The following is a 373,399-nucleotide window of genomic DNA, read 5'->3' as shown; positions in this document are numbered from 1 at the left end:
CTTTAGGAACATGCAGAAATGGGTGCAACCTTCCACTTAGAACCCATCCAGCGAAAATTTCATTAGTCCGCTGGAATAAATATGTGTTTAATTTCTGTAAGTTCCGCATATGTCTAATTCTCGCTTTGGATATCTATAGCAATTCTTTAAATACTTTATTGTGTTCTATATCTTTACTTAAAGCTTGAATAACTCTAATGATATCTTCTTCTTTAATGTCCTCATTACTATTTATAGCAATTCCAATAACATATGCGTTAATTATTCTGTAAGTATTAATAACTGTTTTAATACTTGCTATAAGATTTTCTCCTTTGTTAAACGGAACTAGATCTTTAAAAATTTGGTTTACTAAATAATTTTCAAAAATATATGAGTATTGTTCTAATTGACTTATATATTTAGAATCCTCTTCTATATATTTAATTATATCAACAGCTTTTAAAATCCCAGCTTTATATTCATTTACACACTCTTTTAGTCTTATGCTTCGAATATTATCAACTAATTTGGAATCACAAAGACTTTTGTAAAAATCACTTTTCTCTTTAAAACTTTCTCCTTTTAAACTTCCAAAATTCACCAAACCATTATTGAATTCTTCTATAGTTTCATCTATGTTTTCAAATTTATTAAGAATATTAAGTTTTTCAATCTTAGAATAAAAACTCAAAAGAATATTTAATCTTTCTTCAATTGAAAAATTTCTTAATTGCATAATATTTATTGATATTACTCTTATGTTCCAAAAATACTGAACAAGGCTTTCTGTTCCATCAAAGGCTTCACTATCTATAATTCTTCTTATTTCAATATTGCCTTCTTCAATATCCTCCTCTGATTCAACAAATTCCATTTTATCCTTATTCAATAAAGCACGAGTACATATTTCTATACAGGATGGTAATCCACTCTTTTCATAAACATCATCAACAATATTAAACACCCTTGGATAACTCTTACAAGTAATACAAAGATTTTCTTCACCAGTTTCTCCATGTATATCACAAAGCATATTAGAATTTAAAAAAGGACATCTACTTTCTTCTTTAAGAATCATAAATCCACAATTAAAAGAATTATCTTCTTCATTATTCTTTACAAATTTTCCAGAAACTAATTTCTTTAGATCTCCATTGCTATTAACATACTTGTTATAAGTAGCATCATCTATATTTATATCCCAACCGGCACAGCAAGTATCAATGCACTTAGAATTTATACATTTAAAATCCACCATATACTTTGGCAGAAAGCTATTTACTTTCATAATTTACTCCAATCAACTTCTATAATTGTAATTTCCATCATAAAACAAAACTTGTTTATTTACAATCATAGTATATCAAAATTATTATAATCACGCTCTTTTATTGAAGCATTTCTACTAAAAGAACACAACTGAATTCATCACGATTTTAGATATTTTTTATAAAAAAAATTATAGGCAAAAAATTTTACCTATAATTCTCATATTTCTAGATTTTATTAAATCCTTATTTTATTACTTTAATTCCACCCATATATGGTTGTAATGCAGTTGGAATATTGATGCTTCCATCTTCATTTAAATTGTTTTCTAAGAATGCAATTAACATTCTTGGTGGAGCTACTACTGTGTTGTTTAATGTATGTGCAAAGTATTTTCCATCTTTACCATCTACACGAATTTTTAAACGACGAGCTTGTGCATCACCTAAGTTAGAACAGCTTCCAACTTCAAAATATTTCTTTTGTCTTGGAGACCAAGCTTCTACGTCCACTGATTTAACTTTTAAATCTGCTAAATCTCCTGAGCAGCATTCTAAAGTTCTTACAGGTATATCTAAAGAACGGAATAACGCTACTGTGTCTTTCCACATTTTATCATACCATGTCATACTATCTTCTGGCTTACAAACAACGATCATTTCTTGTTTTTCAAATTGGTGAATTCTATATACTCCTCTTTCTTCTATACCATGAGCACCTTTTTCTTTTCTAAAGCAAGGTGAATAACTGGTTAATGTGTGTGGAAGTGAATCCTCTGGTAAAATTGTATCTATAAACTTACCAATCATAGAATGTTCACTTGTACCAATTAAGTATAAATCTTCACCTTCGATTTTATACATCATAGCATCCATTTCTGCAAAACTCATAACACCTGTAACAACTTGACTTCTGATCATAAAAGGTGGAATACAATATGTAAAGCCTCTATCTATCATAAAGTCTCTTGCATAAGAAATTACTGCTGAATGTAATCTAGCTATATTTCCCATTAAATAATAGAAACCATTACCTGCTACTTTTCTTGCGCTATCTAGATCAATACCACTTAATTTTTCCATAATGTCTGTATGATATGGAATTTCAAACTCAGGAACTACTGGTTCACCAAAACGTTCTAATTCAACATTTTCGCTGTCATCCTTACCTATAGGTACACTTGGATCGATTATGTTTGGAATTATCATCATTATATTTTTAACTTTTTCTTCTAATTCTTTTTCTTTTACATCTAATTCAGCCATTCTTTCTGAATCTGCATTAACTCTCTTCTTTAATTCTTCAGCTTCTTCTTTTTTACCTTGAGCCATTAATCCACCGATTTGTTTTGAATTCTTATTTCTATCAGCTCTTAAAGCTTCAACTTCTTGCTTAACCTTTCTAAGTTCAGCATCAAGTTCAATTACTTGATCAACTAATTCTAACTTATTATCTTGGAACTTATTCTTTATATTTTCTTTAACTACTTCTGGATTTTCCCTTAAAAATTTTATGTCTAACATATTTCTTCCTCCTAAAATTAATTATCTATATATTAAAATTATTTAAAAACGTAAAAAAACCCGCCATCTCATATTCTATATATGGGACGGAAGGATCCGCGTTGCCACCCAAATTGCTGATTATTAATAACCAACCACTCGATAATAGTACTATAAAGGGTACCAGTCTTTCGATTCATCACCGACAGCTCCAAAAGTGGAAAGATTTAACCTTTCACCGATTTGCACCATCCATCGGCTCTCTAAAGAAATTTATAAATCGTAGCTTTCATCATTGCTGTTACTTCATTACTATATTTTGTTCTTTTTCTATTATATATACATTTCTAATGATTTTCAAGTAAAAAATTTGTATGAATACTTATTTCTTTGATTTTGAGAATATTCGAACCTTTACTTACTTAAGTATTCCCCCAAATGTAAATTATATCTTTTACAGTTCTCTCAGCATTTTATCATTTAATATCTCTTGAAAATTTTCTTTAAAGATATTAATATTATCATTCTTATTATATAGTTCTTTAATCCACCTGCACCAAATAATTTCAGTTCTTGAGTCATTTATTACTTTCTCATTTAATAAATAAGCTCCAAATTTCAATGAATTTGTAGTTCCAGCCTCCCCTTTAAGCTTCTCCTTAAGCTTGTCAAAAGATTTTATACGCTTCTCTAATTTCTTACAAAATCTCTCTTCTATTTCAGCTAAGAATTCCATAGCAGAATTTCTATCTAAAATATGAATACAATATACCTTTAGCATTATTTCATTATTGCTCTCTTCTCCATCCTCCTTATTTTTTATCCATTCTCTTAAAATACTGATTCCTTGCTCAGTTATATTATAGACCTTTTTGTCTGGTTTTCCAGATTGCTCAATAATTGTACACTCAATATATCCTTCTGCTATAAGTGCTGGGAACAATGGATATATTGAACTATGAGTTGTATGTCTAAACAAATTTAATTTTAACATCAAATCATAACCAGTTAAGGCTTCCGTTGATAAGATACTAAGTAAACCATAAGATAATTTATTCATAATCGCGCCTCCATATATGTCAATATTGACATATATATCTTTTTTATATATTCTATAATTACTATTAATTATATGTCATTTTTTACATATATTCAATGATACGTTTACAAAAATATTAAAGTAAGGAGATTATTTAATGGAAAATATCAATAACAAAGAGGTGGATTTTTGGCCTGTCATATCCTCTCTTTTCCTTGGTGCATTTTTAACAACTTTGGGGACGAGCACCATAAACTTAGCCTTAATAGATCTAATGAAATATTTTAATACCTCCTTAGATTCCGCGAAATGGGCATTAACAGGATTTATGCTGGCAACTGGGACTATAGCTCCAATAACCAGCTATTTAGGTGAAAAATTTAGTTATAAGCGCTTATATTTGATATCTCTTATAGGTTTTACTTTATCATCTATTCTATGTGCTTTTTCTTGGAATATAGAATCACTCATAGGCTTTCGTATATTGCAAGGAGCTTTTAATGGCTTAGCAGCACCAGCTACCATGACAATTATATATCAAGTTATCCCGAGAAAAAAACATGCTACTGCTATAAGTCTTTGGAGTCTAGCATCAATGCTTGCTCCTGCTGTAGGACCTACACTTAGTGGCTTCTTAATACAAACTTTTAGCTGGAAGGCCATATTCTTAATGAACGTTCCTCTAGGCTTAATTGCTATTGTAATTGTATTAAAATTTACTCCATATTATAAATTGAATCCTCCTGCTGGTTTCGATTTTCTTGGTTTCTCTACTAGTATTATAGCAAGCGTATTGCTTTTAACTGCATTTAGTGAAGGGGCTAGCTGGGGATGGCTATCTTACAAAATAATATTCCTTTTAATTATTGGTGCTATTATTTTAGGTATATTTTTAAGACAGGAATCAACTACAAAAATACCTGCATTAAATCTTAAAATATTTAAATTTAAAGGCTATACTATGAGCATAATTGTAAGAGCTGTAGTTATCATGAGCCTATATGCTGGAACTCTTTTAACTCCACTTTATTTGCAAAATGTTCAGCATATGACACCATTAAATGCTGGACTTGTCATGCTTATTCCATCCTTAATGATGGCACTTTGTATGGTTATATCTGGAAAACTTTATAATCTTATGGATCCACGTTTTCTAGTTGTATCAGGAATTATAGCAATGGCTATCGGTTCATTAAAAATGTCTCACTTAAGCTTAGATACTTCAACTTTATACATAATATTATGGATGACCTTACGTAATGTAGGAATAGCTTTATCAACTATGCCAGTGACTAATATAGGTATGTCTTGCATAGATAGGGAACTTTCTGGAAATGCTGCTTCAGTTAACAATTGGGTTGGACAAAGTATTGGCTCACTAGCTATAGGTGTTTTTACCTCTTTACTAACACTAATGACTTCTGTGCACACTAATGAATTAGCTAATACTGATATTTCAAAAGTATTACTTCCAAACCAAGCATATTTAATGGGAATCAATGATGTATATTTTATATCTTTTATAATAATTTTAGTAGCTCTTCCTCTTAGTATGCTATTAAAAGATCAAAACTCAAGGAAGTAGTTAATTATTAACGTTTGAAAGAATAAATTATTTTATATATCTTAATTAGCACGTAAAGCTATTTTCTAGATGAACTTTAACCAATTATTTATAAACATAAAAATAAAATTCCACCAAAATTTGTTTTAGTGGAATTTTATTTTTGTATTACTGATTTGTAATTATTAAATTTTCTTTATTTATTCTAATCTCAAAATAATGTTCCATCTCTCCCATATCCCGGAAACACAACAACTATTTTTTCTGTACTTTTTTGACATGTATTCAAGACTCCCCTGTATTGAGTCATATATTAAAATACATAAATTTATATCTCCCGTGCATTATCAATAAGTGCCTGAAAAAGCTTTAAAAATTCACTATGGCGTTCTACTAAGTTTTCTGGATGCCATTGCACTCCAACTAAAAATTTTTCTTTTAAACTTTCAATTCCTTCAATGACTCCATCACTAGAATGTGCTGTTACTCTTAAATCTTCTCCAAGTTTTTTTATACTTTGATGATGAAATGAATTAACTTTTAAATCTTCTGTTTTAAATATATCAAAAAGCTCGCTGCCTTTTTCTATTTTTACTGAATGATAAAGATTTGATCTTAAAGCATACTTTGGTAAATGACCATTGCTATTATGAATTTGAACATTAATATCTTGATATAAACTACCGCCAAGTGCAACATTAATAAGTTGAAGTCCTCTACATACCCCCAAAATAGGTATCTGTTTCTTATATACTTCCTTAAAAAGTTCTAATTCAAATATATCTCTTTTTTCAATTATGCATTGTACTTCTTTTATAGGCTCTTCATTATAAAACAAAGGCGATATATCTTCCCCACCTGTAAAAATTATTCCTTGAATTTTATTTGTATATACTTTTATATTTTCTAAATTATCACTAAATGGAATAAGAACTGGTATTCCTCCAGCTTTCTGTACTGCTTTAATGTAATCATTATTTATTACGCTATATACCTTTTTAGGTTTAACTCTACTAGACAAAGCTAATCCAATTATTGGCTTCATTGGTTACTCCTCCTCATCTACTGCTTTATATTGTTAATTAGAGCTTTAAAGATACTTAAAAATTCTTTATGCTTTAAAGTTAAATCTTCTGGATTCCATTGTATTCCAACCAAAAATTTTCTACTTAAACTTTCAATTCCTTCAATAGCCCCATCTTTAGCAGTAGCAATAATTTTTAAATCTCTACCTATATCTTTTATTGCTTGATGATGAAAAGAATTCACTTCTAGCTCTGTATTTTTGAAAATATCAAATAACTTGCTGTTTTCTTCTATATTAATTTTATGAAATAAATCATATACTTGCATTCCTTGTTGCATATGTCCATGACAATTTGGTATTTGAGAAACAATATCTTGATATAATGTTCCTCCCAATGCTACATTTATTAATTGTGTCCCTCTACACACTCCCAATATAGGCATATCTCTATCGTATGCCTCCTTGAAAAGTTTTATCTCAAAATCATCTCTCAAGTGATTTAGATATGAAATTTTTTGTGAAGGGTTCTCGTCAAATTTTAAGGGACTTACTCCCTCTTCCCCTGAGAAAATAATACCATCAACTACATTTAAATAATATTTAACATCCTCCATGTTTTCACTAATAGGAATGCATAGCGGCACCCCACCTGCATTTTCAACAGCACTTAGGTAATTATTGCTTGCTAAACTAAATGATTTTTCTACTTCTATATCCTGAAAGGTGGTTATTCCTATTACTGGTTTCATTTTATTTCTTCCTTTCTAATTTATGTCTTGCCAATTATGACATGCAAGAAAATATCCCTTACTAACTTCTTCAATATTAGGTACTTCTTCTTTGCAGATATTTGTACAATATTTACACCTAGTATGAAATTTACACCCTTTAGGCGGATTTGATGGACTCGGTACATCTCCATCAATAATTATTCTATTTGTCCTGAGCAACGGATTAGTTGTTGGAATTGCAGATATTAATGATTTTGTATATGGATGAAGTCTTTTATTAAACAATTCTTCAGAATCTCCCATTTCTACAATAGAACCTAAATACATAACTGCTACTCTATCACAAAAATATCTTACAAAACTTAAGTCATGAGAAATAAATAAATATGTTAATTTAAATCTTTCCTTTAAGTCTATCAAAAGATTAGCTATCTGTGCCTGTATGGATAAATCTAAAGCTGCAATAGGCTCATCTCCTATTACAAACTTTGGTTTTAATATCATAGATCTAGCTATTCCTATACGCTGCCTCTGTCCACCGCTAAACTCATGAGGATACTTATTAATAGCATCTTTTCTTAATCCACAAAGCTCTAAAAATTCTTTTGCCATAGAAATAGCGTCATTTCCTGTTGCTATTTTATGTTTTATAAGACCTTCAGTTACAATTTCACCAATATTCATTCGTGGATCTAAAGATGCATAAGGATCCTGAAAGATCATCTGCATTTCCCTTCTTTTTCTTCTCATTTCTTCCTTACTTAAGAATTTTTTGCCCTCAACATTATAAATAATTTCATTATTAAATTCAACCGAGCCTCCACTTGGCTCAATTAAATTTAATATTGTTCTTGCAGTAGTTGATTTGCCGCAGCCTGATTCTCCAACTAAGCCAAAAGCAGAACCTTCATTAATACTAAAAGTAACATCATCTACTGCTTTAACCACTCTTTGATTCTTAGAAAATAGACCTTTTTTACTAGTATAATATTTCTTTAAATTTTTAACCTTTAATAATTCATTTTCCAAAGCTAAACCTCCTTTCCGCTATAAAGCCAGCATCTAACTTTATGACCTTCTTCCGTCTCAATGAGCTTTGGCATTTCTTCTTTACATATATCCATACATTTCTCGCATCTTGGATTAAAGCTGCATCCTGAAGGCATATCATTTAAATTTGGCACCATACCAGGAATGTTATATAGTCTTTCTCCTTTTTTAACATTTTCTGTTCTTGAATATAATAAGCCTTTTGTATATGGATGTTTTGCTCTTTCAAATATATTTTGTACAGAACATTCCTCAACTACTTTTCCTGAATACATAACTATTACTTCATCAGCCATTTCAGCTATTACCCCAAGATCATGAGTAATTAGTATAATAGAAGTTTTTAAATCCTTGCTTAACTTCTTCATAAGTTCCAAAACTTGTGCTTGAATTGTAACATCAAGAGCTGTAGTTGGCTCATCAGCAATTATGAGCTTAGGATTGCAGGAAAGTGCCATTGCTATCATAACTCGCTGTCTCATCCCACCGCTTAATTGATGTGGATATTCATTTACAATTTTTTCAGGCATAGGAATGCCTACAAGCTTTAACATTTCAATGGATTTTTTCTTATTTTCTTTCCCTTTTATTCCTTGATGAATCTTTATTGCTTCACCTATCTGCTGTCCTATAGTGAAAACCGGATTTAACGAAGTCATAGGCTCTTGAAATATCATTGCAAGCTTATTACCTCTTATTTTATTCATTTCTTTTTCAGAAAGCTTAAGTATATCAGTTCCTTCAAAAAGAATTTCTCCTTCTTCAATCTTACTAATGGAATCATCTAGAAGTCTCATTATAGACATTGAAGTAACACTTTTACCACAGCCTGACTCACCAACTATTCCAAGTACTTTTCCTTCATGAACCTTAAAGCTTACATCATTTACTGCAGTAACTTTTCCTTCTGCTGTATAAAAGCTAGTTTTCAAATTGTTTACTTTAAGTAATTCTTTTTCCACATGCTCCACCCCCTATGCCTTTATTTTGGGATCTAAAGCATCCCTAAGACCATCACCTAAAAAATTAATTGAAACAATAGTCAAAAATACACATACACCTGGCGGAATCCATAACCACCATTCACTTTGAAGAACTCTCATATTTTGAGCTGCTGTCAACATATTTCCCCAGCTTGGCTGCGGCTGTGTTACTCCCATTCCAAGAAAGCTTAAAAAGGATTCATATAAAATTCCTTGGGCTATACCTAGAGTTCCATAAACTATAATTGGTGCATAAATATTATGAATTAAATGCTTTAATATAATATCTTTACTATCTAATCCTAAAGCTTTAGCTGCTTCAATAAATTCTCTTTCTTTTAATGATAGGATTTCTGCCCTAACTATTCTTGTAATTTTAGGCCAGCCTAGTATTCCAATAATAATCATAACATTCCAAATACTAGGGCCTAAAATTGATGCCATAGTTATTGCTATTACCAAAAATGGAAAACATAATACCATATCTACAAGTCTCATTATTATTTTGTCTGCAATTCCACCCAAGTATCCTGCTATAGCCCCTAAGGTTATTCCAATAGCAAGCTGTATAACAATTGCCACTACTCCAACACTTAAGGATACTTGTCCTCCATATATAAGCCTTACAAAAACATCACGTCCTAATTCATCAGTTCCTAATATATGCTTAGCTGTAGGAGCAGCTTCTATATTTAATAAGTCTACGGTGTCCCTTCCATAAGGAGATATTATTGGTGCAATTATTGCTAATAATATTAATATAATCAAAACACCGCTTCCAAATATTGCAAGTTTATTTCTTTTTAATTTCTTTAAGGCAATTCTAGCTGATGATAATACCTTTTCCTTAGCCACATCTAGCCCTCCTTTTAATCATATTTAATTCTAGGATCTACTGCTGCATATAAAATATCTGCAATTAAATTAGATAAAAGAGTTACTACTGCAAATATCATAACTAGTCCCATTATCAAAGAATAATCTCTATTAGTTACTGCTTCAAAATTTAATCTTCCTATTCCTGGCCATACGAAAATTGTTTCTGTAGCTAAAGCTCCTGAAAATAAAGTTGGAAGCTCTAAACTGATAACAGTTATAATTGGAATCAATGCATTTTTAAAAGCATGCTTTAAAACAATAATTCTGGAAGATACTCCTTTTGCTCTTGCTGTTCTTATGTAATCTTGGCCAATTATATCTATCATACTGGATCTTGTATATCTCATGAAAGAAGCTGTGTTCAACAACGCTAGTACAATAGTAGGTAAAATCATATGATTAAAAATATCTATAACATGATTTATTCCTAGATAATTTTTCCCTATGGTAACCATACCCGATATCGGTAATATTTTTAAATCCACTGAAAACACCTTAATCAAAAGCAATCCAAAGAAGAAAGCTGGAATAGACAAGCCTATAAACGCCAACACTGTCATTATATAATCAAAAATTGAATATCTTTTAACTGAACTTATCATTCCTATTGGTATTGCTATTAAAACACTTAAAAACAATGAGGCTGTACCAAGTAAAATGGTATTTCCAATTCTTGAGCTTATTACATTCATTACAGACTCCTTATAGGTAATTGAATATCCTAAATCCCCACTTACTGCTCTCGTTACCCATTTAAAATATTTGACTGGAAGTGGATCATAATATCCAATCTGTGTAAGCATCTGTTCCTTTACTTCATCTGTAACGGTTGGATCTACCATGTTAGAATATGGATTTCCTGGCTGACAGTTAATAAGAATAAATACTATTATAGATATACCTATAAGTATTGGAATAGTGTTTATCATACGTTTTATTGCATATTTAAACATTCATTTGCCTTCCTCTCTATATTAATTTTCACATAAATAAACTCACTCTTATGCACATATGAGGCCTAGGCATATTTTCATATTCCTAAAGCCTCATATTTTTATAATTTTTATTGTTCTAAAGACCAGTTTTGTGCATTTGAAAATTCATAATAAGGAACTGGCTTATAATTTTTTAATTTTGAATTATATGCATATCCATCATTTGGACTATACAATATCACAGCTGGAACTACATTATTAAATTCCTTTGCTATTTGTTTATAATTTTCCTTACGTTTATTTTGATCAAAATCACTTCTTCCAGCATCAATTAATTTATCAAGATTTTGATCTGTAAAACCTTCATATTTTCCAAGTATACTTCCTGGAGTTGAATACCATGAAGACTTAATATCTGGATCTAAATCATTAGTCCAACCTAAAAGGAATATTTCAAAATCTTTACTTGTTAATTGTTTGTCAAGAGTTGCATATTCCATACTTTGAATATTAACAGCAATCCCAATATCTTTTAAGTTTTGTTGTATCAATACAGCCGACTGCTCTCTTGGTTTATTACCAGTTGAATATTTTAAAGTAAATTGTAGTGGCTTGCCATCTTTATAGAAGGCTCCATCTTTTTCTTCATAACCTGCTTCTTTTAGCAATGACTTAGCTTTATCTGTACTATACTCATATTTTTCAAGCCCATCTTCACCTGGATTTGCCCAGCTTTTTGATGAAAATACAGTATTAACAACTTTACCATGACCATCTAATACACTATCAACTATACCTTTGCGATTTATTGCATATTCTATAGCTTGTCTTATCTTTTGATCTTTTAATATAGGATTTTCAAAATTAAATCCTAAGAATTGATAACTCACCCCATCATTCTCCAATACAGTTATCCCTGCTTGTTTATAAGCATCAAGATCTTTTTGTTTGAATGAAGATATTTGTACTATATCTAAATCTCCTTTTATAAGTTCAGATTGAGCAGTATCTTGATTAGTAACTTTAAATATAATCTTATCTAACTTAGGTTCTCCTAAATTATAATCTGCATATTTTTCAAGTTCTACATATTGATCTGGAACAAATTCCTTAAATTTAAAAGGCCCACTTCCAATTGGTTTTTTAAGTTGATCACTCTTTGACCATTGAGCTACAGGTATCTTTTCCCACACATGCTTTGGAATTATAGCTCTTTGTGCAAAAGTAGCAAGTGCTGGTGAATAAACTTGTGAAAAAGTAAAACTTATCGTATTTTTATCGATAACCTTTATTCCTGAAATACTACTTGCCTTCTTAGCTTTATAATCTTTTGCTCCTGCTATATTTTCAACTTGTGAAAATCTTGGTCCATCATAATCTGGATCAGCAATAGTTGTAAATGTATATGCAACATCATCAGCAGTTACTGGTTCTCCATCGTGCCATTTTGCATTTTTATTTAAGCTAAAAGTGATTGTTAATTGATCACTTGACACTTCATATTTATCAGCAAGACCTGGCACATAATTGCCATTTTCATCTGCATTTATTAATTTTTCATAAACTAAATCTACTATTTTATTATCATAAATATTTGAACTAAAACTCGGATGAAATGACCCTGGAGGCGAACTCCATAAAGCATATCTTAATGTACCTCCTGATTTTGCAGCAGTTTGAGTTGCTGTACTTGTTGTTTCTTGTGGTTTACACCCAGTGAGAACAATTCCACACATCAAAAACAACACTGTTAATAACGATAAATACTTTTTTTTCATATTTTTTCCCCCTTTAATTTATTGTATTGCCTATTCCCTACTTGTTTAAAATATCAACAAGTATATTATTGAGTATAGTTTTAATCAACATTTTTTATTATTCCGATAGAATAACTAAACTATACATTTATAAAAATAACAGGATCTTTATTTTTTTATATCCCATTCTCATTAAATATATATTTTTAGTATTGTAACATTTTTTTCAATGAATCTCAATATTTTACTATGAAATTATTATTTTTGAAATGTTCTTAATGCATCAATTGTTCTTTGAATCAAATCATCTAACTCCCATCCAAGCATTTCAGCGCCTCTTTTAATAACATCTCTAGAACATCCAGCTGCAAATTTTAAATTCTTATATTTCTTTTTTACTGATTTTAATTCTAAATCTTGAACACTTTTAGATGGTCTCATAATTGCAACTGCTCCTATTAACCCTGTTAATTCATCCACCGCATATAATACCTTCTCCATTTCATGTTCAGGCTTTATATCAACAGTAATCGCATAACCATGACTCGCTGTAGCATGTATTATTGACTTATCAATTCCATGATTACTCATAATTTCCTGCTCTTTTACACAATGCTCTTCAGGATACTTTTCAAAATCTAAATCATGAAGTAATCCTACTATTCCCCAAAAATCAACTTCATCTTCGTAACCAAGCTCTTTTGCAAAATACCGAAGGGTATTTTCTACAATTACAGCGTGTTCTAGATGAAATTCATCTTGATTATACTCTGTTAGTAAGCTCCATGCTTCCTCTCTTGTAGGTATTTTATCCATAATAATCACAATCCTTTCTTCAATACATTTTACCAACTATTCCTATATTTTTAATATGATATTAATATAATACTTCTTCACTTATCCGTCAATGCCTTATCACTTACTAAAAACCACATTTTTATAGTAGTATCTTTTTCAAGATGAAATTTATACTATAAAAATGCGGTTTGCTATTAATACAAATATTTCTATCTCAATTTTTCTTTTACTAATCAAACAATGTTGTACTTAAATATCTATCTCCTCTATCAGGAAACACGACCACTATGTTTCCTCTATCTATTTCCTCTGATAATTTCATAGCTGCTGCAAGTATCGCACCAGAAGATGAGCCAACGATTAATCCTTCTTTTTTAGCTAATAAACGCACTTTATCAAAAGCTTCTTCATCATTAACTTTTATCACTTTATCAACTAAAGATATATCCATTGTCTTTGGTACAAAATCATTCCCTATACCCTCTATTTTATAACTTTTATGCTTTCCACCTACCATAGTTGAACCCTCAGGATCCGCTAATATACCTTTGATATTTCTATTCTTTTCTTTTAAAAATTTAACAATTCCAGTAAAAGTACCTCCACTTCCTGCCCCTGCTACAAAGTAACTTATATGTCCTTCTAGTGCATTATATATTTCAGGACCAGTCGTTTCATAATGTGCTAGCGGATTATCTTCATTTGCAAATTGCTCCAAACTAATACTATTGGGAATTTCTTTTATTAGTTCTTCTGCTTTATTTATTGCTCCAAGCATTCCATCTTCATCAGGAGTATTTATAATTTTAGCGCCAAGAGCTTTTATCAACTTTTGCTTTTCTATTGAAAACTTTGTTGGTACTACAAAAATTATATTATAGCCCTTATTTATTGCAGCTAAAGCTATTCCAAGACCAGTGTTTCCTGCTGTTGCATCTATTATTGTATACCCTTTTTTTAATTTTCCTCTCTTCTCAGCTCCATCAATCATTGCTACACCTATTCTATCCTTAACACTACCACCAGGATTAAAGCATTCCAATTTAGCAAATATATTAACATTTTCTTTTACATTAATATGAGTAAGTTTTATCAATGGAGTATTTCCAATAAGCTCTTTAACATCACTTACGAAATTCATACCAAACTCTCCTTGAATGCATTTCTTAAATCCTCTAGTAAATCATCAATATTTTCTATTCCAACAGATAACCTAACTAAATTATCAACAATTCCAACCTCTTGCCTTATTTCATATGGAATTGAAGCATGTGTCATGCTTGCTGGATGGCAAATTAGTGATTCTACTCCACCTAAACTCTCTCCTAAAGTTATAAGTTTTAAAGATCCCAAGAATTTTTTATAATCAATTTTTTCGTTAATCACAAAAGATATTATTCCACCAAAACCTGATGCTTGTTTTTTATGGATCTCATATCCCTTAGAGTTTTTTAATCCAGGATAATAAATTTTTGTAACATACTCACTTTTACCCAAAAATTCTGCTATTTTTTCTGCATTCGCATTGTGCCTATCTAATCTTACTCCCAAAGTTTTTATTCCTTGAAGTAATATAAATGAATCAAATGGTCCAAGTACCCCGCCAGTGGAATTTTGTATAAAGTGAAGCTTTTCCAAAAGCACCTTATCCTTTACAGCTATCAGCCCAGCTACGACATTACTATGTCCCCCTAAATATTTAGTTGCACTATGAACAACTATATCAGCTCCAAATTCTAACGGTCTTTGCAAGTAAGGTGACATAAATGTATTATCTACAATCGTAAGAACATCATACTCTTTTGTAAGCTTACTAATTTCTTCGATATCAGTAATGTCCATAAGTGGATTGGTTGGAGTCTCTATTAACACAGCCTTTATTCTAGCATTCTCCTTATCATTTTCTAAAAGTCTTTTCACATCTGTAATTCTTGAAAAATCAACTATTTCATAATGAATATTAAAATTTTTAAATACTTTATCAATTACTCTAAACGTACCACCATAAAGATTACTTGGAATTATTATTTTATCCCCACTATTAAATAGAGATAAAATTGCTGTAATTGCAGCCATTCCGCTACTAAATGCAAGTCCTCCTATACCTTTCTCTAATAAAGCAATAGTCTTTTCTAAAGCATCACGTGTTGGATTTCCTGTTCTTGAATATTCAAACCCTTTATTTTTACCTAGCTCTTCTTGCTTGTATGTGGAAGTTTGATATATAGGAACATTTACTGCCCCTGTCAATTCATCTCCATCTACAGCACCATGAACTAATAATGATTCTATTCTCATTTCTTTTTCCTCCATATTATATAATTTCTTCTTATCGTTGTAAGGACATAACAAGCCAAATTTACAATTTTTTGTATATATAAGTTCTAATTAAGAGTGTACATTTCAAGAAATCTTGGATTGATTTCGCTGTTAATTGAACATTGGCAATTAGAATATATATAATAAAATAAATTCTGTAATATTGACTTGTTGTGCTTTAATTTAACCCTTATCCTATAGTATTAATATCATTCCTATTTGTTTACTACGAATTTAATTTAAATTTTTTTATATTTAAGTCATCCTTCCTTAATAAGAATAGAATTAAATATAAGCGCAATTAATACAAACATATTTTTAGCCATGTGAAAAAGTTTCTACAACTTCTTTATCATATAATTGGCCATGTATATCTTGATTTTTACCTGGCACTCCACAAGCATCAGCTCTGCAATGTTTGCAATGTCTGAATACATCGAGGAATTCTCCTGCTTCTCCTCTGCACTTATCTAAAAGTTCACATGTTGGCACTTGAAGGTGAGATAATTCATTTTGTGGAATTAGCGGGATAATGTTTAGTATTGAAGCTCCTAATTCTCTTGTTACTCGTGCTACTTCCTTAATATGCTTATCATTTATACCAGGTACCAAAACACTATTTATTTTAACTATTACGCCTAATTCGCTAATCTTTTTAATTCCTCTAAGCTGGGCATCTATTAACTTTCTCGCACCTTCTTCACCTTGTATTTTCTTTCCATTTTCATCAATTATAAATGAACATATATCTTTTTGTATTCTTGCATCAATTGCATTAACAGTTACTGTTATGGTTTGTACTCCTGCTTCAACAATCGTTTCTGCCTTTTCTTCTAACCTTAGTCCATTAGTGCTTAAGCAATTTATAAGATGTGGAAATTCTTTTTTAACTAAACGAAAAGTTTCAAGAGCATGATCAGTTGCAAGTGTATCTCCTGGTCCTGCTATTCCAACAACACTAATTTCAGGACATAAAGTCAATGCCTTTCTAACAGTTTTTACTGCTTCTTCAGGAGTTAATAGTAATGAACTTACTCCTGGACGTACTTCTGATTTATTAAATCCTCTTTTACAAAATTTACATTGTATATTACATGAAGGACTCACTGGTAAATGTATTCTTCCATATTTAAAATGCGCTTCTCCTCCTAAGCATGGGTGAGTCTTTGCAAGATGATTAAAATTCCCCATTTAATTCACTTCCTTTTATTTAAATTTACTTCTTAAAAATTCTATATTATATATACGTTCTCAAACTTTCCCTGTAAACTTTCAACCACAATTGCCCACAAGGTACCCTAAAGGGCATTAGTTGTGCATTGCTAATTGATATTTTATAATCTCTATAGATTAAACTTAATTCCTAATATATATCTAAAATATTAACTCTTGAATTTAGTATTTTATCAATTATATCTTCAATGAAGTATGGTGCCTCAATTCCTTTTATTCCTCTAGCTTCAACTTGAGCTAATGCACCTTGTCCTATTCTAGCAACGAAAACAGCTTCGCAATCATATATTAACTCAATAGAATTCTTTAAGGCATCCTCTGTATGTTGAAATTCCTGACAAGCTGGTTCATTAATTCGCATTTCAACATAGTTATAATTCTTATTATCTTTATCTATTTCAACTACTAAAAATTGTTTTGTCCTTCCGAAATGCTGATTAACAACTTTTCCATCACTACTAGCAAATGCTACTTTATACGACATTTCCTTTCTCTCCTTTCCAATGAATATTCAAGATCAAAAAAATAATAAATCAGTATGTCAGCCTAATAGGCTCACTATAAATCAAACATACTTCCTTATCCGACGGGAGATATACATCGCATTATAGACTTATTATTTTCTTTTATATGTCTAAAATGCTGGAACTACTGCCACACCATATTGTTGTTTAATAAAATTTTTAATATCGTCTGATGTTAAGGCCTTTACAAGAGCCTGAATCTCTGGCCTGTCTTTATCACCTTTTCTTACTACAACTATGTTGGCATAAGGAGAGTCTCCACTTTCTCTAATCAGAGCAGTATTGGGATCTATTTTTGCATCTAAAATTATATTAGTGTTTATTACAGCTCCTGCTAAATCCCCAAGCGCTCTTGGTAATTGTGCTGCGTCAGTTTCTACAAATTGAAGATGTTTAGGATTTTCTGCTATATCATTTGGTGTCGCAGAATAATTTGCTAGTCCACTTTTCAATTTAATAAGTCCATTCTTCTCAAGAAGCACTAATGCTCTGTATTCATTTGATGGATTATTAGGTATTCCTATTTTATCTCCATCTTTTAAATCAGTAATAGATTTTATCTTATTAGAATATAGCCCTATCGGTTCAATATGAACTTTTCCTGCAACTTCAAAATTATACCCTTTTTCTTTTGATACTGATTCTAAGTAAGGCACATGTTGAAAGTAATTTGCATCAATTTGTTTTTCATCCAATGCAGGGTTTAACTGTCCTTCATCATCTAAGGTTACAACTTCTAAATTAATTCCTTGCTCTTTTAGTTTAGGTTTTATATGCTCTAATATCTCAGCATGTGGCGTTATTGATGCCCCTACTTTTATGGTTACTTCTTTTTTTTCATTTGAACTACTATTTGAATTATTTGAATCTTGCTTACTATTTGCAGAGCAGCTTGCAAGTGCTCCCATTAAAATAAATGTACTTGCAATAATTGCGATTATTTTTTTCTTCATTATATATTCCTCCTTAAAATTTCTTATTTTAATAATTATCTATTAATTCAATTTAAATTACTTTCTAATCAAACTTGAATCTCTTTTTATTTATTAATCTTGCACTAGAATCTCCAATCAGCTGAATAGCTTGCACAATTGTCACAAGTACTATTACAGTGCCAATTAATACGTCTGTACGAAATCTTTGATATCCAAATCTTATTGCTAAACTTCCAAGCCCGCCCGCACCTATTGCACCAGCTATAGCTGTAAATCCAATTATTCCTATTATCGCAATAGTAGCGCCTCTAACTATTGAAGGTAATGCTTCTGGCAGCAAAACTTTTTTGATTATTTCAAAGGGCGTTGCTCCCATTGCTTCTGCTGCTTCAATCTTTCCAAACTCAACCTCTTTTAAACTATTTTCTATTATTCTTGCTATAAAAGGAGCTGAACCTATAGAAATAGATACAATGGCAGCATTTGCTCCTAAAGTTGTTCCTACTATTAGTTTTGCAAGTGGCAATAAAATAATTATCAATATCATTTCAGGCATTGATCGTATGACATTAATTATAAATCCAACTATCTTGTTTACTTTAAGTAATGGAAATATCCCCCCCTTATCGCTGACAACAAGCAAAATTCCAATCGGTATGCCCAATAAGAATGCTATTATTGATGAAAGGAATACCATATATAATGTTTCTTTTGTTCCTGTTAATAGCAAATTAACTAAGTCGCTATTCATATCCCTTCACCTCCCGAAAATTTTCTGCTATTCTGAATCCCCTCTGTAATTTTTATAAATCTTTTCAATGTATCACTTTTTGGATTTAAAAATAAATTTTCTGTATTTCCTCTTTCAACAATGTGTCCATCTTCTAAAACCACCATGTTATTTGTACAATATCTTAATACATCTAATTCATGGGTTATTATAACTATTGTAAGGTTTAATTTTTGATTAATATTTTTCAAAAGTTCTAAGATTGAAAATGTCGTTTGAGGATCCAATGCAGAAGTTGCTTCATCGCTAAGCAGTACATCTGGCTCATTTGCTAATGCTCTTGCAATACCAACTCTCTGCTTTTGCCCTCCACTTAATTGAAGTGGATATGAGTCCCTTTTTTCTGATAATTCAACTAACTCTAATATTTCTTCAACTCTATTTTTTATCTTATCTTTTTTATACCCAGAGATTTCTAATGGGAAAGCAATATTTTCATAAACAGTCCTTGAATCAAATAAGTTAAATTGTTGAAATATCATACCAATCTTTTTTCTAGCACTTCGCAACTCTTTTCTATTTAATTTAGTTATCTCATTTTCTCCAATTAATATATTCCCAGAATTAGGTTTTTCTAGACCATTTAAACACCTTATTAAGGTTGATTTTCCGGCACCACTAAAACCTATTATTCCAAAAATATCTCCTTTATCAACTTTAAAGTGTATATCTTTTAATACTTCTACTTTTCCGGTTGGAGTATTAAAAGTTTTACTTACATTTTTAACTGTTATCATAAAATTGCCTCCCCATTATCTTAAATACTAATGCTGCTTTAGGTATTTTAAACTTTATACTCCAAAATTATTTAAACTAAATGATATACTCAGAATCCAAATCCATTAAGCCATACTCAATTAAAATTTCTTCAAGTCTTTCTTGAGTCATTGGTTTTGGAATTACAAATAGTTTGTTTTCCTCTATCTTTCTTGCCAATTCTCTATATTCATCTGCTTGTTTATCTTCTGGATTAAATTCTATTACGGTTTTCTTTCTTATTTCAGCTCTTTGTACAACATTGTTTCTTGGTACAAAGTGTATTAATTGAGTTCCAAGTTCCTTTGCAAATGCTCTTAATAGATCAAGCTCTCTATCAACATTTCTGCTATTACAAATAATTCCCCCAAGTCTAACTCCGCCTTTTAATGCATACTTTTGGATTCCTTTTGATATATTATTTGCTGCATATAATGCCATCATTTCTCCACTTGCAACTATATATATTTCCTTTGCCTTACCTTCTCTTATAGGCATTGCAAAACCTCCACAAACTACGTCACCAAGTACATCATAAAACACATAGTCTAAATCCTCTGTGTATGCTCCCAATCTTTCCAACATTCCAATAGAAGTTATTATTCCTCTTCCTGCGCAACCAACTCCAGGTTCTGGCCCACCAGATTCAACACATTTTATTCCTTTAAAGCCTTTTTTCATTATAGCGTCTAATTCTATATCTTCCCCTTCTTCTCTCAAAGTATCTAAAACTGTTTTTTGAGCTAATCCTCCTAATAATAATCTTGTTGAATCTGCCTTAGGGTCACAACCTACTACCATTATATTTTTACCTAGTTCCGCAAGTCCTGCGGTTAAGTTTTGTGTAGTGGTTGATTTTCCTATTCCTCCTTTGCCGTAAATTGCTACTTGTCTTAATGTTTTTTCTGCCATTTTAAAATTCTCCTTTTAATATTGTTTTGAATAAAAGAAAAGAGGATATACTTCTATATATTTAGAAGTACATCCTCTGGTTCTCCAGTCAGATTTACTATAATACCATTTTGCATACCCACTTATTCATATAAGTTTACTATGTTTTGTTATAATATATTACTTTTAATTGCATTTGTCAATATCTTTTTAATTAGTTATTAACTTTTTATTATTACTTAGTACTCAATTTTTATTAATGAACTATTTTATTATTATCTCATTCGTATTTTTTCATTTTTATCTACTTGTATGATTACTCCATCTTGAATTACTAATGTCACAGATCCATATTTAATTTTTTCAATCATTTTAATTATCTCTTTAAGCTTTTTATCCTCGATAATTTCTTTTTCATTAATCGACATAAAACATTCCCCCTACACACTTTAAATTATAAAAAACTTATTCTCTCTAAATTTGTATGTGAAATATTAGTTTTTATACAAAATCTATAATCATATTTTGTTATTTGAACAAATAACAGAAATAGCCCCACTATTATATTCATCCAATATCTTTTTACTCGTGTTCTAACATGATTTTTAATATAAAAAAACTACCTCCATATTAAACAGAGGCAGACAATATCCGCGGTTCCACTCTGATTGTTATGAATAAATTTATACATAACATCTTCTTTTTGCTATATCGGGCATTCCCGCTAAGTCTACTATAACTTGGCCAATAATGTAAAATAGATAAGCTTAATTACCTGTTACTTTATACACCCGTGTTCAACTTAGTGCTCCAGGATGCATTCTATTAAGTTCCATTTAGAACTCCTTCCAGCTCTTCTAAGAATTCCTCTCTAAAAACTTTCCTTAATATACTTATTCCCTTCATTGCTTTGTCTTATAATAAATTATATGATTTCTTTTTCTTATTATTCCTATTTATTTAGTATGATTTATAAAATAATTATATTCTATAATGGGACATTTAGTCAATATCATTTTTTATTTTTATTTAATTGATTCTTTAAACTCTCTTTCTGGATAAGTTAATGTGGTAGCTATAACTACTATAACATTATCTCTAATACATCCTTCGTTACCTTAACTAAGAAACTACTATCTACTCCACCTAAAAAAGCAACTGTTACAATCTCTTAAATCCCAAATTATTAACACTTTTCACTATATTATAATTTCGTTAATTTATTTTTAAACCTGATAATGTTACTTAAAGTTTTTTTGAGTAATTTAATAATATTAAATTACTTCTATGCTTACTTAGTAAATCTAAAATTAAATGAGACTAAAACTTATCTTCTATATAATTTAGAAAATAAATTAAGTCTCCAGATTTTTGGTTAACCTCCACAAGGATGCACAAGTATTCCGATGTAATTTGTATGATATTTTTATTATTATACAATATTTGTGTAACTTTGTCAATAGTAATAATACATTTTTTTCTTCATACATATTCAGCATTATGTTCTATTTATTAACAGTTTCGTTTTCATCATTTAATGTTATTAACCATAAATCCTCCGGAAGTTCAAGAATTGCTCTTGTTAATATTTTTGCACGCTGCACCAACGATATAATTTCTGCTCGTTCTTGCAGAGTATGATGATTTTCTCCACGAACTCCAGTTTGGCACAATACGGGGATCCCTAATCTATATGCAAAGACAGCATCTGATCCACCACCTGCAAAATAAGGTTCATTTCTTTCGTATCCTAAAGAAGCTGAAACCTCTGCATAATGATTGAATAATTTCATATTTTTATCATTAGGAGTCATTGGAGCTTCTGGCTGATTATATGAAGATATTGTTGAATGCGTTCCTTGAACATATGATTTCTCTACAATTTTTTTAACAGCATTTATTGTAGGCGCTATTTGGCTTTCACTTTTAAATCTTATATTAACACCTATCTTACAATTACCTGGTATTGCATTAGAAACAGTCCCACCTGATATTACACCACAATTAACTGTAGTTCCTGTTCCATCAATATCCGTTAATTTCTCTAATTCAATAATTTTATGAGATGCTTCTAATATTGAACTTCTACCCTTATCTGGATCATTACCTGAATGAGCTGCTATCCCCTTAATATTAATTTCAAAAACATACGATGATTTTCTACCAACAGCCAATCTTCCATCAATTGGCCCACTTTCACAATTAAAAACAGCAGCAGCACCTTTTAGTTCATTTATTATCACTTCTCCATGATCTGAAAATCTGTGTCCTATCTCTTCATCACCTGTAAAAAACAATTTAATAGGCCTCTTATTGTACCCACTCGCGTTTAATGCATTTACAACTAATATGGCTATAATCAATCCACCTTTACAATCAAATACACCAGGACCATATAAAAATCCATCCTTTTCCGTGACAATAGGTTCTTTAAAGGTTCCTAGTTTATGGACAGTATCCATATGTCCCATTAAAACCACACCATTATTTTTTTCTGTAAAATGTTCTGTTTCTGCCACTAAACTATTTCCTGAATTTTCAAAAGTTATGATCTTAGTAGCTAACCCACTTCGCTTACAAATATCTGCAAGTAATTCTGAAACTTTATCAATACCAGGCTTATATTCAGATGGACTCTCTATCTTAGAAATATCAATCCATAATTTCTTCATCGCTTCTGACTTAGCGTCTATATATGAAAAAGCCTTTTGAAGCTCACTCATAACTATCACCTCTTAATCTGTATTTATTTAACTTATTTTATCATGTTCACTTAAATACTCAAATGCATAGTTAATTAAAAACTCAACCCCATACTTTAATACTTCCTCATTAATTAAAGTTTTATCAGTATGTAGATTTCTATAAACTCCATCTACTGCACCACCTACATGTGCGAAGACACCTGGTATGGTTTTTTGATAAATTGAAAAGTCTTCACCACCCATAAATGGCTTGCTGCTAAAAATAGAGTCTTCTCCAAAACTATCTTTTATTATTTTGATAGCCCTATCGGTACTTTCTTTTTCATTATTTACAGCCTCTCCTGGACCCCATAATTCTATACCTACCTCTGCCCCATATGCTCTTGCAATGTTTTGAGGAATATTCGCAATAATCCTTTTTAAGGTATCAAAATTTATCATATTTAAAGTTCTAAAATTATATGATATTTCTGCCGCATCTGCAACTACATTAGTTTCTGCTCTAGCTTTTATAATGGTAGGCACTAATACAACCTGCTGATTACTAGAAAATTCATATGCTACCGCTGCATTAATAGCTGTTACTATTTGTCCCATCACTATTAGTGCATTTACTGATTTTCCACTACTTATAATATCCCCACCCTTTCCTAAAACCTTTATTTTTGCACCAGCTCCATACGATGTTTGTATCCCATACCCAAGTGTAAATTTTCCTAAATCTAATTCCTGACTCACATGTAATCCCACTATGTTATCAACATCATTTAGAAGTCCAGATGACATTATTTTTCTTGCACCAACTCCTATTTCTTCACCTTCTTGAAAAATAATTTTAACAGTTCCATTAATATATTCTTTCAATTCATTTAATATTTTTGCTACACCTAACATAAATGCTGCATGACAATCATGTCCACACGCATGCATTACACCTTTATTCTTAGATGCAAATTCAACCCCTGTATCTTCCTGTATTGGTAAAGCATCAATATCTCCTCTAAGTGCTAAAGTCTTTCCTTCTCCATTTCCTTTTATTATTGCTACAATACTATTTTCTCCAGCAACTTCATAGGATACCTGAAACTTCTCTAATTCTTTTTTTATAAATGCTGCTGTTCCATATTCTCGACAACTCAATTCAGGATACATATGGAAATGCTTTCTTACCTCAATTAGATATTCATAATTATCTAGTACTTTTTCTCTAATATTTCTACTCAACCATATTTCATCTCCTTATTCTTTTCCATATAATTCAACTTTTATAACTAGGAATTTTCAAATAATATCTGAACATTAGCATCATATAATGAGCTAATAACTTCTGAAGTTTTGGCTATCAAATCATATAATATTTTCGAATGTGAATATTTTAAAGAAGTACCTTGATACATAATCTTAGCTTCTTCTGGAATTATATTTTCCTTTGTTCCTGCTTCAAATGCAATTGGAACTAATGTAAAATCATCAAAGCTATCAAATTGATAAGCCAAATTTGCATTTATCGCATTTATAATCTCAAATCCTATTATAATTGGATTTCGAGTCTTATGTGGTGTTGAACTATGACCACCTTTCCCTTTAATAATAATTTCCACATGAAATTCCGACTTATTTTTGCTTGCTATTTCATTCATTATCTATTCCTTTCCTACCATCATCTATAATTCATTTCACATATAAATTTAGTAATTACTTGGCAGCCTTTTGATTTTCCTTCTCTGCCTTAATATCTTCTAATGTAGGAGTATAATCTTCACCATTGAAATACTTCTTACTAATTTTTAAGATTGTTCCATCAGTCAATGCAGCTTCAAAGGCTTCATCCATTTGCTTTGCCAATTCTTCCTGTCCTTTTGGAACTACAAAGAAAGTTGCTCCACCTTCTGAAAATTCTTCTTTAGGAATATCTATTAACTTTAAATTTTTTAAACCTCTGTCCTTTATTTGTTGTTCTAAAGAAATTTTTGTAAAAAAATCAAAATCAATTTTACCATCTGATACATCCTGCACTGTATTATCTGTATCTACATATTGCACTGTCACCTGTTTATCTGGATGACTTTCATTATATTTTTTATACCAGCCTGCGTTAAAAGAAGATGCATTCTCTTCTGTTGAATGTCCTCCTAAATCCTTAATTGACTTAATATTATCATTATCACTTCTTACTAAAATAGCTCTTTTAGCAAAATTCATTTCATCCATATAAATATATTTTTTTGCTCTCTCAGCATTGAAACCCAAGTGATTAAAGCCAACCTGAAAACGCCCTGAATCAAGTCCAGCAAAAATTGACGCAAACTCAGTTTTTTGAATTTCTAATTCATATTGAGGAAGTCTCCTAAATATTTCTTCCAATACTTCAGTATCATATCCAATCACCTTACCATTGCTATCAGTGGTTATAAAAGGAGCTGGCGATGCACTGGTAGCTGCTACAATCTTTTGTTTTTCTTTTACTATCTCGGTACTACTTTTTTGTACTGATGAATTACCACAAGCTGCTAATACCCCAATAGTAGTCACGCAAGTTAATAACAATAATATCAATTTCTTTAATTTTTTTATGGTCATAGCACTTTTCCTTCCTCATATTATTTTTATAAAAAAACTGGAGGTTTTGAACTTTGCAATTTGCAACGTCAAAACCTCCAGTTATCTAGTCAGTTTTAATTATTTGATTCTACTAAAGATACAATCAAATAAATCCCATATTCTTAAGTTCTTCAAGATGATCTTTATTATACATAGCCATTCCAGTTTTCATCTTCGAAAAACCTAATTTTTCATAAAATTCAATTGTTTTAGGATGTGTATATAAAATAATATTACATTGCTTTACCTGTTCAATAAGCTCATCAATTATTTTTTTCCCTAATCCTTTTCCTTGATATCTTTCATCTAGTGCAATATTATAAATTGCAGCTTGACATATTCCATCTGAAATAGCTCGTCCAAATCCTATCAGTTCTTCATCATCAAAGAGAAATACAACTGCATAACTCCTTTCAAACACCTTTTGCTGAGTTTCAGCATCAAGGTCACTTAATCCAAAATAAGATAGTAATTCTGAAACTTTTAACCAATTAATATTCTCTGTAGTTTTCTGTATTTTATAGCCCATTTTTATACTCTCCATATAGCATTCGAAACTTATTAAAGTAAAATTACTTTACTTGTGCCCAAAATTTATTTTATACTAAAATCTATCTCTGCCATGAGGTTCATCCCATACAGATAAATCCGGACCCTTTGGCAATAAACTGTGTATATTTCCAAACAAAGCTTTTAAATGAGGTGATAAATGATAGCTGTTTTTAATAAAATCAAAATCTGTTGTATCACCTATACCAGGAGTTTGATGTAAATCCCTTGCATAATCCCACAAGTTTTTATAATCAACAATTCTATTTCGATTAGCTCTAAATATTTGATAATATACTGAATCAAATCTCACAAGAGTTGTGTATAAGCGAATATCTGAATCTGTTATTCTATCTCCAAAGAGATATCTTTGATTTTCTAATCTTTCCTCAAATTTATCTAGAGTTTCAAATAAATTATCATATGCTCTTTCATATGCTTTTTGGGTGTGAGCAAATCCAACCTTATATACACCTGTGTTTATATCACTGTATATAATTTTATTTAGCTTATCTATTTCTTCTCTTAATTCTACAGGATACAAATCTCGCGCATCTTCTTTATGGTAAGATGCCCAAGCTGTTTCTAAAATAGTAGTTAAATTAAAATTATCATTATTAGCACCTTTTCCTGTAATCGTATCTACTATAATTGGAACCGTAGGGCGCCCTGGATAATTAGGATTTTCTTTTTCATATATATCACTTAAATAGTGAATTCCAAGTACTGGATCTATTTCATCCTTATCCAAACTGAAAACCCAGCCTTTTTCTGTACGATATGGTCCTGCTGCTCCTATACTAATTACTTTATCTAAGCCTAAAAGTTTGAGAACAATCACTACTTTATGAGAATGAGGACACGCTGGCATCCAAATCAAACGATAACGGTTTGGTTCAATTGGCCATTCATCCGCCTTATTTCCAAATTTCTTTGTAAAAATATTATCTTGTTGAATAAAAGCTCCATCTTTTTGTATTTCGTTTGAAAAAGTTTTAAACTTCTCAAATTCACTCATTATTATCACTTCCTAATATATATAATTTTGTATTCAATGATTAATAATCTCAATTTGGGTTTATACATTAAATTTCATATTCTGGAACTTTTGAATAATATATCTTTGAAATAAATTCTTTTGCTCTATCACTCTTAGGATTTTGGAATACCTCTTCCGGTGTTCCATCTTCTATTATTTTTCCTTTATCGAAAAATAGCACGCGATTGGCTACATTCCTAACAAAGTTCATTTCATGAGATACAATAATCATTGTATTACCTTCCACTGCTGTTGCTTTGATAGTTTCTAAAACTTCACCTACAAGTTCTGGATCTAAAGCCGACGTTGGTTCATCAAACAATAGTATTTTAGGATTCATTGCTAATGCTCTTGCAATAGCAACACGTTGCTGTTGGCCTCCTGATAATTGCTTTGGATAATAATGAATACGGTCAGCTAAGCCCACTTTCTTTAGTTGCTCTATTGCAATCTTCTCAGCTTCTGGTTTAGAAATTTTTTTTACTATTACTAAACCTTCCATAACATTTTCTAAAGCTGTCTTTCTTCTAAACAAATTGAATTGTTGAAATACCATTGCAGTATTTTCTCTGATATTTATTGTATCTTTTTTAGATTTTTTTGTAACATCAACCTCTAAGTCCTCTATTTTTATAACACCTTTCTCAGGCTGTTCTAATAAATTCAAGCATCTTAATAGTGTTGATTTCCCTGTTCCAGATGGTCCAATGACAGCCACTACATCACCTTTTTTTATTTTTAAATCAATATTATCAAGAACAATATTATTATTAAATTTTTTTGATAATCCCTTAATTTCTATCATGAAAGAACACCTTCCTTAGCAATCTGATTTTGTATACTATCTGGAATACTCATCCTTTTCTCAACAAATCTTATAATTTGTTCTATGATAATTGTTAATACCCAATAAATAATTGCTAATGAAACATATACTTCAAAATATCTGTAATTAGATCCTGCTAAAATCTTTCCTTGTGCTGTCATCTCAACAACTGAGCATACAAAGGCTAATGAAGTTCCTTTAAGCAAACTTATCAATGCATTCCCCAAAGTTGGAAGCGCTACAACAAATGCCTCTGGAATTGTTATTCTTTTTAGCACCTGTAAAGAAGTCATTCCAAGAGAATGCGCTGCTTCAATCTGTCCTTTATCAATAGATTGAATAGCTGCTCGAATACTTTCTGAATTATATGCTCCCTCATTTAATGAAAATGCAACTAATACAAAAAGCAACGAGGGAATATTATTTAAATTGTAATTTGTTCCATTGTAATAGTTATAATATTTTAAAAGAATTGGTATTCCATAATAAGTAAGGTATAACTGCACTATAATAGGTGTTCCTCTTGTAAATGAAACAAATATAGCAATAATCCTTTTTAACACGGGTATTTGTTTTATCTTAACAATTGCCACTATAAGACCTATTATTAATCCAAAAATCATTGATAATATTGTAATTTCCAAAGTCATAGGCAGATATTTCAATAATTCAGGAATTTGAGTAAATACAAGTTTAAAATCAAAAATATTAGGCATTTTTAAACCTCCCTAGTTAATTTGACTTTGGACTAAAATCATCTTTAAAATACTTTTCACTTATTTCTTTAATTTTTCCATCTTTAACTACTTCAGCTAAAGCCTTATTAACATCCTTTGTTAACTCTTCTCCTTCTGCTCCTTTTCCTATTAATAAATAGCTGTATGGAGTTCCTATTAAGTCCGAATCTTCTTTAGTCAATTTTATAGTTTTTATTTTCAAGCCATATTGGTCAATGTATTGCTTTAGCATTGCTGCATCAATTAATTGAAAATCAAATTGACCGCTTTCTATATGTTGCAAAGTTGGCAGTATATCTGCATCTGTATAATTAATTACAACTGGTTTATCGGAATGGTTTTTATTATAATTTTCAAGTGCAGTTGCATAATTAGTTCCTGTATTGACTTCCGTTTTCTTTCCTAGAAGGTCTTTAAATGAATTAATATCCTTATTATCGCTTGCTACAGCAATAACATATTGATTTTGAAATATTGGATCTGAATATATATATTTCTGTTTACGTTGCTCATTCATGGCAAAATTGTTTGCACCAATTTGATAACGTCCTGAATCCAAACCTGCAAATATTGAGGTAAATTCTGTCTTTTCAAAAGAAATATCATATTGCGGTAATTTTTCAAAAATTGCTTTTACCACATCAATATCATAACCAGCCACATTATTACTGCTATCAACATAAGAGAACGGTTTTGGCATTCCACCTGTTGCTATTGTAATTTTCTTTTTTGCTTCTCCAGTACTGCTTTTTGAAGTACTCGCATCATTTTTTTGGCCACAACTTACCATTGTAAAAGCTAATGTTAATAAAACAGTTATTAATATTCCTAATTTTTTATTTATCCTTTTTTTCATTAAAATTTCCCCTTTTCGTTATGTTAGTTTTTTTTATTTATTAAAAGTTTATTTTTAGGATCTTTACTTAATTTTTCTCTATAATGAGGTTCTCCCCAAAGACCTTCAAAATCAATCTTATCCCAAAAACGCGTATTATAGTCCACAAAAATTGTATTTGTATCCCCGTGACTTTCTGCTAAATCTCTAAGATACGTATTATTTTTAAAGGCTGGTATGGCATATAAATCACGAGCATACCCCCATATATTTTTAAAATCAACTATACGTCCACGTGTTGGTCCAAGCCTTCTATAATAAGCTATATCAAACCTTGCTAACGTTACAAAGAAACGTACATCACTATCTGTTACATAATCTCCAAATAGAAATCTATTACTCTCAAGACGCTTTTCAAGTTCATCCAAACCTTTATAAAAATTATCATAGGCTTCTGTATATGCTTCAATAGATTGAGCAAAAGCTGCTTTATAAACACCATTATTCACATTATGAAATAACCATTCATTAAATTTATCTATTTCTTCTCTTAAATCTTCTGGATATAAATCTGGTGCATCTTTTTTATGAAATGCTGCAAAATCCACTTCAAAATAATTAGTCAATCTATGATAGTCATTATTAACAACCTTTTTTGTTTTAATATCTACTAGTGCTGGCACTGTTGAACGTCCTTTATACTCAGGGTCACCATTTTCATACAATTCACTTAGAAATTGAACCCCTAAAATTGGATCAGTATTATTTTCGTCATATACAAATTCCCAACCTAAATCGACTTCTCGTTTATCCCTTCCTACCAAGTTAACACTTATGGCATCTATACCTAACAATTCCCTTACTATTGCAGCCCTATTTGACCAATTACATCCTTTTGCCCAAATCAAACGATATCTATCAGCTTCAACTGGATTTTGATTTTCTCCATCACCGAAAGCTCTATCAAAATGATTCTTTTGTCTTACAAAAGCACCTCTTTCGTCAATTTCATTTTCTGTTTCCTTAGGACGAGGTCTTACTATATTTTTATCTGACATAATTTCAACTCCAATTTCTATTTAAAAATTTTAAATATAACTATCTATTTTATAAATTTTTCTCTGTCATGTGGTGTATTCCATATAGATACATCAGGTCCCTTTGGCAAAATCTGATAAGGGTTTTCTGCATGATTTCCTAAATTATACCCCCTTTTTATTGCATCAAAATTTGTAGTGTCTCCAAATCCAGGTGTTTGATATAAATCCCTAGCATAAGCCCATAAATTAGGAAAATCAATAATCCTATTTCTATTTACACGAAATACTGGATAATATGCAATGTCAAATCTAGCTAAGGTCACATATAATCTAATATCAGAATCAGTTATTTTATCTCCAAATAAGTAACGTTGTTTTGATAATCTTTCTTCTAAATCATCCAATCTTGCAAAAAGTGTATCATATGCTTTTTCATAAGCTTCTTGTGATTGTGAAAATCCTGCTTTATACACTCCATTATTTACTTCATGGAAAATAATATCATTAAGTTTATCAATTTCATCTCTTAACTCTACTGGATATAAATCTGGAGCATCTTTCTTATGAAATGGCTTCCATGCTGTTTCCCAATAGTTTGTCAATTTAAAATAGTCATTATTAACAACTTTTCCTGTCTTCACATCAACCACTGTTGGTACAGTAGCTCGTCCATCGTATTCAGGATCTGTTTTTTCATAAATTTCTGGTAAATAACGAATTCCAAGTACTGGATCTACTCCACCTTCATCTAAAGAGAATTCCCAGCCTTTCTCTGTTCTAACAGGGTTAGCTTCTCCTATGCTAATCACATCTGTCAATCCTAACAAGTTAAGTGCAATCACTTGACGATGTGCCCATGGACAAATTCCTGCCCATAATAATCTATATCTATTTGCTTCTATAGGAAGCTCATTTTCTCCATCCCCAAAAGGTGTTGTAAAACGATTTTTTTGTCTTATAAATGCTCCATCTTTACTGATTTCATGTGCTGATTCTGAAGTCGCTATTTTAGATTCTCTATTTTCTTCACTATTTAAAACTGTTTGTTCACTTTTACTCATATTAATAACCTTCCTTTTTTAAAGTTTATATATTTCTATTTTTCTTATCGACTTAATAGGTTTTAAGATATGCCTTGGCTATGAAATTAAACTAAATAATTATTTATCTGCCCATACTTCTTCTGAAATCTCTTTTATCAATTTAAGCTTCGCCCATTGCTCTTCTTCTGTTAGTATATTTCCTTCTTCTGTTGAAGCAAATCCACATTGAGGACTTAGATAAAGCCTGTCCAAATCTACATATTTAGCTGCTTCATGAATTTTTTTAATAATTTCTGATTTATTCTCTAATTCTGGTGTCTTAGATGTAATTAACCCTAAAACTACTTTCTTATTTTTACTTACATATCTTAATGGTTCAAAGCCTCCAGCTCTATCTGAATCAAATTCTAAATAATATGCATCTACATTTTCTCTTCCAAATAATACTTCTGCTACTGGTTCATAACCGCCATAAGTTGCCCAAGCCGATCTATAATTTCCGCGGCATACATGTGTAGTTATTACTAAATCTTCGGGTTTGTCAGCTAAAACAAGATTATTTACTCTAACTTTCTCTTCTTTTCTTTCTTCATCATGACTTCTGTCTTGATCAAAGGAATTAGATCGTCCTTCAAAAAATTGTCCCCAAGAACAATCATCGAGTTGTACGTTCCTGCATCCTGCATTATACAAATCTTTAATCACTGTTTTATAAGCTTTTACTATATCTTGAATTAATTCTTCTTTTTCTGGATAAAATTCCTTTGTATTTTCTAGATTACCTGCTGATACCAACTGCAATAAAAATTGAGTTGGTGATGGAATTGTTTGACGTACTACAATATCTTTATCTACAATGCTTTTTACAAATTTGAAATGTTCTATAAATGGATGATTTTCTCCGCTAATTTTGCCATTTAAAGCAGCAGATTCTCCTCTTAACTTTTCCCCTTTAAACACATTCTTTTCATCAGTTGTTATTTTTTCCACTCCTTGCAAACCCCAATAAAAATCAAGGTTCCACCAGCTTCTCCTAAATTCTCCATCCGTTGCTACCTTTAGCCCAATACTTTTCTGTTTCTCAACCAATTCTTTTATTTTTTCATCTTCAACTGCTTTTAATTCTTCTTCTGTAATTTCTTCTCTAGAGAATTTCTCTCTAGCTTCTTTTAATTCAGCTGGTCTTAAAAAACTTCCTACTATATCAAATCTAAATGGTACTTTATTTGTTTCACTCATTTTATTTTCGCCCCTATTCTTACTTAAAAATTAATTATTATTTGAGAGTTTATTTATTATTGTTTAGAATATTTTCTCTGTATTTACACATTCAAAAACACCATTTACTTCTCTTGTAGACCAATCTACTTTATATCCTAACTTTTCATAAAAGCCTATAGCCTCTATTCGACTTGAAATTATTATCCTATTTCCACCTTGTTCCTTAATCCAAGCTTCTGCTTCTAGTATAACTTGTTTTCCTACGCCTGTTTTTCTGTAATCTTCAAGAACACATACTCGTTCAATTTTTCCTGTTTTTTCATCTATCCAGTTTAATCTACAAGTTCCTACTGGATATCTACCATTAAAAGCAACTATGTACTTTGTATTTTCTGTATCATGCTCATCAATTTCTTGATCAAGTCTTATTCCAAACCCCTTAACCATAGCTTCTATCCGCACATTATAAGCGGCCGCCCTTTGCCAGTTCTCTGTAGTCCTAATTAATTCCATGAATTTTCCTCCCCAAATTTTTCTTAATTTTCCTTTACTTTAATTAATCTGTCCATAAAGTTTATAAAAAAAGGAGACAAAACTATCCCCTAAAAATTTCAGAAGATAATTTTGGTCTCCAGTTTACTGGTCAACCTATTAAAGCAAGTATTCCGACTTGTTTTGTATGAATTATATTGTTTTAATATTAAAGCATTAAAATAAATTTGTCAATACACAAATGCGTAAATATTAAAAGTTTTCTATTAATTTTATTTACTCTTGTGAAATCATTAATGAAACTGTTAATTCTCCAATATTACATAATTCATTTATAGTAGTATATTCCTCACAGGAATGGCAGCTATTCATAGCATTTGCTATTACTAGACCAGTGAGGCCTTGCTTATTTAATATATTATTATCACTTCCTCCAAAAGTTTCCACTAAATTTGTTGGAAGTTTTAATTCATTTGAAGCCTTTTCAAACCTTCTTATAACTTGATGATTACTAGGTGTTTCATATGCTTCACAATGAATTTCAACATGGAAATCTATTGTAGCTCCAATTTTTTCAGCTGAATCAATGAACTTTTGCTTTATATTTTCTGATACATCAATAGCTTTTTTGTGGGAATAACTTCGTATTTCTCCCTTAACCACACATTGATTAGGCACTATATTGGTTGCAATTCCACCCTCTATTATTCCTATATTCACAGTTGTTTTTTCATCTATTCGTCCTATCTTTATACTGTTGATGGAATTTGCAGCAGCTAAAATCGAGTGTATTCCATTTTCAGGAGCAAAACCAGCATGTGATGATTTCCCATTTATATTAATAGTAAATGATAAAATTGTTGGTGCTTTAAAGGCTGCTGATCCAACGGCTCCAGATAGATCAAGAATATATGCTTCCTTTGATTTTATTTTGGAAAAATCAAACTTCTTAACCCCTCTGCAATATACTTCTTCTGCAATTGTAAATAAAACTTCTATTGGTCTATGTGAAATATTTTTATCTTCTATAGTCTGTAAAGCCTCTAATATTGCAGCTATTCCTGAATAATCGTCAGCCCCCAATATAGTCTCCCCATTGCTTCTAATTGTACCATCTTTATCAACTATAGCTACTTTTCCAGTACAAGGTTCAACTGTATCCATATGTGCACAAAATAATAATGGTTCTAGTGAAATATCCCCTTCCTTAAAGCCATATATATTCCCACAATTTCCATTAAAAAACTTTCCCGAATCATCTTCAGATATATAAAACCCAAGTGAAATCAAGCGTTTTTTAATATGTTCCCCCATATTTTTTTCGGAATATGATGGGCTGTCTATCGATACTAGTTTAGTAAATTCTGAAATAATCCTCTCTTTATTGATTCGCATTAAAAAACCTCCTTATATTTACATGGAATTTACCATAAATATTGATATAATTTAATTATTTAAAATTTACACTATTTATTGGTATTATTGCATGTGTAAATATGTCTTTTCATATACTTGCCTATTGTTTCTTTAAGCATTTATTAGTATAAATGACATGTTACAAAATGACCATTTTCCACCTCTTTTGCAATTGGTGGAACTTCAGCACATATTGGTTTTGCATATGGACATCTAGTGTGAAATCTGCAGCCTGATGGAATATTAATAGGGCTTGGAATATCTCCTTCAATAACATCTCTAGTAGATTCTTTTGCCTTTATAGGGTCAGCTATTGGTATAGATGATAAAAGTCCTTTAGTATACGGATGAAGTGGCTTCTTATATAAATCATTACTTATTCCTATTTCAACAATACTTCCTAAATACATCACTCCTATTCTATCTGAAATATGCCTTACCATAGATAAATCATGTGCAACAAAAAGATAAGTTAATCCCATTTCCTTTTGCAGATCCTCAAGCATATTAACCACTTGGGCTTGTATTGATACATCTAATGCCGATATAGGTTCATCGCATAATACAAAGTCCGGATTTGTTGATACTGCCCTTGCAATTCCAATTCTTTGACATTGCCCTCCGCTAAATTCATGTGGAAATTTTTCCATATCATTTTTTTTCAAACCAACCATCTCAAGCAACTTTTCAATTTTCTCTGCTCTTTCTGCTTTACCTAAGCTTGTATGTAAAGCTATAGGTTCATCAATCAGTTCTTTAACATTCATGTAAGGATTAAGTGATGAATATGGATCTTGAAAGATAATCTGCATTTTTTTATAATATTCTCTCATTTGCTTTTTATTTAATTTTGCAATATTAGTTCCATCAAAAAATATATCTCCATCAGTCACATCATAAAGTCTTGTTATTGTTCTGCCTAATGTAGATTTTCCACATCCTGATTCTCCAACTAACCCAAAGGTTTCTCCTCTTTTAATGTCAAAGGAAACCCCATCTACAGCTTTTATTACAGTATTCTTAATAATTCCATTTTTAACTGGAAAGTATTTTTTTAAATCTTTTACTTTTATCAATATATCATTAGTCATATCTATTTTTTCTCCTTTCCAGCAAGTTAGGCAAAAAAACACCTACTCTTATGTGTTTCACTAAGATTCTTATATTCAGGCATTTTATTAAAGCACTCTGGCCTTGCAACACTGCATCTCTCTGCAAATGGACACCCTGCTGGGGGATTCAAAAGAGAAGGTGCTGATCCCTTTATTGGTTCAAGTCTAACTTTTTCATCACCTTGAACCTTTGGTATTGAATTTAACAATGCCTTTGTATAAGGATGTTTTGAAGAATAGAAAATTTCTTCAGTAGTTCCTTCTTCCATTATTAAACCTCCATACATAACCGCAATTCTATTACATAGACTTGCTACTACTCCTAAGTCATGGGTTATAAGTATTACTGACATATTATTCTTATCTTTAAGGGACTTTAAAAGTGCTAATATCTGAGCTTGAATGGTAACATCAAGAGCTGTTGTAGGCTCATCCGCAATTAACAGTTTAGGATTACATGCAAGTGCCATTGCTATTAATACTCTTTGCCTCATACCTCCACTGAATTCATGAGGATACTGCTCAATTCTTTTTTCAGGCATTGGTATTCCTACATCATTTAAAACTTCAATTGCCATTTTTTTAGCTTCCCTTTTCTTAACACCTTTATGTCTGACTAAAACCTCTATAATATGATCTCCTATTTTCTTTAAAGGATTTAATGCTGTCATAGGATCCTGAAATATCATTGCTATTTCTTTTCCCTTAATTTTTCTCATTTCTTTTAAGGATAAATTTAATATATTATTATCCTCAAATAAAACTTCACCAGAATCTATTTTAGCATTTTGAGGTAATATTCCCATTATAGATTTCATAAGAACACTTTTTCCACTTCCTGATTCCCCAACAACACCTAAAATCTCTCCTGATTTCACTTCAATATTTACCCCCCTTACAGCTTCTATTTTATTATTTTTACTGTAAAAGTTGGTTTTTAAATCTTCTACTTTAAGAAGCACTTCATTACTCATAATCCTATCTTTCACCTCCAGCTGTCTTAGGTTCTACAATTACTCTTAGTGTATTTCCAAGTTTATTAAAAGAATATATTGTAAGAATGATCAATACTCCAGGTAATATTGCCATATAAGCAGCACTTTGTAAATTAGCCTGTGCATTTTGAAGTAAGTTTCCCCATGAAGACATTGGCTGCTGAATTCCAAGTCCCAAAAAACTTAATGAAGATTCTGTCATTATAGCGTCAGCTATACTTGTTGTTGAAGCTATTATAATAGTTGGAAATACACTTGGAATAATGTGCTTAAATATTATCTTTTTTGAAGATTGTCCAATAGAGATCGCATATAATACATATTCCCTTTCTTTTATTGAAAGTGTTTCTGCACGCACAAGTCTTGCAATCTCCATCCAGGTAAATAAACCTATTACTATAATTATAGCTTGTAATCCTGGCTTTAAAAATATACTGATTACAGTTACGAGTATCAACCAAGGAATAGATGATATTATATCAACAAAGCGCATTAAAATATTATCTGTTTTTCCTCCAAAATATCCACTTATTGTACCAACCAAGACTCCTATTGAAGTAGATATTATCATTGCAAGAACTCCAACTATAAGTGATACTCTGCCCCCATATATAGTTCTAGTTAAATAGTCTCGTCCAAGTTCATCTGTACCAAATAGATGACTTAAACTTGGAGATTGCAGCATATTAGCTGTATCTGTTGCATCAGGGTTTATAGGTATTAAAAATACAAACACTGAAATAAATACTATAAAAATCAGAAAAATTATTGAAAAAATAGCACTCTTACTATTTTGAAGTTCATTTATAAAATTCTTTATTCGTCTATTTTCCATATAATTTATCTCACACCCCTTATTCTTGGATCAACCAAGCTATATAGTATATCCGATAATAAATTTCCTAGTATAACTAATGTTGATGATAGCACTAAAATTGCCATAACAACAGGATAATCCATTCCCTTAATAGCTGTTATGAAATATGGACCAACACCAGGCCATCCAAAAATAGTTTCAGTTATCATTCCTCCTGTTACAAGCATCGGTAATGCAATTCCTATCTTTGTGATTATAGGAAGTAATACATTTTTACATACATGCTTAAATAGTATTTCATGAGTACTTCCGCCAAAGGCATTTTGAACTGTTACATAATTTTGAGATATCTGGCCAATGGTTGAGGATCTTACATACCTTGTGAGTTGTGGCAAAAAGGCCATAGTTAAAACAACACAAGGCATTATAAAATGAACTAGAAAATCTGAAAAAGATTGCTGTCCACCAATAGTATTCATCCCCAATATAGGAAATATTGAAAGCTTATATCCGAAAATAAATATAATTATCATAGCAAACCAAAAAGTTGGTATTGCTATACCTATTGAACAGAAACCATCAATTATTTTATCAATAAATTTATTTTTATTTGCTCCAGCTAATAAACCAAGAATTATTGAAATCACAACTGCTAATAAATATGAAGGTAAAACCAATTTTATGGTAGCTGGTATTCTTGCAGCTAAATCATTAGCTATACTCTCATGTGTAACTATTGAATATCCAAATTGTCCATTTAATATTCCTTTAAGCCATAAAAAATATTGAACATAAGCTGGTTTATCAAATCCATATTTTGCTTTTATTAGATTTACAGTTTCCTCTGGCATATTAGGTGTAGCCATAGCATCAATTGCATTATATGGAGCTAACTTAATAAATGTAAAACATATTATTGATATTATTAGAAGCAATGGGATAGCCTGTAGAATTCTCTTTAATATATATCTAGACATTAAATCTTCACTTCCTTGATTAATAAATTACAAATGGGGAATAATTATTTGTTATTCCCCAAATTCTCAACTTATAATATTTTTTATTTATAGTACAACTTTGACATATCTTCAAAAGTATATACTGGAACTAAAGCAGCATCTTTTACTCCATCTATATTAGAACTCATAACAAGTATTCTCTTATTTTCAAGAATTGGATAGAAATATCCATCATTTTGAATTTGCTTTTGAACCTGATTATATATTTCTTTTCTCTTTGCATCATCTTTTTCTACTCTTCCAGCATTGAATAAATCAAGAAGTTTATTATCATCAAAGTGGCTGTAGTTATGTGACCCTGGAATGAACAATGAATTAAAAGTATCTGGATCTATTCCCATGATGTATCCACCAAGGAACATATCGTAATCACTACTTGGATCTTTCATTTTTTGTGTTATAGCTGCAGATTCTCCACCTGAAAGTTCAACATCAATTCCTACTGCTTTGAGGTTTTGTTGAATTATAGCTGCATCCTTTTGATAAGGCACATTATTTCCTACATACCCAAGTTTAAGCTTAAGTCCAGATACTCCTGCTTTTGCTAAAAGCTCTTTTGCTTTATCTTGATTATAATCATATTTTTCAACATCAGTTGTATGATATTTGCTTTCATTTGGAAGGAAAGTATAAGCTTCTTTAGCATATTCATCTGATCCATAAGCCGCATTAATCAAATCTTTTCTATTAAGTGCATAGAATATAGCTTTTCTTACATCTTCATTTTGAAGTTTAGGAGATTTAGAATTCATTACCATATAAGCTATTCTACCTTCATCATAAGTGTAAGTAGTTAATTTATCATCTTTTAAATCTTTTAAGTCACTAGATTGAACTACTAAAGAGTTTATTTCTCCCTTTTGAATAGACAATTTAGCTGTATTTGCATCTGGTATTATCTTAAATACAACATTTTGTATTTTTGGCGCACCTAAAAAGTAATCATCATTTTTAACGAATTTAACATATTGACCAGCTTTATATTCTTCTAATTTATAAGGTCCAGTTCCTACTGGCTTTGCATTCTTTTCACTATTTTCAAAATTAGTTTCTCCATCGTAAATATGCTTAGGCATTATGAAAATGTCTCCTAAAAGTTCCATTGCCGGAGCACTTACTTCTGGAAGTATAAAATTAACAGTATAATCATCAACCTTTTCAACTTTAACTGGTTTTCCGTTAAATATTAATTGACTATATGCCCATCCAGCATTCTTTTCGTTTAACATTTGATTATATGTAAATACTACATCATCAGCTGTGAATTTAGTACCATCGCTCCACTTAACATCTTTTCGGAGCTTTGCAGTATAAGTCAATTTATCTTCAGATGGTGTCATGCTTTCTGCAAGAAAATACTCCACTTTATCTGCATTATACATATATAGCGGTGAATATAATGCTTTTATTTCCATTAATCCGTAACGATCACTCGTTGTTATTACATTCACAGAATTCCCTGGATCTCCATCAATACCATATGTAAAAGTATCTGGTTTTGAAGCACTTGCCTCTGTTTTAGCGTTATTGCCTGAACTACCGCATCCAGTTAATAAAGCTACTGATGTAATTCCTGCGATTAAAATTTTTGATAATTTTCCTATTTTCATTTGTGTTCCCCCTTAATTATGCATATATTACAACTGTTTATAAATATATAGCATCGTTTGTTCTCATGTTTTTCATATTTATCCTATAACATTACTCGGTTTGTAATCAGATTATATCACTCAGAATTATTTTGTCAATATATCAAGTATTTTTTTCTACTATACTTTTATTAAGAAAACTGTTGACAAAAATACTTAATTGGAATACTTTATTTATAATACCAGTAAGCATATCATACTACTATGAATTAGATTATAATAGTTATTTTAAATATAAAAATTTAAGGGGGAAATTTAAATGTCATTAACAATACAACAAGCTGAATTAGATAAAAAAGGCGGCTTTAAAAGGCAATCTAACAAATTTGATACACCTTTCGGAGATGGTCCTAATGAATTGCCTGTCGAAGCTGGAAGATATAGAATATTGTGGTCACCAGTGTGCCCTTGGGCTCATAGATCTATCATTGTAAGAAAATTACTTGGCTTAGAAAATGTTATTAGCGTTGGAACCGCAGATCCTATTAGACCTGATGTTCCTAGAACTGATTGGGCTTTTACTTTAGACAAGGATAATATAGATCCTGTGCTACAAATTAAATATATTAGCGAGGTTTACTTTAATGCAGATCCAAATTATGAAGGCAGACCTACAGTACCAGCTGTTGTAGATATAACTACAAAAAAAGTTGTGTATAATGATTATTTTAAGTTGACTAACTACTTAGAGACAGCCTGGAAGAAATTTCATAAAGAAAATGCTCCTGATCTATATCCAGAAGAACTCAGAAATGATATTGACGAATTAAATGATATTATTTTTCATAGTGTGAATAACGGAGTATATAAAGCTGGATTTGCTCAATCACAAGACGCTTATGAAAAAGCTTATGATGAAGTATTTAATCTTTTGGATGAATTAGAAAAAAGGCTAGAAAATAGAAGGTTCCTTTTTGGCGATTATATAACTGATTCAGATGTAAGATTATATGTAACACTAGCTAGGTTTGATGCTGCTTATTATAATGGTTTTAGAGTAAACCGTAATAGATTAGTTGAATTCCCAAATTTGTGGGGATATGCAAGGGATTTATACCAGACTCCTGGTTTTGGAGATACCACAGATTTCTTAAGTATAAAAAAGCATTATCATTTATCAACAATTAAAGGAAATAAATATAAAATACTACCCAAAGGGCCAGATTTAAAGATTTGGAACACACACCATGATAGAGATATTTTAAGTAAAAATCCAACACAAAAATTCATAATCAAAAATAATATTTAACTAATTCAAATAATCTATTGACATTTATATAATACTTTGTTTATTATTAAATCATATAATTCATACAGGATTACTTTAATTTATATTTTAAAGCTGACTATAGAAACTAGAGGCTTGTTACAAAACGTAACAAGTCTCTAGTTTTTAGCATTAAACATAAAATTTTATACAAAAGGAGTTGTTCAATTCACAAAACATTTGTTACTTAATCGATAATCAAAAAATAATAGTTAATTATTAGGAGGCAGATTATTATGGGGAAAATTAATAAATCAATTACAGAATTAGTTGGAAGAACACCTTTATTGGAACTTGTAAATTATAATAGAGAAAATAATTTACAAGCAGAGATCATTGTAAAGCTTGAATATTATAATCCTAATCAAAGTGTAAAAGACAGAATCGCATTGTCAATGATTGAAGATGCTGAAAAGAGAGGATTATTAAAATCCGGCTATACTATTGTAGAAACAACCAGCGGTAATACAGGAATAGGAATAGCAGCTATTGCAGCTGCTAAAGGATATAAATTTAGAGTATACATTCAAGACAATGTAAGTGTTGAGAGATTTAAAGTTATACATGCTTTTGGCGGTGAAACAATTAAACTATCTGAAGTACCTGAAGTTGCTAACGTACTCCAAGAAACAGATGGCGATTTTGTTGCTGCAATAAAGGCACTTAAAGAACATGTATTATCAAAAGAAAAAGATATATTTTTTATTAACCAAATCGAGAATCCTGCTAATCCTGAAATTCATAAGTTAACAACTGGTCCTGAAATCTGGGAAGATACAAATGGTGAAGTAGATATTCTTGTTGCTACCGTTGGTACAGGCGGTACAGTATCAGGTACTGGAGCATATCTAAAAGTAAAAAATCCTAATTTAAAAGTAGTTGCTATTCAGCCTGGTCCTAATTCCTTACCAACTGAAGCAAATCCTGAACCATTAGAAATTACTGGTGTACATCCATTCTCAGGAATACCAAAGGAAAGAGTTCCTCTAACAATGGATTTAAATATTTATGATGAAAAGTTAGATGTAGAAACAATTGATGCATACCATACGGCTAGAGCTGTTGCAAAATCTGAAGGTATACTCATCGGCACATCTTCCGGCGCTGCAATTTACGGTGCAACACAAATTGCAAAGCGTCCTGAAAACAAAGGTAAAAGAATTGTTGCAATTGTACCTGATACAGGACTCCGCTATTTATCAACAGATTTATTTGAATAGGTTTTAATAAAAAATATTTAATCCAATATATATGAGCTTTTCTTCTTTAAAATTACTTCACTGATTTATCATTAAAATAAAACCCACGAAATCTAATTCTGACTTTCGTGGGTTTCATGATGTAGGTGAAGCACGAACTTTAAATTTCAGTAACTAAATATCAACCTCTCCTTATAAAGTTTGATTAATTATTCTCTCAACATTTTTATACATTATTCTATCTATTTCCGATGGCAAAAATCCACATAACTCCATTTTATTAATCAAAGCTGGCATCTTAGAGGCATCACTTACTTCCAATTCCCCATCCACCCCATCAAAATCTGATCCAATTCCTACACACTCAATTCCTCCTACATTAATAAAATGCCTAATATGTTTGATAATATCTTCAATTTTGCTTACTTTATTTTTCAGATTATAATTACTATTGTTTAAAAAATCAGGTCCAAAATTAATACCTGCTACACCACCTTTTTCTGCTAAAGCACGTATCATTTCATCAGTCAAATTTCTAGGATGATAAGTAATTTCCCTACAATTAGAATGTGAAGCTACAAATGGTTTCTTACTATACTTAACCACATCCCAAAAGCCTCCATCACTCAAGTGAGATACATCAACAATAATTCCAAGCTCATTCATTCTTTCTACTGCTTCAATTCCAAATGTTTTCAATCCTTTATTCATAATTAAATGCTTTGTTGAATTTGGAAATCCAAAACAATTCTCATAGTTCCATGTCAAAGATATCAGTCTAACTCCCAAATCATATAGTTGCTGCAAGTTTTTTAAATCATTATCTACTATTTTTCCATCCTCAATCGTTAAAAAAGCTGATATTATTTCATTATTTTTATTATCATTATAATCTGACGAACTTTTGCTAAACTTTATAATATTTTCATACTTTTTAATCTCACTAATAAACCCTTTATATAACCTGTCAAAATATTCTTTTTCACTTATTGCCGGAAGGTTTCTATGCTTATAAAAATCATCACTTACCATAAATATTGCAAAAAATTGTGCTAGTGAATTACTGGATTTTAACTTTAAAAAATCTACCTGTAAATCATTTTTATATAAATTGTTTTTTGGTGAGTTTACACAAAATTGCATTAATGTATCACAATGCATATCAATATACCCCATAAATCTCCTCCTGATCTTACTTCTTAAATTTTACCAATGTTATTAATACTAATTTAAATCACAATTATTTCCTTATTAAAATAATTCTTTTAATTCTAATCCCTATAGAAAACAGCTTCAGTTCCAAACTTAATTGGATATCTGAAGCATATATCTCAATTAATTATTTTCTTAATTGTACCTTAATTAACATTTGCTGTTCTCCACATCACTATATCATCAGTATTTTTATCAACGGTCACATTTGATTTTAGTAGAAATGCACTACCTTTTTGATAAATTGGAAATATAGCTGCTTCGTCCATAATAATTTGCTCTGCTTTTATATATGCATTTAATCTTTCTTGTGGATTTGAAAGCAATTCATTGGAAGCAGATTTAACCAACTTATCATAATCGCTATTATTCCATTTTCCATAATTATATGTTGAAGCTATTTTAAACAAATCAAAATAAGTAGATGGATCATCATAATCTGCTCCCCATCTAGAAATTGCCAATTGAAAATCACCAGACTTTTGAATTTCCATACGATTTTTCTTTGGTTGTGATTTCAACGTAATTGTAACACCTGGTAAATTTGTTTGGATTTCAGACTGAAAAAATTGTGCTATTTCACTTGTATTAGAATCATCATCATGTAATAATTCAATGTTAAATTTATCTTTCCCTAACTCTTGTTTTGCCTTATTAAAATATTCCAAAGCTAACGATTTATTTGCCTCTAAGAATGTTTTATTTGCAGCATCTCTGTAAGTTTTTCCTTCTATACCTGATGAAAGCATATTTACAATAAAAAAGTTAGCTGGTATTGATCCGTCTTTTAAAATATTATCTGTTATATGTGTTTTATTATAAGATAATGCAAGTGCTAGTCTTAAATTCTTATTTGCGAGATCTGAATTGATAATATTAGGCTGAAAATAATATAAAAATTTAGCAAGAGATGTTTTTAATTCATTACTGTTTTTATATTGGGCAACAAGATCACCACTGATTCCTACATAGTCAAGCGAGCCTGACTGGTATGCAATAAGACCTGATTGAGAATCTTTTACTGTTTTAAATGTAAGTTTATCTATTTTCACATTTGCTGCATCCCAGTAATTTTTGTTCTTTGATAATGTTACAGATGAACCACCAACCGTCCAATCTGTTACTATAAATGGTCCATTAGATAATACATTATCTTTTGATAAACCATATTTATCCCCAAGTTTTTCTGAAAATTCTTTCTTAATTGGAGCAAAGTAAGTTCCTGCTAATACAGAACTAAGGTATGGTACTACATGATCAAGTTGAACAACCAAAGTTTTTTCATCTGTTGCTTTAACACCTAAAATTTCAACATCTGCAGATTTTGCTAATATAGCATCAGCATTTTTAATTCCAGCAACACTTGCCATATAGCTATATTCGGCACCTGCTTTTGGATCTGCAAGACGCTTCCATGCATATTCAAAATCATATGCTGTTACATTAGATCCATCCGACCATTTAGTATTTTTAATTGTAAAAGTATATGTTAGTTTATCATCGCTTACTCTAACAGAATCAGCAGCAGCAAGTTCAAATCCTGAATGAGTACTTCTATAAAGACCTTCTGTTACATTAGAAATAACAGTCATGTCTTCGCCTGCTATTGCTAATGAAGAATCTAAGGTAGACAAATCTGCAGTATTTGCAACCGTAATAGATTTTTCTGTTCCTCCTTTAGTAGTATATCCACAGCCTTGCAATAATCCTATCATAATTGCTAATACCATTGATAATATTAAAATTTTTCTCTTCATAAATATAATCTCCTTCTTGAATGATTATTGTTTGTTAATTAACCCGTAATTCATTTTGTATACGTTCTGATAATTTAGGATATACTTCTATATTTGGTGCTTTTTCATGAAATAACCATGAAGCTACTGAGTGTGTATTAGTAATTTTAAACATTGGCGATTCATATTTATAATCAATATTTAATGCATAAGGATTTCTAGGTGCAAATGCATCACCTTTTATTTCTTCTAATAAATTTGGTGGTGAACCTGGTATTGAATAAAGCTCATGGTCATTGTAACCTATATCAGGAACTGATGATAACAAACCTCTAGTATATGGATGCAATGGATTGTAAAAGATATCATCAACAGAACCCTTTTCAACAATTTTTCCTGCATACATTACTACAACATCATCTGCTACCTTTGCTACCACACCTAGATCATGTGTTATATAAATAACACCTATGTTTCTTTGCTTTTGTATATTTTGAATTAATTCAAGAATTTTTGCTTGTATTGTAACATCTAGTGCAGTTGTAGGTTCATCACAAATTAGCACATCCGGATTACATGCAAGCGCAATTGCAATTACTACCCTTTGGCGCATACCACCTGAAAGCTGATGTGGATAATTTCTCATTCGTTTTTCAGCTTCTGTTATTCCAACTTCTTCTAACAATTTAAGTGCTTTTTCAAACGCTTCTTTCTTTGTAAGTTTTTGATGTTTTAGCATCCCCTCCATTACTTGTTTTCCTATCTGTATAGTAGGATTAAGGGTACCCATAGGATCTTGAAATACCATAGCTATTTTCTTACCACATATTTGCGATACTATCTGTTTCTTTGATAATGTTAGCAGGTCAATAATCTCTTTATTTTTCCCATTATTATTTCGAAATAAAATTTTACCACTTTCTACAACTTCATTTGAAGCAAGTATTCCCATTATCGCTCTCACAGTAACAGTCTTTCCGCTTCCACTTTCACCTACAATTGCAAGAGTTTTTCCTGCTTCTAAAAAAAAACTTACGCCTCTGATTACATTTAATTTTCCTTCAGGGATTTTAAATGATATATTTAAATCTTTTACCTCTAATATTAAGGATTCCATTGCCATACTAAACTCCTTTTCATTATTATAAATACATTTTAGTATTAATAAATTTACTCACCTATCCATTTTCTTAATTCCTCATCTGTGGCTAATACATAATGCTGACCTTCCACATGCCTCTTAATACCTCTTGTATAATCAATGTTGTTTTTTTTGTAATCATACTCTAGTATTTTTCTTGTCTTTTCTACCTTAGGATTTGGGTGAGGAATAGCAGACAATAGGGATTTTGTATATGGATGAATTGGTTTTTCAAAAATTTCCCTAGTAGTTCCTGTCTCCACAAGATGTCCTAAATGCAGGACTCCTACTCTATCAGAAATGTATTTTACCATAGCTAGATCATGTGCTATAAATAAATAAGTGGTTCCTAAATCTTTTTGTAAATTTTTAAGTAAATTAACAATTTGTGCTTGAATAGAAACATCTAAAGCACTTATAGATTCGTCAGCAATAATTAGCTGAGGATTCATGATTATAGCTCGAGCAATTCCAATTCTTTGTCTCTGTCCTCCTGAAAATTCATGGGGATATCTATCTGCATGCTCTCTGTCTAATCCAACTTTTTCAAGTATTGAATAAACTTTTTCATTTCTTTCTTCTTTGGATTTATATTTATGGTGAATATCAAGTCCCTGAGCAACAATATTTTTTACTTTTAATCTGGGATTAAGACTTGCCATAGGATCTTGAAAAATCATTTGAATATTATTGGATATATACTTCCGTTCCTGTTTATTTAGTTTTCCGCTTATTTTTTTTCCTTCAAAGTAAACTTCTCCTTCAGTAGGGTCATATATTCTTATAATAGAACGCCCAATTGTAGTTTTTCCACTTCCTGATTCTCCAACCAATCCATATGTTTCTCCCTTAAATATATCAAAAGATACCCCTTCTACAGCTTTAATTTTTTGCTTTCTATTAATTTTAAAATATTGTTTTAGGTTTTTTACTGATAGCATCACATTTTCTTCCAATATCATCACCTCATATATTTTTCATATTAGGGTCCAACGCATCTCTTAATCCATCTGCAACCAAATTAAAACTAATCATCAAAATAGCAAATACAATTACAGGTATAATAACCATATGAGGATATATCATCATAGATTTATATCCATTACTGATTAGTGAACCTAAAGAAGCCATAGGTTCAGGAATACCTAATCCTAAAAAAGAAAGAAATGATTCCAAAAATATTGCACTTGGAATTGACATCATCGCCATTACAATTACTGAACTAATTGTGTTTGGTAATATTTCATGAAAAATAATATAAAAATCAGATGCCCCCAATTGTTTTGCAGCCAATACATACTCTTGTTCTTTTAACTTTAATACTTGTGCTCTAACTAACCTGCTCATATTTATCCAATTAGTAATCATCAAGGCTAAAATAACCGTTAGTAAGCCAGGTTTTATGACTATCATAATCAATGTTACTACTACTAAATTGGGCATCCCATAAATTATTTCGATAATTCTCTGCATTATAACATCCACAGTGCCACCAAAATACCCAGAAATTACTCCATAGGTAACACCAAATATCATATCAATTAATACTGCAACTCCTGCAACATAAAGTGAAATTCGTGTACCTACAAATACCCTTGTCCATAAATCACGACCAAGAATATCAGTTCCAAAAAAGAAATATTCATTTTTTAAGCTATCTACTCCATACAGATTAATTCCATTTAAAAATCCATTAAATATACCCAGTTTCTCTATCCCAGGAATTCTTGGTGTAAGATTTTGTCTTGTGGTATCTACAGCATCATAGCTATATTTACTTAGTATTGGCACTGAAATAGCTAATATTATAATTATTAATATCGATATAAGTCCAATGACAGCTCCTTTATTTTTTGAAAATTGATAATATATGTTTTTCCATTTTGTTTCATTTTTTTGCTTAAATATTGTGTTTGTTTTTATTAATTCTTCTTTTGCAGGCAAGAAATCATCTTCACAAAATTCATAGCTTACTATTTCAGAATAAATCATTCTACTTCTCCTTTTACAAATCTTATTCTAGGATCAATAACTCCATATAATAGATCAACTATTAACATAATGACTATATATAGTGCACTATATATAAATGCAATAGAAATAACAACATTATAATCATTAACTTGAATAGCCATTACGAACAAATTTCCAATCCCCGGAATAGAAAAAATACTTTCTATCACAGTACTACCTAACATTAAACCAACTATCATTGGTGCGATTACTGTTAGTATTGGGATCATTGCATTTCTAAGAGCATGTTTTAGTATAACTTCCCATTTTTCAATACCTTTTGATTCAGCAAGAGTAATATATTCTGCATTCATTACTTCAACCATCTCATTTCTTGAAAACCGTGCAATACTTGCTATTGGAAACATAGATAACGCAATACTAGGTAGAATGATTGAAGTAAAGCTTTCTGTTGAAGAATATAATACTGGAAAAGCTTTAAGTTTATATGCTATAAAATACATTAATAACAACCCAAAGACGTATGATGGAATGCTTGCGCCAAGCATAGATATAAATGATATAATCGGATCTAATATGGTACTATGGCAAACTGCTGCAACAACTCCCAACAATAACCCAACAATAATTCCTATTAATATGGAAACTAATCCCATTCTTACTGAAATAGATAATCTATTTACAAGCATATCCGAAATAGGCATATTTTTTTGAATCACATAGGAATCTCCAAAGTCTCCCTTTAAAATATTAAAAACATAATTCTCAAATTTAACTGTGATAGGTTTATCTAATCCATATTTTTCATTAAGCTGTTCAATTTGACTACTTGTAAGTTTTTCATCATTAAAAGGTGTACCAGGCATATATTGAAGAATTGCAAACAAAATAAATATTATTAATAGCAAAGTGAAAATAGCTATAGTAAGCCTTTTTGTTACATACTTTAACATTACTAATTACTACTCCTTTAATTACAATTATTTGATAAAACTAAACTATATTAATATAACCTTTTCTATTAGTTACTTATTACAACACATCTGATCATCCCCCTATAGTTCATTTATTAATTATGTTTTTAATCCATACTCTCATAAAAAAGAGGCTACACCCATATTGACTGGTGTAGCCTCTAGTTATCTAGTCAGCATTAGTAATTATTCAATAATTACTTTTTCTAAACATTCTATACTATTTATATATGAAAACCATGAATTGTTACTAATATACTACTATTGCTTTATTTTGTCAATTATATTTATTTTAAAAACTGCCTCTATTCTGCAATATTGACAACTCCTTTACTTATAAATTGTGTCCTTTTCATTAATTACAACTATTTTTCCATTACAAGGTTCAACTACATCCATTATCAATAATCAAAGGAAATAAATATAAAACACTACCAAAATGATCCAATTTAAAGATTTAGAACACACGTCATGACAGAGAGATTTTAAGTAAAAATCCACCCCCAAAATTTATTGTTAAAGTTAAACCTGATATCTTAAATTCTTATAGAATTTATCCAATTAAGTATATTTACGAATATATCCCTATTTGAAATTTCATTGTGAAGAGAATGATACAGTCCTTTCCATAATTTAAAAGTAGCTAGATTAGACGGGGCTTTCTTTATAAATGCCTCACTTGCAACATGTGAAGTGATTTTATCTGAATCACCATGAAAAAGCAGAAGTGGTATATCAAGATTTGAAGCATTATCTATAGCCCATTCACCTGCTTTGTATGCATTCGTAAAAAGTGATGCAGAAACAAAATTATGTACTAATGGATCATTCTTTTGATTTACAGCAATATCCGGATTATGAGATAAATTAGATCCTTCAACTACATTATCCACGATAAATGATGGCCTAATCTTACTCATAAAAAAAGTAAAATATAATTTTATTTTTGATGGATTAGAATATAAACTTAGCCATGGAGCACTTACTATAATTCCAGATATATCTGGACGATATCGAAGTGTATAATTTAGTACTTGATTACCTCCAAAACTATGCCCATATAAAAATATAGGGACTCCATTAAAGTTTCTCTTAGCTATATTCAAAAGCAAAGATATATCTTTCATTAAAGCTTCATAAGAAGGAATATGCCCTCTTTTCCCATCTGATTTCCCATGACCTCTTAAGTCAAATGTTAAAACGGCAAAGTTGCTACTAGCAAAGAAATTCAATAGATCTGTAAACCATCCGCTATGATCCCCCAATCCATGAACTAAGCATACTACTGCTTCTATGCGACCTTCAGGTACAATTTCTCTAAAATATAAATTAATTTTATCATCTGATAAATGAAAAAATTCTCGTTCTATCATTTAAAATCCTCCTATAACGAAATCAAATTCACAGTAAACCTACATGTATTGTCAAAATAATAACATCCTTATTTATTAATGTCTATAATTAATTTTAAATCCTATAAATTTATTATTACTTACTAGTAGTTGACAAAGTGGCCAAAAAACATTATATTTAATGTATAGTATTTCTATCGGACTTATAAGAATAAAAACAAAGAATATTTATCTATTATATGAATAGTATATCTGGCGAATTAAAAGTTGTGAATCTAAACAAAGTAGACTTTGGAAATAATTAATAAGGAGGCAAAAGAGTACCATGAGAATTTTGATAGTTGGTGGGGATAATATCAACATGATAAATTTCCATCTTTGCGAAAAAGGATTTTCTATTGTTAAGCATATAAGTGGAAGGAAAAATAATCATAAATCTGCTGAAATACCTATAAATATAGACATAGTAATAATTTTTATTGATTATGTTAACCACAAATTATCCGAACATATAAAAAAAGAAGCCAAAAGACTTGGTATAAAAACTGTGTACTCAAAAAGAGCTTGGTCTAATATAGAAAGGGTATTAATGTAGAAGTTTACTATGATATTTGCACCTTCCCCCATTAATCCTTATGAAAAACTTAATAGAATTTCAAAAAATTTATATAACTTTCAATATAAATAAACCACCTTTCCTAGTTGTTATTCTTTTAGTTAATTTTAACACTAGATTTGGTGGCATTTTATTTCTATAAAACTTTATTTAAATTCTCTTATTCTCTACCTCTACTTAATTTAATCTCAATTCTGTAGAAAGCAAATGTTACTATTATATTAGCCATGTTTTACATTAATAGTAAATAAATCGTATAATTATAATAACGAATACATAGTTTATATATCATTATTTCATTCTCCTGCTTTCAATCCTGCAATTCTACATTATTTCTTACTTTATTATTGTACTATAATAATTGCTATTGAGCTATTATCTATAGACACATAAAGCAGCATACTAATTATCATTGTCTAAATTATTATAAAGTTTTTCTGCCATTTCTTCAATCAAGTCAGATAACTCTAACTTATCAATCCAATTTTTAGGAATTGATTTAACTCCTAGTTTTGCCCCCATTATATTTCCACAAATAGCTCCAGTGCTGTCACTATCTCCACTATGATTTACTGATAATTTAACAGCCTTTTCAAAATCATCTGGATAAGAAAGTGCACAATAAATGGCAATAGCCAGCGCCTCTTCCCCAATCCATCCCTTTCCAAGCTGTGAAAGTTTTTCTGAATTTGGATTACCATCTTTAGCTAATAGCACTGACATGTTCAATGCATTTAAAATTTCTTCATTTCTGTCCATACTTTTTAATATTTCTATTGCATTTTCAACTGCTTCTTCTATTGTTAAACCAACACATAAATCTGATATTATACTTGATAAAGCACCTGCTGATAGATATCCTGTTGGATGCCCATGGGTAATTGCTGCTAAATCACATCCAAGATCAAAGGCTTTCTTATTTTTATTTATATAATATAATCCAGCCGGAGCAGTCCTCATTACGCCTCCACATCCTTTACTACTATTAATATGATTTTCAATTGTACCAAAATTATTATCTTTAATATTTAGCAAAGACATAATGCAGCTATTTCCTGGGGCTCTTTGTGAGAATAATTCTTTATGCTTAAAAAGTTGTGAATTACATTCTTCAATTAGTTCATTATATTCATCTGAAAGTGCATAACCTTGAGTATAGAGCCATCTTTCATATGAATCAAAAGTGCATTTTTGAATACTCACATCTTCGCCGTTCTTTCTTTTCATTTCTGAATTTAAGATACCTTCAACAGTAAATAGCGTCATTTGTGTATCATCAGAAATTAGAGATCTACCTAAAATTATATTTACTTCTAAATTTTCAATACCATTTATGCCATATTTATCATATATTTCATTGAGGTCCAAAAACTCTATTGGATACCCAAGAGCATCTCCTATGGCACCTCCTAATAAGCAGCCAATAAATTGTTCTCTCATTTTTTCCATAATGCTCTCCTTTTTAGGCACATGAAAGAAAATAACAGGTCCAATTTGCCGTGGATATTTTTCATCAGGCAAGGAGGTAAATTGTCCTCATAGCGGGCCTATTAGGTCAATTTGCCGACGTAGCATGATGGAAAATAGGCCAGCAAATGGACTTGTTATTTTTTGATTGTGCCTTAATACAATTATAACACTCTTTATATGATTAATCATATTTGACATTAATAGTAAATAAATTATATAATTATGATAACGAATACATAATTTATATCTTGAATCTATATATTAAAATATATATCTTTGATTTTATAAAAGGAGCTGATTATGTATGTGCACTGTTGATGAAAAATTAATTATTGATGCTTATGTTGAAGGTGCTTTTGCCACTGAAGATTTGGTTGAATTAGTCGAAAAACAATCAAAGATATTAGATTGTGAAATTTACAGAGGAATATTTATCCCCAATATTGTATTGAAGATTGGAAATGATATCAACAAATATTATTCTACTAAAATTATGTCTTTTTCAAAAAATTTAAATATAGCAAAAGAATTTTCAAACAAATTATCTACTGAAGATTATGTTTTTAATTATTTAAGGAAAGACGGATATAATGTAGATTATTTTTACGAATTAAATGACAATTCTTTTTTTTCTAGAGTAATTATTAGACTTAAAAATCAAAAATCATTTGATTTATATGCTGATTATGAAAATAAAATATATGAACGTGAAAAAGAGGTACTGGTACTTACCGAACCCCTTTATATTCAATCAATTACCACTGAAAATGATACAATTATAATTGATTGTGTTAATGAAGTTGAACTTTCTAAAAGTTATATGATTTATATATAAACAATAATGCAATAGTTAACCAAAATAAGTAACCTGTTGTGTTTTGGTTTCTAAGTAATTTAGATGGGTGATTCTAAGAACATAAGTTGTATCCAAAAATCTTAGGCCATTTAAATTCCTAATGAAACACTCTACACAACATATTACTTATTTCTAATGTATCTATTTACTTAAATTTAGTTATAATTCATTTATACCTATATTTAAATGCATCTGCTCTTAACACTACCAATATGATAAAAAACTATCATTGTATTTTTCATCTTCTTCCTCCTTTCCTTCACTTCATTACTGGAACAAATAACCATTAAATTAATATATTTTTTTCAAATTACTTTACTCTTTAAGAATACTTCTTCTTACATAATCTAAAGCATATATTGATGCCCTTTTCCCTATTTCATCTCTATTTTCTGTAACATAATTTCACCTATTTAATTTAAATAAATTTTCTGACTTTTAAATTCAAATTATGCTTTTCACAAATTTCTGTACATTTTTTAATTTCAGCTTCTCCAATAATATCAACTACAGTTAATCTTACATCCTTTATATATTTTTGACAGCTTGTAGCAAACTTTAATAATGCTTCATAAGATCCAATTCCAAATTTACTTTTTGTAATTTTTAGATACTCTTCAGCATTAGATGCATTTAAACTTATGGATACACTATCAATGTTTTTTGACAGCAGAGGTGCAACTTCTTTTTTATTTATTAAATCACCTAACCCATTTGTATTAATTCTTATATTTACATTACTTCTTTCTTTTAAATAATTAGAAATTTCCAGTATTGCATCTAAACGAATTAATGGTTCCCCATATCCACAAAATATCACTTCTTTGTATTTTGATAAATCATGTTTTTCAAATTCACTTATAACTTCTTGAGCCGTAGGATCAACTTCAAGCCATAAATCATCAAATTCTTTAATTTTATCAGAACTTCTAATACAGAATGAACAAGCACAAGGACATTTATTTGTTAAATTAATATAAATACATTCTGGTATCTCTTCATCTTTTTCATAATTAATATCATTTAATTTGATATAGACACCATTTTTATATGAATATAATATTGCCATATAACTACCTCTTATTTTACTTACTGTAAATTGAGAATAAACTCTAAGAAAATTCGCTTCGCTCATGACCTTTCAATTGACAATTTTCAATGCTCAATTGTCAATTAAGGTTGAAAGCCAAGGCTTTCTTTTAATTTTTTAAGAAAAGCCTACGTCTTTTCATCCTTCGTTGAGCATTTACAATTATTAATTAATTCAAGTTCTATGAATTCCGATACTCTAAAAAAATCTTTATCATCTATCTTTTATTTTTCTACTATTCTTCTTTAATATAGGTAAACGGATCTTTATCATACCATTCTTTTTTATAAGGAAGCGGCTTGTTTTTTGAAATATTTTTGTTAAACTGATTATTTCTAACTTTTCTATCTAATCTTCTTGCAATTTCAAATACACCGGCATACCCCATATAAATATTTGTAGGTCCAAATAGTGGGAGTATAGGCAGACCTTGTTTTGCTGTAATATTATTAATTCCAGCATGAATTACAATTACATCTGGATTTAATTTATTAACAACATTTACCTGTTCAAAAGGCTGCTGAGTTGCTACATTAAATACCACATCTTCTATATTTTCAAGTGCTTCAAATGTTGGTTCTATGAATTTATCTATATGATGCCCTTTAAAACCTACAACTTCCAAACCTAAATCCTGCATTACTTCTGCTGTAGCTACTATTCTTATGGCTCCACCACCTAAATACACCTTTTTCCCTTTAAGGTTTTTTCTAAATGATTCAAGGCTTTTATCAAGTAACTCATCTTCTTTTTTCAAAAATGCTTCTGCTTCCTTTTCTAAATTAAAATGCTTAGCAATATTTAGAACCCAACGTGCTGTATTTTTTCTTCCAATTGGAATTGTATCAATTATAAATGGAATTCCATATTCTTGTTCTATATATTTTATATAATAATCATCATGTGTCCCGCAGATACTTACATTTAGAGAATTTTCTAAAGAATATGCAAAATCTTTTGGTGCAGAATAGCAAGGTAAGAAAGTTACAATTAATCCTATTGCATTTAGCAATCTCTCCAATTCAAGTTCATCCGCTCTGCTCATGGAACCAACATTTAAAATATTTACATGTTTACTTAATAAATATTTTCTTCGTATTTCTTCAAAATCATTTTCTACCAATCGTTTCTCGCGTTCAACATCCTTAAGAAGTTTTTTCATTATGCCATTATACGCTGCATCATATGCCGTCGCCATTACTTTAGTTTTGAATCCTTCGCATGTAACTGGAATTAATGTAGCAGCAACTTCTGATTGTAAATCAGCTAATATACCATCTATATCATCTCCAATTAAGGCCGGAACGCAGCCGCTTACTGCAATAATTACTTCAGGTCTAAATTCCTTATCGGCATGAATAATTGCTGCTCTTAACTTCTCTTCGCCCCCTCCAATTACATCTGATTCGTCTAAATTAGTGCTAAGCCATATTGTTCCTTCAGATTTAGGATCTCTTAATCGCTTAAAGCCTGCCCCTTGTCCTGAGGAACCAGTAGTAGAAGCTCCACAGCCTAAAGGTGAATGCATTACAACAACAGCATTTCTTATAGTATTTAAAATTCCAAGGCTTAATCCATGTTGACATCCATATGTCTGAGAAAAACTGCGATTTGAACCATTCAAGCAGCCCTTGCTTAAACAATTTTGTAAGTCAGCACATGTTCCTCCATATGCAATTCCAGCTTTTAATCTTTCTTCACGAGCTGGTGCAGTGGTACTTAATTCAATTTTCATGTATCTTCTCCTCCCTATCTACCTGTAATTAATGAACTTAGTATATCTTCAGTAAGAGTTAATCCACCATTAGACCCAATATATGATCTATTAAGAACAATTCTATTTGTAATAGGATATGAAACGGTAACTAACGGAGCATTAATACTCGCAGCTAAATCTTTTTCAAATATAGAGCCTATAACTACAACCGGTGTCATAGAATCATAATATCTTTGATTATTATTAGGCTCCCATACATCTCTTAAATACTTTTTAACAGAACTAGTATTTGAATCAAATTTAACTGTGGTTTCTAACCCAGATTCGAATCCTTTAAATTGTTCTATTATTGTGTTTTTCTCATTTTCATTTAGTAGATCTGTAACAACAGCAAGTTCTGGCAGCCATCCTAATTCATCTGATACAAAACGTGATAAAGATGGTGCATAATTAGCATCTCCGACTATAACTGCATATCTTTGTAAATCAGCATCTGTATAAATATCTAAAAATCTTTCAAAATAATCATAATAAATATTTCTTTCATTTTCTAATGCTTTATCTATTACTTTTTTTGATATATTTAAATGTTTTCCTATTTTTCTTATAAAGTTTTCTGTTTGAATGTATCCTATAGGAATTTGAGCTGTTATATATGGAATGTTATGAATTTCTTCATAAGCTGCTGCAGCTTTCTTTCCGTATATTTCCGAGAGAACAATATTAAAACTTGCATTGGCAGATTCCTTAATATCGTTTAAATTCTCCCCTTCTCCAAACAATGTATTAGCCTTTATTCCAATAAGTCCAAGAAGTCGTTTTATTTCTTTTAAGTTACCTTTCCAAAATATATCTTGTCCAGGTACAATTCCTAATATATTTACCTGCTTTTTATTTTTTTCTTCTTGTGGCCTTATATATTGCTTTATTAATCCTTCCAAAAGAAGATCATATCCATAATAAGAATTTCCTTTAAAACTTGGTGTTGAAACTGCTACAACAGGTTTCTCTGCTCCAGCAAAATCTTTTACAACTGATTCCGCATCATCACCAATCATTTCTACCATACAGCCTGTTACAACAACATATATATCTCCATCCATTATTTCAAGTGTGCTTTCTATCTGCTCCTTTAATCTATCTTCCCCACCAAAGACAATATGCTTTTCTGTTACATTTGTACTTGGCAGTGAAGTTGCTCCACAATATCCCCCGCCTAGATAAGCTGAACCTGCATTAGTTGCACTATGCAAATTATGACCACAGCCAGAAGATGCATGTATTATAGGTATTGCTCTTGGAATAGCTCTAAGAGTAGACAATGCGCCTCCTAATGCACATGAATATCGTGGTCTTTCAACAAAATTGCTCATATTTCCTCCAATCTGCTATTTAGCTAATTAATATTTTCTAATTTAGAATTCTATTTTATCTACTCTGTCAAAAAGATCCGTAGACAGATATCTTTCACCTGTATCTGGTAATAGCACTACTATATTTTTCCCTGCAAATTCAAGACGTTTAGCAATCTGAGTAGCTGCAAATGCTGCTGCACCAGATGAAAACCCAACCAATAATCCTTCGGTTCTAGCTAAATCTTGTGCTGTTTCTATTGCTTCTTCATTTCTAACCTTATATATTTCATCAATATTTTCGAATTTTACTAATTGAGGAATAAAGTTTGCTCCTATTCCTTGTATTTTGTGTGGTCCAGGTGCTCCTCCAGATAAAGCCGCTGAATCATATGGTTCAACTGCAAATATCTTTATATTTGGATTTTTTTTCTTTAGGGTTTCACTTACACCTGTGATTGTTCCTCCTGTCCCTACTCCCGCTACAAAAGCTGCTATATCACCGTCTAAATCATTCCAAATTTCAACTGCCGTTGTTTCTTCATGTATTTTAGGATTAATTTCATTAACAAATTGCCCCGGAGTAAATGAATTTTCAATTTGAAACGACAATTCCTCTGCCTTTCTTATTGCCCCTTTCATTCCATCCTTAGCTGGTGTTAATATTAATTCTACATTTAATGCTTTTAATAATTTTTTACGTTCATCACTCATACTTTCAGGCATAGTTATAATAATATGATATCCTTTTGCTGCTGCTACAAATGCTAGTCCTATTCCTGTATTTCCACTAGTTGGTTCAATAATTACAGTATCCTTATTTAGTAATCCTTTTTTTTCTGCATCGTCTATCATTGCTAAAGCAATACGGTCTTTAACTGAACTTAAAGGATTAAAATACTCTAGTTTAGCAATTAAATTACCTCTTATTTTCTTTTCCTTATTATAATCAGTCAGCTGTAATAATGGTGTATTTCCTACTAATTCTGTTAATTTTATAGCAAGTCTCCCCACATTTCATCACTCCTATATAAATATTTGCTAAAAGACTCTTATTATAAAGTTTACTATCTTATATTTTTTAATGATTTATGTCCATCACTTCTTTTGTAATACTCTATTATTATTTTCAATGCTTCATCAAGTTTTAAACTAACTGCGAAAACAGATATATTATTCTTACCTAATTGCCTTTCTGAGCCATGTCCACATTCAAAACACAGAACACATCTACAATCAGAAATAGCTTCTACTTTCTTTTGTATTGCCTGACCATTGTGTTCACCACAAGAATATCCACAACCTCCCTCTCCACAGCTTGTACTTATATTGCTATTGTTATCATTTTGACTTTCTTCTACTATTCTTTCTCCTAAGTTTTCATATGTTCCATCATCATTAATTCTTATTATTATGAAAGAATCTGATGTTCCAAAATGTTTATCTATATTTATCCCATCTGTTGAAGCAACTGCAATATTGTAGCTCATTAATATTTACATCCCCTTACTCATTTATTTTAATTGTTCTAATTACTTCAAAGTAAAAATTCTATTGATTCTTAATTCATTTTCATTTAACACTCAAATTCATTAAAATTTAATATATTAAGAAGTCACTCCCCATACCCATACTAGAAGTATCAAAAAAAACTGTGTTTTTAAATAATAAAAACACAGCCTCTAGCTTTCTAGTCAACTATTTTGCAGCCTATATTCTATTTTAGCCGTGTGAAAAAGTTTCTACTACTTCTTTATCATACAGTAAAGAATGTATGTCTTCTCCTCTGCCTGGTACTCCACAAGCGTCTGCTCTACAATGCTTACAATGTCTAAACACTTCTAAATATTCGCCTGCTTCCTCTCTTACCTTTTCCACTAAATCACAATCTGGTGCTTGTATATGTGAAAGTTCATTTTGTGGTATTAACGGAATTATATTTAATAGTGAAGCTCCTAAATTCTTTGTAACCCTAGCAATTTCCTTTATATGCTCATCATTAATTCCTGGAATTAATACAGAATTTATCTTTATTACAATTCCTAATTCATTTGCCTTCTTAATTCCCTTGAGTTGACCATCAATTAACTTTTTAGCTCCTTCAATACCTATTAGCTTGTCTCCATTTTCATCAATTACATATGAAACAATATCCTTTAATATTTCAGGATCCACCGCATTAACTGTAACTGTTAGAGTTTCAACTCCAGCTTCCTTTAATCTATCTGCTTTTTCATATAATCTTAGTCCATTTGTACTTAAACAATTTATAAGTTCCGGATGATTCTGCTTTGCTAATTTAAAGGTTTCAATTGCAAAATCTGTTGCAAGAGTATCTCCCGGACCAGCTATTCCAACTACTCTAATATCAGGACAGAGATCTAAGGCTTTATTTAAAATGTCAACTGTTTCTTCAGGAGAAAGTAATAATGAACTTACTCCTGGTCTTACTTCTGATTTATTAAATCCCCTCTTACAGAACTTACATTGAATATTACACGTTGGACTAACAGGTAAATGTATTCTTCCATATTTATGATGGGCACCTTTACTAAAGCATGGATGAGTTTTAGCTAAATGATCAAAATTATTATCATGTTTATGTATTCCTACCACCATAATACACCTCCCTTACTATTAACTTTTACGCATCTAATAATCCATGTTCAGATAATATATCTTCTAATCTTTCTTGTGTCATTGGTTTTGGTATTACGAATAATTGATTTTCTTCTATTTTTTTAGCTAATGCTCTATATTCATCAGCTTGCTTTGCTTCTGGTTCAAATTCAATAACTGTTTTCTTTCTTATCTCTGCTCTTTGTACTACATTGTCCCTTGGAACAAAATGTATTAATTGTGTTCCAAGTTCCTTAGCGAAGGCTTCTAAAAGTTCTAATTCTCCATCAACATTTCTACTGTTACAGATTATTCCCCCAAGTCTTACTCCACCTTTTAGTGCATATTTTTGAATTCCTTTTGATATATTATTTGCAGCATATAATGCCATCATTTCCCCTGATGCTACAATATATATTTCTTGTGCCTTTCCTTCCCTAATTGGCATAGCAAATCCACCGCAAACAACATCTCCAAGTACATCGTAAAATACATAGTCTAAGTCTTCAGTGTAAGCCCCTAATCTTTCAAGTAATCCAATCGATGTAATTATACCTCTTCCTGCACATCCAACTCCTGGCTCTGGTCCTCCTGATTCAACGCATTTAGTGTTACCAAATCCAATTTTTACAACTGCATCTAAATCTATATCCTCTCCTTCTTCTCTTAATGTATCTAATACTGTCTTTTGAGCTAATCCTCCTAACAACAATCTAGTTGAATCTGCCTTAGGATCACACCCTACAACTAAAACCCTCTTACCAATCTCTGCAAGCCCTGCTGTTAAATTTTGTGTTGTTGTTGATTTCCCTATTCCACCTTTTCCATATATAGCTACTTGTCTTAATCTCTTTTCTCCCATTTTTAACACTCCAATTCATTAAATTTAAAAAAAATAAAAGGCTAAGTTTTTCTTTAGATATTAAAGAAAAACTTAGCCTCCAGATTTCTGGTCAACTATTTATTATAAAAAAGATATTTGTTTTATAATCACATTATATTTATATGTTTACTGTGACTTTATTATAATATCGTTATTCTATAATGTCAATATCTCTTTGCCAAAAAGGATCACACTATAGATTATTACTTTGCTTTTCTAAATCTTTTTAATATTAAAATAACAACAACTCCTAATACTACAATACTTCCAAGTATTATTCCAATATATTTTATTGAAATACAATCTCCACATTTATTATCTTCTGACATTTTTGAATTTAGTGCATTTGTGTTAATTGTTTTAGACAAAATAGCACTGTCTTTTTCAGGAGCATCTGTACTTGCCGCTTTTTGAAGATTAGCTGCTTCTTCATCTGTTGCTTCTTTTAAACTAATTACATCAAGTACCTTATACTCTACACCCTGTTCTCCTCCAACTGATCCCTTAGTCTCTCCACTAAATGCTCCTGTAACAGTTACTGCCATATGATCCTCTTTTTTAGAAGCCTTAATAAGATCATAAGCAAGTTTTTGACCCTCTGTCCCATCGAGAGCTTTAGTATCTGTAAAGAATTTTCCGTTAAAATAATAAAAATTATAGCTTCCATCAGACTGCTTAACTGCAATTCCATATCCACCCTTAATGCAACCATCCATAAGTTTACACATCTTTTTATCTTTTCCTGGATCATCCTTTTCTTTTATAAAACAATGCTCATCAATTATATATCCTGTCAATATCACTGTTTCATAATTGTCTGCTGCCTTAGTTACTGTCCCTGTAGTATATGAAAGCAATACAAATACAATTGAAACAATAACAATTTTTAAAATATATAAATCAGTTCTTTTTGTTATCATGTAGATCCCCCCATTAATTTTCACAAAAAGCACTTTGAATTAATTAAATCTCTTAAGCACTATTGAATATATATCTTCTATTAGTTTTAATGCACCTTCATATCCAACATAAGTACTATTAACTATCAACCTTTCTTTTATTGGCCATGAAATGTTGAGATAGTGCCCATCCAATTCTTTTGCCAACCTATTTTCCCAGCTGCTTCCTACTATAAACGGAATTCCAAAGAAATCTTCCTTCTTTATTTCATCCCTAATTACGTATCCATCTGTTTCAAAAGCAACTTCTGCCTTTATGTTATCATTTAACTCTTCAAATTCAGCCTTAATGCTATCTCTATATTTTTCTGGTGCATCATCTGTTATATATTGCTTAGTCGGTATTAAACCAAGATCATTAACAAAGAATTTAGTTAATGCTATTGAATATTGTGAGTCTGATACTACTGCAAATCTTTTTGACATTGATCTAGTTTCAAGAAGTACATCTGCAAAACGTTCAATATAATAATAGTAATCATCCTCTTCTTCCTTTATAATATTCTCTATTCTTTCTTTATCAATTTTTGCGAATTCTCCAACTTTTCTTAAAAACTTTCCACTTTCAACTGCACCTATTGGTAATACAGGATAATGTAAAAATGGTGTTCCAAACTTACTTTCTAGAAGTTTCACATTATCTAAATCAACCCAAGGTGATACAAGTAAATTAAACTCTGCTGATGTAATTTTATTTATATTTTCAAGTCCTCTTTTATTACCAAAGATTGTATTTGGTTTCAACCCAAGTTTAGCAACTAGTTTTTCCAAAGCCCGTAAATTTCCAAGCCAAAATGGATCATGTTGTGGAACTCCCGCCCAAATGTTTACAAGTCCTTTTTCTATCTTATCTGCCGGCTTTAAATATTGCTCTATTATTGCTTCAATAACCCATTCATGTCCACGATAATTATTACCTTTGAATCCAGGTGTTGAAGCAAAAATCACCGGCTTACCAATCTCAGCAAATTTTTTGCTAATTTCCCCTGCATCATCACCAACAATCTCTGGTGTACAACCAGTTATTACAATAAATAAATCTGCATCTATTACTTGCAATGCATTTTCTATAGTACTTTGGAGTTTCTTTTCCCCACCAAATACAACTTCCTTTTCACTTAAATCCGTACAAGGAAATATGTGTGGTGAAAAGTAGCCTGAACCACCAATATTTTCTGACACTTTTGCTGCACATCCTGGCCCTGAGTGAAGAATTGGTATTGTTCTAGTTATTGCATGTATTGTCTGAATACCACCTAAAGCACATTTGTATCTAGGCTGATCTAATATTTTTGACATTTTATCATTCAACCCCTTCCATAAATTTATAATTATTCTGTTCAAACCACCACTTTGTATATGGTAACTTAACCCTGGCTGCTAAATTCTTTTCAAAACTTCTATTTGTTACAGTATTTAAAATTGTTTGAGCAAAGCTCAATGTATTTTTGTAACCAAACATCATATATTCATCAACTACACAAATTGATGGAATCCCCTGCTTAATTGCCCAAACTGTACTTCCTGTATGGCGACACAAATATAAGTCAGGTTTATATTTATCTAAAATATTTAGTATTTCATGATTCTGTAATTCTGTAACGCTTAATTGGTAACTTCCAGGTGTATTCTTTTCTAAATAATCAACGGCTACTGGTAATTTTCCATTATCATGACGTTGATCATAATGCCATGAAGCATGCCATACTATTTCTAAACCTAATTCTTGTATTACACGAGCAACCTCAAATCCAAAGCCTGGCCCCATTGCTAACACAACTCTTAATCCTTTTAATTTTTTCTTTATTTCTTCTATTTTAAAAATATACATATCTCTTTGTTCCCTTATATAATCCTCAACCTCTTTACCTTTATCAATTACTCTTCCAATTTCCCTAAGCCATGTTTCAAACCCTATAATTCCTGATGGACTCAAAGTATTAACATACGGTACTCCATATTCTTGTTCTAAACCATTTCCAAGATAAGTACCTAAACTTCCACATATGCTTACTGTTGCAAGAGATTCAGAAAGCCTGCTTAATTCTTCGATAGTAGAATTTCTATATAAAAACAATGGTTCTACACCAAAGTTAGAAAATATTTCAATGATTTCTTTTCTTTGACCTTCGCAAAAATTTTTAAAGTTTATTACATTACGTTTTTGCTTGGGTGGTTTTACAATTGCTTTAAGCACTGCATGGTCTGCAATTTCAAATCCTGATCCCCATATATGAGATTTAAATCCTTCACAATGTGCTCCTACAACAGGTACTGGTACTTCTTTTTGAATTTGATCAATTATACTATCAATATCTTCACCTATTATTCCTGAAACACAAGAAGTTGTAATAAAAATAGCTTTTGGTTTATATCTTTCATAACTTATCAAAGCTGTTTTTATTAATGAATCACCTGCGCCAAATACCATATCATTTTCATTTAAATCAGTTCCTATTAAAGCAGTATTTGTTGTAACACCTCTCTTTTCTGCAAGTAATCTTCCAGTATCCTCTATTGTAGGAGCAAGAGCAGTACAGCCTGCTGGTGCATGATTTATAACAAGTACATCTCTAATTCCAGAAATTTGTGAAATAGCACAACCTGCTAAACATGCACTTGCTTGTGAATAACATCTGCTTTTTCCTTTTAGTTTTCCGCATTTTGATTTATTTACTATATCGTGTAGATCTCCAACATATGCAGTTATAGAACCCAAGCGTTCCTCTCTTGCTGCTACAGTTGATCGTTGAATATTAATTTCCATAAAGCACACTCCCCCATTCTAATATTTAGAAAAAATAAAACATCTCATCCTTTATATTTCCATAAAAATAAGGCAGAATTTATTTTTTAATAAATTCCGCCTCTGGCTTACCAGTCAGCTTTTTCTTTGAAATCATTTTATCGTTGTATTTCTTCTTTCCAAATAAATGCCTTTTTTTCTACGTAATTCAAAATGTAATTTATAGTTACCCCAAGTATTGCCATAATCAATATCACAGAGTACATTGCTGGAGTTTTAAAATTAGCTTGATAAAAATACAATGCATACCCTAAGCCTTTATTAGCTCCAAGCATTTCAGCTGCAACTAAAACTAAAATTGATGTAGTAGCACTTATTCTTATACCTGTAAATATAGAAGGTAATGCTCCTGGAAAAATAACTTTTATGAATAAATCCTTATTAGAAATCCCCATGGATCTTGCTCCTTTAATAATTAGAGGATCTACATTTTTAACACCATTTATAGTATTAAGTATTACTGACCATAAAACTCCCCAAAAAATAACTGCAATCTTTGATACTTCCCCTATTCCAAAAATAAGAACAAAAACTGGAAGTATTGAAAGTACTGAAAGATTTCTAAAAGTTTGAATTAATGGATCTATAAACCTCTCAAATTTTTTAAACCATCCTATTAATAGGCCTAAAGGAATTGCAAATGCTAATCCTAAGAAAAAACCAGCTAATGACCTTAAAAGACTTATTTCTATATGTTTCAGTAATTCTCCAGTTCCAATAAGTCTTATAAGCTCCTTAATTACCGTTGTAAAAGATGGTAAAAATATTGGATTTACTAACTTTAAGCTTGAAACAATCTGCCATAATATTAAAAATAAAACTATAGATAAATAACTGTATAATTTAGTACCTATCTTCTTGATAACATTTAATATAGATATGTTTGTATAAACCTTTTTTGCTTTTGGTTCTACTTCTATCTTTTTAATAATGTTTAATGACAATATCTCCACCTCACTTATTAGGATCATAATCTTTTGGAACAAAATCATTGGTATAAATTTCATCTTCAGTCACATCTCCATGTTTCCAAAGCCCTACATCTTCAGCAATTGTATACCATTCATGAATATATTTAGGATTTACATTTTTTTCATCATCATACCAAAACACACTTAAATCATCTGGTTCTAGCTTCAAATATTTAGCTACTATTTTCTTTGCTTCATCTTGATGTGTATTAATCCATAATCTTGCTTTGTACATGGCATTAACAAAACCTTGAACCTGCCGTGGATGCTCTTTAATGAAATCCTCTGTAAATCCTCTACATGAAAGTCCTGCACCTGGCGAATGTAATATATCCCAGCTGGTTGCAATTTGTCTAACTCCTCCAGCTGCAAGAGCTTTTCCTGCATAAGGCGGATGTGATGTAGTCACTTGAACTAAACCTTGACTTAAAGATTGTTCTTGTTGTCCTGCTGTTGCTAAAGTCACCCAATCTATATCACCAGAAATCCCCTTCTGATTTAAATAATATTTCAAATACCCATCAGTACAAGGAGCAGTTCCTGTCATTGCTACCTTCTTCCCAACAATTTGATCTAATGAGGTTATAGGACTATTATTTTGTACTAAGTATCTAACATGTGGAAAATCAGGATTATCAACCATACCAGGTGCAACTATTTTCACTTTAACACCAGCAAGTCTTGCTTGGGCTACATTAGGTGGATGGCTTCCTACAAAAGCATCATTAACCCCTTGCTCCAGAAGTTGAAATTCAGTAACTCCTTGCCCCAAAACTCCAGTGTACTCAATCTTAATTCCTTCATCCTTAAAAAAACCAAGTTCATCTGCAACATTAATCTCATTAAATCCAGTTTGTGTAACTACTCTAATTGGAACTAATTCATCTGAAGAAGCTTCAGTTGTTTTAGATACATTGCAGCCAATTAACGAAATTGTCAGGCTTAAAGTCATGAATATAGATATTATTTTTGCTTTTCTTTTCATTTTTATCACCCATATCCTTAATATTTAAAATTTTCTCAAGTACTTTTCTATACTACTGCAGATTTTGCTATTTTAATATTTGACTCTTTATCTGCTATTTTTTCATAAGGCTGTTCTTTTCTTTCTTCTAGTTCAGTACTTTGAAGAAGTTCCCATACATGATTTCTAATTCTGCTGTAATCTTCAGAACTTCTCATGTCTGCATTTGTTCTAGGCCTTGGAAGCTCAATTTCTACCACCTTTCTTATAGTTCCAGGATTTTTTGTAAGCACTACAACTCTATCTGCAAGTAAAACGGCCTCCTCAATACTGTGTGTAACAAATATAATTGTCTTATTTGTCTTTTCCCAAATTCTCAATAATTCATCCTGAAGAGTTTCTCTTGTCTGAGCATCTACTGCTGCAAAAGGTTCATCCATAAGCAATACTTCTGGTTCATAGGCGAGGGATCTAGCAATTGCAACCCTTTGTCTCATACCTCCTGAAAGTTCGTGGGGATATCTTTCTTCAAAACCTTTAAGACCTACAAGCTCCAAATATTCCCGACTTATTCTAGCTCGTTCTTTTTTAGGAATTTTCTTTAATTCTAATCCAAATTCAACATTCTTTCTTATGGTTCTCCATGGAAATAATGCATATCCCTGCATTACAAATCCTCTATCTAAGGCTGGTCCTGAAATTTCTTTTCCATCTATAAAAATTTTTCCTGAATTTGCTTTTGATAGGCCTGAGATAATATCTAACAATGTAGATTTACCACAACCACTAGGTCCTACTATTGAAACAAATTCTCCTTTGTTGATAGATAAACTAAAATCCTTTATTGCCGTAAATTTTTCCCTTTTAGCATTTTCCTTTGTTCTAATGTAATAAATTTGGCTTAAGCCCTCTAGTACAATTTTGGCATTACTTTCTTTAACAACATTTTCTAATATCATTTTTGCTCCTCCCAAATTTAAATATTATTTATAAAAATTGGAGACTTAATGAATATCTTAAAATTTAAGACATTCATTAAGTCTCCAATAGCTATGGTCAACCTTTCAGTTTCAGAATTATAAAATTTTATATCATACTATTCTTATGAATTTTATATGATTTATGTGTTAAAAACATATTATTACCATTTGCCTTCTTTGTCAATATATATTTAGAAATTTTTTCAAGTATTTTTAACTCCAATAAGGCAGTACCTCTGCAAAAGAATTTTTATAGAACGAATCTTCATTTAAACCATCCGATAATATTCCCAGGGACTTTTGTATTTTTATATATGCTTTTAGATTATCCTCAGCAACCTTTACACTAGGCATCCACATATATTGTTTTATTTCTTGAGAATTTTCCTCATAACTGCCATTTATATATCCATCATCTATAGAATTTTTTATACACTCATCACTATTTTCCTCAATCTTATTGGCACCTTTAATCCATGCACGTAAAATTGCCGCTGCCTTTTCTGGATCGTTATCTGAAAGTTCTTTTGAAATACCAGCAAAAGCTATATAAATATATTCATTTCCATGATGGCTATGGCCAATCATAGAAGACATATCCATACCATCCCCTTTAAATAAGGTCTTAAATTCAGAATTATTTTCCTTATCCCCATATAATATAATTCCATCAACACTTCCTGATTTCAAAGAGTCTTTTAATTTATCTTTACTCAAATATGTCCAAGTTATATCTTTAGAAAAATCTATATTATATTTATCAAATAAATTTTTAGCAGCAAGCATAGATCCCCCTCCCCTATCTTCAATTCCTATTTTTTTATTTTTTAATCCCTCTATTGTATCTATTCCACTTTCAGCTTTAGTCAAAATTTCTATAGCTCTAGATTGTAGTCCAGCACCTACTTTTATCTTTGCACCATCTTCAATACTTTTTAGTATTTTATAATCACAAGTGCCTCCATCTACGATTTTATTATTTATATCATTTACAAAATCTTCTGGTTTAACTTTCACAAGTTCTACATCTAATCCTTCTTCTTTAAAATATCCTTTTTCAAATGCAGTTATTAAAGGCAACTCTGTATTGATTCCATAATATGCAAGTTTAACCTTGTTATTTTCATAATTTTCTTTGCATCCCGTAATAAAAAGACTTATATAAAAAACTACAAGCAGTATAACTGTACCTAATTTACAACTCTTTAGCATAATACGCCTCCCTAATTATCAATAATTGCTATTTATGATTCCTTGCTCTTCGAAAATCACAAATTTTTTCTCAATCAAAGACATAATATAATCTACTACAAGTGCTGATATTGCAATTATTAATACTACAGCATACATTTCTGCAATTTTAAAATTCTGTTGACTATATATAATTAAATATCCAAGACCTGATTTTGCTCCCATCATTTCTGCTGCTGTGAGCATTAATAAGGAATATCCTGCTGCAAGTCTTAAACCATTAAATATTCCTGGTGCTGACGCAGGTAATATAATTTTAATAAACATTAAAACTCTGCCAAGGCCAAAAGTTTTTCCCATTTTTAATATCTGCGGATTTATATTGTTTATTCCAGAAATAGTACTAAAAATTATTGGCCAAAGACATGTCCAAACTAATATTGATATTTTAGAAAACTCACCTATTCCTAGAAATATTAATATTAAGTGAAACATTAAAAATGGATTAATCTGTGAACATATTTCAAGAAGCATATTAAGTGCTAATTTCAGTTCCTTAAACCACCCTCCAAGAAGTAAACCTATTGGAATACCTATCAATGCAGCTATAATAAAGCCAGACATAGCTCTAAAGATGCTTATCCTAAAATTAACTATAAATTCTCCAGTTCTAATCATTTTGATTATAGTTTCTACTACTTTAGAAAAAGGCGGTAAGAAAATCGGACTTATTAATTTTAGTTGAGTTGTAATTTCCCATATTATTATGAGTGCAATAATTAAAACATACTTATTAAAAAATCTATTTATATAACCAAACATTTCTTCACCACCTATTCAACAGTTACAGTTGCATTTTTAGGATTATTTTGATAATTATATGCATTATTAATTTCTATTCCACCCTGTATTAAAATAAAAAGAAAAACCAAAATTATACAAGAAATCTGCAACTTACTTACCCTTTTAACTTTCCTTGTAGAATTACTGTCAAATATTTCTACATCCTCTTTCCAAAACATTAATCTTTTCTTCAGAGACACAAAAAATAAATTTAGTAATACACTTATTAATACAATGCATATTCCAGCTGCATAAAAACGTGGAATTAAGAAGTTCATTCCAGCGTTATGAATAATATAACCGAGACCTGCGGTGGATCCAGTCATTTCTGCCGCAGTTAATATGAAAAAGGACATTTGAACCCCTTCTCTTATACCTTGAAAGATTGAAGGTATAGTTGCTGGTACAATTACTTTAGAAAATAATTTTGTTCTCGATATATCCATTGAATTAGCCTGTTTTATAAGCATTGGATCAACATTTTTTGCTGCAGAAATTGTATAAAACATCATTGGCCAAACTGAAGTCCAAATTACTATACCTATTTTAGCTATTTCACCTACACCTAGAAAAACAATAAATAATGGAAAAATGGAATAAGGATTAATTTGTATAAAAAATCGCAATAATGGAATTAATTTATCACTAAATTTAGGAAAGAAAAATCCTAAAGTTAATCCTGATAAAATACTTATAAATATTGATATTGTAAGACCTATAGTAATCCTCCATATGCTCACCATTACATTCATAAATAGATAATTTCCATCGCTAAGAGAAAATAGTTCCAGCAAAATTCTAGATAAAGGTGGTAAATAGTTAGAATTTACTGTTCCTATTTGTGGCAGTACTTGCCAAAGAACTAAAATTATAATTACAACTGTATATTTAAATAATTTTTCTGCTATAGTGTTCTTTATGACTTCTAAATTTTCCATGGGTTTCTCCTTAATTTATTTATATATTTTAATAACACCATTTAACATTCCGCACCAACTGCTATATGGCACATTCTTTTCTTCTTCTGGTGTAAATCTAATCACATTTTCTCCTTCTTTTAACTCTACCTTAACTCCATATTCCTCAATTAATATTGTAGAAGTACATTCACCCACATATTTTTTATCTACATTTATTATCCACTTAACTGGCATTCCTTTTTTAAAAGCTACATCTTCAAATTTTTCATCAGTAAATTCCGTTATTAAAACCTGTTCATCACCTTTTACAGTTGCTGCAACTGCATAATTATTATTTGCTACTAAATTAGACGGATCCATTTTAATTCCCCATAGATTCAAACCTCTATTAACCATAAAGAATCCCATGACTATTAAAATACAAGTGCTCAATCTTAACACTATTTTTGTAAATCTTACATTTAATAAACTGCTAAAGTACCCAAACAAAAACAGTACTGGTACAGTTCCAATTGAAAATATGAGCATTGCAAGTGCACCCTTTACTATACTTGCAGTAGCTAAACTGTAAATTTGTATCGCCTGCATAGGTCCACATGGCAATAAACCATTAATTAAACCTATATAAAACATATTTTTGCTTTTATTTCTAAAAAGTTTATCTCCCAGTAAACTTTTTAGTGAAAAATTTATTTTTACCCGTTTTAGTGCTCCTAAAAAATTTAATCCCATTATTATCATTAAAATTCCTGAAATAAAGGGCAAGGCACCTCTTAAAATTCCTGACAATGCTACAACTGAACCAACCCCACCTGCTATTGCTCCAATAACGGTATAAGATATTATTCTGCCTACATTATATAAAAGAGAGGTTTTTACTCCCATCCATTTTTCTTTCCTGACTGATAAGCTTCCAGATAAAATAAATCCGCCACACATGTTTATGCAATGAAAACTAGTCATAATTCCATATAAAAATATTACCCAATAGGATGCTGTACTGTTTGTTATTGATGTAAAATCTACATTCATACGCTTCCCCCTTACTTCTCACTCACCTTATATCTCTTTAAACTTAATGAATTTAATACTACAGAAATTGAACTCAGTGCCATACATGCACTTGCCAATTCAGGGCTTAGATTACCTGATGCTGCAAATGGAATTCCAATGGCATTATATATTAATGCCAAAAACAAATTAATCTTTATTTTATTCATAGTTTTTTTTGATAAATCTATTGCTACTGGAATTTGTTTTAATTCATTGCCAACTATTACAATATGGCTGCTTTGAATAGCAACATCTGCACCTACTCCTATTGCAAAAGCAACATCTGCATTTGCTAATGCTGGAGCATCATTTATTCCATCACCAACCATCGCTACAAATCTATTATTTTTCTTAATTCCTTTTACTATTTCCCCTTTATCTTTTGGTAAAACCTCTGAATATATCCTTTCTATTCCTATTTTTTTAGCAATATTTTCTGATACTGCCTTTCCATCTCCTGTTACCATTACAACTTCAATATTTTTATGTTTCAGTTTATCAATAGTATCCTTTACTCCTTTTTTTATCTCATCATTAAGTGTAATAATTCCTTCATATACATCATCAATTGCCACATAAACTTTAGTAAGCATATTATTATCATTTTGAATTACATGAATTTTATTCTCCTTCAAAAATGATTCAGTTCCAATAATAATATCTTTTCCATCAATTATTCCTCTAATTCCTTTTCCAGTAATACTCTGAAAATCTTCTGCCACTTTCAATATATATCCTCTCTTTACTGCTAAATCAGTAATTGCTTTTCCTAAAGGATGTTCAGATTTATTCTCTAAACTAGCTGCCAAGGTTAAAATCTCTTCTTCGCTATATTTACTTTCTTTATTTTTCTTTATAAACTCTTCTACATTGGGACGGCCAACAGTTAATGTCCCAGTTTTATCAAAAATCATGGTATTTATCTTACAAGCATCTTGAAGTGCTTGACTACTTTTTATCAATATTCCATTTTCTGATGAAATTCCTGTACCTACGCAAATTGCTGTTGGAATTGCAATTCCCAGTGCACAAGGACAAGAAACTACTAATACTGCCACAGCATATAATATTGGCTTCTCAATATAATAATGTGAAGCATGATATACATAAAAATACCAGAAACAGAATGTTGCTATTGATGTCATAAGAATAAATGGTACAAATATACTGCTTAATTTATCAGTCAATTTTTGAATATTGGGCTTTGAGTTTTGAGCTTCCTCAACCAAATGTATTATTGATGAAAGTACCGTATTCTCCCATATCTTTTCCACTTTAAACTGAAAACTTCCCATTATGTTTACTGCACCGCCTGTAACCTTATCTCCAACATTTTTATCTATCCAAGTACTTTCTCCAGTAATCATTGACTCGTCAACTGCCGAATTCCCTTGAATAATAATCCCATCCAAAGGTATTATTTCCCCTGGGCGAATAATTACTATCTCTCCAATTCTTATATCTTCGATTCCTTTTTCTATTTCAACTGTATCATTCAAAGCCTTTGCCGTTTTAGGCTGCAATTTTGACAATGCTTCAATGCTATTAAATGTTCTCTTTTTAGCTAATGCCTCTAAATACTTTCCTAAAATCACAAAGGTTATTATCATAGCTCCCGCTTCAAAATACAACTCTTTGCCGTCAAAATTAGGGTACTTTATTGCTATATATAAACTATATCCAAAAGTTGCTCCGGTTCCTACTGCCACAAGTAAATCCATCCCAGGCATTCTAGATATAATTGAATATAAAGCGTTTTTATAAAAATCAAACCCTATAATAAATTGAACTGGGAAAACCAATAATATCTGCAACTTCCAATTATGTATAAAATATAATTTATATCTTAAAATACCGATTAATTTTGATAACTTAATTGAATAGTTTGGATCAAGTATTGTGCATAAATTATCTAACCAACATATCATCATTACTAAAACAAGTGGTGAAATCAAAATTAAACTAATAATAGCTTTCCACTTTAGTTTTTCTAGATGCTTTTTTGATTCTGTTCCTTTTTCATCATCAATAGCAAATCCTAATGAATTAATGATTTTATTAATTTTATCTTGATTACAAAAATTATCATCATAAACTATGGATGCTGTTTCTGTGGAAAAATTTACAGTTGAATTTTTTATTCCAGCAGTCTTTTTTAATTTATGTTCTATCTTGTTAGAGCATAATGTGCAAGTCATCCCACTTATCTTCAATGACATTTTTTTATACAATACTTTTTCTCCTTTCATACAATAATAGTTATATTTTCATGTGCCTTAATTGAATTCCTTAACGCTAAAAGAGGATAGATTTCTTTAAATAGAAATCCATCCTCTGGTTGACCAGTCAGAATTTATAATACACAGGTATTCTTATAAGTTTAATAAGAATTATTATATTTCTTTTTCCTTTTCATGTCAATATATTTTAACTAATACATGAATTTTTTCTGTTTCTTATTTTTTAATTTGAATTCTAAGTGCGAACTTACCGTGTATGCTGAATTGTAATAATGTTAATTTTTTTCTTCCTCTGTTAGTACTTCATTCATACTACCAGTCCTGTATCCTAATATGTCTAAAGTGACGTAAGCAAACCCGATATATTTAAACTTCTCTCCTATCTTATCCATGACTTCAACATCAAAGAATTTAATTCTTTCTTCAGGAGAAACTTCAATTCTAGCTATTTCTCCATGATGCCTTACTCTTACTTGCCTTATGCCCATATCAAGCAAAAACTGTTCAGCTTCCTCAACCATTTTAAGCTTTGGAATTGTAATCTTTTTTCCATAAGGAAATCTGGAAGATAAACATGCAAATGATGGCTTGTTCCAAGTTGGAAGTCCTAATTCTTTTGAAAGCGCTCTTATATCATCTTTAGTAATATTTGCTTCCTTAAGTGGGCTTATTACTTCCAATTCCCTAGCTGCCTGCATTCCTGGTCTATAATCACCATTATCATCAAGATTTGAACCATCAAAAACATATTCAACATTATTTTCCTTAGCTACTTCCTTTATCTTTGTATAAAGTTCTTTTTTACAATAGTAACATCTATTTTTAGGATTACTAGCAAAACCTTCAATGTCCAGCTCTTCTGAAGATATAATCAAGTGTTTTATCCCAATATTCTTTGCATATTTAATTGCTTCTTTTAACTCCCTTTCTGGATAAGTTGATGAAGTAGCTGTAACTGCTATAACCTTATCTCCTAATACCTCGTGTGCTACCTTAACTAAGAAGGTACTATCCACTCCACCTGAAAAAGCAATTGCTGCACTTCCTCTTTTTTTTATATTATCTTTTAGTAATTGAAATTTCTCTTGTAATAACATATACTACACCCTCCTGCATTTCTAATATTAATCATATTTAAATTCTATCATTCCTATTAAAATGCTCAGTATTCATCTAATAAAAAAGACAATTAAATAAAACCAGAAAAATTGTTATACTTAATGTTTCTAGACTACTAATTGTACCATTTAAGAGTATTCATATAGGATTTATGATGATATTATCATTATTCGATTATATTGTCAATTTAAAATTTTAGGTGTATATATGTATATGTTGCAATTATCAATGAAAGTTGATTTCCTTTGGAAATCTTTAAGCTTTGAAGATTTCTTTTTGCAATATATATGATATTGGACAACTATACTCAACTTAAAACAAAAGGCTTTGAAATTTGTGTTTTTCAAATCTCAAACCCTCTAGTTTTCTAGTCAGTCATAATTTATATTACGGAAATAAATTTGCTAAATCACTTCTTCTCTTTCTAAATCTTTTTCAGCATTGCTTATCATAAGTTTAATACGATTTACCTGGTTTACCATTGACATTCCAGGATCATAATCAATATTTACTATATTAGCCTGTGGATATTGTCTTTTTATTTCTTTGTTAAGACCTACACCACACACATAATTAATAGCACAATTGAAAGCTTGATACAATACAATATTATTAACATTATCCTTTAAAAGCTCTATCATTTTACCACCAGTCATAAACCAAAACTTACCCTGATAATTTGCAAATGGTGCTATTTGATTTGCACTTGCCTTCATATCAAAAATAGAATAAAATTTTCTAAACCTTTTAGAAGCTCTTAAAGCTTCATCCATAGGCTTTTCGCATTGATTATAAAAGCTGTCCGATAATTCTTTCATATGTTCACCTAAATCACCTATTAAATAAGTAGACATAAAGCCTATTCCCGGCACAACAACTTCTACTCCTTCTGACTCTAGTAACCTTACAATATTATAACTTCCATTTTCAGCAAAGTTTATAGTTAATTCAGCATCTCCAACAAGCCCAACCTTAGGCTTTTGGATATCTAATAACAGAATATTATCAAACTCTTTAATGATATTCTCCATGTTAATTCTAAAATCACTTAAGGACGTATTTTCTATATTAGGTTTTATTTTCTCTATCCATTTTTGATGCAATGTATCTATTTGTCCAGGTTCAATCTCATATGGTCTAGTCCTATATACAACTTTTTCAAATAAATCAGCGTATGAATTTGCAAGGGCTAATCTTTTCAAAAGAGGCTCTGTTAAAACAAAACCAGATTTTCTTTCATCTGTCTCATAATCCTTAAACTCTATAGGCATAGGAACAACTGGTACATCTGGATAACCTGCATCATAAATTGCTTTACGCAGTACTGTTGCAAAATTTGCTCCTCTACAGCTGCAATTTGTTCCTGGATCTAAAATCATAATTGTAGTATTATCTAAATCATATTTTCCACTTTCAAGTGCTTCTACTATCTGTCCAACATAATCAATTGGTGGATGACAATATTCATTATTTACAAATCTCAACCCTTTATCTAATGCTGTTAAGTTTTTCGAAGGCAGCATTACAGCATTATAACCTGACGCACGAAGAGCAATATTCACTAATCCATTTTGCCTAAAAGGTGCAATGGAAGGAAGCAGTATTGTATGAGCCTCTTTCATTTCCTTAGTGAAATTTGCAAAATTAGGATTTTCAAATCTCTTATATGGCTTAAAGCCTGCTTTTTCTTTATCTTTAATAGCCACTTTAAGAGATCTCATACGAATTTTCACAGTCCCTAAATTTGAACCTTCATCTATTTTCAGCACAGTTAAAACTTTTCCATACTGCTCTAAAATTTCTGATATTTGATCTGTAGCAACAGTGTCTAAACTACATCCAAAAGAATTAAGCTGGACAAAGTCTATATTTTTAGACTTTGCAACAACTTTTGCTGCTGCAAAAATACGTGAACCATATTCCCATTGATTAACTAATCTTAAATCTTCGACATCTCCTAACTGATAAATGCTATCTTCTGTAAGAACATGAAAGCCTTCTTGCGTTATAACTTTTGAAATGCCATGGTTAATTTCAGGATCAGAATGGTATGGACGCCCTGCTAATATAATCCCATGCCCTCCTGTTTCTTCTATTAGCTTTAAAGTATCCTCACCTTTTACTTTTATATCATTTTTAAAAGCAGTTAACTCCTCAAAGCCATGATAAACTGCTTTTTTCATTTCTTCTTCTGTAATTTCATAATCCTTTAATTCTTCTAAGAGCGTTCCAATTACAGAATCCTTATCAGCTAAATTTATAGCTGGTGTGTAATAAGTTATCTTTTCATTAATTACTTCATCTATATTATGCTTTAAAAGATTAGGATAACCTTGAACTACAGCACAATTATAATGATTATCTGCTTTTTCATGCTCCAATCGTTCATATACTACTGTTGGAAAAAATATCTTTGTTATTCCTTTATTAATTAGGCTCTGTACATGCCCATGTGATATTTTTGCTGGATAGCACACTGTATCACTTGGAATAGTCTCAATACCAGTTTCATAAATTTTCTTAGTAGATCTAGGTGAAAGTTCAATCCTAAATCCTAAATCAGTAAATATTGTAAACCACAAAGGATAATTATCATATATATTTAAAGCTCTTGGAATTCCAATCACGCCTCTAGTGGCCTCAGTAATTTCAATTGGGCGATACTTAAATAATCTATTATATCTATAATCTACTAAGTTAACCCTTTTATCCTCTTCTTTAATTTGAACTTTTGCACCTCTCTCGCATCTATTACCTGATACAAAACTGCCACCATCAGAGAAGTTTGTTACAGTTAACCTACATTTATTTTCGCAAAGCTTGCATCTAGTAAATTCTTTTTCAACTTTAAATTGCTCTAGATCTGTCAGTGAAATTAAGCTTGATTTTTCACCAATTTGATGATTAGCTTTAGCAATCAACGCTGCTCCATAAGCTCCCATTAACCCTGCAATAGTTGGGCGAACAACTTCTAAGCCACTGATTTTTTCAAAAGCCCTAAGTACTGCCTCATTATAGAAAGTTCCACCCTGACAAACTATTTTCTTACCTAACTCTTCTGGTCTTTTTATTTTTATTACCTTATATAATGAGTTTTTTATAACTGAATAAGCCAATCCTGCTGAAATATCTCCAACATTAAACCCTTCCTTTTGTACCTGTTTCACTTTAGAATTCATAAATACAGTACATTTCGAACCTAAATCAGCTGGACTTTTTGAATTAAGTGCTGCTTTTGCAAAATCCTCTACACTGTAATTCATTGATTTCGCAAAAGTTTCAATAAAGGAACCACAACCAGAGGAACATGCTTCATTTAGTTGAATAGAGGATAAAGTTCCATCTTTAATAGTTAAGGCTTTCATATCTTGTCCACCAATATCCAAAATGAAATCTACACCCTCTTGAAAATGTTCAGCAGCCTTATAATGAGCCATAGTTTCAACTACCCCAATATCTATTTTTAATGCATTTTTTAGTAATTCTTCTCCATAGCCTGTTACAGTAGCTTTTCCTATATATACTTCTTTAGGAAGCCTCTTAAATAAATCAACCAATACCTCTTTTATTGTATCTAACGGCTCTCCTTTATTATTTCCATAATGACTAAATAAAATATTAGCTTCTTGGTCTATAAGTACTATTTTTGAAGTAGTTGAGCCTGCATCTATACCAAGATATGCAGCCCCACTATGTTCACTTAAAGCTTTTGTAGGTACTGAAGCTTTACTATGACGTTCACGAAATCCTTTTAGTTCATCTTCACTTTCAAAAAGTGGCTCTAAGAAACTTGCTACTTCTAAATTATTTTTATTAGCCTTCTCCAGATTCTGAACAACCTCTTCCAAAGTTACAATTTTATTTTGCTTAGGATATAAGGCTGCCCCTAAAGCAACAAATAATAAAGAATTTTCTGGGAAAATTGCATCCTCTTCTTTCACTTTTAAAGTTTCCATAAAACTTTTTCTAAGTTCACTCAAAAAATATAGTGGCCCTCCTAAAAAAGCAATCTTTCCTTGAATCTTTCTTCCAGCTGCTAAACTAGCAATGGTCTGATTTACAACCGCCTGCATAACACTTGCTGCTATATCTCCTTTTGAAGCTCCCTGATTAATAAGAGGTTGAATATCTGATTTTGCAAAAACTCCACAACGAGAGGCTATAGGATAAATTATAGTAGCAGTTTTTGCCATTTCATTAATTCCCTGAGCATCTGTATTTAAAAGAGATGCCATTTGATCTATAAATGCACCTGTTCCACCAGCACATGTACCATTCATTCTTTGTTCTAAAGTTCCCTTTAAAAAAGTAATTTTTGAATCCTCTCCACCTAGTTCGATAACCACTTCAGTTTCTGGAATTAACTTTTCGACTGCTTCAGTGCACGAAATAACCTCTTGTATAAAAGGAACATCTATAACTTTGGCAAGCCCCATTCCAGCAGATCCAGTTATCCTCATTATAAGTTCTTTATGATCTCCTACAATTTTAGTAGCTTCTTTTAGTACCCTTAAAGTTGCATTCTTAACATCAGCAAAATGGCGTTCATAACTTGAAAATACAATTTTATTGTCAGAATCAATTATCACCAGCTTTACAGTTGTTGAACCAACATCAAGTCCAGCTTTATACTTCATAATACTTTACCTCCAAATAATTATTATTTGCTTTATCGTCAATGGTATTTTAGACACATAAAAGAAAATAATAGACTAAAGGATACATCCCACATTCTGTGAATGTATCCTATTTTCTTTAAATTTATCTGTTTTCATTCTGATGAATAATTATATTTATATACCTTAACTTAATCATAAATAATTATGATATTATTTCTTTTAATACTTCTAACACTTTAACATTTTCCTCATATGAACCTATAGAAATCCTTATCCATTCAGGCATTTTAAATTCCACACCGCTTCTTATAATTATTCCTCTCTTTAAAAACTCTTCTGTAACCAAATCTCCATTAAGCTTTGTATTTATCATTATAAAATTACCTTGTGTCTTAATGTATTCTAGATTTAATTCATCTAATTTATCATAGTATAATTGCTTACTCTTCTTATTGTTTTCTAAAACTTTATTTTTAAATTCATAGTCATCAAGACTTGCCAATGCGGCTACTTGAGCAACCATGTTTACATTAATAGGCTCTTTAACTTTGTATAAATAGCTGATAAATTCTGGATCTGCAATTCCATATCCTAATCTTAATGATGCTAAGCCATAAACCTTAGAAAAGGTTCTTAATATGATAATATTTTTATATTCTTCAAGCAGTTTAATAGACTCCGGATAACTGCTGTCATCTGCAAATTCATAATATGCTTCATCTAAAACCACAATTACATCGCTTGGAACATCCTTTAGAAAATTTTTCAAAGAAGCTTCATCAATAAAAGTTCCTATAGGATTATTAGGATTGCATATCCATATAACCCTAGTGTTCTTATTTATTCTTGCTTTGATTTCATCCAAATCTATTTTATGTTCTTTAAGTGGAACCCATTCAATCTTTCCCCCCATTTGAAGGGTGACTGATTGATACCAACCAAAGGTGATTTCTGGTATAATGGATTCTTCTCCTTTACTTATAAAGGCTTTAGCTATCAAAGATAAAAGTTCAAAAGATCCATTTCCAAAAATCAGCTGCTCCCCTTTAACTTTTAAATCCTTTGATAATCTTTCTCTAAGACGTGTCACATCAAAGTCTGGATAAAATGAAAGTTCATTAACAAAATTTTTAACTGCTTTCTTAGCTAAATCAGAACTTCCAAGTCTATTTTCATTACCTGCAAGTTTAATTATTTCAGTTAATCCAAGTTCTCTATTTACAGCTTCCAAGGACTTTGCAGGCTTATAATTTTCAATTAAATCAAGTTCTTCTCTATATTTTAAATTTGACATATTTCTGTACTCCTTTTTTATGATATCTCTCTTCCAATATTATCTGCTTCCAATATAGCCTTTTTAATAACATCACTTGTTAATTCATGATCTATTCCTTTATAAGCTCCACTCTTTTTTGATACGTCTTCTGCTATTAAATTGACCTTTTCATCTATTTCATTTTCAATTCCTATTCCTTTTAGGGTTATCGGAGCATCAAAGTTCTTAAACAAGTTAAAAGTTTCTATTAATTCAGCCTTTGTTTTTCCTTCTAATACGAGTTGAGTAAGAATTCCAAAGGCAACTTTTTCTCCATGAAGCTTATTTCTCGTTTCAGGTATTTTTGTAGTGCTATTATAAAAGGGATGTGCTATCCCTCCATAAAATTCATTGCTTTTTATGCTATTAACTAAACCTGCAATTAAAATAATTGAATCTACTATTTGTTTAAAATCATTCAAATTATCTTTCCTATCTTTAGAATTAAAATATTTATTACTTTTTTCCAGTAAAATATTAAAACCTAATTTAGCTACTTCAGTTTGAATTTTTAATTGTAAACTGTCATTATGATTTTTCAAGTTAGGTTCTGATTCATACCATTTTGCAAGAGTATCAATAATTCCAGCTTTTAAATATCTATCTGGTGCTTCAACTAATATTTTTGTATCTGCTAGAATTAAATTGGCTGATTTTTGAGTATCAAAAAAATCCACTTGATTTCCATCTTCATCATATATAATGGATACAGCTGCCCAAGAAGCACATGTAGCTGCAATTGTTGGTATTGCAACAATTGGTATATTCAACCTGTTTCCAACAGCTTTTGTGGTATCTAAAACTCTTCCGCCTCCTATTCCAATAACAACATCAATTTTTTGTTCTTTTCCAAGCTCTGAAAATGTAGCTATTACTTTTTCTGTTGGATATCCTGAAAATTCTTTTATAGTAAAAATAATATTATTTTCTTCAAAACTCTTTGTAATATTATTTTCAGTAATACTTAAGGCTGTTTTTCCTCCAATTATAAGTGCATTTTTTCCTAATCCTTTTACATAATTTCCTGCTTCGCTAATAATGTTTGGTTCATTCACGTATTCATATGGTGTTTGTATTAAACTCATTAAAATCTTCCTCCTACTTCATAAAAATATTTTTTAGTTGCTTTATTAATTTATATAGCTTATTCAGCTTTCATTTTTCTTTCACGTGATAGATTAAAAACTTTATGTAAAATATGCAGAATATTTTACATCCCTCTTGTCTATATTTATCCTTAATTATGTAAATAAACATAAATATATTGTTAACAATAGCTTGAGTTATAAAAATACTCTACGAATATAAATTTATATATAAAAAAGGACATACTTCTATCGTCTTCGAAGTATGTCCTCTGGTTTTCCAGTCAGACTTATATTAATTTTTATTAAATATTTTTATTATTCATATCGATTTACTATGTTTTATAGTATATATCTTTTTTTTATACTTGTCAATAAATTTTCTAAAAGCTGATTCCTATATTAACTTAGGTTTTCATTATAAATTTGCCATTATTTCAATAACCTTTTCTATTTCATCGAAGTCATTTTCTAACCAGCCTGTAGTCATTTGTACAAAACCTAACCAAAATTGAGTTTCTGCATTTTGATTTATCCCCTCTACCCAATAAGGTATCCATGATATCAAATGATCTTTCAAAAAATCACGTTGTTTTGCTAAATTTTCATTTATATTTTCAAAATTATCTTCCAAAGCTGCATCACATAAACGTGATATAAATGATAATTGCATTGGAAGATAATCAGCCGGTTCACTTTCTTTAACATCTAACCCATTACTATTATAATACCTTCTGTTCTCTAGCTCAATTTCTCCAAAAAGTAACTTATCCTTTGTTTTGTATACTGATTCCCAAAGAGGTGCTAAAATCTCATCTGGTCCAATAAATAATCTTTGATATTCTTCTAGAATTAAATCTTTATAATGATTATCATTTTGGTTTTCATGTAGTTCTTTTATTACTTGGTTGCTTCCACCTGAAAGTTGTTTATTATTAGTATAATCTGAAAAATTCTGCAATAACTCATTCTTTTTTATAATATCTAATGCTTGATCTATTTTTCCATCATAAAGAAGTGCGAATATAAAATATATAATTTTTCTTTCAACAATCCATTGTTTTATATTATCCATTATTCCCAATACCTCCTTGGGGTTTTATTGCATTTTTATGTGGAGTAATTACTAAAGCTGGTTTTGTAATTTTTGAACTAGGTAAACCGTCTGTCTCATTTATGTTTCCATACTTCTGCTGTAACACTTCTAATTCTCCATAATCTAAAGCTCTCATTGGACATGATGAAATACAAACTGGATCTTTTCCACTCTCTATTAGGTCTAAACAAAAATCACATTTACTTACTTTCCTGATATTTGAATCGTATTGTATTGCTTCATATGGACAACTCTTAACACAAGAAGTGCAACCAACACATTTATTCCTATCTAAAATCACTATTCCATCTTCCAGCCTCTTTTTTAATGCTCCAGTAGGACATTTTTTAACACAAATTGGATCAATACAATGATTACAGCTAACAGATATCCAAAAGGCGTATATATCTTGTATAATTAGATTTCCTCTTTTTATATAGTTCCCACCAGTAACTTCATATACTTTTCTAAATTGCTCTCCTACTTCTAAATTATTTTTATCCTTGCAAGCTATTTGACAAGTATAGCAGCCTGTGCAATATTTCTGTTCAAAATAGAAAGCCAATTGTTTAGGCATATATTATTTCTCCTTTCATCATGCTTTTGTTATCTGTACTAAGGTAGTATGAGTGGCATTTCCAAATGCTAATGGAGTTGGCTTATATTTGGTTAATGTATTGACACAACCTCTTCTGTCTATTCCTTCTTTATCTGGAGTATACCACCCTCCTTGCGGTATAGACACAACGCCTGGCATAATTTTAGTAGTGACTTTAATCGGTATTATTACTGCCCCTCTATCATTAAAAACTTTAGCTAATTCTCCATTTTTAATACCACGCTCTTCAGCATCCAAAGTATTAACCCACACTGCCTGCGGCTCTACTTCTTCCATCCAGCTCATATTATCCTGTATTGAATGAGTTCTTCGTTTTGTATGATGTCCGATACATTGAAGTGGGTATTTTTCTCTTAATTGATCTTCTGGACCTTCCCATGCTGTAATATATTTAGGTATAGCTGGAATTTCGTTTAAATTATTTTTATTCCATAAATCCTTAGAAAATATCTCTATTTTACCTGAAGGTGTTGGAAATGGATTATTTTCTGGATCTTCTATCTGCTTTTTGAAAGCAATGCTTGGCGCATTATATTCCCATCTATATATTCCTTTTTCTTTAAATTCCTCATAAGATGGGAACCCCGGATTTTTCTTTACAGTCTCTTTTACTAGATATTTTAACCATTCTTCTAAGATTTTATTTTCTGTAAATTTTTCTTTTAAACCTAAGCGTTCGGCTAAATCACTTATCCACTCATATGCATTTCTACATTCAAAAACAGTATCTACTGCTTTATTCATATAAAGTACGTATTCTCCATGCCCCCAAGGAGTTACAATATCATCCCGTTCCATCATATTATCTGCTGGAAGAAGTATATCTGCATATTTAGCACTTGAAGTAAGGAAATGTTCAGTTACAACAATAAACTCAACTAGATCTTCATCCTCTAATATTTTTCCAGTACCATTAGAATCTGCATGCTGATTCATCAAACAATTTCCACCTAAATTAAATATGAGCTTAAGATTTGAAGATAATTTTTCTACTCCTGTAACGCTAAAATCTGATCCCATTCCCTTACCATGAGTTATGGCATCTGGCCAGCAGAACATTGAAATTTTGGATTTGTTAGGATTATATGCTGGAATTGAAGCTACATATTGGTTTCTAACCTGATATCCTGTTCCAGAAGCCCAACCTCCTTTTACTCCAACATTCCCTGTCATAGCAGCAAGAACAGTTCCACTTCTCACAACTTGTTCACCATATGCATGCCTCTGTGGTCCATAGCCTTGAATTAATGCCCCTGGTCTATTAGTTGCATATTCTCGTGCTAATTCACTAATTGTTTCTTGTGGAATTCCAGTAATATTTTCAGCCCAAGCTGGTGTCTTGGGAGTTTTATCATCACATTCACCTAATATATAACTTTTAAAGGAATTTCCTTTAGGTACCTCTATGGGCATATGATCTTCATCAAAACCTAAACAATATTTATCCAAAAACTCTTGATCATGAAGATTTTCAGTAATCATTACATACGCCATAGCATCCAATAAAGCACTATCTGTTGTTGGACGTATTGGAATCCATTGATCTGCAAGAGAAGTAGCTGTGCTAGAATACATAGGGTCTATACATATAATCTTTGCTCCTGCTTTTTTTGCCATTTTTAGATAATAAGCTGTGTTAGTTCCATGTATAGTTTCACAAGGATTCCATCCAAGTAAAATTATTAACTTAGAATTGCTCCAATCATCCCTGCTGCTTCCAGTATAAATTGTTCCATAAGTATAAGGTGTAGCTATCTGCGTACAAGCTGAGCTGTACGTACCATAATATGACAGATATCCACCATACAATCCAAGAAGTCGTGACATCCATACACGTTCAGCAACTCTGCCAGCATTTCCAGAAGCATAATTTATATAAATTGAATCTGGTCCATATTCATTCATCAATCTTTTAGTGTTATCTGCAATAATATCCAATGCTTCATCCCAAGTAATGCGCTTAAATTTTCCTTCTCCACGTTTTCCAACTCGTTTCATTGGATATTTTAATCTATTATGATTATATAACCTGTTTCTATAAGATCTACACCTTAGACAACCTCGTAACTGTGGTTTATCAAAAGTATCTTCTATATCATCTTCAGTAGAAATTCTTACAACACGTTTATTTTTAACATGTACTTTGATTACACATCGTCCACCGCAATTATGAGATCCTGAAGTTCTAATAATTTTTTCACCTGAATCTACTTTATTTTTATTTTTTGCTTCAAAAAAGCCATCATTACCATCTATATTTTCACTTTCATTGTTCTGGTTTAATAAATTTTCAAGGTTAAGAAAATCATTTCTTGAAATGCAGTTCTTGAATTCTATATTATTATCAGCCATCAAAAATACTCCTCTCACTTTAAATTTTATCTATATAATGGATACGGATCATCTAAAGCTCGTGCTACATGGAATTTACCTTCTTCCGCTAGATATAACTGAAGTAGTGCCCAGCCTATACCTGCAGCCCCATCATATAATCCAATAGCAGTAGTAACTCTTTCAGGACTTGTTCTATCTATTGCCTGATACCATTTTGTTTGCAATTCATTTTTCTCATTAATGTGGTATGCAAAACCAAGAATCTGTTCACCTGTGCGTATAGCATAATTCAAATATTCTTCTTCTCCGGTTTCAGCCCAAACCCCTAGAAAAAGATTTGTCATTCCTGATGTACCACAGCATTGATTATGGGTATTCCAATATCCTGGCGAGTGCTTTTCTGGTGCTCCAGCATTAATTATTCCCTTAACCAATTTGTTGTGCCATTGAAGACTTTTAGGATCATTGGTTATCTTGTATAACTTGTAAAAAAAGCGGGCAGTGCCAACTGGTCCATGACAATATCCAAGATAAAACAGCTTCCTTACATTTGGCAGAGAATATGGTATTAACGCTCCATCCTCATCCTCTAATGCAATAGCTTCATAAAATTCCTGAAGACCTTCTACAGCTTCAAGAAAAACCTTATCTCCACTTTCTTCATATAATCTTAAAAGAGTATATCCTATCCCAGCTGTTCCCATTGGAAAATTAGGGTCAATATAATCTTCTGGGAATCCAAAATAAGATGGATCAATTCCTATATAATATTTGCCACCCTTCTCATAATTCCTAACTTCCGTTAAAAAGTACTTACCTGCTGTTATAGCAAAATTCTTCCACTTAGATTTATTAAGCTTATTTGCTGCATATAATAAGAATAATAAAGTTCCTGAATCTCCTACAATCCCCTTATAAGTATTTGACCAGAAAAATCCATCTCCATGTATCGCTGGTTTTGCTTCATTTATTATTTTTTCTATAATTTCCACTACCAAATTTTTATATACCGAGTCTTTTGTAACATTGTATAATTCAAGCATTACATACCCCACTCCTGAATACCCAGTTGAAAATGCCCACTTTGAAAAATTCTTTTCTAGTTCCTGCTTATTTTTCCAACGATATGAAATATAACGAGCAGCTTCTTTAGATTCCTTCAAATATTTCTCATCACCTGTTACTTCCCATAATTGAAGGAAGTAATGAATTATTCCAGAACTTCCTGCATATAAGCAGATTTCATCATAATAACTATCTTTTCCGCTGCTTGCATCCTTAAGAGACCAATAAATACCATTAGGAGTAGTTACTCTTCTTGTTCCAATAAATGTGGCAGTCGCAATTGCTTCCCTTAAATAGTCCTCCTTTTTTGTCTTTTCAAAAATACCTTTTTCAAAAATCATAATACCATCCCTCTCTTTTTTCATTGAATAATCTTTACTTCAGAGTCAAATAAATACCCTACAAACAATGCAATAAAAGTGTTCCAAAATATGAAACACTTTTAAATTAGAATCGTTTTGTTTTAAATTGCATATTCTTCTTTTGGTGATGTATCAGTTTCCTTATTCATAACCCTGTCTAAAATTCTTCTCTCAAAATATACAAAATCATTATTCCTCTCTCTTGGGCGGGCTAGTGTAATTTTAGTATCCATTGTTATTTTTCCTTTTTCAATAAGAATGACTCTATCTGCTAAAGCAACTGCTTCACTTACATCATGAGTTACTAAAATAACTGAAAATCCTTTCTTTAACCACAGATTTTCAATTAGCTGCTGCATTTCTATCCTTGTTAATGCATCTAAGGCTCCTAAGGGTTCATCTAAAAGAAGCAGCTTTGTATTTCCTGCTAATGCCCTTGCTAAAGAAACTCTTTGTTTCTGGCCTCCTGACAAAACGCTTGGCCATTGTTTTGCTTTATCTTCAAGTCCAACATCTTTTAAAGCCTTTAAAGCTATATCTTTGTCCTTATTTTCTGCTCCAATCCTAACATTATCAACTATACTTTTCCATGGCAGAAGTCTTGCTTCCTGAAAAATATATCTTATATCTAAATTAATTCCTTGAATCTTGTTGTTATCTAAGTAAACTCCACCTTGGGTAGCTTCTTCAAGCCCTGAAATTAATCTTAATAAAGTACTTTTCCCGCATCCGCTTCTTCCAACTATTGCAATAAATTCTCCTGGTTCTATATTTAATTCAATATCCTCAAGTACTATAGCATCTCCAAAATTTTTTTGAAGCTTATCAATATGAAGATGTGCTCCACTTTTAATAGATTGCATACTATTCACCTACCCTTATTATGATTTTTTAAAATTAGGATGCCACCTAAGCAGTCTCTGTTCTAACAACTTAGCCAAAACATCTGAAAGCTTACCTAAAAGTGCATAAATTATAATACTTAAAACAATAATATCCATAAGCATAAGTTCCCTTGCATTCATGGCCATATAGCCAATACCTGAATCTGCTGCTACAGTTTCAGCAACTATTAAAGTTAACCACATAATTCCCAAAGATTGTTTTACCCCTACTAAAATAGATGGAAGTGCTCCTGGTAAAATCACTTCCTTAAATAAAGGAAATCCTTTTAAACCATATACCTTACCCATTTCTATAAGCTGTGGCTCTATAGAACGAATTCCATGAAAGGTATTTAAATAAATAGGAAAAAACACGCCTAAAGATATAAGCAATAATTTAGCTTCAGGACCAATTCCAAACCACAAAATTACTAGTGGAATAAGAGCAAGATGAGGAATATTTCTAATCATTTGAACTGTAGAATCTAAAAAGTTTTCAGCCTTTCTTGACAATCCATTAATAAAACCTAAAATAAAACCTATTCCACCTCCAACAACAAAACCGCTTAAAGCTCTCTCAGTGCTTATTAGAATATTTTTAAACAATTCTCCGCTTTTTACTAAATCAATAAAGCTATTTAATACTTTTTCAGGTTTAGGAAATATTTTTGAAGAAATAGCTCCATCGCCTGTAAATACTATCCATGCAACTAATATAAAGGTAGGCAATATCCAAGGTACTATTTTATTTATCAAATGATTTTTTCCTTTAAATATCATATTAATCATCTCCTTTGTAAGGCACATAAAAGATAATTAACAAAAAATAAGATTATTATCTTATATTTGTGCCTAATATTCTATTTAGAAAATTTCTTTATTTCATCGTCAAAAGCATTACTCCAGAATGAACTAACATCAACCTTATTTTTTAGCACTCCAGCTTTATTAAATGCATTAGCAATATCTTGTTCAGATGCAATAGCTTCTTTAGACGTTGCTACAATTTTACTTGGTTTTTGTTCTTCTCCTTCTTTCAAAGTTGCAATAGCTTGTTCTACTGGTTGTTTAGTATTATCAGCAGTTGTTTTAGCCCATTTATCTTCATTTTGTCTGCTCCATTCATAAAATTTATTATATCTTTCAAGATAATCTACAATTGCTGCATGTTTGCCTGGATCTGCAATTGCATCTGGAGTTGCTTCAATAGGGAAATTTCCTGATAAAATATCTTTAGCACTTGCAAGAGTTGTAGCTCCATTTTGTTTTGCTGAAATAATTGCATTACCATAACTTGCTAAAGCATCAACTTTTCCACCTATAAGTGCTGTTAACCCATCTGATGTAGATAATTTTACTGGTGTAATATCACTCCATGATAAACCAGCTTTTTCTAACATTTTTAATAAGAAATAATGAGCTGTTGTACTATCAACATAAGCAACTTGTTTTCCTTTTAAATCAGAAACATTTTTTATTGGTGAATCTTTTGGAACTACTAATTCCTGCTGTAGAGTTGTTCCTTGTTGTATACCAATTATTTTGAAATTTCCTCCATTTTGCGCTTGTGAAGCAAAAATAGGTGGAATTTCACTTGTAAGTGCTAAATCTAAGTGGCTTGCTGCCATAGCCTCTAATTGAAGATTTCCTCCTTGAAAATTTACATATTCTACTTTATAAGGCGTATTATCAAGACCAGCTTGTTTAAATCCTGCCTCTTTACTCTTCCACCCTGTTTCTCCAACTACAATTGTAACCTTACTTAAATCAACTTTAGATGAATCTGTACTTCCACTTGAACTGCTGCCTGTGCCAGATGAATTTCCGCACCCCGTTAATAATGTTAATGCTATTCCTAATCCTGATATTAATTTTAATACTTTCATTCGTTACCCCTCCATTGTTTTATTTATCATATATGTTTAGTATGATTTTAGTGAATACTTTGCCTTCATGGGAAGTTCCTAGACACGAACTAAAAGAGGGCATACTTCTATTATGTTAGAAGCATGTCCTCTGGTTTTCCAGTCAGATCTACTTAAATATCATTCAATTTTAAACTATTCCTATAGTTTTACTATGCTTTATACTTTATATCTTTTTTCGATGTTTGTCAATAACTTTTATAAAAATAATAAAATTACTTTATGATTATTTTTTCTATAACAATGATTTATCACATTATATACTTCCGTATTGCAATTCCTTAAGCAGATCTCTCTTCTTAAATAAAAACAATTCCTAAGTGTGTCTGAAATGATAAATACACTATGACTATGAGTATTAACATTACCTTTAATTCACATTATCCTTAAATATGTTTCAAGGGAACTCTTAAAAGGAGTTCCCTTGAAATACGTTCTGGTTTGTTAAATTACCTCCTCTTAAAAGGTAATTTTCAAATATCAATTCAGTTCTACTACCTAACTGATACTCATTACTTTGTAGTATTTTCTCTACATCTTCTTTGGAAAGTAATAAAACTTTTCCTTGCTCATTATCATCTTGCATATCTTTTGGTTCTCCTATACATTCACCATAAACTATAGCTACAGTTTCATCTGTAATGCCAATAGCCGAATATGTAGGTTTCATCCCTCTATTCTTATCTATATACACTAAATCAAGATTTGTTTCCTCTTTCAATTCCCTTATAGCAGTCTCCTCATAAGTCTCTCCTTGATCTACCAATCCACCTGGAAAAGCTATTATATTAGTATTTACTCCTACTCTGTACTCTTTAAGAACTACTAATTTTCCAGTATCTTTATGTGTCGAGCAAATGATAACACCATCTGCAATCAATTTCTCTTTATTCATAAGATCCTCTTCAAATTTCACTTTATTTTTTCGTGAAAACATATTCCATATGGCTTCTTTTCCTGACTTTGTTAGGTATTGTATATTAAATATGTTGATGGTGCCCTCTCTGCCTCGTTCAATAACTTCTAATATTTTTATATCACTCATATGATCACAACCTTTCAATTTTCTTCTATGGTACAAAAAATTATGGACTATATTTATGAATAATTAAAAATTGCATAGACTCTTAGTATAATACATGTGTTCGTTTAAAATAAATAGTTAATCTTGATAATGCCTTTTCAATTAATCCATCATTTTCAAAAACTTGCAATCCACTGAATGTTAATAACTTTTCTGCTTTATTTCCAATCCTACTTACTAGCACTGCATTATATGGTGAAAGCAAATTTATTTTTGCAATTAAATCAGAATTGTCATGTCCTCCAGAACCTGATCTGCATCCATCTCCAGAGCCTGAATCACAGCCCCCCTCAGAACTGCAGCCTGCCCCACAACCAGAAGAAGCATTACTGCTGCATCCGCTGCTTATTATATCAGTATCTAGCACTTCCAGTTTCATCTTTTCTTTTTCCTTTGCAATATCATCATCTTTTATTTCAATTGTTTCAATAAATTTTGAACTACCATCTGATAAAAGTTCAAATATATAAAACTTATCTCCACTTCCAAAATGCTGATCTATTCTTATACCATTACTACTACCTACAGCTACCTTAATAGACATATTCTATTCCTCCTTATATTTTTTATTTAATATTGCTGTCTTTTCTTTTTGTTAATATAAACATCATTAAAATTAACATAGCCGTTAATACTCCATTTATTATAAAACTTACATTTGAATCTAATTTTTCATCTATAATGCCAGTATAGAAATTCCCTATTGGCGTGGTTCCCATATTAATTGCACTTTCCACATCATCTCCTATAATTTCTGACGCACAAGATGTAGTTACAAAAATCACTTTAGGATTAAATCTTCTGTAAGCTTCATCGATTGTTGTTTTTAGCTTTTCAATACCACCATATACTGTGTCTTTTTCTAACAAATTTGTAGTTAGTGCTTGAATATTAGTAGATTTAATTCCTCTTGATTCTAATCTTCCTCTATTCTCCGAATTAAAATTTGCAAAATCTCCAGCACAACCTATAGTCCATGGCTGACAACTGCTACATCTCTAATTCGCGCTACTTGATTAAAAGCCCTTTGAGCTGAATAATCTCCTCATTGATAAAAAAAACCGTCTTTACATTTTAAAACACCTGTATTAGATTTTTTATTTAAATCACTTGCACTGCCATTATATGAAAGTAAAGATTTCAGTCTGTTCTCACGTATTTCTACTTCAGGACTTTTTAAATTAATTGCCATTTTATTACCTCCATTCAAAATAATTTATAATATGAGTTTATATTAATACTTCGATTTATCTCCTATTTAAACAACATTCCCTCAAAGCGTATTAAAATTAATTTTTTAGAAAATCTAAAGCAAATGCTGAAATAATATTTGTTCCAACCTCTAAACTTTCTTCATCGGCAATAAAATTAGGATTGTGATTAGGATAAATAGCACCAATTTTTTCATTTCTTATACCTAATTTAAAATATATAGAAGGAACTTCTTTTGCGTAATATGCAAAATCATCAGATCCTAATGAATATCTATCTGTCCATATTACATTTTCTTTACCTATGATATTTGAAGCTGATACAGCAAATTTATCAGTGATTTCTTTATCATTTACTACTGCAAAAACGCTTAATCCACCTTCTACATCAGCTTCTGCCTCTGATGCACTGGCAATTCCTCCTGCTGTTCTTTTTATTCGATTATAAATATTTTCTACTTGTTCTGAACTAGCAGAACGTATTGTTCCAGTTATGATTGCTTCTTCTGGTATGATGTTTGATTTCTGCCCAGCCTGGAAAGTGGTAACTGATAATACTGATGGAATAAGTGGATCCACTTCTCTACTTATAATTGATTGAAGTGCTTCTACAACTCTGCATCCAATTAATACAGGATCAATAGTCTCATATGGCGCTGAACCGTGGCCGCCTTTTCCTTTTATGGTTATTTTGAAACTTCCTACTGCTGATTCAATCACTCCACTTTTTAAACTTATTTGTCCAACAGATATCTTAGGAAATACATGTACTCCAACAAAAGCATCAACTTTAGGATTTTCTAGTGCTCCCCATTTATATACTGCATCATATCCCCCCTTACCATCTTCTTCAGCAGGCTGAAAAACAAATTTCACATTACCAATAATCTGTTCTTTAAAATGTTTAAGCACATAAGCTGATCCAAGTACAGTTGCAACATGAAGATCATGACCGCAAGCGTGCATTACATTTTTTATAACTGATTTGAACTCCAGCTCTGTTTCTTCTTGTATAGGAAGGGCATCTATATCTGCTCTTATTCCTAATGTTTTTCCTTCTTTATTCCCTCGTATTATTGCTACAACTCCTGTACTATCTCCAAGCTTAGAAAATTCAATATCATTTTCATGTAAAAATTGTTTTATTATTTCTGACGTATGATATTCCTCATTTGATAATTCAGGATATTTGTGAAGCTCTCTTCTAATTTCTACAACTTTTTGATATACCTCTTTAGATAACTCTTTTAATCTTTGATACATATATTCTTCCCCCTCTTACTACCTTTTCGATTTAGATTCATGAAAATAAATAATAAAGGCCAGATACATCTCTTTTCTAAGATGTACTGGCCTCCAGTATTTCTGGTCAACATTTCGCGTTATATTCATTTATTTTAGCTATCATATTAAAAATGAAAAACAATATCATTCTAATTCGATATGTTTTGTAGTATTTTTATTTATTATAATGCCATAGCTATGCATTGTCAAGTTAACATAACTATACAATAGTACATATTTTTTCTTTTCTATAACTACTTAGACGCATTCAAAAAGAAAATGGTATCCTCTAGTAGATGGAGTATTGAATGACTTAAAGGAAATCCAATTAACATATTTGCCCAAGTTCAATTTAGAAGATTATCTTATTAGCAAATAATCTAATCCTCTCATATTCATCTAAATTTTTCTATTAATTTTTATTTAGAATGTTATCCATAGCCAGTTCCGCAAGCTCTATGTGCTATATAGTAAACAAAACAGACTAAGTATTTTAACTTTTCAGTAAAACACTTAGTCTTCAGTTATCCATTCAGCAAATTATCTATAATAATTTTTTCAATATTTAATTAAATCTTGTAAGAACAACAGAATAAATATCCTCTAAAAGCTTAAGCCCTCCTGCATATCCTACATATGAACTATTTATAACCAATCTTTCATTTATTGGCCATGAAATAGACAAGTAATGAGCATCTGTTTGTTTTGCCACTTTCTTTTCCCAAGAACTACCTAATATTAATGGATAACCATGATAATCTGTATTTCTTATTTCATCATGAATTTTATATCCATCAACAGAAAATTCTACTTCCGCTTCTATATCATAATTTAATTCTTTAAAATAACCTTCTATAGGTTTCCTATATTTTTCTGGAGCATCATCAATAATATATTGTTTAGCTGGAAACAAACCTAAATCATTAACTAAAAATTTTGTTAATGCAAGAGAATATTGAGAATCCGAAACTACAACAAAACGCTTTGCCATTACACGAGTTTCTAGGAATACATCTGCAAATCTTTCTATATAGTAATAGTATTCTTTTTCCTGCTTCTCTATAATTTCCTCTACTTTTTTCTTATCAATTTCAGCAAAGTCTCCAACTGCTCTTAGAAATTTACTTGTCTCTGCTGCACCTATTGGTAGTACAGGATAATGGAGATACGGAGTTCCAAATTTACTTTCAAGTTTTTTGACATTATTTAATCCAAGCCATGGTGAAACTAAAAGGTTAAATTCAGCTTGAGGAACCTTTTTTAAATTTTTAATTCCTCTATCATGTCCAAAAATAGTATTTGATATTAAACCTAATTGTTCTATAAGTTTTTCTAATTCTCTCAAATTTCCTAACCAAAATGGATCGTGCAAAGGAATTCCTGCCCAAATATTAACAAGTCCTTTTATCTTTTCATCACTTGGTTCTAAATATTCATCTATAATAGCATCAATTACCCATTCATGCCCCAAATAATTATTTCCTTTAAATCCAGGTGTAGATGAGAAAATTACTGGCTTTCCTTTTTCCCTAAAGGAACGTGCAATTTCTTCTGCATCATCACCAATAACTTCTGATGTACAGCTTGTTAATACTACATAAAGTTCTGCATCTATTACCTTTAGAGAGTTTTCTACTATTTCCCTTAATTTTTTTTCTCCACCGAAAACTACTTCTTTTTCACTTATATTTGTACACGGAAAGATATTGTGTGAAAAATGTCCTGAATTTCCTGCACCTCCTCCAAGTTTAGCACCACACCCTGGACCAGCATGCAATATTGGTATTGCACCTTCTATTGACTGTATAGTCTGCATTGCTGCCAAAGCGCATTTATATCTTGGTTGATCTAATATTTTAGCCATTTTTATTTTGCCTCCTCTAATAAGAACGTTGAATTTTCTTGTTTGTACCACCATTCTGTATAAGGAAGTTTAACTCTAGCTGCTAAATTTTTTTCAAAACTTCTGTTCTTAATTGTATCTAAAACTGTATAAGCAAAATCAAGAGTACCCTTATATCCAAAAATCATATATTCATCATTTACACATAACGCTGCTGCCCCCTGCTTAATCGCCCAAACTGTAGTACCTGGGTGACGCGAAAAATATATATCTGGTTTATAATGGTTTATTATATTTAAAATTTCAAAATTTTGTTGGTCTGCTACACTAACTTTAAAATTAGATGGGGAATTCTCACTTAAATATTTAAGCGGTGCTGGCATCTCATCATTATCATGAAGTTTATCATGATGCCATGAAGCAGCCCATACAACTTCCATTCCTAATTCTTGAAGAACACGAGATACTTCATATGTGTATCCTGGTCCCATTCCAAGTACAGCTTTTAATCCCTTTAGTTCTTTTTTAACTTCCTCTATTTTAGGAAGATAAATTTCCCTTTCCCTTTCAATATAAGCCTCTACTTCCTTTTCTTTATGGATGGCAGTTCCTATTCCTCTAAGCCAAGTTTCAAAACCGGCTACTCCTAATGGATTAATTGTTTTTACAAATGGAACTCCATATTGCTGTTCTAGTCCATTTCCTAAATATGAACCTAACACTCCACATATACTTACTGTTGCAAGTGCTTCTGAAAGATGTGATAATTCTTCTACAGTAGAATTTTGATAGAAAAATACCGGTTCAACTCCAAAGTTACTAAATATATCAATAATTTGCTTTCTTTCACTCTCATAGAAATTCTTAAAATTAATTTTATTAGTTTTCTGTTTTGGTGGTTTTACTATACTATTTAAAACAGCATGGTCTGATGCATCAAATCCTGTTGCCCATATTCTTGATCTAAAACCTTCACAATGAACTGCAGCAACTGGAATATCTTCAGGAAGTTCCTTTTTAACTTCTTCAACTACGCTGTCAACATCTTCACCAATAATTCCAGATACACAGGATGTACCTATGAATATAGCTTTTGGTTTGTATCTATTGTAAGTTTCCAATATTATTTCTTTAAGGCTTCCAGTAGCTCCAAATACTGTGTCATTTTCATCCATATCTGTCCCTAAAAATACAGTATTATTTGAAACACCTCTTTTGGTTGCCAGCTGATTATTATTTACATTAATACCTGATGCAACTGCTGTACATCCTGATGGTGCATGATTTATTATTGCGACATCTCTTATTCCTGATAATTGTCCGAGTGCACACATTGCGTTACACGAACTTGATTGACTAAAACATCTCTCCTTATTTTTTAACGTTCCACATTGAGATTGATTAACTATATCATGTAAATCACCGTTATATCCTGTGATAGAGCCTAAACGGCTCTCTCTTGTCCCAACTGCAGATATTTTTAAATCTATAGCCACTTTTAATTCCCCCATATCTTAAATTATTAATATTTATTTTATAAAACTACTTATAAGTTAATTAGCTGTTCTCTAGGTGATTGCGTATAATCAGCTAGCTTTATAGCTTTTGCCTTAACAACATAAATTGCTGACTCTTGAAATTCTCCATTTGCTACCTTATCTTTTATTACAGGATAACGCACACTTATTGCTTCAATAGCTTTATCTAATTCATCTTTTTCAGTTACTTTCGATGCATCTCCAATTATTGAGACACTTTTAAAGCTTTCATAAGCTTGTCCTTCCTGTTCAAAATAAAAAGTTACTATTGGATTTGAATTTATATGCTTCACTTTGCCAGCTTCTTTTCCTGTTAAAAAATATATATTTGCTCCTTCATTTGAAAAGGCTCCAATAGTTCTAATAAAAGGCACTTTATTTTCATCTACTGTTATTAATAACCCTAATTTTGATTCTTCTACATACTTTATTGATTTTTCAATTGCTTCACTCATATTTATCCCTCTTTCAAAATTATTATTTTTAAATCTATAAATTAATTATTGTTATATAAATCTTCTAAAAAAGTTAAAGATCCTCTATATCCTGCATAGCCCTTATTAAGAATAAGTGCTTCTGTTGATGGATTAGATACTGTTACTGTAAAAATATCAAGTTCGATTCCTATTTCTTTTTCAAAACTACTTCCTAAAATTAAAGTTGCCTCATCTTGAGCCTCTCGTATAATCTCACTAATTTTCCATTTATCATTTTCAAAAATTATTTGAGGTTTTCGTGCATATTCTAAATTATTTAATTCATTTTCTATTTCTTCTCTATTTTCTTTTGGCACATCATCTGTAATTATTGAAATTAAAGGAATTTGTCCATAGTCATTTACCAAGAATCTATTTAACCCTAATACCACATTTGAATCACCCACAATTATAAATCGATATGTTTTTAGCATTACATTAATATACTCATAGTAACTATAAACATAATCCTCTTCTTCTTTTATCACACTTAAAACTAGTTCTTCATCTATTGAAATATGTTTAGCTAATCTCTTTATAAAATCTGATGTAGCTGTCGGACCAATTGGAAGCCCTTCATATCTAAAAGTATCTATATCGAATTCATTTTTATAAATATCTGATAACTCTTTTAAAAGCCAAGGAGAAAATACTATATTTAAACTAGCTTTTGAAGAAGCTTTTATATTTTCTATACCTTGATTTTCAGTAAAAAATGTATTTACTTTTAATCCAAGTTTTTTTAATATTCTTGTAATTTCTTCAATATTCCCTTTCCAGGTTATATCTTGCGTTGGCACTATTCCAAAAATATTTACTGTTTTTGCTTCTTTTTCAGAACTTTTTTCTACAAATTGCTTTATAAGTTCAGTTAAGGAAACTTCATATCCAAAATAAGAATCTCCTTTAAAGCCAGATGTTTCAATATAAGCTATTGGAATATCTTTCTTTTTAAATTCTTCTACCAAATTTTCTACATCATCACCTATAATCCCTGAAGTACAACCTGTAAGAACTGCGTATAGATCTCCATCCATTACTTCTAAGGTTCCTTCTATTGTTTCTCTTAATCTATTAATGCCCCCAAAAACAACTTCTTTCTCAAACATATTAGAGCTTGGACACCCAGTTCCCCCACCAACATATCCTGATTTTACACCTATTGAAGCTTGAAGCCCACAACCTGGTCCTGCATGAAGAATAGGTATTGTTTTACCTAATGCTGAAAAAACACCAATAGCACCATTTAACGCACATAAAGATCTTGGATTCTCCACGTAATTTTGCATTAGTTTACACCCCCTCCTTTAAATACTTAAATGCATTTTCTTCATACCAAGTTTCTTTATAAGGAAGTTTTTTATGTTTTGCAAGCTTAATATTAAAGCCTGGATTTTCAATTGAATTTTGAATTTTTCTTCCTAAATAAATTAAACCATTATAACCAAAAGTTGGTCTCTTAGCTTCAAGGATGTGTGTTGATGGAATTCCAAGTTTTGATACCCAGTTAGACATTCCCAGGAAAAAGTCAGGTTTTAATTTATTAACAAGATTAACCTGCTCAAAAGGCTGCATATTAGCTATATCAATAATAAAATCCCCTCCATGAATTTTTTCTAATTCATCAAAGCTTTCAATAAAAGCTTCCTCATAGGTAGGTGTTTGTATACCAACAAGCTTCATCCCAAAATCTTCTATTAGACTTGCCGCTGCAATCCCTCTTCCTGTTCCTGCACATATAAATACTTTTTTTCCTTCAGTAAGCTTTCTAATTTCAGTAATTTCTGGAACAACTTTTTTATGCTGCTCTTCTATATATTTTAGAGCTATGTCTTCTTTCCCAACTAATTTTGCTACTGATAAAAACCAGTCATCAGTGCTTCTTATACCTATTGGCATGCCAGTTACAGAATAAGGAATATCATATTCATTCTTTAAATATTCCATAAATTCATCTGCAAATACTTGGCATATAGCTACTGAATATTCAGCTTTAACTATTTTTCTAAGTTTTTCAACACTTGAATAAAAAGGAATATAATTTACATGTAGTCCTAATACATGTAATAATTTTTCTATTTCAAGTTGATCCTTATATCCTATAGATGTAGTTGCAAAAACATTAATTAACCCTTTTTCTTTTTCTGGTTTATCATCCTTCAATACATATTTAATTATTGAATTAAATACTGTATCAAAGCCTGTTGCAGGAACTTTTGATTTAAATCCTTCGCAATGTATTGGAACTACAATAGCATCTATTTCATTTTGTAAATTTGCTGCTACTGAATCAATATCATCACCAATTATTCCTGATGCACATGAAGCAAATATGAATATTATATTGGGATTATACCTTGAATTTAAATCGAGAACTGCTTTAGTTAGCTTTTCTTCACCTCCAAAAACAATATCTTTTTCATCTAAACTAGTGACAATATATCTAGCGTTTCTAATTTTCTGAATACCCCGATGATATTGTCCCACTTTAAATCCATCATTCATAAATGATACACACCCTACACAACCATTTGGAGAATGAACCACAAATGCCGCATCTTCCATAGACAACAGTGCTTGAATACTATTAATTTCTTGGCATTGAGTAGTTTGCGCAAAACTTCTTTCTGCATTTTTTAAACACCTCTTCTTAAAACTTCCAGAAAGATTATGACTGCACCCACCTCCTCCAGTAAGCGCATATTTTCTTTCTTCTCTGTTTCTTTCAATTATCCTAGTCATTTTAATCACTCCTAAAATTATTGCATATACATCCTAACGTACCACTTTAAATACGCTAAATTGTGTAATTCCACTCTGGAAGTATTCTCTTTAAAAATTGTTTAGTTCGTTCTTCTTTAGGATTAGTAAATATATCATTTGGCGAACCTTCCTCAACTATTACTCCTCCATCCATAAAAATAACCCTGCTAGCTATATCAGATGCAAAAGACATCTCATGAGTAACTACAATCATAGTAATTCCTTCTTTTGCTACATTTTTCATTACAGAAAGTACTTCACCTACAAGTTCTGGATCTAATGCTGAGGTTGGTTCATCAAATAAAATCACTTCTGGATTAAGTGCAACAGCACGTGCTATTCCAACTCTCTGCTGTTGCCCACCTGAAAGTTGAGATGGATAAAAATTATATTTATCATTTAAACCAACCTTATCTAAGGTCTTCTTGCTTATTTCTTCTGCTTCCTTTTTTGGTATTTTCCTTGCAGTAACTAATCCTTCCATTACATTTTCAAGGGCTGTTTTATTGCTAAAGAGGTTATAGCATTGAAAAACCATTGCTGTTTGCCTTCTGATTTCTAAGATTTCTTTTTTATTTGCACTTTTAAAATTAACAATTTTCCTTCCTACTACCAGCTGCCCGTCATCTGCTTTTTCAAGAAAATTTATACACCTTAATAAAGTAGTTTTCCCTGATCCACTTGGACCTAATATTACTACTACTTCCCCTTTATTAACTTTAATATCAACACCCTTTAAGACTTCATTTTTCCCAAACTTCTTATGAATCCCCTTTATTTCAATCAAAATTTCATCCCCGCTCTCTTTAACTAGTCATATTTTTCAAAAGCAGCCACTACTCTATTACTACTAACTGTCTTTTTTTCTATTCCAGGATCATTATGCTCTCTGTAAAATGCACTATATGAACATATGAATGCAGCAATTATTAATATCAAAGTCAATAAATAAGTTTTTAAGAATTCTATTATATTTATTTTTTTCATAAACATTCACCTATTGTAAAACCTCTCAAATATTTTTCTATAATAAATGAAGCTTTTTCTATACATACACATAATGTCCAATATACAATTGCTGCTGCTATATATGCCTCTAAAAACTTATAGTTTGCAGTCGCCGTTATTAAAGCCCCATTCATTATATCCACTATAGCTACTAAATAAGCTATAGAGGACCCTTTAATCAGCCCTATAAAATTACTACATAAGGATGGAATTATTACTGGTAATGCTTGTGGAATTATAATCCTTCTTAAAGTTTGACTTCTTGTGAGACCAACAGAGTAAGCTGCCTCAAATTGTCCTGTGCCTACTGAGATTAAACCTGCCCTTATTGTTTCTGAGATATTTGCAATAGCAGAAATTGATATTGCTACAATTGCTATATAAATACTATTTATATCCTTAGATTGAAAGTTCCAACTAAATTTAGCTGAAAAAATATCAACCAATTTGGGCACTTCAAAATAAACTATATATAATATTAATACAAGAGGAATTCCTCTTATAATAACAACGAAAATCTGCACTAACTTACTCAAAACTTTAACCTCATATATTCTAATTACTGCAATTAACGTTCCTATAATGCTTCCTATAATAAGAGGTATAGCAGCAAGCACCAAAGTAATAGGTATATATTTTATTGCTTCCTTTAAAGCTGTAATCATAAAACTTATATCAAAACTCATATTTCCACCTGCCAAACTATATTTTTTGAATATACAGTTTTTTCTCTAAACCAGAAAAAAGCTGCTCTAGTAAAATGGATAATATAAAGAAAATAATTGCTGCTGAAACATATCCTTCTAAAGAACGATAGGTATTAGCTGCTATAGCATTAACCTTTCCCATTACATCTATTATTCCAAGTGTAAAAGCCAACGATGTATCTTGAAGAAGTCCTACTAATGTAATTCCAAGAGTTGGCAATATGATAATAACTGATTGAGGTGCAATTATTCTTGTAAAAGCCTGCAATTTTGTCATTCCAACTGAATATGCCGCTTCAACTTGTCCTATTGGAATATTTACTATTGCTGCTCTTATCATTTCTGCTTTAAAGGCAGCTGCATTAAGACCATAAGTAATTATAACGAAATATAATTTATCCCATCTATTTATGTTTATTCCTATTTTCATTAATAGCATTGGCAATCCATAATATACTATAAACATCTGCACAAGTATTGGTGTTCCACGCATAAACGATATATAAATAATAGAAATTTGATTTAGCACAGGTACGTTATATACTCGAAATAAGGCTAATATAATCCCAAAAATTAATCCAATAGCAGTTGCACTTAGTACAATCAATAATGTAATGTGAAGGCGAGATAATAATTGAGGCAAATATTGAAATATTAGATTAATATTAAAGTAATTTCCCATTTTATCTCTCCTTTTTCTCTATTCATTAGCTGTATAGTCTCCGCCCAAAATTTTGATTGATATTTTTGCCAAAGTTCCATCAGCTTTTAATTCTTTTAACGCTTTATCAAACTCACCTTGCAATTTTGTATCCTCTTTTCTAAATACATAGTAAGTATTTGAGGTAGCTATAGGATCACCAATAGTTTTTAGCTTTTCTCCATAGGTTTGGTTGTAAGAATCTACTATCCTTTTAATTGATACGAATGCATCTATTCTTCCATCTTCAATATTTTTTATAGTAGTAGCTGCATCAAGTCCTGATGTATAAACAAGATTTATAGCATTGTTATGTTCTTTGTTATATTGTTCTAACATATATGCATCATTACTTCCTGCACTTGTTTGTACTTTTTTACCTTCTAAATCTTTAATTGACTTTATATCTGTTCTATCTTTTCCAACAGTAATTCTTAAAATAAAATTTGTATAACTTTCAGTACCAAATAAATATTTAGATTCACGCTCTGGATTTTTTTCAAATTGATGTGCTCCTACATCTACCTTATTTGATTCTAAGCTTAGTAATATATTTTTAAATTCAAGTTGATTGAATTCAAATTTATATTGTGGAAGCTTCTTGTTTATTTCCTTTAACACTTCAATTTCATATCCTGCAAGATTGCCACTGTCATCTAAATAGCAATATGGTTTAAACGCATTTCCTGTCCCTATTACTATTGTTTTAGGCTCTGCTCCAGATTGGTCAGTTCCTTTCTGGTTAGCATTGCTCCCACATCCAATTAATACCGTGGTTAATACTAATATTCCTACAATTGCCTTAATAAATTTTAATTTTTTCATTTTATGCCCTCTCCTTTTATGCATATTCCCATATAAATACTCGGTTTTTATATAATAAAAAAAAGATCAAACTATCCCCTATAAATTTTAGAAGTTAATTTTGATCTCCAGTTTACTGGTCAACCTATCCAAAACACTCAATCCAAGTATTTCAATATGTTTTATATGAATTATATTTTCTTAATATTATAACATCCAAATAAATTTGTCAATAAGAAATTGTAACGAATAAATCTTTTTTATCTATATGTATAAAGAAAATGAAAGTTATGAATATAAAATATACCAATCCCTAAAAGCGCCATTAATCCAAAATATATTATAGAAAAAATAATTTTAGTACTCATACTTGTATTGTAATAATCAGCATCAGGCTTTTTCCATTGCTTATATGCTTGAACACATCCCAAAATTAAGAATAATATTATCATTGGATTAAAAAATTTAAAGGATATATATAGCAACATTGGTATACCTATAAGCCATATTTTAGGTGAAATAGCTATAACAATACGGCCTCCATCTAATGGATGAACAGGAATTAAATTAAATAAATTAATCATAAAACCAGTATAAGCAAGTGCAAGAAATAAATTGTTACCTGAAATCATGTAAATTCCTACGCACATCAAAGCTGCTAAGCTTCCTAAAATAGGGCCTCCAGCTGCTGTCTTTGCTTCTGCCACTGCATCAGTAGGTTGATCTTTCATGCTTATAAATGCTCCAAAGAATGGAATAAAAACTGGTCCTGAAACATCCATATTTAAGTTCCTTGCTACAAAATAATGCCCCATTTCATGGGCAAGTATAAGTAATACAAAACCTAACCCATAAGCCCAGCCATACATCTGAGCATATATAACAATCATAAAAAGCATAGATATTAAAGTCGATGCAAATTTTCCAAACTTAAGTGCTATTAGCAAAAACTTAAGTTTTGCTAATATAAAAAATACAACAAATTTAAATTTTACTAACACCGCACCAATAACTGCTAATACTCCAAGAATTCCTTTCTTTTTCTTCACATTATCGACTAAAGATTTAGAAACATCTGGATTTTCAATATATTTTATATCTAAACTTTCATCCTTTTTTTCATTTATGTTATTGTTATTCTCCATACTCAACTTCTCTCTCTTCAAAAAATATATTTATGTAAATAATTTAATCTTATTACAATTATAGCACATTTCAAATTAGTCTAATCTTAAAATATAATTAAAACAATTAATAGAAGCTTAATTCAAAAACATTTCTTCATTTGTCTAATTCTTTAATTATTTCCCTATTTATTTTCCATACATTATCAGCAAAATTGCTCATTAATACAATGCACATATTCTTTTCTATATCAAAGGAGGAATAAAAGCTAACTCCTGGATCACTTCCTTGAAAATATGGAATAAAAGTATTGCTTTCTCCCTTTTTTAACCAAATTCCATAACCATAACACTGTTCTTTTACTTGAGGTTCTATCATTTTAGATACCATCTTTTTAGATATTATTTTTCCATTCAATAAATTTTTCCAAAAAGCCTCTATATCTAGAGCTGTCGTAAATACTCCTCCAGCACCTGTCCCCTTAACATCTACACTATAAATATTAGTATAAAATTCTTTTTTCTCCTTATCATAAATATATGAATTTGCACATTTTGCTGGAAGTCTATCAAGTTCGTAATACCCAGTATTCAGCATATTGCATGGTTTAAATATAGCGTCTTCTAAATATTTATCAAAATGACATACTAAGATTTTCTCAATAATAAGTCCCAAAACCACATATCCTGTATTATTATATTGAAATTTTTTGCCTTTAGGATACATCATAGGTTTATTTATAAATAACGGTACAATATCTGATGATGTTCTAATTTTATAGTTAGGGTAGTCCTTCCATAATTCCTCATACTCTTCCATAACAGTCTCATCGAAATAATCTGGAATTCCAGAAGTATGGTTTAATAATTGGTGAATTGTAATTTGAGGATCTATTGACTGCAAGTCCATATACAAAATGTCACCAATACAATCATCAAAAGACAACCTTCCTTCTTCTATTAATTTCAAAATTCCAGTAGCTAAAAATGCTTTTCCACCTGAAGCCGCAGCAAATTTTGTTCCAATTTCATTTGGTATAGAATTATATAAATCAGCATATCCAAAAGCTTTTTCAAAAATTGTATGTTCTGCTTCCTTCACAAATACTACTCCAGAAAAATCCTTATCTATTAACGTCTCTATACTCACTCTTATTTCCCCTTTTTCTTATTTTTATAATTCTTTATTGAACAGTAATCGCTATTGCTTAGTGTCTTCAATATTATTAGCTATGTATACCATATTATCTGTCCATTCACCAAATTCATAAATAAATCCTTTTCTAATACATTCAAGTTTCATTCCTGCATTTTCAGCTATTCTTTGTGAAGCAAGATTATCTAAATTTATTTGCGCTTCCACTCTATGAAATCCAAGTTCTTTAAAAGCTATATCAATTCCTGCTTTTATCATCTCACTTCCATAAGCATTTCCCCAATATTGATTTAAAAGCCAATACCCAATTTCTGACCACTGAAAATTTTTTCTCAGGATAGCCTTTATTATTATTCCTCCAATGTATTTTCCATCTGACTTTTTAAATACTTTAAAAATATACGCATTATCGTTAGTTGAATATTTTCTAGAAGCCTTTAAATGCTTTTCAAACACCTCTTCTGTATAATTATTTGCAAACTCTATCTCTTCCTCATCGTATTTATTTTTTTGTGGCCCTTGCTCATTTAAACTTTCCTTAACAATTATAAAATCATCTTTTCTCATTGGTCTTATTATAAGCCTATCAGTTTTTCTAATAATATTTTCATAATCTATCACTAACACTGACATAATAATATTTCTCCTCATCATCTTCTCGATAAAATTTAAATCCACATTTCTTAATTACTTTTTCTGATTGGCTATTATTTATAAAATGTGAACACATAACAACTTGAATTCCTTCTTCAAATAGATAGTTAAGAACTAATTTAATTGCTTCCGGCATTAACCCTTGTCCCCAATACTCTTCTCCTAAAACAAAACCTATCTCTTTTGCATATTTAAACTTTTCCTCTTCTACTTTCCATGTAGCTTCACATAGTTCGAACCAGCCAATAGCTCTACTTATTTCTTTTAATTCAATAGCCCAAAAAACTAATTGATTTAATTCCTTTAATTTCATTTCCCATTTTGAATCATCTGACACAGCAATAAATTTTTCCAATGTATTTAAACTTTCTACTTTATTAGTTTTAAGTCTAAATCCAGCTAAATCAGAAACTTTTTTATTGGATGAAATTTCATGATAATCCTCTAAATCAGAAATTCTCCAATTTCTTAATATTAATCGATCACTTTCTAGACTTCTCATTATACCTGTTCCCCCTTCTTATGTATTTATAATACAAATATTAGTATTATTATACATTTACATCACTTCATCATCTATACCAATTTTATTTATAATAATTTTATACATATAAAAAAGACCTTGAAATACTCAAGGCCATTTTAGTTATTTTTTATATAAAATTTTACGTACCGTATCATATGCCAATCTATATTTGCAGGAGATTTCCTCTAGACTACATCCATTTTTATATAGCTGCTTAATTTCCTTATTTCTATTTTCAAAATAATTCCTAGAACCATTTTTTTCTCCCCATCTTATACGATCATTATCACTTGGTATATATAAGACTTCACCTTTTATATGCTTTTGAATTTCGATTAGCAAATCTTTTGGTAATACTTCTGCTGCATTTAAGTATTTCATAAACTTCCACTCCCTGTTTATTATTTTATAAACAAAGTGCAGAGCTCAGCAGATAGTAAATCTATTGTCCCATACAGAAATAGTATTACTACACCTTACTCTGCATGGGATAAATCCGTATCTATACTATTTCTTAATATAATTCTTATTAACATTCAATCTTCACCTTTCAATATCATTAATTATATTACAATATACTAATTTAAATTACTTTGCTTTTTCCAGCCACAATTAAAAATTATTATATATTTTTGTTAGAATATTAATTAATACCTCCTGTTCACTCTTTGAAATATCCTTATACACCCTTTCTATCAATTTATCTGATATTTCTTTAAAATCTCCTTTTAAGTTCTCACCTTTTTCTGTTAATGTAATATAAACAATTCTACTATCTGCTATATCTCGTGTTCTTTCAATATAACCTAAATTTAATAGTTTATTTACTAATGCAGTTACTGTAGATTTGTCCTTATTAATTTTTTTGGCAAGATCTTTCATTGTAAGGCTTGAATACTCAAAAAGAGCACTTAATATATCTCCATGAGAAGGAGCTAGTCCTTCCATTTCCTTCGTACTCATTTCTTGTACAATAAACCTATTAGCTTTTTCTCTAACTACTGCAATTAATGAAATTATATCTCTCGTACTCATGCTTTTATACTAATTTTCTATAAAACAATTGTCAAGACTATTATATAAATCACTTTCAATATACTTCATATTATACTTTTACGTTTGATCTTCCACCATAATAATTCATCAGTTTCTTTGTATTTATTGGCACCTGCTTTTTCCAATACCTTATGTGAAGGTATATTGTTTTTTTCTGTGTCTGCAATTATATATTTTACTTTTTGGTTTTCAAAAATCCATTTAATTAATCTTTCAACTGCTTCTGTAGCATATCCATTTTTCCTATACTTTTCATCAATGCCATAACCAATAATTACTTCTCCTGCTTCATTAGGATATCCTTTAATCATTATAAAACCAATTATTTCATTCAAATCTTTATTTATTATAGCCCAGTTTGTAGTCCATAAGAAATTCTCCACATCCTCTAATACTTTCCTCAATCGTACTTTCATAGCATATTCCAATTCCTCATCAAGAAAAATATTAGTAACCCTCAACCCTAAATCTCTTTGCATTTTCCCATAATCCTCTATTGCCAATTGAAGCAATCTTGGTTCTAATGGAACTAAACTCAATCTCTTTGTTTCTAATTTGTAGTTAATTAACTTTTTCAATTCTTCAACTTCATTCTCACTACTTAATTTATAATTCATTTTTCACTATGCCTCCATAAAATAAAAATTTGGGCATAAAAATACCCTGAAATAGTTCACAACCTACTCCAAGGTAAATCAATGTATTAGTAATAGTAACTTATCTATTTATTGCAAATAATATATTTCTATTACTAATAAATAACATACTAGGAGTGGTTATACATGTTAATTCTATTATATTAATCATTGGCAATCACTCCCTTCAATATTTTCAAGTATATCACAATCAACAAATATTTACCAATTTATATTTATTAGGAATTTATCAAAATATCCATAAAATTCTTCCTTGTTCGCCAAATGGACATTATGATCTGGATGTGACATTTCAAAAGCAATGCAATTCGAAAGTATAGATTGCATTTTTCTAAATGCTTCATCAGATACTCCTTCATGACTACTAGATCTAACCAACATTGTTAGACACTTTATCTCTGGCAATATATTAAACCAGTGATTTTTATGTGCATGGATTAAAGCTATTGCCTTAGGACTAAATTTCATTTCATACCCTTCTTGAGTTTCCACTAAACTTTTCATAAAATATTCATATTCCAAATCTGACTCTGAAACTTGCTTAATAAAGAGCTTTGCTTCATTTAAAGTCATAAATGGCATAGGCCAATCTTTTGTCAAAGGATCTCTAAGCTCTTCATCTAATGATAGTTTATTTGTTTCTTCAGCAGATTTATCAAGTATTGCTACAGCTTTCAAATATTTAGGGTACAATGCTGCTAAATGAGCTGCCATGCAGCCTCCCATAGAATGACCAACTACAATTACTGAATCTATCTTTAAATAATCCAGCAATTCAATTATATCTGTAGCCATTTCTTCAGAAGTATATCCAGATTCAGGTTTGCTGCTTAAGCCATGACCTCTCTGATCTGGAGCTATAATTCTATATTCCTTTCCATAATGATTAATAAATCCATCCCAGGTTTCTCCTCTTCCATACATTCCATGAAGGCAAACTATAACTGGAGCTTCAATTTTAGTATCTAAATAAAACATTTCTATATTGCTTAACTTAACAGTATTTCTATATATTTTTACTCTTTCCATTTTACAACCTCTTCTCATATATAGTATTAATTATTGATTACAAAATAGTTTTATGTCAAACTATCAGTTTATAATAATACTTAATTTGTTAAAGAATTTTAAAATCCTTATTTTATTAATTGTCTTTGTGCACTTCGACAATATGTAGCATTACTTAAATACAATTCTTTATCTAAAAATTATATTTACTTATTATTATCTACAACTTAAATTATAGTTTTATATCAAACTATTGTCAAATAATTCTTTTTTATTATTTTTCACTTTTTTAATTAGCAAATTTATTTCAAAATCCAGCCTAATACATTTCATAAGTATAAAGCTGACTTCTATAACAATAATTTTATCATTACTCACTTTTCTAATAAAACTTAATTTCTTTCTAGTAGCCCTAATACTGTAGATTTATTATGTATTACTATACTGCCATCCACTTTTGATGATACCTCACCAATAGATAATACACCTTCTACAGTGCAATTCATTCTGTTTTGAATATTTGCCAATTCAATCAAAAAATTTTCTTCTAAAAACATTGCTCTTGAAATGCAATCAAATAATATAGGTCTATATTTTTTAGGTGCCTCTTTACTGCATTTTTCAGCTATAATTAATGATGCTTCTAATAGAGTTTTAACATTACCACTAAGAATACACAAATTACTATCCATAGGTATATCTGCAACACATACTATATTTAAATCATCATTAACAGTTATAGGATCCCTAACTATTACATCCATGCTTATACCATTCATTATCCCAAATGGATATTCCTTAGCATAAGTAAAGAAATCAGACTTATATATTGTTAATCCTGTTTCATCTTCTAAAATTTCTTTATATTTTTCGAACGCATTAAATCCATCTAATTCTAAAAGAACGTTTGAATTTGAAGCTGTTACTCTGAACGGTCCCTTAATTATGCGCCATCCATGTTCAACTGCTATCTGTGCTTTCGCTTTCACCACACATACATATAAGGAATCTTTTGTTACTCCATCATTATCAAAAATACATGGTTTATGGTTTAAATTATAAAATCCAGCTCCTCCACCAATATATTTAATGCTATTTCCTAATTTACTATATAATGTATCAGTTAATGCTTTGTAACTACTTGAAAGACCATCTGCAATTACAATAGCAACATATTCTTCATCCTCATCTAAGTTCTCAACAAATCTCATTAAATTGGGTAAAATCATAGAACAATAAATAGGTTCAACTTTTTGGACAATATATCCTTTTGATAAACTTCTATCACCAACTAGTAAGCGTGAATAAATCCCACCAAAAAATAAAATATTCTTCGAATTCAAGAAATTAATCATTTCATTAACTTCTTTCTCACATCCATCCCCCACAAAAATCATTAACCGTTCATTACCCTCTATGGACAACTCATCAACATAGTACTTTAAATCATTTAATGTGCTTAAATACATATCCTGACCCCCTTATAAATACCATATTCATTTACCTCATACAATAATAATAGCACTACAAACTTTTAGTGTAAACTTTTACTATAAAAAGTATTTGTTCTAATTAATTTAACATGCTATCATAATTTATTATATTAATTGTATTTTAAAAGGAGTCACTATGAAAAATATTAAACATTATCTTCTTATCTCATTCATTTTGGTATTATTATCTTTTATGATGTTTTTCCTTCATTATCTAGTATTTGGTCAATTAGAAAATACTATTTATTATTCTCTAATGAGTCTATGTTTTATTCCTATAAATACTCTTGCTGTAACACTTGTATTCGACAAACTTGTAGAAAGACAAGCAAAGCGTGAACGTCTAAGCAAATTAAATATGTTAGTAGGATTATTTTTCAGTGAAATTGGCTTTGGCTTATTAAAATTAATAGTTGCTGCAGATAGCAAAATCTACTCATTAAACTTAGACTTTTCTGACTTAAAAACTTCTGATATTAAACTTAGAAATTATGAACATAATCTTAATTTTGATAATATTAATTATTCAGAACTCAAAAAACTCATCTTAGAAAGTAAGAATATTATATCTAGTCTTATAAGTAACGAAAGCGTCTTAGAGCATGAAACCTTTGCAGATTTACTGATGGCTTTGATGCATTTACGTGATGAAATTATATTTGTTAAGCATAAAGAATATTTAACTGAAGAGGACCGTGTTCATATGGAAGGAGACCTAATTAGAGTATATAAAGCTTTAACCATCCAATGGATAGGCTTTCTATCTCACTTAAAGCAGTATTATCCTTATCAATATAGTGGTGCAATTAAATTCAACCCATTCACTCTTAATTAAATCCAAAGATTTATTTATATATATTGTTTATAATAAATATTATACAGTTAGAATAGAATTTGTTACAACGTCTTTAGTAGCGACCAATTACTTTATAACAAATTAGAATAATAACAATAAATTAACTGTATGTAATGCTCAAATATTTAAGCTACTCGTATAATATTTATTTTAATGATTTAAATATCTAGGATTTTTAATTATTCACATGAGTTTTACATATTATATTATGATAAACAAAGGAAATAATAAATAGGAGTATGGTACCAATAAGAATATTAGTAAATAAAAATTTCCAACTTATTGACGCAGTTATTACAAAAATAGGATCAGCTCCAGCAGGTGGATGAGTAGTACCGGTAAAAATCATCATAAAAATGGCAAGTCCAACGGCGATAGAAATTACTATATAAGAATTACCAAATAAATTAAGCATTATTAGTCCTACGAGTGAACTTATGAAATGTCCTAAAATTAAATTTTTAGGTTTTGCAAGTGGACTTTCAGGCAATCCAAATAATATGACACAACTAGCACCAAAAGGAGCTATTAAAATGGGGTTTTTTAAAATAAAACCAAGTAGTGAAATGATAAAAATTGCTAACAAGCCACCTAAGCCGGCTGTTAATGCTTTTTTTAGTAGATTAGTATTCATAATTATCGTCTCCTTTACATTTAAGTAAGACTATGTTAGCATACATTTATATAATTTAAAATCAAATAATATAGATATATATTATCTGAATATGAGATAATAGGAGGAAAATATGAATCAACATATAGATTGTAGATTATTAAATACTTTTATAGCCGTATGTGAAGAAGGAAGTATAAATAAAGCTAGCATTAGATTAGGATATGTTCAATCAACAGTATCTTCACAAGTAATAAATCTAGAAAATAGTATCGGAAAAAAATTATTTGAGAGAGAGAAAAAAGGAGTAGTATTAACCATTGCAGGGAAGGAAGTATTGGAATATGCGTATAGGTTTATCGATTTAGAAAAAGATTTAAGAGAGTCTATTGATTATTTAGATAGTATAAATGGAGTAGTTAAAATTGCAGCATTAGAAAGTTTTCTATCAACGACTATTCCAAATGTTATACATAAGTTTAATATGGAATATAGGGATATAACCTTTTTGCTTATGTCTGGTTTCATTAAAGATATGACACAAAGTCTTTTTAAGAGAGAAATAGATTTTGCGATATTTCCAACAAATCCGGAAAATAATATGTTAGATTTTGAATTTTTATATACGGAAGAATTGGTATTTATAGGGCAAGATAGATTTGTTGAAGATTTTGAAAAAAATAAGTTTAATAAAAAGAATGTTAGATTTATTAGTTTTGGAACAGAATGTATATATAGTGAAATAGCCAAAAAATACTTACGAAAATATAAATATAGTGAAAGTAGAGGAATGAATTCATTTAGTGTTGAAGGAATAAAACGAATGGTTGAATGTGGCATCGGGATATCTTTAATTCCAAAAAGATATATTACAAATGAGCCGAAAAATAAAAAAATTAAAATTTTACCAGATATGCCGGTATTAAAAATTGATGTAGGGATAGTAAAATTAAAAAATTATGAACTAAGTAAATCAGCAAAGCTATTTAAGAATTTCCTTGTTGAAAACATTAATACGATGTTGGAGTCAGTATAAATAAACTATAAAACCATATAAGTGAGAAAAGAACCTATTAAAGTCTTATGAGACAAATTGTAAAGAACTAAATAAAAAATGTTCTTTGAAAATTGAATAATACGATGTAAAAAAATAAGATGACTTTATATTTAGTTTGCAAATAGTTATCTAAATTATATTAATATGATATAATGACTATAATTTAATCTAAGGCAGTTGACTTTCATTCTATAATTGCTATTAGATAATTAGAAATTGTAATATAATAAATCTGGCTATTATGGAGGTATAAATGAATAAAGAACCTATAATTAACAAAATGAAATCAGCGTTTGAAACAACAATTCCATCAGAAATAGACCATGCACTAAAGGTTTTAGAAAATGCTGAAATTATAATGGATGGAGAATGCATCAAAGGAAGAGAAAGATATCTTGTATCAGTAACTGCTATACTACATGATATAGGAATGATTAATGCAAAGGAAAAGTATGGTCTAACTTTTGGTAATTATCAAGAAAAGGAAGGTCCGGCGGCAGCAAAAGAATTACTTATAGGCGAAGATTTAAGCGATGATGAGATAGAAAGAATCTGTTATATAATAGGAAATCATCATTCACCTAATAAAGTTGAAGGCATAGATTTTCAAGTACAATGGGAAGCGGATCTAATAGAAGCACTTAAAAAATTGGATAAAGAAAATATTCAAGATAAGCTAGAAAAAATTATCAATAAAAATTTTAAAACTAAATCTGGGTTTGAGTTGGCTAAAAAAATACTTATAATAACTTAATTTCAGAGGTTAGAATTTGATAATATATATCTTCTAATAAAGTTTCTACATTTTAACGCAAAGCCTGTCTATTATTTGTGTAGGAACTTTATCTATATTTTCAACAAAGTTTCCTATAGCAGTTTTACCTTAAATATACTTTCAAAGAATACATTATTTCAACCAGCTCTTTTTCCTGCTCAGGTGTTAATTTTCTTGGACAACCAGATGATTTATTCATAACAAGACCGTCTATCCCCTTATTTTTGTAATCTCTAATGTAATTTCCCACAGTATAGTATGTTCTTCTAAACATTCTATTTTCACTATAGTTTTATTACTCAACCCTTGAAAATGTTTTAACACAACAGAATATCTTTTATACATTCTTACATTTTTAGTGTTTTTCATTGCTGTTTCTAATTCAGATATTAATTCTTGGATGAAATCTTTATTATTCATAAACTAATTACCTCACAAAATTATTCTAAATATATTTTGTGTATATTAAAAAATAATATTATTTTAATATTAAGTATATGAAGTTTCTTTATTAAAATTTATATAATAAAATATTATATTTTGTTATATTTTTATGAATTATATAACTCTTGTTATATTTTATTACTACTTAAATAATCTATAAATCAATCACATAAATATTTTTAGATTTTTGTATATTTTATTGCAAAATAGGCAATATTAAAAAGATGAAGTTTTCAGAATTTTCAATTATATTATAAGTATAGTAATTGCTTTTTATAAAGCAATTATTAATAAATTATTATGGAGGGATTATTATGAATAATAAATCTTATTTTTCTAAAGTATGGAGTGCTATTTCTGTTTCACTTTTTAATAATTCAGGATACTCACATGATAGAAATGCTTTTGATAACAAACTTCATGATAATTACGATGTAACAGATACTACTGAAATAAGATTAATTTCTTCAAGAAGAACTTTTTTATAATATGTTTACTATACAATAATTCCCTTGAAATTTTATATAGGATTTCAAGGGAATTTTACTATTCATAATATTTATTAGATATAGATATCCAAATTAATAATTCAACTTACAAATGTAATATATATTTTTTATTAAGAAATTATAATCGTAACACCACACTAGAAATCAGATACATATTTGTGCAAGCGGCATATGAAATTAAGCTGTGATGGTTATTAGTGGAAGGTTGTTCCACTTTCTGCTTGTCATAAATTTACTTTAGGAACATGCAGAGATGGGTGCAACCTTCCACTTAGAACCCATCCAGCGAAAATTTCATTAGTCCGCTGTAATAAATATGTGTTTAATTTTGGTAAGTTACGTATATGTCTAATTCTTGCTTTGGATATCTATAACCTTTTTAAAAAACCTTTAGTTTTCTATGTTTCTATTAATTTAACATTATAATAATATTATCTATTTGGCAATAACACTGATATAATCCTTTAGTTTATTATTTATTTCATAATTTTTCCCCATCTTATAAGCAATTTTATCAAATAATCTCACTGAATATTAAATTTACTTCCTATAAAAACAATATTTATTAAGATTTTGATTATATGACTGTTCCAATCCCTTGAAAACACTATATTCTGTGTTATTTTTATCAATTATTAAATTCTTCTAGTCTTTTATTATTATATATATAATCCTAAATTAATTTCTATAATTTTCTACTTATTTTAAGTTGATTTTTTGATAAATAGTCAATAATCCAGAAATGCATTCTTTATAAAATTCCTTTATATTATAAGTATAGCAAACGATATTTAAAAACATCAGCTAACTAAATTATTATGGAGGTATCATTATGAATAATAAATCTTATTTAACAAAAGTTTGGAACGTAATCTCTAGCACTATATTTTCTAAATCAGAATATGAATATGAAAAATATTCTAGACTTCATGATAATTTTAATAGAATAGATACTACAGAGTTAAGATTAATTTCTTCAAGAAGAACTTTTATGTAATAAAATTCACATAAGCAAAAGGTACTAAAAATTTCGTTTGAAATATTTAGTACCTTTTATTAATTTCATTATTTCCTCTAAGTTCTATAATACTATATTTATTTCTTCACCACATTTTCTGCATCTATTTTCATTAATAAATACATTTGTAACATATCCATTCCTCTCTACTAAGAGCTCACTACAAATTGGACAATATGTATTATTATCAACTCCTCCAATATTTCCAACATATACATATTTTAAATATTTTTCAGCCACTCTTTTTGCTTCCATTATATTTTCTATCTTTGTAGCTTCATTCTCCATTTTATACCTTGGAAAATATCTGCTTAAATGAAGCGGAATATTTTCATTAATGCTTGCTATAAATTCTGCTATTTGCCTTGCTTCTTCTAAAGAATCATTTTCATCACTAACTAACAAGGTGGTTATTTCCACATGACAATTCTCATTACACCTTTTTATTGTTTCTAAAACCGGTTCTAATTTTGCCCCACAAATACTATTATAATATCTATTTGTATATGCTTTTAAATCTATATTCATAGCATCCACATAAGGAAGTAACTTTTTAAGTGGTTCTTCATTTATATACCCATTTGTAACGACCACAACACTAGTATGTTCATTATTTTTTTTAATACTTTTAGCTGCGTCATACATATATTCGTACCACATAAAGGGTTCATTATAAGTAAATGCAACCCCAGCATTATTTTCTGCATTTTTAATAATATCAGTGAGTTTTTCTATATTTAAATATTGAGTTTCAGGCTTTCCTTGAGATATTTCATAATTTTGACAAAAGCTGCAAGTCATATTACAACCAAAACTTCCAATTGATAAAATATCTCTAGATGGTTTAAAATGGTACAATGGCTTTTTTTCTATTGGGTCAACAGCTATTGAAGTTACTTCTCCATAATTTACAGCAACAGGCTTATTAGCTTTTACAGTTCTAACTCTGCATATTCCAAATTTATCTTCAGTTATAATACATTGGTGAGGACATATTTTACATTTAATCTTCCCTTTATATTCCTCATAGAATGGTACTTCTATATCCATAAATTAACCACCTCCCAAATTGAAATAAAATTAAATCTATATATTATTAATAGAAAAACTTTTAGGATCATTATTCCTCCTTATATCTTACTACTTCAAATCTTTCTATATTATAATGCCCATCATAATCTATATTTCCTTTATCACATGCAATTTGAAGCTGTTCTTCTATAGAATCTACTCCTTCAAGATCTGGTAATAACAATCCTCTTCTCATTCCCGAAGATACAATAACTCCATATTTTTTAGGATCTAGTTCTTCCTTTTTACAGGGTTCTGCATCCATAAGAACATCTACTGATATATCAATATCTGCTAATTCCTCTTCTGAAACTTCTGGGAATCTCGGATCATGAATAGCTGCCTCAATAGAATTCCTTATAATTTCTTCTCCAACATTTGCTGTGGCAGGCATTATAGTTCCTATGCAACCTCTAAGATGACCATGCTTTTTTAATGATACAAATACTCCATGCCTTTCCTTTAAAAGTTCTTCCGGCAAATAAGAATTATCAGTTATTCTTTTCCCATGAGAAAAATAGTAATTTAAATTTTCTCTAGCAAGTTTTACATATGGATTACTATTATTTATTTTTGCATTAAATTGTTCTTCTTTATGTTTTATTAATTCCTCTAAATAATTTTTATCCTTTCCATGTCTTTCAAGTTTCATTACTCCATATCCTACCCCAAAGGTTCCTTCATATGATAAAAGTTCTCCTTTTATCTCCTTGCCTTCCATTGCTCCTAGAAGTATATATACAGAATTTAATCCACACTGCCCTGCTTCACTTATCATATTTTTATTCATATTGAACGTTGCATTAACATCTCCTTTTTCAAGGTTTCTTAAAAGTTCACGGTCAAATTTTTCTCCATAAGGTGAATAGGAATATGGTCCTTCTTCTTTTAGCTTATGTGATAGGTCTCCACTTGCTATTATAACTATTTTTCTATCTAACTTTTCTGCTACTTGCTTTATTTCTATACCAAACTTATACAAATTAATATCACCAATCATAGAATAAGTTATATGCACTATCTTATAATCATTATAATATTTGTTAACAAAGTATAGTGGAACAATCGTTCCATGATCTAGTTCATAATTCGCTTCATATTTATTCAACAATTCTGAGCTTACAAGTACTGAAGGAATTCCTTCTAGATGACAAGCAGTTCCAAGCTCAATATTAAATTTTCTATCAATTTGAATATCCATTTTTATGTTAGCACATCTAAATTTACTTAAATTCCCAGCAATTCTTTCTTCATCAGATATAGCTATTGCATCAGAAAACATAGTTGCATGGGGTGTTATAATTACTATTGTCTCAGGCTTTAGATCTGCTATTTCTTTTCCAATCTTATTGCAAGCTAAACTTGTACTTTCTATTTTCTTATCTTCACCTTTTCCTATATCTGGAATAACTATTGGTGGATGTGGCATTAAATAATACCCTAATATATTTTCCATTTTATCACCTCTCCATAAAACTTAGTCATAAAAAATATTCCCCCTATATTTTAATAATAAAAACATCTTAGTTATCATCCTTAGATTTTTCCCTAGCATTAACTTTTTCTAAATAATTTTTTTGCTCTACTATATTTTCTTCGAAATTTTCTACAGCATGCTTCGTAAAATTTCCTATGCTCATTATATTTTTAAATTTATCTCCATCATTATTTCTACTCATAATAACTTTCTCCTTCTTATATTTAATATTTTTATAGTTAATTAATATATATTGCAAAAAAGGACTGTTAAAGAAATACGGATTTCCAAAGGAAATCAACCTTTATCATTGATGCCCTAAAACGGTACCCTGTGGGGTATTGAACATTGATAATTGCAATATATATAGTATTACAAAAATACAGAATTTTATAAGTTCCTTTTTAGTCAATTTGATTTTTCAAACATATTAAAACTTCTAAGTGGAAATACTAAACTAGTCTACTAATCAATGTGACTAAACTAATAATAATTGTGAATAGTTTATAAATAATAATTGTGCATATTTTTCTGCTTCAAAAGCACTAATATAAATACATTTACAAAAATATACTAAAAAGGAAGGCTGATTATGAAAACACTTTCAACTCATAAAAATATTACTAAAAATCATGATATTACAAATCTCACTCTCAGTGGAATAATTGTGGCTTTGGGAGTAGTTTATGGTGATATTGGAACCTCACCACTTTATGTTATGAAATCTATCCTTGAGGGTAATGGTGGCTTAGAAAATGTATCTGAAACTTTTATACTTGGTGCATTATCTCTTATTTTTTGGACTATCACCATTTTAACAACAATAAAATATGTTCTTATAACCTTAAATGCAGATAATAACGGTGAAGGTGGAATCTTTTCTCTATTCACCTTAGTACGTCATCGTGCAAAATGGCTTATTGTTCCAGCTATGGTTGGTGGTTCTGCTTTACTTGCTGATGGAATGTTAACTCCTGCTGTAACAGTAACTTCAGCAGTTGAAGGCTTAGATTTAATTCCTAGTTTTAAGGAGAGCTTAGGTGCTAATCAAGATAGCATTATTATAATTGTAATAGCTATTATAAGCCTTCTATTTTTTATCCAACATTTTGGGACTGATTTGATTGGAAAAATGTTTGGACCTATAATGTTCCTTTGGTTTTCTTGCCTTGCTATCTTCGGACTAATAGGAATCTCTCATGATTGGACATTATTGCGAGCACTTTCTCCTTACTATGGAGTAAGAACTCTTTTTAGTAATGAAAACAAACTCGGCTTCTTTATTCTTGGAAGTGTATTTTTATCAACTACTGGTGCTGAAGCGCTTTATTCAGATCTTGGTCATGTTGGGAAAAATAATATTTATGGCTCCTGGCCCTTCGTTAAAATATGTTTATTATTAAATTACTTTGGGCAAGGGGCGTGGATATTATCCGCAAAGAAAAATCCGTCATTTCTCAATTCAGAGGCCTTAAATCCATTTTTTCAACTAATTCCATATAAATTTTTACTATTTGGCATAATAATTTCTACCCTTGCTGCTATTATTGCTTCTCAAGCATTAATATCTGGTTCTTTTACACTTGTATCTGAAGCTATTAAGTTAAATTTATTTCCTAGATTACATACTATGTATCCTTCAAGTTCAAAAGGTCAACTTTATATGCCTTCAGTAAATACTCTTTTATGGATTGTTTGTGTTGGAATAGTTCTCTATTTTAAAAATTCTGCACGAATGGAAGCAGCTTATGGTCTTTCAATTACAGTCACTATGTTAATGACAACTATCCTTTTGTTTAATTATTTATTAAAACGAAAAACACCATTTTTTATTTCAATATCTATTCTTATATTCTTTGGTGTACTAGAGTTTTCCTTCTTTATTGCAAACATAGTAAAATTTATGCATGGCGGATTTATTGCTGCTTTAATTGCTTCTGCAATTTTATTTGTTATGTATGTTTGGATAAAGAGCTATTATATTAAAATGAGATTAATAGAAAATGTCCCAATTGAAAATTATAAAGGGCAGTTAAATCTTTTACGTCAAGATCCTGATCGTCCTAAATACACAACAAATCTTGTTTGCTTAACTAATAGCAGTAAACCCAAAAAAATAGAAAGAAAACTTATGTATTCTATTTTAGATAAGAGACCTAAAAAAGCTGATGTTTATTGGTTTGTTAATATTGTTGTTACTGATGAACCCTATTTAGCAGAATATTCAGCAGATACTTTTGGCACTTCCTATATCGTAAAAGTTCAAATAAAACTTGGTTTCAGAGTCGAACAAAAATTGAATGTTTTCTTACGTCAAATTTCAACTGAATTAGTTGAAAGTGGAGAAATACAAATTCAATCTAGAACTTATACTACAATGCCCGATAGAAAAATTGGTGATTTCCGCTTTCTTTTAATTTTAGAACAATTGTCATATGAATCACGATTAAATTTTTGGGAAGAATTTATACTTAAAGCTAAGCTGTTTATAAAGCGTTATACTGTTTCCCCTGAAAAATGGTTTGGACTTGAACACAGTGATGTTGATGTTGAAAATGTTCCACTATTTATTGGTGGAAATAACAATATTAAATTGAAAAGAATTTCAAAATAGCTAATCTATATTTATTATCTTCAATAAATCATATATTCCTATTATTTTATATAGTTATGTAATTTTTACCTTTTCAAAATAATTTGACTTATTTTTCTAAATAGTGTTATCATAAGAATTATTTTGGCAGTAAATTATACTATAAAAGGAAGATTGATTATGAAACAAAATAACATTAACAAACTTACTTTAGCTGGAATTGTTGTAACCTTAGGAGTTGTTTATGGAGATATTGGAACTTCTCCTTTATATGTTATGAAATCTATCTTAGAAGGCAATGGCGGCCTACAAAACGTATCTGAAAATTTTATTCTCGGCGTCTTGTCTATGGTTTTTTGGACTATAACTATTTTAACAACAATAAAATATGTTATTATCACTTTAAAAGCCGATAATAACGGTGAAGGTGGAATTTTTTCTCTATTTACACTAGTCCGCAATCGTGCAAAGTGGCTTATAATTCCTGCAATGATTGGTGGTTCTGCATTACTAGCAGATGGGATGCTAACTCCAGCTGTAACTGTAACCTCAGCTGTTGAAGGTTTAGATCTTATTCCAAGCTTTAAAGAACTTTTTGGTCATTATGAACATAGTATTATAATTATTGTAATAGCTATTATAAGCCTACTCTTTTTTATTCAACATTTAGGAACTGATTTAATTGGCAAAATGTTTGGTCCAATTATGCTCATTTGGTTTTCTTCTTTAGCCATATTTGGCATCATAAGTCTTTCTCATAATTGGACATTACTACGTGCACTATCACCATACTATGCAATTAATACTCTTTTTAGCAGTGAAAATAAATTAGGATTTTTTATTCTTGGCAGTATATTTTTATCTTCAACTGGTGCTGAAGCACTTTACTCCGACCTGGGTCATGTTGGTAGACGAAACATTTATGGTTCTTGGCCATTCGTTAAAATATGCTTGCTGCTAAATTATTTTGGACAAGGTGCTTGGATATTATCAGCAAAAAATAATGCTAAATTTTTAGGATTATCAGAATTAAATCCATTTTACCAAATGGTTCCTGCTAGTTTCTTAGTCTTCAGTATAATAATTTCAACCCTTGCTGCAATAATAGCTTCACAAGCCTTAATTTCTGGATCTTTTACACTTGTTTCTGAAGCTATAAAGTTAAATTTATTTCCTAGACTGCATACAATGTATCCATCTAGTTCTAAAGGACAATTATATTTACCTTCAGTAAATAAAGTTTTGTGGATTGTTTGTATTGGAATAGTCCTTTACTTTAAAAATTCTGCGCATATGGAAGCTGCTTATGGCCTTGCAATTACAGTAACAATGCTAATGACAACTATTCTTCTCTTTAATTATTTATTAAAGAAAAAAACTAACCTAATTATTACTATTAGTATTCTCTTATTCTTCGGTGCTTTAGAAATTTCATTCTTCCTTGCAAATATTGTTAAATTTATGCATGGTGGATTTATTGCTGCTTTAATTGCTTTTTCAATTTTATCTATTATGTATATTTGGATAAAAGGATATTATATAAAAATGCGTTTGATTGAGCATGTTCCTATTGATGATTATAAAGATATCTTAGATCAATTACGTCAAGATAAAGACCGTCCTAAATATACAACAAATCTTGTATGTTTAACTAGCAGCAGTAAACCTAAGCAAATTGAGAGAAAGATAATGTATTCTATCTTAGATAAAAGACCAAAAAAAGCTGAAGTTTACTGGTTTGTAAATATTGTCGTTACTGACGAACCTTATGTGGCCGAGTATTCTGTTGATACCTTTGGAACTTCTTATATTGTAAAAGTACAAATTAGACTAGGTTTTAGAGTAGAACAAAAATTAAATGTCTTTATGCGTCAAATATCAACTGATTTAGTTGAAAGTGGTGAAATAGATCTCCAATCCAGAAATTACTCTATAATGCCTGATAGAAAAGTTAGTGATTTTCGCTTTCTACTAATTTTAGAACAGCTTTCCTATGAATCTGACTTAAACTACTGGGAAGAACTTATACTTAAATTGAAACTATTCATAAAGAGATATACAGTTTCCCCAGAAAGGTGGTTTGGTTTAGAACATAGCGATGTTGATATTGAAACGGTTCCTTTATTTTTAGGACATCATAATCATGCGGTTTTGAAAAGAGTTCCAAAATAATTAACAATTTATTTAATTTAAAAATAGCTGTCCACAAAATTTGGACAGCTATTCTAATAATCATTTTATTTTCTATATTAAAGAATTCTTCTTCCAGCATAAAAACTATATACTGGTCCTACCTTAACTACATCTCCAGTTTGTGGCGCATGAATCATTTGGCCATTTCCAACATAGATACCAACATGACCTGCATGTGGAAATACTAAATCTCCTGGTTTAAGTTGGTCTTGACTAACAGGTTGTCCAACATTTATTTGAGTATATGTTGTTCTTGATATATCTATTCCCGCTGCATGTTCATAAACATACTCTGTGAATCCTGAACAATCAAAATTACTCGGACCTGTTGCTCCCCATACGTAACTCTTTCCTAAATGTTTATAGGCTTCATTTAAAATTGCTTGAGCATTTCCAGCTGCTGGTGCTGCTACTGAAGAATTTGACTTCTTATTACTACTACTACTAGACTTTGTACTAGTTGAACTTACCTGAGCCTGTGCTTGCCTTTGACTTTCTGCAGCTGCTTTTGCTTCTTGGTCTTTCTTTTTAGAAGCTGCTGCTTTTCCTTTTTGTATCTTATCATTTATTTCTTTGGTAACAATTGGGCTCTTAATCTGATTGTCCCTAATACTAGCTAACTGACTAACGGCTCCTTCAATATCTGCTGAAGAACTATTCGAACTATCTATAACATCAAATTGGGTCTTAACTGCATCTCTTTCCAGTAATGATAAATATTCTACATCAAACTTACTCTTTTCAGTCTGTGCCTCAGCTGCCAATTCTTGCTCTGCTTTTTTATTACTTGCTAATTGATTTAAATTGTCCTGAACTTCTTTATTTAACTTATTTATTTCAGTTTTTTTATCGTCTAAAGATTTCACCTTATCATTTAACTCAATCCTTTTACTCTTAATACCATCTATGTACGACTTATCTTTTTCTATAATTGTTCCAACTGCTTGTACCCTTGAAAAAAATTCACTTGTAGAATCTGAATTAAGTATGAAATTTAAATAATTAAACTCTAAATCTCCTGATGAATACATTATCTTGACTCTTTTTCCTAAAGCTAAATCTAAATCATTGATATCTTTTTTACATTGTTCAATATCTTTTTTGGTATTTTCAGTGACAATATTAATATTTCTTATTTCTGCCTTATTTTTATCAATTGATGCTTGCAATGGTTCCATTTTCATATCTAAATCATAAATTTTAGCTTCAATATCTTTTATTTTATTTTCTATATCCGCATATTTTTGTCTTGAAGCATCAAGCTGTTCATTGCTTGGTGTTGCTGATACTGGTATTAAGTTACCAGAAATTATTACTGTTGCTAAAACAAGTGCTAAAATTTTATTTTTCATATCTTATCGGTTTAACTAACCCTTCCCCCTTTATTTTCCCCTTGTACCACATAATTATATCATTTATAACACGCTTCAACAATCTTCCTATCTATTATGATCTTATATTACATTGCTTATATCTAGATTCTTATTGAGTATTCTAACTTATTCTTTGATTATGTTGAAATTCCTTTAGTTAACAAGATAGCATAATTGTTTTTGTTGCGTAAATTACAAAATAGCCTATAAATGTACATTATATTATTATATTACACTGATATTAACATTAGCACAATATTCAACATGAAATAACAAGTCAATTATTAGAGTTAATCTAAAATATGATTAATTCCAATAATTGACTTGCTACTTCAATTTACATTTTTACTTTATAGCTCGAAGCAAATTAGCCATTTCTATTGCTGAAACTGCACATTCATATCCCTTATTCCCAGCTTTAGTTCCTGCTCTTTCAATTGCTTGTTCAATGGTATTCGTTGTAAGTACCCCAAATATAACTGGCTTTTCACTTTCAAGAGAAACACTAGCAATTCCTTTTGATACTTCTGAACAAACATAGTCATAATGAGAAGTTGCACCTTTTATTACTGCTCCTAAGCAAATCACTGCATCATATTTATTATTTTGGGCCATTTTCTTAGCTACTAATGGAATTTCAAAAGCACCCGGAACCCATGCAATATCAATATCAGCTTCATTAGCTCCATGTCTTTTTAATCCATCTAACGCACCATCTAATAATTTACCACCAATAAACTCATTAAATCTTCCTACTATTATTCCAAACTTTAATCCTTCTGAAACTAAATTTCCTTCAAAAATATTCATTACACTTTTCCTCCATTGCTTAATATTATTATAAATTTATTAAATGATTCATTCTTTCCTTTTTTGTTCTTATATAAAACTCATCATTTTTATTTATAGGCATTTCTATTGAAATTCTTTCAACAACATTAATATTATTTTTTTCAAGATCTTTAATTTTAGCAGGATTATTTGTTATTAATCTAATGTTGCTTATTCCTAATATTTTTAGCATATCAGCACTAACTTTATAGTCTCTCATATCCTCTTTAAATCCTAAAGCCAAATTTGCATCTACTGTATCTAAACCAGTATCTTGCAAATGATATGCCTTTATCTTGTTTAAAAGACCTATTCCTCTTCCTTCTTGTCTCATGTAAAGAAGTATTCCACGACCTTCCTTTTCTATCATTTCCATTGCTGCAGCATATTGTTCACCGCAATCACATTTCCTAGAGCCTAAAGCATCTCCAGTTAAACATTCTGAATGAACTCTTGTTAGTACAGGTTCATCAGTAGTAATGTCTCCCTTTATTAAGGCTAGATGGCATTTTGAAGAATTCTTCTCACTAAAAGCCAATATCTTAAAATCACCATATTCTGTTGGCAAATAAGCTTCTGCTTCCTTGGTGACACTAAAATTATCCTGTTTTCTATATTTAATCAAATCTTCTATAGTTAATATCTTTAAACTATGTTCTTTTGCAAATCCAATCAAATCATCTCTTCTAGCCATTGTGCCATTATCATTTATTATTTCACAGATAGCTGCTGCACCTTTAAATCCCGCAAGTTTTGCTAAATCTACTGCTGCTTCTGTATGCCCTCTTCTTTCTAATACCCCATCACGTTTAGCTATCAAAGGAAATACATGACCAGGCCTTCTAAAACTATCTCTTTCATTTGAATCTACAAGTTTGTTAATTGTATAAGCTCTTTCGAAGGCTGATATTCCTGTAGTTGTATCTTTATGGTCTACTGCAACTGTAAATGCAGTTTCATGATTATCTGTATTTTTTTCAACCATTGGATTTAGGCATAATTTAGCTGCTATTTCTTCATCTACTGGTGCACATACTAATCCTCTTGCATACTTAATCATGAAATTAATATTTTCTCCAGTAACCACTTCAGCAGGAATTACTAAATCACCTTCATTTTCTCTTCCTTCATCATCCACAATTATAACCATTTTACCTTCTTGTATATCTTTAATTCCTTCTTCTATACTATTAAATTTCATTTTTAATCTCCTAACTACTAATTCATTTTCATAACTCTATAACACGTTTTTCAGAAACCACTATTTTTTAAAAATTCCATAGTAATATTACTACTTTCTACTTCTTCATTTGATTTATTACCTGTAAAAAGCTTTTCTATATATTTTCCTACCAAATCACATTCTAAATTCACTTTAGAATCCACTTTTTTAAATGGAAGAATTGTATTATCCAACGTATGTGGTATTACTGAAACTTTAAAAACTAATTCATCCACATAAGCAACCGTCAAACTTATTCCATCTATAGCAATAGATCCTTTATATATGATGTATTTTAATACCTCCTTTGGAGCTGAAATAGTAAACCACGTTCCATTACTTTCTTCCTTTATTGAAATTATTTTTCCAACTCCATCAATATGTCCACTTACTATGTGGCCGCCTAATCTATCGCTTAATCTTAAAGCTCTTTCAAGATTTAATTTGTCCCCTGTTTTTAAAACACCCAAATTGCTTTTAGCTAAAGTTTCCCCCATTACTTCTGCCTTGAACGAGTTAGTACTTATTTCTTTAACAGTTAAACAAACTCCATTAGTTGCTATACTATCGCCTATCTTTGTACCTTCCAATACATTAGCACATCCTACTCGTATTATCCCAAAGCCGTTTACAAAATTAAATTCTTGTACAATTCCTATTTCTTCAATTATTCCAGTAAACATCCTACCCTCCCTAATTACTTCTTTTCTACATATCCTTCTACCACTAAATCTTTTCCTACAGTTCTATACCTCATATCAATTAAGTTGACTGCTTCACTTAGTTTCGAAAATCCCTTTCCTGATATGCTACTCTTGCTATTCATTCCCCCCAATATTTTAGGAGCTATATAAAAAACTACTTTATCTACAATACCTTCTTCAAGTGCAGAAAAATTAAGTGTTCCACCACCTTCAATAAGTATTGAATCTATGCCTTCCTGCCCAAGTCTATTAATAAGCTCTTTTAAGTCCACCTTATTATTTTTACTTGGTACTTCTATAATTTTTATTCCTAATTCTCTTAGCTTTTGTTTTTTATTTCCATCAGCATTTATAGTAGTTGCAATAATTGTTTTTTTATCACTATTTAAAATTACTTTAGACTCTAAAGGGATTCTAAGTTTAGTATCTACAATAATCCTAATTAAATTCTTATCTTTATTAATTCTGCAAGTAAGCTCTGGATCATCAGCAATAACTGTATTTATTCCAACCATAATGGAATTTAGCCTATTTCTTAGCTTTTGCGAATCCTCTCTTGATTCTTTAGAGGTTATCCATTTAGATTCGCCATTATATGTTGCTATTTTACCATCTATGGACATTCCACTTTTTAGTACTACGAAGGGCAATTTTGATGTAATGTATTTAATAAAGATTTCATTTAACTTTTTACATTCCTCTTCTCTAATTCCAACTACAACTTCAATACCATGCTGTTTCAATCTTTCTATGCTTTTTCCTGCAACTAGTTCATTTGGATCTAACATTCCAATCACGACTTTTTTAAATCTTTTTTCAATTAACAAATCTACACACGGTGGAGTTTTTCCATAATGAGCACATGGTTCAAGGGTCACATAAATTGTACTTCCCACTACATCTCTCACTGCATTCTTTATAGCATTTCTTTCAGCATGAGCCATTCCATAACATTCATGATATCCTTCTCCTATTATTTCATTATCCTTAACTATGACTGCTCCAACTAACGGATTAGGATTAACTCTACCAATACCTTTCTTTGCTAATTCTAATGCTCTATCCATATATTTCTCATCCAAACTCATCATCTCCCATTTAAATCTTTCTTTACATCTTTTGTATTTCTCATAAACTCATCTATATATAATTTTGTAATAATTAGAGATTTTTATACGCGCAAAAAAACTCTGAAAATTTGAATCTCCAGAGCTCTGATATAGCAGTTATAATATTTATAATAAATTTTAAACAATTTATTTCTATTAGTTGACGTTATAATTAGCTTAAACTATCTTTTAAAAATAATTTATTCCTAATGTTCAATATAATGTAAATAAATAATCTAGTAATTCTATACTCACTATTGATAGTAATATAACCTTATCAATAACTTATTTTATTACCTAGTATTATTATTAATATCAAACTAACATCAAAAAACCCTGAATTCAATATAAATTCAGGGCTCAAATAAATTATAGTATTGCCTTAATACGCTCAATAATAATAAGATTATAAACGCTTAACTTTAATTCTAATCGCAATACATATATTTAAAATTTTAATTTTAAATATTATTTATATAACTATCTTCTATCATCCAGACTATAACTGTAGGCTTCGGAATCTAACCGAATCTGCTTTTTAAAGCTAGCGGGCTATACCGCCAGTAGGGAATCTCACCCAACCCCGAAGATTTTTTATTTAATTTTCTGTTACAGAATACCATATTGTAATATATATGTAAAGTATTAATTTTGTATTACCATATCAAAATCTTTTTTCTTTTCTTTTACCCATTTAATTAAATCAGCGTCATTCCATACTTCTAATCCTAGGCTAGCATACTTCATAGCTTCCTCTTCGCTACCAAATCTAATTAATCTTGGCAATAAATTTGGTACCTTTTTTTGTTTTAAAATATATGGTATAACATGAGGATTTCTCTTATATGCTCTTCTTAATGCATGTTCAGCATTTTTAACTTCTTTTGTTTTATATAATAAAACTGCATTGCTATAATGAATAGCTGCTAATTTATCTTTTTCATACTTTTCTATCAAACTTTTTAATTGCTCATATTTCTTTTCAATAAGAAGCCAATTAACTACTATACTCCTTACCATTAAACTATCTTTTTCATCATATTTTAAAATTTCAAGAGCACTTTCTATTGCTGCCTCTCTTTCTCCACTATCCCATAGATGAATTGCCAAATTATATTTAGCTCCAAAAAAAGGTTCAGCAATTTTTGAATTAAGCAGTTCAGGTTGGGCATTTTCTAAATTATCAATTTTCAAAACATTTTGCGCTGCTTTTACTGCTTTTTCTAAAAAAGCTCTTCTTTCATTAGAATTCAAGTTAGAATCTTTTGATAAAATAATATATGCATCTGAACAATCTTCACATATTGCTAATGCTTCTTTAGCATATTTTGCTTTGTTCTTATAATTTTTTTGTTTCCATGCATAATCAACAATTTGCTGTGCCATTATGACATTCTTTTCTACTGTAAATTTTAATTCTTCTTTTGTTTCATTTTTAACTTCTTCTGTTGTAACAGCTACCTCTTCTTCAGACACATTATCTTTTGTGCTTTTAGATTTATCAGTCTCTACTATAATCCATTGCTTATCTTCTTTTGATAAATTTAATAGATTTTTCACTTCCTTAGACTTACTAGAACCTGTACTACTACTAACATTGAATGCCTTATATAAATCAACAGCTTTAATGTATGGTACTCCTTTTGAATCAAATAAATCATTTAATGTTCCTATTGCATGTACCACTCCAACTGCCCATGAAGCACTTTTCCCCTTTTTTAACTGCTCTACATTGTTTAAACAAAGTGTTTTTGTAGCTAAAGTACAAACTCTCATATACTCTTCATTAAGATATTCATTTGTAAAACTTTTCATCATCTTAATTATTTCTTCATATCTATCAGCTATTACGTTAGATAATTCTTGCATTCCTTTTTATAGCTCCTTTATAAAAATCTTCATAAATTTTGTCCAACTTACAATAATATGTAATTTGTAAGCTCACTTAACAAATTTATATATTTTTCTAAATATAATTTGATTATTTTAATATAAATTTATAGTAATTTGTAAAAAAACTCATTTATATTGTATTATAGCATATTTATTATAATTATTATATCTACAAGTTAAATTTTTTACTTTTAGATTTTAAGTAATCAAAAGAATTTTTGTGTACATATTTTTTAATTTCAATCGTGTATATATTTTTTTAATTTTCATCATACATATATACTATTAACAATTTTAAATCGAGAAATATTAATGTTATCAAAAGTTTTATATGATTTATGTCATCTACTTTCAACTCCTTATGATAACCTCAATTTAGTTCCTGATATGTCTCCTTATATTAATCATTTGATTTTAGAAAAAATTTACTTAGATAAACTACAACTTTATAAATATCGGAAATTTATTAATTCAATACTTGAAAATATTCATTTCACCTATAAATATAGTATTTTGGAAAAGAATAAAGAAATAATAAAATTAAAACTCAACTTAAGAATCTGCTTCAAATTAAAAAATGCTCCAACTAAAATAATTTCTTCCTATATTTCTGAATATATTACTATTTTAGAAAATTTGCAAAATAATTTCAAAATACAACTTTTGATTGAAAATGAAGATAATCCTATTTTATATAATTACTTATTAGACACTCCTTTATCTAAAATAAAGTGTTTAAAATATTATAAAGATGACTTTGTCATTGAAACAAATTTCCCCCTAATTAATTCTACAAATGAAACCTTCAATACTTGTGAATCATCTTTTTATCTTAGTGCAAGAGATAGAGACTCTTACAGTTTTAATATTTTATCTGCTTGTACTTACGCGGAAACCTTTGCATTAACTCCAAATCCTGAATATAAATATTTTGAAGGTATTGGAGGTGACTGCACCAACTTCGCTTCTCAAATACTTTATTCTGGTGGTTTAAAAAAGAATAAAATATGGGCCCCTTATACTAATTCCTGGATTCGGGTACAAGAGCTTTACTCTTATTTAATAAATAATAATTTAGCTATTAAGGTTCCTAACGATAGTTTGTTATCAAAAGGTGATTTAATTCAATTTTATACTCCTAAAATAGGCCGCTACTTTCATAATGGATTCATAACTTACAAACTACCAAATAACGATTGCTTATATTGCTGCCATAGCTATAACAAACTAAATTATCCTCTTAGTGAGATATATCCAAATAAGTATCCAACACTTAGAGCCTTAAGATTTCAATAAAACTAATTTTCCAACCACAAAAACAAGGGGATTGAAAAATTGCTTTTCAATCCCCTCTTCATTTAAGTATCTATTAATTAAACATTTATTTCACTTTTAATTTTTAAAGCTTCTTCATTATTATCAATGATTGGATTCACATATTCTTCAATAAACTCTATAACCTGGCCTGGTGCTCTTCCAACGAATTTAGTCGGATCAATAATTGCTAAAATCTCATCTTTAGAAAGACCAAATGAAGCATCACCTATAATTCTATCAATCAAGTCATTATCCAGACCTTCGCCTTTTACTCTTTGAGCCGCAGCCATTGAGTGTACTCTTATTTGTTCATGTAATTCTTGTCTATCCTTACCTCTTTTTACAGCTTCCATCATTATGTTTTCAGTTGCCATAAATGGTAATTCTCTAAGTACATGCGATGCTATTACCTTATCATATACTACCATATTTTCAGCTATATTAATGTATAAATTCAACACCCCATCTAGAGCCAAGAACCCTTCTGCTACAGACAATCTCTTATTAGCAGAATCATCTAAAGTTCTCTCAAACCATTGAGTTCCTGCAGTTATAGCTGGATTTAACGCATCAACTATAACATATCTAGCCAATGCACTAATTCTTTCACTTCTCATAGGATTTCTCTTATATGCCATAGCAGATGATCCTATTTGATTCTTTTCAAACGGTTCTTCCATCTCCTTCATGTTTTGAAGTAACCTTAAATCGTTACTAAATTTATATGCACTTTGCGCAACTTCTGATAAAGTATTTAATACTATAGAATCTAATTTTCTTGGATAAGTTTGACCTGTAACTCCATAACTCTTTTCAAATCCCATTTTTTCTGCAACTATTGTATCTAATGCTTTAACCTTACTTTCATCTCCATCAAAAAGTTCCATAAAGCTAGCTTGAGTTCCAGTTGTTCCTTTTACTCCTCTAAGCTTTAAAGTCGATAATAAGAAATCAATATTTTCAACATCCATAACTAAATCTTGCATCCATAATGTAGCTCTTTTACCTACTGTAGTCAATTGAGCTGGTTGAAAATGAGTAAAACCTAATGTTGGCATATCTTTATATTCTAATGCAAATTTTTTCAAATGATTCAAAACAGTAACTATTTTATTCTTAATTAAATTTAAAGCATCTCTCATTATTATGATATCTGTATTATCTCCAACATAACAAGATGTAGCTCCTAAATGTATAATTCCTTTTGCGCTTGGGCATTGTAATCCATATGCATATACATGGCTCATAACATCATGTCTAACTTCTTTTTCTTTTTCAGCTGCCACTTCATAATTAATATCATTTATATGATCTCTCAGTTCTTTAATTTGCTCTTCTGTTATATTTAATCCAAGTTCTCTTTCTCCTTCAGCTAGAGCAACCCATAATTTTCTCCAAGTTGTAAATTTCATATCATCTGAAAAAATAAAACTCATTTCTTTAGATGCATATCTTGAATTTAATGGTGTACTATATAAATTTCTCATCAAAAAACCTCCACACGAATATATTTTATTCTTTTCGTTTCATCATTCGTATTATATCATATCTTTTTTATATTTGACTATCAAATTTTAAAACTAATATAAAAAAAGGTTCCATATTAAAAAATACGGAACCTTATTTTACATATATTAGTCTTCTAAAGTTTCAACTAATTTTACGATTTCTTCAACTGCTAAAGCTTCGTCATCACCTGAAGCTATAACTTTGATCACTGCATCTTTAGTTACTGCTAAAGATAAAACACCAATTAAGCTCTTTACATTTGCTTTCTTTCCGTTATATTCAATACTAACGTCAGATTTGAATGATGAAGCTTTTTTAACTAATAATGTTGCAGGTCTAGCGTGAAGACCAGATGAATTTTTTACTGAAACTTGTTTTTCTATCATAATATACACCTCTTTTATTAAAAATTAATACATATAGCGTTTAACTATTATAGTATAATCGTTTTTATTAATAATTTCAACTTAAAAATCACCGCACATGTTTTAAAATAGCTTTCTATCTAGGTTGTACTATTAATTTTATTGCTGTTCTTTCTTCCCCATCTATTTGTATATCTGTAAATGCAGGTACACATATGATATCTTTTCCACTAGGTGCTATAAAACCTCTTGCAATAGCAATGGCCTTAACAGCCTGATTTATTGCTCCTGCGCCAACTGCTTGTATTTCTGCAGTGTTCTTTTCTTTTATTATTGCTGCTAGTGCTCCAGCTACAGAATTAGGATTTGATTTTGTTGATACTTTTAATACTTCCATTTTTGTTATTCCTCCTAGAATTTATTATGCGAATCGTTTACATTAATTATATTCTATATTTTATCTTAAATTCCTTTTCTAAACAATATTTTTTTTAAATTTGTTTATCAAAAAAATGAAGTATATTTCATTTTAAAATAAAATATACTTCATTTTATTACTTGGCAAAATCTACTGCTCTAGTTTCTCTTATAACATTAATTTTAATTTGACCTGGATATTCAAGTTCTTCCTCGACACTCTTTACTAGACTACGTGCCAATTCAACTGTTCCAGCATCGTCTACTTTATCTGGTTTAACCATAATTCTAATCTCTCTACCAGCTTGAATGGCATATGACTTTTCTACACCTTCATGTGAATTTGCAATTTCTTCTAACTTTTCCAATCTCTTAATGTATGCTTCTAATGTCTCTCTTCTAGCTCCTGGTCTAGCTGCTGATATTGCATCTGCTGCTTGAACTAGTACAGCTTCTAAAGATTGCATTTCTACATCTGAATGATGTGCTGCTATTGCATTAATTACTAATGGTGATTCATGATACTTTTTAGCTAAATCTCCACCAATTAAAGCATGAGGTCCCTCTTGCTCTTGGTCAACAGCTTTACCAATATCATGTAGTAATCCAGCTCTTTTAGCTAAAGTAACATCTAAACCTAGCTCTGAAGCCATTAAGCCAGCTAAGTATGAAACTTCTATGGAATGTTTTAAAACATTTTGCCCATAACTTGTTCTATACTTTAATCTACCAAGAAGTCTAATAATTTCTGGATGTAGTCCATGTACACTAGTTTCAAGAGCTGCTTGCTCTCCTTCTTCTTTTATACTATTTTCTACGTCTCTAGTTGCTCTTTCAACCATCTCTTCGATTCTTGCTGGATGTATTCTGCCATCCACTATTAACTTTTCTAGTGCCATTCTTGCAACTTCGCGCCTAATTGGATCAAAGCTAGAAAGAATGACTGCTTCTGGAGTATCATCAATAATTAAATCTACTCCTGTTAATGTTTCCAAGGTTCTAATGTTTCTTCCTTCTCTACCTATTATTCTACCTTTCATCTCATCATTCGGTAGTGCAACAACGTGTACAGTTGATTCTGACACATGATCAGCAGCACATCTTTGGATCGCAGTTGTTATTATTTCACGCGCCCTCTTCTCTGCTTCTTCTTTTGCCTTACTTTCAATATCTTTTATCATTAAGGCAGCATCATGTGTGATTTCTTTTCTAATCTCATCTAAAAGAATCCCTCTTGCTTCTTCTGTTGAAAGTGCAGCTACTCTTTCAAGTTCCACTCTTCTTTCATCATAAAGCTTCTGTACCTGTGCTTCTACTTGATCTAACTCAAGCATTCTTTCATTGATTGTTTCGTCCTTCTTTTCAAGAAGTTCACTCTTTTTATCAAGAGCTTCCTCTCTTTGAATTACTCTTCTTTCAAGCCTTTGAATCTCATTTCTTCTGTCACGAGACTCCTTATCAAAATCATTTCTTAATCTATGAAGTTCTTCTTTTGCTTCAAGGATAGACTCTTTTTTAGTTGATTCTGCTTCCTTTTTAGCTTTATCTAAAACTTCCTTTGCTTCTTTTTCAAGCGATTCAATCTTCGCTTTTGACGTATTTTGAATCGTTTTATAAACCACTATTCCCAATACTAATAGAACAACAATATCTATTAATATCATTCCAGCTATTTCCACATAAACACCTCCTAATTTATTATTTTCTCATTATATTACTAACAAGAAAGTATAGTAGGTGTCATATTCTTCTCACTGTATTTGGAATATGATAAACCAGTATTCCTTTTTATTCTATATGAAAAACAATATTATGTCAAGTTTGCTCATATAATGGGCTTATCCTGTATCGTGCTGTATTAGTGGCATTCATAGCATTTGCACTACATACTAAATACAATATTTTTTATTCAAAAATAAGTTTTAATATATCTCAAAATTATTTAATTATTCTTTATCTTTTTCAACACTTGAACTATTTGAATCACTTATTTTATTTGATTCTACTTCACTAGATAAATTTTCTTTAATTGCTTCAGCTAACGGAAGGCTATATTTTTCTCTGATTTGATTTTCTATATCTAAAGCTACTTCTGGATTCTCCTTCAAATAAAGTTTTGCATTTTCTCTTCCTTGCCCTAGTCTTATATCTCCATACGAGAACCATGCCCCACTTTTTTGAACTATTTCTTCTTTTACACCTACATCAACTATATTACCAAATCTTGAAATTCCCTCATTGTACATAATATCAAATTCTGCTTGCTTAAATGGTGGTGCAACTTTATTTTTAGTAACTTTAATTCTTGTTCTATTTCCAATAATAGCATCACCCTGTTTAATAGAGTCAATTCTTCGGATATCAAGCCTTACTGACGCATAGAATTTTAATGCTCTTCCACCAGTTGTTGTTTCTGGCGAACCAAACATAACCCCTACTTTCTCTCTTAATTGATTTATAAATATTGCAACACAATTTGTTTTATTTATTGTACCTGCTAATTTTCTTAATGCTTGTGACATAAGTCTTGCTTGAAGTCCAATATGTGAATCTCCCATCTCACCCTCAATTTCCGCCTTTGGAACTAATGCTGCAACTGAGTCTACTACAAGAACATCAATTGCTCCTGAACGAACTAAAGCTTCAGCAATCTCCAATCCTTGCTCTCCTGTATCAGGTTGAGAAATTATTAAGCTGTCAACATCAACTCCAAGCTTCTGTGCATAACTAGGATCTAACGCGTGCTCTGCATCAATATATCCTACAGCTCCTCCCTTTTTTTGAGATTCTGCTGCTATATGAAGAGCAATTGTAGTTTTTCCTGAACTTTCTGGTCCATAAATTTCAATAATTCTTCCTTTAGGTACTCCACCAATTCCAAGTGCTATATCTAAATCTAAACAACCAGTTGATATAGCATCCATATTTGAAATATTATGATCACCTAATTTCATTACCGCTCCTTTACCAAATTGTTTTTCTATATGACTCATAGCGCTTTCAATTGCTTTTAACTTTTCTGCATTTATATTTCCCATAATACTAATTAACTCCCTTCTATCGAACTTATGTTCTTTATCTATTATAGATTAATTTTAAACTATAGTCAATAATAAAATCTATTAAAAATCCCTTCTTTACTTAATGAAAGAAGGAATTATTTAATTTATATCCATATTTTATATTTTTAAACAATAATTTTTCAAATAGATAATATTTTTATTAACATTTCAAATTTTCTACTTATCAATAGATACTGCTTCCTTATTTTTCTTAAAATAATCATAACCAGAAATTAAAGTAACAACAACAGCTAACATAAGTGCTATCGTTGGTGCTATAGCAAAAAATTCTTTTACATAATGATTATCAATCACAAATATTTTCAAAAGTTTAGCCTCATGTATATTTACTTTTAACAATAGTAATATTATTGCAATTATCTGTATAACAGTCTTTATCTTTCCCCACCAGCTAGCAGCAATAACTCTTCCTTGTGCTGCTGCTATTGATCTTAATCCCGAAACTGCAAATTCACGTGCTATTATTACAATTGCAGCCCATGATGGTACAACGTGTAATTCTACTAACGAAATTAGCGCTGCTGTAACCAATAATTTATCTGCTAATGGATCCATAAACTTTCCAAAATTAGTTATTTGATTTCTGCTTCGCGCAATATATCCATCTAACTTATCAGTTAAAGAAGCTAAAACAAATATGAACGTAGCTATAAAGCTTCCATATGGTATATCTTTAACTGCTAAAAATACTAAAAAAACAGGAACCAAAAAAATTCTAATTAAGGTTAACTTATTTGCAAGGTTCATTGACAACAACTCCTACCAAATCATAATCCATATTTTTAACTATTTTTACTTTTACGAATTTACCAATATTAATATTCTTATCTGATTCAAAGAACACATTTCCATCTATATTAGGAGCCATTTCATAACTTCTTCCACAATATTTATTTCCATCATATCCCTCAACAAGAATATCATATATTTTCCCAATTTTCAATTTATTTATTTCTTCTGAAATATCTCTTTGTACCAACATTAATTGCTCTTCTCTTTTTTTCTTTATTTCTTCTAAAACTTGACCACTCATCTTTGCAGCTGGTGTATCTTCTTCTTGTGAATAAGTGAATACACCTACCTTTTCAAGCTTATACTCCTTAACAAAGTCTATTATTTCATTGAATTCTTCTTCCCCTTCATTTGGGAAACCAACTATAAAAGTAGTTCTTAAAACAATACCTGAAATTTTTTCTCTTAATTTATTTATTTTATTTAATATATCTTGCTTAGTAGTTTTTCTTCCCATAAGTTTTAGAATTTTATCACTTATGTGTTGAATTGGCAAATCTAGATATTTTACTACCTTCTCATTATTAGCAATTTCATCAATTAGTTCTTCATATATTTCTTCTGGATAACAATACAAAACCCTAATCCACTTAATTTTTTCTATTTTAGATAATTCTTTCAGTAATAAGTGAAGACTTTTCTTTCCATAAATATCATTACCATATAATGTTGTATCTTGAGCTATTAATATTATTTCTTGTACTCCATTTTCACTTAAATCTTTTGCTTCATTTATAATGTTTTCCATGCTTCTACTTCTAAATTTTCCTCTTATTTTAGGAATTATGCAATATGTACAAAAATTATTACAACCTTCTGCAATTCTAATATATGCACTTTCTTTTTGAGTTGTAAGAATTCTTTTCCCCTCATTAATATTCTCATCTGAATAATTTAAAAGTTCTGAAGCCAGCTTATTTCCTTCTATAAAATCTGTAATTAATTCATTTATTTTGTTATAATCATTTACTCCAAGCATTATATCAATTTCAGGTATTAACTTTCCTAATTCATCACCATACCTTTGTGTTAAACATCCTGTAGCAATAAGCAATTTACATTTATAATTTAATTTATAATCTGCCATTTCTAAAATTGTATCAATAGACTCTTGTTTTGCACTTTCTATAAATCCACATGTATTTACAATAATTATGTCTGCATTTTTAGGATCATTTGTGATTACATACTCATCACTCATCTTGCCTAGTATTATCTCAGAGTCAACTCTATTTTTATCACAGCCTAAACTCACCATTCCAACTTTATATTTATTTAAAATATTATCATTTCTTTCTTGCTCGTTTATTATTTCTATTTTACTTTGATTCAAATTCTAATCCTCCTGTATTTTAATAGTTTATATTATAACAAAATAAAATTGCATTTTACAAGCTAATTATTATACTATAAACCATATTAATATCCGTATTATATACTCTATAAAAAAATTTACATAAAGTTAATTATAATTTCATATATAATTCAAATTTCTAAACATTTAATTCTCATCATCACTGCCATCTTCCATTAATTGTTGTCTACTAACAAGTACTTGTCTTGGCCGACTACCATCTTTTTCAGATATGATTCCTCGTTCTTCTAATTGATCCATGATTCTGGATGCACGATTAAATCCTATTCTAAACTTTCTTTGAATAAATGAAGTTGATGCTTGACCATATTCTACAACAACATTTATTACTTCACTAAGCAATTCATCAACTTCTTCATCTTTCTCATTTGGATCTGAAGTTTTAGAATCAGAATTATTATTTATGTGGTCAATTATATCTTCTTCGTAATTAATATCTCCTTGCTCACTTTTAATAAATGAAACAACTTGCTCAACTTCCTCTTCTGATATAAAACACCCCTGAACTCTAAGTGGCTTACTTTCTCCTACTGGATAATATAACATATCTCCTTTTCCCAAAAGCTTTTCTGCTCCTGATCCATCCAAAATAGTTCTTGAATCTATTTGTGATGAAACTGCAAAAGATATTCTTGATGGTATATTTGCTTTAATTACTCCAGTTATAACATCTACAGATGGCCTTTGAGTTGCTATAACTAAATGCATACCAGCAGCTCTAGCCATTTGGGCCAATCTTCCAATATAATCTTCCACATCATTAGGACAAACCATCATAAGATCTGCTAACTCATCTACAATTATAACTATATAAGGTAGCTTTTGTTCGATTGCCCCTTTATTATATAGTTCGTTATACGACTCCATATTTCTTACTCCAGAATCCGCAAACAGCTTATATCTATTAGTCATTTCATTTACTGCCCAATTTAAAGCTGCAGCCGCTTTTTTGGGATCTGTAACAACTGGTATAAGAAGATGTGGTATTCCATTATAAACATTTAATTCAACCACTTTAGGGTCAACCATAAGAAGTTTAACTTCATCTGGATTATACTTATATAATAAACTTATTATAAGTGCATTTATACATACACTTTTCCCAGAACCAGTGGCCCCTGCAATTAGCGTATGAGGCATTTTGCACAAATCTCCTACAACACATTTGCCAGAAATATCTTTTCCTAAAGCAAAAGCTAAATTTTTCTTTGAGTTTATAAATTCATCATTTTCTAATACTTCTCTCAAAAATACTGGTGTTTGTTTTCCATTCGGCACTTCTATACCAACTGCAGCTTTTCCTGGAATTGGGGCTTCTATTCTTATTCCTGAAGCAGCAAGCCCCAAAGCTATATCATCAGATAAATTTACTATTTTGCTTACTTTAACTCCAGGACTTGGTTGAAGTTCAAACCTTGTAACCGATGGTCCCTTTGTTACTTGAGTAACTTTAGCATCAACTCCAAAATTAGATAATATCTCCTCAAGTTTATTAGCATTTTCTATTAATTCTTTTTTATCACTGCTATTAAGCTTTGTATTTGAATTTAATTTTAATAACTCAAGACTTGGATGCTTGTATTCTCTTTGTTCCTTCTGCTCAGAAATATGCTCCTGTATTTCTTTATTAACAACATCTTTAACATCATTATCTAACTTTTCTTTTTTATGTGAAATATTTTGTGAACTCTTTTCTACAAAACTTTCTACTTGAATGTCTGATGAGATTTCAGACTTCAATTCTGGCGAAAGCTCATTATTTTCCTGAGAATTCTTCATAAAGTCTAAAATTTTTATTTTCTTGTCAACATTAGATAAAAAAGTTTCTTTTTCATCTTCTATTTTATCTTTATTCTCATTGTTATCTACTATATTAATGAATTCTTCATCTGCAACTTGATATTCATTTTTTTCTTTAATCCTTTTACTTCTAACATTTCTTAATTCTTCACCTTTATTGTAAGCTTTTAGCCCTAAATCATATAATGTGATATCAAAAATCAAAATAATTGCAATAATTGAAAATGTAAGAAGTATGACATAAGTTCCTAATGCCCCAATAATCTTATTAAGCGGATAACATATAATATAAGATAATATTCCTCCATGCATAGTTTGATTATCATCACTAATTATTTGCTTTATATTTGCAAAAAAATCACTTGACTCACCTATAGTTTGAATATTTATAATTCCAAAAGTTAACATAATAACAATTACTAAAATAGTAATTCCCCAAAAACTTTTTTTAATCTCAATATTACCTCTTGTTTTTATATATTGAAATCCAAAATATATAAGATAAAGAGGTAATGCATTAGCACCTATTCCAATTACTGCATACGATACTCTTTGGGCCAAAATAGACAATATACCTGCTAAAGAAGTATATATTGCAATTCCTAATATTATTCCAGTAGCAATATATACTATACCAACAATTTCAGGATTTACTGTATTTTCTTCCTTTTTATTTTTTGTAGTCCTATTTTTCCCTTTAGTCCTGCTCAAAACTTCATCACCTCTTATTTATGTTTAAATATAAATATCTACTCTCCTTTAATAAGATAACACTAAAAACAAAAATCGGCTATAGATTTTTTCTATAACCTTTAAAATACTCCTATTTTTCTATAAGTTCATTTAATTTATCTAATGCTTCATGTACTCCTCCAACTTCATCAATCAATCCACAATCAACAGCTTGCTTTCCAACTAACATTGTACCCACATCATTAAGTAAATCATTAGTTTTGAGCATAAATTCTTGCAATGTTTCTAATTTGATTTTTGATGTTCTCACAATAAAATCATTTATTCTTTCCTGCATTTTTTTAAAATATTCAAAAGTTTGTGATACCCCAATTACAAATCCATTCATCCTTACCGGATGTACAATCATTGTTGCTGATGGAGTAATAAATGAAAAATCAGCCGATGTTGCAAGTGGTACCCCTATGGAATGCCCTCCACCAATTACTATTGATACCGTTGGTTTTGACATGCTGCGGATCATTTCAGAAATAGCAAGCCCTGCTTCCACATCTCCTCCTACAGTATTTAATACTATTAATAATCCCTTAACTTCTTCATTTTGCTCAATATCAATTAACTGTGGAATTATATGCTCGTATTTTGTAGCTTTTGTTTGAGGTGGAAGAACTGAATGTCCTTCTATCTGCCCTATTATTGATAAAACTTGAATTCTCTTATTAGGATTTGCCAAAGCCATATTACCAAGTTCCTTTACATCTTCAATTTTATCCTGTACCTTTGTTTTATTTTCATCTTCTTTTTCTATATTATTGTTATTTAAATTATATTCCTTCATAAATAAATACCTCCTATACTTTTTTTATTCTTTACACTAGGAGGTATTTTATTCATTATTGTAATAAATAATAACTAATTAATTTATCTTCTACAACTTAAAAGTTTTATGTAAGACATTTATAGCTTCCTTTTCATTTTCAGAATGCACCAGACACCAAATTGTCATATGTGAATCTGCTGTTTGCAATACTTCAATATTATTTTCGCTTAAAGCTTTTATAATCTTTGCCATTACCCCTGGTATTCCTTTCATTCTTGAACCAATAACTGCTACTTTGCTACAATTTTCAATCAAGGTATATTCTAAATTAGCAGCTTCTAAAACATCTTCTAAAATATTTTTATCATTTTGAGTTATAGTGAAAATTTGCTCTTTAGGGAAAATATTTATTAAATCTAAACTTATATTATTAGCTGCCACTAAATCTAAAACATTTTTATATTTAGAATTACCTTCATTATCTGTTGCTCTAATCGAAACTTGGATTCTGTTCTTTTGGCTCGTTATTCCTGTCATCAATCTATCAGTAGCCTTATCTCCAAAATTATTTATAAGTGTTCCTTTGCAACTATTCATTGTATTCTTAATAAAAATAGGTATATTTCCTTCCATCGCAATTTCCACTGCCTTAGGGTGTATTACAGTTGCTCCCTTATCAGCTAATTGAAATACCTCATTATAACTTATAACATCAATTAAATTTGCATTTTTAACAACTCTAGGATCAGCTGTCATAATACCATCAACATCAGTATATATTTCAATAGCTGCTGCTTTTAATGCTACCCCTAAAATTGATGCTGTAGTATCACTTCCACCTCTTCCGAGGGTAGTAAAATATCCATTTTCAGTAATTCCCTGAAATCCAGTAATCACAGGAACCCTTCCTTGTGATACTAAATCTAAAATTTTCTTAGGTGTAGTTTCAATGCAATCAGCATCAGTAAAATTGCTATCAGTAAATATACCTGCTTGCCCTCCAGTAAGTGGTATAGCATCAATTCCAGAATTAAACAATTCTTTGCTCATAACCACAGAGCTAATTATTTCTCCACAGCACATAAGTAAATCTTGCGCTAATTTATTTGTATTTTTAAATTTATCATCAATTAAGGATAATAATGTATCTGTAGCATAAGGTTCACCCTTTCTTCCCATTGCTGATACAACAACAACAGGACTATACCCCTTTTTAATTGCACCTTCTACCTTTTCAACAACTTTTTTTCTGTTATCTTCAGTAGAGACTGAAGTTCCTCCAAATTTTTGTACGACTATTTTCATTGAATTTCCTCCCAATTACAGCTTAACCTTCTTTATTACATCCTCTTCTGCATCTAGAATAATTGTTTTAGCACCAATTTTTTTTACACAACTCCATGGAATTTCTAAAAAATCCTTACTGCTAAAGATATTAAATTTCCCACCATTTAAATTAACTATTAAATATTTAAAGTTTCCATCATCATCTATTATCAAATCATTATTAAGTAAATAATCATATTTTTCCCCATCATTAACATTAATCAGTTCATATCTTTCTATGTCACTTAAATATTTTATCTTATTTTCTTCACCCATAAAAAAACCTCCTTTATAATACTCATAAAATAATATGAGAAAAAGAGGTTAATTATTACATAATTTTTTATAACTTCTGTTTACCACTAATATCAGAATTATCATAAGCCTTAACATTTTTAAGAATTATAGAGTCCAATTTAGTATATTCTACATCCTGGCCAACATAAGCTGCATTTAAAATTCCATTATTAAAACACTTTTCTAATACATATTGAATATCATCTTTACTTATATTATCTATTTTCTTAATAACTTCTTCTTGTGTTTTTATCATATTTCTAAAAAGAAAAGTTTTTGCATTTGAGAACATTCTAGAACTAGTACTTTCCAAACCTAAAATATAATTTGCTTTAATTTTCTCTTTATTTATCTGAAACTGCTCATTAGTTATTCCATTTTTACTAAATAACTTTATTTCTTTATCTATAACTTCTAATGCCTTTTCTCCATAGTTTCTATTTAAGCCAGCATATATATTTAATGTACCGACTTCTTGAAATGGCTGTAAATAAGATGCTATAGAATAACACAATCCTAATTCTTCTCTTACCTTTTGAAAGAGGATAGATGAAGCTCCATTACCAAATATATTGTTAAGAAGAACTAACGCATAATTATTTTCATCTCCATAAGGTAACCCTTGTGACCCCAAAGAAATATGAAGTTGTTCAATTTCTTTTTTAACATAAGCAGAACCAACTTGAATCTCTGTTTTTGAATATTCAGGTTTATATTTGTTATCATTTTTCCACTCGCCAAAGTATTTATTAAGTAAATCCTCTAGTTCTTTATCATCAAATTTTCCACAAATTGATATTACAGAATTAAATGGAGTATATTTTTCATCAATGAATTTTAATATTTTTTCTCTTGTGAAGGATTTTACTAAAGGTATAGTTCCTAAAATAGGATATCCCAATTCATCTTCATTAAAACACACCTTAGAATGTGCATCATCTAATACGTCTTCAGGGGAATCTTCACTCATATTAATTTCTTCAACTACTACTCCCTTTTCTTTTTCTATTTCATCCGGATCGAATTTAGCATTTAACATTATATCTGAAAGAATGTCTAAAGATAAATCCAAGTGAGTATTTAATGCTTTAACATAATAGCATGTAGCTTCCTTACTTGTGAAAGCATTAATTTGCCCTCCTACATTTTCTATTTCTTCCATTATTCCTTTTGAGGTTCTTTTATCAGTTCCTTTAAAAAACATATGTTCAATAAAATGAGATATTCCATTAACTTCTTTGCTTTCATTTCTAGACCCATTTTGAACCATAACTCCAACACTTACAGAATTAAGATATTCAATTTTTTCAGTTACGACTCGTAATCCGTTTTTAAGGGTATATGTATTATACATTTTGTACTTGCCCTCCTTTTTAGTTAAAAAAAAGGCAATTTAATGCCTTTTACTTTTCATCTTTATTTTCATTATCTAATAAAGCATCTTTTCTTGAAAGATTAATTCTTCCTTGATTATCAATTTCTGTTACCTTTACAAGAATTTCGTCTCCAATAGAAACTACATCTTCTACTTTATTTACTCTTTCATTTGCTAACTTAGAAATATGAACTAATCCTTCCTTGCTAGGTAAGATTTCAACAAAAGCTCCAAATGTAGTTATTTTAGTAACCTTACCTAAATAAACTTCACCAGCTTTTACTTCTTTTGTTAAGCCATCTATTATCTTAAGAGCTTCTTTAACACCTTCATGGTCAGTTGAGCTTACAAATACAGTTCCATCTTCTTTTATGTCAATCTTAACTCCTGTATCTTGAATTATTTTATTAATTACTTTTCCTCCAGCTCCAATAACATCTCTTATTTTGTCAGGATTTATGTTCATTATTTGTGTCTTTGGCGCATATAATGAAACATCTTCTCTTGGAGCAGACATACATTCATTAATTTTATCTATTATAGTAAGTCTTGCTTTTCTTGCATCTCTAATTGCATTTTCAACTACGTTAAAACTAAACCCTTGAAGTTTTGTATCAACTTGAATAGAAGTTATACCTTCTGTTGTTCCAGCTACTTTAAAATCCATGTCTCCAAAGAAATCTTCTATTCCTTGAATATCTGTTAATACTGCTTCTTCAGATAAATCTTCTGATGTGATAAGTCCCATTGCAATACCTGCAGCTGGTCTCTTAATTGGCACACCTGCATCTAATAATGCTAGTGTTGAACCACAAACTGATGCTTGTGAAGTTGATCCATTAGAACTTAAAACTTCAGATACTAATCTAATTGTATAAGGGAACTCTTCTTCTGAAGGAATTAATGGTTCAAGTGCTCTTTCTGCTAAAGCTCCATGACCAATTTCTCTTCTTCCAGGTCCTCTTAAAGGTTTTACTTCACCAACACTATATCCTGGGAAGTTATAGTGATGCATATATCTCTTTGATTGTGCTTCATCTATTCCATCTAATATTTGAATTTCACTTATTGATCCTAGTGTTGCTACAGTCATTACTTGAGTTAATCCTCTTGTAAACAATCCTGTTCCATGTGTTCTTGGTAAAATACCAACTTCACAACCTAGAGGTCTTACTTGATCAAAAGCTCTTCCATCTGGTCTTCTCTTTTCTTTTAAAAGCATATGTCTTACAACTTTTTTCTGCATAGTATATAGAATTTCTTTAATATCACCCATATTATCAGGATATTTTTCAGCAAACTCTTCAGTAACTTTTTCATACACAAGATCTATAGCTGCATTTCTTTCATCTTTATCCATTATATACATTGCATCTTTAACCATATCTTGTGCAAATTCTTTAACTTCTTTTTCTATTCCTGCATCTACAGCATATAATACTGGTTCATCCTTCTTCTTGCCGAATTTAGCCATAGCTTCTTCTTGGAATGCTATAATCTTTTGGCATTCATCGAAGCCATATTTAATAGCATCTATCATTTTATCTTCTGGTATTTCTTGACCACCAGCTTCAATCATCATTACTCTTTCTTTAGTAGCACATACTGTTAAATGAAGGGTGCTTTTTTCACGTCCTTCTGTATCCGGGTTTGTAATAAATTTTCCATCTATAATTCCTACTTGTACTGCTGCTGTTGGGATTGTATAAGGAATGCTTGAAAGACATAATGCTAGTGATGCTGCATTAATTGCTAAAATTTCTGGTAAATTATCCTTTTCTACTGATACAACTGTAGTAACTACTTGAACATCATTTCTGTATCCTTTAGGAAATAGAGGTCTTATTGTTCTATCAACAGCTCTACCATTTAATATTGCTTTTTCCGATGGTCTTCCTTCTCTTTTAATAAATCCACCCGGAATTTTTCCTACTGCATATAGTCTTTCTTCATATTCAACACTTAACGGAAAAAAGTCTATACCTGTTCTTGGTTCTGGCGATGCATTAACATTAGTTAAAATCACTGTATCTCCATAACTAGTAAATGTTGCGGCATTTGATAACATACCCACTTTTCCGAACTCAACTTTTAATTCTCTTCCAGCGATTTCAGTCGTTAGAACATTATTCATAATTCTTGACCTCCCTTTAGGTTCATCAACTATTGTTGTTTTTTTGTTATTTTGGTAGTTTTTGTATATTTTAAAATAATAGAGCGGAACAATCCGCTCTAAAAATTATCTTCTTAAACCTAATTCTTTGACAATAGTTCTGTATCTTTCGATATCTTGATCACTTAAATAGTTTAAAAGACCTCTTCTTTGACCAACCATCATTAATAATCCTCTTCTTGAGTGGTGATCTTTTTTGTGAACTTTTAAATGTTCAGTTAAATACTTGATTCTTTCAGAAAGTAATGCGATTTGAACTTCTGGTGAACCAGTATCCCCTTCACTTCTTCCAAATTTCTTAATTATTTCTAATTTTCTTGCCTTATCCATTATAAGTGCACCTCCGTGTATTATATTAATTATCCCCTAGTACCAAGTAAAAAGATGGCACCTTTAAACTTAGAATTAGGTTCCATGAGTTATTATATCAAAAGTAACTATTATTGTAAACTATATTATTTAACTCGACACATAGTTTTCATTTTTTGCAAATGCTTTGTCTTGTTCAAGTTTATTTCTTAATTCTTCTAGGTTATTAAATTTTTCGTTATCTCTAATTCTTTTCATAAATCTAACATCAATCTGTATTCCATATATATCTCTATCAAAATCTAATATGTATGTTTCTACTGTTATTTTGTCACCATTTACTGTAGGATTATTTCCAATAGATGTAATGCTCTTATATATATTATTATTTACCTTAACATTAGTATAATATACACCACACTTAGGTAAAACAAAATTTTTATTGAATTTCAGGTTAGCTGTAGGGAAACCTATTGTTCGTCCAATTTTCTTTCCATGAACCACCTCACCTCTTAAGGAGTATGGTGTTTCCAACATCTTACTTGCTTCTAGTACATCGCCATTTTCTAATGATTTTCTTATTCTGGTACTACTTATTACTTCACCATTATATATATATGGCTCCATCACATGCAATTCATAACCATATTCATCTTGCAGTTCTCTTAAAAGCTCTACATTTCCTAAATTTTTATATCCAAATTTATAATTAAATCCTACAACAATTCCTTTAATATTATATTCAAATATTAAAAATTTTATAAATTCTCTTGGTGTCATTTTCATGAATTCAGAATCAAACTCTTGGAAACAAACTATATCAATACCATGCTTTTCTAAAATCTCAGTTTTTCTTTCATTATCCATTAAAAGTTTTAGACCATTTTCCTTATTTATAAGAGTTCTAGGATGATTTTTAAATGTAAAAACCATACTTCTACCATGATTTTTTTTAGCAATTTCTACTACCTTATATATTAATGAAAGATGACCTAAATGCAGTCCATCAAAACTACCAAGTGCTGTATAATTATTAAAATCCTTAATATACTGTAAATCTCTATTTATAACAATCATTATCCTTACTCCCTAATTAGGCATATGAAAGAAATTAGTAAACCTATGCTCTAAATTATATATTTTGTCCTAAATTCTAAATGAATATATTAAAAATATGCTGTGAAATAAACAGATATTTAATTCATACAGAACTGTTCAAAATGCCTAAAGCAATAATTTTTCAATTTTAAATCCATCTTCGTCTTGCTTTCCGATACCAATAAAAGTAGCTTCAGTATCATATACTCTATACAAAACATTTTTTTCTCTTTTTTCATTTGTTAATCGCTTATCAAATACTTTAACACCATTTACAAGCAATTTAGTAAATGTACTTTTAACTATTAATTTCGGATAAAATGCAAGAGCTTCTTCAATTGTAATAATATAATCTTCTATATTTTCTTTAGTTAAATCATCTATATTTATACTGTTCTCTTGCTTAAAAACAGAAGTCGCAGCTCTATTTAATTCTGTCATTGCAGCTCCAACTTTTAATTTTTCTCCAATATCATAACACAAACTTCTAATATACGTTCCCTTTGAACATTCAACTCTCATGGAAACATAAGGGAGTTCAAAATTCAAGTCAGATATATTAAAAATATTAATCTTTCTTGCTTCTCTTTCAATTTCAATTCCTTGTCTTGCTAATTCATAAAGCCTTACTCCATCTTTCTTAAGTGCAGAATACATTGGCGGTACTTGATCATATTCTCCAACAAAAGACATAATTACCTTTGAAACCTCATCCTCATTAAGATGTTTGGTATCATTTTTGTCTATTACTTCACCCTCTAAATCATATGTAGTTGTTTTAATTCCAAGCAAAAATTTAACTTCATATACTTTATTACTATTCATTATATAATCAATAGTTTTAGTGGCTCTTCCTAGACATACTGGTAACACTCCTGTTGCTTCAGGATCAAGTGTACCAGTGTGACCAACTTTCTTTTCATTAGCTAAACTTTTTATTTTCCTAACTACATCAAACGATGTCATTCCTTTATTTTTAAATATGTTTAATACACCATTCATATAATGTTCCGTATCCTTTTATTAGTCAATTTCTTGTGCAAGTATTTTTAATAAGTTTTCTCTTGCTTCTGAAACACTTACATTTTTTTGTTTAACTCCTGCAGCCTTTATGTGGCCACCACCACCATAAACCTCTGCAACTTTTCTCACATCTATATCATTTTTAGATCTTAAGCTTGCTTTTACTCCGTCATCTACTTCTTTTAAAAGCAAACAAACTTCAACACCTTTTATTCCAAGCCCGACCGAAAGCACATCTGAAGTATCAGTATTTAGTAAGTTAAATTCCTCTAATGTTTTCTTTTCTATTTCAAGAACAGCTACTTTATTATTTAATACAAGTTTTATATCAGATAAGACACGCCCCATTAATTTTACTTTTTCAAAAGGTTTATTATCAAAAAGATTACTGTGAATTTTACTGCTATTAACTCCAAATTCTACAAGTTCTGCCACTATATTGTGAGTCCTCTTTGTAACATTTGAATGTCTGAATGAACCTGTATCTGTTACAATTCCAGTATAAATAGCGCTTCCTATCTCTACATGACTTTTTTGATTATCAATTTCATTTTTCAAATAAAATCCTAATTCCTTTACTAGTAAATAAATTATTTCACAAGTAGCAGCTGCAGTTACATCTATGTAATTAATAGATCCATATTTATCATTTGAAATATGATGATCAATATTAATTACTTTTCCATTATAGTTTGTTAAATCTGCAGATATTCTTTCTACATTACCGCAATCTAATATAATTACTAAATCAGTATTAGCTTTAGGTTCCACTGTGCTTCCATCAATATCATTAGCTAAGGAAAGGTAAGAGAGGTTATCTGGAATAACATCTCTTGATATAATATAAGAATCCTTTCCTAAGTATCTCAATGCATTAAGCAATCCTAGAGCACTACCTATAGCATCTCCATCCGGAGAAGTATGAAATGACAATCCAATTCTTTTTGATAATAAAATTTCCTCTTTTATATCCTTAATATTACACATCATTGTTTACTTATTTTTTGAATTAACTCATCCATATGCATACCATAATTAATAGAGTCATCCAATTCAATAATTATTTCAGGAGTATGTCTTAAATTTATTTTTTGACCTACCGTTTTTCTTATAAATCCACTTGCTTTTTTTAACGCTTCGAGATTGCTCTTCTTTTCTTCATCATCTTTAGAAAATATACTTACATAGACTTTAGCATATCTTAAGTCCTTAGTTACTTTAACATCTGTTACTGAAATCATAGCTGTAAGTCTTGGATCTTTAACTTCATTTTGAATTAAATTACTAATTTCTCTTTTAAATTCTTCGTTAATTCTTCCACCTCTATAATTTGCCATGTATGTTACTCACCTCTTTAAAGTTCTTTTCTCTTGACTGCCTCCATCATGAAGCATTCAATAATGTCGCCTTCTTTAATATCATTAAACTTTTCAACAGTTAAACCACATTCATATCCGGCATTAACTTCCTTTGCATCATCTTTAAATCTCTTTAATGATGATAATGAAGATTCAAAAATTACTATTCCTTCTCTTATTACTCTTGTTTCTGCATTTCTTTGAAGTTTACCCTTTAAAACATAGCATCCAGCAATTGTTCCAATGTTTGAAATTTTATAAGTTTCTCTTACTTCTGCTGTTCCAAGTATAACTTCTTTATAGTCTGGTTCAAGCATTCCTATCATTGCTGATTTAACATCTTCAATTGCATCATAGATAATTCTATAAGTTTTAATATCTACTCCATCTCTATCAGCTTGAGCAGCTGCATTATTATCAGGTCTTACATTAAAACCTATAACTATTGCATTAGATGCGGTTGCAAGTGTTATGTCAGTTTCTGTTATAGCACCAGCACCACTATGAATTACTCTTACCTTTACATCATCAGTAGAAAGTTTTTCTAATGATTGCTTTATAGCTTCAACAGACCCTTGAACATCCGCTTTAACTATAATAGCAAGTTCTTTTACTTTACCTTCTTTAATTTGATTATATAAATCTTCTAGAGAAACTCTATGATTAGCAAGTAAAGTTTCTGCTTTTAATTTATCTTTTCTAGTTTCAGCCATATTTCTAGCTGTCTTTTCATCTTTTACTTGATTGAATCTATCTCCTGCTTCTGGAACTTCTGAAAGTCCTAAAACCTCTACCGGAATTGATGGTCCCGCAGATTTTATCTTCTTACCAGTATCATCAAACATAGCTCTAATTCTACCATATGTAGAACCTACTAAAATAGAATCTCCAACTCTTAATGTTCCATTTTGAACTAATAAACTTGCAACTGACCCTCTACCTTTATCAAGTTTAGCTTCAATAACTGTACCAACAGCTCTTCTATTTTTATTAGCTTTAAGTTCAAGCATTTCTGCTGAAAGAAGAACCATTTCAAGTAATTTATCAATATTTAAATTTTGTTTTGCAGATACTTCTACAGATATAGTATCTCCACCCCAATCTTCTGTAAGTAGACCATGTTCAGCTAATTCTTGTTTAACTCTATCTATATTAGCACCTGGCTTATCAATTTTGTTTATTGCAACAACAATTGGTACTCCAGCAGCTTTACAGTGATTTATAGCTTCTTTTGTTTGAGGCATAATTCCATCATCAGCAGCAACAACTAATATAACAACATCAGTAATTTGTGCTCCTCTAGCTCTCATTGCAGTAAATGCTTCATGTCCTGGAGTATCTAAGAATGTTATTTCTTCTCCATTCAATTTAATGGTATACGCACCTATATGTTGAGTTATACCACCTGCTTCTGTATCAGTAACCTTTGCTTTTCTTATACAGTCAAGTAAAGATGTTTTACCGTGGTCAACATGACCCATAACAGTTACGATTGGAGGTCTCTTTTGAAGATTTTCTTCTTCATCTTCTTCTATTTCTAACACTTCTAATTCTTGGATTTCTTCTTTTCTTTCAAGAATAACTCCATATTCAGCACAAACTTTTTCTGCTGTTTCAAAGTCTATTTCTGCATTAATAGCAGCCATAACACCTGCAAAAATCAATGTTCTTATAACATCATTTGAAGGTTTTTTTAATTTTTCAGCTAACTCTTTAACTGTTATACTTTCACCAATTTCAATTATTTGACCTTCAGCATTTTCTGCTTCTGCTGCTCTTTGTGCTTCTTCTTGTTCTTCTCTTCTAGTTTTTTTCTTTTTCTTTGCACCTTTGTTAAGTTCTTCTGCTAATTCATCTTCATATACGTCAACTATGCTCTTTGATCCTGTAGCTGCTTCAGTAATTTCTGCTGATCTACCTGCTAATAATTCTTTTATTAACTCAGCATCTTCATCTTCAATTGTGCTCATATGATTTTTTACTTCTATATTAAATTCTTCCATTAATATAGTTATTAATTCCTTTGAACCTATATTAAGTTCCTTTGCTAATTCATGTACTCTTATTTTTGACATGCAGTCACCCCCGTATTATTATCTACTCATATATTTTTTCCTCCTCATATAGCTTTAATAATTTTTCTGCTATATTCTTATCCAAAATCCCTAAAATCATAATTTCATCACGTCCTATAGGACTTCCTAATTGCTCTTTTGAGAACTCTTCAATATATGGTATTTTTTTTTCTAAACAATGCTTTATAAATTTCTTTTTTGAAGCATTTGATAAATCATTAGATATTATAAACAAATAAATTTTAGTTTTATTTCTTAAATCATCACATTTGCTATATCCTTCAAGCAAAGCTCCAGATTTCTTTGCAATGCCTAAGAAATTAAAAAACTTACTCATTACTAGCTTCATCCTTTAATTTTTCATAAATTTCTTCACTAATGTTTGTTTCAAGGTTTCTACTAAGCCTTTTTGTCTTGAAAGCTTTTTCAAAACATTCAATGCTTTTGCAGATATATGCACCTCTACCTGATTTTTTACCTGTTAAATCAACACTGACATCACCTTCAGGTGATTTCACAACTCTTACCAATTCTTTTTTTGGTTTCATTTCCATGCATCCAGTACACATTCTTAAAGGAATTTTCTTAGCCTTCATGAAAAGCACCTCGCTTATTCTTCTATTTCTTCTATCGAAGCTTTTACATCAACTTCGACTTCTTCTAAATCAGTAGTTTGTTCATTTTCTATTTCTACTTCAGTATTTAAAATTCTTTCATCCTCTTCATCTTGAGCTTCTTTTTGAGATTTACTCTTAATATCTATTTTCCAATTTGTAAGTTTAGCCGCAAGTCTTACATTTTGACCTTCCTTACCAATTGCAAGTGAAAGTTGATTGTCATCAACAACAACTTTTGCAGATTTACTTTCTTCATTAACTACTACGCTTAAAACCTTTGCTGGACTTAAAGAATTAGCTATAAACTCTACTGGATCTTTATTCCATTTTATTATATCAATTTTTTCATTTTTAAGTTCATTAACTATACTTTGTACTCTTACTCCTTTAGGTCCTACACAAGCTCCCATTGGATCTACTTCTTCATCATTAGAATATACAGCTATTTTACTTCTTGAGCCTGCTTCTCTCGAAATGCTTTTAATTTCAACTACACCTTCGAATATTTCTGGAACTTCAAGCTCAAATAATCTTTTTACCAATCCTGGATGTGTTCTGGAAACATGTATTTGTGGCCCTTTACTTCCATTTTTTACTTCTACTATATATAGTTTTAACTTTTCATTAAATTTATATTCCTCATTTGGAATTTGCTCGTTAGGTCCTATAACACCTTCTAATTTTCCTAAATTAACAAAAACCATCCCTTTATCTTTTCTCAAAATAGTTCCTGTAATTATATCAAATTCCTTTTCTTTATATTCATCATATATAATACTTCTTTCAGCTTCTTTAATCCTTTGTGTAACTACTTGTTTTGCAAGCTGTGCCGCAACTCTTCCAAAATTTTTAGGAGTTACTTCTAAATTAATAATATCATCCACTTCACTATTTGGATTTATTTCCTTAGCTTCCTCTAATGAAATTTCTGTGACATCATCATACACTTCGTCTACAACAGTTTTTTGAGCATATACATGTATTTCACCTGTTTCTCTATCTATATTCACCTTTACATTTTGCGCATTTGTATTAGCATTAGCATAATTTTTCTTATATGCTGCAACCATTGCATCTTGAATAGTTGTAAAAAGTAAATCTTCACAAATCCCCTTTTCTTTAACTAATTCTTTAAGAGCGCCTACAAACTCTTGATTCATTTTTATACCCTCCTCGTTATATTTCCCCTTCTAAATTGGCTGATTTTATTTTATCTTTTGGGATTTCAAACTCTTTTTCTGCTTCAACCATTATAAATTCTTCAGAAACCTCTTTCAAAATTCCTTTTACACTCTTTACACCTTCAATTGAACCTGCAAGCTTAATCAAAACTTCATTTCCAATGAACTTCTTAAAATGTTCTTCACTATATAATCTCCTATTAAGACCTGGTGAAGAAACCTCTAGATAATATGCTTCTTTAATTGGATCTTCAGCATCTAACAAACCACTAACTCTTCTTGAAACAGCTTCGCAATCATTTAAAGATATTCTATCATTTTCTTTGTCTATATATATTCTTAAGTAAAAATCTCCACTTTCTTTTACATATTCAACATAATACAATTCACATGATAATTCTAAAACAATAGGTCTTATTAATTCCTCAATTTTTTCAATTAAAGCATCTTTTTTCATCATTCTAACCCTCACTTTCATATTTTAAAAAAACATATTTCATAGGTATTTTATGCATTTTTAAAATTTGTAATCAAAAACGCAACTATCTTAAGTTAGTTGCGTTACAAACAGAAAGAGCGGGTAACTTCCCACTCCTTTTCTAGCTATTAGAAATAATTCTATTTATAGAATATCACAATTTTTCTCACAATACAAGGGATAATCTAAATTAAAATTTAGATATCTATACGTTCAATTACCAATTAGTAATGAACTTATTTCTGAAATTCTTGAATTGAATACAATGCTAATTAGACACCATATCCTTATATAAAAATTACAATTGCTATAAATTCTCTATTTCTTTCATTAAAGCATCAACTAGCTCTTCTTCTTTAACCTTTTTTATTATTTGACCTTTTTTAAAAATAATGCCTTCACCTATACCTCCAGCAATTCCAATGTCAGCTTCTCTAGCTTCTCCAGGACCATTAACAACACAGCCCATAACTGCTACTTTAATATCTTTTTTATGGTTTTCTAATCTTTTTTCAACTTCTTCTGCTATTTTTATTAAGTTTATTTGAGTCCTTCCACAAGTAGGGCAGGATACAAATTCAACACCTTTTTTCTTTAACCCTAAAGTCCTCAAAATCTCAGTCCCAACTTTTATCTCATGAACCGGATCAGTAGTTAATGATACCCTTATAGTATCACCTATTCCTTCTGCTAAAAGTGTTCCTATTCCTATACTTGATTTAATAGTTCCTCTTTGAATTGTTCCAGCTTCCGTAACTCCTAAATGAAGTGGATAATCACATTTTTCTGCAATCATTCTATAGCAATCTATCATCATTTGTACATTTGATGATTTTATAGATATTACAATATCATAAAAATCTAAATCTTCTAAAATTTTAACATGCCTTAACGCACTTTCAACTAATCCCTCTGCAGTTGGCATACCATACTTTTCTAAAATATCTTTTTCTAACGAACCAGAATTCACACCTATTCTTATAGGTATCTGTTTTTCCACACAAGCTTCTTTGAGAATTTTAATCCTATCAACGCTTCCAATATTCCCAGGATTTATTCTTAACGCTGAAACACCATTTTCTATAGCTTTTAAAGCTAATTTATAATCAAAATGTATATCAGCAACTACTGGAATAGGTGATTTTTTTGTTATTTCTCCAAGCTTCTCTGCATCCTCCATATCTAACACTGCACACCTAACAATATCACATCCTGCATCGAATAATTGCTGTATTTGTTTTAAAGTTGCTTCAACATCTTTTGTTGGGGTATTAGTCATTGATTGTACTGTAATTGGAGCATCTCCTCCTACATATATATTTCCAACTTTTACTTTCCTTGAGTTTCTTCTTTGCATATTTATTCTCTCCCAACTTTTTTCTCGATTCACAAATTAATCAATTATCATTGATCATCTAATTAAATTTAACCATCGAAAATCAAATCATATTTATTTATGCAAACAACTTACTCACACAAATAATTTTATGCAAGTAAGTGTCCTTACTATTTTCCTAAATTTATCGGAAACACAAAATCTTTTATAGTTACCAGTATCATTAATCCTATAAGTGCTGAAAATCCAACATAATTTAACACTCCAACAATCTTATCTGGAACCTTTCTTCTTGTTATTAATTCAATTAATAATATTACGCACCATCCACCATCTAATGCTGGGAATGGCAATAAATTGAACACTGCAAGATTAACGCTCAAAATACCCACGAAATTTATCAAAGTCCATATACCTGCTTCTGCTGCTTTACTAGACATTTTAATAATTGTAACTGGTCCTCCAACATCATTTTTTAAATCAAGTTTTCTTTCAACAAGCATTTCCAACGATTTAAATGTCTGAGAAACATAGGATGCTGTTTTATTAAAACCTTGTTTAAGGCTATCTCCAAATGTTGGATTTTCTACCCCACCAAAAACAACACCAATTTTATATTGATTTTCTGCATTAATTTGTGGCTTAACTGAAATTTCTTTTTCTTCTCCATTTCTGTCAACCAAAAAATTCACAGGTTCACCCTTCGATAAATATACATCTAATACAATATCATCATTAGCAAAAACTTTTGAATTACCTGTTCTTATAATTCTATCACCTTCTTGCAAACCAGCTTCATATGCTGGAGATGCATTTTGAACTTCTTTAATTGTTGTACTTATATATCCGAAATTATATGTTACACTTGTAAATATAACTATAGCCAACACATAATTCATAAATACACCCGCAATTATTATGCTTATTCTTCTTAAAGGAGATTTAGCCGAAAAACTTCTTTCATCCTCTACAGCCTCTTCTTCTCCCATCATCTTTACATATCCACCTATTGGGAAAAGACTCAAAGAATATCTTGTTTCTTTTCCTTGTTTAGATAGTATTCTCGGTCCCATTCCAATAGAAAATTCCTCAACTCTTACACCATTTAATTTTGCTAAAGTAAAATGACCTAGCTCATGAACAATTATTAAAACTCCAAAAGCTAAAATGGCCATAATTAAATAAATTACATACATTTCTAAAATACCTCCTAATTTGCTACGTTATTCACTACATAGTCTTTAACTTTTTTATCTAATTCAATAATATTATTTAAATTCAATTCTTTACTTGCCTCTTTTTTAAATACTTCCATACATTTTTCTATTATATTAGGAATTTCCAAAAATTTTATTTTTTCGTTTAAAAACAAATCAACAGCTGCTTCATTCGCCCCATTTAGAATTGTTGGCATGAGTCCACCTATTTTTCCTGCTTTAAACGATAAATCTAAGGATTTAAATGTAGCTATATCAGGTTTTTCAAAAGTCAACTTTGATATTTCATAAAAATCAATAGTTTCTGCTACAAGATTCTTTCTTTCCTCATAATTTAATGCATACTGTATCGGAAGCCTCATATCTTGGGCTCCAAGTTGTGCTATTATACTTCCATCTGTGTATTCCACCATAGAGTGTACAATACTTTGTGGGTGAACTAAGACCTGTATATTATCATAATCACAATCAAAAAGCCAATGTGCTTCAATCACCTCAAGCCCTTTATTCATAAGTGTTGCAGAATCTATAGAAATTTTTCTTCCCATATTCCATTTTGGATGCTTTAATGCATCTTTCACTTTTATTTCTTGCAATTCGCTTATTTTTTTACCTCTAAAAGGCCCTCCTGACGCTGTTAATATTATTTTCCTTAATGAATTAATATCATTTCCTCTGAGCGATTGAAATATAGCACTATGTTCTGAATCTACTGGAAGTATTCTTACATTACTTTTTTTCGCAGCTTTCATTACAATTTCACCTGCAACCACTAGAGTTTCTTTGTTGGCAAGAGCTATGTCTTTTTTAGCTTCTATAGCTTTCATTGTTGGTTCTAATCCTATCATACCAACTACAGATGTCACTACTATGTCAATTTCATCTAAAGATGCAATTTTATTTAATCCTTCTATTCCATCTAAGACTTCAATTTTCTTATTTGTTTCCTTACAATGTTTTTTTACTTCTATAGCACTCTTTGAGTCCATCATAGCAACATAAGCTGGCTTAAATTCTTCTATTATATCAACAATCTTTTTTACCGAAGTATTTGCAGTTACTCCTATTAATTTAAGCTCACCATTTGATTTTCTAATTACATCTAAGGTTTGAGTTCCTATAGAACCTGTAACCCCTAATATCGAAAGTTTCTTCATTCTTTTCCTCCTAACAACACAAACCCTAAAAACCTAAAAATTCAATATTTAAATTCTATTCAATATTGCATATCACAGAAATAATCCATGCATTAATTGATAATCGATATATATTCTTCTTTACCTCTAAAAAATCAATCTTTACTAAAAATTATTTCTTTAGCGATAATGCCATACATTGGCCCTATCACTATTCCTAATATCCCAAATATTTTTGCACCAATATATATAGACAGCAATATAACAAAAGGGTGTATTTCTAATTTATCTCCTAAAAATTTAGCTTCTAAAACTTCCCTAACTATTTGAACCAATAAGTATACACATATTAATCCAAATGCCACAAAAAATTTCTTTGCTATAATATTGTATATTATAATAGGAATAAATACAATTATTGTTCCAACATAGGGAAGTATATCTAAAATTCCACATACTATACCTAACATAAAAAAATTAGGAACTTTGAGCATAAAAAATCCGCTAATTATTTCTAAAGTTGAAATAAGAACAAGAATTCCTTCAATTACTATCATCTGGTTTAGCTTTGTCCTTTGGTTCTGAAATTTATAGATTATCTCTATCGGAAGCAACATAGATATTAATTCTAAAATTTCTGCTTTATCTACCAATACAAAAAATGCGCAAATATTTCCAATAAAGTATGCCAAAACACTATCTCCAGTATTTATAGCTCCATTTCTTATATTTTGATCATTAATTATCGAAATTACACTTTTTCCAAATTTAAAATCACCAAAATCTATATTGAAACTATTTGAAATTTCATTGATAAATTTATTCACACCTTCCAAATTTGATAAATATATTCTTTTTAGTAAAGCAAATATCTCACTCCCCAAATATATAACTACAAGAATCACTACAATATTAACAATAATGATACTTAATGCACCAGCTATTTTATTAGGAACTTTAGCATTAATCATAATTTTATATATGGGCGCGCAAACTATCACCATAACAATCATAGATATAAATGGTTTGAAATAGTATTTGATAAAAAACGTTCCTATAGCTATAAAAACGAAACATATTAAAAGTGAAAAAAGTTTTTTATATGTTTTGAAAATATTCTTCACCTCACTGACTTTATATTATCTCTATTTTTATATTATATGCTTGTAATTTTCCCTTAAAACTTCATAATAAAAATTATAGAAAAATCTATGCTTTCGTGTACTCATATAAGAAAGCATAGATTTATATTTTCATTTTTAAATACTATTAAATTTTAACCATAAAAGTCAGATAATAAAACACAACCGTTGCGGAAAATATTATACTATCAAATCTATCTAATATTCCACCGTGTCCAGGAATAAGATTGCTATAATCTTTAATTTCTACATATCTCTTTATAGAAGAAGCAACCAAATCTCCTAATTGCCCAAACAAACCACATAAGGCTCCTATTATAAAGTAGTTATATATTGGCATAATATTAATATAATTTTGTATTACAACTCCAAATATCCCAGTAAATATTGTCGCGCCAATAAGTCCACCAACAGAACCCTCTATAGTCTTTTTAGGAGATACTTTAGGTGAAAGCTTATGTTTCCCAAATAACTTTCCACTATAAAATGCCGCAGTATCAGAAAGCCATGAACCTATAAATATAATCCAAACTAAATAGTGACCAGATGGCTTTGCATTAACTAAATATACAAAACTGAATAGAATTCCGCAATAAATTACTCCTAATAAAGTTACTGCAACATCAATAAATGAGTATTCTAAATTTATAACTGGAACTATTAACAATATAAATACAGCCGCAACAAGTATATACATCATAAGTTCAAAGTTATTATTTAATAAATAGTATATTATCAGTAGAATATATCCCACACTTTTTATTGGCTTAAGATTTTTTTCTTTCAATGCTCTATAAAATTCCCAAAGTCCTATCATAGATATTGCAAATACAAATCCTTTAAGATAAACACCTCCAAGAAAAATGAATATTATAAATGGAGCAATCATTGCAGCACCTAAATATCTATTATCAGATTTCAAAATCCAACCACTCCTCTATTTTACTTTTCCAAATCGCCTATCTCTATTTTGATAATCCTCAATTGCTCTTCTTAAATCTTTTTCTTTAAATTCAGGCCAGTTTATATGCGAATACCAAAATTCAGAATAAGCACATTGCCATAGTAAAAAATTACTAAGCCTCTGTTCTCCAGATGGTCTAATTATTAAATCAGGGTCTGGTATACCCTTAGTATATAAATAATTTTGTACCAATATCTCATCAATATCATCTTCAGATATTTTGTTATTTTTTACATCTTCACTTATAAGCTTTATTGCTCTTATTATTTCATCTCTTCCACCATAGTTTAGAGCAAAATTCAAGTTAATTTTTGTATTATTCTTAGTAGTCTCTATAGCATTATTTAAGGCTTTTTGGCAGTCCTCTGGTAGTTTTGTAATATCTCCTAACAGATTCATTTTCACGCCATTTTCATGGCATTCTTTTAACTCCTTATTCAAGTAAGTAACTAACAACTTCATTATTGCTCCAACTTCATCCTTAGGTCTAGACCAATTCTCAGTTGAAAAAGCATATAAAGTTAAATTCTTAACACCTAGCCTTGTTGCTTCTTTTAAAACTACTCTAATGGTTTCCATTCCAGCTTTATGCCCCATACTTCTAGGCATCTTTTTTTCCTTAGCCCATCTTCCATTTCCATCCATTATTATAGCTATATGATTTGGAATATTATCCATATCCAATTCAAAGTTTTCATTTTCTTGTTTTTTTGATTTAAAGATATTTCGCATGCTTTCATCCCCCTAGCTCGCAAAAACTGAGTTCATATATACTTTAAGTAATTTATATACGGATTTTATTCTACACATAATAAAAATCACATCTTTAATATTAAAAATATCCTTTTAACAAAAAAACCTGCTTTCTTAGCAGGTTTTAAAATCTAAACAGATAAGACCTCTTTTTCCTTTGCAGCTATTATTGCATCTATTTCTTTTACAACTGCATCTGTCTTCTTTTGAACCTCATCTTCAGCTTTTTTCATTTGATCTTCTGATAAATCCGAATCCTTTTTAAGAGCTTTAATTTTATCATTTGCAGTTTTTCTAATAGATCTTACAGCTACTTTAGCTTCTTCTCCAGTCTTTTTAACATTTTTAACAAGAGTTTTTCTAGTTTCTTCTGTTAATTCTGGAACAACCAATCTAATAATTGCCCCATCATTTGATGGGTTTAATCCTAAATCAGATTTTAATATAGCTTTTTCAATCTCCTTTAAAAGAGGTTTTTCCCATGGTGTTATCATAAGTACTCTTGGCTCTGGAGCAGAAACATTTGCTACTTGAGTAAGCGGGCACATGCTTCCATAATAATCTACTTGAATTCTGTCAAGCATAGTTGGATTTGCTCTTCCTGCTTTCATTGTTGATAAATCTGATTTTAAAACAGATATTGTTTTATTCATTTTTTCTTCTGCATTTTTAATAATATCCTTAATCATGATTTTCCTCCTACTTCTTTTTAACTAATGTACCTATATTTTCCCCATACATTGCTCTTTTAATATTTCCAGGGTCATCTAAACCAAATACTAAAATTGGGATTTCATTATCCATACATAATGATGTTGCTGTAGAATCCATAACTTGTAAGCCTTGGTCTAATACTTCTATATATGATAGTGTATCATATTTTTTAGCATCTGAATACTTATGAGGATCTTTATCATAAACTCCATCAACCTTTTTAGCTAAAAGAATTACGTCAGCTTCAATTTCTGCAGCTCTTAATGCAGCAGTTGTATCTGTTGAAAAATATGGATTACCTGTTCCAGCTGCAAAAATTACTACTCTTCCTTTTTCTAAATGTCTCATTGCTCTTCTTCTTATAAATGGTTCTGCAATTTCCTTCATTTCTATAGCAGTTTGTACTCTTGTCTTAACCCCAACTTGTTCTAACGAGTCTTGAAGTGCTAATGCGTTAATACAAGTTGCCATCATTCCCATATAATCTGCTGTAGTTCTGTCCATACCTTCTCCGCTTCTACCTCTCCAGATATTTCCGCCGCCAACAACAGCTCCTACTTCAACGCCCATATCAACTAGTTCCTTAATTTCAAGTGCTATCCTCTTTGCCACATTAAAATCAAGTCCAAAACCACTCTCACCAGCTAATGCTTCTCCTGAAAGTTTTAAAATTACTCTCTTGTATTTACACTCTGCCATTTCCAATTACCTCCTGAATCTTTTAGGGATTATCTCAAGTCATCCACAACTTTGAGTAAAGTTTTGCTTTGCAAAACCTCATTACTATATTTACTTTATTTCTTAAAAAAAGAGAACACAAAGTGTTCTCTTATAGGTTTAAACTACTTACCGATTTGTCTTGCAACTTCTTCAGCAAAGTCTACCTTTTCAACTTCGATTCCTTCTCCTCTTTCGTATCTTACGAATCTAGTTACTTTAATTGGAGAACCAACCTCTTTAGATTTCTCTTCTAAGAATTTAGTAATTGTCTTATCGCCATCTTTAACCCATGGTTGTTCTAAAAGACAAACTTCTTTAAAGTACTTTTGAATTCTTCCCATAACCATTTTTTCAACGATATTTTCTGGTTTTCCTTCATTTAAAGCTTGAACTCTATATATCTCTTTTTCTTTTTCCATTGATGTTGTATCAACATCATCTTTACCTAAGAATAATGGGTTTGCTGCTGCAATTTGCATACAAACTTCTTTTGCAACTTCATCTAAAACTTCTGAAGCTTTATCACAAGAAACCTCTACTAAAACTCCAATTCTTCCGCCACCATGAATATAGCTACTAACTATTCCATTATCAATAGAGAATTTAGTAAATCTTCTTACTGACATGTTTTCACCAAGTTTTGCTATTAAAGCTTTTAAGCTTTCTGCAACTGTAGCATCTCCATCAAACTTTTCTTCAAGAAGTTCTTCTACTGTTTTAACTGAAGTTTCAGCTACCATTTTAGCTAATTTTTCAGCAAAACCAACAAATTCTTCATTTAATGCAACGAAGTCTGTTTCGCAGTTGAATTCAAGAACTGATCCAATTTTCTTATCATCTGAAATATATGTCTTAACTATACCTTCAGCAGCAACTCTTCCTGATTTCTTAGCTGCATCTGCAAGTCCTTTTTCTCTTAAGAATTCAATAGCTTTTTCAATACTTCCTTCTGTTTCAACTAAAGCTTTTTTGCAATCCATCATTTTAGCTCCAGTCATTTCTCTTAGTTCTTTAACTAATTGTGCTGTTATATTTGCCATAACATTAATTCCTCCTCTATATATCAAGTGAAATTTAATTCATTAAATTTTATATATTTATCTTAATCTTAGTTGAATTATCCACAAACTGACTTCATTTATAAGCAACTAAAATGTCTTTTTCATGTGACAATTGCTATTCTATACCTAACAAAAAGGGTAACTGAAACAAAATTCACTTACCCTTATATTTAATTATTCAGCTATTTGTTCACCTTGTCTTGCTTCTATAATTGCATCAGCCATTTTAGCAGTTATTAATTTAACAGCTCTGATTGCATCGTCATTACCTGGTATTACGTAATCAACTTCTTCTGGATCACAGTTTGTATCTACGATAGCAACTACTGGTATTCCTAAGATTTTAGCTTCTAAGATAGCATTCTTTTCTTTTCTTGGATCAACAATGAACATTGCTCCAACATTTGTAGCATCTAAATTTCTGATACCACCAAGATTTTTTTCAAGCTTTTCCATTTCTCCCTTAAGTTTTATAACTTCTTTCTTAGGAAGAACTTCGAAAGTTCCATCTTCTTGCATTTTTTCAATTTGTTCTAATTTTCTAATTCTACCTTTGATAGTAGTGAAGTTTGTTAACATTCCACCTAACCATCTGTTATTTACGAAATGCATGTTACTTCTGATAGCTTCTTCTTGTATTGCTTCTTGAGCTTGTTTCTTAGTCCCAACGAAAAGTATATCCTTACCTTCATCAGCTACTTGCTTAATAAAGTTATAAGCTTCTTCAGCTTTCTTTACTGTTTTTTGAAGATCTATAATATAGATTCCATTTCTTTCTGTGAAGATATAAGGAGCCATCTTAGGGTTCCATCTTCTTGTTTGGTGTCCGAAATGTACACCTGCTTCTAATAATTGTTTCATTGATATTACTGACATTTTGTTACCTCCTTGGTTTTTACCTCCACAACCTTCAGCTAATAAACTTCTCTTAAATTAAGAGCACCTAATTTATCAATTTGGTTATGTGCGTATTTTCTTACCTTATGTAGTATATCACAAGGTATTTAACGTATCAACAAAAATTTTTTAATTTTAGACAGATAAAATACAACTTATCAAAAAATATATGTTATTTATTTTAAGTTTTATCATACTTAATAAATTTTATACATATTTAAAATATCCTTTAGTTTATTTTTTTATATCACATATTATAATTATTTTTTCAAAAAAATAGCTATAGGCTTAATGCCTATAGCTATAAAACTTATTTAATTTTTCTTAATTCTTCTATTAATTTTTCATTTAAAATTCTAATGTAAGTTCCCTTCATTCCAAGAGATCTAGATTCAATGACTCCTGCACTTTCAAATTTCCTCAAAGCATTTACTATAACACTTCTAGTAATTCCAACTTTGTCTGCTATTTTCGAAGCAACTAGCAAACCTTCATTTCCATTCAGTTCATCAAATATATGCTCAACTGCTTCTAATTCAGAATAAGAAAGAGTTCCTATCGCTAATTGAACTACTGCCTTTTTTCTTGTATCTTCAGCAATTTCATCTTGCATAGCTCTAAGCATTTCCATCCCAACTATTGTAGCACTATATTCTACTAAAACCAAATCTTCATCAGTAAATGGATTACCGAATCTAGCTAATATTAATGTTCCTATTCTTTCTCTGCTTCCTATAATCGGAACTATTGTTGATAGCTTATCTACTTTTTTGCATTTACCAATTTCTTGAAACACACATCTTCCTTCATTTGGAAGATTAGCTAAAGTATCGTTAACTTCCAATAATGTGTTATTGTAATCTTCTGGAAATCTCTTATCTTCTATAACTTTTTTCTCCATTGCTTCACATTCAAAATCATTTCCAAATGTGTATCCTAGCACTTTACCTTTTTTACTTATTATGTATGCATTACATTCAAGAACTTCGCTTAATAATGTACATATATCTTGAAATGCTACAGGTTCTGTACCAGATTTCTGTAGAATTTTATTTAACATTCTAGTTTTATTTAATAATGATGTCATATTATTATCCTCCTTGGTAACAGTATATAACTGTTATATAAATGAACCTTCTAAGTTGTTAGAAAATTCGCAATATACTGAATTTTTTAACAAGTCACTATTAAAACTAGTTTATCACATAAAATTCTCATTTTCAACACTTCTTTTTTGCTATTCGACAAAAAAGCATCACTTCATTTATTAAATATACTTATAATTGTTTAATTTTGTTCTTGATTTTCATCCTTCAATTTTTCTGTATAATCACACTCAGTATTTGAACATTGTACAAATTTCCCCTTTGTTTTCGAATACTTCAATACCATATAAGAATTACATTTAGGACATTTTTCTTTAACTGGTTCATACCAACTTACAAATTTACATTCTGGATATCCAACACATCCAAAAAATTTCTTTCCCTTTTTACTTTTCTTAGCTACAATTGCTTTACCGCACTCAGGACAAGGAACATCTAGTTCTTCAACTATAGGTTTAGCATTTTTACACTCTGGATACCCTGGACATGCTAAAAATTCACCAAATCTTCCTCTTTTAATAACCATCATTCGCCCACATTTTTCACATTTTACATCACTTACTTTATCTTCAATAACCACTTTTGATATTTCTTTCTCAGCTTTTTCTATGGCAACTTTTAATGGTCCAAAAAACTCTTCCACTATTTTAGTCCAATTTTCATTTCCTTCTTCGACATCATCAAGTTTTTTCTCCATATCTGCTGTAAAATCAATATCTACTATTTGCTTAAAATATTCACTTACTATGTTATTTACTATTCCCCCAAGTTCTGTAGGCACTAAGTTTTTCTTTTCACGAATAACATAATTTCTTCCAAGCAAAGTCGAAATTGTTGGTACATAGGTACTTGGTCTACCTATCTCTTTTTCCTCTAATAATTTTACAAATGAAGCTTCTGTATATCTTGGTGCTGGTTGAGTAAAATGCTGAGTTCCTTCAAGTGAATCTACTTTAAGTTTTTCATTTTCCTCTAATTCCGGTAACATTACTGAATTTTCATCATCTTCATTAGAGTATTCATATATCTTCATAAAACCATCAAATGAAATTATCGATCCAGATGCTTTAAACTTATAATCACCATTTAATATATCTATAGAATTTGTATTTAACTCACATGAAGCCATTTGACTTGCTACAAATCTATTCCATATTAATGAATATAATTTATATTGCTCTGCTGTTAAGTTTTCTTTTGCAACTTCAGGCGTAATTTCCACATATGTAGGCCTTATTGCTTCATGGGCATCTTGGATATTCTTTTTACCTTTGTATATTCTAGGAGAATTTGGTAAATATTCTTTTCCATAAGTACTTCCTATATACTCTTTTGCTCTTTCTTGTGCTTCTTCAGAAATTCTTACCGAATCTGTCCTCATATATGTTATTAAACCAACAGTTCCATATCCCTTTACTTCAACTCCTTCATAAAGTCCCTGAGCTATAGACATAGTCCTTTTGGTCATAAAATTTAATTTTCTGTTTGCATCTTGTTGAAGTGTACTTGTTGTAAAAGGTGGAAGTGGATTTCTACTTTTCTTACCTTTTTTTATTGATTGAACAATAAAATCTCCGGTTTTTAATTCTTTTAGAATATCATTTGCTATATCTTCTTTTTCTATCTCAATCTTTTTTCCTTTATATGTTGAAAGTCTCACCGGAAATTTCTTTTTTTCTTTTTTAAGTGTGCAATCTATTGACCAATATTCTTTAGGAATAAAATCATTAATTTCTTTTTCCCTATCACATATTAATTTCAATGCAGCTGATTGTACTCTTCCTGCGCTAAGTCCCCACTTAACATTTTTCCATAAAATCGGACTTATTTCATACCCCACAAGTCTATCTAATACTCTTCTTGCTTGCTGTGCATCAACTAAATCCAAATCTATCTTTCTAGCTTCTTTAATAGATGCTTTTACAGCTGATTTAGTAACCTCATTAAATACAATTCTACAAGTATCATCGTCAGAAATTTTTAAAATATTAGCTAGATGCCAAGAAATAGCTTCCCCTTCTCTATCAGGGTCGGTAGCAAGATAAACTTTATCTGCTTTCTTTGCAGCTTTTCTTAATTTATCAATTAATTCGCCCTTTCCTCTAATAGTTATATACTTAGGGGTATAGTTATTTTCTATATCAACTCCTAAAGTACTTTTAGGTAAATCTCTAACATGTCCCATAGATGCTTCTACTGTATAATTTTTTCCTAAATATTTTCCTATTGTTTTAGCTTTTGCTGGCGATTCAACAATTACAAGTTTTTGACCCATAGTATAACTTCATAAAAAATTATGAAGCCTTCACCCCCTACACATTTTTAAATTGTTTTCACATAATAATTCCCCGGTAGGCAAATAATTTCACTTTTTATTTGCATCTCAAATAGTAGTGCATATAAAGCTCCTCTATCAACAGACGTATTTTTAAAAATATCATCTATGTGAATTGGTGAATCAGTAATTAAATCTAATATTTCACTTTTTTCTGGTGTAAAATTCATAGGTCCAATATCGATATGTTCCAAGCTTAATAAGCTTTTTAGATCTTCTTTATCAGTACATATACTAGCACCATCTCTAATTAACTTATTTGATCCACTTGAACCAGCATATAATATAGAACCAGGCACAACAGCAACAGTTTTTTGTTGTTGAAGCGTAAGCCTTGCTGTTATTAACGATCCACTTTTTTCTGATGCTTCAGTTACTACTACTCCGCTACTAAGTCCACTAATTATTCTATTTCTCTTAGGGAAATTCTCCCTGAGTGGTCTAGTTCCAGGTAAAAATTCTGAAATCACTACACCTTTTTCAGCTATTTTTGAAAATAGCACTTTATTTTCCGTTGGATATGCTATATCTATGCCACAACCTAGGACACATATGTTATATCCATCATTTTCTAAAGCAGTTTTATGTGCAATTGAATCTACTCCTCTTGCACCTCCGCTTATAAGCGTAATATTATTAGTAATAAGCTCCTTTGTCAAGAGTTTTGTTACAGCAATTCCATAACTTGAGCATTTTCTCGCTCCCACAACTCCTATGGATTTGTTATTAATTACATCTATATTTCCTTTATAAAACAGGAAAAATGGAGCACTTAGAATCCCGCTCAATTTCTCTGTATACAAGGGATTTGCATATGTAATATAGTTTATTTTTTCTCTAGCTATTACTTCCTTTAATTTCAATACTGCATAATTCAAATCTTCTTTTTGAAAATTTTTTAATTTTTTTCTTACAACCTCATTTTCTTTTAGAATATTCTCAAAATTATTATATACATTTTCTGCAGTTTTATATTTTTTTATTAATTTTATTTTTTGATAATTTGATATTTCAATAAGTATCAACCATAAATCATAATCCATCATTTTTTCCCTTCTATATTATATAATTTCTCCATTAATATTTTTCCTATAGCTAAATGCTTCTAAAATATGCCCCTCTAAAATATCTTTTTTATTATCAATATCTGCTATCGTCCTTGATAATTTAATAACTTTACCAAACCCTCTTAAAGACACATTTGATGTATTATAATATTGTTTTAAAATATCAGTACATCTTTGATCAACTCTACAGATTTCAAATATATCCTTTCCTCTTAAATCAGAATTATATCTATACCCTGTATTCTTAAACCTTTCCTTTTGAGTTTCTCTTGCCCTAAAAACATTTTCCCTCATTACTTCTGAATTATACGAATCTTTATTATTTTCAATTTCCTCATAATTTAACCTAGGCACATAATTCAAAATATCAATTCTATCTAAAAGAGCACTAGAAATTTTTTTATTATATTTATTTATTCTTGTATTAAAATAGTATTTATTATCTGTAAAATCTTTATCCTCATTATTTTCAATAGGATTAAATGCTCCAACTAACATAAAATCTGCTGGCATCTGATAGCTTCCGCTAATTCGATTTATATTTACATTTTTCTCTTCAAGAGGTTCTCTTAACGTTTCTAAAACTTCTTTTTTAAATTCTAAAATCTCATCTAAAAACAACACGCCATTATGCGCAAGAGTTATTTCTCCTGGTTTTATTTCTTTGCCACCGCCAATCAATGCTTGCTTTGTTATTGTATGATGCGGGGACCTAAACGGTCTGTTAATGTGCGAAATTTTATTAATAAGTCCACACGCACTATAAATTTTAGCAGTCTCTATTAACTCATCTTGAGATAATGACGGTAATATTGAAATTAATGCCTTTACAAGCATTGTTTTACCACATCCAGGTTCACCATATAAAATAATATTATGCTTTCCAGCTGCAGCAATTTCTAAAGCTCTTTTAGCTGAATACTGCCCTATTACATCTCCATAATCCAATGCTTCATAATTGTTCTCTTCTTGTAAACAATTCTCTTCTTCATATGGAAGTATATCTTCATATGTAATATAAGAAATAACTTCCTTTAAATTCTTTAAAGGATAGTATTCCACACCTTTAAAGTAATAACTTTCTTTTAAATTTTCATAAGGAAAAACAAACTTATTTATTTTTTCCTTTGCTCCTTCTATTATTATTGGTATGGTTCCTTTTATACCCTTAAGTTCACCAAATAGTGATAACTCACCAAACACCATACAATTTTCGATGTTTTTCTTACAAATTTGTCCAGACTCCATTAATATTCCAATAGCGATAGGTAAATCCAGAAGAGACCCTATCTTTCTCACATCTGCCGGAGCCAAATTTATTGTAATTCTTCCTAAAGGAAACTCAAATCCACAATTTATAATTGCTGACCTAACTCTTTCTTTCGCTTCCTTTACTGATGCATCTGGAAGTCCGACTATATTAAACATTGGTAACCCCTTTGTTATATCTACTTCCACTTTTATTAAGAAACCTTCTAAACCATTGTGCGTTGCACTAATTATTTTCACTGCCATATATATCACCCTCTAATGATTATAGACACACATTCTAAAAATAATTCTATAAACAAAAATTTGTTTAGATAATTTTTTATTGTTAATAATCTTAAGGTAGGCATATACAACAATTATTTTAATATAATAAGAATTTATTTTAAATTGGAGTGATTTATTGAAAAGATCAAATAAAGATATCGGGAGCTATTGTGAAGAATTAGCCACTCAATACCTTAAGAATAAAAATTATAATATATTAGACAGAAATTTTAGAAATCATTTAGGAGAAATAGATATAATATGTATAAAAAATAATTTATTAATAATTCTTGAAGTCAAAGGTAGATATAATTACAGTTTTGGATTACCAAAAGAATCAGTTAATTATACAAAACAAATGTCCATAATAAACATTACTAAATCATATATTAATTATAAAAAACTATTTAATATTAATATAAGATTTGATATTATTGAAGTTTATTTAAATTCATATAATACATTATTTAAAATAAATCATATAACTGATGCATTCAGATTATAATTCTAATTTCTTTTCTATTCCAAACTAGTTTATAATTCTTCCTATTTAAATTCATTGCAATTAGGCGTACATCTCTTCTAATAGATATACGCCTAGCTATATATTATTTATTTTATAACAACTTAGTTAAAAAACTATTTCTGTGTATCTCACATTTTCCATAAGCCTTTAATGCTTCAATATGATTTGGTGTTCCATATCCAACATTCTTCTCAAAATCATAATATGGATACTTTTCAGCATACTTCTTCATAAGATTATCTCTATATACCTTAGCTACAATTGATGCCGCTGCAATACTTGCACTTTTTGTATCACCTTTTATTACTGATTTATTTTCTATTTGAATATTTTTCACTAAATATCCATCAGATAATACCAAATCAGGCTTCACATTTAAAGAATTACAACTATCTAAGAATACTTTGTTATTTGAAAAAGCTATTCCTTTTTCATCAATTTCCTCATTAGAAGAAACTGCAATACTATAACTCACAGCTTTTTCTTTTATAATTTCTGAAAGTTCCTCTCGTTTAGATTCTTTTACTTTTTTAGAATCATTTAAATATAAAATCAAGTCCTCATCTAGAACATTCAAATCCAATATAACACTACATGCAACAATTGGTCCTGCTAGAGGGCCTCTTCCAACCTCATCTACGCCTGCAACATATTTATAATTTCCAAAAGCTTTATCAAATTCATACATTTTTTTAACTCTATTAATTTCAGTTAAATAGGAATCTAATTCTTTTTCAATCCTAGTTTTTATCGATAATACATTCTTTCTTTTTTCATTTTCAAAACATTTTATTACTTCTGACAGCTTCCCATTTCTATAATAGTCGATTACTGAAATCTGACTTATTTCAGCTTTTATTTCAGAAAATGATAATGCTGCTATCCCTTCATTAATTATCCTCATTTTCTTCTTCTCCTGGACGCTCTAATGAAATTTTTCCCATTTTACCAGCCCTAAATTCATCAAGTAAAATAACCGCTAATCTATTATAATCAATTTGTCCACCTGAAATTAAAGTACCTCTTTTTTTACCAATAGCATCCAAAGTATCTAACGGGTTTTCAAAAACCTCCGTCAATTTATATCTTTCCTTTAATTTAGCTTCATAGCTTTCCTGTAATCTATCAACAAGCTTCAAGGCTAATTCTTCAATATCCATTATTTCATCTTTTATAGCCCCTGTAAAAGCTAAATCCAATGCTGTTTCATCATCTTCGAATTTTGGCCATAGTACTCCTGGTGTATCTAAAAGTTCAATTCCAGCTCCAGTTTTTATCCATTGTTTGCTTTTTGTAACACCTGGTCTATCTCCAGTTTTAGCAATATTATTCCTTGCCATTTTATTTATAAATGTTGACTTTCCAACATTAGGTATACCAACTACCATAACTCTCATCATTATGTTAACCATACCTTTTGCTCTTAATCTATCATGCTTTTCTTTTAAAAGATTTAACAACATAGGTTTTATATTTTTTAATCCATCGCCTTTCAAACAATTTACTTCTAAAACTCTAACAATATCATTTGTTAAATAGTCGATCCATTCCTTAGTAACATTACTATCAGTTAAATCACTTTTATTTAAAAGTATAATTCTTGGCTTTCCTTCTAATAATTTTTCAATATCAGGATTTGCTGAACTTCTTGGAATTCTGGCATCTCTTATTTCAATTACAGCATCTACCAGCTTTAAATTTTCTTTAATTTCTCTTTGAGTCTTTTTCATATGTCCCGGAAACCAATTAATTGCCATATGAACCCTCCCTTTTTTCAGTTTACAGTTTACAGCTTACAGTGCACAGTATTGGACGAAATCACTCCGTGATTTTTTTAAAGTTTTGGATTTATCCTTATGTGTACATTAACTGTATTCTTATTTTATGCTTTAACATTTAAAATTTCATATTTTGTTTTTAAATATAAATAAAAAAAGGACTGAAACAGTCCCCTTTTTATACTATCTAGTTAATAACTCTTTAACTTTAGCAGCCTTACCAACTCTATCTCTTAAGTAGTAAAGTTTAGCTCTTCTAACTTTACCTTTTCTAGCGATTTCAATTTTGTCGATGATTGGCGCATTCATTGGGAATGTTCTTTCAACTCCAGTTCCATAAGCAACTCTTCTTACAGTGAAAGTTTCTCTTAATCCACCATTTTGTTTCTTAATAACAGTACCTTCGAACATTTGAATTCTTTCTTTGTTACCTTCTTGGATTTTAACATATACCTTTACAGTATCTCCGATAGCAAAGTTAGGTAAGTCAGTTCTGATTTGTTCAGCTTCTATAGCTCTAATTATTTCGTTCATTGTGCATTCCCTCCTTAACGATAATTTGACGTTCTTAACACAGATTAATGACAGAGGAACGCCCGTACTAGCACAAATTTAATATTACCACATAATTTTTCACATTTCAACAGAAATTATCTTTTATTTTTTAACAGCTTAATATCTTCTTTAGTTAATACAACCTTTTTATATAAGTCTGGCCTTCTTTTTTTAGTTATCTCAAGAGATTTCAGCCTTCTCCATTTCCTAATGTTTTCATGATGCCCTGATAACAAAATATCTGGAACCTTATCTCCTTCAAATTCTTCTGGCCTAGTATACTGAGGATATTCTAACAATCCATTATAAAAAGATTCTTCCATAAAACTTTCTTCCTTACCTAGAACACCTGGTATTAACCTAAGAATAGAATCTATAACAGGAATTGCCGCCATTTCTCCTCCAGTCAGAACAAAATCTCCAAGAGAAATTTCCATGTCAATATACTTATAAACTCTTTCATCTATGCCTTCATAATGTCCACACAAAAATATAAGATTATCTTCTTTAGATAACTCTTTAGCAATTTCTTGATTAAATTTTTTCCCTCTAGGTCCTAGAAAAACAACTTTACCTTTATTATCTTCTTTTGCCTTCCTTATTGTATCAACTATTGGCTGGGCTGCCATTACCATTCCAGCACCACCACCATAAGGATAATCATCAACCTTTTTATGCTTATTTAAGGTATAATCTCTTATGTTTAATAGATCTATATCTATTATATTATTTTCTCTTGCTCTTCCAATAATACTATGGTCAAAAATCGAAAACATTTCTGGAAACAATGTTAATATACTAATCTTCATCTTGCCATTCACCTACTGGTTTAATAACAACCTTTTTTAAATCTATATCAACACTAAGAACTATGTCTCTAAGAACCGGTATTAAAACTTCCTTAGGTTCTTTAACCCAGTATACATCGTTATTAGGTGTACTAATTACATCAAAAATCCTGCCTATTTCTTTTTCATTAGTATCATAAACAGTACATTCCTTTAAATCCACAACATAATAAGTATCTGGTGGTAGCTCTGGTTCGTTATCTCGTGGTATTTCAATATACTTTTGTTTATAAGTTTCAGCATCATTCATAGAATCTATTCCTTCTATTTTTAAAATAACTCTATCCTTTTGGAACTTAACTCCAAGTATATTTTTTTCTACTCCATCTACTAAAACAGTTTTTAAGCGTTTGAATTTATTAACATCCTCTGTTAATGGGTATACTTTAACTTCCCCCTTAACTCCATGAGTATTTACAATCTGGCCTATTTTAAATAACTTTACCATTCTTTCACCTCTGCTTAAATTAATTATCAACACTCAAGGATCTACCTTAAAACACCCTTCTTTATTATTGACAGTTAATTTTATATCTATAAATTTAATTATAAATTATTTATCTATATTGAAAAAGAGCTAGGTTAACCCTAACTCTTAATTTTTAGATGATTTCTACTATAACTCGTTTATTCTGTTTAAGTGCTGCAGCTTTAACAACTGTTCTTATAGCTTTAGCAATTCTCCCTTGTTTACCGATAATCTTCCCCATATCTTCTGGAGCTACTTTTAATTCAAGTATTATGGATTGTTCTCCATTTACTTCATTAACAACAACTTCATTTGGGTTCTCAACAAGAGATTTAGCTATAAATTCAACTAATTCCTTCATAAACGTCCACAATTAGTATGTACTAACTGTAGAATTCACCTCCAAAAATTACTTAGTAAGACCTGCATTTGTGAAAAGTCTTTTAACTACTTCCGTTGGTTGAGCTCCATTAGATAACCATTCATTAGCTTTTTCTTCGTTGATTTTAACTTCAACTGGTTCAGTTAATGGATTGTAGTATCCAATTTCATCGATGAATTTACCATCTCTTGGTGCTCTTGAATCAGCAACGATTATTCTATAGAAAGGAGCTTTCTTAGCACCCATTCTTCTTAATCTAATTTTTACTGCCATTTTTATTTCACCTCCTTTAAAGGGTAATTATATTATATATTTCAACTCTAAAAAGGTAATTTACCAAATAATCCACCTTTTTTAGCCTGCTTTTGAAATGACTTCATCTGTTTCATGTTCTTCTTCATCATTTCATAGCCTTTCATGAGTTTATTAACTTCTTGCACACTTGCACCTGATCCCTTAGCAATCCTGCCTTTTCTTGAAGCTGATTTCAATATAAGACTAGGATTTCTTCTCTCTTTAGCTGTCATAGATTGAATAATCGCCTTAGTTCTATCTAGCGCCTCTGTACTCTTATCAAAGTCAACTCCTTGAAGTTCTTTAGAATTTAGTCCAGGCATCATTTCTAATATTTTATTTAAAGGTCCAAGCTTTTTCATTTGCTCCATTGCCATTAGATAATCTTCAAAGTTAAATTCTTGATTTAACATTCTCTTACCTAAATCTGCAGCTTCCTTTTCATCAATAGCCTCTTGAGCCTTTTCAATGAGTGATAATACATCTCCCATTCCTAAGATTCTTGATGCCATTCTATCAGGATGGAACACCTCAAAATCATTCATTTTTTCGCCTACACCAGCATACTTAATTGGCTTATCAATTATGCTTTTAATTGAAAGTGCAGCTCCACCTCTAGTATCACCATCTAACTTCGTTAAAATAACTCCAGTTAAATCCAAATCATTATTAAAGTTTTCTGCTACATTAACAGCATCTTGTCCTGTCATAGCATCTACTACCAATAATATTTCTGATGGCTTTACATCTTCTTTTATATTTTTTAATTCCTGCATTAATTCTTCATCAATATGAAGTCTACCTGCAGTATCAATAATAACAACATTATTACCATTTTCTTTCGCATGAGCAATTCCGTTTTTCGCAATTTCTACTGGATTAACCTTATCCCCCATTGAAAATACAGGAATCTCAATTTGCTTTCCTACTACCTCTAATTGTTTTATAGCAGCTGGTCTGTATATATCACATGCAACCAATAATGGTTTTTTATTATCTTTTCTAAGATTTAATGCAAGCTTACCACACATAGTAGTTTTACCTGCTCCTTGTAAACCAACTAACATTATCACAGTAAGACCTGAACTACTGTAGTTAAGTTTACTTTCACTTCCACCCATAAGATTAGTAAGTTCTTCATTAACTATTTTTATTACATGTTGTCCTGGTGTTAAACTTGCAAGAACTTCATCTCCAACACACTTAGAACTAACAGATGAAATAAATTGCTTTACAACTTTATAGTTAACGTCTGCTTCTAACAAGGCAAGCTTTACTTCTCTCATGGCTTCTTTAATATCTTTTTCAGTTAACTTTCCTTTTCCTTTTAATTTTCTGAAAGTTTCCTGTAACTTTTCACCTAATCCTTCGAAAGCCATGTTTACATCCTCCTTATAAATTTTCTAGTTTTTCTTTATATTTTATAATATCCTTATCATCTATGGAATATTTATTTTTTAAATCCTCTAAAAAATTTATAATCTCTTTTTCTTTGTTTATACTCTTTTCAAGTAAGTGAAGCTTACTTTCATAGGATAGAAGCTGTTTATAACATCTTTTAATTAAATCGTGAATAGCTTGGCGACTTGTCTTGTTAAGTTCAGCTATTTCAGCCAGAGATAAATCATCATCATAATACCACTGCATAATTTCATTTTGCTTTTCTGTTAATAATGAACTATACAAATCCATAAGCAATGAAATTTCAACTCTATCTTCCATTTCTAATCACCTTACCCACAAAAGAGATTTTAACAGGATTTTTTATAAGTGTCAAGTACTTTTACTTAACACTTATAAAATTATTTTTTTCAATTATCAATTATCGATTTTCAATGTTCAATTCGCGCTATTTTTTCAGCCTTGTGTTTTACCAATGCTAACTTATCAGTTAATAACTAAAACTCCAAGAATAAAATTCATGTAATCAACTACACAGTTTCACAATATAAAATTCGAAGAACGAAATATCAAATCCAACCTCAAAACTCGCAAAAATTCCGTCTGGAATTTCCCCATCCAACTGTAAATTGTAAACTGTGCACTGCTAAATTAAAGCTTCTGCAAAAGCTTCTGCATCGAATTTTTGAAGATCATCAATACCTTCACCAACACCTATATATCTAACTGGAATATTTAAACTTTGTTTTATTGAAAGAACTACTCCTCCTTTGGCAGTACCATCTAACTTAGTTAATATTATTCCGTCAATAGGACAAGCTTCCATAAATTGTTTTGCTTGAATCACAGCATTTTGTCCTGTTGTTGCATCCAAAACAAGTAAAGTCTCCTTCTCAAAACCTTCTAACTCTCTATCTATAATTCTATTTATCTTTTCAAGTTCATTCATTAAATTCTTTTTATTATGAAGTCTCCCTGCTGTATCACATATTAACAAATCAACATTTCTAGCCTTAGATGCTTCTATAGCATCAAATACTACTGCTGCAGGATCTGAACCTTCTTGGTGTTTAACTATATCAACCTCAGCCCTATTGCTCCAAACTTCTAATTGGTCTATTGCTGCTGCTCTAAACGTATCTGCTGCTGCTAATAATACTTTTTTACCTTCTGCTTTATTTTTAGCTGCAAGCTTTCCTATAGAAGTTGTTTTTCCAACTCCATTAACACCAATTACAAGCATCACTTTTTTCCCTTGTTCATTATCTTCATAATTTCCTTCAAGGAGCATTTCCCTAATTACTTCTTTTAGGGCTGGTTTAACTTCTTGAGGATCATTAATCTTTTCCTTACGTATTTTATTTCTTAATCTCTCTATTATGTCTATTGTAGTATCCATACCAACATCAGATGTGATTAAAATTTCTTCTAATTCCTCATATAAATCTTCATCTATTGTTATCGCTAATTTTAAGGCCTCATTAATTTTATCTGTTAATCCATCTCTAGTTTTAGTTAGCCCATCTTTTAATTTATTAAATAAATTTCCAAACAAATTCATTTCCTCCTAATTATAATTTTCAGTCAAGTCTACAGATACAACTTTTGAAACACCTTTTTCTTCCATAGTTACACCGTATATTATATCGCTGACTTCCATTGTACCTTTTCTGTGTGTAATAATTATAAATTGAGTATTTGTAGAGAACATCTTTAAGAATTCCGCATATCTATCTACATTAGCATCATCTAAAGCAGCTTCAATTTCATCCAATATACAGAAAGGTGTTGGTTTCATTTTTAATATTGCAAAGAGTAATGCTATAGCTGATAAAACCTTCTCTCCACCTGACATTAGATTAATATTCTGAAGTTTTTTACCTGGTGGCTCTACATTTATGTCAATATTAGCTGTTAGCTCATCGCCTTCCCCTAAAATAAGTTCTGCACTTCCACCCTTAAATAAGTCCTTAAATGTTTCATTAAAGTTATAATTAAGAATTTTAAAATTCTCTTTAAATAAAATTTTCATTTCATTTGTCATTTCTTGAATAACTTCATTTAATTCTTTTTTAGCCTTTTCTAAATCTTCTGCTTGAGCAGACATAAATTCATATTTTTCCTTTATCTCCTCATACTCTTCTATAGCAGCTAAATTTACAATTCCTAGTCTTGTTATTTTTCCTTTTGTAGTAGTAATCTCTTGCTTTAAGTTTTCCTCATCTTCTACTGCTTCACATATATCCATTGCTTCTGCATAAGTCAATTCCAATTCTTCGTTTAATTTATTATAAGCATTATCTTTATCTGCTTCCTTTTTAGCCTTAATTACTTCTCTTTTATTAACCTCTATTTCTTTTACTCTTACTTCATCTAAAAGATTACTAATAAAATTATCTTTTTCCTTAAATTCTTGTTTTAGCTTTTCTTTTATTATTTCTTCATCTTTAAATTTTAATTCTAGTCCATTAATTTTATTAACATTTTCTTCTATTTCTTTATTTTTAACTTTAATGTCTGAATTTAAACTTTCAATACTATTTTTATTTTCACTATTTTCTTTATTTAAAATTCCATTCTTAGAAATAAAATCATTTATTTCTTTTTCTATTCTTAAAAATTCATTCTTTCTATTTTCAATAGCCTCATCTAAAGTAGCTTTAGCAATCTTCATTTCTGTTAATTTAGTATCATTATCATTTACTTCTTGAGCTTTAACTTTCATTAATTGCTCTAATTCAATCCCTTTGCTTTTATTAACGGTATTTTCACTTTCAAGAGATTCAATTTCAGCTTCTTTAAGTTTGACTTTTTCTAAAATACTTTCTTTTTCATTTACTATTCGCTTAATTTCTTCTTTTGTTATTTCTAAGTTTCTTCTCAAAGCATCAGTATCATTTTGTAAAGATTTAATTTCACTTTCCTTTTTAGTTAATTCTATACTTTTTTCATGAGCCTCATCTCTTTGATTTAATATGCCTTCATCTAAATTCTTAATTTCTTCTTTTAACTCTTGCACGAACTTTATTAATCCACTATAGTGTTCTTTCTTTTTATCTATTTCTTTTGTCAGTTCTTCAATTTCTCTTTTTCTTCCTAGGACATTAGAATTTTTTCCTTTTATGCTACCACCCGTTAAAGCTCCACCTGGATTTACTATTTCTCCATCTAAGGTCACAATTCTATAATTATATCTTCCTATTCGCGCAATATTTAAGGCACAGTCCATATTACTACAAATTATAGTTCTTCCAAGTACATAATCCATAATATTACTATACTCTTTATCATATGATATTATGTCACTTGCTATTCCAATATAACCAGCAGCTCCAATAATACTTTTATCTAATTCAAGTTTTTTACCTCTTATTATGTTTAATGGTAAAAATGTTGCTCTACCTAAATTATTCTTTTTCAAATATCCTATAAGAATTTTAGCTATTTCTTCATTTTTGGTTATTACATTGGAAATTGCTGCACCTAATGCTATTTCAATAGCTATTTCATATTTTTTATCTACCGAGAAAATTTCTCCTAGAACTTTCGTATCACTAGCTGAAGCAATTCTGTCCCTATGGATTGACTCCATCAAAGATTTTACAGATCTATTGTAACCTTCATAATGCTTCTCTAAATTTTCAAGCATTCCTCTATTTGCATCAAGCTTTGTTAAACTTCCATTTACTTCTCTAAGTTCATTTTCTTTTTTTGTTAAATTAGCAGATAATATTCCTATTTTTTTCTTATCCTCTGCAACTTTTAAGTTTAATAGTTTTATTTTATCTTTTCTATTTTCAATATCATCACTTAAATCTTTATAAGTTGCTAGATTAATTACTATGTTACTCTCTAACGATGAAATAGATGAATTTAAAGTGTCTCTCTTTTCCTCTCTAAGCGAAATATCCTTATTCAATATGGTGATTTCATTTTTTATATCAGAATTACTTCTTAAAAGTTCGAATTCTCCCTCTTTTAAAACTTTCAATTCCTCTTCAATAACTTTAAGTTCTTTCGAACTTTTAATATTATCTTCTTCTAATTTTACAATAGCCTCATTCTTACCTTTTTGTTCTTCTAACCTTTTATCTAATTCATTCTCTAGTAGTATTTTATTTTCTTTTAATTGCTCTATCTTAACTGTAATATCAGTTAATTCATAATTATTTCTGTTAATGCGCTCTTCAAAGCCCTTAATTCTTTCACGGTAAAGCTCAATACTTTTTTCATCTTCACTTACTATTTCTTTTAGATTGTAATATTGTTCTTTATCTTCTAAGTTCTTTCTATCTAATTCCTCTATTTTAAACTCTAACTCTTTGAGCTTAACCTTATCGTCTGCTAATTCTTTTTGCTTATCTTCAATCTCTTTTACTTTAAGATTTAATTCGTCATTGTAATTTTTTAATTCCGCTTCCATCTTATCTATATTATGAACTATAAGAGAAACTTCCTTTTTCTTTAAATCTTTAGATAATTCATTAAACTCTAATGCCTTTTCTCTTTCAATTCTTAATGGTTCTATTCTTTCTCCATAGGTTGATAATATATCATTTATTCTAACTAAATTTTCATCAGTATTACTTAATTTTTTTTCTGCCTCTTCTTTTCTATTTTTGAATTTTACAATTCCAGCAGCTTCTTCTAAAAGCGCTCTTCTGTCCTCAGGCTTACCACTTAATATAGCCTCTATCTTACCTTGTCCAATTAATGAATACCCTTCTTTTCCTATTCCTGTATCCATAAAAAGATTAGTTACATCTTTAAGTCTGCATTTTGAATTATTTATCAAATATTCCGATTCACCTGATCTAAATATTCTTCTAGATACTGTAACCTCATTATATTCTGTAGCTAATTTTTCATCACTATTATCTAGAGTTAATGAAACTTGCGCTAGTCCAACAGGTTTTCTAAATTGAGTTCCTGCGAAAATTACATCTTCCATCTTCCCGCCTCTTAAGACTTTAATACTTTGTTCACCTAGTACCCATCTTACAGCATCTGAAATATTGCTTTTTCCACTTCCATTAGGTCCTACTACTGCTGTAACACCTTTTCTAAATTTTAATTCCGTTTTATCAGCAAAAGATTTAAATCCTCGTATCTCTAGAGATTTTAAAAACATATGCCCACTCCTTACCAGTAAAGTATAGTAGGTATTAATCCTATAATAAATATTATTATAACGAAAATAGCCATTCCAATTCTCATTTTTTCCCTAGTTCTTTTTCTCATATTATACACTCCTTCATTATAACTTAGTTTATAGTATAGAATAATAAATATCAACTTTAAATCAGTTATGAGTTAAGAGTTTTGAGACGAAAAGCCTAACGGCTTTCCTTTAAATTATATTTTTCAAAAATCCCTGTAGGGATTTTATCCATAACTCATAACTCATAACTCATAACTAACAAAAGCTCATAACTGTTAACTGTAAATAAAAGCGAGAGTGTCCTCTCGCTAATATATTATATCCAATTCTTTATCCTTTAAAAATAACTTTATACATCCTCTAGCAATATCATCACTCTGCTTAACCACAACTTCTTTATTATTCATTTTAAGCTTATTAAAATAGATTTTTTTATTAGCGTAAAGCTTACTTATATCTTTAGGATTAATATAAAGCGTAGCGCTTTTTTCAGCCCCCATATTTTCAAGAATCTTATCCACTATTAAATTGCCCTCAACAAGTTCTCTAAATGAAGGATGAAATGGTCCTGCTACAATATCTTTCCCCTCATTTATACTTTCTGTAGGCTGAAGACCAATTCGTATTACATTTATTTCATTTCTTCTATAAATCTCATACATAATAGTGCTTATATGCACTGCCTCTTCTAAAGAATATGGAATATACTCCTGACGATTATACATTTCCTCCATAGGTGTGTCCTTTATTACTAGAGATGGATATATTCTGCAAATATCAGGTTTCATACTAATTGATTTCTCAGCTGTCTTTATATCCTTCTCAAAAGTGTCTCCAGGTAACCCAGGCATTACTTGATGCCCTAAAACGAAGTTATATTTTTTTATCAATCTGGATGCATTCACAACATCATCAACACTATGACCTCTTCCAGCCTTTCTTAAAACTTCTTCATCCAAAGATTGAACTCCTAGTTCTATTATATCAACACCATATTCTTTCAGATAAGTTAAAATATAATCATTAATATAATCTGGTCTTGTAGACAATCTTATTTTATTAATAAGATTCTTATCCTTAAATTCTTTCGCTACTGTTAAAAGCTCTTTTTGTTTTTCTTCTTTTACGCCTGTAAATGTGCCTCCAAAAAACGAAACCTCAATAATTGCATTTTTATTTTGTATTGTATCTAAGTAATCATTTATTGTATTTATTACTATTTTTGCTGTAACCTCTTCGTCAACCCCTGTTATTCTATCCTGATTACAAAATACACAATTATGAGGACATCCTTCATGTGGTACAAATATAGGTATTATATAATAACTTTTACTCATGTATACCTTCCAACATATCTAAAGCTTGTTTAGCCGCATTTTGTTCAGATTCCTTTTTGCTATAACCAGAACCTTCACCCATGAGTTTATCATCAATTTTTACGTTAGTATAAAACTTTCTTCTATGAGGTGGTCCTTCATACTTTACTAGTTCATAATGAATTGCTACCTCTCCATCCTTTTGAAGAAGTTCTTGAAGTTTTGTTTTAAAATCTAAAACTATTTTGTTATTTATAGCCTTATTTATCACTTCTTCAAAGTGAAGTAAAATAAAATCCCTCACAAAGCCAATTCCTTTATCTAAATACACTGCAGCAATTACAGCTTCAACTGCATCTGCCTGTATGGATATTCTTTCTCTTCCTCCTGTGAGTTCTTCACCTTTACTCATCCTAATATAATTCCCAAGATTTATTTTTTTTGCTATTTCATAAAGAGAGTTCTCACAAACTATTAAACTTCTTATTTTTGTTAGCTCACCTTCACTCTTATGCTTGTAATTATTGAAAAGATGTTCTGTAATACATAACTGTAAAACTGAATCTCCTAAGAATTCAAGTCTTTCATTATACTCAGCATCTTTAAATTGATTTGCAAAAGAGCTATGTGTAAGCGCCGTTTTTAGTAAAGTTGGATTATTAAAATAAACCCCTAAGTTTTCTTCTATTTCTCTAAGTGTATATCTATTCATGTATTCCACTCCTTGAAGTTTATTCTTCAACTTGCTAAATAATAATTTTCCACAATAACAAATTCAAGAATAAACTAGTTTATTAAGAAAATATAAAATCCCGCAAATGCGGGATTATCTTATTCTTCGTGATGAGCTTTTACGTAATTTACAACATCTCCAACTGTTTTAAAGTTTTCAACGTCTTCATCTGGTATTTCCATGTCTAGTTCATCTTCTAGAGCCATTATAAGCTCAACTATATCTAATGAGTCCGCATTTAAATCTTCTATAAATGATGCTTCCATAACAACGCTTTCTACATCGATACTTAACTTATCAGCAATAATTGCTTGGATTTTTTCAAACATTCATTTCACCTCCCAAGTTCTACATTTAGATAATAGTATATATTGTTTAAATCGTCAATATAAGTTTCAATATATTTTATTAATTTTCACTACAAAATTCATTTTTCATGTCTTCTAATACTCTTTTTTCATAAAATATCTTGGTTTGTCTAATAGCATTTTTAAAGGCTTTTCCGTCAGAACTACCATGAGCTTTTATGCAAATTCCATTAACGCCCAAAAATGGTGCCCCTCCATATTCCTTATAATCAAATTTTTTTAGACAATTCTTTAATACAGGTTTTAATAACAATATCCCTAATTTGGACGTAATTGATGATTTAAGTACTTCATCTTTTATTATTCCTAAAATACTTGACGCTGACCCTTCATACATTTTTAAAGCTGTATTTCCGACAAATCCATCGCAAACCAAAACATTAGTATTACCTCCTGGTATTTCTCTAGGTTCAACATTCCCTTTAAAGTTAATATTTTTTTCTTCTTTCAGCAATTTAAAAGCTGCTTTAGTAAGTTCATTTCCTTTTTCTTCTTCTTCACCAATATTAATAAGTCCAACACTAGGATTTTTAACGTCAAAAACCTTTTCATAATATATTTTGCCCATTTTTGCAAACTGCACTAAAAATTGTGGTTTACAGTCAACATTAGCACCAACATCCACTATCATAAAGCTTCCATGTCTGCCTGGCATAATAGGTGCAAGCGCAGGTCTTTCTACGCCTTTAATTCTACCAATAGTCAAAGTACAACCAGCTAGAAAAGCACCTGTGCTTCCTCCTGAAATTATAGCATCACAAACACCATCTTTCACTAATTCTAATGCTTTAACAATACTAGAATCCTTCTTTTTTCGCAATGCCATAACAGGATGTTCATTAGGCGAAATTACTTCTTTTGCATCTATTACATTAATTTTTTCTTTTGAATAAGTATACTTTTCTAACTCTGCGTTTATCAATTCTTCTGGGCCAGTAATATATAATTCGATATTGTCATATTCTTTTAGTGCATCTATTGCGCCTTGTACTACAGCTACTGGCGCATTATCTCCACCCATTCCATCAATAGCTATCTTCATAGCAATATCTCCTTTCCCCTTGCCTAAAGCCAATCATTATACTTATATACTTAATTATTCTATATATAACAAAAGAAAGTCATAAAGACTTTCTCTTATTTTTCAGAAGCTACAACTTCCTTACCTTTGTAATAACCACAATTTTTACATACTCTATGAGCAAGTTTCATTTCGTGGCATTGTGGACATTCAACTATGCCAGGTAAACTAGCTTTAAAAGTTTGAGATCTTCTTGATCTAACTTTTGATTTCCCTGATTTTCTTGCTGGACAACCCATACATTACACCTCCTTATTATCAAACAAACCTCTCAAGGCTTCAAAGCGTATATCTACGTCTTCCTTTTGACACGAACATGAATCATGATTTAAATTGCATCCACATTCTTGACAAAGCCCTTCGCAGTCATTCTTGCAAACTCTTTTAATAGGTAATGTTGAAATTATACTAGTTTCAACAATTTCTGTGATGTCTAAAACATCATCCATTACAACAATAGCTTCGTCATCTTCACTGTTCCTATTTGTTGTAAACCTTTCTTCTATATCAATATCTATTGGATAGATAAAGGTATCTAAGCATCTTGAACATACCATTTCCAGCTTAGCTTTAATCTTAGCATTTACTAAAAGTATATCCTTATCTGCTGAAATTGTTCCAACAACTTCACAAGAGCCTATAGGTTTAATTTCATCTCCTTCGAAGTTAATTGTAGGTATCTCAAATTCATAATCAATTTTCTTGCTTCTATCTTTACCAGAAACAATGTCTGAAATTTGTACTTTCATAAAATCACAGGGTAACTATTTATATAATATACTTATTTGTAAATTATATACTACTTTCCCCTTTTCACTCCTTAGCACATAAATTTATAAAACAAACACAACTTATTATATAAATTGAGTGCCAAAAAGTCAAGGTATTTATGATAATTGATTAAGAATAAATAATAAATAATGAATAATCAAGATCGAACTCACATAGTAATTTCTCCCTTAATTATTCATTATTATTTATATATCTAATTAAACTAATGCTAAAGTTTCCTTAGCAATCATTAATTCTTCGTTAGTAGGTATTACAACTACTTTTACTTTTGAAGTTTCTTTAGAAATTTCCATACCATCGCCAATATTATGACTTTCGTTCTTTTCTAAATCTACTTCTATTCCTAAAAATTCCATATTAGTTAATGCTCTTGATCTAATTTCCGGAGCATGTTCACCAATTCCAGCAGTAAACACAATTGCATCTACTCCGCCCATTACTGCAGCATAAGCACCAATTTGTTTCTTGACTTGATATCCAAATATATCCATAGCAAGTAATGCTCTAGGATCATTATCATTTTCTACAGCACTTCTAATATCTCTAAAGTCTGTTCCTATTCCTGATATTCCTAAAACTCCTGATTTTTTATTTAATATATCATTTACTTCATCTATAGAATATCCTTTTTCTTTTACTAAATAAGTAACTATAGCTGGATCGATGCTTCCAGATCTAGATCCCATTATAATTCCATCTAAAGGAGTGAATCCCATTGTAGTATCTACAGATTTTCCACCTTCAACAGCTGTAACACTTACTCCATTACCTATATGACAAGTAACAATTTTTAGATCTTTTATATCCTTATTCATCCATTTTGCCATTTCTCCAGCTACATACATATGAGATGTTCCATGGAAACCATATCTTCTAATATGATCTTCTTCATATAACTCATATGGTAATGGATACATAAATGCTTTTTCAGGCATAGTTTGATGGAACGCTGTATCAAATACTGCTACCATTGGAGTTTTTGGCATAAGAGCCTTACATGCATTAATTCCAATTATATTTGGTGGATTATGAAGCGGTGCTAGTTTTGTAAATTCATCAAGATTCTTAATTACAGTTTCATCAATTAAAACTGAAGTAGCATATTTTTCACCACCATGAACTACTCTATGTCCAACAGCAGCTATTTCATCCATAGATTTTATTACGCCATGCTTTTCGTCAACTAGACATTTTAAAACAAGTTCAATTGCATCTTGATGGTCTTTAAGTGGTGTTTCAACAACATATTTGTCTTTATCTTCAACCTTTTGAGTTAGTATTGAACCGTTAATTCCTATTCTTTCAACAAGTCCTTGTGCCAATGCTTCTTCATTGCTCATATCTATAAGTTGATATTTTAATGAAGAACTACCACAATTTATAACTAATACTTTCATATTTTTTCTCCTTTATCCTTAAATATACTTTCCTAGTTACCCTTAAAATGAACTTATCCTTAATACTATTTATTGTTTTGCGCTTGTACAGCAGTTAATGCAACAACATTTACGATATCATCTGAACTACATCCTCTTGATAAATCATTTATTGGTTTATCAAAGCCTTGACAAATAGGCCCAATAGCTTCTGCATTTGCAAATCTTTGGACTAATTTATAACCTATGTTTCCAGCTTGTAAATCTGGGAATACTAAAACATTAGCTTTTCCTGCTACTTTACTATTTGGTGCCTTTTGATCAGCTACTTTTTTAACAATTGCTGCATCTAATTGAAGTTCACCATCAATATCTAAATCTGGTCTCATTTCTTTTGCTTTTTGTGTTGCATTTCTAACTTTATCAACCAATTCATTATCTGCACTTCCCATTGTGGAGAATGACAGCATTGCTACTTTAGGATCCATGTTACATAATCTCTTTGCTGTTTCAGCCGTTGCAATAGCAATAGCGGCTAATTGGTCTTCATTTGGATTTGGGTTAACTGCACAGTCAGAGAATATAAGAGTTCCTTGTTCTCCATAAGTAGATCCTGGCACTTGCATTATAAAGAAACTTGAAACTACAGATACACCTGGTGCTGTCTTTATTATTTGTAATCCTGGTCTTAATAAATCTCCAGTTGTATGAACTGCTCCAGATACCATTCCATCTGCATCATCTAGTTTAACCATCATTGTAGCGAAATATAGAGGATCTCTTACAATTTTATCAGCCTTTTCCATAGTTACACCTTTACTTTTTCTTAATTCATAAAAGGCTGTAATATACTTGTTTAAGTTTTCCGATTTCTCTGGATCTATAATTTCAATTCCAGATAAGTCTACATCCAATTCCTTTGCTTTAGCTTCTATTTCGTCTTTCCCACCAATTAAAATTGGATATGCTAGTCCTAATTCTTGTATTTTTCCTGCAGCCTCAATATTTCTTTCTTCATTTCCCTCCGGAAGAACGATTCTTCTTTTATCAGATTGAGCTGCTGCCCATATTTTTTTCATAAGGTCCATGTGTCTTTGTCTCCTCTCTATATCTATCCTATCTCTAATATTAATATACTCCTTTATTAACGGTGTTTTCAACAAAAAATCTCTATAAAATAAAAATCTTTAGATTAGCAATAATCTAAATTATCAGACAATAATAATATAAAATACTGATATAGTAAAAGTATATTTTTTAACAATTAAAATTAATTTTTAATTTTTTTTGCTGTCAATTATCAAAACTTATTTTCAGTTTTAAATTAAACAATATATATATATAAATCCTGCTATTTTTAGAATAATTTCATGCTACTTTCTATTTTTTTATTACTGAAAATAGCCTCTAAAACTGAAAACACCAGCAAATTGCATTAATTTTTAGCAAATAAGATATCTTTTATATACTCTATTGAACTTTTTCTTTTTTTACACTTTTCTGATTATTTTAAAAACTCTTTGTAAATCTTGAAAAATCAAAAAAGTATATTTTTTAACAATGACTTTTTATATTATTTTAGTCTCTTAATAGGAAAATATATTATACTTTACCCATAAATAATTATTTACATGCTGCTTTATGAATATGCTATAATTACCATATTGTTAAACTGAAGCCTCCATACAATAATTATGTTTAAATAAAAAGGAGATGATTATAATTATCACAGGAATAATCGCTGAATATAACCCCTTTCATAAAGGGCATGAGTATCATCTTACTAAAGCAAAGCAGGAAACTAATTCAGATGGTATAGTTTGCGTAATGAGCGGTAATTTTATGCAAAGAGGAATCCCAAGCATTGTTGATAAATGGAAGAGAGCTGAAATGGCAGTTAGAAACGGTGTTGATTTAGTTTTAGAGTTACCCTTAGTTTATTCAATATCCTCTGCAGAACACTTTGCCTTTGGAAGTGTATCTCTTCTTAATTCTTTAGGAATTGTGGATTATTTATATTTCGGAAGTGAGGAAGGGAGTATAAATAAATTACAAACTGTTGCAAAAACTTTAGTCACAGAACCACAAGAATATAGAAATCTGTTAAAAAACAACTTACATTTAGGATTGCCTTTTCACATAAGCAGAGCAAATGCACTATCGGATTATTTAGCTTCTGATGATATTTTAAATGTATTATCAAATTCAAATAATATATTAGGAATTGAATATTTAAAAGCCTTAATAACCCTAAACAGCACTATTACTCCAATGACACTAAAAAGAGAAGGTGCATCCTATAATGATACCTCTTTAAATCATTCTTTTGTTTCAGCTACCTCCATAAGAAATCATCTTAAGTCAAATTCATTACATGAACTTGCTTCATTAATACCTAAAGCTAGCCATGATTTTTTAAGTGATTTATCCCATTCAGATTATCGTTTTGTTTTTGAAGAAGATATGTTTAAATTTATAAAATATAAATTACTTACAAATGACAAATGCCTAATGAATTTACCTGATATTTCTGAAGGCTTGGATAATAAAATATTTAAAGAAATAATAAATTCAAACTCTTTAGATGAATTTATTCTAAAAATCAAAAGCAAAAGATACACTTATACCAGAATTAATCGAATACTAACTCAATGCTTCTTAAATCTCGAGAATTTTAATCTATTTGCTTTATCGAAAATGCCAGTACCATATGCCAGAGTTCTTGCTTTTAATACTATAGGACAAAATATGCTAAAAAGAATAAAAGGATGTACAGATATTATCACTAAGGTTCCTAAAAACAATTTATGCGACCATCTAAAAATTGATATCTTAGGAACAAAAGCATATTCTATTCTACAACCTAAGGTAAATCCTATGGATGACTATTTAAAAAGCCCTATCATATTCAAGTAATATTTTACATAACCACAAGAATATATATTATTGATTGGAGTGATTTGATGATATATATTACTATCTTGTGGTTTTTAATTATAACTTTTACTATTCTTTTAATTAGACTTCTTAATGTTCAAAAAAATATTATTTTTTGTATATTTATTTCAATTTTTATTCTTCTTTTTTTAGTAAATCTAAATACTTGTATTTCTGCTGCAATTGAAGGATGCAAATTGTGGTATAAATCTGTATTACCAACCACCTTTCCTTTTTTGGTCATTTGTAATTTATTAATATATTATGATGGTATAAGCCTCTACTCTAAAATTCTTGGTCCACTAATTTGCAAGCCATTAGGGCTTTCTAAAAACTGCTCCTTTCCAATTGTTGCAAGTTTTTTATGCGGTTATCCATTAGGTGCAAAATATTGTGTTGATTTATATTCTATGAAATACATAGAAACAGATGAATACGAAAGATTATTAAATATAGCTTCTAATGCTGGTCCCATTTTTTTAATTGGATCTGTTGCTGGAACTTTACTAGGGAATATATTTTTAGGATATATTTTACTTACTGGGAATTACTTATCAGCAATACTTATAGGATTAATATTAAAGAAAAAGAAATGCGTACAAAACTCAAATTCAATAAGTAAACCTAAAACTGAAACTATTAACTTTGGTATTGCCATAAAAAATTCAGTGCAAAATGCAATAAATACTATTTTTTCTATAGGTGGATTCATTATAATTTTCTCGGTTATTATATGCCTTGTCAAAAATAACATCTATATTTGTAATATTTTCAAACACTTAGAATCTCTATTTAGTTTACCTTTAGGCACTTTATATTGCCTATTTTTAGGAAGCATTGAAATGACAAATGGCTGTAATCTTACAGCATCCCTTCCTCTTTCACTTAATCTTAAACTAGGAATTATAAGTTTTTTATGTTCGTTTTCCGGATTAGCAGTAATTGCTCAAGTTAGTTCTTTTGTAAGTGAAACAAAAATAAATTATTATAAATATATATTTTTCAAAATAGTTCAAGGTGTTATTAGCTTCTTTATCACTTATGTGCTATTTAAGTTAATTCCATCAAGCATATATGTATCCAAAATTAAAGTTAATCAATATATAAATGTTTATTCTTATTTTTATCCAATACTTATTTTAATTTTCTTAACAATCTTTCTAAAGATCATTAGTAAACTAAATCACTCAAGAAATTAAAACATAATGAAAGCGGCTGAGTAAATTCTATTCAGCCGCTTTCATTAATAAAATAAATCAAATTATTCCTGTATTTATTTTTTCATGTTACGTAATTCTTTAACATTATCTTTTATCATATCACATGTTCCAGTTAAATTTAAATCAATTTCCTTAGCTACAGATTCAAAACTATCTTGGAGACTCTTTATAAGCTTCATTTTTTGTGCTTCAATTTCTCTATCTAATTCAGTTAATATCTCATCTGAATAATCTCTAGAACCTAATCTTATAGCCTTAGCATCACGTTGTGCTGCAGATGTAATTTCTTGCGCTCTTAGCTTCGCTTCCCTTACAATGTCATGATTCTCAACATTTTGCCTCATCATAGTCATAGTTTCTTTTCTAACCGAATCATATTCTTTTTTAGCTTCATTTAAAATTCGTTCTCTCTCATTCATTACCCATTCAGCTTTTTTTAATTGCTCTGGTAAATAATTTATAATTTGGTCTATTACCTCTATAAGTTCTCGCTTATCTATCATCACTTTTCCGCTCATAGGTACTTTTGGCGAATTTTCTACCAAATCTTGCAGATACTCTAATAATTCTATAATATTTACGCTCATATTTTCCATAAAACCCCTCCTTAGCTACTCATTTTACTCATTATATCCGAGACAATTTCACTTGGAACAAGCCCTTCAATATTTCCACCAAATTTTGCTACTTGTTTAACGCACGAAGAACTAATATGTAAATTTTTAGAAGAAGACATCATACATACAGTTTCAATATTTCCATCTAATTCACTATTCATAAATGCCATTTGTAGTTCATATTCAAAATCAAAGGTTGTTCTTAACCCTTTTAAAATAACATTAGTATTACATTCCTTTAAAAAATTTACCAACAATCCATCAAAACTTCTAACTTCAACATTACTTATATTTTTTGTAACTTTTTTTATTAATTCAACTCTTTCATCAATGCTGAAAAGATAGTTTTTATCAACGTTAACTAGTACCGCCACTATAATTTTATCAAAAACCTTAGCACCTCGCTTAATTATATCAAGATGTCCATTAGTTATTGGATCAAAACTTCCTGGATATACTGCAATTTTCATTATTTATTTCTCCTCATACTTATAATAGCATACAGTTGTATTCCCATATTTTTTACTCTTAATTAGTTTTATATTTTCATAACCTTCATATATTTCTTCAATTGTATCTATTTTAGTAACTATTATTCCATCCTCTTTTAACATTTCATTTTCCTTTAGAATTTTCATAGCTTCAGGAATCATTTCTTTGCAATAAGGTGGATCTATAAATATTATATCAAATTTCTTTCCCTTATCTGCTAATTTTTTAAGTCCTGAATACGCATCAGTATTTATTGGAAAACAAAAATCTTGAAATTTAAGATTCTCAATATTTTGCTTTAATAGAGGAAAAGTTGTTGAACTTTTATCAAATAAATAAACTTCATTTGCTCCTCTGCTTGCAGCTTCTAATCCCAAACTTCCTGTTCCAGCAAAAACATCAACAACAACAGCTTCTGGTATATATGATTGAATCGAGCTAAACATAGCTTCCTTAACTCTATCTAAAGTAGGTCTTGTTTCCATTGTAGCTGGAGGTATCAATTTGTGTCCTCTTGCTTTTCCTGCAATTATTCTCATTTCTTTCTCCTTCTAAGCTATATATTTTATATATTAACATATTTACATACATTTTTTCAATTTAATTAAAACAAATATACTTACTAGTCTTTTCTAAATTCTTACTCAATTCCGTTATTATTTCAGAATTTATTCCTGATTCATTTTGTATTATACTATTTGCTTCTAATTTTGCACACCTTAAAATCTTCATATCTTCATAAAGATCAGCAAGTACAAAGCCTTCATTACCACTTTGTTTCTTTCCAAACATTTCACCTGCACCCCTTAACTCTAAATCTTTTTCCGATATTAAAAATCCATCACTTGATTCAGTCATTATCTGCATTCTTTTTTTAGTCACATTGCTCTTAGCATTTGCAATTAGTATACAATATGAAGAGTATTCACCTCTTCCAACTCTTCCCCTTAATTGATGTAATTGCGAAAGTCCAAATCTTTCAGCATTTTCCACAATCATTACAGATGCATTTGGAACATTAACTCCAACTTCAATAACAGTTGTTGAAATCAAAACATTAATTTCATTGTTTTTAAATTTCTTTATTATTTCATCTTTTTCTGATGATTTCATTTTTCCATGAAGAATCTGAACATCAAATTCTTTAAATACTCCTGTTGTAAGGTTATTATAAACAGTTTCCACTGAATTTAGCAATTCTTTTTCATCTTCATCAATAAGTGGACAAACAATATATACTTGTCTCCCGTTTTTAACCTCATCATAAGCTAAATCATATGCAATATATTTTTTACTTTCCAAATAAAATCTTGTATCTATCTTTTTCCTTCCTGGAGGTAATTCATCTATTATAGAAACATCTAAATCCGAGTAAAGATATAGCGCTAATGTTCTTGGAATTGGTGTTGCAGTCATAACTAAGCAATCTGCTCTTTTTCCCTTGTTTATAAGTTTGCTTCTTTGCTCAACTCCAAATCTATGCTGCTCATCAGTAACTATTAGCCCTAATTTTGAAAATACAACATCATCTTGGAATAATGCATGAGTTCCTATTAATAAAATAGTTTCATTACTTTTAATTCTTTCCTTAATCCTTTGCTTTTCTTTTGTTGATGTTGATCCAGTTAATAGCTCTATTGCAACATCAAAATCTTTATAAATTTTTTTAGCTTCTTCAAAATGCTGATTTGCAAGAATTTCAGTTGGAGCCATAAACGCACATTGATATCCATTTTTAATCACATTAAAAATAGCTATTAATGCAACTATAGTCTTACCACTCCCAACATCACCTTGAATTAATCTGTTCATAGAATAATTTGATTTTTGATCCCTGAGAATATCACGAATAACTTTAGTTTGAGCATTAGTAAGTGGGAATGGCAATCTTTCCTTAAAAATATTTAGCTCTTTAGCCCATTCAAAATATATACCTGTGTTATTTTTTTTAATTTTATACTTTAATAATAATAATTTCATTGAGTACGTAAATAATTCTTGAAATTTCAATCGTATTATTGCTTTATCTAAAAACTCTTTATTTTCTGGAAAATGTATACTTCTTATTGCTTCATCTAGCGAAATCAAGGAATATTTTTCCACTATGTTTTTAGGAAGATTTTCTTTTATTTTCATAACTGCTAAAATTTCATTAATTAATTTTTCAAGCAACTTGTTGCTTATATCACCCTTTAAAGGATATTTGGGAATTATTTCACTCGAAAGTGCTTCTTCACAAGTAATTGTTGGGTTCACCACTTCTAAAGTATTACCTATTCTTTTAAATTTTCCCATCAAATTATATATCTGCCCTAATTTAAAAGAATTCTTTATATATGGCTGATTAAACCACTTTCCTGCCACTTTATGATTGTTATAATTAAACTCAATAGTTGTTAAAATTTTTCTGCTTTTGGTTCTTATATCTCTCCCAAAGCTTACAACTTCGCATTTTAATATTTGCTTATCTTCACCTGTAATATTTTCAAAATCAACATTACTATCCACAAATTCATAGTCTCGTGGAAAATACAATAAAATATCTAATATATTAAAAATACCGCATTTATTCAATTTTTCCATAGACTTAGGGCCTACTCCTTTTAATACAGAAATATTACTATATATATCCAAAACTTTCTCCTCCAAAAACACTCCAAAAGATTTAACAGTAACTTTCAGATAAACACATTAATCCTCTAACATATGTATTTTATAGTAAACAAGCAAGTAAGCTTAACTTATAGTGTACCTATTAGCTAAGCTTACTTATATACAATAATATCAAAAACTTTGTTACAGTTTATTACTCTTTAACCTTATACTTATCTATTCTACTGACATTAAAAAATAATAAAGAGGCTGATTTCCTTTATAGAATTGAATATCAAATTCTTCATATTTATCTTGCAATTCATTCTCAAACTCACTAGCTTCTTCATCGCTAACTTCTTCTCCATAGTATACTGTTATAAGCTCACAATCTTCATCTAACATATCTTCTAGAACCTTACTTGCAACTTCTTTCTTATCTTTTCCTACTTCCTTTATCTTTCCTTCAACAAGCCCTAACATATTTCCTTGCTTAATATCTATTCCATCAATTTCAGTATCACGAACTGCATAGGTTACTGAACCAGTTTTAACATCTTCAATTGCGTTCTTTAAATTGTTGCAATTTTCTTCAACACTAGAATCAAAATTAAACATTGTTGCACAAGTTATTCCTTGTGGAATTGTTGTTGTAGGTATTACTCTTATATCTTTTTCTGATATTTCTGCCGCTTGATTTGCTGCCATAATTATATTTTTGTTATTTGGCATAATAAAAATATGCTCAGCATTTATTTTATTGACAGCGTCTAAAAAATCTTGTGTCGAAGGATTCATTGTCTGACCACCTTCAATAACACAATCCATTCCTAAATCTTTAAAGATATTAGAAATTCCGTCTCCCATTGCTACAGTAATGAATCCATATTCCTTTTTCTCATTTTCTACAACTTCATTTTCATCCATATTCGAATTATTTTCTTTATCCTGAGCATTCATTAAAATTTCTCTATGTTCTTCTCTCATATTATCTATTTTAATCTTTGATAATTCTCCTATAGCTACTGCTTTTGACAATACTAATCCAGGATCATTTGTATGTATATGAACTTTAATAACATCCTCGTATCCAACAACAATCATAGAATCACCAAGAGATTCTATTTGACTTTGGAACTCTTTTGCACGTTTAGCATCTCCAATTATTATAAATTCAGTACAATATCCAAATTTAATATCAATTTCTTGAGTATCTTGTGCTACAGAATTATTAGACGCACCTGGTGTTATATCTTTTATTTCTGCACTAATTCCATCTTTTAAAGCTTCAAACATACCTTGTAATATAATGTATAATCCCATCCCTCCAGAGTCAACTACTTTAGCTTTTTTTAAAGCTGGTAATAGTTCAGGAGTTCTATCTAGCATTTCCTTTGCCTTTACAGTTACTTCTTCCATAAGCCTTACTACATCATTAGCATTAGAAGCCACTGCCGCCTCAGAAGCCGCTCTGATTACAGAAAGAATGGTTCCTTCTGTTGGTCTCATAACTGCCTTATATGCCGAATTTGATCCTTCAAAAAAGCCTACAGCAAATTCTGAAACGTCCACTTCTTTTTTTCCTTCTAGCCCTTTAGAAATACCTCTAAGAATTTGAGATAAAATAACACCTGAATTACCTCTAGCTCCCATTAAAGCACCTTTAGCTAACTTTTTAGATATTTCTCCTATAGAATCCGTATCCATATTTTCTATTTCTTTAACTGCTGCTTTAAATGTCATAGACATATTAGTTCCCGTATCACCATCTGGCACAGGAAATACATTTAGTGCATTTACAAATTCACTTTGTTCTAATAATTTATTGCTAGCATTTACAACCATATTATAAAAATCACGGCCGTTAATTTTTGCATATTCCATTTAGTTTAACCTCCTAGACTCTAACCGCTTGCACATTTACTGTTATAGCCGAAACTTTTAGACCAGTATAATTTTCAACACTATAACGAACTTTTTGTATTATATTATTTGCTATTACTGAAATCTTAGTCCCATATTCCACCATAATAAACAACTCTATCTGTAATTTTTCTTCATCTGTTAATTGTATTTTTACACCTTTGCTTAAATTCTCTATTCTCATAAGTTCCCATAGACCTTCTGTGGCATTTTTGGAAACCATTCCAACTACTCCATAACATTCCATTGTAGATAATCCTACAACCTTGGCTAAAACTTCTTCTGAATAATTTATATTACCATTTTCATTTGAAAATCCAACCATCAAAATTCCTCCTAAAACTTATATCTTATTTTATATTCTATATTAGAACCATATTTTATTCAAGTATTCTGAGAATATATATATATGCTCCAATTATCAACCGTCAATTAACAACAAAAACTTCACTAACAGATTTTCTGTTTTCGCTTTTTGAGTATTCACTTTTATTTCAAAATTTAATAATATTAATAAATTATCTTGCCTATTATTTTTTACTGTGTTATAATTTACTCTGTCCTATTGAAGATGATTATCTTTGGAATATAAGGAGGTGTTTTCTAATGGCAAGAAGATGCGAAATTTGTGATAAAGGTGTTGTAGCTGGAGTTAGCTATAGCCATTCACATCGTCAATCAAAGAGAACTTGGGCTCCTAACATAAAGAAAGTAAAAGCTTTAGTTAACGGAACACCAAAAACTGTTCATGTATGTACAAGATGCCTTAGATCTGGAAAGGTTCAAAGAGCAATATAGTTCATAATAAGAAATGCAATTGTTATCCCAATTGCATTTTTTATTTTGCACATAATTATATGATTTATTCAAACCATAAATTAATATTAAAATCCCTTTATGATTTCTTGAATTAAAATGCACAATCTTATTTAGAATTTATTACAAAAAATAACAAGTCACTCTATTAGCTTCTGACCTGTTATTTTTTATAGTAAATTAAATATATCTTATGTATTTCTAATTTTTCCTTCTGAAAAATTTTATGATATTTGATAAAAATTTTGGTAATTTTATAGCAATAATTTTCATTCATCTTCCTCCAAACATTAATATATACGGCTAATAAGTTAAAAATAATTATGCCTTATTATATTAATATTCAGATTGAAGCTTAAATGTTCCTAATTTAATAAAATAATTAATACATATTAATTACTTTATTAATTGCAATTAATCAATTGAATGTAATACCAATAATTCTCCTTCATCAAAGCTGATTTCTATAGGCGTATCCATAAATTCATTACATATAGCTCTTGGATCTAATAAATTCATGTTATATCCTTCTAAATTGTATTTAGCACCTTTTATATTAAAATTTTTGACTATATCACTTAATGCATGAAAAGAAATATTTTCACCGAGCTCTCCATATAAAGTCATATTATTTTCTCCAAGATAAATTTTATTATTATCATCAATTATTTTTAATACTACACCTTTTTTCTTTGATGTCAAAAGAAGTCCTATATTTCCCAATGCATGATCCATTCTAGATCCTAATGCTCCAAATAAATATATTTCCCTTGCCCCTCTTTTAATTGCCTCATTTATCGCTATTTCAGTATCTGTATAATCTTTTTCTGGTGGAAATTGTAATATCTCTTTAACCTGTGCTTTTACATTATTTAATACTCCTCTATTGATAGAATCAAAGTCTCCTAAAAGTACGTCAGGCACAATATTATAATTATACAGGCACTCACTCCCCTTATCGGCTGCAATTATAAAGTCTACTTTTCCCAAATAACTTTTTAATAGTTTTTCTGAAGGAGGTGTACCACCACTAATAATTGCTACGTTCAAATTTATTCACCTCTTAAGACTCTTATATTATCACTAATGTCTCCTTCATTAAATACAGCCGAGCCTGCAACAATAACATTTGCACCAGCTGCAATTATTTCCTTAACATTAGTTTTATCAACACCACCATCAACTTCGATTAACAATGCCGGATTTACTTCTTTACTATATTCCTTAATTTCATTAATTTTATTTAAACAATATGGAATAAATTTTTGTCCTCCAAATCCTGGATTTACAGACATTATTAATACCATATCTAAATTTAGTATTAAATCCTTTATCAAACTTGTTGGGGTCCCAGGATTTAATGAAATCGCTGCTTTTATTCCTTTAGATTTTATATAATTAATTGTTCTATCTATATGTTTATCAGCTTCATAATGAACAGTTATTATATCAGCGCCCGCTTCAATAAAATCATCTATGTAATTTGCTGGATTATTTATCATCAAATGCACATCAAATATTTTCTTTGTTCTATTTCTTATTGATTTAATAACTGGCAATCCTAATGAGATGTTAGGTACAAATGATCCATCCATTACATCTATATGAATAAAATCTGCCCCTCCTTTATCTATTCTTTCTATATCTTCTCCTAATTTTGAAAAATCTGCTGATAATATTGACGGTGCAACTTTTACCATTTGTTCTTCTCCTCCTCTATGATTTCTTCTAGTGATTTTACATAAAATTCATATCTATATTTATTAATATCTCCATTTTCTACTGCTTCCTTAAGCACGCAGCCTGGCTCTTTATAATGAAAACATCCTCTAAATTTACACTTATCATTATACTCCGTAAATTCCGGGAAACAATATTTTAGTGAATTCTTATCCATTAAGTCTTTTATTTCTAAGGTAGAAAAACCCGGAGTATCTACAATGTAACCATCTGAAACATCAATAAGCTCGCTATGTCTAGTAGTATGTTTTCCTCTTCCAAGCTTCTCACTTACCTTACCTGTTTCCATATGTTCTTTGTTAGAAAGTTTATTAATTAATGTAGATTTCCCAGCCCCAGATGGTCCACATAATACTGTTATATTTCCTTTAATTTTTTCAACTAACCCATCTATACCTATTCCTTTTTTAGCATTAATATAAACTACCTCATATCCTATGTCGTTTATTCTTTTCTTTATTTCTTCTCTTTCTTCGTCTGATACCAAATCTATCTTATTTAAGCACACTACAACTTCAATATTATTATATTCGCATAAAATTAGAAATTTATTTAATAAATCAAAATTTATATCTGGATTTTTAACTGCAAAAACAATAAAGGCTAGGGATACATTTGCAACTGTTGGTCTCACTAGTTGAGATTTCCTTTTATGTATATCTTCTATGACACCTTTTCCTTTTTCTATTTCAATCGTAACATCATCTCCCACCATCGGCTTTATATCCTTATGTCTGAACTTGCCTCTAGCTTTACATTCAATTAATCCTTGTTCCGTCTTGATATAGTAAAAGCCCCCTATTCCTTTTATTATCTTTCCTTCCATGTCTTACCTCCATTCATTTATTTTCAATGCCCAATTATTAATTTTGGATAAATATATTATAGAAGGAGAGGTTATTTTTATCAACCTCTCCCCCTTCTGTTAAGATTATCTATTTGGACTTGTATTTTTGCCTGGCGATGTATTATTTTGATTATTAGTTTTGTCATTTCCTGATGGTGTCTGTGTATTAGAAGTGCCCGAACCCGGTGTACTACTTCCTGGCCCTGAATTAGTAGTTCCTGGAGTTGTTCCATTTTGTGTAGTACCTGGTGCATTTACAGCCGGTGGTGCTTGTTTTTGAACATAATTACCAACTGTAATAGTTACAGAAGTGCCTTGTTCTACTCTACTGTTTGGATCAATTGATTGATCTAAAACTATACCATTTTCACTTTGGTTTTGAGTTTCTTTAGTACTTGGAACAACCTTTAAGTTAGCACCCTCTAATTTACTCTTAGCATCATCTGCAGTTAAGCCTTTGACACTTGGAACCTTTGTAAGTTTAACTTCTGGACCTTTACTTACAACAACTGAAACTTTATCTCCAGATGTAACTTCCGTATCTTTTGTAGGTTTTTGACTTATAATTTGACCTTTTGGTACATCATCACTAAAATCTTCAGTTTTATCTCCAATTTTAAGTCCAAAGGCACTTAAAATCGTATTACCTTTATCAACATCATAACCTACTAAATCAGGCATTAAAGTTTTCTTTCCACCCTTACTTACAATAACTCTTATTTCACTCTTTTCTTTTACCATCGTTCCAGAATCAGGTTTCATTTGTAATATTGTTCCTTCAGGCTGATCACTAGTATCAGTTCCACCTTCTACTAAGACTAAATTCAATTTATCTAATTCTTTCTTAGCATCATCTTCTTTCATTCCAACTATATTAGGAACTTGAACTTCTTTGTTACTTGAGGTTCCTGAACTGAATATTTTAAATGCTGCAACACCTATAACTACTAATAAAAGAGCTAAAGCGACACCTATTCCAACTTTCATTATTCTTTTTTTATTTATTCCGCCTTCTTTTTCATCCTCATCTTCATAATAATAATCATCGTCATCATCATCATCTTCATACGGTCTATTTATTTTTTCATCATTTTTAGGTATTTGTTGAGTTACAGCAGACATTATTATTGTATGATCATTATCTTCCTTATCAATTTGCACATTTGGATCATCTTTTATTCTTTGCAAATCTGATATCATCTCTTTAGCAGTTTGATATCTTTTTATTGGTTCCTTTTCCATTGACTTCAAAATAAGTTGATTTAAACTTTCTGGAATTTTGGAATTAAGATTTTTAGGCGGTACTACATCTTCTTGTAAATGCTTTAAAGCTATAGTTACTGCAGTATCTGCTTGAAAAGGAAGAGTCCCAGTAACCATTTCATATAAAACTACCCCAAGGGAATATAAATCAGTTCTACAATCAATAAAAGTTCCTTTAGCTTGCTCTGGAGAAAGATAGTGAGCAGATCCCATTATAGTGCTTGTATTAGTGATAGTTTCTGTCGTTGGAGATTTTGCTATTCCAAAGTCAGTTACTTTCATGACTCCATCTTCAGTTACTAATATATTTTGTGGTTTAACATCTCTATGAATTATTTTATTTCTATGTGCACAATCTAACGCTTTAGCTATTTGTATAGCAACAGATATAGCTGTTTCATAATTCATCTTTCCCACTTGCTTTATGATATCTTTTAGGGTTTTTCCTTTAACATATTCCATTACAATATAATTAATATCATCTTGAGTTCCTACATCAAGTATATTTACTATATTGTTATCTGATAATGTTGCAATGGCAGTTGCTTCTCCCTTAAATTTTTCAACGATATCAGGGTTATTACAAAATTCTTTTTTAAGTATTTTAACCGCAACAAATCTATTTAATTTATTACATCTAGCTTTAAATACTTCAGACATTCCGCCTTCTCCAATTTTCTCCAACAACTCGTATCTGTTTCCAAGTACAATTCCATCCATACTAAATATCTCCTCCAAACAACAATACTGTTATATTATCCCTGCCACCTTTTTCATTTGCCAAGTAGACTAATTTATTAGCTATCTTTACATAATCATCCTCTTCCATGATAACTTGTAAAATTTCTTCCTTTGTCAATTCATTTGTTAAACCATCAGAACATAATAAATATAAATCATATTCTTTATTTTCTAATTCAAATATATCTACACACACACTACTACCAGTGCCTAACGCTCTAGTAATAATATTTTTTTTAGGATGCTTTTCAGCTTCCTTCTCACTTATACTGCCCATATCAACAAGTTCTTGCACTAAAGAATGATCTTTAGTTATCTTTATAATTTCATTCTTTCTTATTCCAAAACATGAGCTATCTCCAACATTAGCAATATGGACAAAATCTTTGGTTATTAATGAAGCGGTAACCGTAGTTCCCATTCCACTTAAACTTTCATTAGTGTTAGAATAATTAAATATATCTCTATTTACCTTTTCTATTGCTTCTGCAAGCAAATTGTTTATTTTACTAGAAGAATATTTTTCATCTATATAGTTAATAATTCTCTTCACAGCCATTTCACTAGCAACTTCACCAGCATTATGTCCGCCCATTCCATCTGCTACTACATATACTTTAAACTCTTCTTTTTCAAGATAAGAAGCGCAATCTTCATTTAATTTTCTTTTTAGTCCAACGTCACTAACTAAGCCTACCATTTCTTACTCCCCTCTAGTTCTTGGGTTTCCATGTAACTTCTTCTAAGTTGTCCACATGCTGCATTTATGTCGCTTCCCATCTCGCGCCTTGTGGTAACTTCTATCCCATAATTTTTAAGTATCTCTGAAAAATCATCAATACACTTTTTAGAAGATCTTCTAAAGTCATTTTCTTTTATTTCATTTACAGGTATTAAATTCACATGACATAGCATTCCTTTTAACAAATTACCCAATGCTCTTGCATCTTCTTTTCCATCATTTACGCCTTTTACTAAAGCATATTCAAAAGTAATTCTTCTATTAGTCTTGTCAATATAATACTTACAAGCTTCTAATATTTCTTTTATACTATATTTATTAGCAATAGGCATAATTTCTTTTCTTTTTTCATCACTAAATGCATGTAATGAAATTGCTAAAGTTATACTAAAATCCTTATCTGCCAGCTCATATATTTTAGGAACAATTCCACAAGTTGATAGCGTTATATGTCTTTGCCCGATATTCAAACCATATTCTGCTGATACAACTTCCAAAAATTTTATTACATTATCATAATTATCTAAAGGTTCTCCACTTCCCATCAAAACTATATTCGATATTCTATCTTTAATAAAATTTTGAACCGTAAGAACCTGTGATAAAATTTCACCTGTTGTCAAATTTCTAACTTTTCCTTCGATTGTAGATGCACAAAATTTACACCCCATTGCACAACCAACTTGCGTTGATATGCATATAGAATTCCCATGTTTATACCTCATAAGCACAGACTCTATTAAGTTTCCATCCTCAAAGCCTAATAAAAACTTTTCAGTCCCATCAATTTCGGATTTATATACTTCTATTACTTTCGGCAAATCAATATTGAAGTTTTCTTTCAACTTTGATACTAATGGCTTTGATATATTTTTCATACCCTCAAATTCATTAACCCCTTTATAAATCCAAGAAAATACTTGCTGGGCTCTAAATGCACTTTCGCCATTTTCTTTCATCCAAACTTTAAGTTCTTCTAAAGTATAATTCAATAAATTATTCATCTATCCACCTACTATTAGATTTTTTCTAATTTAGCCACAAAAAATCCATCCATATTTTCATTAGGTATAATTGTTAAAGAACCATTTCTATTATAAACTAAATTATTTTGATTCCCTATAAAAATTTTCTTTATATTACAATCCTTATGCTTATCAATAAACCACTCAATATTTTCTTCATTTTCTTCCTTATTTAAGGTACAAGTAGAATATATCATTATTCCGCCCTTTTTCAAATATTGCCAAGCATTTTCCATTATATCCCTTTGTATTGGTATAAGTTCTCTTAAATCAGATCTAGTTTTATTCCATTTTATTTCAGGTTTCTTTCTTATTATCCCAATTCCAGAACATGGAACATCAATTAATATTCTATCACTAGATGATACTAGTTCTGGATTTAATTTAGTAGCATCATTTACATTAACTTCAGCATTTGTGATCCCTAATCTTTCACAATTTTCTTTTATTAATCCAAGTTTAGATTCATGTATATCAAAAGCTAATACTTTTCCAGTGTTTTGAAGTATTTCAGCAATGTGAGTTGTTTTTCCTCCAGGTGCACTACATAAATCTATAACTGTAATATTTTCTTCAAGCTCTAATAAAGGTGCTATAATCATTGCACTTTCATCTTGAACTGTAATTTTCCCTTCGTTGAATAAAGGATTATTTTCTATTGACTTACCACCTTTTATGCAAATAGCTTCTGGACAAACTGCCCCTTCTTCAACATCATATTCAAGTGCTTCTAATTCTTCAAAAACTTCATCATAATCTGCTTTTAATTCATTTACCCTAACACTAACTTGTGGGATTGTATTTAATCCTGACATTATTTTCTTTGATAATGCTTCACCATATTGCTTTATTAAAAGTCTTATCATCCATGGCTCAAAAGAAAATTTATATGCATACTCATCAATTTTATTTCCAGGCACTTCAATATCATCTGGATTTTTTGTAAAATTTCTTAGTATTCCATTCACTAACTTTGAATCATTTTCTGATATTTCTTTTGCTTCTTCAACAGCTTCATTACAAGCTGCATAACTTGGTATCTTATCTAAAAAATTCATTTGATATATTGCTACTCTTAAAATATTTAAGATATTTCTATCCATCAACTTTATATCTTTTACAAAATTAGATATTATTATATCTAGTGTTTTCTTTCTTCTTAAAACTCCATATACTATTTCAGTCAATAGCGCTTTGTCTTTATCATTTAATTCTACTTCATTTAATTCTTTTGATAGTACAATATTAGAATATGCTCCTTCATTTAAGACTCTACCTAATATTTTTACTGCTAATTTTCTACAATTCATAATCTACCTCTTTTTTTTTTAATCATCTCTATTACTTAATGCAATAAGTCTTACTAATTGTGATATTGCCATCAATGTAGCTGCTACATAAGTCATAGCTGCTGCATCTAAAACTTTTTGTGCATTTTTATTTTCTTCGGCATATAATATTCCTCTTGATTTTAATATATCTAAAGCTCTTGTAGAAGCATTAAATTCAACTGGCAAGGTTATTATCTGAAACACTACTACACCTAAAAACAGAATTATCCCTAATGTAGTTAATCCCTTAAATCCCAAAAATAAACCAGCTATAAATAATATCCACGATAAACTAGAACCAATATTTACAGCGGGGACTATGCTATTTCTAATAACAAGTGGTGCATATTTCTCCTTATGTTGAAGTGCATGCCCAACTTCGTGTGCTGCTATTCCAGCTGAAGAAATTGTTTCACCAAAATAAACATCTGGAGATAATCTTAACACCTTATTAGATGGATCATAATGATCTCCAAGTTTTGAATTTATGACTTCTATTCTTACATCATATAATCCTGCGTCATCTAACATCATTCGTGCAACCTGCTGCCCAGTATAGCCATTAACTGTTCTTACTTCATTATATTTACTATACGTGCTATTTATTTTTGTTTGTGCCCAAAATGAAATTATTATAGCTGGAAGTAATAGTAGCATTGTTGAATCAAAAAATGGATAAAAAGGCATTTAGACATCCCTCCATTATTTTAAAATAATATTTTTTTCAATTTCATGCCCATTTATATATTGTTCAATAGTAAGTGGTTTTCCATTCGGAAATTGTACCTTTTTTATAATCAGAACGCCTTCCTTACACGAAACCTTTAAGCCCTTCTTACTTACATCAATTATAGTTCCAGGTTCCTTTGAACTTTCTTCATCACTTACTTCTGTTTCATAAATTTTCATTCTATCTTCTTTATAGCTAGTATACGCAATAGGCCAAGGATTTAACCCTCTAACCAAGTTATGTATCTCACTTGCTTGTTTACACCAATTAATATTTGCAATATTTTTATCAAGTGGCTTTGCATAAAAAGTTTCATCACCCTGTTTTTTCAAAGTCACGCTTCCATTTGCAATTCCTTCTATACTTTTAACTAAAAGATCTGCACCTCTTACCTTTAATATATCATATAATTCTCCTGCAGTCATATTATTAGTAATTTCAACTTCATCTTTAAGAATCATGTCTCCTGTATCTATCCCTGCATCCATAAGTATAGTAGTATTACCTGATACTTTTTCACCATTTATTACTGACCACTGTATTGGCGCAGATCCTCTATACATTGGTAATAGTGATCCATGAAGATTAACACATCCAAATTTCGGTATACCCAGTACCTCTTTAGTCAAAATTTGACCAAAAGCTACTACTATAATAAAATCTGGTTGTAAGTCCTTTAGTTTCTGAATTAATTCTGCATCATTCTTTAATTTTAAAGGTTGATACACTGGTATCCCATGCTTTAATGCTTCTTCCTTAACTTCTGAGCATGCCATTTTCTTTCCTCTTCCTTTAGGCTTATCAGGTTGAGTAAAAACTGCTGAAACTTCATATGTATTAATTAATTTACTTAATGAAGGAACTGCAAAATCTGGAGTACCCATAAATACTATATTCATTCTATGTTGCCTCCTAGCAAATTTATTTTTGAGAAGGTGAGTTCACTCTATCAATGAAGAGCGTTCCATTTAAATGATCATATTCATGTAGAATAGCCCTTGCAAGTAGCTCTTCTGCTTCTATCTCAAATTCTTCACCTTTTTCATTTAAAGCTCTAGCTTTAACAAAGTTAGGTCTAGTTACTTCTTCTGTTTTACCTGGTAAACTAAGACATCCTTCTTCATCTGTTTGTGTTCCACTTGTTTCAAGTATTTCAGGATTAATGAATACTAATGCACCTTCTCCAATATCTACAACAAATAATCTTTTCAATATGCCAACTTGTGGAGCTGCAAGACCAACTCCATCAGCTTCATACATTGTTTCTTTCATATCTTCAATTAGTGTCAATAATCTATCATCTATTTTATCTATTTCTCTACATTTCTTTCTTAAAACGTCATCTCCATATTTTCTTATATTTCTTAATGCCATTTGTATTCCCCCTATGTCATATTATTAGGATTAACATCTATACTAACCCTTATTTCATTATATACACTCTTATTTAATATATAAAGCATATCTTTTACTTTTTCTCCAAACTCATCATTAAAAATTCCTTTAATTATTATCTGCCATCTATAATTTTCTTTTATCTTCGTAATAATACAAGGAACTGGACCTAACATTGTTAAATCCTCTGATACTATTTTTTTCAAGTTATCAGCTAAAATATACATAAAGTTTTTTAATTTTTCTTCTGATTTCGAATTACAATTAATTAATAATATTTTACCAAAAGGTGGATTACCCATCAACCTTCTAAGTTTTATTTCTTCATCAAATAACGATTTATAGTCTTCTTCCATAGCATAATTCAAACTATAGTGGTTTGGGGTATAACTTTGAACAATTACTTTTCCTTCGTCTTCTCCTCTTCCTGCCCTACCTGCTACTTGAGTTATTATTTGATACGTTCTTTCAGCAGCTCTATAATCAGGTAAATTTAAAGACATATCAGCAGCTAAAACTCCTACTAATGTAACATTTTTAAAGTCTAGTCCTTTTGATACCATTTGAGTACCAATCAAAATATCTGCTTCACCATTTTTAAAGGAATTGTAGATAGATTCATGTGCATTCTTAAACCTAGTCGTATCAACATCCATTCTTAAAATTCTTGCTTTAGGAAAAAATTTCTTTACTTCTAATTCAACTCTTTCTGTTCCTGCTCCAAAAAATTTCACATATTTACTATTGCATTTGGGACAAACCTTCTGTACTTGTTCAGCCCTCCCACAATAATGGCATATTAAATAACCATTCTTATGATATGTCATTGAAACATCACATTCTGGGCACTTAAATACATACCCACAGCTTCTACATGAAATAAAAGTCGAATACCCTCTCCTATTTAAAAATAAAATAGCCTGTTTTTTATTCTTTAAGGTTTCATCAAGTTCATTCAATAATGCCTTACTAAATAAAGAAAGATTTTTATTCTTAAGTTCTTCTCTCATATCTACTATTTTCATAAATGGCATTCTTTTCCCATTTACTCTTTTATTCATATGAATTAATTCATATTCTCCATTAATAGCCCTGTAGTAGCTTTCAATATTCGGAGTAGCTGAACCTAATACCAACTTACATTTTTTTAATTCACATATGAATTCACTTACTTCTCTAGCGTGATACTTGGGATTATGTTCTGATTTATATGTATTTTCATGTTCTTCATCAATTATTATAAGTCCAAGATCTTGAAATGGCAAAAACAAAGCACTTCTTGCACCAATAGCTAATTTAGCTTTTCCTTCTTTAATTCTATACCACTCATCAAATCGTTCACCATCACTTAATCTACTATGAAACAATGCTACATTTTCTCCAAAACGTCCTTTAAATCTTTCAATCATTTGAGGCGTTAATGAAATTTCTGGAACTAAAACTACTGCACTCTTACCTTCGTTTAACATTTCCTCAACCAATCTCATATATACTTCTGTCTTTCCCGATCCTGTAACACCTTTAATAAGATATTTTAAATTTGTTCCACTTAAAATCTTACTTAGGCAGTCACTTTGCTCTTCAGTTAATTTTTTACTGCTATCAGTTCCATATTGGCGAACGTTATATCTAAAGACCACTTGCTCTTCAACTCTAAAAATATTCTTTTCTATGAGTTTATTTAAAGAGTATAAGGAAAATTGTTTATTGCTTGTAATTTCAGCTTTAGAAAAAATCCCATCGTTATCAAGTATAAAATTATATAAATTTATATAATTTTCTTTATTTAATTCTTGATCATCTATTTCTTTATTAATATATATAACCTTTTTCGTTTTTTCCTTTGACCCTTTCATAATTCCAACAGGAATCATAAGACGAATTGCATCAATGTATCTACAAAGATATTTTTTTCTCATAAATTTAATTATTTCTATATCATTTTTAGTTAACATAGCTTCCTTATCACATAAAGTTAAAATTTCTTTTACTTTGTAATCAAATTTAATTGAAGTATCTCTTAATACAGAAAAAACAAATCCTTCTATAGGTTTGTTTTTAGGCCCAAAAGGAAGCTTAACTCTAAAACCTATATCAATTCTTTCTTGAAATTCATAAGGTATTTTATATGTAAATAACTTATCTATATCTAATGCATCACTATTAATAATTATTTCAGCATACATAATCTTTACTTACCACCTTATTTCAACAAAAAAAGCGCAAAAATTTAGCGCTTCTCAAGTATAATATCAAATAAATTACTTGCAATCTTTTCTTTGCTCATCTTATCTAAATATATTTCATTACCTTCTTTAGATAAGATTATTACTCTATTATCTTCTGATGCGAATCCTGTATCACTTGCTGTTATATCATTAGCTACAATATAATCTAATTTCTTCTTATGAAGTTTAGTCATAGCATTAGCTTTTAAATTTTCACTTTCAGCAGCGAATCCAACTAAAATTTGCTTTTCTTTTCTATTTCCAAGTTCCATTAGAATATCATTATCTCTTATTAAATCAAATGATAAACCTCCGTCACCTTTTTTAATCTTTTGTGTACTATAGGCTTTTGGCTTAAAATCAGCAACTGCTGCTGACTTTACTATTATATCCGATGAATCAAATAATTTTAATACCTCATTCTTCATCTCTTCATTGGTAGAAATTTTTATTACATTAATATTTTTAGGAGCTTCTAATGAAGTAGGTCCAGTCACCAATGTAACATTAGCACCTCTGTCCCTTGCTTCTTTAGCTATCGCATATCCCATTTTTCCTGTAGATCTATTAGTAATATACCTAACTGGATCTATTGGAGCTATAGTTGGCCCTGCTGTCACTAAAACATTCTTTCCTACTAAGTCCTTCTTCTCATGCAATTCCATTAAAACTCTATCTACTATAACCTTAGGATCTTCAAATTTTCCTGCTCCAGTTGTTCCACATGCCATTCTACCTTCAATTGGATCAATAAATTCATATCCAAAGGATTTTAACTTTTTAATGTTATCTTGAACTATAGGATTTTCATACATATTTGTATTCATAGCTGGTGCAAAAATAACCTTTGCTTTTGTCGCCATTATTGTAGTAGACAACATATCATCAGCTATCCCATTAGCCACTTTTCCAATAATGTTAGCAGTAGCAGGTGCTACTAATAGCACATCTGCCTTTGTTGCTAAACTTATATGTTGTATTTCCCAAGCTTTCGGTTCTGAAAACATATCACAAGTAACCATATTTTGGCTCAATGACTGAAAAGAAAGTGGAGTAACAAATTCAGTAGCACTTTCAGTCATAATTACATCAACATTTATATTTTTCTTCACAAGTAAACTTACAATTTCTAATGCTTTATATACTGCAATTCCTCCACTAACACCAAGCACTAAATTCTTTTTCATTTTACTTATTACCTTCTTTAACTATTTCATATTCAATTGCATCTTGATCCACTTCATTGATTGCAATTGTTAAAGGCTTATGTGATTTAGTAGAAATCTGAGGATCAGACCCCTCTATTATTTGTCTTGCTCTTTTTGATGTTAAAATTACTAAAGAATATCTATCATGTACCTTTTCTAATAAATCTACCACTGATGGATTAATCATAGAGTTGTTCATGAATTTCGCCCTCCTTTGAATCTAATATATTATCCTTTATTCTATCTACTCTGCATTTTTCTGCAGCTATTATAGCTTCAAGCTTTTCAACTGCTAGTTCTACTTCATCATTTACTACAGCATAATTATACTTTGATACAAAATTTATTTCTTTATATGCTGATTTAAATCTCTTCATTAGTGACTCTTGAGTTTCGCTTCCTCTATTTATAATCCTTTGCTTTAGTTCTTCCATAGATGGTGGAAGTATAAATACGAAAACTCCCTCTTGAGTATTTTCTTTAACTTTCAATGCCCCTTGAATATCTATTTCTAAAATTACATCTTTTCCACTTTCCAAAACTTCTTCAACATTAGATTTTGGTGTACCATAGTAGTTATCATAAACTTCTGCATATTCAAGAAAATCATTGCTTTTTATTTTATCTTTAAATTCTTCTTTAGACATAAAATAGTAATTAACGCCTTCTACTTCACCTTTTCTAGGAGAACGTGTCGTTGCAGATACAGATAATACAACATCTTCATTTCTTTCCATGAAACTCTTACAGATTGTTCCTTTCCCTGCACCTGATGGTCCTGATATGATTATTAATAGTCCTCTCCTCTTGTTATCCATTAATCATCATCCTCTTCAACTGCCACATCATCTTTTGATGATAATCTATGAGCAACTGTTTCAGGTTGAACTGCTGATAATATTACATGGTCACTGTCAGTTATTATAACTGCTCTAGTTCTTCTTCCATATGTAGCATCTATCAGCATACCTCTATCTCTTGCTTCTTGAATAATTCTTTTAATAGGTGCTGATTCCGGACTCACAATTGCAACTAATCTATTAGCTGAAACGATGTTTCCAAAACCTATGTTTATTAACTTAATTCCCATTTTTTGCCTCCTTATTATTCAATATTTTGAACTTGTTCTCTTATTTTTTCTATTATATTTTTCACTTCTATTATTTTATTAGTCATACTAATATCTGTTGATTTAGATGCTATAGTATTAGCCTCTCTATTCATTTCTTGAATTATAAAGTCTAATTTCCGTCCAACAGATTCATTTAAATCTAAAGTACTTTTCATTTGACTCAAATGACTTCTAAGTCTAGTTATTTCTTCATCAATAGCTGCTTTATCAGCTAATACTGCAACTTCTAATGCTATTCTACTTTCATCCAAATCTACTCCAGACAATAATTCGTCTAGTCTCTCTTCAAGTTTTTTCTTATAAGCTTTAGGCACATTATCTGCTACTTTTTCAATTTCTTCAACAAGACCCTCTATTGTATTTACTTTTAATAAAATATCATCTTTTAATTTTTCACCTTCTCTTATTCTCATTTCTTCCATCAAGTTAAGAGCTGATTCAATTAATGGAGATATTTTATTGAAAATAATATCTAAATCTTCCTGTGGTTCTTCCAAAGTAATAACATCTGGAAATTTAGCTATCTTAGACACTGATATATCATCTATAATATTCAGTTCATTTTGAATTTGTCTCAAACACTCATAGTACTCTTTTGCCAAATTCATATTTAAATTTATTTTTCCAGTCCCGTTACCATAATTTTTATAATTAATAAAAACATCAACTTTTCCTCTGTTTAGTCTTTTACTAATTATATTTCTTATTTTTTCTTCTAATGACAGCATATTTCTTGGCATTCTAATATTTATATCCAAATATCTATGATTAACACTTTTCATTTCTATTGAAAAACATGAATTTAATTCGTCCTCGTTTTGTGCTCTTCCAAAGCTAGTCATACTTTTTATCAAATTTACACCCCCTTATCATGTAAAGTAATTATCCAACGTGATTATAATGATAATCAAATAAACTTTCAATGTCAATATTTTGTTCACACTTTGTTAACATTTAATTTTACTTTGAAATTTTATGCAAAAAAAACATAACAATTATTAATTAATTGTTATGCAATAATTAAATTAAATAATTATTTTTTGGCAGGTCGGCGTATCCTGCATCTCTGATTACTAATATTAGCGCATGAGGAGCCTTTTCTCACCTCAAAAAATAATTTCTTTATACTATATTACAATATTTTTTCTTTTAATTCAACTTCTTCAACTTTTATTAATCTTCCTCTATATATTCTAGCGTTCATCTTGGACAATGTTATTGGATACAAAGTTGCAATATAAATATATTTATCTTCTAGATCAATTTCTAATCCCAAAAGCAATATAATATTATCAACCTTTTTTATTAATTCAAGAGAGCCACCATTTCCTCTCTTATTATCTAACCCGACATATTCAGGATCCTTAATCACCTTTTCAATAATATCTATTATATTATCTTTCATTTTTTTGGCGAATTGCTTACCATGTCTTTTTTTTATATGGTTTATAACACCTGGAGAGGCATAAACAATTCTAGGTAAATCAAGCTCTAAGAGCTCACTTATAGAGGTTCCTATCTTCCCAACTTTCTTATAAGCTTTGTACTCTCTCTTCATAATACCCCTCATTTATATCCTTTCTTTATATTATATCCCACTTTTATGTATTTTTCTACTTAATTAAGATAAATAATATCAATAAAAAAGTGTTGATTATATAGAAAAAATATGTAGTGATTATTAATTAAATTTTAACTTGTTAAACTACACCTTAAAATCAACACTTTATGAAAAAGAATATATTATATTTTTATAATATTATACAAATCAACCCACCATTACCTTCATTTATTATTTTTTGCAAAGTTTTTTGAATCTTCACTTGAACATCTTCTGGCATCTTATATAGTTTATTTTGTAAGCCTTCTTTTACTAATACTTCTAATGACTTTCCAAACATATTACTTTGCCAAAGGAGGGCTGGATCTGTTTCAAATTGTTCCAATAAACCTTTCACAAGTTCTTCCGATTCTTTTTCAGAACCCATTATAGGACTTATTTCGGTTTTAATATCACATTTTATAAAATGTAGACTTGGTGCACTTGCTTTTAATTTCACCCCATATTTATTACCTTGCTTAACTATTTCCGGCTCTTCAAATTTCATTTCTGAAAGTTGAGGTGCAACTAAACCATACCCATTTTCTTTTACATCTTCTAGTGCATCTTTAACCTTATCATATTCGCATTTTGCATGTGTTAAATCCTTTATTATGCCAAGCAGATCACTTTCTGAATTAACTTCCAAATCACAAATTTCACTAAGCACTTTATAGAAAATGCCTTCTCTTGGTTTCATTAATATTTTTGCAGTTCCATTGCCTAAATTCACTTCTTTCATTGTAGCTGCTCCAATAAAATCTTCATTTTCAAAGTTATTCAAGCAATATTTTATATCTCTAACCTTCGATACATCTTGACTCATGCTCATAATTATGTTGAAGAAATCTTTCTTTAGCCAATGGTTACCTTCTAATTTTTCTAACCATTCTGGCATATCTATATTTATTTCTTTTACAGGAAATTCTATAAGTACATGCTTAAATAAATTTTGAATATCCTCTTCCTCCATGTTATAAACATCCATAACTTGTACAGTTACATTATATTTATCTTCCAATTCTTTTTTTAAATTTTTAGTCTCTTGTGAATTAGGTTTATTAGTATTAAGAACTACAATAAATGGCTTATTAATAGATTGTAATTCAGATACTACCCTTTCTTCTGCATCAACATAATCATTCCTATCAATTCCTGTAATACTGCCATCTGTGGTAATTACAATGCCAATCGTAGAATGATCCTTAATTACTTTTCTTGTACCAATTTCAGCAGCATCCTCAAATGGTATTTCATAATCATACCATGGAGTGTGAACCATTTTGCTCTCTTCACCATCCATATATCCAAGAGCTCCTTTTACAATATACCCCACACAATCTACCATCCGCACTTTGAATTTAATTTCATCTCCTAAGTTTATCTCAACTGCTTCGTTAGGAACAAACTTAGGTTCTGTTGTATGAATATTTTTTCCCGATCCACTTTGTGGCAATTCATCTTTTGCTCTTTCCTTTTTATAAGTATTATCAATTTTAGGTATAACCATAAGATCCATAAACTTTTTTATGAAGGTTGATTTCCCAGTTCTAACTGGACCAACCACTCCTACATATATGTCCCCTTGAGTCCTATTAGATATGTCTTTGTATATGTTAAAATTATCCACACAATTACCTCCTATATTCTTTTTCCACTATATATATATTCAGCTCAACTTCAAAATATACACCTTTAAAAAAAGCAGCTATGCTGCAATTAAAATCTTTTTTCATAATCCTCCAAAGCAGCTGTGCTGCAACCAAGAACTTTTTTTCATAATCCTCCAAGCAGCTATGCTACAACCAAGATCATTTTTTACAATCCCCCCCAAAGCAGCTATGCTACAACCAAGATCATTTTTCATAATCCCCCCAAAGCAGCTATGCTACAACCAAGATCATTTTTCATAATCCCCCCAAAGCAGCTATGCTGCAATAAAAACCTTTTAAGAAAATTTTCCTTTCTCATAACTTTTTCAATTGCCAATTTTAAGTTATTAGCCAATGTTTAAAGCTAAAGACTTTCGTTCATTTTTTAGAAAAGCCTACTGCATTTCATCCTTCATTGACAATTGAGCATTAATTATTATTAATTACTTCAAATTATGCAGTTCTCTGTACAATAAAAAAGAGTGGAATAACCACTCTTTTTGTTCAATCTAAGAAACACCTCAAATTTTTCTTCCTTAATTCTTAGTTCTCAATCACTAAAACAACTCACTTTTTTTATCTCTATTCATAAGTTCGTCAACAATAACCTTAGCATCTTTACCTTCAAACAACCCTTTATAAAGGCCATCTGTTATTGGCATTGATATTCCAGTCTTTTCTTTTAATTGATAAAATGCTTTGCAGGCTTTCACACCTTCAACAACCATCCCAATTTCCTTTAAAGCTTCTTCAACAGACATTCCCTTTCCAATAAGCAATCCAGCTCTTCTATTCCTAGAATGCATTGAAGTACAAGTTACTATTAGATCCCCCATTCCAGTTAATCCATAAAAGGTTTCTAGTCTTCCTCCAAGAGCCATTCCAACCCTTGTAATTTCTTTCATCCCCCTTGTAAGAAGAGCCGCCTTTGTATTGTCTCCATATCCAAGGCCATCTATAACCCCTGCTGCCAAAGCAATTATATTCTTTACAGCCCCGCCAACTTCTACACCAATAATATCATCATTAGTATAAACTCGAAAGTACGATGTCATAAATAAATCCTGTATCTCAATAGCATATTTCATATCTTTAGATGTACTTACAATAGTTGTAGGTATTTTCATTGCAACTTCTTCAGCATGACTTGGTCCCGATAAAACTACTACAGGATTTTCAAGCTCTTCTTCTATCACAACAGATAATCTCTTATCACTGTCTTCTTCAATACCTTTAGCAATTGAAATTATTGGAATATGGTTAGGTACTTTCCCTTTAATTGCTTTACACATATTTCTAATAACGTGTGATGGAACTGATAAAACTATATAATCAGCTTCTTGTATTGTCTTATCAATATTATTAAATGCAGTTACTCCATCCGGAATTCTTAAATCTTTTAGATATTTTTTATTTAATCTCATCTGATTTATTTCATTAACAACATTTTCATCTCTATTGTATATACTAACTATATTATCTTTTTCTGCAAGTAAAACAGCTAAAGCACTTCCAAAACTTCCTCCACCTAAAAAAGCAATTTTGCTCATAATTATTCCTTTCTTTGTCTGTATTCTATTTGAATTCCAGTTCCTTTAAAGTCAAAACTATCTCTTAACTGATTTTCTAAATATCTTTCATATGAGAAATGTCTTGCACTTTCATCATTTACAAAAAACACAAACTTTGGCGGTCTTGTTGCTACTTGAGTAGCATAGTAAATTTTCATTCTTTTTATTCCAACAACAGGAGGTTCTTTCATAAGAATAGCTTTACTTATAACATCATTTAATATTCCTGTAGATACTCTCTTGTTATAGTTATCATAGCAATATTTAGCCATATGAAGCACCTTATTTGTTCTTTGTCCTGTTAATGCAGAAATAAATAAATATTCAGCGTAACTTAAAAACTTTAAGTTTCCTTGTAATTCTTTTTTGAATTTATCTAAAGTTTTATCATCTTTTTCAACCAAATCCCACTTATTAACAATTACCATAATAGCTTTTCTCATTTCATGAGCATATCCTATTATTTTTTCATCTTGCTCTGTGATACCTTCGGTTGCATCAATCATAAGTATACAAACATCAGCTCTTTCAATTGCTGCATAAGTTCTTACAACACTATATCTTTCGATTTCTTCTTTAACTTTGCTCTTTCTTCTAAGTCCAGCAGTATCAATTAAAATAAACTTACCTTCTTCAGTTTCTAAATGACTATCTATTGCATCTCTTGTAGTTCCTGGAACATCTGAAACTATAACACGATCTTCACCAAGTAGCTTATTGATTAACGAAGATTTTCCAACATTAGGTTTTCCAATCATAGCTATTCTTATATATTCATCCTCTTCTTCTTCGAAGATTGATTTATCAAAGCCCTCAACTACCTTATCAAGCATATCTCCAAGTCCCAAACCTTGTGATGCAGAAATAGTTACAGGATCCCCTATTCCAAGATTGTAGAATTCCCAAGCATTATCTTCCTCTTTAAGAGAATCAACCTTGTTAACTACTAACACTACAGGCTTTTTACTTTTTCTAAGCATAGTTGCAACTTCATTATCTGCTGGTGTTAAGCCTTCTTTACCATCAACTATAAAAACTATAACATCTGCTGTTTCAATGGCAATGTTCGCCTGTCTCCTCATTTGTTTTACTATAATATCATCTCTTTCAGGTTCAATACCACCTGTATCTATCATGGTAAAATTATAACTTAACCACTCTGCTTCCGCATATACTCTATCTCTCGTAACTCCTGGTGTATCTTGTACTATTGAAATTCTTTTTCCTGCTAATCTATTAAACAATGTCGATTTTCCAACATTAGGTCTTCCCACTATTGCAACTATTGGTTTACCCATTAAAATTCCTCCTCTTTATATTCATTAAGTTTTTCAATCAAATCTTCTCCTGTATAATCAACCACAATAACTTGAACATTTAAAGCTGTTTCTATATCTTTAATTTTCAAATCATCAAGCATTATCTGCTCTGTTGAATCTGATAATTCATAGCCTTTTCTAAACATATTACTAGACATAATTAAGTACTTACTATTTATTATGCCCTTTAACTGTTCTATTATATCTGTTCCTGTTAAAAGTCCAGCAACTGTAATTGATTTTCCAAAATAATTATTTATTATTTTGTATACATCTAATTTTATATTTGTGTTTTTCTCTTTTATTTTATTTGCAGCCTCTAAAATTTCTGGATATGCTAAAGTCCCTGTTACAATAGAAAAATCACCTTTCATATTTACATCTAAATCTTCCAAATCACTTTCTATTGCATCTCTAAAACATCTAACCATACCTATTCCATCTTCAATTTGATGATAATCATCATAAAACTCCTGACTTGGTATTTCTTCCTCTGCAACAAGATAAAATTCATCAGATAATCTTACAAAAGGTGTTCCATTTTCTTTCATATATTTCTCTTGGAGTTTCTTTACATTCTCAATTTCTTCTAAACATTGCTCTTTAGTATATGTCTTCACTTTTTTAAGACCTTCTCTAAACTTAGTTATACCTATTGGCACTACAGCAATATCTGATACTTGAGGATATAATGTGTACAAATCCTGAATTGTCCTTTTAAGCTCTTCACCATTATTTATGCCTGGAACTGAAACTATCTGTGCATTCATATTTATTCCTGCATCAGCTAGCCTTTCCATACGTTCAAATACTTTACCGGCAAATCTATTATTAAGCATTTCTACTCTAAGCTCTGGATTTGTTGTATGTACAGAAATATTGATTGGACTTATATGATATTGTATTATTCTATCAATATCCTCTTCCTTCATGTTAGTTAGGGTTACAAAATTCCCCTGTAGAAAGGATAATCTTGAATCGTCATCTTTAAAATATAGAGATTCTCGCATACCTTTAGGTAACTGGTCTATGAAACAAAATATACATTTATTACTGCATGATTTTGCCTTATCCATAATCCCACCACCAAATTCAATGCCTAAATCCTCACCATATTCTTTTTCAATTTCAATTTCCCAAACCTCACCACTTGGTTTTTCTACTTCTAAAACTATTTCTTCGTCCGCTGATAAAAATTTATAATCTATTATGTCATTAATTTTATTACCATCAATAGATAATAAAATATCACCTTTTTCAATTCCTACTTCCTCTGCAATTCCATTAGGGACTATCATTGTTATAATATTTCTCATTATTCCACTCCTAATTATAACATATCTATCCTTGTTATATTACATTAATATAATTACTACGTCAAGGAATGCTTTCATCATTACTCTTCAATTTTATAATTTTATACACAAAATAAAAATGCCCTAATCGGGCATTTTTACTTACATATAATTCTATTCATTTAAATCTACATAAGCCCCAGTTTTAGAGAAAATAGTCCATTCACATATATTTGTTACGTGATCCCCTATTCTTTCTAAATACTTTATTACAAATAACAATTGTGTTCCTTTTTCAATTAATGTTTCATCAACCTTTATTGCATTAACTAAAGCTGCAAATAATGATTTATACACTGCATCAATTTCATCATCTTTTTCACATATCTTATATGCCAATTCAGAATCTTCGTTGATATGTGCATCTATAGCAGACTTTAACATAGCTCTTACTTTTGTTTCCATGTCCATTAACTGTTCTAAAATCTCTTTATTATTACTTATACTTCCACCTATTCTTTTTGTTATCTTACAAATATCTACTGCATGGTCAGCCATTCTTTCCAAATCAGTTACTATTTTAGATGCAGTAAATACTCTTCTTAAATCTGTAGCAAGTGGTTGTTCTGTAGCAATATACTTAATGCATTCTTCTTCGATTTTTTTTTGCATATCATCGACTTTATCATCGTCTTTAATAACTTGCTTTGCTTTTTCTACATCATAGTTTTTCAAACAAAGTAGACTTTCATATATCTGCTTTTCCACTAAACTAGACATAGTGACTAATTCCCTATTAATAATTTTCACCCTTGTATCCTGAGATCCTCTTGTCATAATAATCAATACTCCTTCTTAACCAAATCTTCCTGTTATATAATCTTCTGTTCTTTTATCCCTTGGATTATAAAAGATATCTTCTGTTTTCCCATATTCAACTACTTCTCCATTTAAAAAGAAGGCTGTTTTATCAGCTATTCTTCCTGCTTGCTGCATATTATGTGTTACTATTATTACCGTATATTTCTTTTTTAATTCATCCATTAGTTCTTCCATTTTACTAGTAGAAATAGGATCTAAAGCCGAAGTTGGTTCATCCATTAGTATTACTTCTGGTGAAACAGCCAAAGTTCTTGCAATGCACAATCTTTGCTGTTGTCCTCCAGACATTCCAAGAGCACTTGATTTTAATCTATCCTTAGTTTCATCCCAAAGAGCTGCGCCTATTAAACTTTTTTCTACTATTTCATCTAATATTTTTTTATTCTTTACTCCATGTATTCTAGGTCCATAGGCAATATTATCATAAATAGACATTGGAAACGGATTAGGCCTTTGGAACACCATACCTACCCTCTTTCTTAAGTCTATATCATCATAATCTTTATAAATATCTTTACCTTCAAAAAAAACATTTCCTGTAATTTTTACAATTTCAATTAAATCATTCATTCTATTTAAAGTTCTTAAAAATGTTGACTTTCCGCAACCTGAAGGTCCAATAAGTGCAGTAACTTCATTTTTATTTATAGCTATATCAATATTTTTAAGAGCCTGATTTTCTCCATAATATAAGCATAAGTCTTTAGTTTCTATTATATTCATACTACTCTCCTACTTCCCACTATAAGCTTTCATTAATCTATTTCCTAGTAATCTAGCACCAACATTAAATATAAGTACAGCTATAATAAGTACAGCTGCTGTTCCATTAGCTATTTGAGCTGCATCAGGTACTATTCCTTCTGAATTCAACTTCCATATATGTACTGCTAAAGTTTCTGCTGGTCTAAAAAGAGAAAATGCAGAACTATTTCCAGATAAACTTATGGAATCAAAATTTAAACTTTTTGAACTTAGTCCAGCTGTATATAAAAATGCTGCTGCTTCTCCGAAAATTCTACCAGATGCCAATATTATTCCTGTTAGTATCTCTCCCATTGCTGTTGGCACTGTAATCTTTGCAAGTGTTTGCCATTTAGTTGCACCAAGACCAATTGAAGCTTCTTTTACTTTCTTACTTGCTGCACTTATAGCATTTTCTGAAATTCTAGTCATAGATGGTATATTCAATATACTTACTGACAAAGCTCCAGCAAGTATTGAATATCCCCAGCCTGCCATAGTAACAAAAACCAATAATCCAAACATACCGATAACAATCGATGGAAGTGAAGATATTGTTTCCAAAGACATTCTAATAAATCTAAGAATAGGGCCTTCTTTTGCATATTCTGCTAAATAAATCCCAGCACCAACTCCAATTGGAATTGTTATCACTAAAGAAATAATTAACATATAAAATGAATTAAATAATTCAGGTCCGATTCCACCACCAGTACCAGTGGTTTTTGGATTTCCAAATAGAAATGAAGGTTTTAACATACTTCCACCTCTATATAAAATATATAATATAAATGCTCCAAGTAGTACCACTATAAACGTACTTATAACATAGAATACAATTGTAGCAATTTTATCAATTCTTTTTGCATCCATTATACTGCACTCCTTTTTTCAATCATTCTTACAATAACAATAAATATAAAAGAAATTACAAGTAGAATTAATGCTAATGTCCATAATGCATCATTCCATGGAGTTTCACCAACTGTATTAGCCATGTCCATTGTTATAACACTAGTTAAAGTTGCCATTGATGAAAGAATACCATCTGGCATTTTAACAGTATTTCCAATTACCATTTGTACAGCCAATGCTTCACCAAAGGCTCTTGCTACACCTAATACAATTCCAGTAAGTATTCCAGATTTTGCACCAGGAACTATTACTCTTGAAATTGTTTGCCATCTTGTTGCTCCTAACCCATAAGATGCTTCAATATGATCTCTAGGAATTATTTTTATTGCATCCATAGATAATGTTGCAATTGTTGGTAATATCATCACTGAAAGAACCACTATTCCTGCAAGCATAGAAAATCCCATTCCACCAAATGAATTTCTGATAAGTGGTACTAACACCGAGATTCCAATCCATCCATATACAACAGAAGGTATTCCAACTAATATTTCTAGAGATGGTTTAATTATCTTCATACCTACCTTATTAGATATTACATTCACAAAAATTGCTAAGGCAACAGCAATAGGTGCACTTAAAACTACTGCACCTATTGCTACCAAAGTTGAGCCTAAGATGAAAGCTAAAGATCCAAAGGAAAGTTCTCCATCTTTGTTTGGCTTCCAATCATTTTTAAACAAAAAGTCTGTGATGCTATATCCATCTACTGTAAATAATCTTATACCTTTTGAAGCTATAAATACTATTATTGCTATTGTTATTGCAATTATTAATATTCCACATAGCGCTGAAAAGCCTTGACCTAGATATTCATTTTTGAGCTTTTCTTTAAAACTTCTTTTTTCCATCTTTACTCATCCTTTAATTGATTATTTTACTTTCATATCACTTGCTGAAACAAATCCTAACTCATCTAATATTGATTTATCTACTTTGTTTGAAACATAATCTATAAAATCCTTAGCTACTCCTGTTGCTTCTCCCTTAGTATACATATGTCCCCATGACCAGAATTTGTATGAACCATCAGCAATATTAGCTTTTTCAGCTGCTACACCATCAAGTTTAACTATTTTTATAGCATCTTTTGCTTCTTTTGTGTTCATATATGCAAGACCTAAGTAACTAATTGATCCATCATTTTGTTTCATTGCACTTAAAACTGCTCCATTTGAATCTTGAGTTACTCCTAATGAATCATTTTCTAAAGATTTATCTCCTCCAAGTACTACTTTTTCAAATGTAGCTCTTGTTCCTGAACCAGCTGTTCTATGGATTATGAAAATCGGCTTATCTGGACCACCAACTTCTTTCCAGTTAGTAACTTTTCCTGAGAATATATCTTTAAGTTGTGCAGATGTTAAATTATCTAATCCTAAAGATTTACTTACTGCTACTCCAAATCCTTCAGCACATACTTTGTGATCTACTAATTGCTTAGCTTTATCTGCATCTAATTTTTCTTCAGCCAATATATCTGACATTCCTACATCTACAGATCCACCTAATACTTGAGTTAACCCTGTACCTGATCCTCCACCTTGAGCACTAATTTGTCCATCTGGATTTATCTTATTGTATGGTTCAGTAGCTTTTTCTACAAGTGGTAATAATGCTGTTGATCCACTTAATGTTATAGATCCTTTTGCAGCCGCTTCAGTTTTTGTACTTGTATCTGCTTTATTATCTTTTGGTGCTGATTGTCCACAACCTACCATTACGCTTCCTATCATTGCCACTACTAGTGCACTAACCATTAACTTTAATGTTCTTTTTTTCATTTATTTTCCCTCCACTATTTACCTCATATTATTTATGTTTAAAATATCTTTCTTACATATTCTATAATATACCCATTTAGTTAATGGATTATTATATACATGTTAAGTTATATTAGAAACATGTTAAGAAATTTTAACATTATACTTTTCTATTGTTAAAAATCAGTAAAGAAATAAAAAGAATGCTGAAAGAAAACCCTCTCTCCGGTTTTTCCTTCAGCATTCAATTTTAATTAATCAATATATGGAATCTTAACTTCAAAAGCAGTTCCTTCTCCGACTTCACTTTTAACAATAATTTCTCCGTTAAATAATTTAACAATATGTTTTACAATTGCTAAACCAAGTCCTGTACCACCTTTTTTTCTAGATTTATCAACTCTATAAAATCGTTCAAAAATTCTTGGTATATCTTCTTTAGGTATTCCCACCCCATTATCTTTTACAATTAAACAATAATATTCATCTTTATCATAGCTCAATACTTCAACTTTGCCAGAATCATCTTTTGAATATTTTATTGCATTTTCAACTAAATTCAATACTAATTGATGAAACTTATCTCTATTTCCCAAAACTTTTCTATCACTAGTATCTTTGAATTCTAATTTAATATTTTTATTAACAGCAATTTTTCTCATTATATTCAGAACTTCTTCAATTACTATTCTTGGTTCAAATTCTTCCATATCTATAGTTAAATTACTTTCAATTTTAGATAATACCAATATATCATTTATAAGTCTTGATAATCTCTCTGCTTCTTTATCAATAATATCTAAAAACTTTTCTCTTGTCTCATCATCTTTAACAAATTTCAAGGTTTCAGCAAAACCTTTTATTGAGGTTAATGGAGTTTTTAATTCATGAGATACATTAGCAACAAATTGACGTCTCATTAATTCTACCCTATTAATATCTGTAATATCCTGAAAAGTTATTACTTTACCTATATTTTCTGCTCCATCAAACATTTCTGATTTTTTAATTTTAAAATCTCGCTCTATTGGATGTAGTATTTTTATTTCTTTATCACTTTCTCCTTCTTCTTGTAAAAATTTATTTATATCATAATCATTTACATAATCCAGCAGACATTGCCCCACAATATTTTTTCTTATCCCTAGTAACGACTCTGCACATGGATTTATTGAAATAACATTATCATGGTTATCTACTGCTATAACTCCACTTTCCATGCTCTTAAAAATAGATTCTATTTTATTTTGGTTATCAATAACTTCATGAATTTTCAATTGTAATTGTTCCGCCATATTATTAAAACTGTTTCCTAAAGTTCCAAGTTCATCATTAGTATTAATATCTGCACGAATTTCATAATCCCCATGAGCCATCTTTAAGGTTACACTTTCTAATTCTTTTACTGGATCAACAATCTTTTTAACTAATCTTAGCGATAAAAATACAGAAAAAGGAATGACTAATGCTAATATTCCTAAACAATATTTTATATTTTCTTTTTGTAATAAGGTAATTGTATTTATACTGACCGAACTTCTAATTACATAATTATTTTTTAACTTAGTTGCATAGTAAATTAAGTATGCTTTTATAGTGTCACTATATCGTTTTGAATATCCTTCCCCATTAGCCAATGCTTCTTTGACCTCTACTCTATCTTTATGATTTTCACCACTTAACTGCTCATTATCATATAAAACAACACCATTATTATCAATAAGAGTAAATCTTACGTCTATTCCATTTATTTTTGTTGTATTTAATTCTCTTATTGCTTCATAATTGTTATTACTAATATCTGTAACATTATTTAATTCTGAAACTAAATAATTAATATTCCTAAGTTCTTCTGTTGTAAATTTTTCCTGTTCTAAATTTGTTATTATCATAAAAGAAGATACTACAATTATTATTGCAAACAAGACTGTTATCATAACTGAAGTTAATATTTTATTTTTCATTTTACTATTCTGCTGGGTTAAATCTATACCCTACTCCTCTTATAGTTTCAATGAATCTCGGATTCTTATCATCTTCTTCTATTTTTTTTCTAAGATATCTTATATGAACATCCACAGTTCTTGTTTCTCCTATATATTCATATCCCCAAATCTTATCTAACAAGGTTTCTCTCTTAAGAATTTTTCCTTTATTTTTTATTAATATTTGTAAAAGTTCGAATTCTTTTAAAGTTAAGTCTACCTTTTCATCATTAACATATACTTCATGACGTTCAAAGTCTACTTTAAGATTTTCTGAGTTATAAGAATCTTCTTCAATTTCTTCAAATGAATTTGTTCTCCTCAAAACTGCCTTTACTCTTGCAAGCAGCTCCCTAACTGAGAATGGTTTCGTAATATAATCATCTGCTCCAAGTTCTAATCCAAGTATTTTGTCCAATTCTTCACCCTTTGCTGTCAGCATAATTATTGATGTCTTTTTCATTTCATTATCTCTTTTTATTTCTTTACAAACATCAAATCCATCTATACCCGGAAGCATTAAATCAAGCAATAATAAGTTAGGTTTTTCTGATTTAGCAATTTTTACTGCATCTATCCCATTATTAGCAGTAAACACATTGTATCCTGCATTTAATAAATTAAATTTTAATAATTCAACTATATGTTCTTCATCATCAACTATTAATATTTTTTCTTTTGCCATAATTTACTCCCCCTTAACGCAACATAGCAAATGAAAACATTCTACCATATGTTCCGTTTGATTTTCTATATGAATGTAATTTAATCTCATCACTACAATAAGTACATAAATTCAAACTGTTTATATTGCATGCCTTTACACCAGCTTCTTTTAAATCTTCTAATATACAAGCTTCCAAATTTAAATTTCTTCCTTCAAATAGATCCTCTTCTCTTATTGTACTTTTTTTATTAATAAAGTCCTTTTTTAAATCCTCTGAAACTTCGTAGCAACACTTTCTAATATGCGGTCCTATATATGCCCTTAAATTATCAACTTTAATATTAAATTCAGCTTTCATTTTCCTTATTGTTTTTAATGTTATTGATTCAAAAGTTCCTCTCCAACCGCTATGTATAGCCGCCATTACTCCATCCACTTCATCTACTAATATAATCGGAACACAATCAGCCGTAAATACGCCAATAATAATATTTTTTTGATTTGTTATTATTGCATCTCCCTCTTCATTCTTAATATAAGAAGCATTATTTTCATATTTTAATATTTTATCACTATGGATTTGTTTTAGATATATAACATCATCTGCAGCAAATTCTTTTTTTAAAGAATTAATTTCACTTACCCCATCCTCCGTATTTCTATTAAAACTTCTCTCTTTCTCTGCATTAGTAAATGCTACTATTGATTTATCATTATCTAATATTGCAAAATCTTCTTTTATATATAATTCTTTTAATTCTAATGTATTCACTATATTCCTCCGCATTTTTATATTACTTATAACATAATCATAACCTTAAAACAATAACTTACACCTTTTATCTAAAATATACTGTAATTTTATATATTAATTCTTACTTAATTTTAACATTATAAATGCTATTTATCATCTTTATTTACCAAAGTTTAACCTATATATAACATTCCTTCAATGAAGCTAATAATCTAAACTATCCACTTGAATGCAAAAAAGGATATTGAAATTTTTCAACACCCTTAAATTCAAATAGTTTATTTTATAAGATTCTTTATCTCATCTAGGAAAGTATTAATATCCTTAAATTGCCTATAAACTGATGCAAATCTTACATATGATATTTCATCTATTTCTTTCAATCTAGCCATAACCATTTCACCTATATCATTTGTTGGAACTTCTGTAAGCATACTATTAGAAACAGTTTTTTCAATATCAGCTGCTATATCTTCAATTTGTTTCCTAGATACAGGTCGTTTTTGGCATGCAATGATTAGTCCATTAATTATTTTTTCTTTATTAAAATTTTCTCTAGTAAAATCTTTTTTTATCACTAAAATCGGTAAATCTTCTATTTTTTCATATGTTGTATAACGTTTAGTACATTGCAAGCACTCACGCCTTCTTCTAATAGATGTATTATCTTCTGCTGCTCTTGAATCAACAACTTTACTTTCTTCAAAACCACAATATGGACATTTCATACTTTTCAGTCACCTCTTAGCTTTCCTATATCAACTCCTTCTCTTATTATACATATATTTTAAAAATCTGACTATACATTACTTGCATTTACTTTATCATTTATTTTTACCAATATTACATCAGTTCCTATTTTCACAATTTCATTCCAATAGATTTCTTTTTCATCGTCCTTCGCAAACCACGATTTCATTTCTCCTGGTAAAATTAGTGCAATAATCTTATTTGCATCACAATCTATTTTAAAATCTTTTATAAAACCAATTTTTGCTCCAGTCATTATATCTATTACTTCCATATTTCTCATAGCATTAAGTGAATGTAATTCATTTTCCATAATTCTCCCCCATAATTAAATTATTTATATATGCTTTCTCATATGCTTTAATGCTGTCTTTTCTAATCTAGAAACTTGTGCTTGCGAAATTCCAATTTCATCAGCTACCTCCATTTGAGTCCTTCCATTGAAAAACCTTAAATTTAATATTAATTTTTCTCTATCAGTGAGCTTCTTCATCGCTTCCTTTATAGATATATTCTCAAGCCAATGTTCATCTGTATTTTGTGAATCACTTATTTGATCCATTACATATATTGCATCTCCTCCATCATGATATATTGGTTCAAACAATGATACTGGATCTTGTATCGCATCTAGTGCAAATACAACTTCTTCTCTTGGTAATTCAAGTTCTTTTGCAATTTGAGAAATTGTAGGTTCCTTATTATTCTCCTTAATATACTTCTCTCTCATAATTAGTGCTTTATATGCAATATCTCTTAAAGATCTGCTCACTCTAATAGAATTATTATCTCTTAAATATCTTCTAATTTCTCCAATTATCATTGGAACAGCATAAGTTGAAAACTTAACATTTTGAGATAAATCAAAATTATCTATTGACTTCATTAATCCAATACAACCCACTTGAAATAAATCATCAATATTTTCTCCTCTATTATTAAATCTTTGAATAACACTAAGTACTAATCTCAAATTTCCCTTTATAAAAGTTTCTCTTGCAGTTTTATCTCCTGCTTTCATTTGCATAAAGAGTTGCTTTTTTTCTTTTTCCTTAAGTACAGGGAGTTTTGAAGTATTAACGCCACATATTTCTACTTTGTTAATTATCACAAGTATTCACCCCTTCGAAAGTAATAATCCATTGCATTAAACATTATCTCCGATAGGGAATACTTTTATACTTGAAGACAAGCTAAATCATTCTACTTATTTCTTTTTTCAATCTTTTAATTATTTTTTTCTCTAGTCTAGAAATATACGATTGAGAAATGCCAAGCATATCTGCAACTTCTTTCTGTGTTTTTTCCCTTGATCCATTTAAGCCAAATCTCAACCTTACAATTTCTTTTTCTCTATCATTTAAACTTTTTAATGCTAAAATTAGTAATTGCTTATCAACTTCATCTTCTATTAAATTATAAACAGTATCGTTTTCAGTTCCTAATATATCTGATAATAAAAGTTCATTTCCATCCCAATCGATATTTAGGGGTTCATAAAATGAAATTTCTGCTTTTATTTTGCTATTTCTCCTCAAGTACATTAATATTTCATTTTCTATACATCTTGAAGCATATGTTGCCAATTTAATCTTCTTCTCAGGATTAAAAGTATTAACTGCTTTTATCAAGCCAATAGTTCCAACTGAAATTAAATCTTCCACATATACACCTGTATTTTCAAATTTTCTGGCTATATATACCACTAACCTTAAATTTCGCTCAATTAAAATGCTCCTAATATTTTCATCACCATCATTTAATTTATTTAACAAATCCTCTTCTTCATCTTTTGATAATGGTGGCGGTAAAGCATCATTGCCTCCAACATAATATAATTTTTTTCTAATCCATTTAAATTTACTTATTAGTTTGTTAAAAAATAAAATTAGTTTTTCCATTTATATCCCCCTCTATACTACTCCCCTTGATAATAATGCATTAAATTCGTTTTCCTTACTTAATTTTTCTGTACAAGGGCATATTATCGCATCAATTTTTTTATCTAGAAATCTATTACTATTTAATTTAACATTATTAATTCTTACTCCCTTTAGTTCTCCTCCATATCCAATAGAATCATAAAGAATACGATATGTATTATTGCAATCAAATTTTATATCTTCTATCAGATTTTTTTCAATCAATATACACGGGAGATTTGTAATTGGTTCTCGTAATTCATTTCCTGTGTCTAGAAAGCTTTTAAAATTGTATTTCTTATCTTGTATTTCAAATTCAAGTTGAAAAATATAATTATTCACAAACAATTTATTTCTGATATATTCAATTAACCTGCCATAAATTACATATACAATCATTATTCCCAACATGATATATTTAATCGAATATTTTTCTATTCTAAAGCTATTTCCTAGAATATATATATTTTGTTGTAACGATAATAGAAAACATAGTCCACTTAAAGTAAATGTTACGAGCAAAAAAACAAATAAGACTTTCATATTATTAATAATATGATTTCTTCCATATGCAATTCTCACCATAATATATGCTACTGCTAATTTGCAGGGTAAATTTGTCATTACAGTTAATTGTGGAATAATCAAAACTATTGTATATATTCCACCTATAATACTAGAACATATTAAGGCTCCAATTTTGCATTTGTGTTTTATCATCTTCATAGTTAAAGTTAATAAAAAAAAATTTACTATACTATTTTCTAAAATTAAAACATCTGCATAAATTTTCATTTTACTCCTCCTGTATGAAATTTATTATATACTTATTAATTTCAAAAATTTGTCATAATGACATTAATTATTTTTGTTTTTTTACCTATCCTTTTTACATATATTTACATTATATATTTTTAAAAATGCTACATTGTATTTTAATATAAAAAATTAAAATACAATGTAGCATTTTTATCTAAATTAGGAATTTAACCACACAAAAAAGACAAAACCTAAATAATTAGATTTTGTCTTTTATTCAATTATATAATTTAATTGATCTTCTTTAGTGTCTTTTTTGTCTTCTTAAAAAAACTGGTATATCTAAATCATCATTTTCAAAACTATTAGAATTCACTTCTGTTTCTTTTGTATCCACTGCAACTTCTGGTTCTGCCTTCACTGTTTCTTGAACCGGCTGTTTCTTTGGTTCTTCAACTAATGAATTAGCAATTGCATTATTTTCGCTTTCAAATCCAGTTGCAATAACAGTAATCCTAATTTCTTCAGTAAGAGTTTCATCAATTACTGCTCCAACAATTATGTTAGCATCAGGATCAACAGCTTCACGAACAACATCTGCAGCATCGTATACTTCTAAAGCACCAAGATCTGCACCACCTGTAAAGTTTATGATAACATCTGTTGCTCCATCTATTGATGTTTCTAACAATGGAGAAGATATAGCTTGCTTAACAGCATCCTGTGTTCTTGTATCACCTTTACCAAAACCAACACCCATATGTGCTAATCCTTTATTAAGCATAACTGCCTTTATATCAGCAAAGTCCGCATTAATTACACCAGTTATAGTAATCAAATCTGAAATAGCCTGAACACCTTGTCTCAACACTTCATCAGCTAATTTAAATGAATCTAATAATGTTGTTTTCTTATCTGCCATGTTAAGTAGTCTTTCATTAGGAATAATAACTAATGTATCAACCTTTTCTTTTAATGTTGCAATACCCATCTCAGCATGTCTCATTCTTCTTTTACCTTCAAAAGGGAAAGGCTTTGTAACTACACCTACAGTTAAAATATCCATAGACTTTGCTATTTCTGCAACTATAGGAGCTGCACCAGTACCTGTTCCGCCACCCATACCAGCTGTAATAAACACCATATTAGCGCCTTTTACAGATGCTGTAATCTCTTCTCTGCTTTCCTCTGCTGCCTTTTTACCAATTTCCGGATTAGCTCCAGCACCTAAACCTTTAGTTAATTTTTCTCCAATTTGAATTTTTTGATTTGCATTAGAAAGCATCAAAGCTTGCTTATCTGTATTTATTGCGATAAACTCAACATTTTTCAATCCTTCTACTATCATTCTGTTAACGGCATTACTTCCACCGCCACCACAACCAATTACCTTTATGTTGGTTAATTCTTGTATATCTGTCTCAAAATCTAACAAAACAATTCCTCCCCTTAAAAAATCTTATTAAAAAAATCCTTTAATTTTTTAATAATATGATTTTCACCTTCATTATTGTGCAAATTATGATTTTCATCAATTCTTTTAATTTCGTTATTTTTATTAGCTTGAACTATACCCTTGTTCCCTAATAAATTTAATCTATCATATACCTCTTTAGCTATAGCCATGGAAGTAATATTTTCAGAATTTTTTATTCCTAATTCACTCTTAGTAATAACTCTAGTTTGTATCTCAAAAGTTTTACGAACGATTTCATTTATATCTTCATAATAATTGACTCCGTCCCCATATAGAATTATACTATAAATCCTATCATAATGACCAGTATTTTTTAATTTTATATTAACATAACTTAATATTTCTTCAATTCTAGCACTAACCACCTCATAAAACAACTTTTTTGATACCTTAGTTGTCCCTACTTCAATTTCGTCAGAAATAGAAGTATCTTTATATAAAGTATTATAATTACTTGAATAAATCTTTTTCATGTTGTCAGCTTCCAAAAATGAAAATTGCCCACAAATAGCCAAATCATTAGTTATATTATTTCCACCTAGTGGAATGGCGTTTATATTTTTAGGAATTCCATTATTAAATAGCGCTATATCAGTAATTCCTGCTCCTATATCAACTAAAGCAACATTGCCCATGGAATTTTTTTCATTCAAGAAAATTTGTTTTCCGACTAATACATTTAATTTTATAAATTCAATATCATATTTAGTATCTTTAAATAATTCATAATACTTTTGAATTTCATTCGTCTGCCCTATTACTAATGTAAGACTTATTTCTAACTTTCGGCCTTTCCAATTAATTATGTCTTTATGTATTACCTTTCCATCTAATATATAGAAATTAATTAATACATCAACTACACACTCTTCTTCACTTATAATTATACTTTTTTGACCATTCTTCAATGCTTTTCTAATATCATTACTTGTAACCTTTTCTTCTGGCAAATTTATAGCTGTAGTAATTTCAGTAATACGAATATTATTCGAAGAAATTCCAATAGATATCCCTTTAATATCTTTTTTAGTTTTCTCCTCCAATTCAGTCAACAAATTTATAACATTTTCCCTGCATTTAATAACATCAACTAATAAGCCTTTTTCTATACCATTTGATTTACATGATTTAACTGCTAAAATCTCAATATCTTCTTTTCCAGTTTCCGCAATGGAAGCTGATAATTTTTTACTTCCAAAATCTATTACTGTAATTGTCCCATGCTGCATAATTAATTCTTTCCCTTCCTAACTGAAAAAATCTATTACTTGCTTTATATTCAACATATTTCGTTAAATTCCTCTTTTATTTCAGAAGTTTACAAAAAAATAAAATGCTACTTTTTAAAATAGCATTCTTATTCCAAGTATGTCAATATCTATCTTAAGAAAATCTAACTCATTTTCCTTCATATATCCTTAATTTCTCAAAAATAGTTCTCTTTTTAATTTCTTTAAGGCTTTTTTTTCTATTCTAGATACATATGATCTGGAAATCCCTAAATTTATAGCAATTTCTCTCTGTGTCTTGCATTTTCCATCTACTAGACCATATCTCATTATCAAAATAGCACTTTCCCTTTTTGTTAATGATTCTATCAACTTCTTATATAAAGCCCTTACTTGTAAATTACTTTCAACTTTTTCTAAAACGCAATCTTTTTCACTGCTTAATATATCCATAAGACAAAATTCATTTCCTTCTTTATCAACTCCAATTGGATCTTGTAAATAAATTTCACTTTTTTGCTTCTTGTTATTTCTTAATAACATTAATATTTCATTTTCAATGCATCTTGATGCATAAGTTGCAAGTCTAGTCCCCTTACTAGAATCAAAAGAATCAATGGCTTTTATTAATCCGACAGTTCCAATAGAAATCAATTCATCAACATCCTTATTTGGGAATGAATATTTTTTAACAATATGAGCCACTAATCTTAAGTTCCTTTCGATCAATATGCTTTTTGCAGTCTTATCTCCTTCTTTAAACTTTTTTAAGTACAATTGCTCTTCTGCCTCATCCAATGGCAATGGGAATGTATTACTGTTTGTTACATATCCAGTTAAAAACAAGGAATTGCATATTAAGTCTATAAAGTTATTTAATACAAACACCTTTTTCCTCCATAGCAGTGCTTGATATTATAATATGTTTAAATAATAAAAAAGTTGCCCATCAATCTTCATTTATTTTTATATTCACTCTAACTTAAGATTGAACATTTCTCAGTTAATTTCCAGAAAGTTTTTTTACTATATCCTTGAAAATCGGTGCAGCTGTATCTCCTCCACCTAATTCCTCATTATTAGTATTATTATTCTTTGATTCTATGCTTGGAGTAAACACAATCATCGTATAATTCTTTCCTCCAACTTTAAAATAACCTGCAAACCATCCATGCGTCTGGCCTCCATTTCCTGTAGAGGATCCAGTTTTCCCACCTATATCTAAATCACTAATATAAGCTTTTATTCCCGTTCCCTTTATTACAACCTGCTTCATAGCATTTTTAACTAGTTTTGCCGTAGTCTCACTATATACTTTTTTCTTTGAAGTTTGAAATTCTTTTACTTCATTATCATCCTTGTCTAAAATTCCTTCAACTATATATGGTTTCTCATATACCCCATTATTAATAATTGTATTTATAGCTCCTAACATCTGAACTGGTGTCACATTCATACATTGACCTATGGATATATTGTTCATTCCTGCATCTATATTAGGTTTTACACCTGTTGCTTCAACTCTATTGCTAGTATTAAAATCTAGAACTTTATCATATAATCCCTGCTCCTTTGAATATTCCATTAATTTTTCATAACCAACCTTAGCTCCTAATTCTGCAAAAATATCATTACACGATTTTTCAAAGGCTTGCTCTACAGATAATTTTCCATGAACTTCCTTACATATCTTCCCACTACATACAAAAGTATCATTCACATTTACTAATCCCATATCCAGAGCCGCTGCGAGAGTAATACTTTTATAAATTGATCCTGGCTCATAGCCAATCTGTTGAATTCCTAAATTTATATTAGCTTCACTCTCATCTTTTTGTACTATAGCTCTAATTTTACCTGTATCTGCTTCCATTATCGTTACTCCTATATTATTAAGATATGAGTATTCATCTTTATCTAAAATCTCTCGAATTTTATCCTCAATTTCTTTATCAATTGTTAATTTTATGTTTCTATTATTATCATTAATTTTTACAGATTTTTCTGCATAAACAGCTCTATTATCTAAATAGAATTCATTTTTAGGTTTATCATTATCTTTTAAATAATTGTATAACTGCCCCTCTAATGAATTTGATTCCTGTTTATCATCTAATATTTTTGATAACATATTACTAATACTCCATGCTTTTTTTGTATCAACTTCATCGGAAATATAAGTATAAATTCCTTTTATATTTTTAAGATTATTTATTTTATTATAAGTCTCCTCTGAAATATTGAAATACACTTTTCCACTTTGCTTCATTATTTCTGAATAATTAAAATCAGGAGTTTCAGACTTCATTATGAAATTTAAAGCCATTAAGTCTTCTAGTGTTTCTTCATAATTATTTAAACTGAAAGGCCTAGTATCAATCACAAGCACATATTTTTTATTATATTTCATCAAATCTTTTCCATTAGTATCAACAATCATATAATTCATATTACTTATATTTTCTTCTTGATGATTTTGATATGAAGAAACAACTTTATCAGATGGATATATTTGAAGCATAGATAAACGCATTGTTAAAATTAATATTACTACAATAAACATAATCAAAATTTGTGCTAGCCTTTTATTCATATGAAATTTTTCAGTAAAAATATAAAACACCTCCTTTAGCTAAATTCTAGCCTTAAAGAAGGTGTTTTATTCATTATTTGTCTTTGACTATTAAGTCTTTTACCTTTAGTGGCACATCTACTTTTACTTTATAAATCATTTTTGCTCTATTAGCCGATTCAATTGAAGTTCCATTTTCTTCCGTCATATCATGGAGTACAACCTCAAAATTTTCTCCTTCTGGTCTTAGTATTTCTACAGTATCACCATTTAAAACTTTATTTTTCTGCTCTATAGTAGCTATTTGTGTTTCTTCATCATATGCTCTTACAATACCAATTATATCTGCGTTTCTTATATAAGCCGAATCTTCGTATACCTGCTCACCATTTTGGCCATAGTAAAAACCTGTATGGTATTGTCTATGACTTACCTTATTTAAATTTTCCATCCATTTTGGATCAAATTTATAATCACCAGGATCTTTCATATATGCATCTACAGCTTGCCTATATGATTTCACTACTGCAGCAACATAATACATACTCTTCATTCTTCCTTCAATTTTAAGAGAATATACTCCAGCATTTATAACATCATCTATATGTTCTATCATACATAAATCTTTTGAATTCATTATATATGTTCCTTTTTCATCCTCAACAACCGGATAATATTCACCAGGTCTCTTTTCTTCAACTAAATGATACTTAAATCTGCATGCTTGTGCACAAGCACCTCTATTAGCGTCTCTTCCAACCATATAATTAGATATCAAACATCGTCCTGAATAACTTATACACATTGATCCATGAACAAATGCTTCAATTTCACATTCTTCAGGTAAATTATCTCTCATTTGCTTGATTTCGGTCAAACTAAGCTCTCTAGCCATTACTATTCTCTTAACACCTTGGTCATACCAAAACTTTGCAGCTCTCCAGTTAACATTATTTGCCTGCGTGCTCAAATGTATTTCTAAGTTTGGTGCAACCTCTCTAGCAGTAGCTATTATAGCTGGATCTGATGCTATTATTGCATCAACACCTGTTTCATATAATTCTTTTATATAATTTTCAGCACCATTTAAATCTTCATTATGCGGAAAAACATTCATTGTTACATAGACTTTTCTATTTCTCTCATGAGCGTATTCTACGCCTTCTTTTAATTGTTCATTTGTGAAATTATCAGCAAATGCTCTTAAATTCAACTTACTTCCTCCAAGATATACTGCGTCTGCTCCAAAATCTATTGCTATCTTAAGCTTATCTAAATTACCTGCTGGTGCCAAAATTTCTGGTCTTATCATTTTTAATTACCTCCTCTTAGTAACTGCAATTCCATCTCCCATAGGTATGACAGATGTTATTAAATCTTTATCTTGAGTAACTAATTCCAAATAAGTTCTCATTCTTTTTACTATTGTTATTTTTCTTCTTTTCACCAAATCTTGTGATGCAACCATCCCTCTAAATAGGACATTATCAGCCACGATTATTCCATCTTCCTTAAGCAGCCTTAAACAATGTGGTAAGAAATGATTATAATGTCCTTTGCCTGCATCCATAAAGATCAAATCAAAAGGTTCAGTCAGTTTTTCTAAAACCTCAAGACAATCCCCTTCTTCAATCTTTATCTTTTCACTCAAATTAAATTTATTTAAATTAACGTTTGCTAATTCTATCATTCTTTCATCTCTTTCGATTGTTACAATTTCAGGTTCAGTTCCTGCTGCCTGATACATCAAGATTGACGAAAAACCTATAGCTGTGCCTAATTCTAGTATTCTCTTTGGCTTTTTCATACTAGTCATGAATTCAAGAAATACACCTGTCTCTTTTTGAACTATAGGTACTCCATTTTCCCTTGCAAAATTCTCTATTTCATTTAATATTCCATCCCTATCTGAAATTAGCCCTCTAATATATTCTTCCATATAGTCATATGTAATTTCACTCATAACTTCCTCCAAATTTCAATCATACTTCTAACTTCAACTCACAATCTACAATTGAAAACTGTGCACTGTAAACTGTAAACTGAATTAATATCCTAATTCCTTTTTCTTCTTTAAAAAATCATTATAATTATTAGTAAAATAGTGAGTTTTATCAGTCTGCAAAACATAATATAAATATTCCGTCTTTGCTGGCATTAATGCAGCTTTAATACAATCAATACCTGGATTAGATATAGGTCCAACTGGTAATCCTTTATATCTATATACATTATAAGGTGAATCAATTTCCAGATGCTTGTTTAATACTTTGTCAACATGGTATCCTAAAGCATAAATTACAGCCGCATCTATTTGCAGTTTCATATCTTTATCCAGTCTATTATATATTACAGAAGAAATTAAAGTTCTATCTCCTGGTACCCTAGCTTCCTTTTCTATGATTGATGCTATGTTAATAATTTTTTCAACCTCTTCATCTTTTAAGTCAGTTTTAGTTTCTTCCTTTACCTGTTGTAATACTTCACTAAATCTATTCAGCATAGTCTTAATCAAAGAATTCCCATCACTGTCTTTTTTAACTAAGTATGTATCAGGATACAAATATCCTTCTAAATTATATCTTTTTTTATTATCAGCTTTTACAAATTCAGGCAAATCATAATTTTTAACTGCTTTTAAGAAATCTTCTTTAGAACAAATTCCTTTTTCGTCAACAGTATCTGCAATTTCATCTATTGAATATCCTTCAGGTATTGTTAATTTAACCAAATCCTTGTCACCATTCTCATTTTCCAAAGAATTGATGAAGCTTTCTAATGTAGCATTAGTATTTATTTCATAGATTCCTTCATGCAATTTAAAATTTCTTTTATCTATAGCCAACTTTATTTTCACAAAAAATTTACTAGATAATTTATTTTCTTTATCTAGTTTATTTAATATATCATTAAAACCTTCCCCTTGTTTTACCTCTATCGTAATTGTATCTTCATTAGATTTTAATGGCTTATCTATAGCTTTATTATAAGAAACAGTAAAAAATAATACCATTACAAATAGAAAAAAGATACCTATGAGTACGAATTTTCTAAATGATTTATGCTTATTCATAACTTCTCCTAGATATAATTAAAAGTAAATAGTCTAAAAAGACCATTTACTTTAATTATATTTATTTTATTTAATATTTAAAGTACTTTTAGTAAATTACTTCTTACTTCTACTAATCGTTCTTCTTCTTTCAGCACTATCTAAAATTCTTTTTCTCATTCTGATAGACTTTGGTGTAACTTCTACTAACTCATCAGCATTTATGAATTCTAAACATTGTTCAAGAGACATTTCAAGTGGTGGAGTCAATTTTAATGCATCATCAGCACCTGATGATCTTGTATTAGTAAGTTTCTTCATTTTACATACATTGATTTCAAGATCTTCTGCTCTTGCAGAAACTCCAACAACCATACCACCGTACACTGGAACACCAGCTCCTATAAATAATTGACCTCTTTCTTGAGCACTAAATAATCCATATGCTATTGAATCTCCAGTTTCGAAAGATACTATTGATCCTCTGCTTCTACCTGGAATTTCACCTTTATATTTTTCATATGAATGGAATACGTGATTCATGATTCCATTACCCTTTGTATCAGTCATTAATTCACTTCTAAATCCAATAAGACCTCTAGCTGGAACTGTGAATTCTAATCTTGTATATCCATTAACTGCTGATGTCATATTAACCATTTCAGCTTTTCTAGGTCCAAGCTTTTCCATAACTGGCCCCATAAATTCTTCTGGAACATCTATTGTTAAGTATTCAATTGGTTCTTCCTTATGTCCATTGTGTTCTCTAAAGATAACATTAGCTTTTGAAACTTGGAATTCATAACCTTCTCTTCTCATTGTTTCAATAAGAACAGAAAGATGAAGTTCTCCTCTTCCTGAAACTTCAAAACAATCTGGAGTAAGTTCATTTACTCTTAAACTTACATTTGTTTCAAGTTCTTTCATTAATCTATCTCTTAAATGTCTTGATGTTACAAATTCACCTTCTTGACCTGCAAATGGTGAATCATTAACCATAAAGTTCATGTTTAATGTTGGTTCATCTATTTCTAAGAATGGAAGTGCTTCTGGTGCTGAAGAGTCTGCTATAGTATCACCTATATTTGCATCAAGAACACCACTTACTGCAACTATATCTCCCATTGAAGCTTCTTCTGCTTCTTCTCTTTTCAATCCCTTGTATGTAAATATACTAGTTATTTTGAAATTAGAGTTTGAACCATCACTTTTTAATAAAGATACTGTTTGATTTCTTTTTACTGTACCTCTATGTATTTTACCAATTGCAATTTTACCAACAAATGCATTTGTATCTAATGTACTTACAAGCATTTGAAGTGGTTCATCTACATATCCTTCTGGTGGTGCAACATATTTTACTATTGTTTCAAATATAGGATTCATATCATTATTATCATCATCTACACTATATTTTGCAAAACCTTCTCTAGCTGATGCATAAATAATTTGGAAATCTAATTGTTCATCATTAGCTCCAAGTTCTACAAATAGGTCAAATACTTCATCTATAACATCTGTTGGTCTAGCATTAGGTTTATCTATCTTGTTAATAATAACGATTGGTTTTAATCCTAATTCTAATGATTTCTTTAAAACGAATTTAGTTTGTGGCATTGGACCTTCATATGAGTCAACAACAAGTAAAACTGAGTCAACCATCTTAAGTACACGTTCAACTTCTCCACCGAAATCAGCATGCCCTGGAGTATCTACTATATTTATTTTTATATCATTATAAATTACAGCAGTATTTTTTGAAAGAATTGTAATTCCTCTTTCCTTTTCTAAGTCATTAGAATCCATTACTCTTTCTTCTACTTTTTCATTTGCTCTAAATGTATGACTTTGTTTTAATAGAGCATCAACTAATGTTGTCTTACCATGGTCAACGTGGGCAATAATTGCTATATTTCTAATATCTTCTCTTTTTGTTAATTCCATATTTATTCCTCCAAACAGTTTGTAAACTGTGATTTTATATTTTTTATGTAAACCTATAACTTTTTTCTTCAAAAAGAAAATTGGATACTTAAAGCACCCAATTTCCTACGCAACTATTTTAAATTTTACTCTTTTCGAGAATAAAAGTCAAGGCTCTTACAAATTAATTATAATTTCTATCTTCAAAAATCATTAATAATTATAATTATTATAATTAAATTAATTAATTACGAAAATTAGATATATTAAAATTCCATAATTATTGGTAATATCATTGGCTTTCTCTTAGTTTTTTCATAAAGGAATTCTCTAAGTTCATCTCTCATTTTAGACTTTAATGTTGCCCAATCAGTAATCTGCTTTTCTTCACAATTCTTTAGAACAGATTTAACTAATTCTCTGGCATCATCCATAAGCCCTTCAGATTCTCTTACATATACAAATCCCCTTGAAATTATGTCTGGCCCTGATACAACTCTGCCGGTTTGCTTTTCTATAGTTACTACTATTGTTAATATACCATCTTGTGAAAGGTGTTTTCTATCTCTTAGAACAATATTTCCAACATCTCCAACACCAAGCCCATCAACAAATACTTGACCTGACACAACTGTTCCAATTTTTTTGATGCCATTTCTAGCAACTTCAATTATATCTCCATTTTCCGGTATTAACAAATTGTTTTCCGGAAGACCAATTTCCATTGCTACCTCTCCATGTTTCTTTAAATGTCTATATTCACCATGGACTGGTATAAAAAACTTTGGTTTTACTAACGCTTGCATTAACTTCAATTCTTCTTGACAAGCATGACCTGATACATGTATTTTTTCCTCAGAACCATATATTACTTGTGCACCCTTTTTAAATAATTGATTTATAACCTTAGAAACAAGCTTCTCATTTCCAGGAATTGGTGTAGCCGAAATAATAACCGTATCTCCTGGAACAATATTTACTTTTCTATGTTCCGAAGCTGCCATTCTAGCAAGAGCAGACAGTGGTTCCCCCTGACTTCCAGTTGTTATAACAACAACCCTCTCATTAGGGTACTTTGATATCTGATCTATAGGAATTAATATCTCTTTCTCAAGTTTCAGATATCCTAATTCAACTGCTACTTGCACAATATTTTCCATACTTCTTCCAGATACTGCAACTTTTTTATCATAAGCTTCTGCTGCTGTAATAATCTGTTGAATCCTATGAATATTAGACGCAAAGGTAGCAACAATTAATCTGCCTTTAGCTTTACCAAATAGCTTTAAAAAGGTTTCCCCTACAACTTTTTCTGTCATTGTATATCCTGGTCTTTCAACATTTGTTGAATCCGCCATCATTACTAGAACACCTTTTCTACCTAATTCAGCAAGTCTTCCAAAATCCATCCTTTCCCCATCAATTGGGGTATAATCAATTTTAAAATCTCCTGTATGAAGTACAACACCAAGTGGTGTATGAATTGCAATTGCAACCGAATCTGCAATCGAGTGATTAGTTTTTATAAATTCTACCGAAACACTGTCAAGCTTAATTATATCTTTTGGTTTTACTTTTATTAATTCTGTTGAAGATAGTAAGCCATGCTCTTTAAGTTTAGTCTCAACTATTCCAAGCGTAAGCTTAGTTCCATATACAGGAACATTCAATTGTCTCAACACATATGGTAATGCTCCTATATGATCTTCATGTCCATGAGTTAAAAATATTCCCTTGATTTTTTCAACGTTTTTAATTAGATATGAAACATCTGGTATTACAATATCTATACCAAACATATCATCATCTGGGAATTTTAATCCACAGTCTATTACAATAATATCTTCTTTATATTCAATAGCTGTTATGTTTTTCCCAATCTCGTTTATACCACCAAGAGGAATTATTTTTATCTTCGCTCTTTCATTTTTCATACTTCCCCTCCTTTTTTAAATTTTATTTATAAACAAAGGTCTTTATAAAAGCCTTTTATTCATCAATTAACTATTCTGACATTCATCACAGATACCATAAAACTTAACACTATGGTCCAAGATCTTAAATTTGTATTGCTTTTCAATTGCCGCTTCAAGGTCCTCTAATAAATCATCCTGAACTTCTAAAACCTTATGACAATTATTACAAACAAGATGGTGATGTCTGTGCGTTTCATTTGAATGCATTATTTCATATCTATTGCATCCATCATTTAATTCTAATCTAGAGATAACACCTAATTCTTCTAACAAAAGAATAGTTCTGTATACTGTTGCCAAGCCAATTTCCGGGCAACTCTTTTTCACTTTATCATATATTTCTTCTGCTGTTAAATGCTGCCCTTCATTTTCAATTATTGTATCAACAATTGACCTTCTTTGTGGCGTTAATTTATAACCCTTTTTCTTTAGATTTTCCTTCAAGGCATCCATATCAATTAAATTAGATACTTCCATACTAACACCTCACTTTTGTATTATTCTTCTATTAATCCATCTTCATCCATAAGAGTATTATATGTTTCTAATACCATTTCAAATTCTTCATCATCATCTTCTAATGCTATAAAGATCTCGCTTCCATCTCCATCTTTAAAGATTTTAAAAGCATAGGCTTCATCAGTTTCATCATCTGCTGGCGTAGCAACGATATACTGACCTTTAAGTTTTTCTATTTCAAAGTATATTACAACCTCAAATTTAACATCATTTCCATCTTGATCAGGTATATATACATATTTTGCATCTTTATCCATAAATCCATTCCTTTCTTTTAATAATATTATTTTTTATATAAATTAGTATATACGTTTCAATTATCAATGTTCAATTAATAGCAAAAGATTAAATAAGAAAGTTCATATAACTAAATATGTAATCAGTAAATACGCTTTTCTCTTAAAATTTCTTAAATTCAAATGAACAACTTTAATAATAACCTATATATTTTATTTTCTTGAAATCATATCCAAATATCCTTGAAGTATAAATGTTGATGCAACTTTATCAACTATTTTTTTTCTCTTATTTCTTGATAAGTCTGCCTCAAGCATAGCCCTATGTGCTGCAACCGTTGTTAAACGTTCATCCCAAAATTTCACTTCAAGCTTAAGTTCTTCTTCAAGCAATTTGCCAAAAGCCATTATAATTTCACCTGATGGTCCTATTGTTCCGTTCATATTTTTAGGTAATCCTATTAATATAACTTTAGCATCATATTGATCACAGAAGTTCTTTATTTCTTGAATATCCTTTTCTTTATTCGTTCTTCTTATTGTTGTCAACCCTTGTGCTGTAAACCCTAAAGGATCACTTACAGCCACTCCTATAGTTTTTTGACCAACATCCAATCCTAGTATTCTCAAATTTTAACCCCTCTCGCAGTATATAAAAAAATTAAAAGCGCCCGTTATAAACGGGCACTCTCTACTTTATCTCTAAATAAGACTTTATAACTTCTTCTAGTATGTCATCTCTTTCGAGTTTTCTTACTAAAGCTCTTGCTCCGTTGTAATTAGTGATGTAAGTAGGGTCTCCTGAAAGCAAATATCCAACTAATTGGTTTATAGGATTATATCCTTTTTCTTTTAACGAATTATAAACCTCTGTTAATATTGTTTTTGTAAGAGCTTCTTTATTCTTACTTAAATCAAATTGCATTGTATGTTCAATATTATTACTCATAAAAATGTTGCTTTATGCAACTCCCCCCCTTAATCATTTAATAAGGAAACGATGTCCATATATATCTATTATTAACTTTATATTTTTATTTATTCAATAATCTATATCTAGATTATAACCTATAATTTATAAAAAGTATACTATTTTACTAAAGTTCCAACTATTTTATATGCTTCTTTTATTGCATCTTGGATTTTTTCTGGTAACTTTCCACCTGCTTGAGCCATGTCTGGTCTTCCACCACCACCGCCTCCAAGTATAGCCGATACCTCTTTAATTAACTTCCCACAATGAGCACCTTTTGCAACTGCATCTTTAGCTGCCATCGCACATATTGTAACTTTTCCTGCATTAGCACTCATAAGTAAAACAATACTTCTTTCAACTTTATCTCTTACTTTTTCACATACATCTCTTAAAGCATCGCCATCAACATCTTTTAATTCATATGCAACAACATTAACATCATTAACATTTTTTGCACTTGCAATAATATCATCTATTCCCATTGTTGCGAATTTAGATTTTAAAACTGCAATTTCTTTGTCTTTTTCTTTTAATTCTTTAGCTTGTTGATCAAGTTTGCTTAATAATTCTTTTTCTGAACACTTAAGCTTACTTGAAGCTTCTTTTAACAAATCTTTCTTTTCATTAACTAATTTGTATGCTTCTTTTCCAACCACTGCTTCTATTCTTCTAGTACCTGCAGCAATACCGCTTTCAGATATAATTTTAAACAAACCTATTTTACCAGTATTATCTATATGTGTTCCACCACATAATTCTTTAGAATATTCTCCAGCCATTACAACTCTAACCTTATCAGAATATTTATCATCAAATATACCTATAGCTCCGCTGTTTTTAGCCTCTTGAAGATCCATTACTTTAGTAACAACTGTAGTTACACTTGTTATTGCTTCATTAACTAAATCCTCAACTTTAGTGATTTCTTCTTCAGTCATTGCTTCAAAATGTGAAAAGTCAAATCTTAATCTATCATGACTAACATATGATCCTGCTTGATGAACGTGAGATCCTAAAACTGTAACTAATGCCTTATCTAAAAGGTGAGTTGCAGTATGATTTCTTTTTATATTTTCACGTCTTTCTTTATCTACTTCAATTGTAACTTTATCTCCAGATTTAAGTTCTCCAGATAAAACTTCTACAAAATGAACTATTTTACCACCGATATTCTTTTTAGTATCAACAACTTGTGCCTTAAAACCATCATTAAATATAAAACCTGTATCACCTATTTGTCCACCCATTTCGGCATATAATGGAGTGACATCAGTAACAACAATAGCTTTATTTCCTTCAGTAATGCTTTCTACAAAATCTTCACCTTCAATTAAGCATTTAACTTCTGCATTTAAAGCATCATTATCATATCCATCAAATATTGTTTCTATATCAGCAGGGATAGCATCTAAAGTCTTAACATCTGTTCCCATATAATTAGAAACTTTTCTTGCACTTCTAGCTCTTTCCCTTTGAATTTTCATTTCTTCATTAAATGCATCTTCATCTAATGATAAACCTTCGTCTTCTAATATTTCCTTCGTAAGTTCCATAGGGAATCCAAAAGTATCGTATAATTTAAATCCATCAGCGCCTTTTAAAACTGTTTCTTTATTTTCTTTTAATTCACCAATAAATCCATTTAATATTTCCATACCAGAATCTAAAGTTTCTCTAAATTTATCTTCTTCAATTTTTATAACTTTTTTAATATATTCTTTCTTAGCTTCAAGTTCTGGATATGCTTCTTTTGAATCTCTTATAACAACATCACATAAGTTACAAAGATACGCATCATTAATCCCTAAAGTTTTTCCATGTCTAGCAGCTCTTCTAAGAAGTCTTCTAAGCACATATCCTCTGCCTTCATTTGATGGCATTACATCATCAGAAATCATGAAAGTTATTGATCTTATATGATCTGTTATTATTCTCAATGAAATATCAGACTTGCTGTCGTCACCATACTTAACATTAGCAAGTTTAGAAACTTCACTCAATATATTTTCTAATGTATCAATTTCAAATACACTGTTTTTACTTTGCATTACAACTGAAAGTCTTTCAAGTCCCATACCAGTATCTATATTAGTACTTGCAAGTCTTTCATAGTTTCCTTTTCCATCTCCATCAAATTGAGTAAATACAAGATTCCATACTTCAATTATTTTATCTGCATCTGACAAAGCACTAAATTCTTCTGAATTAGTAGGTACTTCATCTGTTCTGCTAAAATGAATTTCTGTACAAGGGCCACAAGGTCCTGCACCATGTTCCCAGAAATTATCTTCTTTTCCCAATCTAAATATATGACTCTTATCTACATCTGTAAGTGTAGTCCAAAATTCATATGCTTCATCATCATCTAAATATATTGTTACATATAATTTTTCTTTTGGCATTTCTAAAACTTCAGTTAAGAATTCCCACGCCCATGGGATTATTTCTTTTTTAAAATAATCTCCAAAAGAAAAGTTTCCTAGCATTTCAAAGAAAGTACAATGTCTGCTTGTTATTCCAACATTCTCAATATCACCTGTTCTAACACATTTTTGACAAGTTGTTATTCTTTTCTTTGGTGGTTCTTGAAGTCCTGTAAAATATGGTTTTAATGGAGCCATACCAGCATTTATTAATAATAAACTCTTATCATTTTTAGGAACTAAAGAAAAACTTTCTAATTTCAAATGTTCTTTACTCTCAAAAAATTCTAGATATGCTTTTCTTAAATCATTTGTTTTTGTAAATTTCATAAATTATTCCTCCATATATCATTATGTATTTTAAATAACTGTGGTATATACTTTGCACTTTAAATTGGTAATAGTAAACTTCTTACACATATTCCAAGGTATAGTTTTCCTTAATAATTGCTTCATCAATTGTTATGTCTAATAAAACATAAAAAAAGCCCTCTCCCTAAATATAATCCTAGGGACGAAAGGCAAAATTTCCGCGGTACCACCCTAATTATGTGTAAACAAAACACATCACTTAGTTAATTATAGCTCCTAGGCAGCTTCAAAATAATATAGTAAAAAGTTTTCACCAACCACTTTTTCTCTAAATATCTATAATAAATTTACTTATCCTAATCATCACTTATTATTTAATTATTTCATGAAAATTATATTTCATATAAATAATTATGTCAATAATCAATTCTCAATGATTGTTGATCAATAGTCAATTATTAAAGAGCAATAAATGTTGATTTTATTTGGAAATCCTTAGGGTTTTAGCAATTATTCTTGTAACAAATATACCTAATAAATACAAAAAACGAAATGTATTTAAATATTTCAGTGGTTCTTCTACATTGTAGTAATATTGAATCGCTGTATTTAAAACAAATAATAATTTATATCATCATATAAAGCCTTAATTATTACAGCAATTGGAACTACTAATACCATTCCAATAAATCCTCCAAATTTTTCACCTATTAATAATAGCACTATTATTACAAGTGGATGCATTTCTGTACTATCACCTGTAATCTTAGGTGATAAAATATCACCTTCTAATTGTTGAATAACAAACATCCCAATAATAACCCAAAGTGCCTTAATTGGAGAATCCAAGAGTGCAACTATAACTGCTGGTACAGCTCCAAATATTGGACCAAAATACGGTATTATATTTAAAATTGCATTCAAAATCGAAATCCACAAAGGAAATTTTACTTTTAATACTACTAATAATATAAAAGTTAATACTCCTATTAATCCTGACAAGAATAATTGACTTGTGATATATCTAGTCAATACCTTATCTATATTATATAAAAATTTTTTAACTAATCCCCTCTTTTCAGTTGGAAGAAATAGCAAAATCTTGTTATATATTTTGTTTCCATCACAAAGAAAATAATAAATAACAATTGGTATTATTGCAAAGGAAATAATATTGTCACTAAATCCAATTAAATTATCTACAGAATTTTCTGTAAAGGTAACCCAAAGTTCATTTCCTCTTTCTAAAAACTCATTATATACCACATTGCTTACAGTTGAATTATTCAAATTAAATTTTCTAAAGACCTCATCCATAAAATTACTTATATTATCAAATATATTGCTTACATTTGTTATTTCCTTAAACAATGCTGGAACTATCACTATTATACATGAGACAACAATTCCTAATATTAATAATATAACCAAAATAGATGCTGCTCTTTTACTTACTTTAAACTTTATTATAAATGTATCTCTAATTGGGCTTAATGTATAAGATAATATAAATGATATAATCATAACATTTACTATTGTATTGAATGATTTACTTAAAAAGTAAGCTAAAATAAATATTATACCGCATGATAAAATCAAACCAAATAAAATTATCTTCTTATGCTTTCTTAACTCCATTGCACTTCTCCATATTATGTGGCATTGTTTTAAACAATACCCCTTCATTTCCTGTGTATAATATATATTTTTCTCCAAGAATACATTTATTCAAAAGAATTATTTGTTTTCCCTTTATCATCTTATCTATAAATCCTGAACTTATGACAATGGCTTTTATACTGTAATCTTCAATATCTATAATCATATCTTCTAAAACGCCTTTAACATCTCCTAAAACATCAATTACCTCTAAATATTTTATTTCTTTAAAAGCTAATCCGCTTCCTTGTCTGATAGAATCTATTATTATATCTTCACCAATATCAACAACATCTTGTATGTCTATATAATTACTTTTTGAAAAAAAATGGCTATTTGATACTTTAAAGCCTAAAACTCTTCCCAAGTGGAAATCTATAAATAAATCCTCAATGATTCCTATTTTTTTTCCGTTAATATTGTAAATCTTCTTAAAAAAGAAATCCCTAGTTTTAAACAAATTGCATACCTCCAAATAGCTATATAAAATTCACATTATTTATATAGTCTCCAAAGAAAGGAAAATTATTCATTATGAAACTATCTGTTTCATTATCTTCTTAAAAGCAAAGCGCCTAAATATAATACTTCTTAAATTACTAAAGAATTATATTTAAACGCTTATTATTCCTATTTCATTGAATCAACAATGCTGTCTGTAACAGCTTCCATTGAATCTTCATCTTTTTCTGCCATAGCTGAGGTTATTGTCATCTCACTCTCTAAGATTGTCATATCCTTCATTTCTTCTATGAGTTCCCCCATCAATTTTGCTGATTGAGGAGCCCACGAACCATTCTCTACAAGTGCAAAAGTACGTTTTTGAAGATTTAATGCTTTCATATCCATTATGAAATTATGCATTGGAGGATATATCTTTAAATTGTAAGTTACTGAAACCAGTACAACATGACTATACTTAAAAGCTTCAGAAATCAAATACGAAACATGAGTACTTGACACATCATACATGGATACCTTGGTAACTCCTTTTTTTACCAATCTTGTTGCTAAATCATTTGCTGCTGCTTCGGTATTTCCATACATAGATGCATAAACTATTAACACGCCTTTCTCTTCTGGCTCATAACGGCTCCACTTATCATATTTATCTAATAAATAACCAAAATCATTACGCCATACTGGACCATGTAAAGGGCATATATACTTAATTTCTAAACCTGCTGCCTTCTTTAATAAGGCTTGAACATGAGGACCATACTTTCCTACTATATTTGTATAGTATCTTCTTGCATCATCAAGCCAGTCACGATCAAAATCAACTTCATCATTGAAGAGTTTTCCATCTAATGCACCAAAGGAACCAAAGGCATCAGCTGAAAATAACACTCCATTTGTTGCATCATATGTCACCATAGCTTCTGGCCAATGAACCATTGGCGCAGCCACAAAAGCAACATTATGCTTTCCAAAAGACATTGTATCTCCTTCTTTTACTTGTATTACATTATCTCCAATATCAAATCCAAATTGATGCATGAATAAAAGTGCTTTTTCTGTACATACAATCTTAACCTTTGGATATCTAAGAACAATTTCTTCAATACATGCTGCATGATCAGGTTCCATATGATTTATAACCATATAATCTAATTTTCTTTCTCCCAAAACACCCTTTATATTTTCAAGGAATTGACGACAAATTGACCAATCTACTGTATCAAATAGCACAGTCTTTTCATCTAAAAGTAAGTATGAATTATACGAAACCCCTCTTGGAATAGGATGGACATTTTCAAAAAGAGCTAATCGTCGATCATTACCACCAATCCAATATAAATCTTCAGTTATATTTCTAACACAATACATGTAATAAATCCTCCTTTACTATCAAAACATTTTATTTTTACACTCTATCATATATATTTTGCAATTATAAATTATAAGTTAATTACGAAAGCTCTATGGAGAAACTTCATTCTTCCTCCATAACTTTCCAAATCAAAACATACCTACTAACTATGATTTATCAATATTTATTTTTATCTACTCTGAATTATCTAATTAATAATTAATAAATGAGACAAAAACTAAATTTCTATAAACATACTCTTTTCTTCACCACATGCAGGGCAAGTCCATTCTTCAGGTATATTTTCAAATAAAGTTCCTGGAGCAATTTCTCCTTCAGCATCTCCTAAACCTGGATCATATTCATAACCGCAACCATTACATACATAATGTTTCCATGTTGGAGTAACTTTCTTCGGAATAGCTCTTTTCATCTTCTTCATTGGTGGTGCTTCCTTCTTTGGTTCCCCATTATCTAAAGCAGCAGTAAGTAGTGGTAATATTTCATTAACGTCTCCAACTATTCCATAATCTGCATTTTTAAATATTTTAGCATTAGGGTTAATATTTATAGCTACAATTGTAGTAGCGTCTTTTATACCTTTTAAATGCTGACCTGCTCCTGAAATACCACAAGCAATATAAAGATTTCCATTAAACTTTTGTCCTGACATACCTACATACCTATCTATTGGAAGATATTTAAGGGTTTCAGCTACTGGACGAGAACATCCAACAGTTCCTCCAACTGCAGCTGCTAAATCTTCTATAAGAATCATATTTGCCTTTTCACCAATACCTTGTCCAGCACTCACCACTCTATCAGCCTTACTAATTGAAGTATTCATAGGAATTGCTACAGTAAAGTCGTAGCCTTCTTTCTTTAAAGCTTCCACAAGTGAATTAACTTTTTCATCAGCACTTCCATCTTTAAAAATGACTTTCTTACGATAACCTGTTATAGGACCTCTTTGAGCTCCTTTTGCTACCTGCTCATTCTTTGGCATCTTACCTATAATACTTGCTGCAATAACAACACGTTGAATTTCATTTGTCCCTTCATATATTGTACAAATCTTGGCATCTCTATAAGCACGTTCAACTTCCATACCTTTAAGATATCCACTACCTCCAAATATTTGAAGAGCATCATTTACAATTTCAAGACAAACATCTGATGCATATTGCTTAGCCATAGCAGCTTCCATGCTATAGTGCTCATGGTTTTCCTTAAGTTCTGCTGCACTATAAATTAGCATTCTAGCTGCTCTAAGTTTTGTTGCCATATCTGCAAGTTTAAAAGCTATAATTTGATTTTGACAAATTGGTTTACCAAATTGAATTCTTTCTTTTGAATATTCAAGTGCATTTTCATAAGCACCTTGAGCTATTCCAAGAGCTTGAGCTGCAATACCAATACGTCCGCCATCTAATGTAGACATTGCAATCTTAAAACCGTCTCCTTCTTTTCCCAACAAGTTTTCTTTAGGAACTTTCACCTCATTAAATATGAGCTCTGCTGTTACTGAAGAACGAATTCCCATCTTATCGTAATGTTTGCCAAAACTAAAGCCTTCCCATCCTTTTTCAACTATAAAAGCACTTATTCCACGAGTTCCAATATCAGGTGTAGTTACTGCAAAAACAATATAAATATCTGCTTCACCACCATTAGTAATGAATATCTTTTCTCCATTTAAAATATAATGATCTCCATCTAAGACAGCAGTAGTTTCTGTACCACCTGCATCACTTCCAGCATTTTCTTCAGTAAGTCCAAAGGCACCAAGTTTTTCTCCTTTTGCTAATGGAACTAAGTATTTTTGCTTTTGTTCTTTACTTCCAAAAGCTGCAATTGGATATGTTCCTAAGGATGTATGAGCAGAAAGTATTACACCTGTACCACCATCAACTCTTGATAATTCTTCAACAGCAATTGCATAGCTTATTACATCTAAGCCTGCTCCTCCATATTCTTTTGAATAAGGAATTCCCATCATTCCCATTTGGGCTAACTTCTCAACAGCTTCAGAAGGGAATTTATTTTCCTGATCTAACATAAATGCAATAGGCTTAACTTCCTCTTCAGCAAATTCTCTAATTCTTGCTCTTAAATTTTCATGTTGCTCTGTAGTCTTAAAAAACATAATCGCGCCTCCTAATATATTCTTTATTTTCAAATCAATCCCTTAAATGTATACCTGAACCGTATAATTTTATTCTATACTTTATTGGTATACTTTTCAACTTACATCTTCTCTTTTTTAGTTCATAATCGTTTTAATATGTTCATATTCCATCATATTTTTAACGTGTAATCATTTTTCCTCTTATTTTCTTTAATATTCATTAATTTACCTTCTATTTAAATATATATGTTCCAATTATTAATTAATTACAAAAGTTCAAAGTATAAATTTCATATGTACAAATATAAAAGTTCCATAGGAGAAAGTCCGTGTAGCCAAATATAAAATTTGTATATGCCCTTTTTGTACACTCACCCTTCTTTCAGATTTTTTTAAATAAGATGTACAATTTAATTGAAACTTAATTATATTTTTTATTCCATAAAAAATATAGCTAAGAGTCTAATAAACTCTTAGCTATCATTTTTATAACACTTCTTGAATTATTCCACCGCCAACTACTATTTCATTATCATAAAATACAACTGACTGCCCTTTAGTTATTGCCCTTTGCTTTTCTTTAAACGAAACTTTTATTCTTCCATTTCCGATTGGAGTTAAAAGTGCCTCTGCAGGTTTAGCAGAATACCTAACCTTTGCTGTAACTTCTATTTCTTTTTCAAGTTTATCAAAAGGAATGAAATTAACATCAGTTGCAATCAAATCAGTTTTGAATATATCATCTTCTGATCCAAGTATAACTTCATTTGTTTTTGCATTAATGCCTGTTACAAAAACTGGCCTTCCTAGAGAAAGTCCAAGTCCTTTTCTTTGTCCTATGGTATAATATACAATTCCTTTATGTTTGCCAATTACATTGCCTTCTTTATCAACAAAATTACCAGGTTTAACTCTATCTGGTTTTGCTTCTAAGATATATCTTCCATGATTATTATCTGGAATAAAGCAAATTTCCTCACTATCCTTTTTGTTATGAACAGCAAGACCAATTTCTTTTGCTATTTCTCTTATTTTTGTCTTTTCATATTCTCCGCAAGGCATCAATGTATGTTCTAATTGCTCTTGAGTGAAATTATATAATGCATAAGTTTGATCTTTTCTATCATCATCTGATCTGATTAAAAGATATCTATCATCACGCTTTTCAATTTTTGCATAATGACCTGTAGCAACATAATCTGCACCTATCCCCTTTGCTCTTCTTAAAAGTTCATCGAACTTTAGATGCTTATTGCATTCAATACAAGGATTTGGAGTTCTTCCATCAATATATTCCTGTACAAAAGTATCTATAACTTTTTCTTTAAAATAATCTCTAAAATTTAAAACGTAAAATGGTATATCTAGTTTGTCACATACTCTTCTTGCATCATCAACAGCAGAAAGGGAGCAACAGCCCCCTTCTCTTTCTTGAAATTCATTGTCCTCTTGCCAAATTTGCATTGTAGCACCAATGACTTCATATCCCTGCTGTTTTAATAAATATGCAGCAACAGAACTATCTACACCACCACTCATACCTACTAAAACTTTTTTCTTCATAAATCACCTATTACTCTTCGCCATGAACAGCAGCATGTAAATCTTCATCGCTATGTTCTTCCATTGGTATAACTTCTAATCCATTATTTGCTCTATAATCATTTATAGCTTTGTGGATTGCTTCTTCTGCAAGTACAGAGCAATGCATTTTTACTGGTGGAAGACCATCTAATGCTTCTGCAACAGCCTTATTTGTTAATTCCCAAGCTTCATCTAAAGTCTTTCCTTTGATTAATTCAGTTGCCATTGATGATGAAGCAATAGCTGAACCACATCCAAAAGTCTTAAATTTAACATCTTTAATAATGTTATCTTCAACCTTTAAATAAATCTTCATTATATCTCCACACTTGGCGTTTCCTACTTCACCTACACCATTTGCATCTTCTATTTCTCCAACGTTTCTTGGGTTTTGGAAATGTTCCATTACTTTTTCACTATATATCATCTTATTTTTCTCCCTTCTTTAAAAAGTCATCCCATAATGGTGACATATTTCTTAATCTTTCAATAATTGGTGGTACAACTTCAAGAACATAATCTACATCTTCTTCAGTTGATCCTTCACCCATAGAAAGTCTTAATGATCCATGAGCAATTTCATGTGGAAGTCCAATTGCAAGTAATACATGCGATGGATCTAAGGATCCTGATGTACAAGCACTACCACTTGATGCACAAACACCTTTAAAATCAAGAGATAACAGAATTGATTCACCTTCAATAAATCTGAAACATACATTTGCATTTCCAGGTAATCTCTTATCTCCTCTTGGTCCATTTAATTTTGTATAAGGAATTTCTAAAAGTCCATTTATAAGCTTATCTCTAAGAGCTGTTAATTTTTTCATATGTTCTTCTAAATTTTCTGTTACAAGCTCAACTGCCTTACCAAGACCTACAATAGATGCGATATTTTCTGTTCCTGCTCTTCTATTTCTTTCTTGAGCTCCACCATGAATTAAATTATCAATTTTAATTCCCTTTTTGATGTATAAAACTCCAATTCCTTTTGGTCCATAAAGCTTATGACCTGCTAGTGACAACATATCAATGTTCATTTCTTTAACATCTACAGGTACATTTCCAATAGCTTGAACTGCATCAGTATGGAAGAAAATTTTCTTTTCCCTACAGATTTCTCCGATTTCCTTTATTGGCTCAATTGTTCCAATTTCATTATTCGCAAACATAATGCTGACTAAAATTGTTTTATCAGTTATAGCATTTTTTAAATCTTCTAATCTAACAAAACCTTCTTCATCAACATCTAAATATGTAACTTCAAAACCGTTCTTCTCTAAGTATTCACAAGTATGAAGAACTGCATGATGCTCTATTTTAGTTGTAATAATGTGATTTCCTTTATTTCTATGGGCTGAAGCAATTCCTTTTATCGCCCAGTTATCTGCTTCAGATCCACCACCAGTAAAATACACTTCTTCTGGTAAACAATTCAATGCTTTTGCTATTTGTTCTCTTGCTTTATCTATAGCTTTTTTAGTTTCTCTTGATATTCCATAAAATGAAGATGGATTTCCAAACTTTTGTGTAAAATAAGGAAGCATTTCTTCTAAAACTTCTGGTTTAACATAAGTTGTAGCTGAATAGTCCATATATACATTTTTCATTATTATTCACTCCTATCTGCAATCTTAATGCCACTATTTTTCTTTTGAAGAGCTTCGTGATCATCAAGTATATCTTGTAATGTTATTGAATTCATAACACTATCTATACTATTTTTTATTTTTTCCCATACTGCTTTTGTAGCACAGCAATCTGAACTATCGCATTCAACTCCATCAATACAATCCGCTATTTCAACAGGACCTTCCAAAATAGTCATTATATCTCCAACAGTTATTTCCCTAGGAGGTTTGCATAAAACGTATCCACCCTGTGCACCTCTTATACTTCTTATAACATTAGCACGCCTAAGCGGGCTAAATAATTGTTCTAAATAATATTCAGAAAGATTTTCCTTTTTTGATATAGCCTTTATGGAAACCGGTGCTCCACCATAATTAGCTGCTAACTCTACCATGGCTCTAACCCCGTATCTTCCTTTAGTTGAAAGTTTCATTCTTTCACCTCTTTATATATAAAATATATTAATTTCGTTTATATCTTACCAAATTACTCGGCTTTTGTCAAACGATAATTATTACTTTTTAATTTTTTCCCAATAATTTTTTATACTTTCTTCGTATTTATTATTCTGCCCATTATAATATATTCTTCCTTCTAATTCTTTTGGCAAATATTCTTGTTTTACATAATGATCATTATAATTATGTGGATATTTATATCCACCTACTCCAAGATTAGCTGCTCCCATATAATGTGCATCTTTTAAATGCATAGGAATATCTCCAAAATTAATATTTTCCAAATCATTCATAGCTGCATCTATAGCTAAAATTGCACTATTTGATTTAGGTAATGTCGCTAAATAAATTACTATTTCAGAAAGTATTATTCTTGCTTCTGGCAATCCTACCTTTAAAGCTAGTTCTATTCCCGAATTAACAACAGACAGTGCTGTTGGAAAGGCAAGACCTATATCTTCAGCTGCAATAACAGAAATCCTTCTTATAATTGAAGTTAAATTGCCACTTTTGATAAGTCGTGCTAAATAATGAATCGATGCATCAGCATCACTTCCCCTAATACTCTTTTGAAGGGCACTTAACAAGTTATAGAACTCATCCCCACTAGAATCAGCCCTCATATTGGACTGTCCTAGGCTCTCTATATATTCACTTGAAATCACTCTAACGTTCTTTACCTGCGAATTTATAGCAATTTCTAAAATATTATATGCTTTTCTATAATCACCTTGAGATATCTCAGCAATATATGTAAGAGCTTCATTAGAATATTCTATTTTTATTCCTTCTGAAGTTAACTTTTTAATAGAATTTTCAAGTCCAATAATAATATCAGAAGTATTTAATGGCTTAAATGAGAATATATTACATCTGCTTATTATAGCTTTGTGTATAACGAAATAAGGATTTTCAGTAGTACTTGCAATCAGCGTTATTCTTCCATCTTCAATAAATTCTAATAATGCCTGCTGTTGTTTTTTATTAAAATGCTGAAGTTCATCTATGTATAGAACTACTCCATTATAATTTAGTAAATTATTAATATTATCCGTAATTTCTTGAATATCTTTCACAGATGCTGTCGTTGCATTTAATTTGTAGAATTTCTTATCTACATAATTAGCCATTATGTTAGCTAAAGTTGTTTTACCAGTTCCAGGAGGCCCATAAAATATACAATTACATATATTCTTACTCTCAATCAAATTATATAACGGCTTCCCTTCACTTAAAATATGCTTTTGTCCCGCAAAATCTTCCAATTTATTTGGGCGCATCAAATCTGCTAGTGGTCGCATTGCTTGCACCTCTTTGTCTTTAATAATATCTAATCATACCTTCTTGATTTGCTAACTATTATTATAACAGATTTAGAAAAATAAAAAAGCAGTAGAAAACTATAATTTCTTCGTGCTTAATATAAATCTAATCTTAGCTTTATATATTTTATAATAAATCAAATAAAAAATTATTAAGCCTACTAAACTCCCTATAAAATCAACTAAAACATCACTTACTAAAGAAGTTCTTCCTGGAACAAAAGCTTGGTGAAATTCATCAGTAATAGCATAAAATTGGCATATAAAAAGTATATACACTATTGCATCTCTTCCTAATTTTTTATAAGAAAAAAATGAAGCACTTACTAATATTGCCAATACCATATATAGAAACCCATGTGCATTTTTTCTAATAAGTTTATCTAAAAAAGCTAAATTTTCCTTTTCAGCTTTAGCCTGATTATTTGATTTATTTTCTAATTTTGATTTAGAATCTTCAATTATATTAACTACCTTAGTACTTTGTTCATGAGATATTTGTCCATTATTGCTTGACATGTAGAATATAAATCCCATCCAAAACAAACATAACAAAATAATTATTTTTCTCAATATTGATTCCTCTTTCCCTCTTGAAACTATTACTTCAAATTATACTACATCACATGATAATTAGAACTAAAACAAAGACCTTTTCACATAATTATTATATAAAAATTGCACCAAATCTAATTCGGTGCAATACTCATACTTGGAATTTTTCACTACAATTTTTAAATAACTACTTTTTTTCTTTGAACCTCTTAGATTATATATCTATAAATTTTTAACTTAATACGAACCAATCTATAGCCCCCCCCACAAATTAGTTGTACATCTTATCATAATACTTTTGATATTCTCCAGAAGTTACATTTTTCATCCATTTTGAATTATCTAAATACCACTTAATAGTCTTTTTAATCCCAACTTCAAAACTAGTTTCTGGATACCAGCCAAGTTCTGTCTTTATCTTATCTGGAGCTATTCCATATCTTCTATCATGACCTTTTCTATCTTCAATATATTTTATTAAACTTTCAGTAACATTTTTATCTACATTTTTATTTATATATTCAATTACTGTCTTTACTATTTGTATATTTGTCCTTTCATTATGGCCTCCAACATTATAAACTTCTCCAAGTCTACCTCCATTAATAACCATATCAATCGCTTTCGCATGGTCTTCTACAAACAACCAATCTCTTATATTTAATCCATCTCCATATACAGGAAGATCTTTATGCTGCAAACAGTTATTGATTAATAATGGTATTAACTTCTCCGGAAATTGAAATGGTCCATAGTTATTTGAACATCTTGTTATATTAACTGGCATTTTATAAGTATCATAATAAGATTTAACCATTAAGTCTGAACTTGCTTTGCTTGATGAATATGGACTATGAGGATCTATTGGTGTTGTTTCCACAAAAAAGCCTTCATCTCCTAAAGAACCATAAACTTCATCTGTTGATACATGAAGAAATTTCACTCCATCAATGAATCCCTCTTCACTTTCCCAAGCAGTTTTTGCACAATTGAGCATATTTACAGTTCCTAATACATTTGTTTTAGCAAATATTTCCGGCTCTTTTATACTTCTGTCAACATGAGATTCTGCTGCAAAATGAACAACATAATTTATATTATTAATTTTAAAAAGACTTGAAACTAAATCTTTATCACAAATATCTCCTTGAACAAATGTATATCTCTTATCATTTTCAATAGATTTAAGATTCTCTAAGTTTCCTGCATAAGTTAACTTATCTAAATTTATTATTTTAATATCTTTATATTTTGTTAACATATATAAAATGAAATTCGAACCTATAAATCCTGCTCCACCTGTAACTAAATATATCTTCATTCTCTTACTCCATCCCGATAATTATAATTGCTATCTATCTTATTAATAAAAGATTTTATTGCATCCTTCCAATCTCTCATTTCATCACCAACAGTATATCTAAGCATCACATTATCAAGTGATGAATATTTAGGCCTCTTTGCTAAAGTTTTATATTCTTCTGATGTACATGCTGTAACTTTACAATTTTCTCCTGACAATTCAATTATCATTTTCGCAAAGTCATACCAGGTGCACTCACCTTTACCAGTACAATGATATATTCCATATTCTTCTGTCTGTAAAAGTTTTAATATATGATAAGCTAAATCATTGGCATACGTCGGATTTCCTTTCTGGTCATTTACAACAGTTATCATATCCTTTTCTTTAGCTAATCTTCTCATAGTATAAACAAAATTATTGCCTATATGTCCATACAACCATGCAGTTCTAACTATAAAATATTTTGAAGAAAACTCTCTTACATAATTTTCTCCGAGTAGCTTAGTTTTTCCATAAACACTATATGGAGTTGTTAAATCATATTCAGTTAATGGCTTGTTTCCAACTCCGCTAAATACATAATCAGTTGATACCTGAACTAATTTAGCACCTATTTTTTCAGATACTATAGCTAAATTTCTTGGGCCAATTGAATTAACCTTAAATGCAAAATCTTGATTATTTTCACAACCATCAACATTAGTAGCCGCTGCACAATTAATTATTACATCTGGTTTTAATTTATTTAATTTAGCTTTAACCATTTCCAAATTAGTTATATCCAATTCATCTATATCTAATGGAATAACTTCTGATTTTGTAATTAACTCTGAAACTTGACCAATTTCGGCTTTTCCACTATTTATTATATCTTGAAGTTCATTCCCTAACTGCCCTTTTGCTCCTGTAATTAGTATTTTCATCTATAATCACACCTCTTTTGGACAAATATAATAATCTGAATATCTGCTCAAATCCAATTCTTTTAAGCTTGGATGCTTTTTGTCCTTTTCAGATAAAATCATATTCTGTATTCTATCTAAAGGCCATTTAATATCTATATCTGGATCATTCCACATAACCCCGCTGTCATATTCAGCAGCATAAAAATCTGTGCATTTATAGTTAAATACAGCCTCTTCTGATAATACCAGAAAGCCATGTGCAAAACCTTTGGGAATATAAAATTGTTTTTTATTTTCATCACTTAAAATAACTGCTTCCCATTTACCATAAGTTTCAGAACCAATTCTCAAATCAACAGCTACATCAAAAACTTCACCTTTAGTCACTCTAACAAGCTTTCCCTGACTATGCTTCCTTTGAAAATGGAGTCCACGAAGTACACCCTTACTTGATTTTGATTCATTATCTTGGACAAAGGTCATATTAAGTCCAGCTTCTTTAAAAGCTTCCTCATTATAGACTTCCATAAAATAGCCTCTTTCATCTCCAAAAACTTTAGGCTCTACTATATAAGCACCATCTATTTCAGACTTTATAAATTTGAAATTCCCCATTTCTACACCCCGTATATATTTATATCTATAAATATATATTCAAAATCAATTATATTATTTCCAAATTTCTATTCTTATCTTTGTTTTACTATTTCTCCATTTATTATAACTAATTAATATATATATAAAGCTAGTTCTATTCCAGAGTTGACAACAGACAGTGCTGTTGGAAAGGCAAGACCTATATCTTCAGCTGCAATAACAGAAATCCTTCTTATAATTGAAGTTAAATTGCCACTTTTGATAAGTCGTGCTAAATAATGAATTGATGCATCAGCATCACTTCCTCTAATACTCTTTTGAAGGGCACTTAACAAGTTATAAAACTCATCACCACTAGAATCTGCCCTCATATTGGACTACCCTAAACTCTCTATATATTCACTTGAAATCACTCTAACGTTCTTTACTTCAGAATTTATTGCAAGTTCTAAAATATTATATTCTTTTCTATAATCCCCTTGAGATATTTCTCCAATGTAATCAAGCGCTTCATTAGAATACTGGATTTCTAATCCATCATTTATTAATCTTTCTATAGAATTTTTAAGACCCATTATAATATCCTCTGTATCTAATGGTTTAAAAGAAAATATATTACACCTGCTTATTATAGCTTTATGCATAACGAAGTATGGATTTTCAGTAGTACTTGCTATTAAAGTTATTCTTCCATCTTCTATAAATTCTAACAATGCCTGTTGTTGTTTCTTATTAAAATGCTGAAGTTCATCTATATATAAAACTACTCCATTATAATTTAATAAATTATCCATATTATTAGTTATGTCTTGAATATCTTTTACAAATGCAATTGTTGCATTTAATTTATAAAATTTCTTATCTACATAATTGGCCATTATGTTAGCTAAGGTTGTCTTTCCAGTTCCTGGTGGACCATAAAATATATAATTACATATATTTTTACTTTTTATTAAATTATATAATTGTTTTCCTTGACTTAATATATGTTGTTGTCCTACAAAATCTTTTAAATCACTAGGTCTCATTAAATCTGCCCATGGTCTCATTTTTTCACATCTTACTTAATGCCATTACATATTATTTTACTTTATAATATAAACTCTATACTATAATTTATAGAAAATAGTATGAATCTTAAAACTTAATTTTATACCAAATAATATTATAGCAGATATAATAAAATAAAAAGCAGTAAGAATCTAAAATATTCTTACTGCTTTGCTTAAATAATATATCTAATTATACTACTATTCTACAAATTTTTAATATAGTAAATTAAAATTTAATACTTATTTATTTCTATCTAATTTTCGCAGTTTATTTATAGGGTGTTACCTTAAACGTAATTAGCAGGAATTGTAACTGTTTCTGGTGCTGCAGTTACATAATATAATTTACCATTAGTACTATCATATATAGAAATACTTGCAGTTATTTCTACTTCTCCTGTAACACCTGCATCAATTTTATATCCATCTATATAATTTCCTGATATATATGCATCTTTTCCATTAAACGTAACATATAAATCTTTGTTAACTGAATATGTTTTTTTATGCGTAGTTATTGATTCAGTATATATTCCTGGTGTAAATCTAAGTGTAGGTTTTATAGTTGTTGTCCCATCAGCATTTTGTACTACAGACATAGTAATTTTTGTATCTGACTTATATCGAGCATCTATAACTGTTTGAGAAGGTTTTACATCTTTTTCTACTGAATCAGAATCACTATTTGATGATTTATTGCTATTACTTGATGAATTTTCAGTAGTTTCTGTTGTTTTACTTGGTGTTACTACAGTTTTAGTAGATGTAGATGTTATAGTTTGAGTTGGTATTTTATCTCCTATAGCCTCTCCACTTGCTGCAAAAGTATAAGTCACTTCATTAAGTGTTACATCCCCAGTTTGCATTTCTCCACTTGGTGCAAGATAATATGCTTTCCCATCAACTTTCACTACACCAGTTTGCATTGCTCCTGATGTTTCTGTAAAGTACCATTTACCGCCATCCTTTATCCAACCTGTTTTCATGTATCCATCTGAACCAAAATAATACCAAGTACCATTTATAGCTCTCCAACCTTTAGAATATGAATTTCCTTCTGTATTCCACCAACCATTAGAATCTTGTTTCCATGCTGCTGATGCTCCAACTGGAGCAACAGTTGCTATTGTCATAGCTACAAGTGCAACTGCAACTAACTTTTTTAATCTGAAATTTTTCATTATTATATTCCCCTCCTTAATACTCTTCCCATTTAGATCATTATGTTATTTATACGCTTTTAATCTCTTGAAATTAATTTATAAACAAGTAATGTTTCGTATTTTTCTCTAATTTCACTTACTTGTTTTTTTAATTGTAGGTATAAGAAGAAATAATCCTACAACAAATGTTATAACTCCACATGTTGATAAAACTATTAAAAAATGCTTTATTGTATAAGAAATTATATCTTTCAAATAAACTATATTAATATTAAATTTCTCATAGACTTTAAAAACATAAGCCCCAAAGAATATTGCAAATAAAATTAATCCTGCTAATAAAAATGCATTTCGTATGTATTTTAAGCTAGAATTTAAATCTTTGCTATTTATCTTTATTAATATTGCCATAAGGATAATCGGCAACATCATAAACATCCAAAACATTTTATAAATAATTGATGTTATTTCGGCTAATTTTTGAAGTTTATTAGATTCCAATATTTTATCTAAGTTTATTTTTTCAATTTCTTTTTCAATACTACTTCCTGCCTCATCTAGCAATTTATTTAATACTCCATCTAACTTATTTTTAGTACTTTTGTCAGCTGGTGTCTGGTTTATAGTATTTTCTCTTTGACTATTTGATGATACTTCTTTATCAGAATTTACAGTAGTGTTTTTATCAATACCTTGCATAAGTGAGTCATTACTATTATTAGGCTGTTCTGATGTAGATTGATTTCCTTCTGAGTCTGATTCATCATCAATTGTTATACCATAATCAGCCAATATTTTCAAAGCTTGTTCTTCTGTTATTCCCTTTTTGATTGCTTTTTGAATTGCTTGTTCTTCCGTTAGTCCTTTTTGCTTTAATATTGCTCTTACTTTAGCTTCTGCTTCACTTCTGGTATCTAGCTTTTGCACTTCAAAAGAGGATTGTCCGACTTTTGATTTTTCTTTAGAAATCATCATATTATTAAATTCCAGTTCATTAACCATACATACTGTATTTTCAGTTTGTACGTTGCTGTTAAAAGATAAATCATTTTTAGTTGGTTTTATAATATTACCTATAATATCTTTAACTCTTTGCTTATATATCTCTACATCTATAGGCTTAATATTATTCTCTCCAGTTTTTAGATATTGAATAAAGCCAGAAATCACATTGTCAGCTTCTTTTTTTACATCTTCTTCTGTTATTATTGATTCCTTAATGTCATAATTAATATTTTTAGCACTTAATAATGCATCTATTTTATTATATATTGATTCTTTAACTTGCTCATAAGTATTATTTTTATTAAGTATATCTGTATAAGTATTTTCATTTAAAACAATCACTTTAACAAACATAGATAATACTGCAAGTATTATACTAAACATTAATAATATTTCAATAATAAGACTGATGCTCTTTTTTGTTTTATTCATGCTAATATATCAATTCCTCCTTACGTTTATAAAAACTCTTATAACCATTAATTTAAGTTAGTTTATAATAAAGCTTTTGCAATACTAACCTCTGTCCAAGTTAAATTTCTAACTCTATCAATGATTGTTTGAAGATTATCAGAGTTAAGTTGAACTAGAACATGTCCATTTTTTTCGATAGAAGCAGTTGTCTTTCCTTCACTATTCTTACCAAAAGTAACATTTAAAGTAGCATCATACGCTGTAACAATATCACTAATTTTTTGTTCTGCTAATATTCTTTCAATTCCCATCTTTGTATCCATAGCTCTTACTTTTTCTGCAATTTCTATGAATTTAGCTTGAAATTTAGAAAAGGTTGCTTCATCTGCGGTAACTTTTTCTAAAACAGTTGCTATACTATTGTCTTGATTATTCTCAACTTTTGTTAAAAGTTTGTCTACAGATGGATGATTTGAAAGTTGCGAATCAATTTCCTCAGTAACAGTTGGAGTTAAAATAGTACCAATTTTAGTATCTTTGTTAACTTCTGATAATACACCCACTGGATTTGTACCATTTTTATATTGATTTAAAATTATTTTTATTATATCAGCATTACTAGGTATAGTGGCTGCCGATGCTCCAATTGATGTAGAACAAGCTAATACTAATGCAAATGCTCCAATTGATAATAATTTTTTCATTTTCATTTTTATTCTATCCCCTTTCAATTTATAATGAGTAGATAATATAATATTAGTATAAAATGTAATGTTTTTTTTGTAACCTACCCAATATGGGTGATTTTCTTCATTTCAGAATTTATTTTCTACATTAGTAATATTATGTAACACTTATAAATTATGAAATTTATATTTTTTCTATTTTTAAAAAATTAATACAGCATATAATAAACGTATAGAAACTATTACTATCTAAAATTGAAAATGTTGCTGAAAATCCATCAGATTATTGTGTTAACTCTAAAACTGATTTTACACGCAATCGTAAGCTTTCGCTTAAACAAATGCTAACAGGAATTATTGGTATGGGCGGAGGACCCCTTTCAAATTAATTGTTGGATATGTTCAATTATTCAGCAGATACAGTGACTTCATCTGCATTTATACAACAGAGGAATAAAATTAAACCTAAGACCTTTGAAACAATCTTCAAAGCTTTTTCAACAGATATATCTTTAGAAACTAATGAAAATGAACTAATAATTTTGGCTGTTGATGGTTCTGACATACATATAGCTACTAATCCAGATGATAAAGAATCATACATGCCAGGTTCTAATGGTCAGAAGTCTTATAATCTACTTCATTTGAATGCACTATATGACTTAAAACAAAATATTTACTCAGATGCGATAATACAGAAAAAGAGAGAAAACAATGAACATAAGGCTTTTATTGATATGGTAGATCGTTCACCAATTCTAAAAGCACTTGTTATTGCTGATAGAGGATATGAGTCCTATAACAATATGGCACACATTCAGGAAAAGGGCTGGAAATTTCTCATACGAATAAGAGACGGGGCTATGGGCATAAAAAGCAGTTTCGTATTACCTGATTATAACTGCTTTGATGTTAATATCCGATTGAAACTTACAAGGAAGCAGACGAATGAAACAAAAGAATTATTCAAGGATGGTAATGTGCATCTAGCAAGAAATTTATGCACATCTAACAATGTATAACTTCACTCAAATGATTACCTCACACGTAGTCATAAAGAAAAAGCAAAGGAAATACACATATAAAGCTAATTTTTCCGTAGCCACTCACATGTGCAGAAAGTTCTATTATGGGAAAACAACATCACCTAATTTAGAAGCAATAATTGCCAAAAATATAATTCCAATAAGGCCTGACCGCCATAGACAAAGGAATATGATTACTAAGACATTTATTAGCTTCTTATATAGAGTAGCATAAATAACGCTAATTTTATATTGCTTTTTTGACAGATAGCAATCTGTTTTTTTGTCATGCGCATGAACAAGAAAAAAGTGGAAGAACTACTTTATTAAATAGTTCTCCCACTTTTGATTTAGACCTAAGTCTATTGACCCAATGCTAACTTAATGACATTGATATAGAGATACCGATTTTTTTTATTATTCTCTTCTTAATGACTCTACTGGATCTAATTTAGCAGCTTTATTTGCCGGTAATAATCCAGATAACGTACTTATAACAATGCTTACTGCTACTCCAAATACTCCATAAGAATTCTTTATTAAAGCTAAATTAATTTCAAACAACTTATTTGACATAATATTTATAACTTTCATTAATAAAAATGTAAAAACAAGTCCAACAAGTCCACTAAAAAATCCAATTAGAAATGCTTCACAAACAAAAATTCTTCTTATATCCTTTTCGCGTGCACCAATAGCCTTCATTATTCCTATTTCTTTTGTTCTCTCTACAACACTAATATACATAACTACTATTATCATAATTGATGATACTACTAAAGATATTGCTGCAATCCCTGATAATACGTATGTTAAAATACTTATCATTTGATTAAACATTGATGTCATTAATTCTTGTGAAGATTCTGAATATCCAAGTTCCTTAATCTTTTCTTTAATTTCAGTTGCATATTTAGCACTAGTTGTATTAATATACATTACATTTGGTTTTAATTTATATTTGTTTTCTGAATAAAACTTTTCTAAATCTGAATAATTCAAAAAAGTAGATTTCATTACAGCAGTTAAATCTGCACCTGCTGAGGCATAAATTCCACTTACAATAAATTCTTTATTTAAAATTTTTTGATTCACCAAAATATGTAAATTAACTTTTTGACCTATAACACCTCCACCTAGCTTATCACTTACAGATTTATTAATTAATAGTTCTCCTTCTTTTGGGAAAGTTCCTTGTTCTATATTTGAAGTTGTTATATTTGATGATATGGTTGAAATCCTCATTAAATTACTGCTTTTCCCATTGTAACTTAATGAATTAGCACCCATAGAAATTGCAGTAAATCCTTTTTCCACTGAAGATACATTTTCTATTTTAGATAAATTATTAATATCTTCTTCTTCAAATGACTTTGAAGTATTAACATCTGGTTTTTGTATTGTTGTAATATCTAAGTCAATTGTTTCATCTTCTTGACTAGGCATATTAACTTCTATCACTAGAGGATTTACATAACTATTCATAGTATTATTAAAATAAGCTTTAACACCGTTGCCTAAAGATAACATTAAAATAATACTCATTATTCCGATACTTGCACCTATTGAAACAAAAATATTGCGTATTAGCTTTTCCTTCATATTCACAAGAGCCAGCTTTATAGCTGATACAATATTTAGATTTTGTCTTTCTTTATTCACTTTAGCTTTTTCTCTATCAATTGATACTTCATTAATATTATTTCCTAATTTTAAACCTTTCGTATCATCTGTGATTTTACCATCTGCTATTTTAATTATTCTACTTGAAAAAGATGCTACTTTTTCAGAGTGAGTAACCATAATTACAAGTTTGCCTCTCTTAGCAATCCCCTTCATTATTTCTAAAACTTGCATTGATGTTTTTGAATCTAAGCTACCTGTAGGTTCATCAGCAACAATTATTTCAGGATCATTTATTAAAGCTCTCGCAATGGCAACCCTTTGCTTTTGACCTCCTGATAACTGATTTGGCTTTTTGTTTATATGATTATTTAAACCCAAGTCATTCAATATTTCTTTTGCACGTTTTACTCGTTCCTTTTTTCTAACATTTGATAAAGTCATAGCAATAGCTACGTTATCTAAAACAGATAAATGTGCTATTAGATTGAAGCTTTGAAAAATAAATCCTACTTGATTTTTTCTATATCTATCAAGCTCTTTTTTCCTTAGCTTTTTAATATCTTTTCCATTTACAAATAATTCTCCTGAATAATTAGAATCTAATCCTCCAATTAAATTCATTAATGTAGATTTTCCACTTCCAGATTCTCCGACAATTGCTACTAATTCTCCCTTATTAAAAGCTAAATTAACATTCTCCAGTACATGAAATTTTTCATTACCTTTTAATTTATAGTATTTATTGATATTTTTTAATTCTAATAAACACATATAGCATTCTCCTTCTATACATGGTTTTATCTTTAAGTAGCTCTAATAATGCATCTGTCAGCCATATTTTATTACCTTTATCAGGCTTAGTTCTATCTAAATATTTCAAATATCTTGGCGTTACTTTGTATCTACCAATAATTGTGATATTAGATGAAGCTTCTTCTACACTAGGCTTCTCTATTAATCGTTTAACCTTGCAAACTCTATTCTCAATTTCTATTCCATCAACTATACCGTATTTTATACATTTTTAGGCTCTATTGATTATATTCAGTATAAAATAGATTTTTGTTTTCGTAACCTACCCACTTAAGGTAGTTTCTATATTTTTGGGTATATTTTTCACATTAAATTAAATCTCCTAATATACTTGTTTTACATTCATCATAACAATCAATTATATGTTTTAAACAAGACTTTTGAGATTGATCAGTATAAACAATATTTCTTCACCCTACAAGTGGGAAATTTGGAACAAAAAGCACTGCATTAAAAATTAATTTAGTGCAGTAAGCTTTAAAGATTAAATATTTTTCGAGTAAATAAAAAATAAAAATGTATTAAATCATAGTATAATATAATTAGGTACAGTATCTAAATTACTACGTTTATGAGGATTACTTATGAATATAAGAACAAGAAAACAAAAGGGAGAAAAGGAAAATAAAATAAATTTTTTCGGAGAGTTCTTAAAAATTAAAAAACACTTTGGAAAGAAATTCAAGCTATTAAGAAAATTCAGAGTGATGAAAGCAACACAAACATCAATTACATTAATGAGGTTTTACATTGAAAACGATTAATCAATGCAGTAGATTTTACAGATATAAGTGATACAACTCTTGAAAATACTGATACAAATGATAAAATACCCAAAAACTTTGTTTTTGTTACGAACATAAAACTTAGTAAAAGAAATGTTTTGAAAATTGTGGTGACTGGTAAAAAATACAGAAACGGAAAACAAAAGATTCAATAATCAAAAGAAGATTCGGTATAATATAGAACATGCTTGTTGTTTAGATTATTAAGCTACTAAAAATCATTATTTATTAGTGCGAATTTCAGATATATTAACGCAACTATTTGAAAACGGTAGCGGAGCAATAAAAGAATTAAACGCTGGTATAAGAGAAATATCTTCAAGAACATTAGAATCTTTTTGACGAGACCTTCTAACACTTGAAGATATATCACAATTAAATAAGCATATAAAAATACGCTATCTATAACAATACAATTTTAGCAAGAGTTGCAATAAATTTAAAGTATATGACACAAATCAATTAAATTTTTTTGCATAGTTGCTACGCAACTATATTGCCGATTTTTCAAAAAATATAAAAAATATATTTTCTTAATTTTTAAAAAATAAAAATTGAAAATCAAGAGAATTTAGACGATATAAATAAATTTAATCTTCGATACTGTTGCAGTGCTTGTATTTAGTAATTTCTCTTTCACTCTGGTATACTTTACATATAAAGAAAACATTCCTAAAACAAAAAGAACAGAATTTCTACTTTTACTCTTATTATTACATTTTATTTCAAAGTTCTGATCTCTTTATGTTAGATTTATGTTTTTTTAATATAATCTGAGCATTTTTGTCTGCTCTTTTGGCAGTTTTGCATAAAGCTAGTACAAAGAGTATTGTTATAGCTACTATTAATATAATTAGAATTTTAATCATTATAATAACCTCTATCCATATAATTTGTTTAATTATATTTCTATTTCTTTATTATGTCAATCTTATAAATATTTAATTACTTAGTCTAATTTTTAATATATTAGAAAAATATTATTGTAGCGATATTTTAGGAACATAATACTATTCCCAAATTAAGTTTACACCATGTTGGCTCATATTATATTAAACCTCCTTTTAAATAATCATGCATAGTCTGTTCTGCACTTGTTACTTCAGTATCGTTAAAATAATCAAATGGGGGACTTACATGCCACCATGAGAATCCTAATACATTGACATTTTGGCATAGACCATCACATACTGCTTTAATTGCTAAGGCAGTACCATCATAAGTTGTAACACCATTTGCATTCGTAGGATCATATGCCTTAGCTAGCCCCGTATCCTTAGGCATTAATCCTGTTTCTGTTATAAAAATTTTCTTATTAAAAGTATTTGCATGCATATTTATTAAATCCATTGTAGATTTTCCTTTAAAAATAGGAGCATAATAAGCTTGTATTATTTCATCTAAAGTTGGATTTTGGCTAAATAGTTTATTAGTATAATGAAAGTACATATTAAACCCTATAAAATCAAGTAATCCCCAAAATTTCAAAGGAGTATCTACTTTATATTCATTACCGTGTGCTGCATAAGTCAATAAAAGATTGGGATATTCACTTCGTATTGCTGAAACAATATCTGCCCAGTAACTATAATTTGCATCAACTGTTTGCTGAACCTGTTCACAACCAATACATAATATAGAAATATCATTATCAGTACACATTTGAGCATAATGTAGGCATATAGTTTTCCAATTTCGAAAGAATGTAGCTACATCAGGATGATAGGCTTTTCTACCATAACCATCTGAATAATTAGTACCTAAATGAAGGTTTATCATTGTCGTTTTCACATTTGCAGTAGTAGCATTTGCAAGAGCTTGATTAATTATGCTATCTGGAAACATAACAGGATTAGCATCTGTATCTCCTTTAATATTTATCATTACTACAAGGGTATTATCTGCTCCTTGAAAAGCTAGGTGATTGTATACACGAACAGTTGGTATATGAGTTCCTCCATTACCCCAAACTGTTGTTGATACAGTTTTATACTTTAGATAGTTTCTAGCTATACTTAATCTTGTACCCGAAATATCTGACATCTGTGTTTTAACACTTCCTGTTTGAGTAAAACTTATTAAAATTGTTAGTATAGCTAGAATAACTCTTTTAAATATATTCATATCTATCATTCCTTTACTTAAGCTTATTAATATATATGCTTAATTTACTATATAAAGAAAAAAAGATTTTTATTGATATAGTAAATCAATAAAAATCTTTTTTATGTACAGTCGGTTGGAGTGCTATGGAGGAACTTGTGACTCCATAGCTACATTTAGAGAAGTTTTTATTATATTATACTTCTTAAATATTCTATAAATTCATCCTTAATTTCAGGTTTTCTTATTGCATATTCTATTGTTGCCTCTAAAAATCCTAATTTATCACCAACATCATATCTCTTACCTTCAAAATTATAAGCATACATAGCTTCGTTTTTAATAAGTTCTAACAATGCATCTGTAAGTTGAATTTCATTCCCCTTACCTGGCTTAGTCTTCTGTAATATCTCAAATATTCTAGGAGTTACTATATATCTACCCAGTATTGCAGTATTAGAAGGTGCCTCTTCTTTGCTTGGCTTCTCAACTAATCCTTTAACCTTACATAATCTATCCTCTATTTGTATTCCATCCACAATACCATACTTAGATACATTTTCAGGATCAACGCTTTGAACACCTAGGATGCTTGTATTATACTCATCATAGCAATCAATAAGTTGCTTTAAACAAGGTCTTTGAGATTTATCAGTATAAACAATATCATCACCAAGAAGAATTGCAAAAGGTTCATTGCCAACAAAACTCTTAGCACAATAAATAGCATGCCCTAGTCCTCTAGGTTCTTTTTGTCTTATGTAATGAATATCAACCATGCCTGAAATTCCCTTAACCAATTCCAATAATTCATCCTTACTATTCTTTGCAAGTTCCATCTCAAGCTCAACAGACTTATCAAAATGATCCTCAATACACTTCTTATTCCTACCAGTAACAATAAGAATTTCCTCAATCCCAGAAGCAACAGCTTCCTCTATAATGTATTGAATAGTAGGCTTATCAACTATAGGAAGCATCTCCTTTGGTTGAGCCTTAGTTGCAGGTAAAAATCTTGTTCCTAGACCTGCTGCTGGAATTATTGCTTTTCTTATTTTCTTATTCATAATATTTCACTCCCATATTCTCTAATATAAATTACGTATATTTATTAATCTTACTAGTTAAAAGTAAGCTATTAAATGATTGATTTATAATATATTCTAATTTACTATATTTGTCTTCGACATAAGTACCTGATTTGTTGTTTTTCCTTTAAATAAAAATTCTAAATATCTATTTTTAGAACAAATATAAGCAAATATCAATGTTGGTACTACTCCAACTAATATGTATCCTATAATTCCATATTCAATTTTATTTTGAATCAATCCATTGATAGGTATATGGAAATACATTATTGGTAATGTATTTATTCCTATAATATTAATTAAATTAATATTAATTTTGCTAATAAATGTGCTAGTCATAAGTATCCATATTCCGAATATACCTGGTATTAATATATCTAAAATAAAATTATAATAATGTCCTAATTTCATATTTAAAGTATAAGATAATATACCTTTTAAATTTAAAATAATAAAAATTAAGCATATTAAAAATACTATTAAATATAAAATAACATTATTTTTATTAATAATTTTATTTATAGTACTCTTAAAATAAAATCCCATAGCGAAATATGCTATAGACATTAAGCATACATCTATATTCAATGGTATTTTGTATATAAAATTCCAGTCTAAATAATTTTCAGTATAAGGTAGAAAGAAAATAGATTCTAAATGAGCTAGTAAATAAAAAACTATAACAATAATTATTATTGTTCTTTTTGAAAATTCTTTATTAAAGAAATAAAAAGCAAGTATTGTTATTAACATACATGGTATAAACCAATATGTCCCTGAATACATTCTGCCACCATATAAAAATTTTATTACATTATCTAGTGATATATTCCTTTGCAATAAAGATATTAAAATAAAATATGAAAAATATGGTACAATATATTTTATTATAGTTTTTCTCATCCATAATTTCTTGTAGTCTCCTTTAAATAAATAACCACTTATAGTAAAGAATAATGGCATATGAAACCAAAAAATTATTCTTTGTACATTTGTATTAATATTAGGATAATGACCTATTACTACGAGAATTATTAATATGAATTTCATAACGTCAATAGTTTTAGATCTTTCACTTATCTCTTTCGACATTTTATTCCGCCCCTTACAATACATATTTTTTAATCTATTGTCTTAATTTATTATTATTCACTTTACTTTTACCAACAATAATAGGACAATACTTATTTAAAAAATATGATATTGGTATTAAAACTACAATAATAAGTGTTGAATTTATTATTTCTTTAATATTTATATTTATTGGAATTGTTTCAGTCATTTTATGTAATATTACTATTAGTAATTGATTAAAAGCCAAAATTGAAATTGTATTTTTCCCAATATATAAAAAAACTTTATATACTTTTAAGTTACTAATCAATCTAATATTATATAAATATATCGATATCATCATATACATAAATATAGAAGCAAATGCTGATATATAATAATAGAAATAGTTATTATATGTTATTATCATTAGAGCAACATGTCCATTCAGTAACTCAAAAGTTATACTGATTACAAATAATAGTATTATAGTATAAATTTTCGGTTTGTAAAAACAATTGATAATATTTTTATTCTTTTTAAATAAATATCCGAATCCATAAAAAACTATAGCTGTACATGCAACATCTATACCCCAATACAATCTAATGTTAGTTATCAGTGGATAAAAGTATCCAATTAATGAAAATATAATTAATACCATAGATAAAGTTATATTGTTATCTTTAATATGTTTTACTAAAATAAAGAAAATAATCTCAACTATAAATAAGCAAGTTAAAAACCATAGGGCATTTGCTATAGGTAAATGTGTAGTTGTATTTATAGTTAATAAATATTTTATTGGATCATATAAGTTATCATTTGTTTTAACTAAATTAATTCTTACAAGTATAATCCAAAAGATATAATTAATTAATCCAAATAGCAAATACGGAATAATTAAGGCTCTAGCTCTTTTAGCTGTATAATTTTTAAAACTATAATTACTATTATTAGATAAATATCCAGAAATAAAGAAAAATAAAGGCATGTGAAATGATTGTATGTACCAATATATTATTCGTGGTGCACCATAATGCGCCCAAACCATATAAAAAATCGCCACAAATTTTACAAAATCAATCCATTCAATTCTTTTCATATTTTGTTTCAAAACACTCCCCACCCCCATAATTATTTTTTATTATAATTTACTTATTTAATAATAATGCTTTTTAATAATTTATATTCTTTAGTTATAATTAAGCCAATTAAATAAGTTATAATACCTATTACTAATTTTACTATTGCACTAATCAATACATTGTCTATAGATATTCTTGATGTTAATAAATAACCACATACCATTATAAATCCTATTATTAATACATTTTTTATATTTAGCAAAAATTCACTAAATTTCTTATTAAAAACGTGTGTCATCAACACATAAAAGCACTGTATAAAGTTAAATGCAAAAGAAATTACTATCCCAATTGATAATATTTCCAAACTTTTACTTATAATTCCAATCGTTATTGCTGTTATAGTAAAACATGCAGATACAAAACCAGTAGAAAATAATTTATTTACATATCCTGTTGATTGAAATATTGATCCAATGCTAGATAAAACCATTTGTATTACTATAGATAATGATAATATTCTAAAAACAGGTATAGACTTATCCCAGTTATTTCCATACATTATACGTATAATTTCCTTTGATGAAAAAAAACAATATACCGATACAAAGATGCCTATATATGCAAGAACTTTAACTACTTTTATATATGTATCATAAATAACATCAATTTGATCTTGATATTCTGACAATACTGGATGCAATACTGGTGTTATTACATTTGTTAAGTTTTGTACTGGATATAACATAAGTTTATAAGATTTATCATAGTACCCTAATGTAGATGATCCTAAAAACTTTCCTATTAATATATTATCTAAATTTCTAGTGAAATAATTAATGAAATTAAATAAGAATTGATAGCTAGAATAGTTTCTTATCTTTTTAACAGCATTATAAGAATATCCTTTTTTAATTTTAATTTTAGAGAATGTAAAAGATAATATAAAAATAAATAAACTTTTTGAAATTGAATCAAATATCAATGAATAATATGACCAACCATTTAATGCAAGTGTTATAGTAATAATTCCCACACCTATATTAGCACAAACATTAATTATTCCTACTAATTTAAAATTTTGTTTTTTATATATTAATGCATTGGGTACTATATTACATATAAAGAAAAATACCGAAAATGATAATAAAATTCCTAATTTTATGTAAATTTTATTTGTATAAAAAAATGCAATAAAATACGAAAAGAAATAAAATCCAATTGCAATAACTAATGCTCCCATTACTGAAAACTTAAATATATCTGATATTTCTTTATCATCTAATAATTTATTCTGTATTATGGCTGGTCCAATCCCCATATCACCTAAAATATTAAAAAATGATATAAATACAGTTATTATTGCAATTACACCAAATTCTTCTGGCATTAATAATCTAGCTAATATCGAATTTATTATTAATTGGGTAATTACATTACTATATTTTGCTATAAAAGTTATCATTATTCCATTTTTTAACTTTGATTTATTACTCACTTCATCCTCCTACATTGTATATTCTTAAATTTTCTTTGCATAATATTGGTTTTATATTTGTCATTCATATTCTTGATCATAATACTAATACAATATTTAATAATTTCATTGAACTATGTAGTTGTAAAAATTATGCCCTTAAAGATTGTATTATTTTAGTCCACTCGCCGGATATTTTACTTATAGAAAAGTCTTGCGCTCTAACTATAGATCCTTTTGCTATTCTTTTTCTTTTCTCTTCATTTTCAATTAAATGTATAATATTTTCTGCTAATGCATCAATATCTTCACATGGAACTAAAATTCCATTTTCATCGGGTTTATTTATTATTTCTTTTGGTCCAGAATTAGCGAATGCTATAACTGGTAATCCACATTCCATTGCTTCTGTTATAACTAAACCAAATCCTTCCCATCTGGATGAAGATACAAGAATAGATGAATTTAAATAATATTCTTCAATATTATTTGTAGAGGGTTGTATCTTAATTTTATTTTCTAAATTTAAATCGCTAATTAATTCATTTAATTTATCTTTATCTGCTCCATCTCCAACTATATATAATATCCAATCCTTATGAATTGAAGAAACCTTATGAAATGCCTTTATAAGCAAATCTAATCCCTTTTGTTCTTGTATTAACCTTCCTACACATACAATATTTTTTTCTTCACAGTTTGATTTTTTATCAGAAGTAAAACTAAGAGGATTATATATTCTATTACTATTTATCATAAAATTCTTATCTATAAGTTTTTTATCGTCATCAGTTAACACTATATATTTATCTAATTTTTTTATATATACTTTAAAAAGTTCATCTTGTTTCCAGTTATATTTATATGGTGAATTAAAATATGCATCATACGAATTATGCTGCCATCCAATTGTCTTTGCATTTATTTTATTTCCTATAATTCCTAATAACATACTGCAATACCCTTGATTTCCTATAATTACATCATAATCTTTAGAATTAAAAAAATTTATAAAGTTATTTTGAATATTAGTAGGATAAAATGCTTGTGTTAACAAACCTATAAATTTCTTTTTATTTAAAAATTCTATTTTCATAATTAACGTTCTTAATACTTTTGAATATATTTTTGTGAAGAGCTTTTTCTTACATAATTCTTCGTTAATTATAACTTGTACTTTTTTATCTAACTTATATAATTCTCTATTTACTTTGTATGTTCCATTTGTGCATATTATAGTTACATCATAAGTATTAACTAATTCATTAGTTAATACAGATAAAACTCTTTGTATACCACCCAAATTAAAAATAGTATCTGTTAAAAAACAAATTTTCATATTTTCTCCTCTGCATTCTATTATTTTAACTATTTATTTTCTTTGTTATATAATTCAAGTTTTTCATCTGTATATAAATTTATATACGAGATAAATACCCACATAAAAGTAGACACAGCATATGAATGTATTATTTGACTTGTGAACATACTCCCACCTATTAATAACATAAAATAAGATGTACTCATAGATAGATATAGCTTATCCTTACTTAATCTATAGTTAACTGCCATTTTTACCAAAGGAGAACAAATTAAAATTATATATAAAATTAAACCTATGATTCCAGCTTTATAGGCAATATTTATATATGCATTATCTGTATTAAGTGACTCTTCTATTTGAAAATTTCCTTGAGCATCAACAAATGGCATATGTATTCCAAATCCATTTCCAAGAGGTTTTTCTTCTATTAAATCTAAATAATAGTCAAATGTAAGCATTCTTGTTTTTAAATTATCATCATTATTTGATGAAGATATCTGTTTATATCTATTTATAAAGTTACTATTGCTATTAATAATATTATTAGCTCCATAAGCTACAACAATTGCAATAAATATAAATAGTCCCATTTTTCTTATTAATTTTTTCAAAGAAATTTTATTTGTAAAGCTAATTAGTATTATTAAAATAAAATTAATAAGTATTAAAACTGGATTAGTTCGATTTTGAGATAAAATTATCAATATAATCGATAAAAAACAAGAACATATTAATATTGATTTGCTGATTAAATACTTTCTATTATAAAACAAAAAAAACATATAACTTAATGTTATTATAAATAATGTTTGTGCATTATAACCGAATCTTCCAGAAGTACCTTGTAAATTCCAAATGCTTAAGTTTTTAGTTAAATATATAATAACCCCAATTGCAGCATTCCCAAACATAGCATATACAGTCATGTTCATAAGTTTATATATATCATCTTTCTCATTAATTACTTTATATGTACAATAAAATAACATAATCTGCATAGCATATATTTTGAAATCAACACTTGCACTATACCCTTTACTTAATCCAACAAAAAAATATATACAATATAATATAGATAATAGAAAAAAAGTAATATTTACAAAATTATTTAACTTAAATCTTCTAAAATTGCTACTATGTATTAATATAACAAAATATAATATTACTACCATGCAAATAATAATCGTGATTGAAAGATTCAGATTATTACTAAGTCCAATAGGAAATAATAATGCAATAAAGTATGTTATCCAAAAACATCTTTTAGGATTTTTAAAACAATAAACTATATATATGATTCCTGGTAAAATAAATAATGATTTTACTTTAAAGAATATTGATATGAATGCTACCAAAATACTGATTATTAATATGCTTAATTTCTTTTTCACTCAATTACCTCACTATCTTATAATTTTAGGTTTATATTAAATCGTACGCTACATCTATAAGTGTTAAAACCCGATTATAAATCTTAACTTCATAAAGTAAATCTTAAATTTAGCTATTGTAAAATCATTCATTTTTCTACTCCAATATCCTAATTGTAAATACAATGATATTATTGCATTCTTGCTTTTATTAATTTACCATCATATTTCCTAATTATCATTTTAATGCAACAATCGCTTTAGGGTGCTTTTTAGAAATTCTATCCTATTGTACATACACATTTAATCAATTCATTAATTTAATATTACTTATACATCTTCTCATAATACTTTTCATAATCTCCAGATGTAACATTCTTCATCCACTCTTGATTATCTAAATACCACTTTATAGCCTTCTTTATTCCAACTTCAAATGTAGTTTCAGGATACCACCCTAATTCTTCTTTTATCTTATCTGGAGCTATTCCGTATCTTCTATCATGTCCTTTTCTATCGTCAACATATTTAATTAAATTTTCACTTACTGCTTTATCTACATTTTCATTTATATAAGATATGACTGTTTTTACTATTTGTATATTAGTTCTTTCATTGTGTCCACCAACATTATAAACTTCTCCAAGTCTGCCACCATTAATAACCATATCAATTGCCTTTGCATGATCTTCTACAAATAACCAATCTCTTATATTCATACCATCACCATACACTGGTAAATCTTTATGTTGAAGGCAGTTATTTATTAATAATGGAATTAACTTTTCTGGGAATTGAAATGGTCCATAATTATTTGAACATCTTGTTATATTAACTGGCATTTTATAAGTATCAGCATAAGCCTTAACCATAAAATCTGATCCAGCTTTGCTTGATGAATATGGGCTATGAGGATCTAATGGAGTTGTTTCTCTAAAGAATCCTTCTGCACCTAACGATCCATAAACTTCATCTGTTGATACATGAAGGAATTTAACTCCTTCTTTAAATCCATCTTTTGTTTCCCATGCATCTTTTGCACAGTTAAGCATATTAACTGTTCCAAGTACATTGGTCTCAGCGAATATTTCTGGTTCCTTTATACTTCTATCAACATGTGATTCTGCTGCAAAGTGAACAACATAATTTATATCATTAGCTTTAAAAAGGCTTGAAACTAATTCTTTATTACAAACATCTACTTTAACAAATGTATATCTTTCATCATTTTCAATTGACTTAAGATTTTCTAAATTACCTGCATAAGTCAATTTATCTAAATTGATTATTTTAATATTTTCATATTTATTTAGCATATATAAAATAAAATTTGAACCTATAAATCCTGCTCCGCCTGTAACTAAGTATGTTTTCATTTATTAATCTCCTTTTCCTATTCATATATTATCTTTCATTTCTTTATTGTACTTTTTTAATAAATGACTTTATTGCTTCTTTCCAATCTCTCATTTTATCACCAACAGTGCATCTTAGCATCATATTATCAAGTGATGAATACTCTGGTCTCTTTGCTGGAGTTTTGTATTCTTCTGATGTACATGGTTTTACTTCACATTTTTCTCCTGACAATTCAATTATCATTTTAGCAAAATCATACCAACTACATTCTCCATTACCTGTGCAATGATATACGCCATATTCTTCTGTTTCAATAATCTTTAAAATATGATAAGCCAAGTCATTAGCATGAGTCGGATTCCCTCTTTGATCATCAACAACTTTAATCACGTCTTTTTCTTTTCCAAGTTTTATCATTGTATAAACAAAATTATGACCTACATATCCATATAACCATGCTGTTCTAACAATAAAAGATTTTGAGCAAAATTCTTGCACGTATTTTTCTCCCAAAAGCTTAGTTTTTCCATAAGAACTATATGGCGCTGTCAAATCATATTCTGTTAATGGTTTATTACCAACTCCACTAAATACATAATCTGTTGAAACTTGAACTAATTTAGCATTAATTTTTTCACAAGCCATAGCTAAATTTTTAGGCCCTATTGAGTTGACTTTAAATGCAAAATCTTCATTGCTTTCACAACCATCAACATTTGTTGCTGCTGCACAATTTATTACTACATCTGGTTTCAAGTCATTTAATTTTTCTTTAACTTGAGCTAAATTGGTTATGTCAAGCACATCTACATCAAGTGCTATAACTTCTGAATTTCTTATATTTTCTGAAACTTCACTAATTTCTGATTTTCCACACTTTATTATATTTTGAAGTTCATTCCCTAATTGACCTTTGCATCCTGTTATTAATATTTTCATATATTTCTCGCTCCTCACATTTAATTAAAAGAAAATAGAGACACTATAATTTAATAATAACTTTATTTAAAATTTATATTTCTTTACTACCTATATATAAAATCTTCATATTCCCTTAAATCTAATTGCTTTAAACTCGGATGCTTTTTATCTTTCTCAGATAAAAGTATATTTTCTATCATATCTAAAGGCCATTCTATATTAATATCTGGATCATTCCACATAACTCCACCATCATATTCTGGTGAATAAAGATCTGTACATTTATAATTAAAAACAGCTTCATCTGATAAAACTAAAAAACCATGTGCAAAACCTTCTGGAATATAGAATTGCTTTTTATTCTCATCATTTAAAACAACTCCTTCCCAGTGTCCATAAGTTGGAGATCCTGTTCTTAGATCAACTGCCACATCAAAAACTTCGCCTTTAGTTACTCTAACAAGTTTTCCTTGACTATGTTTCCTTTGGAAATGAAGTCCTCTTAAAACTCCTTTATTAGACTTGGATTCATTATCTTGAACAAAAGTCATATTAAGTCCAGCTTCATCAAATTGTTCTTTATTATAAGTTTCCATAAAATAACCTCTGTTATCTCCTAAAACTTTAGGTTCTATTATATATACTCCATCAATGTTTGTCTTATTAAAATTTACCACCTTTATTACCACCTATCAATTTACTGATGCAATTTCTTCTCTTGCTTTTTGTATTTCAATTTCTTCTACTATATCAACCAAATATTTGCCATATCCAGTTTTCATTAGAGGTTTTGAAAGATCAATAACTTTTTGTGAACTTATCCATCCTTGCCTATAAGCAATTTCTTCAAGACATGCTATATACGTTCCTTGAGTACTTTGAACTGCTTCAACAAAATTAGAAGCTTGAAGCATAGAAACATGAGTTCCAGTATCAAGCCAAGCCATTCCTCTACCTAGTAGTTGTACTTTTAATGAACCCTCTTGCATATAAACTTTATTCAAATCAGTTATTTCAAGTTCTTCTCTTTCAGAAGGTTTTAATGCCTTAGCCTTCTCGACTACTGAATTGTCATAAAAATAAAGCCCTGGCACTGCATATTTTGACCTTGGATTTTTAGGTTTTTCTTCTAAAGAAATAACTTTCCCATCTTCATCAAATTCAACTACTCCAAAATCTTTAGGATTTTGAACATAATAACCAAATACATATGCTCCATTTTCTAAGGCAGCAGCTTTTTTTAAATGTTCTGAAAAGCTTTGACCATAAAAAATATTATCTCCAAGTACCATTGCTACATTATCATCACCAATAAATTCTTCGCCAATAATAAATGCTTCTGCAAGTCCATTAGGATTTTCCTGAACTGCATATTTAATATTTAATCCCAGATCTTGTCCATCTTTAAAAAGTTCTTTAAAGTTAACAATATCTCTTTGTGTAGATATTATTAATATATCTTTTATTCCTGCAAGCATCAAAACTGACATTGGATAATATATCATTGGTTTATCATATATTGGTGCCATTTGTTTTGACATTGCTTTTGTTACTGGATAAAGCCTTGTTCCTGATCCTCCGGCTAAGATTATTCCTTTCATTCTTTTCCTCTTCCTTTCATTGACTTCCTTTTTAAAATTTTCCAATATTCAAGAATAAGTATAATCAAATATTTCTTCACATTGTTAAATACTATTTAAGAGATATTTTCTTAATATAAATTCTCCTAGTTACCCGAATCGATAATGTATTTGGATTTTAGTTTTGCTAATTCCAAAAATATCCCCTTTAATAAAATTTCTACTTCCTTTTTCCTTAAGTTCCATGCTTTAAAGTAATAATTTTTAGTAAAATCTTTGCTTCTATTCGATTCATAAGCTAACATCCTATAAAATCTATATTCTACATATTTGTCTAATTTAATTAAATCATTATGTTTATCTTTTATGAGTCTTAATGCATTTAATCCCTTTTGATGGCTTTTAGTTAAACTATCTTCTTGAAGAAAAACATCTACTAAAGGATTATTTATAAAATGTATATTATATTTTTGTGATAATCTTATCATTAACTCCCAATCTTGGAATCGTGGTAAAGTTTCATCAAATTCTTCATTGTAGAAACATTCTTTCTTTCCTAAAACAGTTTGAGTACTTATAAAACTCCCATACAACAATTTCTTTTTTATTTCACTATCCTTTATGCTTTCTTTAGGCATTAAATCTACTGAATCATTTTTATACCTATTATATGAACATGCAACAATGTCTGCATTATAATCTTTTAAAGCTTTAAGTTGTATTTCTAATTTATCATTATGCCATTTATCATCACTATCTTGAAATGCTATTAATTCTCCTTTTGCTGCTCTTACACCAGTATTTCTTGCTGCATTTGCGCCTAAGTTTCTCTCATGTTTAATATATTTTATTCTTTTATCATTCATTCTACGAACTATTACTTCAGTTTCATCTTGTGAATTATCATCTATTATTATTAGTTCAAAATCTTGATAAGTTTGATCTAGTATACTTAGTACACTTCTTTCTATAGTATTAGCTCTGTTAAATGTAGGAATAATAATTGAAATCATATTTATCTCCTCCTTCTTATTATCAGATTTATTAAGTTATTAAAATTCATATAATTTTCAATGAATTAAATTCTTAACTAAAACATAAATATATTTCTCTCCTAAAGACATAGATCTTAAAATATAAAACATGTATAAACTTAATTTATTAATATTTAAATATTCTTTATAATAAATTAATCTACTATCATATAATATTTTGTATTTACTAGCTAAATTTGAAATATTTTTATTTATTGATTTAGAATGTTCATGAATGCATTCTAAATTATTTAATGTAACTTGCCTCATTCCAATAGACTTTATTTTATACCCTAAAATTCTTTCTTCTCCAAATAAAAAAGTTCTTTCATCAAACATTCCTATCTGCTCAATAACCTTTGATCTAATCATAAAAAAGCACCCAAAAATAATCTGATAATTTACATATTCTTCATTAAAATTATTTATTTCTTTCTTCTTAAATACTTCATTTAATAAAAACATAGACTTAAAATCTTCTTTTATAGTAGGTATATTAGTTCCACCTGGTTCATATTGACCTTTAATATTTTTTATTTTAGTATTTACTGCTGCTACATCTAAATTTTGTTTTAAAAACTTTTTCATTTCCCTAATCGTACTATTTTCAAAAATAACATCTGGATTAGCTATTGTAATATATTCAGGATTAAATTTTTGAATTGCATACCTAATACCAACATTATTTCCATAAGCGTACCCCTTATTATCTTCACTCTCTATCACATGAATTTTTTCACTTATATATTTTTTTAATATTTTTAAAGAATCATTTGTAGATTTATTATCAATAACTACAATTTTATCTATTTCTAAATAATTTTTTATCTTATTAATCAAATTGCATGTAGTTCTGTAATCATTATAATTTAATATTATTACTACGTTATCCACTATCGTTCTCCTTAATCATTTTTATAACTAGACTTTATTTTTTTATAATGATCTTTAATATGATAAATAAAAGTACTGTTTTTAATATTTTTATTTATCTTCTTTAACTCTGTTTTCAATATACATAACTTACTAATAACATCTTTTAAGCTTTCTTTTTCTAAGTTTATTACTATTCCTATATTTAAATCATTTTGTGTAATTAAGTCTTTTGATCCTACTCTATCAGTTACTAGCACTGGTACCCCATAACTTAATGCTTCTAAAGTAATAAAACCAAAAGTTTCGTACCATATACTTGGAACTATTAATAGATCTGTTTGATCAAATATAGTTTCTAATTGTTCATATGAATATCTACCATAAACATTTATATTATCATCTATTTGATACTTACCTATATCTCCATATAAATTCAACTCAATCTTAGATTTATATTTATTATTTAATTCCTTTATTGCATCAATTAATAAATTAAATCCCTTATATTCTTTATCTGGTCCTAAATAGGTCAATCTTAATTTATCATGATTATAATCTTTCAGTTTCCTATTATCTTTAATATTGCTATGAGTAATAGAAACTATTTCTCCATTACAATCTAGATATTTTTCATATACTTCCTTTGATATACTACTATTAAATAAAAATTTATCTATATAAGTGAACATAATATTGTAATAAGCTAGTAATTTTTTATAAGCTATTCTATAATTATCACTTATTTCTATTTGCTCACTTTTTTTATGATCATTATTGCTTGTCCTTTTATTGGAACTATTTTTATTTAAGATATCTTTTAATTTATTAATAATGCCCTTATTTTTTAGTTCTCTATAAATACGAGATTGAAGGATATTAATCATTTTTATACTATATCCTGATTGATTACATCTTAAGCACTTTTCTATATTTCTATCATTACATACATTTCCTTTATTATCTAAAAAGTTAACCTTTGTACAAATTCCAAAATAATCATGTGTTGTATATACAATTTTTATATTTAAACTCTTGCAAGCTTCTAAAAATTCCTTATATAATCCCATCATAGTATGAACATGTACTATCTCAATAGAATGATCTTTTAGATATTTTTTAAAAATATCTAAATTACATGGTTTAATAAAAATTCCCGGTTCTGATATGCCATTTAATAATGAAACTGGTAATGGATTTATTAATTCGAATGCTTTAATTCCATCTTGATTCTTATAATGTTTAATCTTAGTTACTTTGTTTATTAAACACATTTGTCCTGGAAATAATAAATACACTTCATCATTATTTTGCACTTGCTCTTTCATTAAATCGTAAGAATATTTAGTTAACCCACCTGTTCTATATGGTGGCAAACCTAAACTATAATGTAATATCTTCATAGCTCTCCTTTTAACAAATAACTTTATTTACATAAGCTATTTTTTCATTCCAAGCATCTTTTTTATCTTAATTTTAGTCTTCTTATTTAATACTTTTGATACAATTCTAAATGATAATGGACGTGGCTTTAAATATTTTTCCTTAAGCTGACTATATTTCATTATTTGCATATCGTTCATAAACTCGATTCTATTTGGACTTTCCTCTGTACACTTTATTAAATTTTTATTATTTGCTACTGCATCATTTAAATTTATTTCTATCAAGTTAGCTCTTTTTTTAATTTCTTCAACAAAAGCTTCTGATTTCTTAGTATTAAATAATAAAAGAGAGATACCTTGTTGATTATTAATTTGTGGAATTATTTCATCAATTCCCCATAAATCACCTAAAGTAAAATCACCCACTCTAGGGATTCTTGAAAATGGACATTGATGACAAGATGGTCTATGATATAGATGCTTATAGAATCCCACTTCAAATGCATCATCTACACCTCTTTTAGTATATTTAGCTCCATTTTCAAACTTAATAGTCATATTATGTTCATCCCATTTTTTAGCTTTATCTCTGAAATTAACATGCTTTATTCTGCTGTTATGTATTTTTTCCATATACTCTTTATACTTTTCAAAAACTAATGGGCTTGGTACTCCATGACATACTAAATCAATAGTAATTAAATTTTCATAATCTTTTCTTAAATATGATTTAACTCCTGCTATTTGACAAGGCGTTCCTGTAAAGATAACCTTTTTACCTTTATCTAAAAAAGTTTTAGCATCTTTTAATGACTTACTAATATCACTTTGAACATATTTAGAACTTCTAAATAAATCAATATCTTTTATATCAGTTATGTACTTATGTTCAACTCTAACATTGTCATTTAATGCTGCACCGAAAATAACATACTCTTCCTTACATATACTTTCAGCAATAGCTGTAAAAGCTCCACCTGATGTGCTTTTCTTTACTACCTCTCTATCATTATGTATACATGCAAAAGCTTTAGGTTCTTCAATGTCATTATATTTTTTTTCATTATTATATGGACATACCTTTGAGCACAAATTACACTTAATACATTTTTTCTCATCAATCCTTGGATATAAGAAGCCTTCTTCATCTTGTAGCATTTCAATACATTCTTTTGGACAAATATTATAACAGGCAGAACATCCGCAGCAATGTTTTTTATCACTATACACAATCATATTCTGTATACTTCTCCTCATTTTGAATTGTTGATAATATATTTGAAAGTTGCTTTCTCGAATACTCGGCATACTTAGATACTCTTGGAGTAACCTTCTTATAATCAATCTTTTCTAGTTTTCCAGGAAGATTGAGAATGTTTTCATATGCTCTATTATTCAACCCAGCAACACCTAATATATTACTAATCCTTGATGTATTAACTTTAGGCATTACAGCAATAAATTGCTTTTCTAAAATTAGTGAAAATGATACACAGTGGAATGAGTTTGTTATTATAAAATCTGCTCCATCAATTAATCCTAAAAACTCTAATGGTCCTGACTCTTTTAATGATATATCATGATAGCATTTAACTGGAAAATCTCCTACTAATATAACATTTAAACCAATTCTTCTTTTATATTCTTCAACAATATCACTTAATTCCTTTGATTGATGTACGGAATATACTAAAATATAATTCTTATACTTACTTTTTTTACTTATTTTCCTATAATAATTAGATGATAAAAGAAATACTGGATCTGACACATTTATTGATTCAACCCCAACATTTTTTAGTTGATCAACCCCTGATTGCTCTCTCATTGAAATCCATTTATAATCAGCTACTCTATTAGCTAATATTTTAAGGTCATCAATGGACATATCTGATCTCCCCATACTAGCTGCATATGATATCTTATTCTCACTTTTAACAAATTCTAATGTATATGCTGAATCCTTTCCACAAGGGAAATATGTATTCCATACTTGATCGCTTCCAGAAACATATATATCTGACATTGGTGGATTTTCTACTAATTCATCATATGTCTTATACATTTTTGAAGATAATCTCATTTTTTTATAATGAAAGTCAGCGTAATTTTTTTTCCTCTTAAAATATTTATTAAAAAATAAAATCATAATAGCTAAATCTTTTATTAATCTTTTTAAACTTTTATCGTATTTAGGCCTGTAATCTATTAATTTTGCATCATATCCTAAGTCATTTATAAATTTTTGTGTTGCATAGCTTTGCAGTGCAGATCCATAATTATATATATTATGGATTGTTATTATTGATATATCTTTTTTATTCAAATAACGATTCTCCTTTTATAAATATTAATTTAGATTAATAAACAGATTTTCATAATCATTAATTATTTTCTCCCAAGTGTACTCTTTTAAGACCCTATCTTTAGCCACTCCACCAAGGGAAGTAGCAGCAATTTCTTCATATGATTCTAAGCTGTCTACCAATCTTGCTAGATCTCCACTTTCTTTATTAAAGTATAATGCCCCGTCTTCTCCAACTTCTCTATTAAATCCAACATTCAATAAGATGTTCAAGTCAGTTGTAGCTAATGCCTCTAATAAAGATGGATTAGTTCCTCCAACTTCATGTCCATGGAAATATCCGTAAGCATCTTCTCTAATCTTTTTTAACAATTCTTGATTATAAACTGTTCCAACAAACTTTATTCTTTTATCTTTATTAAACTTTGTCTTTTCTTTTAACTCGTTATAGAATTTATTTCCATCTACATTTGTTATTAATACAAAATCTTTATCCGTTTTTGATTTCATAAATTCAGTTATCATAGTTTCATAGTTGTTTTCTGGAACAAATCTACCTACAACTAGATAGTATTCTTTTTTCTTAATATCTTTTTCTTTATACCATTTAAGCAAAGTATTATCATCATCAGATAATTTCGATTTTTCAGTATCAGCTCCATAAGCTATAAAAGTTGTTTTTGGCTTGTACTGTTTATAATCTTCTTTTATATATTTTTCAATATTCTTTGAATCACATATTAACAAGTCTGCATGCTTAACCATGTATTTCTCTGAAGTTTTCCAATATTGTCTTATAGCTTTATTCCATTTTGCTCTCTTCCATTCATGGCCATCTGGATTAACAATTAATGATACACCTAATTTTTTTAATTTCTGTTTAAAATAGCCAATAAATGGTCCAATTCTACAAGCTAAGATATATACTATTGAGCTTTTTATATTATTCTTTCTTATGTATTTTATACATTCTTTTAATGCCACTATATCATAATAAACTGCTTTTGCTGGACCAATATTAGGTACTTTTACATTAAAGCACCTTGCTCCATTATGCTCAAACTCTTTAGAATTATCTGCTAAACAAGAAACATGGTATTTTATTTCTTTACTTTTTTGTCCTTCTGTTAGTTTTTCAACGAATGTCTCAAATCCACCATATTTTGCAGGTATTCCTTTTGAGCCTATAATAAATACGTGTTTCATTATTATTCCCCTTATTCATTATCTATCTTATTGTCGCTGCTACTTCTCTTTTAGCATTTTCTAAATTTAGAATAGCTTTTCTTCCAACAGAATGATATTCTATATTTCTTTCTTTTACCTCATTAATTGTATAACAATTTCTCCCATCAAATATAACAGGAGTCTCCATCAACTCTTCATATAAACTTAAATCTAAATCTCTAATCTCATCCCACTCAGTAAATATAAACGCCAAATCCGCACCTTTTAAAGTTTCTTCTGGAGTCTCTACATATTTAACTTCAGTTGGATATATTCTCTTGAAATTATCAATTCCTACTGGATCATATGCTACTATTTCTGCACCTTCATCTAATAACCTTCTTACATTAGGTATTGATGGTGCTTCTCTTAAATCATCAGTGCCTGGCTTAAATGTTAATCCAAGTACTGCTACTTTGAATCCTTTTAATCTACCAAATTTTTGTTTAGCTGCTCTGAATAATTTATACTTTTGATTTTGATTTACTTCTATGGTTGCCTTTATTGTTTTCAATTCATATCCACTATCATTTGCAAGCCAATGAAGTGCCTTTGTATCTTTAGGGAAACATGATCCGCCATATCCGATTCCTGCATTTAAGAATTTATCGCCTATTCTTGGGTCAAAGCTCATTCCTTTAGCTACATCCTCAACATCTGCTCCAACCATCTCACAGAAATTAGCTATTTCATTCATAAAAGAAATCTTAAGAGCTAAAAAGTCATTTGAAGCATATTTAATCATTTCTGCACTTTTTCTGTTAGTTACAACTATTGGTTGATTGTATCTTTCATATACTTTTCTTAAGATATTTTCTGCATTTTTTGATTCAACGCCAATTACTATTCTTTTAGCATATAATGTATCAACAACTGCAGTTCCCTGTGCTAAGAATTCTGGATTTGAAGCCACTTCTACATGTACATTATTTTTAACAATTTCTTGTAAAAATCCTTCAACCCTGTCATTAGTTCCTATTGGAACTGTTGATTTTACCACTACCAAGCAGTCTTTTTCTATATTTTCTGCAATTTGTTTGCAAACATTAAAGACATAATCTAAATTAGCCGAACCATCTTCCCTTTCTGGAGTACCAACTCCTACAAATACTAAATCTGCATCTTTATATGCATTTTCATAATCCACTGTAAAGTCCAATTTTCCTTCATCATGATTTCTTTTTAACAATTCATCTAATCCTGGTTCATATATAGGTGAAATTCCTTGTTTCATCTTTTCAACTTTATTTTCATCAATGTCCACACAGGTTACATTGTGTCCCACTTCTGAAAGACATGCACCTGTAACTAGACCTACGTATCCAGTTCCTGCAACTACTATTTTCATTTTAATCTCTCCCTTTTCTATCTTGCATGCTTATCTCCAAAAAGTACAAAAAATGTTTTACATATTAGTTTTATATCTGTTAATGTATTTCTTTCTGCTACATATTTCACATCAAGTTTCATCCAATCCTCAAATTCAATATCATTTCTGCCTGATACTTGCCAGTAACAAGTAAGTCCTGGTTTTACCTCTAGTCTTTTCATCATCCAATTTTCAAAGTCTGCTACTTCATCTGGAAGTGATGGTCTTGGACCCACCAGGCTCATTTCCCCTTTTAATACATTAATCAACTGTGGCAGTTCATCTATGCTTGTCTTTCTTATAAATTTACCAATTTTGGTTACTCTAGGATCTTCCTTCATTTTAAACATTGGCCCACTCATTTCATTTTGGCTTACCAATTTCTTTTTTAATTCTTCTGCATTAACAACCATAGATCTGAACTTATACATTCGAAAAGTTTTTTCATTCTTTCCAACTCTTTCTTGGCAAAAAAACATTGGACCTTTTGACTCAATTTTTATTAACATTGAAATTATTATCAATAACGGACTTAAAGTTATTAATCCCATTAATGAACAAATAATATCTATGGTTCTCTTTACAAAACAATACCCTATTCTGGATTCTATTTTTTTTCCAAACAAAACCTCTTGTTCTTTGAGCAGAATTTCTTCTCTTTCTAAATTCAATTGTTGTTGCATAATATAATTCCCTCCCTTAATATTTTTTCCTTCCTAAAGTGATTTAAATAATTAGTGTGATTAATATGATATGAATAATAATGATATTTGGAATCTTTATTATGTAATTTAGTATAAAATATAATAGGTTTGTTGTAACCTACCCATCATGGGTAATATTATAATTTTATAAATTATTTTGCATATTAGTAATTTATTGTATAAAATATGTTTTTAATTTAGAGCGAGATGTAATTGAAAGCTTGTTAAAAATTGACTTTAAATAAAACTTCACAGTATTTTGTGAAATATATAATTGTTCTCCGATTTCTTTATTAGTTAAACTTTTTGCTGCAAGCTTTGCAACTTCAAGTTCTCTCTCCGTCATTTGTGGTATTTTATTAAGTTGATTTGAAGTTCTTATTTTTTCTATGCCATTTTTATAGTCATTATATAATTTTAATATATCTTGTATCTCATTTTTATATAACTCACCTTGTCTTATTTCTTTAAGTATAGCTAAAATATACTCACCATTTTCTACAAAAGGCATGTAAATTCTATCTGGTATAGCTATCTCTAAAGCACTTTTTAAAGATTCAATAGCCATTTCTTTTTCACCAAGTTTTAAACGTGCTGCTGCCATATATATATAGGTATATACATATGAATAAATATTGGGAAAAGTACTTGCAACTTCTAAAAATTGTTGACTAATCCCTAGAAGTTTTAAATATTCACCTTTTAAGAATAATGTTTTTCCATAAATTATATTTGCATAAGAAACAGTTAAAAAAGAAAGTCCTTCTTTTTCAATATCACCGGAAGATAGCCATTTAGGTATTAATTCCATTTGACCTATATTGCTGAATATAAATCCCTCACATAAATCTATAGCTCGATTAAGATCATATGATTTTATTTTTTCTTTTAATGTTTTTAATATGCTCTTGAATTTGATGAAATTTCCATCGATTATGGCAATACGAAGCATAACAAATTTAGCACACAAATAAATACTATGTTGCTTTTTACTTTCAGACATGTAAATTGCTTTATAACATAATATTTCTGCACCTTTACAATCCCCACGATTTAAAAGTATTTCGGCTTTCATAACTGCTTCAGCACCATACCCATGATTATCTGTTAATTTATAGTAATATGATATACCTTCATTCATAGTTTTAAGTTCTTTATCTAATGTTCCGCTTTTTCTATAGAACATATATAATACGGATGGTGATCCGCATGTCCATGATTCCCTGATATTTATAAGCTTTGTTTGCCCTCCAAGCATCTCATAAGCTTTTTTACTTTCCTTACTCATAACTTCAATATCATTATATGCTGTAAAAACTGAAAGAAAGGTCAATTCTCCCATAAGACTTGTTTTTTCCTTTTCAGATAAGATTTCACTATCTTTTATATTGTCAGCAATTTCTTTTTTTAGTAACTCTAAATAATTCCATTCTTTATATTGAGACAATATCAAAGCAAACACAATAAGATTTTTAGAATATTTCTTTTTGATTTCATTTGGGCAAGTTTGCACAATTTCTAATATTATATCTTTATCTTTTTCCTTCATATCTTTTGTAATGTCATCGGCTCTAATATTCATGCTAAATATAGATTCAAAGTTTTTTATTCTATAAAAAATAAGCATTGCTTGTAAATGATGGTTATTGTGTTGGTACCACTCTCCAATTTTTAATATAATTTTATTTTGAAAATTTGTATCAAATTTTTCAAAGCTTTTTTGCAAATAGTCGATCAAAATAGTCTGAATACAATATACTTTTTTATCCACATCATATTTTATAAATATATTAACATCATGTATCTCACTAATAAAATCTGATACATCAGTGCTCTCTAGTATAAACTTCAACTTTTCTACTGTAAAATCTTCACAAAAACAAAGTTTCAAAAAGTTTGTTTTTGCTTTTTCTGAAAACTTATCATTCATAATTTTTTCTACTAAAAAATAAATATTGTCTGTTGATTGAAATCTTTTATTTTCAATATAATCAAGCATTTGAAGATATAAAACACTTATCCAACCACCACAGTATTTATAAAGATTTGTTGATTCATTTTCATTTAAATAAATTCCACAAAGCATATAATACTTTTGAATTTCAGATACATCCAGCTCAAAATATGATTTTGTTATATGATTTAACTGTTTTTTCAAAATCATATCAAGAATATTTTCTAAACTATGATTTTGTGTAAGAATAACTATATGTACATTTTTTAATAATTTTTCTCCAATACTTATTATAAAATTATTAATAATTTTATTTTGAACTAATTGAAAATTATCAATTACTAAAATCGTTTCTTCAGAAAAATTTATATTTCGAAATAAAATAAAAAATTCCTCTAGTGAAATTTTATCTTTAGGAATATCCATGTCTTTTGTTTTTAAAACAATATCTTTGTCTATATCTGAAAGGCTATGACAAAACTTTATCCAAAAATCACTTGTGGAGTTGTTATCTAATACCATCCATAATACTTTTGCATCTAATTTATTTAAAAATTCTTCTGCTGCCGTTGTTTTACCATATCCGCAAGGTGCTTCCATTATTGTTAATGGATAATGAGTTATATCTGATAGTTTATTTTTAAGCTTGTCAGTAAAGTATTGAGCTTTAGTATTATATTTTTTAGACATTTCTAACCTCCCTCAATTAATATTTGTCTTATGCATTTTAGAATGTAAGAATATTTTAGTAATTAAATTAAACTATCTCTGAATTTCTCTTCATTCATTTATTAATGTTATTTATCAATAGTAATGATACTTTTCCCTAGTATTTTCTGCTGCATTTAAGACAGTTCCTATTATATTGGCACCAACTTTATCTAGAAGACTTTTAGCTTCTATTATTGATTCTTTTTTTGTTCTTTCTGCTCGTACAACAAGTATCGTTCCATCAACTTTTGTGGCTAAAATTTGAGCATCTGTAACTGCTTGAAGTGGAGCACTATCTAAAATGACTATGTCATATTTTTCTTTTAACTTTTCTATTAGATTATTCATAGCATTTGACGATAACATTTCAGATGGATTTGGTGGAATCTTACCAGAAGATAAAATATCAAGATTATCATTATATTGCTGTACTGTTTCTTCTAAAGATGTTTTACCTATTAGAATTTCTGAAAGCCCAACTAAATTAGATATTTTAAACTTCTTATGAATTGAAGGTCTTCTTAAATCACAATCCACTAATATTATTTTTTTATCATTTTGAGCAAATGATAATGCAAGATTTCCTGATACCGTTGATTTCCCTTCTTCTTTTTCTGAACTTGTAATTAGCATAGCTTTTAGTTGTTTATTAAATGATGAGTACTGTATATCAGTTCTTAAAGTTTTATAAGCTTCTGATTCTAGTGATTTCGGTTTTTGCTCAACTATAAATTCTTTATGTTCTTGCCCTAATACTGCTTTCCCTGATTTTCTTACCTTAAACATGCAATCGCTCCTTTACGCTAATTCATTAGGAATAGTACCAATGACTGGCAACCCCAATATTCGTTCTAATTCTTCCTTTGTTTTTAATGTATTGTTCATAGCATCTAATAAAAATGATAATCCTACACTAATCATTAATCCAAGTAAAAATGCAATAGCTATATTCATTTTTTTATTTGGACTTACTGGCCTTTCAGGTATTTTTACTTTATCTATTATCTTTACATCCCCATTTGGTATAAGCTCTGTAGATGATTCTATAAATTCATCTGTAATTGAATCTACTACATCTTTAGCTAAGATCCTATCTTCACTTATATACTTAATTTCTAAAATTTGAGTATCAGCTCTTGGTGCAACAGTTAATCCTTTAAGAACCTCTTCCGACGTTATATCTAGGCCTTCTTTATCAATGGCCTTTTCAACTAAATTATTAGTGGATATAACCTCCACATATGTCTTTAATAATTTTTGATACATGTTAACATCATTATCACTATATTTTGCATCTTTACTATTTTCTTTTCCTATAAATACCTTTGTACTTGCTTCATATTTAGGTGAAATCATATAAAAACTCATAAACACGGAAAATATAGTTGAGATGATTGTTATTGAAACTATCATCTTCCATCTTTTTTTTAATATCTTTATTAGCTCTTCAATTCTTATAATGTCTTCATTCATATCTTCATTCATCCCTCTTTATATTGATATTAGTTAAATTTCTTTATTAGATGTACTATATTTAATTCAGTATAAAGTAGATTTTCTGTTCTGTAACCTACCCATTTAAGGTAGTTTTTATATTTTTTAGTATATTTTGTGCATTATTCTAAATATTTTTTAATCTTACATTAATTTATATCACAAAACATGGTAAAATCTACTCGAAATAGATTCTACCATATAACTTAATATATAATTTAGAACTGCTAATAACTTTAATAATTCATTATCAGAAATCGAAATGCACTTTCTTTCAAATAAATTTTCTTTATATAATATAATTCGCAATATCATTTTAGAATCTGACAAAATAAACAAAAAGTATATTATATTTCCCAATAAATCTTTTCTTTTCCATATTTATTGCAAAATATAATCGCCTAACATAGAATCATTAGGAACTTGAATTTCTTTAATCATTTTCTTATCTATAAGAGTTCCTGAAAGTATTGTTTCAGTTGCTCCTAAAACAGTTATCTCTTTTGTTATTTGATTTGGTGATTTTAAAGACTGCAAATATATTATGTTTTTTCTTTTCTTCATGACTTAATTATAATACTGTCAACTTTACTTTGGCAGATTGCCAAAGTCACATTTCATAAGTAAAAAAGTCACAAAAAAATAGGGACTAAAGCCCCTATTTGATTAATCCTCATATTTACTTATGTAATATTCCTTGATATTATTTTCTATTGCAAAAATTGTAGCCTTAACTCTATCCTCCACATTTATCTTTCTAAAAAGATTTGTAGCATAGTTTTTAATTGTCTTTTCAGAAAGATACAGTTGTTCTCCAATTTCCTTATTACTAAGCCCTTTCGAGATTTTAATCAGCACTTCAACCTCTCTTCTTGAAAGCTTATCTAAAACACTTGCTACTTTCTTATCCTTAATTTTCATGTCCGAAAAAAGTATGGAAACTAATGATTTATCAATATATTTTTCACCCTTATGTACTGTTCTAATTGCATTTACGATCTCTGTTCCTGCTGAATCCTTAAGCATATAGCCATCTGCTCCAATATTTATAGCTGTATTAATAGTATTTCTATCATTTTCAACAGTTAACATTATGACTTTAATTTTGTCTCCTTGCACCTTTATACTTCTAAGAATTTCAATGCCATTCATAATTGGCATATTGCAATCTAATATAACAACATCTAACTCATGCATATTTAAAAGCTTCAGTGCCTTCTCACCATTTTCTGCCTCAAAATCAATATTCATATCCTCTTCAAAACTAATAATTCTCTTTAACCCCTGCCTTATTATATCATGATCATCAGCGATCAATATTTTAATTACCTCGTCTTTCATCTTTTGCCACCTCTCGATTAATAGGAAGCTTAACAGTATAAGTTGTACCTGTTTTCTTCGAGGATTTGATTGAAACTTCCCCCTGAAGCTGATTTACTCTATCAAAAATACTAATAAGTCCATAGGAAGTTCCTTTGGTTTTTACCCTCTTTAAAGTTTCTTCTATATTAAATCCAACACCATCATCAGTTATAATTAATATTAAATATTTTACTCCGAAATCCATCTTTACCTCTGCACTCTTTGCTTTAGAATGCTTTTTAATATTATTGAATATTTCCTGAATAATTCTATATACTGCAACCTGAATAATGGATTCTATTTCTGTCTCAATGGGCTTTAATTTTATCTTTATATCAATATTAGACTCCTCTGAAATAGTATTTACTGTTTGCTGTATAGTTTGAATTAACCCCAAATCATCTAAAGACATTGGTCTTAAATCAAATATAATACTTCTTACTTCCTTTAAGGCTACTTTAACACATCCCTTTAAATCTTCCAATTCCTTAAGTCCTTCTTCAAAATCCTTTTGAAGAACCATCTTACAAATATCCACCTTCATAACTACATTAGCCATATGCTGAGCAGGTCCATCATGAATATCTCTTGCAATTCTCTTTCTTTCATTTTCTTGAGCTTCTAAAATTTTTATACCGATAAACATTTCCGAATTTTTATCTGCTCCTTCTAAAACCGAAAGAATATCTCCCTCTAAATAACCCATGGCGATACTTATTTGATTAATTATTTTTTCACCACCCTCAATATTTACCATTGTTTTCTTTAGGGCTATTTCCAGACTATCTCTTTTATCTCTTAGTAATTTTTCTTCATTTTTCTTTGTATAAAATTTAACCCTTGTATCCTCTGCTCTTTCGTAAGCCTTCTTAATATCACTTTCAGAATATTTTTTAAAATTTGCAGAGACCCGAGCCAGTCTTTTTCTACTAGCCTTATCTTGCCTTTCCAGTTCATCAACCTCATCTATAACCCTAACAGCATCCTCCTTAACTTTCTTAATCTCAAGCTTCAATTTTTCCTTATCTTTTCTTATGTTTTCAACAATATTAAGTATTTGCCCTCTGCTTGAATCTATCTCCCCTATTATATTGTTGATTATTTTACTGATAGAATTAACATCTAAGTCCATATTGTTTATCACATCCTCGCCTTCATTCAAAATACAACTTAAGTTCAACTTTATATAAAAATCAGTAATGAAATGAAACTTCCTAATGATAAAAATGGACCAAATGCGATATAATCCTTAGTTCCCTTTATTTTTAATAATATTAAAGCAATACTGATTATTGAAGAAATAATAAACGCTAAAAGGAGTGCCCATAAGGTTCTATTTAGTCCTAAAAAGGCTTCAATGGCAAACATAAGCTTTATATCTCCCCCACCCATGGCATTAGGAATAAGAGCTAATAAAAATAGTATTCCTCTACCACATATCATTCCAAGTATTGCATCTATAAGCGGAGCTCTAACTATAAAAGAAAATATAATTCCAATAATTAAAGCTATAGCAACCATAAAATCCGGTATAATTCTATGTCGCAAATCAATAAAAGAAATTATGATTAAAATTGCTGTCATAACTATTGCCTTAGCTAATATAATTATAAACCCTAATTGTAAGGCTGAAACTTCAAATGCCAATCCACAAATAATAGGAATAAAAACATTCACGGTTTTTCTCTTATTTTTAATTATGCTATATGATATTCTCTCTATTATAAAATTTAATATACTTCATATAATTAAGCCTATAATAAAAATTAATATATGCATTGTTTACCTCTCAAATAGATTTATTATCTACTTTAGTTAGGCATAATCAAAAAAAAATAACAATTCAGTATGCTAGTCTATTTTGTGTTTCTTTTTATCCTATTCCTACTGTAGAAGATTTCTTTTTCCATTTTACAGTCTTCGACATTATTTGTCTACACTAATATGTAAAACTTATTATTTAGACAACACGTTCTCCCACTCCTAAAGTTCTTTCTTCATCACCATCATAAAAACAAACAATTCTAATATCTTCAACATCTTCATCAATAGCATCAATATTCTGATCTTTTTCTTATTTTTCTTTACCTTCTTATTCTTTTTCACTCTATAAATATTATCTTCAGTAAGTTTAATCATTTCTAATTCTATTAATACATCTAATCCTAATTTAATTTGATCAATACCTCTATTAAATTCTATTACTAAAGTTTCTATTGTATATGGAATATTTTTAGAAATATGTAAATTCCCTTCTAAATTAACCTTTCCAGCTAAAGTGACAAATCTAGTCCAAACATAATGAATAAGATCTCTTTCAGGCTTCGTATCTATTATTTTAAATTTTGTATCATCAAACATATCAACTCTAAATTTAATAATTTACTATCAGAAATCAAAGTGCACCTTCTTTCTAATACATTTTTTTCATATAATATAATTCGTAATATCATTTTAAAATGTGACAAAGAAAATAATAATTATGTTATATTTCCCAAGAAATCTCTTCTTTTGCACATTTATCTGAAAATTTACTCATCTGTTTCGCAGACTATGTATTTCTTCTACCTCTCAGAGTTATACCCTCAAAGGGCACAATGTCCACTGATTTGACTTTATTATAATTTCCTGTATTAGAATAAAAAGCTATAAATTTGGGAAGTTATAGTTCCAAAATTTATAGCCTTTGCTTATTTAAATATTAAATTTTGTGTTTATTTTTTTAATAATGAAAATATTGATTTCTTTTCTTCAATTTTTCTTCCAAAAAAATCAACCTGCTCATTGTTTAGCATCTTTTTTGAACTTTCTTCAAATATTCTTCCCATATCTTTATTTTTTTTTTTTTGTTTAATATTGTTGTAGCCTTTGATAATCCTGTAGTTCTATTTTCTATATTATGAGCATCTGAGCCAATGAAGTTATATATTCTATTAGCTAAAAAGATTTCTGCTGTCTTTTTTACATTTGTTCCAAATTTTCCTTCTAAGCTTCCGGCATTCATTTGAAATAAATATCCTTCATCAATGAATCTATTAATTCTTGAAGGTTTTTCTATAATAGCTTTATACCGTTCTGGATGAGCTATTATCGGAATAATATCTCTAATTTGAAGTTCATATAGTACATCAGATATATTTTTATTTAATTTATGCATTGGAAATTCAATTAACATATATCTCGAACCATTTATTGTTCCAATCTTGCCTTCCATATAATATTGTATTATATTCTCAGTATAGTAAACTTCTTGTCCAGCATATACTTTTAAATTTATTCCTTCACTTTTTATAATAGAATTTATTTCTTTAACGAATACCTTAACTTCTGAAATTGTTGATTCTCCATACTCTAACAAATAATGGGGAGTTGCAACTATTTCTTTTGTGCCATCTCTTTCTGCATTTCTTAGCATTTCTAGTGTCATTTCAACATTTTTAGAACCATCATCAATGGTTGGTATTATATGTGAGTGAATATCTATCATAACTTCCCCTTTGTTTCTTTACTCTATTCGTTAGTTTTCACTAATATCATTGTATTATAGCATAAAAAAGTATATTCTGCGAAAAATTATGCACTTCATCTATAACAAAAATATGAGCAATCTTTACTCTTAATCGTCTATTTTTTGCAAGTTTACACTTGCTACCATCATGTATTTGGAGCTACATAATATAATATTGCGTTATGATAGTTAAATTTTATATAAAAACTCTAACAAAATTCAATCACCTTGATAGGCACCCCCTTACAATTAAATCTAAAAAAGCATTGTTTTATTTTCTTAAAACTTTAAATATTTAGTTGATGATATTTGTGATGGAACAATATTTAAGCTACTCTCATATTTTAATATATTCAAATTTTTATGTACTTAAGCTATTCTCTTCTTAACGATTCCACTGGATCTAACCTAGCAGCTTTATTTGCTGGTAACAATCCCGACATTGTACTTATAATTATACTTACTACTATTCCAAATACTTCATAGGACCTTTTTATTAAAACTAATTTAATCCCAAACAATTTATTTGAGATGATATTTATCCCCCTCATAAATAAGAATGCAAAAGCGAGTCCTATAATACCACTAAAAACTCCAATTAAAAATGCTTCACAAACAAAAATTCTCCTTATATCTTTTCTCCTTGCACCAATGGCTTTAATTATCCCTATTTCTTTTGTTCTTTCTACAACGCTAATATACATAACTACTATTATCATAATTGCTGATACTACCAAAGATATTGCTGCAATCCCTGATAGTACATATGTTAAAATACTTATCATTTGGTCAAATAGTTTCATCATTTCCTCTTGCGAAGAAACTGAATATCCCATTTCCCTAACTTTATCTTTAATTGCAGTTGTATATTTTTCACTACTCGTATTAATATAAACTGCATTTGGTTTTAATGTATATTTATTTTCTGAATACAAGTTTTCTAAATCTGAGTAATTCAAAAAAGCAGATTTCATTATTGAGGTTAAATCCCCACCAACCGCAGTATATATTCCGCTGACAACAAATTGTTTATCTATGATTTTTTGATTGACCAATATATGCATACTAATTTTTTTACCAATAACATCATCTCCAAGTTTGTCACTTGCAGACTTATTAATTAATATTTCTCCACCTTTAGGCAATGCTCCCTCTTTAATATTGGAGTTTATTATGTTTGATGACACCGTTGATAATCTCATTAAATTACTTGTTTTATTATTATAAGTTAGGGAATTAACTCCCATAGAAATTATATTATAGCCTTTTTCTATTGAAGATACATTTTCTATTTTTGATAAAGCCTGTATATCTTCTTCTTCGAATGTTTTTTGTGTATTAATATTTGGTTTTTGTACAGCAGCAATATCCAAGTTAACCGTTTCTGTATCATCACTGGACATATTAACTTCTATTACCAAAGGATTTACATAACTATTCATTGTATTATTAAAATAAGCTTTAACTCCATTTCCAAAGGATAACATTAAAATAACTCCCATTATTCCAATACTGGCTCCTATAGAAATAAGTATATTGCGTATTAACTTTCTTTTCATATTAACAATAGCTAACATTATAGAAGAAATAATACTTAATTTTTGACCTTTTTTATTAACCTTTACTTTTTCTTCATTAACGCTGCTTTCTAATTTAAAAATTTCTCTATCTTCAATTATCATTCCATCTGCTATACTAATCACTCTGCTGGAGTAAGAAGCCACCTTCTCAGAGTGAGTAACCATAATCACAAGTTTACCGTTTTCAGCAATCTTCCTAAGTATTTCCAAAACCTTCATTGATGTCTTAGAATCTAAACTGCCTGTAGGCTCATCAGCAATAATCATTTCTGGATCATTAACTAAAGCTCTTGCAATAGCCACCCTTTGTTTTTGTCCACCAGATAATTGGTTGGGCTTCTTATATATGTGATTTATTAATCCAAGTTCATTCAATATTTCTTTTGCACGTGTAACTCGTTCCTTTTTTCTAACATTAGATAAAGTCATAGCTATTGTTACATTATCTAAAATAGATAGATGTGATATTAAATTAAAGCTTTGAAAAATAAATCCAACTGTATTTTTTCTATATTTATCAAGTTCTTTTATTTCATATTTTTTTATATTTTTTCCATCTACAATTACTTCTCCAGAATACTCAGAATCTAATCCTCCTATTAAATTCATTAATGTTGATTTTCCACTACCTGATTCCCCAATAACAGATACTAATTCACCTTTATGAAAATTCAAGTTGATATTATTTAATGCATAAACTTTTTTGTTTCCATTTAATTTATAGTACTTATTAATATTCTTTAACTCCAATAAATACATTTATGTTTTCACCTTCTATCCATCTTTTGTAATAAAAATCAATACTTAAAATACAATTTAATTCAACGTTCCCTTAACTTCCCTAAACTTGATTGTATTTTACCTTTTATCCTTTTACCTAAAGTAGTTTTTGTATACTTCATTATAGAATGTTCTAAATTTTTCCCTTCCGCTTCTTTAAAAAACTTCTCTCGTTTTTTATTATATTTAACTGGCCTAACAATGCATGGATTATTACTTATAGCATATCCTATATCACTTTTTATTACTTCCATGCCACAAGATATTTTTTCAAATATTTCTTTTCCTTTTTCTGTGTTTACTAAAACTAATGATATACCCTTATCATCATTAAATTCTGAATGCTTTTTTTCTACGCCCCAATAATCTGCTAATGAAATATCGCTATTACTTGTAAAATTCTTTGCTTTGCATTCATAACATGATGGTCTTAAATATAAATCATGCAAAAAACCCTTCATGTATATATCCTCATGTAAAGTTTTTGAGTAAATTTTATTATTTTCAAACTCTGTGACATAACTAAATTTATTCCAACCTAATGCTTTATCTCTAAATCGTATATCTTTGATGTTTGAATTATATTTATTTTTAAGATTTTCCTTATACAATTTAAAAATTTTAGGACTTGGTACCCCATGACAAATTATTTCTGAAGTAATCAAATTATCATAGCTCTTATTCAGAAACAAATTTAAGCCTTTTATCTGACATTGAGTTCCACTAAATAAAACTAATCTTCCATTATTTAAAAAATCTTTAGCTTGCTTATATGTATTTCCTATTTTACTTTGTACATACTTTGACCCTCGCAGTTTTTCACATTCCTCTATAGTTTCTGCTCCTATATGTTTAACCTCATAATTCTCATCAAAGGCAGCTCCAAATACTACACCGCCTTTTTTAATTACTTCCTCGCATAGTAATGTAAATACACCTCCTGATGAGCTGCTTTTTCTAATATCCTCATTCTTATTTCTACAGGCATATGCTATAATTTCTATCTTTTGAGCTTTAGGATCATTAATTACAGGACATGCTTTTTCACATAAATTACATTTTGTACACTCCCCATTATTAATTACTGGATATCCAAACCCCTCATCATCGACTTCAATATTTATACATTCTTTAGGACATATATTGGCACATGAATAACATCCTGAACAATCTGATTTTTTAACTATATCAATCATTATGTTAAACACCTCTTTATTTTTATAAATCCTTTGATTGCAATATTTAATATTGTATTTTTACAACTTAAGCATTGAATAAAATCATTGACATTGGCTATATTATTATTCTTTAATATACTATATTGTTTATCAGCTAACTTATGGTCTTTAAATTCGCTAGCAATATACAATTTTTTTCTTATATATTTTTCTTTTATTATATTTAAGTACCTCATTTTTTCATCTTTCTGAATATCCATATTTTCAATTGTATTTACCAATATATCTTGATGATCATCACAGCGCTCTAGCATTTTTCTATAATCTATTTTTCTATGGGAATGACTATTTTCTCTAATCACATATAAATACAACGTTTCATCAATAAAGCCACATTTATATTTATAAGTAATAGGCAGTAACATTTGCCAATTTTGTCCTGCCCTGCTTTCATATATTGTTCTACTCGGATTTACATCTAAGAATGATTTTGCCCTCACCATATAGCAACCTGGCGCAAACCAAACTCTATTTTCTGTAATTAAATCTAAAAATAAGTCTTCTTTTAACTTATTAGCATTATTTTTTGCAAAACGTCCTTGAATTTTATCTAAGTTATTCTCTATAACTATAGCAGCATCAGTCCTTACTAATCCATATTCCTTATTCTTTTCTAAAAACAACATTTTCTTTTCTATGCTGTCGATTGTCAATACATCATCAGAATCAGGCCATGTTAAATAGTCTCCTTCAAAAATTTCAAGACCTTTATTCAAAGCACTTGCCTGACCTCCATTTTCTTGATAAATATATTTGAACTTCATTCCTTTTTCCTTAAATTTCGAAATATAAGATTTAGCAATACTTTCTGTTTTATCAGCCGAACCATCATTTACAAAAATCATCTCTATATTTTTATAGGTTTGATTTAATATAGATTCTAGGTATCTGCTTACAAATTTCTCTCCATTAAAACATGGAGTTATTATGCTAACCATTTTATCCATTTTATTTTTCCTCCTAAAGCCCTATCTGCCATGCTTAATACCTGCTGAAATTCTTTTGTCTTTCTAAATAGTAGTAGAAATACTAGATTAGGAATAGCCGCGCATATTAAAATTTTAATTATAAAATTAATAACCTTGCCTTCTAAGTAAAATACATTTAATATTTTGGATATCACGAAGGTAACTCCTAATATCGTAATTAAATATTGCGTATATTTTGCAAAATATCCTTTAGACGAAGTTTTTAAGGCATATTTGCAAACAATATAAGGTCTCTGCCAGCATGGTAATACTATACTTGAAACTAATGTTCCCATAAATACTCCTGCTAATCCCCAGCTTTGTACCAATATTATGGATAGAACTAAATTTACTACTGATTGAATTAATGGTGTGTACTTATCCTCATCATAAATTCCAGCTGCTGTCTTAACGGCATATATAGGTACCCTCATTCCTGTAAGGTAATAATTTAATAAAACGATAATCAATATTGCACTGGAAATCAAAAATTCCTTTCCAAGCCAAAGTTCTATAAATGGATTCAACAAATTATAAAAACAAATTGTTGCAAAACCAAATAACCAAAATGCAATAAAATTTATTATTTCAAAAATTTCAATTTTCTTTTCATCTGACTCTGTTGCTATTAAATTGCCAAGACTTGCAGTCATACTATTAAAAAACATTACTATTATTCCATTTACCATGGCAATTATCATTGAATAATTTGAATACAATCCAACCATACTTACACTTATAAATGCAGAAATGACTATATTATCTGTTCCATTTATGCAATAATCTCCAATTTTATGAAACATCACTGCTTTTACATTTTTAATTATTGCTTTAAAATCTTCTTCGGACAGCTTTTCTGTGATTTTTTCTCTTAGCAATGGATACATTTTAGTAATCTTATTATTTATGTAAAGCCTTTGAATAAAAAGCACAAGCATATTAGTTAATAAATACATAATATAATTTTTAGCTATTAATAATACTATAATTTGCGCTGCTGTAATCATCACACTAAAAATTATATTAATTGAAGTTAACATATAATCTTTTTGATTTGCACTTAATAAGGTATTTTTGTAGCTCATAAGATATGAATATGACGTATTAACAAGATATATAAAAAAAATTAATTTTATATTTTTAACATCTCCAGGATCTTTTATAATTACATTTAAAAACATCATCAACATTAGTCCAACACAAAAAACTAATAATCCAATCCATCTATAAACTCTTTTATAAAAATTCATAAGCAATGTTATCTTTTTTTTGTCGCCTTCTGCTACTGGCTTATATAAACTAAAATTAATAGCAGTTCCAACACCTAATTCAGCCAAAGATAACATAGAAAGCACATTAGTAAGTAATCCGTTAACTCCTAAATATGATTTTCCAAGAACATTTATAAATATAGTTCTTGAAAAAAATGCTAACAGGTTAGTTATTAAATTAATTGCCAAACCTGATCCAAAGTTTTTTAGAGAATTTTTTATTCGCATAATACTGCAACTCCATTTATAAAATAAGGCATCTTACTTAATCTTCATTCCTATTTCTTCAATCATATTCCGAATGCTAATTTCCGCCTTAGATACCGATCTATTTATTTGATCCTTTATTTGCGATTCATTCTTTAATACATATTCAACCTTCCTAATTACTTCATTAGCAACTCCATAATTATTCCATTTAGACATCCCTAATCCATCAACAATAGTATTACCTAGTTTAAGACCTTCACCTATTACTCCATTATATTTAACACTGTAAGATATACTTATGGCTGGCTTTCTTGATTGAAAAGTGGATATTGAGCCATGCATTCTTCCAGTAATAGTGAACATACCATTTCCAAGTATAAATCTTGCCTCTAATGGCATCATTTCATCATATATATACGCATATTCTTTTCCTTCACCTAATCTTTGTTGTAATTCCCTTATCATATTTCTATCATCATATTGTGAGTTTCTAAGGACATGGGGTAAAAATACTATTTTTTTATCTTTAAATTTATCTTTTAAGTAGATGATAATTTTAATCCAGTTATCCAAATATAGCTGCTTATCTTCACAGTAACTATGATATAATCCCGATACAACTAAGGTTATGTATTCTTCACCCTTTAATTCATACTTATGTAATATACTTTCTTTAATTTTTACATCATCCTGATAAGGCAGTGGCAATAATGCTAAATCTGCCGATTCTTTGCATTTTGAAATCTTAAGATTATTTTTTATATAATTTGTAGTCCATGGATCCCTTGAATAGATTGGTATATCTTTTAATGATCCTCTAGCTAATTCCATCCTTTCCTTGTGAAATGGCCCTATTGTCTGCCCAACTAAAAATGTCTTAATAGTCTTTTTAATGTCTTTAATACGCGATAATTCCCTTTTAAGAGCATCAATTTGATAATATTCAGATAAATCATCTCCACCTAATATTACTAACCTATCTGTATTCTTTTTTAATTTTTCCACCTGATTATTATAAAAATAATTAAATGCAACTTTTCTTTTTACCTTATTTATAGCTTTTTCCACAATATTATTAGAGTAAGTTAATGTGTAATCAATTGTTTCTCTTTTTATATTTCCTTCTTTGTATTGATTTCTAAAATTTTGTAAATCCTTATCATTAAATACATCTAAAAAATATTCATTTTTTTCTCCTAAATGTTTATCTAAATAATACATGAAATTTGTAACCATCATATTTGTTCCATAATTTAAAGGGTTACTTGCGTGCTCTATTCTAATTTTTCTCCCCATGATCACACAACCTTTCTTAATAACTCAATATACCTTTTGTTAATAACCCAAAATTCTTTGAAGCTTAATTTAAATTTCAGCAAATTCTTTAATCGATATATTGAATACGTTTTTATTCTTTTCTTAATATAAGTTTGCAAATTCAAATTCATTTTCGTAGAATTTAATTTTTTTACCTTTTCTATAATAAGTTCCATAGAATCCACTTCATCATGTAATGTATTAATATTTATATTTCTAGTTGTTGATAAATTATTTATTACATAATTATAGGTTTTAGTATTATCAAATTCTATTTTATTACTCAGAATTATTGCATCTACTACTAATGGAATATCCTCATACTTTTTTCCTTCTATAAATCTAATTCCATCTTCTTTAAAAAGCTTGCTTTGGAATATTTTATTGCAACTGTACCCCTCTACTTCATTGCTTAATAAAAACTTACTCAATACTTCTTCACTAGAAAAAATCACATTTTCTGTAAATGTAGCTATATCATGATTTACATTGTCCTGAACTATCATATAATTAAAAATTAATAAATCCAAATCATTTTTATAACACTTATCTATAAATTTAGAATATGAACTAATTCCTGATATATAATCATCACTATCAACAAAAGTAATATAATTTCCTGCTGCAATTTTAATCCCATTATTTCTAGCCACTCCCTGTCCCATATTATCTTGGGCTATTACTTTAACACAATTATATTTTCTTTCATATTCCAATAATATATGTAGTGAATTATCCATGGATCCATCATCGATTAATATTATCTCTTTTTCCTTTAAATCTTGCTCTAATATACTTTCAATACATTTAGATATAGTCTTATCTGAATTATACACAGGTATTATTATACTTAAGTCCAACTCTATACCTCCTCAGCCATATGTAACAATTATTTTTTTAACTGATTTGTTAACTTAATAATTCTCTCATATCCAAATACATTAATTAAAATTTGTTTCAACTTTGATTTTCCTATCTTACTTTTACTCCTCCATGATCCCTCATAATGATGTATTGTATATGTATTTTTAGTAACATCAGCTCTTTCCCATGAATGATTTTTAGGGTAAAAATATTCCTTTGGATAAATTGTAATAATATTTCTCACATTTTCTATTTTCTTATTTCCTTTATATCCTTCATGAGCAGCTAATTCGGTAATAATAAGTGGTATAGCCATCTTTTCTAAATCGTCTAAATAATCTATGAAATTTATATCATTATAATAATCAATTATATTTTTTATAAAATCATTTTTAGCCTTAGCACCTAAAATAGCAGCATTTATTATTTTGTCTCTTTCTATTCCTGCAAAAGCTTCATTTGTTATGAATTCATCTAAAGTTTTCAAAACTTCCATATCAGTATCTAAATAAATACCGCCATAATTATACAAAACCCAAATTCTACAATAATCTGCTACAAATGCCCACTTTTTAGCTTTATATGCTTTTTGAGTAAAATCAAATTCTTCTATCTTAAAATTTTTTTCACTCCATTCTATTATCTTATAATCTGGTAATTTTACTTTCCATGAATTTATACATTCTTTAATTAACTGTGGTTTTTCTTTTCCTCCAAACCAACAATAATGTATTACTTTAGGTATAGTATTCATATTATCCTCCGTGTATCTATAGCATTATTAGTATTATTATCATAATTTTTATCATTTTTAATTTTAGTATATATTCTATTTTCACCTAGATAAGTAGCCATTACCATAAAAATGAATATTCCAGTAACATCCGTAAAAATAGCTTCTGCCGTACTTGCAATTAAAATGTATGAAAACAGCAAAAATGCTGCCAGCATATTTTTTTTATTTAGATAATACCGTCTTTTTATTGATATAAATATAGATATTATTGCAGCAACAAAGAGTACAAATCCAACAAAACCAAACTGGCCATATATATATGGCCAAAACGTATCAGCCATATAGTCATACATATCCCTTGTTAATCCTATTACAGTGCTAATTGAATACATATCATATACTGGTGAATAATATTGGCCTGACAAATAAGATGCAAATGTTCCAAAGCCTGCTCCAAATGGAAAATGATCACGCGCTAACTTAAAACCAACAATATAAAGTGCAGGTCTTGCAGCTATAATCCCGTAGGATGCAACTTCTACTATCTTTTTATAGGTTATTAAAATTCCAAATATTCCAAGTATAAAAATATATTTTAATTTTATTTTCTTAAAATATTTTAACATTAGCTTTTCAAAGAAATATGCCAATATAAACACAAATGCTTTGTTTCTGAAGGTTAAAATTAATATGATTATTGACTCAATAATGAATATTAGATCACTCTTTTTATGTTGATCTGCTATTATTACACACATCATAATTACCATAGATGAAACCAAATACGTCGAATGACTAAATAAAAATTTATAGCTTCTTAAACCATACCTTACATCAATATTCATTCCTATTTCAAAAAAAATATTAATAATTGAGAATATGAATATAATCATTATGTAAATCCGTGATCTATTAGCTACGCTGGTTAACAGCCTTTTTTTATTCAATCCATTTGACAATACTAAAGCACATATATAGAAAACAGGAAATTTTATTATATTAAATGCATCTTTATAAATTGCACTTTTTTCAGGTTGAATTTTAAAAATCACTGTACTCAAAGCCCCTATAATCATGAAAATAAACATAAACCATGTAATTTTCTTTTCTATTGAAAAAAGTGCTTTTTTGCGAAATTTATTTATTAAAGCACAAATCGTTAAAATTAGTAATAAAAGTGTGTATGCTTCATCTATATTATTAAAGATTGGAAAGATGTAAACAAAACAATTTTGAAATAAAAATATTTCAAATAAAACATTAAAAAAGAAAAACATCCTTTTCTCCTTTCGAAAAAAGTTTTATAACTTCTTTATTAACTTACTAGGAACCCCTCCATAAATACCTTTCGCTTCTAAATTTTTAGTAACAACTGAATTTGCAGCTACAATTACTCTACTTTTTATATTTACACCTTTTGTTATAGTACAATTACTTCCTATCCAAACATTATCTTCTATCTTTATTTTACCCATTGTAAAACCTTGTTTTGTAATAGGTAAATCCTTCATATCATACCGATGGTCGTGATCATAAATTCCTATATTAGATCCAAAAAGACAATCTTCACCTATGTTTATTCCAACTAAAGCTATTAAATTACAATTTGTATTAAGAAAAGTATTACCTCCAATATATATATTCCCCTTTAGACATTCTATTCTGCAAAAGTCTTCAATATATGCATTCTCCCCAAAACATAATTTGCATCCGATATTTATGTTTATTTTTACATTTTTACCTATATACAAAGATTTTATATTGGCCAATTTAAATTTTATCTTTTTTCCGAACTTTAATTTGAGTATAATAATTCTTATAAAAGATTTTAAATACTTAACAATTTTACCTATCATTTTTTTACCTACTTCATGAACCTGCTATTTTTTAAATTTGCCTTATATACATCTAAGTGAGAATTAAAATATATTTCACTATTAAATTTCCTATTAAATATTTCTACACATCTTTTCTTCATCATTATATATTTCTCTTTATTCTGATATATATTCATTATTTTTTCCTTAAATCCATCAATATCTTTCATTTCAACTAAATAACCATTTATTCCATTTTCAATTTCTTCCTTCGTTCCTGGAATATTGGTTGCTATAACTGGCACTCCTTGTGAAAATGCTTCTAAAGGTGTTAATGGCAAGCCTTCAATATAAGAGCATAATAATACCAAATTTATATATTTTAATTGATTAATGACATTATCCTTATTTCCCAAAATAAATGCAAAATCATCCAATGCATTTTTTTTAATAAAATTTCTAATATTCTCTTTCTCTTCCCCATCACCAATAAGTATAAATCTTATATTACTTCCTTCTTTATTAATACTTTTAGCAATGTTCAAAAAATCATATACACCCTTATAATCAACCAGCCTGCTAATCTGTGCTATTACAAATCTGTTCTCAGCCTTTAATTTAAGCAGTATTTTATCTATTTCTTCATTCGCATTTTCAATATTAACAGTATTATAAATAGTAGTTATTCTACTTTCGTCTAAGTCACACTTATTCACTAAAGCTTCTTTAGCACCATTGCTCACTGTTATAATACTTACCCCTTCTAAAGTCATCTTAGTAAATTTAAATTTATCGTCAATACATAAATGCTGAGTATGAATAATTGGTACTTTAGTAATTTTTGATACTACTTTCGCAAGCAATGTTGTCATTCTATGGTGACTATGTATTATATTTATTTTCTCCTCTTTAACTATCTTATTTATAATTTTTACATTTCTTAATATGTCTAAAATATTTTTAGAATCAGTATTTATTATCTTATAATGCTTAATTCCCATATCCATTAATTCTTTTACTAATTCTCCACCCATACTGGCTACTACAATTTTATTGTCATTCATAAATAATCTAGTCAATTCAATGATACATTTTTCAACTCCACCTACACCCATTCCCCTGTTAATATATAATATATTCATTTTTCATTCCTCAAACTTTCTCTATAAGTATTGCAGTCACAACTTCAATTTTTATCTAAAATATAAATTAAGCATCATCAATTGCAACATATATTATGTAATTTAAGCTCCTACTCAATTAAGTTTCTACTAAATTATTTCCCATACATCACGCTTTTATGTAAAATGAATTATTTTCCACATAGAAATTTTTTATCGAATATATTAATAAAAAATGAGACCAATAAAAATCACTTTTCATTGATCCCGTTTCTATTTTGCTTATCTGTAATTGTAAATTATAAGCTCATAATCAATTTATCAAATTTTCTAATAAAATTATCTTTTTCAGAATCACCAATTTTACATCCCAATATCAGATTTTCATAATTATTAATTCTTGAAGCTAATTCATCAATATCATAAACTGCTAAAATTTTTTCTGAATTCTCTAACCTTTTTGTAAAAAGTATTTGATGATTATCAACATGCTCTTTAAATTCCGAATTTCTTGGTACTACTATTGGTATTTTATCATGTTGTAATGCTTGAAATATACTTCCTGGACCACCGTGAGTTATAATTATGTCACTCTTCTTTACATATAGTTCCATTTCTTCGTATCCAAGTAATTTTTTATATTTATAATTTTTAGGAATATAGTTACTGTATCCTATTTGAGCAAATACATTGTGTTTTACTTCACCAGTTTCTACTAATCTATCTAACTCGATTAACAATCTATCTAATCCTTGTTCATGTGTTCCTACAGTTACAAATATCATTAAAATATCCCTCCTAAAACTTGACCTTTAGAATAGAATTTCTTTTGTTCTTCCCATTGCAATATAAATAAATCACTTATTGGATGAACAATTTTTCCAGTTATAGTCGGTTTATCAATTCTATCATATACTTCGATATACACTACTTTTGCACCTAATAATTTTCCTATATAAAAGAATGGAATAGCAGGCGCAGCCCCTGTACTAATAATTAAATCTGGTTTTTCTTTAATTAAAACTTTTATAGATAGAAATGTATTTTTAATAAGATTCTTAATATTTCTATTGGTAGGGAAATAACACCAGTATTTACGCTCACCATTTAATATTGATCTTGAATCTTCCTTATCAAAAGTAACCCAGAATCTCTCTTTATCCTTCCACCATTCCTTTAATTGTATTAAATGTGTTAGATGACCTCCACTTGATGTTACAAAACATATCTTCATTTCATTGTTCCCTCCCTTAACTTGCATGCTCATCTCCAAAGAGTACAAAAAATGTTTTAAATATTAATTGTATATCAACTAGCAAACTTCTCTCCTCTACATACTTAACATCTAGTTTCATCCACTCTCTAAATCCAATATCATTTCTTCCGGACACTTGCCAATAACAAGTAAGACCTGGCTTAACACTTAATCTTTGCATCATCCAACTTTCAAACTTCATAACTTCATCTGGAAGCGATGGTCTTGGTCCTACCAGACTCATTTCCCCTCTTAATATATTAATTAATTGAGGAAGCTCATCTATGCTTGTCTTTCTAATAAATTTACCAACCCTTGTTATTCTTGGATCTTCTTTCATCTTAAACATTGGGCCACACATCTCATTTTTATCAGATAACTTGTCTTTTAATTCTTCTGCATTGACCACCATGGACCTAAACTTATACATACCAAAAGTTTTACCATCCTTCCCAACTCTCTTTTGAATAAAAACTATTGGTCCTTTTGACTCAATCTTAATTGCAACTGCTACTATAAGAAATATTGGAACTAATGCTATAAGCCCAATCAATGAACATATTATATCCATCATTCTCTTGAAAAAACAATACCTTCTTTTTCTTTCAATTTGCTCTCTAAATAAAGCTTCTTGTTGTTCTAGATTCAATTGTTGCAAGCATATCCCCCCTAATTCTTATTCCTAAATTACTATTTCTTTAATTTTATATTTTAATTTAATACAAATTTCAATTATATTTTAGTATTTTTTTTACATAATTTATTATAACACAATCTATATGTCCCGTTAATTAATAATTGTTTGCTATTCTTGCAGAATATGTATAATACGACATTTATATTTTTTCTTGTCATATAGTGTCGCAATATTTATTGTATGAAATAAATATAATCAGATTTAATTAATTCTATATAAACATTTTTAGCTACAATTAAAAGTAAAATCTTTCTTCTAAAACAATAGGCAAATGATAACCCAAAAGTAATAACATCACCTGATCTTATTAACTAAAAAAGAGCACCAAACATTTTATTTCCAAAATGTTTAACGCCCTTTAATTAAGTTATATATTAATATTATTTAGAATTGTCCCATATACATTTTATATAAATTCATTTCTTAAAAAATGAGAATATTGATTTCTTCTCTTTAATTTCTTCACCAAAGAAGTCAACCTGCTCACAGTTTAGAATTTTTACTGAACTATCATTAAATATTTTTTCAAGATTACTATCATACTTATTTATTAATGTTATTGCAGCAGATAATCCTGTATTCCTATTTTTATTATCATGTGCATCTGATCCAATGAAATTATATATTCCACTCCTTAAAAGAGTCTCTGCAGTTTTTTTTACATCTGCCCCAAACTTTCCTTCTAAACTTCCAGTATTCATTTGAAATAGATATCCCTCGTTAATAAACCTATTAATATATGAAGTTTTTTCAATAATAGTCTTATATCTTTCTGGATGAGCTATTATTGGAATAATATGTCTAACTTGAAGTTCATAAATTATATCTATAATATTATCATCAAATTTTCTCATAGGAAATTCAATTAACATATATTTTGAATCATTTAATGTTCCAATTTTCCCTTCCATATAATATTGTATTATATTTTCAGTATAATACACCTCTTGTCCACTATATACCTTCACATCTACCCCCTCTCGAGTCAGTATTTCATTAATCTCATTAACAAATTCCTTCACTTCTGAAATCATAGCTTCACCATATTCCAAAAGATAATGAGGTGTTGCAATTATTTGTTTAGTTCCATCTTTTTCTGCATTCCTTAACATCTCTAAGGTAATTTCCATATTTTTTGCTCCATCATCAATTCCCGGTATTATATGTGAATGAATATCTACTATCATATTTTGCTCCTAGCTAACTTTTCTATAATCTGTTTCTTGAAAGTTTCTTTAATTTCATTTTAAAATACTCTTTTTATTATTTTTAATCCTTATTCTCATCGCCACTTCCATAATAGTAATAATATTTTCCTCTAGTGTTTTCAACTGCATGTAAAACTGTACCTATTATATTAGCACCTACCTTATTCAAAAGACTCTTAGCCTCAATTACGGATTCTTTACTAGTTCTTTTAGCTCGTGTTACAAGAATAGTCCCATCTACTTTCGTTGAAAGTATTTGAGCATCTGTAACTGCTTTAAGTGGTGCACTGTCTAAAATAATAATATCATATTTTTCTCTCAGTCTTCCTATCAATGCAGTCATAGCTGTTGAAGATAACATTTCTGATGGATTAGGTGGAATTTTACCTGATGTTAAAATATCTAAATTATCATTACGCTTTTCTACTGCATTTTCTAATTCTTCTTTACCTATAAGCACTTCTGACAAGCCAATTAAATTTGATATCTTAAATTTTTTATGCATTGAAGGTTTTCTTAAATCACAATCTATTAATATAACCCTCTTTTCATTTTGAGCAAATGATAATGCAAGATTACCTGATACTGTAGATTTTCCTTCTGCTGCTTCTGCACTTGTAATAACTATTGTTTTTATTTGTTTATCAAATGATGAGTATTGTATATTCGTTCTTAAGGTCCTATATGACTCAGCTGCTATGGATTTTGGGTTTTGCTCTACTACAAAACCCTTATATTCTTGAAATTCTATTGCTTTTTTAATTCTTCTCGACTCCAACATAACTTTAAACCCCTTTATTCAACATCATCAGGAATTACACCAATAACAGGTATCCCTAGCGCTTCTTCCAGTTGACCTTTTGTCTTAAATGTATTATCTACAAACTCTAACAAAAATGCTAATCCAATACTAATAATAAAGCCAACTAAAGATGCAATAGATATATTCATAGTTTTGTTAGGACTAGACGGGCTTTCAGGAACTTTTGCACTTTCTATTACTTTCACCTTACCATTGGGTATAAGTTCTTTAGATGATTTTATAAATTCATTTGTAATTGAATTTACTACATCTTTAGCTAATGCTTTATCTGTACTTATATATTGAATTTCTATAATTTGAGTATCAGTTCTTGGAGTAACTGTCAAACTGCTAAGTACTTTTTCTGATGTTATATTTAAACTATCTGATTTAATTGCTCTATCAACTAAATCATCAGTCATCATTAATTCTGCATATGTCTTTATAAGCTTCTGATACATTTGAACGTCATTAGTATTATAACTTTGATCTTTGGTATCTTCCTTTCCTATAAATACTTTTTCACTTGCTTTATATTTAGGTGCAACCAAAAAAAAATTTATACCTACAGCTATCAAAGCTATACTTAATGTTATTAGAAGTATCATTTTCCATCTCTTAATCAGTATATCAAAAATATCTTCAAATTTTATAATTTCTTCATTCTTAATATATTCTTCATTCATTTTTCAAACTCTCCGCAATACTATTTTTCTCTTCAGATTTTAGTATTTACAAAAAGCTTTTCTTTATACTAAATCAACACCGTTATGTTCATAGCTTGAAGAAATCAAATATCTGAAATATAATAAAACCCGTTTCATACTATATGCAGCATGAAACAGGTTATTTTTAAAATAAAAATAATTCTACCTGAATCTAATGTATCTATCAACTATATTCTTTATACTTTTATCCAAATAAAGTTCTATCACTTAAAGCCTCTCCACCATTAGCTTTTTCAAAAAGCCCAAGAAGCTTACTAGTATCCAATTTTTCTTTTTCTTCGCCTTTTACATCATATAGAATTTCTCCTCTATGCATCATAAAAAGTCTATTTCCATTTTCAAGAGCATGTTTAAGATTGTGTGTAACCATCAAAGTAGTTATTCCACTATCTTTTACAATTGTTCTTGTTATATCCATGATTTTTTCTGAAGTCTTTGGATCTAGAGCAGCAGTATGCTCATCTAATAATAGCAATTTAGGTTTAGACATCACTGACATAAGCAATGTAAGAGCTTGTCTTTGGCCTCCTGATAACAACAATACTTTATTATAAAGTTTATCTTCTAATCCCAAGTTTAATTCTCTTACCATTTCTTTATAGTATTCTATTCTTTTCTTATTTATTCCAAAGCTAAGTCCAAATTTCTTACCTTTATTATCAGCTAATGCTATGTTTTCTAAAATTGTCATATTAGGTGATACACCTTTTGATGGATCTTGAAACACTCTACCTATTGATCTAGATCTAATATATTCTGGTTTATTAACAACTTCATCTCCATCTAATACGATCGATCCTGAATCAGCTTCTAAAGTTCCAGATATCATATTTAATAAAGTAGACTTTCCTGCCCCATTAGAGCCTATAATACTTATAAAATCCCCCTGATTAACTGATAAAGACAATCCATCAAAAACCCTGTTTTCATTTATAGTATTAGGATTAAATACTTTGGATAGTTGTTTGACTTTTAACATCAACTGCACCACCTTCCACAATAGTCTTTTTCTTTTTAAATTTAAAAATTCCATTATTAGAACATAGTGCAATAATTACAATTATTGCTGTCATTAACTTTAAATCATTAGGCGTAATTCCAACGACTGATCCATATTTTAATACTATAGCAATTGCACATTTATAAATAACTGCTCCAATTATTGATAATGTAGTTGCTTTTATAAAAGATATCTTTTCAAATAATGAAGTTCCAATAATTACAGCTGCAAGTCCCATTACAACAGTACCAGTTCCCATTCCAACATCACTAAATCCTTGATATTGAGCAGTTAAGGCTCCTGCTAATGCTGCTAATGCATTACTTATAGCGAGTCCTAAAACTTTAATCATATCTTTATTTACCCCAAGAGAAGAAACTACTTGTTCATTATCTCCTACAGCTGTAAGCAAAAATCCAGACTTTGTTTTCATATATAAATCAAATAAAATCTTAACTACTACAAGCATTGCAATAATAATTCCCATAGCCGGTATTCCTAATTTAAAGACATGATTAGCATTAAATAAAGGAATATTAGCTTTTCCCATTATTCTTAAGTTTATAGAATATAAACCTATCATCATAAGTATACCAGCCATTAAATTATCTATTTTAAATTTAACATGTAGAAAGCCTGTTATTGCCCCAGCTATTCCACCTCCAATAGCTGCCGCTATAAGAGTAATCCAAGGATTTACACCTTGAACCAAAAGAGCTGCTGAAATAGCTGCTCCCATTGGAAAAGTACCATCAACAGACATATCTGGAAAGTCCAATATTTTATAGGTTATATAAACTGCTATTGCTACAAGTGAAAATAGTAACCCTTGTTCTAAAACATTAATTAAAACATCCACTATTCAGCGCCTCCAGTCACTTTCTTAGCTTTATCTTCTATTTCTTTTGGTATAGTTATATTCAATTTTTTAGCAGTGTCTGTGTTTATAGTAAATGCCATATCACTTAAGGTAGTTATTTCAACTTCTGAAGGCTTCTTTCCATTTAATACATCTGCCGCTTTAGCTCCTGCTTCCTTACCTAATTTGTAGTAATCTATTCCAATTGATGCAAGACCACCTTTACTTACAATTGCTTCTTCAGCTCCTATTATAGGAACTTTTTTATCTAAGCAAAGTTTTCCTACTAAAGAATAACCTGAAGCTACTGTGTTATCTGTTGGTGTATACAATACATCCATTTCACCCAAAGCATTTGATAAATTTTGATTAATTTCATTTACATTAGTAACGCCAACTTCTTTTACTTTTAAGCCAGCCTTTTCTGCTGCTGCCTTAAGCTCATCAACTTGAATTACAGAGTTTGTTTCAGAAGTATTATAAATTACTCCTACTGTTTTTGCATTTGGAATTAATTTTTTCAATAATTCTATTTGCTTGTCCACCGGAACCTTGTCTGATGTACCAGTAACATTAGTACCTGAACTCTTCCAATCTTTTGCAACTTCTGCCTTAACTGGATCTGTTACTGCAGTAAATACTATTGGAATATCCTTTGTTGAATTATATGCAGCTTGTACAGCTGGTGTAGCAATTGCAAAAATCAAATCTTTTTTAGAATCTGCAAATTGTTTTGCTATAGTTTGCGCATTACCTTGATCTCCTTGAGCATTTTGTTGTTCTATTTTGATGTTCTTTCCATCTTCAAAACCTTTTTCCTTAAGACCATCAACAAATCCTTTATTAGCAGCATCTAGTGCATCATGTTGAACTAATTGTAAAATACCGATATTCTTAACCTGTGCTGAAGCATTACTTCCTTTATTAGAATCTGCTCCCCCATTTCCACAGCCTCCAAGAATTCCTCCAACTAAAACCGTACATAATAAAATAGCTAATTTTCTTTTTCCTACCATAATTCTATCCTCCTGTTATTTGCTATTATCAATTTCCTACTATACTACTTGATCTCTTTTAACCTTCTATAATTAATTTTATAAATATATAAATATATTTATGATAATTGCTTAATAAAATTGATAATAAATTATAAAACTTTTAAGTTATAATATCATATTTTATATTTTTTGTAAAGTTGATCATCCTTATTTTTGAATAATTCTTTAATATTTCACTACAAAAATTATATAAAATATGCGCTCCAATTATAAATCTTTAAATATCAATAAAAAAATTCATAGGAATTTTTCAAAACCTATGAATACATCTGATATTTTATTACTGTGGCAAAGATCTATGTCCTATTCCTATAACTACTTCATCTAAATGTAGCAATCCTATATTTAGAAATATGCAAACAGATATATGCTCCCCTCTCTTTGCTATTCCTATTTTTCCACCTACATTCAATCCATTTGCTCTATTGGCAATCTGCATTATTGCATCTCTTGTTGCTCCTATAACAGCCCCTTCATGTAAATGCTCTTCTCTTATTAACTCATTTCTTTTTGCAGCAACTAAAGCACTTTCAAGTATCTTCGTTATAGATGAATTAATATTTCCACCAATATTTACTGCTGTTACTTTTATTCCTTTTTCGCTGTAATACTTTTTTAATTGCTCTTCTTCATGTCTATCACATATAGCCATCTTTGTTGCAATCTTTGCAACTCTTGTACTATTACTCTCCATATTTCACCTCTATGCATTAACTTAAATATAATGTTTTCTATAAGCACATCCCATATACTATTAAGTATTTTACCCTTAACTCTATATTTATCACCAATTTTTATTTTACTTATTATATTATATCCCATAACTTATCTCAATTAAACAAAAAAAATAAGACTAAAGAGTTTTACTCCATAGTCTATACATTTATATATCTTTTGAGTTTATATATTAGAAAAATCCAAAACTATAATTCCATTAATAAAAATTTCCCATTTGTCTAAATTTATTGTATCTATCTTGAACTAATTCATTTAAATTTTTATCTTTTAATTCTTGTAATGAGTCTAAAATAACTTTCTTAATCAATCCCGCTGTTCTACCTGGGTTTCTATGTGCTCCACCTCTAGGTTCCTTTATAATATCATCAATTATATTAAAATCTTTTAAATCTTTAGCTGTAATTTTCATAACTGATGCTGCTTCTTTTGCTCTGCTAGCATCTTTCCATAAAATAGATGCGAACCCTTCTGGAGTAAGAATTGAGTATATAGAATATTCTAACATGAAAATTTTATCTGCAACTGCTAGTGCTAAAGCTCCACCACTTCCACCTTCACCTGTTAAAATAGATATTATTGGCGTCTTTAATCTGCTTAATTCAAATAGATTATTAGCTATGGCTTGCCCTTGGCCTCTTTCTTCTGCTCCAATTCCTGGAAATGCGCCTGGTGTGTCTATAAAACAAACCACAGGTCTTTTGAATTTTTCAGCTTGCTTCATAAGTCTTAATGCTTTTCTATATCCTTCTGGATTTGGCATTCCAAAATTTCTTTCTATATTTTCATTAGTGTTTGAACCTTTAGTGATTGCTATAACTGTCACATTTGTATCACCAATTGATGCAATTCCTCCAATTATGGATTTATCATCTCCAAAACTTCTATCTCCATGAAATTCAATAAAGTCATTAAAAATAGTTTCTATATAATACTTGCCAGTTGGCCTATCTTTATGCCTTGCAATTTCAACATTTTCCCATGGTGTCGTATTAATTTTTATAAAGTCCTTATCCATTATTTCTCACCCCATGTAAAACAAGAATTTTGTATATACAAGCCCTCATGTTCTTTCTTTCTACAATAGCATCTATAAATCCTTTTTCAAGTAAAAACTCTGCCTTTTGAAAATCGTCTGGAAGACTTTCTTTAATTGTATTTTCAATTACTCTTCTTCCTGCAAATCCAACCAAAGCATTTGGTTCACTTAATATAATGTCACCTTCCATAGCAAAGCTTGCTGTTACTCCTCCTGTTGTCGGATCTGTTAATACAGTAATATATAAAAGACCGGCTTCATCATGTCTTGCAAGAGCTGCACTTACTTTTGCCATTTGCATAAGAGAATATATACCTTCTTGCATTCTAGCTCCGCCTGATGTTGTGAAAATTATTATTGGAAGTTTATTTTCTGTAGCATATTCAACAAGTCTCGTGATTTTTTCTCCTACAACAGTTCCCATACTTCCCATCATAAAAAAACTATCCATAACAGCACATGCGACACTTAAGCCATTTAACTGCCCCACTCCTGTAACAACTGCTTCAGTACTAGTAGTTTTTCCACTCTTTAATTTTTCTTCATAGCCTTCAAATTCTAAAGGATTCGTTGTCTTGAATTCTCTCCAAAATTCTTTAAAAGTATCCTTATCTAAAAACATTCTTATTCTTTGTTTTGCATTTAATCTAAAATGATACCCACAAGTTGAACAAACATATTTAGAATTTTCCAAATCTTCGCCATAAATCATGGCATTACATTTGTCACACTTAACCCACATACCTGATGGAATATTAGGTTTTTCTTCAGAAACATTCTTTTTTATGCTTGAAGACTTGACAGTTGCATATGTCTTCTTTTTAAATAAATCCTTAAGCATTCTTCTTCACCATCTTTTCTGCTAAAAATGAAGTGTCATAATCCCCTTCTAAGAATTCTTTACTTTCTAGTATTGATAATTCAAAATCAATATTTGTTTTTACTCCACCTACTGCAAATTCTGCTAATGCCCTATTCATTTTGACAATAGCTTCATTTCTATCATTTCCAAAGGTAATTACCTTAGCCATCATAGAATCATAACAATGGGGTATTTTATAACCACAGAATATTGCCGAATCAATTCTAACTCCCATTCCACCTGGAATGCAAAGTTCTTCTATTTTTCCTGGACAAGGCCTAAAGTCATGATCTGGATCTTCTGCATTAACTCTACATTCTATTGCATGACCTTTAATTTCTATATCATCTTGAGTAAATCCAAGCTTTTCTCCTGATGCTATCTTTAGTTGTTGCTTAACTAAATCAATACCTGTAATCATTTCTGTAATTGGATGTTCTACTTGTATTCTTGTGTTCATTTCCATAAAATAAAAATTATTATCTTTATCAAATAAGAATTCTATAGTTCCTGCATTTTTATAATCTACTGCAAGAGCTGCCTTTTTTGCAATTTCACCCATCTTCTCTCTTAATTCTGGCGTAAGTACATTAGATGGAGCTTCTTCTAAAACCTTTTGGTTTTTTCTTTGCATAGAACATTCTCTTTCACATAAATGAATTACATTTCCATATTCATCTGCTAATATTTGAAATTCAATATGCTTTGGTTTTTGAACAAATTTTTCTATATATAAAGAATCATCCCCAAAACAAGCCTTTGCTTCTGCTTTAGCAGTTTTAAAGCCTAATAAAAATTCATCATCATTATGAGCAATTCTTATTCCTTTTCCACCACCACCAGCTGATGCCTTTATCATTATTGGATATCCAATTTCTTTTGCTATTTCTAAGGCATGATTTTCATCTCTTATTTCGCCCTCATATCCAGGAACAACAGGAACTCCTGATATTTTCATTATCTTTCTAGCTTCTGCTTTGTTTCCCATCATTTCTATTGTTTCATAATCAGGCCCAATAAATTTTATGTTACATTGTTTACACATCTTTGCAAATTTTGGATTCTCAGATAAAAATCCAAAGCCTGGATGTATAGCATCAGCTCCTGTTAAAACACATGCGCTTAAAATATTTGTTATATTTAAATAGCTATCTTTAGGCATTGCAGGACCAATACACACAGCTTCATCAGCTAATTGAGTATGTAGAGCTTCTTTATCTGCTTCTGAATAAACTGCAACTGTACTTATTCCCATTTCTCTGCAAGCTCTAATTATTCTAACTGCAATTTCGCCTCTATTGGCAATTAGTACCTTCTTTAACATTATTCTCACCTATCCTACTGCAATGCAAAAAGTATTTCTGCTTCGCAAACTGTTTTTCCATCAACTGATGCTATTCCGTGACCTATCCCTATAGGCCCCTTGATTTTTATTATTTCACAAAATAAATCTAATCTATCACCAGGTACAACTTTTCCTTTAAATCTAGCTTTATTAATTCCTGCAAATAAAGGAGTTTTACCTTTAAATTTTTCCATAGAAAGAATAGCCACTGTTCCTGTTTGAGCTAATGCTTCAATTTGCAAAACTCCTGGCATAATTGGCTCTTGTGGATAATGTCCTTGAAAATATGCTTCGTTAGCAGATACATTTTTATACCCTTTAACAAATAATTTTTCCTCAATATCCATTTCAAGAACTCTGTCTATTAATAGCATTGGATATCTATGAGGTATAATTTCTTTTATTTGATTAGTATCAAGCATTTATTATTCCCCCTTAACCTTAAATAATGGTTGACCGTATTCTACCATATCACCATCTTTAGCCAAACATTCAACTATTACTCCATTATATTCACTTTCTATTTCATTCATTAGTTTCATAGCTTCAATTATACATATAATTTTACCTTTAGCAACTGTATCTCCCACTTGCGCAAAAGGCGCACTATCTGGTGAAGCTGCTGAATAAAATGTTCCTACCATAGGTGAAGTTATAACACTAATATCTTTATCATCTACAATGGTTTCCTTTTCTGTAGTTTTTAATTCTTCACTTTCAACTATATGAGTTTCAGTTTTTTCTTTAATAACAGTAGTTTCAGCACTTGGTGGAATATTAGTCACTTGATTAATACCGCTTGATTTAACAGTATTATCAGCTATCCCTCTAACTAATGATTTATCCATTTTTATGTGATCATTGCCATTTTTAAGTTCAAAAAAAGCTAGGCTTGAAGCATCCACTAATTTAATAAGCTCTTTAATTTTCTCAAAGTCCATAATAATCCTCCAATTTATTCAGTTAGGAGTTAGGAGTTTTAGAAATAAATTTCTTCGAAATTTAATTTTTCTCCCATACCTCTTACCTCTTAATTCTTATCTCTTATCTTATCATATATCTTATCTAATATTATTTCCATTTTTTTAATAATAAAGTCGCGTTATGTCCACCGAAACCTAATGAATTAGTTAATGCATATTCTAATTCTTTCTTTCTTCCTTCATTAGGTACATAATCTAAATCTAATTCTTCATCCTTTGTTTCATATCCAATTGTTGGCGGAATAAAACCTTCTTGTAGTGCTTTTGCACATATTATAGTTTCAATTGCACCTGCTGCACCTAAAAGATGTCCAGTCATAGATTTTGTTGATGATATTGGAACTTTATATGCATCTTCTCCAAATGCTTTTTTGATTGCCAATGTTTCAAATTTATCATTTAATGGCGTTGAAGTTCCATGAGCGTTTATATAAGAAACTTCTCCTGTCGTAATTCCCGCTTCTTGTATAGCCTCCTTCATAGCTCTTGCTGCTCCAGTTCCTTCTGGATCTGGGGATGTAATATGATATGCATCACAAGTCGAACCATATCCTACAATTTCAGCTAATATGTTAGCTCCTCTAGCTTGTGCATGTTCTAAAGATTCAAGAATTACAACTCCTGCACCTTCTCCCATAACGAATCCACTTCTATCCTTATCAAAAGGAATAGATGCTTTAGTTGGATTATTGTCAGTATTTAAAGCTTTCATACTATTAAAACCTGTAATCCCAAGTCTAGTTATTGGTGCTTCTGCTCCACCAGCAAGCATAACATCAGCATATCCATGCTTTATTGATCTAAACGCATCTCCAATGTTATTTGTTCCTGTTGCACATGCAGTTACAGCTGATGTACATGGACCTTTTAAGCCATACTTAATAGCAACATTTCCTGCTCCTAAATTTATAATTGCCATTGGCACGAAAAATGGAGATACTCTTTTTGATTTTCCTGTTGCAAGTTTTGAACATTCGTCTTCTATTGTTTGGAATCCACCTATTCCAGAACCTAACATTACGCCAAATCTTTCTAAATCTTCTTTTTCTAAATCTATTCCAGAATCTTTTATAGCTTCATCTGATGCAACTAAAGCAAATTGTGCAAATCTATCTAATCTCTTAGCTTCTTTCTTCCCAACTAAAGTATCTGCATCAAAATCTTTAACTTCAGCTGCAATTTTTACTTCAACTAATTCTTTATCAATTAAAGTAATATAATCTATCCCTAACTTACCACTCTTTGCATTATTCCAAAATGAATTAACATCATTTCCAATTGGAGTTAAAGCCCCCATACCTGTGATAACTACTCTTTTTTCCATAACCCTATTCTTCCTCCATTACATTAACATTCCGCCGTCAACTTGGATAACTTGACCTGTAACATAATCCGCACTTTCACTTGCTAGGAAAGCTATAACTTCTGCCACATCTTTTGCTGTTCCAAGTCTCTTAAGTGGAATATTTTTCTTCATTTCTTCTTTATATTTTTCTCCTAAAGTTTCCGTCATATCTGTTTCTATATATCCTGGAGCTACAGCATTTACTGTAATCCCTCTTGATCCAACTTCTTTAGCTAGTGACTTTGTCATTCCTATAACCCCAGCCTTAGATGCTGAATAATTAACTTGACCAGCATTTCCTGAAATACCAACCACTGATGAAAGATTTATTATCTTTCCTTTCTTTTGTTTAACCATAATTGGAGTAATCGCCTTTAAACAATTAAATACTCCTTTTAAATTTACATCAATAACACTATCAAAGTCTTCCTCTTTCATTCTAAGTATTAATGTATCCTTTGTAATTCCAGCATTATTAACCATAATATCTATAATTCCAAACTTTTCTTTAGCACATGTAATAAGATGTTCCACTTCTTCTGCTTTAGAAATATCTCCTTTAACACACAAAGTGTCAACTCCCATGTTTTGTATTTCCTTTTCAACTTCTAAAGCTTCTTTTTCATTACTTCTATAATTTATAACAATATTAGCTCCAAGAGATGCAAGCTTTAACGCTACTGCTTTTCCTATTCCTCTTGATGCACCTGTAATAATTGCACATTTTCCTTTTAACATATAATTACCTCCATTCAATTGTCAATGTTTAATAATCAACTATCAATGCTTGGCAGTTTATTGATAATCAACTATTGATTATTGATTATTGTCAATCGCATTATTTAATGAAGTCATATCTTCAACATTTAAAAGTTTTACAGTCTTATCAATCTTCTTAACGAATCCTCTAAGTGCTTTTCCTGGACCAACTTCTATAAATGTATCTACTCCATTATCTAACATATGCTTTATAGTCTTTTCAAAAAGCACAGATGATCTTATATGTTTCTTTAATAATTCTCTAATATCATCTTGTGGTTCATATGGAAGACCTTTAACATTCGAATATACTGTTTTATTAAGTTCTTTAATGTTTACTTTCTTTATTGTATCAAAGAATTCTTCACTTGCTGGCTCAAGAAGCGAACTATGGAATGGTCCACTTACCTTTAATGGAATTCCAAGTCCCCCAAGTTCCTTAGCTATTTTTATCGCTTCAGCAACAGCCTTATTTTCTCCTGAAACCGATACTTGCCCAGGGCAATTAAAATTAGCACCTTCTATAACTCCAAATTCACTTGCTCTTTTTAATAATTCTTGTAACTTTTCATCATCTAATTTTAATATTGCAGCCATTGTACCTAACCCTTCAGGTAATGCACTTCCCATTATTCTTCCTCTTTCTTTTATAAGCAATAATCCATCTTCCAAAGAAAGAGCCCCTCCATATATAAGAGATGCGTATTCACCTAAACTAAGACCTGCTGTATAATCAGCTTCTATTCCATTTATCTCTAGAGCCTTTAATGCCATAAGTGATGCTACAAGAATTGTAGGTTGAGCATTTTCTGTTGCTGTAAGAACTTCTTCTGGTCCTTCAAACATCATTTGCTTAATTGGCATTTTTAAAATTTCTTCACTTCTATCTAAAATTTCTTTACATTCTGGTATGTTCTCATAAAGTTCTTTTGCCATGCCTATTGTTTGAACCCCTTGACCTGGAAAAAGAAATGCAGTTTTAGTACTATTCATGGTTTCCTCCAAATTTTCCAAATAATTCATTTGCTTCATTGAATAATTCTTCAATCATTTCCTTACAAGTCTCTTCTTTATTAATAAGACCTGCAATTTGTCCCGACATAAGTGATCCATTATCAACGTCACCATCTACAACAGCTTTTTTCAACGCGCCTGCTCCAAGTTTTTCTAACTCTTCAACAGATGCTCCTTCTTTTTCTAACTTCAAATAAGTTCTTGCAAGTTTGTTTCTAAGAACTCTAACTGGATGACCAGTTGGTCTTCCTGTAACTTCAGTATCTATATCATTAGCTTTTAATACCTTGTCTTTGTAATTTTGATGTATTGTGCATTCTTTAGCTACTAAGAATCTTGTTCCAACTTGAATTCCTTCAGCTCCTAGCATGAATGATGCAGCTACACCTCTTCCATCACCAATACCACCTGCTGCTATAACTGGGACTTCAACTGCATCAACAACTTGTGGCACTAATGCCATTGTAGTCAACTGCCCAACATGTCCTCCTGATTCAGTTCCTTCTGCAATAATAGCATCAGCACCTGCCTTTTCCATTCTTTTAGCTAAAGCTACTGAAGCTACTACTGGTATAACTTTTATCCCATGAGCCTTCCACTTTTCCATATACTTTCCTGGACTTCCTGCCCCAGTTGTAACTACTGCTACTCCTTCTTCACAAACTAACTCAGCTATTTCTTCAGCATTTTCTGACATTAACATTATATTTACTCCAAAAGGTTTATCAGTTAACTTCTTAGTTTTTTGTATTTGTTCCCTTACCCATTCAGTTGGTGCTGCTCCTGTTATTATTCCAAGTCCTCCTGCTTCGCTTACAGCTGAAGCTAAAGATGCATCTGCAATTCTCGCCATTGCACCTTGAAATATAGGATACTCTATTTTTAATAGTTCACACACTCTACTTTTTTTCACAATAATTTCCTCCCAGCATAATCAAATCCTTAATCATCTTTATGCCCATCAATAAACTCTTTTTGAATCAATTGTAGACAAATAACTTTAACATGATAAATAATTTTACTATATATAGTCTTTAGTTATCAATGAAATAACCTAAAAGTTAAAAATAAGTTCATAATTTATATAAATAATTGTTATTTTTATAATTCCTTGTTATTAAACCTTATTTTTTTTACCATTCAACTAATGTCGCACCATAAGTTAAGCCACCACCAAATGCAACTAAAATGATTTTATCTCCTTTATTAAATAAACCTTTCTCATACATTTCATTTAAAACTATAGGAACTGATGCTGCTGATGTATTCCCCACTCTATCTAAATTCAAATAGAATTTATCTTCACTTAAATTTAATTTTTCTGCTGCCAATTTTATAATTCTATAGTTTGCCTGATGAGGTACTACATATTTAATTTCATCTATTGAAATATCGGTATCCTTTAAAACTTCTTTAACAGCATCATCAATTGCACCTACTGCAAATCTAAGTACTTCTCTACCATTCATTTTGATAATTCTATCACTTACTGTTTTTTCTTTAGTAAAAGGTGTATCAAAATCAGTAGCTCCTATAGTCAATGCTTCCCCTTTTTTCCCATCCGATCTTAAATATGATTTGATTATTCCTTGTTTTTCATCTTGTTTTAATACAGCTGCGCCTGCTCCATCTCCAAATAGTATACATGTACTTCTATCTGACCAATCCATTACTTTTGAAAGAACTTCTGCACCAATAACTAGTGCATTCTTATAGTTCATTGTATTCATAAGTGCTCTTGCTATTTCTAATCCATATACAAACCCTGAACATGCAACACTTATATCAAAGCAAGCAGCCTTATCAGCATCTAAATTGCTTTGGACTAAACAAGCAACTGATGGTATAAATTTGTCTGGACTAATAGTTGCAACTATTATTAAATCTAAATCTTTTGGATCAACTCCAGCTCTTTCAAGAGCAATTCGAGCTGCTTTAGTAGAGATTTCAGATGTATTTTCTCCCTCAGAAATTCTTCGCTCCTTTATTCCTGTTCTTTGTACAATCCATTCATCATTTGTATCAACAAATTCACTTATTTTATCATTTGTAACTACTAAAGGTGGTAAATATGCCCCAATACTAGCAATCTTAACATTGTTCATAATTTTCTCCTTCATTATTCCAATTTATATTTTTTCACAAAAAAGTGATTTATTTTATTTAAAGACGAAACCAAAATTTCTTCTTCTTCCAAATTTAATCCGTCTATAGCTGTGTTTACCATTTCCCTATGAAATCTTTCATGAAGCCTAAAGGCTAACTTTCCTCTTTTCGTTAATTTAACTAAAACAACTCTTCTATCTTCCTCTATTCTTTTTCTTTCTACGTATCCTTTTTTTATCAATTTATTAATAGCCGTCGTTAAAGTACTTACAGTAATTTTTAACTTCTGTGCTACTTCAGACATTGTACTTTCCTTATACATTCCAATAGCTTCGATCGTATGAATCTCAGTAATTGAAAGATCTGAAAGTACGCCATTTTTTAAACTCTGTTCTTCTATTTGTATAACATCATTAAACAACTGTACTAAAAGTTCATTGATCATTATAAGTGTACTATCCATTCATCTGCACTCTCCACCTTGACATACAAAAAATACCCATAGAAATTCAATACTAATTAAAAAAATAGCTTTTTAATTAGTTTATCTTTTGAATATATATGGAATTAAAAGTTTTAAAATCAAATAGTTTGATAATCAAAATATACTATAACAAAAATATAATGTCAAACTTTTTTCATTTTTTCCCATTTTATCATATGCTTTAAAAATATACTATGATATGATATAATTTACTCAATTAATAATATATATTTACAATTAATTAATAAAAAAATCGCAGGCGACTGTGGAGCCGGAGATTTTTTTTACGCATCTGCCTTTTCGAACGCATGTGAGAAAAATCTGCACCTTAGAAATGGCAGCTATGCTGCATATGAGAACATTTTATGCAGGCGAATAAGATTTATTTTTTATTCTTTTTGACACATAAAACTTACTTAATTGGCCTTTTCAATAAGTTATCCACAGATTTAACTTTACTATAAATTCCTAAAGAATAAAAAATCCTATCTGTAAATTTATAATTGTAATTATAATATATATTAATTACAGACTCAGGAGGTGTACATATTATGATCAGAAAATTAATTTTATCTACAGTATTATTATTAAGCATTGTAATGGTTTCTTGTACTCAAAAAGCAAATGATACCACAACTTCAAAAGCAGACAGCAACACTACTGTGGAACAAAATAAAGATAACTCCAATGCTACTAAATCAGATGATACTCAATCAAAAAGTGAGCCAAAGGTAAATAAAATTAAAATTAATATATATAGTATTGATGAAAATTCTTTAGAACCTAACCAATCAGGCAATATTGAAGTAAACGAAAATTCGACCTTAGAAGATAAATTAAAACAATTATCAAAAGCATTATCAGAAAAGAAATTTGATAACCTACCTATTGAAATTAAATCTATAGATACTGTTAACGGTAAAAAAGTTGCCACCATAAATTTAGCTGACGCTAACAATAAGAAATGGATATCAAAATTCCAAGGTTCCACTGGTGGTTCTGTGACTTCTGGTACTTTAATTGAGAATTTTCTTCAATCTAATAATAAATCTAGAGGCGAATGGATAGATGGGGTAAAATTCTTATATAACAATGAAAAAATAGAATACGAACATGTATCAAATCTATCTGAAGTTCAATATAGAAACTAATTTTACAATCTATAAAAGTAAAAGCATTTATTATAAAAAACTACATAAAATATTAAATGGAAGCTTGTTCACCCTTCAGCTTGCTCTAAACATAAAGTTTTAGTAAGCAAACATCGGACAAGCTTCCATTAAGTTTTTAGTATTAAAATTATTTTATATGAACTTTGTTTACTTATTAGTTCATATTATTGTGCTTCTTCTTTCCATAATAACAACATCATACCATAAATTATCATGTGACATCTTTCCTGCTTTTTCCCAATATCCTACATGCCTGAATCCGCATTTTTCATGAAGTGCAATACTGGCTTTATTTTCCTTAATTATAAGTGATTGAATTGACCAAATTCCATGTTTTTCTGATTCTTCTATCAATGCATTAAGCAATGTTTGTCCAACCTTTTTACCTCTAGCATCTTCAGCAATATATAAGCTTAATTCTAAAAGACCATCATATACAGGTCTTTGAAATATTTTAGCTAAAGTAGCCCAACCTAACACTCTATCACCACTTCTTGCTACTAATCTACATTCTTTAATATGTCCTTCATCCCATGCCTCATATGTTGGTGATTTAGTTTGAAACGTTGAAATTCCAGTTTTTATTCCTTGTTCATATATTTTAACTATTTCATCAAAATCCTCTCTTTTAACCTTGTCAATAATAAATTCCATTTTGGTTCCTCCTAAATATTTTTCTTTAACTCTTTTGTATTTTTATTGTTTTGAAGTACCTTCAATTTCTTTATATTCTTTAATTCCTCGTATTGGATCTAATTCCCTATCCTTTTTCATATACCCCAAAAAATCTTCATTTAATTGTATACTTTTTTTAATGTCATTAATAGCCTTTAAATTTTCATTTATATTTACATAAAAGCAAGCCCTATTATAATATAAAAATCCTTCTTCCATATTTTCATTTATTCCATCCGTTATTATCTCAATAGCCTTTTCAAAATTTCCTTCTTCCCTATATATAACCGCTAAATTTAGGAAACTAAATGGATATCTTGGATTTTCTTTAATTGATTTATTATAGTATTCTTTACTTTCCTCTATCATTCCAAGCTTATTTAAAATAACGGCTTTATTAAAAAGTATCTTGTAGTGTCTCCTATCTACTTTCAATGCTTTATTTATATATTCCAAAGCTTCACTATTCTTATTCTGTTCTTCTAAAATACATGCAGTGTTTGCATAGGCCCATAAATCATAAGGATTTATATCAATAACCTTTTTATAATTAAGTATTGCCTTCTCTTTTTGCCCAATTTCATCATATATATTTGCTAAAAAGAAATATGCTTTATCATAATTAGGATTTTTTTCTATTGCTTTTTTATAAAATGTTTTAGCTTTCTCTAATTCATCATTTTCATCATATATAATAGCCAAACCATAATATGCTATGGCTTCATCTTTATCTAGCTTAATAATCTCTAAGTATTTACTTTCTGCCTCACTTGAAAGTCCAATTTGATCATATAGCAATGCCATATCCATAAGTAACTCTATATCAAACTTGCCTATATCTAGCGCATATGCTTTTTTATAGAAACTCATGGCCTTTAATAAGTTGTTTTCAGTTCTTAAGTTCCTTGCCATATTTAAATAGTTATTATACAAATAATTTTTATTTTCCATATTATCATTTAATCCATTCATTTTTCTTATCTCAAATTAATTATCTCTTTTCAATTTTCTATAATATACGTTTATCATAATTTTTAATATCAAAATCTACACTAACCATCTAATATTATATCCTATATGACCTATCCTTAAAATAAAAACTCCACTAAATTATTAATTTAGTGAAGTTTTTATCTACAACTTTAATACATTTTTACTACAATTATATATAGTAACCTATTATCCCAAAAACAAATCTACAACTTGCTCAGTTTCATAATGACCATAGTACCAAATATTAGTATATGAATTAGATTTAAAATTCAAATTATCTGCAAGCTTTGTTTCTACTCCATCTTTTGTCTTCCACAGACTATAAGAATTACCATCTTCTCGTACAAATAATATTTCATTATTTAATAAATATTTAGGCATAAAATCGAAAGCTTTACTATTTGTTATTTGTATTACTTTTTTTGTATCTGTATTTACTGCATAAATATGGTGCGCTTGGTTTTCCCATTCTTTATTACTTATCAATTTAGAATCTTTTATGCTATTGGTTCCTGAATATACTATGTTTTTTCCATCAGCAGAATAATCTGGTGTCATAGAAACTTGATCTTGCGGAAGTAAATTTGTAAAACTATTATTATCTACATTATAAATACCTAATGTTTTATTATAATACATATCTCTATATTCACCATTATTTACTGCAACAAGATTGCTATCTACTGGATTTTGTGAAATATTATCTTTATAAGCTAATGCTATCATATTATTATTTTCTATAAATTTATTATTTAAAATATCATATACTGAAAATTCAGTAGCATCAGCTGACAATGACCCTGACTTAGGTCCATTCCAGATATACAAGTATTTATCATCGGTTGAAACCTTTGAAACATTAGGTGTTGAACCAATTGATTCAAATAACTCAGAAATTGTATATTTCTCATTAATTTCTTTATTGGTACCTTCTTTACTTGCTAAAATAACCTTTTCTTCTTTAGTATTTAAGTCATAACAAATTATGCCCATAGTTTTTATTTTTTTGTCATTTCCTTCAGAATACTTTAATTCTTTATTTGCATATATTTTCCCTTTGCTATCACAGTTAATGTTGTAATAATCATATTCATTACTTATAAGTGTTTTTGAATTTTTATCTTCAGCATTATACATGGATATTCCAGAATTACTACTAGAATAAATTAAATCACCTGAATTATTCCAATCGTATGACTCTATATTTTTAGATACTTCCATTATTTCACGAGTTTTTATATTACATACATATAAATTTTCTTCCTTTGTATATGCAACAAACAATCCATTCTTTGATATTAATGGTTTTTTAATCTTCTGGCTTTTATCAAGAAGAATTGAATTATTTTCTTTCAATTCTGACATATATAAGCCATCATTTGCTACAAAAGCAGCAAATTCTGTTGTTTTATTATTCTTTTCCAAGTTACTATTATCAGCAAAAACTGCATTTGCAGTAAATAGGCTGGTAAACGTGAAAAACATAGCTGCTATAAATGATATACCTACAATTAATTTTCTTGATTTTTTAAAAAATATTATATTTTTCAATCTTGTTTCAAGCTCCTTTCTACCTTTACAAACTGATGCTCCTAAACTTAAAGATTTATTTTGAGAGTATTCTATTTGTTCTAAAATAATTTCTCCATAGTACTTTCTTTTTGATTTATCCATATTCCTAATTAAATGCTCATCTAAGGATAATTCACATTCAACATTTATTTTACTTCTAATAATATAAGCAATAGGATTAAACCAATTAATTATATTGACTACAAGCGCCATTATTTTTATCCATAAATCTTTTCTTTTGAAATGAAGTAATTCATGAGTAAGAATTATCTCTAGTTTGTCCAAATTTTCTTCCCTTTTAGGTATAGTTATTGTAGGTTTCAATATTCCTGTAATCATAGGGCTTTTAATGCATGAACATTCACAAAAAATTATTTTTTTACTTATATTTAAATTTTTCTTAGATGTCTCTAAAGCATTAATAATTATTTCATCCTCAATCATATTACTTGCAATGTTAAGCTTTTTATAAAAGGATCTATAATTATAAGCTTCCTTAGCTATAAATATTATTATACCTATAGCCCAAATATAAATTAATATCTCTTTTTTTAGTATCTCATTAATTGGTTTTGCTTCTCGTAAAGTAATTTCATTTGTATTTAGAGGTACCAATTCATTCTTATCATTTAATACTCGTATATCATCTTTATTCTCACCTTGTGAAATCTTTTTATTATCTAACTGTAATATCTTACTTGTAGTTTCAATAGGAACTGTTCCCTTGTAAACTACTATTTCTGGAAATTTAATAAAACTTCCTATTGGTATAATAAAAAATAATAATGTTATAACTAACATATAATAATTCCAAGTTGCACTAAAAACTTTTTTAGTAAATGGCTTAAATAAGCATAATATTAAAGACAATAAGCTTCCAGTTAAGGTAATTTGCAAGAGAATCTTAAAAATATCCATAGCCTCTACACATCCTTAAGCCATTTTTTTAAATCTGATATATCTTCTTTGCTTATTTTTTTATTATTAAACAAAGTTGCTATAAAATTTTTAACAGAACCGTTATGCATATCTTCAAGAAAATTATCGGCTTGAATTGCTTTATATTCTTCTTCAGTAATTTTGGCTGAATAATTATTTAACTTTCCTAATTTAGCTACTTTTAAAATCCCCTTATCAGTCAACCTTGATATAAGAGTCATCACTGTTGTTATCTTCCATGAATTTTCTTTCGGCAATTCTTCTAAAATATCTGCTGTAGTAACTTGCCTATTCTTATTCCAAATAATTTTCATTATTTCCATTTCAGCATCTGAAATCTTTCCAATTCTCATGAATATCGCCTCCTCAAACTTATTCTACAAACTGTAGTATATTTTCATACTACAACTTGTAGAATATATTGTCAATATCTAGTTTTTATAATTTTCTCCCTCTCAAAAATATTTCTGCGCAAAAAAGAGATCTTGCTTTTCTCCAAGATCTCTTCCTAATTTTATCTTCATATAATAATTGCATTTTTATTCAGTTACAATAACATCAAATGTGGTTTTTGCTCCATTTACGCTTATTGTTATAGTTGCTTTACCTGCTTTATATGCCTCTATTTTTGGATAAATATTTTTATAGAATCCATCTTCTAAACCTAAATCAACTGCTGAATAAACAACATTCTCATCTGTACTACTTGCCATTACCATTAAGTTTGGAAGTGCTGAACTTTTAGAATTTTCACTGCTAACTTTAATATTTCCCAAATATATAGATTGTTTAACCTTGCAGTATAAAGTTTTACCTTCAATTTTAGGTTTTGATTTTTTATTCTCTAGCTTGTAATCTAGTGCTTGTAAAATTGTTGTTCCATTTCCTGCGGCGAGATCTTTAGAATATGGATCATTTAAATTCATCATATTACTATCATCTAATTTAACATCATTTTTATCTGTGGTCGACTTAGTTGTTAACGCAGTTTCAACCCACAATTCATCCTCTGGATAAGTAATTCCCTTTACAAATTTCCCATCTTCACCTAAAAGATATTTGTTTCCGCTTTGTCCAGTGTATTCACCTTTCTGTAATACTCCATTTTTATCAAATACATACAAATCACCATCTATATTCCATCCGCCATAGGCATAAATACCACCTAAAATTTTGAAATATTTATTTCCATGCTCTTCGAACCAGCTAAAATCAGAAGTTTCTTCTAATGTTTTTGCTGATGGCTTCATACTATTATCTTTTAACGATTCTCTACTAGGAAGATAATTATTTTTCCATCTTCCATTGTCATAAAATTCATACGTCTTATCCTTAATTGAAATTTTTCCAGTGGCCATAACTCCATTATCCTTTAAGTAATACCACCAAGCTCCATCTTTAATCCAACCCTTTTGCATATAACCATCAGCCCCAAAATAATACCACAAATTATTAATTTGCTTCCAGCCAGTTATATATGAACTTCCTTCAGTATACCACCAGCCATGATTATCACTTTTCCATTCTGCAGAAGCTCCAATTGGTATTAGCATAATTATTGATATTGTAGCAATAACACTACAAACTAACTTTTTAATCATATTTCTCTTACCTCATTCTCTCTAAAATACACTTCTATTTCTTTTGCCTAATTTCATTATAACCTAAATTGAATTAATCTAAAATAATCTTTTATTAAATGCTTCTTTCTCAATTTCTTTCATGAAAAGCAAGTCTTAAAACATATAAAATCTGCATTAAAAAGAAATATTTTAATAAAACTAATCTTTTGATGCTCTAAAATAGACATTTAGATCATTTAATATTGTTTTTTTAATTGAATCAAACTACAATTACAATAATATTTTCCCATAATTAAAAATTTATAGAATAAAAGTTTCTATTTCCTAAGTTGGATATATATTCTTTACACGAAATGAGGTGAAATGTACAATAAGTAAACTTTGTCCAAGCAGTATATAGTTAGACTTTTATTATAAATTATTTATGCTGTGGCCTACTATCATCTTCCATATAAATTTAAAATTACACGTTACAGTGGCTAGGCATAAGATAACTATTGATAATAAAAAAATTGGGAGGGATAAAAATGAAATTTAACAAAGCTAGTATCAAATTCTTAGCATGTTCACTTGCAATTTTAGGGGCTTTAATTCCAAATCAAAATTCATATGCAGCTACTTTGCATCCAACTGGATTAAATCACTTACATGAAAAAATACCAGGAATTAAAATGGTTGTGAATTCAGATAGCAAAGTGCAATTACCTGCTAAAGTTGACTTAACAAATCAATTTCCTAAAGTAGGTAATCAAGGAGATTTAGGAAGTTGTGTTACCTGGGCAACTGGATATGCTGATAAGTCTTATCAAGAAGGACAAGAATGGAAATGGTCTCTAAACACAAACTCACATATCTTTAGTCCTGCATATATATATAGTCAAATACATGCAGATAATTCAGCAGATGGTGGTGGTTCTGATTTTTCAGATGCATTTAATATTTTAGAGACACAAGGCTGCACTACATTAACTGATATGCCTTATGACGGAAGCGAATATGCATGGGAAACTACTCCTACAGCTAGCCAAAAAGCTAATGCTGCTAAATATAAAGCTGCAGACTGGAGCCAGCTTCCAGATGGTAATTATAGTGCAATAAAGGCACAACTAGCAAGCAGTAATCCTGTCGTTATTGGTATAGAAGTATATCCCGATTTTGATAACTTGAGTGCTAGCAATCCAATTTATGATAAAATTTATGGAAGAAGCAGAGGCGGCCATGCATTATGTGTAATTGGCTATGATGATAGTAAAAGAGCAGTAAAAATAATAAATTCATGGGGTACAAGCTGGGGAATCAACGGTTATGGCTGGATTAGCTATGATTTAATAAAGAGCCAAAATATAGAATCCTATGTAATGACTGATGCTGAATAAATTATTATTCAGTTAATAGCTAAAGAACGTATTCTGAAGCAATAGATTTCCACTTAATACAAATATATTATCTTATATAATTAATGTGAATTCAATTAAGAACTCACATTAATTATATAAAAAAATGAGCTGTTACAAAACTATCATATTGCTTTGCAACAACTCTATATCTAAAATTATTTATGTGTTCCTATGTCCGTTCTCCAATAAGCACCTTCAAAAGTAACAAATTTTATATTTTCATAAGCATCTTCTCTAGCTTCTTCTAAAGTTTTTCCTAAACCAATAACTGATAATACTCTACCACCATTTGTTTTTAAAATACCATCTTCTGCCTTTGCTCCAGCTAAAAATACCTTATCTTTTACTTTTTCATCAATAGTAATTTCATGACCTTTAGTGAATTCTCCTGGATATCCTTTTGAAGCTAAAACTACATTTATACATACCCCATTATTCCACTTGATAATAGTCTTATCTAATTCTTCGTGAAGTGCCGCCTCTATTACTTCAACCAAATCACTTTCCATTAAGTAAAGAACTGATTGTGTTTCTGGATCTCCCATTCTAACGTTATATTCTAAAAGATAAGTTCCTTTCTTAGTAATCATAATACCAAAGAATATAATTCCTTTATAATCAAAACCTTCTTCTCTTATTCCAGTTAGAGTCTTAGCCATTATGTTATCTTCAAAATCTTTCATTACATCTTCTGTAACGTAAGGATTTGGCGCTAATACTCCCATTCCACCTGTATTAGGGCCTTTTCCACCATCAAATATTTGCTTATGGTCTTTTCCTGATATAAACGGAATAATTGTTTTTCCATCTGTAATAGAAAGAATTGAAGCTTCAACACCTTCAAGGAATTCTTCTATTACTATTTTTTGTCCTGCTCCATTAAATATATCATCTACCATATACGATTTTACTGCTGTCACTGCTTCTTCTTTATTTTCGCAAATTGCAACACCTTTTCCAGCAGCTAAGCCATCAGCCTTAACAACTGTTGGATATGGGCATTTTTCAAGGTATTTTAGCGCTTCCTCTACATTAGTAAAGGTTTCATATTCAGCAGTTTTAACTCCATACTTTTTCATAAATTCTTTAGAAAAACTTTTACTACCTTCAAGCTGTGCAGCACTTTCAGCTGGTCCGAAGATTTTCAAGCCTTCTTTTTTAAATTTATTTACAATTCCCTTTGTCAAAGGATCTTCTGGTCCAACTATTGTAAGATCTATAATTTCTTTTTGTGCAAATTTAACCAATTCATCAATATCAGTTATGTTTACATTTTCACATTTATTTTCAATTGCTGTTCCGCCATTACCTGGCGCAACAAATATTTTTTCTACTTTTGCACTTTTAGCCAATTTCCAAGCTAAAGCATGTTCTCTACCGCCTGAACCAATTAAAAGAAGTTTCATTTACATACCTCCAAATTCATTCAGTTATGAGTTTTGGCTAAAATTCCTTAACTCATAACTATTAACTCTAAACTGCCCTAATTAGTGTTTAAAGTGTCTATATCCTGTAAATACCATTGCAACTCCATATTTATTGCAAACATCTATGGATTCTTGATCTCTAATAGATCCACCTGGTTGAATTATTGCTTTTATGCCAGCCTTTGCCGCTGTTTCTGCAACATCTCCAAATGGGAAATAAGCATCAGAAGCTAAGATTGTAGCTCCTTTTCCTCTCTTTAAAGCATCTTCTGTTGGCCAGATTCTATTAACTTGACCTCCACCAATTCCAAGTGCTATTCCGTTATGAGCAACAACGATAGCATTTGATTTAACATACTTAACAACTTTCATTCCAAATAATAAATCTTTCATTTCTTCATCAGTTGGTTTCTTATCAGTTACTACTTTGATTTCTTCTATTAACTTATTATCCTCTTCTTGAATAAGCATTGCCCCATCAACCGTAACCATGTATTTGTCGGCTTTTGGTTTGTTATTAAATTTAAGAACTCTTAAATTTTTCTTAGTCTTTAATACCTCTAAAGCATCTTCATCATATTCTGGAGCTGCAATAACTTCTAAGAAAATTTTAACCATTTCTTCTGCTGTCTTCTTATCAACTTTCCTATTAAATCCAATGATTCCACCAAATATTGAAGTTGGATCCACTTCATATGCCTTCATATAAGCCTCATAGGAATCTTTCCCAACAGCAACACCACATGGTGTGTTATGCTTCAATGCGCAACAAGCTGGTTCATCAAATTCATTAGCACATTTCCAAGCTATATCACAATCCTTAAAATTATTATAAGATAATTCTTTACCATTTAATACTTCAAAGGTATTCATAGCCCCATCAAGCATTGTTGCTGAATAAACTGCTGCTGTTTGGTGTGAATTTTCACCATAACGAAGTCCTTGCATTTTCTTATATGAAACTGAAAGATACTCTGGATATTCTTCTTCATCATCAGCTAGTAAAAAGTTTGAAATAGCTCCATCATAAGCACTCATAAGATTAAAAACTTTCCCTGCTAATCTCTTCTTAGTTTTTAAAGAAGTTTCCCCATTTGTTTTAATTTCTTCCATAACAACATTATAATCGTTTTTATCAGAAATCACTACTACATCTTGGAAATTCTTAGCAGCAGCTCTAAGCATTGTAGGACCGCCAATATCAATAAACTCTACCTTTTCTTCAAATTCTAAATCTTCTTTAACTTTTTCAAAGAATGGATATAAATTTACAACAACATAATCAATAGTATGAATATCTCTTCCTTTTAATGTGTTCATATGCTCTTCATTATCTCTTATAGCAAGAATACCTGCATGAACTAATGGGTGAAGAGTCTTAACTCTACCATCTAGCATTTCAGGAAAATTTGTTACTTCATTGATTTCAATAACTTCAACTCCATTTTCCTTTAAATATTTATAAGTCCCTCCTGTTGATACAATTTCAACATCCTTAGATACTAAAAATTTAGCAAAATCTAAAACTCCATCTTTATCAAATACACTTATTAAAGCTCTCTTTTTCATAAAATCACCTTTCTCAGTTAACTGATCTTCGCTTTTCCGTTTACAAATTCAACTTTACCTTCACTGATTAATCTAATAGCTTCTGGCAATATTAAATGCTCTTTTTCTAAAATTCTTTTTTGAAGTGTTTCCGCGTCATCTTCAAAATATACTGGAACTACTTCTTGAAGAAGTATTGCTCCACCATCTACTTCTGAATTTACAAAATGAACAGTACATCCTGAAAATTTAACACCACTTTTTATTACAGCTTCATGAACTTTTAATCCATACATACCAGCCCCACAAAAAGAAGGAATTAAAGATGGATGAATATTAATTATCTTGTTATCGAATTCCTTTAATATATCTCCATCTAAAATTGCTAAAAATCCTGCAAGAACTATTAAATCAACCTTTCCTTTAGTTAATTCTAATATTTTATCTGAAGCTTTTTCCCCATATTCTTTCCTACTTATAACAAAAGTTTCAATACCATGCTTTTTTGCTCTCTCTAAAGCATAAATATTATCACGACTTCCAATAACCATTTCTATTTTTACATTAAGTTCTTTATTTTCTACGGCATCTATAACAGATTGAAGGTCAGTTCCTCCCCCAGAAACCAAGACCGCTATTTTAAACAAATACCTTCACCTCCAGATGTTACATATCCTATTTCATAAGCCTTTTCGCCCATTTCTACTAATGCTTTTATAATAGGTGCAACATCCTTTTCGTTAACAGCAAGCACAAATCCAATTCCCATATTAAAAGTATTATACATATGCTCTTTATCTACACCCTTTTCAATAATTCTTTCAAATATAGCTGGAAGTGGATATGAATCTTTATTAATTACTGCTGTGAAGTTTCCTCCATTAAACATTCTTGGTACATTTTCAATGAAACCTCCACCAGTAACATGTGCCATTCCTTTTATTTCATAGCTTTCTAATAGCTTAAGCACAGGTTTTACATATATTTTTGTAGGAGTAATTAATGTCTTCCATACTTCCTCTCCTTTAAATTCTTCATTTAAATCAGGAAATACTTTTCTAATTAATGAATATCCATTAGAATGAACCCCTGAAGAAGCTATCCCAATTAATTTATCTCCTTCTTTAATATTGCTTCCATTAATAATCTTATCTTTATCAGCAATACCAACCGCAAAGCCTGCCATATCATATTCACCTTCTGAATAAAAACCTGGCATTTCAGCAGTTTCTCCACCAATCAAAGCACAATCAGAATCTATACAACCATCTGATATTCCTTTAACTAAATCCGAAGCAACTTCTGCTTCAAGTTTTCCACAAGCTATATAATCTAGAAAGAATAATGGTTTTGCTCCATGGCATAAAATATCATTTACACACATAGCTACACAATCAATTCCAACAGTATCATATTTCTTATTTTTGAATGCTATTTCAAGTTTAGTTCCAACTCCATCAGTTCCTGAAACTAAAACTGGTTTTTCATAACCTGATGGTAATTCAACCATACCTGCAAAGCTACCTAGTCCATTTAATACATATTGACTCATAGTTTTTGCTGCATATTCCTTTATTAATTTAACTGATCTATATCCTTCTTCAATATTAACTCCAGCTTCTTTGTAAGTAATCATTTATTAAACCTACCTTTCAAGATCTTTTGATATTTCTTCTATTGGTGTTGCTACTGGGTAAATGCCATTAAAGCATCCCATACAGAATCCGTCTCTATCGCCGCAGCTTCTATAAACCCCTTCTTCACTTAAGTATCCTAAGTAATCTGCTCCAATCATATCTCTAATTTCTTCAACAGTATGATTAGCAGCAACAAGCTCGCTTCTATAAGGAGTATCTATTCCAAAATAACATGGATATTTAACACTTGGTGATGCAATTAAAAAGTTAACTTCTTTTACTCCTGCACGTCTAAGTGATTCAATTAAATGTTTTGAAGTAGTTCCTCTAACTATAGAATCATCAATAAGAATAACTCTTTTACCTTCTAAGTTTACTTTTAATGGATTTAATTTTACTGCAACTGCTCTTTCTCTTATTTCTTGTGATGGAGATATAAAAGTTCTTCCAACATATCTGTTTTTTATAAATCCTGTATCAAAAGGTATTCCAGATGCCTTTGCATATCCTATAGCTGCTGGTATTCCTGAATCTGGAACTGCTATAACTATATCTGCATCTAATGGATGTTCCTTAAATAATTGTTCACCAGCTTTTACTCTTGTTGTATGAACTTCAAGCCCATCAATTCTTGAATCTGGTCTAGCAAAATATATATATTCGAATGCACAGGTTTGACACTTAGTGTTTTCAGAATATCTATATGATTGTATTCCATCTGCATCTATTATTACTATTTCCCCTGGTTCAATATCTCTAATAAGTTCAGCGCCTATTGCATCTAAAGCACAACTTTCTGAAGTTAGTATATAACCTTCTTCAATTTTCCCCAATGACAATGGTCTTATTCCGTGTGGATCTCTAGCCCCGATCAACTTATCTTTTGACATAATAGTTAATGCAAAAGACCCTCTAATAGCTGACATTGCATCTACAACTGCCTTTGCAAGCCCCTTTTTTGCACTTCTTGCTATAAGACAAGCAATTACTTCTGAATCTGTAGATGTATGAAAAATTTGTCCAGCATCTTCAAGCAATTCTCTTATAACATCATCATTTACTAGATTTCCATTATGAGCCATAGCAATTGATCCGATTTTTGAAGTGCTTACTATAGGTTGAGCATTTTCTATACCCTTTCCTCCAGCAGTTGAATATCTAACATGCCCTACAGCTATATGACCTTGTAGTTTACTTAGATCTTCTGGTTTAAAAGCTTCTGTAATAAGACCTAAACCTTTGTGAATATCTATTTTTTCACCATCTGCAACAGCTATTCCAGCACTTTCTTGTCCTCTGTGTTGAAGAGCATAAAGTCCATAATAGGTCATAGTTGCAACATCTATTGGCTGATTGGCATAAACACCAAAAACTCCACATTCATCTTTAAATTTATCATTACTTGGATCCATTATTAATTCAAAATTTGAATTATTCATTTATACAATCCTTTCGTCTTTTAATTTTTTAATCAATGCCCAGTTGTCAATTATTAATGGTCAGTGCATTAACATTTAAGACTTACAATTAATAATTGAGAATGCACAATGCACAATTATTGATAAAATTTTATTTTTCCTCATAAATTGTACATTGTGCATTGAATAATTGTGAATTATTATTTAGAAATTCTCTTTAAGATTTCAACATAAGCATCTTTAACATTGCCTAAGTCTCTTCTAAATCTATCTTTATCTAATTTTTCACCAGTTGTTGCATCCCAGAATCTACATGTATCAGGTGAAATTTCATCTGCTAATACTATTGTTCCATCTGCACATCTACCAAATTCAATCTTGAAATCAATTAAGTTAATATTCTGTGCTGCAAATACTTCTTTTAATACATCATTAACTGTAGCTGTCATTTTTAAAATAACGTCTATTTCTTCAAAAGTTGCAGCTCCAATTGCTACTGCATGATAACTGTTAATTAATGGATCTCCTAATTCATCATCCTTATAAGAAAATTCGAATACTGTAGTCTTAAGCTTATATCCTTCTTCAAGCCCTAATCTCTTAGCCATGCTTCCTGCAGCCACATTTCTTACAATAACTTCAAGTGGTACAATTTCAACCTTTTTACATAATTGTTCTCTATCATTTAATTTTTTAATGAAGTGAGTTTTGACCCCCTTCTTTTCTAAAAGTTCAAATAAAATAGCAGTGATTTCATTGTTCATAACACCTTTATCTTCTATTTGACCTTTCTTTTCTCCATTAAATGCTGTTGCATCATCTTTGTAATATATAATTACTTCATCAGCCTTATCTGTCGCGTAAATCTTCTTTGCTTTTCCCTCATACATCATTTCTAATTTTTCCATTATAGTTCTACTCCTTCCGCATTTTCCTCTATGAATTTTTTCTTCATATTTAATCTAAATTCTTTTAATTTATTTTTTAATTCATTATTATTAACTGATAACATTTGAACTGCTAACATTCCTGCATTATAACTGTTGTTTATACCAACTGTCGCAACTGGAATTGATTTTGGCATTTGTACTATAGAATATAATGCATCAACACCTTCAAGAGCTGCTTTAACTGGAACTCCAATTACAGGAAGTATTGTCTTTGAAGCAATGACTCCTGGTAAATGTGCTGCAAGACCCGCACCTGCTATAATAACTTGGCATCCTTGAGCCTGTATTTCTTCTAATGTTTCTTCTAACTTTTCTGGTACTCTATGAGCTGAAAGTACAAAAGCTTTATATTCAATTCCAAATTCCTTTAAAGCATTTGCAGCTCCTCTCATAACTTCTGTATCAGATTTACTTCCAAAAAATATTGCTACTTGCATTTCTTTCTAACATCCTTTCAATTATCAATAGCTGTAAATTGCCCACTGGGTACCCTAAAGGGCATAAACTGTTATCTAAAATATCCAACTCCTGCTTTGAAGATCTTTTGATCAAAGTCTCCAGGAATATTTCTATAAAGGTCAGTTCCTATTCTTTCACTGTGTGCCATCTTACCAAGAACTCTTCCATCAGGGCTAGTTATACCTTCAATTCCGTACATCGATCCATTTGGATTAAATGGCATATTTAATGATACATTTCCATCAAAATCTACATATTGAGTAGCTACTTGCCCATTTGCAATTAATTCTTTAATTAAGCTTTCAGGTGCAACGAATCTTCCTTCTCCATGAGAAATCGCAACTGAATGAATATCTCCTAAATTAACTTCGCTAAACCAAGGCGATTTATTAGAAACTACTTTTGTACTTATTATTGAAGACATATGTCTATTTATATTGTTATAAGTTAATGTCGCCATATCTTCTTTAATATCAACTATTTCACCATATGGAACTAAACCTAATTTAATTAAAGCTTGGAAGCCGTTACAAATTCCTAATGCTAATCCATCTCTATTTTTAAGAAGTTCCATTACTGAATTGCTAATCTGTTCATTTCTAAGAGCATTTGCAATAAATTTACCAGAACCATCTGGTTCATCTCCTGCTGAAAATCCTCCCGGAACCATAAGAATCTGTGCTGTACTGATTTCTTTTGCAAGTCTTTCTATTGATTCATTAAGTGCTTCCTTAGTAATATTTCTAAATACTACTTGAGTTACTTCAGCTCCTTCTTTTTCAAAAGCTCTAGCGCAGTCATATTCACAATTGTTTCCTGGTAATACTGGAATTACAACCTTTGGCTTAGTAACTTTAACTTTAGGTGAAAGTGTTGATTTTTTATCATATAAAACAGTTTCAACTTTTTCTTGTACATCTTTAGTTTTAATCTTGAATACTGATTTTAATTTTTCTTCATATGTTTTTTCTAAAGCTGCAATATCTAAATTTAAATCATATTCCTTTGAAATTATAAATGCTGAAGCTATTGTCTTACCAACTTCTTTATATAAACTCTCTTTGAATTCATCTTTTACATTAATGCTATTTTTTACTTCTAATAATATAGTTCCATAGTTAAACCCAAATAATTCATCCTTTGTTAAATTATCAAGCTCTGCACCAATTCTATTTCCAAGTGACATTTTAGTAATTGCTTCTGAAACTCCGCCGTATTTTATAGCTGATGCTGAAATTACCTTTTCATCTTGAATTAATTTGTGTAATACTTCTAAATTTTTCTTAAGCTTTTCTATATTTATAGTTCCATCGTCAAGCTTTTCTGTTTGAAGTAAAACTAAGCTTGATCCTGCTTCCTTAAATTCTGGTGATATTACATGTTTAGCTTTTTCAACTCCTACTGCAAAAGAAACTAAAGTTGGAGGTACATCTAAATCTCCAAAGCTTCCTGACATAGAATCTTTACCACCAATTGCAGCTGTTTCAAAGGCCATTTGAGCTTCATAAGCACCAAGTAATGCTGCAAATGGTTTACCCCATCTTGAAGCTTCTGAACCTAATTTTTCAAAGTATTCTTGGAAAGTAAGTCTAGCTTTTTTGTAATCTCCACCCATAGCTGCAAGTTTAGTTATACTTTCAATCACTGCATAATATGCCATGTGATATGGGCTCCAAGTACCTAGTTCTGGATTAAATCCAAAAGTCATTAATGTTGCATCTGAACTTTCTCCATTTAGAACTGGAATCTTAGCTGCCATACCTTCTGCTGGAGTTTTTGCATATTTACCCCCAAATGGCATAAGTACTGTTCCATGTCCTATTGTTGCATCGAATCTTTCAGATAAGCCTTGTTGTGAAGAAATGTTCAATTTCTTTAAGTTATTAATCCATTCTTCATTAACCTCAACATCTCCAACTGTATATGGATAAGCTAATGGTGCAGTAACTTTAACATTAGTCTTTTGAGTAGCTCCATTTGTATCTAAGAAAGTTCTCCTTAAATCAACAATGTTTTTTCCTCTCCAGAATAATCTAAGTCTATCTGTATCAGTAACATTTGCAACTAAAGTAGCTTCTAAATTTTCTTCGTTTGAAAGTCTTATAAATTCATCTGCATTTTCCTTGGTTACAACAACCGCCATTCTTTCTTGTGATTCTGAAACCGCAAGTTCTGTCCCATCTAAACCTTCATATTTTTTTGGAACTTTATCTAAATCTATATCTAAACCTCTGCAAAGTTCTCCTATTGCAACTGAAACCCCACCTGCACCGAAATCATTACATCTCTTGATCATTTTAGCTACTGTTGCATTTCTAAATAATCTTTGAAGCTTTCTTTCAGTAGGTGCATTACCTTTTTGAACTTCTGCTCCACATTCATTTATTGAATCTACTGTATGTTCCTTTGATGAACCTGTAGCTCCACCGACACCATCTCTTCCTGTTCTACCACCAAGTAAGATAATCACATCTCCAAGTTTTGGTTCTTCTCTTACTACATTTTCTTTAGGTGCTGCTGCGATTACTGCCCCAACTTCCATTCTCTTTGCTGCATAATTTGGATGATATACTTCTTGTACCTGTCCAGTAGCAAGACCAATTTGATTTCCGTATGAGCTATATCCATGAGCTGCTCCAAGGGTTATTTTTCTTTGAGGAAGTTTTCCTTCTAAAGTATCTTTAACTGGAACTGTTGGGTCAGCTGCTCCTGTAACTCTCATTGCTTGATATACATAAGTTCTTCCTGATAATGGATCTCTTATAGCTCCACCAAGACACGTTGCCGCTCCACCAAAAGGCTCAATTTCTGTTGGATGGTTATGTGTTTCATTCTTAAACATTACCAAATAATCTTCTAAGCCATTATCAGTTTCAATCCTTACATTTATTGAACAAGCATTTATTTCCTCTGAAATATCTAAATCATCAAGCTTCCCTCTTTTTCTAAGTTCCTTCATAGCAATTACTGCCATATCCATAAGAGTTTTGCTTTTTTCTTTCTCACCATAAACATATTCTCTTGATTTCAAATATTCTTTATAACTTGCTTTTATAGGAGCTGTATATATGTTATTTTCAATTTGAACATCTTCTAATATGGTAGAGAAGGTTGTATGTCTACAATGATCTGACCAGTATGTATCTATAACTTTAATTTCAGTTATACTTGGATCTCTTTTTTCTTCTTTAAAATAATCTTGAATCATAAGAAGATCATCAATGCTCATTGCTAAGCCTTGTTCACTATGGAAAGCTTGTAATTGCTCTAATGTCTTATTGATAAATCCCTCTAAGATTTGAACATCATTAGGTATGCTTGAAGGTACTGATAATTCTTTACTATCTATATCTACTTCTCTTGAATCGACTGGATTGATATAATATTTTTTTATTTTTTCTATATCCTCTTGTGAAAGGTTTCCTTTTAAGATTAATATCTTGGCTGATTTAATTTCAACCTTATCTTCAGCTGTTAAAAGAGCTAAACATTCAGAAGCCGAATCTGCTCTTTGATCGTATTGACCTGGTAGGTATTCTACTCCAAAAGCAACTTCTCCCTCATTTACTGGTAACTTTGATTCATAAACCACATCTACTGTTGCTTCAGAAAAAATTGTATGTAATGCTTTCTTATAATATTCTTCAGATATATCTGAAATAATATACTTATTTACAAGTCTTACATCTTCCAATGCAAAAATCCCTAAGTTTTCTTTAAAATCATTTAATAAACTTTGGGCTTCAACATTAAATCCATTTTTCTTTTCAACGAATACGCTTCTAATATCTAACATCTTGATTCCTCCAAAAATATTATGAGATTTAGCTTAATCACTACCTCTTTGTAATGGCGAATGCTTTTTAACAACATCTCGCTAACTTTCGTATCGATGTTTTTAGATTATCATTAAAGACGGACATTGTCAACTTATATTGTGTTAAAATTTGATTTAATTTATGTTTTAACGAATTATATATTGCTATTATTTTTATATGATTCGTGTTTATTGTATTTTTTCTCAAGTTTTGATATTAAACTATCAATTGAGTTGCTATTTTATACAATAAAAAAACTGTCTCAAAACAAAAATATGCTTTAAGACAGTACTATTATTTAAATTTATCATATGAATAATATAGAAACTCCAACTATACTAATGACAGCTCCAAGTATTTCTTTTTTAGTAACTTTTTCATGAAATATCATTATTGAAGCTGGTATAATTATGATACGTGAAATTGACATAATAGTTGACGCAATACCTGTAGCAATATATTGAAGCGCTAGTAATGAGAAGGAAACTCCTAGAAATGGTCCAAAAAATGAGCCAAAAGTTATATACTTCATTACTTTTATATTTCTAAAGGTCTTAAATACATTCCCCCACTCCTTTGAATATGTAATTATTATTGAAAATCCTATAATTGCCGCAATAGTTCTAATTTGAGTTGAGGCAAAAGCATCATAATTTTCCATACCTATCTTACTAAAAATAAGTCCAACTGCTTGTCCTACTGCTCCCATTAAAGCATAAAACAAACCTTTTAATGGTTTAGAAAACTTAATAGTATTACTATCTTGATTTTTAACCAAAATTACAATTGCCACTCCATACATAGTTATAAGCATGCCCACTATATCCGTCAATGTAAGACTTTGTCCTACAATAATATAATCAGCTATAGCAGATATAATAGGCACCGTTGCCATTATAAGCATTGTCAAACGTGCCCCTATTTGAACATACGCTTCAAATAAGAAAAAATCTCCAAGCACAAAACCAATAATTCCCGAAATAATTAACCAAATCCAATTATTCATCGTAGCATCTAATGGAAGAAACATTCCTCGTGAAAAGTAAGTATATATTCCTATAAATATAAAGGCTACAATTAATCTTATAAAATTTACCGATAATGATCCTACTTTTTTTCCTGCATACTCAAAAGCTATAGGTGAAATAGCCCAGCATATAGCTGTTATTAATGCTACTAATCCTCCGAAATAAGTATTTGACATACTCCCTGCCCTCCTAAGAATTCAATTTCATCAAACCTCTTCTGCAGCTAATAACTTAATTTTTCTAAGACATTCCGCTGCTTCAAACTCATTTGTCATAACAACTAAATAATCTCCATTTAATATTTGGGTATCACCTTTAGGAATTATTTCTTTATCTCCTCTTTTTATAGCAACCAATAAACTATTTTCTGGCCACTGTATTTCTTTAACCAGCTTTTCTTCCATATAGCTTTCCATACAAACAGAAATCTCTAATAAAGTCTTTGTTTTTCCATTCCATTTCAGCTCTTCTTCAGATTTATCTTTACTATTCTTTTTAAGCAGTCGTTCAAGCAAACTTTCATAAATTGGAGTTAAATTCATAAATTCTGAAATTAAGTATGACGTTATTACAACTATAGTTAATGCAAGTAAATGTTCAAAAGAACCTGTCATTTCTGTAATTAATACAACTCCAGTTATTGGTGCTTTTACTGTAGCAGCAAAATGCCCTGCCATAGCAAATATTATAAAATTAATAATATAAATTTGTGGTAAATTACTCATTTTGCAAAATAACACCCCAAAAATATTTCCAGCTAATGCTCCTAGTAATAAAAGTGGGAAGAATATTCCCCCTGGTGCACCTGACCCAAAACATACTAATGTTAGGATAAATTTAATTATCAAATAAATTATTAAAATCTTCAACGTGAAATTTGTTTTTGACATTGCCATTATTAATTCATGACCACCACCAAGCAAAATTGGCGAATTAACACCAACAATACCTGTAATCAAAAATGGGATTGCAACTTTTAATTCCACGGGCATATTTTTAAGCAGTGCATATATTTCTTGACTTTTCAAGATTCCTTTATTAAATATCTTTCCTAAAATCCCAAGTATAATACCTAAAATAGGTAGAGAAAAGTAATAGGCAAGCGGAAATACTTTTACACCAGTAAAATCTAATGCTGGTTGTATTCCCAGGAATTCCTTACATACAAAATCCGCCATTATTGAAGCTGCCATCGCTGATAATAGCACTAAAGGCGAAAAATTTTTATGAACTTCTTCAAGAGCAAACATAACTCCAGACACTGGTGCATTAAAAGCTGCTGCAAGCCCTGCACTAGCTCCGCTTGTTAAGAGGTAATTCTCTTCTGTTGTATTCCTCTTAAAAAACCTAGAAAAGACTTGTCCTACACACGCTCCCATTTGAACAGATGGGCCCTCTCTTCCCGCAGATAATCCCACACCTAAAGCTATAGTTCCTCCAATAAATTTATATAGTAAAACTCTAAGAGGATTAACTTTAATCTCTCTCATTAAAATACCTTCAACCTGTGGTATTCCACTTCCTGAAATCATTGGATCCTTTCTAACTAAATAGCCAATTCCCATTCCTATTAAAGTTAGTCCAACTAATAATACGATTAACCGTAATGTATTAACTGCTGAATATTTATAAATATATTCAGCAAAATCACTTAATTTTGAAATCAAAATCCTATTGCATACTATAATTAATCCAACTATTATTCCAATAGCTGCTGATTGCATCACTAATTTAAATTTTAATTTTTTTCTTCCCTCAAGTATTTTTTTTATTGAATGTTTATTATTAATTACTCTGCTTTCCATAAAACAACACCTAAATTCTTTTACTAAATTTCAACACAAAAAAACAAAGGGCCATAAGATTACTCTTATGACCCAATAGCATACTATCTGTCGAAGTTTCTATTGTTTCTTTGTTGCTTTCTAGCTTTTCTACAATCTGGACATCTAACTGGATCGTTATCAAATCCTTTTTCTTTGTAGAATTCTTGTTCTCCAACTGTGAAAATAAATTCCTTTCCACAATCTTTACATACTAAAGTTCTATCTTCCATTATAAAAATCCTCCCTTTTTCCAAAGATTATAACCTGATACTTGACCCAATCTCTGAAACAGAGGCGAATGTGCAGTATTGATTAAATCTTGAATTATCTTACTATTTAAGAATAGCACATTTTATCTTATAATTCAACACAAATTATCGTAGTAATTTATTAAATATAAACCTTCTCAATTTGCAATTTATCAAAAAATAAATATAATATTAGAACTTTTATCAAAAAAATATAGAAACTAAGAGTCTATTCACTCTCTTAGTTTCTTTCAAACATTAGGCCTTCTTGTAACTGTCCTTTATCCATTGATACTATCCTATCTGAGACGTCCTTTGCAAACTCCATGTCATGAGTAATAATCATCATACTCATACCTTTAGTACTTAAACTTTTAATTAAATTAGCAACTTCTCCAGTTAAACCTGGATCTAATGCAGATGTAGGCTCATCAAAACACATAATTTTAGGTTCTAGCACTAATGCTCTTCCTATAGCTACTCTCTGTTTTTGTCCTCCTGATAATTCAAATGGATAATTATTTTTCTTTTCAATCAGATTTAAAAATCCAAGTGTTTCTTCTGCTTTTTTTATTGCATCTTCTTTTTTCCATCCCAATACTTTTTGCGGTGCTTCTATTAAATTCTCTAATACAGTCATATGAGGAAATAAATTAAAATTTTGAAACACTAATCCTATATCTTTCCTTATTTCTTTTAATTCTTTTTTACCTACATATTTACCATTTTTACATAATACTTTACCATTGATCTCTATATCGCCTTCGTCACAGTGTTCTAATTCATTCACACATCTAAGCAATGTAGTTTTTCCACCGCCTGAATTACCAACAACCACTAATATTTCACCTTTTTTTATCTCAAGGTTAATTCCTTTAAGAACTTGTGTATTTCCAAAACTCTTTTTCAAATTTCTTATTTTCAGCATGATAATTCCTCCACTTAACTATAGTAGTCGTACTTCTCTTCAACTTTCTTTAATACTTGGCTTAAAATCGCTATTACTATTAAATAAACAACTCCAACTATTAATAGTGGAACCAAAGAAACATCACGGTTAGCAGCTGTTTTTCCTATCTTTAACAATTCATCCATTCCAAGAACATAAACTAAAGATGTATCCTTTACTAATGTTGTTATTTCATTTGCAACTGGTGGAATCACTCTCTTAAATGCTTGTGGTAGTATGATTCTAAAAAACGTGTCTTTTGAACTTAAACCTAAAACCTTCGCACCTTCAACTTGTCCATCATCTATTGACGCTATTCCAGCTCTAAATATTTCACCAAAATAAGCTCCATAATTTAATACAAATGCCAAAATTGCAGCTGGAAACCTATCGAATGTAATTCCTACCATTGGCAATCCAAAAAATATCACAATAATCTGCAATAATAGAGGAGTTCCTCTCATTATAAGAATATATACTTCGCTTATTTTATTAACTATTAAAGCTTTAGAGGTTCGCATCACAGCAATTACTACACCAAGTGGAATTGATAATATTAATGTCAGTGCAAAAATCTCTAATGTGACTTTAAGCCCCTCTAGTACTTGAGGCATTATTTCTAAAATATAACTCAAAGTTATTTCCTCCTCTTTATTGTTTGTTCCTTATTTAATAACTATATCTTGTTCAAACCATTTCTTTGATATTTCTCCTGCAGTCCCATCTGCTATTACTTCATTTAAAGCTTTATTAAAGGCTTCAACAAACTTAGTATCACCTTTTTTAATTCCGACACCATATTGTTCACTTCCAAAATTCTCAGTTAAAATTTTATACTTTTCTTGGCCTCTAGCTTTCATATAGTATCTTGCTAAAATCTCATCTACTACAATAGCATCTAATCTCTTAGCTTCTAAATCCATTAATGCAGCATTATTATCTTCAAAAGTAACTAATTTACCACCATTAAAACTCTTCATTAAGTCTGCTTCTTTTTCAACAGCATCCACAGCTGTAGATCCATTTTGAGCTCCTACCTTTTTACCTTTTAAATCACTTTTAGTTTTTATATTTGAATCTGCTAACGTTACAATTACTTGTGTATTATTTAAATAAGGTTTTGAGAATTCAACTTTTTGTTTTCTTTCGTCAGTAATTGAATATCCATTCCAAATTAAATCTATGTTTCCATTGTCCAGTTCTGTTTCTTTCATACTCCAGTCAATTGGTTGAAATTTTATTTTTTTATTAAGTTTCTTCCCAACTGCATTTGCTAAATCAACATCAAAACCAACTATATCTCCGCTTTCATTTTTAAATCCCATTGGAACAAAGGTATCATCTAGACCCACCACTATTTCATCTTTATCTAATGCACTTTTTCCTGCTTTAGCTTCTGATGCCTTATTTTGAGCACTTCCTCCACATGCAACTAAACTAACTCCTAGAGTAACTATAACAGCCATAATAGCTAATTTCTTCATTAAATTATTAATCTTCATAACTTTTACCCCCATTAACATTCTTGTTATTTAACACTTTATCACACTAAAGCGAAAAATTCAAGTGGTTTTTCTTATCAATTTTCAAAAAAGAATGGTTACCATTCAAATTTAACATGGTAACCATTCTTTTTTATCTAGTTGAAGATACTCTATCCATAGCTCTTTGTAAGTTATCCATATGCGTTGTGAACTCATCTACAGCATTTGTAACTTGTTTTTTGTCAACAGGATTTTTATATGTATCAACTCTATCTTTTGCATCGTCTGCATTAACTTTAACTTCATCTAATTTATCTGATATTTCATCAAGCTTGTTTTTGATGTCTTCACTTTTCCCTTGAAGATCTGCACTATTCAATGCATTAGTTAATTCATCTGCTTTTTGATTTAATTCTTTCATTGTTCTTGTTGTATCACTATCAACCTCATCTACTTTATCTGAAATTTCTTTAGGTTTAGTTTTTAACTTATCCATTAAATCCTTCATTTTTTGTGAATCGAACACTTCATTTACCTTATCACTAGTTGGTTTTTCATCAGTATTTTCTTTTGTTTCAAGTATATAATCATCTTTAAGATTACATCCTATTAAAGAAAAAGAAAGTAATATTGCTAGAATCAAACTCATCATAGATTTCTTTTTCATTATTTCACCTCTACTTATTTTGTACTACCTAGTATAATATTAATATTTTTTTATTATTATTTCAATATTTAATACTATTATAATTTATCATTTTATATAAAAAATAAGTTATAGTCTTGATAATAATCTTTTTTTATACTTAATACTTGCTAGTTCACTTATATCTCTTATAAGTTTATAGTTAGACAATCCCCCATATACACCAACTAAAGGTATTCCTTGAATTACTTTTGATAAAATTATATTCTCAGATAAATTCTTCGAAGTAACTTTTATCATTTCATCAAGAGCTATATTTGAATTAATTTTGTTATCAATATTATAAGCAATTTTATCAGCTTCCTTAGAATATAAAATTCTATCTGAGCCCTTATTTGCACTTGCTGAAATTATATTTAGTATAAATACCCGTTCTTCTTCCGAATCATATCTAAAACCATAATTCAAACAAATTTCATACACTGTTTTTAATACTACTCCTATAAAAACAGGTATATCAGGAAGTCCTATACCGAATATTCCAAGTACTGTCCCTTCTGCTGTTGTGATCCCCTTATTTATAATAACGCTCTTCTTTACTTTTTTATCAATCTGATTTAAATTTTTATTATTTATTCTTTTAGCTAAAATATACTCATTTATATCAGCTTCATCCTTTAACCTTTCACAATTATAACTTTTTTCTATTATAACAGTTCCTTTTTGAAATACGTAATAAAATCCTTTTTCAAAAGCTTTTTCGAACGTATTTATCATTTTTTCAGGAATTCTTTCTTCTAATTTTTCTTTTATGGGAGATATCTTATTTTTAATATATTCATTTTCTTTTTTATTCAAAAATTTTTCTTCTCTTTTCAATAACTTTTTCTTTTGATTACTTAAGGTTTTTTCTTTTCTTAAATCATTGTAATTCATATATTTTATTATCTCCACTTCATAAAATTATTGTTTTCTATTATTCTATGTTATATAGTATATAATTCTATTAATTTTTAAATATCATGTTATAGATATCCAAATTAATAATCAAACTTATAAATGGAATATACATGCATCATTGAGAAATTATAATCATAACACTACACTAGAAATTAGATACATATTTGTGCAAGCGGCATATGAAATTAAGCTGTGATGGTTATTAGTGGAAGGTTGTTCCACTTTCTGCTTGTCATAAATTTACTTTAGGAACATGCAGAAATGGGTGCATCCTTCCACTTAGAACCCATCCAGCGAAAATTTCATTAGTCCGCTGTAATAAATATGTGTTTAATTTCGGTAAGTTCCGCATATGTCTAATTCTCGCATTGGATATCTATAATAGAAATCCTGGCTATACTTCTTCTTAAAATTATTATAAAAAAACATGCATATAATAGTATTTCTCTATTATGCATGTTTAATTTTATATTAATTATAAGCAACTTGCATTTAATATGTTATTTATTTCCCTTAAGCATTTCTCCAATTGCAGCTATGCTTCCAAGAGATGATAATGTTTCATTTGGTAATATAAGCTTATTAGCTGGATTATTAGCCATTTCCTTAAGTGCTTCAACTTGCTTTAAGGCAATAACAGTTTCATTAGTTCCAGATTCAATAATAGCTTGGTTTACTTTTCTTATAGCTTCAGATTCTGCTCTAGCAATTTGTTCTATAGCCTTTGCCTTACCTTCTGCTTCTAGTAATTGAGATTCTTTTAAACCTTCTGATCTTCTTATATTAGCTTGTTTTTCAGCTTCTGCAGATAATATTTTTGCTTGTTTTTCACCTTCTGCTTTTTCAATTTGAGATTGTCTTAAACCTTCAGCTTGAAGAATCATAGCTCTCTTATCTCTTTCAGCTTTCATTTGCTTTTCCATTGCTTGTTGAATCTCTGCTGGTGGCACTATGTTTTTAATTTCAACAGAAAGAATTTTTATTCCATATGCATCTGTTACTTCATCAATAATACTTAAAAGCTCTTGATTTATAGCATCTCTTCCAGATAAAATTTCATCTAATGACATGTTACCTAATATATTTCTCATATTAGTTGTAGCAGAATATACTATACCTGATTGGAAGCTTTCAATATTATAAACTGCATCCCTTGCATTTAAAACTTTATAGAAGATAACATTATCAACTAATATTTTAACATTATCTTTAGTAATAACTGATTGTGGTTCTACATCTAAAATTTGTTGTTTAGTAGAAATTCTTTTTCTTACAAAATCTACGAATGGAACAATAAAATGTAACCCTGGCTCTAATACTCTATGAAATTGTCCAAATCTTTCCACAACATATAAATATCCTGTATTTACAACTTTAATTGATGATAGCACTACTGCTAAAACTAGCAATAAAATAACTCCAAAAACTATAATAGCACCCATAACTCTAATCCTCCTGAGTCTTTCTGATTTTTAATTTAATTCCTTCTATTCCTGTAATGATAAACTCATCACCTTCATGGATTTTTTCTCCTTCATTAACAACAGTCCAATATTCTCCATTTACTTTAACTTGAGCTTTATCACTAATTTCTTTTTCGCTTTTCATAACCTTACCAATATAGGTTTCTTCCATACGTGGTAAGTTCATATGTGCAACTTTAAATTTTTTCTTCAGCAATGGATAGCCTACTGATAATGAAATTATGTTCAATATTGCAAAAACAATTACCTGCGCCATAAAAGAAATTCCTAAAACTTCACATATTGCAGCTGCAACAGCTCCTACTGAAAATAGCATAAAGCAAAAATTACTGGTTAATATATCTATTGCAAATGCGCAAACAGCAACAATTAACCAAAATGCAATTAAACCGTCCATATCTTCTCCCCCCTAATAATAAATACTTACACTCACTAATATATAATAACTAAATATGATAATTTAGTGAAATGTATTAAATTAATTATACCTCTAAACACCTTTTTATTCAAGGTATTTTTCTCTATTAAATAAAGTATTTTATAACTCTTCCCAATTTTATACTGGATAATTGCAGCTATTATACCAATATTATGTTGTTAAATAAATAATATTCTAAGGCAACTACTCCTTAACAATTCCTTATTCACTAATTATAAGTTTCACATAAAAAATTATATTTTCATCCTTTACTTCAGCCCATATTTCTCCTCCATGTAACTCGATTATACTCTTAGATATTGCAAGACCTAATCCGCTTCCCCCTGTAGCTTCTGATCTAGATTCATCAGTTCTATAGAATCTATCAAATATTTTTTTAAGCTGCTCATCATTTACATTTAAACATCTATTTTCCACTGATACCATTATATATTTTTCTTCACTCCATAGGCTAACTCTTACTTCTCCCGGCTTAGGCACATAGCGAATAGCATTCATCAAAAGATTTTCAAATACTCTGGCAATCTTATCACCATCTACTTTAGCTGATATTTTTTTACTCCAGGATTGTTTTTTTATTACTACATTATTTTCTTCACATATTACATAAAGTTCCTCTATAAGTTGTTCTAACAAATCATTTAAAGAAACCAGTTCTAAATTCAAACTTATCCCTTTGTTATTTAATTTTGTATACTCAAAAAGATTGTTAATAAGCACTTCCAATTTTTCCGACTTATTATAGGCTATATTAATAAACTCATAAAGCTCTTTTTCATTTTTGTATTTTCCTTCTCTTACTAACAATAGATACCCCTTAATAGAAGTAAGAGGAGTTCTTAAATCATGAGATACATTTGTAATAAGTTCTCCCTTTGTTTTCTCTGCGTTTCTTTCTCCTTCAATACTTCTTTTCAGTTCTTTTGCCATAGAATTTATATTATCAGCAAGCTTTGCTAGCTCATCTTGTCCTTGTATTTCTATATTATAATCTAAATTGTTTTTAGCTATTTGCATAAGTCCATCAGAAATTTTTTCGATATATCTCATTTTCTTCATAGTCAAGAAATAAAATAACGCTATAAAAGCAATCAATCCTTGAATTATCGATATAGGCGAACCACTAGGTCTTACATATGAAGTTTTTGCTAAAGGTATACCAGTTACTATTAAGTAGGTATCTTTATCAGAAAAATTTGCTCCATCAATCTCCACATATTCCTGTACCTTATTTAGTACAACTCTCTTTTTAGTTATACCATTATCTGTATCAATTACAGTTGAGTTATTATAATTCTTTCTATATTCTGAAGCTCTTTTTATTATCTCATGTATATTTAGTTCATTTTCTTTTGCATTGGATGATTTATATAATATCTTTCCATCAATATCTGTCAGATATAACTTAACTGTATCATTATTTGCATTTATCGCTTCAGCAGATTTCATAATCTTATCTATATCTTGATTATTCGTTACATTTAAAGACTTATCTTTGAATTTTTGTTTCATATATTCACTGGCATCTGCTATACTTTGTATACCACTGCTATAATCTATTTCTTCCATAACATTTTTTTCTTTATAATAACCATCATAAAAACTGGATACAATAGTAGCTGCAAGCAAACACATTCCAAAGGCTACCATCAATTCCAGACGTATGCTTTTACTTATCTTTTCCCTAACGAAATAATAAAAACTAAATAACTTATTAAACCTCCTTCTATTTTTCAATTTTATATCCAACTCCCCATACAGTTTTTATATACTTTGGTTTTCTAGTATTCTCTTCAATTTTTTCTCTTATTTTTCTTATATGTACCATAACTGTATTTTCAGATTCATAAAATTTATCCTTCCAAACACTTTCATATATCTTTTCCGCACTAAATACCATTCCTTTATTACTTGCAAGAAGTTCCAATATCTCAAATTCTCTTTTAGTTAAATTTATAATTTTATTTCCTATTTTCACTTCATGACTAGCTTTGTTTATAATCAAGTCATCAACTTCTATTACTTCTTCTGTTTCTATAATTTGAGTATTGTTTAATTTTGTATATCTTCTAATTTGTGACTTTATTCTTGCGATAAGTTCTAATGGATTAAAAGGTTTCGTTAAATAATCATCTGCTCCTGTAGTAAGTCCAAGTATCTTATCCATATCTTCACCTTTAGCAGAAAGCATGATAATTGGCATATTTTTATCTTCTCTTATTTTCAAGCATACCTTTATTCCATCCATTTCTGGCATCATTATATCAAGCACTATTAAATCTATTTCTTCTGTTTCTAAAATCTTCAAAGCTTCTATACCATTACCTGCTTTAATAACTTTGAATCCTTCATTTTCTAAATATATACTTATTAAATCTCGTATTTCTTTTTCATCATCTACAATAAGAATCGTTTCTTTTATCATTTTCTTACTCTCCAATTGCTTTATATTATTAATTTTCATAAACCTTATATTCTTATAAATTATATCAAAATAAATAAATACATTTGTTATAATTAAGAAAAATTTAAGATTTCTCACATTTTTATCTTAAGATTTTATTAGTAAACTTAAAATAACAAATTTATTAACAATTAAAGGAGTGGTTGTATTTTGAAACCTTCAAAAAAACTCGCATTATTTTTTTCACTTATGCCTGGAGCCGGGCACATGTATTTAGGACTTATTAGGCAGGGTATTCAGTTAATGCTATTATTTTTTGCTATTATGTTTATGTCACGTTCTTTCGATATGGATTTTCTCGAAATTTTCCTTCCAATAATATGGTTTTATAGCATTTTTGATGTGAGAGCAAAGAGTAAAAAAGAAGATCCTTTAGTAGATGCTGATTTACCTCTTTTTGCAGATGTGGCATCCATGAAATATTTTTCAAACGAAAATTTAGTTGAAAAATATATAGCTTATATTCTAATACTAATGGGAGTTTTTTCAATGATAAATAATTTTTTAATTCCTATATTAAGTAAATATATTGATTATTATTATATAAGATATGGTAAATCCTTAATTATCTCTATTTTACTTATATCTACAGGAATCTACATGATTAAAAATAAAAAACTTAAATTAAAGTCAGGTGATAAAGTATGCAATCCAGAAGAGTAGGAACTCTTACCTTAGGCCTTCTATTAATAATTTTAGGAATTCTTTATTTTTTATTTACAGTTTTTAATATACCTTTTGAAAAAAGGATATTAGATTTTTGGCCCTTGATTTTTATATCTCTTGGTATTGAGGTATTAGTTCTAAGTAATAAAGCGTTGAAAAATAATATTCCTTTAAGATATGACTTTATAAGTTTTATTCTAATTGCAATAATTATAGCCTTCTCTTTTTGCACTTTTACAGCTAGTAAATTTCTAGGAGTGTTCTTAGATCCAAGTTCACCTTTACATTATAGGTATCACATATACTAATGTGATATCTATAATTATGTATATGAATAAATTTCATTTTCTTTTAATGATATTGTTTCATTTGACAATTAAACCTTGAACCTTGATAATTGCTATATAAAGTTATTTTTTAAGGAGTGATTACATGGATTTTATAAAAGTTGCTGCTGCTTGCCCTAAAACAAAAGTTGCAGACGTTAGTTATAATGTTGAAAATATTTTATTATGCATAAATGATGCAGTTAAAGATGGAAATAAATTTATAGTTTTTCCTGAACTTTGTATTACTTCATATACTTGTGGAGATCTATTTTTGCAAGAATACTTAATCAACAAAGCTTTAGACGGTCTTAAACAAATCTTAGATAAAACTAGTAATATGGACATCTTAATTGCTGTTGGTGCTCCATTACTTTATGATTGCACACTATACAATTGTGGATTTTTATTATTCCAAGGACAGATTTTAGGAATAGTCCCAAAATCATATCTTCCAAATTACAGTGAATTTTATGAAAAACGATGGTTTACTGAAGGCTTTAACATAGAAAATGAAAAAGTAGACTTGCCTTTCCAAAAAGATATTCCATTTAGCACCAATTTAATTTTCTCATCAAATATTGCTGATTTTGGAATTGAAATTTGTGAAGACTTATGGGTAGCAATTCCACCTAGCTCATATCTTTCACTTATGGGTGCACATATAATTGGAAATCTTTCTGCCTCAAATGAACTTGTAAGTAAAATGGATTATAGAAAAAGTCTTATATCTAATCAAAGTGCTAGAACAATTAGCAGTTACATATATTCCTCTGCTGGCGTTCACGAATCTACTACAGATGTATTATTCAGCGGACATTTATTAATAAGTGAAAATGGTTCATTATTAAGGGAAAATAATAGGTTCCAAAGAGAAAATGAAGTAATCTCTTCAATTGTTGATGTATTTAGATTAAAGGCAGAAAGAATGAAAAATCTTAGTTATAGAGATTCATCTAGATTCTTAAATAAAAAGCCTAATAAGATTAAATTTGAATTTACTGATGTATCAGTTAATACTTTTGATAGATTTGTAGATAAGCATCCTTTCGTACCTTCTTATGAAAAAGAAAGAGAAGTAAGATGTAAGGAAATATTCAATATTCAAGCTGCTAGTTTAGCTAAAAGATTAGAACATACTGGTTCTAAAAAAGCAGTAATTGGAATTTCTGGAGGCTTAGATTCAACTCTAGCACTGCTTGTAATTGTTAAAACTTTTGAATTGCTTAACTTAGATAAAAAAAATATTGTAACAATTACTATGCCTGGCTTTGGTACGACTGATAGAACTTATAACAATGCAGTTAATTTATGCAAAGAATTAGGCACAGATCTTAGAGAAATAAATATAGTTAAAGCATCTCTTCAACATTTTGAAGATATCGGACATGATAAAGATATTCATGATGTTACTTATGAAAATGTTCAAGCAAGAGAAAGAACTCAAATCTTAATGGATGTTGCAAATAAGGAAAGAGGTCTTTTAATAGGTACTGGTGATTTATCTGAACTTGCTCTTGGCTGGTGCACTTATAATGGTGATCATATGTCAATGTATTCAGTAAATCCTTCTATCCCTAAAACTCTTGTTAGATATTTAGTACAATATGTAGCTCAAAATGAGTCTACTGACATCATATGCAATACCCTTATGGATATATTAGATACTCCTGTAAGTCCAGAATTATTGCCAAAAGATCAAAATGGTGAGATAGTTCAAAAAACAGAAGATATTGTTGGTCCTTATGAACTTCATGATTTCTTCCTATATCATTTTATTAAGCACGGCTCTACAAAAGAAAGAATATTCTTCCTAGCTAAAGCTGCATTTAAAAATGATTACTCTGAGGAAGAAATACATAAATGGCTTGAGAAATTTATGTTCAGATTTTTCACACAGCAATTTAAGAGAAGTGCACTTCCTGATGGGCCAAAAGTTGGTAGCATTTCTTTAAGTCCAAGAGGTGATTGGCGTATGCCATCTGATGCTGCTCCATGGAAGTAAGTTGCGTTTCGCATTCTTTTTATAGGGGAAAGTTCCGAATTGCGCTTCGCGCTCTTTTTATAGGGGAAAGTTCCGAATTGCGCTTCGCGCTCTTTTTATAGGGGTGGAAATTTTTTTTGAGTAGTGCTAAAATAGAGGTTATTAAATAACAATGGCAATAAGCCTATATAGATTTGGAGGAATACAAAATGGGGAAAAAAGCTGATATAGACTGGGGTAAATTAGGATTCGAATACATAAAAACGGATCTTCGTTATATTTCAGTTTGGAAAGATGGAAAATGGGATGAAGGCAAACTTACCGAAGATAATATGGTTTCAATAAGTGAGGCTTCTACAGTTATTCATTATGGTCAAAGTTGTTTTGAAGGCCTTAAGGCCTATACAACAAAAGAAGGAAAAATACAATTATTTAGACCAGACTTAAATGCGGAGCGTATGAACGAAAGCTGTGATAAACTTCTTATGCCCCACGTGCCTGAAGAAAAATTCATCGATGCTGTTATGCAAGTTGTTAAAGCAAACGAAAAATATGTACCACCTTATGGAAGTGGTGCAACTTTATATATCAGACCATATTTAATGGGTGTTGGTCACAATATTGGTGTTAAACCAGCTCCAGAATATATTTTTGGTGTATTTTGTATACCAGTTGGACCATATTTTAAAGACGGAGTATCACCTTGTAACTACATAGTCCTAGACGATTATGATAGAGCAGCACCTCACGGTACCGGTGGTAATAAGGTTGGCGGAAATTATGCAGCATCTTTACAAGCACATGCTGTAGCTGCTGAAAAAGGATTTGCTGATTGTATCTACTTAGATCCAGCAACTCATACTAAAATAGAAGAAATTGGAGCTGCAAATTTCTTTGGAATAACTAAAAATGATGAATTTATCACACCTAAATCACCATCTATTTTGCCTAGTATAACTAAGCGTTCACTTCTTTATATTGCAGAACATTATTTAAAAATGCCCGTTTATGAAAAAGAAGTATTAATAGATGAAATAGATCAATTTAAAGAAGCTGGTGCTTGTGGAACAGCTGCAGTAATTACTCCAATTGGTGGAATACATTATAAAGATAATTTACATGTGTTCTACAGTGAAACTGAGGTTGGTCCTATAACTCAAAAATTATATGATCTACTTTTAGGAATTCAACTTGGCGATGTTGAAGCCCCTGAAGGTTGGATATTTGAAGTAAAATAGTTATTGAAAATGGAAATAGAGGGAAATCATTTTTTAAGTGATTTTTCTCTATTTTTATTTGTTTAACACCTATTATAATTCTAAATTTTTGTAACTGACATACGATAATATAAATACAAATAATATTTTTAATATAATTACTAATGTGTTAAGGAAGTGATAATATGTCTGATAATAAAATTAGTTCTATTAATAAATATTCTGTAAGTAGTGTTTCTAAGATTTCCACTAATACTTCCATAACTAAAAGACCTTATGATGGCACTTCATTTTCTTCAGGAAAAGGCAATGATAACTCAAAATCCTTTAAGCGTACTTTAAAATCATCAACTAAAAAAGATCCTTCTAATGAAGAAACTCATGATTTTACTAACTTACTAAGTAGTGAATTAAATGATAGATCAATTTTAGATAGTAGAGAAACTTCAAGAATTATTAATGTACATCACGACCACACACCTGAAACTAAAAATGCTTCTACTTCAGACAATACTAGTTCACCTGAACGACAAGCAAAACTTAGAGCTGCAATGACGGTAAAAGTTGATACTTCTGAAATATATAAAAAACTTCAATTACTAAACTCAATTAAAAATGACTCCAATGATTAAAGAAGGCTGTCCACAAAACAGCCTTCTTTATATTTACCAATATAATATATTTTTTTAAGTTACACTGCTGCAAATTCATGCAATTTGCTATATTCGCCTTGTTTCTTAATAAGTTCTTCATGAGTTCCTTTTTCCATTATTCCAGTATTACCAAGTACAATTATTTCATCTGCATTTCTAATTGTTGATAGTCTATGTGCTACAACTATTGTTGTTCTTCCTGAACATAGTTTTTCTAAAGATTCTTGAATTATATGTTCTGTTGCATTATCTAATGCTGAAGTTGCTTCATCCAATATTAATATTGGAGGGTTTTTAAGAAAAACTCTTGCAATTGAAATACGTTGTTTCTGCCCACCAGATAGCTTAACCCCTCTTTCACCAATATACGTATCATAACCTTCTGGCAAAGTATTTATAAATTCATGTATATTAGCCATTTCAGCAGCTCTTATTAGTTCCTCTTCTGTTGCATCAAATTTTCCATACAAAATATTGTCTCTTATTGTTCCAGTAAATAAAAATACTTCTTGTTGCACTATACCAATATTTTCTCTAAGCGAATCTAATTTAACATCATAAATACTCTTATTATCAATTAGGATATCACCATTGTCTATTTCATAAAATCTAGGAATAAGATTGCAAAAAGTTGTTTTTCCTCCGCCTGATGCCCCAACTAATGCTAACATTTTTCCTTTTTCTATCTTAACAGAAATATTCTCTAAGACTTTCTTACCTTCATAGCTAAAATCAACATTTTTAAATTCTATTTCTCCTTTTACATTTTCAAGTTCAACTGCATTGTCCTTATCTTTTTCCCTCTCAGCATCCATAATCTCCATATATCTTTGAAAACCAGTTATTCCATTTTGAAATTGTTCCATAAAATCGATAAGTTTCTTTATAGGAGTTATAAATATCTTTATAAACAGCATATAAGCCATAAAATCCCCAACATTTATAATCCCAATAAACGTAAATATTCCTCCACCAATTAAACCAACATAACTTAGTATATCCATTCCAAAACCAGCGCCTGAAGAATATTCAGCCATAACCTTATATGCTATTTCTCTTGCCTTAATAAACTTAGCATTCCCTACTTCAAATTTTTCTTCTTCTGATTCATGACTTACAAAAGCTTTTGATATTTTTATTCCTGAAATACTATTTTGCAAATTTGCATTTACAGCTCCAGTTTTAACTTTTGTATCTAGGAATGCTTTATTCATTTTCTTTCTCTCATATAATGTGAACCAAACAATAAGTGGTATAAATGCGAAAATCAATAATGTAAGAGGAATATTTATTGTACATAATATTGCAAATGATCCAATAAGCATAACAATAGATATAAATAAATCCTCTGGACCATGATGCGCTAACTCTGAAATATCCATAAGATCATTTATAATCCTAGACATTATATCTCCAGTTTTATTATTATCAAAAAAACTATTAGGAAGTTTTTGAAGGTGTTTAAAGATATGTCTTCTCATATCCCCTTGCATCCTTACACCAACAACATGTCCCCAATATTGCATAAAATATCCACAGGCTGCTTTAATTAAAAAAATAATTAAAAGTGTTACTGCAAATACTTCAATCATTCTAACATCTTGATTGGGAATCGAATCATTAATAAGATCTCTTGTCATTATTGGATAAACCAAATCACATAGAGATGCTATAAATGCAACTATTAAATCTAAGGTAAATAAAACCTTATAAGGTTTATAAAACGAAATAAATTTTTTAATCAATAATTTTCACCTTTCCTTTTATCTTAATATTATATTGACGTACTAATACTGTTCATTTCTTGTACTAATTTTTGTAAACTATTTAGTAAATTATTTATGTCTATTTCATCCATATTAAATATTGAATTAAATAAATACTTGCTACTTGCTTCTTTTTCAATTGCTTCAAGTACCGCTCTCCCCTTTTCAGTTAAGAC

The 373,399-nt window shown here is 29.6% G+C and carries 352 protein-coding genes, 3 pseudogenes, 1 riboswitch and 1 other annotated feature (1 of these 357 cut by a window edge); of the genes and pseudogenes, 26 read left to right on the top strand and 329 right to left on the bottom strand.

What is annotated here, in order from left to right; translation table 11 throughout:
* Window positions 1-133: 133 nt before the first annotated feature.
* The 3 genes from fliB to L3B98_RS03495 form a co-directional block, all read right to left on the bottom strand.
* Window positions 134-1,270 (bottom strand): flagellin lysine-N-methylase, encoded by a 1,137-nt coding sequence (gene fliB / locus L3B98_RS03505; RefSeq protein ID WP_238915633.1) that lies wholly within the window; start codon window positions 1,268-1,270, stop codon window positions 134-136.
* 226 nt (window positions 1,271-1,496) lie between these two features.
* On the bottom strand, window positions 1,497-2,774 hold the full coding sequence (serS, locus tag L3B98_RS03500) for a serine--tRNA ligase (RefSeq protein WP_238915632.1): 1,278 nt from the start codon (window positions 2,772-2,774) through the stop codon (window positions 1,497-1,499).
* Window positions 2,775-3,207: 433 nt separating this feature from the next.
* Window positions 3,208-3,813: a PadR family transcriptional regulator gene (locus L3B98_RS03495; RefSeq protein WP_238915631.1), complete on the bottom strand. Its 606-nt coding sequence runs from the start codon at window positions 3,811-3,813 to the stop codon at window positions 3,208-3,210.
* 136 nt (window positions 3,814-3,949) lie between these two features.
* Between L3B98_RS03495 and L3B98_RS03490 the strand changes: the two genes are divergently transcribed.
* Window positions 3,950-5,377, top strand: a complete 1,428-nt coding sequence (locus tag L3B98_RS03490) for an MDR family MFS transporter (protein ID WP_238915630.1) — start codon at window positions 3,950-3,952, stop codon at window positions 5,375-5,377.
* A gap of 307 nt (window positions 5,378-5,684) precedes the next feature.
* Here the strand turns inward: L3B98_RS03490 and L3B98_RS03485 are convergent, their stop codons facing one another.
* From L3B98_RS03485 to L3B98_RS03310, 36 genes are all read right to left on the bottom strand, one after another.
* Window positions 5,685-6,401 carry a gamma-glutamyl-gamma-aminobutyrate hydrolase family protein gene (locus L3B98_RS03485; RefSeq protein ID WP_238915629.1) on the bottom strand — a complete coding sequence of 239 codons (717 nt, stop codon included), beginning with the start codon at window positions 6,399-6,401 and terminating at the stop codon, window positions 5,685-5,687.
* Window positions 6,402-6,418: 17 nt separating this feature from the next.
* Window positions 6,419-7,132 carry a gamma-glutamyl-gamma-aminobutyrate hydrolase family protein gene (locus L3B98_RS03480; RefSeq protein WP_238915628.1) on the bottom strand — a complete coding sequence of 238 codons (714 nt, stop codon included), beginning with the start codon at window positions 7,130-7,132 and terminating at the stop codon, window positions 6,419-6,421.
* 15 nt (window positions 7,133-7,147) lie between these two features.
* Entirely contained in the window at window positions 7,148-8,143 is a 996-nt protein-coding gene (locus L3B98_RS03475; protein WP_238915627.1) for an ABC transporter ATP-binding protein, read from the bottom strand.
* A 2-nt stretch (window positions 8,144-8,145) separates the two neighbouring features.
* Window positions 8,146-9,126, bottom strand: coding sequence for an ABC transporter ATP-binding protein (locus tag L3B98_RS03470; RefSeq protein ID WP_238915626.1), 981 nt, complete (start codon window positions 9,124-9,126; stop codon window positions 8,146-8,148).
* A gap of 12 nt (window positions 9,127-9,138) precedes the next feature.
* Window positions 9,139-10,002 carry an oligopeptide ABC transporter permease gene (gene opp4C / locus L3B98_RS03465; RefSeq protein ID WP_238915625.1) on the bottom strand — a complete coding sequence of 288 codons (864 nt, stop codon included), beginning with the start codon at window positions 10,000-10,002 and terminating at the stop codon, window positions 9,139-9,141.
* 14 nt (window positions 10,003-10,016) lie between these two features.
* Window positions 10,017-10,979 carry an ABC transporter permease gene (locus L3B98_RS03460; protein ID WP_015391528.1) on the bottom strand — a complete coding sequence of 321 codons (963 nt, stop codon included), beginning with the start codon at window positions 10,977-10,979 and terminating at the stop codon, window positions 10,017-10,019.
* A 110-nt stretch (window positions 10,980-11,089) separates the two neighbouring features.
* Window positions 11,090-12,739 carry a peptide-binding protein gene (locus L3B98_RS03455; protein WP_238915624.1) on the bottom strand — a complete coding sequence of 550 codons (1,650 nt, stop codon included), beginning with the start codon at window positions 12,737-12,739 and terminating at the stop codon, window positions 11,090-11,092.
* Between the two features lie 237 nt (window positions 12,740-12,976).
* Window positions 12,977-13,534, bottom strand: coding sequence for a hydrolase (locus L3B98_RS03450; RefSeq protein WP_238915623.1), 558 nt, complete (start codon window positions 13,532-13,534; stop codon window positions 12,977-12,979).
* Window positions 13,535-13,745: 211 nt separating this feature from the next.
* Window positions 13,746-14,657, bottom strand: coding sequence for a cysteine synthase family protein (locus L3B98_RS03445; RefSeq protein WP_238915622.1), 912 nt, complete (start codon window positions 14,655-14,657; stop codon window positions 13,746-13,748).
* On the bottom strand, window positions 14,654-15,814 hold the full coding sequence (locus tag L3B98_RS03440) for a PLP-dependent aspartate aminotransferase family protein (RefSeq protein WP_238915621.1): 1,161 nt from the start codon (window positions 15,812-15,814) through the stop codon (window positions 14,654-14,656). The genes L3B98_RS03445 and L3B98_RS03440 overlap by 4 nt, the downstream gene beginning before the upstream one ends.
* A 339-nt stretch (window positions 15,815-16,153) precedes the next feature.
* Window positions 16,154-17,026, bottom strand: a complete 873-nt coding sequence (locus L3B98_RS03435) for a radical SAM protein (RefSeq protein ID WP_238915620.1) — start codon at window positions 17,024-17,026, stop codon at window positions 16,154-16,156.
* 172 nt (window positions 17,027-17,198) lie between these two features.
* The gene (locus L3B98_RS03430) at window positions 17,199-17,552 is read right to left on the bottom strand and encodes a NifB/NifX family molybdenum-iron cluster-binding protein (RefSeq protein WP_238915619.1); all 354 of its coding nucleotides are present in this window, start codon (window positions 17,550-17,552) and stop codon (window positions 17,199-17,201) included.
* A 150-nt stretch (window positions 17,553-17,702) separates the two neighbouring features.
* Window positions 17,703-18,545, bottom strand: coding sequence for a MetQ/NlpA family ABC transporter substrate-binding protein (locus L3B98_RS03425; RefSeq protein WP_238915618.1), 843 nt, complete (start codon window positions 18,543-18,545; stop codon window positions 17,703-17,705).
* Between the two features lie 64 nt (window positions 18,546-18,609).
* Window positions 18,610-19,278, bottom strand: a complete 669-nt coding sequence (locus L3B98_RS03420; protein ID WP_238915617.1) for a methionine ABC transporter permease — start codon at window positions 19,276-19,278, stop codon at window positions 18,610-18,612.
* The gene (locus L3B98_RS03415; RefSeq protein ID WP_238915616.1) at window positions 19,275-20,054 is read right to left on the bottom strand and encodes an ATP-binding cassette domain-containing protein; all 780 of its coding nucleotides are present in this window, start codon (window positions 20,052-20,054) and stop codon (window positions 19,275-19,277) included. The genes L3B98_RS03420 and L3B98_RS03415 overlap by 4 nt, the downstream gene beginning before the upstream one ends.
* Before the next feature lie 76 nt (window positions 20,055-20,130).
* Window positions 20,131-20,985: a nitrogenase iron protein gene (gene nifH / locus L3B98_RS03410; RefSeq protein WP_015391518.1), complete on the bottom strand. Its 855-nt coding sequence runs from the start codon at window positions 20,983-20,985 to the stop codon at window positions 20,131-20,133.
* A 254-nt stretch (window positions 20,986-21,239) separates the two neighbouring features.
* Window positions 21,240-21,392, bottom strand: coding sequence for a YezD family protein (locus tag L3B98_RS03405; protein ID WP_238915615.1), 153 nt, complete (start codon window positions 21,390-21,392; stop codon window positions 21,240-21,242).
* Between the two features lie 1,077 nt (window positions 21,393-22,469).
* Window positions 22,470-23,687, bottom strand: coding sequence for a M20/M25/M40 family metallo-hydrolase (locus tag L3B98_RS03400; RefSeq protein ID WP_238915614.1), 1,218 nt, complete (start codon window positions 23,685-23,687; stop codon window positions 22,470-22,472).
* 27 nt (window positions 23,688-23,714) lie between these two features.
* Entirely contained in the window at window positions 23,715-24,893 is a 1,179-nt protein-coding gene (locus L3B98_RS03395) for an amidohydrolase (protein WP_238915613.1), read from the bottom strand.
* Between the two features lie 47 nt (window positions 24,894-24,940).
* Window positions 24,941-25,309 (bottom strand): peptidase dimerization domain-containing protein, encoded by a 369-nt coding sequence (locus L3B98_RS03390; RefSeq protein ID WP_238915612.1) that lies wholly within the window; start codon window positions 25,307-25,309, stop codon window positions 24,941-24,943.
* A 55-nt stretch (window positions 25,310-25,364) separates the two neighbouring features.
* Window positions 25,365-26,249, bottom strand: a complete 885-nt coding sequence (locus L3B98_RS03385) for a transporter substrate-binding domain-containing protein (protein WP_238915611.1) — start codon at window positions 26,247-26,249, stop codon at window positions 25,365-25,367.
* Between the two features lie 124 nt (window positions 26,250-26,373).
* Window positions 26,374-26,799, bottom strand: coding sequence for a GNAT family N-acetyltransferase (locus L3B98_RS03380; RefSeq protein ID WP_077361231.1), 426 nt, complete (start codon window positions 26,797-26,799; stop codon window positions 26,374-26,376).
* Window positions 26,800-26,874: 75 nt separating this feature from the next.
* Window positions 26,875-27,837, bottom strand: a complete 963-nt coding sequence (locus tag L3B98_RS03375) for a glutathione S-transferase C-terminal domain-containing protein (RefSeq protein ID WP_238915610.1) — start codon at window positions 27,835-27,837, stop codon at window positions 26,875-26,877.
* A 67-nt stretch (window positions 27,838-27,904) separates the two neighbouring features.
* Window positions 27,905-28,663 (bottom strand): amino acid ABC transporter ATP-binding protein, encoded by a 759-nt coding sequence (locus L3B98_RS03370; RefSeq protein ID WP_238915609.1) that lies wholly within the window; start codon window positions 28,661-28,663, stop codon window positions 27,905-27,907.
* Complete coding sequence (locus tag L3B98_RS03365) at window positions 28,660-29,400, bottom strand: amino acid ABC transporter permease (protein WP_238915608.1); 741 nt, start codon at window positions 29,398-29,400, stop codon at window positions 28,660-28,662. Before L3B98_RS03365 ends, L3B98_RS03370 begins: the two co-directional genes overlap by 4 nt.
* Window positions 29,401-29,416: 16 nt before the next feature.
* Window positions 29,417-30,277 carry a transporter substrate-binding domain-containing protein gene (locus L3B98_RS03360; protein ID WP_238915607.1) on the bottom strand — a complete coding sequence of 287 codons (861 nt, stop codon included), beginning with the start codon at window positions 30,275-30,277 and terminating at the stop codon, window positions 29,417-29,419.
* Between the two features lie 23 nt (window positions 30,278-30,300).
* The gene (locus L3B98_RS03355) at window positions 30,301-31,314 is read right to left on the bottom strand and encodes a glutathione S-transferase C-terminal domain-containing protein (protein WP_238915606.1); all 1,014 of its coding nucleotides are present in this window, start codon (window positions 31,312-31,314) and stop codon (window positions 30,301-30,303) included.
* A 44-nt stretch (window positions 31,315-31,358) separates the two neighbouring features.
* Window positions 31,359-32,357, bottom strand: coding sequence for a glutathione S-transferase C-terminal domain-containing protein (locus L3B98_RS03350; protein ID WP_238915605.1), 999 nt, complete (start codon window positions 32,355-32,357; stop codon window positions 31,359-31,361).
* Between the two features lie 99 nt (window positions 32,358-32,456).
* The gene (locus L3B98_RS03345; protein WP_238915604.1) at window positions 32,457-33,578 is read right to left on the bottom strand and encodes a 5-methyltetrahydropteroyltriglutamate--homocysteine S-methyltransferase; all 1,122 of its coding nucleotides are present in this window, start codon (window positions 33,576-33,578) and stop codon (window positions 32,457-32,459) included.
* A 63-nt stretch (window positions 33,579-33,641) separates the two neighbouring features.
* Window positions 33,642-34,073, bottom strand: coding sequence for a GNAT family N-acetyltransferase (locus L3B98_RS03340; protein WP_238915603.1), 432 nt, complete (start codon window positions 34,071-34,073; stop codon window positions 33,642-33,644).
* A 255-nt stretch (window positions 34,074-34,328) separates the two neighbouring features.
* A complete protein-coding gene (locus tag L3B98_RS03335) occupies window positions 34,329-35,447 on the bottom strand; it encodes a M20/M25/M40 family metallo-hydrolase (RefSeq protein ID WP_238915602.1) in 1,119 nt (372 codons plus the stop codon).
* Window positions 35,448-35,590: 143 nt separating this feature from the next.
* Window positions 35,591-36,559 (bottom strand): ABC transporter ATP-binding protein, encoded by a 969-nt coding sequence (locus L3B98_RS03330; protein WP_015391484.1) that lies wholly within the window; start codon window positions 36,557-36,559, stop codon window positions 35,591-35,593.
* 26 nt (window positions 36,560-36,585) lie between these two features.
* Window positions 36,586-37,554, bottom strand: coding sequence for an ABC transporter ATP-binding protein (locus L3B98_RS03325; RefSeq protein WP_238915601.1), 969 nt, complete (start codon window positions 37,552-37,554; stop codon window positions 36,586-36,588).
* Between the two features lie 4 nt (window positions 37,555-37,558).
* Window positions 37,559-38,410, bottom strand: coding sequence for an ABC transporter permease (locus tag L3B98_RS03320; protein WP_238915600.1), 852 nt, complete (start codon window positions 38,408-38,410; stop codon window positions 37,559-37,561).
* A 5-nt stretch (window positions 38,411-38,415) separates the two neighbouring features.
* Window positions 38,416-39,369 (bottom strand): ABC transporter permease, encoded by a 954-nt coding sequence (locus L3B98_RS03315; RefSeq protein ID WP_238915599.1) that lies wholly within the window; start codon window positions 39,367-39,369, stop codon window positions 38,416-38,418.
* 83 nt (window positions 39,370-39,452) lie between these two features.
* A complete protein-coding gene (locus tag L3B98_RS03310) occupies window positions 39,453-41,021 on the bottom strand; it encodes an ABC transporter substrate-binding protein (RefSeq protein WP_238915598.1) in 1,569 nt (522 codons plus the stop codon).
* Between the two features lie 298 nt (window positions 41,022-41,319).
* Here L3B98_RS03310 and L3B98_RS03305 point away from each other — a divergent pair, with 298 nt between their 5' ends.
* Both L3B98_RS03305 and L3B98_RS03300 read left to right on the top strand, forming a co-directional pair.
* On the top strand, window positions 41,320-42,309 hold the full coding sequence (locus L3B98_RS03305; protein WP_238915597.1) for a glutathione S-transferase C-terminal domain-containing protein: 990 nt from the start codon (window positions 41,320-41,322) through the stop codon (window positions 42,307-42,309).
* Window positions 42,310-42,563: 254 nt separating this feature from the next.
* The gene (locus L3B98_RS03300; protein WP_238915596.1) at window positions 42,564-43,547 is read left to right on the top strand and encodes a pyridoxal-phosphate dependent enzyme; all 984 of its coding nucleotides are present in this window, start codon (window positions 42,564-42,566) and stop codon (window positions 43,545-43,547) included.
* A 171-nt stretch (window positions 43,548-43,718) separates the two neighbouring features.
* Here the strand turns inward: L3B98_RS03300 and L3B98_RS03295 are convergent, their stop codons facing one another.
* The 7 genes from L3B98_RS03295 to L3B98_RS03265 all read right to left on the bottom strand — a co-directional run bounded on the left by L3B98_RS03295 (window position 43,719) and on the right by L3B98_RS03265 (window position 51,936).
* Window positions 43,719-44,702 (bottom strand): dipeptidase, encoded by a 984-nt coding sequence (locus L3B98_RS03295; RefSeq protein ID WP_238915595.1) that lies wholly within the window; start codon window positions 44,700-44,702, stop codon window positions 43,719-43,721.
* A gap of 182 nt (window positions 44,703-44,884) precedes the next feature.
* The gene (locus L3B98_RS03290; protein WP_238915594.1) at window positions 44,885-46,495 is read right to left on the bottom strand and encodes a peptide ABC transporter substrate-binding protein; all 1,611 of its coding nucleotides are present in this window, start codon (window positions 46,493-46,495) and stop codon (window positions 44,885-44,887) included.
* Window positions 46,496-46,529: 34 nt separating this feature from the next.
* Window positions 46,530-47,591 (bottom strand): ABC transporter ATP-binding protein, encoded by a 1,062-nt coding sequence (locus tag L3B98_RS03285; protein WP_238915646.1) that lies wholly within the window; start codon window positions 47,589-47,591, stop codon window positions 46,530-46,532.
* Between the two features lie 53 nt (window positions 47,592-47,644).
* Window positions 47,645-48,577: an ATP-binding cassette domain-containing protein gene (locus tag L3B98_RS03280; RefSeq protein WP_238915645.1), complete on the bottom strand. Its 933-nt coding sequence runs from the start codon at window positions 48,575-48,577 to the stop codon at window positions 47,645-47,647.
* Window positions 48,578-48,581: 4 nt separating this feature from the next.
* Complete coding sequence (locus L3B98_RS03275; RefSeq protein WP_238915593.1) at window positions 48,582-49,607, bottom strand: ABC transporter permease; 1,026 nt, start codon at window positions 49,605-49,607, stop codon at window positions 48,582-48,584.
* Entirely contained in the window at window positions 49,604-50,542 is a 939-nt protein-coding gene (locus L3B98_RS03270) for an ABC transporter permease (RefSeq protein ID WP_238915592.1), read from the bottom strand. Before L3B98_RS03270 ends, L3B98_RS03275 begins: the two co-directional genes overlap by 4 nt.
* A gap of 557 nt (window positions 50,543-51,099) precedes the next feature.
* Window positions 51,100-51,936, bottom strand: coding sequence for an alpha/beta hydrolase (locus L3B98_RS03265; RefSeq protein ID WP_238915591.1), 837 nt, complete (start codon window positions 51,934-51,936; stop codon window positions 51,100-51,102).
* Window positions 51,937-52,240: 304 nt separating this feature from the next.
* On the opposite strand from L3B98_RS03265, the gene L3B98_RS03260 reads away from it, so the two are divergent.
* Window positions 52,241-52,510, top strand: a complete 270-nt coding sequence (locus L3B98_RS03260; RefSeq protein WP_238915590.1) for a DUF2325 domain-containing protein — start codon at window positions 52,241-52,243, stop codon at window positions 52,508-52,510.
* 423 nt (window positions 52,511-52,933) lie between these two features.
* Here the strand turns inward: L3B98_RS03260 and L3B98_RS03255 are convergent, their stop codons facing one another.
* The gene (locus tag L3B98_RS03255) at window positions 52,934-53,980 is read right to left on the bottom strand and encodes an ADP-ribosylglycohydrolase family protein (RefSeq protein WP_238915589.1); all 1,047 of its coding nucleotides are present in this window, start codon (window positions 53,978-53,980) and stop codon (window positions 52,934-52,936) included.
* Window positions 53,981-54,305: 325 nt separating this feature from the next.
* Here L3B98_RS03255 and L3B98_RS03250 point away from each other — a divergent pair, with 325 nt between their 5' ends.
* Window positions 54,306-54,836, top strand: coding sequence for a hypothetical protein (locus tag L3B98_RS03250; RefSeq protein ID WP_238915588.1), 531 nt, complete (start codon window positions 54,306-54,308; stop codon window positions 54,834-54,836).
* Between the two features lie 439 nt (window positions 54,837-55,275).
* Here the strand turns inward: L3B98_RS03250 and L3B98_RS03245 are convergent, their stop codons facing one another.
* From L3B98_RS03245 to L3B98_RS02985, 53 genes are all read right to left on the bottom strand, one after another.
* Window positions 55,276-55,926, bottom strand: coding sequence for a TIGR04100 family radical SAM protein (locus tag L3B98_RS03245; protein ID WP_238915587.1), 651 nt, complete (start codon window positions 55,924-55,926; stop codon window positions 55,276-55,278).
* Window positions 55,927-56,182: 256 nt separating this feature from the next.
* A complete protein-coding gene (locus L3B98_RS03240; protein ID WP_238915586.1) occupies window positions 56,183-57,682 on the bottom strand; it encodes a nitrogenase component 1 in 1,500 nt (499 codons plus the stop codon).
* Between the two features lie 14 nt (window positions 57,683-57,696).
* Window positions 57,697-59,037, bottom strand: a complete 1,341-nt coding sequence (locus L3B98_RS03235) for a nitrogenase component 1 (protein WP_238915585.1) — start codon at window positions 59,035-59,037, stop codon at window positions 57,697-57,699.
* A gap of 42 nt (window positions 59,038-59,079) precedes the next feature.
* On the bottom strand, window positions 59,080-60,030 hold the full coding sequence (gene cysK, locus L3B98_RS03230; protein ID WP_238915584.1) for a cysteine synthase A: 951 nt from the start codon (window positions 60,028-60,030) through the stop codon (window positions 59,080-59,082).
* A 53-nt stretch (window positions 60,031-60,083) separates the two neighbouring features.
* Window positions 60,084-60,506, bottom strand: coding sequence for a NifB/NifX family molybdenum-iron cluster-binding protein (locus L3B98_RS03225; protein ID WP_238915583.1), 423 nt, complete (start codon window positions 60,504-60,506; stop codon window positions 60,084-60,086).
* Window positions 60,507-60,738: 232 nt separating this feature from the next.
* Window positions 60,739-61,635, bottom strand: coding sequence for a radical SAM protein (locus L3B98_RS03220; protein ID WP_238915582.1), 897 nt, complete (start codon window positions 61,633-61,635; stop codon window positions 60,739-60,741).
* A 25-nt stretch (window positions 61,636-61,660) separates the two neighbouring features.
* Entirely contained in the window at window positions 61,661-62,497 is an 837-nt protein-coding gene (nifH, locus tag L3B98_RS03215) for a nitrogenase iron protein (RefSeq protein ID WP_238915581.1), read from the bottom strand.
* A gap of 224 nt (window positions 62,498-62,721) precedes the next feature.
* Window positions 62,722-63,438, bottom strand: a complete 717-nt coding sequence (locus L3B98_RS03210) for a hypothetical protein (protein ID WP_238915580.1) — start codon at window positions 63,436-63,438, stop codon at window positions 62,722-62,724.
* A 39-nt stretch (window positions 63,439-63,477) separates the two neighbouring features.
* Window positions 63,478-64,776 (bottom strand): nitrogenase component 1, encoded by a 1,299-nt coding sequence (locus L3B98_RS03205; RefSeq protein ID WP_238915579.1) that lies wholly within the window; start codon window positions 64,774-64,776, stop codon window positions 63,478-63,480.
* Window positions 64,777-64,780: 4 nt separating this feature from the next.
* Window positions 64,781-66,244: a nitrogenase component 1 gene (locus tag L3B98_RS03200; protein WP_238915578.1), complete on the bottom strand. Its 1,464-nt coding sequence runs from the start codon at window positions 66,242-66,244 to the stop codon at window positions 64,781-64,783.
* Between the two features lie 137 nt (window positions 66,245-66,381).
* Window positions 66,382-67,227, bottom strand: a complete 846-nt coding sequence (locus L3B98_RS03195) for an ABC transporter permease (RefSeq protein ID WP_238915577.1) — start codon at window positions 67,225-67,227, stop codon at window positions 66,382-66,384.
* A gap of 10 nt (window positions 67,228-67,237) precedes the next feature.
* Window positions 67,238-68,239, bottom strand: a complete 1,002-nt coding sequence (locus tag L3B98_RS03190) for an ABC transporter substrate-binding protein (protein ID WP_238915576.1) — start codon at window positions 68,237-68,239, stop codon at window positions 67,238-67,240.
* 47 nt (window positions 68,240-68,286) lie between these two features.
* Window positions 68,287-69,177, bottom strand: coding sequence for an ABC transporter ATP-binding protein (locus tag L3B98_RS03185; RefSeq protein ID WP_238915575.1), 891 nt, complete (start codon window positions 69,175-69,177; stop codon window positions 68,287-68,289).
* Window positions 69,178-69,411: 234 nt separating this feature from the next.
* Window positions 69,412-70,410, bottom strand: coding sequence for an ABC transporter substrate-binding protein (locus tag L3B98_RS03180; RefSeq protein WP_238915574.1), 999 nt, complete (start codon window positions 70,408-70,410; stop codon window positions 69,412-69,414).
* 18 nt (window positions 70,411-70,428) lie between these two features.
* Window positions 70,429-71,211 carry an ABC transporter permease gene (locus L3B98_RS03175; RefSeq protein WP_238915573.1) on the bottom strand — a complete coding sequence of 261 codons (783 nt, stop codon included), beginning with the start codon at window positions 71,209-71,211 and terminating at the stop codon, window positions 70,429-70,431.
* Window positions 71,212-71,222: 11 nt separating this feature from the next.
* The gene (locus tag L3B98_RS03170; RefSeq protein ID WP_238915572.1) at window positions 71,223-72,170 is read right to left on the bottom strand and encodes an ABC transporter permease; all 948 of its coding nucleotides are present in this window, start codon (window positions 72,168-72,170) and stop codon (window positions 71,223-71,225) included.
* Between the two features lie 15 nt (window positions 72,171-72,185).
* Complete coding sequence (locus L3B98_RS03165) at window positions 72,186-73,184, bottom strand: sulfite exporter TauE/SafE family protein (RefSeq protein ID WP_238915571.1); 999 nt, start codon at window positions 73,182-73,184, stop codon at window positions 72,186-72,188.
* 11 nt (window positions 73,185-73,195) lie between these two features.
* A complete protein-coding gene (locus tag L3B98_RS03160; protein ID WP_238915570.1) occupies window positions 73,196-75,436 on the bottom strand; it encodes a heavy metal translocating P-type ATPase in 2,241 nt (746 codons plus the stop codon).
* Window positions 75,437-75,720: 284 nt separating this feature from the next.
* The gene (gene larE / locus L3B98_RS03155; protein WP_238915569.1) at window positions 75,721-76,542 is read right to left on the bottom strand and encodes an ATP-dependent sacrificial sulfur transferase LarE; all 822 of its coding nucleotides are present in this window, start codon (window positions 76,540-76,542) and stop codon (window positions 75,721-75,723) included.
* Window positions 76,543-76,968: 426 nt separating this feature from the next.
* Complete coding sequence (locus tag L3B98_RS03150; protein WP_238915568.1) at window positions 76,969-81,201, bottom strand: acyl-CoA dehydratase activase-related protein; 4,233 nt, start codon at window positions 81,199-81,201, stop codon at window positions 76,969-76,971.
* 184 nt (window positions 81,202-81,385) lie between these two features.
* The gene (hisC, locus tag L3B98_RS03145; RefSeq protein ID WP_238915567.1) at window positions 81,386-82,477 is read right to left on the bottom strand and encodes a histidinol-phosphate transaminase; all 1,092 of its coding nucleotides are present in this window, start codon (window positions 82,475-82,477) and stop codon (window positions 81,386-81,388) included.
* A 17-nt stretch (window positions 82,478-82,494) separates the two neighbouring features.
* Complete coding sequence (locus L3B98_RS03140) at window positions 82,495-83,583, bottom strand: iron-containing alcohol dehydrogenase family protein (protein ID WP_238915566.1); 1,089 nt, start codon at window positions 83,581-83,583, stop codon at window positions 82,495-82,497.
* 418 nt (window positions 83,584-84,001) lie between these two features.
* Window positions 84,002-84,658 carry a molecular chaperone TorD family protein gene (locus tag L3B98_RS03135; protein WP_238915565.1) on the bottom strand — a complete coding sequence of 219 codons (657 nt, stop codon included), beginning with the start codon at window positions 84,656-84,658 and terminating at the stop codon, window positions 84,002-84,004.
* On the bottom strand, window positions 84,651-85,256 hold the full coding sequence (locus L3B98_RS03130; RefSeq protein WP_238915564.1) for a DMSO/selenate family reductase complex B subunit: 606 nt from the start codon (window positions 85,254-85,256) through the stop codon (window positions 84,651-84,653). Before L3B98_RS03130 ends, L3B98_RS03135 begins: the two co-directional genes overlap by 8 nt.
* Before the next feature lie 18 nt (window positions 85,257-85,274).
* The gene (locus tag L3B98_RS03125) at window positions 85,275-87,650 is read right to left on the bottom strand and encodes a DMSO/selenate family reductase complex A subunit (protein WP_238915563.1); all 2,376 of its coding nucleotides are present in this window, start codon (window positions 87,648-87,650) and stop codon (window positions 85,275-85,277) included.
* Window positions 87,651-87,676: 26 nt separating this feature from the next.
* Window positions 87,677-89,062 (bottom strand): lanthionine synthetase LanC family protein, encoded by a 1,386-nt coding sequence (locus L3B98_RS03120; protein WP_238915562.1) that lies wholly within the window; start codon window positions 89,060-89,062, stop codon window positions 87,677-87,679.
* Window positions 89,063-89,160: 98 nt separating this feature from the next.
* Window positions 89,161-89,922, bottom strand: coding sequence for an ATP-binding cassette domain-containing protein (locus L3B98_RS03115; RefSeq protein WP_238915561.1), 762 nt, complete (start codon window positions 89,920-89,922; stop codon window positions 89,161-89,163).
* Window positions 89,923-89,940: 18 nt separating this feature from the next.
* Window positions 89,941-90,723, bottom strand: coding sequence for an ABC transporter permease subunit (locus L3B98_RS03110; protein ID WP_238915560.1), 783 nt, complete (start codon window positions 90,721-90,723; stop codon window positions 89,941-89,943).
* A gap of 80 nt (window positions 90,724-90,803) precedes the next feature.
* Window positions 90,804-91,829, bottom strand: coding sequence for an ABC transporter substrate-binding protein (locus L3B98_RS03105; protein WP_238915559.1), 1,026 nt, complete (start codon window positions 91,827-91,829; stop codon window positions 90,804-90,806).
* Window positions 91,830-92,277: 448 nt separating this feature from the next.
* Window positions 92,278-92,913, bottom strand: a complete 636-nt coding sequence (locus L3B98_RS03100) for an NUDIX hydrolase (protein WP_238915558.1) — start codon at window positions 92,911-92,913, stop codon at window positions 92,278-92,280.
* A gap of 82 nt (window positions 92,914-92,995) precedes the next feature.
* Window positions 92,996-93,496 (bottom strand): dinitrogenase iron-molybdenum cofactor biosynthesis protein, encoded by a 501-nt coding sequence (locus L3B98_RS03095; protein WP_238915557.1) that lies wholly within the window; start codon window positions 93,494-93,496, stop codon window positions 92,996-92,998.
* Window positions 93,497-93,518: 22 nt separating this feature from the next.
* Window positions 93,519-93,923: a nitrogenase component 1 gene (locus tag L3B98_RS03090; RefSeq protein WP_238915644.1), complete on the bottom strand. Its 405-nt coding sequence runs from the start codon at window positions 93,921-93,923 to the stop codon at window positions 93,519-93,521.
* Between the two features lie 74 nt (window positions 93,924-93,997).
* The gene (locus tag L3B98_RS03085; protein WP_238915556.1) at window positions 93,998-94,144 is read right to left on the bottom strand and encodes a hypothetical protein; all 147 of its coding nucleotides are present in this window, start codon (window positions 94,142-94,144) and stop codon (window positions 93,998-94,000) included.
* A 97-nt stretch (window positions 94,145-94,241) separates the two neighbouring features.
* Window positions 94,242-95,426 carry a M20 family metallopeptidase gene (locus L3B98_RS03080; RefSeq protein ID WP_238915555.1) on the bottom strand — a complete coding sequence of 395 codons (1,185 nt, stop codon included), beginning with the start codon at window positions 95,424-95,426 and terminating at the stop codon, window positions 94,242-94,244.
* A gap of 586 nt (window positions 95,427-96,012) precedes the next feature.
* Entirely contained in the window at window positions 96,013-97,311 is a 1,299-nt protein-coding gene (locus L3B98_RS03075) for a nitrogenase component 1 (protein WP_238915554.1), read from the bottom strand.
* A 2-nt stretch (window positions 97,312-97,313) separates the two neighbouring features.
* Entirely contained in the window at window positions 97,314-98,786 is a 1,473-nt protein-coding gene (locus L3B98_RS03070; protein ID WP_238915553.1) for a nitrogenase component 1, read from the bottom strand.
* 50 nt (window positions 98,787-98,836) lie between these two features.
* A complete protein-coding gene (locus L3B98_RS03065) occupies window positions 98,837-99,283 on the bottom strand; it encodes a pyridoxamine 5'-phosphate oxidase family protein (protein ID WP_238915552.1) in 447 nt (148 codons plus the stop codon).
* 41 nt (window positions 99,284-99,324) lie between these two features.
* The gene (locus L3B98_RS03060) at window positions 99,325-100,593 is read right to left on the bottom strand and encodes a nitrogenase component 1 (protein WP_238915551.1); all 1,269 of its coding nucleotides are present in this window, start codon (window positions 100,591-100,593) and stop codon (window positions 99,325-99,327) included.
* Between the two features lie 4 nt (window positions 100,594-100,597).
* The gene (locus tag L3B98_RS03055; RefSeq protein ID WP_238915550.1) at window positions 100,598-102,046 is read right to left on the bottom strand and encodes a nitrogenase component 1; all 1,449 of its coding nucleotides are present in this window, start codon (window positions 102,044-102,046) and stop codon (window positions 100,598-100,600) included.
* Window positions 102,047-102,101: 55 nt separating this feature from the next.
* Window positions 102,102-102,854 carry an amino acid ABC transporter ATP-binding protein gene (locus L3B98_RS03050; RefSeq protein ID WP_238915549.1) on the bottom strand — a complete coding sequence of 251 codons (753 nt, stop codon included), beginning with the start codon at window positions 102,852-102,854 and terminating at the stop codon, window positions 102,102-102,104.
* 23 nt (window positions 102,855-102,877) lie between these two features.
* Complete coding sequence (locus tag L3B98_RS03045; RefSeq protein ID WP_238915548.1) at window positions 102,878-103,054, bottom strand: hypothetical protein; 177 nt, start codon at window positions 103,052-103,054, stop codon at window positions 102,878-102,880.
* Window positions 103,051-103,761: an amino acid ABC transporter permease gene (locus L3B98_RS03040; protein ID WP_238915547.1), complete on the bottom strand. Its 711-nt coding sequence runs from the start codon at window positions 103,759-103,761 to the stop codon at window positions 103,051-103,053. Before L3B98_RS03040 ends, L3B98_RS03045 begins: the two co-directional genes overlap by 4 nt.
* Before the next feature lie 16 nt (window positions 103,762-103,777).
* Window positions 103,778-104,464 carry an amino acid ABC transporter permease gene (locus tag L3B98_RS03035; protein WP_238915546.1) on the bottom strand — a complete coding sequence of 229 codons (687 nt, stop codon included), beginning with the start codon at window positions 104,462-104,464 and terminating at the stop codon, window positions 103,778-103,780.
* A gap of 18 nt (window positions 104,465-104,482) precedes the next feature.
* Entirely contained in the window at window positions 104,483-105,307 is an 825-nt protein-coding gene (locus tag L3B98_RS03030; RefSeq protein ID WP_238915545.1) for a transporter substrate-binding domain-containing protein, read from the bottom strand.
* A gap of 239 nt (window positions 105,308-105,546) precedes the next feature.
* Entirely contained in the window at window positions 105,547-106,431 is an 885-nt protein-coding gene (locus L3B98_RS03025; RefSeq protein WP_238915544.1) for a site-2 protease family protein, read from the bottom strand.
* A gap of 136 nt (window positions 106,432-106,567) precedes the next feature.
* A complete protein-coding gene (locus L3B98_RS03020; RefSeq protein WP_238915543.1) occupies window positions 106,568-107,560 on the bottom strand; it encodes a serine hydrolase domain-containing protein in 993 nt (330 codons plus the stop codon).
* A 51-nt stretch (window positions 107,561-107,611) separates the two neighbouring features.
* Window positions 107,612-108,199 (bottom strand): GNAT family N-acetyltransferase, encoded by a 588-nt coding sequence (locus L3B98_RS03015; RefSeq protein WP_238915542.1) that lies wholly within the window; start codon window positions 108,197-108,199, stop codon window positions 107,612-107,614.
* A complete protein-coding gene (locus tag L3B98_RS03010; protein WP_238915541.1) occupies window positions 108,174-108,722 on the bottom strand; it encodes a GNAT family N-acetyltransferase in 549 nt (182 codons plus the stop codon). Before L3B98_RS03010 ends, L3B98_RS03015 begins: the two co-directional genes overlap by 26 nt.
* Before the next feature lie 144 nt (window positions 108,723-108,866).
* Entirely contained in the window at window positions 108,867-109,127 is a 261-nt protein-coding gene (locus L3B98_RS03005) for a CD3324 family protein (RefSeq protein WP_077361201.1), read from the bottom strand.
* Between the two features lie 231 nt (window positions 109,128-109,358).
* Window positions 109,359-109,781 (bottom strand): MarR family transcriptional regulator, encoded by a 423-nt coding sequence (locus L3B98_RS03000; RefSeq protein WP_015391473.1) that lies wholly within the window; start codon window positions 109,779-109,781, stop codon window positions 109,359-109,361.
* A gap of 65 nt (window positions 109,782-109,846) precedes the next feature.
* Window positions 109,847-110,419 (bottom strand): GNAT family N-acetyltransferase, encoded by a 573-nt coding sequence (locus L3B98_RS02995; RefSeq protein ID WP_238915540.1) that lies wholly within the window; start codon window positions 110,417-110,419, stop codon window positions 109,847-109,849.
* A gap of 240 nt (window positions 110,420-110,659) precedes the next feature.
* Window positions 110,660-111,487 (bottom strand): alpha/beta hydrolase, encoded by an 828-nt coding sequence (locus L3B98_RS02990; protein WP_238915539.1) that lies wholly within the window; start codon window positions 111,485-111,487, stop codon window positions 110,660-110,662.
* Window positions 111,488-111,858: 371 nt separating this feature from the next.
* On the bottom strand, window positions 111,859-112,935 hold the full coding sequence (locus tag L3B98_RS02985) for an FIST N-terminal domain-containing protein (protein WP_238915538.1): 1,077 nt from the start codon (window positions 112,933-112,935) through the stop codon (window positions 111,859-111,861).
* Window positions 112,936-113,095: 160 nt separating this feature from the next.
* On the opposite strand from L3B98_RS02985, the gene L3B98_RS02980 reads away from it, so the two are divergent.
* Window positions 113,096-113,794, top strand: a complete 699-nt coding sequence (locus L3B98_RS02980; protein ID WP_238915537.1) for a hypothetical protein — start codon at window positions 113,096-113,098, stop codon at window positions 113,792-113,794.
* Between the two features lie 196 nt (window positions 113,795-113,990).
* Here L3B98_RS02980 and L3B98_RS02975 read toward each other — a convergent pair whose 3' ends face one another.
* Window positions 113,991-114,449 carry an HPP family protein gene (locus L3B98_RS02975; RefSeq protein WP_238915536.1) on the bottom strand — a complete coding sequence of 153 codons (459 nt, stop codon included), beginning with the start codon at window positions 114,447-114,449 and terminating at the stop codon, window positions 113,991-113,993.
* Between the two features lie 112 nt (window positions 114,450-114,561).
* Here L3B98_RS02975 and L3B98_RS02970 point away from each other — a divergent pair, with 112 nt between their 5' ends.
* On the top strand, window positions 114,562-115,464 hold the full coding sequence (locus L3B98_RS02970; RefSeq protein WP_238915535.1) for a LysR family transcriptional regulator: 903 nt from the start codon (window positions 114,562-114,564) through the stop codon (window positions 115,462-115,464).
* Between the two features lie 274 nt (window positions 115,465-115,738).
* Entirely contained in the window at window positions 115,739-116,239 is a 501-nt protein-coding gene (locus tag L3B98_RS02965; RefSeq protein ID WP_238915534.1) for an HD domain-containing protein, read from the top strand.
* Between the two features lie 231 nt (window positions 116,240-116,470).
* Here the strand turns inward: L3B98_RS02965 and L3B98_RS02960 are convergent, their stop codons facing one another.
* Window positions 116,471-116,680: a hypothetical protein gene (locus L3B98_RS02960; RefSeq protein ID WP_238915533.1), complete on the bottom strand. Its 210-nt coding sequence runs from the start codon at window positions 116,678-116,680 to the stop codon at window positions 116,471-116,473.
* Window positions 116,681-117,018: 338 nt separating this feature from the next.
* Between L3B98_RS02960 and L3B98_RS02955 the strand changes: the two genes are divergently transcribed.
* Both L3B98_RS02955 and L3B98_RS02950 read left to right on the top strand, forming a co-directional pair.
* Entirely contained in the window at window positions 117,019-117,192 is a 174-nt protein-coding gene (locus tag L3B98_RS02955; RefSeq protein ID WP_015391467.1) for a hypothetical protein, read from the top strand.
* An 853-nt stretch (window positions 117,193-118,045) separates the two neighbouring features.
* The gene (locus tag L3B98_RS02950; RefSeq protein ID WP_015391466.1) at window positions 118,046-118,210 is read left to right on the top strand and encodes a hypothetical protein; all 165 of its coding nucleotides are present in this window, start codon (window positions 118,046-118,048) and stop codon (window positions 118,208-118,210) included.
* 84 nt (window positions 118,211-118,294) lie between these two features.
* Here the strand turns inward: L3B98_RS02950 and amrS are convergent, their stop codons facing one another.
* The 3 genes from amrS to L3B98_RS02935 form a co-directional block, all read right to left on the bottom strand.
* Complete coding sequence (amrS, locus tag L3B98_RS02945) at window positions 118,295-119,281, bottom strand: AmmeMemoRadiSam system radical SAM enzyme (protein WP_238915532.1); 987 nt, start codon at window positions 119,279-119,281, stop codon at window positions 118,295-118,297.
* Between the two features lie 70 nt (window positions 119,282-119,351).
* A complete protein-coding gene (gene amrA / locus L3B98_RS02940; protein WP_238915531.1) occupies window positions 119,352-120,758 on the bottom strand; it encodes an AmmeMemoRadiSam system protein A in 1,407 nt (468 codons plus the stop codon).
* Between the two features lie 67 nt (window positions 120,759-120,825).
* Window positions 120,826-120,981, bottom strand: a complete 156-nt coding sequence (locus L3B98_RS02935; RefSeq protein WP_015391463.1) for a hypothetical protein — start codon at window positions 120,979-120,981, stop codon at window positions 120,826-120,828.
* A gap of 390 nt (window positions 120,982-121,371) precedes the next feature.
* Between L3B98_RS02935 and L3B98_RS02930 the strand changes: the two genes are divergently transcribed.
* Window positions 121,372-123,393, top strand: coding sequence for a KUP/HAK/KT family potassium transporter (locus L3B98_RS02930; RefSeq protein WP_238915530.1), 2,022 nt, complete (start codon window positions 121,372-121,374; stop codon window positions 123,391-123,393).
* Between the two features lie 159 nt (window positions 123,394-123,552).
* Window positions 123,553-125,544, top strand: a complete 1,992-nt coding sequence (locus L3B98_RS02925) for a KUP/HAK/KT family potassium transporter (RefSeq protein WP_238915529.1) — start codon at window positions 123,553-123,555, stop codon at window positions 125,542-125,544.
* A 77-nt stretch (window positions 125,545-125,621) separates the two neighbouring features.
* Here the strand turns inward: L3B98_RS02925 and L3B98_RS02920 are convergent, their stop codons facing one another.
* The 6 genes from L3B98_RS02920 to L3B98_RS02895 form a co-directional block, all read right to left on the bottom strand.
* Window positions 125,622-126,917: a C40 family peptidase gene (locus tag L3B98_RS02920; protein ID WP_238915528.1), complete on the bottom strand. Its 1,296-nt coding sequence runs from the start codon at window positions 126,915-126,917 to the stop codon at window positions 125,622-125,624.
* Window positions 126,918-127,283: 366 nt separating this feature from the next.
* Window positions 127,284-127,748, bottom strand: a complete 465-nt coding sequence (gene ribE / locus L3B98_RS02915) for a 6,7-dimethyl-8-ribityllumazine synthase (protein ID WP_015391459.1) — start codon at window positions 127,746-127,748, stop codon at window positions 127,284-127,286.
* A 28-nt stretch (window positions 127,749-127,776) separates the two neighbouring features.
* Entirely contained in the window at window positions 127,777-128,970 is a 1,194-nt protein-coding gene (locus L3B98_RS02910) for a bifunctional 3,4-dihydroxy-2-butanone-4-phosphate synthase/GTP cyclohydrolase II (protein WP_238915527.1), read from the bottom strand.
* A gap of 50 nt (window positions 128,971-129,020) precedes the next feature.
* Window positions 129,021-129,674, bottom strand: coding sequence for a riboflavin synthase (gene ribE / locus L3B98_RS02905; RefSeq protein ID WP_238915526.1), 654 nt, complete (start codon window positions 129,672-129,674; stop codon window positions 129,021-129,023).
* Window positions 129,675-129,688: 14 nt separating this feature from the next.
* Window positions 129,689-130,777: a bifunctional diaminohydroxyphosphoribosylaminopyrimidine deaminase/5-amino-6-(5-phosphoribosylamino)uracil reductase RibD gene (ribD, locus tag L3B98_RS02900; protein ID WP_238915525.1), complete on the bottom strand. Its 1,089-nt coding sequence runs from the start codon at window positions 130,775-130,777 to the stop codon at window positions 129,689-129,691.
* Window positions 130,778-131,282: 505 nt separating this feature from the next.
* Window positions 131,283-131,399: riboswitch (FMN riboswitch) on the bottom strand.
* Window positions 131,400-131,449: 50 nt separating this feature from the next.
* Window positions 131,450-132,673 carry a DUF6398 domain-containing protein gene (locus L3B98_RS02895; protein ID WP_077361176.1) on the bottom strand — a complete coding sequence of 408 codons (1,224 nt, stop codon included), beginning with the start codon at window positions 132,671-132,673 and terminating at the stop codon, window positions 131,450-131,452.
* Window positions 132,674-133,009: 336 nt separating this feature from the next.
* On the opposite strand from L3B98_RS02895, the gene L3B98_RS02890 reads away from it, so the two are divergent.
* Window positions 133,010-133,993, top strand: a complete 984-nt coding sequence (locus tag L3B98_RS02890; protein ID WP_015391454.1) for an amidase domain-containing protein — start codon at window positions 133,010-133,012, stop codon at window positions 133,991-133,993.
* Window positions 133,994-134,070: 77 nt separating this feature from the next.
* Here the strand turns inward: L3B98_RS02890 and purB are convergent, their stop codons facing one another.
* From purB to L3B98_RS02705, 37 genes are all read right to left on the bottom strand, one after another.
* The gene (gene purB / locus L3B98_RS02885) at window positions 134,071-135,501 is read right to left on the bottom strand and encodes an adenylosuccinate lyase (RefSeq protein WP_015391453.1); all 1,431 of its coding nucleotides are present in this window, start codon (window positions 135,499-135,501) and stop codon (window positions 134,071-134,073) included.
* Between the two features lie 147 nt (window positions 135,502-135,648).
* Window positions 135,649-135,909, bottom strand: coding sequence for an HPr family phosphocarrier protein (locus tag L3B98_RS02880; RefSeq protein WP_015391452.1), 261 nt, complete (start codon window positions 135,907-135,909; stop codon window positions 135,649-135,651).
* 115 nt (window positions 135,910-136,024) lie between these two features.
* On the bottom strand, window positions 136,025-136,285 hold the full coding sequence (locus tag L3B98_RS02875) for a stage V sporulation protein S (RefSeq protein WP_015391451.1): 261 nt from the start codon (window positions 136,283-136,285) through the stop codon (window positions 136,025-136,027).
* Window positions 136,286-136,442: 157 nt separating this feature from the next.
* Window positions 136,443-137,984, bottom strand: coding sequence for a ribonuclease Y (rny, locus tag L3B98_RS02870; protein ID WP_015391450.1), 1,542 nt, complete (start codon window positions 137,982-137,984; stop codon window positions 136,443-136,445).
* A 267-nt stretch (window positions 137,985-138,251) separates the two neighbouring features.
* A complete protein-coding gene (recA, locus tag L3B98_RS02865) occupies window positions 138,252-139,343 on the bottom strand; it encodes a recombinase RecA (protein ID WP_238915524.1) in 1,092 nt (363 codons plus the stop codon).
* Window positions 139,344-139,544: 201 nt separating this feature from the next.
* Window positions 139,545-140,135 carry a CDP-diacylglycerol--glycerol-3-phosphate 3-phosphatidyltransferase gene (gene pgsA, locus L3B98_RS02860; protein ID WP_015391448.1) on the bottom strand — a complete coding sequence of 197 codons (591 nt, stop codon included), beginning with the start codon at window positions 140,133-140,135 and terminating at the stop codon, window positions 139,545-139,547.
* Window positions 140,119-141,438: a 30S ribosomal protein S12 methylthiotransferase RimO gene (gene rimO, locus L3B98_RS02855; protein WP_173696486.1), complete on the bottom strand. Its 1,320-nt coding sequence runs from the start codon at window positions 141,436-141,438 to the stop codon at window positions 140,119-140,121. Before rimO ends, pgsA begins: the two co-directional genes overlap by 17 nt.
* Window positions 141,439-141,681: 243 nt before the next feature.
* Window positions 141,682-144,066 (bottom strand): DNA translocase FtsK, encoded by a 2,385-nt coding sequence (locus tag L3B98_RS02850; RefSeq protein ID WP_238915523.1) that lies wholly within the window; start codon window positions 144,064-144,066, stop codon window positions 141,682-141,684.
* A 112-nt stretch (window positions 144,067-144,178) separates the two neighbouring features.
* Window positions 144,179-144,886: an ATP-dependent Clp protease proteolytic subunit gene (locus L3B98_RS02845; protein ID WP_015391445.1), complete on the bottom strand. Its 708-nt coding sequence runs from the start codon at window positions 144,884-144,886 to the stop codon at window positions 144,179-144,181.
* Between the two features lie 90 nt (window positions 144,887-144,976).
* Window positions 144,977-146,173, bottom strand: a complete 1,197-nt coding sequence (gene dapG / locus L3B98_RS02840; protein WP_238915522.1) for an aspartate kinase — start codon at window positions 146,171-146,173, stop codon at window positions 144,977-144,979.
* Window positions 146,174-146,188: 15 nt separating this feature from the next.
* On the bottom strand, window positions 146,189-146,470 hold the full coding sequence (locus tag L3B98_RS02835) for a YlmC/YmxH family sporulation protein (protein ID WP_015391443.1): 282 nt from the start codon (window positions 146,468-146,470) through the stop codon (window positions 146,189-146,191).
* A gap of 67 nt (window positions 146,471-146,537) precedes the next feature.
* Window positions 146,538-147,845, bottom strand: coding sequence for a pitrilysin family protein (locus tag L3B98_RS02830; RefSeq protein ID WP_238915521.1), 1,308 nt, complete (start codon window positions 147,843-147,845; stop codon window positions 146,538-146,540).
* Window positions 147,846-147,894: 49 nt separating this feature from the next.
* Window positions 147,895-150,000, bottom strand: coding sequence for a polyribonucleotide nucleotidyltransferase (locus tag L3B98_RS02825; RefSeq protein WP_238915520.1), 2,106 nt, complete (start codon window positions 149,998-150,000; stop codon window positions 147,895-147,897).
* Window positions 150,001-150,105: 105 nt separating this feature from the next.
* Entirely contained in the window at window positions 150,106-150,369 is a 264-nt protein-coding gene (gene rpsO / locus L3B98_RS02820; RefSeq protein WP_015391440.1) for a 30S ribosomal protein S15, read from the bottom strand.
* A 129-nt stretch (window positions 150,370-150,498) separates the two neighbouring features.
* A complete protein-coding gene (locus tag L3B98_RS02815) occupies window positions 150,499-151,425 on the bottom strand; it encodes a bifunctional riboflavin kinase/FAD synthetase (protein ID WP_238915519.1) in 927 nt (308 codons plus the stop codon).
* Between the two features lie 147 nt (window positions 151,426-151,572).
* Window positions 151,573-152,448: a tRNA pseudouridine(55) synthase TruB gene (gene truB, locus L3B98_RS02810; protein WP_238915518.1), complete on the bottom strand. Its 876-nt coding sequence runs from the start codon at window positions 152,446-152,448 to the stop codon at window positions 151,573-151,575.
* A gap of 21 nt (window positions 152,449-152,469) precedes the next feature.
* On the bottom strand, window positions 152,470-153,456 hold the full coding sequence (locus tag L3B98_RS02805) for a bifunctional oligoribonuclease/PAP phosphatase NrnA (RefSeq protein ID WP_238915643.1): 987 nt from the start codon (window positions 153,454-153,456) through the stop codon (window positions 152,470-152,472).
* On the bottom strand, window positions 153,456-153,806 hold the full coding sequence (rbfA, locus tag L3B98_RS02800; RefSeq protein WP_015391436.1) for a 30S ribosome-binding factor RbfA: 351 nt from the start codon (window positions 153,804-153,806) through the stop codon (window positions 153,456-153,458). Before rbfA ends, L3B98_RS02805 begins: the two co-directional genes overlap by 1 nt.
* A 17-nt stretch (window positions 153,807-153,823) precedes the next feature.
* Entirely contained in the window at window positions 153,824-155,902 is a 2,079-nt protein-coding gene (gene infB / locus L3B98_RS02795; RefSeq protein ID WP_238915517.1) for a translation initiation factor IF-2, read from the bottom strand.
* A gap of 22 nt (window positions 155,903-155,924) precedes the next feature.
* Complete coding sequence (locus L3B98_RS02790; protein ID WP_015391434.1) at window positions 155,925-156,239, bottom strand: 50S ribosomal protein L7ae-like protein; 315 nt, start codon at window positions 156,237-156,239, stop codon at window positions 155,925-155,927.
* Window positions 156,232-156,498 (bottom strand): YlxR family protein, encoded by a 267-nt coding sequence (locus L3B98_RS02785; protein ID WP_238915516.1) that lies wholly within the window; start codon window positions 156,496-156,498, stop codon window positions 156,232-156,234. Before L3B98_RS02785 ends, L3B98_RS02790 begins: the two co-directional genes overlap by 8 nt.
* Window positions 156,499-156,512: 14 nt before the next feature.
* On the bottom strand, window positions 156,513-157,679 hold the full coding sequence (gene nusA, locus L3B98_RS02780) for a transcription termination factor NusA (RefSeq protein WP_238915515.1): 1,167 nt from the start codon (window positions 157,677-157,679) through the stop codon (window positions 156,513-156,515).
* A 16-nt stretch (window positions 157,680-157,695) separates the two neighbouring features.
* Window positions 157,696-158,157: a ribosome maturation factor RimP gene (rimP, locus tag L3B98_RS02775; RefSeq protein WP_238915642.1), complete on the bottom strand. Its 462-nt coding sequence runs from the start codon at window positions 158,155-158,157 to the stop codon at window positions 157,696-157,698.
* Window positions 158,158-158,485: 328 nt separating this feature from the next.
* Window positions 158,486-159,535, bottom strand: a complete 1,050-nt coding sequence (gene ispG, locus L3B98_RS02770; protein WP_238915514.1) for a flavodoxin-dependent (E)-4-hydroxy-3-methylbut-2-enyl-diphosphate synthase — start codon at window positions 159,533-159,535, stop codon at window positions 158,486-158,488.
* A gap of 149 nt (window positions 159,536-159,684) precedes the next feature.
* Window positions 159,685-160,710, bottom strand: coding sequence for a M50 family metallopeptidase (locus L3B98_RS02765; protein ID WP_238915513.1), 1,026 nt, complete (start codon window positions 160,708-160,710; stop codon window positions 159,685-159,687).
* Window positions 160,711-160,724: 14 nt separating this feature from the next.
* Window positions 160,725-161,888 (bottom strand): 1-deoxy-D-xylulose-5-phosphate reductoisomerase, encoded by a 1,164-nt coding sequence (locus tag L3B98_RS02760; protein WP_238915512.1) that lies wholly within the window; start codon window positions 161,886-161,888, stop codon window positions 160,725-160,727.
* Window positions 161,889-162,022: 134 nt separating this feature from the next.
* On the bottom strand, window positions 162,023-162,991 hold the full coding sequence (locus L3B98_RS02755; protein WP_238915511.1) for an AI-2E family transporter: 969 nt from the start codon (window positions 162,989-162,991) through the stop codon (window positions 162,023-162,025).
* Window positions 162,992-163,136: 145 nt separating this feature from the next.
* Window positions 163,137-163,931: a phosphatidate cytidylyltransferase gene (locus L3B98_RS02750; RefSeq protein ID WP_015391426.1), complete on the bottom strand. Its 795-nt coding sequence runs from the start codon at window positions 163,929-163,931 to the stop codon at window positions 163,137-163,139.
* 15 nt (window positions 163,932-163,946) lie between these two features.
* A complete protein-coding gene (locus L3B98_RS02745) occupies window positions 163,947-164,705 on the bottom strand; it encodes an isoprenyl transferase (protein ID WP_238915510.1) in 759 nt (252 codons plus the stop codon).
* A 152-nt stretch (window positions 164,706-164,857) separates the two neighbouring features.
* Window positions 164,858-165,415, bottom strand: coding sequence for a ribosome recycling factor (gene frr / locus L3B98_RS02740; RefSeq protein WP_015391424.1), 558 nt, complete (start codon window positions 165,413-165,415; stop codon window positions 164,858-164,860).
* Window positions 165,416-165,425: 10 nt separating this feature from the next.
* Entirely contained in the window at window positions 165,426-166,139 is a 714-nt protein-coding gene (pyrH, locus tag L3B98_RS02735) for a UMP kinase (protein ID WP_015391423.1), read from the bottom strand.
* 143 nt (window positions 166,140-166,282) lie between these two features.
* The gene (tsf, locus tag L3B98_RS02730) at window positions 166,283-167,200 is read right to left on the bottom strand and encodes a translation elongation factor Ts (RefSeq protein WP_015391422.1); all 918 of its coding nucleotides are present in this window, start codon (window positions 167,198-167,200) and stop codon (window positions 166,283-166,285) included.
* Between the two features lie 195 nt (window positions 167,201-167,395).
* Complete coding sequence (rpsB, locus tag L3B98_RS02725; protein ID WP_015391421.1) at window positions 167,396-168,097, bottom strand: 30S ribosomal protein S2; 702 nt, start codon at window positions 168,095-168,097, stop codon at window positions 167,396-167,398.
* 331 nt (window positions 168,098-168,428) lie between these two features.
* A complete protein-coding gene (gene codY, locus L3B98_RS02720) occupies window positions 168,429-169,205 on the bottom strand; it encodes a GTP-sensing pleiotropic transcriptional regulator CodY (protein ID WP_015391420.1) in 777 nt (258 codons plus the stop codon).
* Between the two features lie 200 nt (window positions 169,206-169,405).
* Window positions 169,406-171,499, bottom strand: coding sequence for a type I DNA topoisomerase (gene topA, locus L3B98_RS02715; RefSeq protein ID WP_238915509.1), 2,094 nt, complete (start codon window positions 171,497-171,499; stop codon window positions 169,406-169,408).
* 47 nt (window positions 171,500-171,546) lie between these two features.
* Window positions 171,547-172,602 carry a DNA-processing protein DprA gene (dprA, locus tag L3B98_RS02710; protein ID WP_169330717.1) on the bottom strand — a complete coding sequence of 352 codons (1,056 nt, stop codon included), beginning with the start codon at window positions 172,600-172,602 and terminating at the stop codon, window positions 171,547-171,549.
* 18 nt (window positions 172,603-172,620) lie between these two features.
* Window positions 172,621-174,141: a YifB family Mg chelatase-like AAA ATPase gene (locus L3B98_RS02705; protein ID WP_238915508.1), complete on the bottom strand. Its 1,521-nt coding sequence runs from the start codon at window positions 174,139-174,141 to the stop codon at window positions 172,621-172,623.
* Window positions 174,142-174,298: 157 nt separating this feature from the next.
* On the opposite strand from L3B98_RS02705, the gene L3B98_RS02700 reads away from it, so the two are divergent.
* The gene (locus tag L3B98_RS02700) at window positions 174,299-174,667 is read left to right on the top strand and encodes a YraN family protein (RefSeq protein ID WP_015391416.1); all 369 of its coding nucleotides are present in this window, start codon (window positions 174,299-174,301) and stop codon (window positions 174,665-174,667) included.
* Between the two features lie 112 nt (window positions 174,668-174,779).
* Here L3B98_RS02700 and L3B98_RS02695 read toward each other — a convergent pair whose 3' ends face one another.
* From L3B98_RS02695 to pta, 20 genes are all read right to left on the bottom strand, one after another.
* Entirely contained in the window at window positions 174,780-175,592 is an 813-nt protein-coding gene (locus L3B98_RS02695) for a ribonuclease HII (RefSeq protein ID WP_238915507.1), read from the bottom strand.
* A complete protein-coding gene (gene ylqF / locus L3B98_RS02690; RefSeq protein WP_238915506.1) occupies window positions 175,579-176,445 on the bottom strand; it encodes a ribosome biogenesis GTPase YlqF in 867 nt (288 codons plus the stop codon). The genes L3B98_RS02695 and ylqF overlap by 14 nt, the downstream gene beginning before the upstream one ends.
* Window positions 176,446-176,649: 204 nt before the next feature.
* Entirely contained in the window at window positions 176,650-177,000 is a 351-nt protein-coding gene (gene rplS / locus L3B98_RS02685; protein WP_015391413.1) for a 50S ribosomal protein L19, read from the bottom strand.
* Window positions 177,001-177,116: 116 nt separating this feature from the next.
* Window positions 177,117-177,830 carry a tRNA (guanosine(37)-N1)-methyltransferase TrmD gene (gene trmD / locus L3B98_RS02680; RefSeq protein ID WP_238915505.1) on the bottom strand — a complete coding sequence of 238 codons (714 nt, stop codon included), beginning with the start codon at window positions 177,828-177,830 and terminating at the stop codon, window positions 177,117-177,119.
* The gene (gene rimM, locus L3B98_RS02675; protein WP_015391411.1) at window positions 177,820-178,317 is read right to left on the bottom strand and encodes a ribosome maturation factor RimM; all 498 of its coding nucleotides are present in this window, start codon (window positions 178,315-178,317) and stop codon (window positions 177,820-177,822) included. The genes trmD and rimM overlap by 11 nt, the downstream gene beginning before the upstream one ends.
* Window positions 178,318-178,471: 154 nt before the next feature.
* A complete protein-coding gene (locus L3B98_RS02670; protein ID WP_015391410.1) occupies window positions 178,472-178,699 on the bottom strand; it encodes a KH domain-containing protein in 228 nt (75 codons plus the stop codon).
* A 48-nt stretch (window positions 178,700-178,747) separates the two neighbouring features.
* Window positions 178,748-178,993: a 30S ribosomal protein S16 gene (gene rpsP, locus L3B98_RS02665; protein WP_015391409.1), complete on the bottom strand. Its 246-nt coding sequence runs from the start codon at window positions 178,991-178,993 to the stop codon at window positions 178,748-178,750.
* 47 nt (window positions 178,994-179,040) lie between these two features.
* Window positions 179,041-180,393: a signal recognition particle protein gene (gene ffh, locus L3B98_RS02660; RefSeq protein ID WP_238915504.1), complete on the bottom strand. Its 1,353-nt coding sequence runs from the start codon at window positions 180,391-180,393 to the stop codon at window positions 179,041-179,043.
* A gap of 13 nt (window positions 180,394-180,406) precedes the next feature.
* Entirely contained in the window at window positions 180,407-180,736 is a 330-nt protein-coding gene (locus L3B98_RS02655) for a putative DNA-binding protein (protein WP_015391407.1), read from the bottom strand.
* A gap of 325 nt (window positions 180,737-181,061) precedes the next feature.
* Complete coding sequence (gene ftsY / locus L3B98_RS02650; protein ID WP_015391406.1) at window positions 181,062-181,970, bottom strand: signal recognition particle-docking protein FtsY; 909 nt, start codon at window positions 181,968-181,970, stop codon at window positions 181,062-181,064.
* Between the two features lie 12 nt (window positions 181,971-181,982).
* Entirely contained in the window at window positions 181,983-185,546 is a 3,564-nt protein-coding gene (gene smc / locus L3B98_RS02645; protein ID WP_238915503.1) for a chromosome segregation protein SMC, read from the bottom strand.
* An 11-nt stretch (window positions 185,547-185,557) separates the two neighbouring features.
* Window positions 185,558-185,656: a hypothetical protein gene (locus L3B98_RS02640; protein ID WP_015391404.1), complete on the bottom strand. Its 99-nt coding sequence runs from the start codon at window positions 185,654-185,656 to the stop codon at window positions 185,558-185,560.
* A 228-nt stretch (window positions 185,657-185,884) separates the two neighbouring features.
* Window positions 185,885-186,913 (bottom strand): radical SAM protein, encoded by a 1,029-nt coding sequence (locus L3B98_RS02635; protein ID WP_238915502.1) that lies wholly within the window; start codon window positions 186,911-186,913, stop codon window positions 185,885-185,887.
* A complete protein-coding gene (rnc, locus tag L3B98_RS02630) occupies window positions 186,906-187,604 on the bottom strand; it encodes a ribonuclease III (protein ID WP_015391402.1) in 699 nt (232 codons plus the stop codon). Before rnc ends, L3B98_RS02635 begins: the two co-directional genes overlap by 8 nt.
* A gap of 119 nt (window positions 187,605-187,723) precedes the next feature.
* Window positions 187,724-187,954 (bottom strand): acyl carrier protein, encoded by a 231-nt coding sequence (acpP, locus tag L3B98_RS02625; protein WP_009169140.1) that lies wholly within the window; start codon window positions 187,952-187,954, stop codon window positions 187,724-187,726.
* Window positions 187,955-188,033: 79 nt separating this feature from the next.
* Window positions 188,034-189,035 (bottom strand): phosphate acyltransferase PlsX, encoded by a 1,002-nt coding sequence (plsX, locus tag L3B98_RS02620; protein ID WP_238915501.1) that lies wholly within the window; start codon window positions 189,033-189,035, stop codon window positions 188,034-188,036.
* A gap of 95 nt (window positions 189,036-189,130) precedes the next feature.
* On the bottom strand, window positions 189,131-189,313 hold the full coding sequence (gene rpmF, locus L3B98_RS02615) for a 50S ribosomal protein L32 (protein WP_015391400.1): 183 nt from the start codon (window positions 189,311-189,313) through the stop codon (window positions 189,131-189,133).
* A gap of 3 nt (window positions 189,314-189,316) precedes the next feature.
* Entirely contained in the window at window positions 189,317-189,823 is a 507-nt protein-coding gene (locus tag L3B98_RS02610) for a DUF177 domain-containing protein (RefSeq protein ID WP_077361131.1), read from the bottom strand.
* 240 nt (window positions 189,824-190,063) lie between these two features.
* Window positions 190,064-191,263: an acetate kinase gene (locus L3B98_RS02605; protein WP_015391398.1), complete on the bottom strand. Its 1,200-nt coding sequence runs from the start codon at window positions 191,261-191,263 to the stop codon at window positions 190,064-190,066.
* A 65-nt stretch (window positions 191,264-191,328) separates the two neighbouring features.
* Window positions 191,329-192,330 (bottom strand): phosphate acetyltransferase, encoded by a 1,002-nt coding sequence (gene pta, locus L3B98_RS02600; RefSeq protein WP_015391397.1) that lies wholly within the window; start codon window positions 192,328-192,330, stop codon window positions 191,329-191,331.
* A 625-nt stretch (window positions 192,331-192,955) separates the two neighbouring features.
* Here pta and L3B98_RS02595 point away from each other — a divergent pair.
* Window positions 192,956-194,158 carry a nucleotidyltransferase gene (locus L3B98_RS02595; RefSeq protein ID WP_015391396.1) on the top strand — a complete coding sequence of 401 codons (1,203 nt, stop codon included), beginning with the start codon at window positions 192,956-192,958 and terminating at the stop codon, window positions 194,156-194,158.
* 47 nt (window positions 194,159-194,205) lie between these two features.
* Complete coding sequence (ylbJ, locus tag L3B98_RS02590; RefSeq protein WP_015391395.1) at window positions 194,206-195,378, top strand: sporulation integral membrane protein YlbJ; 1,173 nt, start codon at window positions 194,206-194,208, stop codon at window positions 195,376-195,378.
* Between the two features lie 74 nt (window positions 195,379-195,452).
* Here ylbJ and L3B98_RS02585 read toward each other — a convergent pair whose 3' ends face one another.
* The 6 genes from L3B98_RS02585 to L3B98_RS02560 all read right to left on the bottom strand — a co-directional run bounded on the left by L3B98_RS02585 (window position 195,453) and on the right by L3B98_RS02560 (window position 201,348).
* Entirely contained in the window at window positions 195,453-195,995 is a 543-nt protein-coding gene (locus tag L3B98_RS02585; RefSeq protein WP_015391394.1) for a hypothetical protein, read from the bottom strand.
* 11 nt (window positions 195,996-196,006) lie between these two features.
* A complete protein-coding gene (gene coaD, locus L3B98_RS02580) occupies window positions 196,007-196,486 on the bottom strand; it encodes a pantetheine-phosphate adenylyltransferase (protein ID WP_238915500.1) in 480 nt (159 codons plus the stop codon).
* Window positions 196,487-196,489: 3 nt separating this feature from the next.
* On the bottom strand, window positions 196,490-197,047 hold the full coding sequence (gene rsmD, locus L3B98_RS02575; protein WP_238915499.1) for a 16S rRNA (guanine(966)-N(2))-methyltransferase RsmD: 558 nt from the start codon (window positions 197,045-197,047) through the stop codon (window positions 196,490-196,492).
* Between the two features lie 61 nt (window positions 197,048-197,108).
* Window positions 197,109-199,142 carry an ATP-dependent DNA helicase RecG gene (recG, locus tag L3B98_RS02570; protein WP_238915498.1) on the bottom strand — a complete coding sequence of 678 codons (2,034 nt, stop codon included), beginning with the start codon at window positions 199,140-199,142 and terminating at the stop codon, window positions 197,109-197,111.
* Between the two features lie 195 nt (window positions 199,143-199,337).
* Window positions 199,338-200,984, bottom strand: coding sequence for a DAK2 domain-containing protein (locus L3B98_RS02565; protein ID WP_238915497.1), 1,647 nt, complete (start codon window positions 200,982-200,984; stop codon window positions 199,338-199,340).
* 13 nt (window positions 200,985-200,997) lie between these two features.
* Window positions 200,998-201,348, bottom strand: coding sequence for an Asp23/Gls24 family envelope stress response protein (locus tag L3B98_RS02560; protein WP_015391389.1), 351 nt, complete (start codon window positions 201,346-201,348; stop codon window positions 200,998-201,000).
* Window positions 201,349-201,629: 281 nt separating this feature from the next.
* Here L3B98_RS02560 and rpmB point away from each other — a divergent pair, with 281 nt between their 5' ends.
* Window positions 201,630-201,821, top strand: coding sequence for a 50S ribosomal protein L28 (rpmB, locus tag L3B98_RS02555; protein ID WP_008424849.1), 192 nt, complete (start codon window positions 201,630-201,632; stop codon window positions 201,819-201,821).
* 432 nt (window positions 201,822-202,253) lie between these two features.
* Here rpmB and L3B98_RS02550 read toward each other — a convergent pair whose 3' ends face one another.
* The 66 genes and pseudogenes from L3B98_RS02550 to L3B98_RS02230 all read right to left on the bottom strand — a co-directional run bounded on the left by L3B98_RS02550 (window position 202,254) and on the right by L3B98_RS02230 (window position 269,797).
* Window positions 202,254-202,889, bottom strand: a complete 636-nt coding sequence (locus L3B98_RS02550; RefSeq protein ID WP_015391388.1) for a thiamine diphosphokinase — start codon at window positions 202,887-202,889, stop codon at window positions 202,254-202,256.
* 2 nt (window positions 202,890-202,891) lie between these two features.
* Window positions 202,892-203,539 carry a ribulose-phosphate 3-epimerase gene (gene rpe, locus L3B98_RS02545; RefSeq protein ID WP_238915496.1) on the bottom strand — a complete coding sequence of 216 codons (648 nt, stop codon included), beginning with the start codon at window positions 203,537-203,539 and terminating at the stop codon, window positions 202,892-202,894.
* On the bottom strand, window positions 203,533-204,405 hold the full coding sequence (gene rsgA, locus L3B98_RS02540; RefSeq protein WP_015391386.1) for a ribosome small subunit-dependent GTPase A: 873 nt from the start codon (window positions 204,403-204,405) through the stop codon (window positions 203,533-203,535). Before rsgA ends, rpe begins: the two co-directional genes overlap by 7 nt.
* Window positions 204,406-204,510: 105 nt before the next feature.
* A complete protein-coding gene (pknB, locus tag L3B98_RS02535) occupies window positions 204,511-206,409 on the bottom strand; it encodes a Stk1 family PASTA domain-containing Ser/Thr kinase (RefSeq protein WP_238915495.1) in 1,899 nt (632 codons plus the stop codon).
* Between the two features lies 1 nt (window position 206,410).
* Complete coding sequence (locus L3B98_RS02530) at window positions 206,411-207,130, bottom strand: Stp1/IreP family PP2C-type Ser/Thr phosphatase (RefSeq protein ID WP_238915494.1); 720 nt, start codon at window positions 207,128-207,130, stop codon at window positions 206,411-206,413.
* Window positions 207,124-208,176 carry a 23S rRNA (adenine(2503)-C(2))-methyltransferase RlmN gene (gene rlmN, locus L3B98_RS02525; protein WP_238915493.1) on the bottom strand — a complete coding sequence of 351 codons (1,053 nt, stop codon included), beginning with the start codon at window positions 208,174-208,176 and terminating at the stop codon, window positions 207,124-207,126. The genes L3B98_RS02530 and rlmN overlap by 7 nt, the downstream gene beginning before the upstream one ends.
* Window positions 208,177-208,190: 14 nt before the next feature.
* Window positions 208,191-209,507, bottom strand: coding sequence for a 16S rRNA (cytosine(967)-C(5))-methyltransferase RsmB (gene rsmB / locus L3B98_RS02520; RefSeq protein WP_238915492.1), 1,317 nt, complete (start codon window positions 209,505-209,507; stop codon window positions 208,191-208,193).
* 18 nt (window positions 209,508-209,525) lie between these two features.
* Window positions 209,526-210,215, bottom strand: coding sequence for a zinc metallopeptidase (locus L3B98_RS02515; protein WP_015391381.1), 690 nt, complete (start codon window positions 210,213-210,215; stop codon window positions 209,526-209,528).
* Window positions 210,216-210,230: 15 nt separating this feature from the next.
* Entirely contained in the window at window positions 210,231-211,157 is a 927-nt protein-coding gene (gene fmt / locus L3B98_RS02510; RefSeq protein WP_238915491.1) for a methionyl-tRNA formyltransferase, read from the bottom strand.
* Window positions 211,158-211,179: 22 nt separating this feature from the next.
* Window positions 211,180-211,632 carry a peptide deformylase gene (gene def / locus L3B98_RS02505; RefSeq protein WP_238915490.1) on the bottom strand — a complete coding sequence of 151 codons (453 nt, stop codon included), beginning with the start codon at window positions 211,630-211,632 and terminating at the stop codon, window positions 211,180-211,182.
* Window positions 211,633-211,643: 11 nt separating this feature from the next.
* Window positions 211,644-213,839 (bottom strand): primosomal protein N', encoded by a 2,196-nt coding sequence (priA, locus tag L3B98_RS02500; RefSeq protein WP_077361113.1) that lies wholly within the window; start codon window positions 213,837-213,839, stop codon window positions 211,644-211,646.
* A 44-nt stretch (window positions 213,840-213,883) separates the two neighbouring features.
* On the bottom strand, window positions 213,884-215,068 hold the full coding sequence (gene coaBC / locus L3B98_RS02495) for a bifunctional phosphopantothenoylcysteine decarboxylase/phosphopantothenate--cysteine ligase CoaBC (RefSeq protein ID WP_238915489.1): 1,185 nt from the start codon (window positions 215,066-215,068) through the stop codon (window positions 213,884-213,886).
* A gap of 1 nt (window position 215,069) precedes the next feature.
* A complete protein-coding gene (gene rpoZ, locus L3B98_RS02490) occupies window positions 215,070-215,288 on the bottom strand; it encodes a DNA-directed RNA polymerase subunit omega (RefSeq protein WP_015391376.1) in 219 nt (72 codons plus the stop codon).
* On the bottom strand, window positions 215,269-215,907 hold the full coding sequence (gmk, locus tag L3B98_RS02485; RefSeq protein ID WP_015391375.1) for a guanylate kinase: 639 nt from the start codon (window positions 215,905-215,907) through the stop codon (window positions 215,269-215,271). Before gmk ends, rpoZ begins: the two co-directional genes overlap by 20 nt.
* Window positions 215,907-216,179, bottom strand: coding sequence for a DUF370 domain-containing protein (locus L3B98_RS02480; protein WP_015391374.1), 273 nt, complete (start codon window positions 216,177-216,179; stop codon window positions 215,907-215,909). The genes gmk and L3B98_RS02480 overlap by 1 nt, the downstream gene beginning before the upstream one ends.
* A gap of 14 nt (window positions 216,180-216,193) precedes the next feature.
* Window positions 216,194-217,075, bottom strand: a complete 882-nt coding sequence (locus L3B98_RS02475) for a YicC/YloC family endoribonuclease (protein ID WP_238915488.1) — start codon at window positions 217,073-217,075, stop codon at window positions 216,194-216,196.
* A 278-nt stretch (window positions 217,076-217,353) separates the two neighbouring features.
* The gene (locus tag L3B98_RS02470) at window positions 217,354-217,779 is read right to left on the bottom strand and encodes a hypothetical protein (protein ID WP_238915487.1); all 426 of its coding nucleotides are present in this window, start codon (window positions 217,777-217,779) and stop codon (window positions 217,354-217,356) included.
* A gap of 193 nt (window positions 217,780-217,972) precedes the next feature.
* Window positions 217,973-219,451 (bottom strand): stage IV sporulation protein A, encoded by a 1,479-nt coding sequence (spoIVA, locus tag L3B98_RS02465; protein WP_238915486.1) that lies wholly within the window; start codon window positions 219,449-219,451, stop codon window positions 217,973-217,975.
* Between the two features lie 102 nt (window positions 219,452-219,553).
* Complete coding sequence (locus L3B98_RS28820; protein WP_275298350.1) at window positions 219,554-219,688, bottom strand: hypothetical protein; 135 nt, start codon at window positions 219,686-219,688, stop codon at window positions 219,554-219,556.
* Between the two features lie 342 nt (window positions 219,689-220,030).
* The gene (locus L3B98_RS02460) at window positions 220,031-221,023 is read right to left on the bottom strand and encodes an NAD(P)H-dependent glycerol-3-phosphate dehydrogenase (protein ID WP_077361110.1); all 993 of its coding nucleotides are present in this window, start codon (window positions 221,021-221,023) and stop codon (window positions 220,031-220,033) included.
* 2 nt (window positions 221,024-221,025) lie between these two features.
* Window positions 221,026-222,342, bottom strand: a complete 1,317-nt coding sequence (der, locus tag L3B98_RS02455; protein WP_015391369.1) for a ribosome biogenesis GTPase Der — start codon at window positions 222,340-222,342, stop codon at window positions 221,026-221,028.
* Window positions 222,342-223,679, bottom strand: coding sequence for a DUF512 domain-containing protein (locus L3B98_RS02450; protein ID WP_238915485.1), 1,338 nt, complete (start codon window positions 223,677-223,679; stop codon window positions 222,342-222,344). The genes der and L3B98_RS02450 overlap by 1 nt, the downstream gene beginning before the upstream one ends.
* 153 nt (window positions 223,680-223,832) lie before the next feature.
* Entirely contained in the window at window positions 223,833-224,495 is a 663-nt protein-coding gene (gene phoU, locus L3B98_RS02445) for a phosphate signaling complex protein PhoU (RefSeq protein WP_238915484.1), read from the bottom strand.
* A gap of 18 nt (window positions 224,496-224,513) precedes the next feature.
* Window positions 224,514-225,263 carry a phosphate ABC transporter ATP-binding protein PstB gene (gene pstB, locus L3B98_RS02440; RefSeq protein WP_238915483.1) on the bottom strand — a complete coding sequence of 250 codons (750 nt, stop codon included), beginning with the start codon at window positions 225,261-225,263 and terminating at the stop codon, window positions 224,514-224,516.
* A 9-nt stretch (window positions 225,264-225,272) separates the two neighbouring features.
* Window positions 225,273-226,157: a phosphate ABC transporter permease PstA gene (gene pstA / locus L3B98_RS02435; RefSeq protein ID WP_238915482.1), complete on the bottom strand. Its 885-nt coding sequence runs from the start codon at window positions 226,155-226,157 to the stop codon at window positions 225,273-225,275.
* A complete protein-coding gene (pstC, locus tag L3B98_RS02430) occupies window positions 226,157-227,050 on the bottom strand; it encodes a phosphate ABC transporter permease subunit PstC (RefSeq protein ID WP_238915481.1) in 894 nt (297 codons plus the stop codon). Before pstC ends, pstA begins: the two co-directional genes overlap by 1 nt.
* Before the next feature lie 21 nt (window positions 227,051-227,071).
* Window positions 227,072-227,983 carry a phosphate ABC transporter substrate-binding protein gene (locus L3B98_RS02425; protein ID WP_238915480.1) on the bottom strand — a complete coding sequence of 304 codons (912 nt, stop codon included), beginning with the start codon at window positions 227,981-227,983 and terminating at the stop codon, window positions 227,072-227,074.
* A 233-nt stretch (window positions 227,984-228,216) separates the two neighbouring features.
* On the bottom strand, window positions 228,217-229,926 hold the full coding sequence (locus L3B98_RS02420; RefSeq protein WP_238915479.1) for an ATP-binding protein: 1,710 nt from the start codon (window positions 229,924-229,926) through the stop codon (window positions 228,217-228,219).
* Window positions 229,927-229,930: 4 nt separating this feature from the next.
* Complete coding sequence (locus L3B98_RS02415) at window positions 229,931-230,632, bottom strand: response regulator transcription factor (RefSeq protein WP_015391361.1); 702 nt, start codon at window positions 230,630-230,632, stop codon at window positions 229,931-229,933.
* Window positions 230,633-230,645: 13 nt separating this feature from the next.
* A complete protein-coding gene (gene pgeF, locus L3B98_RS02410) occupies window positions 230,646-231,386 on the bottom strand; it encodes a peptidoglycan editing factor PgeF (RefSeq protein WP_238915478.1) in 741 nt (246 codons plus the stop codon).
* 260 nt (window positions 231,387-231,646) lie between these two features.
* Window positions 231,647-232,096 carry a transcriptional regulator NrdR gene (gene nrdR / locus L3B98_RS02405; protein ID WP_015391359.1) on the bottom strand — a complete coding sequence of 150 codons (450 nt, stop codon included), beginning with the start codon at window positions 232,094-232,096 and terminating at the stop codon, window positions 231,647-231,649.
* Window positions 232,097-232,167: 71 nt separating this feature from the next.
* Window positions 232,168-232,431, bottom strand: coding sequence for a YlmC/YmxH family sporulation protein (locus L3B98_RS02400; protein ID WP_015391358.1), 264 nt, complete (start codon window positions 232,429-232,431; stop codon window positions 232,168-232,170).
* Between the two features lie 24 nt (window positions 232,432-232,455).
* Window positions 232,456-233,229 carry an RNA polymerase sporulation sigma factor SigG gene (gene sigG / locus L3B98_RS02395; protein ID WP_015391357.1) on the bottom strand — a complete coding sequence of 258 codons (774 nt, stop codon included), beginning with the start codon at window positions 233,227-233,229 and terminating at the stop codon, window positions 232,456-232,458.
* An 82-nt stretch (window positions 233,230-233,311) separates the two neighbouring features.
* On the bottom strand, window positions 233,312-234,019 hold the full coding sequence (gene sigE, locus L3B98_RS02390) for an RNA polymerase sporulation sigma factor SigE (RefSeq protein WP_077361100.1): 708 nt from the start codon (window positions 234,017-234,019) through the stop codon (window positions 233,312-233,314).
* A gap of 12 nt (window positions 234,020-234,031) precedes the next feature.
* Window positions 234,032-234,835 (bottom strand): sigma-E processing peptidase SpoIIGA, encoded by an 804-nt coding sequence (locus L3B98_RS02385; RefSeq protein ID WP_238915477.1) that lies wholly within the window; start codon window positions 234,833-234,835, stop codon window positions 234,032-234,034.
* 268 nt (window positions 234,836-235,103) lie between these two features.
* Window positions 235,104-236,234, bottom strand: coding sequence for a cell division protein FtsZ (gene ftsZ / locus L3B98_RS02380; RefSeq protein WP_015391354.1), 1,131 nt, complete (start codon window positions 236,232-236,234; stop codon window positions 235,104-235,106).
* Between the two features lie 14 nt (window positions 236,235-236,248).
* Window positions 236,249-237,505 (bottom strand): cell division FtsA domain-containing protein, encoded by a 1,257-nt coding sequence (locus L3B98_RS02375; protein ID WP_238915476.1) that lies wholly within the window; start codon window positions 237,503-237,505, stop codon window positions 236,249-236,251.
* A gap of 189 nt (window positions 237,506-237,694) precedes the next feature.
* Complete coding sequence (sigK, locus tag L3B98_RS02370; protein ID WP_015391352.1) at window positions 237,695-238,393, bottom strand: RNA polymerase sporulation sigma factor SigK; 699 nt, start codon at window positions 238,391-238,393, stop codon at window positions 237,695-237,697.
* A 115-nt stretch (window positions 238,394-238,508) separates the two neighbouring features.
* Entirely contained in the window at window positions 238,509-240,098 is a 1,590-nt protein-coding gene (locus L3B98_RS02365) for a penicillin-binding transpeptidase domain-containing protein (RefSeq protein ID WP_077361096.1), read from the bottom strand.
* Between the two features lie 73 nt (window positions 240,099-240,171).
* Window positions 240,172-241,389: a U32 family peptidase gene (locus tag L3B98_RS02360; protein ID WP_238915475.1), complete on the bottom strand. Its 1,218-nt coding sequence runs from the start codon at window positions 241,387-241,389 to the stop codon at window positions 240,172-240,174.
* Window positions 241,390-241,395: 6 nt separating this feature from the next.
* A complete protein-coding gene (locus L3B98_RS02355) occupies window positions 241,396-242,040 on the bottom strand; it encodes an O-methyltransferase (RefSeq protein ID WP_015391349.1) in 645 nt (214 codons plus the stop codon).
* An 84-nt stretch (window positions 242,041-242,124) separates the two neighbouring features.
* A complete protein-coding gene (mltG, locus tag L3B98_RS02350; protein WP_238915474.1) occupies window positions 242,125-243,150 on the bottom strand; it encodes an endolytic transglycosylase MltG in 1,026 nt (341 codons plus the stop codon).
* Between the two features lie 96 nt (window positions 243,151-243,246).
* Window positions 243,247-245,073: a translational GTPase TypA gene (typA, locus tag L3B98_RS02345; protein WP_015391347.1), complete on the bottom strand. Its 1,827-nt coding sequence runs from the start codon at window positions 245,071-245,073 to the stop codon at window positions 243,247-243,249.
* Window positions 245,074-245,318: 245 nt separating this feature from the next.
* The gene (locus tag L3B98_RS02340; RefSeq protein WP_015391346.1) at window positions 245,319-246,986 is read right to left on the bottom strand and encodes a ribonuclease J; all 1,668 of its coding nucleotides are present in this window, start codon (window positions 246,984-246,986) and stop codon (window positions 245,319-245,321) included.
* 66 nt (window positions 246,987-247,052) lie between these two features.
* On the bottom strand, window positions 247,053-247,505 hold the full coding sequence (locus tag L3B98_RS02335; RefSeq protein WP_015391345.1) for a Fur family transcriptional regulator: 453 nt from the start codon (window positions 247,503-247,505) through the stop codon (window positions 247,053-247,055).
* Between the two features lie 20 nt (window positions 247,506-247,525).
* Entirely contained in the window at window positions 247,526-247,804 is a 279-nt protein-coding gene (locus tag L3B98_RS02330; RefSeq protein WP_015391344.1) for a DUF1292 domain-containing protein, read from the bottom strand.
* A 192-nt stretch (window positions 247,805-247,996) separates the two neighbouring features.
* Window positions 247,997-248,413: a Holliday junction resolvase RuvX gene (ruvX, locus tag L3B98_RS02325; RefSeq protein ID WP_015391343.1), complete on the bottom strand. Its 417-nt coding sequence runs from the start codon at window positions 248,411-248,413 to the stop codon at window positions 247,997-247,999.
* Between the two features lie 61 nt (window positions 248,414-248,474).
* Window positions 248,475-248,732, bottom strand: a complete 258-nt coding sequence (locus L3B98_RS02320; protein WP_015391342.1) for an IreB family regulatory phosphoprotein — start codon at window positions 248,730-248,732, stop codon at window positions 248,475-248,477.
* A gap of 140 nt (window positions 248,733-248,872) precedes the next feature.
* Complete coding sequence (alaS, locus tag L3B98_RS02315) at window positions 248,873-251,512, bottom strand: alanine--tRNA ligase (RefSeq protein WP_238915473.1); 2,640 nt, start codon at window positions 251,510-251,512, stop codon at window positions 248,873-248,875.
* Window positions 251,513-251,689: 177 nt separating this feature from the next.
* Window positions 251,690-251,867: a binding site (T-box leader), on the bottom strand.
* Window positions 251,868-252,103: 236 nt separating this feature from the next.
* The gene (locus L3B98_RS02310) at window positions 252,104-253,132 is read right to left on the bottom strand and encodes an AI-2E family transporter (RefSeq protein ID WP_238915472.1); all 1,029 of its coding nucleotides are present in this window, start codon (window positions 253,130-253,132) and stop codon (window positions 252,104-252,106) included.
* On the bottom strand, window positions 253,113-253,613 hold the full coding sequence (locus tag L3B98_RS02305) for a PRC-barrel domain-containing protein (protein ID WP_015391339.1): 501 nt from the start codon (window positions 253,611-253,613) through the stop codon (window positions 253,113-253,115). Before L3B98_RS02305 ends, L3B98_RS02310 begins: the two co-directional genes overlap by 20 nt.
* A 170-nt stretch (window positions 253,614-253,783) precedes the next feature.
* Complete coding sequence (locus L3B98_RS02300) at window positions 253,784-254,983, bottom strand: FprA family A-type flavoprotein (protein ID WP_015391338.1); 1,200 nt, start codon at window positions 254,981-254,983, stop codon at window positions 253,784-253,786.
* Window positions 254,984-255,204: 221 nt separating this feature from the next.
* On the bottom strand, window positions 255,205-257,112 hold the full coding sequence (locus L3B98_RS02295) for an acyl-CoA dehydrogenase family protein (RefSeq protein WP_238915471.1): 1,908 nt from the start codon (window positions 257,110-257,112) through the stop codon (window positions 255,205-255,207).
* Between the two features lie 468 nt (window positions 257,113-257,580).
* A complete protein-coding gene (mnmA, locus tag L3B98_RS02290; protein WP_077361086.1) occupies window positions 257,581-258,657 on the bottom strand; it encodes a tRNA 2-thiouridine(34) synthase MnmA in 1,077 nt (358 codons plus the stop codon).
* A gap of 10 nt (window positions 258,658-258,667) precedes the next feature.
* Complete coding sequence (nifU, locus tag L3B98_RS02285) at window positions 258,668-259,105, bottom strand: Fe-S cluster assembly scaffold protein NifU (protein ID WP_077361084.1); 438 nt, start codon at window positions 259,103-259,105, stop codon at window positions 258,668-258,670.
* A gap of 1 nt (window position 259,106) precedes the next feature.
* Window positions 259,107-260,288 carry a cysteine desulfurase NifS gene (gene nifS, locus L3B98_RS02280; protein WP_077361082.1) on the bottom strand — a complete coding sequence of 394 codons (1,182 nt, stop codon included), beginning with the start codon at window positions 260,286-260,288 and terminating at the stop codon, window positions 259,107-259,109.
* Window positions 260,289-260,290: 2 nt separating this feature from the next.
* Complete coding sequence (locus tag L3B98_RS02275) at window positions 260,291-260,743, bottom strand: RrF2 family transcriptional regulator (protein WP_077361080.1); 453 nt, start codon at window positions 260,741-260,743, stop codon at window positions 260,291-260,293.
* A gap of 81 nt (window positions 260,744-260,824) precedes the next feature.
* Window positions 260,825-262,069 (bottom strand): replication-associated recombination protein A, encoded by a 1,245-nt coding sequence (locus L3B98_RS02270; RefSeq protein ID WP_238915470.1) that lies wholly within the window; start codon window positions 262,067-262,069, stop codon window positions 260,825-260,827.
* Between the two features lie 99 nt (window positions 262,070-262,168).
* On the bottom strand, window positions 262,169-262,663 hold the full coding sequence (locus L3B98_RS02265) for a VanZ family protein (protein WP_238915469.1): 495 nt from the start codon (window positions 262,661-262,663) through the stop codon (window positions 262,169-262,171).
* A gap of 253 nt (window positions 262,664-262,916) precedes the next feature.
* On the bottom strand, window positions 262,917-263,966 hold the full coding sequence (gene rfbB, locus L3B98_RS02260; RefSeq protein WP_238915468.1) for a dTDP-glucose 4,6-dehydratase: 1,050 nt from the start codon (window positions 263,964-263,966) through the stop codon (window positions 262,917-262,919).
* Window positions 263,963-264,874 carry a dTDP-4-dehydrorhamnose reductase gene (rfbD, locus tag L3B98_RS02255; RefSeq protein WP_238915467.1) on the bottom strand — a complete coding sequence of 304 codons (912 nt, stop codon included), beginning with the start codon at window positions 264,872-264,874 and terminating at the stop codon, window positions 263,963-263,965. Before rfbD (L3B98_RS02255) ends, rfbB (L3B98_RS02260) begins: the two co-directional genes overlap by 4 nt.
* Window positions 264,875-264,880: 6 nt before the next feature.
* Window positions 264,881-265,471, bottom strand: a complete 591-nt coding sequence (rfbC, locus tag L3B98_RS02250) for a dTDP-4-dehydrorhamnose 3,5-epimerase (RefSeq protein ID WP_238915466.1) — start codon at window positions 265,469-265,471, stop codon at window positions 264,881-264,883.
* 119 nt (window positions 265,472-265,590) lie between these two features.
* Window positions 265,591-266,502 (bottom strand): annotated as a pseudogene (locus tag L3B98_RS02245) (AAA family ATPase); the annotation flags it as partial.
* Window positions 266,503-266,792: 290 nt separating this feature from the next.
* Window positions 266,793-267,686: a cell wall-binding protein gene (locus tag L3B98_RS02240; protein ID WP_238915465.1), complete on the bottom strand. Its 894-nt coding sequence runs from the start codon at window positions 267,684-267,686 to the stop codon at window positions 266,793-266,795.
* A 114-nt stretch (window positions 267,687-267,800) separates the two neighbouring features.
* Window positions 267,801-269,105 (bottom strand): hypothetical protein, encoded by a 1,305-nt coding sequence (locus L3B98_RS02235; protein WP_238915464.1) that lies wholly within the window; start codon window positions 269,103-269,105, stop codon window positions 267,801-267,803.
* 62 nt (window positions 269,106-269,167) lie between these two features.
* The gene (locus tag L3B98_RS02230) at window positions 269,168-269,797 is read right to left on the bottom strand and encodes a hypothetical protein (RefSeq protein ID WP_238915463.1); all 630 of its coding nucleotides are present in this window, start codon (window positions 269,795-269,797) and stop codon (window positions 269,168-269,170) included.
* Between the two features lie 374 nt (window positions 269,798-270,171).
* On the opposite strand from L3B98_RS02230, the gene L3B98_RS02225 reads away from it, so the two are divergent.
* Window positions 270,172-270,795: a transposase gene (locus tag L3B98_RS02225; RefSeq protein WP_238915462.1), complete on the top strand. Its 624-nt coding sequence runs from the start codon at window positions 270,172-270,174 to the stop codon at window positions 270,793-270,795.
* Between the two features lie 420 nt (window positions 270,796-271,215).
* On the opposite strand, the gene L3B98_RS02220 is transcribed toward L3B98_RS02225, so the two are convergent.
* Complete coding sequence (locus L3B98_RS02220) at window positions 271,216-273,195, bottom strand: ABC transporter ATP-binding protein/permease (RefSeq protein ID WP_238915461.1); 1,980 nt, start codon at window positions 273,193-273,195, stop codon at window positions 271,216-271,218.
* Between the two features lie 16 nt (window positions 273,196-273,211).
* A pseudogene (locus tag L3B98_RS02215) lies at window positions 273,212-273,439 on the bottom strand (UTP--glucose-1-phosphate uridylyltransferase); the annotation flags it as partial.
* A gap of 382 nt (window positions 273,440-273,821) precedes the next feature.
* Between L3B98_RS02215 and L3B98_RS02210 the strand changes: the two are divergent.
* Complete coding sequence (locus tag L3B98_RS02210; RefSeq protein WP_238915460.1) at window positions 273,822-274,001, top strand: hypothetical protein; 180 nt, start codon at window positions 273,822-273,824, stop codon at window positions 273,999-274,001.
* Between the two features lie 746 nt (window positions 274,002-274,747).
* On the opposite strand, the gene L3B98_RS02205 is transcribed toward L3B98_RS02210, so the two are convergent.
* The 60 genes and pseudogenes from L3B98_RS02205 to L3B98_RS01910 form a co-directional block, all read right to left on the bottom strand.
* Window positions 274,748-274,891, bottom strand: a complete 144-nt coding sequence (locus tag L3B98_RS02205) for a hypothetical protein (protein WP_238915459.1) — start codon at window positions 274,889-274,891, stop codon at window positions 274,748-274,750.
* A 178-nt stretch (window positions 274,892-275,069) separates the two neighbouring features.
* Complete coding sequence (locus L3B98_RS02200; protein ID WP_238915458.1) at window positions 275,070-276,146, bottom strand: hypothetical protein; 1,077 nt, start codon at window positions 276,144-276,146, stop codon at window positions 275,070-275,072.
* 170 nt (window positions 276,147-276,316) lie between these two features.
* On the bottom strand, window positions 276,317-277,192 hold the full coding sequence (galU, locus tag L3B98_RS02195; protein WP_238915457.1) for a UTP--glucose-1-phosphate uridylyltransferase GalU: 876 nt from the start codon (window positions 277,190-277,192) through the stop codon (window positions 276,317-276,319).
* Between the two features lie 96 nt (window positions 277,193-277,288).
* A complete protein-coding gene (locus tag L3B98_RS02190) occupies window positions 277,289-278,308 on the bottom strand; it encodes an acyltransferase family protein (protein WP_238915456.1) in 1,020 nt (339 codons plus the stop codon).
* A gap of 34 nt (window positions 278,309-278,342) precedes the next feature.
* The gene (locus L3B98_RS02185; protein WP_238915455.1) at window positions 278,343-279,386 is read right to left on the bottom strand and encodes an acyltransferase family protein; all 1,044 of its coding nucleotides are present in this window, start codon (window positions 279,384-279,386) and stop codon (window positions 278,343-278,345) included.
* Between the two features lie 41 nt (window positions 279,387-279,427).
* On the bottom strand, window positions 279,428-280,855 hold the full coding sequence (locus L3B98_RS02180) for a lipopolysaccharide biosynthesis protein (protein WP_238915454.1): 1,428 nt from the start codon (window positions 280,853-280,855) through the stop codon (window positions 279,428-279,430).
* Between the two features lie 130 nt (window positions 280,856-280,985).
* On the bottom strand, window positions 280,986-282,173 hold the full coding sequence (locus tag L3B98_RS02175; RefSeq protein ID WP_238915453.1) for a glycosyltransferase family 4 protein: 1,188 nt from the start codon (window positions 282,171-282,173) through the stop codon (window positions 280,986-280,988).
* Between the two features lie 29 nt (window positions 282,174-282,202).
* Window positions 282,203-283,549, bottom strand: coding sequence for an O-antigen ligase family protein (locus L3B98_RS29050; protein ID WP_238915452.1), 1,347 nt, complete (start codon window positions 283,547-283,549; stop codon window positions 282,203-282,205).
* A 305-nt stretch (window positions 283,550-283,854) separates the two neighbouring features.
* Entirely contained in the window at window positions 283,855-284,904 is a 1,050-nt protein-coding gene (gene rfbB / locus L3B98_RS02165; RefSeq protein WP_015391312.1) for a dTDP-glucose 4,6-dehydratase, read from the bottom strand.
* 43 nt (window positions 284,905-284,947) lie between these two features.
* Window positions 284,948-285,826 (bottom strand): dTDP-4-dehydrorhamnose reductase, encoded by an 879-nt coding sequence (gene rfbD / locus L3B98_RS02160; protein ID WP_238915451.1) that lies wholly within the window; start codon window positions 285,824-285,826, stop codon window positions 284,948-284,950.
* Between the two features lie 86 nt (window positions 285,827-285,912).
* Entirely contained in the window at window positions 285,913-286,491 is a 579-nt protein-coding gene (rfbC, locus tag L3B98_RS02155; protein WP_238915641.1) for a dTDP-4-dehydrorhamnose 3,5-epimerase, read from the bottom strand.
* A 9-nt stretch (window positions 286,492-286,500) separates the two neighbouring features.
* Window positions 286,501-287,409, bottom strand: a complete 909-nt coding sequence (gene rfbA, locus L3B98_RS02150; RefSeq protein ID WP_238915450.1) for a glucose-1-phosphate thymidylyltransferase RfbA — start codon at window positions 287,407-287,409, stop codon at window positions 286,501-286,503.
* A gap of 125 nt (window positions 287,410-287,534) precedes the next feature.
* Entirely contained in the window at window positions 287,535-288,401 is an 867-nt protein-coding gene (locus L3B98_RS02145; protein WP_238915449.1) for a glycosyltransferase family 2 protein, read from the bottom strand.
* A gap of 57 nt (window positions 288,402-288,458) precedes the next feature.
* A complete protein-coding gene (locus L3B98_RS02140; protein ID WP_238915448.1) occupies window positions 288,459-289,316 on the bottom strand; it encodes a glycosyltransferase family 2 protein in 858 nt (285 codons plus the stop codon).
* A gap of 11 nt (window positions 289,317-289,327) precedes the next feature.
* Window positions 289,328-290,698 carry a glycosyltransferase gene (locus tag L3B98_RS02135; protein WP_238915447.1) on the bottom strand — a complete coding sequence of 457 codons (1,371 nt, stop codon included), beginning with the start codon at window positions 290,696-290,698 and terminating at the stop codon, window positions 289,328-289,330.
* Between the two features lie 36 nt (window positions 290,699-290,734).
* Window positions 290,735-291,916 carry a Coenzyme F420 hydrogenase/dehydrogenase, beta subunit C-terminal domain gene (locus L3B98_RS02130; protein ID WP_238915446.1) on the bottom strand — a complete coding sequence of 394 codons (1,182 nt, stop codon included), beginning with the start codon at window positions 291,914-291,916 and terminating at the stop codon, window positions 290,735-290,737.
* A complete protein-coding gene (locus tag L3B98_RS02125; RefSeq protein ID WP_238915445.1) occupies window positions 291,903-293,006 on the bottom strand; it encodes a polysaccharide pyruvyl transferase family protein in 1,104 nt (367 codons plus the stop codon). Before L3B98_RS02125 ends, L3B98_RS02130 begins: the two co-directional genes overlap by 14 nt.
* Window positions 293,007-293,030: 24 nt before the next feature.
* Window positions 293,031-294,191, bottom strand: a complete 1,161-nt coding sequence (locus L3B98_RS02120) for a DUF1972 domain-containing protein (RefSeq protein ID WP_238915444.1) — start codon at window positions 294,189-294,191, stop codon at window positions 293,031-293,033.
* A gap of 22 nt (window positions 294,192-294,213) precedes the next feature.
* Entirely contained in the window at window positions 294,214-295,560 is a 1,347-nt protein-coding gene (locus L3B98_RS02115) for a UDP-glucose/GDP-mannose dehydrogenase family protein (protein ID WP_238915443.1), read from the bottom strand.
* Between the two features lie 17 nt (window positions 295,561-295,577).
* The gene (locus tag L3B98_RS02110; RefSeq protein ID WP_238915442.1) at window positions 295,578-296,264 is read right to left on the bottom strand and encodes a sugar transferase; all 687 of its coding nucleotides are present in this window, start codon (window positions 296,262-296,264) and stop codon (window positions 295,578-295,580) included.
* A gap of 193 nt (window positions 296,265-296,457) precedes the next feature.
* Window positions 296,458-298,929, bottom strand: a complete 2,472-nt coding sequence (locus tag L3B98_RS02105) for a LuxR C-terminal-related transcriptional regulator (protein ID WP_238915441.1) — start codon at window positions 298,927-298,929, stop codon at window positions 296,458-296,460.
* A 114-nt stretch (window positions 298,930-299,043) separates the two neighbouring features.
* Window positions 299,044-299,736, bottom strand: coding sequence for a CpsD/CapB family tyrosine-protein kinase (locus L3B98_RS02100; RefSeq protein ID WP_238915440.1), 693 nt, complete (start codon window positions 299,734-299,736; stop codon window positions 299,044-299,046).
* A gap of 12 nt (window positions 299,737-299,748) precedes the next feature.
* Window positions 299,749-300,423 (bottom strand): Wzz/FepE/Etk N-terminal domain-containing protein, encoded by a 675-nt coding sequence (locus L3B98_RS02095; RefSeq protein WP_238915439.1) that lies wholly within the window; start codon window positions 300,421-300,423, stop codon window positions 299,749-299,751.
* Window positions 300,424-300,825: 402 nt separating this feature from the next.
* Window positions 300,826-301,008, bottom strand: a complete 183-nt coding sequence (locus L3B98_RS02090; RefSeq protein WP_238915438.1) for a hypothetical protein — start codon at window positions 301,006-301,008, stop codon at window positions 300,826-300,828.
* 102 nt (window positions 301,009-301,110) lie between these two features.
* Window positions 301,111-301,785: a response regulator transcription factor gene (locus tag L3B98_RS02085; protein WP_015391296.1), complete on the bottom strand. Its 675-nt coding sequence runs from the start codon at window positions 301,783-301,785 to the stop codon at window positions 301,111-301,113.
* Window positions 301,766-302,968 carry a sensor histidine kinase gene (locus L3B98_RS02080; protein ID WP_238915437.1) on the bottom strand — a complete coding sequence of 401 codons (1,203 nt, stop codon included), beginning with the start codon at window positions 302,966-302,968 and terminating at the stop codon, window positions 301,766-301,768. The genes L3B98_RS02085 and L3B98_RS02080 overlap by 20 nt, the downstream gene beginning before the upstream one ends.
* 20 nt (window positions 302,969-302,988) lie before the next feature.
* On the bottom strand, window positions 302,989-303,483 hold the full coding sequence (locus tag L3B98_RS02075) for an A24 family peptidase (protein ID WP_238915436.1): 495 nt from the start codon (window positions 303,481-303,483) through the stop codon (window positions 302,989-302,991).
* Window positions 303,484-303,789: 306 nt separating this feature from the next.
* The gene (locus tag L3B98_RS02070) at window positions 303,790-304,167 is read right to left on the bottom strand and encodes a phage replisome organizer N-terminal domain-containing protein (RefSeq protein WP_343073575.1); all 378 of its coding nucleotides are present in this window, start codon (window positions 304,165-304,167) and stop codon (window positions 303,790-303,792) included.
* A gap of 353 nt (window positions 304,168-304,520) precedes the next feature.
* Window positions 304,521-305,293 (bottom strand): annotated as a pseudogene (locus L3B98_RS02065) (CpsB/CapC family capsule biosynthesis tyrosine phosphatase).
* Between the two features lie 395 nt (window positions 305,294-305,688).
* Window positions 305,689-307,653, bottom strand: coding sequence for an ABC transporter ATP-binding protein/permease (locus L3B98_RS02060; RefSeq protein ID WP_238915434.1), 1,965 nt, complete (start codon window positions 307,651-307,653; stop codon window positions 305,689-305,691).
* 62 nt (window positions 307,654-307,715) lie between these two features.
* Window positions 307,716-308,870, bottom strand: a complete 1,155-nt coding sequence (locus tag L3B98_RS02055) for a Coenzyme F420 hydrogenase/dehydrogenase, beta subunit C-terminal domain (protein WP_238915428.1) — start codon at window positions 308,868-308,870, stop codon at window positions 307,716-307,718.
* Complete coding sequence (locus L3B98_RS02050; RefSeq protein WP_015391290.1) at window positions 308,870-309,859, bottom strand: glycosyltransferase family A protein; 990 nt, start codon at window positions 309,857-309,859, stop codon at window positions 308,870-308,872. Before L3B98_RS02050 ends, L3B98_RS02055 begins: the two co-directional genes overlap by 1 nt.
* A complete protein-coding gene (locus tag L3B98_RS02045; protein WP_238915426.1) occupies window positions 309,838-311,379 on the bottom strand; it encodes an oligosaccharide flippase family protein in 1,542 nt (513 codons plus the stop codon). Before L3B98_RS02045 ends, L3B98_RS02050 begins: the two co-directional genes overlap by 22 nt.
* A 33-nt stretch (window positions 311,380-311,412) precedes the next feature.
* Window positions 311,413-312,657: a polysaccharide pyruvyl transferase family protein gene (locus L3B98_RS02040; protein ID WP_238915423.1), complete on the bottom strand. Its 1,245-nt coding sequence runs from the start codon at window positions 312,655-312,657 to the stop codon at window positions 311,413-311,415.
* A 2-nt stretch (window positions 312,658-312,659) separates the two neighbouring features.
* Window positions 312,660-313,538 (bottom strand): glycosyltransferase, encoded by an 879-nt coding sequence (locus L3B98_RS02035; protein WP_015391287.1) that lies wholly within the window; start codon window positions 313,536-313,538, stop codon window positions 312,660-312,662.
* A 29-nt stretch (window positions 313,539-313,567) separates the two neighbouring features.
* A complete protein-coding gene (locus tag L3B98_RS02030) occupies window positions 313,568-314,296 on the bottom strand; it encodes a glycosyltransferase (RefSeq protein WP_238915417.1) in 729 nt (242 codons plus the stop codon).
* Window positions 314,293-315,123: a hypothetical protein gene (locus L3B98_RS02025; protein ID WP_238915416.1), complete on the bottom strand. Its 831-nt coding sequence runs from the start codon at window positions 315,121-315,123 to the stop codon at window positions 314,293-314,295. Before L3B98_RS02025 ends, L3B98_RS02030 begins: the two co-directional genes overlap by 4 nt.
* A 456-nt stretch (window positions 315,124-315,579) precedes the next feature.
* Window positions 315,580-316,134, bottom strand: a complete 555-nt coding sequence (locus L3B98_RS02020) for an acyltransferase (RefSeq protein ID WP_238915414.1) — start codon at window positions 316,132-316,134, stop codon at window positions 315,580-315,582.
* Window positions 316,135-316,142: 8 nt separating this feature from the next.
* On the bottom strand, window positions 316,143-317,237 hold the full coding sequence (locus L3B98_RS02015) for a glycosyltransferase (RefSeq protein WP_238915412.1): 1,095 nt from the start codon (window positions 317,235-317,237) through the stop codon (window positions 316,143-316,145).
* A gap of 278 nt (window positions 317,238-317,515) precedes the next feature.
* Window positions 317,516-318,001 (bottom strand): glycosyltransferase, encoded by a 486-nt coding sequence (locus L3B98_RS02010; RefSeq protein ID WP_238915411.1) that lies wholly within the window; start codon window positions 317,999-318,001, stop codon window positions 317,516-317,518.
* On the bottom strand, window positions 318,001-318,450 hold the full coding sequence (locus L3B98_RS02005; RefSeq protein WP_026106437.1) for a UDP-N-acetylglucosamine--LPS N-acetylglucosamine transferase: 450 nt from the start codon (window positions 318,448-318,450) through the stop codon (window positions 318,001-318,003). The genes L3B98_RS02010 and L3B98_RS02005 overlap by 1 nt, the downstream gene beginning before the upstream one ends.
* Window positions 318,451-318,466: 16 nt before the next feature.
* Window positions 318,467-319,129, bottom strand: coding sequence for a sugar transferase (locus L3B98_RS02000; protein ID WP_238915409.1), 663 nt, complete (start codon window positions 319,127-319,129; stop codon window positions 318,467-318,469).
* 455 nt (window positions 319,130-319,584) lie between these two features.
* Complete coding sequence (locus L3B98_RS01995) at window positions 319,585-320,355, bottom strand: CpsB/CapC family capsule biosynthesis tyrosine phosphatase (RefSeq protein WP_238915407.1); 771 nt, start codon at window positions 320,353-320,355, stop codon at window positions 319,585-319,587.
* Between the two features lie 82 nt (window positions 320,356-320,437).
* Window positions 320,438-321,157 carry a CpsD/CapB family tyrosine-protein kinase gene (locus tag L3B98_RS01990; protein ID WP_238915405.1) on the bottom strand — a complete coding sequence of 240 codons (720 nt, stop codon included), beginning with the start codon at window positions 321,155-321,157 and terminating at the stop codon, window positions 320,438-320,440.
* Between the two features lie 14 nt (window positions 321,158-321,171).
* Window positions 321,172-321,864, bottom strand: coding sequence for a Wzz/FepE/Etk N-terminal domain-containing protein (locus tag L3B98_RS01985; RefSeq protein WP_238915404.1), 693 nt, complete (start codon window positions 321,862-321,864; stop codon window positions 321,172-321,174).
* 226 nt (window positions 321,865-322,090) lie between these two features.
* Window positions 322,091-322,885 carry an ATP-binding cassette domain-containing protein gene (locus L3B98_RS01980; RefSeq protein ID WP_077361049.1) on the bottom strand — a complete coding sequence of 265 codons (795 nt, stop codon included), beginning with the start codon at window positions 322,883-322,885 and terminating at the stop codon, window positions 322,091-322,093.
* Window positions 322,851-323,765 carry an ABC transporter permease gene (locus L3B98_RS01975; protein ID WP_238915403.1) on the bottom strand — a complete coding sequence of 305 codons (915 nt, stop codon included), beginning with the start codon at window positions 323,763-323,765 and terminating at the stop codon, window positions 322,851-322,853. Before L3B98_RS01975 ends, L3B98_RS01980 begins: the two co-directional genes overlap by 35 nt.
* Complete coding sequence (locus tag L3B98_RS01970; RefSeq protein ID WP_238915398.1) at window positions 323,765-324,781, bottom strand: ABC transporter substrate-binding protein; 1,017 nt, start codon at window positions 324,779-324,781, stop codon at window positions 323,765-323,767. Before L3B98_RS01970 ends, L3B98_RS01975 begins: the two co-directional genes overlap by 1 nt.
* 322 nt (window positions 324,782-325,103) lie before the next feature.
* Complete coding sequence (locus tag L3B98_RS01965) at window positions 325,104-325,517, bottom strand: HutP family protein (RefSeq protein ID WP_015391273.1); 414 nt, start codon at window positions 325,515-325,517, stop codon at window positions 325,104-325,106.
* A 240-nt stretch (window positions 325,518-325,757) separates the two neighbouring features.
* Window positions 325,758-326,576: an acetyl-CoA carboxylase carboxyltransferase subunit alpha gene (locus L3B98_RS01960; protein WP_015391272.1), complete on the bottom strand. Its 819-nt coding sequence runs from the start codon at window positions 326,574-326,576 to the stop codon at window positions 325,758-325,760.
* Complete coding sequence (gene accD, locus L3B98_RS01955) at window positions 326,569-327,438, bottom strand: acetyl-CoA carboxylase, carboxyltransferase subunit beta (protein WP_238915396.1); 870 nt, start codon at window positions 327,436-327,438, stop codon at window positions 326,569-326,571. Before accD ends, L3B98_RS01960 begins: the two co-directional genes overlap by 8 nt.
* A complete protein-coding gene (locus L3B98_RS01950; protein ID WP_238915395.1) occupies window positions 327,431-328,783 on the bottom strand; it encodes an acetyl-CoA carboxylase biotin carboxylase subunit in 1,353 nt (450 codons plus the stop codon). The genes accD and L3B98_RS01950 overlap by 8 nt, the downstream gene beginning before the upstream one ends.
* Before the next feature lie 14 nt (window positions 328,784-328,797).
* Complete coding sequence (gene fabZ / locus L3B98_RS01945) at window positions 328,798-329,226, bottom strand: 3-hydroxyacyl-ACP dehydratase FabZ (protein ID WP_015391269.1); 429 nt, start codon at window positions 329,224-329,226, stop codon at window positions 328,798-328,800.
* A gap of 3 nt (window positions 329,227-329,229) precedes the next feature.
* Complete coding sequence (gene accB, locus L3B98_RS01940) at window positions 329,230-329,745, bottom strand: acetyl-CoA carboxylase biotin carboxyl carrier protein (RefSeq protein ID WP_238915394.1); 516 nt, start codon at window positions 329,743-329,745, stop codon at window positions 329,230-329,232.
* Window positions 329,746-329,875: 130 nt separating this feature from the next.
* Complete coding sequence (gene fabF / locus L3B98_RS01935) at window positions 329,876-331,111, bottom strand: beta-ketoacyl-ACP synthase II (RefSeq protein ID WP_238915392.1); 1,236 nt, start codon at window positions 331,109-331,111, stop codon at window positions 329,876-329,878.
* Window positions 331,112-331,129: 18 nt separating this feature from the next.
* A complete protein-coding gene (gene fabG / locus L3B98_RS01930) occupies window positions 331,130-331,870 on the bottom strand; it encodes a 3-oxoacyl-[acyl-carrier-protein] reductase (protein WP_238915389.1) in 741 nt (246 codons plus the stop codon).
* 78 nt (window positions 331,871-331,948) lie between these two features.
* Complete coding sequence (fabD, locus tag L3B98_RS01925) at window positions 331,949-332,884, bottom strand: ACP S-malonyltransferase (protein WP_238915387.1); 936 nt, start codon at window positions 332,882-332,884, stop codon at window positions 331,949-331,951.
* Window positions 332,877-333,818, bottom strand: coding sequence for an enoyl-[acyl-carrier-protein] reductase FabK (gene fabK / locus L3B98_RS01920; protein ID WP_015391264.1), 942 nt, complete (start codon window positions 333,816-333,818; stop codon window positions 332,877-332,879). The genes fabD and fabK overlap by 8 nt, the downstream gene beginning before the upstream one ends.
* A gap of 220 nt (window positions 333,819-334,038) precedes the next feature.
* Complete coding sequence (locus L3B98_RS01915) at window positions 334,039-335,010, bottom strand: beta-ketoacyl-ACP synthase III (protein ID WP_015391263.1); 972 nt, start codon at window positions 335,008-335,010, stop codon at window positions 334,039-334,041.
* A gap of 14 nt (window positions 335,011-335,024) precedes the next feature.
* Window positions 335,025-335,474 carry a MarR family transcriptional regulator gene (locus tag L3B98_RS01910; RefSeq protein WP_238915386.1) on the bottom strand — a complete coding sequence of 150 codons (450 nt, stop codon included), beginning with the start codon at window positions 335,472-335,474 and terminating at the stop codon, window positions 335,025-335,027.
* A 572-nt stretch (window positions 335,475-336,046) separates the two neighbouring features.
* On the opposite strand from L3B98_RS01910, the gene L3B98_RS01905 reads away from it, so the two are divergent.
* Window positions 336,047-336,646 (top strand): hypothetical protein, encoded by a 600-nt coding sequence (locus L3B98_RS01905; RefSeq protein ID WP_238915384.1) that lies wholly within the window; start codon window positions 336,047-336,049, stop codon window positions 336,644-336,646.
* Between the two features lie 180 nt (window positions 336,647-336,826).
* Here the strand turns inward: L3B98_RS01905 and L3B98_RS01900 are convergent, their stop codons facing one another.
* The 5 genes from L3B98_RS01900 to L3B98_RS01880 all read right to left on the bottom strand — a co-directional run bounded on the left by L3B98_RS01900 (window position 336,827) and on the right by L3B98_RS01880 (window position 342,447).
* Complete coding sequence (locus tag L3B98_RS01900) at window positions 336,827-337,321, bottom strand: GNAT family N-acetyltransferase (protein ID WP_015391260.1); 495 nt, start codon at window positions 337,319-337,321, stop codon at window positions 336,827-336,829.
* Window positions 337,322-337,363: 42 nt separating this feature from the next.
* Window positions 337,364-338,293: a tetratricopeptide repeat protein gene (locus L3B98_RS01895; RefSeq protein ID WP_077361035.1), complete on the bottom strand. Its 930-nt coding sequence runs from the start codon at window positions 338,291-338,293 to the stop codon at window positions 337,364-337,366.
* A 228-nt stretch (window positions 338,294-338,521) separates the two neighbouring features.
* The gene (locus L3B98_RS01890; protein ID WP_238915383.1) at window positions 338,522-340,825 is read right to left on the bottom strand and encodes a M56 family metallopeptidase; all 2,304 of its coding nucleotides are present in this window, start codon (window positions 340,823-340,825) and stop codon (window positions 338,522-338,524) included.
* A 5-nt stretch (window positions 340,826-340,830) separates the two neighbouring features.
* Complete coding sequence (locus L3B98_RS01885) at window positions 340,831-341,199, bottom strand: BlaI/MecI/CopY family transcriptional regulator (RefSeq protein ID WP_026106439.1); 369 nt, start codon at window positions 341,197-341,199, stop codon at window positions 340,831-340,833.
* A 186-nt stretch (window positions 341,200-341,385) separates the two neighbouring features.
* Entirely contained in the window at window positions 341,386-342,447 is a 1,062-nt protein-coding gene (locus L3B98_RS01880) for a cell wall-binding repeat-containing protein (RefSeq protein ID WP_015391256.1), read from the bottom strand.
* A gap of 509 nt (window positions 342,448-342,956) precedes the next feature.
* Between L3B98_RS01880 and L3B98_RS01875 the strand changes: the two genes are divergently transcribed.
* On the top strand, window positions 342,957-343,805 hold the full coding sequence (locus L3B98_RS01875; RefSeq protein WP_238915381.1) for a C1 family peptidase: 849 nt from the start codon (window positions 342,957-342,959) through the stop codon (window positions 343,803-343,805).
* A gap of 176 nt (window positions 343,806-343,981) precedes the next feature.
* Here L3B98_RS01875 and purD read toward each other — a convergent pair whose 3' ends face one another.
* From purD to L3B98_RS01775, 20 genes are all read right to left on the bottom strand, one after another.
* Window positions 343,982-345,232, bottom strand: coding sequence for a phosphoribosylamine--glycine ligase (gene purD / locus L3B98_RS01870; RefSeq protein ID WP_238915380.1), 1,251 nt, complete (start codon window positions 345,230-345,232; stop codon window positions 343,982-343,984).
* Window positions 345,233-345,313: 81 nt separating this feature from the next.
* Complete coding sequence (purH, locus tag L3B98_RS01865) at window positions 345,314-346,822, bottom strand: bifunctional phosphoribosylaminoimidazolecarboxamide formyltransferase/IMP cyclohydrolase (RefSeq protein WP_015391253.1); 1,509 nt, start codon at window positions 346,820-346,822, stop codon at window positions 345,314-345,316.
* Window positions 346,823-346,839: 17 nt separating this feature from the next.
* A complete protein-coding gene (purN, locus tag L3B98_RS01860) occupies window positions 346,840-347,448 on the bottom strand; it encodes a phosphoribosylglycinamide formyltransferase (RefSeq protein ID WP_015391252.1) in 609 nt (202 codons plus the stop codon).
* Window positions 347,436-348,437 carry a phosphoribosylformylglycinamidine cyclo-ligase gene (gene purM, locus L3B98_RS01855; RefSeq protein ID WP_015391251.1) on the bottom strand — a complete coding sequence of 334 codons (1,002 nt, stop codon included), beginning with the start codon at window positions 348,435-348,437 and terminating at the stop codon, window positions 347,436-347,438. The genes purN and purM overlap by 13 nt, the downstream gene beginning before the upstream one ends.
* A 9-nt stretch (window positions 348,438-348,446) precedes the next feature.
* Complete coding sequence (purF, locus tag L3B98_RS01850) at window positions 348,447-349,877, bottom strand: amidophosphoribosyltransferase (RefSeq protein ID WP_015391250.1); 1,431 nt, start codon at window positions 349,875-349,877, stop codon at window positions 348,447-348,449.
* Between the two features lie 179 nt (window positions 349,878-350,056).
* Complete coding sequence (purC, locus tag L3B98_RS01845) at window positions 350,057-350,764, bottom strand: phosphoribosylaminoimidazolesuccinocarboxamide synthase (RefSeq protein ID WP_015391249.1); 708 nt, start codon at window positions 350,762-350,764, stop codon at window positions 350,057-350,059.
* Window positions 350,764-351,243 (bottom strand): 5-(carboxyamino)imidazole ribonucleotide mutase, encoded by a 480-nt coding sequence (purE, locus tag L3B98_RS01840; protein WP_015391248.1) that lies wholly within the window; start codon window positions 351,241-351,243, stop codon window positions 350,764-350,766. Before purE ends, purC begins: the two co-directional genes overlap by 1 nt.
* Window positions 351,244-351,314: 71 nt before the next feature.
* Window positions 351,315-355,061, bottom strand: a complete 3,747-nt coding sequence (locus tag L3B98_RS01835) for a phosphoribosylformylglycinamidine synthase (protein WP_238915379.1) — start codon at window positions 355,059-355,061, stop codon at window positions 351,315-351,317.
* Window positions 355,062-355,390: 329 nt separating this feature from the next.
* Entirely contained in the window at window positions 355,391-356,287 is an 897-nt protein-coding gene (locus L3B98_RS01830; RefSeq protein WP_077361017.1) for a DMT family transporter, read from the bottom strand.
* Between the two features lie 30 nt (window positions 356,288-356,317).
* A complete protein-coding gene (locus L3B98_RS01825) occupies window positions 356,318-357,916 on the bottom strand; it encodes a ClC family H(+)/Cl(-) exchange transporter (protein WP_238915378.1) in 1,599 nt (532 codons plus the stop codon).
* Window positions 357,917-357,999: 83 nt separating this feature from the next.
* Window positions 358,000-358,167: a zinc-ribbon domain-containing protein gene (locus L3B98_RS01820; protein WP_015391244.1), complete on the bottom strand. Its 168-nt coding sequence runs from the start codon at window positions 358,165-358,167 to the stop codon at window positions 358,000-358,002.
* 259 nt (window positions 358,168-358,426) lie between these two features.
* Window positions 358,427-359,113: an amino acid ABC transporter ATP-binding protein gene (locus L3B98_RS01815; protein ID WP_015391243.1), complete on the bottom strand. Its 687-nt coding sequence runs from the start codon at window positions 359,111-359,113 to the stop codon at window positions 358,427-358,429.
* 14 nt (window positions 359,114-359,127) lie between these two features.
* Entirely contained in the window at window positions 359,128-359,769 is a 642-nt protein-coding gene (locus tag L3B98_RS01810) for an amino acid ABC transporter permease (protein ID WP_015391242.1), read from the bottom strand.
* A 30-nt stretch (window positions 359,770-359,799) separates the two neighbouring features.
* On the bottom strand, window positions 359,800-360,636 hold the full coding sequence (locus L3B98_RS01805; RefSeq protein WP_015391241.1) for an amino acid ABC transporter substrate-binding protein: 837 nt from the start codon (window positions 360,634-360,636) through the stop codon (window positions 359,800-359,802).
* Window positions 360,637-360,769: 133 nt separating this feature from the next.
* On the bottom strand, window positions 360,770-361,285 hold the full coding sequence (locus L3B98_RS01800; protein ID WP_015391240.1) for a hypothetical protein: 516 nt from the start codon (window positions 361,283-361,285) through the stop codon (window positions 360,770-360,772).
* A gap of 108 nt (window positions 361,286-361,393) precedes the next feature.
* Window positions 361,394-362,200 carry an EcsC family protein gene (locus L3B98_RS01795; RefSeq protein ID WP_077361013.1) on the bottom strand — a complete coding sequence of 269 codons (807 nt, stop codon included), beginning with the start codon at window positions 362,198-362,200 and terminating at the stop codon, window positions 361,394-361,396.
* Between the two features lie 524 nt (window positions 362,201-362,724).
* A complete protein-coding gene (locus L3B98_RS01790; protein ID WP_015391238.1) occupies window positions 362,725-363,666 on the bottom strand; it encodes an SPFH domain-containing protein in 942 nt (313 codons plus the stop codon).
* Between the two features lie 4 nt (window positions 363,667-363,670).
* Window positions 363,671-364,105: an NfeD family protein gene (locus tag L3B98_RS01785; protein WP_015391237.1), complete on the bottom strand. Its 435-nt coding sequence runs from the start codon at window positions 364,103-364,105 to the stop codon at window positions 363,671-363,673.
* Window positions 364,106-364,348: 243 nt separating this feature from the next.
* Window positions 364,349-365,884 carry a HAMP domain-containing sensor histidine kinase gene (locus L3B98_RS01780; RefSeq protein WP_238915372.1) on the bottom strand — a complete coding sequence of 512 codons (1,536 nt, stop codon included), beginning with the start codon at window positions 365,882-365,884 and terminating at the stop codon, window positions 364,349-364,351.
* Window positions 365,874-366,572, bottom strand: coding sequence for a response regulator transcription factor (locus L3B98_RS01775; protein WP_015391235.1), 699 nt, complete (start codon window positions 366,570-366,572; stop codon window positions 365,874-365,876). Before L3B98_RS01775 ends, L3B98_RS01780 begins: the two co-directional genes overlap by 11 nt.
* Before the next feature lie 189 nt (window positions 366,573-366,761).
* On the opposite strand from L3B98_RS01775, the gene L3B98_RS01770 reads away from it, so the two are divergent.
* The 5 genes from L3B98_RS01770 to L3B98_RS01750 all read left to right on the top strand — a co-directional run bounded on the left by L3B98_RS01770 (window position 366,762) and on the right by L3B98_RS01750 (window position 371,436).
* Window positions 366,762-367,274 carry a hypothetical protein gene (locus L3B98_RS01770; protein WP_238915370.1) on the top strand — a complete coding sequence of 171 codons (513 nt, stop codon included), beginning with the start codon at window positions 366,762-366,764 and terminating at the stop codon, window positions 367,272-367,274.
* On the top strand, window positions 367,256-367,585 hold the full coding sequence (locus L3B98_RS01765; protein WP_238915369.1) for a DUF5668 domain-containing protein: 330 nt from the start codon (window positions 367,256-367,258) through the stop codon (window positions 367,583-367,585). The genes L3B98_RS01770 and L3B98_RS01765 overlap by 19 nt, the downstream gene beginning before the upstream one ends.
* A 124-nt stretch (window positions 367,586-367,709) precedes the next feature.
* Complete coding sequence (locus tag L3B98_RS01760; RefSeq protein WP_238915367.1) at window positions 367,710-369,608, top strand: NAD(+) synthase; 1,899 nt, start codon at window positions 367,710-367,712, stop codon at window positions 369,606-369,608.
* Window positions 369,609-369,796: 188 nt separating this feature from the next.
* Entirely contained in the window at window positions 369,797-370,825 is a 1,029-nt protein-coding gene (locus L3B98_RS01755) for a branched-chain amino acid aminotransferase (protein WP_238915363.1), read from the top strand.
* A 164-nt stretch (window positions 370,826-370,989) separates the two neighbouring features.
* The gene (locus L3B98_RS01750) at window positions 370,990-371,436 is read left to right on the top strand and encodes a hypothetical protein (RefSeq protein ID WP_238915362.1); all 447 of its coding nucleotides are present in this window, start codon (window positions 370,990-370,992) and stop codon (window positions 371,434-371,436) included.
* A 59-nt stretch (window positions 371,437-371,495) separates the two neighbouring features.
* Here the strand turns inward: L3B98_RS01750 and L3B98_RS01745 are convergent, their stop codons facing one another.
* Together L3B98_RS01745 and L3B98_RS01740 are read right to left on the bottom strand one after the other, a co-directional pair.
* Window positions 371,496-373,202, bottom strand: coding sequence for an ABC transporter ATP-binding protein (locus L3B98_RS01745; protein WP_238915360.1), 1,707 nt, complete (start codon window positions 373,200-373,202; stop codon window positions 371,496-371,498).
* A 29-nt stretch (window positions 373,203-373,231) separates the two neighbouring features.
* A protein-coding gene (locus L3B98_RS01740) for a MarR family transcriptional regulator (protein ID WP_238915358.1) crosses the window boundary here: on the bottom strand, window positions 373,232-373,399 show its end. 306 nt of this gene lie beyond the right edge of the window; only the last 168 of its 474 coding nucleotides appear in the window; its start codon lies beyond the right edge, outside the window; its stop codon occupies window positions 373,232-373,234.

Source organism: Clostridium sp. YIM B02555 (genome assembly GCF_022320955.1).
In the GTDB taxonomy this organism is placed as follows: Bacteria; Bacillota; Clostridia; order Clostridiales; family Clostridiaceae; genus Clostridium; species Clostridium saccharoperbutylacetonicum.
The sequence above is the reverse complement of the archived record's forward strand: the minus strand, read 5'-3'. Positions and strand labels throughout refer to the sequence as shown.

Coding starts and splice junctions, on each gene's coding strand:
- L3B98_RS01830 (WP_077361017.1), bottom strand. CDS start 356,287: ATGTCAAATACTTATTTCGGAGGATTAGTAGCATTAATAACAGCTATA.
- L3B98_RS02640 (WP_015391404.1), bottom strand. CDS start 185,656: ATGAGAAAAAGAACTAGGGAAAAAATGAGAATTGGAATGGCTATTTTC.
- L3B98_RS02045 (WP_238915426.1), bottom strand. CDS start 311,379: ATGCGAATAAAAAATTCTCTAAAAAACTTTGGATCAGGTTTGGCAATT.
- L3B98_RS03320 (WP_238915600.1), bottom strand. CDS start 38,410: ATGGAAAATAGACGAATAAAGAATTTTATAAATGAACTTCAAAATAGT.
- L3B98_RS02830 (WP_238915521.1), bottom strand. CDS start 147,845: ATGTATAATACATATACCCTTAAAAACGGATTACGAGTCGTAACTGAA.
- L3B98_RS03075 (WP_238915554.1), bottom strand. CDS start 97,311: ATGGCTAAAATATTAGATCAACCAAGATATAAATGCGCTTTGGCAGCA.
- L3B98_RS01800 (WP_015391240.1), bottom strand. CDS start 361,285: ATGAAAAAGAAATCTATGATGAGTTTGATTCTAGCAATATTACTTTCT.
- L3B98_RS02030 (WP_238915417.1), bottom strand. CDS start 314,296: ATGAATACTATACCTAAAGTAATACATTATTGTTGGTTTGGAGGAAAA.
- rpmF (WP_015391400.1), bottom strand. CDS start 189,313: ATGGGTTGTCCAGCAAGAAAATCAGGGAAATCAAAAGTTAGATCAAGA.
- fabG (WP_238915389.1), bottom strand. CDS start 331,870: ATGTTAAAAGGAAAATGTGCAATTATTACAGGTGCATCAAGAGGAATA.
- L3B98_RS02930 (WP_238915530.1), top strand. CDS start 121,372: ATGAAAACACTTTCAACTCATAAAAATATTACTAAAAATCATGATATT.
- rimO (WP_173696486.1), bottom strand. CDS start 141,438: ATGGTGAGTTTAGGCTGTGATAAAAATAGAGTTGACTCTGAGATAATA.
- L3B98_RS03435 (WP_238915620.1), bottom strand. CDS start 17,026: ATGGGGAATTTTAATCATCTTGCAAAGACTCACCCATGCTTAGGAGGA.
- pta (WP_015391397.1), bottom strand. CDS start 192,330: ATGGACCTTATGAAAAAAATATGGGCAGCAGCTCAATCTGATAAAAGA.
- L3B98_RS03285 (WP_238915646.1), bottom strand. CDS start 47,591: ATGGAATCCTTAATATTAGAGGTAAAAGATTTAAATATATCATTTAAA.
- rsmB (WP_238915492.1), bottom strand. CDS start 209,507: ATGAATTGTAGAAAATTAGCAGTAAAAATATTAGGTAGAGTCTTAAAT.
- L3B98_RS02595 (WP_015391396.1), top strand. CDS start 192,956: ATGATTATAATTATCACAGGAATAATCGCTGAATATAACCCCTTTCAT.
- L3B98_RS01965 (WP_015391273.1), bottom strand. CDS start 325,517: ATGGAGAGTAATAGTACAAGAGTTGCAAAGATTGCAACAAAGATGGCT.
- L3B98_RS03025 (WP_238915544.1), bottom strand. CDS start 106,431: ATGGAGAATAACAATAACATAAATGAAAAAAAGGATGAAAGTTTAGAT.
- ispG (WP_238915514.1), bottom strand. CDS start 159,535: ATGCAAAGAAGAAACTCAAGGAAAGTAAAAGTTGGAAATATATATGTA.
- L3B98_RS01950 (WP_238915395.1), bottom strand. CDS start 328,783: ATGTTAAAGAAGGTACTAATTGCCAATAGAGGCGAAATTGCAGTTAGA.
- plsX (WP_238915501.1), bottom strand. CDS start 189,035: ATGAAGATAGCTATTGATGGAATGGGTGGAGATAATGCGCCAGTAGCT.
- L3B98_RS02110 (WP_238915442.1), bottom strand. CDS start 296,264: ATGCAACAACAATTGAATTTAGAAAGAGAAGAAATTCTGCTCAAAGAA.
- L3B98_RS03280 (WP_238915645.1), bottom strand. CDS start 48,577: ATGATATTGGAAGAAAATGTGATGCTATCAGTAAAAAACCTAAAACAA.
- L3B98_RS03125 (WP_238915563.1), bottom strand. CDS start 87,650: ATGGCTGATAATAATATAGAATTCAAGAACTGCATTTCAAGAAATGAT.
- L3B98_RS03330 (WP_015391484.1), bottom strand. CDS start 36,559: ATGACTAATGATATATTGATAAAAGTAAAAGATTTAAAAAAATACTTT.
- sigE (WP_077361100.1), bottom strand. CDS start 234,019: ATGGAAAAACTAATTTTATTTTTTAACAAACTAATAAGTAAATTTAAA.
- L3B98_RS03455 (WP_238915624.1), bottom strand. CDS start 12,739: ATGAAAAAAAAGTATTTATCGTTATTAACAGTGTTGTTTTTGATGTGT.
- topA (WP_238915509.1), bottom strand. CDS start 171,499: ATGGGTCAAAAACTTGTAATTGTTGAATCGCCAGCAAAAGCTAAAACA.
- L3B98_RS01750 (WP_238915362.1), top strand. CDS start 370,990: ATGTCTGATAATAAAATTAGTTCTATTAATAAATATTCTGTAAGTAGT.
- L3B98_RS03030 (WP_238915545.1), bottom strand. CDS start 105,307: ATGAAAAAATTAAAATTTATTAAGGCAATTGTAGGAATATTAGTATTA.
- L3B98_RS02815 (WP_238915519.1), bottom strand. CDS start 151,425: ATGATTGTTATAAATAGAGATTTACAGTATATTAAGGATTTTAATAAT.
- L3B98_RS03380 (WP_077361231.1), bottom strand. CDS start 26,799: ATGGGCTATAAAATACAGAAAACTACAGAGAATATTAATTGGTTAAAA.
- acpP (WP_009169140.1), bottom strand. CDS start 187,954: ATGTTTGAAAAAATCCAAGCAATTATTGCTGATAAGTTAAGTATCGAT.
- nrdR (WP_015391359.1), bottom strand. CDS start 232,096: ATGAAATGTCCATATTGTGGTTTTGAAGAAAGTAAAGTTGTTGATTCA.
- L3B98_RS03135 (WP_238915565.1), bottom strand. CDS start 84,658: ATGGATAATATAAAACAATGGATTGTTGAAAGAAAAATTATATATTTT.
- L3B98_RS01905 (WP_238915384.1), top strand. CDS start 336,047: ATGATCAGAAAATTAATTTTATCTACAGTATTATTATTAAGCATTGTA.
- L3B98_RS01985 (WP_238915404.1), bottom strand. CDS start 321,864: ATGAATGAAGAATATATTAAGAATGAAGAAATTATAAAATTTGAAGAT.
- L3B98_RS03205 (WP_238915579.1), bottom strand. CDS start 64,776: ATGTCAAAAATATTAGATCAGCCTAGATACAAATGTGCTTTAGGTGGT.
- L3B98_RS02985 (WP_238915538.1), bottom strand. CDS start 112,935: ATGTATTTAAGCACATTAAATGATTTAAAGTACTATGTTGATGAGTTG.
- L3B98_RS03250 (WP_238915588.1), top strand. CDS start 54,306: ATGTGCACTGTTGATGAAAAATTAATTATTGATGCTTATGTTGAAGGT.
- L3B98_RS03200 (WP_238915578.1), bottom strand. CDS start 66,244: ATGGAAATTAATATTCAACGATCAACTGTAGCAGCAAGAGAGGAACGC.
- L3B98_RS02950 (WP_015391466.1), top strand. CDS start 118,046: ATGAATAATAAATCTTATTTAACAAAAGTTTGGAACGTAATCTCTAGC.
- L3B98_RS03495 (WP_238915631.1), bottom strand. CDS start 3,813: ATGAATAAATTATCTTATGGTTTACTTAGTATCTTATCAACGGAAGCC.
- purF (WP_015391250.1), bottom strand. CDS start 349,877: ATGAATAATTCAAATTTTGAATTAATAATGGATCCAAGTAATGATAAA.
- priA (WP_077361113.1), bottom strand. CDS start 213,839: ATGTATGCTGAAATAATTATTAATAGTGATGCATTAGATATAGATAAG.
- L3B98_RS01980 (WP_077361049.1), bottom strand. CDS start 322,885: ATGTTAAAAGTCAAACAACTATCCAAAGTATTTAATCCTAATACTATA.
- frr (WP_015391424.1), bottom strand. CDS start 165,415: ATGATTAAGGATATTATTAAAAATGCAGAAGAAAAAATGAATAAAACA.
- hisC (WP_238915567.1), bottom strand. CDS start 82,477: ATGTCAAATTTAAAATATAGAGAAGAACTTGATTTAATTGAAAATTAT.
- L3B98_RS03130 (WP_238915564.1), bottom strand. CDS start 85,256: ATGCCTAAACAATTGGCTTTCTATTTTGAACAGAAATATTGCACAGGC.
- L3B98_RS03065 (WP_238915552.1), bottom strand. CDS start 99,283: ATGAGTGAAGCAATTGAAAAATCAATAAAGTATGTAGAAGAATCAAAA.
- L3B98_RS02765 (WP_238915513.1), bottom strand. CDS start 160,710: ATGTATGTAATTTATTTAATTATGGCCATTTTAGCTTTTGGAGTTTTA.
- ylbJ (WP_015391395.1), top strand. CDS start 194,206: ATGATATATATTACTATCTTGTGGTTTTTAATTATAACTTTTACTATT.
- L3B98_RS02295 (WP_238915471.1), bottom strand. CDS start 257,112: ATGTTTTTTAAGACTACAGAGCAACATGAAAATTTAAGAGCAAGAATT.
- rpsO (WP_015391440.1), bottom strand. CDS start 150,369: ATGGATAAGGCAAGAAAATTAGAAATAATTAAGAAATTTGGAAGAAGT.
- L3B98_RS02605 (WP_015391398.1), bottom strand. CDS start 191,263: ATGAAAGTATTAGTTATAAATTGTGGTAGTTCTTCATTAAAATATCAA.
- L3B98_RS02805 (WP_238915643.1), bottom strand. CDS start 153,456: ATGTGTAATATTAAGGATATAAAAGAGGAAATTTTATTATCAAAAAGA.
- accD (WP_238915396.1), bottom strand. CDS start 327,438: ATGCTTAAGGATTTATTTAAAAAGAAGACATATGCAACTGTCAAGTCT.
- L3B98_RS02060 (WP_238915434.1), bottom strand. CDS start 307,653: ATGTATTTATTGGAGTTAAAGAATATTAATAAGTACTATAAATTAAAT.
- L3B98_RS02760 (WP_238915512.1), bottom strand. CDS start 161,888: ATGAAGAAACTTTCGATATTAGGGGTTACAGGTTCTATAGGAACTCAA.
- L3B98_RS02175 (WP_238915453.1), bottom strand. CDS start 282,173: ATGAAAATTTGTTTTTTAACAGATACTATTTTTAATTTGGGTGGTATA.
- L3B98_RS03115 (WP_238915561.1), bottom strand. CDS start 89,922: ATGCAATCTATTAAAAGTGGAGCACATCTTCATATTGATAAGCTTCAA.
- rimP (WP_238915642.1), bottom strand. CDS start 158,157: ATGAAAAAAGATGCTTTAATTGAAAAAATTGAGGAATTAATAAGACCT.
- L3B98_RS02055 (WP_238915428.1), bottom strand. CDS start 308,870: ATGATTGATATAGTTAAAAAATCAGATTGTTCAGGATGTTATTCATGT.
- L3B98_RS01910 (WP_238915386.1), bottom strand. CDS start 335,474: ATGGATAGTACACTTATAATGATCAATGAACTTTTAGTACAGTTGTTT.
- L3B98_RS02480 (WP_015391374.1), bottom strand. CDS start 216,179: ATGGGAATTAAGTTAATAAACATAGGTTTTGGAAACATCGTTTCAGCT.
- L3B98_RS02320 (WP_015391342.1), bottom strand. CDS start 248,732: ATGAGTAATAATATTGAACATACAATGCAATTTGATTTAAGTAAGAAT.
- fabF (WP_238915392.1), bottom strand. CDS start 331,111: ATGGAAAAAAGAGTAGTTATCACAGGTATGGGGGCTTTAACTCCAATT.
- L3B98_RS01820 (WP_015391244.1), bottom strand. CDS start 358,167: ATGGAAGATAGAACTTTAGTATGTAAAGATTGTGGAAAGGAATTTATT.
- nifH (WP_015391518.1), bottom strand. CDS start 20,985: ATGGCAGAAAAAACATTAAGACAAGTAGCAATTTACGGCAAAGGAGGA.
- L3B98_RS02090 (WP_238915438.1), bottom strand. CDS start 301,008: ATGAAGAAAAGAAAAAACATAATATATTTGCAGTCTTTAAAATCACCA.
- purE (WP_015391248.1), bottom strand. CDS start 351,243: ATGCAAGTAGCAATATTTTTTGGAAGTAAATCTGATACAGAAGTTATG.
- rfbD (WP_238915467.1), bottom strand. CDS start 264,874: ATGAAAATACTAATTACAGGAGCAAAAGGGCAGTTAGGGAATGAACTT.
- L3B98_RS03000 (WP_015391473.1), bottom strand. CDS start 109,781: ATGAGTACGAGAGATATAATTTCATTAATTGCAGTAGTTAGAGAAAAA.
- L3B98_RS03015 (WP_238915542.1), bottom strand. CDS start 108,199: ATGTCAGTGTTAGTGATAGATTATGAAAATATTATTAGAAAAACTGAT.
- L3B98_RS02990 (WP_238915539.1), bottom strand. CDS start 111,487: ATGGAAAGAGTAAAAATATATAGAAATACTGTTAAGTTAAGCAATATA.
- L3B98_RS02135 (WP_238915447.1), bottom strand. CDS start 290,698: ATGAAGATATTACATTATAGTTTAGGTTTGCCACCATATAGAACAGGT.
- L3B98_RS03210 (WP_238915580.1), bottom strand. CDS start 63,438: ATGATAACAAAAAGAACTGATTTATATATTTTAAAAATTGTTATTGTT.
- L3B98_RS03225 (WP_238915583.1), bottom strand. CDS start 60,506: ATGAGCTACAATATTGCAGTTGCTTCAACAGATGGGATAAATATAGAT.
- rbfA (WP_015391436.1), bottom strand. CDS start 153,806: ATGGCAAATTATAGAGGTGGAAGAATTAACGAAGAATTTAAAAGAGAA.
- L3B98_RS03400 (WP_238915614.1), bottom strand. CDS start 23,687: ATGAGTGAGCTTCAAAAGGCTTTTTCATATATAGACGCTAAGTCAGAA.
- rfbB (WP_015391312.1), bottom strand. CDS start 284,904: ATGAAAACATACTTAGTTACAGGCGGAGCAGGATTTATAGGTTCAAAT.
- L3B98_RS01915 (WP_015391263.1), bottom strand. CDS start 335,010: ATGAACAATGTTAAGATTGCTAGTATTGGGGCATATTTACCACCTTTA.
- fabZ (WP_015391269.1), bottom strand. CDS start 329,226: ATGCTTGATACTAATCAAATAAAAGAAATTATACCTCATAGATATCCA.
- L3B98_RS02920 (WP_238915528.1), bottom strand. CDS start 126,917: ATGAAAAATAAAATTTTAGCACTTGTTTTAGCAACAGTAATAATTTCT.
- L3B98_RS03220 (WP_238915582.1), bottom strand. CDS start 61,635: ATGGTGGTAGGAATACATAAACATGATAATAATTTTGATCATTTAGCT.
- rfbC (WP_238915466.1), bottom strand. CDS start 265,471: ATGGGGAATTTCAAATTTATAAAGTCTGAAATAGATGGTGCTTATATA.
- L3B98_RS02230 (WP_238915463.1), bottom strand. CDS start 269,797: ATGAAAATGAAAAAATTATTATCAATTGGAGCATTTGCATTAGTATTA.
- L3B98_RS03105 (WP_238915559.1), bottom strand. CDS start 91,829: ATGAAAGTATTAAAATTAATATCAGGATTAGGAATAGCATTAACATTA.
- L3B98_RS03255 (WP_238915589.1), bottom strand. CDS start 53,980: ATGGAAAAAATGAGAGAACAATTTATTGGCTGCTTATTAGGAGGTGCC.
- pknB (WP_238915495.1), bottom strand. CDS start 206,409: ATGGATGGAATTGTACTTGGAAACAGATACGAGTTGTTGGAGAAAATT.
- L3B98_RS02670 (WP_015391410.1), bottom strand. CDS start 178,699: ATGAAGGAATTAGTTGAATTTATAGCTAAATCTCTTGTTGAGAACCCA.
- L3B98_RS03405 (WP_238915615.1), bottom strand. CDS start 21,392: ATGTCGATTAATGAAAAAGAAATTATCGAGGATAAAAAGCTTAAAGAG.
- L3B98_RS02415 (WP_015391361.1), bottom strand. CDS start 230,632: ATGGCAAAAGAAAAAATATTAATAGTTGATGATGAAGAACATATAGTT.
- L3B98_RS02515 (WP_015391381.1), bottom strand. CDS start 210,215: ATGCCTTTTTATCCATTTTTTGATTCAACAATGCTACTATTACTTCCA.
- L3B98_RS03375 (WP_238915610.1), bottom strand. CDS start 27,837: ATGAGTGAATTTGAGAAGTTTAAAACTTTTTCAAACGAAATACAAAAA.
- L3B98_RS03260 (WP_238915590.1), top strand. CDS start 52,241: ATGAGAATTTTGATAGTTGGTGGGGATAATATCAACATGATAAATTTC.
- L3B98_RS02235 (WP_238915464.1), bottom strand. CDS start 269,105: ATGAATAAAACAAAAAAGAGCATCAGTCTTATTATTGAAATATTATTA.
- L3B98_RS02100 (WP_238915440.1), bottom strand. CDS start 299,736: ATGTTTAAGGTAAGAAAATCAGGGAAAGCAGTATTAGGGCAAGAACAT.
- rfbB (WP_238915468.1), bottom strand. CDS start 263,966: ATGAAGATATATTTAGTTACAGGTGGAGCAGGATTTATAGGTTCGAAT.
- L3B98_RS03450 (WP_238915623.1), bottom strand. CDS start 13,534: ATGGATAAAATACCTACAAGAGAGGAAGCATGGAGCTTACTAACAGAG.
- purC (WP_015391249.1), bottom strand. CDS start 350,764: ATGGAAAAATTAGAAATGATGTATGAGGGAAAAGCAAAGAAGATTTAC.
- fliB (WP_238915633.1), bottom strand. CDS start 1,270: ATGAAAGTAAATAGCTTTCTGCCAAAGTATATGGTGGATTTTAAATGT.
- L3B98_RS02825 (WP_238915520.1), bottom strand. CDS start 150,000: ATGAATAATGTTCTAACGACTGAAATCGCTGGAAGAGAATTAAAAGTT.
- L3B98_RS03080 (WP_238915555.1), bottom strand. CDS start 95,426: ATGTATCAAAGATTAAAAGAGTTATCTAAAGAGGTATATCAAAAAGTT.
- L3B98_RS03170 (WP_238915572.1), bottom strand. CDS start 72,170: ATGGAAAATTTAGAAGTCATAAAGAACACTATAGCAGAAAAATTATTT.
- L3B98_RS03275 (WP_238915593.1), bottom strand. CDS start 49,607: ATGATTTATTCTGAAATAGTAAGCTATGAATTTTGTGAAGATGATTTC.
- L3B98_RS02635 (WP_238915502.1), bottom strand. CDS start 186,913: ATGAGTAAAAGTTATTATATAATACCTATATTTGTACCACATGAAGGA.
- L3B98_RS02040 (WP_238915423.1), bottom strand. CDS start 312,657: ATGGGGAGAAAAATTAGAATAGAGCACGCAAGTAACCCTTTAAATTAT.
- nifH (WP_238915581.1), bottom strand. CDS start 62,497: ATGGGAGAAAAGAGATTAAGACAAGTAGCTATATATGGAAAAGGTGGA.
- L3B98_RS03120 (WP_238915562.1), bottom strand. CDS start 89,062: ATGAAAAAAGAGAGGGATGGTATTATGATTTTTGAAAAAGGTATTTTT.
- L3B98_RS02360 (WP_238915475.1), bottom strand. CDS start 241,389: ATGATAAGACCAGAAATTTTGGCACCAGCAGGTAATTTAGATAAGCTT.
- L3B98_RS01815 (WP_015391243.1), bottom strand. CDS start 359,113: ATGCTGAAAATAAGAAATTTGAAAAAGAGTTTTGGAAATACACAAGTT.
- fabD (WP_238915387.1), bottom strand. CDS start 332,884: ATGAATAGTACTAAAACTGCATTTCTTTTTCCAGGTCAAGGGGTTCAA.
- L3B98_RS03005 (WP_077361201.1), bottom strand. CDS start 109,127: ATGAAATACTTAAATGCAGCAGAAGTATTACCAAAAGATTTGCTAATC.
- L3B98_RS03345 (WP_238915604.1), bottom strand. CDS start 33,578: ATGAGTGAAACAAATAAAGTACCATTTAGATTTGATATAGTAGGAAGT.
- L3B98_RS03035 (WP_238915546.1), bottom strand. CDS start 104,464: ATGGGAAATTACTTTAATATTAATCTAATATTTCAATATTTGCCTCAA.
- rplS (WP_015391413.1), bottom strand. CDS start 177,000: ATGAACGAAATAATTAGAGCTATAGAAGCTGAACAAATCAGAACTGAC.
- L3B98_RS01880 (WP_015391256.1), bottom strand. CDS start 342,447: ATGATTAAAAAGTTAGTTTGTAGTGTTATTGCTACAATATCAATAATT.
- rlmN (WP_238915493.1), bottom strand. CDS start 208,176: ATGAATAATTTATTGAATTATACTTTAGAAGAACTTAAAGTTTGGATG.
- L3B98_RS02205 (WP_238915459.1), bottom strand. CDS start 274,891: ATGATTAAAATTCTAATTATATTAATAGTAGCTATAACAATACTCTTT.
- L3B98_RS03445 (WP_238915622.1), bottom strand. CDS start 14,657: ATGAATTTCGTAAGTGATGTTAAAGAGCTTATTGGAAATACTCCATTG.
- L3B98_RS02275 (WP_077361080.1), bottom strand. CDS start 260,743: ATGAAACTTTCAACTAAAGGAAGATACGGGGTTAGAGCCATGGTAGAG.
- L3B98_RS03490 (WP_238915630.1), top strand. CDS start 3,950: ATGGAAAATATCAATAACAAAGAGGTGGATTTTTGGCCTGTCATATCC.
- L3B98_RS02070 (WP_343073575.1), bottom strand. CDS start 304,167: ATGTTTGATGATACAAAATTTAAAATAATAGATACGAAGCCTGAAAGA.
- L3B98_RS02845 (WP_015391445.1), bottom strand. CDS start 144,886: ATGAAGGAATATAATTTAAATAACAATAATATAGAAAAAGAAGATGAA.
- L3B98_RS03415 (WP_238915616.1), bottom strand. CDS start 20,054: ATGATAACAGTTAAAAATGTAAGTAAAACTTTTAATACTCCAACCGGA.
- L3B98_RS03085 (WP_238915556.1), bottom strand. CDS start 94,144: ATGGCAATTAATTTAAAAAGTCCTGAAGTAGAAATACGTGAGAACAGA.
- L3B98_RS03420 (WP_238915617.1), bottom strand. CDS start 19,278: ATGAATAGCGACTTAGTTAATTTGCTATTAACAGGAACAAAAGAAACA.
- L3B98_RS02420 (WP_238915479.1), bottom strand. CDS start 229,926: ATGAAAAATAAAATATTAACTTCAGTTATGATAACAGTCTTGTTTGCA.
- L3B98_RS03295 (WP_238915595.1), bottom strand. CDS start 44,702: ATGGGGTATATTGATATGCATTGTGATACATTAATGCAATTTTGTGTA.
- L3B98_RS02655 (WP_015391407.1), bottom strand. CDS start 180,736: ATGGAAGATAGAGTTGAAATTTCATTGCTTATGGATTTGTATAGTTCA.
- L3B98_RS02375 (WP_238915476.1), bottom strand. CDS start 237,505: ATGCAGCATGGGACAATTACAGTAATAGATTTTGGAAGTAAAAAATTA.
- L3B98_RS02130 (WP_238915446.1), bottom strand. CDS start 291,916: ATGATTGTGTATAGTGATAAAAAACATTGCTGCGGATGTTCTGCCTGT.
- der (WP_015391369.1), bottom strand. CDS start 222,342: ATGGGTAAACCAATAGTTGCAATAGTGGGAAGACCTAATGTTGGAAAA.
- coaD (WP_238915500.1), bottom strand. CDS start 196,486: ATGAAAATTGCAGTATATCCAGGAAGTTTTGATCCAATAACTAATGGA.
- phoU (WP_238915484.1), bottom strand. CDS start 224,495: ATGACAAGAGGATCTCAGGATACAAGGGTGAAAATTATTAATAGGGAA.
- codY (WP_015391420.1), bottom strand. CDS start 169,205: ATGACATCATTATTAAATAAAACTAGAATGTTAAATAAAATTCTACAG.
- L3B98_RS02835 (WP_015391443.1), bottom strand. CDS start 146,470: ATGGGTGAAGAAAATAAGATAAAATATTTAAGTGACATAGAAAGATAT.
- ylqF (WP_238915506.1), bottom strand. CDS start 176,445: ATGGCAATTAATTGGTTTCCGGGACATATGAAAAAGACTCAAAGAGAA.
- L3B98_RS01760 (WP_238915367.1), top strand. CDS start 367,710: ATGGATTTTATAAAAGTTGCTGCTGCTTGCCCTAAAACAAAAGTTGCA.
- L3B98_RS02225 (WP_238915462.1), top strand. CDS start 270,172: ATGTTCAATTATTCAGCAGATACAGTGACTTCATCTGCATTTATACAA.
- L3B98_RS02210 (WP_238915460.1), top strand. CDS start 273,822: ATGAATATAAGAACAAGAAAACAAAAGGGAGAAAAGGAAAATAAAATA.
- L3B98_RS02895 (WP_077361176.1), bottom strand. CDS start 132,673: ATGCAAGAATTATCTAACGTAATAGCTGATAGATATGAAGAAATAATT.
- L3B98_RS03370 (WP_238915609.1), bottom strand. CDS start 28,663: ATGATAGAAATTAAGGGATTATCAAAAAAATTTAATAATAATATTGTT.
- L3B98_RS02450 (WP_238915485.1), bottom strand. CDS start 223,679: ATGAGAAATATTATAACAATGATAGTCCCTAATGGAATTGCAGAGGAA.
- L3B98_RS03290 (WP_238915594.1), bottom strand. CDS start 46,495: ATGAAGAGAAAAATTTTAATATTATCAATGGTATTAGCAATTATGATA.
- nifS (WP_077361082.1), bottom strand. CDS start 260,288: ATGAAAAATGTATATATGGACTATTCAGCTACAACTTATGTTAAACCA.
- L3B98_RS03175 (WP_238915573.1), bottom strand. CDS start 71,211: ATGTTTGGTTATATAAATAGATTTTTTAATAAGTATGTTTTAATTATT.
- L3B98_RS02560 (WP_015391389.1), bottom strand. CDS start 201,348: ATGGTTGGATTTTCAAATGAAAATGGTAATATAAATTATTCAGAAGAA.
- rpsP (WP_015391409.1), bottom strand. CDS start 178,993: ATGGCAGTAAAAATTAGATTAAGAAGAATGGGTGCTAAGAAAGCTCCT.
- L3B98_RS02105 (WP_238915441.1), bottom strand. CDS start 298,929: ATGTCTAAAAAATATAATACTAAAGCTCAATACTTTACTGACAAGCTT.
- infB (WP_238915517.1), bottom strand. CDS start 155,902: ATGTCAAAAATAAGAGTACATGAATTAGCAAAGGAACTTAATATAGGT.
- rsgA (WP_015391386.1), bottom strand. CDS start 204,405: ATGGAAGGAAAGATAATAAAAGGAATAGGGGGCTTTTACTATATCAAG.
- L3B98_RS03045 (WP_238915548.1), bottom strand. CDS start 103,054: ATGAAAAAAATAAATATAATAGAATTCTTAAAAACTTATTTATTGACT.
- def (WP_238915490.1), bottom strand. CDS start 211,632: ATGGCATTAAGAAATATAAGAAAATATGGAGATGACGTTTTAAGAAAG.
- ffh (WP_238915504.1), bottom strand. CDS start 180,393: ATGGCTTTCGAAGGATTAGGTGAAAAGTTACAGGAAACTTTCAGAAAA.
- L3B98_RS03310 (WP_238915598.1), bottom strand. CDS start 41,021: ATGAAAATAGGAAAATTATCAAAAATTTTAATCGCAGGAATTACATCA.
- L3B98_RS02790 (WP_015391434.1), bottom strand. CDS start 156,239: ATGAGTAAGTTTTTTAATTTCTTAGGCATTGCAAAGAAATCTGGAGCT.
- L3B98_RS01825 (WP_238915378.1), bottom strand. CDS start 357,916: ATGGAAAGCAGAGTAATTAATAATAAACATTCAATAAAAAAAATACTT.
- L3B98_RS02085 (WP_015391296.1), bottom strand. CDS start 301,785: ATGAAAGACGAGGTAATTAAAATATTGATCGCTGATGATCATGATATA.
- L3B98_RS02425 (WP_238915480.1), bottom strand. CDS start 227,983: ATGAAAAAAAGAACATTAAAGTTAATGGTTAGTGCACTAGTAGTGGCA.
- L3B98_RS01765 (WP_238915369.1), top strand. CDS start 367,256: ATGCAATCCAGAAGAGTAGGAACTCTTACCTTAGGCCTTCTATTAATA.
- L3B98_RS02955 (WP_015391467.1), top strand. CDS start 117,019: ATGAATAATAAATCTTATTTTTCTAAAGTATGGAGTGCTATTTCTGTT.
- purB (WP_015391453.1), bottom strand. CDS start 135,501: ATGAGAAATTTATATAGTACACCATTAAATTCAAGATATGCATCTAAA.
- L3B98_RS02925 (WP_238915529.1), top strand. CDS start 123,553: ATGAAACAAAATAACATTAACAAACTTACTTTAGCTGGAATTGTTGTA.
- recA (WP_238915524.1), bottom strand. CDS start 139,343: ATGGGAAATATAAATGCAGAAAAGTTAAAAGCAATTGAAAGCGCTATG.
- L3B98_RS03245 (WP_238915587.1), bottom strand. CDS start 55,926: ATGGCAATATTATATTCATATAAAAATGGTGTCTATATCAAATTAAAT.
- L3B98_RS02270 (WP_238915470.1), bottom strand. CDS start 262,069: ATGCGACCACTAGCAGATTTGATGCGCCCAAATAAATTGGAAGATTTT.
- L3B98_RS01775 (WP_015391235.1), bottom strand. CDS start 366,572: ATGATAAAAGAAACGATTCTTATTGTAGATGATGAAAAAGAAATACGA.
- L3B98_RS03055 (WP_238915550.1), bottom strand. CDS start 102,046: ATGACTAGGATAATTGAAAGAAACAGAGAAGAAAGAAAATATGCGCTT.
- L3B98_RS03140 (WP_238915566.1), bottom strand. CDS start 83,583: ATGAGTTTAATACAAACACCATATGAATACGTGAATGAACCAAACATT.
- L3B98_RS03150 (WP_238915568.1), bottom strand. CDS start 81,201: ATGAAGTATAAAGCTGGACTTGATGTTGGTTCAACAACTGTAAAGCTG.
- rfbA (WP_238915450.1), bottom strand. CDS start 287,409: ATGAAAGGAATAATCTTAGCCGGAGGATCAGGAACAAGGCTTTATCCA.
- L3B98_RS03010 (WP_238915541.1), bottom strand. CDS start 108,722: ATGAGAAGTCTAGAAAGTGATCGATTAATATTAAGAAATTGGAGAATT.
- L3B98_RS02935 (WP_015391463.1), bottom strand. CDS start 120,981: ATGAGTAGAAATAATGATGGAGATAAATTTAAAAATATAATGAGCATA.
- purD (WP_238915380.1), bottom strand. CDS start 345,232: ATGAAACTTCTTTTAATTGGTTCAGGCGGTAGAGAACATGCTTTAGCT.
- L3B98_RS02365 (WP_077361096.1), bottom strand. CDS start 240,098: ATGAATAAAAGGCTAGCACAAATTTTGATTATGTTTATTGTAGTAATA.
- pstC (WP_238915481.1), bottom strand. CDS start 227,050: ATGGAAAAAAGAAGTTTTAAAGAAAAGCTCAAAAATGAATATCTAGGT.
- rpoZ (WP_015391376.1), bottom strand. CDS start 215,288: ATGAACAACTCTATGATTAATCCATCAGTGGTAGATTTATTAGAAAAG.
- L3B98_RS02330 (WP_015391344.1), bottom strand. CDS start 247,804: ATGGATAAAGATGCAAAATATGTATATATACCTGATCAAGATGGAAAT.
- L3B98_RS03325 (WP_238915601.1), bottom strand. CDS start 37,554: ATGAGTAATGAAGTGCTTCTTAAAGTAGAAGATTTAAAAACCAACTTT.
- rsmD (WP_238915499.1), bottom strand. CDS start 197,047: ATGAGAATAATTGCAGGAAAAGCAAGAGGACACAAATTGATACCTCCA.
- L3B98_RS02965 (WP_238915534.1), top strand. CDS start 115,739: ATGAATAAAGAACCTATAATTAACAAAATGAAATCAGCGTTTGAAACA.
- mltG (WP_238915474.1), bottom strand. CDS start 243,150: ATGAATAAGCATAAATCATTTAGAAAATTCGTACTCATAGGTATCTTT.
- L3B98_RS03485 (WP_238915629.1), bottom strand. CDS start 6,401: ATGAAGCCAATAATTGGATTAGCTTTGTCTAGTAGAGTTAAACCTAAA.
- L3B98_RS03390 (WP_238915612.1), bottom strand. CDS start 25,309: ATGAATGAAATAGCAAGCAAAAATAAGTCGGAATTTCATGTGGAAATT.
- L3B98_RS02050 (WP_015391290.1), bottom strand. CDS start 309,859: ATGGATAAAATGGTTAGCATAATAACTCCATGTTTTAATGGAGAGAAA.
- L3B98_RS02980 (WP_238915537.1), top strand. CDS start 113,096: ATGAAAAATATTAAACATTATCTTCTTATCTCATTCATTTTGGTATTA.
- L3B98_RS01790 (WP_015391238.1), bottom strand. CDS start 363,666: ATGGGTGCTATTATAGTTTTTGGAGTTATTTTATTGCTAGTTTTAGCA.
- L3B98_RS28820 (WP_275298350.1), bottom strand. CDS start 219,688: ATGAAAAATGATCTTGGTTGTAGCATAGCTGCTTTGGGGGGGATTGTA.
- nusA (WP_238915515.1), bottom strand. CDS start 157,679: ATGAATCAAGAGTTTGTAGGCGCTCTTAAAGAATTAGTTAAAGAAAAG.
- L3B98_RS02995 (WP_238915540.1), bottom strand. CDS start 110,419: ATGAATTATAAATTAAGTAGTGAGAATGAAGTTGAAGAATTGAAAAAG.
- rpsB (WP_015391421.1), bottom strand. CDS start 168,097: ATGTCAGTAATATCAATGAAACAATTATTAGAAGCAGGTGTACATTTC.
- serS (WP_238915632.1), bottom strand. CDS start 2,774: ATGTTAGACATAAAATTTTTAAGGGAAAATCCAGAAGTAGTTAAAGAA.
- L3B98_RS02145 (WP_238915449.1), bottom strand. CDS start 288,401: ATGATTTCAATTATTATTCCTACATTTAACAGAGCTAATACTATAGAA.
- L3B98_RS03265 (WP_238915591.1), bottom strand. CDS start 51,936: ATGATAGAACGAGAATTTTTTCATTTATCAGATGATAAAATTAATTTA.
- rpe (WP_238915496.1), bottom strand. CDS start 203,539: ATGGTAAAAGTTGCACCGTCAATATTATCAGCAGATTTTTCAAAATTA.
- L3B98_RS02880 (WP_015391452.1), bottom strand. CDS start 135,909: ATGATAGAAAAACAAGTTTCAGTAAAAAATTCATCTGGTCTTCACGCT.
- L3B98_RS03040 (WP_238915547.1), bottom strand. CDS start 103,761: ATGAGTTTTGATATAAGTTTTATGATTACAGCTTTAAAGGAAGCAATA.
- gmk (WP_015391375.1), bottom strand. CDS start 215,907: ATGGATAACAAGAGGAGAGGACTATTAATAATCATATCAGGACCATCA.
- truB (WP_238915518.1), bottom strand. CDS start 152,448: ATGAATGGTGTATTAAACATATTTAAAAATAAAGGAATGACATCGTTT.
- L3B98_RS01995 (WP_238915407.1), bottom strand. CDS start 320,355: ATGATAGTAGATATTCATTCACATATAATACCGGGAATTGATGATGGA.
- L3B98_RS02470 (WP_238915487.1), bottom strand. CDS start 217,779: ATGAAGAGAGAGTACAAAGCTTATAAGAAAGTTGGGAAGATAGGAACC.
- L3B98_RS02340 (WP_015391346.1), bottom strand. CDS start 246,986: ATGAAAAATGAAAGAGCGAAGATAAAAATAATTCCTCTTGGTGGTATA.
- L3B98_RS03270 (WP_238915592.1), bottom strand. CDS start 50,542: ATGTTAAAGTATGTAACAAAAAGGCTTACTATAGCTATTTTCACTTTG.
- L3B98_RS03440 (WP_238915621.1), bottom strand. CDS start 15,814: ATGAGAATAGAATCATTATTAGTTCATGGTGCTGTAGATGGAGATGAA.
- L3B98_RS02565 (WP_238915497.1), bottom strand. CDS start 200,984: ATGGAATATGCAAAAATTAACGGCCGTGATTTTTATAATATGGTTGTA.
- L3B98_RS02460 (WP_077361110.1), bottom strand. CDS start 221,023: ATGAGCAAAATTGCTTTTTTAGGTGGAGGAAGTTTTGGAAGTGCTTTA.
- L3B98_RS02220 (WP_238915461.1), bottom strand. CDS start 273,195: ATGTGTTTATTAGAATTAAAAAATATCAATAAATACTATAAATTAAAA.
- L3B98_RS03460 (WP_015391528.1), bottom strand. CDS start 10,979: ATGTTTAAATATGCAATAAAACGTATGATAAACACTATTCCAATACTT.
- L3B98_RS02785 (WP_238915516.1), bottom strand. CDS start 156,498: ATGAAGGCTAAGAAAATTCCTTTAAGAATGTGTACTGGATGCATGGAA.
- L3B98_RS03165 (WP_238915571.1), bottom strand. CDS start 73,184: ATGAATGTAGATTTTACATCAATAACAAACAGTACAGCATCCTATTGG.
- L3B98_RS02705 (WP_238915508.1), bottom strand. CDS start 174,141: ATGGCAGTGAAAATAATTAGTGCAACGCACAATGGTTTAGAAGGTTTC.
- galU (WP_238915457.1), bottom strand. CDS start 277,192: ATGAATAAGAAAATAAGAAAAGCAATAATTCCAGCAGCAGGTCTAGGA.
- pstA (WP_238915482.1), bottom strand. CDS start 226,157: ATGGATGCAAAAAGAATTGATAAAATTGCTACAATTGTATTCTATGTT.
- L3B98_RS03060 (WP_238915551.1), bottom strand. CDS start 100,593: ATGCAAAATTACGTGGAGAATCCAAGATCTTTATGTGCGTTAAATGGT.
- ribE (WP_238915526.1), bottom strand. CDS start 129,674: ATGTTTACTGGAATAATTGAAGAAATAGGAATTGTACAAGAATTTAAT.
- L3B98_RS03185 (WP_238915575.1), bottom strand. CDS start 69,177: ATGATATTAGAAAATGTTGTTAAAGAAAGTAATGCCAAAATTGTACTA.
- L3B98_RS01900 (WP_015391260.1), bottom strand. CDS start 337,321: ATGGAATTTATTATTGACAAGGTTAAAAGAGAGGATTTTGATGAAATA.
- fmt (WP_238915491.1), bottom strand. CDS start 211,157: ATGAATATAGTATTTATGGGTACTCCAGATTTTGCAGTTCCTTCATTA.
- rimM (WP_015391411.1), bottom strand. CDS start 178,317: ATGGTAAAGTTATTTAAAATAGGCCAGATTGTAAATACTCATGGAGTT.
- L3B98_RS03360 (WP_238915607.1), bottom strand. CDS start 30,277: ATGAAAAAAAGGATAAATAAAAAATTAGGAATATTAATAACTGTTTTA.
- L3B98_RS02875 (WP_015391451.1), bottom strand. CDS start 136,285: ATGGAAGTATTAAAAGTATCAACAAAATCAAATCCTAATTCTGTAGCT.
- typA (WP_015391347.1), bottom strand. CDS start 245,073: ATGGAATTAACAAAAAGAGAAGATATTAGAAATATAGCAATTATTGCC.
- L3B98_RS02530 (WP_238915494.1), bottom strand. CDS start 207,130: ATGGTAGGCTTAGTTAGTGACGTTGGACTAAAAAGAAAATTAAATGAA.
- dprA (WP_169330717.1), bottom strand. CDS start 172,602: ATGGATTATGATTTATGGTTGATACTTATTGAAATATCAAATTATCAA.
- L3B98_RS02010 (WP_238915411.1), bottom strand. CDS start 318,001: ATGATATTTGTAACTGTAGGAACACATGAACAAGGATTAGATAGATTG.
- L3B98_RS02240 (WP_238915465.1), bottom strand. CDS start 267,686: ATGAAAAATTTCAGATTAAAAAAGTTAGTTGCAGTTGCACTTGTAGCT.
- L3B98_RS01875 (WP_238915381.1), top strand. CDS start 342,957: ATGAAATTTAACAAAGCTAGTATCAAATTCTTAGCATGTTCACTTGCA.
- L3B98_RS03350 (WP_238915605.1), bottom strand. CDS start 32,357: ATGAGTAAAAGTGAACAAACAGTTTTAAATAGTGAAGAAAATAGAGAA.
- alaS (WP_238915473.1), bottom strand. CDS start 251,512: ATGAAATTTACAAAAACAAATGATTTAAGAAAAGCATATCTAGAATTT.
- L3B98_RS02025 (WP_238915416.1), bottom strand. CDS start 315,123: ATGAATATTGATGTAAGGTATGGTTTAAGAAGCTATAAATTTTTATTT.
- L3B98_RS03365 (WP_238915608.1), bottom strand. CDS start 29,400: ATGCCTAATATTTTTGATTTTAAACTTGTATTTACTCAAATTCCTGAA.
- L3B98_RS01990 (WP_238915405.1), bottom strand. CDS start 321,157: ATGTTGGAGTCGAGAAGAATTAAAAAAGCAATAGAATTTCAAGAATAT.
- L3B98_RS03480 (WP_238915628.1), bottom strand. CDS start 7,132: ATGAAACCAGTAATAGGAATAACCACCTTTCAGGATATAGAAGTAGAA.
- L3B98_RS02200 (WP_238915458.1), bottom strand. CDS start 276,146: ATGAATATATTTAAAAGAGTTATTCTAGCTATACTAACAATTTTAATA.
- rfbD (WP_238915451.1), bottom strand. CDS start 285,826: ATGAAAATATTAATAACAGGATGCAAAGGTCAATTAGGGAATGAACTT.
- L3B98_RS03385 (WP_238915611.1), bottom strand. CDS start 26,249: ATGACCATAAAAAAATTAAAGAAATTGATATTATTGTTATTAACTTGC.
- amrA (WP_238915531.1), bottom strand. CDS start 120,758: ATGGAAAATATATTAGGGTATTATTTAATGCCACATCCACCAATAGTT.
- L3B98_RS01970 (WP_238915398.1), bottom strand. CDS start 324,781: ATGGTAGGAAAAAGAAAATTAGCTATTTTATTATGTACGGTTTTAGTT.
- pyrH (WP_015391423.1), bottom strand. CDS start 166,139: ATGGCAGAGTGTAAATACAAGAGAGTAATTTTAAAACTTTCAGGAGAA.
- L3B98_RS03340 (WP_238915603.1), bottom strand. CDS start 34,073: ATGGAATTAATTAGGACTACAGAGAACTGGCAAAGGGCGGCCGCTTAT.
- rpmB (WP_008424849.1), top strand. CDS start 201,630: ATGGCAAGAAGATGCGAAATTTGTGATAAAGGTGTTGTAGCTGGAGTT.
- L3B98_RS02610 (WP_077361131.1), bottom strand. CDS start 189,823: ATGAAAGTACAAATTTCAGACATTGTTTCTGGTAAAGATAGAAGCAAG.
- L3B98_RS01795 (WP_077361013.1), bottom strand. CDS start 362,200: ATGAATTACAATGATTTAAGAAAAGAAAAAACCTTAAGTAATCAAAAG.
- accB (WP_238915394.1), bottom strand. CDS start 329,745: ATGGACTTTGAGAAAATTAAAGAGCTTATTAAATTAGTGGATGCTTCA.
- L3B98_RS02970 (WP_238915535.1), top strand. CDS start 114,562: ATGAATCAACATATAGATTGTAGATTATTAAATACTTTTATAGCCGTA.
- L3B98_RS03335 (WP_238915602.1), bottom strand. CDS start 35,447: ATGCGAATCAATAAAGAGAGGATTATTTCAGAATTTACTAAACTAGTA.
- L3B98_RS03235 (WP_238915585.1), bottom strand. CDS start 59,037: ATGAGCAATTTTGTTGAAAGACCACGATATTCATGTGCATTAGGAGGC.
- nifU (WP_077361084.1), bottom strand. CDS start 259,105: ATGATATATAGTGAAAAAGTAATGGAACATTTCCAAAACCCAAGAAAC.
- L3B98_RS03110 (WP_238915560.1), bottom strand. CDS start 90,723: ATGATATTTAAAGGAAAAAATCATTTGATAAATAAAATAGTACCTTGG.
- L3B98_RS02115 (WP_238915443.1), bottom strand. CDS start 295,560: ATGAAAATAGTAGTTGCAGGAACTGGATACGTAGGTCTAGTTACAGGT.
- L3B98_RS02355 (WP_015391349.1), bottom strand. CDS start 242,040: ATGAGTGAAATTACATATGACTATATGGAAGAATATATTAGAGGGCTA.
- L3B98_RS01835 (WP_238915379.1), bottom strand. CDS start 355,061: ATGTTAGATATTAGAAGCGTATTCGTTGAAAAGAAAAATGGATTTAAT.
- L3B98_RS01885 (WP_026106439.1), bottom strand. CDS start 341,199: ATGAGAATTGGAAAGATTTCAGATGCTGAAATGGAAATAATGAAAATT.
- L3B98_RS02190 (WP_238915456.1), bottom strand. CDS start 278,308: ATGTCGAAAGAGATAAGTGAAAGATCTAAAACTATTGACGTTATGAAA.
- L3B98_RS02005 (WP_026106437.1), bottom strand. CDS start 318,450: ATGAAGATATGTTTTGTAACATCAAGTGGAGGTCATCTAACACATTTA.
- L3B98_RS03190 (WP_238915576.1), bottom strand. CDS start 68,239: ATGAAAAGAAAAGCAAAAATAATATCTATATTCATGACTTTAAGCCTG.
- L3B98_RS01960 (WP_015391272.1), bottom strand. CDS start 326,576: ATGGATAAGGACTTTATAAAAATTAATACGACACCATGGGAAAATGTT.
- L3B98_RS01895 (WP_077361035.1), bottom strand. CDS start 338,293: ATGGAAAATAAAAATTATTTGTATAATAACTATTTAAATATGGCAAGG.
- pstB (WP_238915483.1), bottom strand. CDS start 225,263: ATGAATATAATAGAAACTAAAGACTTATGCTTATATTATGGAGAAAAT.
- L3B98_RS02960 (WP_238915533.1), bottom strand. CDS start 116,680: ATGAATAATAAAGATTTCATCCAAGAATTAATATCTGAATTAGAAACA.
- ribE (WP_015391459.1), bottom strand. CDS start 127,748: ATGAATATTTTTGAAGGAAATTTAGTTTCAGAAGGATTAAAGTTTGGA.
- amrS (WP_238915532.1), bottom strand. CDS start 119,281: ATGGATATAGAAGTACCATTCTATGAGGAATATAAAGGGAAGATTAAA.
- L3B98_RS02095 (WP_238915439.1), bottom strand. CDS start 300,423: ATGAATGAAGACATTATAAGAATTGAAGAGCTAATAAAGATATTAAAA.
- L3B98_RS02695 (WP_238915507.1), bottom strand. CDS start 175,592: ATGAGGATAATTAATGAAGGGATAGCAGCATTATCATTTTCTGAAATA.
- L3B98_RS03240 (WP_238915586.1), bottom strand. CDS start 57,682: ATGAAAATTGAATTAAGTACCACTGCACCAGCTCGTGAAGAAAGATTA.
- L3B98_RS02015 (WP_238915412.1), bottom strand. CDS start 317,237: ATGAATATATTATATATTAACAGGGGAATGGGTGTAGGTGGAGTTGAA.
- L3B98_RS03095 (WP_238915557.1), bottom strand. CDS start 93,496: ATGTCTATTAAGGTAGCTGTAGGTAGTAGTAATGGTATAAGAATAGAT.
- L3B98_RS02745 (WP_238915510.1), bottom strand. CDS start 164,705: ATGCGAAATATCTTTAAATCAAAAAAACAAGAAAATGAAAACTTTGAA.
- L3B98_RS01755 (WP_238915363.1), top strand. CDS start 369,797: ATGGGGAAAAAAGCTGATATAGACTGGGGTAAATTAGGATTCGAATAC.
- L3B98_RS02300 (WP_015391338.1), bottom strand. CDS start 254,983: ATGTATTGTGTTAGAAATATAACTGAAGATTTATATTGGATTGGTGGT.
- L3B98_RS02020 (WP_238915414.1), bottom strand. CDS start 316,134: ATGATAGGTAAAATTGTTAAGTATTTAAAATCTTTTATAAGAATTATT.
- L3B98_RS02585 (WP_015391394.1), bottom strand. CDS start 195,995: ATGGAAAATATGAGCGTAAATATTATAGAATTATTAGAGTATCTGCAA.
- purH (WP_015391253.1), bottom strand. CDS start 346,822: ATGAAAAAGAGAGCTTTAATAAGTGTATTTGATAAAGATGGAGTTTTA.
- L3B98_RS01785 (WP_015391237.1), bottom strand. CDS start 364,105: ATGGACGGTTTAATTGCATTTTGGTTAATTGTTGCTGTTTGCGCATTT.
- L3B98_RS03355 (WP_238915606.1), bottom strand. CDS start 31,314: ATGTCAGATAAAAATATAGTAAGACCTCGTCCTAAGGAAACAGAAAAT.
- coaBC (WP_238915489.1), bottom strand. CDS start 215,068: ATGAAAAAGAATTTAGTGCTTGGTGTTAGTGGAGGAATTGCAGTATAT.
- L3B98_RS03180 (WP_238915574.1), bottom strand. CDS start 70,410: ATGCTAAAGAGTTGTAAATTAGGTACAGTTATACTGCTTGTAGTTTTT.
- L3B98_RS01805 (WP_015391241.1), bottom strand. CDS start 360,636: ATGAAGATTAATAATTTAATGAAGAAATTAGCTATTATGGCTGTTATA.
- larE (WP_238915569.1), bottom strand. CDS start 76,542: ATGTTATTACAAGAGAAATTTCAATTACTAAAAGATAATATAAAAAAA.
- L3B98_RS02310 (WP_238915472.1), bottom strand. CDS start 253,132: ATGGAGTTAAGAAAGCATAAGAAGATAATTTTATTTGGTTTGATTTTA.
- L3B98_RS02890 (WP_015391454.1), top strand. CDS start 133,010: ATGTTATCAAAAGTTTTATATGATTTATGTCATCTACTTTCAACTCCT.
- L3B98_RS02975 (WP_238915536.1), bottom strand. CDS start 114,449: ATGAATACTAATCTACTAAAAAAAGCATTAACAGCCGGCTTAGGTGGC.
- trmD (WP_238915505.1), bottom strand. CDS start 177,830: ATGAAGATTAGTATATTAACATTGTTTCCAGAAATGTTTTCGATTTTT.
- L3B98_RS03315 (WP_238915599.1), bottom strand. CDS start 39,369: ATGTCTAGATATATATTAAAGAGAATTCTACAGGCTATCCCATTGCTT.
- L3B98_RS03100 (WP_238915558.1), bottom strand. CDS start 92,913: ATGAGTGATATAAAAATATTAGAAGTTATTGAACGAGGCAGAGAGGGC.
- L3B98_RS02335 (WP_015391345.1), bottom strand. CDS start 247,505: ATGGAAGTATCTAATTTAATTGATATGGATGCCTTGAAGGAAAATCTA.
- dapG (WP_238915522.1), bottom strand. CDS start 146,173: ATGAAAATAGTCGTACAAAAATTTGGAGGAACTTCAGTCTCTACTGAA.
- L3B98_RS02910 (WP_238915527.1), bottom strand. CDS start 128,970: ATGAAATTTAATAGTATAGAAGAAGGAATTAAAGATATACAAGAAGGT.
- rnc (WP_015391402.1), bottom strand. CDS start 187,604: ATGAATAGATATACACTTAGAGAAATAGAAGAAAACTTAGGGGTTTAT.
- L3B98_RS03430 (WP_238915619.1), bottom strand. CDS start 17,552: ATGTCGTATAAAGTAGCATTTGCTAGTAGTGATGGAAAAGTTGTTAAT.
- purM (WP_015391251.1), bottom strand. CDS start 348,437: ATGATTACTTACAAAGAAGCTGGAGTTAATATTGAAGAAGGATATAGA.
- L3B98_RS03300 (WP_238915596.1), top strand. CDS start 42,564: ATGGGGAAAATTAATAAATCAATTACAGAATTAGTTGGAAGAACACCT.
- pgsA (WP_015391448.1), bottom strand. CDS start 140,135: ATGAACCTTGCAAATAAGTTAACCTTAATTAGAATTTTTTTGGTTCCT.
- L3B98_RS03305 (WP_238915597.1), top strand. CDS start 41,320: ATGTCATTAACAATACAACAAGCTGAATTAGATAAAAAAGGCGGCTTT.
- L3B98_RS02400 (WP_015391358.1), bottom strand. CDS start 232,431: ATGGAAAATGAATTACATTCACTTAATGCTATGAGAAATATGGAAGTA.
- smc (WP_238915503.1), bottom strand. CDS start 185,546: ATGTTTTTAAAATCTCTAGAGATACGAGGATTTAAATCTTTTGCTGAT.
- L3B98_RS01890 (WP_238915383.1), bottom strand. CDS start 340,825: ATGGATATTTTTAAGATTCTCTTGCAAATTACCTTAACTGGAAGCTTA.
- L3B98_RS02385 (WP_238915477.1), bottom strand. CDS start 234,835: ATGAAAATTTATGCAGATGTTTTAATTTTAGAAAATAGTATAGTAAAT.
- L3B98_RS03425 (WP_238915618.1), bottom strand. CDS start 18,545: ATGAAGAAAAAAATAATCGCAATTATTGCAAGTACATTTATTTTAATG.
- mnmA (WP_077361086.1), bottom strand. CDS start 258,657: ATGAAGAAAAAAGTTTTAGTAGGTATGAGTGGTGGTGTAGATAGTTCT.
- tsf (WP_015391422.1), bottom strand. CDS start 167,200: ATGGCAAATATAACAGCACAATTAGTTAAAGAACTAAGAGAAATGACT.
- L3B98_RS02120 (WP_238915444.1), bottom strand. CDS start 294,191: ATGAAACACGTATTTATTATAGGCTCAAAAGGAATACCTGCAAAATAT.